The 449315-nt window shown below is 64.9% G+C and carries 413 protein-coding genes, 4 tRNA genes and 9 pseudogenes (1 of these 426 running past the window's edge); 199 read left to right on the top strand and 227 right to left on the bottom strand.

Translation table 11 applies throughout. The features are described from left to right. The 3 genes from SAMIE_RS02115 to SAMIE_RS02105 all read left to right on the top strand — a co-directional run. Positions 1-123, top strand: partial view of a hypothetical protein gene (locus tag SAMIE_RS02115; protein WP_066698151.1) — the 3' end only. It extends 216 nt beyond the left edge of the window; 123 of the gene's 339 nt are visible here — the last part of the coding sequence; its start codon lies off the left edge, out of view; the stop codon is at positions 121-123. Between the two features lie 48 nt (positions 124-171). Continuing rightward, positions 172-837 (top strand): response regulator transcription factor, encoded by a 666-nt coding sequence (locus tag SAMIE_RS02110; protein ID WP_066698154.1) that lies wholly within the window; start codon positions 172-174, stop codon positions 835-837. 187 nt (positions 838-1024) lie between these two features. Further along, a complete protein-coding gene (locus SAMIE_RS02105; RefSeq protein WP_066698156.1) occupies positions 1025-2329 on the top strand; it encodes a sensor histidine kinase in 1305 nt (434 codons plus the stop codon). 4 nt (positions 2330-2333) lie between these two features. Here the strand turns inward: SAMIE_RS02105 and SAMIE_RS02100 are convergent, their stop codons facing one another. After that, a complete protein-coding gene (locus tag SAMIE_RS02100) occupies positions 2334-3740 on the bottom strand; it encodes a porin (protein WP_083952408.1) in 1407 nt (468 codons plus the stop codon). A gap of 132 nt (positions 3741-3872) precedes the next feature. Between SAMIE_RS02100 and SAMIE_RS02095 the strand changes: the two genes are divergently transcribed. Then, on the top strand, positions 3873-4226 hold the full coding sequence (locus SAMIE_RS02095) for a YbaN family protein (RefSeq protein ID WP_066698158.1): 354 nt from the start codon (positions 3873-3875) through the stop codon (positions 4224-4226). A 2-nt stretch (positions 4227-4228) separates the two neighbouring features. On the opposite strand, the gene SAMIE_RS02090 is transcribed toward SAMIE_RS02095, so the two are convergent. Next, entirely contained in the window at positions 4229-5452 is a 1224-nt protein-coding gene (locus tag SAMIE_RS02090; protein WP_066698160.1) for a polyhydroxyalkanoate depolymerase, read from the bottom strand. A gap of 127 nt (positions 5453-5579) precedes the next feature. On the opposite strand from SAMIE_RS02090, the gene SAMIE_RS02085 reads away from it, so the two are divergent. Beyond that, on the top strand, positions 5580-6236 hold the full coding sequence (locus SAMIE_RS02085; protein WP_066698170.1) for a glutathione S-transferase: 657 nt from the start codon (positions 5580-5582) through the stop codon (positions 6234-6236). Positions 6237-6293: 57 nt separating this feature from the next. On the opposite strand, the gene SAMIE_RS02080 is transcribed toward SAMIE_RS02085, so the two are convergent. The 3 genes from SAMIE_RS02080 to acnA all read right to left on the bottom strand — a co-directional run bounded on the left by SAMIE_RS02080 (position 6294) and on the right by acnA (position 10059). Further along, complete coding sequence (locus SAMIE_RS02080) at positions 6294-6989, bottom strand: glutamine amidotransferase (RefSeq protein ID WP_066698177.1); 696 nt, start codon at positions 6987-6989, stop codon at positions 6294-6296. A gap of 72 nt (positions 6990-7061) precedes the next feature. Next, positions 7062-7349, bottom strand: a complete 288-nt coding sequence (locus SAMIE_RS02075) for a CBU_0592 family membrane protein (RefSeq protein WP_232037346.1) — start codon at positions 7347-7349, stop codon at positions 7062-7064. Positions 7350-7389: 40 nt separating this feature from the next. Further along, positions 7390-10059 carry an aconitate hydratase AcnA gene (gene acnA, locus SAMIE_RS02070; RefSeq protein WP_066698181.1) on the bottom strand — a complete coding sequence of 890 codons (2670 nt, stop codon included), beginning with the start codon at positions 10057-10059 and terminating at the stop codon, positions 7390-7392. 276 nt (positions 10060-10335) lie between these two features. Here acnA and SAMIE_RS02065 point away from each other — a divergent pair, with 276 nt between their 5' ends. Then, complete coding sequence (locus SAMIE_RS02065; protein ID WP_066698184.1) at positions 10336-10572, top strand: hypothetical protein; 237 nt, start codon at positions 10336-10338, stop codon at positions 10570-10572. A 1-nt stretch (position 10573) separates the two neighbouring features. Here SAMIE_RS02065 and SAMIE_RS02060 read toward each other — a convergent pair whose 3' ends face one another. The 4 genes from SAMIE_RS02060 to SAMIE_RS02045 form a co-directional block, all read right to left on the bottom strand. Further along, positions 10574-12328 carry a DUF885 domain-containing protein gene (locus tag SAMIE_RS02060; RefSeq protein ID WP_066698187.1) on the bottom strand — a complete coding sequence of 585 codons (1755 nt, stop codon included), beginning with the start codon at positions 12326-12328 and terminating at the stop codon, positions 10574-10576. 41 nt (positions 12329-12369) lie between these two features. Beyond that, positions 12370-12570, bottom strand: a complete 201-nt coding sequence (locus SAMIE_RS02055) for a DUF5818 domain-containing protein (protein WP_066698190.1) — start codon at positions 12568-12570, stop codon at positions 12370-12372. A gap of 5 nt (positions 12571-12575) precedes the next feature. After that, the gene (locus tag SAMIE_RS02050; RefSeq protein ID WP_066698192.1) at positions 12576-12761 is read right to left on the bottom strand and encodes a DUF1328 domain-containing protein; all 186 of its coding nucleotides are present in this window, start codon (positions 12759-12761) and stop codon (positions 12576-12578) included. Between the two features lie 72 nt (positions 12762-12833). Then, complete coding sequence (locus SAMIE_RS02045; protein ID WP_066698193.1) at positions 12834-13847, bottom strand: 2-hydroxyacid dehydrogenase; 1014 nt, start codon at positions 13845-13847, stop codon at positions 12834-12836. A gap of 168 nt (positions 13848-14015) precedes the next feature. Between SAMIE_RS02045 and SAMIE_RS02040 the strand changes: the two genes are divergently transcribed. Further along, positions 14016-14459 carry an SH3 domain-containing protein gene (locus SAMIE_RS02040; protein ID WP_174522207.1) on the top strand — a complete coding sequence of 148 codons (444 nt, stop codon included), beginning with the start codon at positions 14016-14018 and terminating at the stop codon, positions 14457-14459. Positions 14460-14602: 143 nt separating this feature from the next. Here SAMIE_RS02040 and SAMIE_RS02035 read toward each other — a convergent pair whose 3' ends face one another. After that, the gene (locus tag SAMIE_RS02035; protein WP_066698196.1) at positions 14603-16126 is read right to left on the bottom strand and encodes a peptide MFS transporter; all 1524 of its coding nucleotides are present in this window, start codon (positions 16124-16126) and stop codon (positions 14603-14605) included. Between the two features lie 143 nt (positions 16127-16269). On the opposite strand from SAMIE_RS02035, the gene SAMIE_RS02030 reads away from it, so the two are divergent. Beyond that, the gene (locus tag SAMIE_RS02030) at positions 16270-16848 is read left to right on the top strand and encodes a nitroreductase family protein (RefSeq protein ID WP_066698383.1); all 579 of its coding nucleotides are present in this window, start codon (positions 16270-16272) and stop codon (positions 16846-16848) included. Between the two features lie 71 nt (positions 16849-16919). Beyond that, a complete protein-coding gene (locus SAMIE_RS02025; protein WP_066698198.1) occupies positions 16920-17258 on the top strand; it encodes a GntR family transcriptional regulator in 339 nt (112 codons plus the stop codon). A 62-nt stretch (positions 17259-17320) separates the two neighbouring features. On the opposite strand, the gene lpdA is transcribed toward SAMIE_RS02025, so the two are convergent. The 5 genes from lpdA to mdh all read right to left on the bottom strand — a co-directional run bounded on the left by lpdA (position 17321) and on the right by mdh (position 24940). Next, positions 17321-18721 (bottom strand): dihydrolipoyl dehydrogenase, encoded by a 1401-nt coding sequence (gene lpdA, locus SAMIE_RS02020; protein WP_066698385.1) that lies wholly within the window; start codon positions 18719-18721, stop codon positions 17321-17323. Between the two features lie 122 nt (positions 18722-18843). Continuing rightward, a complete protein-coding gene (odhB, locus tag SAMIE_RS02015; RefSeq protein WP_066698201.1) occupies positions 18844-20100 on the bottom strand; it encodes a 2-oxoglutarate dehydrogenase complex dihydrolipoyllysine-residue succinyltransferase in 1257 nt (418 codons plus the stop codon). Positions 20101-20106: 6 nt separating this feature from the next. Continuing rightward, positions 20107-22902, bottom strand: coding sequence for a 2-oxoglutarate dehydrogenase E1 component (locus SAMIE_RS02010; protein ID WP_066698204.1), 2796 nt, complete (start codon positions 22900-22902; stop codon positions 20107-20109). A gap of 89 nt (positions 22903-22991) precedes the next feature. Continuing rightward, positions 22992-23876, bottom strand: coding sequence for a succinate--CoA ligase subunit alpha (gene sucD, locus SAMIE_RS02005; protein ID WP_066698207.1), 885 nt, complete (start codon positions 23874-23876; stop codon positions 22992-22994). 101 nt (positions 23877-23977) lie between these two features. Continuing rightward, complete coding sequence (gene mdh, locus SAMIE_RS02000; RefSeq protein ID WP_066698210.1) at positions 23978-24940, bottom strand: malate dehydrogenase; 963 nt, start codon at positions 24938-24940, stop codon at positions 23978-23980. A gap of 347 nt (positions 24941-25287) precedes the next feature. Here mdh and SAMIE_RS01995 point away from each other — a divergent pair, with 347 nt between their 5' ends. Then, entirely contained in the window at positions 25288-25845 is a 558-nt protein-coding gene (locus tag SAMIE_RS01995) for a phosphatase PAP2 family protein (protein ID WP_083952403.1), read from the top strand. A 7-nt stretch (positions 25846-25852) separates the two neighbouring features. Here SAMIE_RS01995 and zapE read toward each other — a convergent pair whose 3' ends face one another. The 3 genes from zapE to SAMIE_RS01980 are packed head-to-tail and all read right to left on the bottom strand — an operon-like array spanning position 25853 to position 28213. Further along, complete coding sequence (gene zapE, locus SAMIE_RS01990; protein ID WP_066698212.1) at positions 25853-26965, bottom strand: cell division protein ZapE; 1113 nt, start codon at positions 26963-26965, stop codon at positions 25853-25855. Further along, on the bottom strand, positions 26962-27423 hold the full coding sequence (locus SAMIE_RS01985) for a PaaI family thioesterase (RefSeq protein ID WP_066698214.1): 462 nt from the start codon (positions 27421-27423) through the stop codon (positions 26962-26964). The genes zapE and SAMIE_RS01985 overlap by 4 nt, the downstream gene beginning before the upstream one ends. 1 nt (position 27424) lies before the next feature. Beyond that, positions 27425-28213 (bottom strand): succinate dehydrogenase iron-sulfur subunit, encoded by a 789-nt coding sequence (locus SAMIE_RS01980; protein ID WP_066698217.1) that lies wholly within the window; start codon positions 28211-28213, stop codon positions 27425-27427. Positions 28214-28378: 165 nt separating this feature from the next. Here SAMIE_RS01980 and SAMIE_RS01975 point away from each other — a divergent pair, with 165 nt between their 5' ends. Genes SAMIE_RS01975 through SAMIE_RS01965 form a run of 3 tightly spaced genes read left to right on the top strand, consistent with a single transcriptional unit; the run spans position 28379 to position 30974 of the window. Then, the gene (locus tag SAMIE_RS01975; protein WP_066698221.1) at positions 28379-29449 is read left to right on the top strand and encodes a glycosyl transferase; all 1071 of its coding nucleotides are present in this window, start codon (positions 28379-28381) and stop codon (positions 29447-29449) included. Then, positions 29446-30552, top strand: a complete 1107-nt coding sequence (locus SAMIE_RS01970; RefSeq protein WP_066698224.1) for a CDP-alcohol phosphatidyltransferase family protein — start codon at positions 29446-29448, stop codon at positions 30550-30552. The genes SAMIE_RS01975 and SAMIE_RS01970 overlap by 4 nt, the downstream gene beginning before the upstream one ends. Next, positions 30549-30974 (top strand): HIT family protein, encoded by a 426-nt coding sequence (locus SAMIE_RS01965; protein WP_066698232.1) that lies wholly within the window; start codon positions 30549-30551, stop codon positions 30972-30974. The genes SAMIE_RS01970 and SAMIE_RS01965 overlap by 4 nt, the downstream gene beginning before the upstream one ends. Here the strand turns inward: SAMIE_RS01965 and SAMIE_RS01960 are convergent. After that, complete coding sequence (locus tag SAMIE_RS01960) at positions 30962-31732, bottom strand: phosphocholine cytidylyltransferase family protein (protein ID WP_066698234.1); 771 nt, start codon at positions 31730-31732, stop codon at positions 30962-30964. The genes SAMIE_RS01965 and SAMIE_RS01960 overlap by 13 nt on opposite strands. 112 nt (positions 31733-31844) lie before the next feature. Between SAMIE_RS01960 and SAMIE_RS01955 the strand changes: the two genes are divergently transcribed. Next, positions 31845-33152 (top strand): lipopolysaccharide biosynthesis protein, encoded by a 1308-nt coding sequence (locus SAMIE_RS01955; protein ID WP_066698236.1) that lies wholly within the window; start codon positions 31845-31847, stop codon positions 33150-33152. On the opposite strand, the gene SAMIE_RS01950 is transcribed toward SAMIE_RS01955, so the two are convergent. Both SAMIE_RS01950 and SAMIE_RS01945 read right to left on the bottom strand, forming a co-directional pair. After that, the gene (locus SAMIE_RS01950; protein ID WP_066698239.1) at positions 33149-34252 is read right to left on the bottom strand and encodes an NAD(P)/FAD-dependent oxidoreductase; all 1104 of its coding nucleotides are present in this window, start codon (positions 34250-34252) and stop codon (positions 33149-33151) included. The genes SAMIE_RS01955 and SAMIE_RS01950 overlap by 4 nt on opposite strands. Next, positions 34249-35202: an alpha/beta fold hydrolase gene (locus tag SAMIE_RS01945; protein ID WP_066698242.1), complete on the bottom strand. Its 954-nt coding sequence runs from the start codon at positions 35200-35202 to the stop codon at positions 34249-34251. Before SAMIE_RS01945 ends, SAMIE_RS01950 begins: the two co-directional genes overlap by 4 nt. 51 nt (positions 35203-35253) lie before the next feature. On the opposite strand from SAMIE_RS01945, the gene SAMIE_RS01940 reads away from it, so the two are divergent. From SAMIE_RS01940 to SAMIE_RS01905, 8 genes are all read left to right on the top strand, one after another. After that, the gene (locus SAMIE_RS01940; protein ID WP_066698245.1) at positions 35254-35727 is read left to right on the top strand and encodes an A24 family peptidase; all 474 of its coding nucleotides are present in this window, start codon (positions 35254-35256) and stop codon (positions 35725-35727) included. Positions 35728-35778: 51 nt separating this feature from the next. Next, positions 35779-36789, top strand: coding sequence for a Flp pilus assembly protein CpaB (gene cpaB, locus SAMIE_RS01935; RefSeq protein WP_066698389.1), 1011 nt, complete (start codon positions 35779-35781; stop codon positions 36787-36789). A 1-nt stretch (position 36790) separates the two neighbouring features. Continuing rightward, on the top strand, positions 36791-38245 hold the full coding sequence (locus tag SAMIE_RS01930) for a type II and III secretion system protein family protein (RefSeq protein WP_066698247.1): 1455 nt from the start codon (positions 36791-36793) through the stop codon (positions 38243-38245). 14 nt (positions 38246-38259) lie between these two features. Next, a complete protein-coding gene (locus SAMIE_RS01925) occupies positions 38260-38913 on the top strand; it encodes a CpaD family pilus assembly protein (RefSeq protein ID WP_066698249.1) in 654 nt (217 codons plus the stop codon). Position 38914: 1 nt separating this feature from the next. Further along, entirely contained in the window at positions 38915-40195 is a 1281-nt protein-coding gene (locus tag SAMIE_RS01920) for a pilus assembly protein CpaE (RefSeq protein ID WP_066698251.1), read from the top strand. A 59-nt stretch (positions 40196-40254) separates the two neighbouring features. Then, entirely contained in the window at positions 40255-41253 is a 999-nt protein-coding gene (locus SAMIE_RS01915) for a type II secretion system F family protein (RefSeq protein WP_066698253.1), read from the top strand. 21 nt (positions 41254-41274) lie between these two features. Beyond that, positions 41275-42264 (top strand): type II secretion system F family protein, encoded by a 990-nt coding sequence (locus tag SAMIE_RS01910; protein WP_066698255.1) that lies wholly within the window; start codon positions 41275-41277, stop codon positions 42262-42264. Between the two features lie 129 nt (positions 42265-42393). Next, complete coding sequence (locus SAMIE_RS01905) at positions 42394-42810, top strand: DUF2147 domain-containing protein (protein ID WP_066698258.1); 417 nt, start codon at positions 42394-42396, stop codon at positions 42808-42810. Positions 42811-42814: 4 nt separating this feature from the next. On the opposite strand, the gene SAMIE_RS01900 is transcribed toward SAMIE_RS01905, so the two are convergent. The 4 genes from SAMIE_RS01900 to SAMIE_RS01885 form a co-directional block, all read right to left on the bottom strand. Continuing rightward, entirely contained in the window at positions 42815-43453 is a 639-nt protein-coding gene (locus SAMIE_RS01900) for a trimeric intracellular cation channel family protein (protein WP_066698260.1), read from the bottom strand. 33 nt (positions 43454-43486) lie between these two features. Next, a complete protein-coding gene (locus SAMIE_RS01895) occupies positions 43487-44032 on the bottom strand; it encodes a glutathione peroxidase (protein WP_066698263.1) in 546 nt (181 codons plus the stop codon). 41 nt (positions 44033-44073) lie between these two features. Continuing rightward, entirely contained in the window at positions 44074-44787 is a 714-nt protein-coding gene (locus SAMIE_RS01890) for a VIT1/CCC1 transporter family protein (protein WP_066698264.1), read from the bottom strand. 130 nt (positions 44788-44917) lie between these two features. Continuing rightward, positions 44918-45274, bottom strand: a complete 357-nt coding sequence (locus SAMIE_RS01885; protein ID WP_066698267.1) for a UrcA family protein — start codon at positions 45272-45274, stop codon at positions 44918-44920. 317 nt (positions 45275-45591) lie between these two features. Here SAMIE_RS01885 and SAMIE_RS01880 point away from each other — a divergent pair, with 317 nt between their 5' ends. Continuing rightward, positions 45592-46221: a glutathione S-transferase family protein gene (locus tag SAMIE_RS01880; RefSeq protein ID WP_066698269.1), complete on the top strand. Its 630-nt coding sequence runs from the start codon at positions 45592-45594 to the stop codon at positions 46219-46221. 72 nt (positions 46222-46293) lie between these two features. On the opposite strand, the gene SAMIE_RS01875 is transcribed toward SAMIE_RS01880, so the two are convergent. After that, a complete protein-coding gene (locus tag SAMIE_RS01875) occupies positions 46294-47040 on the bottom strand; it encodes a Bax inhibitor-1/YccA family protein (protein WP_066698392.1) in 747 nt (248 codons plus the stop codon). Positions 47041-47185: 145 nt separating this feature from the next. Here SAMIE_RS01875 and thpR point away from each other — a divergent pair, with 145 nt between their 5' ends. Continuing rightward, positions 47186-47728, top strand: coding sequence for an RNA 2',3'-cyclic phosphodiesterase (thpR, locus tag SAMIE_RS01870; RefSeq protein WP_066698395.1), 543 nt, complete (start codon positions 47186-47188; stop codon positions 47726-47728). 7 nt (positions 47729-47735) lie between these two features. Here the strand turns inward: thpR and SAMIE_RS01865 are convergent, their stop codons facing one another. The 11 genes from SAMIE_RS01865 to SAMIE_RS01815 all read right to left on the bottom strand — a co-directional run bounded on the left by SAMIE_RS01865 (position 47736) and on the right by SAMIE_RS01815 (position 57595). Continuing rightward, the gene (locus SAMIE_RS01865; RefSeq protein WP_066698271.1) at positions 47736-48269 is read right to left on the bottom strand and encodes a superoxide dismutase family protein; all 534 of its coding nucleotides are present in this window, start codon (positions 48267-48269) and stop codon (positions 47736-47738) included. A gap of 242 nt (positions 48270-48511) precedes the next feature. Next, a complete protein-coding gene (locus SAMIE_RS01860; protein ID WP_066698274.1) occupies positions 48512-49588 on the bottom strand; it encodes an OmpA family protein in 1077 nt (358 codons plus the stop codon). Positions 49589-49789: 201 nt separating this feature from the next. After that, a complete protein-coding gene (locus SAMIE_RS01855) occupies positions 49790-50287 on the bottom strand; it encodes a DUF2793 domain-containing protein (RefSeq protein ID WP_066698277.1) in 498 nt (165 codons plus the stop codon). A 16-nt stretch (positions 50288-50303) separates the two neighbouring features. Next, entirely contained in the window at positions 50304-52502 is a 2199-nt protein-coding gene (locus tag SAMIE_RS01850; RefSeq protein WP_066698280.1) for a phage tail protein, read from the bottom strand. Positions 52503-52514: 12 nt separating this feature from the next. Continuing rightward, positions 52515-52868 carry a C40 family peptidase gene (locus SAMIE_RS01845; protein ID WP_066698398.1) on the bottom strand — a complete coding sequence of 118 codons (354 nt, stop codon included), beginning with the start codon at positions 52866-52868 and terminating at the stop codon, positions 52515-52517. 14 nt (positions 52869-52882) lie between these two features. Continuing rightward, a complete protein-coding gene (locus SAMIE_RS01840; RefSeq protein WP_066698282.1) occupies positions 52883-53695 on the bottom strand; it encodes a DUF2163 domain-containing protein in 813 nt (270 codons plus the stop codon). Further along, the gene (locus SAMIE_RS01835) at positions 53692-56022 is read right to left on the bottom strand and encodes a DUF2460 domain-containing protein (RefSeq protein WP_066698284.1); all 2331 of its coding nucleotides are present in this window, start codon (positions 56020-56022) and stop codon (positions 53692-53694) included. The genes SAMIE_RS01840 and SAMIE_RS01835 overlap by 4 nt, the downstream gene beginning before the upstream one ends. After that, complete coding sequence (locus SAMIE_RS01830; protein WP_066698286.1) at positions 56019-56579, bottom strand: tail tape measure protein; 561 nt, start codon at positions 56577-56579, stop codon at positions 56019-56021. The genes SAMIE_RS01835 and SAMIE_RS01830 overlap by 4 nt, the downstream gene beginning before the upstream one ends. An 85-nt stretch (positions 56580-56664) precedes the next feature. Beyond that, entirely contained in the window at positions 56665-56868 is a 204-nt protein-coding gene (locus SAMIE_RS01825; RefSeq protein WP_066698294.1) for a phage tail assembly chaperone, read from the bottom strand. Then, the gene (locus tag SAMIE_RS01820) at positions 56865-57191 is read right to left on the bottom strand and encodes a gene transfer agent family protein (protein WP_066698295.1); all 327 of its coding nucleotides are present in this window, start codon (positions 57189-57191) and stop codon (positions 56865-56867) included. The genes SAMIE_RS01825 and SAMIE_RS01820 overlap by 4 nt, the downstream gene beginning before the upstream one ends. Then, a complete protein-coding gene (locus SAMIE_RS01815) occupies positions 57188-57595 on the bottom strand; it encodes a phage tail tube protein (protein WP_066698298.1) in 408 nt (135 codons plus the stop codon). The genes SAMIE_RS01820 and SAMIE_RS01815 overlap by 4 nt, the downstream gene beginning before the upstream one ends. A 55-nt stretch (positions 57596-57650) precedes the next feature. On the opposite strand from SAMIE_RS01815, the gene SAMIE_RS01810 reads away from it, so the two are divergent. Beyond that, a complete protein-coding gene (locus SAMIE_RS01810) occupies positions 57651-57977 on the top strand; it encodes a hypothetical protein (RefSeq protein WP_066698301.1) in 327 nt (108 codons plus the stop codon). A 179-nt stretch (positions 57978-58156) separates the two neighbouring features. On the opposite strand, the gene gp17 is transcribed toward SAMIE_RS01810, so the two are convergent. The 4 genes from gp17 to SAMIE_RS01790 all read right to left on the bottom strand — a co-directional run bounded on the left by gp17 (position 58157) and on the right by SAMIE_RS01790 (position 60480). After that, positions 58157-58561, bottom strand: coding sequence for a tail completion protein gp17 (gp17, locus tag SAMIE_RS01805; RefSeq protein ID WP_066698304.1), 405 nt, complete (start codon positions 58559-58561; stop codon positions 58157-58159). Further along, the gene (locus SAMIE_RS01800; protein ID WP_174522205.1) at positions 58558-58740 is read right to left on the bottom strand and encodes a hypothetical protein; all 183 of its coding nucleotides are present in this window, start codon (positions 58738-58740) and stop codon (positions 58558-58560) included. Before SAMIE_RS01800 ends, gp17 begins: the two co-directional genes overlap by 4 nt. After that, the gene (locus tag SAMIE_RS01795) at positions 58737-59282 is read right to left on the bottom strand and encodes a head-tail connector protein (RefSeq protein WP_066698313.1); all 546 of its coding nucleotides are present in this window, start codon (positions 59280-59282) and stop codon (positions 58737-58739) included. Before SAMIE_RS01795 ends, SAMIE_RS01800 begins: the two co-directional genes overlap by 4 nt. An 82-nt stretch (positions 59283-59364) precedes the next feature. After that, on the bottom strand, positions 59365-60480 hold the full coding sequence (locus SAMIE_RS01790; RefSeq protein WP_066698400.1) for a phage major capsid protein: 1116 nt from the start codon (positions 60478-60480) through the stop codon (positions 59365-59367). A 161-nt stretch (positions 60481-60641) separates the two neighbouring features. Between SAMIE_RS01790 and SAMIE_RS01785 the strand changes: the two genes are divergently transcribed. Together SAMIE_RS01785 and SAMIE_RS24040 are read left to right on the top strand one after the other, a co-directional pair. After that, the gene (locus tag SAMIE_RS01785) at positions 60642-61100 is read left to right on the top strand and encodes a phytanoyl-CoA dioxygenase family protein (protein WP_332003896.1); all 459 of its coding nucleotides are present in this window, start codon (positions 60642-60644) and stop codon (positions 61098-61100) included. 10 nt (positions 61101-61110) lie between these two features. After that, positions 61111-61314: a hypothetical protein gene (locus tag SAMIE_RS24040; protein WP_332003894.1), complete on the top strand. Its 204-nt coding sequence runs from the start codon at positions 61111-61113 to the stop codon at positions 61312-61314. 1 nt (position 61315) lies between these two features. Here SAMIE_RS24040 and SAMIE_RS01780 read toward each other — a convergent pair whose 3' ends face one another. Both SAMIE_RS01780 and SAMIE_RS01775 read right to left on the bottom strand, forming a co-directional pair. Continuing rightward, positions 61316-61717 (bottom strand): HK97 family phage prohead protease, encoded by a 402-nt coding sequence (locus tag SAMIE_RS01780; RefSeq protein WP_066698316.1) that lies wholly within the window; start codon positions 61715-61717, stop codon positions 61316-61318. Positions 61718-61872: 155 nt separating this feature from the next. Further along, positions 61873-62187, bottom strand: a complete 315-nt coding sequence (locus tag SAMIE_RS01775; protein ID WP_066698402.1) for a DUF6127 family protein — start codon at positions 62185-62187, stop codon at positions 61873-61875. 46 nt (positions 62188-62233) lie between these two features. Here SAMIE_RS01775 and SAMIE_RS23250 point away from each other — a divergent pair, with 46 nt between their 5' ends. After that, positions 62234-62407: a hypothetical protein gene (locus SAMIE_RS23250; RefSeq protein WP_162849021.1), complete on the top strand. Its 174-nt coding sequence runs from the start codon at positions 62234-62236 to the stop codon at positions 62405-62407. Here the strand turns inward: SAMIE_RS23250 and SAMIE_RS01770 are convergent. Both SAMIE_RS01770 and SAMIE_RS01765 read right to left on the bottom strand, forming a co-directional pair. Then, positions 62404-63540 carry a phage portal protein gene (locus SAMIE_RS01770; protein ID WP_066698318.1) on the bottom strand — a complete coding sequence of 379 codons (1137 nt, stop codon included), beginning with the start codon at positions 63538-63540 and terminating at the stop codon, positions 62404-62406. The genes SAMIE_RS23250 and SAMIE_RS01770 overlap by 4 nt on opposite strands. 142 nt (positions 63541-63682) lie before the next feature. Continuing rightward, a complete protein-coding gene (locus SAMIE_RS01765; RefSeq protein ID WP_066698320.1) occupies positions 63683-64021 on the bottom strand; it encodes a hypothetical protein in 339 nt (112 codons plus the stop codon). A 341-nt stretch (positions 64022-64362) separates the two neighbouring features. On the opposite strand from SAMIE_RS01765, the gene SAMIE_RS01760 reads away from it, so the two are divergent. Beyond that, the gene (locus SAMIE_RS01760) at positions 64363-65094 is read left to right on the top strand and encodes a DUF695 domain-containing protein (RefSeq protein WP_083952405.1); all 732 of its coding nucleotides are present in this window, start codon (positions 64363-64365) and stop codon (positions 65092-65094) included. A 58-nt stretch (positions 65095-65152) separates the two neighbouring features. On the opposite strand, the gene SAMIE_RS01755 is transcribed toward SAMIE_RS01760, so the two are convergent. Continuing rightward, the gene (locus SAMIE_RS01755; RefSeq protein WP_066698323.1) at positions 65153-66460 is read right to left on the bottom strand and encodes a DNA-packaging protein; all 1308 of its coding nucleotides are present in this window, start codon (positions 66458-66460) and stop codon (positions 65153-65155) included. 200 nt (positions 66461-66660) lie between these two features. Here SAMIE_RS01755 and SAMIE_RS01750 point away from each other — a divergent pair, with 200 nt between their 5' ends. Both SAMIE_RS01750 and SAMIE_RS23245 read left to right on the top strand, forming a co-directional pair. Continuing rightward, positions 66661-66882, top strand: coding sequence for a hypothetical protein (locus SAMIE_RS01750; protein WP_066698326.1), 222 nt, complete (start codon positions 66661-66663; stop codon positions 66880-66882). Positions 66883-67287: 405 nt separating this feature from the next. Continuing rightward, positions 67288-67791, top strand: coding sequence for a hypothetical protein (locus tag SAMIE_RS23245; RefSeq protein ID WP_232037344.1), 504 nt, complete (start codon positions 67288-67290; stop codon positions 67789-67791). Positions 67792-67842: 51 nt separating this feature from the next. On the opposite strand, the gene SAMIE_RS01745 is transcribed toward SAMIE_RS23245, so the two are convergent. The 4 genes from SAMIE_RS01745 to SAMIE_RS01730 form a co-directional block, all read right to left on the bottom strand. Next, positions 67843-68295 (bottom strand): hypothetical protein, encoded by a 453-nt coding sequence (locus SAMIE_RS01745; protein WP_408641253.1) that lies wholly within the window; start codon positions 68293-68295, stop codon positions 67843-67845. Between the two features lie 51 nt (positions 68296-68346). Next, entirely contained in the window at positions 68347-68880 is a 534-nt protein-coding gene (locus SAMIE_RS23685) for a hypothetical protein (protein WP_232037343.1), read from the bottom strand. A gap of 154 nt (positions 68881-69034) precedes the next feature. After that, positions 69035-69682, bottom strand: coding sequence for a glutathione S-transferase family protein (locus SAMIE_RS01735; protein WP_066698329.1), 648 nt, complete (start codon positions 69680-69682; stop codon positions 69035-69037). A gap of 148 nt (positions 69683-69830) precedes the next feature. After that, positions 69831-70598 (bottom strand): hypothetical protein, encoded by a 768-nt coding sequence (locus SAMIE_RS01730; protein ID WP_066698330.1) that lies wholly within the window; start codon positions 70596-70598, stop codon positions 69831-69833. Between the two features lie 176 nt (positions 70599-70774). On the opposite strand from SAMIE_RS01730, the gene SAMIE_RS01725 reads away from it, so the two are divergent. From SAMIE_RS01725 to SAMIE_RS01690, 8 genes are all read left to right on the top strand, one after another. Beyond that, positions 70775-71413, top strand: a complete 639-nt coding sequence (locus SAMIE_RS01725) for a YqaA family protein (RefSeq protein ID WP_066698332.1) — start codon at positions 70775-70777, stop codon at positions 71411-71413. 8 nt (positions 71414-71421) lie between these two features. Continuing rightward, entirely contained in the window at positions 71422-73068 is a 1647-nt protein-coding gene (lnt, locus tag SAMIE_RS01720) for an apolipoprotein N-acyltransferase (protein ID WP_126516706.1), read from the top strand. Between the two features lie 60 nt (positions 73069-73128). Next, positions 73129-74334: a methionine adenosyltransferase gene (metK, locus tag SAMIE_RS01715; protein WP_066700804.1), complete on the top strand. Its 1206-nt coding sequence runs from the start codon at positions 73129-73131 to the stop codon at positions 74332-74334. A gap of 246 nt (positions 74335-74580) precedes the next feature. Further along, entirely contained in the window at positions 74581-74760 is a 180-nt protein-coding gene (locus tag SAMIE_RS01710; protein ID WP_126516705.1) for a hypothetical protein, read from the top strand. Between the two features lie 217 nt (positions 74761-74977). Next, positions 74978-75673 (top strand): tRNA (guanosine(46)-N7)-methyltransferase TrmB, encoded by a 696-nt coding sequence (trmB, locus tag SAMIE_RS01705; protein ID WP_066700805.1) that lies wholly within the window; start codon positions 74978-74980, stop codon positions 75671-75673. Positions 75674-75839: 166 nt separating this feature from the next. Next, positions 75840-78020 (top strand): TonB-dependent receptor, encoded by a 2181-nt coding sequence (locus tag SAMIE_RS01700; protein WP_066700806.1) that lies wholly within the window; start codon positions 75840-75842, stop codon positions 78018-78020. Between the two features lie 310 nt (positions 78021-78330). Then, positions 78331-78564, top strand: coding sequence for a hypothetical protein (locus SAMIE_RS01695; RefSeq protein ID WP_126516704.1), 234 nt, complete (start codon positions 78331-78333; stop codon positions 78562-78564). Next, complete coding sequence (locus SAMIE_RS01690) at positions 78561-79529, top strand: helix-turn-helix transcriptional regulator (protein ID WP_066700807.1); 969 nt, start codon at positions 78561-78563, stop codon at positions 79527-79529. The genes SAMIE_RS01695 and SAMIE_RS01690 overlap by 4 nt, the downstream gene beginning before the upstream one ends. Before the next feature lie 53 nt (positions 79530-79582). Here SAMIE_RS01690 and SAMIE_RS01685 read toward each other — a convergent pair whose 3' ends face one another. Then, on the bottom strand, positions 79583-80482 hold the full coding sequence (locus SAMIE_RS01685; RefSeq protein ID WP_066700808.1) for a LysR family transcriptional regulator: 900 nt from the start codon (positions 80480-80482) through the stop codon (positions 79583-79585). Between the two features lie 95 nt (positions 80483-80577). Here SAMIE_RS01685 and SAMIE_RS01680 point away from each other — a divergent pair, with 95 nt between their 5' ends. Continuing rightward, on the top strand, positions 80578-81666 hold the full coding sequence (locus SAMIE_RS01680) for a YeiH family protein (RefSeq protein WP_083952489.1): 1089 nt from the start codon (positions 80578-80580) through the stop codon (positions 81664-81666). Positions 81667-81675: 9 nt separating this feature from the next. On the opposite strand, the gene SAMIE_RS01675 is transcribed toward SAMIE_RS01680, so the two are convergent. From SAMIE_RS01675 to SAMIE_RS01640, 8 genes are all read right to left on the bottom strand, one after another. Further along, positions 81676-83124, bottom strand: coding sequence for a M81 family metallopeptidase (locus SAMIE_RS01675; protein WP_066700809.1), 1449 nt, complete (start codon positions 83122-83124; stop codon positions 81676-81678). 15 nt (positions 83125-83139) lie between these two features. Further along, positions 83140-84429, bottom strand: a complete 1290-nt coding sequence (locus SAMIE_RS01670) for an MFS transporter (protein WP_066700810.1) — start codon at positions 84427-84429, stop codon at positions 83140-83142. Positions 84430-84442: 13 nt separating this feature from the next. After that, entirely contained in the window at positions 84443-85171 is a 729-nt protein-coding gene (locus SAMIE_RS01665) for an enoyl-CoA hydratase/isomerase family protein (RefSeq protein ID WP_066700811.1), read from the bottom strand. Further along, positions 85168-85758 (bottom strand): cysteine dioxygenase family protein, encoded by a 591-nt coding sequence (locus tag SAMIE_RS01660; RefSeq protein WP_269472498.1) that lies wholly within the window; start codon positions 85756-85758, stop codon positions 85168-85170. Before SAMIE_RS01660 ends, SAMIE_RS01665 begins: the two co-directional genes overlap by 4 nt. After that, positions 85755-86936 (bottom strand): CaiB/BaiF CoA transferase family protein, encoded by a 1182-nt coding sequence (locus SAMIE_RS01655; RefSeq protein WP_083952490.1) that lies wholly within the window; start codon positions 86934-86936, stop codon positions 85755-85757. The genes SAMIE_RS01660 and SAMIE_RS01655 overlap by 4 nt, the downstream gene beginning before the upstream one ends. 58 nt (positions 86937-86994) lie before the next feature. Beyond that, positions 86995-87915 (bottom strand): helix-turn-helix transcriptional regulator, encoded by a 921-nt coding sequence (locus tag SAMIE_RS01650; RefSeq protein WP_066700813.1) that lies wholly within the window; start codon positions 87913-87915, stop codon positions 86995-86997. Positions 87916-87988: 73 nt separating this feature from the next. Further along, positions 87989-89488, bottom strand: a complete 1500-nt coding sequence (locus SAMIE_RS01645) for an aldehyde dehydrogenase family protein (protein WP_066700814.1) — start codon at positions 89486-89488, stop codon at positions 87989-87991. An 84-nt stretch (positions 89489-89572) separates the two neighbouring features. After that, a complete protein-coding gene (locus SAMIE_RS01640; RefSeq protein WP_066700815.1) occupies positions 89573-92272 on the bottom strand; it encodes a TonB-dependent receptor domain-containing protein in 2700 nt (899 codons plus the stop codon). A 231-nt stretch (positions 92273-92503) separates the two neighbouring features. On the opposite strand from SAMIE_RS01640, the gene SAMIE_RS01635 reads away from it, so the two are divergent. From SAMIE_RS01635 to SAMIE_RS01620, 4 genes are read left to right on the top strand one after another with little or no spacing between them, the layout of a single operon-like run. Then, on the top strand, positions 92504-93592 hold the full coding sequence (locus tag SAMIE_RS01635; RefSeq protein WP_066700816.1) for a M14 family metallopeptidase: 1089 nt from the start codon (positions 92504-92506) through the stop codon (positions 93590-93592). Between the two features lie 45 nt (positions 93593-93637). Further along, complete coding sequence (locus SAMIE_RS01630; protein ID WP_066700817.1) at positions 93638-94942, top strand: spinster family MFS transporter; 1305 nt, start codon at positions 93638-93640, stop codon at positions 94940-94942. A 21-nt stretch (positions 94943-94963) separates the two neighbouring features. After that, complete coding sequence (locus tag SAMIE_RS01625; RefSeq protein ID WP_066700818.1) at positions 94964-95908, top strand: NAD(P)-dependent oxidoreductase; 945 nt, start codon at positions 94964-94966, stop codon at positions 95906-95908. Between the two features lie 11 nt (positions 95909-95919). Further along, complete coding sequence (locus tag SAMIE_RS01620) at positions 95920-96756, top strand: class II aldolase/adducin family protein (protein ID WP_066700819.1); 837 nt, start codon at positions 95920-95922, stop codon at positions 96754-96756. 53 nt (positions 96757-96809) lie between these two features. Here SAMIE_RS01620 and SAMIE_RS01615 read toward each other — a convergent pair whose 3' ends face one another. Beyond that, positions 96810-98399, bottom strand: a complete 1590-nt coding sequence (locus SAMIE_RS01615) for a GMC family oxidoreductase (protein ID WP_066700820.1) — start codon at positions 98397-98399, stop codon at positions 96810-96812. A gap of 12 nt (positions 98400-98411) precedes the next feature. Further along, positions 98412-99149 (bottom strand): hypothetical protein, encoded by a 738-nt coding sequence (locus SAMIE_RS01610; protein ID WP_126516703.1) that lies wholly within the window; start codon positions 99147-99149, stop codon positions 98412-98414. A 367-nt stretch (positions 99150-99516) separates the two neighbouring features. Here SAMIE_RS01610 and SAMIE_RS01605 point away from each other — a divergent pair, with 367 nt between their 5' ends. Both SAMIE_RS01605 and SAMIE_RS01600 read left to right on the top strand, forming a co-directional pair. Then, entirely contained in the window at positions 99517-101163 is a 1647-nt protein-coding gene (locus SAMIE_RS01605; protein ID WP_066700822.1) for a carboxylesterase/lipase family protein, read from the top strand. Between the two features lie 225 nt (positions 101164-101388). Continuing rightward, the gene (locus SAMIE_RS01600; protein ID WP_066700823.1) at positions 101389-103662 is read left to right on the top strand and encodes a TonB-dependent receptor; all 2274 of its coding nucleotides are present in this window, start codon (positions 101389-101391) and stop codon (positions 103660-103662) included. A gap of 48 nt (positions 103663-103710) precedes the next feature. Here SAMIE_RS01600 and SAMIE_RS01595 read toward each other — a convergent pair whose 3' ends face one another. The 7 genes from SAMIE_RS01595 to SAMIE_RS01565 form a co-directional block, all read right to left on the bottom strand. Further along, complete coding sequence (locus SAMIE_RS01595) at positions 103711-104715, bottom strand: alpha/beta fold hydrolase (protein ID WP_162849019.1); 1005 nt, start codon at positions 104713-104715, stop codon at positions 103711-103713. Between the two features lie 172 nt (positions 104716-104887). Next, positions 104888-106687 (bottom strand): hydantoinase B/oxoprolinase family protein, encoded by a 1800-nt coding sequence (locus tag SAMIE_RS01590; protein ID WP_066700825.1) that lies wholly within the window; start codon positions 106685-106687, stop codon positions 104888-104890. 14 nt (positions 106688-106701) lie between these two features. Continuing rightward, positions 106702-108774 (bottom strand): hydantoinase/oxoprolinase family protein, encoded by a 2073-nt coding sequence (locus SAMIE_RS01585; RefSeq protein ID WP_066700826.1) that lies wholly within the window; start codon positions 108772-108774, stop codon positions 106702-106704. Between the two features lie 131 nt (positions 108775-108905). Beyond that, complete coding sequence (locus SAMIE_RS23950) at positions 108906-111101, bottom strand: TonB-dependent receptor (RefSeq protein WP_066700827.1); 2196 nt, start codon at positions 111099-111101, stop codon at positions 108906-108908. Positions 111102-111457: 356 nt separating this feature from the next. Beyond that, positions 111458-112156 carry a helix-turn-helix transcriptional regulator gene (locus SAMIE_RS01575; protein ID WP_066700828.1) on the bottom strand — a complete coding sequence of 233 codons (699 nt, stop codon included), beginning with the start codon at positions 112154-112156 and terminating at the stop codon, positions 111458-111460. A 177-nt stretch (positions 112157-112333) separates the two neighbouring features. Further along, entirely contained in the window at positions 112334-113698 is a 1365-nt protein-coding gene (locus SAMIE_RS01570; RefSeq protein WP_066700829.1) for an amino acid permease, read from the bottom strand. A gap of 83 nt (positions 113699-113781) precedes the next feature. Further along, the gene (locus SAMIE_RS01565) at positions 113782-114537 is read right to left on the bottom strand and encodes an SDR family NAD(P)-dependent oxidoreductase (protein ID WP_066700830.1); all 756 of its coding nucleotides are present in this window, start codon (positions 114535-114537) and stop codon (positions 113782-113784) included. 104 nt (positions 114538-114641) lie between these two features. On the opposite strand from SAMIE_RS01565, the gene SAMIE_RS01560 reads away from it, so the two are divergent. Beyond that, positions 114642-115475 (top strand): N-formylglutamate amidohydrolase, encoded by an 834-nt coding sequence (locus tag SAMIE_RS01560; RefSeq protein WP_066700831.1) that lies wholly within the window; start codon positions 114642-114644, stop codon positions 115473-115475. 54 nt (positions 115476-115529) lie between these two features. Here the strand turns inward: SAMIE_RS01560 and SAMIE_RS01555 are convergent, their stop codons facing one another. The 3 genes from SAMIE_RS01555 to SAMIE_RS01545 all read right to left on the bottom strand — a co-directional run bounded on the left by SAMIE_RS01555 (position 115530) and on the right by SAMIE_RS01545 (position 119368). Next, positions 115530-116930, bottom strand: a complete 1401-nt coding sequence (locus SAMIE_RS01555) for an aldehyde dehydrogenase family protein (protein WP_066700832.1) — start codon at positions 116928-116930, stop codon at positions 115530-115532. Positions 116931-117035: 105 nt separating this feature from the next. Next, positions 117036-117782 carry a glutamine amidotransferase gene (locus tag SAMIE_RS01550; protein WP_066700833.1) on the bottom strand — a complete coding sequence of 249 codons (747 nt, stop codon included), beginning with the start codon at positions 117780-117782 and terminating at the stop codon, positions 117036-117038. Further along, on the bottom strand, positions 117779-119368 hold the full coding sequence (locus SAMIE_RS01545) for a GMC family oxidoreductase (RefSeq protein WP_066700834.1): 1590 nt from the start codon (positions 119366-119368) through the stop codon (positions 117779-117781). Before SAMIE_RS01545 ends, SAMIE_RS01550 begins: the two co-directional genes overlap by 4 nt. Positions 119369-119549: 181 nt before the next feature. Between SAMIE_RS01545 and SAMIE_RS01540 the strand changes: the two genes are divergently transcribed. Together SAMIE_RS01540 and SAMIE_RS01535 are read left to right on the top strand one after the other, a co-directional pair. Continuing rightward, positions 119550-120935 carry a glutamine synthetase family protein gene (locus SAMIE_RS01540; protein WP_066700835.1) on the top strand — a complete coding sequence of 462 codons (1386 nt, stop codon included), beginning with the start codon at positions 119550-119552 and terminating at the stop codon, positions 120933-120935. Positions 120936-121128: 193 nt separating this feature from the next. Further along, the gene (locus SAMIE_RS01535; protein ID WP_162849017.1) at positions 121129-121710 is read left to right on the top strand and encodes a helix-turn-helix domain-containing protein; all 582 of its coding nucleotides are present in this window, start codon (positions 121129-121131) and stop codon (positions 121708-121710) included. Between the two features lie 63 nt (positions 121711-121773). On the opposite strand, the gene SAMIE_RS01530 is transcribed toward SAMIE_RS01535, so the two are convergent. Beyond that, entirely contained in the window at positions 121774-122325 is a 552-nt protein-coding gene (locus SAMIE_RS01530; RefSeq protein ID WP_126516702.1) for a hypothetical protein, read from the bottom strand. Positions 122326-122429: 104 nt separating this feature from the next. Between SAMIE_RS01530 and SAMIE_RS01525 the strand changes: the two genes are divergently transcribed. Genes SAMIE_RS01525 through SAMIE_RS01515 form a run of 3 tightly spaced genes read left to right on the top strand, consistent with a single transcriptional unit; the run spans position 122430 to position 125982 of the window. Next, complete coding sequence (locus tag SAMIE_RS01525; protein WP_066700838.1) at positions 122430-123086, top strand: response regulator transcription factor; 657 nt, start codon at positions 122430-122432, stop codon at positions 123084-123086. Further along, positions 123083-125584, top strand: a complete 2502-nt coding sequence (locus SAMIE_RS01520) for a hybrid sensor histidine kinase/response regulator (protein WP_066700839.1) — start codon at positions 123083-123085, stop codon at positions 125582-125584. The genes SAMIE_RS01525 and SAMIE_RS01520 overlap by 4 nt, the downstream gene beginning before the upstream one ends. Continuing rightward, entirely contained in the window at positions 125581-125982 is a 402-nt protein-coding gene (locus SAMIE_RS01515; protein ID WP_066700840.1) for a response regulator, read from the top strand. Before SAMIE_RS01520 ends, SAMIE_RS01515 begins: the two co-directional genes overlap by 4 nt. Before the next feature lie 15 nt (positions 125983-125997). On the opposite strand, the gene SAMIE_RS01510 is transcribed toward SAMIE_RS01515, so the two are convergent. From SAMIE_RS01510 to SAMIE_RS01495, 5 genes are all read right to left on the bottom strand, one after another. Further along, the gene (locus tag SAMIE_RS01510) at positions 125998-126693 is read right to left on the bottom strand and encodes a fimbrial biogenesis chaperone (protein WP_066700841.1); all 696 of its coding nucleotides are present in this window, start codon (positions 126691-126693) and stop codon (positions 125998-126000) included. Beyond that, entirely contained in the window at positions 126690-129212 is a 2523-nt protein-coding gene (locus SAMIE_RS01505; RefSeq protein ID WP_066700842.1) for a TcfC E-set like domain-containing protein, read from the bottom strand. The genes SAMIE_RS01510 and SAMIE_RS01505 overlap by 4 nt, the downstream gene beginning before the upstream one ends. A 14-nt stretch (positions 129213-129226) precedes the next feature. Then, the gene (locus SAMIE_RS23240; protein ID WP_066700843.1) at positions 129227-129733 is read right to left on the bottom strand and encodes a hypothetical protein; all 507 of its coding nucleotides are present in this window, start codon (positions 129731-129733) and stop codon (positions 129227-129229) included. Between the two features lie 79 nt (positions 129734-129812). Next, positions 129813-130397 carry a hypothetical protein gene (locus SAMIE_RS01500; protein ID WP_066700844.1) on the bottom strand — a complete coding sequence of 195 codons (585 nt, stop codon included), beginning with the start codon at positions 130395-130397 and terminating at the stop codon, positions 129813-129815. Positions 130398-130608: 211 nt separating this feature from the next. After that, positions 130609-131292: a FadR/GntR family transcriptional regulator gene (locus tag SAMIE_RS01495; RefSeq protein ID WP_066700877.1), complete on the bottom strand. Its 684-nt coding sequence runs from the start codon at positions 131290-131292 to the stop codon at positions 130609-130611. A gap of 220 nt (positions 131293-131512) precedes the next feature. Here SAMIE_RS01495 and SAMIE_RS01490 point away from each other — a divergent pair, with 220 nt between their 5' ends. The 4 genes from SAMIE_RS01490 to agaR all read left to right on the top strand — a co-directional run bounded on the left by SAMIE_RS01490 (position 131513) and on the right by agaR (position 135535). Then, complete coding sequence (locus SAMIE_RS01490) at positions 131513-133084, top strand: sodium/sugar symporter (protein ID WP_066700845.1); 1572 nt, start codon at positions 131513-131515, stop codon at positions 133082-133084. A 7-nt stretch (positions 133085-133091) separates the two neighbouring features. Beyond that, complete coding sequence (locus SAMIE_RS01485; RefSeq protein ID WP_066700846.1) at positions 133092-133961, top strand: 2-dehydro-3-deoxygalactonokinase; 870 nt, start codon at positions 133092-133094, stop codon at positions 133959-133961. Beyond that, the gene (locus tag SAMIE_RS01480) at positions 133958-134608 is read left to right on the top strand and encodes a 2-dehydro-3-deoxy-6-phosphogalactonate aldolase (RefSeq protein ID WP_066700847.1); all 651 of its coding nucleotides are present in this window, start codon (positions 133958-133960) and stop codon (positions 134606-134608) included. The genes SAMIE_RS01485 and SAMIE_RS01480 overlap by 4 nt, the downstream gene beginning before the upstream one ends. A 147-nt stretch (positions 134609-134755) precedes the next feature. Then, positions 134756-135535, top strand: coding sequence for a transcriptional repressor AgaR (gene agaR, locus SAMIE_RS01475; RefSeq protein WP_066700848.1), 780 nt, complete (start codon positions 134756-134758; stop codon positions 135533-135535). On the opposite strand, the gene SAMIE_RS01470 is transcribed toward agaR, so the two are convergent. Continuing rightward, positions 135532-136677 (bottom strand): amidohydrolase family protein, encoded by a 1146-nt coding sequence (locus tag SAMIE_RS01470; protein ID WP_066700849.1) that lies wholly within the window; start codon positions 136675-136677, stop codon positions 135532-135534. The genes agaR and SAMIE_RS01470 overlap by 4 nt on opposite strands. Before the next feature lie 114 nt (positions 136678-136791). Between SAMIE_RS01470 and SAMIE_RS01465 the strand changes: the two genes are divergently transcribed. The 8 genes from SAMIE_RS01465 (at position 136792) to SAMIE_RS01430 (ending at position 147647) form a co-directional block, all read left to right on the top strand. Further along, entirely contained in the window at positions 136792-138876 is a 2085-nt protein-coding gene (locus SAMIE_RS01465) for a glycoside hydrolase family 36 protein (protein WP_066700850.1), read from the top strand. Next, positions 138873-139775 (top strand): DMT family transporter, encoded by a 903-nt coding sequence (locus tag SAMIE_RS01460; RefSeq protein ID WP_066700851.1) that lies wholly within the window; start codon positions 138873-138875, stop codon positions 139773-139775. The genes SAMIE_RS01465 and SAMIE_RS01460 overlap by 4 nt, the downstream gene beginning before the upstream one ends. Positions 139776-139861: 86 nt before the next feature. Next, positions 139862-141145, top strand: coding sequence for a D-tagatose-bisphosphate aldolase, class II, non-catalytic subunit (locus SAMIE_RS01455; RefSeq protein WP_066700852.1), 1284 nt, complete (start codon positions 139862-139864; stop codon positions 141143-141145). Further along, positions 141138-142259, top strand: coding sequence for an SIS domain-containing protein (locus tag SAMIE_RS01450; protein WP_232037342.1), 1122 nt, complete (start codon positions 141138-141140; stop codon positions 142257-142259). Before SAMIE_RS01455 ends, SAMIE_RS01450 begins: the two co-directional genes overlap by 8 nt. After that, a complete protein-coding gene (locus SAMIE_RS01445; protein WP_066700853.1) occupies positions 142256-143197 on the top strand; it encodes an N-acetylglucosamine kinase in 942 nt (313 codons plus the stop codon). Before SAMIE_RS01450 ends, SAMIE_RS01445 begins: the two co-directional genes overlap by 4 nt. A 4-nt stretch (positions 143198-143201) precedes the next feature. Continuing rightward, entirely contained in the window at positions 143202-144710 is a 1509-nt protein-coding gene (locus SAMIE_RS01440; RefSeq protein ID WP_083952496.1) for a tryptophan halogenase family protein, read from the top strand. After that, entirely contained in the window at positions 144707-146131 is a 1425-nt protein-coding gene (locus SAMIE_RS01435) for a tryptophan 7-halogenase (RefSeq protein WP_066700854.1), read from the top strand. The genes SAMIE_RS01440 and SAMIE_RS01435 overlap by 4 nt, the downstream gene beginning before the upstream one ends. Further along, a complete protein-coding gene (locus tag SAMIE_RS01430) occupies positions 146118-147647 on the top strand; it encodes a tryptophan halogenase family protein (protein ID WP_066700855.1) in 1530 nt (509 codons plus the stop codon). The genes SAMIE_RS01435 and SAMIE_RS01430 overlap by 14 nt, the downstream gene beginning before the upstream one ends. 44 nt (positions 147648-147691) lie before the next feature. On the opposite strand, the gene SAMIE_RS01425 is transcribed toward SAMIE_RS01430, so the two are convergent. Both SAMIE_RS01425 and SAMIE_RS01420 read right to left on the bottom strand, forming a co-directional pair. Next, complete coding sequence (locus tag SAMIE_RS01425) at positions 147692-149554, bottom strand: NPCBM/NEW2 domain-containing protein (RefSeq protein ID WP_162849014.1); 1863 nt, start codon at positions 149552-149554, stop codon at positions 147692-147694. 60 nt (positions 149555-149614) lie between these two features. Continuing rightward, positions 149615-152890, bottom strand: a complete 3276-nt coding sequence (locus SAMIE_RS01420) for a TonB-dependent receptor (protein ID WP_066700857.1) — start codon at positions 152888-152890, stop codon at positions 149615-149617. A gap of 195 nt (positions 152891-153085) precedes the next feature. Here SAMIE_RS01420 and SAMIE_RS01415 point away from each other — a divergent pair, with 195 nt between their 5' ends. Further along, positions 153086-154528, top strand: coding sequence for a DUF4832 domain-containing protein (locus tag SAMIE_RS01415; RefSeq protein WP_066700858.1), 1443 nt, complete (start codon positions 153086-153088; stop codon positions 154526-154528). 90 nt (positions 154529-154618) lie between these two features. On the opposite strand, the gene SAMIE_RS01410 is transcribed toward SAMIE_RS01415, so the two are convergent. From SAMIE_RS01410 to SAMIE_RS01390, 5 genes are all read right to left on the bottom strand, one after another. Continuing rightward, a tRNA-Arg gene (locus tag SAMIE_RS01410) sits at positions 154619-154695 on the bottom strand. A gap of 37 nt (positions 154696-154732) precedes the next feature. Further along, a complete protein-coding gene (locus SAMIE_RS01405) occupies positions 154733-155209 on the bottom strand; it encodes a DUF1178 family protein (RefSeq protein ID WP_066700859.1) in 477 nt (158 codons plus the stop codon). After that, complete coding sequence (locus tag SAMIE_RS01400) at positions 155206-156036, bottom strand: carbon-nitrogen hydrolase family protein (RefSeq protein WP_066700880.1); 831 nt, start codon at positions 156034-156036, stop codon at positions 155206-155208. Before SAMIE_RS01400 ends, SAMIE_RS01405 begins: the two co-directional genes overlap by 4 nt. A 5-nt stretch (positions 156037-156041) precedes the next feature. Beyond that, positions 156042-156299 (bottom strand): glutaredoxin 3, encoded by a 258-nt coding sequence (gene grxC / locus SAMIE_RS01395; RefSeq protein ID WP_066700860.1) that lies wholly within the window; start codon positions 156297-156299, stop codon positions 156042-156044. A 43-nt stretch (positions 156300-156342) separates the two neighbouring features. Further along, complete coding sequence (locus tag SAMIE_RS01390) at positions 156343-157092, bottom strand: ComF family protein (RefSeq protein ID WP_066700881.1); 750 nt, start codon at positions 157090-157092, stop codon at positions 156343-156345. A gap of 41 nt (positions 157093-157133) precedes the next feature. Between SAMIE_RS01390 and SAMIE_RS01385 the strand changes: the two genes are divergently transcribed. Beyond that, a complete protein-coding gene (locus tag SAMIE_RS01385; RefSeq protein WP_066700861.1) occupies positions 157134-157985 on the top strand; it encodes a class I SAM-dependent methyltransferase in 852 nt (283 codons plus the stop codon). On the opposite strand, the gene SAMIE_RS01380 is transcribed toward SAMIE_RS01385, so the two are convergent. After that, entirely contained in the window at positions 157982-158860 is an 879-nt protein-coding gene (locus SAMIE_RS01380) for a metallophosphoesterase family protein (protein ID WP_066700862.1), read from the bottom strand. The genes SAMIE_RS01385 and SAMIE_RS01380 overlap by 4 nt on opposite strands. Before the next feature lie 70 nt (positions 158861-158930). Here SAMIE_RS01380 and SAMIE_RS01375 point away from each other — a divergent pair, with 70 nt between their 5' ends. After that, on the top strand, positions 158931-159845 hold the full coding sequence (locus SAMIE_RS01375; RefSeq protein ID WP_066700863.1) for a diacylglycerol/lipid kinase family protein: 915 nt from the start codon (positions 158931-158933) through the stop codon (positions 159843-159845). A gap of 78 nt (positions 159846-159923) precedes the next feature. On the opposite strand, the gene rpsI is transcribed toward SAMIE_RS01375, so the two are convergent. From rpsI to SAMIE_RS01360, 3 genes are all read right to left on the bottom strand, one after another. Next, positions 159924-160472, bottom strand: a complete 549-nt coding sequence (gene rpsI, locus SAMIE_RS01370; protein ID WP_083952499.1) for a 30S ribosomal protein S9 — start codon at positions 160470-160472, stop codon at positions 159924-159926. Next, a complete protein-coding gene (gene rplM, locus SAMIE_RS01365; RefSeq protein WP_083952500.1) occupies positions 160472-160951 on the bottom strand; it encodes a 50S ribosomal protein L13 in 480 nt (159 codons plus the stop codon). Before rplM ends, rpsI begins: the two co-directional genes overlap by 1 nt. A gap of 134 nt (positions 160952-161085) precedes the next feature. Next, positions 161086-162150, bottom strand: coding sequence for a COX15/CtaA family protein (locus tag SAMIE_RS01360; protein WP_066700864.1), 1065 nt, complete (start codon positions 162148-162150; stop codon positions 161086-161088). 203 nt (positions 162151-162353) lie between these two features. Between SAMIE_RS01360 and SAMIE_RS01355 the strand changes: the two genes are divergently transcribed. The 4 genes from SAMIE_RS01355 (at position 162354) to SAMIE_RS01340 (ending at position 167499) form a co-directional block, all read left to right on the top strand. Continuing rightward, positions 162354-164156 carry an IlvD/Edd family dehydratase gene (locus tag SAMIE_RS01355; protein ID WP_066700865.1) on the top strand — a complete coding sequence of 601 codons (1803 nt, stop codon included), beginning with the start codon at positions 162354-162356 and terminating at the stop codon, positions 164154-164156. Positions 164157-164246: 90 nt separating this feature from the next. Beyond that, positions 164247-165824: an aldehyde dehydrogenase (NADP(+)) gene (locus SAMIE_RS01350; protein ID WP_066700866.1), complete on the top strand. Its 1578-nt coding sequence runs from the start codon at positions 164247-164249 to the stop codon at positions 165822-165824. Beyond that, positions 165821-166744: a Gfo/Idh/MocA family protein gene (locus SAMIE_RS01345; RefSeq protein WP_066700867.1), complete on the top strand. Its 924-nt coding sequence runs from the start codon at positions 165821-165823 to the stop codon at positions 166742-166744. Before SAMIE_RS01350 ends, SAMIE_RS01345 begins: the two co-directional genes overlap by 4 nt. 20 nt (positions 166745-166764) lie before the next feature. Next, entirely contained in the window at positions 166765-167499 is a 735-nt protein-coding gene (locus SAMIE_RS01340) for a FadR/GntR family transcriptional regulator (RefSeq protein WP_066700868.1), read from the top strand. Positions 167500-167697: 198 nt separating this feature from the next. Here SAMIE_RS01340 and SAMIE_RS01335 read toward each other — a convergent pair whose 3' ends face one another. Together SAMIE_RS01335 and SAMIE_RS01330 are read right to left on the bottom strand one after the other, a co-directional pair. Then, entirely contained in the window at positions 167698-168135 is a 438-nt protein-coding gene (locus SAMIE_RS01335; protein ID WP_066700869.1) for a DNA polymerase III subunit chi, read from the bottom strand. After that, on the bottom strand, positions 168135-169577 hold the full coding sequence (locus SAMIE_RS01330) for a leucyl aminopeptidase (RefSeq protein ID WP_066700870.1): 1443 nt from the start codon (positions 169575-169577) through the stop codon (positions 168135-168137). Before SAMIE_RS01330 ends, SAMIE_RS01335 begins: the two co-directional genes overlap by 1 nt. Positions 169578-169801: 224 nt before the next feature. Between SAMIE_RS01330 and SAMIE_RS01325 the strand changes: the two genes are divergently transcribed. The 5 genes from SAMIE_RS01325 (at position 169802) to SAMIE_RS01305 (ending at position 176072) form a co-directional block, all read left to right on the top strand. Further along, positions 169802-172042 (top strand): LPS-assembly protein LptD, encoded by a 2241-nt coding sequence (locus SAMIE_RS01325; RefSeq protein ID WP_066700884.1) that lies wholly within the window; start codon positions 169802-169804, stop codon positions 172040-172042. Positions 172043-172127: 85 nt separating this feature from the next. Then, on the top strand, positions 172128-173513 hold the full coding sequence (locus tag SAMIE_RS01320) for a peptidylprolyl isomerase (protein ID WP_066700871.1): 1386 nt from the start codon (positions 172128-172130) through the stop codon (positions 173511-173513). Next, positions 173491-174519, top strand: a complete 1029-nt coding sequence (gene pdxA, locus SAMIE_RS01315; RefSeq protein WP_066700872.1) for a 4-hydroxythreonine-4-phosphate dehydrogenase PdxA — start codon at positions 173491-173493, stop codon at positions 174517-174519. Before SAMIE_RS01320 ends, pdxA begins: the two co-directional genes overlap by 23 nt. Beyond that, positions 174512-175348, top strand: coding sequence for a 16S rRNA (adenine(1518)-N(6)/adenine(1519)-N(6))-dimethyltransferase RsmA (gene rsmA, locus SAMIE_RS01310; RefSeq protein ID WP_066700873.1), 837 nt, complete (start codon positions 174512-174514; stop codon positions 175346-175348). Before pdxA ends, rsmA begins: the two co-directional genes overlap by 8 nt. A 175-nt stretch (positions 175349-175523) precedes the next feature. Next, positions 175524-176072, top strand: a complete 549-nt coding sequence (locus tag SAMIE_RS01305; RefSeq protein ID WP_066701454.1) for a pseudouridine synthase — start codon at positions 175524-175526, stop codon at positions 176070-176072. A gap of 7 nt (positions 176073-176079) precedes the next feature. On the opposite strand, the gene SAMIE_RS01300 is transcribed toward SAMIE_RS01305, so the two are convergent. The 7 genes from SAMIE_RS01300 to tilS form a co-directional block, all read right to left on the bottom strand. After that, a complete protein-coding gene (locus tag SAMIE_RS01300; RefSeq protein WP_066701541.1) occupies positions 176080-176595 on the bottom strand; it encodes a tetratricopeptide repeat protein in 516 nt (171 codons plus the stop codon). Between the two features lie 72 nt (positions 176596-176667). Beyond that, positions 176668-177846 carry an RsmB/NOP family class I SAM-dependent RNA methyltransferase gene (locus tag SAMIE_RS01295; protein WP_066701455.1) on the bottom strand — a complete coding sequence of 393 codons (1179 nt, stop codon included), beginning with the start codon at positions 177844-177846 and terminating at the stop codon, positions 176668-176670. Between the two features lie 132 nt (positions 177847-177978). Beyond that, a complete protein-coding gene (guaB, locus tag SAMIE_RS01290) occupies positions 177979-179436 on the bottom strand; it encodes an IMP dehydrogenase (RefSeq protein WP_066701457.1) in 1458 nt (485 codons plus the stop codon). 166 nt (positions 179437-179602) lie between these two features. Beyond that, the gene (locus SAMIE_RS01285; protein ID WP_066701459.1) at positions 179603-180910 is read right to left on the bottom strand and encodes a serpin family protein; all 1308 of its coding nucleotides are present in this window, start codon (positions 180908-180910) and stop codon (positions 179603-179605) included. Between the two features lie 221 nt (positions 180911-181131). Further along, a complete protein-coding gene (gene ftsH / locus SAMIE_RS01280; protein ID WP_066701461.1) occupies positions 181132-183081 on the bottom strand; it encodes an ATP-dependent zinc metalloprotease FtsH in 1950 nt (649 codons plus the stop codon). 100 nt (positions 183082-183181) lie between these two features. Further along, positions 183182-183373, bottom strand: a complete 192-nt coding sequence (locus tag SAMIE_RS01275; protein WP_066701463.1) for a hypothetical protein — start codon at positions 183371-183373, stop codon at positions 183182-183184. A 143-nt stretch (positions 183374-183516) separates the two neighbouring features. Further along, on the bottom strand, positions 183517-184473 hold the full coding sequence (gene tilS, locus SAMIE_RS01270; protein ID WP_083952552.1) for a tRNA lysidine(34) synthetase TilS: 957 nt from the start codon (positions 184471-184473) through the stop codon (positions 183517-183519). 196 nt (positions 184474-184669) lie between these two features. On the opposite strand from tilS, the gene SAMIE_RS23665 reads away from it, so the two are divergent. From SAMIE_RS23665 to nadB, 4 genes and pseudogenes are all read left to right on the top strand, one after another. After that, the gene (locus SAMIE_RS23665; protein WP_232037340.1) at positions 184670-184840 is read left to right on the top strand and encodes a hypothetical protein; all 171 of its coding nucleotides are present in this window, start codon (positions 184670-184672) and stop codon (positions 184838-184840) included. 233 nt (positions 184841-185073) lie between these two features. Continuing rightward, complete coding sequence (locus SAMIE_RS01260) at positions 185074-186000, top strand: ABC transporter ATP-binding protein (RefSeq protein ID WP_066701465.1); 927 nt, start codon at positions 185074-185076, stop codon at positions 185998-186000. Then, positions 185993-186444 (top strand): annotated as a pseudogene (locus SAMIE_RS24085) (endonuclease domain-containing protein). The gene SAMIE_RS01260 and the pseudogene SAMIE_RS24085 overlap by 8 nt, the downstream one beginning before the upstream one ends. After that, positions 186441-188033, top strand: coding sequence for an L-aspartate oxidase (gene nadB / locus SAMIE_RS01250; RefSeq protein WP_066701468.1), 1593 nt, complete (start codon positions 186441-186443; stop codon positions 188031-188033). The pseudogene SAMIE_RS24085 and the gene nadB overlap by 4 nt, the downstream one beginning before the upstream one ends. Before the next feature lie 112 nt (positions 188034-188145). Here the strand turns inward: nadB and SAMIE_RS01245 are convergent, their stop codons facing one another. After that, on the bottom strand, positions 188146-188988 hold the full coding sequence (locus SAMIE_RS01245; protein WP_066701470.1) for an alpha/beta fold hydrolase: 843 nt from the start codon (positions 188986-188988) through the stop codon (positions 188146-188148). A gap of 174 nt (positions 188989-189162) precedes the next feature. Between SAMIE_RS01245 and SAMIE_RS01240 the strand changes: the two genes are divergently transcribed. Beyond that, a complete protein-coding gene (locus SAMIE_RS01240) occupies positions 189163-190296 on the top strand; it encodes a serine hydrolase (protein ID WP_066701472.1) in 1134 nt (377 codons plus the stop codon). On the opposite strand, the gene SAMIE_RS01235 is transcribed toward SAMIE_RS01240, so the two are convergent. Further along, entirely contained in the window at positions 190297-191100 is an 804-nt protein-coding gene (locus SAMIE_RS01235) for a transporter (RefSeq protein WP_066701474.1), read from the bottom strand. It abuts the gene before it with no gap. A 110-nt stretch (positions 191101-191210) separates the two neighbouring features. Here SAMIE_RS01235 and polA point away from each other — a divergent pair, with 110 nt between their 5' ends. After that, a complete protein-coding gene (gene polA / locus SAMIE_RS01230) occupies positions 191211-193997 on the top strand; it encodes a DNA polymerase I (RefSeq protein WP_066701480.1) in 2787 nt (928 codons plus the stop codon). 293 nt (positions 193998-194290) lie between these two features. After that, positions 194291-195808, top strand: coding sequence for a cysteine--tRNA ligase (gene cysS, locus SAMIE_RS01225; protein ID WP_066701482.1), 1518 nt, complete (start codon positions 194291-194293; stop codon positions 195806-195808). A 105-nt stretch (positions 195809-195913) separates the two neighbouring features. Here the strand turns inward: cysS and SAMIE_RS01220 are convergent, their stop codons facing one another. From SAMIE_RS01220 to SAMIE_RS01210, 3 genes are all read right to left on the bottom strand, one after another. Then, positions 195914-197782 (bottom strand): ABC-F family ATP-binding cassette domain-containing protein, encoded by a 1869-nt coding sequence (locus tag SAMIE_RS01220; protein WP_066701484.1) that lies wholly within the window; start codon positions 197780-197782, stop codon positions 195914-195916. Positions 197783-197822: 40 nt separating this feature from the next. Then, a complete protein-coding gene (locus SAMIE_RS01215) occupies positions 197823-198818 on the bottom strand; it encodes a fatty acid desaturase family protein (protein WP_066701486.1) in 996 nt (331 codons plus the stop codon). Between the two features lie 76 nt (positions 198819-198894). Next, entirely contained in the window at positions 198895-201171 is a 2277-nt protein-coding gene (locus SAMIE_RS01210) for a glycoside hydrolase family 3 N-terminal domain-containing protein (protein ID WP_066701488.1), read from the bottom strand. A 154-nt stretch (positions 201172-201325) separates the two neighbouring features. Between SAMIE_RS01210 and SAMIE_RS01205 the strand changes: the two genes are divergently transcribed. Continuing rightward, a complete protein-coding gene (locus SAMIE_RS01205; protein WP_232037337.1) occupies positions 201326-202438 on the top strand; it encodes a Gfo/Idh/MocA family protein in 1113 nt (370 codons plus the stop codon). Beyond that, positions 202435-203469, top strand: a complete 1035-nt coding sequence (locus SAMIE_RS01200) for an SMP-30/gluconolactonase/LRE family protein (RefSeq protein WP_066701494.1) — start codon at positions 202435-202437, stop codon at positions 203467-203469. The genes SAMIE_RS01205 and SAMIE_RS01200 overlap by 4 nt, the downstream gene beginning before the upstream one ends. An 8-nt stretch (positions 203470-203477) precedes the next feature. On the opposite strand, the gene SAMIE_RS01195 is transcribed toward SAMIE_RS01200, so the two are convergent. The 11 genes from SAMIE_RS01195 to SAMIE_RS01145 all read right to left on the bottom strand — a co-directional run bounded on the left by SAMIE_RS01195 (position 203478) and on the right by SAMIE_RS01145 (position 215888). Then, a tRNA-Lys gene (locus tag SAMIE_RS01195) sits at positions 203478-203553 on the bottom strand. Between the two features lie 535 nt (positions 203554-204088). Beyond that, positions 204089-205066 (bottom strand): hypothetical protein, encoded by a 978-nt coding sequence (locus SAMIE_RS01190; protein ID WP_126516701.1) that lies wholly within the window; start codon positions 205064-205066, stop codon positions 204089-204091. 175 nt (positions 205067-205241) lie between these two features. After that, entirely contained in the window at positions 205242-205880 is a 639-nt protein-coding gene (locus tag SAMIE_RS01185; protein WP_126516700.1) for a hypothetical protein, read from the bottom strand. 46 nt (positions 205881-205926) lie between these two features. After that, the gene (locus SAMIE_RS01180; protein ID WP_066701499.1) at positions 205927-206946 is read right to left on the bottom strand and encodes a tetratricopeptide repeat protein; all 1020 of its coding nucleotides are present in this window, start codon (positions 206944-206946) and stop codon (positions 205927-205929) included. 47 nt (positions 206947-206993) lie between these two features. Beyond that, complete coding sequence (locus SAMIE_RS01175) at positions 206994-207323, bottom strand: hypothetical protein (RefSeq protein WP_066701502.1); 330 nt, start codon at positions 207321-207323, stop codon at positions 206994-206996. Between the two features lie 117 nt (positions 207324-207440). Further along, positions 207441-212222 carry an nSTAND1 domain-containing NTPase gene (locus SAMIE_RS01170; protein WP_232037336.1) on the bottom strand — a complete coding sequence of 1594 codons (4782 nt, stop codon included), beginning with the start codon at positions 212220-212222 and terminating at the stop codon, positions 207441-207443. A gap of 9 nt (positions 212223-212231) precedes the next feature. After that, positions 212232-213137: a hypothetical protein gene (locus SAMIE_RS01165; protein WP_066701505.1), complete on the bottom strand. Its 906-nt coding sequence runs from the start codon at positions 213135-213137 to the stop codon at positions 212232-212234. Continuing rightward, the gene (locus tag SAMIE_RS01160) at positions 213134-214396 is read right to left on the bottom strand and encodes a hypothetical protein (protein WP_126516699.1); all 1263 of its coding nucleotides are present in this window, start codon (positions 214394-214396) and stop codon (positions 213134-213136) included. Before SAMIE_RS01160 ends, SAMIE_RS01165 begins: the two co-directional genes overlap by 4 nt. Before the next feature lie 519 nt (positions 214397-214915). Next, the gene (locus tag SAMIE_RS01155; protein WP_083952549.1) at positions 214916-215149 is read right to left on the bottom strand and encodes a hypothetical protein; all 234 of its coding nucleotides are present in this window, start codon (positions 215147-215149) and stop codon (positions 214916-214918) included. Further along, positions 215150-215380, bottom strand: coding sequence for an AlpA family transcriptional regulator (locus SAMIE_RS01150; RefSeq protein ID WP_083952550.1), 231 nt, complete (start codon positions 215378-215380; stop codon positions 215150-215152). Between the two features lie 46 nt (positions 215381-215426). Beyond that, positions 215427-215888 (bottom strand): hypothetical protein, encoded by a 462-nt coding sequence (locus SAMIE_RS01145; RefSeq protein ID WP_066701509.1) that lies wholly within the window; start codon positions 215886-215888, stop codon positions 215427-215429. Positions 215889-216238: 350 nt separating this feature from the next. Between SAMIE_RS01145 and SAMIE_RS01140 the strand changes: the two genes are divergently transcribed. The 18 genes from SAMIE_RS01140 to SAMIE_RS01055 are packed head-to-tail and all read left to right on the top strand — an operon-like array spanning position 216239 to position 234331. After that, on the top strand, positions 216239-216568 hold the full coding sequence (locus SAMIE_RS01140) for a hypothetical protein (protein WP_066701511.1): 330 nt from the start codon (positions 216239-216241) through the stop codon (positions 216566-216568). 26 nt (positions 216569-216594) lie between these two features. Further along, entirely contained in the window at positions 216595-216882 is a 288-nt protein-coding gene (gene traL, locus SAMIE_RS01135; RefSeq protein ID WP_020819170.1) for a type IV conjugative transfer system protein TraL, read from the top strand. A gap of 11 nt (positions 216883-216893) precedes the next feature. Further along, a complete protein-coding gene (locus tag SAMIE_RS01130) occupies positions 216894-217466 on the top strand; it encodes a type IV conjugative transfer system protein TraE (protein ID WP_030089676.1) in 573 nt (190 codons plus the stop codon). Beyond that, complete coding sequence (locus tag SAMIE_RS01125; protein ID WP_066701513.1) at positions 217466-218221, top strand: type-F conjugative transfer system secretin TraK; 756 nt, start codon at positions 217466-217468, stop codon at positions 218219-218221. The genes SAMIE_RS01130 and SAMIE_RS01125 overlap by 1 nt, the downstream gene beginning before the upstream one ends. Further along, positions 218214-219554 carry a TrbI/VirB10 family protein gene (locus tag SAMIE_RS01120; RefSeq protein WP_066701514.1) on the top strand — a complete coding sequence of 447 codons (1341 nt, stop codon included), beginning with the start codon at positions 218214-218216 and terminating at the stop codon, positions 219552-219554. The genes SAMIE_RS01125 and SAMIE_RS01120 overlap by 8 nt, the downstream gene beginning before the upstream one ends. Then, the gene (locus SAMIE_RS01115; RefSeq protein ID WP_066554244.1) at positions 219551-220465 is read left to right on the top strand and encodes a DsbC family protein; all 915 of its coding nucleotides are present in this window, start codon (positions 219551-219553) and stop codon (positions 220463-220465) included. Before SAMIE_RS01120 ends, SAMIE_RS01115 begins: the two co-directional genes overlap by 4 nt. A 4-nt stretch (positions 220466-220469) precedes the next feature. Next, positions 220470-221279, top strand: a complete 810-nt coding sequence (locus SAMIE_RS01110) for a conjugal transfer protein TraV (RefSeq protein ID WP_066701515.1) — start codon at positions 220470-220472, stop codon at positions 221277-221279. Beyond that, positions 221279-223822 carry a type IV secretion system protein TraC gene (gene traC / locus SAMIE_RS01105; protein ID WP_066701516.1) on the top strand — a complete coding sequence of 848 codons (2544 nt, stop codon included), beginning with the start codon at positions 221279-221281 and terminating at the stop codon, positions 223820-223822. The genes SAMIE_RS01110 and traC overlap by 1 nt, the downstream gene beginning before the upstream one ends. A 29-nt stretch (positions 223823-223851) precedes the next feature. Further along, the gene (locus tag SAMIE_RS01100) at positions 223852-224244 is read left to right on the top strand and encodes a hypothetical protein (RefSeq protein ID WP_066701518.1); all 393 of its coding nucleotides are present in this window, start codon (positions 223852-223854) and stop codon (positions 224242-224244) included. Continuing rightward, positions 224241-224648 (top strand): type-F conjugative transfer system protein TrbI, encoded by a 408-nt coding sequence (locus SAMIE_RS01095; protein ID WP_066701520.1) that lies wholly within the window; start codon positions 224241-224243, stop codon positions 224646-224648. Before SAMIE_RS01100 ends, SAMIE_RS01095 begins: the two co-directional genes overlap by 4 nt. Further along, positions 224635-225171 (top strand): S26 family signal peptidase, encoded by a 537-nt coding sequence (locus tag SAMIE_RS01090; protein ID WP_066701522.1) that lies wholly within the window; start codon positions 224635-224637, stop codon positions 225169-225171. The genes SAMIE_RS01095 and SAMIE_RS01090 overlap by 14 nt, the downstream gene beginning before the upstream one ends. Next, positions 225168-225815, top strand: coding sequence for a type-F conjugative transfer system protein TraW (traW, locus tag SAMIE_RS01085; RefSeq protein ID WP_083952551.1), 648 nt, complete (start codon positions 225168-225170; stop codon positions 225813-225815). Before SAMIE_RS01090 ends, traW begins: the two co-directional genes overlap by 4 nt. Next, positions 225812-226840: a conjugal transfer pilus assembly protein TraU gene (traU, locus tag SAMIE_RS01080; RefSeq protein WP_066701528.1), complete on the top strand. Its 1029-nt coding sequence runs from the start codon at positions 225812-225814 to the stop codon at positions 226838-226840. Before traW ends, traU begins: the two co-directional genes overlap by 4 nt. Next, positions 226837-227601: a type-F conjugative transfer system pilin assembly protein TrbC gene (gene trbC, locus SAMIE_RS01075; RefSeq protein ID WP_066701529.1), complete on the top strand. Its 765-nt coding sequence runs from the start codon at positions 226837-226839 to the stop codon at positions 227599-227601. The genes traU and trbC overlap by 4 nt, the downstream gene beginning before the upstream one ends. Next, positions 227598-229325: a conjugal transfer protein TraN gene (locus SAMIE_RS01070; protein WP_066701531.1), complete on the top strand. Its 1728-nt coding sequence runs from the start codon at positions 227598-227600 to the stop codon at positions 229323-229325. The genes trbC and SAMIE_RS01070 overlap by 4 nt, the downstream gene beginning before the upstream one ends. Then, a complete protein-coding gene (locus SAMIE_RS01065; RefSeq protein WP_066701533.1) occupies positions 229306-230157 on the top strand; it encodes a conjugal transfer protein TraF in 852 nt (283 codons plus the stop codon). Before SAMIE_RS01070 ends, SAMIE_RS01065 begins: the two co-directional genes overlap by 20 nt. A gap of 1 nt (position 230158) precedes the next feature. Then, positions 230159-231595 carry a conjugal transfer protein TraH gene (locus SAMIE_RS01060; protein ID WP_066701535.1) on the top strand — a complete coding sequence of 479 codons (1437 nt, stop codon included), beginning with the start codon at positions 230159-230161 and terminating at the stop codon, positions 231593-231595. Between the two features lie 33 nt (positions 231596-231628). Further along, entirely contained in the window at positions 231629-234331 is a 2703-nt protein-coding gene (locus tag SAMIE_RS01055; RefSeq protein ID WP_066701536.1) for a conjugal transfer protein TraG N-terminal domain-containing protein, read from the top strand. Between the two features lie 10 nt (positions 234332-234341). Here the strand turns inward: SAMIE_RS01055 and SAMIE_RS01050 are convergent, their stop codons facing one another. The 13 genes from SAMIE_RS01050 to SAMIE_RS24080 all read right to left on the bottom strand — a co-directional run bounded on the left by SAMIE_RS01050 (position 234342) and on the right by SAMIE_RS24080 (position 257252). Continuing rightward, complete coding sequence (locus SAMIE_RS01050; RefSeq protein ID WP_066701538.1) at positions 234342-234572, bottom strand: hypothetical protein; 231 nt, start codon at positions 234570-234572, stop codon at positions 234342-234344. A gap of 101 nt (positions 234573-234673) precedes the next feature. After that, a complete protein-coding gene (locus tag SAMIE_RS01045) occupies positions 234674-237370 on the bottom strand; it encodes a DEAD/DEAH box helicase (RefSeq protein ID WP_162849013.1) in 2697 nt (898 codons plus the stop codon). Then, positions 237348-238724: a hypothetical protein gene (locus SAMIE_RS01040; protein WP_126516697.1), complete on the bottom strand. Its 1377-nt coding sequence runs from the start codon at positions 238722-238724 to the stop codon at positions 237348-237350. The genes SAMIE_RS01045 and SAMIE_RS01040 overlap by 23 nt, the downstream gene beginning before the upstream one ends. A 35-nt stretch (positions 238725-238759) precedes the next feature. Continuing rightward, positions 238760-239974, bottom strand: a complete 1215-nt coding sequence (locus SAMIE_RS01035) for an IS256-like element ISSpma2 family transposase (RefSeq protein ID WP_006954973.1) — start codon at positions 239972-239974, stop codon at positions 238760-238762. Positions 239975-239990: 16 nt separating this feature from the next. Further along, positions 239991-245942, bottom strand: coding sequence for a sacsin N-terminal ATP-binding-like domain-containing protein (locus tag SAMIE_RS01030; RefSeq protein ID WP_145988109.1), 5952 nt, complete (start codon positions 245940-245942; stop codon positions 239991-239993). Positions 245943-246170: 228 nt separating this feature from the next. After that, positions 246171-246884, bottom strand: a complete 714-nt coding sequence (locus SAMIE_RS01020; RefSeq protein ID WP_162849012.1) for a M48 family metallopeptidase — start codon at positions 246882-246884, stop codon at positions 246171-246173. Next, the gene (locus SAMIE_RS01015) at positions 246877-248424 is read right to left on the bottom strand and encodes a type I restriction enzyme subunit R domain-containing protein (protein WP_066703840.1); all 1548 of its coding nucleotides are present in this window, start codon (positions 248422-248424) and stop codon (positions 246877-246879) included. Before SAMIE_RS01015 ends, SAMIE_RS01020 begins: the two co-directional genes overlap by 8 nt. Positions 248425-248526: 102 nt before the next feature. Beyond that, positions 248527-249870, bottom strand: a complete 1344-nt coding sequence (locus SAMIE_RS01010) for an IS5 family transposase (protein WP_066703842.1) — start codon at positions 249868-249870, stop codon at positions 248527-248529. A gap of 153 nt (positions 249871-250023) precedes the next feature. Next, positions 250024-251913 (bottom strand): type I restriction endonuclease subunit R, encoded by a 1890-nt coding sequence (locus tag SAMIE_RS01005; RefSeq protein WP_066703845.1) that lies wholly within the window; start codon positions 251911-251913, stop codon positions 250024-250026. Continuing rightward, complete coding sequence (locus tag SAMIE_RS01000) at positions 251910-253142, bottom strand: restriction endonuclease subunit S (protein ID WP_066703848.1); 1233 nt, start codon at positions 253140-253142, stop codon at positions 251910-251912. The genes SAMIE_RS01005 and SAMIE_RS01000 overlap by 4 nt, the downstream gene beginning before the upstream one ends. Beyond that, on the bottom strand, positions 253135-255765 hold the full coding sequence (locus tag SAMIE_RS00995) for a class I SAM-dependent DNA methyltransferase (protein ID WP_126516695.1): 2631 nt from the start codon (positions 255763-255765) through the stop codon (positions 253135-253137). The genes SAMIE_RS01000 and SAMIE_RS00995 overlap by 8 nt, the downstream gene beginning before the upstream one ends. Positions 255766-255767: 2 nt before the next feature. Next, positions 255768-256982 carry an IS256-like element ISSpma2 family transposase gene (locus SAMIE_RS00990; protein WP_006954973.1) on the bottom strand — a complete coding sequence of 405 codons (1215 nt, stop codon included), beginning with the start codon at positions 256980-256982 and terminating at the stop codon, positions 255768-255770. A 132-nt stretch (positions 256983-257114) separates the two neighbouring features. After that, the gene (locus SAMIE_RS24080; protein WP_408641252.1) at positions 257115-257252 is read right to left on the bottom strand and encodes a type I restriction-modification system subunit M N-terminal domain-containing protein; all 138 of its coding nucleotides are present in this window, start codon (positions 257250-257252) and stop codon (positions 257115-257117) included. A gap of 469 nt (positions 257253-257721) precedes the next feature. On the opposite strand from SAMIE_RS24080, the gene SAMIE_RS00975 reads away from it, so the two are divergent. Next, positions 257722-258363, top strand: coding sequence for a S24 family peptidase (locus SAMIE_RS00975; protein ID WP_066703975.1), 642 nt, complete (start codon positions 257722-257724; stop codon positions 258361-258363). A 12-nt stretch (positions 258364-258375) separates the two neighbouring features. Continuing rightward, a complete protein-coding gene (locus SAMIE_RS23645; protein WP_232037443.1) occupies positions 258376-258801 on the top strand; it encodes a thermonuclease family protein in 426 nt (141 codons plus the stop codon). Positions 258802-258809: 8 nt separating this feature from the next. Here SAMIE_RS23645 and SAMIE_RS23945 read toward each other — a convergent pair whose 3' ends face one another. Beyond that, on the bottom strand, positions 258810-258941 hold the full coding sequence (locus tag SAMIE_RS23945; protein WP_267886528.1) for a hypothetical protein: 132 nt from the start codon (positions 258939-258941) through the stop codon (positions 258810-258812). Between SAMIE_RS23945 and SAMIE_RS23640 the strand changes: the two genes are divergently transcribed. The 3 genes from SAMIE_RS23640 (at position 258882) to SAMIE_RS23230 (ending at position 259606) form a co-directional block, all read left to right on the top strand. Continuing rightward, positions 258882-259100 carry a DUF5818 domain-containing protein gene (locus SAMIE_RS23640; protein ID WP_232037442.1) on the top strand — a complete coding sequence of 73 codons (219 nt, stop codon included), beginning with the start codon at positions 258882-258884 and terminating at the stop codon, positions 259098-259100. The two genes, SAMIE_RS23945 and SAMIE_RS23640, sit on opposite strands and share 60 nt — an antisense overlap. Then, entirely contained in the window at positions 259100-259297 is a 198-nt protein-coding gene (locus tag SAMIE_RS00960; protein WP_066703974.1) for a DUF6961 family protein, read from the top strand. Before SAMIE_RS23640 ends, SAMIE_RS00960 begins: the two co-directional genes overlap by 1 nt. A 126-nt stretch (positions 259298-259423) precedes the next feature. Further along, the gene (locus SAMIE_RS23230) at positions 259424-259606 is read left to right on the top strand and encodes a hypothetical protein (RefSeq protein ID WP_066703972.1); all 183 of its coding nucleotides are present in this window, start codon (positions 259424-259426) and stop codon (positions 259604-259606) included. Between the two features lie 25 nt (positions 259607-259631). Here the strand turns inward: SAMIE_RS23230 and mobF are convergent, their stop codons facing one another. The 3 genes from mobF to SAMIE_RS00940 are packed head-to-tail and all read right to left on the bottom strand — an operon-like array spanning position 259632 to position 265315. Then, positions 259632-262559, bottom strand: a complete 2928-nt coding sequence (mobF, locus tag SAMIE_RS00950; protein ID WP_066703969.1) for a MobF family relaxase — start codon at positions 262557-262559, stop codon at positions 259632-259634. Between the two features lie 37 nt (positions 262560-262596). Next, positions 262597-264993 carry a type IV secretion system DNA-binding domain-containing protein gene (locus SAMIE_RS00945; protein WP_066703966.1) on the bottom strand — a complete coding sequence of 799 codons (2397 nt, stop codon included), beginning with the start codon at positions 264991-264993 and terminating at the stop codon, positions 262597-262599. Next, positions 264983-265315, bottom strand: coding sequence for a hypothetical protein (locus SAMIE_RS00940; protein WP_020820071.1), 333 nt, complete (start codon positions 265313-265315; stop codon positions 264983-264985). Before SAMIE_RS00940 ends, SAMIE_RS00945 begins: the two co-directional genes overlap by 11 nt. Positions 265316-265759: 444 nt before the next feature. Here SAMIE_RS00940 and SAMIE_RS00935 point away from each other — a divergent pair, with 444 nt between their 5' ends. Continuing rightward, positions 265760-265954, top strand: coding sequence for a dsRNA-binding motif domain-containing protein (locus SAMIE_RS00935; RefSeq protein ID WP_066703980.1), 195 nt, complete (start codon positions 265760-265762; stop codon positions 265952-265954). A gap of 104 nt (positions 265955-266058) precedes the next feature. On the opposite strand, the gene SAMIE_RS00930 is transcribed toward SAMIE_RS00935, so the two are convergent. Continuing rightward, positions 266059-266295: a hypothetical protein gene (locus tag SAMIE_RS00930; protein WP_066703963.1), complete on the bottom strand. Its 237-nt coding sequence runs from the start codon at positions 266293-266295 to the stop codon at positions 266059-266061. A 322-nt stretch (positions 266296-266617) separates the two neighbouring features. Here SAMIE_RS00930 and SAMIE_RS23545 point away from each other — a divergent pair, with 322 nt between their 5' ends. Continuing rightward, complete coding sequence (locus tag SAMIE_RS23545) at positions 266618-266848, top strand: DUF6437 family protein (protein ID WP_174522262.1); 231 nt, start codon at positions 266618-266620, stop codon at positions 266846-266848. Positions 266849-266964: 116 nt separating this feature from the next. Here the strand turns inward: SAMIE_RS23545 and SAMIE_RS00920 are convergent, their stop codons facing one another. The 12 genes from SAMIE_RS00920 to SAMIE_RS00865 all read right to left on the bottom strand — a co-directional run bounded on the left by SAMIE_RS00920 (position 266965) and on the right by SAMIE_RS00865 (position 280043). Continuing rightward, positions 266965-267354: a single-stranded DNA-binding protein gene (locus SAMIE_RS00920; protein ID WP_066703960.1), complete on the bottom strand. Its 390-nt coding sequence runs from the start codon at positions 267352-267354 to the stop codon at positions 266965-266967. A gap of 301 nt (positions 267355-267655) precedes the next feature. Beyond that, positions 267656-268084 (bottom strand): DUF6915 family protein, encoded by a 429-nt coding sequence (locus tag SAMIE_RS00915; RefSeq protein ID WP_066703952.1) that lies wholly within the window; start codon positions 268082-268084, stop codon positions 267656-267658. Between the two features lie 10 nt (positions 268085-268094). Next, complete coding sequence (locus SAMIE_RS00910; RefSeq protein WP_066703950.1) at positions 268095-268541, bottom strand: DUF6878 family protein; 447 nt, start codon at positions 268539-268541, stop codon at positions 268095-268097. A gap of 127 nt (positions 268542-268668) precedes the next feature. Next, on the bottom strand, positions 268669-269622 hold the full coding sequence (locus SAMIE_RS00905; RefSeq protein WP_066703948.1) for a DUF2493 domain-containing protein: 954 nt from the start codon (positions 269620-269622) through the stop codon (positions 268669-268671). A gap of 302 nt (positions 269623-269924) precedes the next feature. Beyond that, positions 269925-270347: a hypothetical protein gene (locus SAMIE_RS00900; RefSeq protein ID WP_066703946.1), complete on the bottom strand. Its 423-nt coding sequence runs from the start codon at positions 270345-270347 to the stop codon at positions 269925-269927. 11 nt (positions 270348-270358) lie between these two features. Continuing rightward, entirely contained in the window at positions 270359-270655 is a 297-nt protein-coding gene (locus SAMIE_RS00895; protein WP_126516694.1) for a zincin-like metallopeptidase domain-containing protein, read from the bottom strand. Continuing rightward, positions 270652-271554, bottom strand: a complete 903-nt coding sequence (locus tag SAMIE_RS00890; protein ID WP_030538914.1) for an ArdC family protein — start codon at positions 271552-271554, stop codon at positions 270652-270654. The genes SAMIE_RS00895 and SAMIE_RS00890 overlap by 4 nt, the downstream gene beginning before the upstream one ends. A 44-nt stretch (positions 271555-271598) precedes the next feature. Further along, entirely contained in the window at positions 271599-273824 is a 2226-nt protein-coding gene (locus SAMIE_RS00885) for a site-specific integrase (protein ID WP_030538913.1), read from the bottom strand. After that, positions 273821-275608, bottom strand: a complete 1788-nt coding sequence (locus SAMIE_RS00880; RefSeq protein ID WP_030538912.1) for a hypothetical protein — start codon at positions 275606-275608, stop codon at positions 273821-273823. Before SAMIE_RS00880 ends, SAMIE_RS00885 begins: the two co-directional genes overlap by 4 nt. Continuing rightward, positions 275605-276996: a tyrosine-type recombinase/integrase gene (locus SAMIE_RS00875; RefSeq protein WP_030538911.1), complete on the bottom strand. Its 1392-nt coding sequence runs from the start codon at positions 276994-276996 to the stop codon at positions 275605-275607. Before SAMIE_RS00875 ends, SAMIE_RS00880 begins: the two co-directional genes overlap by 4 nt. A gap of 153 nt (positions 276997-277149) precedes the next feature. Next, on the bottom strand, positions 277150-277899 hold the full coding sequence (locus SAMIE_RS00870; RefSeq protein WP_126516693.1) for an ArdC family protein: 750 nt from the start codon (positions 277897-277899) through the stop codon (positions 277150-277152). 155 nt (positions 277900-278054) lie between these two features. Next, positions 278055-280043, bottom strand: coding sequence for a ParB/RepB/Spo0J family partition protein (locus SAMIE_RS00865; RefSeq protein ID WP_066704312.1), 1989 nt, complete (start codon positions 280041-280043; stop codon positions 278055-278057). Between the two features lie 249 nt (positions 280044-280292). Here SAMIE_RS00865 and SAMIE_RS23225 point away from each other — a divergent pair, with 249 nt between their 5' ends. Continuing rightward, the gene (locus SAMIE_RS23225) at positions 280293-280601 is read left to right on the top strand and encodes an SMODS domain-containing nucleotidyltransferase (protein ID WP_162849011.1); all 309 of its coding nucleotides are present in this window, start codon (positions 280293-280295) and stop codon (positions 280599-280601) included. Between the two features lie 38 nt (positions 280602-280639). Here SAMIE_RS23225 and SAMIE_RS00850 read toward each other — a convergent pair whose 3' ends face one another. The 4 genes from SAMIE_RS00850 to SAMIE_RS00835 all read right to left on the bottom strand — a co-directional run bounded on the left by SAMIE_RS00850 (position 280640) and on the right by SAMIE_RS00835 (position 285243). Next, entirely contained in the window at positions 280640-281989 is a 1350-nt protein-coding gene (locus SAMIE_RS00850) for an IS1380-like element ISSp1 family transposase (RefSeq protein ID WP_013039775.1), read from the bottom strand. 78 nt (positions 281990-282067) lie between these two features. After that, on the bottom strand, positions 282068-283495 hold the full coding sequence (locus tag SAMIE_RS00845; protein WP_126516692.1) for a TonB-dependent receptor: 1428 nt from the start codon (positions 283493-283495) through the stop codon (positions 282068-282070). Positions 283496-283621: 126 nt separating this feature from the next. Further along, complete coding sequence (locus tag SAMIE_RS00840; protein ID WP_066703038.1) at positions 283622-284635, bottom strand: FecR family protein; 1014 nt, start codon at positions 284633-284635, stop codon at positions 283622-283624. A gap of 92 nt (positions 284636-284727) precedes the next feature. Continuing rightward, positions 284728-285243, bottom strand: coding sequence for an RNA polymerase sigma factor (locus SAMIE_RS00835; RefSeq protein WP_066516484.1), 516 nt, complete (start codon positions 285241-285243; stop codon positions 284728-284730). Positions 285244-285537: 294 nt separating this feature from the next. On the opposite strand from SAMIE_RS00835, the gene SAMIE_RS00830 reads away from it, so the two are divergent. Beyond that, the gene (locus SAMIE_RS00830) at positions 285538-286149 is read left to right on the top strand and encodes a hypothetical protein (RefSeq protein WP_066516483.1); all 612 of its coding nucleotides are present in this window, start codon (positions 285538-285540) and stop codon (positions 286147-286149) included. Between the two features lie 272 nt (positions 286150-286421). Here the strand turns inward: SAMIE_RS00830 and SAMIE_RS00825 are convergent, their stop codons facing one another. From SAMIE_RS00825 to phbB (SAMIE_RS00790), 8 genes are all read right to left on the bottom strand, one after another. Next, entirely contained in the window at positions 286422-287042 is a 621-nt protein-coding gene (locus SAMIE_RS00825; RefSeq protein WP_066516482.1) for a glutathione S-transferase family protein, read from the bottom strand. Positions 287043-287309: 267 nt separating this feature from the next. Further along, positions 287310-288905, bottom strand: a complete 1596-nt coding sequence (locus tag SAMIE_RS00820; RefSeq protein ID WP_086485530.1) for an FAD-dependent oxidoreductase — start codon at positions 288903-288905, stop codon at positions 287310-287312. Positions 288906-289132: 227 nt separating this feature from the next. Further along, positions 289133-290260: an ABC transporter permease gene (locus tag SAMIE_RS00815; RefSeq protein ID WP_066516481.1), complete on the bottom strand. Its 1128-nt coding sequence runs from the start codon at positions 290258-290260 to the stop codon at positions 289133-289135. A 1-nt stretch (position 290261) separates the two neighbouring features. Continuing rightward, on the bottom strand, positions 290262-293009 hold the full coding sequence (gene rbbA, locus SAMIE_RS00810; RefSeq protein WP_037444235.1) for a ribosome-associated ATPase/putative transporter RbbA: 2748 nt from the start codon (positions 293007-293009) through the stop codon (positions 290262-290264). A 4-nt stretch (positions 293010-293013) separates the two neighbouring features. Continuing rightward, positions 293014-294090, bottom strand: a complete 1077-nt coding sequence (locus SAMIE_RS00805; protein WP_037444232.1) for an HlyD family secretion protein — start codon at positions 294088-294090, stop codon at positions 293014-293016. Continuing rightward, entirely contained in the window at positions 294087-295493 is a 1407-nt protein-coding gene (locus SAMIE_RS00800; protein ID WP_048578300.1) for an efflux transporter outer membrane subunit, read from the bottom strand. Before SAMIE_RS00800 ends, SAMIE_RS00805 begins: the two co-directional genes overlap by 4 nt. Positions 295494-295667: 174 nt before the next feature. Next, positions 295668-296111, bottom strand: a complete 444-nt coding sequence (locus SAMIE_RS00795; protein WP_037444229.1) for a hypothetical protein — start codon at positions 296109-296111, stop codon at positions 295668-295670. A gap of 83 nt (positions 296112-296194) precedes the next feature. Beyond that, positions 296195-296923 (bottom strand): acetoacetyl-CoA reductase, encoded by a 729-nt coding sequence (phbB, locus tag SAMIE_RS00790; RefSeq protein WP_020817741.1) that lies wholly within the window; start codon positions 296921-296923, stop codon positions 296195-296197. Between the two features lie 135 nt (positions 296924-297058). Between phbB (SAMIE_RS00790) and SAMIE_RS00785 the strand changes: the two genes are divergently transcribed. The 13 genes from SAMIE_RS00785 (at position 297059) to SAMIE_RS00725 (ending at position 311076) form a co-directional block, all read left to right on the top strand. Beyond that, entirely contained in the window at positions 297059-297769 is a 711-nt protein-coding gene (locus SAMIE_RS00785) for a TetR/AcrR family transcriptional regulator (RefSeq protein ID WP_232037335.1), read from the top strand. Positions 297770-298336: 567 nt separating this feature from the next. Next, positions 298337-299059, top strand: coding sequence for an acetoacetyl-CoA reductase (gene phbB / locus SAMIE_RS00780; RefSeq protein ID WP_037444222.1), 723 nt, complete (start codon positions 298337-298339; stop codon positions 299057-299059). A gap of 23 nt (positions 299060-299082) precedes the next feature. Then, positions 299083-300267: a thiolase family protein gene (locus SAMIE_RS00775; protein WP_037444218.1), complete on the top strand. Its 1185-nt coding sequence runs from the start codon at positions 299083-299085 to the stop codon at positions 300265-300267. A gap of 61 nt (positions 300268-300328) precedes the next feature. Further along, positions 300329-301156 carry an LPS export ABC transporter ATP-binding protein gene (lptB, locus tag SAMIE_RS00770; protein WP_082166316.1) on the top strand — a complete coding sequence of 276 codons (828 nt, stop codon included), beginning with the start codon at positions 300329-300331 and terminating at the stop codon, positions 301154-301156. Positions 301157-301270: 114 nt separating this feature from the next. Beyond that, a complete protein-coding gene (locus tag SAMIE_RS00765) occupies positions 301271-303028 on the top strand; it encodes a PHA/PHB synthase family protein (protein WP_048575771.1) in 1758 nt (585 codons plus the stop codon). Between the two features lie 3 nt (positions 303029-303031). Further along, positions 303032-304453 carry a bifunctional enoyl-CoA hydratase/phosphate acetyltransferase gene (locus SAMIE_RS00760; protein ID WP_037444215.1) on the top strand — a complete coding sequence of 474 codons (1422 nt, stop codon included), beginning with the start codon at positions 303032-303034 and terminating at the stop codon, positions 304451-304453. Next, positions 304450-305640 (top strand): acetate/propionate family kinase, encoded by a 1191-nt coding sequence (locus SAMIE_RS00755; protein ID WP_037444212.1) that lies wholly within the window; start codon positions 304450-304452, stop codon positions 305638-305640. Before SAMIE_RS00760 ends, SAMIE_RS00755 begins: the two co-directional genes overlap by 4 nt. Next, positions 305637-306410 (top strand): enoyl-ACP reductase FabI, encoded by a 774-nt coding sequence (gene fabI, locus SAMIE_RS00750; protein WP_037444209.1) that lies wholly within the window; start codon positions 305637-305639, stop codon positions 306408-306410. The genes SAMIE_RS00755 and fabI overlap by 4 nt, the downstream gene beginning before the upstream one ends. Beyond that, positions 306407-307624, top strand: a complete 1218-nt coding sequence (locus SAMIE_RS00745; protein WP_037444207.1) for a phospholipase A — start codon at positions 306407-306409, stop codon at positions 307622-307624. Before fabI ends, SAMIE_RS00745 begins: the two co-directional genes overlap by 4 nt. Next, complete coding sequence (locus tag SAMIE_RS00740) at positions 307621-308730, top strand: ABC transporter permease (protein WP_037444205.1); 1110 nt, start codon at positions 307621-307623, stop codon at positions 308728-308730. The genes SAMIE_RS00745 and SAMIE_RS00740 overlap by 4 nt, the downstream gene beginning before the upstream one ends. Beyond that, a complete protein-coding gene (locus SAMIE_RS00735) occupies positions 308727-309515 on the top strand; it encodes an ABC transporter ATP-binding protein (protein ID WP_037444202.1) in 789 nt (262 codons plus the stop codon). The genes SAMIE_RS00740 and SAMIE_RS00735 overlap by 4 nt, the downstream gene beginning before the upstream one ends. Beyond that, positions 309515-310450, top strand: coding sequence for an MlaD family protein (locus SAMIE_RS00730; RefSeq protein ID WP_037444199.1), 936 nt, complete (start codon positions 309515-309517; stop codon positions 310448-310450). Before SAMIE_RS00735 ends, SAMIE_RS00730 begins: the two co-directional genes overlap by 1 nt. 32 nt (positions 310451-310482) lie before the next feature. After that, entirely contained in the window at positions 310483-311076 is a 594-nt protein-coding gene (locus SAMIE_RS00725; protein WP_020820686.1) for an ABC-type transport auxiliary lipoprotein family protein, read from the top strand. Here SAMIE_RS00725 and SAMIE_RS00720 read toward each other — a convergent pair. Further along, positions 311073-311642: a TetR/AcrR family transcriptional regulator gene (locus SAMIE_RS00720; protein WP_048575773.1), complete on the bottom strand. Its 570-nt coding sequence runs from the start codon at positions 311640-311642 to the stop codon at positions 311073-311075. The two genes, SAMIE_RS00725 and SAMIE_RS00720, sit on opposite strands and share 4 nt — an antisense overlap. A gap of 61 nt (positions 311643-311703) precedes the next feature. Here SAMIE_RS00720 and SAMIE_RS00715 point away from each other — a divergent pair, with 61 nt between their 5' ends. Together SAMIE_RS00715 and SAMIE_RS00710 are read left to right on the top strand one after the other, a co-directional pair. After that, a complete protein-coding gene (locus tag SAMIE_RS00715) occupies positions 311704-312627 on the top strand; it encodes an alpha/beta hydrolase family protein (RefSeq protein ID WP_048575774.1) in 924 nt (307 codons plus the stop codon). Between the two features lie 13 nt (positions 312628-312640). After that, positions 312641-313294 carry a glutathione S-transferase family protein gene (locus tag SAMIE_RS00710; RefSeq protein WP_048575775.1) on the top strand — a complete coding sequence of 218 codons (654 nt, stop codon included), beginning with the start codon at positions 312641-312643 and terminating at the stop codon, positions 313292-313294. Positions 313295-313314: 20 nt separating this feature from the next. On the opposite strand, the gene SAMIE_RS00705 is transcribed toward SAMIE_RS00710, so the two are convergent. Then, positions 313315-314205, bottom strand: a complete 891-nt coding sequence (locus SAMIE_RS00705) for a LysR family transcriptional regulator (RefSeq protein ID WP_048575776.1) — start codon at positions 314203-314205, stop codon at positions 313315-313317. 97 nt (positions 314206-314302) lie between these two features. Here SAMIE_RS00705 and SAMIE_RS00700 point away from each other — a divergent pair, with 97 nt between their 5' ends. The 3 genes from SAMIE_RS00700 (at position 314303) to yegS (ending at position 317629) form a co-directional block, all read left to right on the top strand. Further along, positions 314303-315052, top strand: a complete 750-nt coding sequence (locus SAMIE_RS00700; protein WP_066516474.1) for a sulfite exporter TauE/SafE family protein — start codon at positions 314303-314305, stop codon at positions 315050-315052. 332 nt (positions 315053-315384) lie between these two features. Continuing rightward, positions 315385-316680 (top strand): NAD(P)/FAD-dependent oxidoreductase, encoded by a 1296-nt coding sequence (locus SAMIE_RS00690; protein WP_066703033.1) that lies wholly within the window; start codon positions 315385-315387, stop codon positions 316678-316680. Positions 316681-316714: 34 nt separating this feature from the next. Next, the gene (gene yegS, locus SAMIE_RS00685) at positions 316715-317629 is read left to right on the top strand and encodes a lipid kinase YegS (RefSeq protein WP_066522403.1); all 915 of its coding nucleotides are present in this window, start codon (positions 316715-316717) and stop codon (positions 317627-317629) included. A 223-nt stretch (positions 317630-317852) separates the two neighbouring features. Here yegS and SAMIE_RS24075 read toward each other — a convergent pair whose 3' ends face one another. Then, positions 317853-318029, bottom strand: coding sequence for a universal stress protein (locus tag SAMIE_RS24075; RefSeq protein ID WP_408641270.1), 177 nt, complete (start codon positions 318027-318029; stop codon positions 317853-317855). A gap of 157 nt (positions 318030-318186) precedes the next feature. On the opposite strand from SAMIE_RS24075, the pseudogene SAMIE_RS00675 reads away from it, so the two are divergent. After that, a pseudogene (locus SAMIE_RS00675) lies at positions 318187-319016 on the top strand (IS3 family transposase); the annotation flags it as partial. 213 nt (positions 319017-319229) lie between these two features. Here SAMIE_RS00675 and SAMIE_RS00670 read toward each other — a convergent pair. Continuing rightward, positions 319230-320522: an IS110 family RNA-guided transposase gene (locus SAMIE_RS00670; RefSeq protein WP_019052494.1), complete on the bottom strand. Its 1293-nt coding sequence runs from the start codon at positions 320520-320522 to the stop codon at positions 319230-319232. Positions 320523-320675: 153 nt separating this feature from the next. Between SAMIE_RS00670 and SAMIE_RS00665 the strand changes: the two are divergent. Continuing rightward, positions 320676-321014 (top strand): annotated as a pseudogene (locus SAMIE_RS00665) (integrase core domain-containing protein); the annotation flags it as partial. A 35-nt stretch (positions 321015-321049) separates the two neighbouring features. Here SAMIE_RS00665 and SAMIE_RS00660 read toward each other — a convergent pair. Then, positions 321050-321199: pseudogene (locus SAMIE_RS00660) on the bottom strand (transposase); the annotation flags it as partial. A 118-nt stretch (positions 321200-321317) separates the two neighbouring features. Here SAMIE_RS00660 and SAMIE_RS00655 point away from each other — a divergent pair. Together SAMIE_RS00655 and SAMIE_RS00650 are read left to right on the top strand one after the other, a co-directional pair. Then, the gene (locus SAMIE_RS00655) at positions 321318-322472 is read left to right on the top strand and encodes a nucleotide-binding domain-containing protein (RefSeq protein ID WP_332004652.1); all 1155 of its coding nucleotides are present in this window, start codon (positions 321318-321320) and stop codon (positions 322470-322472) included. Further along, positions 322465-323049, top strand: a complete 585-nt coding sequence (locus SAMIE_RS00650; RefSeq protein WP_066704264.1) for an SLATT domain-containing protein — start codon at positions 322465-322467, stop codon at positions 323047-323049. Before SAMIE_RS00655 ends, SAMIE_RS00650 begins: the two co-directional genes overlap by 8 nt. 1 nt (position 323050) lies before the next feature. On the opposite strand, the gene SAMIE_RS00645 is transcribed toward SAMIE_RS00650, so the two are convergent. The 3 genes from SAMIE_RS00645 to SAMIE_RS00635 are packed head-to-tail and all read right to left on the bottom strand — an operon-like array spanning position 323051 to position 325930. After that, positions 323051-323773, bottom strand: a complete 723-nt coding sequence (locus SAMIE_RS00645) for an RES family NAD+ phosphorylase (protein WP_408641251.1) — start codon at positions 323771-323773, stop codon at positions 323051-323053. After that, positions 323770-324183 carry an MbcA/ParS/Xre antitoxin family protein gene (locus SAMIE_RS00640; protein WP_066704270.1) on the bottom strand — a complete coding sequence of 138 codons (414 nt, stop codon included), beginning with the start codon at positions 324181-324183 and terminating at the stop codon, positions 323770-323772. The genes SAMIE_RS00645 and SAMIE_RS00640 overlap by 4 nt, the downstream gene beginning before the upstream one ends. A gap of 19 nt (positions 324184-324202) precedes the next feature. Then, positions 324203-325930, bottom strand: coding sequence for a strawberry notch C-terminal domain-containing protein (locus SAMIE_RS00635; protein WP_232037441.1), 1728 nt, complete (start codon positions 325928-325930; stop codon positions 324203-324205). 209 nt (positions 325931-326139) lie between these two features. Between SAMIE_RS00635 and SAMIE_RS00630 the strand changes: the two genes are divergently transcribed. From SAMIE_RS00630 to istB, 5 genes and pseudogenes are all read left to right on the top strand, one after another. Further along, positions 326140-327687: a tyrosine-type recombinase/integrase gene (locus SAMIE_RS00630; RefSeq protein ID WP_126516688.1), complete on the top strand. Its 1548-nt coding sequence runs from the start codon at positions 326140-326142 to the stop codon at positions 327685-327687. Continuing rightward, the gene (locus SAMIE_RS00625) at positions 327681-328595 is read left to right on the top strand and encodes a tyrosine-type recombinase/integrase (protein WP_019053427.1); all 915 of its coding nucleotides are present in this window, start codon (positions 327681-327683) and stop codon (positions 328593-328595) included. Before SAMIE_RS00630 ends, SAMIE_RS00625 begins: the two co-directional genes overlap by 7 nt. Further along, a pseudogene (locus SAMIE_RS00620) lies at positions 328592-329047 on the top strand (tyrosine-type recombinase/integrase); the annotation flags it as partial. The gene SAMIE_RS00625 and the pseudogene SAMIE_RS00620, both read left to right, overlap by 4 nt. Before the next feature lie 114 nt (positions 329048-329161). After that, a complete protein-coding gene (gene istA / locus SAMIE_RS00615; RefSeq protein WP_066704330.1) occupies positions 329162-330688 on the top strand; it encodes an IS21 family transposase in 1527 nt (508 codons plus the stop codon). Then, positions 330678-331448, top strand: a complete 771-nt coding sequence (gene istB, locus SAMIE_RS00610; RefSeq protein ID WP_066704332.1) for an IS21-like element helper ATPase IstB — start codon at positions 330678-330680, stop codon at positions 331446-331448. Before istA ends, istB begins: the two co-directional genes overlap by 11 nt. Before the next feature lie 88 nt (positions 331449-331536). On the opposite strand, the gene SAMIE_RS00605 is transcribed toward istB, so the two are convergent. From SAMIE_RS00605 to SAMIE_RS00575, 7 genes and pseudogenes are all read right to left on the bottom strand, one after another. Beyond that, a complete protein-coding gene (locus tag SAMIE_RS00605) occupies positions 331537-332586 on the bottom strand; it encodes a hypothetical protein (RefSeq protein WP_232037333.1) in 1050 nt (349 codons plus the stop codon). 248 nt (positions 332587-332834) lie between these two features. Then, a pseudogene (locus tag SAMIE_RS24070) lies at positions 332835-333161 on the bottom strand (strawberry notch-like NTP hydrolase domain-containing protein); the annotation flags it as partial. An 84-nt stretch (positions 333162-333245) separates the two neighbouring features. Continuing rightward, positions 333246-334250: a tyrosine-type recombinase/integrase gene (locus SAMIE_RS00595; protein ID WP_066704306.1), complete on the bottom strand. Its 1005-nt coding sequence runs from the start codon at positions 334248-334250 to the stop codon at positions 333246-333248. Further along, the gene (locus SAMIE_RS00590; RefSeq protein ID WP_066704304.1) at positions 334247-335602 is read right to left on the bottom strand and encodes a tyrosine-type recombinase/integrase; all 1356 of its coding nucleotides are present in this window, start codon (positions 335600-335602) and stop codon (positions 334247-334249) included. The genes SAMIE_RS00595 and SAMIE_RS00590 overlap by 4 nt, the downstream gene beginning before the upstream one ends. After that, positions 335599-336831, bottom strand: coding sequence for a site-specific integrase (locus SAMIE_RS00585; RefSeq protein WP_066704301.1), 1233 nt, complete (start codon positions 336829-336831; stop codon positions 335599-335601). Before SAMIE_RS00585 ends, SAMIE_RS00590 begins: the two co-directional genes overlap by 4 nt. A 90-nt stretch (positions 336832-336921) precedes the next feature. Next, positions 336922-339138: a strawberry notch-like NTP hydrolase domain-containing protein gene (locus SAMIE_RS00580; protein WP_126516687.1), complete on the bottom strand. Its 2217-nt coding sequence runs from the start codon at positions 339136-339138 to the stop codon at positions 336922-336924. A 75-nt stretch (positions 339139-339213) separates the two neighbouring features. Beyond that, positions 339214-340110: a DUF7146 domain-containing protein gene (locus SAMIE_RS00575; protein ID WP_066701234.1), complete on the bottom strand. Its 897-nt coding sequence runs from the start codon at positions 340108-340110 to the stop codon at positions 339214-339216. A 125-nt stretch (positions 340111-340235) separates the two neighbouring features. On the opposite strand from SAMIE_RS00575, the gene SAMIE_RS00570 reads away from it, so the two are divergent. After that, entirely contained in the window at positions 340236-340892 is a 657-nt protein-coding gene (locus SAMIE_RS00570) for a lytic transglycosylase domain-containing protein (RefSeq protein WP_066701235.1), read from the top strand. A gap of 92 nt (positions 340893-340984) precedes the next feature. Here the strand turns inward: SAMIE_RS00570 and SAMIE_RS00565 are convergent, their stop codons facing one another. Both SAMIE_RS00565 and SAMIE_RS00560 read right to left on the bottom strand, forming a co-directional pair. Beyond that, positions 340985-342196: a tyrosine-type recombinase/integrase gene (locus SAMIE_RS00565; protein ID WP_066701236.1), complete on the bottom strand. Its 1212-nt coding sequence runs from the start codon at positions 342194-342196 to the stop codon at positions 340985-340987. A 196-nt stretch (positions 342197-342392) separates the two neighbouring features. Further along, positions 342393-342479: transfer RNA gene (locus SAMIE_RS00560), tRNA-Tyr, on the bottom strand. Positions 342480-342583: 104 nt separating this feature from the next. Between SAMIE_RS00560 and SAMIE_RS00555 the strand changes: the two genes are divergently transcribed. Continuing rightward, positions 342584-343324, top strand: a complete 741-nt coding sequence (locus tag SAMIE_RS00555; protein WP_066701237.1) for a TrmH family RNA methyltransferase — start codon at positions 342584-342586, stop codon at positions 343322-343324. Between the two features lie 15 nt (positions 343325-343339). On the opposite strand, the gene SAMIE_RS00550 is transcribed toward SAMIE_RS00555, so the two are convergent. Then, a complete protein-coding gene (locus SAMIE_RS00550; protein WP_066701238.1) occupies positions 343340-343657 on the bottom strand; it encodes a 2Fe-2S iron-sulfur cluster-binding protein in 318 nt (105 codons plus the stop codon). A 79-nt stretch (positions 343658-343736) separates the two neighbouring features. On the opposite strand from SAMIE_RS00550, the gene SAMIE_RS00545 reads away from it, so the two are divergent. From SAMIE_RS00545 to SAMIE_RS00535, 3 genes are all read left to right on the top strand, one after another. Then, the gene (locus SAMIE_RS00545; protein WP_066701239.1) at positions 343737-344354 is read left to right on the top strand and encodes a DNA-3-methyladenine glycosylase family protein; all 618 of its coding nucleotides are present in this window, start codon (positions 343737-343739) and stop codon (positions 344352-344354) included. 4 nt (positions 344355-344358) lie between these two features. After that, positions 344359-344610: a hypothetical protein gene (locus SAMIE_RS00540; RefSeq protein ID WP_066701240.1), complete on the top strand. Its 252-nt coding sequence runs from the start codon at positions 344359-344361 to the stop codon at positions 344608-344610. A 70-nt stretch (positions 344611-344680) separates the two neighbouring features. After that, the gene (locus SAMIE_RS00535) at positions 344681-345115 is read left to right on the top strand and encodes a response regulator (protein ID WP_066701241.1); all 435 of its coding nucleotides are present in this window, start codon (positions 344681-344683) and stop codon (positions 345113-345115) included. Here the strand turns inward: SAMIE_RS00535 and SAMIE_RS00530 are convergent. Together SAMIE_RS00530 and murA are read right to left on the bottom strand one after the other, a co-directional pair. Next, on the bottom strand, positions 345063-346589 hold the full coding sequence (locus SAMIE_RS00530; protein WP_066701242.1) for a PAS domain-containing protein: 1527 nt from the start codon (positions 346587-346589) through the stop codon (positions 345063-345065). The genes SAMIE_RS00535 and SAMIE_RS00530 overlap by 53 nt on opposite strands. Further along, complete coding sequence (gene murA, locus SAMIE_RS00525) at positions 346582-347865, bottom strand: UDP-N-acetylglucosamine 1-carboxyvinyltransferase (protein ID WP_066701243.1); 1284 nt, start codon at positions 347863-347865, stop codon at positions 346582-346584. The genes SAMIE_RS00530 and murA overlap by 8 nt, the downstream gene beginning before the upstream one ends. A 210-nt stretch (positions 347866-348075) precedes the next feature. Here murA and SAMIE_RS00520 point away from each other — a divergent pair, with 210 nt between their 5' ends. Beyond that, positions 348076-348807 (top strand): Crp/Fnr family transcriptional regulator, encoded by a 732-nt coding sequence (locus tag SAMIE_RS00520; protein ID WP_232037331.1) that lies wholly within the window; start codon positions 348076-348078, stop codon positions 348805-348807. Here the strand turns inward: SAMIE_RS00520 and SAMIE_RS00515 are convergent. Then, positions 348804-349370 (bottom strand): HNH endonuclease, encoded by a 567-nt coding sequence (locus SAMIE_RS00515; protein WP_066701245.1) that lies wholly within the window; start codon positions 349368-349370, stop codon positions 348804-348806. The genes SAMIE_RS00520 and SAMIE_RS00515 overlap by 4 nt on opposite strands. 95 nt (positions 349371-349465) lie before the next feature. Here SAMIE_RS00515 and gluQRS point away from each other — a divergent pair, with 95 nt between their 5' ends. From gluQRS to egtD, 6 genes are all read left to right on the top strand, one after another. Next, positions 349466-350371, top strand: a complete 906-nt coding sequence (gluQRS, locus tag SAMIE_RS00510; RefSeq protein ID WP_083952538.1) for a tRNA glutamyl-Q(34) synthetase GluQRS — start codon at positions 349466-349468, stop codon at positions 350369-350371. 9 nt (positions 350372-350380) lie between these two features. Continuing rightward, the gene (locus SAMIE_RS00505) at positions 350381-350617 is read left to right on the top strand and encodes a twin transmembrane helix small protein (protein ID WP_066701247.1); all 237 of its coding nucleotides are present in this window, start codon (positions 350381-350383) and stop codon (positions 350615-350617) included. Positions 350618-350633: 16 nt separating this feature from the next. Then, a complete protein-coding gene (locus tag SAMIE_RS00500) occupies positions 350634-351203 on the top strand; it encodes a cob(I)yrinic acid a,c-diamide adenosyltransferase (RefSeq protein WP_066701248.1) in 570 nt (189 codons plus the stop codon). Positions 351204-351333: 130 nt separating this feature from the next. Further along, complete coding sequence (locus SAMIE_RS00495) at positions 351334-352188, top strand: GGDEF domain-containing protein (protein WP_066701249.1); 855 nt, start codon at positions 351334-351336, stop codon at positions 352186-352188. A gap of 101 nt (positions 352189-352289) precedes the next feature. Continuing rightward, positions 352290-353543 carry an ergothioneine biosynthesis protein EgtB gene (egtB, locus tag SAMIE_RS00490; RefSeq protein WP_174522237.1) on the top strand — a complete coding sequence of 418 codons (1254 nt, stop codon included), beginning with the start codon at positions 352290-352292 and terminating at the stop codon, positions 353541-353543. A gap of 4 nt (positions 353544-353547) precedes the next feature. Then, positions 353548-354510: an L-histidine N(alpha)-methyltransferase gene (gene egtD / locus SAMIE_RS00485; RefSeq protein ID WP_066701251.1), complete on the top strand. Its 963-nt coding sequence runs from the start codon at positions 353548-353550 to the stop codon at positions 354508-354510. Here the strand turns inward: egtD and SAMIE_RS00480 are convergent. From SAMIE_RS00480 to SAMIE_RS00440, 10 genes and pseudogenes are all read right to left on the bottom strand, one after another. Further along, positions 354507-355208 (bottom strand): HAD family hydrolase, encoded by a 702-nt coding sequence (locus SAMIE_RS00480; protein WP_066701300.1) that lies wholly within the window; start codon positions 355206-355208, stop codon positions 354507-354509. The two genes, egtD and SAMIE_RS00480, sit on opposite strands and share 4 nt — an antisense overlap. 68 nt (positions 355209-355276) lie before the next feature. Next, positions 355277-356590 carry a NupC/NupG family nucleoside CNT transporter gene (locus tag SAMIE_RS00475; protein WP_066701252.1) on the bottom strand — a complete coding sequence of 438 codons (1314 nt, stop codon included), beginning with the start codon at positions 356588-356590 and terminating at the stop codon, positions 355277-355279. Between the two features lie 72 nt (positions 356591-356662). Then, entirely contained in the window at positions 356663-357136 is a 474-nt protein-coding gene (locus SAMIE_RS00470) for a helix-turn-helix domain-containing protein (RefSeq protein WP_066701253.1), read from the bottom strand. Continuing rightward, the gene (locus SAMIE_RS00465; RefSeq protein WP_066701254.1) at positions 357114-357533 is read right to left on the bottom strand and encodes a hypothetical protein; all 420 of its coding nucleotides are present in this window, start codon (positions 357531-357533) and stop codon (positions 357114-357116) included. The genes SAMIE_RS00470 and SAMIE_RS00465 overlap by 23 nt, the downstream gene beginning before the upstream one ends. Positions 357534-357594: 61 nt before the next feature. Beyond that, positions 357595-357939 (bottom strand): hypothetical protein, encoded by a 345-nt coding sequence (locus SAMIE_RS00460; protein WP_066701255.1) that lies wholly within the window; start codon positions 357937-357939, stop codon positions 357595-357597. Positions 357940-358006: 67 nt separating this feature from the next. Next, a complete protein-coding gene (locus SAMIE_RS00455; protein ID WP_408641269.1) occupies positions 358007-358405 on the bottom strand; it encodes a helix-turn-helix domain-containing protein in 399 nt (132 codons plus the stop codon). A gap of 6 nt (positions 358406-358411) precedes the next feature. Further along, a pseudogene (locus tag SAMIE_RS24065) lies at positions 358412-358558 on the bottom strand (hypothetical protein); the annotation flags it as partial. A gap of 139 nt (positions 358559-358697) precedes the next feature. Next, a complete protein-coding gene (gene typA / locus SAMIE_RS00450) occupies positions 358698-360518 on the bottom strand; it encodes a translational GTPase TypA (RefSeq protein ID WP_066701256.1) in 1821 nt (606 codons plus the stop codon). 115 nt (positions 360519-360633) lie between these two features. Further along, a complete protein-coding gene (locus SAMIE_RS00445; protein WP_066701257.1) occupies positions 360634-362325 on the bottom strand; it encodes a cation acetate symporter in 1692 nt (563 codons plus the stop codon). Then, positions 362322-362642 carry a DUF485 domain-containing protein gene (locus SAMIE_RS00440; RefSeq protein WP_066701258.1) on the bottom strand — a complete coding sequence of 107 codons (321 nt, stop codon included), beginning with the start codon at positions 362640-362642 and terminating at the stop codon, positions 362322-362324. Before SAMIE_RS00440 ends, SAMIE_RS00445 begins: the two co-directional genes overlap by 4 nt. A gap of 156 nt (positions 362643-362798) precedes the next feature. Between SAMIE_RS00440 and SAMIE_RS00435 the strand changes: the two genes are divergently transcribed. The 3 genes from SAMIE_RS00435 to SAMIE_RS23220 are packed head-to-tail and all read left to right on the top strand — an operon-like array spanning position 362799 to position 364898. Then, a complete protein-coding gene (locus SAMIE_RS00435; RefSeq protein WP_066701259.1) occupies positions 362799-364010 on the top strand; it encodes a toxic anion resistance protein in 1212 nt (403 codons plus the stop codon). Positions 364011-364014: 4 nt separating this feature from the next. Further along, on the top strand, positions 364015-364725 hold the full coding sequence (locus SAMIE_RS00430; RefSeq protein WP_066701260.1) for a hypothetical protein: 711 nt from the start codon (positions 364015-364017) through the stop codon (positions 364723-364725). Between the two features lie 20 nt (positions 364726-364745). Continuing rightward, a complete protein-coding gene (locus SAMIE_RS23220) occupies positions 364746-364898 on the top strand; it encodes a hypothetical protein (protein ID WP_162849010.1) in 153 nt (50 codons plus the stop codon). A gap of 3 nt (positions 364899-364901) precedes the next feature. Here the strand turns inward: SAMIE_RS23220 and SAMIE_RS00425 are convergent, their stop codons facing one another. Beyond that, positions 364902-366800 (bottom strand): potassium transporter Kup, encoded by a 1899-nt coding sequence (locus tag SAMIE_RS00425; protein ID WP_066701301.1) that lies wholly within the window; start codon positions 366798-366800, stop codon positions 364902-364904. 225 nt (positions 366801-367025) lie between these two features. On the opposite strand from SAMIE_RS00425, the gene SAMIE_RS00420 reads away from it, so the two are divergent. Continuing rightward, entirely contained in the window at positions 367026-367292 is a 267-nt protein-coding gene (locus tag SAMIE_RS00420) for a hypothetical protein (RefSeq protein ID WP_066701261.1), read from the top strand. 142 nt (positions 367293-367434) lie between these two features. Here SAMIE_RS00420 and SAMIE_RS00415 read toward each other — a convergent pair whose 3' ends face one another. Beyond that, positions 367435-368565, bottom strand: a complete 1131-nt coding sequence (locus SAMIE_RS00415) for an aldose epimerase family protein (protein ID WP_232037329.1) — start codon at positions 368563-368565, stop codon at positions 367435-367437. A 149-nt stretch (positions 368566-368714) separates the two neighbouring features. On the opposite strand from SAMIE_RS00415, the gene SAMIE_RS00410 reads away from it, so the two are divergent. Continuing rightward, a complete protein-coding gene (locus tag SAMIE_RS00410; RefSeq protein ID WP_066701263.1) occupies positions 368715-370022 on the top strand; it encodes a sugar MFS transporter in 1308 nt (435 codons plus the stop codon). 70 nt (positions 370023-370092) lie between these two features. Here SAMIE_RS00410 and SAMIE_RS00405 read toward each other — a convergent pair whose 3' ends face one another. Next, a complete protein-coding gene (locus SAMIE_RS00405) occupies positions 370093-370845 on the bottom strand; it encodes a FadR/GntR family transcriptional regulator (RefSeq protein WP_066701264.1) in 753 nt (250 codons plus the stop codon). A gap of 124 nt (positions 370846-370969) precedes the next feature. On the opposite strand from SAMIE_RS00405, the gene araD1 reads away from it, so the two are divergent. The 12 genes from araD1 to SAMIE_RS00345 all read left to right on the top strand — a co-directional run bounded on the left by araD1 (position 370970) and on the right by SAMIE_RS00345 (position 382845). After that, the gene (gene araD1 / locus SAMIE_RS00400) at positions 370970-371962 is read left to right on the top strand and encodes an AraD1 family protein (RefSeq protein WP_066701265.1); all 993 of its coding nucleotides are present in this window, start codon (positions 370970-370972) and stop codon (positions 371960-371962) included. A 33-nt stretch (positions 371963-371995) separates the two neighbouring features. Then, positions 371996-373558, top strand: coding sequence for an alpha-N-arabinofuranosidase (locus tag SAMIE_RS00395; RefSeq protein WP_066701266.1), 1563 nt, complete (start codon positions 371996-371998; stop codon positions 373556-373558). 86 nt (positions 373559-373644) lie between these two features. After that, complete coding sequence (lptB, locus tag SAMIE_RS00390; RefSeq protein ID WP_066701267.1) at positions 373645-374430, top strand: LPS export ABC transporter ATP-binding protein; 786 nt, start codon at positions 373645-373647, stop codon at positions 374428-374430. Between the two features lie 45 nt (positions 374431-374475). After that, on the top strand, positions 374476-375987 hold the full coding sequence (rpoN, locus tag SAMIE_RS00385; protein WP_066701268.1) for an RNA polymerase factor sigma-54: 1512 nt from the start codon (positions 374476-374478) through the stop codon (positions 375985-375987). A gap of 179 nt (positions 375988-376166) precedes the next feature. After that, positions 376167-377018, top strand: coding sequence for a D-amino-acid transaminase (locus SAMIE_RS00380; protein WP_066701269.1), 852 nt, complete (start codon positions 376167-376169; stop codon positions 377016-377018). 203 nt (positions 377019-377221) lie between these two features. Then, a complete protein-coding gene (locus tag SAMIE_RS00375) occupies positions 377222-378250 on the top strand; it encodes a winged helix DNA-binding protein (protein WP_083952543.1) in 1029 nt (342 codons plus the stop codon). 55 nt (positions 378251-378305) lie between these two features. Then, positions 378306-378381, top strand: a tRNA-Val gene (locus tag SAMIE_RS00370). Positions 378382-378611: 230 nt separating this feature from the next. Next, a complete protein-coding gene (locus SAMIE_RS00365; RefSeq protein WP_066701270.1) occupies positions 378612-378839 on the top strand; it encodes a zinc-finger domain-containing protein in 228 nt (75 codons plus the stop codon). Positions 378840-378919: 80 nt separating this feature from the next. Further along, positions 378920-380362 carry a metalloprotease TldD gene (gene tldD, locus SAMIE_RS00360; protein ID WP_066701303.1) on the top strand — a complete coding sequence of 481 codons (1443 nt, stop codon included), beginning with the start codon at positions 378920-378922 and terminating at the stop codon, positions 380360-380362. A 53-nt stretch (positions 380363-380415) separates the two neighbouring features. Then, entirely contained in the window at positions 380416-380991 is a 576-nt protein-coding gene (locus SAMIE_RS00355) for a DUF924 family protein (protein ID WP_066701271.1), read from the top strand. 155 nt (positions 380992-381146) lie between these two features. Then, positions 381147-381485, top strand: a complete 339-nt coding sequence (locus SAMIE_RS00350; RefSeq protein ID WP_004209785.1) for a P-II family nitrogen regulator — start codon at positions 381147-381149, stop codon at positions 381483-381485. Positions 381486-381498: 13 nt separating this feature from the next. After that, positions 381499-382845 carry an ammonium transporter gene (locus SAMIE_RS00345; protein ID WP_066701304.1) on the top strand — a complete coding sequence of 449 codons (1347 nt, stop codon included), beginning with the start codon at positions 381499-381501 and terminating at the stop codon, positions 382843-382845. Positions 382846-382954: 109 nt separating this feature from the next. Here SAMIE_RS00345 and SAMIE_RS00340 read toward each other — a convergent pair whose 3' ends face one another. The 4 genes from SAMIE_RS00340 to crtY are packed head-to-tail and all read right to left on the bottom strand — an operon-like array spanning position 382955 to position 387160. Next, positions 382955-383908 carry a phytoene/squalene synthase family protein gene (locus tag SAMIE_RS00340; RefSeq protein ID WP_083952539.1) on the bottom strand — a complete coding sequence of 318 codons (954 nt, stop codon included), beginning with the start codon at positions 383906-383908 and terminating at the stop codon, positions 382955-382957. Between the two features lie 40 nt (positions 383909-383948). Next, the gene (locus SAMIE_RS00335) at positions 383949-384530 is read right to left on the bottom strand and encodes an LOG family protein (RefSeq protein WP_066701272.1); all 582 of its coding nucleotides are present in this window, start codon (positions 384528-384530) and stop codon (positions 383949-383951) included. Then, complete coding sequence (locus SAMIE_RS00330) at positions 384531-386018, bottom strand: phytoene desaturase (RefSeq protein WP_066701273.1); 1488 nt, start codon at positions 386016-386018, stop codon at positions 384531-384533. It abuts the gene before it with no gap. Further along, positions 386018-387160, bottom strand: a complete 1143-nt coding sequence (gene crtY / locus SAMIE_RS00325) for a lycopene beta-cyclase CrtY (RefSeq protein ID WP_066701306.1) — start codon at positions 387158-387160, stop codon at positions 386018-386020. Before crtY ends, SAMIE_RS00330 begins: the two co-directional genes overlap by 1 nt. A 90-nt stretch (positions 387161-387250) precedes the next feature. Here crtY and SAMIE_RS00320 point away from each other — a divergent pair, with 90 nt between their 5' ends. Both SAMIE_RS00320 and dmeF read left to right on the top strand, forming a co-directional pair. Further along, the gene (locus SAMIE_RS00320) at positions 387251-387523 is read left to right on the top strand and encodes a metal/formaldehyde-sensitive transcriptional repressor (RefSeq protein ID WP_066701274.1); all 273 of its coding nucleotides are present in this window, start codon (positions 387251-387253) and stop codon (positions 387521-387523) included. 2 nt (positions 387524-387525) lie between these two features. After that, the gene (gene dmeF / locus SAMIE_RS00315) at positions 387526-388509 is read left to right on the top strand and encodes a CDF family Co(II)/Ni(II) efflux transporter DmeF (RefSeq protein WP_174522235.1); all 984 of its coding nucleotides are present in this window, start codon (positions 387526-387528) and stop codon (positions 388507-388509) included. 3 nt (positions 388510-388512) lie between these two features. On the opposite strand, the gene SAMIE_RS00310 is transcribed toward dmeF, so the two are convergent. Genes SAMIE_RS00310 through SAMIE_RS00300 form a run of 3 tightly spaced genes read right to left on the bottom strand, consistent with a single transcriptional unit; the run spans position 388513 to position 390865 of the window. Continuing rightward, complete coding sequence (locus SAMIE_RS00310; protein WP_066701276.1) at positions 388513-389100, bottom strand: histidine phosphatase family protein; 588 nt, start codon at positions 389098-389100, stop codon at positions 388513-388515. After that, on the bottom strand, positions 389100-389900 hold the full coding sequence (locus SAMIE_RS00305; protein WP_083952540.1) for a 3-deoxy-manno-octulosonate cytidylyltransferase: 801 nt from the start codon (positions 389898-389900) through the stop codon (positions 389100-389102). The genes SAMIE_RS00310 and SAMIE_RS00305 overlap by 1 nt, the downstream gene beginning before the upstream one ends. A gap of 5 nt (positions 389901-389905) precedes the next feature. Beyond that, the gene (locus SAMIE_RS00300; RefSeq protein ID WP_066701307.1) at positions 389906-390865 is read right to left on the bottom strand and encodes a KpsF/GutQ family sugar-phosphate isomerase; all 960 of its coding nucleotides are present in this window, start codon (positions 390863-390865) and stop codon (positions 389906-389908) included. A gap of 400 nt (positions 390866-391265) precedes the next feature. On the opposite strand from SAMIE_RS00300, the gene SAMIE_RS00295 reads away from it, so the two are divergent. Both SAMIE_RS00295 and SAMIE_RS00290 read left to right on the top strand, forming a co-directional pair. Then, a complete protein-coding gene (locus SAMIE_RS00295) occupies positions 391266-392387 on the top strand; it encodes a GNAT family N-acetyltransferase (RefSeq protein WP_066701278.1) in 1122 nt (373 codons plus the stop codon). After that, positions 392384-393253 (top strand): cupin-like domain-containing protein, encoded by an 870-nt coding sequence (locus tag SAMIE_RS00290; protein ID WP_066701279.1) that lies wholly within the window; start codon positions 392384-392386, stop codon positions 393251-393253. Before SAMIE_RS00295 ends, SAMIE_RS00290 begins: the two co-directional genes overlap by 4 nt. Here the strand turns inward: SAMIE_RS00290 and SAMIE_RS00285 are convergent. The 3 genes from SAMIE_RS00285 to SAMIE_RS00275 are packed head-to-tail and all read right to left on the bottom strand — an operon-like array spanning position 393231 to position 395811. Beyond that, positions 393231-394298, bottom strand: a complete 1068-nt coding sequence (locus SAMIE_RS00285) for a GNAT family N-acetyltransferase (RefSeq protein ID WP_066701280.1) — start codon at positions 394296-394298, stop codon at positions 393231-393233. The genes SAMIE_RS00290 and SAMIE_RS00285 overlap by 23 nt on opposite strands. A gap of 42 nt (positions 394299-394340) precedes the next feature. Then, the gene (locus tag SAMIE_RS00280; protein WP_066701281.1) at positions 394341-394706 is read right to left on the bottom strand and encodes a DUF962 domain-containing protein; all 366 of its coding nucleotides are present in this window, start codon (positions 394704-394706) and stop codon (positions 394341-394343) included. Positions 394707-394755: 49 nt separating this feature from the next. Continuing rightward, complete coding sequence (locus SAMIE_RS00275; RefSeq protein ID WP_066701282.1) at positions 394756-395811, bottom strand: serine hydrolase; 1056 nt, start codon at positions 395809-395811, stop codon at positions 394756-394758. Positions 395812-395888: 77 nt separating this feature from the next. On the opposite strand from SAMIE_RS00275, the gene ung reads away from it, so the two are divergent. Further along, a complete protein-coding gene (gene ung, locus SAMIE_RS00270; RefSeq protein WP_066701283.1) occupies positions 395889-396599 on the top strand; it encodes a uracil-DNA glycosylase in 711 nt (236 codons plus the stop codon). A 128-nt stretch (positions 396600-396727) separates the two neighbouring features. After that, positions 396728-397039, top strand: a complete 312-nt coding sequence (locus SAMIE_RS00265) for a glycine zipper 2TM domain-containing protein (RefSeq protein ID WP_066701284.1) — start codon at positions 396728-396730, stop codon at positions 397037-397039. A gap of 128 nt (positions 397040-397167) precedes the next feature. Here the strand turns inward: SAMIE_RS00265 and rpoZ are convergent, their stop codons facing one another. Next, positions 397168-397512: a DNA-directed RNA polymerase subunit omega gene (gene rpoZ / locus SAMIE_RS00260; RefSeq protein WP_066701285.1), complete on the bottom strand. Its 345-nt coding sequence runs from the start codon at positions 397510-397512 to the stop codon at positions 397168-397170. A 116-nt stretch (positions 397513-397628) separates the two neighbouring features. On the opposite strand from rpoZ, the gene SAMIE_RS00255 reads away from it, so the two are divergent. Beyond that, complete coding sequence (locus SAMIE_RS00255) at positions 397629-398831, top strand: phospholipase D-like domain-containing protein (RefSeq protein WP_066701286.1); 1203 nt, start codon at positions 397629-397631, stop codon at positions 398829-398831. A gap of 31 nt (positions 398832-398862) precedes the next feature. Here the strand turns inward: SAMIE_RS00255 and SAMIE_RS00250 are convergent, their stop codons facing one another. The 3 genes from SAMIE_RS00250 to ald all read right to left on the bottom strand — a co-directional run bounded on the left by SAMIE_RS00250 (position 398863) and on the right by ald (position 401120). Then, positions 398863-399693, bottom strand: a complete 831-nt coding sequence (locus SAMIE_RS00250; RefSeq protein ID WP_066701287.1) for a sulfite exporter TauE/SafE family protein — start codon at positions 399691-399693, stop codon at positions 398863-398865. Beyond that, a complete protein-coding gene (locus SAMIE_RS23215) occupies positions 399693-399833 on the bottom strand; it encodes a hypothetical protein (protein WP_157077770.1) in 141 nt (46 codons plus the stop codon). Before SAMIE_RS23215 ends, SAMIE_RS00250 begins: the two co-directional genes overlap by 1 nt. A 171-nt stretch (positions 399834-400004) precedes the next feature. Continuing rightward, positions 400005-401120 carry an alanine dehydrogenase gene (gene ald, locus SAMIE_RS00245; protein WP_066701288.1) on the bottom strand — a complete coding sequence of 372 codons (1116 nt, stop codon included), beginning with the start codon at positions 401118-401120 and terminating at the stop codon, positions 400005-400007. A gap of 153 nt (positions 401121-401273) precedes the next feature. Here ald and SAMIE_RS00240 point away from each other — a divergent pair, with 153 nt between their 5' ends. After that, positions 401274-401735, top strand: a complete 462-nt coding sequence (locus SAMIE_RS00240; RefSeq protein WP_066701289.1) for an Lrp/AsnC family transcriptional regulator — start codon at positions 401274-401276, stop codon at positions 401733-401735. Between the two features lie 4 nt (positions 401736-401739). Here the strand turns inward: SAMIE_RS00240 and SAMIE_RS00235 are convergent, their stop codons facing one another. Then, positions 401740-402630, bottom strand: coding sequence for a peptidylprolyl isomerase (locus tag SAMIE_RS00235; protein WP_066701290.1), 891 nt, complete (start codon positions 402628-402630; stop codon positions 401740-401742). Positions 402631-402830: 200 nt separating this feature from the next. Here SAMIE_RS00235 and SAMIE_RS00230 point away from each other — a divergent pair, with 200 nt between their 5' ends. The 3 genes from SAMIE_RS00230 to SAMIE_RS00220 are packed head-to-tail and all read left to right on the top strand — an operon-like array spanning position 402831 to position 406003. Then, positions 402831-404756, top strand: coding sequence for a TadE/TadG family type IV pilus assembly protein (locus SAMIE_RS00230; protein ID WP_332003754.1), 1926 nt, complete (start codon positions 402831-402833; stop codon positions 404754-404756). A gap of 3 nt (positions 404757-404759) precedes the next feature. Continuing rightward, complete coding sequence (locus SAMIE_RS00225; protein ID WP_066701292.1) at positions 404760-405368, top strand: TadE/TadG family type IV pilus assembly protein; 609 nt, start codon at positions 404760-404762, stop codon at positions 405366-405368. Continuing rightward, positions 405368-406003 carry a TadE/TadG family type IV pilus assembly protein gene (locus SAMIE_RS00220; protein WP_232037326.1) on the top strand — a complete coding sequence of 212 codons (636 nt, stop codon included), beginning with the start codon at positions 405368-405370 and terminating at the stop codon, positions 406001-406003. Before SAMIE_RS00225 ends, SAMIE_RS00220 begins: the two co-directional genes overlap by 1 nt. Here SAMIE_RS00220 and SAMIE_RS00215 read toward each other — a convergent pair. The 8 genes from SAMIE_RS00215 to SAMIE_RS23630 all read right to left on the bottom strand — a co-directional run bounded on the left by SAMIE_RS00215 (position 405992) and on the right by SAMIE_RS23630 (position 416554). Further along, positions 405992-408574, bottom strand: a complete 2583-nt coding sequence (locus SAMIE_RS00215; protein WP_232037325.1) for a glycosyl hydrolase 115 family protein — start codon at positions 408572-408574, stop codon at positions 405992-405994. The genes SAMIE_RS00220 and SAMIE_RS00215 overlap by 12 nt on opposite strands. A 141-nt stretch (positions 408575-408715) precedes the next feature. Next, the gene (gene fghA, locus SAMIE_RS00210) at positions 408716-409555 is read right to left on the bottom strand and encodes an S-formylglutathione hydrolase (protein ID WP_174522236.1); all 840 of its coding nucleotides are present in this window, start codon (positions 409553-409555) and stop codon (positions 408716-408718) included. A 10-nt stretch (positions 409556-409565) separates the two neighbouring features. Beyond that, positions 409566-410678 (bottom strand): S-(hydroxymethyl)glutathione dehydrogenase/class III alcohol dehydrogenase, encoded by a 1113-nt coding sequence (locus SAMIE_RS00205; RefSeq protein ID WP_066701296.1) that lies wholly within the window; start codon positions 410676-410678, stop codon positions 409566-409568. Positions 410679-410831: 153 nt separating this feature from the next. Continuing rightward, entirely contained in the window at positions 410832-411104 is a 273-nt protein-coding gene (locus SAMIE_RS00200) for a formate dehydrogenase subunit delta (RefSeq protein ID WP_066701297.1), read from the bottom strand. Between the two features lie 9 nt (positions 411105-411113). Next, complete coding sequence (gene fdhF / locus SAMIE_RS00195) at positions 411114-413960, bottom strand: formate dehydrogenase subunit alpha (RefSeq protein ID WP_066701298.1); 2847 nt, start codon at positions 413958-413960, stop codon at positions 411114-411116. Further along, complete coding sequence (locus tag SAMIE_RS00190) at positions 413957-415510, bottom strand: NADH-ubiquinone oxidoreductase-F iron-sulfur binding region domain-containing protein (RefSeq protein WP_066701308.1); 1554 nt, start codon at positions 415508-415510, stop codon at positions 413957-413959. The genes fdhF and SAMIE_RS00190 overlap by 4 nt, the downstream gene beginning before the upstream one ends. 20 nt (positions 415511-415530) lie before the next feature. Further along, positions 415531-415983, bottom strand: coding sequence for an NAD(P)H-dependent oxidoreductase subunit E (locus SAMIE_RS00185; RefSeq protein ID WP_066701299.1), 453 nt, complete (start codon positions 415981-415983; stop codon positions 415531-415533). A gap of 289 nt (positions 415984-416272) precedes the next feature. After that, positions 416273-416554: a hypothetical protein gene (locus tag SAMIE_RS23630; protein ID WP_230190467.1), complete on the bottom strand. Its 282-nt coding sequence runs from the start codon at positions 416552-416554 to the stop codon at positions 416273-416275. On the opposite strand from SAMIE_RS23630, the gene SAMIE_RS00180 reads away from it, so the two are divergent. Genes SAMIE_RS00180 through SAMIE_RS00170 form a run of 3 tightly spaced genes read left to right on the top strand, consistent with a single transcriptional unit; the run spans position 416525 to position 419693 of the window. Continuing rightward, the gene (locus SAMIE_RS00180) at positions 416525-417742 is read left to right on the top strand and encodes a tyrosine-type recombinase/integrase (RefSeq protein ID WP_232037324.1); all 1218 of its coding nucleotides are present in this window, start codon (positions 416525-416527) and stop codon (positions 417740-417742) included. The two genes, SAMIE_RS23630 and SAMIE_RS00180, sit on opposite strands and share 30 nt — an antisense overlap. After that, positions 417739-418653: a tyrosine-type recombinase/integrase gene (locus tag SAMIE_RS00175; RefSeq protein WP_030093215.1), complete on the top strand. Its 915-nt coding sequence runs from the start codon at positions 417739-417741 to the stop codon at positions 418651-418653. The genes SAMIE_RS00180 and SAMIE_RS00175 overlap by 4 nt, the downstream gene beginning before the upstream one ends. After that, positions 418650-419693 (top strand): tyrosine-type recombinase/integrase, encoded by a 1044-nt coding sequence (locus SAMIE_RS00170; RefSeq protein WP_051743976.1) that lies wholly within the window; start codon positions 418650-418652, stop codon positions 419691-419693. Before SAMIE_RS00175 ends, SAMIE_RS00170 begins: the two co-directional genes overlap by 4 nt. Positions 419694-419820: 127 nt before the next feature. Here the strand turns inward: SAMIE_RS00170 and SAMIE_RS00165 are convergent. Together SAMIE_RS00165 and thiS are read right to left on the bottom strand one after the other, a co-directional pair. Then, positions 419821-420711 (bottom strand): annotated as a pseudogene (locus SAMIE_RS00165) (LysR family transcriptional regulator); the annotation flags it as partial. A gap of 66 nt (positions 420712-420777) precedes the next feature. Further along, positions 420778-421779, bottom strand: coding sequence for a sulfur carrier protein ThiS (gene thiS, locus SAMIE_RS00160; RefSeq protein ID WP_083952621.1), 1002 nt, complete (start codon positions 421777-421779; stop codon positions 420778-420780). Between the two features lie 115 nt (positions 421780-421894). On the opposite strand from thiS, the gene aroQ reads away from it, so the two are divergent. From aroQ to SAMIE_RS00125, 7 genes are all read left to right on the top strand, one after another. Continuing rightward, on the top strand, positions 421895-422335 hold the full coding sequence (gene aroQ, locus SAMIE_RS00155; RefSeq protein WP_066703659.1) for a type II 3-dehydroquinate dehydratase: 441 nt from the start codon (positions 421895-421897) through the stop codon (positions 422333-422335). Between the two features lie 93 nt (positions 422336-422428). Next, positions 422429-422908: an acetyl-CoA carboxylase biotin carboxyl carrier protein gene (accB, locus tag SAMIE_RS00150; protein ID WP_066703661.1), complete on the top strand. Its 480-nt coding sequence runs from the start codon at positions 422429-422431 to the stop codon at positions 422906-422908. A 14-nt stretch (positions 422909-422922) separates the two neighbouring features. After that, on the top strand, positions 422923-424272 hold the full coding sequence (gene accC, locus SAMIE_RS00145) for an acetyl-CoA carboxylase biotin carboxylase subunit (RefSeq protein ID WP_066703664.1): 1350 nt from the start codon (positions 422923-422925) through the stop codon (positions 424270-424272). A 47-nt stretch (positions 424273-424319) separates the two neighbouring features. Further along, entirely contained in the window at positions 424320-424628 is a 309-nt protein-coding gene (locus SAMIE_RS00140; RefSeq protein WP_066703667.1) for an ArsR/SmtB family transcription factor, read from the top strand. Beyond that, on the top strand, positions 424625-425308 hold the full coding sequence (locus SAMIE_RS00135) for an aquaporin (RefSeq protein ID WP_066703670.1): 684 nt from the start codon (positions 424625-424627) through the stop codon (positions 425306-425308). Before SAMIE_RS00140 ends, SAMIE_RS00135 begins: the two co-directional genes overlap by 4 nt. Then, entirely contained in the window at positions 425286-425630 is a 345-nt protein-coding gene (locus SAMIE_RS00130; protein WP_066703673.1) for an arsenate reductase family protein, read from the top strand. The genes SAMIE_RS00135 and SAMIE_RS00130 overlap by 23 nt, the downstream gene beginning before the upstream one ends. A gap of 98 nt (positions 425631-425728) precedes the next feature. Next, entirely contained in the window at positions 425729-426475 is a 747-nt protein-coding gene (locus tag SAMIE_RS00125) for a ParA family protein (RefSeq protein ID WP_066703677.1), read from the top strand. 9 nt (positions 426476-426484) lie between these two features. Here SAMIE_RS00125 and SAMIE_RS00120 read toward each other — a convergent pair whose 3' ends face one another. After that, positions 426485-428776: a putative bifunctional diguanylate cyclase/phosphodiesterase gene (locus tag SAMIE_RS00120; RefSeq protein WP_066703680.1), complete on the bottom strand. Its 2292-nt coding sequence runs from the start codon at positions 428774-428776 to the stop codon at positions 426485-426487. A 125-nt stretch (positions 428777-428901) separates the two neighbouring features. Next, complete coding sequence (locus SAMIE_RS00110; protein WP_066703684.1) at positions 428902-430623, bottom strand: fatty acyl-AMP ligase; 1722 nt, start codon at positions 430621-430623, stop codon at positions 428902-428904. Between the two features lie 185 nt (positions 430624-430808). On the opposite strand from SAMIE_RS00110, the gene SAMIE_RS00105 reads away from it, so the two are divergent. The 4 genes and pseudogenes from SAMIE_RS00105 to SAMIE_RS24035 all read left to right on the top strand — a co-directional run. After that, positions 430809-431336, top strand: a complete 528-nt coding sequence (locus SAMIE_RS00105) for a regulatory protein RecX (RefSeq protein ID WP_066703687.1) — start codon at positions 430809-430811, stop codon at positions 431334-431336. A gap of 40 nt (positions 431337-431376) precedes the next feature. Further along, positions 431377-431898 carry a DUF192 domain-containing protein gene (locus SAMIE_RS00100; protein ID WP_083952622.1) on the top strand — a complete coding sequence of 174 codons (522 nt, stop codon included), beginning with the start codon at positions 431377-431379 and terminating at the stop codon, positions 431896-431898. Positions 431899-431948: 50 nt separating this feature from the next. Then, on the top strand, positions 431949-432347 hold the full coding sequence (locus tag SAMIE_RS00095) for an NADH:ubiquinone oxidoreductase subunit NDUFA12 (RefSeq protein WP_066703690.1): 399 nt from the start codon (positions 431949-431951) through the stop codon (positions 432345-432347). Continuing rightward, a pseudogene (locus SAMIE_RS24035) lies at positions 432344-432751 on the top strand (DUF2155 domain-containing protein); the annotation flags it as partial. The gene SAMIE_RS00095 and the pseudogene SAMIE_RS24035, both read left to right, overlap by 4 nt. A gap of 35 nt (positions 432752-432786) precedes the next feature. Here the strand turns inward: SAMIE_RS24035 and aat are convergent. The 3 genes from aat to SAMIE_RS00075 all read right to left on the bottom strand — a co-directional run bounded on the left by aat (position 432787) and on the right by SAMIE_RS00075 (position 435065). Then, positions 432787-433530, bottom strand: a complete 744-nt coding sequence (gene aat, locus SAMIE_RS00085) for a leucyl/phenylalanyl-tRNA--protein transferase (RefSeq protein ID WP_066703696.1) — start codon at positions 433528-433530, stop codon at positions 432787-432789. A 63-nt stretch (positions 433531-433593) separates the two neighbouring features. Continuing rightward, positions 433594-434622, bottom strand: coding sequence for a S66 peptidase family protein (locus tag SAMIE_RS00080; RefSeq protein WP_126516685.1), 1029 nt, complete (start codon positions 434620-434622; stop codon positions 433594-433596). After that, complete coding sequence (locus SAMIE_RS00075; protein ID WP_066703699.1) at positions 434622-435065, bottom strand: cupin domain-containing protein; 444 nt, start codon at positions 435063-435065, stop codon at positions 434622-434624. Before SAMIE_RS00075 ends, SAMIE_RS00080 begins: the two co-directional genes overlap by 1 nt. Before the next feature lie 57 nt (positions 435066-435122). Between SAMIE_RS00075 and dapE the strand changes: the two genes are divergently transcribed. Then, positions 435123-436265, top strand: a complete 1143-nt coding sequence (gene dapE, locus SAMIE_RS00070; RefSeq protein ID WP_066703702.1) for a succinyl-diaminopimelate desuccinylase — start codon at positions 435123-435125, stop codon at positions 436263-436265. Between the two features lie 243 nt (positions 436266-436508). On the opposite strand, the gene SAMIE_RS00065 is transcribed toward dapE, so the two are convergent. The 4 genes from SAMIE_RS00065 to SAMIE_RS00050 form a co-directional block, all read right to left on the bottom strand. Beyond that, complete coding sequence (locus tag SAMIE_RS00065; RefSeq protein WP_066703705.1) at positions 436509-438194, bottom strand: putative bifunctional diguanylate cyclase/phosphodiesterase; 1686 nt, start codon at positions 438192-438194, stop codon at positions 436509-436511. A 101-nt stretch (positions 438195-438295) separates the two neighbouring features. Then, positions 438296-438841 (bottom strand): Smr/MutS family protein, encoded by a 546-nt coding sequence (locus SAMIE_RS00060; protein ID WP_066703708.1) that lies wholly within the window; start codon positions 438839-438841, stop codon positions 438296-438298. 3 nt (positions 438842-438844) lie between these two features. Beyond that, the gene (gene mltA / locus SAMIE_RS00055; RefSeq protein ID WP_066703711.1) at positions 438845-440107 is read right to left on the bottom strand and encodes a murein transglycosylase A; all 1263 of its coding nucleotides are present in this window, start codon (positions 440105-440107) and stop codon (positions 438845-438847) included. A gap of 7 nt (positions 440108-440114) precedes the next feature. Next, positions 440115-440768: a Tim44/TimA family putative adaptor protein gene (locus SAMIE_RS00050; protein WP_066703714.1), complete on the bottom strand. Its 654-nt coding sequence runs from the start codon at positions 440766-440768 to the stop codon at positions 440115-440117. A 186-nt stretch (positions 440769-440954) separates the two neighbouring features. On the opposite strand from SAMIE_RS00050, the gene secB reads away from it, so the two are divergent. The 4 genes from secB (at position 440955) to SAMIE_RS00025 (ending at position 445103) form a co-directional block, all read left to right on the top strand. Continuing rightward, a complete protein-coding gene (gene secB / locus SAMIE_RS00045) occupies positions 440955-441455 on the top strand; it encodes a protein-export chaperone SecB (RefSeq protein WP_066703717.1) in 501 nt (166 codons plus the stop codon). A gap of 137 nt (positions 441456-441592) precedes the next feature. Then, complete coding sequence (murJ, locus tag SAMIE_RS00035; protein WP_066696737.1) at positions 441593-443167, top strand: murein biosynthesis integral membrane protein MurJ; 1575 nt, start codon at positions 441593-441595, stop codon at positions 443165-443167. 21 nt (positions 443168-443188) lie between these two features. Further along, positions 443189-444193, top strand: coding sequence for a tryptophan--tRNA ligase (gene trpS, locus SAMIE_RS00030; RefSeq protein ID WP_066696734.1), 1005 nt, complete (start codon positions 443189-443191; stop codon positions 444191-444193). Between the two features lie 241 nt (positions 444194-444434). After that, positions 444435-445103: a DUF4136 domain-containing protein gene (locus SAMIE_RS00025; RefSeq protein ID WP_066696889.1), complete on the top strand. Its 669-nt coding sequence runs from the start codon at positions 444435-444437 to the stop codon at positions 445101-445103. A 65-nt stretch (positions 445104-445168) separates the two neighbouring features. On the opposite strand, the gene SAMIE_RS00020 is transcribed toward SAMIE_RS00025, so the two are convergent. Then, the gene (locus SAMIE_RS00020; RefSeq protein ID WP_066696732.1) at positions 445169-445849 is read right to left on the bottom strand and encodes a DUF2490 domain-containing protein; all 681 of its coding nucleotides are present in this window, start codon (positions 445847-445849) and stop codon (positions 445169-445171) included. Between the two features lie 212 nt (positions 445850-446061). On the opposite strand from SAMIE_RS00020, the gene SAMIE_RS00015 reads away from it, so the two are divergent. Beyond that, positions 446062-447294 (top strand): dicarboxylate/amino acid:cation symporter, encoded by a 1233-nt coding sequence (locus tag SAMIE_RS00015; RefSeq protein WP_066696730.1) that lies wholly within the window; start codon positions 446062-446064, stop codon positions 447292-447294. Here SAMIE_RS00015 and SAMIE_RS00010 read toward each other — a convergent pair. Together SAMIE_RS00010 and dnaA are read right to left on the bottom strand one after the other, a co-directional pair. Further along, positions 447272-447880, bottom strand: coding sequence for a peptidylprolyl isomerase (locus SAMIE_RS00010; RefSeq protein ID WP_066696728.1), 609 nt, complete (start codon positions 447878-447880; stop codon positions 447272-447274). The two genes, SAMIE_RS00015 and SAMIE_RS00010, sit on opposite strands and share 23 nt — an antisense overlap. A gap of 31 nt (positions 447881-447911) precedes the next feature. Further along, entirely contained in the window at positions 447912-449315 is a 1404-nt protein-coding gene (gene dnaA / locus SAMIE_RS00005) for a chromosomal replication initiator protein DnaA (protein ID WP_066696725.1), read from the bottom strand.

Genomic DNA, 449315 nt, shown 5'->3' with positions numbered 1-449315 from the left:
TATGTCGGCAGCGAATTCGACCCCTCCTCCAACCGATACCGCCTGAAATATGTGAAGGACGGAAAGGTGATGTGGGTTGATGCCGATGGCCGAACCGGCGATATTATCGGCATGGCGCGCTGATCGGCGCGTCTCCGTAACGATCCACATAACAGAAACGGAACCCGCCCCATGCGCCTGCTGATCGTCGAGGATGAACCGAATCTGGGCCAGCAGCTCAGGACCACGCTGGAAGGCGCGGGCTATGCCGTCGATCTCGCCACCGATGGCGAGGACGGACATTTCCTGGGATCGACCGAAAGCTACGACGCGGTCGTGCTGGACCTTGGCCTGCCGACCATCGACGGCCTGACCGTGCTCGACAAATGGCGCAAGGAAGGGCGCGGCTTTCCCGTGCTGGTGCTGACCGCGCGCGATAGCTGGTCGGACAAGGTCGCGGGTCTGGACGCGGGCGCGGACGATTATCTCGCCAAGCCGTTCCAGAGCGAGGAACTGATCGCCCGCCTCCGCGCGCTGATCCGCCGCGCGTCGGGCAATGCGTCGAGCGAGCTGACGGCGGGCGACGTGCGGCTCGACACCCGGTCGGGCAAGGTGACGCTGAAGGGCGATCCGGTGAAGCTCACCGCGCAGGAATATAAGCTCCTCTCCTACCTCCTCCACCACAAGGGCAAGGTGGTGAGCCGGACCGAACTGATCGAACATATCTACGATCAGGATTTCGACCGCGATTCCAATACGATCGAAGTGTTCGTGACGCGCATCCGCAAGAAGCTGGGCGCCGATGTCATCACCACGATCCGCGGCCTTGGCTACAGCCTGGACGAGCCGGGGCGGTAATCGCATTCCTTTTTCCTGCCGTTCGCCCTGAGCGAAGTCGAAGGGCGTGGCTGAGCGCAGGCGAAGCCGCTTCGCTCCGCTCAGCACAGGGCTTCGACTTCGCTCAGCCCGAACGGAGTCGGGGCCTTTCGTGACCGAAGCAGCATCCCCTCCCCCCGTCCGCTCGACCGGCTCGATCAGCCGGAGGATGATCGGCATCGCGGCGCTGTGGATCAGCGTGCTGCTGATCGGCGGGGGCGTGGCGCTCGACCGGGTGCTGAGCGCGGCCATCACCCGCAATTTCGACGACGGCATGAACTATGTGCTGACCGCGATGATCGCAGCGTCGGAAATCGGGCCGGACGGCGAGGTGCTGTTCAACCGGGAACTCGCCGACCAGCGTTTCCTCGAACCCAATAGCGGCCTTTATTACCAGATCAGCGCGCCGGGGCATGAGGACTGGCGCTCGCGCTCGCTCTGGGACCGGGCACTCAAGGCGCCCGCCGATCATCGCGACCGGCAACTCCATGTCTATGACAGCCGTCAGTTTCCGGGAGAAGACCTGCGCATCATGGAGCGCACGGTGATCCTGCCGGGATCGAACACGCGCTGGCTGTTCATGGTGGCGCAGGCGCGCGAGGGGCTGGACGCGCAGATCAGAACGCTGCGGTCGACCCTGTTCAAGAGCTTCGCGCTGCTCGCCATCGGGCTGTTCGTGCTGGCGAGTCTCCAGACCTTTTATGGCCTGCGCCCGCTGCGCAAGGTGCGGCTCGCCATCGCGCGGATGCGGCGGGGCGAAGCGAGCCGCGTCACCGAACCGATGCCCGCCGAAGTGTTGCCGATGGTGGAGGAACTGAACGCCCTCCTCTCCCATAACGAGCGGCAGGCGGAGGAAGCGCGCACCCATGCGGGTAACCTCGCCCATGCGCTCAAGACGCCGCTGACCGTCATCATGAACGCGGCGACGGCGCAGGCGCCCGATCTTGGCGAGGCAGTGATCCGCGAAGCGACGACGATGCGGCGACAGGTCGACCATCATCTCGCCCGCGCCCGCGCGGTCGGGCGGCGCGGGGCGGCGCAGAGCCGGGCGGAAGTGTGGGAAAGCCTGACCGCCGTCGAGCGCGCGGTGCAGCGCCTCTATCCCGACGCGCGGATCGACATGGACGGCGACAAGGCCGCCGCCGTCCGGGTCGAGCGGCAGGATCTCGACGAAATGCTCGGCAACCTGATCGAAAACGCCGCGAAATATGGCGGCGGCAGCGTCTTTGCAACCGTGGGCCGGGCGGCGGGCATTGTCGAGATACTGGTCGAGGATGACGGCATGGGCATCCCGGAGGCCGAACGGGTCCGCATCTTCGACCGGGGTGTCCGGCTCGATTCGGGGAAGCCGGGAACCGGTCTCGGCCTTGCCATCGTGCGCGATGTCGCGGAGATCTACGGCGGCACGGTCACGCTGGAAGAGAGCGAGGATCTGGGCGGGCTGCTGGTGCGCCTGCGGCTGCCGACCGCCTGACCGTTCAGTAATTCCACTGCAACTGGGTGCGCAGCACGTCGCCCTTCGCGCGGCCCGCACGCCGCTCGTCCGCCTCGGCGCGCTTCATCCGCGCGTAGGCGATGGTCAGTTCCAGCGCCCTGATCGGCTGCCATTCGACGCCCAGTTCGACCTCGTCGGTTTCGAGGCGCGGCGCGTTGGTCGCCGCTTTCCAGCCGCCGCGATAGGTCTGCCAGCGGGCATAGGGATTGATCGCGCCGAGCGTCTCGTCGGTCAGGCGCAGACTCGTCTGCACATAGCCGCCCTTCAGCTTCTTCGCCGCAATCGACCGGCTCAGCGGATCATATTCCGGCCCCTTGCCCCAGTTCCATTCGGCCTGAATGCCGAAGGGTTGCGGATAGAGGATGGCGTGGATGCCGACGCGTTCGTCCTTGTAGGCGGCGGGGCTGATGACGCCGCTGCGCAGTTCGGGCTGCACCCGGTTATGCATGGCCGATCCGCCGATCTCGATCACCTGCCCGGCGAAAGACCCACCCAGACCGTCGAGCGCGAAGGGCCAGGTGGCGAAAGCGACTTTCATCAGCCCGTCATTCTGCTCGGTCCGGTTCGTCCCCTGCCCGTTGAACGCGCCAAGGCCGAACGCGCCGTAATTGCCGAACAGCTTCTGCCCGCCCTTCGCCAGCCGGTCCCAGATGCGCTGGACCGAAGGCGGCGTGTAATAGGCGACGACGCCCAGATCGCGCTCGCTCGGCACCGCGCTGTTGATGGCGTCGCTCCGGTCGAGCGGAATGCGGTTGGAGGAGGACTGCATATTCTCCCAGCCATAGGGCACTTTCGACTGGCCCACCCGCAAACGTAGCGTGCGCCCTTTGTCGGCGAAGATGTCGGCATAGACGTCGCGCAGTTGCAGGAAATTCTCGCGCCGTTCGGTCCCCGCCTGATTGTTCACCGCCGATGCGAAATCGGACTGGAGATAGAGCGAGATGCGGTCCGACAGGTCGCCCTGCACCGCCAGCCGGACACGGCGCAGCGAGAAATTGCCCTTTTCGTTGAGCGAAGCGTCATGCACCGACCGCAGCCGCGCTTCGCCTGCGGGCGCGGTCCTGTCGCCCGACAGGATGGCGTTGTAGCGCATCTGCGTATAGCCCCGGAGCGTAAGGCCGTGGGGCCGGGACCGGGGCTTGTCCGGCTCGGCTGCTGTCGGGGCCGGGACAGGCTGCGCGGCGGACGCCAGAGCGGCGGGCGGAACGGGGGGCGCTGACGGGGGAGCGGACTTCGTCGCCACCAGCGCGGCGGTGAGCGCCTGAACCTGCGCCTTGAGATCGTCGATCTGGCGTTGCAGATCGGCGTTGGTCTGCGCTTCGGCAGGCACGGGCGACATGGCCAGCATGCCGGCGAGCCATGGTGCGCTGCGTGTGGATGATCCGATCATGAAAGCCCCGTGATGTTTCGACGGCGCGATTATGTCAGTTCGGTGAAACACCGATGACATTTATGCTTCATTTATGTGACAGTGCGCAGGCGACTTGCCTTCCCCCGCCCCGCCTGCGAAGCCTCAGGGGTCATGCGGCGGCATCTCTATCTGGTGGGCGGGTTTGTGTCGCTGGGGCTGGGCGCACTGGGCGCGATATTGCCCCTGCTGCCGACCGTTCCCTTCATGATCCTCGCCGCCTTCTGCTTCGCCCGCTCCAGTCCGCGGATGGAAGCGAAGCTGCTCGACCATCCGCATCTGGGGCCGCATATCCGGCGCTGGCGGGAAAGTGGCGCGATCAGTCGCCGGGGCAAGAAGGCGGCGCTGGCGGCCTTTGCCTTCAGCATCGTGCTGGCGCTGCTCTTCTCACCCTGGCCGTGGTGGCTGGTGCCGGTGGCGGCGGCGCTGATCGGCGGGCGCTGGATCTGGACCCGGCCCGAAGCCTGACGTCAGTTGACCGACAGGATCAGGTTGCGCACCTGCGGATAGATCTGGTTTTCCCATTTGCTGCCGGAAAACACGCCATAATGGCCCACGCCCAGTTGCAGATGGTGCCGCTTCATATGGCTGCGCAGGCCCGTGCAGAGCGTGTGCGCCGCCGATGTCTGGCCCACGGCGCAGATGTCGTCGCGCTCTCCCTCGACCGTCAGCAGAGCGGTCTTGCGGATCGCGCCGGGATTGACCCTGCGCCCGCCCACCGTCAGTTCGCCCTTGGCGAGCAGGGTGCGCTGGAACACCATGTCGATGGTTTCGAGATAAAATTCCTTCGTCAGGTCGAGCACGGCGAAATATTCGGCGTAAAATTCCTTGATCCTGTCCGCCTGCTCCGTCTTGCCGTCGGCGAGGAGCTGATAGAGTTCGCGATGCTGCGCGCCGTGACGCCCCATGTTCATCTGGACGAAAGCGGTAAGCTGGAGGAAGCCGGGATAGACTTCGCGCCCCCCGCCGGCATAGCGCAGCGGCACGACCGAAATCAGATTATCCTCGAACCACTGGAGCGGCCGCTCGTTCGCCAGATCGGTGACGACGGTCGGCGCGGCGTTGGGGTCGATGGGGCCGCCCATCAGCGTCATGGATCGCGGCGTCGCGGGATCGCCATCCTCCGCCATCAAGGCCACCGCCGCCAGCGCGGGAACGCAGGGCTGGCATACCGATACGACATGCGCGCCCTCCCCGAGATGCCGGAGGAACTGCGTCACATAGCCGACATAATCGTCGAAGCCGAACCGCCCGGCGGAAAGCGGAACGTCCCGCGCATTCTTCCAGTCGGTGATGTAGACATCATGGTCGCGCAGCAGGGTTTCGACCGTGCTGCGCAACAGCGTCGCGAAATGGCCGGACATGGGCGCGACCACCAGCACGACCGGCTGGGGCGTTTCGACATCGTCCTTCACGAAATGCAGCAGGTTGCCGAACGGCAGGTCCAGCGCGATCTCTTCGCGCACGGCCACCTGCGCGTTGCCGCTCTGGACCGTGGTGATGGCATAGCCGGGGCGCTTGTGCGTCAGTTGCGCGCCCTGAAACACGTCCATCAGCGCGAACATGCGGCGGGGCATCGGCCAGTCGGCCATCGGCCCCATCCGTTCGCGCAGGTCGAGCGCCCACTGCGCGCCCAGCCGGGCGGGCGCCAGCATGTCGTTCCACGCCTGATAGCCGCTGTAGAGCATCCGCATCGCCTCAAACTTGCCTTATCGCTGCCTGTCCAACCGAATCGGTCCTACACCGAAACTCTATACAGGCAATTTCTGTTGCACTGCATCATAAGAAATGTGAGTATCGCTCCAGCGCGGGAGGATCGGAATGGCGGTCGCAGAACTCACCCTGTCATCCAGAAATTATTCGTCATGGTCGCTGCGCGGATGGCTGCTCTGCCGTCTCGCCGGTCTCGACGTGGTCGAACGGATGGTGGCGATGGACGACAAGGACAATCGCGCCGAACTGCTGCTGCTGTCGCCGTCCGTCCTCGTGCCGCGCCTCACCCACGAAGGGGCCAGCGTCTGGGACACGCTGGCGATCGCGGAATATCTGCACGAACTTTATCCCGACGCGGGCATGTATCCCGCCGACCGCATCGCGCGCGCGCATTGCCGGTCGGTGTCGGGCGAAATCCATTCGGGCTTCACCAATCTGCGGTCCGCCCTGCCAATGAACCTCAAGGTCCGGCATGCGCGCTTTCCAATCTTCCCCGGCGCGCGCCCGGACATAGAGCGGATCGAAACGATCTGGCAGGAATGCCTCGGCACCTATGGCGGACCGTGGCTGTTCGGAGCGAAGCCGACCGTCGCCGACGCGATGTTCGCGCCGGTGGCGCAGCGCTTCCTGTCCTACGCCGTGCCGGTGTCGACGGCGGCCGCCGCCTACTGCCAGACGATCAACAACTGGCCGCCGATGCGCGAGTGGATCGAGGCGGCACGCGCCGAACCCGACGAGATCATCGAGCTGGAAACCGAATTCTGACGCGGTCCTGGAGCATGATCCGAGCCAGCGGACGAGTCCGTCCGCTTCGAAAATGCTCTAGATCTGCGCCAGCCACTCGGCGATCATGGCGCGCCCCGCCGCCACCGCCGAAGACCCATGGTCCGCATGATCGCGGCGCAGCGCATGAGCGCACTGGCCCGCGCTGTCGAGATCGGCCCAGAAATGGGTCAGCCATTCCTCGAAGCGCGGATCTTCCCCCATTTCGGCGTGGAATTGCAGCGCCAGAAGATGCCGCCCGCGCCGGAACGCCTGATGCGCGTAGCGGTCGGTCGAGGCGAGCAGTTCGACATTGCCGGGCAGGTCGAACGTATCGCTATGCCAGTGGAGCACCGGCACATCGTCGAGATGGCGCAGGGGGGATTCCCGCCCGGTCGCATGGAGCGTCACCGGCTTGAACCCCAGTTCGGTCTGCCCGCCGGGATAGACCCGCGCGCCCAGCGCCGCCGCGATCATCTGGCTGCCAAGGCACACGCCCAGCGTCGGGCGGTCCGCCGTCAGCCGCGCGGCGAGCTTGTCGATCTGGGTGGGAATCCACGTGTGGACATCGGCTTCGTAAACCCCCATCGGCCCGCCCATCATGATGAGCAGATCGGGTTCGCAGAGATCGACGCCCGCGAAATCGGGACTGGCGACGTCGATCCGCTCGATCCGGTAGCCCGCGGCCTCGATCGGCTGGAGATACCCGGCCGCGCCTTCGCGGGGGACATGACGGACGATGAGGGCGGTCTTCATTGCTGGGCGCGACGATAGCCAAGGGCGCGCAGCGTCGCCAGCCTAGCGCTTCTTGCGGCGCGCCAAAATCAGCTATCGCACGGCGCCGCGCCGGTTCCGGGCGATGCGCCACAGCGCGGCAAGGCCGATGAAGCTCCAGACGATGTTCAGCACCATCGACGGAATGGCCCCATGCCACCAGGTGTTGAGCACGAAGAAGGCGGCGCCCAGCGCGTTCATGACCTGAAACGCGACCGACGCGCCCGACATGCGCCCGCTCGACACCCCCACATAAGCCCCGAGCACAAGCAGCGCCCCGGCCCAGCCCACGATCTCGACCAGCAGGTTCATCGTCGCCCCCACGAAAAAGGGCTTCTCCATCGGGAGAAGCCCTTTCTTGTCGCCAAAGCTCAGTCCGCGATCAAGCGGCCAGCTTGCGCAGCACGTACTGGAGGATGCCGCCGTTCAGGAAATATTCCAGCTCGTTGACGGTGTCGATCCGGCAGAGCGCCACGAAGCTGAAGGTCGATCCGTCCGCGCGGGTCACGTTGACGGTCACGTCCTGACGGGGCTTCAGGTCGGCGACGCCCTCGATGGTGAAGCTGTCGTCGCCCTTGAGGCCCAGCGTCTCGCGGGTTTCGCCATTCTTGAACTGGAGCGGCAGGACGCCCATGCCGACGAGATTCGAGCGGTGGATACGCTCGAAGCTCTCGACGATGACGGAGCGGACGCCGAGCAGGTTGGTGCCCTTGGCCGCCCAGTCGCGCGAGGAGCCGGTGCCATATTCCTTGCCGCCGATGACGACCAGCGGCGTGCCGTCCGCCTTGTGCGCCATCGCCGCGTCGTAGATCGGCATGATTTCGCCCTTATAGCTGGTCATGCCGCCTTCGATGCCGTCCAGCATCTGGTTCTTGATGCGGATATTGGCGAAGGTGCCGCGCATCATCACTTCATGATGGCCACGGCGCGCGCCATAGCTGTTGAAGTCGGCCTTGCTGACCTGATGCTCCTGCAGCCACTTGCCCGCCGGGCTGTCGACCTTGATGGAACCGGCGGGAGAAATATGGTCGGTGGTGATCGAGTCGCCGAAGATCGCGAGCGGCTTCGCGCCCACGATGTCGGTGACGGGCGCCGGGGTCATGCTCAGCCCCTCGAAATAGGGCGGGTTGGCGACATAGGTCGATCCGGCGCGCCATGTATAGGTGTCGGAACCCGTCACCTCGATCGCCTGCCAGTGGGCGTCGCCCTTGTAGACATTGGCGTAGCGCGCCTGGAACATGCCGCGGTCCATGCAGCCCGCCATGGTCGTGGCGACCTCGTCATTGGTGGGCCAGATGTCCTTGAGGTAGACGTCAACGCCGTCCTTGCTCTGGCCGATCGGGGTGGTGATGAAATCCTCGATCACCGTGCCCTTGAGCGCGTAGGCGACGACCAGCGGCGGCGAGGCGAGGAAGTTGGCGCGCACGTCCGGCGACACGCGGCCTTCGAAGTTGCGGTTGCCCGAGATCACGGCGGCGGCGACGAGGCCGTTGTCGTTGATCGCCTTGCTGATCGGTTCGGCAAGCGGACCCGAATTGCCGATGCAGGTGGTGCAGCCATAGCCGACGAGGTTGAAGCCGATGGCGTCGAGATGGCTCTGAAGCCCCGCCTTTTCGAGATAATCGGTGACAACCTGCGATCCGGGCGCGAGGCTGGTCTTTACCCAGGGCTTGGGCTTGAGGCCCAGTTCGTTCGCTTTCTTGGCGACGAGGCCGGCGGCGACGAGCACGCCGGGGTTCGACGTGTTGGTGCAGCTCGTGATCGCGGCGATGGTGACGTCGCCGTCGCCGATGTCGAAATCCTTGCCCTCGACCGGAACGCGCTGCTGCGCCTTCTTGTAGGTGTTCGCCATATCGGCGTTGAACACATCGTCGACTTCGGGCAGCGCGACGCGGTCCTGCGGGCGCTTGGGACCGGCGAGGCTGGGGACGACGGTCGACAGGTCGAGTTCCAGCGTGTCGGTGAAGACCGGCTCGACCGCCGGGTCGATCCAGAAGCCCTGCGCCTTGGCATAGGCTTCGACCAGCGCGATATTCTCTTCGGTGCGGCCGGTCAGGCGCATATAGTCGAGCGTCTTGTCGTCGATGCCGAAGAAGCCGCAGGTCGCGCCATATTCGGGCGCCATGTTGGCGAGCGTGGCGCGGTCGGCAAGGCTGAGGCTGGCGAGGCCGGGGCCGAAATATTCGACGAAACGGCCCACCACGCCGCGCGCGCGCAGCATCTGGGTGCAGGTGAGCACGAGGTCGGTGGCGGTGACGCCTTCTTTCAGCGTGCCGGTGAAGCGGAAACCGACGACTTCGGGGATCAGCATCGACACGGGCTGGCCGAGCATCGCCGCCTCCGCCTCGATCCCGCCGACGCCCCAGCCGAGGACGCCAAGGCCGTTGATCATCGTGGTGTGGCTGTCGGTGCCGACGCAGGTGTCGGGATAGGCGACCAGCGCGCCGCTGGCATCCTCGCTCGACCAGACGGCCTGCGCGATATTCTCAAGGTTCACCTGATGGCAGATGCCGGTGCCGGGGGGGACTGCGTAGAAATTGGCGAGGCTCTTGCTGCCCCATTTGAGGAAGTCGTAGCGCTCTATATTGCGCTGATATTCGATCTCCACATTCTGCTCGAACGCCTTGGGCGTGCCGAATTCGTCGACCATGACCGAGTGGTCGATGACGAGGTGGACGGGCACCTGCGGGTTGATCTTGCTGGCGTCGGCGCCCAGCGCGTTCATCGCGTCGCGCATGGCGGCAAGATCGACGACGCAGGGGACGCCGGTAAAGTCCTGCAGCAGCACGCGGGCGGGGCGATACTGGATCTCGCGTTCCGACTTGCCCTTGTCATTCTGCCAGTCGACGATCGCCTGAATGTCGTCGGTGGTGACGGTGACGCCGTCCTCGAAACGGAGCAGATTTTCGAGCAGCACCTTCATCGAAAAAGGCAGGCGGGACACGTCGCCCAGCTTGGCGGCGGCTTTCTTCAGCGAATAATAGGCGATGTCCTTACCCGCGACATTCAGCGTGTCGCGCGTGCCAAGAGTGTCCTGTCCGATGGCGGTCATAAGATGTGCGTCTCCTCGCATGGCCCGGCCAGAGGATGACGCATTTCCACCAGAAGCTCGCCATTATGAGGCAAGGTGGCGGGAAAGCGCCTCAACCGCTGGTCGAAGCCGGTATGTCCCGATGCTGCGGTGCCATACAGATTGGGGGGGCCGAGTCAAATGGACAAAGTGGCGGATCGCCCGTCCGATCCGCCCGATCTTTTTCAGATAGCGCTATCATGGAGGATACGAAGGGCGCTTCCTGCGTTTTACGGGCGTAGCAAAGGATGACTGCGGATGACGCCCCTGATCCCCACCGTTTCCGCCGACAGCCGCATTCCGATGCTGACCTATCGTCCCGGACGCGCGATGCCCTGCCCGGCATGCGGGGAGCGGCAGTGGCTGGTCGGGCGGATCATGGCCGAATGCGCTTTCTGCGAAACGGCGCTGCCGATCGACAGCGGCTATCATGGCTGGAGCGTGGTGACGGCAGGACGCCGGGCGCGCTCACCCCTGCCCTTCTCGCCCGCCTGATTCAGCGCGCCTTTTCCGCAGCGATCCAGCCGTCGATCTGGCTTTCCAGCACCGTCAGCGGCACCGCGCCCTGTGACAGCACCGCGTCATGGAAGCGGCGGAGGTCGAATTTCGGACCGAGTTCGCTTTCCGCCTTCGCCCGCAGTTCCCGGATTTTGATCTCGCCCAGCTTGTAGCCCAGCGCCTGCCCCGGCCAACTGATGTAGCGATTCACTTCGGCGTCGATGTTGGCGTCGGACAGCGCGCTGTTCTCCCGCATGAAAGCGACCGCCTTCGCCTTGTCCCACCCCTTTGCGTGGATGCCGGTGTCGACGACGAGGCGGCAGGCGCGCCACATTTCATAGGACAGGCGACCCATCATCTTTTCGGGCGTGTCGTAAAGACCCATCTCCTCGCCCAGATATTCGGTGTAGAGCGCCCAGCCCTCCACATAGGCGGTGAAGCCCGCCAGATATTTGCGGAAGGGCGGCAGCGGCAGTTCCTGCTGGAGCGCGATCTGGTTGTGGTGTCCGGGGACGGCTTCATGCGCGGTGAGCGCGGGCAGTTCCCAGAAGGGCCGCTGGTCGAGCTTCGACGTGTTGACCCAGAAGGTGCCCGCAATCCCGCTTTCGGGCGATCCGGGGCCGTAATAGGCGGTGGTGGTGCCCTCGGCCTCGGCGGCGGGGATGGGTTTCAGCCCATAGGGCAGGCGCGGCAGCGTGCCGAAATAGCGGGGCAGCAGCCCGTCGATGATCTTCGCCTGCCGCGCCGCGACGCGCAGCAGCTCCTCGGGCGTCTTTGCATAATAGGACGGATCGGTGCGCAGATGCCGGATATAGGCGGCGCGGTCGGGATAGCCCGCCTTCGCCGCGATTTCGTCCATGCGCCTGCCGATCCGTTCGACTTCGGCAAGGCCGATGGCGTGGATCTGGTCGGGCGTCAGGTCGGTCGTGGTATGCGCCTTCACCTGCGCCGCATACCAGGCCGCGCCGCCGGGCAGCGTGGAGGCGCTGTCGCTCTTTCGGCAATGGGGCAGATAGTCCTTCACGAACAGATCGTGCCATTTGCGATATTCGGGCGTCAGCACGTCGCGGATCAGCGCCACCGCCCTCGCCTGCATCGCCGCCCAGTCAGCATCGCCGATGTCGCGGGGCTTCGTCCGCCTGAACGGCTCGTAGAAGCGCGTGTCCTGCGGCTTGCCATCGACGATGCCGCTGATGGTCGGCGCGTAGTTCTGAAGCACCGAGCAGGGCTGCACATAGCCGCCCCGGATCGCCTGCCGCGTGATGGCGAGCGCGTCGCCGTTCATCTTCGGATAGAGGGCAAGGCGCTTCAGGTAGCTCTCATAATCGGCACGATTGTAGAAGGGCAGCCCGTCGGCCATCGCCGAAAAGCCCTGATGCCAGCCATAATAGGTGGTGAACAGCATGAGCCGCCCCGCCGCGTGCCGGTCGCCCTCTACGTCGTCGCGCAGCATCCACAGCAGCACGTCGCGGTTGACCCGGTCCGCAGCGTCCAGCCCTTCTGCCGGGATCGCCTCCAGCCGGGCGGCGAAGCCCTGTTCCGCTTTCACCTGCGCGTCGCGGGCGGCGAGCGACATGTCGCCGATGCGGTCGTCATAGTCGCGCACCCCCCGCGCGGTCGCTTCGACCGGATGCTCCTTCAGATACCAGCGCCAGTGATCGTCGATGACGCCGGAAAGCCGGTCGTGGGCGGTTTGCGCCTGCGCGATGGCAGGCGACGCGAAAGCGAGGAGGAGAGGCAGGATCGTGCGCATCGGTCCATGGTGCGCCCGCCCCCATCGCTTTGGCAAGGGGGTCAGGCGGGCGCCACGCCGTCCGCTTCGACCACATCGTTCCCGGCATAATAGCCCGTCACGCGCACCCGCTTCTCCACATGGTCGACCGGAACGCGCAGCAGGACGAGGCGGAAGGTGCCGCCTGCATCGCGCTGAAGCAGGAAGCCCGCCGCGTCGCGCAGCAGCCTTCCGGTTTCATTGACACTCGTCCCTGCTTCCATAGGCGTCAGTCTATCGCGTCCTTGACGCTCTTGCCAGCGACGATGCCGAGCACGAGGAAGAGGACGAAAACGGCCAGCGCGATGAAGAACAGGATCTTGGCGATGCCGACGAACGCGCCCGCCGCGCCGCCAAAGCCCAGCAGCGCCAGAACAGCGGCGATGACGAGCGAGATGATCGCGAGTTTTATCATGGAAAAATCCTTTGGTTGGAGGCTCTCCTTCCCCAACCGACCGCGCCGCGCGATGTTCCGGCGCGGCTTATGTCAGACCCAGCCTTCGAGCACCTGATTGGGCGGGCGGTGCCCGTCGACCCATGTGCGAATATTGGCGATGACGCGCGCGCCGGTCGCATCGCGCCCCTCGAACGTGGCGGACCCCATATGCGGCAGCAGCGTCACGTTGGAAAGCGCGAGCAGCCGCGCGTCGACCGCCGGTTCATGGGCGTAGACGTCCAGCCCCGCCCCCGCGATCCGCCCTTCGGCAAGCGCGGCGATCAGCGCGCCTTCGTCGGTGATTTCCGCGCGCGAGGTGTTGATGAGATAGGCGTCGTGGCGCATCAGCGCGATCCGCCGCGCGTCGATCAGGGCGCGGCTGTCGGCGTTGAGCGGACAGTGGATCGACACGATGTCGCAGGCCGACAGCATCGCGTCGAGATCGCCATGCCATTCCGCCTCCAGTTCCTGCTCGACTTCGAAGGGCAGGCGGTGGCGGTTGTGATAGGCGATGGACAGGCCGAAGGCGCGGGCGCGGCGGGCGACGGCGCGGCCGATGCGTCCCATGCCGATGATGCCCAGCCGCTTGCCGCCGATCCGGTGGCCCAGCATGCCCGAGGGACTCCAGCCGTGCCATTCGCCCGCGCGCACCAGCTTTTCCCCTTCGGCAAGGCGGCGCGGCACCGACAGGATCAGCGCCATCGTCATGTCGGCGGTGTCTTCGGTGAGAACACCCGGCGTGTTGGTGACGATGATGCCCCGGCGGCGCGCGGCGGACAGGTCGACATGGTCGATGCCGCTGCCGAAGCTGGCGATGAGTTGCAGCCGTTCGCCCGCGCCGTCGATCAGCGCGGCGTCGATCTGGTCGGTGATGGTCGGGACCAGCACGTCGCAATCGGCCATCGCGTCGGCGATCTGATCGCGGGTCATCGCCCTGTCGGTCGCGTTGAAATGCGCGTCGAACAGTTCGGCCATGCGCGCTTCCACCTGCGGCGGCAGGCGGCGCGTGACGACGATCCGGGGCTTTGCGGGGCGCGGGCGGGTCTTGCGCGGGGTCTGGGCCATAGGAAGCGGCTATGCGCGGGCGGATCGCGGGTCAAGCGGATATGAGACAGTCCATCCCGATCCGCCGCGATTGAAACATTGTCGGGGGCTGCCTGCGCGCGCTATGGAGGGGGCATGACGCAACGACCACCCCGGCCTTCGATCAGGCGCCTCTGCGTCGCGGCGGCGATGCTGCCCGCGCTGGCGGGACTGTCCGGCGCCGACGCCTCGCCCGCGAAGAAGACGCCCTATTGGGCATCGCTGTCGCATGACGAGGCGCGGATGCGCGTGGGGCCGAGCCTCGATTACCCGTCCAACTGGGTCTATCGCCGCCGCGACCTGCCGGTGAAGGTGGTGCATGTTCTGGGCCTGTGGCGCAAGATCGAAGACCCGGACGGCACGCAAGGCTGGATGCATGTCCGCCTGCTCAGCGACACGCCGACCGCCATCGTCCGCGCGCAGACCGCGCCGATGCACGAAGCGGCCAAGGACGAGTCCCGCACGCTGTTCCGCGCGCAGAAGGGCGTGGTCGGGCGACTGGGCGACTGTTCGGGCGGCTGGTGCGCTTTCGACGTGAAGGGACAGCGCGGCTTTGTGAAGGCGGGCGACATCTGGGGCGCGACCGGGGAATAGGATCGCGCCCGCTTAACTTCGCATATTTCCCGCAAGTTTCGACATTTCATGTCCTATGTTGGACATTTTCCGAAAGGCACGGGCCAGCGGACGCAGTCTGATCCTTAGCCCGGCGGGCGGCGGATAGGACAGCCGCACCCGCCCTACGCCTTCTCCTCCGCACCGATGCTGTCGAGGTGCATCATCCGCGTGATCCACGGCGAAATGAGCAGCACGCCCACACCGACGATGGCCGAAAACCAGCCGATCTGCGTGTAGACGTCCAGCACCTGCGTGACATTGCCCGCCTCCCCACTGCCCGTCGCGCGAGCGATGAGACCGGCGATGAAATTGCCCGCCGCCATGGCGAGGAACCATGTGCCCATGACAAGGCCGACCATCGAAGACACCGATAGCCGCGTCATGGCGGACAGGCCCACCGGCGAGAAGCAGAGTTCCGCCATGGTGTGAAAAAGGTAGATGAGGAAGACGAAGATTACCGGCGTCAGCCCCTCCCCCGCCATGGCCGCGCCCGCCACCAGCACGAGGAAGCCCGCGCCGCACAGGATGAGGCCGACGCCGAACTTGGCCGTGGAGGACGGCTCCAGCCGACGCCTGTCGAGCAGCGTCCAGAGCAGCGCGAACAGTGGCGCGAGCAGGATGATGAAGATCGAATTGACCGACTGGAACAGTGAGGCCGGCACGTCCCAGCCAAGGATGACGCGGTCGACATTGCGGTCGGTGAAGATGTTGAGCGACGATCCCGTCTGTTCGAACAGCCCCCAGAAAAGCGGATTGAGCGCGATCAGGAACAGCGCGGCCAGCATCCGGTCGCGCTCCACCCTGCCCAGCGTCGCGAAGCTGCGCCACAGGATATAGGCCACGGTCGCGGCGGAGAAGATCAGCAGCGCATAGCCCAGCAGTTCGGCGTAACGGATCACGCCCCAGATCGCGACGACGCCCAGCGCCGCGCCGAGATAGATGGCCCATTCGCGGCTGACGCCCACCGGCGACCGTTCGCGCAGCGCGCCGGGAACGGGCGGCTCGCCCTTGCCCAGCAGCCATGGCCGCAGTCCCACGAAGCCGACGAGGCCGAGCAGCATCCCCACGCCCGCCGCGCCGAAGCCCCAGCTCCAGCCCAAAAGCTCGCCCAGCAGGCCGCACACGATCGGCCCCAGCATCCCGCCCATGTTGATCCCCATGTAGAAGATCGAATAGGCCGGGTCGCGGCGTGCGTCGTCGCGCGGATACAGCTCGCCCACCAGCACCGACACGTTCGCCTTCAGGAAGCCGGTGCCCACGATGATGCTGGCCAGCGCCAGATAGAAGCCGTTGAGGTAGAAGGGCTGCTGCCCGCCCGGTCCTTCGGTCAGGGCGATCAGGAAATGGCCGATGGCGATGAACACGCCGCCCGCCGTCACCGCCTTGCGCGGGCCGAGATAGCGGTCGGACAGATAGCCGCCGATCACCGGCGTGATGTATACCAGCGAGGTATAGGCGCCGTAGAGCAGATATGCCTTGTCCTCGCCGAAGAGGAAATGTTTGGTGAGGTAGAAGATCAGGATGGCGCGCATGCCGTAATAGGAAAAACGCTCCCACATTTCCGCGAAGAAGAGCAGATATAGCCCGCGCGGATGGCCGAGCCAGGTCCTGCCTGCCTCGCCCCCGCTGATGTCCGAAGATGCCATGCGGCGCCCCTTGATATGTGCCTTTGCAGCGTGCCCGACAGACCGCCTTATATGCGCCGCAACCTAGGCGGCTTTGGCGCGCGCTGTCAAAAGCGCTGCGCTGCGTCTTGCGCGGCGGACCGCGCGCCGCCATGTCTGGCGCGATGTTCAACGATCTTTCTTCCCCCCTCGCCCTGCTGCGCACGCGCCGGTCGGGCAAGCCGCGCGACCTGATCGCCCCCGGTCCCGACGAGGCGCAGTTGCGCCAGATGCTCGAAGTGGCGCTACGCACGCCCGATCACGGGAAGCTCTCGCCCTGGCGCTTCGTCATCGTGCCGCCGGAGAAGCGCGACGCGCTCGCCCGGCTGCTGGAGGACGCCTATCTCGCCGAAAAGCCCGACGCGGGGCGGCTGGAGCTGGAAGCGATGCGGCAGTTCGCGCATCAGGCGCCGACGCTGGTCGTGGCGCTTTCCGCGCCGGTCGCGGGCAGCAAGATCCCGGTGTGGGAGCAGGAACTGTCGGCGGGCGCGGCGATCATGAACCTGCTGCACGGGGCGCACGCGCTGGGCTTTGCCGGGGGCTGGCTGACGGGGTGGCCAAGCTATAACGAGACGGTGCGCGCGGCCTTCGGCGGCGATGGCGAGAAGATCGCCGGGTTCGTCTTCATCGGCACGCCGGGCAGACCGCAAGAGGAACGGCCCCGGCCAGATTATGTCTCCATCGTGTCCATCTGGGACAGATAATTACACAGACAAATAAGTTTATGTCAGCAATTTTCTTGACCCCTATGGCTGTATTATGGCACTGATGCACCATGGCCGACGACTCCAAACCCGTCTATCTCCGCCTGCGGGAGATCATCGCAGCATCCATTCTCGACGGCGAATTTGCCGACGGAGACCTGCTCCCCTCGGTCCGCGCCTTCGCGTCCGCGCAGGGGGCCAATCCGCTGACCGTCGCCAAGGCCTATCAGAGCTTTCAGGATGACGGCATCGTGATCGTCAAGCGCGGCGTCGGCATGTTCGTCGCGGACGGTGCGACGCGCAGGCTGCGGCAGGCGGAGCGGGAGCGTTTCCTCGAAACCGTCTGGCCGCCGGTCGCGGCACAGATGCGGCGGCTGGGCATCCGGATCGACGATCTCGCCAGCGTGTAGATCAGAAAAAAGGCTCCCGCATCGCAGGAGCCTTTTTCAGTTTCGGTAAGGCGAGCGCCGGATCACATGTGGATCGGCTTGCCCGTCACCGCCATCGCGGCTTCCTTGATCGCTTCGCTGTGCGTCGGGTGCGCATGGCAGGTGTAGGCGATGTCCTCGCTCGACGCGCCGAACTCCATCGCCTGCGCCGCCTGCGCGATCATCGTGCCCGCGACGGTGGCGATGATCCACACGCCCAGCACCTTGTCGGACTCCGCGTCGGCGATCACCTTCACGAAACCGTCCGGCTCGTGATTGGTCTTGGCGCGGCTGTTGGCCAGCATCGGGAATTTGCCGACCTTGATTTCGCCGCGCGCCTTCGCGGCTTCCTCGGTCAGGCCCACGCCCGCGATTTCGGGCTTGGTGTAGACCACGCTCGGGATCACGTCATGGTTCACGATGCCGGTCAGGCCCGCGATATTTTCAGCGACGGCGATGCCTTCGTCCTCGGCCTTGTGCGCGAGCATCGGGCCGGGCACCACGTCGCCGATGGCCCAGACGCCCGGCACCTTGGTGGCGAAGTCGTGACCGATCTCGATCTGGCCGCGCTGGTTCACGTCTAGCCCGATCCTGTCGAGACCGAGACCTTCGGTATTGGGACGGCGGCCGATGGAAACCAGCACGACATCCGCCTCGATCGTTTCGACCGCGCCGCCGGCGGCAGGCTCGACGGTCAGCTTCACGCCGTCGCCAACCACCTGCGCGCTCGTGACCTTGGTGCCGAGCCTATATTCGAAGCCCTGCTTCTTGAAGATTTTGTTCGCTTCCTTGCGGACTTCGCCGTCCATGCCGGGCAGGATCTGGTCGAGAAATTCCACGACCGTGACCTTCGCGCCCAGCCGCTTCCAGACGCTGCCGAGTTCAAGGCCGATGACCCCGCCGCCCACGACGACGAGATGGCCCGGAACCTTCGCCAGTTCCAGCGCGCCGGTCGAATCGACGATCCTGCCGCCCGCATTGTCGACCGTGACGCCGGGCAGCGGCGTGACCGAGGAACCGGTGGCTATGACGATATTCTTCGCCGTCACCTTTTCACCCGCGATTTCGACCGTGTTCGCGCCGGTGAAGCTGGCGAGGCCTTTCAGCCATGTCACCTTGTTCTTCTTGAACAGAAATTCGATGCCGCCGGTCAGCCCCTTGACCGCGTCGATGCGCTGGCCCTGCATGGTGTCGAGGTCGAGGCTCATCGCGTCGATCTTCACGCCCAGCTTCGCGAGCGCGCCGTTCGCGGCTTCGTCATAGAGTTCCGACGCGTGCAGCATCGCCTTGGACGGAATGCAGCCGACATTGAGGCAGGTGCCGCCCAGCGTTTCGCGGCTTTCGGCGCAGGCGGTCTTGAGTCCAAGCTGCGCCGCGCGGATCGCGGCGACATAGCCGCCCGGCCCGGCACCGATCACAAGGACGTCATAGTCGAAATCAGCCATATCATCTCCGTTCGTGCTGGGGGCGAGCCGCGTGCCTCGCCCCGAACCGTCGAACGCCATTACTTCTTCTTTTGTCCTTCTCAAACAAAAAGGACAGCGCGCGGGATGGCCCGAACCCCTCTTTAGAGGTCGATCAGCAGGCGGGTCGGGTCTTCGATCGCATTCTTGACCGCGACGAGGAAGGTGACCGCTTCACGCCCGTCGATCAGGCGGTGATCGTAGCTGAGCGCCAGATACATCATCGGGCGCACCACGACCTGACCGTCGCGCACGACCGGGCGATCCTCGATCCGGTGAAGGCCCAGCACCGCCGACTGGGGCGGATTGATGATCGGCGTCGACATCAGCGATCCGAACACGCCGCCGTTGGAAATGGTGAAGGTGCCGCCCTTCATATCTTCCATCGTCAGCTTGCCGTCCTTCGCCTTGCGACCGAAATCGCCGATCGTCTTTTCGATCTGCGCGACGCTCATGCTTTCGGCGTTGCGGATCACCGGGACGACGAGGCCGGTCGGCGCGGACACCGCGACGGAAATGTCGGCAAAGTCGTTATAGACGATCTCGTCGCCTTCGATCTGCGCATTGACGCCCGGAATGTCGCGGAGCGCCATGCACACGGCCTTCGTAAAGAAGCCCATGAAGCCGAGGCGCACGCCATGCTTCTTTTCGAACAGATCCTTGTATTTCGCGCGCGCCTCGATGACGGCGGTCATGTCGACATCGTTGAAGGTGGTCAGCAGCGCAGCGTTGTTCTGCGCTTCCTTCAGGCGCTTGGCGACGGTCTGGCGCAGGCGGGTCATCTTGACGCGTTCCTGGCCGCGCGACGGGCCGGAGGAAGGGACAGCGGCAGCGGGGGCAGCGGCGGCGGGCGCGGAAGCGGCGGCCTTGGCGGTGCCCGCGGCGGCAGCGGCCACCACATCGTCCTTGGTCAGGCGGCCATCCTTGCCGGTGCCCTTGATCTTGCTCGGGTCGAGGCCATGCTCCAGCACGAGACGGCGGACCGACGGCGACAGCGTCAGGCTGCCGCCCTCGCCCTCATCCTCGACGGCGGGGGCAGGCGCGGACGCCGCCGGAGCGGGCGCGGCTGCTTCGGCCTTCGCGGCGGGTGCAGCGGTAGGCGCTGGCGACGCGGCGGCGGAATCGCCCGCGTTCACATAGCCGAGCAGCGCGCCGACCTCGACCGTGTCGCCTTCCTTCGCGACGATGTCGCCCATGGTCCCGGCGGCGGGCGCAGGCACATCGACCGCGACCTTGTCGGTTTCGAGGCTGACGATCGGCTCGTCGGCCTTCACGGCCTCGCCGGGCTTCTTGAGCCACTGGCCCACGGTTGCTTCGGTGACGGATTCGCCCAGCGTGGGGACTTTGACTTCGGTAGCCATGAGCTGTCAGCCTTTCTTCTGGCGACGGATTTCGGTGCGGACGCTGTGACCCAGCGCATCGGCGACGAGAGCGCCCTGTTCGGACACATGGCGCGAGGCCAGGCCCGTGGCGGGCGAGGCAGCCGCCTTGCGACCGGCATAGCGGGCGCGCATCGGCGCCTTGCCGGCCATCGCCAGCGCTTCCTCAATATAGGGTTCGACGAAGAACCACGCGCCATTGTTGCGCGGTTCTTCCTGACACCACACCACTTCTTCGAGAGCGGTCATCCGCTCGATCCGGGCGGCGAGCGCTTCGGTCGCGAACGGGTAGATCTGCTCCATGCGGACGATCTGCACGTCGCTGTCGCCCGCCGCGTCGCGCGCGTCGGCGAGGTCGTAGAAGACCTTGCCCGAACACAGGACCAGCCGCTTCGTCTGTGCGTCCGCCGCGCCATTGGGATCGGACAGGATGCGCTTGAAGTGCGAGTCGCCCAGGAAATCCTCGGTCCGGCTCACGGCGTTCTTGTGCCGCAGCAGCGACTTGGGCGCCATGATGATGAGCGGCTTGCGGAACGGACGCAGCATCTGGCGGCGCAGCGCATGGAAATAATTGGCCGGGGTCGTGATGTTCGCGACCTGGATATTTCCTTCGGCGCAAAGCTGGAGATAGCGCTCCAGACGTGCCGAGCTGTGCTCCGGCCCCTGCCCTTCATAACCGTGCGGCAGCAGGCAGACGAGGCCGTTGGACCGCAGCCACTTGGTCTCCGACGACGCGATATACTGGTCGAAGATGATCTGCGCGCCGTTGGCGAAGTCGCCGAACTGCGCTTCCCAGATGACGAGGCTCTTGGGGTCGGCCAGCGCAAAGCCATATTCGAAGCCCAGCACGCCATATTCGGACAAGGGCGAATCCAGCACCTCGAACCGGCCGTGCGGCACGGTCGACAGCGGGATATATTTGTTTTCCGTGTCCTGATCGGTCCAGACCGCGTGCCGCTGGCTGAAGGTGCCGCGGCCCGAATCCTGCCCCGACAGGCGCACGCCATAGCCTTCCGACAGGAGCGAACCGAACGCGAGCGCCTCGCCGGTCGCCCAGTCGAAATTCTCGCCGGTGCGGAACATCTCCGCCTTGGCGTCGAGCACGCGCTTGAGCGTCTTGTGAACGTTGAGGCCATCGGGAACGGTGGTCAGCGTCTTGCCGAGGCTGTCGAACAGCTTGGCGCTGATCGCCGATTCCACGCTCTGCCGCGTGGTTTCGGCGTCGGCGGGCTTGTGCAGGCCCGACCAGCGTCCGGCGAACCAGTCGGCCTTGTTCGCCTTGTAGCTCTTGGCCGCCTCGAACTCTTCCTCCAGATGCGCGACGAAGCCGTCGGTCGCCTGCGCGATGAAGGCGTCGTCAACCACGCCTTCGGCCTTGAGCCGCGCGGCGTAGACGTCGCTTACTGGCGGGTGCTGGCGGATTTCGCGATACATGAGCGGCTGGGTGAAGCCCGGCTCGTCGCCTTCATTGTGGCCGAAGCGGCGATAGCACCACATGTCGATCACGATGTCGCGGTGGAAGGTCTGGCGATATTCCATCGCCAGCTTGCATGCGAAGGTCACGGCTTCGGGATCGTCGCCGTTGACGTGCAGGATCGGCGCCTGAACCCCCTTCGCCACATCGCTGGGATAGGGCGAGCCGCGCGAGAATTGCGGGCTGGTGGTGAAGCCGATCTGGTTGTTGACGACGAAGTGGACGCATCCGCCCGTGTTGTAGCCGGGCACGCCCGAAAAGCCGAAACATTCCCACACGATGCCCTGACCCGCGAAGGCGGCGTCGCCGTGGATCAGCACGGGCAGCACCTGCTCATGCTTGCCGAGGTCGTCGCGGAAGGTCTGCTGCGCGCGCACCTTGCCCAGCACCACCGGATCGACGGTTTCGAGGTGCGAGGGGTTGGGGACCAGCGACATATGGACCTTGATCCCGTCGAATTCGCGGTCGGTCGAGGTGCCGAGGTGATATTTGACGTCGCCCGATCCGCCGACATCCTCGGGATTGGCGGTGCCGCCCGAAAATTCGTGGAAGATGACGCGGAAGCCCTTGGCCATCACGTTGGCGAGGACGTTGAGGCGGCCGCGATGCGCCATGCCGAACACGATCTCGCGCACGCCCGACTGGCCGCCATATTTGATGACGGCTTCAAGCGCGGGGATCATGGACTCGCCGCCGTCGAGGCCGAAGCGCTTGGTGCCGACATATTTGCGGCCCAGGAACTTCTCATATTGTTCGCCCTGGATGACCTTGGCGAGGATCGCCTTCTTGCCCTCGGGCGTGAAGATGATTTCCTTGTCCTTGCCTTCCAGACGGTCCTGAAGGAAGCGGCGCTCCTCCACGTCGGCGATGTGCATATATTCAAGGCCGACATTGCCGCAGTAGTTCGCGCGCAGGATCGACACGATTTCCGCCACCGTGCCATATTGCAGGCCCAGCGTGCCGCCGAGATAGATCTTCTTCGATGGGTCGGTCAGGCCGTGATATTCGGGCGTGAGGTCGGCGGGAAGATCGCGCTTGGTGAGGCCCAGCGGGTCGAGATTGGCGGCGAGGTGGCCGCGCACGCGATAGGTGCGGATCAGCATCTGCGCGCGGATCGCATCGTCGGCGGCGGCGACGGCATCGGCGTCGGATACGGCCTTACCCGCGCCCTTGGCGGCGGCCTTCACCGCGACCTGCATCTGCGTGGGGTCCAGCGCTCCGGTCAGATCGTCCGTATCATTGAGCGGCCAATTGTCGCGCGCCCAGCTCGGGCCGCGCTCGACTTCGAATTCCTGGTTCTCGTAACCCATGATTTGTCCCATCTGAGCCGCGTGCAGTCGCGGAAGCGGGAGAATAGCAGCCGGGGTGCAGCCCGGCCGCTCTATATGTAGGAGTTATCTTACCCCTTCAAGACCTCGACCAGCGTCGAGCCAAGCTCCGACGGGCTGGCCGCGACCTTGATGCCCGCCGCTTCCATCGCCGCGATCTTGCTTTCCGCGTCGCCCTTGCCGCCCGACACGATCGCGCCGGCATGGCCCATGCGACGGCCCGGAGGCGCGGTGCGGCCCGCGATGAAGCCGGCCATCGGCTTCTTGCGGCCCTTCTTCGCCTCGTCGATCAGGAACTGCGCGGCCTGTTCTTCCGCGTCGCCGCCGATCTCACCGATCATGATGATCGATTCGGTCGCGTCGTCGGCCAGGAACAGTTCCAGCACGTCGATGAAGTTGGTGCCGTTGACCGGATCGCCGCCAATGCCGACCGCCGTGGTCTGGCCAAGGCCTGCGTTGGTGGTCTGGAACACCGCTTCATAGGTCAGCGTGCCCGAGCGCGAAACGACGCCCACGCTGCCCTTCGAGAAGATGGAGCCGGGCATGATGCCGATCTTGCATTCGTTGGGCGTCAGCACGCCGGGGCAGTTCGGCCCGATCAGCCGCGACTTGCTGCCCGAAAGCGCACGCTTCACGCGCACCATGTCGAGCACCGGAATGCCTTCGGTGATGCAGACGATCAGCGGGATTTCCGCGTCGATCGCTTCGAGGATCGAGTCAGCCGCGAACGGCGGCGGCACGTAGATGACCGAAGCGTCGGCGCCGGTCTTGCTCTTGGCTTCCAGCACAGTGTCGAACATGGGCAGGCCGATATGCGTCGTGCCGCCCTTGCCCGGCGTTACGCCGCCGACCATCTGCGTGCCGTAGGCCAGCGCCTGTTCGGTGTGGAAGGTGCCGGTCGCGCCGGTCATCCCCTGGGTGATGACCTTGGTGTTCTTGTTCACCAGAATGGACATGAAGTGTCCCTTTGTTTCTGTGGAAGTGGCACTTGGTCGAAAGGCGCCCCGCCTCAGGCTGCGCACTTACCTGAGGCGTGACGGTGCAGGATTCTTGAAAATCAGGCGAGCGAGGGGTCGATGCCCTTGCAGGCTTCGAGCAGTTCCTTGACCGCGTCGACCGACACCTGAAGGTTCGCCTTCGCCTCGTCGTCCAGCTTGATCTCGACCACCTGTTCGACGCCGTCCTTGCCGATGATGACGGGGACGCCGACATAGAGGCCGTCGAGGCCATATTTGCCCTCGACGAAGGCGGCGCAGGGCAGCAGGCGCTTCTTGTCGTAGAGATAGGCTTCGGCCATCGCGATGCCGCTGGTGGCGGGCGCGTAATAGGCGGAGCCGGTCTTCAGCAGGCCGACGATCTCGCCGCCGCCCGAACGGGTGCGTGCGACGATGGCGTCGATGCGCTCCTTGGTCGATCGGCCCTGTTCGATGAGGTCGGGGACGGGAATGCCCGCGACGGTCGAATATTGCACGACCGGCACCATCGTGTCGCCATGGCCGCCCAGCACGAAGCTGTTGACGTCCTTGACCGACACCTGAAACTCCTCGGCGAGGAAGTGGCTGAAGCGCGCCGAATCCAGCACGCCCGCCATGCCGACGACCTTGTTGTGCGGCAGGCCGGAAAATTCGCGCAGCGCCCACACCATCGCGTCGAGCGGGTTGGTGATGCAGATGACGAAGGCGTCGGGCGCGTTCGCCTTGATGCCTTCGCCCACGGCCTTCATGACCTTGAGGTTGATGCCGAGCAGGTCGTCGCGGCTCATGCCCGGCTTGCGGGCGACACCGGCGGTGACGATGATGACGTCCGCGCCCGCAATGTCGGCATAGTCGTTCGAGCCGGTGATTTTGGAATCGAAGCCTTCGACGGGGCCGCACTGGCTGAGGTCCAGCGCCTTGCCCTGCGGCACGCCTTCCACCACGTCGAACAGGACGATATCGCCCAGACCCTTGAGCGCCGCCAGGTGCGCCAGCGTGCCGCCGATATTGCCAGCGCCGATCAGCGCGATCTTCTTCCGGGCCATATGCGTGTCATCCTCCAAGTCATGACTATTGGAATTGCGGCCCGCCTACGCCCATCGCGCGGGGGTTTCAACCTCGTAAATCCGTGCGCCGATAATTATCTTTGCAATTTGTTCGCAATTGCATTAGAGGCGGAAACGGCCTGTCGCTCGCTGGCTTCCACCCCGGCCGCGAGCTGTCCCTGCAGCGCTGACCTGCCGGGCGCCCTTCTCCTCGAGGGCGCCCGGCCCCTTTCCGCCATCCCGCCACCGGCGAATCGCTGCGCTCCATGAGCGAAGAATCCGTCCCGCGACTGTGGCGACCGCCCCGCCACGGCGTCCACCCCCGACACGAGTGTGGGGGATGACGGATGAGGGACGGGGTCAAGACGCGGTGGATCGCCTGTGCGGCGCTGATGGCGGCGGCGACCGGCCATGGCGGCCCGGCGCAGGCGAGCGACCGGGCATGGTCGCAGGCCAGCACGGCGGGCGCGGGGATATTGGTCGGCGCGGCGCTGGGCGTGCCGCTCGTCAAGGGGGATGGCGGCGGGCTTGCACAGGCGGCGGAGAGCATCGGCATCGGCGGCGGCATCGCCTATGGCCTGAAGCAGGTCGTGCCCGAATGGCGGCCCGACCATTCCGACCGCAAGGGCTTTCCGTCCGCGCACAGCTCCGTTGCCTTTTCCGCGGCGGCGACGCTCTATAACCGTTATGGCTGGGAAGTCGGGCTGCCCGCCCATCTCCTTGCGCTCTTCGTCGGGACCGCCCGCGTCGAAGCGCACAAGCATCGCTGGCGCGATGTCGCTGCCGGAGCGGCCATCGGCGAAGCGTCCGGCCTGCTGCTCACCCAAAAGGCGGACGACCGGGTGCGGCTGACGCCGTGGGCGGATCTGCACGGCGGCGGCATCGCTCTGGCCGCGCGCTTCTGACGCGCGGCTATTTCGGTCCGTGGCCCAGCGCCAGATAATCGTCCGACTGCATTTCCATGAGGCGCGACACGGTGCGCTCGAACTCGAACGCGCCGTCGCCTTCCGGATAGAGCCGCGCGGGTGACGCATCGGCGGCGGCCAGCAGCTTGACCTTATATTCGTAGAGCGAGTCGATCAGCGTGACGAAACGCGCCGCCTCGTTGCGCTTTTCCGGTCCCAGCACCGGGATGCCGACGATGATGACGGTATGATATTTGCGCGCGATCGCCAGATAGTCGGGCGCGCCGCGCGCTTCCTCACACAATCGCTTGAAAGAGAAGACCGCGACGCCCTTCAGGCTCTTGGGCACGTGCAGCGTCCGCCCGCCCTGCACCGGGATGTCCTCGGCAGGCACCTTGGCGCGATCCTCGACGGAAAAGTCGGTGAGGCGGAAAAAGGCCGTCGACAGGGCCGCCGTCGCTTCCGGGCCGTTGGGGCAGTGCCAGAGCTGCGCATCGCCCAGCCGGTCGCGCCGGTAATCGGTCGGCCCGTTAAGGCTCATCACGTCGAGCTTGTTCTTGATGAGGGCGATGAAGGGGAGGAAAAGCTGGCGGTTGAGGCCGTCCTTGTAGAGATCGTCGGGCACGCGGTTGGACGTGGTGACGATCGTCACGCGCTTGTCCAGCAGCCCGGTGAACAGCCGCGACATGATCGCCGCGTCGGCCATGTTGTTCACCACCATCTCGTCGAAGCAGAGCAGCCGCGCTTCGTCCGCCAGCGATTCCACGACCGGCGGGATCGGATCGCCGCTCTCGCTTTTGCGCGCCTCCGCGAGCCGGGCATGCACGTCGAGCATGAATTCGTGGAAATGCGCGCGCTTCTTGCGCTTGACCTGCACCGTGTCGAAGAACAGGTCCATCAGCATCGACTTGCCGCGCCCCACCCCACCCCACATGTAGAGGCCGCGCGGCGGCTCGGGCGGTTTACGCAGCAGTTTCCACAGCGTCGATCCGCGCGCGGGCGCGGCTTCCAGTTGCTGCTGGAGGCCGTCGAGCCGCTCTGCCGCGGCGCGCTGGTCCGGATCGGGCCGCAGTTCGCCGCCCGCGACGAGCGCATCGTAACGGGAAAGCACGCCGGTCACTTGCGCGACGAACCCTTGCGGATGGTGGCGGTGGACGCGGCGACGGGATTGCCGTCCTGACTGATGACCATCCGCAGGAAATAGAGGCGTCCGGTTTCCCGCAGAATCTCGACTTCGGCCATCAGGTCCGGCCCCACCACGCCCGCACCCAGATATTGCATCGACAGATCGACGGTCACGCCTTCCATATGCGCCCTGTGGCCCATGGCGGACAGGCCGACAAAGAAGGCGTGGTCGGCAAAAGCGGCCAGAAAACCGCCGTGCAGCGCACCCAGTCGGTTGCGGTGATCGCGCCGGGTCGCCAGTGCCACCAGCGCCTTCGCCGGTCCCAGCACCCGTCCCCGCGCGCCGCCGATGGCGACATGAAAAGTGTCGGGTTCCGGGTCGGACCATGCGATCCAGCCCGCCCCCTCGCCTTCGCTCAGCGGCTCCCCGCCGGCAACGCCGTCGCTCGCCAACTTAAAGCTGCCGCTCGACCATCATCTTCTTGGTTTCGGCAATCGCCTTGGCGGGGCTGAGACCCTTGGGGCAGACATTGGCGCAGTTCATGATGGTGTGGCAGCGATAGAGGCGGAAGGGATCTTCCAGCTCGTCCAGCCGCTCGCCGGTATATTCGTCGCGGCTGTCGGCCAGCCAGCGATAGGCCTGGAGCAGGATCGCCGGCCCCAGGAACTTGTCGCTGTTCCACCAGTAGCTCGGGCAGCTCGTCGAGCAGCAGGCGCACAGGATGCACTCATAGAGGCCGTCGAGCTTCTCGCGGTCGGCAGGCGACTGAAGCCGCTCCTTGCCGCTGGGCGGCGGGCTGACGGTTTGCAGCCACGGTTTTATCGAATTGTACTGCGCGTAGAAGTGCGTGAAGTCGGGCACCAGATCCTTGATGACGTCCATGTGCGGCAGCGGCGTGATGCGCACTTCCTTCGTCCCGCACTCGTCGATGGCGGTGGTGCAGGCGAGGCCGTTCTTGCCATTCATGTTCATCGAGCAGGAACCGCAAATGCCCTCGCGGCACGAGCGGCGGAAGGTCAGCGTCGGATCATATTCATTCTTGATCTTGAGCAGCGCGTCGAGAACCATCGGCCCGCAACTGTCGAGGTCGATCTCGAACGTGTCGTAGCGCGGGTTGTCGCCCGAGTCGGGATCGTAGCGATACACCTTGAAGGATTTGACGTTGGTCGCGCCTTCCGGTGCCTTGTGCGTCGTGCCCTTGCCGCTGATCTTGCTGTTCTTGGGCAAAGAAAATTCGGCCATCGCTCGTCGAGCCTCTTCGTCAAAGTCAATCTGCTAGGCGTGCGCATAACGAAAAATCCGCAAAGGTCCAGCACTCACGAAAGGACATAATGGCCCAGCCCCTTGCATGGGTCGGCTTTTGACCGCTAACCCGCCCCTGCCGCCCGCGCATTTCCGGACCTCCGCATGGACATCGCCTTTCTCGCCATTGCCGAAGCGCAGCAGCTTTACCACTGGCTGCCCGCCGCGCTGGAACTGGCGCGGCGGCCGGACCTGCGGGTCAGCGTGCTGTCGCCATCGGACGCGATCCTCGATCTGGTGGCGGGTTACGATCCGGACGGCCTGCTGCTGCGGAAGCGGCTGAAGCGCCCGCCCTTCTCGCCGCCCGACTCGCTCTTTCGCCAGCCCTCGCGGCTGGCCACGCTGCTGCTCAACTATCGCGCCATCGCGCGTTTTCCGGCCATCGTGACGACCGAGATCAGCACCGCATGGCTGCGGCGCGTGCCCGGCTTCGCGTCCCGCCTCATCCTTATCAAGCATGGCGCGGGCGACCGCGAGGGCGGGTATAAGAGCCGCCATGCCGATTTCGACCTGACGCTGGTCGCGGGGAAAAAGGACCGGCGGCGCATGATCGAGCGCGGCCTGTGCGCGCCCGACTCGGTCGCGGTGGGCGGATATGCCAAGTTCGAACTGATGGCACAGCGGCAGCGCTTCTTTCCCGACGACGCGCCGGTGCTGCTCTACAATCCGCATTTCGACGCGGAACTGTCTTCCTGGGTCCGGCACGGGCCAGAAGTGCTCGCAGCGCTGGAGTCGCTGGAGGGGTGGAACGTCATCGTCGCTCCGCACACGAAGCTCGCCGCGCGCGTGCCGCCCATCGCGACCGCCGCGCCGCACATCCGCGTCGATATGGGCAGCCGCCATTCCATCGACATGAGCTATACGGTCAGCGCGGACGCCTATCTGGGCGACGTGTCGAGCCAGGTTTACGAGTTCCTGCTGCGCCCCCGCCCCTGCATCTTCCTCAATCTCGACCGGCGCGACGCGGGCGGGGAGGCTTTCGCTCACTGGCGGCTGGGGCAGGTGATCGAGGATATGAGCGACCTTCCCGCCGCGCTCGCTCGTGCATCCGACGTGCAACCCGCCTATGAGGCGGCGCAACTGGCGGCTATGCGGGATTCGATCGACCAGTCGCCGATCCCCGCATCCCGGCGGCAGGCCGACATCATAGAGACTTTCGCGAAAGCCCGTTCATGACTGAAATCCTCGCCACCAGCATCGGTCCCGTCCGCCTGATCGGCGGGAATGCGACGCCGATCTGGGGCATGTCCAATGCCGAGCGCAACCGGCGCATGGCGGAAAGCGCGGCGAAGAACGGCAGCGCGCTGGCGCCGGGGCACGAACTGCTCTTCAACCTCGCCTATGCGTTCGATCCGCTGCTGCTGCGGCTGGCGCTGGAAACGCCGGGGACGCTGTTCACATGGGGGGATGCGCCCATCGTCGGGCAGGTGGCGCAGGGCAGCGATCCGATGAGCGCGCCGCATATCATCGACCTGTCGGACGGGCGCAAACTCTATAACCGCCAGCTCCGCAAGCTGGAACAGCCGATGGTGCGCGAACTCACCCCCACGACCCGCCGCGCCATCGAGCGGCGCAGCTATTTCGGCGCCTACAAGGGCGTCACCGACCTGCTCACCAAATATCTCTGGCCCGAACTCGCGCTGGTGCTGACGCGCATCGCGGCGCAGCTTCGCATGACGCCCAACATGGTGTCGGTGATCGGCGTCACCCTGTGCCTGCTGGCGACATATCTGTTCGCACAAGGCATGTACTGGAGCGGGTTCCTCAGCGGTTTCATCTTCATGGTGCTGGACACGGTGGACGGAAAGCTCGCCCGCTGCACCATCACCTCGTCCAGATGGGGCAATGTGATCGACCATGGCGTCGACCTCGTCCACCCGCCCTTCTGGTGGTATTTCTGGGGGACGGGCCTTGCCGCATGGGGGCTGGCGCTGCCGGACGATACCTTCGCCTTCGTCATGGGCGCGGTGATCGCGGGCTATGTGCTGCAACGGCTGATCGAGGGTGCGTTCCTCAAGGATTTCGGGATGGACATCCATGTCTGGCGTCCGTTCGACAGCCGCTTCCGCCTCATCACCGCGCGGCGCAATCCCAATATGGTGATCCTTTTCGTCGCGCTGCTCGCCGGACGGCCCGACATCGGCCTCGTCGCGCTGGCATGGTGGACGATCGTCTCGCTCATCGTCCACGCGGTGCGGCTGGCGCAGGCCTATGCCGTGAAGCGGTCGGGCCGCCCGATCCTGAGCTGGATGGACGAAGCGGAAGGAGCCACGGCATGAACGCGACCATCGCGAAATTCGGCTGGCCCGAGACGCTGGTGGCGGAGTTCGACCATTGGGTCGTGCTGTTGCGTCCGGCGCAGCCGACGCTGGGGTCGCTGGTGCTGGCGGCCAAGGGCGAAGCGACCGCGTTCGGCGATCTGCCCGGCGAAGCGCATGCCGAACTCAAGACCGTGACCGCCGCCATCGAGCACGCGCTGCGCGGCGCGGTGGACTATGCAAAGATCAACTATCTGATGCTGATGATGGTCGACCCGCATGTCCATTTCCACGTCATCCCCCGCTACGAAGGGGAAGGCAGCGCCATGGGCCTGACGATCCGCGACGCAGGCTGGCCGGGCCAGCCCGACCTCGGCGCGGCGGTGAAGCTGGAGGAAAGGATCGAAGGGCTGCGCGACTGGCTGAAGGGTTATTTCGCGTAGCGCCCCTGCGCCGCCCACTTCTCGGTCAGCGCAGCCGCCGCCTCCACATCCTGAGGGAAGTCGACTTCCTGCCAGTCCAGCCCCTCGATGGAGACGGTGCCGACGCGGTTGCCCTTCGCGATGATGTCGATGGCGCGCAGATACCAGCGCTCGACGCCTTCGGGCGTGCGCATCATCTGCTCGATCTGGTTGCGGAAGATCGCCGGACCTTCGCCGGTGAAGGCCAGCATGCCGATGGATTCGGCATTGGTGTCAGGGGGCAGCAGCCGCTTGCCGATGGCATGGAGACGCCCGTCCGCGTCGCGGCTGACCTTCATGTCATCGTCGTCATAGCCGCCGTCGGCCTTCACATCGACGGTGACGGTGATCGCGTCCCGCGCCCCGGCGATCAGCTTCGCGACGATCTCGTCCGACACGATGGTGTCGCCGTTCAGGATGATGAAGTCCCGGTCCATCTCCTCCCGCACGATCCAGCAGGTGCCCAGATTGTCGGCCACCTGAAAAAAGGGGTTGAAGACGGTGCGGATACGCGCGCCGGTGTCGCGGTAGAGTTGCAGCGCATGATCCTCGACCCGTTCGGTGCGGAAACCCGTCACCACGACGATGTCGGTGACGCCGTTCGCCACCAGCGCCGCGACCTGCCAGCCAAGAAGGCTGCGCCCGTTGAAGTCGATCATGCATTTGGGCACGTCGCGCGTCAGCGGCAACAGGCGCGAACCCTGTCCCGCCGACAGGATGATGGCTTTGGTGATGCTCATGGAGCGGGGCTTTAGCGCGCGATTGGGCCGAAAAAAAGGCGGCGTTTGCACTCCCCCGCGCGCTCGCCTAAAGCGCGAACAGCAGCCCCGGTCAAGGATCGTTCGTCAGGTGATGTTCAAGCGCAAGCCGGGCGTAGCGGGGGACGGGTTCGCGCGCATTCTGGCGAACACGGGCTGGCTGCTGGGGGGCAAGGGCGTGGGCGCGGTGCTCAGCCTCGCCTATCTCGCCATCGTGACGCGCACGCTGGGCGTCGTCGATTTCGGCCGCTTCGCGCTGGTGCTGAGCGCCGCCAACGTCGTCAAGACGCTGGTGAGTTTCGATAGCTGGCAGATCGTCGTGCGCTACGGCCAGCCACATCTGGCCGATGGCAAAGGCGACGCGCTCAACCGGCTGCTGCGCTTCTGCATCCTCATCGACCTCGCCTCCGCGCTTGCGGGCGGCGCGATCGCGGGCGCGATCATCCTGCTGTTCGGAAAGGCGCTGGAACTGGGGCCGGACATGGGCTGGCCGGTCTGGCTGTTCTGCATGGTGATGATGGTGACGATCCGGTCCAGCCCGACAGGCGTCCTGCGCCTGTTCGACCGCTTCGATTCCGCCGCCTTTGCCGAGACGATGATCCCGGTCGGGCGGATGATCGGCGCGGCGGCCGCGTGGATCGCGATGCCGGACGTGACCGGCTTCCTGATCGGCTGGGGCGCGGCGGAACTGCTGTGCGCGGCGAGTTACTGGTATCTGGCGCTGAAGGTCGGCGGCGACCGGATCGGCGGCTGGCGCGCAGGCCGCACGCTGGATGCCCTGCGCGAAAATTCGGGCATCGTCGGCTTCCTCACCGCGACCAATCTCCAGACCAGCCTCACCTCCATCGGGCAGCAGGTCGCGGTGCTGATCGTCGGCGGTTTCGTCGGGCCTGCGGGCGCGGGCCTCTACCGCCTCGCCAACCAGCTCGCCAATTCGCTGACGAAGATTTCCAGCTTGCTCTCGCGCAGCATCTTCGTCGAACTGTCGCGAACCACGACGCACGGAAAGGAAGCGCTGGGCGACCTGTTCCGCCGCACCAACCGGCTGGCGATGGCGGCGGGCGCGTCGATCGTGGGCCTTATCCTCGTCATCGGCCATCCGCTGCTCGGTCTCATCGCGGGCAAGGCGTTCCTGCCCGCCTATCCGCTGCTGCTGATGCTGGGCATCGCCGCCTGTATCGAGCTTATGGGGGTCAGCTATCGCCCGCTGCTGATGGCGACGGATCGGGCGGGGCTGTCGCTGCGCATCTCGGTCGTCGCGACGCTGCTGCTGCTGGGATTGCAGGCGGCGCTGCTGCCGGTTTACGGGACGCAGGGCGCGGCGATGGCGAATATCGCGGCGTCCTTCGCCGCCTTCGCGATGATGGGCCTCGCCAGCCGCCGGGCGCTGAAAACGGGTTAGCGGAAGCGCGCGGGGGAATAGGGCGCGGGATCTATCTCCGCGACCGCAGGCGGAAGGGCGGCGCCGCCGATCAGCGCCGCTCCGATGAAGGCCGCGGCAGGCGCGGTCTGGATGCCGAACCCGCCCTGCCCGGCGAACCAGAAGAAGGCAGGCTCGCCCGGATCATGCCCATAGACGGGCGCGCGGTCGGGCGCGAAGCTGCGCAGCCCCGCCCATTTATGCTCGACGCTGGCCGGACCCCAGTCCACCGCCTCCTCGAACCGCGCGACCGCCTGCGCCACCGCCAGATCCTCCGGCGCGGCGTCGCAGGGGACGGACGGCGCTTCGTCATGCGGGGTCAGCCACAGGCGCTGCCGCCCCTCCGGCTTGAAATAGAAACGGGATCGCAGGTCCATCACCAGCGGCAGATCGTCCTGCGGCATGGCGGGCACATGGAGTTGCACCACCGTCCGCCGCAGCGGCGCGATGCCGATGGGGGCGACGCCGCAGAGCCGCGCCACCTCATCGGCCCACGCGCCCGCCGCATTGACGAGCAGGCCGCAGCGTATCGCCTCCCCCGCCGCCTCGATCCGCCAGCCATCGCCCTCGCGCGCCGCGCCCGTCAGCCGCGCGCCCAGCCGGACCTCGCCGCCGCGCCGGCGAAAGCGCCTGAGATACGCCTGATGCAGCGCCGCGACGTCGATGTCGCGGCAGCTCGGCTCCAGCACGCCCAGCGTCCAGTCGGGCCGCAATCCGGGCACCAGCGCATGCGGATCGAGCGGCGACAGCTCCACCTTGCCCGCGAACTGCGCCAGCAGCGCGTCGCGCGCGCCCTCATCCCCCGCCCGCCCGACATGCAGCGTGCGGCGCGGCGACAGGAAGCTGCCTTCGTGAAAGTCGGGATCGGGCGCGGCCAGCAGCGGTCCCGACGCGGTGGTGAGCGGCTGTACCGCCGGGCCGCCATAGGTTTCTTCCCAGAAGGCGACCGACCGGCCCGTGGCATGATATCCCGCGCTCTCCTCCATTTCGAGGAGGATGACGCGCGCATCCCCGGCCAGCTCCGCGCCAAGGCTCGCGCCCGCCATGCCGCCGCCCACGATCACGATGTCGGCGCGGGTCAAGGCGCAACCTCATCCAGAAAGGCGTCGATACGCGCCAGCGCGTCCAGCCGCACCGGATCGCTTTCGCGCAGGATTTCATGCGCCGCCTCGCGCCCATAGACATGCAGCCGCGCACCGGGAATGCGCGCCGCGACGCGCCGAATGGCGGATGTCGACACCAGCCGGTCCGCCTGCGCCGCCAGTATCAGCAGCGGCACACCGATGCGCGCGATCGCCTCCCCCTCCGCCAGATCGTGCGTCGAGCGCAGCGCCTGATCGACCCACGCCCAGCTCGGTGGCCCCAGCGCGATGCCGCGGCTATGGTCGCGCCACCACAGTTCGTCGGCATAGCGGTCGGGATCGTGCGTCAACCGCTGCTGCCGGATGCGGCGCAGCCTCTCGCTGTCCTCCTTCTGCGTCCATGCCTGCCGCTCCCCCTGGCCGAGCAGCATCATCCCCCGCGCGATGCCGACCGCCAGCCAGCGCGGCAGCGGCGCGCTGTGCAGACCCAGCATCGGCGCGACCGTCACCGCCGCGTCGGGCGGCGGCACGCCCTGGGTCAGGCCGCGCAGCAGCATATGCCCGCCCATGCTGTGCCCCAGCATGACGGACGGCCCCTGCCCCCCGCCGCGCCACTCCGTCGCCAGCGCCCGGAAATCCTCGATCCAGACGCCGAAATCGCCGATATGCCCGCACATCGGATCGTCCGTCAGCCGCCCCGATCCGCCCTGCCCGCGCCAGTCGAACGCGGTGACGGCCCAGCCGCGCTGCGCCCAGTGGTGGATGACTTCGAGATATTTCTCGATCATGTCGCCGCGCCCGTTGAGCACCAGCATCCGCCCGCGCTCCCCGCTGCCGAGGCGATAGCGGCGGATCGGCCAGCCATCGGGCGCGAGCCAGTAATCCAGCACCCCGCCCTCCGGCCAGGCGCGGCGGTCGAAGGCGGGTGCGGGGAGGCCGGGCGAATCCATCTGGCCCCGTGGTTACTGTTTGGTAAGCCATCTGGTCTAGGGCATAGCCCCATGTCCGGGGAATTTTTCAGGGTTGCGCTGATCGGCGCTCTAGGCGCGCTGCTCATCTGGGCCGCCGTCACGGACCTGCGTTCGCGCATCATTTCCAACCGGCTGAACCTTGCCGTCGCGGCGCTCGCGCCGTTCTGGTGGGTTGCGAGCGGCCTGCCGCTCTGGCCGGGGGTCGCGCTGCAACTGCTGCTCGGCGTCATCGTGTTCGCGGCCTTCGCCGCGCTCTTTGCGATGGGGATGATGGGCGGGGGCGACGTGAAGCTGCTCGGCGCGCTCGCGCTCTGGTTCCCGTGGCCGGTCCTCCTCTCGCTCATCGTGCTGATGGCGGTGGTGGGCGGCGGGGTCACGGTCGCGACCATCGTCGACCACAAGCTGCGCCGGAGGGAGGGGCAACCCGAAATCCCTTATGGCGTCGCCATCTCGCTCGCCGGCCTGTGGGTGATTGGCGAACGATATCTTAACCATTTTGCGTAATGAGTGGGCCAATGGGGCACATGCACCCACTTGAGGGAGGCGAATTTCGTCATGGAGGCTAAGAAGATCGTGCTGCTGGCTGGCGCGCTTATCATAGCGGTCACTACAGCTCTGCTTGCGCGCAACATGCTGAATTCATCCAGCACGCCGCAGGTCAACGCGGCAGCCATGCCGGTCGAGGCCAATCAGCCTCGTGTTCTCGTCGCCACAAAGGCTCTGCCCGTGGGCACGATCCTGGATGCGGAGAGCTTCCGCTTTCAGCCCTGGCCCAAGGATCTGGTCGAGCAGGCCTATTATATCCAGGGTCAGGCCGATCCCGCCAAGCTCGCGGGCAGCGTCGTTCGCACCGCGATCACCGCTGGCCAGCCGCTGACGCAGGGCGCGATCGTCAAGCCCGGCGAACGCGGCTTCCTGGCCGCCGCGCTCGGGCCGGGCATGCGCGCCGTGACGGTGCCGGTGACGGCCCAGTCCTCGGTCGCGGGCTTCGTCTTCCCCGGCGACCGCATCGACCTCGTCCTGACGCAGAGCGTCTCGGGCGGCGGCGACGGCGATCCGCTCAAGGTGTCGGAAACCATCCTGCGCAACCTGCGCGTGCTCGCCACCGATCAGCGCATGGACGCGATGGGCGACGACGGCAAGCCGGAGGTCAAGACCTTCTCCAACGTCACGATCGAAGTGACGCCCAAGATCGCCGAAAAGATCGCGGTCGCCCAGACCATCGGTTCGCTTTCCATGTCGCTGCGCTCCATCGCCGACACAACGTCCGATCTCGATGCCGCGATTGCGGGCACCGACGTGGACCTGGGCGGCGCGGCCAGCGGCAAGGCGGAAAAGGCGATGCTGGCGAAAATCGCCGCGCGCCCCGTGGATCGCGGCACCACCTATTCGACGGGCGCGGACGTGTCCCGTTATCAGCGCAGCTCGGTTCCCCCCAAGGCGGATGCCGGTCAGTCGCTCAACGGCCAGCCCGGTGCGCCTGCACTGGCCAGCGCCATCAATGGTCCGGTGGTCAAGGTGGCGCGCGCCACCGATGTGACCGTGGTTCCGGTCGGGGGTAAGTAAGATGAAGAAATTGCATCGTCGCTCCACGCGCCTCGCCGCTCCGGCGGTCGCGCTGGGCCTTGCGGTCGCGGCCATCGCCGCTCCGACCTCGGCCCTCAATGCCGCCCCGGCGGCGGAACAGGACAATGCGATCCTGATGTCGGCGGGCGGCAGCCGCGTGGTGAACCTCTCCGCGCCGATGTCGGACGTGGTGATCGGCAACCCCGAAGTCGCCGACGCCTATGTCCGCTCGCAGAACCAGCTCTACATCATCGCGAAGAAGCCGGGCGAAAGCACCATCTTCGTCACGGCCAAGAACGGCAAGGTGCTGTTTTCGGGCACGGTGCGGGTCGGCAACAACCTGACCAGCATCGACGACATGCTGCGCCTCGCCATGCCGGACGCGAGCATCGCGGTGAACAAGATGAACGGCATGGTCCTGCTGACCGGCACGATCAAGGCGCCCGAAGACGCCGCCGAAGCCGAACGGCTGACGCAGGCCTTCGTCGGCAAGGACGTGACCGTGGTCAGCCGCCTGCGCATGGCGACCCCGCTTCAGGTGATGCTGCAGGTCAAGATCGCCGAAGTAAGCAAGGATGTCGGGCACAAGATCGGCCTTAATCTCGCTTCGACAGGTCAATATTACAGCGGCTATGTGGGCGGCGGAACTCGTGATTTTGCCAAATATACGCGCGCAACCAAGGATGAGCCTGCATATTGGACGTTCACCAATCCAGTCAACGGCGCTTATAGTATCGGCGGCGTTGCAAAGCTTTTGGGCATCGACGTCGCCGCTGCCCTCGACCTGGCAGAATCCAGCGGTCTTTCAACCACTCTGGCGCAGCCTAACCTGACCTCGCTCTCGGGTGAGACCGCCAGCTTCCTGGCGGGCGGTGAATATCCCTACACGGTCAGCAACGGCACGCAGGGCAACAGCATCGAATTCAAGCAATATGGCGTGCAGCTCGCCTTCACGCCCACCGTGCTGTCGGATGGCCGCATCTCGCTGCGCGTCCGCCCGACTGTGTCGAGCCTTGACTTTACCATCAACGCCACGGTGCCCGCGCTCAAGAGCCGGACGGCGGAGACGACGGTGGAACTGGGGTCGGGCCAGGCCTTCATGATTGCGGGGCTTCTCAGCAACGACACCAGCAATGGAATTAACAAGGTGCCGTTCCTGGGCGACGTGCCGATCCTCGGCAGCCTGTTCAAGTCGCGCCAGTTCCAGCGCAACGAAACCGAACTGGTGATCGTGGTGACGCCTTACCTCGTGAAACCCATGAACGCTTCGGACGTGCGCCTGCCGACCGACGGCTTCCGCAACGCCACGGCGGCGCAGGGTCTAGTCGGTCAGGTCGGCAATGACGGCGTCAGCGGCGCTCGTCCGCAACAGCCGCGCCGCGTGCCCGGATCGGCCGCCCCCGCTCCGCGCGGCGACGGCAAATCGGCCGCGCCCGCTCCCGGCTTCAGCTTCTGACGGAAGGATTTGACATGACCGCACGCTTCCCCATCCGTCTCGCCGCTCCCGCGCTGACCGCGCTGGCGATCATCCTCGTGCCCGCGCACGCCGATGCGCGGGGCCGCACCAACCGCACCCTCGACTCGGTGCACCAGCCTGTCGTCAGCCACAGCCTCTACACCTTCGATGTGCAGGCAGGCATGGGCGGGCTTTCGCCTGCCGAAGCCACGCGGCTGGAGGACTGGTATCGCTCGATCGGCCTTGGCTACGGCGATCAGGTCGCCATCGCCGGCGACTCCGCCTATGTCGACGCCGCCGCGCGCGACGGCATCGCCGATGTGACGGCCCGCCACGGTCTCCTCATCGGCGAGGACAGCTCTGCCGCCGCCGGGCAGGCGCCCGCAGGCAGCGTCCGCCTCATCGTGCGCCGCGCCTCCGCCAGCGTGCCGGGCTGCCCCGACTGGAGCGAGCAGGCCGAAACCAACGATACGCTGAGCGGCACGTCCAACTTCGGCTGCGGCGTCAACAGCAACTGGGCCGCGATGGTCGCCGATCCGGAGGATCTCGTCCGCGGTCAGGGCAATGAAAGCGGCCTGCGCACCGCCACGTCGAACCGCGCCATCTCCACCTATCGCGACAAGCAGCCCACGGGCGCGGGCGATCTCAAGCAACTGGGAGGCCAGTAAGATGAACGCACCCTGGAAACCGGGCGGCGGTCCGCGCGATCCGTTCCATGCCTATGTCTGCGACGATCACAGCTTCGACCTGCTGCGCGCGGTCGCGGCGGAACTGGGCTGGGCGCCGGAAAAGGTGAACAAGGGCGGGATGCGCAATGCGGTCCAGAGCCTGTCGATCACCGCCAGCCCGCAGATCCTCTTCGTCGACATGTCGGAAAGCGGCGATCCGCTCAACGATATCAACAGCCTCGCCGAAGTGTGCGAACCCGGCACGGTGGTGATCGCGGCGGGTCAGGTCAACGACGTGCGCCTCTATCGCGATCTCGTCGCCAGCGGCATTCAGGACTATCTGCTGAAACCCTTCGGCGCGGATCAGTTGCGCGAAGCGCTGGTGCAGGCGCAGGCCGTCTTCATGGCCCCGCGCGACGCCGGGCCTGAACAGCCGCATTGCACCATGGCCGTCATCGGCACGCGCGGCGGCGTCGGCGCATCCAGCGTCGCGACCTCGCTCGCCTGGCTGCTGTCGGAAAAGAAGAAGCGCCCGACCGCGCTGCTCGACCTCGACGTCCATTTCGGCACCAATGCGCTGGTCATGGATCTGGAGCCGGGCCGCGGCCTCACCGACGCGATCGAAAATCCCAGCCGCATTGACGGCCTTTTCATCGAACGCGCCATGGTGCGGGCCAGCGACACGCTCGCGATCCTGTCGGCCGAAGCGCCGATCAGCCAGCCGATGCTGACCGACGGCGGCGCATTCTATCAGTTGCTGGAAGAATTCCGCGCGGCTTTCGAATGCAGCATCATCGACCTGCCGCGCAACATGCTGATCCAGCATCCGCACCTGATGACGGACGTGAACGTGACGCTGGTCGTCACCGACCTCACGCTCGCCGCGGCGCGCGACACGATCCGCATCCTCTCCTGGCTCAAGACCAACGCGCCGCAGACGCGGGTGCTGGTCGTCGCCAACCGGGTGCATACGGGATCGCCGGAGATCAGCCGCAAGGATTTCGAACAGTCGATCGAACGCAAGGTAGACGTGCTCGTCCCGTTCGACCTGCGCATCGCCTCTCAGGCCGCCAAGCTCGGCAAGACCCTGGCCGAAGCGGCCAAGGGCGCCAAGGTCGGTGCGGCCCTCACCGGGATGATGGAGCAGGCGCTGGGCGCCGCGCAGGTCGAGGACGAGCCTTCGGCCAAGGGCGGCAAGAAAGGCCAGTCCCTGCTCGGCAAGATTGATTTCCGGGCGATGATCTCCTCGCGCCGCAAGGAAAAGGTCGCGCAGGAGGACTGACGGCGCGCGCGCCGCCCGGTGCGGCGCACGCCCTTACTCGACGTGCATAAGGCGAAGCGATGGACAGCAATTTCGTTCTCATCATGCTGCTGGTGGCGACCCTGACGGGTATCTGCGTGGTCGCTTTCGCCGGTCCTTCGCCGGAGAAAGCGCGCCGCCGCCGCGTCGCCAACATTCGCGGGCGTCACAGCGAGTCCGCTGACGCGCTGCTCGAAGCGCGGATGCGCAAGGCGATCTCGAACCGGGTCACCGGCGGCGAGGGCAAGATGCTGGTGTCGCTGGTCCCGAACCCCGAAAACCTTGCCAAGCGGCTGCGGATGACGGGCAAGAAATGGACCCTCAGCCAGTATCTGACGACCTGCGCGGGCATATTCCTGTTCGTGGTCGCGATGCTGCAACTGCGCGGCTTTCCGTTTCTGTTCGCGCTGATGTTCGGCATGGCGGCGGGTCTGGGCCTGCCGCACTGGTGGGTCGGCCGCCTCATCACCAAGCGGGTCAACGCCTTCACCGTCAAATTTCCCGACGCGCTCGACCTGCTGACGCGCGGCCTGCGCTCGGGCCTTCCCATCGCGGAAACGCTGGGCATCGTGTCGAGCGAAATTCCAGGACCGGTGGGCGAAGAGTTCAAGCTCATCACCGAACGCATCAAGATCGGCAAGACGATGGAGCAGGCGCTTCAGGAAACAGCCGACCGCCTCGGCACGCCCGAATTCCAGTTCTTCGTCATCACTTTGTCGATCCAGCGGGAAACGGGCGGCAACCTTGCCGAAACGCTGTCGAACCTTGCCAACGTCCTGCGCCAGCGCGCGCAGATGAAGCTCAAGATCCGCGCCATGTCCTCGGAATCGAAAGCGTCCGCCTATATCATCGGCGTGCTGCCGTTCCTGGTGTTCGGCATGATCTGCTACATCAACTATAACTATATGTCGCCTTTCTTCACGCCCGATCCTGCCGGCATCTTCGGTTTGAGCCTCATGCAGGTGATCGGCATCGGCGGCCTGTGCTGGATGAGCATCGGCGCTTTCATCATGGCCCAGATGGTCAATTTCGAAATCTGAGCGGCGAGAGGGAAAAAGATCATGAACGCCCCTGCGCAAGCCGGCACCCTCTTCGGGATGAACGCCACGGACTTCGGCACGCTGCTCGCCGCGCTGGCGACGCTGGCGGTGCTGTTCGCGCTCTACACGGTGATGACCGTGCGCGATCCGATGGCCCGGCGCGTCAAGGCGCTCAACGAGCGCCGCGAACAGTTGAAGGCCGGGATCACCGCCTCCACCGCCAAGCGCCGCGCCAAGCTGGTGCAGAAAAATCAGGCGACGGACCAGATGCGGTCCTTCCTCTCCAGCCTCAAGGTGCTGCAGGACGACCAGCTCAAGGACGCGCAGGTGCGCCTGGCGCAGGCCGGTATCCGGTCGAAGGATCTGGCCGTCGCCGTCATCTTCGGCCGCATGATCATGCCGATCGTCGTCGGCGGCACGGCGGCGCTGCTGCTCTACGGCATCGGTATCCAGCCCGAATGGGGACCGATGAAGCGCTTCTTCGCCTTCGCGGTTTCCCTGCTGCTCGCCTACAAGGCGCCCGACATCTTCATCAACAACAAGGTGCAGAAGCGCTCCGCCGCGATCCGCAAGGGGCTGCCCGACGCGCTCGACCTGCTCGTCATCTGCGCCGAAGCGGGCCTGACCGTCGACGCCGCCTTCAACCGCGTCTCGCGCGAACTGGGCAAGGCCTATCCCGAACTGGGCGACGAGTTCCAGCTTACCGCGATTGAACTGAGCTTCCTCACCGAACGGCGCATGGCCTTCGAAAACCTCGCCACGCGCGTGAAGCTCGATGCGATCCGCGGCGTCGTGACCACCATGATCCAGACGGAAAAATACGGCACCCCGCTCGCGTCGGCGCTGCGCGTCCTGTCCGCCGAGTTCCGTCACGAACGCATGATGCGCGCCGAGGAAAAGGCCGCCCGCCTGCCCGCGATCATGACCGTGCCGCTGATTCTCTTCATCCTGCCGGTTCTGTTCGTGGTCATTCTGGGTCCGGCGGCCTGTTCCATCTCCAAGGCTTTCTGAAAAAGCGAAGGCCGGGGCGGGCGCTGCCGTAGCGTCCGCCCGTCCCTGCCCCGCCTGCTGCGCAATTGGCGCTGGCAGGCGGGTTTTTCCGTGCCTATCTCCCTGACCAGCCACAAGGAGAAGGATCGCATGAAAAGCCTCGCCATCGCCGCTGCCACGCTGGCCGCCGCCACGGCCCTCCCCGCGCACGCCGCCCAGCCCGTCACGGGCCGCTGGGCCACCGTCGACGGCAAGGCCATCGTCCAGATCGCGCCCTGCGGCAGGCAGCTTTGCGGCCGCATCGAACGGATTGTGAAGCCCACGCCGGGCCGCCCGCAGACCGACATCAAGAACCCCGACCCCGCGCTGCGCTCCAAGCCGCTCGTGGGCCTGACGCTGCTGTCCGGTTTCGAGGATGCGGGCGAACTCTGGAAGGGCACGATCTACGACCCCGAAAGCGGCAAGAGCTACAGCTCGAAGGTCAGCCGCAATTCCGACGGCACGCTCAAGGTGCAGGGCTGCATCGCCTTCTTCTGCAAGACGCAGACGTGGACGCCGCTGCGCTGACCCGTCACGCCCGGTCGCGATAGGCGGGCAGCGCCAGCCCCCGCCAGATCGCGACCGCCCGCAGCGCAAAGCCCAGCAGCGCCGCCGCCACGCCTGCGACCGGCACGTCCAGCCCCACCCAGCGCAGCGCCACGAACGACCCGGAGGCGAAGGCCGCGGCCGTCACATAAAGCTCGGGCCGCAGCAGGATCGACGGCTCGCCCGCCAGCAGGTCGCGCAGGATGCCGCCGACGCATCCCGTGACCACGCCCATGATCCCCGAGACGAAGGGCGGCACGCCAAAGCTCATTGCCTTGGCCGCACCGAATACCGCGAAAGCCGCCAGCCCGATGGCGTCCAGCCAGTCGAGCGCCCGCTCGCTCCACCAGCGGCGCGGCGTGAACCACACGATCAGCGCCGCGCCCATGCAGGCGATGGCGGGCACGGCGTCCACCACCCAGAAGACCGGCGCACCGATCAGCAGGTCGCGCACCGTGCCGCCGCCCACGCCCGTCACCAGCGCGAAAAAGGCGAACGTCACCAGCGTCTGCCCCAGCCGCGCCGCCGCCAGCGCGCCCGACGCCGCGAATACGAAGGTGCCGACGATACTCAGCGTTTCGAGCACCGGGCCGATGGTCGTGGCGAGCGAGGGCGCGGGCGTCATCGTCGCATCACGCCGCCATCGCCCGCCCTGTCCTCACGCCGCCAGTTCCGCCTCGATCGCGGCGACCAGCGCCGGGTCGCCGGGCGCGGTCGTCGGCGCAAAGCGCGCCTTCACCGCGCCGTCCTTGCCGATCAGGAATTTCTCGAAATTCCACAGCACTTCGGGCGCATCGCCCGGCGTAATACCATAACCGACCAGCTTTTCGCGAAACGCCGCGCCCTCGCCCTGCGCGTCCGGCGCGGCGCCGGTCAGCGCGGCATAGAGCGGATGCTTGTCCGGACCCGTCACCACGATCTTTTCGAACATCGGGAAATCGACGCCGAAATTGGTGGTGCAGAATGTCGCGATCTCGTCATTGCTGCCCGGTTCCTGCGCGCCGAAATCGTTGGCGGGGAAGCCCGCGACCACCAGCCCCCGGTCGCGATAATCGGCGTAGAGCTTCTCCAGCCCCTCATATTGCGGGGTCAGCCCGCATTTCGACGCGACATTGACCACCAGCACCACCTTGCCCGCATAATCGCCAAGGCTGGCGTCGGCTCCCTTGATGGTCTTGAGCGGGATCTGCTGGATGTCGGTCATGTCTCTATCTCCGGGGAATCAGGAAAGGGCGGACCTTGGCATCAAATGGCCGCGCCGAACAGATGGCCCGCGCCCGCCGTCACTCCCATCGCCAGCGCCCCCCAGAACAGCGTGCGCAGCACCGACCGCACGGGCCGCGCTCCACCCAGCCGCGCGCCCGCATAGCCCAGCATGACGAGGCACAGCAGGCATATGCCCACGATCGCGGGAACCCCGCCGCTCCCCGGCGCCACCGCCGCCGCCAGCACCGGCGGAGTGGCCCCCGCGGCAAAGCTCGCCGCCGACGCCAGCGCCGCCTGCGCCGGCCGCGCGGTCGCGATTTCCGAAATGCCCAGCTCGTCGCGGGCATGCGCGCCCAGCGCATCGGCCGCCATCAACTGCTGCGCAACCTGCCCCGCCAGATCGGCCGACAGCCCGCGCTCGACATAGATGTCGCGCAGTTCCGCCCATTCCGCATGGGGCTGCGTCGCCAGCGCGGCCTTTTCCTTGGCAAGGTCGGCGCGTTCGGTGTCCGACTGCGCGCTGACCGACACATATTCGCCCGCCGCCATCGACATCGCGCCCGCCACCAGCGCGGCGATGCCCGACAGCAGCACCGATTGTCCGCCCGCCCCCGAAGCGGCGATGCCCGCCATCAGGCTGGCCGTCGACACGATCCCGTCATTGGCTCCCAGCACGGCGGCGCGCAGCCAGCCGATGCGGTTGACATAATGGACGGCGTGATGCGGCTGGTCGGCGGTATCGGCTATGTCCATGGCAGGCTCCTCCGGGCATCTTCTTGCCCGCCGCCCGCCGCAAAGTCGAGGAGAAGAACCTTCCCCCGCGCGCGACAAAAAAGGGCGGCCCGTCAGGACCGCCCATTTCCTTCGAACGAATCTGGTGGCGTCAGAGACCCTTGCCGCCCGTCGGCGCGATGGCGATCACCGCCGGATCGCCCGCATAGCGGTTGCCGCTGCGCGCCTTGGCGACTGCGAGTTCCACCTGCGGTCTGGCCGAAGCGAAAACCTTGCGATAGCATTCGCGCTGCGCCATGGCGTCCTGCAGAGGCGCGAAAACGCGCTGGCCGCAAATCTGGCGAACTGCCCGCGTGATGCGTTCGTTCAGCATGGCCTCACCCTCCGCATTGGCAAGGTTGAGACCGCCGAAATGCACTTCGCGCGTGACGCCCTGCGGCTCGGACGACGCGGCGAAAGCGGACGAAGCGATGGTCGCGGCAAATATGCCGGCAATGATCTTTTTCACGGGAAAATCTCCTGCGGTTGCACTTAAATGACGAATTCAAGACTATATCGTTGAATATTGTTCGTCTTGGCTACCCAGGCGGCCCCTTTACTTATCCAGAGTATTTTGTCCACATAAAATAATATTTCTCTTTTGTTAAACAGCGATATTTTCCGCCATTATATTATACATCAGTAAGATTATATTTTCACACTCGAAATATTATTCGCCGATCCCGCCATTTTTCAGCGCCTTGCAGAACCGGCGCCGCATGGGCAGACTGCGCCCGCATTGCCAGCCCGCTTGCGGGGCGAGGTAAAAAATGGAGGGAAAAGCCCATGCCTGCCGGTCTCACGCTCTACACCAACCCCATGTCGCGGGGTCAGATCGCCCGCTGGATGCTCGAAGAGGTCGGCCAGCCCTATGAGACCGTCCTGCTCGACTATGAAGGCGCGATGAAGTCGGCGGACTATCGCGCGATCAATCCGATGGGCAAGGTGCCCACGGTCGTGCATGGCGGCCATGTCGTCACCGAATGCGCCGCGATCTGCGCCTATCTCGCCGACGCCTTTGCCGACGCGGGCCTCGCCCCGCCGCTCGACCGGCGGCACGATTATTATCGCTGGCTCTTCTTCGCCGCCGGGCCGGTGGAAGCCGCCGTCACCAACCGCGCGCTCGGCTTCGTCGTGCCGGAGGGGCGTGAGCGGATGGCGGGCTATGGCAGTTTCGACGACGCCGTCGCCACGCTGGAAAAGGCGGTCTCGGGCGACGCTTGGATCTGCGGCGAACAGTTTACCGCCGCCGATGTCTATGTCGGCGCGCAGGTGGACTGGGGTCTCAGCTTCAGATCCATCCCCACCAGCCCCGCCTTCGAAGCCTATGCCGCCCGCCTGCGCGAGCGCCCTGCCTACAAACGGCAGAAGGAACTGGATAACGCCCTTATCGCGAAAATGCAGGCGAAGGGCTGACGCTTCCGCCCCACAAAGCAAAAGGCCCGGCGGATCGCTCCGCCGGGCCTTTCCTGTCTCGCTATGCTGCGATTAGCGGCGGTCGCCGAACAGCCGCAGCAGGAACAGGAACATGTTGATGAAGTCGAGATAGAGGTTCAGCGCCCCCATCACCACCGACTTGCCCATCATGTCCGTGCCCGCGACATGCGCATAGATGCTCTTGATCTTCTGCGTGTCATAGGCGGTCAGCCCCGCGAAGAGCAGGACGCCGACGCCGCTGATGACCAGATCCATCGCGCTCGACTTCAGGAACAGGTTGATGAGGCTCGCCACCAGAAGGCCCACGACGCCCATGATGAGGAACGTGCCGAAGCCCGACAGATCCTTCTTCGTCGTATAGCCCCAGAGGCTGAGGCCCGCGAACGCCGCCGCCGTCGCGAAGAAGGTCTGCGCGATCGATACGCCGGTATAGGCGAGGAAGATGTAGGACAGCGAAACGCCCATCACCGCCGCATAAGCCCAGTAGAGCGCCTGCGCCGCAAAGGTCGACAGCCGGCTGATACCGAAACTCAGCACCATCACGAACGCCAGCGGCGCGAACATCACGATATATTTGAGGATGCCGGGACCGGCGAACACGCTGTAGGCAAGCCCGCTCGATGCGAACAGCAGAGCGACGATGCCGGTCAGCAGCACGCCGCTCGCCATATAATTATAGACCGACAGCATATAGCGGCGCAGCCCGGCGTCGAACGCCTCGCCGCGCGCGGCGGTTGCCCCGCCAAAACCCGCAATGCGGGTTTGTGTGCCGGGACGGGGATCGGACCAGTTGGCCATGAAATTCATCTCCTTTGCCGGCATGTCCGCCGGTCCCCATAGTATCGGCCTATCCGGCCTCAACTTCAAGAGTAAGCCGTGTTGCTGAATTATGACAATGTGCTAATATATGGCAGCGGCGCGCGATGCGGCCTATGCCCATCCCATGCACCGCCTGTTCGTCGCTATCCGCCCGCCTGCCGCGCTGCGCAGCCAGTTGCTCGACCTGATGGAAGGGGTCGAGGGCGCGCGCTGGCAGGATGACGATCAACTTCACCTGACGCTGCGCTTCATCGGCGAAGTCGACCGGCGCATGGCCGAAGACATCGCCGCCGCGCTCACCGCCATCCGCTTTACGTCCTTCGACGCACAGATCCACGGCGTCGGCGCGTTCGACCGCAAAGGTGTGGTCGACACTCTGTGGGCGGGCGTCCAGCCGCGCGATCCGCTCGCGCATCTCCACCGCAAGATCGACCGCGCCTGCGTGGCGCTCGGCCTCGCGCCCGAAGGCCGCGCTTACCTGCCGCATATCACCCTCGCCCGCTTCGGGCGCGGCGGCGCTGTGGTCGATCCCTTCCTTGTCCGCCACGCCGCCCTGTCGAGCGCACCATTCCGTGTCGACCGTTTCACCCTGTTCGAAAGCCATGTCGGCCACGCCGGCGCCCGCTACGAAGCGGTCGCCGACTATCGCCGCGATTCCCGGTCCTGAGCCTCGCTCAGCCTGCGGCCAGAACGCCGCACGCGACCCGGCCCCCGGCATTGCCCGCCGGATCGCTCACATTGTCGTCGGGCTGGGCGTGCACCACGATGGCCGCTCCGTCCGCGTCCAGCAGCGGCGTCGCGCCGCCGGAAATCGCGCCGCTCGGAACATGATATTCGATGGAGCCGGTGCCGTCCGCCGCAACCGTCATATTGGGCATATCGCCCATGTGCATGCCGTCCGGATTGTCCTTGCCATGCTTGCGGCCGGTGGGGTTCCAGTGGCCGCCCGCGCTCGTGAAGTCGGGGCCGACGCACTGGCCGGTGGTGTGGATGTGCACCGCATGGATGCCGGGCGTGAGGCCCGTCGCCTTCACCACGACATGCAGCCCGTCACCGGCCTGCGTCACGGTCGCCGTCCCGCGCGCGCTGCCGTCGCCCGCAGCGAGCTTTGCGGTCGCCATCGGCGCCGCCTTGGTCTGGGCGGCGGTGGCGCATCCCGCGATGGCGAGGCCGAGGGGAAGAGTGGCGGCGAGCAGCAAACGGGTCATGGCAGGCTCCGGGATTGATGGGGGTGCTGGGGGAACGCAAAGGCTGATCTTTTGTTGCGCCCCCGGCTCCGTTTGGCAAGCGGGACCGGAAGGAACCGTCTGCCGCACAGGCGCGGGCGTTCTGCTACCGACGCCGCCGCGCCGCATTCTCCTCACCCCCTCCGCCTTCGCCGGACAAAGAAAAAGGGGCCGGTCGGATGACCAGCCCCTCTTCTGTTCCATCCCGAAGGACGGAAACCGGCTTACATGCCCGCGCCGGGGCCGTAGCTGATTTCCACGCGACGGTTCTGGACTTCGCGAACGCCATCGGCGGTTTCGACGCGAGGACGTGATTCACCGAACGCCTGGGTGGTCATCACGCCGTCAGGGATACCCTTCGAGGCGAGATAGGCCTTGACCGCATCGGCGCGGCGCTGGGACAGGCCGACGTTGTAGGAGGCCGAACCCGACTTGTCCGCGTGACCCGCCAGCATGACCTGGGCGCTGCCGCAGCTGCTGTAGGCCGAAACCGCGTTGTCCAGAATGGTGGCGGCGTCAGGCGTAATGTCCGACTTGTCCCATTCGAAGAACACGATGTACGGTCCGGGGTTGCACTCTGCCACCGGCGGCGGCGGAGGCGGCGGGGGCGGCGGAGGCGGCGGGGGCGGCGGGGGCGGCGGAGGAGCCGCTTCAGCCGGAGCGCCGAAGTTGTAGGTCAGGCCGAGCAGGACGCTGTGCGTGCGCAGCTTGGTGTCCACGCTCGAACCGGCGGGGCCACCGATGGTGGTGTAGGCCGGGATCAGCTTGATGTCGTCCTGGTTGAAGAAGCGATACTTCAGCGAGACGTCGACATTCGAGCCGAGCGGGTAGCGAACGCCCGCGATCGCCTGCCAGGCGAAGCCGGTGTCGCTGTCGTTGACCAGATCGTTGGCCAGCTTGCCGCGCGACACGCCGACGCCGCCGCCGACAAAGCCCTGCAGGCCGTCATCGGGACCGAAGTCGAGCAGGCCGTTCAGCATGAACGACAGGGCCGAGGCCGCGCCGCCGAAGCCGCTCTGGTCGAGGTCGACCTTGGCGCGCTTGTAGGCCGCTTCGGCTTCCAGACGGAAACCGCCGAAATCGTAGCCGATATTGGCGTCGAAATCATAGCCCTTGTGGTAGTCAACACCCGAAACGGTGTTGCTGGCCGCACCGGCGTTGCCGGGGGTGAAGGTGATGTCCTGATCTTCAACGATCAGACCGCCGGCGTCGACGCCGACATACCAGCTATTGTCGCGTGCCATGGCCGGGGTGGCCAAAACACTGGTCGCAAGCGCAGCCGCGAGGGCAAGCTTCCGCATCTGAATTCCCCTTTCAAGAGTGTCACGAAGGACTGCTGAAACCCTCTATCGGGTAGAAAGTTTCATGGCAAGTCCACATTTAGTGAAACCGTTGCAAAAATAACGCACTAAGCCGACTATCAAGTGGCCGACAGGCTATATCGTCACGATCCGGTAATATTCAAGCTACCCCTCAAACAAATACCCGATGATGCCCAAATATCACGGTACGATCAGCCCGTGGGAACGCAGTGCCTCCAGAATGGCGGCAATGGTCGCGCGGCTTTCCGCATCGACGACAGCGCCGCCCGCCGGATCGCCGATCGCATCCTGACGTTCCGCCACCACGCGATTGCCGCCGAGATACAGGCCATCGTCATGAACCGCGCCTTCCCGCCACTGTGCACCGTCATGAAAAAGCGCGACATTCCGGTCGATGACCCACAAGTTCAACCCCGCGCGCGGCGTGATGAAGCGCCACCCCCCCTCGCTCGCCACCGCGACGGCCCCGTCTTTTCCGGCCCATTCGCCACTTGCCCCCGCCGCCACGATCCAGCATCGCCCCGGTTCCGCGTCGACCGGCGGAACCGCCAGATCCGCGCTCTCCACCGCCCCGTGCAGCAGCGCGTCGGCCAATGTCAGCGCTTCGTTGTGGAACAATTCCTTCTGCGCCTGCCCCGCAAACAGCAGCGGCAGCGCCCAGCGCGATGTTGCGTCCATCATCCGTTCCTTCCTCTTATACCGTGATCGCGATCCGGGCCGCCCGCCCGGTCGCATGGGTGCCGATCTGCGCCACCTCGACGGTCAGCGCCGCTCCGGCGCTCCCGTCCGCCGCAATGGCCGCCGTATCATAGGTCCACGCCGGAACCGCCGTTTCTGCCGCCCGCACGAGCCGCGCGCCGTCCATCAGCCGCACCGCATAGCGCTCGGCCTCCTCGGCCAGCGGCACGTCGCTCCCGCTGCTCCAGCGCCATCCCGCCCGGCTCCGCCGCACCCAGCGCAGCGCCACGCCGCCGCTTTCCGCCCGCGCCGTCAGATGCACCGGCGCAGGCGGGATCAGCGCCTCGCCCGCGACCGTCATGACGGCCTCCACAGGCTCCACATCCCCCAGCCCCAGCGCCGCCACGCGCAGCGCCGCGCCCGGTTCCACGCTCTGCCCCGCGAAACCCAGCGGATCGGCCAGCCTTTCCTCCTCGACCGGCAGGAAAGGCTCGCCCGCCTCATGCGCGCCGCACGCCCACTCCGTCCCGCGCAGCCCGCGCCGCAAACCCGTCAGCCGCCACTGCCGCGTCCCGGTCCGCACCGCGCTCTCGAACTGGATCAACTCGCGCCCCACCAGACAGAGGTTCCGCCCCTGCCCCAGCATCGCCTCGTCCGCGGGTGAAAGCGCTATGTCCTCCGCCAGCAGGGTCACGTCCAGCACCGCCCGCCGGTCCACCAGCGTGACGCTCCCCGGAGCCAGCGCCGCGTCGGTAACGCCCATCACCGCCCGCCCCGCGCTGCGCCCCGCCGGGACCGCCTCGCCGCTCGCGCCCATCACGAACAGCGCCGCGCTGCGCCAGCCCGCCCCGCCGCTCGCCGCCGCGACGATCAGCGGCGCGCTCGCCACCCCCTCGCGCAGCGGCGGCAGGTCGGCCAGCATCAGGCTCGTTGCTCCGTGCGGCGCATCCACCTGCCGCACGATGGCCCCGCCCGAGGCGCCCGGCGGCATCGCTCCGCCAGCGCCCGGCACCCGCCGCAGCGACAGGCGCACCGCCATCGCTTCCCATTCGCGCTCCTCGATCCGCCAAAGCCCCGGCACGCCCGCCACAGTCACAATTTCGCCCGGCTCCTGCGCCAGCGCCTCCCAGCCGCAGCGCAGCTCCATCCGCGCCCGCCCGCTCCACGCCGCATGGAGCCGCGCTGCCGCCAGCGCCCGCGCCGCGTCCGCGCTCATCGCTTCGGGCAGGTCGATGCCCTGCTCCTGCCGCCCCGCTCCTGCCCGCACCACGCGCTGCACGCCGGTTTGATAATCGCGCGCGGCGTCATAATGGCGCAGGCTGAGCGCGACCGGCACACCGTCCGCCGCCCCGCCCGACCGCTGTTGCGGATCGACGCCGCGCCCGTTGACCCGCGCCAGCAGCCCGCCCGCGCCGATCTCTCCGTCCGCCGCCTCCGCCGCCGCGACCAGCCGCAACCCCGCTTCCCCGCCCGCCAGCGCCAGTCCCCGCGCCTCGATCATCGGCATCAGCGCCTCGCGCACGTCCGGCCCGCCCGCGGCATAGCCCGCAACCAGACCCAGTCCGCTTCCGCCCAGCAGCCCGCCGCTCGCCTCGCGCGCCACCTGCTCCATCGGCACCGGCCCCGCGTCCGCCTCCACTTCGAAGGTCAGGGACGGGATGCGGTTGCCATAATCGGCCAGCGCCAGATCCTCGAACAGCACATAGGCGATCCCCCGATGCGCGGGCGCCTGCCCCGCCCCCACCGCCGAAGAGATCAGCGGATCGGCCGCCTGCCCCTCACCGCCATGATGTACGCGGAAAGCCGAAAGCTCGGTCTTGAAGTCCCCCGCCGCCCCGCGCAGCAGATTGCCGTCCGCCCAGATGCGTCGGATCGCCCGGATCGGCCGCGCCGACAGCGCGACTGCGAAGCTCGCCGAATAGCTGTATGTCGTGACTCTCCCGCGCCCCTTCCCCGCGCTCTCTTTCTTGCGCGTTTCCTTAAGGTCGGTCGCCCAGATCACCGTGCCCGCGACCCGCATCGTGCCGAAAATCTTCGGCACCTGCGTTCCATAGGTTGATGTCTGCACCTGAAGCTCGGCCAGCCGCCGCCCCTCGCGCCCCTTGGGGCGGAACAGCACCGCATGGTCGAACGCATTGCCGACCAGAGCGCCGATCGCGCCTCCGATCGGCCCGCCCAGCGCCCTCCCCACCGCCGTAAGCACCATCGTCGCCATGCCTGTCTCCCCTTATATTCGCCACCAGCCGAGCACAGGCCAGAGCGGCGCGCCCGGCGTCTCCACCACACGGCCCAGTCCCGCATGGGCGTGGACGAAGCCGGTATCCGTCGCGATCATCAGGTGGAGTTGCATCGGCCCCGGCCGCACCAGCGCCACATCGCCCGCCGCGCCTACCGCTACCGCGCGCAGCCCGGCCTCCCGCAACCAGCGCTCCGCCCGCGCCGCATCGCCGCTGCGCAGGCCATAGGCGCAGGGCGCATCCCGCCCCGTCGCCACCGCCGCCAGCCCCACGCAGTCGATCCCGTCGCGCCCGCGTCCGTGCAGCCGGAACGGCGCGCCGATCAAGGCCCGCGCCGCCGCCACGATCTCCGCGCCGCTCACGCGCCGGGGTATCGCGTCAGAAGGTCCATGCCCGGCAGATAAGGCTCGCCGCGAAAATTCACCGCATTGCCGAACCGCGCCGCGCAGGTCGCCAATTGCCGGTCGCACCCCTGCGTCAGCAGCGCCAGCGTCCCCGCCTCCACCGCAAAGCCGGGCGGATCGGCCAGCGTCAGCCCGTCGGCATCATTGTCCGCCACCGCCTGACACATCCCCGCATTCGCCCCGGTCAGCCAGCGCAGCGTGCCGAAGGCATAAACCCCCGGCGCAAGGCCGCTCGCGGCCACCCGCGCATCCTCCACGCCCGCCACCGTGACGATCCGCCGCCTTCCCGCCATATCGACGCGGCACTTGCCGTCGCCCAGCGTCGCGCGGCAATCGGGCGAAGTGGATGGCGCAACCGGCTCCCCCAGCGCCGCCGCGCCGATCAGCTCCGCCGTGAACGCCGCGCCCGTCCGCGCCACCGCGCCGATCTCGCCCCGCGCCAGCAGCAGCCACAGATCGCCCGGCGCCTCCCACTGCGTCAGCCGCAGTTCCAGCGCCGCTCCGTCCCATCGCCCCGCCATCAGGTCGCGCTCGCTGATCGCGTCGCTGGTAAGCGCGCCCGCTATGTCGCTGTCCTCCCCCTCCATACCGATGCCGCTGCGCACCGCGCCCGGCGTCATGCCCGGCGCGGCGCGATAAAGCAGCCCGCCGATCTCCAGATCACGGTCGTGGCTGGTCAGCCCGATCGTCACCCCGTCCCGCCGCTCGATCCGCCAGCAGAAGGCCAGCGTCACCAGCGGCTGCGCCAATGTCTCCGCCGCGCTCATTCGCGGATCTCCACCAGCGGCACCGAAGGCGCTTCCCCGGCCGCAAAGGTCGCGCGGTTGATCTCCAGCCGGTCCTCGGCGAAACGCACCGGCACGTCGAAGCGATAGCCCGCCGTCAGCACCGCGCCCGCCGCCGGAGCCACATCGAACGCGATCACGCCCATCCCCGCATGGCTCCACCCGCTCGTCAGTTCCGCGCCATCGACAGCGACCCGGATGCTCCCCGCCACCGGCCGCGTGATCCGGCGGCCCTGCGCCTCATCCCCCTCGCCATAATGGCGCATCAGCGGAAATTCGGCGCGCACCCCGTCGCCCGTCCCGAGCCGCTGGTCGATGGGCGAAGGCGCGACCCCCGGCGCGCCGCTCCGGTCGTCATAGGGATCGGTAAAGCGGAACCCCCGCGCCGCGCCTCTCCTCGCCCGGAAAAATGCGATCAGCCGCGCCATGTCGCCCTCCGACCGGACCCCCGGCCCCGCGTCGAAGGACAGCCGCGCGTCCGCCCAGTCGCTACTGCGCCGCTCATGCCCGCTCACGCTCTCGACCACCTGTGTCGAAAAGGCGGGCGACACGCTCGCCTCCCGCCCGATGCCGAGCGGAAAGAGCACATCGTCAAAGGCCTGCATCTCATCCTCCCCATCGATTCTGAAGGCAGTGAAGCCGTCGCGGCACACCTGCGGCAGCGCCCAGACGAAGGTCGCCGCCGTGCCCCGCGCCACCGAAGCCCGCGCCGCCGCCGCGATTCTCCGCCACTGGCCCGCCTGTTCCGGCAGCAGCACGAAGCCTGCCAGATAATGTTGTTCCGCCACCGGATAGCCGAGCCGCTCCGTCGCCAGCGCCACGCCCCGCGCGGTGAGATGGGGCCGCCCCTCCGTCACCCAGTCATAATCTTCCAGTTGCAGCACATCGAAGGCAGGCGACGCCCACCCCACCGGCATGTTCGCCCGCTTGGCTTCCGGCGCGCGCGGGTCGAGGACGGTCGGCAGATAGGCGAGCAAATGCGTCACCGCCCCCGGCGCGATCCCCTTCACATGCGCGCACAGCGCCGCGGTCGATGCCGCGAGCAAAGCCCCCGCCGCATCCAGCAGCGCGGTCTGCGCCGCGTCCAGTTCGCCCCAGACGCTCGGCACCGACACCGGACTCCCGCCCAGCGCCGCCCTTGCCGCATCGTCATAGAGGCAGATGCGCCCGTCGCCCGGCATCACCCACCACCATGGCTCGCCGACCTGAAACAGGATCGGCAGACCGGCCTCCAACCCGATGGAAACAAAGGCACCCGCCACCGCCTTGAGATAACTCATCGCCCCGTCATGTGCGGGCGACAGCAGGGTAGATGGCGGTTCCCACCCCGTCAGCGCCGGGTCGCCATTTTCCGCCCGCTGCTTCCAGTCGCCCCAGCAATGCGCGTCGAACAGCTCGTAGGACAGCGACCAGATGACCCCCATCCCCATCGCCTTCGCGCGCGCCGCGAAGTCCCGGTGCCACGCCGCGCACGGCGCATTCAGCACCCCGCCCGCAAGGCTGACGAACAGCCCGCTTGCCGCCCGCTCCAGCCGGAAATAATGGCTCATCCCGACATAATGGTTGATCGCCCCGCGATAGCCGAGCGCGTGGATCGCCTCGACGATGCGCTGCGGCGTCTGGTTGAACGCATCGTCATAGCCCGTCGCCATCGACAGCCCATGTTCGGGCAGCATCGCGTCGCCCACCGCGATCACCGATCCCGCTCCGTCGCACCGGATCGCGCTCATTTCCGCCCATCCCTCGACGGCGGCGGGAAAGGCGGTGTCGCCCTCATCATAGCCTGGCGGCACCAGCGACAGGAACATCCGGTCGATATCCCCCGCCCACACCGGATCCGCATCCTCGGGCAATCGGTATCCGCCCTTCAGGTCGGCAAAATCCAGCGTGATGACAGCATCTTCCGGCCCGCCGTTCGCATAGTTCCACAGCCGCACATACCAGGCGCGCGGGTTCCCGCTTTCGTCCCGCCCCTCGATCGTCAGCGTCGGCCCGTGCGTCTGGTCGAGCCTGCGCACGCCGCCCGACCGCCAGCGGAAAGACAGCACGCAGTCCCGAAAATCCCGCGCGGTTTCATAGGCAAGCAGCGGGTGGCTCCATCGGTCCTCCGCTTCCCAGATCAGCCCGGCCAGATCGCCCGACCCGTAAAACACCGCGTCCATGCGGAGAGCATCGGGCGCGGTCGTCACCACGCTCGCCATCATCGGGCGCGGGAAATTGACGGTCCAGTGGCTCGCGGCAAAGCGCTTCATGAAGCGCGCCTCCTGCCCCCGCCGCGCGTCGGCCAGCCAGTAATCGAGGCCGCTCATTGCAACGCTCCCCTCACCGCCCGCGCCACCTGCCGCGCGCTCCGCCCCAGCAGCCGCGCCTCGCTTTCCCCGCCGCGCGCGCTGACGGCGATATTCACCCGCACGTCCCGCGCGCCGCCGGCAGCGCCCGTCTGCACCTGCCCGCTCGCCGTCGGCACGAAGACCTCCGGTCCCCGCTCGCCTACCAGATAGGCGCGCCCCGGCGTCACCGGCCCGCCCGTCGCCCGTCCCGGCAGCCCCAGAGCGCCCGTCAGCAGCGACGCGCCCAGACTCACCAGCCCGCCGCCTCCACCGCCGCCCAGCGCGCCGATGCCGCCCTTCAGCGCGCTCGCCGCGATGGAATCGAGCACCCCGATGGCGATCCGCCGCAGATCGTCGAACCCGAACTTGCCTGTCCTGACGGCGCGCAGCAGCCCGCTCTCGATCCGCCGCGCCGCCCGCTCCGCTCCTTCCGCCAGCGGCCCTTCCATCCCCGCGCGCATCGCATCCACGTCGCGCGCCAGCCCCGCCGTATCGGCGCGCACCCGCACCACCAGCGTCTCGATTTCTTCATCCATGAAATAAGGCCTCCCGCCCTGAATAGCCCCTCCCCTTCAGGGGAGGGGTTGGGGTGGGGCAGCCCCCACGCACCAGCCTCCGGCCTCAATCCGGCATCGCCCCCATCAGCCGCGCCAACTCCGCGCCATCGACGCCCGCACCGCCGCCGCCTTCCTCATCGCCCCGCGCCGCGCGCAGCACGCAGGCCAGTTCCTGCGGCGTCGCGCGCCAGAACTGCTCGGGCCGCCAGCCCAGCAGCCATCCCGCCACGCCCGCCAGCCGCGCCGCGCCCTCGCCAAATCGCGTCATGTCCCCGCCAGTATCTGCCGCACGATGCTTTTGAGCGCGGGCGTCACCTTCGCGATCCCTGCCGCCACCACCGCCTCGCCCAGCGCCTCGCGCGTCAGGCCGCCGCGATCCACCAGACAATGCCAGAACAGCGCCACCAGATCGCCCAGCGACAGCCTGCCCTCCGCCGCCCGCTCGACCACCTCGAACAGCGGCCCCAGCTCCTGCTCCGCCGCCACCAGCGCGCCGAAGCTCGGGCGCAGCAGCAGCGCCTCGCCCCCCAGCTCCAGCGCCGCTTCCCCGCGCTCCGGATTGGCCGGGGCCGGATTCGCCGCCCCGCTCACAGGCTCACCACCGCGCCGGAGCTTTCGAGGCTCAGCGCATAATTGCGCTCGCCATTATAATCGCCCGCATAGTCGAGCCGCGTGACGAGGAATTTCCCTCGCATCCGCTCCCCGCTCTCGAAGCTCAGCTCATAGCTTTCGATGGTGCCCGACAGCGCATGGTTGCGGATGCGCACTTCCGCGTCCGATCCGGTGAACAGCCCCGCCGCCGACACGCTGACCGACCGCACGCCCGCGCCCGACAGCAGTTCGCGCCAGCCGCCCGAATCCTTGCTCGTGATGTTCACCGCCTCGCCGTTCACGGAAAGCTGCGTCGTGCGCATCCCTGCGACCGTGGCATAGGTTGCCGGACTGTTTCCGTCGCCAACCTTCAGCAAAAATGCACTTCCTTTTTCGACGCCCATGGCGCATCCTTTCTTTGGTCAAACCGTGCAAAATGCAGGATATGGAGAGGGTAAGATGTTCATTGCCGTTGCTTCGCTCGCGATGATGGCCGCCACCGCGCCTTCGGCCGATGCCGTGGGCACCGGGCGGAAGGATTTCACCAAATGCCTCTCCGCGCAGGTGCAGCCGGCGCTGGACGCCAAGAAGTCCACCGGCGATTTTCAGGCGTCGATCAAGAAAGCCTGCGCCACGCAGGAAGCCGCCTTCCGCGCCGCCATCGTCGCGCAGGACAAGGGCGACAAGATGTCCGACAGCGCGTCGGCATCGGACGCCGACGACCAGATCAGCGAATATGTCGACAAGATCACGTCGGAATATGAAGAGAGCAGCCGTCCGGGCTGATTTCCGCCCGAGCCGCTGAAAAAACCCCGTCACCCCGGCCCCCGAGCCGGGTCCAGCTTCCTTGCAGCCAAGGCCACCCCACGGGACGCCGCCCGCCTGCCAATCTCTCCCCTCGGGGAGAGATACGGAGCCTTGGCGGCGTCAGCCGCCTCAGGCGAAGTTGAGAGGGCGCGCGCCCGTCACCCGTCCCGCACCACCCGCACGCGATAATCCACCACCGCGCGCCATCCGCTCGCCGGCGCCGGCCCCTCCCGCGCGATGCGGGAGCGCACCAGCCGCGCGCTTGCCACGCGCCAGCCGTCCGCCGCCACCAGCCCCTGCATCGCCGGATCGACCCGCGCGATCATCGCCGCGAGTGCCGCCGCACCGTCCGCCGCCGCCACCAGGCCGACCGACAGGCGTATCTCACGCCCCTCCAGATCCTTGCCGCCCCAGTCGCTGCCGATACACTCGCCCGCAAAGCCATAAGGCGCCGCCGCGCGCGCAGGCTCCCCGTCATGCACGCCGTTGACCAGCGCCATCAGCGCCCCGTCCGCCCGCAGCGCCGCGATCATCGCGGCCCGCACCGCCATTTCCGCGCTCATAATCCTCTCCCCGCCTCGCGCAGGGCCAGATTACGCATCCAGCGCGCGCGCAGCCCCCGCCCGCCGATCCGCACCGCCTCGCCCTCGACATGCGCCTCGACCCCCGCGTTCGTCAGCGCCGCCGCGATCCCCTCGCGCCGCGCCTGCGCCCGCCGCTCCAGCAGCCGCGCGATCCTCATGCCAGCCGCATCCGGCGCCATGGCCGCCACAGCGCGCTCACCACGGCGGGCGGCGTGGCGCTGTCGCCCCCGCGCGCCAGATAATGTTCCGCCGCCAGCCGCACGACGCCCTGCCGCAGCGCCTCCGGCACCGCATCGGCATCGCTCGCCAGCCCCGCGCGATAGGTGACGGCCATCGTGCCGGAAAAGCCCCCGCGCGCGATGCGCACCCATCCCTCGCCATTGCCGTCGATGTCGACCGCATAGGCGTCGACCGGCAGCGGCGTCACCGCTCCGTCCGCGCCCACCGTCCCGACGCTCTCGATCGCCACCACGGGCCGCGCCGTCAGCCGCTGCCACGCGCCCGCCGCGCGCGGTCCGAACAGCGTCTCGCGCGTCTGCCGCACGATCAGCCACTGACCGGTGAACCGCTCGCACAGCGCCCCCGCGCCGCGCAGCAGCCCGTTCAGCACCGCATCCTCTCCATCCCCCGCGATCCGCAGATAGGTCTTCAGTTCCGCCAGCGACGCGGGCAGCGCCCCGTCCTCCGCATCCATCAGCATGTGGGCCGCCTCCCGCCGTCAAAGAAAAAGGGGCGCGGACCTGCCGCCCGCGCCCCCGATACCGTCCTTCCGTCCCGCCCTTTTACGAGGCGGAAAACTTCATCAACTTGATCGCTTCCGAGTTCGCCACGCCCCCGCCGACGCGCTTGACGGCGTAGAAGTGGACGAAGGGCTTGTTGCTGAACGGATCGCGCAGGATGCTCGTCTCGCTGCGTTCCGCGATCACATAGCCCGACTGGAAATTGCCGAACGCGATCGACAGGCTGTTGGCGGCAATGTCCGGCATGTCCTCGGCCTCGACCACCGGATAGCCCAGCAGCGTCGCGGGCCGCCCCTCCGCCATCGACGGCTGCCACAGGAACGCCCCGTCCGCCGTCTTCATCTTGCGGATGACCGCCAGCGTCGCGGAGTTCATGACGAAGCTCGCACCCTGCCGGTAAGGCGCACGCAGGCTCTGGATCAGGTCGATCAGCCGGTCCTGCGGATTGCTCGCTGCAAAAGCGCCCGCCGCGCCCGACGCCACATATTGCAGAGACCCGAACGCGCGCACCCCGTCCGCCTCATTGGTGGTGGTATAGGTCAAAAAGCCCTTGGGCTTGTTCGTCCCGTTGCCGCTGACGAAGGCCGCGCCCTCCGCCGCCGCGAACTCGCGGGCGATCTCGCTCGCCAGCCATCCCTCGACATCGAACTGCGCGTCGTCCAGCATCGCCTGACTGGCCGCCGGATTGGCGAACAGCTCGCCCGAAGGCGGCACGATCTCGTTGAAGGCGGGCGTGCCCGTTTCGGCCCTTGCGCCCGTCTCGCTCGCCCAGCCCGACACGATCCCGCCCGACGTCACCAGCTTGCGGTATCCCGCGCTGCCCGTGCGCACCACATTGGCGATGGCGCGGATCGGCGACAGCCCCTTGAGCGTCGATCCGATCAACTGGTCGATCTCGCGCGGCACGGCATAGCCGCCCGCAGCCCCCGACGCGCCCGAAAAGCTCTTCAGCTCGACGCCCGCTTCCAGTCCCTGCCGCAGATAGCGATCGACGAACGCCGCCCGCGCCGGATCCTCGACGCCGCCCTTCACCCCGTCGAGCGCGGGCCTGCGCGCGCTCAGCAAAGCCCCCTTCAGCGCCGCCACCTCCTGCGCCAGCCCCTCGATCCTCTCCCCCTGCGCCACCACGTCAAGGCTCGCTTCCAGTTGATCCGTCATGCCCGTCTCCACAAAAAAAGGCGGCCCGAAATGGACCGCCCACATGCTCCTCCCCCCTTGGGGGGAGGATACGAAGTCTTGGCAGCTTGGCTGCCCAGACGCAGTTGGTGAGGGGGGAGCGAGTGCTTGCCGCCCCTCCGGCCTTTGCTCATAAAGCGCGCATGTCCCTCACCCTCGCCGATCACGGCGCACAGCATATCCCGCTGGCGCTTGACGCCACCGCGCTCGCGTCAATGGAAAATGCGATCGCCTCCCTGCCCGCAAACCAGCCGGGCCAGCGCCTCACCCACCTTCCGGCGCTTGCCGCCCTTCTGGGAATGACAGGCCGGATCGGCCGTCACGCCGCCAGCCATCTGGGACCAAAGGCACAGCCCGTGCGCGCCATCCTCTTTGACAAGAGCGAGGCAAACAACTGGGCGCTCGGATGGCATCAGGACCGCACCATCGCGGTGCAATTCCGCGTGGATACGCCGGGCTTCGGCCCATGGACGGTCAAATCCGGCATCCACCATGTCGCTCCGCCCCAATCGCTGCTCGACAGGATGCTGACCTTGCGCGTGCACCTCGATCCCGTCGATGCGAACAATGCCCCCCCTGCTGATCGCGCCCGGATCGCATAGATATGGGCGCGTGGCCGAAGGCGAAGTCCTGTCCCTCGTCGAACGATGCGGCATTCAAAGCTGCCTCGCCGAACGCGGAGACATCTGGCTCTATTCCACGCCGATCCTTCACGCCTCCGACGCCGCCTCAAACCCCCGCCGCCGCCGGGTTCTGCAACTCGACTACAGCGCCGACCCGCTGCCCGGCGACCTTGAATGGCTGGGGATCGTCTGACTCACCCCTCCACCTTCACCACCCTTGCCAGCGGCTGCATCGGGTGCGTCACCACGCTCACCTCCACCAGTTCCAGCGCCAGCAGCTCGCGCGGCCTCGCGCCCCGCGCCGCCTTGACGCGATAACCGAAGCTGAGGCCATCCACCGCGCCCTCGACAAGCGCCGCCGCCGCCTCCCGCCCCGCAGCGCTCGACCGCGACACCCGCGCAATCACCCGCAGCCCGCGCGCATCTTCCCGCGCGCTCTCGACCGTGCCGATCACCGCGCCCGGCCCATGCTGCCACAGCAAAGGCACGCCCGCCGCCGCGATGTCGCCAAAGGCCCCCGCCCGCACCACATCGCCGCCCCGGTCCACCCGGTCGAATATCGCCGCATATCCGGCAAAGCGCAGGTCGCCTGCCATATCCCCTCCCTCCAAAGTCCAATGATGCCCGGTTCGTGCCGGGATTTGGTTCAGGATGAGCCGAAAATGGCGTCGCCCGAGAACCGGCGCGGAGCGTGCTCAATGCACGTGAGCACCGGAAGCGGAGGGCGATGCCGTTTGCAGGCCGTCCTGGATCAAAGACCGGTGCGAACCAATCCGACAAGTCCCGTCTTCACCGCGATCCCCAGCAAGATCAGCGCCATGGCGATCCTTGCCATCCAGCCGATCACCGCGCCGCGCGCCGCCTTCTTCGCGTCGCGCCACGCCGACAGCAGCTCGCGCAGTTCCCGCACATCGCCCTCCGCGCCGCGATCCGCCAGCCCCAGCCGCTCCAGCGCCCGGCCCGCGCCCCGCTCGCTCGCTTCTTCGATCAGCGCGCGGATCGTCACCATGTCGGCGACCTGCCCCTCCGCCTGCGCGACCAGCCGCGCCAGCATCTCATCCTTCATGCCGCCCTCCTTCCCAATGCTTGCCCCAGCGCCTATCTGCGCCGCCATGAAGCGCGCGCGCCGCAAAGTCCTGATCCTGATCGCGATCCTCGCCCTCGCCGCGCTGGGCTGGCATTTCGGCCTCGACCGCGCCGCCGACTGCTGGACGCAGGGCGGCACATGGGCGTGGGACGGCGGTTTCTGCCGCCTCGACACCCTGCCGCAGCGCGCGCCCGACTAAAGCCCCAGCATCGCCTTCTTCTCGTCCGCCGACAGAAAATCCGCCGCCGCTACCCGCTCCCACAAAGCCGCCCGCTCGTCCGACAGCGCAGGCACCGCGTCCAGGTCCGCCTCCACCGCGACGCCCGGCCACCAGCCGCTCAGACCCTGGCTCAATCCGCCGCAGATCTTCGCCACCAGCGGCAGGATCGCCTGCCGCCACAGCGCCTTGTTCGCCTCGCGATAATTGGCGTAGCTGTTGTCGCCGGGCAGCCCCATCAGCATCGGCGGCACCCCGAACGCCAGCGCGATCTCCCGCGCCGCCGCGCTTTTCAGCCCCACAAAATCCATCTCGGCGGGCGTCAGGCTCATCGCCTTCCAGCTTAAGCCCCCCTCCAGCAGCATCGGCCGCCCGGCATTGGCCGCGCCCGCGAAGGCCGCCTCCATCTCGCGCTTCACCCGCTCATATTGCTCGGGCGACAGCACCGATCCGTCGCCCGGCTCATAGACCATCGCGCCGCTGGGCCGCGCCGCATTGTCCAGCAGCGCCTTGTTCCAGACGCTCGCCGCATTGTGGATCGCCACCGCGCCCGCCGCCGCGCCGACGCAGCCGAGGCCATAATGATCGTCGAGCGGATGGAGCGACTTCAGATGCAGCACGCTCGTCCGCCCCGCCGCATCCTCCGGGTGCAGCCGCGTCACGCTCTCTCCCACACGATAGAGATAGGCGGCGGGCCAGCCGCGCGCGTCCGCCTCCACACTCACCCGCTCGGGCCGCAGCGCGAAAAGTTCGGCGGGCATCCCGTCCGCGCCGCCGATCACCTGAACATAGGCGTTGCCGTGCAGCAGCAGATGGCAGGCCAGCGTCTCGATCAGCCCCTGTCCCGCCGAAGCCCGCCCGACCAGCGCGAGGATGCGCGCGCCGTCCCCCGCGCCCATCGTATCGGCGGTCCGCACCTTGATCTGGCACGCCCCCGCGCCCTCCGACACCAGCCGCATCGCCCGTTGCGCCACGGCATTGCCCATCACGCCCGCGCGCACCTGCGCCTCATAGCTTGCGGGCCACTCCCCCAGCGCCACCGCCCCCGTGCCCCATGCACGCGCCAGCACCGGCCGCGCATCGCCCGCGGCCGCCTTCGTCCCGAACCATTTCATGCGGATGCTCCCCAAAATGCAAAAAGCCTCCCCACAACGGAGAGGCTCCAAAAAACAAACCCCTCCCGCACGCGGGAGGGGCAGCGAGACTTGGCGGCTCTGCCGCCTTAGTCACAGCGGGGTGGGCCAGCGCTACGCCGCGTCACCGATTCCTCGCCAGCACCCGATCACAGGTCGCGTTCGTGCCCTCGCTCTTGCCGATCAGGCGGCCCGCGACCGCACCGGCGCCCGCGCCCAGCAGAGTCTCGCCGACGCTCCCGCCCGCGAGCAGGCCAACGCCCGCGCCGCCCGCCGCGCCGATCACCGTGCCCTTGTCGCGCCCTTTCTTGCCCTGCAGCAGGCAGTAGCGCACATCGTCCCGATCCCGCGGAGCCGCCCGCGCCACCCGCGCCCGCTCCTTGCTGTTGAGGGACGCCGCCATGACAGGCGTGGCCACCACCGACACACCGACCAGAGCCGCCAGCATGGAAACCTTCTTCATCGCACTTGCTCCGTTGAAATTCATCTGGATCAAGAACGATGACGCGACGGCGCGGGTTCCACCCTTCTCCACATGGGGGAGAAGGATACGAAGCCTTGCCGCACGGCGGCTAGGCGAAGTTGGATGAGGGGGCGGCGCAACGCCCACCGTCATCCCTGCCCCCGAGCCGGGCCCGCTTTCCAAGCGATCGGAAACAAGCGGGATGCCGGGCCAAGCCCGGCATGACGAAGGAGGGCAAGAAGCGACCACTGTAGGTCAGCCGCATAAGCAATTGCGTATCCTCAAAGCTCCCATATAGACCTACATCGCAGGTAATCATTCTCAATCAACGAGATGTGCAGATGTCCGACAATTGGAATTTTTATGCTCTCCTTGTCGATGACGAGCCAGCGTCGATCTTTGTCGATCTCGGGGTCACGAAAGAAACGCAGATCGCTGATTTTCCGATTATGGCATATTTACGCGTCAGGATGAATAATCCCCGGCCGGATGGGTTATCCAGTCAAGACGAATACGATAGTCTGATTTCTTTGGAGAAAGACGTAGCAGAAGCAGCAGAACGCACCGGGAAATATCTTTATGTTGGGCGGAATACGTCAAGTGGGAATCGAGATTTTTACTTCTACTCGCAAAATGAATTGATCGGAAATTTCTTTGGAAAGGCTATGAAAAATTGGCCGTCCTATGAATATCAGACTGGCTGTCGCCGCGATAAGGAGTGGTCAACGTATTGGCGCTTTCTTTATCCATCACCAGAAGATTTTCGACGCATAGGAAATCGAGATGTTGTCGATCACCTACTGAAACAGGGCGACCATATAGATGAACCCCGAACAATTGATCATTTTGCCCTATTTCCTTCGCGAGAGGCCAGAAATATCTTTGTCAAACATCTCGCCGCAAAGGGATATGCTGTCATAGGAGAGGCTGACGCTACAAACGGCGAATTTCAGGTCACGTTCGATAGGATCGATCGGCCAGATCAAATCGATGATGTGACAATCGATCTCTTCAGAGCGGCGCGGGATAGTGGCGGTGAGTATGACGGATGGGGCTGCACCATCGTGAACTGAACGTCTGCTACTGTCGATTTCTAGCGCAAAGCCGACATTCCGCTCTCCCCCCCATCCCTCACATCCCCCTGACCCGCGCCTCGCCCACTCTCCCCAGCATCAGCTCGCTCATCGCCCACACCAGAGCGTCGGCGCGATCCGGCGAGCGCCCCGGCCCGACATAGCCGCCCCCCGCCAGCAGCCCGCACATCTCGTCCTCCAGCGCCGGGAAAGCCCCGCGATGCGCCACCCGCCCGGCCTCGTAGAGCGCCGCCACCGGCTCGGCCCGCGCCGCCTTCCCCCGGCTCGCATGGACCAGCCGCACCGGCAGCGCCGCTTCCGCCGCGCGCAGCACGCTTTCGACCATCTGCCCGCCATTATTCGCTTCGGCCACCACCCGGTCCGCGCCATGCACCATCGCCGCCGCAGCGACCGCCCGCGCCCAGCCTTCGGGCCGCTGCCCCTCGACGCTCGCGTCCGCGATCACATAGCCGCGCCCGTCGCCGCCCACGCCCGCCACCACGATCCCGCACGCATCGCCCCCCGCGCTCGCGGGCGGATCGACCGCCACCACCACGCGGGCCAGCACGCCCGGCACATGCGCCACCCGGCACCGCTCGATGAGGTCGCGGGTCCACAGCGCCCCCTCCACCTCCTCGATCAGCTCGCCGTCCAGCTCCTGCCGCCCCAGCCTTGTCCCGCCATAGGCCGCCGCCATCGCCGCGACGAAGCCGGGCGCGAGGTTCGCTTCATTCTCCGCCGTCGCGCCCTTCGTCACGGCCACGCCGTCCCCGCCCACCAACCGCCGCACCAGCGGCACCGGCCTCGGCGTCGTCGTCGCCAGCACGCGCGGGCGCTCGCCCAGCCGCATCCCCATCATGAGGTTATCCCACGCCGCCTCGCCGCCCGCCCATTTGGCGATCTCGTCGGCCCAGCCATGGCTGAACTGCGGCCCGCGCAGCCCTTCGGGGTCCGCCGCCCCGAACAAAGTCGCCACCGCGCCATTGGGCCAGGTCAGCCTGCGCAGCGCCGGGGCATAGTCGGGCCGCGCCCACCATGGCGCGATGCTCAGCACGCCCGAAGCGCCCTCCACCATCACGCTGCGCGCCTCCCCCAGCGTCGCGCCGACCAGAGCGATCCGCGCCGCCGGGTCGGCTTCCGCGACCGACCGCACCCATTCCGCCCCGGCGCGCGTCTTGCCGAAGCCGCGCCCCGCCATCATCAGCCACACGCGCCAGTCGCCCTGCGGCGGCAGTTGCGCCGCCCGCGCGAGGAACCGCCATTCGGTCAGCAGCCGCTCCGCGCCTCCCGCGTCCAGCCGCGCCAGCAGCGCCGCCCGCACCCGCCCGTCCGCGCGCGCCAGCCATTCGCTGTCCGAAACCCGCATCGCCCTCCCTTTCCCCGATCCGTCAGCATCACGATCCGCCGCCCGGGCGGCACAGCCCGCCGCGCCTCTGTTTCGCGCCTGTAAACGAACGGAATTTCCGTGTTGCAGCAATAAAATGTCATCGTCCGTTGCTGGAACTCAGCCTGCGCCAGCGTCATTTCTCCGGCTTCCTACCGCAACCGCGAAGAAGGATTTCGCCGATGAAAGACACCCCTGCCGACCGTCCGAAGACCCAGCCCGCCCGCCGTCCGGGCCGCCACGAAATCGTCTCGATTCTGGGCGCCATGCTGATCGTGGGCGGCGGATCGCTCGCCGCGGGCTATGTCTCGCACCGCCCCGACCCCGTAAAGCCCGCCACCGGCACCGCGCAGGCACTCGCCCTCGCCAGCACCGACCCCGCCAACACCACCGACGCGCGGTAGGCGCCAACGCTGCGCACTCTCCACCCCCGTCACCCCGGACTTGATCCGGGGTCCAGCTACCCCCCCAGAAAGCGGGATGCCGGGTCAAGCCCGGCATGACGGGGATGGAGCGCGACGCCCTCATCCTCCTCTCGCAGGGGAGGTGCCCGACCAAAGGTCAGACGGAGGGGCATCCCGCCGATGAGCGCAACACCCTCTGGCCCCGCACGCACCTTTGCCGTTCCCACGCCAGTTTGCAGACCGGCACCGCCCTCCTCCTCCCCCGTCACCCCAGCGAAGGCTGGGGTCTCAGGCGTTCAGAGGACAAGGTGCGGGCGCGCATCGCCTTGGAACGGAGCATATCCGGCAACGGCCAGAAAAGCGGATATGGCGGAATTTCAGCCGACCTGCTAACCTGCGCGGGTGTTGAAGCGCATGGTCCTGAAAGGTGCAGCCCTATCCGTTGCTCCATGCCTTATTGTGATTGCGTGTCTCTGGCCATTAGGCTTCTTCTTCAGCTACAGCTATGCCCCTTGCGAGGACGATGGTTGGTTACAGATAGTCAGCCGCATTGTCATGCCACTGGCTTTTGCCGTTGCAGCTTGGCTTATGTCTCGCGCTGCCAGGAAGAACCTCTGGAGATATTTCTTCTTCGCCGCTGCTGTTGCTTCTGCAGCTTTCCTTACGACTTGGCTCGCCTACCAATATAATGCGCGCAGCCAAAAAATCTGCGCCGGGCGAAGTTTGTCGGAGGCCGTGCAAGCATGTCAAGCAGATCCAAAATATGTTGGACGCGGCACAAGTCCCTACGGCAATCCAACATTCTCATTGGTCTCACCCGGCATCACGGATGAAGCTCGACAGTGTTTACAGCGCTGGAGCTACCATAACCAATCACCATCTCTCGTGGTGGACAGGAGTGCCCGTTAGAAATAGGCGGTCATGGACGAAGTGGGCGTCCGCTGTATCCTATCTTCCCCCTCAATAAGTCCGGCTCGTCACCTTCCCCGTGCCGTCCGGCAATATCTCGATCAGGTGCGCGCTGTCATTGTCGCATTGCGCTTTCCAGCCCGGCACGCCCGGCCGCACGTCGACGCGGGTCGATGCCGTCACGGCGGGGCAGGCCGCGCCGCTCGCCTTGATCGCGCGTTCGAGGACGATGTTGCGCGTGGCCTCGTCCAACTTGGCGACCTCAGCCGCCGCGCCCGTCTCCGCGCCCGCCGCCCCGCCCGCCGCAGCGCCCGCATTGGCGAGCGTCGGCTGCTCCGCTTTTTCGCCGCATCCCGCCAGCGCGCCCGCCAGCATCAGTCCCGCCATCGCCCAGATCCGCATATCCGTCCTTCGTTCAGCCGCGCCCGCATCGCCAACGCGCACCGCACGATAGAGGTCCGCGCGCGCCTGTCCATCGAAGGCTGTCCAATCAAAGGCTTTCATCGAAGCCTGTCCATCATAGCCCGTGCACCCCCGCCGCGGATCGACCGCGCGTCAAGCCCCCGCCGCCGCGCGCTTCTTCGCGATGGCAGCCATCATCGCCTTGACCTGCGCGACCGCTTCCGGGCTGTCGGGCCGCGCCCCGCCGCCCGGCCCGCCTCCGCGCCGCCTCGCGCGGCTCTGCGCCACCTTGTCGCGATAGGCGAGGAACAGGCGCAGCGCGACCGTCAGGTTGGGCGCGCGCTTGACCTTGCGCGCCTTGACCGCGCCGTCCGCGCCGGTCGTCACTTCCTCGCTTTCCGCGCCGAACAGCGACGCGCGCATCAGCAGCAGCTCGATCTCGGCATAGCCCTCGTCCCTCGCCTCCTCCCACGCCCGGTCGAAGGCGGGATCGGCTCTGCGCTTGCGGTAAGCGCCCGCGCGGCACCGCCCGACGACGCGCGCCGCCTCGCTCGCGTTGCAGGTTTCGGCCAGTGTTTCGAGGAACAGTTGCTCCTCCTCCTTCGTCCAGCCGTCGCTGCGGCGCTTGCGCTGTTGCAGCTTCGCCGCGCCGCCCGCACGCTGCTTTCCGATCGCCGCATTCTTCATCTCCGCCCCTCCCGACCGCTGCACCAACGCAAAAGGGCCAGCCCTCTGCAGGACCGGCCCTTTTGCGTCGCCGCATCCGGCGACTCACAATTTTCCACTATGCCCATCCCTGCCAGAACAGCGTGACGCTGTCAAGCAGAAAGTGCCATATAGGTTATTTCGCCTTCATCGCCGCGATGATCGGCGCTTCCTCCGCCAAAGCCGCCGCGACGCTCGGCCGCGCCTTGACCGCCGCCAGCCACGCCGCCGTCTTCGGCCAGCGCGCCGGGTCCAGCCCGTCCGAAACATAGCCTGCATTGATGAGCGGACACGCCGCCGCCAGATCCGCCAGCGTGAAGCGATCCTCGATCAGCCAGCCGCTATCGGGCATCACGCTTTCCAGATAATCGTAGATTTTCGGCATTTCCTCGGCCTCGGCCCTGTCCGCCGCGGCCAGATCCGGTTCCAGCTTCATCAGCTTGGCCACAGCGCGGTTGAAGAACATCTTCGCGCCCGCCGCCTGCGCGATGGTGTCGCCGAACTCCTCATACCAGATCGTCCGCGCCCGCGCCTTCGGCTCTGTCGGGATCATCTCATCGCCGGGCTTTATGGCATCCATATAGGTTATGATCGCGGTCGAATCGCACAGCAGGAAATCGCCATCCTCCAGCGCCGGAATCTTGCCGAAGGGCGATCCTTTCAGATAGCCCTCCGCTCCGCGCCCGAAGCCCGCCGTCACCACCTCGGCCTCGATCCCCTTCTCGCTCGCGAACGCAATGACCTTGCGAACGAAAGGCGACGGCCGCGCCCCATGGATAATCATGCCTGCTCCTCCTTCATCATGGTCGGATCTGCCTGCCGCGCACAATGCCTGCTCAGTTCCGATTTGCAACCCGATTTCTCCGCATTATCGTTCCGTATCCGAAACGATAATCAGCGCGCCGCCGCACCTGTCCACTTCGCTGTCGCCATCACTCGCCCGCCCCCGGCCCGTCGGCGGGCACCATCGTGCGGGTATAGTCGATGCGGATGCGCACCCAGCTTCCCACCATCGCCTTGCCGTTGACGCGGGGCGGCAGGACCAGAAACTGCCACGCCGCCAGCCGCACCGCCTTGGCAAAGCCCGATCCCAGCGGCGATTCGCCCAGCGTCTGACAGTTTTCGACATGATAATGGTCGACCGTCTTGCACGCGACCAGCCCCCAGCCGCGCGCGGGCGCGTCCTGCGGCAGATAGGGCGAAAGCTCGGCATTGGTGGGCCGCCGATACCATTCCGCCTCGAACAGTTGCACGCCACCCGGCCCTTCGCCCGGCCCGGCGACCGCCTTGCTGTCCCCCTGGCCCGATCCCGCCCCGGCAGCGCCCTTGGGCAGGCTGCCGATGTCGGCGGCGGCCATCTGCTCGCGGTTCAGCGTCAGGAAGGGGAAGGGCGAAGGCGGCTGCTCGGCGGGCTTTTCGACCGGGATCGGCGGGCGAACCACCGGCTCGGCGGCCTTTTCCGGCGCGGTCTTCTTCTGCTCGCGCTCCTGCGACTTCTCCGACTTGGCCTTCGCCTCCTCGCTCTGCCTGCCCGCTTCGGTGTCGAAGGTCACGGGCAGCCGGTCGTCCTGTTTGGGCGGCTCGAAGCGCGGCGACAGGGTGAAGAGCGCCAGCAGCAGCAGCAGGTTGAGCACCAGCGCAAACGCCAGCCCGCCCGCGCGCTGCCGCACCTTGGCCCAGGGAATCGGAGGGATGTTCAAATGAAGCGACCGGACAAGCAGAAGAAGGCGTCATGCCCAGACGGCGCGGGAAGGTCAACGCCGTAGGCCGGGAGGCCAGAGGCGCAAAAGACTCCCGGCAGGCCGGAGGCGTCTCCGCCCACGCTGCACCTGCGAAAGCGCTGGCGACCCGAAACGATCTCGGCTAGGCGCGGGACATGCTGACGAAGCTCTACCAATGGACGCTCGCCAAGGCGGCGCACCGCCATGCCGAACGCTGGCTCTTCGCGATCAGCTTCATGGAATCGAGCTTCTTTCCCATCCCGCCGCACCCGCTGCTGGGTCTCATGTGCCTCGCCCGGCCGCAAAAGGCGATTCGCTTCGGGGTGATCTGCACCCTCGCCTCGGTGCTGGGCGGCCTGTTCGGCTATGCCATCGGCCATTTCCTCTATGAGGCGCTGGGCCAGCAGATACTGGACGCACTGGGCCTTGCCGCCAAATTCCCGGTCGCGGCCTGCTATCTGCGCGATTACGGGGCGGAAATCATCCTTATCAAGGGCGCGACGCCCATCCCGTTCAAGCTCATCACCATTACGGCGGGCTTCGTCGGCCTTTCGCTCTTCACCTTCCTCTGGGCCAGCATCGTCAGCCGCGGGGCGCAGTTCATCCTCGTGGGCTTCCTGTTCTGGAAGTTCGGCGCACCGATCAAGGCCTTCATCGAGAAATATCTCGCCCTCCTCTCCGCCGCCTTCGTGCTGCTGGTGGTGGGCGGCTTCCTCGCCGCGTCGATGCTGTCGGGCGGCAGCGACAAGGGCGACCGATGCTCCAACGCCACCATGGCGACCCTCGGCCGATAGAGACGCCGATGCGCGCGCTCCTCGCCCGGCCAAGGCTCGCTGCGCTGGCGGCGGGCACCCTGTCCGCCACGGGGTTCGAGCCGCTTGGCCTCTGGCCCGTCTCCCTCGCCTGCCTCGCGCTGCTGATGCTGCTGATCGAGCAGGCGCCCGACCGCCGCGCCGCTTTCGCACGCGGCTGGCTGTTCGGCCTCGGCCACTTCACCCTCGGCCTCAACTGGATCGCCCACGCCTTCACCTATCAGGACGCGATGCCGCACTGGTTCGGCTATGGCGCGGTCGTCCTGCTCTCGCTCTATCTCGCCGTCTATCCAGGCGCCGCGACGCTGGGCGCTTGGTGGCTGGCCCATTCCGCAATTCTGAAAAGCCCCTCCCCTTCAGGGGAGGGGTTGGGGTGGGGGCTTGCCCCAAGCGCTGCGTCCGGTCGAGAGGCCCCACCCCCAACCCCTCCCCTGAAGGGGAGGGGCGAATTGACTCTCCCCCTCCTCTTCGCCGCCACATGGCTCCTTGCCGAATATCTGCGCGCCACGCTCTTCACCGGCTTCGCATGGAACCCGCTCGGCGTCAGCCTGCTGCCGACCGGCATCGCCATCGCCGCGACCCTGATCGGCACCTACGGCCTCGGCGCGCTCGCCATCCTCGCCGCCGGATCGCTCCTCCTCGCCCTCCGCCGCCAGTTCCGCCCCGCCGCGATCCTCGGCGCTCCGCTTGTCGCCCTCGCGACATGGGGCCACATCTCCCCCGCGCCGCCCACTCCGCCCGGCGCACCCCGCGTCCGCATCGTCCAGCCCAATATCGGGCAGGACGAGAAATATTCGGTCGAGGCGGAATATCGCCACTTCCGCACCCTCGCGATGCTCTCGGGCCAGCCGCGCCCCGCCCCGCGCCTCCTCTTCTGGCCCGAAGCCGCGATTCCCGCCTATCTCGACATGGAACCCGACTGGCGCGCCCGCCTCGCCGCGCTGCTCGGCCCCGGCGACCTGTTGATGACCGGCGCGGACAAGGTTTATTTCAGGCCCGTCACCGAAAAGGGCGTCACCACCCAAAAGCTCGCAGGCGCGAACAACAGCCTCTGGATCGTCACCCCGCGCGCCACCATCGCGGGCCGCTATTCGAAGGCACACCTCGTCCCCTATGGCGAATATCTGCCGATGCGGCAGATACTGACCCCCCTCGGCCTTTCCCGCCTCGTCCCCGGCGACGCCGATTTCTGGCCCGGCCCCGGCCCGCAGAGCCTGACCCTGCCCGCCGCCACCGGCCGCCCGGACATGAAGATGGGCGTCCAGATCTGCTACGAGATCATCTTCTCAGGGCAGGTCATCGACGCAAAGAACCGCCCCGCCTTCCTCTTCAACCCTTCCAACGACGCATGGTTCGGCAGCTGGGGTCCGGTCCAGCATCTCGCGCAGGCCCGCCTCCGCGCGCTGGAAGAGGGCGTCCCCATCCTCCGTTCGACGCCGACCGGCGTTTCCGCCGTGATCGACGCGCGCGGTCAGGTGCTCCGTGCGCTGGGCCTCCACCGCGCGGGCTATCTCGAATCGGGCCTGCCGCCCGCGCTCCCGCCCACCCTGTTCGCGCGGCTCGGCAACCTCCTGCCGCTGCTCTTCGCGGGCCTGCTGCTCGCCGCCGCCATTGCATCCCGGCGCGCCGCCCGCTAAGGCGTCGGCTGCACATAAAGATTTCTTTATACGCAGACACAGCATCAGACTGGAGCAACCATGCGTTCGAACTATCTCTTCACCTCGGAATCGGTGTCCGAAGGCCATCCTGACAAGGTCGCCGACCAGATCAGCGACGCTATCGTCGACCTGTTCCTCTCCAAAGACCCCGAAGCCCGCATCGCCTGCGAAACGCTGACCACGACCCAGCTCGTCGTCCTCGCGGGTGAAATCCGCTGCAAGGGCGTCTATGAAAATGGGGAGTGGGCACCGGGCGCGAAGGAAGAAATCGAAAAGGCCGTCCGCGATACGGTCAAGCGCATCGGTTACGAGCAGGACGGTTTCCACTGGGAAAGCTTCCGCTTCGAAAACAACCTCCACGCCCAGTCTGCCCACATCGCGCAGGGCGTCGATGCGGCGGGCAACAAGGATGAGGGCGCGGGCGATCAGGGCATCATGTTCGGCTTCGCCTGCGACGAAACCCCCGATCTCATGCCCGCGACGCTAGATTACAGCCACAAGATCCTGGCGAAGATGGCCGCCGACCGCCACTCGGGCGCGGCCCCCTTCCTGGAGCCGGACGCCAAGAGCCAGGTGACGCTGCGTTTCGAAAACGGCAAGCCCGTCGCCGCCACCGCCATCGTCGTCTCGACCCAGCACGCGCCGGGCTACGACACCGGCGACAAGGAAGCGGAACTCAAAAATTATGTGAAGGGCGTCATCGCGGACGTCCTGCCCGCGAACCTGCTGTCCGATGCGACCGTCTATCACATCAACCCGACCGGCAGCTTCGAGATCGGCGGACCTGACGGCGACGCAGGCCTCACCGGGCGCAAGATCATCGTCGACACCTATGGCGGCGCATCCCCCCATGGCGGCGGCGCGTTCAGCGGCAAAGATCCGACCAAGGTCGACCGCTCGGCCGCCTACATCACCCGCTATCTCGCGAAGAATGTCGTCGCCGCCGGCCTCGCCACCCGCTGCACCATCCAGATCGCCTATGCGATCGGCGTTTCCGAACCGCTCTCCCTCTATGTCGACACCCATGGCACCGGCACGGTCGGCGACGACCGGATCGAGGACGCGATCAAGTCGATCTCGGAACTGGGCGGCCTCACCCCGCGCGGCATCCGCACGCATCTCGGCCTCAACAAGCCGATCTACCAGCCGACTGCCGCCTACGGCCATTTCGGCCGCAAGCCCGAAGGCGACTTCTTCCCCTGGGAAAAGACCGACCTCGCCGACAAGCTCAAGGCCGCACTCTAACCCCTCCCGTCCACGGGAGGGGCAGCGAGACTTGCGTCCGCGCAGCGGCCGCTAGTCGCAGCGGGGTGGGCAAAAGCCTCGTCGAAAAGGGCGTCGCAGCACTCCGCCGCGACGCCTTTTTCCTGTCGGGAACATGACGAAAAGTTCATTGGTAAAGCCCGTCCGCCCGGCCCATAAAGCCGGTGTCGGGCTCGTCCCCCTGTCGAGCCCGGCACCTTCAAAGTCTTCACTCCTCGGAGATTCTTGATGACCCGGATGGTTGCCACCGCCCTTCTCGGCCTTGCGCTCACCCTCGGCAGCGCCGCTCCTGCGTCTGCCGCACCATGCAAGGACGCCAAGGGCAAGTTCGTCAAATGTCCCCAGAAGGCGCCCGTCAAAAAGGCGCCGTGCAAGGATGCGAAGGGTCGCTTCATCAAATGCAAGTGATCTGACGGACTGATCGCGTGGCGGGCGCGGCTTTCAGCCATTCGCGCCCGGCAGCACACACGGCCGTTCCCCTGACCCCGTCGGCCAGCCATCGACCGATCTGCCCCTTCCTGTGTCCCTGCCTCCTCTTGGGACGTGGGGAGGGGCAGTCCGGTTTTCCGGCCCGATCCCCGCCGCGGCTTGCCCGCGTCGCTCTCCGCCGCTATCGGCGCACCCCATGACAGCGCACAAGTCCGGCGATCCCACCACGCTCAACCGCCTCTATGGCCGCCAGTCCGGTCCCCGGTTGCGCAAGGGCCAGCAGGAACTGGTCGACACCCTCCTCCCCGCGCTGTCCGTGCCGGAGGAAGGCGAAGTCAGCGCCGCCTCCCTCTTCGGCACCGACCGCCCGCTCCATTTCGAAATCGGCTTCGGCGGCGGCGAACATCTCGCCTGGCGCGCCGACCTGCTGCCCGACCATGGCTTCATCGGCGCGGAGCCGTTCCTCAACGGCGTCGTGCAGGCGCTCGGCCATGTCCGCGACGGCGGCCTCGCCAATGTCCGCCTTCACATGGGCGACGCGCTTCAGGTGCTGTCCCGCATTCCCGACGGCGCGCTCAGCTTCGTCTATCTCCTCCACCCCGACCCATGGCCCAAGGCGCGCCATGCCAAGCGCCGCATGATGAACCCCGGCCCGGTCGCGATGATCGCGCGAAAGCTCAAGCCCGGCGGCGAATTTCGCTTCGGCACCGACCATCCGGTCTATCTGCGCTGGGCGCTGATGGTGATGAACGGCCATCCCGATTTCGAATGGCTGGCGAGCGAGCCGAAGGACTTCCAGAACCGCCCCGGCGGCTGGCCAGAAACCCGCTACGAAGCCAAAGCCCGGCGTCAGGGGCATGAGGTCTGGTATTTCCGCTACCGGCGGATCTGACCCGTCCGGCTCGATCCCGACGACCGGGCATCGACAAAAACAGCATATCTGAACGGGATACGCATAGCTGTCAGGTCTATGCAAGGTTCATGGCAATTAATGCCGCCCACAGCAAACATAACGATTAGCTGGGGGGTAGAATAAAATGATCCATGAACGTTTAGACGTGAACATTCCGCAGAACTGCGTCGAATTTTCCCACTATAAGTCGACCGGCAACCGCGCTTTCCGCCGCGCCGCACTGGCCTGCGCCGGAATCGGGGCGATGCTGGCCTCGGGCGCGCTCGCGCAGACAGGCCCGTCACCCGACTCCGGCAATGCGGCGGAGCCGGAAATCTTCGTCACCGCGCAAAAGCGGGAAGAGCGGCTGCAGAAGGTGCCGATCTCCATCGCCGTGCTCAGCGGCAAGACTCTCGACAAGCAGCCCTCGGGCGGCACGCTGGAAGCGCTGCTTCAGGTGCCCGCCATTTCGCAGACCAACAACGATGCCGGCAATCTTACGCAGGTCACCATTCGCGGCGTGGCGCCGGGGGTGCCGTCCGGCGCTGGCGGCCCCACCACGGGCTATTATATCGACGCGGTGCCCTTCGCGCTGATCCGCGCCGCGACGGTGCCCAATACGAACAGCTACGACATGGCCCGGATCGAAGTGCTGCGCGGCCCGCAGGGCACGCTTTACGGCGCGAGCGCGCTCAACGGCGTTATCCGCATCATCACCAATGACGCCGATCCGTCGAAGTTCGAATTCAAGGCGCGCGGCGGCGTCGCGACCACCTCAGGCGGCGACCCCAGCTTCCGCGCGGATACCGCGATCAACATTCCCCTGATCGAGGACAAGCTCGCGCTGCGCGCCGTCGCCGATCTCGAAAGCATCGGCGGCTGGGTCAATCAGCCTGCCCGCAACAAGAAGAACGCCAACAGCGCCCTCAACCGGAGCCTGCGTTTCAAACTGGCCGCGCTGCCGAGCGATGACCTCAGGATTGATCTTGGCGCATGGTTCGAAAGGGACCAGTGGGACAGCGGCGATTATTCCGACAAGAACGGCAATCAGTTGTCGACCGTCGCTCAGCCGGGCAAGACGAAGTTCAACCTGTATAGCGGCAAGATTACCTACAACCTGCCCTTCATGTCGATTTCCAGCTCGACGGGCTATCTCGATTTCGACCAGCCTTTCTCCAGCGATTTCAGCTATGTCACCGGCTACACCACGCCGATTCAGTTGAACGCCTCGTCGCCGACGAAAGTGTTTACCGAAGAACTGCTGTTCAACTCCGCAGGCTCGGGGTCGTGGCGCTGGTCGGCAGGTGCCTTCTACCGGAACGCGCGGGGCCGGGTCGATTTCGTGGTGCCCGGACTGCTGCCCGGACCGCTCTATTCGCGCGACTCCTCCGAATCATACGCCGCGTTCGGGCAGATCACCCGCACCTTTGCCGATGACACGTTCGAACTGACCGGCGGCCTGCGCTATTTCCACGACACCTCCACGACAGAGGTTCTTTCGGGCGGCTTCCTGCCCGCCTACAAGGCCGTCGCCAAATTCAACAAGGTCACGCCGCGCCTCACGCTCACATGGCTCCCGAGTCCCGCCTTCACTGCCTATCTCTCCTATTCGCAGGGGTTCCGCAGCGGCCTCAATCAGGGGGCGCTTGCGCTCGCGGCGTCGCCGGGCCTGCTCCCTGCAAAGGCCGATACGCTCAACAACTATGAAGTCGGGGCCAAGGGCACCACGGCGGACGGCCTGCTGTCGTTCGACGCGGCGGTCTATTATATCAAATGGAACGACGTGCAGCAGCTCGGCCAGATCTTGTATAATGGCGCCTACACGCCGGCCGTCGCCAACGGTCCTTCCGCCAGCGGCATGGGCACCGATCTCACTCTGACCCTGCACCCGGCGGCAGGTTTTCAGCTCGGCGGCAGCATCGGCTATAGCGGCCTGAAGCTCGACGCGGATATTGTGCAGGAAACGCCCTATGTGGTTCTGGCCAAAAAGGGTGACAGAACGGCGAACTCCCCGGCTTGGACCGGCAGCGTTTTCGCCAACTACACCGCCCCGCTGAGCGACAGTCTGGACGGTCGCCTGAACATTTCGGCCACCTATCGTTCCGAAGTGAATTTGCGGATCTCGCAAAGTAACGACAACGGCGTGGCCGCTGCCGTCTATTCCAGCGGAAAGCCGCTGATCGTGAATGCGAATTTCGACATTTCGACGCACGATAACAAGACATTCTCGGTCTATGTTCAGAATCTGACCAACTGGAACGGGCTGACTTCGGCACCGGCGGTGGAATCCCTCAGCTTCCGCCCCCGTCCCCGCACCATCGGCGTTCAGTTCGAAGCCAAATTCTAAAAGACCGTCGCACCGACGATCGGGTAAAACCGGCAACAGAAGGCCCGGATGCATCGACAGGGTGCATCCGGGCCTTCTGCCGTTTTTTTTCGAACCCGTCCCCTTTCCTATGCCTGTCCAGGCGGGCGAGAACGCCTCTGCGATTGCGGCGCGGCGGTGTGTGCCCCTTTCTATAAGCGTCGCGAATATATTTTTTCGCCGCGCTGCGGCTCGCGCGCGGGGTTGGGCCGGGCGGCATTCGCCATTCCTTACCAATCTAGTAGTAAATCTTGTTGGACGCTTTTTCCAGCATGTCTAGACAGGCTCCATAATGTCCAGACATCCTTCCACCCGCTTCCACCGCCAGCCCCCCGCCACGGCACGCGCGCCGCGCACCCTTCGCCCGGCATGGCTTGACGAACATCGCGACAGGGGCAACCATGCCGCTTTGCGTTTCACGTCGCCCGTCGATCCCGGCCAGCCCCTGACGTCGCCGACCGCCCGGCCCGTCCATGGGTTCGCGCGAACGACATCGACGCCAGAAGGAAGAGGAGCCGTGTCGTGAACGCTCAATCCGGCCTCGATCCGTCCGCCATCGGCGGCGTTCCATCCGGAGCGACGGCGCTGGCCAGTTTCGCGTCGGCGGGCGTCCTCTCTCCCACGGGCCGGGGCCGCGGTCTGCGGCAGGCCGTGTCCGTGCGGCAGGGTCTGACCGTGGCCAGCGCCGATGTCACGTTCGAACAGGAAACCGACCTCCGGATCGAATGCCCCGGCGCATTCCTCCGCTTCCACTTCCGTCTGGAAGGCGACAGCGTCGTATCCGGGGAGCGCGGCGAAACATCGCAGGTCAGCGCCGGGACGATCCTCGTCGTCGCCCACCCTGTCGACAGCTACAAGCGCGAAACGGTCGGCATCGACACCACCGAACGCTCGGTCACGCTGATCTGCAGCAAGGATTACGCCACCGAACTGCTCGGGCCGACCGATGGCATGCCGCCGTTCGTGGGCGAATATCTGCGCAACGAAATATCCGGCCTGTCCCTTCTTTCGCGCCCCATGCCGCCCAAGGTGCAGCCGATCGTCGAGGATATTCTCAAGCCCAAACTGCCGGGCAGGCTCGGCGACATGATGGTGGAGGCCAAGGCGCTGGAACTCCTCTGCTATACCGTCCACCGCCTCCTCCACGTCTCCGATGCCGGTCCGACGGTCCGCGAGCGCGACCGCAAGCGCGTCAGGGATCTGTGCGCCATTCTCGACCGCGATCCTTCCGCCTCGCTTTCCATCGAGATGCTCTGCCGCGAACTGGCGTGGAACGACACGCAGATGACCGAATGTTTCAAGGCCGTCACCGGAACGACCATCTCCAACTACCGGCTTCAGGTGCGGATGCGCCATGCCCGCAGGCAACTGGAGGAAACCGACTCCTCGATCACGCAGATCGCCTATGAGGCAGGCTATGAATATCCCGGCAATTTCACCACTGCATTCCGGCGCACCTTCGGCATTCCGCCGCGGGCCTTGCGGTCATAGCCATGTGGTTCTCCTGACCCGGCAGGGGGCGTCCCGCGCGCCGGGGTCGCCGGTCACGACGCGGGTCCGTCGCCCCCTGCCCTGACGAGGTCGGCGAACGCCCGGCTCGCGCGGCTTCCCGGCCTTTCCCTGTGGCGCAGCATGTGAAAGCGGCGGCTCGGCAGCACGATCGGCGCAGTGACCAGCGTGCCGGTCGCCAGCGCGGCGCGCGCGACGCTCTCCGACAGGGCGGTCGCCCCCGCCCCCGCTTCGGCCGCGCCCAGCACGCATTCGTTGGACGGCAGGGTCATCGCCGGTTTCAGCAGGGCGGGATCGACCCCCTGCGCCGTCATCGCCGCCTCCAGACTCGATCGCGTCCCCGACCCCTTCTCGCGCAGCACCCATGGCTGCGTCGGCAGTTCCGCCGCGCTGAGCGGCGTATCGCGGTTCCACGGGTGATCGGGCGGCACCAGCACCACCATCCGGTCTTCGTCCACGACCGACTGGTGCAGGCGCGGCTCGTCGATTTCGCCTTCGATGAAGCCGAGTTCAGCGACGCCCTCGATGATCGCGCGCTCCGCCTGCTCGCTGTTGCCGATCCGCAGATGCAGGTCGATGCCGGGATAGGCCTCCCGGAACGCCACCATGCGGCGGGGCAGCCAATATCCCGCGACCGTCTGGCTGGCAAAGAGCGTCAGCGTGCCGCGCCGCAGCCCGGCCAGATCGTTGAGCGCCGCTTCCGCCTGCCCGGCGCGGGCGAGCACCTGACGGGCTTCGATCAGGAATTGGCGGCCGGTCTCGTTGACGACGATCCCGCGCCCGACCCGGTCGAACAGTTGCACCCCGTGCCGCGTCTCCAGCGCGGCAATGGCGTTGCTGACCGCCGACTGCGTCAGGTTCAGTGCACGCGCCGCCGCCGTCACATGCTCGCGTTCGGCGACCTCCACGAAAAGCCGGAGTTGTTCGAGCGTCATGACCAATCCTTCCGCGCGATCATTCCATTCACTATTATCCGTTATACAGATCGGACCTGAAAGCCCAATCCTGCCGCCGCAACCGGAGCGGCGGCATGGATCGACCTGTTATTTCGCCTGAACTTTCGCTGGGCGCAGCCTGCACCGCAACGCCCGGCCGGTTCCGCCCCGCCCGCCTGCTGCCCGGAACCCTGCTGTCGGTCACCATCGGCAGCGCCGCCCTGTCCTTCTCCGCAGCGGAACAGCATGTGTATGGAACGGGTTATGCCGAACCCCTGATTGTCGCCATATTGGCCGGCGCCCTCATCGCAAGCGTCCGCCCCCCGTCCGACCGATATGCCGCCGGGATAGATTTCAGCGCGAAATATCTGCTGGAACTGGCCATCGTCCTGCTCGGCTGTTCCTTTACCGCGACGGCGCTGATGGCGATCCGGCCCGCCCTGCTCGCGGGCATCGTCGCCATCGTCATCCTGTCGATCCTGCTGGGCTTCGGCATGGCGCGGCTGCTGGGATTGCCGCCCCGGCTGGCGATCCTGATCGCCTGCGGCAACGCGATCTGCGGCAATTCCGCGATCATGTCGGTCGCCCCGGTCGTCGGGGCGCGCGGAGCCGAAATCAGCGCGGCGGTCGCCTTCACGGCGGTGTTCGGCATCGCGACCGTCATGGGCCTGCCCCTGCTGGGCGCAGCCTTGCATCTGGCTCCCATCGACTTCGGCATCCTTGCGGGCCTCACCGTCTATGCCGTGCCGCAGGTGCTGGCGGCGGCCGCGCCCATGGGGCAGATCGCGGTTCAGAGCGGCACGCTGGTGAAGCTGGTGCGCGTCCTGATGCTGGGTCCGGTCTGTCTGATCCTGTCCCTCGCCATGATGGCCCTGAACCGGAGGGAGCGGCCGGTCCGCTGGCGGCACAGCGATGTCGCGGGCCTCGTGCCATGGTTCATTCTGGGCTTCCTCGCCATGCTGGGCGTCCGCTCCTGCGGTCTCGTCCCGCTGTTCCTTCTGCGCCCCATCGGCGATGCCTCGACCATGCTGGCGGCGGCTTCGATGGCGGCGCTCGGCCTCAGGACCGACCTGCGCGCCGTCACCGGCGCAGGCGGCCGCACCATCGTCGCGGTCTGCCTGTCCTTTCTCCTGCTCTGCGCGCTCGCTCTGGCGTTAATCCATATCCTGCCGGCGTCGGTGTGAAGCGGGGCGCTACCGGTCGAACGGCCATTTCGGCCGGACGATCTTCCTGAACGGCAGCGTGGTGATGTCGCGCGCCAGCACGCCGGGCGCATCGACGTCGATGATCTCGCGGGCGATGGGCGCGTATGCGTCGCGGAAATGCTGCGACGATTTGACGACCACGATCCGGCGCGCCGCAGGATCGCAGCCCAGTTCGGTGAACAGATCCGGACCGAACGCCTGACACCGGATGGAACTCAGCACCACCTCGACGCCGCCCGTCCGTATCAGCGCGCAGTCGCCGAGCCTGGCGGGCGTTCCGACCAGCCCCTGCACCACCATGTCACGGCGCAGCGCCACCACGGTCCAGACCGCATCGACCGGCATGCCCGAAAGCGGCGCGATCTTGCCGCCGACCCGCAGCGGCAGCACCGCGCCCTCCCCCGCGTCGAAGGCTATCGCGACCGCTCCCGCATCCCACAGCGGCCCGATACAGGCGTCCTTTATGTCCCGCTCGATCAGCCGCCGGAGGATATAGGTGGAATCGCTGGGCGCGCCGCCCCCGGCATTGTCCGCGCCATCGCTCAGCACCGCCGTGCCCGGCCCGGCCAGCGCCCGGTCGATCGCGTCGTCGATGCCGAGCGCCTGCGCGGAAAGCTGCCCGCGCACCGCGACCAGATCGGCGGCGAAGTCCTGCGCCAGGCGTTCCCCCTCGCCGCCCGCACCCTTCTGCGCGTCGCTGTAGATCAGGATCTTCATCCCCATGTCCGCCACATCGCCCCAGGGAAAGCCGTGGACGATGGAAGCGGACAGGATGCCGTCGATGCCCTCGATTTCCTTGGCCCGCCGGACAAGGCTGCGGCCCGGCTCCCTGTTGGTGTGGATCAGCGCGATCATGCCGGTGTCGACGACAGCGGGGCGCGGCGTGATCCGCCCCTCGACCGTCGCGGCGCACAGCGTCACCAGCTCGCGCGCACGGTCGAGTATGTCGGTATGGGGATATTCCTTCCAGCAGATCAGCAGGTCGGCGCTGCGCACCATCCGCTCGCTCAGATGCGCGTGCGGATCGAGCGTCGCGCCGATCACGGCGTCGGGCGCGATCTCGCGGATGCGCGAAAGCAGATCGCCCTCGCAATCGTCATGGCCGTCAGCGACCATCGCGCCGTGCAGGCCGATCAGCACCATATCGACCGGCAGCGCGCCCCGCAGGTCGTCCAGCAGTTCGTCGCGCAGGCTCTCGTAAGCGCTGCGCGTGACGATCCCGCTCGGCACCGCCGCGGCGACCATGCCCTCGATCAGCGTCCAGCCATGCACGGCCCCCGCCTCGCGCGCGGCCCATAGCGGCCCGCTATGCATCTGCATCTGGTCTGGATGCTCGCCCGCATGGAAGTAGGCGCGCTCGCGAAAGGCCGAAATGCCCGTGGGCATCGGCCCGAACGTGTTGGTTTCGGTCGCAAGCGTAGCGGAGAAAACACGCATGTCGGCTTTGATCCCTCAGTCTCGGGCCGGGAAACGTATGAGGGCGAGGATGAGCGCCCCCAGCACCAGCAGCATGGATATGGCTCCAAGGCCGGCGGTATAGCTGCCCGTCAGTGTCCTGAGGCCGCCGATGACGGTCGGGCTGACGAAGCCGCCGGTCAGGCCGATGCTGTTGATGAGCGCGATCCCTCCCGCCGCCGCCGGACCTTTTAGATAGTCGCTGGCGATGGCCCAGAACACCGTATAGGCAGCATAGGTCGCGCTCGCCGCCACGACGAGCGCCGCGAAGCAGATCGCCAGACGGTCGAGCGTCAGGCCCGCCAGCCCCAGCATCGCCCCGGCGACAAGGCAGGCGACCACCGTATGCCAACGCCGCTCCCCCGTCCGGTCCGAATGGCGTGCAAAGAGAACCATCGTCACGACAGCGGCGGCGTAGGGCGCGGCGGAATAGAGGCCGAGCGCCAGACCGACCTTCACCCCCGCCGTGCGCAGCAGCGTCGGCAGCCAGAAGCTCATCGCCGTCAGCCCCGTCACCATCCCGAAATAGCTCAGCGCCAGCCAGTAGACGCGCGGGTCGCGCACCACCAGCCGGAAGGAATGGGAATGCCGCGATGGCGTCCCCTGCACCTGCGCCGCGATCGTCGCCCGCTCAGGCTCGCTCAGCCATTTGGCCTGCGCCGGAGCATCGTCGAGCCACAGGAACAGCAGCGCGCCCATCGCGATGCACGGCGCGCCTTCGATCAGGAACAGCCACTGCCATCCGGCAAGGCCGCCGATCCCCGCCATTTCCGACATGATCCAGGCCGAAACCGGCCCGCCGATGATCCCCGCCACCGGCGCTGCGAGCAGCACATGGGATATGACCCGCGCCCGCCGTTGCGGCCCATACCAGAGCGTCAGGTAAAACAGCATGCCGGGGCCGAATCCCGCCTCGAACACCCCCAGCAGAAAGCGCAGGACATAGAACCATGACGCTGAATCCACGAACAGCATCGCGGTCGATGTCACGCCCCACAGCACCATGATCCGGCTCAGCGTCCGGCGCGCGCCGATCCGCGCGAGCAGCAGGTTGCTCGGAACCTCGAACAGGACATAACCGATGAAGAACATGCCCGCGGCAAGCCCGTAGACCGCTTCCGACAGCCCCAGATCCTGCTGCATCTGGATCTTGGCGAAGCTGATGTTGATGCGGTCGATATAGGCCAGCATGTAGGACAGCATCAAAATCGGCAGCAACCGCCAGTCGATGCGCCGATACAGGGCGTCGACCGCCGCCGAATGATCGGGATCATGCCCTTCGTTCATTGCGCGCAAGGCCTCATCCCTTTGACAGCTCTGCAAGATAGGCCGCGATCCTGTCTTTCAGCCCCGGACAGGCGGCAGACCGCACCAGCGCGGCCAGATCCTGATCGGCATGAACGGTCTCGTTCCGCGACGCGGCGCAGATCGCCGCCATCGTCGCGGGATGCAGCCGGCTGGCCGCCGCGACTTCCTGCGCCATGATCGCGTCGATCATGTCCGCGCTCGCCAAGTCGGTCGCCAGTCCCCGCGACACCGCCGTCGGCGCATCGACGGTGACGCCGCCCGCGATCCAGCCGCAGGCTGTGTCTCCCCCCACACGCTCCGCCAGCCTGCGCGTGCCCAGCACCAGCCCGAACCCTGCGCCGGGAAAGCGGAAGCGCGCCCCCTCGATCGCGACCCTGCGGCGGCACGCCACGAACAGATCCGCGCCCGCGCCGAACGCACACCCCTGCGCGATGGCGAGCGTGGGAAAGGGCGCGGTCCATATTCTCGCGAGCAGTTGTTCGATCCGCACGAACCGCAGCAGCAGCGATCCGTCGCTTTCCGATTCCAGATCGCCCAGATGAAAGCCGGTGCAGAAATGCCGCCCCTCGCCGCGCAGGACCAGAAGCCGCCCGTCCTGCCGCGCCATCTGGTCCAGCGCGTCATGCAGGGCCGCGACCATCCCGTCCGAAAGGCTGTTGCCGATCAGCGGCTGGTTGAGCGTGATGCTGTGGACGCCATTTTCCTGCCGGACCGCGATCATCGCGCCCCGCCTTCGTCACGCGGCGAATATCCCGATATGAAGCTCTTGGCCGAACCGTCGCGCGCATAGGCGGACCGCCGGATCGACCCGATGTCGCCGCCATAGACATGGATGCTGATCGACACGCGGTCGTCGAACGCATTGCGCACCTTGTGAATGTCCCCGTGCCATGGCGATACCTTCGCGACATCGCCCGGATCGAGCCGCTCTTCGCCCGCGCTGACGAACGCGTCACCGCTTCGCTCGAAGCTCTCGGAGACTTCGGCGCCGCGCAGCATGCCGATTGCGCCCCAGACCGTGTGATCGTGGATCGGCGTTTCCTGCCCCGGTCCCCACACGAAGCTGACGACGGAAAAGCGCCCGTCCGGATCGCCATGGAGGAGATACTGCCGGTAATATTCCGGATCGCTGCGCGCGGCATCCTCCGGCAGCCAGTCATCCACCGCCACCAGCACGCGAAGTTCCGCCGCGACGGCCGCGAGCACCGCCGCGCCTTCCGTCTCTCCGCCGTCGACGATGCGCCGCACCGATTCTACGAACCTGTCCAGCCGCCCGCCCCCGGCCACCTGCTCCACCGCCCCGCTCACAGGACGCGCCCGGCATTTTCCAGCACGGCAAGCTCGGCAAGAATGTCTTCCCGATCTCCATCCAGAGCGGGCGGGGACCGGGTGATGGGGGACAGGGCGCCATCCAGCCGCACCACCGGCCCCAGCGTGCGGATGCCGTGACCGGCGGGCGATGCGATGTCCTGAACCCATCCCATCGCCTCGACATGCGGATCGGACAGGGCGTCGGAATAGCTGTTGATCGGGCTACAGGGGATGCCCGCCGCCGCGAAACTGGCGACCAGTTCGGCGACGTCCCGGTCCGCGAACGCCGCTTCCAGTATGTCGGCCAGCGCCTGCTGGCTCGCCGCCCGGTCCGAAGGCGTCAGGAACCGCGGGTCGCTCGCCAGATCGGGATTGCCGACCACTTCGCAGACCCCGCGCCACAGCTTGTTGTTGCCCGCCGCCATGACGAAGCTCCCGTCCCGCGCGCGAAACGCCTGATAAGGCGCGTTGCGGGGATGGGCCGCGCCCAGCTTGCGCGGATTGCGGCCGCTGCCGAAATATTCGCTCACTTGAAGCGCCGCGATGGCGAGGCTGGAGCCGAGCATCGAGACATCGACATGGCCGCCCCGTCCGTCCCTGATGCGCCGCACCAGCAGCGACGCGACCGAAAAGGCGCCGTAAAGCCCCGTCGCGAAATCCGAAATCGGCACCCCCGCCTTCACCGGACCGCCCTGCTCCTCGCCGGTCACGCTCATGATGCCCGAACGGGCCTGTATCGTCAGATCGAAACCGCCTTCGTTGGCACGCGGTCCCGACTGGCCGTAGGCGGAAAGCGAACAATAGATGAGGCGCGGATTGTCGCTTGCGAACCGCTCATATCCCAGCCCGAGCCGCGCCATCGCGCCGGGGCGGTTATTTTCGATGACCACATCGGCCGACGCGATCAGCCTGCGCGCGATGCGGTTGTCCTCCTCATCCTTGAGATCGAGCGCGATGGAGCGCTTGTTGCGGTTCAGCGACGCGAAATTCTCGCTGAAGCCCTCGCAGAAGGGCGGCCATTGCCGCAGCGTGTCGCCGTCGCGCGACTCCACCTTGATGACCTCCGCGCCCATATCCGCCAGCAGCATCCCGCAATAGGGACCGGCCGCCACCGTGCAGAATTCCACCACTCTCGTTCCCGCAAGGGGCGCGTCGTTCAGATCGTCGTTGTTCATTGCGTCCTTCATCGGAAGAAAAAATGCATCCCCGGCCGGGACACGGATTGTCCGGTCGCTATCTCCGCACGTCGCGGGGCGACACACCGAACGTCCGCTTGAACGCCGTGGTGAAATTGCTGGGATATTCATAACCGGAATCGAACGCGATCTGGGTGATCGGCAGGTCCGTTTCCTCAAGCTGCCTGCGGGCATAGCGCATCCGCACCTGCTGCCGGTAGTTGGAGATGGTGATTCCGGTGACGGCCTTGAAACATTCCGTCATCTGCGTGTCGTTCCACGCCAGTTCCCGGCACAGCAGGTCGATGGAGATCGGCGCCGCCGGGTCTTGCTCCAGGATGAAGCACAGGTCTCTGACGCGCTTCCTGTCCTTCTCCCGGATGATCGCGCCCTGTTCGGGAACCCGCAGGATCTGGTGAATGGTGTAGCAGAGCAGTTCCAGCGCCTTCGCCTCGATCAGCACTTCGCTCAGCCGTCCGGTGAGCGGAGGATCGAGAATGTCCTCCACGATGGGGCGTATCTTCATCGGCATCGTGCGTTCGAGGAAGGAGAAACCGGACACGTCGTTCCGCAGGAAATCGTCGAGGAAAGAAGGCGTCGCGTCCGCCTGCCTGATGAGTTCGGCGGCATAATCGCGGTCGCAGATCAGCGTTACCGAACGTTCGTGCGTATTGATCCCCGCCCGCTCGCGCTTGTAGCTGTCGGCGGGCTGCGCCACGAGCAGGATCGTCCCCGCGCTGACCGAAGAGGATTCGCCCCGGTCGTCGGACACGACGCTGTCACCCTCCAGACGGAAGTGGAAGCGCAGGAAGCTGCCATGGCATTCCAGCCTTGCATCGGTTTCATGGTCGAAAGTCACATCGGTTCTGGCGAGTGTCAGCCCCTGCCGCAGCGCGACCGCCTGCCGCAGCCCATGTCCGCGGCCGTCCGGGCTGAGAAGGCCGGCGGGTCTTGGACTGGGTAGGGCCGAAAGGCTCACATCGCTGCTCCTCAGTTACCGGTTGCTCGACGTCCATCGAGAAGGGCCGGGAAAAGCGCCGCCTGCCCTCTCATCAATAAAGTTCCACCGCGCGCAGCCGGCAATAGGCGCGCAGCCCGTCCAGCCCCTTTTCCACGCCGAAGCCGGACGCGCCGCAAGGTTCCGCGCCCAGCGCGATCCCGGTGCTGCCCTTCGCATCCACGCTGGTGCGCACCGCGACCCGGCCCGCGCGGAGCGACCGCGCCATGCGGAAGGCGACCGGCGCATTGTGAGTCCACACCGTCGCGGACAGGCCATATTCGGTATCGTTGGCCTTGGCGATGGCGTCGTCCAGATTGTCCGCCCGCATCACCGACAGGACGGGACCGAATATCTCCTGCCGCGCAATCGTCATGTCGGGCGACACATCGGAGAAGATCGTGGGCGCGAGCGACAGCGCGCAGGGCGAACCCGCCGCCCCGTCCAGCACCGTGGTCGCCCCCTCGCGCTTGCCGGTCGCGACATAGCCCAGAATCTTGTCGAACTGCGCCTGCGTGGAAATGGTGCCGAACCGGCTGTCGGGATCGAGCGGCTCGCCCGGCGTCAGCGTCTTCGCCACCGCCGCGACCGCCTCGACCACATCGTCATGGATTTCGCTGGCGACGATGAGGCGCGTCCGCGCCGAACACCATTGTCCCTGATTCCAGAATGCATCGTGCACGATATGACCGGCGAGCCGCTCCAGTTCGTCGGCCATGTCGGCGCAGACGATCTGCGGCGATTTCCCGCCGCATTCCAGCATCAGCGGCTTGCCGTTGGACTGGCCCGCATATTCCATGAGCGCACGCCCGGTCGCCGTCGATCCGGTGAAGGTCAGAAGGTCGATGTCGGCGTGCCGGGCGATGGCGCTGCCCACGCTGCGCCCCAGCCCCGTAACGACATTCAAGACGCCTGCGGGCAGTCCCGCCTCGATCAGCAGCTCGGCAAGGCGCAGGGCGGAAAGGCTCGCCACTTCGGACGGCTTGAGCACCATCGTGTTGCCAGCGGCCAGCGCGGGCGCCGCCTTCATCACTGCGTTGGCCAGCGGGAAATTCCACGGCACGATGGCCCCGCACACGCCGCGCGGTTCGATCAGGTTGAGCGCGAAGAGGCTGCCGTCGGACGGCGCCACCGCGCCATACACCTTGTCGATAGCCTCCGCATAATAACGCAGCCAGTCCATCGACATGGCGATTTCGGCGTGAGCGTTGGTGACGGCCTTGCCGACTTCCAGCGCTTCGATCAGGGCGAACTCTTCGCGCCGCGCCTCGATCAGGTCGGCGGCGCGCAGCAGGATCGCCTTGCGCTCGGCGATGGGCCTGTTGCGCCAGCGTCCATCCTCGAAAGCACGCCGCGCCGCCTTCACCGCCAGATCGACATCCGCCTCCGTGCCCACCGGCAACCGGGCGAGCGCCTCACCGGTGGCGGGATTGATCGTATCGAACCGTTCCGGTGAGGAGGATCGGACGAACCCGCCGTCGATGAAATGCTCCGTCGGCCACTGGAGGCGCTGCGCCATGCCCTCCCAGTCGACGGCCTTCTGCGTCAGAGACATGAAAACTGTAACTCCATTGGGCCTTGATGACGCCGCATCGGGAAGAGGCTCCCGGCGGAAACGCGATTCCGCCGGGATGCTGTATTAGAAGCTCAACCGGACGCCCGACTGGTAGTAACGGCCGATGAAATCGTAATAGACCGACCGCCCTGACGCGATCGGGGGATCGCGGTCGAACAGATTGTTGACGTTGGCGAAGATCTTCATCCCCGGCGTGACCTGATAGTTCAGGCCCAGATCCACCGTCGCATAGGCCGCATAACGGTTGTTGGTGATGGTGATCGCGCGGTTATACCAGGACGGCGAGACATATTTCACGCGCAGATAGGCCGAAAAGGTCGAACTGTCGTAGGTCAGCGCCGCGTTGCCCGACAGTTTGGGAGCGCCGTTGACGGCGGCGGCGCCGGTCGTCCCGATCAGGTTGACCACCGACTTCCCGTCATTGGTCTCCAGCTTCCGCAGCCAGCTACCGTCCAGACGGATCGCGGTGACGCCCGACAGGATCGAGATCGGCAGCGGATAGCGCAGCGAGAAATCGACGCCGCTCGCCTTGTACGAGAGGAAGTTCTGGTTGGTGACGAGGACGGACGTGGCGGTTCCGTCATCGGCCCGTGTGATGAGGGCGCAGGACGACGCGATGCCGTTTCCGCAATTGGTCAGCACGGTCTGCGTCGAAGGCGCGCTGATCGCGTTCTTGATGTTGATATTGTAATAATCGGCCGTGATCGTCAGGCCCGGCGCGAAGGACGGGGTCAGCGTGACGCCGAAGGTCGTCGTGTCGGACAGTTCGACCTTCAGGTTCCGGTTGCCGCCGGTGAAGGTCGACATCTGGTAGCTGGTGTTCTTCAGCGGATCGAAGAAGATGCCGCGCTGCGGCCCTACGACCGTGGCGAACAGTTCGTTGACGCCGGGCGCGCGGATGTCGCGCGACCGGGTGGCGCGGACTTCGACGCCTTCGACCACGCGGTCGAGCACGCCGATCTTCCACGACCAGACGCCCTTCGACTGGTCATTGTTCGAATAGCGCGCCGCGCCGTTCAACTGGAGCTTGCTGAAGCCGGGAACGTCCTTGAGGATCGGCAGCATGAACTCGCCAAAGCCCTCGGCGGTCTTGATTTCACCACCATAGGCAGGCGCGTTGACCAGGACGAAGGCCTTGGCCCGGTCCAGCGGCCCGTTGGTCAGGTGCAGGCTTTCGCGCCGCGCTTCGGCGCCCACCGCGATCGACAGCGGCCCCGCCCACAGATCGAGCACGTCGCCGCGCAGCGAGACACCCCCCGCATCGAGCGAGTTGCGCGCATTGGCGATGGCGGTCCCCAGCACATAATCGCGCGCCGCCTGGGACGGCGCACCTTCGCCGAACAGGTTGATGGGGACGCAGTTGCTGGACGGCGTGGTCAGCGTCACCCGGCAGACCGGCTGGCCGTTCGCACCCTTCACCGAGTCGACCGCCTGCGCGAAATTGCTGGCGATCAGGCTGTTGTTGATGTGCGATTTGATGCTGAGGCTGCCATGGGTGTAATAGGCATTCCACTGCAATTTGCTGCCCAGACGCCCGTCCAGCGACACCGTGCCCTGGAAAGTGTCGCGCCGCACCTTGTCCTGCAACGCCGCGTAATCGTCGTTGAAGCGCCCGAGCGAGAAGCTGGTCTGCCCGGCGGCAAGCATACCGTCCTTGATCGCTTGCGGCAGGAAGGCGTTGTCGATGGAGATGGTGCTGGTGGTCGATTGCGGGAAGATCGAGGAATTGGCCGTGGCGTGCGAATAGAGCACGTCGGCGGTCAGCCGCACGTCGCTTCCCAGATCGTAGAACAACCGGCCCATCACGCCGATCCGCGTCAGAGGCGCGATCAGGTTGACCACATCGTCGGATGACGGCGCGATGCCGCCGACCCGCGACACGCCCACCAGCGTCCCGCCATTATAGGGGCTGAGCGTATGATCGGGGTTGAAGGACTGGCCCGCATAGAAGCCGTTGGTGATCAACCCGCCCCGGCTGATGTTGTTGAGGCCCACGTTCGGCGTCAGCGTCGGGGTTTGCCCGGCATTGGCGAGCGCCGCCCAGCGGCCGACATTCTTGCGGTCGCTGCGGGCGTCGATGCCCTCGCTCTTGCTATATTCGCCGCCGATGATGATCCGCCCGCGGCCCCCGCCGAAGGTCGTGCCATAGGCAGCCTCGGCCTTGCCCTCGAAGCCGTCACCCCGGCTGGAAATGCCGCTCTGAAGACCGACGCGCGCACCTTCCAGCTTGTCGGTCGTCACGAAATTGACCACGCCCGCGACCGCGCCCGAACCCCATGTCGCAGCGGCGCTGCTGGTCACGATGTCCACCCGCTCGATCAGGATCGAAGGGATGACGCCGACATCCGTATAACCCATCGGCAGATCGCCGCTTCCCGACGAGAAGCGGTGCCCGTTGAGAAGCGACAGCGTGCGGGGGATGCCCAGAGCGCGCAGGTCGATGCCATAGCCGCCGCCTGCGGTCTGCCCGCCGTTGGTGGCTGGCGTGCTCGACGGGCGGAACTGCGGGAAGTCCTGAAGCGCGGCGACGGCATTCAGCCGTCCGCCCTGACTGAGCACTGTCGCGTCCAGCGCCAGTTGCGGCGTGGGAACGTCGCGGCGGCCCAGCCGGGAAGCCGTGACGACGATCGTGCCGGGCGCGTCCGCCTGCGCACTGTCCGCTGCCGGGGCGGATTGCGCCAGCGCCGGAGCCGCCGCCAGAACCGTGATGTGCGCTGCGGCGCAGAGAAGTCGTGTGCCGTATCGGCGAACCAAGCTGTTCATGATGATGCCCCCACAATCGGTCGTCCGGCGCTGCGCCAGTCTGCTCAACGTAATGCAGGCGGAGGTCGGGCGGCGCTTATCACGCTCACCGCATTTCTTTTGATTGCAACAAATTTTCCAGAACGCGAAATGCCCCTGTCCTTTGGGTCCGGATCAAATTGAAAAAGGGGGCACGCATAAGAGTGTCGGCGGCCACCACGCTATGCCGACCCGATGTCCAGCGGGGGTTCCATGTTTCACAGCGAGGATAGTTTCAGCGCCAACTATACAGAAGCGCGCAGGAAGTTCAGGGAAGCGGCCGCCGATGCGGGCGGGGAACTGGACTCCTGGCTCCACCCGGAAGCCGGGCCGGACGGCGGCGAGATATTCACGGACGTCGCATGGATCGGCCCGTCCGCCGCGACGAAGGTTCTGGTGCTGATTTCGGCCACTCACGGCGTCGAGGGTTTCTGCGGCTCGGGCGCACAGGTAGACCTGATGCGGCGCGGCGAGGTGACGGGCGACGCCGACGACCTCGCATTTCTTCTGATCCACGCGATCAACCCCTACGGTTTTGCATGGCTCCGGCGGACCACGCATGAAAATATCGACCTCAACCGCAACTGGGTCGATTATGCGCAGCCCATGCCGGTGAACGAAGGCTACCGCGCGCTGCACCCTGCCCTGTGCCCGGCGGTCTGGACGGACGAGACCCGGGCGGCAGGCGAGCTGGCGCTCCAGACGTCGGAGCGGGAAATCGGCCGGGACGCCACGCGGAACGCCTATGGCGCTGGCCAGTGGGAATATCCCGACGGGCTATTTTATGGCGGCACCGCGCCGAGCTGGTCGCGCCAGACCCAGACCGCGATTTTCGACCGCTGGCTGGGGAAGGCGCGAAAGGTCGCCATCGTCGATTATCACACCGGCCTTGGACCTCTGGGCTTTGCCGAACCCATCGTGACCGCGCCCGTCGGCTCCCCGGCCTATCGGCGGGCGCGGTCATGGTATGGCGCGACGACCAGATCGACGGCGGGCGGCCTGTCGGTCGGCGCGCGGATCGAGGGCGACGGGCTGACCGGCGCCATCAAACTGCTGCCCCACGCGGAGGTCACGCCCATGGCGCTGGAATATGGCACCCTGCCGCGCCGGGAAGTCATCAACGCCAACCGCGAGGATAACTGGCTGCACAGCCACGGCGATCCGCGAGGCGACGGCGCACAAGCGACCAAAGGTCGACTGCGTGACGCCTATTTCGTAGACCGCACCGACTGGAAGGGAATGGTCATCGGCCAGTCGCTTCAGGTCTTTCGTCAGGCGGTCAGCGGCCTGTCCGAGGACTGAGCCTTGCCAGCGGAATCCGTCGATCCAGAAAGGGGCGAACAGCCGATGACAACAGGAAACGAACCCTTCGCGCAGACCCTGCCAAGGTCGGTTTCCTATACGGCCTATGTGATCGTCCTGCTGTGGATCGCGAACATCATCAACTATACCGATCGCTACGCGCTGGCGATGCTGCTGCCCGCGATCAAGAAGGACATGCTGCTGTCGGACACACAGCTGGGCATGCTGGTGGGCTTCGGCTTCGCTCTCTTCTACGCCATCTGCGGCATTCCGGTCGCCCGTCTCGCCGATGCCGGAAACCGCAGGAACATCATCACCGCCGGGCTGGTGGTATGGAGCGCCATGACCGCCGCCTGCGGGCTGGCGCTGAACTTCTGGCATCTCCTCCTCGCGCGCGTGGGCGTCGGCGCGGGGGAGGCATGCTGCATGCCGCCGTCGCAGTCGCTCATCTGCGATTATGTGCCGAGGCGCTGGCGCTCGCCGGTTCTGGCGTTTCACCAGTCCGGGCTGTTCATCGGCATGATGGTCAGCATGGCGCTGGCCGGATGGCTGGGCAGCGTGATCGGCTGGCGCCTGGCCTTCGCCGTGATCGGCCTGCCCGGCGTGGTGCTCGGCCTCCTGATATTGCTGACCGTCAGGGAGCCTGAAAGGGGGCGGCTCGACGGCCATGTCCAGCCCAAAGCGGCGGTCGGGTTCGGCGAAGCGCTGCTCAGCCTCCTGCGCGTGCGCCCCTATGTCTTCATCGTCGGCTTCTACATCGCCCATGGTTTCGTGACTCAAAGCCTCAACCAGTGGTGGCCGTCCTATTATGTCCGTGTGCTGGGAGCGGCCCCGGCCGCGATCGGGCTGCCGCTCGAGCTGGCGATCGGCGTCGGGTCCAGCCTCGGACTTCTGGCCGGTGGCATTCTGAGCAGCCGCTTCGCCGACCGTGGCCTCAAATGGCCGCTGATGATCGGAGGCGTGCTGGCCATCGGCACCGTCCCCCTCGCCGCCGTCGCGCTGACCACCGGCTCGCTGGCGACGTCGCTGATCGCGGTGACGTGCATCAACATGCTGATCAACATATCGGTAGGACCGGCGCTGGCGTCGCTCTACAATGTGACCTCGCCCTCGATCCGGGGTCTTGCCGGTTCGCTCCCGATCTTTTTTGCAGCGACGCTGGGCTTTGGCTTCGGCCCGTTCCTCGTCGGCTTCTTCAGCGATCTGCTGGCGCAGGATTACGGGCAGTTGTCCCTCCGCTACGCGATGATAACGCCGGTCGCCGCGCTGCCGCTAATTACAGTCGCCCTGTGCGGCACCGCGCTGACGCTGCCGGCCGAAACCCCTTCCGGTTCCCCGACCGAAGCCTGATCCGATGACTGGAGGCGCAATGTGACTGGACGCAGGCTGGCTTCGCTCTGGGGCGAACCGTTCGACACCGCGTTGCGGGATGCCCTTCCCGATGTCGATCTCGTGCCGGTGTCCGGCACGCTCGCCGATGTCCCCGCCGGCATATCCATGCTGGCGGCGGCGCCCTTCAAACGCGTCGACGGCCGGTTTCCGCCAAGGCCGGACGGATGGCCTTTCGACCTGCGCTGGGTTCAGCTCATGACGGTCGGGTTCGATCTCTATCCCGACTGGATGTTCGACGGGCCGGTCGTCACCAGCGCGCGGGGCACCTCCGCCGTCGGGCTGGCGGAATTTGCGCTGGCGGCGATCCTCGCGGCGGCCAAGCGGATTCCGGACATCTGGATCGACAGCCCCGATCAGTGGGTCGCCGCGCCGCTGGACATTCTGAACGGCAGGACGCTGGGCATTTTCGGCTTCGGCGCGGTGGGCCAGCGTCTCGCGCCAATTGCGGTCGCCCTTGGCATGAATGTGCTCGCGGTGCGCCGGTCGGATCAGCCCATCGCCCAGCCCGGCGTCGTCCGGGCGGCCAGCGTGCAGGAACTGTTCGAGCGGTCCGATCATCTCGTTCTCGCGGCGCCCGGCACCTCCGCCACGGCGCGGCTGGTCAATGCCGATCTGCTGGCGACGGCGAAACCCGGCCTTCACCTCATCAATATCGCGCGCGGGACGCTGATCGACAACGACGCGCTGCTGCAGGCGCTGGATGAAGGCCGCCTCAGCCGCGCCAGCCTCGACGTGACCAGTCCCGAACCGCTTCCGCCCGGCCACCCATATTATCGCCATCCACGGGTCTACCTGTCGCCGCATACGGCGGCCTACACGCCCGATACCGTCGGCAACATCGCCGCCCAGCTCGCGCGCAACATGGACCTGTTCGAACGCGGTGCCCCCCTCGAAAACATCGTCGATCTCGACAGAGGCTATTGAACGGAGCGAATATGACCAGCATCTCCCCCATCGCCGCGCGTCCCGGCTCCACCAAGCTCGAAACCGTCCTGCCCGCCAGCTTCGCCAAGGGAACGGCCATCCCCGTCCGCGCCACGGTCGAGGAAGAGCGCCTGTTCCGCAAACAGCGTCTGGCGGCCAGCTACCGGCTGTTCGGCCGCTTCGGATATAATATGGGCGGCGCCGGGCATATCACCGTGCGCGATCCCGAATGGACCGACCGCTTCTGGGTCAATCCCTTCGGCGCGAATTTCAGCCATATCCGGGTTTCCGACCTGATGCTGGTCGATCATGACGGCGCCATCGTGCAGTCGCCCGCCCGCGCCCGCCCGATCCTGAACCGCGCGGCCTTCGCCATCCATTCGGAACTGCACAAGGCGCGTCCCGATGTCGTCGCGGCGGCGCATTCCCACTCGCTCTACGGCAAGGCGTGGTCGGCGATGGGCCGCCTGCTCGACCCGCTGACGCAGGACGCGGCGGGCTTTTTCGAACAGCACGCGCTGTTCCCGGACTTTTCCGGCGTCGTTCTGGACACGAGCGAGGGCGAAAAAATCGCTCAGGCGCTCGGAGACAGGAAAGCGCTCATCCTCCAGAACCACGGCATCCTGACCGTGGGCGCGACGGTGGAGGCGGCGGTGTGGCGCTACATCTCGCTGGAAAATGCCTGTCAGGTGCAGTTGCTCGCCGAAGCCGCTGGCACGCCCAAACCGATGCCGGCGGAGGTCGCCCGGCTGACGGAGGGGCAGGTCGGCACGGAAACCGGCTCGATCTTCGCTTTCCAGCCTTACTGGGACGCCATTACCGAGGAAGAGCCTGACCTGCTCGACTGAACCGGTGCGCTCAGCGATGCGGCGTAGCGGCAACGCCGCGCCGCGCCGCTCGCTTAACCGGCGGCGTCCTCCAGGATCATCGCCGCCGCCTTTTCGCCGATCATGATGGTCGGCGCATTGATGTTGCCGCTCGGGATGGTCGGCATGATCGACGCGTCGGCGATCCGCAGGCGTCCCACCCCCCGCACCCGCAGACGCGCATCGACCACAGCCGCCTCGTCCTGCCCCATCTTGCAGGTGCCGGACTGGTGGCACATGCTCAGCGCCGTCTCGCGAATCCAGCGTTCCATTTCCGCATCGGTCTGAACCTCGCGGCCGGGCAGCGCCTCGTCCAGCACATAGGGCCGGATCGCGCCCGCCTCCATGATGCCGCGTGCGATGCGGATGCCCTTGATGATCGTGTCGATGCTCTGGTTGCCCGACAGCAGCGAAGGCGTGATCTTCGGCGGCGCTTCCGGGTCGGCGGACGACAGCGTGAGCGTTCCCCTTCCGGTCGGCTTGCACTCGTTCGCCCACAGCATCATCATATTCTTGCCTCGCCCCGCAGCGACGGGGACGGCAAGCGGCAACAGGCTGATCTGCACGTCCGGATAGGGCAGCGTCTTGTCCGTCCTGACGAAGGCCACCGCCTGCGACACGCCCGACCGCGCCAGCCCCTTGCGGCGGAACAGCCAGTTCAGCCCGTGCATGGCCTGCCGGTGCGGCACCATTTCCTTCGACCATGTCGGCAGCGTGACCGAATACATCAGCCGCACCGAAGCATGGTCCATATAATTCTGCCCGACGCCCTCCAGCGGATGGACCACCGGAATGCCCACGTCGCGCAGCGTCTGTTCCGGGCCGACGCCCGACAGCATCAGGATCTGGGGCGACTTGACCCCACCGGCGCACAGGATCGTCTCCTTCGCGGCCAGCGCCTTCCGGATCTTCCCCGATTTCCGGTATTCGACGCCGATCGCGTCTTTCCCGTCGAACAGAACCCGATGGACCGAAGCGCCCGACAGGATCTTCAGATTGCGCCTTTTCAGGGCGGGATGGAGGTAGGTCTGCGCCGTGCTCTGCCGCACGCCGTTGAAGATCGAACTCGGCGTGCGCGTGACGCCTTCATTGGTCGCGCCGTTGATGTCCGAATTATAGGGAATGCCCGCTTCGGTCGCGGCCTCGATGAACCGGTGCGTCACGTCCAGCAACGGATCGGGATAGTCGACGCCGACCGGTCCGTCCCGCCCGTGAAATTCATCCGATCCCATGGGCGTATGCTCCATCTTGCGGAAGAAAGGCAGCACGTCGCGATAGGACCATCCCTCGTTGCCCAGCTCCGCCCATTCATCGAAGTCGCCCGCGCTGCCGCGGATGAACATCATGCCGTTGATCGCCCCGCCGCCGCCGGTGATCTTTCCGTTATGGATGATCGGCGCGCGGCTGGCGCTGGATGCGTCCTGCTCGGTGCGGTGATTCCAGTCGAACACCGGATTGTGCGATGTGTAATAGGCTGCCGCAGGCGCGGTCACGAAGGGGGTCCGGTCCAGCCCGCCATAGCCGGCGTTCAGCAGCAGCACCTTGTGCGCGGGGTTTTCCGAAAGCCGCGCTGCGATCACGCAGCCTGCGGAGCCGGCGCCCACGACGATATAATCCCATGTCATTTCACATGCCCCCTAAGATACAGGCTCGTCCGCCAGACCTAGGCACCGGTAGGACGCCTCCGAAAAGCGGCTCTTGTCCATGGAGGGAAAGCTGAACGTTTCGGGGGGCAGCGACAGAAACGCATCGACGATGGACTGCGCCGATCCCGACTGTTCGTAAAGCGCAATGCCCGCGAACCCGTTTTCCATGGCTCCGGGGTTCTGGAACAGGCTGCGTTCCAGAAATTCGCCGCTCACCAGCGCGGGGATGTGGAGCGCATGCCGGATATGCCGGGTCGCATACCATTCCCGAAACTCGGCTTCCTCGCCGGGACAGGCGTTGGCGTAGGCGACGGTCATGCCGGACGCCTCGCCATCCAGCACCCCCACCTTGGAGCTGGCGGGGTGATAAAGCCATGTCGCCGGTGCGGTCGCCAGCCCCGACTCAATATAATCGCGTGCGATCATGTCGATGGCGTCGCCACACTGATCCGCACCGTCGACCGACAACTCGAAGATCGTCAGATAACGGAACGGGAGCCGGGTAAAGCGGCCGCGCGTGATGTCGACATCGTCCTCGACATAGGATCTGGCGCACAGCAATTCCGCGCGGCTCGACACCGCCTGTCTCACCGACTGATCGAGCCAGCGCTCGAACTGCGCGGTGTTGCCGGGCAACGCATCGGCCAGCACCAGAAGCACATGGCTGCGCTGCCGTGCGGCAAGCGCCAGCGATGGTGGCCGCGTCGTATCGCCAAGACTTGCGTTCAAGACAAGGACTCCCCAATCCCAGCCGCGCCACACCGGCCCGGCATTCTGCACCGTCGCCCGTCGCTCACTGACACCGCGCCTGCGCCGGGGCTGTTGCAGAACACCGCCAGACATTTGCGCGCCGCCATATCTGCCCCATGAAGCCCCAGCCCCCGCGCGGCAAGGCCCACATGCCTTGACCGCCCGCGAAGCGATGGATTACGCCATCCGCCAGTCCTGATTTCATCTCAAGCCCGCTGACGGCACGATCGCACAGCGCCTGCCCGAGCCGATACAGGGTCGGCTATCCGATCCGCAAGGTATCGGGAAGCAGGCGTCGACGCCTTCGCCCGCCGAAGACCGGCCGCAACCCAAGAAAGTAAGACCCATGTTCAAGTCTCCCATGCAACGGCGCGGCCTGCTGAAATATGCCGGGTTCGCGGGTCTCGGCCTCGGCGCAGGCCTGTCGGGCAGCACGGCCCTGTTCGCCGCGACGGGCGACGCTCCGGTCGTGACGACGCGCGCCGGACGGCTGCGCGGCACGACCGAAGGGGCATCGCTGATCTTCCGGGGCGTCCCCTATGCCCAGCCGCCGGTGGGACCGCTCCGTTTCAGGGCGCCCCGGCCCGTCCGTCCCTGGAAGGGCGTCCGGGACGCGCTCCAGTTCGGCGCGCCCTCCGTTCAGAAAAACCCGGCCCCGCCGACCTGGGTCGATCCGCTTCCCGCGTCGGAGGATTGCCTCTATCTCAATGTCTGGGCGCCCAAAGACAAGGCTCCGGGACCGCGCCCGGTCATGGTCTGGTTCCATGGCGGCGCCTACACGTCCGGATCGGGCGGTCTTGCCATGTATGACGGGCAGCATCTTTCCGAAGCGGGCGATGTCGTCGTCGTGACGGTCAATCACCGGCTCAACATCTTCGGCTATCTCTGGCTCGGCGACATCGACCCCCGGTTCACGCAGGACGCCAGCGCCGGGCAGCAGGATCTGGTCGCCGCGCTCCGCTGGGTGTCCGAAAACATCGCGGCGTTCGGCGGCGATCCCCGCAATGTCACCATTTTCGGCGAGTCCGGCGGTGGCGCAAAGGTCAACGCACTCCTCGCCACGCCATCGGCCAAGGGGCTGTTCCACAAGGCCATCGTCCAGAGCGGATCGCAGAGCAGGGTCATGGAACGGGCCGAAGCGACCGAGGTTTCCCGCTACGCGCTGGAGGCGGCGGGGTTCGACCCCGCCCATCCCGCGGGCCTTGAAAGCCTGACCTCCGAAGCGCTTCTCAAGGGTGCTGACGCGGCGACGAAGCGCTTTGGCATTCTGGAGTTCCAGCCGGTCATCGACGGCGTCTTCATGCCGCACCAGACCTGGAGCAGCGGCGCTCCGCCCGAGGGGCTGGGCATTCCGCTGATGATCGGCACCAACCGCCACGAAGGGGCCGGTTTCGTGTCGCGGATGCACCCGGAACCGGCCGACGACGCCCAAATGCATCAGCGTTATGAGACCGCGTTATTCGTCCCGAAACTGACCCCGGACCAGTGGACGCCCTTCCTCGCAGGCTACCGGCAGGCCATGCCCGGCGCATCGCGGACGCAGATCCTCGTCGCCATGGCGACCGACGGCTGGTTGTGGCAATCGGCCATCCATCAGGCGAAAGCCAAGGCGGAGCAGGGTGGAGCGCCGCTCTTCATGTATGAATTTGGCTGGGAAACCCCGGCCTTCGGCGGCTCCTGGTCGCTGCACGCGCTCGAAATCCCGTTCGTGTTCGGGCATCTGACCTATGGCGTCGCGTGGGACGGGACGGACAGCGACGCGCAGCGGGCGCAGGCCGATCCCAGCGGCGACCGGTTCCGCCTGTCCGCGCAGATGATGCAGGCATGGGCCGCCTTCGCGCACCGGGGAGACCCGTCGACGCCCGCGCTTCCATGGCCGCAATATGATCTGGCGCGCCGGGCGACGATGATCTTCGACCGTCAGAGCCATGTGGAACTTGACCCGCGCACCCAGCGCCGCGCTCTGGTGGAGCCGCTTCCGCTCCAGTGGTGAGCCACTGGCGGCGGGCGCCCGCGTCCGCTCGATAATTCTCCCGATTTGCCCCGGCCTTCTGGCCGGGGAGCGATGGCCTGCGCGCGTTGAAAGCAGCCTCCAAATCCCGTTTGCGACAAACAGCGATAAGGATAATTTTCCCATATTGCGATTATTTTCCCGAAATGTAATTATATTCCGGAAACGATATTCGGGGAAACCGCAACATTTGAAATGGGGGCTAAAGTGGTCAAGAAGCGACTGAAATTCCGGTATCTGGCGTTGGGCCTGCATGTCTGCGCATTCACGCCTGCCCTCGCGCAGGACCGCCGGCCCGACCCCATCGTCGGCAGCGACATCATCGTCACGGCCACCAAGCGCGGCGAAAGTCAGCAATCTGTGGGCATCAGCATCAGCGCGCTGTCCGGCGACCAGTTGTCGGCTCTCGGCGTCAAGAACAGCACCGATCTCACCCTCTACACCCCCGGTCTTCAGCTTCAGTCGGCGGGCGGCGAAAGCAACGCCATGGCGCTCACCCTGCGCGGCGTCGGGCAGAGCGACTTCAACGACCATCAGGAAGGCCCGGTCGCCATCTATATCGACGAGGTTTATTCGAGCGCGCTGACCGGCACCAGCTTCCTCGCTTTCGACCTTGACCGGGTGGAAGTGCTGCGCGGTCCGCAGGGCACGCTGTTCGGGCGCAACGCGACGGGCGGCCTCGTCCAGTTCGTCACCCGCAAGCCCACCGACCACTTCGATGGCTATGTCGATGTCGGCTATGGCCGCTTCAACGAATTCACGGCGGAAGGCGCGGTCGGCGGCCCGATCGCCAAGGGACTGCAGGCCCGCCTCTCCCTGGCGACCGAGCAGCGCGACCGCTATTTCAAGAACACTCTGCCCAACGGCGTCGGCGGCAACGGCAAGAACAGCTTTGCCGGGCGCTTCCAGCTCGCATGGCAGCCATCCGACACGGTCAGCATCCGCACCGTGGTGCGCGGCGCGGAATCCAAGGGTTCCGGCGCGCGCGGCCGCCACATCACCTCTTACATTGATCCGGCGACGGGCCTTGCCAATGCCGTGCCCGACAATGTCGACTATTATGGCACCGGCCCCGGCAACGACATCGCCGGATACAAGAACAGCAACGGCAATTACTGGACCGGCGAGTTCGACCAGACCAACCCCATGACGATCAAACTCTGGGGCGTATCCAACCACATCGACATCGACCTGGGCGCGTTCAAGCTGTTCAGCATCACCGATTACACCAATTTCAAGCATATCTATCGCGAAGACACCGATTTCGGCCCGGTTCGCGGCCTGCGCTACGGCGTGAATTCGACCATCGGACAGTTCAGCCAGGAACTGCGCCTGCAATATGATTCCGACGCGGTAAAGGCGCTGCTGGGCGCCTATTTCCTCAACGTGGACGGCGATTTCCAGACGCAGTTCATCGTCTACAAAGCCTATGGCACGCCGCTCGGCCTCGGCCCGGACGACAGCGCCAGCCTGATCCCCTGGACGACCAAGACCCGGTCCTACTCGGTGTTCGGGCAGGCCGATGTGCCGCTCACCGACACGCTGAAACTGACGGCGGGCGCGCGCTGGACACAGGATACCAAGAAGCAGCATCTCGATTCCTATCTCGTCACCCGCCCCGACCTTCCCGATGAGCTGACATCGGCGGACATCGCCGGGTCCACATCCCTGCTGTCGGAAACCTACCGCAATCGCCGGTCGGACAAGTTCATAAGCTGGAAGCTCGGCCTCGACTGGAAGCCCTCGCCCAAGCTGCTCGTCTTCGCCTCCGCCACGCGCGGGCAGAAGGGCGGCGGCTACAACCCGCCCTTCTTCGCGAGCGACGCCCTGCTGCCCCGGTTCAGCTTCAAGCCCGAGCAACTGACCAGCTATGAAAGCGGCATCAAGGTTTCCGGCTCCGGCATCCTGCGCCGCTTCAACGCGTCGGCCTATATCTACGATTACAAGGATTTTCAGGCCTTCCAGTTCTTCAACGCCTCCGCGCTCATCTTCAACACCGATGCGCGGGTCGCGGGCAGCGAAGTGGAACTGATCCTCGCTCCTGCTCCCGGCCTGACGGCGCAACTGGGCGGCGCTTTCATCTTCAAGGCGACGGCGAAGGACATCACCCTGCCCAACGGAGCGGTGAAGGACCGTCGCCTCCCGCTGACGCCGGACGCGCAGCTCACCGGCCTGCTCCGCTACGACATCCCTGTAGGCGAAGCGCAGATTTCGCCCCAGTTGGACGGGCGCTATGTCACGTCGCAATATTATGACGTGTTCAACAACCCCGTCGATACGCAGAAGGGCTATGGCCTTCTCAACGCACGGCTTTTCTATACCGCGCCCGACAAGCGGCTGTCTCTTTCGCTGTTCGTCGAAAATCTGACGAACAAGAAATATGGTGCCTATATCCTCGATGTCGGACTGACGATGGCGCAGGCGTGGCTGGGGCAACCCCGCACCTATGGCGCCAAACTCTCCTATAAGTTCGGCGAGTGAAGATGTCCGGGCGGTCGCCATCGCGACCGCCCGTCACCTCCCCCAATTTCACCTGATCTCGATGATGGCGGCCTTGCCCGGCCGCGTGCGGATCACCGGCCTGCCCGACGCCATGTCGGCATAGGCATGATCTGTCGTCGGACGCCCCGTTCGCATGAAGCTCCATATATCGCGCGCCACGGCGGCGGGCGCTTCCCATTGCACCGAATGCCCGATTTCGGGCCGATGGCGCTGGCCGGGTTCGCCATAGGCTTTCCAGAACATCGGCACCCTGCCCGCGCCCCTTGACTGCCTCAGCGCGGCGATGATCCCGCTCTGGTCGGGCGTCTGCCGGAAAATCTCGTCGGCCCTGCCCCAAAGGACCAGCGTCGGCGTATCGAGCCTGCGCAGCCGCGCGCGGTTATCGGCGGCGAGCAGCGCCTCTGTCGCACCGGCCAGCGCACCGATCCGCATCCGCGCCGTGTCCCGTGCGACGGCGTCCAGAAACCGCGCGTCGGCGACCGGATCGAAAACCCAGTTGCGCTTCATCCATCCGACCGCGCCCGGCTGCGCATCGGCGGCCGTCGCGGACCATAAAGCGGCGGGCGAACCACGACCCTTCGCCCGCAGCGCCTTCGTCCACGCGCCCTTCACCGGTTCGTTCAGCACCTGATCGCGCAGGAATGGGTTCCCCACCGCCCGGTCCGTCGTGGCGACAAGGATCAGGCGCTCGGTCCGGCCCGGATGGTCCAGCGCAAAATCCTGCGCAATGACCGACCCCATGGAATGACCCGCAATTGTGGCCCTGCGGATGCCCCTGACCGTCATGAAATCGGAGAGATCCTGCGCGAAATACGGCATCCGGAAACAGGATTTGGGATCGGCCGGACAGGATGCCCCGGCAGGCATCGAGGACTGGCCATGACCCCGCTGATCGACCGCGATCAGATGCAGCGACGGCGCCATCCTGTGCAGCGCCTGCATGGTCGGCCACCATGACCGGGCCGAATCCGCCAGTCCGTGAAGGAAAATCACAGGCCTGCCGCGCGCTGGCCCGATTTCGACATAGGCCATGCGGATGCCGCTCTTCAGTTGCGCGAAACAACGCGGCCCGGATGCGTTCGTACAGCGGCCGGCCGCATCGGCGGGCGAAGAAAGCGCTGCGGCCGCCAGAAACAGTCCCGACAATGAATGGCGGAACCGGCTCATGGCGACCGTCTCTTGCCAACCCGGACAGGCATGGCGGTCAGACGAACGTGCTTTCCCGCGCCGTTTCCCGCGCCGCGCGGGTCGCCGCGACATCCACCGCCAGATCGTCCGCCTCCACGCTGCCGGTGAAGAAGACCTTGTAGATCGTCTCGGCCCGCTGGCGGGTTTCCCATCCTTCGCGGACATCGTGCAGCACCGCATCGACATCGCGGGTGGCAGGGTCGCCATAACCGCCGCCAGCAGAATCGACGCCCCGGATCTTCTCGCCCGCGACCACCTCGACCACGCCGCTGTTGGGCAGTTGCTCCACGGTGCCGTCCGCCGCGATCTTCCAGCTCCGGCCAACAGCGCCGCTATGGCCGCCCGCCGCGCCCGCCGGTGCGTTGAACTGCCCGTCTTGCAGATAGGCGACCGTGATCGAATCGCCGATGGGCGTGTAGGTCACGTCGATCGCCGCGCCGCCCCGGAACCGTCCCGCTCCGCCCGACCCCGGCTGCAAGCGCATTTCCTCATAGAGGATCGGCATCTTCAGCTCGTCAATCTCCACCGAGTCGCGGTAGATCAGGCCGCCCGCGCAGGGCAGCCCATAGGTCAGCCACCCGTCGCAACTCGCGCTCGCCGGACCGCCATTGGTGAAGATGATGATCTGGTTCACGAACGGATCGTCGTCGGCGCGCGGGTCTTTGCCCGAAAGGACCGCGCCGCTGATGCCCATGCCCACGCCGCCCTCGGCCATGCCATGACCATCGCCCAGCTCGGCAAAGCCGCGCCCGATCATCATGATGAGCCGGTCGGTGAGGTTGGTCGTCGCCACCGAACAGCTATGCGGGAAAGCGGGCTTCCCCACCACGCACCCGTCGCCCAGCTTCACCCCGACCCGCCGGAAACTGCCGTGATTCTGCGGAATGCCGCACTCCAGCGAGTTGAACAGCCCGGCCAGCACGCTCGCCGTCGCGGTCGCTTCGGTCAGGTTCAGCCCGCAATCGAGATTGGGCAGATTGTCCGTCAGATCGACTTCGATGCGCCCCTTGTCAGGGTCGATCTCGAACGTGACGTTCAACGGCACGCCATCGGGCAGGAAAGGCTCGAACGGGTCGTGCGCGCCCGAAACCGTGATCTTCGACGCTGGCATCTTCTCGATCGCCTCGGCCATGCACAGCTCGGAATAATCCAGCCAGTCGCGCGTGAACTGCTTGATCGTCTCCTTGCCATATTTCTGGCACAGATCCTTGAGCCGCCGCTCGGCGATGCGGGCCGCGCCCAGCGTCGCAAGGAAGTCGCCATACCACTGATCGGGCACGCGGATGCGCCGGCGGCACATGCGCACGACATCCTCGTTCATCTGATAGTCGCGCTGGACGCGCACCACCGGGAAAATCAGCGCGCCTTCCTGATACACGTCGGTCGCCGAGGCATAATAGGTGGTCGGGATCGAATTGCCGTTGTCCGCCTGATGCGATTTCGCGACGGCGGTGAACATATGCTCGCCTTCGAAGAAGACGGGGACGAGGATCGCGTGGTCGGCGGGGTGGGAATTGCCGACATAGGGATCATTGTCGAGAAAGGCGTCGCCTTCCGCCAGATCGGGATGCGCCTCACGCATCGCGCGCGCCTGTTTGTGAACGCCGAACACATGCACCGGTAGCCCCTGGACGCAGGCGAACAGTTCATCGTCGGCGGTGCAGATCGCGCAGGAAAAGTCGCGCGCCACATTGATGACGGCGGACCGGCCCGCGCGCAGGAGGGTGTTGGTCATCTCGCGCACGATGCCGTCGACCCGATTGGCAAGCACGGCGGTCAGGATGGAATTGGCGCCCTTTGCGGTTTCTTGATCCATGGTCGATCCTTCGCTCAGCAGGTGTGCAGGATATAATTGCCGGCGGCGCTGACCTGCGCCGTCATGTCCGGGAAGATGACGACGGTCGTCGTCGGCTCCTCGATGATCGCCGGGCCGGGAATCGTCATCCCGGCGGCCAGCGTCACCCCGTCGAAGATCGGGGTGTCGACCGCCTGCCCTCCGAAATAGCATTGCCGCCTTCCCGCTTCCACCGCAACCGGGGACAGGCCGGTCTGCGACGTCGATGACGCCGGCTTGTCGAGCACGACGGTCAATCGCCCGCGAATGCTGATGATCTCGATTGCGGAGCCGTCATCGCGGATGCCCAGCACCCGCTCATGCTGCCGGTGAAACGCCTCGACGAAGCGTTCGAGATCGTCGGGACCGGTGAAGCGCTGGGAGGGGACCACGGTGTCCAGTTCCCAGACCTGCGACCGGTATCGGCTTTCGGCGACAAACTCGATGCGCACATCGCTCTTGCCGCCCCGGTTGATCCGCGCGTGCGCTGTCCGCAGCCGCGCATCCAGATCGCTCAGCACATCGTTGACCGCGACGAAATCGAACCGGTCGGAAAAGGCGATGACCGATGCCGTCTCTTCGATGACGATGTCGGCGAACTGCATGCCCGACGCCGAAAGCGCCGAAGCCACGCTCGGCAGCACGACCTTGCTCGCGCCCAGTTCGGCGGCGATCTTGAGGATGTTGATCCCCGCAGCGCCCCCGCCCGCCACGATCGTGCATTCCAGCGGATTGATGCCCTGCGATATGGTGATCTCGTGAATGGCCTTCACCATATGGTCGCTGGCCAGCAGCAGAATGCCCCAGGCCGCTTCTTCGGCCGTCACGCCCATCTGCCCCGCGACCGTCGCGATGGCGGCGCGGGCCGCTTCGACGTCGAGCTGCATACGGCCGCCCAGGAAATTATCGGGGTTGAAATAGCCCAGCACGCACGCCGCATCGGACACGGTGGGCAACTGGCCGCCCCGGCCATAGCATGCCGGTCCCGGCTCCGACCCAGCCGATTGCGGCCCGACGCGCAGAAGCCCGCCGCCGTCGATCCACGCGATCGACCCGCCGCCCGCGCCAATCGAGCGGATGTCGACGGACGAGATGCCCAATATGTCGCCTTCCCACTCGCCACCCAGCCAGGTGTCCCGGCTGTAGACCAGATCTCCGTCGCGCGAGAGACCGACATCGAAGGTCGTGCCGCCCGTGTCGCAGACGATCATGCTGTCGCCCAGCCCCTCGGCGCGCGAATAGGCGATGCCCGCGACCGGCGCCATCGACGGGCCGGACTTGGCGGTGTTGATCGGCGCGTTGATGACCTGATCAATCGTCATCACGCCGCCGATGCTGGTCGAAACCAGCAGTTCCTTCGTATAGCCTGCGGCCCGCAGATCCGCGTCGAAATCGCGGAAATGGCGCTGCATCAGCGGCTTCAATGACGCGTCGATGGCGGTCGCCGACGCGCGGCGATATTCGCGCACCACCGGGGAAAGCCGGTGCGACAGCGTGAAGGGCACGCCGGGAAGATGTTCCTTGATAAGGCGGCCCAGCGCCACTTCATGCGCCGGATTGACGACCGACCAGAGCAGACAGACCGCGACCGCCCCGAACTCCCGCTCGCGCAGAAGGTTGAGCGTCCCGATGACCGCATCCTCGTCCAGCGGGCGCACGATGCTGCCCTGCGCGTCGATCCGTTCGGGTATCTCGAACGTGTAGCGCCGCGGGATATAGGGATCGGGATAGCGTTTGGTGTAATCATAACCGTCGCGCTTGCCCCCTTCCTTGAGGACCAGCGTATCGGGGAAACCCTGGGTCGTCAGGAACGCGGTCTTGGCGACATTGCGGGTCACGATCGCGTTGGTGGCGCGGGTCGTCCCGTAGATGAAAAGCTCGGTCTTCGACAGCAGGTCGGACATTTCCATGCCCAGCGTCTGCCCCACCGAAGCGATGGCCTCGCTCATCCCGTCGAACACGCGCCCATAGGTGGTAAGCGCCTTGCCGATATGCTGTTTACCGTCCGGGTCGCATACGATCACATCCGTAAACGTCCCGCCGGTATCAACGGAAATCTTGTATCCCATTATCCACTCTTCCCGTGCAGCATCTGCGCCAAATTGTCCGATATGAAATGCGACCCTGTGGACGGCGCAATCGAGCGGTTGTCATGTCCGCCGTCTTGCGCCGTCCGGCCCCCCTTTGTTCGGAGGCGGCCCTATCTCCCCAGCTTGTAGGTGATGGACCCGCCGATCCAGCGCGGTTCGCCGATGCCGACCTGGCTCAGGCCGCCAAAGTCGGACAGGTCGAAGCCCACCGTCTTGTATCGCTTGTCGAACAGGTTCTTGCCCAGAATGGCGAAGTCCCATGCGCCATCCGGCGTGGTCCAGCCGATCCGCGCACCGACCAGAGCGTAGGACTTCACCTTCGTCGCATCGAAATTGGTCAGCGAGAAGAAGAAGCTGCTGCGATATTGCGCATTGGCGTTGAGGCTGAGTTCGCCGCCGCCGACCGGAATGACGTAATTGGCCGCGACATTGCCCTGCCACTTGCTCGTGTAGGGCGGCTTTCGTGAAAGCACCGCCACGCCCAGCGCGTTGGAAACGGTCACGCCCTTCACCGTGGCGTCGATATAGCTCATGCCCGCGGTCAGTTCGAAACCCGAAGCCGGCCGCAGATGCAGGTCGAACTCGGCCCCTTTGATCGTCGCCGCATTATTGGCCACGACGCTGGAGAAATTGACGAACTTGAACGACTGATAATCGGTGTAATCATAATAGAAGACCGATCCGTTCAGCGTTCCCAGACCGTTCAGGAAACTGGTCTTGGCCCCGATCTCGAACGCGTCGAGCTTTTCGGGCTTGTAGGGAACCTCGGGGTCGGCGGGGGTGCCGCCACCGGCGAAGGGCGCATTGAAGCTCCCGGCCTTCACGCCGCGATTATATCCGGCGTAGAGCAGAATGTCGGAATTGGGCCGATATTCCGCCTGCGCCTTCCACGAATAGAGCCACTGCGCGGACTTGCCCTCATAGCTGCGCGCCAGAGCCAGCGGCGCACCGTCCAGCGTCTGCGCGAACGCGTCGTAGGTGAAGGACTTCTTCTCCCGCGTCGCCCGGAAACCGCCGATCAGCGTGACCTTGGGCGCAACCTCCACTTCGCCCTGCACGAACGCGGAATAGCTGTTGGTGAGCAGGCGGAAGGGCGACGACACCTGAAGATTGCCGAGCGGGGCGAACAGCCGCTCCAGATCGACCGTCTGCGAATCGATATGCAGATAATAGACGCCGCCGGTCAGGTTCAGATTGCCGATCTTCTTTTCGAGCCGGGCTTCTTCGGAATAATTCTTCACCTTCGCCGTGATGATCGTGTCGAGCAGGTCGGACGGGCTGGCATCGTCGTCCAGCAGCGCCTTATATTTGACGACCTTGTAATCGCTGACGGAGATGAAATCGGCAAAGCCAAGGTCCGCCGTCGCCTTGAACGTGCCGCCGTAGATGCGGTTATAGGCGCCGCGCGACACGGCATGGTTGGAATCGACCGTGCGCCCCTTGATGTCGGACGGCGGATCGCCAAGGCCGCTCGCGGTCGGCACGATCACCGAATTGGGGATGCCATTCTCCAGCGTGCTGCGCGTCGAGATCATGAAATAGGGCGCCCAGCTCTGGTCGACATTGCTGTAATAGCCCGTCAGCAGCAGATCGACCGCCTCGCTCGGCTGCATCGCCAGATGCCCGCGCAGCGCGACCGATTCCTTGCCGCCCAGCCTGCCGCCGGTGGGGGAGATATTCTTCACCCAGCCATCGGTATGCTGATAGGCGCCCGCGATGCGCGCCTGCACATTTTCCGCAATCGGCCCGCCGACGCCCGCTTCGACCCGAATATCGTTATAGGAACCGTAGGTGATCTGCCCGAATGCCGACAGATCCTTCGTCGGCTTGCGGGTGACGATATTGACCAGACCGCCGGTCGCGTTGCGTCCGAACAGGGTGCCCTGCGGCCCCTTCAGTATCTCGACCCGCTCAATGTCCAGAATGCCGATGCCCGCCGCGTTGTTCGCCGCGACATAGCCATCGTCGATGTAGACGGCGACGGGGGATTCCGAATGCGGCTGGAAATCCTGCTGGGCGACGCCCCGGATCGAATAGGTGATGTTCTGACCCGCGAAGCTGCCCGACGTTCCGACGCTGGGCGACAGCCTTGCAATGTCGGTCATCGAAATGACGCCCTGCCGGGCAAGCGACTCGCCGCTGTAGGCGCTGAGCGAGATGCCGACATCCTGCGCCGCCTGGCTGCGCTTCTGCGCGGTCACGACGATCGCGTCGCTATCCCGCGCCGTATCGGCCGAAGACGGCGAGGCGGCGGTCTGGGCCAGAGCCGCGCCGCCGGAACAGGCAGCGCCGATCAGCACCAGCATGGAAACGGAACGCAAAGACGATAATCTGGACCGGGATCTTCCGGCTGAACCATGTTCCATTGTCTACCCCCTTAAATATTAAATCTATTCCGCCTGCTTCCTGCTTATATTCTTGAATAACTCCGGCACGTTGGCCGCCATATTCATTGAAGAGATTACAGCATCGGCCCTGTCCTTCACCGAAGAACAATCGGCGCAGCACGCCCCTTCCCGCACGGATGCGGTTCGGTGAGGCGATCTCATTTTGGCGATGCTAGATCGAATCCACCGGCCATCAATCCATCTTAAGATTGATCTGGCGGCGACGGCGCACTGCGCGAAACGCCGGTCTGCGAACCGCGATAGGGCCGTCTGCGTTATTCGAACTGGAGGTAGTTGATATAGGCCGCAATTTCGGCGCGGCTGTGCAGGCCGATCTTGTTCAATATGTTGACGACATGGGTTTTGACCGTCGACACCGATATGTTCATGATGTCGGCAATATCGGCGTTGCTCGCGCCCTGCACCAATATCTGGGCCAGTTCGATTTCTCTGGGCTGCAATCCGCAGCGCGAACTCAGAATCCGCCGCACCCGTTCATCGCGCACCCGCCAGTGCATCTGGATCGTATGCTGAAGATGCGCGTGAATGCCGTCCCAGTTGAGATGTTCGTTCTGGAAGGGAGAGGCGCGCGGCGGCCTGAACATCGCGAGTCCGGCAATGGGCCGACCGGCGCTCCACAGCAGCATGTCCATCTCGTCGCCGAAATTATACTGGCTAATGCTGCTGACATATTCGGTCCATGAATCCGACGCGCGGATTTCGTCATGGTAGAGCATTTCGGTGCGCGCGCCGCGCATCGTCAGCGCCAGCGTGTTCAGCGGGTCGATCCCGCGCAGCTCCTTGGGATAGCGCGCCAGGAAATCGGTCGGCATGTTATATTCGTCGGCAATGGAGAACTCGTAATTATCCTCCAGCCAGACGAGGCAGGCGCTGCTCGCGCCGACGATCTGGCTTCCGAATTGCAGCGCCTGCTCGACGGCCCGTTCCGAGTGACTGTCCCGCATGATCTCCATGGCAAGATTCCTCCGTGAAAGGGAGATCGGGGAAAGTCCCTGACCTCATCCTGTCGCACTCTATCTCCTCTCCCCACGCCGCCGACCGCAGTCCCCTCGACTTGCGAGGCTAACCCGTGCCACCCGCCAACACAAGCACCGGTATCGGCGGGGCAGCGCGTGGGGAAAACCGGTCGTTCAGTCCGCGCCCTCTCCCATCAGCCGGTCGTCGACCGAGTGGGTGAGATGATGACGCGCGTAGAGACCGTAATAGACCAGCCCCAGACCGATGAGGCCAGCGGCGATCAGCGACCACAGCGGCGCCGCGAGGAAGCTCGACAGGAACGCGCCTGCCGCCAGGACTAGCGCCACAGCCACCGTCACCGCGCCGCCGAACGCGCGGTAGGGCCGCGGCATCTCCGGCTGCGTCACGCGCAGATAGATGAACGCGGCCAGCATGCAGAGATAGGACAGCGTGGCGCAGAAGACCCCGACGAGCAGCGCCGGCTCCGCGCTCCACCATGCGCTGAGCGCAAAGGCGACGACACCGGGAAACAGCAGCGCGGCCCACGGCGCATGGCGGCGGTTGGTATGCGACAGGAAGCGCGGCAGATATCCCGCCCGCGACAGCGCGAAAAGCTGGCGCGAATAGGCGTAGATCGTCGAGAAGAAGCTGGCGGAAATCGCGACCAGCCCGGCGACGTTGACCAGCAGCATCACCACAGGCGGCACCCGGACGGCGTTCATCGCCACGATCAGCGGGCTGTCCGTCCGCAGCAGTGGAGCGGTGCCGGTGGCCCCCGGCGCCGCGAAGAGCAGGACGACTCCGAGGAGGAGCAGCGTCGCCCACGCAAGGATCATCGCGATCGGCATGTCCCTCACCGGATCGCGCACTTCCTCCGACGCGAGCGGCAGCCCTTCGACCGCAAGGAAGAACGCCATGCCGAAAGGCAGCCCCGCAACGACACCGGACAGGCCGAACGGGAAAGCGCCCGGCGGGACCGGCCCGCCACCCGCGACCAGCGACGCGAAGGAAAAATGCGGCAGGGTGAAGAGGGTGAAAACGACGATGCCCGCAAAGCCGATGGCCGCCAGCGCCAGCATCACCTTCAGCGCTTCGCCAACACCCAGCAGGTGCATCGACAGAAAAATCGCATAGGCCGCGACCATGACCCAGACGCCGCCCATCCCGGTCAGCCCCTGAAAATAGCTCGACAGGAATATGCCGATCACAGCGGTCAGCATCACATATTCGATGGCGATGCAGAAACCGACCGCGAAACCCGGTGCGCGCCCGAACGCCCTGCGCACGAAAGCATAGCCGCCGCCCGCGCTCGGGATCGCCGCCGCCAGTTCGGCCATGCAGAACATGAGGCAGAGATAGAATATCGCCATGACGCCGACCGCGATCATCAGCCCGCCCCAGCCGGATGTGCCCAGACCGTAGTTCCAGGCGGCATAGTCCCCCGCTATGGCGTAGGACACGCCGAGCGCGAGCAACTGAACCCAGCCGATATTGCCGCGCGCCAGCACCGCATCGGCAGGCGCTTCATTGTCATTCATTTCGCAGCCGCTCCATGTGCAATGGATGCATATCGTGGCTGGCACGATTGTCGAAGGCTATTTCCCGCGTCCGATATCATGCCTCAGGCGACGGGCTTGACGAGCAGGCCGCCATCGACCGGCAGGTCCACCCCGGTGATGTAGGACGCCTGATCGGAAAACAGGAACATGCACGCATTGGCGATGTCCGCCGGGCTGCCCATCCGGCCCAGCGGCACGGCCTGCGCCACCAGTTCCTGCGTCCTGCTGTCGCCTTCCCACCGCGCCTGCATCGGCGTCCAGGTGACGCCGGGCAGAACGGTGTTGGAACGTATGCCCTGATGCGCGTGCTGGATCGCCAGCGACCGGGACAGCGCACACACACCCGCCTTCGAGGCCTGATAGGCGTCCTGCGGGCGCAGATCGCCGCGCAGGAACTGCACGGTGGAAATATGGACCATGCTGCCGCCGCCCGACTTCGCCATCAGCGGAACGGCGAACTTCACCATATGCACCATGGATTTGAGGTTGATCGTCATGACGGCGTCCCAGTCGTCCAGATCAATCTCGGTCGCGCCCTTGTCGCGGCCGAACCACAGGACACCGGCGACATTGGCCAGATAATCGAGCCTTCCGAAACGCTCCTGAACCAGGTCGAAAGCCTGACGGACCGCATCGACATCGGTCAGGTCGATCTGCCGATAGAGGGCGCGCTCGCCAAAGCGGGAGAATAGCTCCGGCATCGGCTTCACGTCGATCAGCAGGACGCTGGCGCCCGCCTCCAGCAAGGCCTCGCCCAGCGCCAGCCCCATTCCCCCGCCAGCACCGGAAACGACAGCGACCTTGCCCTCAAAATTCATGATCCACCTTGATAATCGGGAGAATTATATCATAATTATGAAATATTTTCTGATTTAGCAAATTAATTTTGAAAGGGGTCGGGCGTGGGCAGCGACGGGACATTATGCGAATTTGGTCCGGAGCGATATGCTTTGGCTATGCCCGCCCGGCGACCGGCGCACTGCGGTTCCGCCCGATGACCGTCGACCCGCATGACGCCGTGGAAGTGATCGACCATGGCGCAGGCTGCCCGATTCTGCTGATCTGCGAACATGCAAGTCCCCACGTTCCGCCGGGCTGGGGCAAGCTCGGGCTTCAGGATGACGATCTCGCCAGACATATCGGCTGGGACATCGGCGCTGCGGACATTGCGCGCAGGCTGGCGGACGATCTCGGGGCGAGTGCGGTGCTCGCTCGCTATTCGCGACTCTTCATCGACTGCAACCGCGATCCGGACCGGGACGATTCGATTCCCGCGATCAGCGACGGGATCGCCGTCCCCGGCAATATGGGCCTGACGCCCGAGGAGCGGCAGCGGCGCAGGGCACTCGCCTTCACGCCCCTGCACGACAGGATCGGCGCCATGATCGAGCGCCATCTGGCGAGCGGCGTCACACCCACCATCGTCCCGATCCACAGCTTCACCCCGGAAATGCAGGGCGTGCGCCGTCCCTGGCACATGGGCGTCCTGTGGAACGAGTGCGATGCGCTCGGCGCGTCGCTGATGCAGGCATTGCAGGATTTGGGCGACATGGCCGGGCTGGAGATCGGCGCGAACCAGCCCTACTCGGCCAGGGAATTCGTGACCTACACGATGGAACAGCATGGCCGGAAGCGTGGGCTGGCCAATGTCGCGCTGGAAATCCGCAACGATCTTGCGGGCGATCCCGCGCTCCAGCCCCGGCTGGCGGCACATATCGCGCGCGCTCTGCGGCGCGCCATCCTGCCCGCCGCCTGACGCCGTGCGGGCGGCGGCGGGTGCGGCCTGATCCCCGCCCCCGCCGCGTCGCCGTCAGTTGGCGACGTGCCGGACGTGATAGGACTTCGTTTCGGTGGCGGAAAGCAGGCCCGCCCGGCCGTTCATCCGCCCCATGCCGGAAATCTTGATCCCGCCCCAGGGCAGATAGGCGTCGGCATGGTCGCAGCGGTTGATGAAGGCCGCGCCGACATCGACCTCGTCCAGCAGCTCCGCGCCGCGCTCGATATCCTGCGTCCATACGCTCGCGGTCAGGCCGAACTCGGTATCGTTCATGAGCGCGAGCGCTTCATCGTCTCCCGACACCGACTGGATGCACGCGACAGGACCGAACAGTTCTTCCCGCATGACCGGCATCGAATGGTCCACGTCCAGCAGGATCTGCGGCGCGACATAGGCTTCGCCGAGCGCGGCGGCGGCGGCGGCATAGGGCGCGATCCGCTTCGCTCCGGACCGTTCCGCCTCGTCGCAATGGCCGCGGATGAAGCCCGCGGCATGCGCCCCCACCACCGATCCGACCATCGGCCTGCCGTCCAGCGGGTGCCCGATCGTCCATTTCTCCGCCTCCGCGACGAACGCATCGACGAACCGGTCGCGGATCGCCCGGTCCACATAGATGCGCTCGACCGAGCAGCATGACTGGCCGGAGTTGGAAAAACACCCTTCGACCAGCAGCGGGATCGCATGGTCGAAATCGGCGTCGGTGCGCACATAGGCCGGGTCTTTGCCGCCCAGCTCCAGATCGACTTCGGTAAAGGTGCCCGCAGTCGCCGCATGAACCTTGCGCCCGCCACCCACGGACCCGATGAAATTCACCTTCTTGAAGATACCGCTGCCGATCAGGCGCTCGGCGGACGCGTGGTCCATGTGGACGACCTGCAACACGCCCGCAGGCCCACCGGCGGCGCGAAACGCCTCGTCGGCGATTTCCGCCGTGACCGGCGTCTGCGGACTGTGCTTCAGGATGACGACATTGCCCGCGATCAGCGGCGCCGTCACCAGATAGCCGATCATCGCGGTGGGATAGTTCCACGCGCAGATCGAAAAATGGATGCCCCCGGTCGTCGCGCGCGTGTAGCGCGTGACCTGACCGTCGCTCGGATAGGCGACGGGCTGGAACACATCGTCGGCCAGTCCGCTCAGCACTTCGCCGATCTGCACGAGCCGGGGCGTCTCGTCGCACTGCCACAGCGGCCGCCCGATCTGATGGGCGATCGCCTCGGCGAGGGCCGGTGCGCGCGCCTTCATTTCTTCGCCGAAGCGCAGGACGATGGCGACCCGCTCCGCTAGCGGCGTTCTGCGCCACTGGATCAGAGCCTTCTGGGCGTTGGCGATGGTGCGGTCGAGCGTCTCGGCATCCGCATATTGGCGAACGGCATATTCCGACCCGTCGACGGGCGAAATGACACGGAACATGTTCGGGGAAATCTGGGTCATCCAGCGACTCCATGCAAGGGCGTAATTTTTCTTAAATGAATAATATTTTCTTATTGGAAAATCAATCGCCCGTGCGGGGCAACCATATGCGCACAGAGCAGCAGGTCAGGCCCGATCCTCGACGATGGCGATGAAGCGCCTCAGCAGCTCGGGGCCGTGCGGCATATCCTCGATCCCGGCCCTGATCGCGTCGACATCGACGCCCGCCTTGACGATCCCTTCCGCCGCGACATCGACGAGCGCCTGCGTGAACGACCGGTCGAACTCGGGGTGGAACTGCACCCCCCAGGCGACAGGCCCGAAACGCAGTGCCTGATGCGCATCCACATCGTTGGACGCAAGCACCTGCGCGCCGTCCGGGCGCTTCAGGACCGTCTGATAATGATGCGCGCCAAAGCCCGCATGCTCCGGAAGATCGGCGAACAGGCGGTCGTCGGCGGCATCGTCGTTGAAGGCGACATCGACCGTCCCCGCCTCCATCCCGCGCGGGTTCACGCCCACTTCGCCGCCCAGCGCATGCGACAGCAACTGATGGCCGAAGCAGACACCCAGCGTCGGCACCTCCTGCGCGACCGCCTCGCGCAGCCAGCTTGCGGTCTGCTCCATCCACGGTTCGCGGTCGGTCACCATCGCGCCCGCGCCGGTGACGATGACGCCCGCATAGCTCGACGGCGGCAACGGGATCGGCGCGCCGGTGTAAACCTCGACCACCTCGGTCATCGCCGCATCGTGGCCGGTGGCGGCGAGGAAAATCGCCTCCTGATCCCCGAACCTGTCGACAAGCTCCGCCGCCCGCTCCCGCAGCGTGCCCGTCTTGACGATCAGCAGTTTCTTGTCCGCAGGCCCGCTCATGCCGCCATCTCCGCCAGATCGGGCGCGCCGTAGGATCGCTCGCCCCGGATGAATTCGGCCACGCGCTCGCCGATCATGATCGAGGGCGCGTTGGTGTTGCCGCTGGTGATGGTCGGCATGATGGATGCGTCCGCCACCCTGATGCCGTCCAGTCCGCGCAGGCGCAGATCGGGACCGACGACCGCCCGGTCATCCAGCCCCATCCGGCAACTGCCCACCGGGTGACACATGTTCACCGCCTTGGCGCGCAGGGTGGCCTCCCAGTCGGCATCGCTCTCGACCTGCGATCCGGGCTGGGCTTCGTTCAATATGTGGCGGCGGATCGGATCGGTGGCGAATATCTCGCGCCCGATGCGGCAGGCTTTGGTGAGCGTGCTGACATCCTCCGCCGTGTCGAGCAGCCGGTAGGAGATTTCCGGCGCATCCCTGAAATCGGCCGAGCGCAGCCTGACCGCGCCGCGCCCTGTAGGGCGGCACAGGCTGACAGCGACGGTGGCGGAAGACGAAGGAAGAAATTCGACACCCCTGTCCAGCACCACATAACCGGCGGGCATGAAGCTCATCTGATAGTCGGGCACGCCATCGGCGCCCTGCGTCGAACCGTAAAGCGTGACATGGCACATGGCGGACGCGGCAGGGCCGGTGCGGTTGAGCATCCACTGAGCACCCGCCTTCACCATGCCGCCGATGCCCAGCGTGTCGTTCCACGTCTTTTCATCGACATTGACGCTGATCCACATGCACGGATGGTCCTGCAGGCCCGCGCCCACTTCCGGCAGATCCAGCGTCGGCTCGATCCCCAGCGATTTCAGATGATCCGCAGGGCCGATGCCCGACAGCATCAGCAGCCGGGGCGAATTGATCCCGCCGGCGGAAAGGATCACCTCTTCATGCGCATGGACGGTCTCCAGCCTGCCGGAACGCAGATAGGTCACTCCTCGCACCCGTCCCCGCTCCACGACGAGGCGCGTGGCGGTCGCGCGCGTGACGACCGTCAGGTTGGGACGCCCGCGCGCGGGGCGCAGATAGGCCCGCTCGGTGCTCTGGCGATAGCCGTCCGCCGCGGAACTCGGGCACGGCATGACGCCGTTCCCTACCTGCGGCAGTTCGGTGCTGTTGAGGCGCAGGCCATAGCCCATGGCGCTGTCGAGAAACTTCTGCGCGACAGGATGCATGTTCGCGGGCGGAGCGACCGGCAGCGTCCTGTCCACGCGATGAAAGGCCGCGTTGACCGGATCGACGCCCCATTGCGGACCGGCGGCCCGGCTCCACCGCTCATAGTCGACCGGCAGTCCCTTGACGAACACCATGCCGTTGATCGAACTGCCGCCGCCCAGCCCGCGACCGCAGGTCAGCGTTTCCTGCCGTCCGTTGCGGGTCGGGTCCGGCTCGACATCCATGATCCAGTGATAGCGCGGACTGCCCTTCACGAAGTAGATGCCGTTCGGGATCTGGATGAAAGGCGCGGTGCCCCCGCCGCCTGCCTCGATCAGCAGGACGCTGCAATCGGGATTTTCGGACAGGCGGGCAGCGGCCACCGCTCCCGCCGATCCCCCGCCCACAATCACATAGTCATAGGATGCCATCGAGTCCTCCATGGCGCTCCTCATAAGCCATGTCATTTTCTGATTTCAAGAATATTTGACAGATTCGAAAATATCTCTCAAGAGGAGGACGATCCGCGACGGCTCGTGCGGGTCGACGGATACATGCTAATTTGACGCGACTCCGGCGGCGGCTCCTCGTCCGCGACAGGAGCGCGCTATAATGGAGGATCTTTTGGCGAACCTTCCGCAAAACCCGACGCTCACAGAGCTGCGGGCGTTTATTTCCGAAAGTGATCTGGAATTCGCCACTATCGCCTTTGCGGACTATCAGGGGACCATTCGCGGCAAATATGTGTCGCGCGCGAAGCTCGAAAGCGCTCTGGAAGCGATGAGCTTTCCGGCCATCTCCCTCGTCCTCGATCCCACCGACGCCATTCTCGCCGTCCCGGTTCTGGCGGACAGCAGTTCAGGCTATCCCGACCGTCCCGTCAGGCTGGTGCCCGAAACCGCGCGGTTCATCCCGTGGGCCGAACCCCGGCGCAATCTGCTCATCCTCGCCGAATTTGCGGAGGATTTCGCCGACTACTGCCCCCGCAACATGTTCCACCGGATGCAGCGGCATGCGGAGCGGCTGGGCTTCCGACCCTGCGCGTCGTCCGAACTGGAATTCACCATGTTCGACGAGACGCCCCAGTCGATCATCGCCAAGGGCTATCATAATCTTCAGCCCTCGACCCCCAACCGCACCTATTATTCGCTGGTCCGGCAGGAAACGCAGTCCAGCCTCTATAATCAGTTGATGGACATGTGCGCCGCGTTGCGCATCCCGGTCGACAGCCTTCATGAGGAAATGGGCGAAGGCTTCATGGAACTCGCGATCCGCTACGGCACCGACGCGAGCGTGCCCGACGCCACGGCGCTGTTCCGCACTTTCGCGAAGGTCGTCGCGCAGCGGAACGGGAAGCTCGCGACCTTCATGGCGCGCTGGTCCAACAATGCCGACGGGCAGAGCGGCCACATCCACGCCTCGCTTCAGACGCTGGCGGGCGAACCCGTGTTTCACGACCCGTCCCGTCCGGATGGCATGAGCGAAACCATGCGCCATTTCATCGGCGGGATGCAGGCGCTGCTCGGCGACTTCCTGCTGCTGCTCGCGCCCAACATCAATTCCTACAAGCGTCTGGTCCCAGGTATTTTTGCCCCAATTTCAACCGCTTGGGGCATAGAGAACCGAACCTGCGCCATTCGCGCCATCCCCGGATCGCCCGGCAGCAGCCGGATCGAGTGCCGCCTGCCGGGCGCCGACGCCAATCCCTATCTGTCGCTGGCCGGCGTCATCACCGCGGGCCTGCACGGCGTCGAGCACCGGATCGAACCGTCGGCGCCCTGCGAAGGCAATGCCTATGAGATGGAGATACTGGAATCGCAGCGTCTCCCCGCCAGTTTCGACGCCGCGATCACCCGATTCAGAGGCTCCGAAATGGCCCGCCATTATTTCGGCGACGCCTTCGTCGAAGCCTATGCCGACAGCCGCCGCACGCAATATGAGCAGTTTCAGGCCATGGTGACAGATCGGGAGCTTGAACGCTTCTTCGAACTGGTCTGACAGCGCACGACCGGCAGCGCCGCGCGCAGCAGCATATTGACCTTTCGCCGAAAATGCATGAGCGGGTTCCCGATGGCTTATGTTTGGAAACCGGACGGGACAGGGCTTGCCGATGATGCGGCCGGAACTCGCCCGGCAATGTTGGAAGCGGTGAAATAGGATGGCTGGCAAGGCCTTTGGTCAAAATCCGGATGTGGCACTGGGCAAGCGCCTGCGGGACTTTCGCAAGTCCCGCAATCTGCGTCTGGCCGATTTGAGCGAAATGACATCGCTGCCCATTTCGACCCTGTCCAAGCTCGAAAACGGCAAGGTTTCGCCCAACTTCAAGACCGTCCTGCAAATCTCGATCGCGCTGTCCGTCCCGATCAGCAGCCTCATCGGCCCTATTGAGGAACCGGGCCTGGGCGGAGGCCGGGCGATCACCCGCGCGGGCGAAGGCCACATCTCCCGGCATCCGCGCTGGGACATGGAAACGCTCAGCGATGACCTGCTCAACAAACGCAGCGTCTACTGGAAAATGACGGTCAAGTGCCGGTCGATTGAGGAATATGGCGAATTCTCGTCCCATCCGGGTGAAGAATTTCTGCTCATCATCTCGGGCGCGCTGGAACTGCACAGCAAGCTCTACAAACCCCTTCGCCTCAACGAAGGCGACAGCATCCAGTTCGACAGCATGACCCCGCACGCCTACATCGCGGTAAGCGACGAAGACCCCGTCGTCCTGATGAGCAACACCATTTCGCCGGAACGGCTGTCGGATTTCAACGCGGGCTGAATCGCGGCAGATCCCCGCGTACCTGTCTACATCGCTGTCGCTTTAAGGCGGTCCGGTCTCAGATCATCCCCGCCCATCCAGCCATCGGGTGATCGCCACCGCCGCCTTGCGGCTTTCCTGCCGCGCCACGGCGAAATCCCCTTCCCCCGCATCGACCGCGCTCCAGCTTCTGCTCAGAACGGCAAAGCCCAGCGTGCCCGACAGCCCGGCCAGCCGGTGCGGGCTGATGCACCCCAGATGATCGCCGTCGCACGCGGCGGCCAGTTCCCTTTGCAGCCCTTTCACCAGCGGCAGGAACTCGGCTTCTCCGAACATGGCCAGCAGCCGGTCGAGCGGTTCGGTATCGGGCGGCAGCCAGGACTCGAATAATAGCGCCAGCGCTGCGACGCCGCCCTGCGGATCGAACGAGAAATCCGCGCCAGAATCACCCTCCCCTCCGGGCACGGCAATTCCCACGATATGACGGAGCGGATCGCCGGCATGATCCCCGATATTTTCGACGATCAGCAGGCAGATCTCGTCATGCAGGGGCGGTTCCTGCCCGCAAAGCGCCCACCCCGCCTTCTCCAGCGCCTGTCCGACATGCGAATATGTCAAAAGGTTTCCGAAGGTCATGCCGGCCAAAGGCCTTTGCATTCGCGGCATAAATTTTTTATGGTCCTCGTCGAGCAGTGGGGGCTGCGTCCATTCTAACAGGATGGACAAAGACAGGGTAGGGGATGGTGGACACTTCACCGGGCGGCCGCATATTGATTGCGGACGACCATCCGCTCCTTCGCGAAGGGTTGGCGCTCGCTGCTCGAGCGGCCGTTCCGGGGGTGGCGATCGACACGGCGGGCACCGTGGGGGAAAGCCTGGCCGCGCTGGAGCGATATGGCCGCTATCGCCTGATCCTGCTCGACTTCGTTCTGCCCGATGCACGGGGCTTTTCCGGCTTCCTTCAGATCCAGCATATCGCGAGCCGCATCCCGATCGCGGTCATTTCGGCGCACGAAACCGTCGTGCTGGTGGAAGGCGCGATGGCGCTCGGCGCGGCGGGTTTCCTGTACAAGTCCACGCCGTTCGACGAACTGGCCCGCGACATCCGCGATCTGGTCAATGGAAAACGCTGCTTTCCCGACATCGCGGCCGCGAACGGCTCCGCCGGACTGCGCGAGCAGATCGCCAGCCTTTCCGGCGCGCAGTTGCGCGTCCTCATCGCCCTGTCCGACGGGCGGCTGAACAAGCAGATCGCCGCCGACCTCGACGTGTCCGAAGCCACGATCAAGGCGCATCTCACGGCGATCTTCCGCAAACTTCAGGTCAACAACCGCGCCCAGGCGCTGCTCGCCATCCAGCCGTTACTGGGTGAAGTGTCGGGGGAAAAAGCCAGATGACCAAAGCACCACAGGCTCCCCGTCCCTTCCTCTTCATTGCTCTCGCCCTTCTCTTCCCCCTCGTCCTTGCCGCATCGCTGTTCTGGCTCGGCACCGAATATCAGCGGTGGAACGACCTTCGCGAAGAGGCCGACCGGTCGTTCGAACGGCGCATCACCCTCATTGACACGCTGTCGGAATTGAGGGCGGCCGAAAGCAGCCAGCGCGGCTATGTCATCACCCACGATCCGGAATTCCGGGCGCGCTACCGGGAATGGCGTTCGGAAATCGGGGCATCCTTCGCCGCGGCGGACATCCACTTCCGCAGTCAGGCCGCGCATCGCGGGAGCTTCCTCAGCCTGCGCGCGCTCGCCAATGCCAAGATCGCCGAAATGGACGCGGTGTTCCGCATCTACGACACGCAGGGCGCCGCCGCCGCGCAGAAGCGGGTGTCGGACGGCGAAGGCAAGCGTCTGATGTCCCGCCTTCAGGCCCAGCTCAACAGGATCATCGCGCAGGAACAGCAGATCGGCAGAACCCGTCTCAACGCCTATCGCGAACGCACGGAGACTCTTCAGCGTCTGTGGTGGCTGTTTCTCGGCTTCAGCACGCTGTCGCTGGTGACGGCGCTGGTCGCCGTGTGGCGCAACCGCGCCAGCCGATATGAGCTGGAGCTGAGCGCTTACGAAGCGGCGCAGCGCAACGAAACGATCCTCAACAGCACCATTGATCCGATCATCATCATCAATCCCAGCGGCAGCATCGAAACCATCAACCTCGCGGCCAGCCGGATGCTGGGCTACCAGCCGAATGAGCTGGCGCGGCGGGACTTCGACCTCATCTCCGACATTGCTTCGGGCGTCGGCACCTTTCTCGAACGCATCGGGCTGGCCGACGGCACCTTGCGGACCCATTTCTGGACCGACTGCCTCGTGCGCCACAAGAGCGGCCGGAAACTGCCCGTCGACATCGCGCTGGGGGTGATGGCGCTGTCGGATGGCGAGCATATCGTCGCCTCGTTCCGGGATATCGCCGAGCGCAAGCGCATCGAGCAGCTCAAAGACAACCTCATTTCCACCGTCAGCCATGAACTGCGCACGCCGCTGACCTCCATCGTCGGCGCACTTGCGCTGCTGAAGCGCGACACCGCCGATCTGACGCCCCAGTCGACCGGTCTCGTCGCGATTGCGGAAAATAACGCGCAGCGGCTCATCCGCCTCATCAACGACATGCTCGACATCGACCGGATCGAAGCGGGCAAGCTGCGGATGGCCCTGACCGCCACCGACCTGCGCGACGTCATCCTGCATGCCTGCGAGGATTTCGAGGGTCTCGCCCGCTCCGCGAACGTGGCGGTGCAAACCTCTGCCGGAGACGACCCGGTCATGGTGCAGGGTGACGCGGAGCGCTTGCAGCAGGTGCTCACCAATCTTCTTTCGAATGCGATCAAGATTTCGCCCGCAGAAGGCAAGGTGACGGTCGGCCTGATGCCCAGCGGCGACAGGCGGCGGGCCATCGTTTACGTGGACGATGACGGTCCGGGCATACCGCCCGAGTTCCGCGCCCGCATCTTCGGCCGGTTTGAGCGCGCGGGCAATGGAGAGGCCGCGCCCGGAACGGGTCTGGGGCTGGCGATCGCGCGGGAAATCATGACCCAGCATGGCGGCGAACTATGGTTCGAGGACCGTCCGCAGGGCGGCACGCGGTTCGCCCTGTCGCTGCCGACGATATTGGGGTCCACGGCGACGGCATCCGGCAGGGACGAGGACGGCGGCGCTTCCATCCTGATCTGCGAGAGCAATGCGGCGGTTGCCAAAACGCTTCAGTCCCATCTCGCCGAAGAAGGCTATTTCGCCCGGATCGTGACCAATGCCGCTGCCGCGCGCGCGGAAATATCCGCCAACAGTTACAGCCTGCTGCTGCTCGACATGGCGCTGGACGACGCGGATGCTTTCGACTTCGCGCGGGAGGTGCGGCGGCACGAAGGGCCGGAATCGCTGTCCATATTGATGATCGCCTCGCCGCCCGACGCCGATGCGCCGCTACCGCTCGATCTTGTCGACTGGATCGACAAGCCGGTGGACGTATTGCGTCTCAAAACAGCCATCTCCGCCGCCTTCCGGCAACCGAACGGCGAAAGGCCGGTCGTGCTGCATCTGGACGACGATCAGGACACGCTGGAAATCACCGCGTCGGCGCTGGAGGGGCAGGCCTATATGCTCAAGGCCCGAACGCTTGACGAAGCGCGCGCTTTGCTTGGGGTGGAAACCCCGCACCTCGCCATCCTCGATATGCATCTGGAGGAAGGATATGGCCTCGACCTGCTCCCTCACCTCTTCGATGAGGAGGGCGTCGCCATCCCGACGATCATCTATTCTGCGCATGACATCGACCCCCGCCTTCAGGAGCAGGTCAGCGCGGTGCTCACCAAGTCACGCACATCGCTGCCCGATCTCAAAGCAACGGTGCGGCGCGTGATCGCCGCGAAGCTATCGGACCAAGGGGAGGCACCAGCATGACGACGTCCCATCGCCTGTCTGTTCTCTATGTCGACGATGACGACGACATCCGCCATATCGTCACGCTGGCGCTGTCGCTTGACCCTTCGGTGGAACTCCGCGCCTTCGACAGGGGTGAGGAAGCGCTATCGGCGGCGGGATCGGACGACTGGCGGCCCGACATCGCCATGCTGGACGTCATGATGCCGGGCATCAGCGGCCCCAAGCTGATGAAGGCGCTGCAGGCGCTGCCGGACTTCGCCACCGTGCCCTTCGTCTTCCTGACCGCGCGGGCGCGACTGGCGGACATCGAGGAGTATAAGGCAGCGGGCGCGGCCGATGTGATCCTCAAGCCGTTCGACCCCCTCACCCTCGCTCAGCGGCTGGATGAAATTGCAAGGGTCGCAAACCAAAGCTGAAGCTGCCACCCGTCGTCAGAATTTGCTGACCACGGACTGACCGGCGGTCGCCACGCGATATTCGACCGGATTGGCGGGATCGACGGCGACCTGCCATGTCGCGCCGGGATACAGCCGGTTGGACGGCAGGGTCCGGCACGCCCTGCCCGCGGCGTCGCACTGTTTGCCCTCGAACATTTCGACATTGGTGTTGCCGCTGTTGCGGAACGTGATGCTGCCCCCGGACCGCTGCGCCGACACGGACCCGTCGAGCTGTTCGGGACGATAGATGACGAGCACGTCATAGCCCACCATCAGCTTGAGCGCGCTGTTGCCCGCCGTCACCTCGCCCGCAACCGGCTTGATCGCGACACGGTAGATCCGGTCGCGCGCGCCGCGCGGCGCGACCGCCGCCACCCGGACCAGACGCCGCTGGCCGGGTTCCAGAATCATGCGCTGGGGCGTGACGAGCAGACCCAGGATGCCCGGATCGGGCTGAGTCACGCGCTGTTCCTCGGGCGTGCCGGGCGCCTTCACCTCGACGGGTTCGGCGACGACATAGCTGCGCTCCTTGCTGTTGTTCCACACTTCGATGTCCTGCGCCTGCGGCGTGCCGGGAACGAGGTCGAGGATGACCTGACTCAGCACCAGATTGGCGCGTGCGCCCGGCGAAGCCGTCAGGGCGAGGGCAGCGAGGAGGATGCGCGGGAGCAGGGCGCGGATGTCGGTCATGGTCTTCCTTCGTTGGCAGCGATGCGCCAGGGCGGGCCGAGCGGGGTATATGGCCTGCACAGGACCGTCCCCAGCGGAATATAGGCCGCCGTGCTTTCAGGCGCGTTAATCGACACCTGACAATTGCGGCCATCGGGTGCGCGAACGCCAAGATCGGCGTCGCGGCTGGTTTCGATCTGGAAATAGCCCTGCGCATCGGTCCGGGCGATGGCGTCGCGGGTCACGATGTCGGCTTCCGCCACCGGCGCTCCGTTTGGCCACAGCATGCGGCCGAACATCGCCACGACGCTCTTTGCCGACCATGCCAGCGTCGCGACATTGCCGGGGAAAACGCTGATGCGGCGTGTCGCCGTATCGAAATGCGCGAGGCTTCCGCCGACCGGGCGGATACGGACGCCATATTGGCGGTAGGAGGGGACGGCAACCAGTTGGGTTTCGCCTCCCCGCAACCGGGCGCGCGGCGTTTCGTTCACCAGCACTTCGAAAACGGCGTCCGGCGGCGCGTCCTTCAGGCGAATGGCGATCATGCTGTCGCTCTGGTCGCGACCGCCCAGCGCCGCCATGCCACGGCTCGCGATGAGAGACGTCTGGCCCGTCAGGCTGAACTGGGTGCGGCCCGCGCCGTCCAGTTGCTGAACGACGTCGGCGCCGAAGGCACCGATCGGCCCACGCCAGTCGGCGCGGGCATGGGCGACATCGTCGTCCGGAAGATGATCCACGCTGCCGGTCAGCATCAGGCTGCCGCCCCGGACATCGTCATTCTGCCAGCTTCCCTGCACGCCGCCGACGATGCCGCTGTTCCGGCGGCCCGGCGCGGACGGCAGGGACTGGACGCCCGCTGTCGTGGACAAGGAATGGCGCGGGCCCAGAATCTGCAGGCGTATCCCCGCATAGGCCGAACGTCCGATGCTGGACTGCGACAGATTGCCTTCCAGCGTAAGGTCGATGCCTCCGCGCCGCAGCACCGACCAGCGCGCGGTCGGCCCCACCGCATAATGATCCTGCAGATGGTCGCGCCGGTAGAAGGCCGACAGGTTGATCTGCGCATGCTTCAGGCGATAGCTGATATCGCCCATCACCTGCGTGAAGCTGCCGCCCCACGGACGCGCGGCGGGGAAGCCGGGGCGGCTCGCCGCCGGCCCGGTCAGATCGCTCGACGCGATCAGCGGGCTGTCGTCATGCGTGTGCACGCGGCGGGCGTCGATGTTGAAGTTCAGCCGCGATACGCCGGTGCTGTTCGCCTGAAACAGAATGCCGCTGTCCATTTTGCTGGACCCCAGAACCGCAAGGCGGAACTGCGCGGGGGCGGTCAGCAGATAGGCGCCCGCCTCGGCAATCAGGCGGTCGCCCGACGCGACCCAGCTCGTGTCGAGCGCGAAGTGACGGCCAAGGCGGCGCGACGCGCCCGCTTCGGCGTAGAGCTTGCGCGTCGCCGACAGGAATGCGCCGGGGCGATCCTGCACCAGCACCCCTCCCCGCGCAAACCACAGCCATTCGCCTGCGGGCGCGATCCGCGCATTCTTGGCGAAAAACCTCCGCTCTTCGCGTTGGACGCCACCGATTTCCTGTATGAGCAGTTTCACTTCGTAACTGCCATCGGGCAGCGCCGATGTGTCGATGCTCTGGTTGCCCGCATCGTAGACGCGCGATCCCACCAGCCGGCCGTCGACCAGCATATCGACTCGCGAGCGCTGGGCCAGCGACACGATGAGCGGCGTTCCGCTGATGACATCCTTGTCGGCGCGGGTGTCGAACTGCGTTTCCACGCCCGCGCCCAATATGCGCCGCCGCCCGGCGAGATCGAGGCCGGGCGCCCAGAAGGCGCCTGCGGTGTAGCGTATGCCGGGCTTGTCGACCTGCACCGCGAGAACGTCGCCCTTCAGCCCGAGGGTCGATGAATAGGAAGTGGTGCTGACGAGGCGGGCATCCCGGTCGCCCAGCACCGCGCGATTCTGGATCGCAAATTCGGTCCTGCCTCCCGACGATCCCGCCACGGTCCCGGCCACCCAGTCCACCAGCGACAATCCGGCGTCGGGCATGGGCAGATAGACGTCCTGCATCGCAGACCGGACGGCCAGATAGCGCGGCGACACGAACAGCGTCAGGCGAAAGCGGTCCCGATCGAAAATAACGCCCGCAACGGGCGGTGCAAGACGCCCGCAATCGTCCGGATTGCTGCCCTGCGAACAGACGAGATCGGCATGGGCGTCGAGCGGACCGCTCAGCGCCGCCGTAACCGCCGCTACATCGGCGACATGGGGGATGAGGCCCACGGCGGTGGCGGGATCGTTCAGGCGCACGGTGCCGCCTTCCACCTCCACTTGCGCCTGTCCGATGGATTCTCCGCCGAAATAGAGATCGACGACGATCTGCTGCGCCCGCGCCAGATCCGCAAAGCCGGACGGCATCCCGACCGCGAGCCCCGCATCCCCCTGCGCATGGCCGGAACCAGGCGTCAACGCCAGCAGGATGAGCGCAAGGCCCGTCGAGGACGGAAGGACCGCACGGGTGGGAAGCATCACGCTCCTCCCCCTCAGTTCGGCGAGATCATCAGGGTGAGCGTGCCGGAATAACTGCCCGCCTGCGCGGCGGAGAGGGCGGCGGCGCGCAGGATGACGGTCATGCTGCCGCTGCGGGTGAGGCCCAGCGTGCAGCCGGGCGTCACGCCCTGCGAAATGAAGCCGGATTGCGAGACCCCGGCGGTCAGTTGCGTGCCTCCGCTCTGGTTCGCGGCCGAATTCCATTGCACTTCGTAAGCGAGCGTCGCTGCGCCCGAAGCCAGCGTGAACGCGCCGCCAGCGCCCGATCCGGTCGCCCGGACGGTATAGTTGGAAAACAGCGCGTTGCTGTATGCGCAGACCGTCTGACTTTGGGAAACGTCGGACGTCACATTGACGATCGTGCCGAAGGAGACATCGGAAAGGTCGCTGAGCTGCGCCAGTTGCGCGAAAGCCGGCCGCGGCAGGGCGCAGGCCAGCATCAGTGCTGCAAGGGACGCGATCTTATGGATGGACGGCACCGCGCGACGCGAGCCGCCCATCCACCCCCTGGCTGGCACGGCAACCATGGAGCGACCCGAAGGTGCCGAGCCAGCCATAACCAGATCTTCCCGCCCGCGCCTATTGCGGCGTTACGAGCAGCGTCAGCGTGCCGGTATAGCTGGTCGCGGCGACCATGTTCTGAAGGTCGGCCGACGCAATCGACACGATGAGGCTGGACGTGGTGGCCGGGCCGGAACTGCATGTGGGCGTGGTGGCCGTCGACACGAGGCCCGACAGCGCCGTTCCCGCCGTCAGCGACGTGCCGGACGACTGGCCGCTGCTCTGGTTCCACTGGACGCTGTAGGCAATGGGCGTCAGCGCGCCGCTGGCGAGCGTGAAGGCGCCCGCCGTGCCGCTGCCCGTCGCCTTGATACTGTAACCCTTGGTCGCCGTGTTGCTCCATACGCAGTCATTCTGCGTTGCGGTGGCGGTCGTCGTCGGATCGGCGTTGGTGAAATTGATGTCGGTCAGACCGGTGATCTGTGCGCGATTGGGCACCGTCGCCGTGATCGTGATGCTGCCCTGCGAGGTGGTGCCCAGCGTGCCCTGCGTGGCCGCCCCGGCAGGCGTGACGAAGGCTGCGAGCGACAGCCCCAAGAGGATGCGAGCCGCGCGCAGACCGGCCTTTCTGCGGTGCGCCAGTCCCTTGATGTTGCAGTCCATAGTCTTCTCCATTCATGTATGGGGAGACCAAGGCGGCAGCGCGGTTAACAAATCCTTCCGGTCACAGGCAGGAGCATGGCGAATTAGACCAAGGTCTAAGGACGTGCGCGAGAAAGTCCTGACTCATCAACCGGATCGCGAGGGGAAGGACAGACGATTGAGTTTGCTGTCCAATGTTCCTGTGGCGGCTCGACAGCCATCGGGCAGCGCGTCAGGCCGGCGCAAGGCCCGCCGGGGCAGCATCGCTCTTCGCGATCAGTTCAAGCACCTCTCCGATCAGATGCCGCATCGCCCGGCGCGCGCCATCGGCATCGCCCGCCGAAATCGCCTCATATACGCGGGCGTGGTCGGCAATATTTGCCGTATGTCCCTTGATCTTGTTGGTGAAGCGGATCGACGTCTGGAGCGCGGTCGCGACCACATCGCGAAACTGCCGATAGAAGGGATTATGCGACGCCGCCATGATCGCCACATGGAATGCGATGTCAGCGGCGAGCGCATCGTCCCTCCCCTGCTCGGCCTCGCGCATGCGCTCCAGTCCCGCCGCAATCGCATCCAGATCGGCTTCGTCATGAAATTCAGCGGCGAGCGCAGCGGCTTCCGGCTCGATGGCGACCCTCAACTGGTTGAAATGGCGGAGCAGTTCGGGCGAGGCGCGCCGCTCCAGCAGCCAGCGCAGCACATCGGGATCGAACATGTTCCAGTTCGCCGATGGCTCGACGATTGTCCCCTGCCTCGGTCGCGCGCTGACCAGCCCCTTGGCCGTAAGCATCTTGACCGCTTCGCGCGTAACCGACCGGCTGACGCCATGCTGGGCGGTCAGCTCCGCTTCTGTGGGAAAGGGCGTCGCATCGTAGCGGCCGGTAACGATGTCCCGCCCGATCGCATCGAGCATGCCGATGGTGAGATTGCGGCCGAGGCGCGGCGTCGCCCAGCCGTTCGGCTTCGGAAACTGGTTCACTGTCACCCCTCCCCTTTGTCACCCGCCGCGCCGCAAGTCAGCAAAATAGCGATGGTCAGCCTCATGCGTGTAGACAAAGCTTATAAATAATATAATTGACGTGCCAAGACCCGGTATCGCATTTCCGGACCCGGTCAGGCGGAGGGGGACAGCGGTGAATCTCGCGACAATCGACATCGTTGTGGTGGTGGCTTACGCGCTGGGCATTTTCGCGCTGGCGCAGTGGGTGAGCCGCGACAGGGCCGGGACCGCCAAGAACAGCACGGATTATTTTCTGGCCTCCAGGTCGCTGCCATGGTGGGCGATCGGCGCTTCGCTCATCGCGGCGAATATCTCGGCGGAACAGATCGTCGGCATGGCAGGATCGGGCTACGCCATCGGCCTCGCCATCGCGTCCTACGAATGGATGGCGGCGCTGACCCTCATCATCGTCGGCAAATTCTTCCTGCCGATCTTCCTGCGCAACGAAATCTACACGATGCCGCAGTTTCTGGAGCAGCGTTACGGCACGTCAATCCGCACCGTGATGGCGATCTTCTGGCTGGCGCTCTATATTTTCGTGAACCTGACGTCGATCGTCTGGCTGGGATCTATCGCCGTCAATCAGGTCGCGGGCGTCGATCAGGACGTCGCGCTGTTCGCGCTCGGCGGCTTCGCCCTCCTCTACCAGCTACGAGGCGGTCTCAAGGCCGTGGCGCTTACCGACATCGTGCAGGTGACGCTGCTCGTCGCGGGCGGCCTCATGGTCTCGGCGCTCACCCTGTCGCGGATCGGCGGCGGTGAGGGCGCGGTCGCGGGCTTCCTGATCCTGATGGAGCGCGCGCCGGGTCATTTCGACATGATCCTGTCGCCAGACAATCCGCACTATAAGGAACTGCCCGGCGTCGCCGTGCTGGTGGGCGGAATGTGGATCGCGAACCTCAGCTACTGGGGCTTCAACCAATATATCATCCAGCGCGCACTCGCCGCCAAGAGCCTTGGCGAGGCGCAGAAGGGCATCGTCTTCGCCGCCTTCCTCAAATTGCTGATGCCCCTCGTCATCGTCGTGCCCGGTATCGCGGCGGTCGTGCTCGCCCCCGGCCTGGCGCGCCCCGATCAGGCCTATCCGACGATGCTCCGGCTGCTGCCGTCGGGACTGCTAGGTCTCGTCTTCGCGGCCCTGATCGCCGCGATCGTCGCCTCCACCGCGTCGAAGATCAATTCGATTGCGACGATCTTCACGCTCGATCTCTACGCCAAGTTCGGGCGGAAGGCTGCCGCCCATGACGAACGCAGGCTCGTGCTGGTGGGGCGCATTTCAGCCAGCGTCGCCATCCTGCTCGCGCTGCTGACCGCACGGCCCCTCATCGGCCAGTCGGATCAGGCATTCCAGTTCATTCAGGAATTTTCCGGCTTTTTTACGCCCGGCATCACCGTGATCTTCCTCCTCGGGCTGTTCTGGAAACGCGCGAACGAAGCAGGCGCGATTGCCGCCGCCATCGGCTCGGTCGTCCTGTCCTACGTCTTTCGCGAAGCGATGCCCGGCTTGCCCTTCCTCAACCGCATGTCGCTCGTCTTCGCGATCACACTGGCGCTCGCGGTGGTCCTCTCACTGCTCGTGCGAGCGCGCGGCGACTCCAACCGCATCACGATGGAAGGCGTGACTTTTACCACGTCGCGGCAGTTCAACCTCGCCGGTGTGGCCGTGATCCTGATCCTTATCGCCCTCTATGCTACCTGGTGGTGAGGCAGTCATGACACAGGAAAGGTTCATCGCCGCCGACTGGGGCACCACCAACCGGCGCCTGTATCTGATCGAAAAGGGCGAGGTCGTCTGGACCGAACGCGACGACCTCGGCGTCGCTGCGCGGCCCGATTTCGAGGGCGAGATCGGCGCGCTGCGCGCCCGCTTCGGCGCCATGCCGATCCTGCTCGCCGGAATGGTCGGTTCGTCGATCGGGTGGCGCGAAACGCCCTATGTTCCGGCCCCCGCCGATCTGAAGGCGCTCGCGGCCCAGTGCTTCAATGTCGGCGAAGGTGTCCATATCGTTCCCGGCGTCGCGCTGGTCGGGGCGGGCCGCGCCGATGTGATGCGGGGTGAGGAGGTGCAGATCCTCGGCGCAGCCGCAGCGGGACTTGTGCCTGCCGACGCGCTGCTGATCCAGCCGGGCACGCACAGCAAATGGGCGGAGATCCGGAACGGGGTGCTCACGCGCTTCACCACCGCGATGACCGGCGAACTGTTCGGCCTGCTCCGGCAGCACAGCATTCTCGCGTCCGCGCTCACGCATCGCGTTGACGCGAACGAGGCCTTCGACCGGGGCGTGCGGGAGGGGTTGCTGCGCGATCTTTCCGCCAGCCTCTTCGGCATCCGCGCCGCCATTCTGACCGGCGGACTCGATCCCAAAGACGCATCCTCCTTCGCGAGCGGCCTGCTGATCGGCGCGGAAGTGGCGGCGCGGCTGGGCGACTATGAAGACGGCGCCGCCTATATTCTGGCCGACGCGCAGTTCGGAGCACTCTACGCCGCTGCGCTCGCCATTGCCGGTCGGGAAGCGCATATCATCGACAGCCACGCCGCTTTCCTGAGCGGCATCATCCGCATAGAAAGCCTTTTGCCGTGACGCTCCTCCATGATTTCGAAGCCGCCTTTCGGGCTTGCCCGCTCGTCGCCATCCTGCGCGGCGTCGCCCCCGAGGAGGTGGAATCTGTCGGCGAAGCGCTGGTCGGTGCGGGGATCGGCCTCATCGAGATTCCGCTCAATTCGCCGCGCCCGCTGGAGAGCATCGAACGGCTGGCCGGTGCCCTGCGCGGGCGGGCGCTGGTGGGGGCAGGCACTGTCCTTACCCTTGGAAATGTGCGCGATGTCGCCGCCGCCGGGGGTCAGATCATCGTGTCGCCCAACAGCGACCCGGCGGTGATCGGCGCGACGCGAGAGGCGGGACTGATCTCGCTGCCGGGCTTTTCCACGCCGAGCGAAGCCTTCGCCGCGCTCGGTGCGGGCGCGACGGCGCTCAAGCTCTTTCCGGCAGAGGCCGCCAGCCCGAAAATCCTCGGTGCGATCCGCGCCGTGCTGCCCCGCGAGGTCGCCGTGCTGCCTGTAGGAGGCATCGAAGTAGACAGCATGGCGCCATGGCTCGCCGCCGGGGCATCGGGCTTCGGCCTTGGCTCCTCGCTCTACAGGCCGGGCCGGTCGGCAGAAGAGGTTGGCGCGAAGGCGCGAACATTCGTCACCACGCTGGCGTCGCTTCGCGCCGCCGGGACGCCTTAAAAGATCGGACCTGAGCCTCAGCTCCAATCTTTCCGTTTACTTTCCTTATCTGTCTTTTGGCCCTTAATTTTTCCCCGTTCCTGCGTATAAGACAGGCAGTGGCGCAGGTGGGCGCTTATCCCGGCGAAGCGGAGACGAAGACACAAGATGCCTGTTACGCGAGACACCAGCCGCCGCCGTCAGGTCATCAGCGCCCTTGTGCGCGAGGAGGGCAGCGTTCAGGTGGCCCCGCTCGCCAAGCGGTTCGGCGTCACGATGCAGACGATCCGCAAGGATTTGCAGTTCCTTGCCGATCGCGGCATCGCCGAACGCTCCTATGGCGGTGCAATCGCGTCCGACGCCGTCAACCTGACCCGCGAACTGCCCGCGGAGGACAAGCGGGCGATCAATGCGGCGGAAAAGCAGCGCATCGGCGCGCTGGCCGCCGCGCTCGTCCGTCCGGGGGAATCGATCATCCTCGATTCCGGAACGACGACGCAGGAAATCGCCCGCAACCTGCCGGACGACGAATCCATCACCGTCCTCACCAACGATCTCGACATCATGACCATCCTCGCCGCGAGGCAGCATATCACGGCGGTGATGCTGGGTGGCGCGCTGCGCCGCCGCAATCGCTCACTCTATGGCGCGCAGGCGGTGGCGGCGTTTGACGATCTTCATGTCGACAAACTGTTCCTTGGCGTCGACGGCATGGATGTCGAACGGGGCATCACCACCCATTTCGAGCCGGAGGCGATCCTCAACCGGAAAATGGTGGCCGCCGCATCGACCGTGATCGCCGTGACCGACCGGACCAAGTTCGGCCGGGTATGCCTGCACCGGATCGTCCAGCTCGATGAAATTCACGCGCTGGTGACCGATGGCGCGGTCCCGGAAGATATCGAACTGGCCGCACAGCGCGCCCGGATCGCGATCCACAACGGCTAGCGGCCGGTCACAGCGGCAGGATCGGGCGAGAGACGGAAGAAGCGCCGGGCGTTGCTCCAGTAAATCTTGTCGATCACCGTGCGGGGCAGCTCCAGCCCCGCGACATCCGCGTCGATGGCGTCGACATGCTGGACAAGGGGGGTGGCGAGATAACGCCAGTCGGCGCGCCACACCGCTTCCGCCTGCGCGACGAACGCGCCGGTCGCGGGCGGATTTTGCGCGGGAGCATGGTCGTCAGGGGGATTGTCCGTGAGGTCGGTCGCGTAGAGCAGCCGGTCCTGATATTTGATGAAGAAGGCGCGGACCTTGTCCCGGTCAGCCTGCGACTGGACCTGAAGATTGGACATGCGCGCGGCAAGATCGACCACCGCGCCCGGATGGCGGTCGAGAAAGCCCGCGAGCGCATCGACGCTCCATTCCAGACTGCCGAGGTGCGCGCCGTCGAACGCCAGATCGGGATGCCGCGCAACGAACCTGTCGCGGATCTCCATCAGCTTTTCATAGCTCGGCTCGGCGGGGTGGAGATACATGTGATATTGGGGATGATCGCGATAATAGTTGCGGTCGTTGAGCGTCGTCATCCGATCGAGCGGCAGCCAGCAGTTACGCGGCTCTCCCTGATGCGCGATCAGCGGCACGCCCGCCGCCGCAAGATGCGCGATCACCGGATCGAAGCGCGGATCGTCCAGAAACACGCGCCGGCCCTCGGTATCGCGGGCCACCATTCCGACATTCTTCCAGATCTTCACCGCCACCGCGCCTCCTGCAAGGGCAGCGTCGATCCCGGCGATTGTCCTGTCTGACCAGCCAGCGCCGCCGAAGCCGTCCATCGGGAAGGTCGTCGCATAATCGAACAGCCGGGGTTCGGCCGCCTTCATCCGCCGCGCGACCCCGGCCTGTTCCGCAAGGGCCGGAAAATCGGGATAGTCGACGTTGATCGACAGCACCGCGAAGCCACGGTCACGCGCGAGCTTCAGGAAGGCGGGATCGTAAATGTTGATGTGGACATGGGCGTCCATCTTGGGAACCGCCGCGAAATCCTCCTCTCCATAGAATGCGGGAGCAGCGGCGGAGCGCGGCAGCGTGGCGCAGGAAGCGAGGACCAGCGACGCCGCCATGATGGATAAACAGCGAAACTTCATTCCCGCTCTCCTAAGTCATAAGGAAAGATAACGATACAAAATGTTTCTTTGTGTTTGCACATTCGGGAAAATGGTGCAACCTCGTCCGATGATCGGGATCAACAGGCGGTGACGATGACCGGAAGTCTGGCGACGACGCGCCGCAACCTTCTCATCCGGATGCTGGCGAGCGCGGCTACGACCGCCCTGCCTCTCCCTGCAACCCGCGTCTTTGCCGCAGTCGGCTCCGTGACGCCAATATCCGATGGCGTGCTGACGCTGGCTATCGACGACGCCCTGCGCATGAGCCTCCTTTTCAAAGGTCGGTCGATCTCTCCATCGCAGGCGCAGGACAGCATCCTGCTGGCGCAGGGAGAGGAGCATCCCACCTTCGTCGTCATCGAACGGCAGGCGCGCAGGGCTGATACGGAGACTCTGCACAGCATACGCGCTGTGTCCGCCAGCGGTCTGGAACTGGCGAAGACAATCCGGTTCGACGCCGCCTATCCCGGTTTGGCGCTGATCGAAACATCGCTCCGCAACATCTCGAACCGCACCATATCCGTCGCGCGATGGACACTCGCAGACCATCTGCTGAAGCGCGGAATGGAGGGACCGGCATGGAGCTTTGCCGGAGCGTCCTATGCCGACCGGCGCGACTGGGCTCAGCCCGTCACTCCCACGTTCGACCAGCGCAATTTCATGGGTATGAACGCGTCGGACTATGGCGGCGGCACGCCGGTTGCGGATGTGTGGAACCGGAATTTCGGCATCGCGGTGGGCCATCTCGATACCGTGCCGCGCCTCGTGTCGCTTCCCGTCGCCGCGACGGGAGCAGGAACGCGCATCGCCCTTGTCGATGATCGCCCGTTCAGCCTTGCGCCGGGCGAAAGCTTGCCTCCCCTCCCCACTTTCGTGATGGTTCATGAGGGCGATTTTTTCCGCCCGCTGGACGCCTATCGCCGCCTGATGGCCGATCGCGGCCTCGCAGCGCCCACGCCCCCCGCGGCAAGTTATGATCCGATCTGGTGCGCATGGGGCTATGAGCGAGACTACACGCCCGAACAGGTTTTCGCGACGCTGCCCAAGGCGCGGCAGCTCGGACTGCGCTGGGCGGTGCTCGACGACGGGTGGCAGCAGACGATCGGCGACTGGACGCCCGACCGTGGCAAATATCCCGCCGGAGATGCCGACATGCGCGCCTTCGTCCGCCAGATCGACCGCAACGGCATGCGGGCGAGACTCTGGGTCGCGCCGCTGGCGGCGAAGCCATCGTCGCAGTTGCTGCGCGATCATCCCGACTGGCTGCTCCTCGGCCCGGACGGCAAGCCGCAGACGATAAGCTGGTGGGACGCCCTCACGCTGTGCCCCGCCCACGAACCGGTCGCGGCGCATTTCCGCGCGCTCGTGCGCAAGATGATCGGCGAATGGGGCTATGCCGGACTGAAACTAGACGGGCAGCATCTGAACGGCGTCGCGCCCTGCCACAACCCCGCGCATCATCATGCCCGGCCTGAGGAATCCATCGAAAAACTGCAGGATTTCTGGAAGCAGCTTTATGACGAAGCGGTCGCGGCCAATCCGCAGGCCGTGGTGGAAATCTGCCCATGCGGCGACAGCTTCGCCTTTCACAACCTGCCCGCCACGAACAATGTGCCTGCCGCAGACCCGCTGACATCGTGGCAGGTCCGGCTCAAGGGCAAGGCGATGAAGGCGCTGATGGGGCCGCGAGCCGCCTTCGCGGGCGACCATGTCGAACTGTCCGATGGCGGCAGGGACTTCGCCTCGAGCTATGGGGTCGGCGCGATCGTCTCGACCAAATTCACCTGGCCGCGCGACACCGACCGTCCGACCGCCACCCTCCCGCCGGGCGGCTATGTGCTGACCCCCGAAAAGGAAGCGCACTGGCGCAGGTGGATCGACCTTTATCAGGACAACCGGCTGTCGCAGGGCGACTATCGGGGTGGATTATATGACCTCGCCTTCGACCGGCCGGAGGCTCATGCCATCGGCAAGGATGGCGCTATGCACTACGCCTTTTATGCGCCCCGTTTTGATGGCGAGATCGAACTGCGCGGTCTTGGCGAAGGCGCATACTGCGTCGTCGATGCCCTGACCGGCAATCCGGTGGCGACGGTCACCGCCGCCGCCAATCGCGTCAGGGTGGCGTTCGACGGGCATCTGATGCTGCGCACCCTCCCGGCGGGAGAAGACGCATGAAGGCCTCCGCAGGCCGCGCATGGCTTCTCTATGCGCTGACGACCGTCATCCTGTGGGGCGTGTGGGGCGCCCTGTCCGGCCTGTCGAGCGATTATGGCTTTCCCGCGACGCTGGTCTATGGCGTCTGGGCGCTGACGATGATCCCGCCCGCGCTCATCATCCTGCGGATGGACGGCTGGCGGCTTGCGACGGATCGCCGCTCGATTTTCTACGGCATGGCCGTCGGCCTGCTGGGGGCGGGCGGGCAGATGATCCTTTTCTACGCGCTCGCGCGCGGCCCCGCCTATTTCATCTTTCCGGTGATCTCCCTGTCTCCGGTCATCACCATCGCCATGTCCTTCTTCCTCCTTGGGGAACGCACGGGCCGGATGGGAGCGGTCGGCATCGTGCTCGCACTTGCCGCCCTGCCTCTTTTCGATCTGGCGCCCGGAGGCGATGGCAGCCACACGGCGGCATGGGCGATCCCGGCGCTCCTCGTGATGCTGTGCTGGGGCCTTCAGGCCTACCTCATGAAGGCGGCCAACAATGTCATGCCCGCCGCCAGCATCTTTGCCTATATGACGGTGTCCGGCCTCGCGCTCATTCCGGTGGCGTGGAGCCTCACCGATTTTTCGGCCGCGATCAACTGGGGATGGAGCGGGCCGGGACTGGCCGCAGCGGTCCAGCTTCTGAACGCAATCGGCGCGCTCACACTTGTCCTCGCCTTCCGGACGGGCAAGGCGCTGGTGGTGGCGCCGCTTTCGAATGCGGGCGCGCCGCTGGCGACCGCACTCCTTTCGCTCGCCATCTTCGGCGTGGTTCCCACTTATCTGAAAAGTCTCGGCATCATTCTCGCCCTCGTCGCTTCGCTGCTGCTGGCGATGGAACCGGACGAAAGCAGTGCGAAACAAACGCAATAACACGACCGGGCGCATAACGTTCGTTTTGTATCTTTTCATTGCCTTTAATTACCACCATTGCTATGCATCGGTCAGCAGAGGGGATCATGGATAAATTCAGCCGTTTGTTTGCAGACCATAAGGCCGGGCATGTTCGCGGCATCGCCTCGATATGCTCCGCGCATCCGCTCGTGATCGAAGCGACGTTCCGTCATGCGCTGGGCCGGGGCCGCGAGATGGTGCTGGTCGAGGCGACCTCCAATCAGGTCAACCAATATGGCGGCTATACCGGCATGACCCCGGCCTCCTTCCGCGCCTTCGTGGAATCGATCGCGCAACGGGTCGGCTTCCCCTGCGAGGCGATCATTCTGGGCGGCGATCACCTCGGCCCCAATGCCTGGACCGCCCTGCCCGCCGCAGAGGCGATGGAGCGCGCCTGCCGGATGGTCGGCGACTATGTCCGGGCGGGCTTCCGCAAAATCCATCTCGACTGCTCGATGAGCTGCGCGGACGATCCCGAGCCGCTCGACAAGCAGGTGATCGCTGAACGCGCCGCGACCCTGTGCGCCGCGGCCGAGGCTGCCTTTTCCGGCCCGCGGGAGCTTGCGCCGCTTTACGTGATCGGCACCGAGGTTCCGGTGCCGGGGGGCGCCGCCGAGGATCTCGACACGCTGGCGGTGACGACCCCGGCCGACGCGCTCGAAACCATCGCGATCCATGAACGGCTGTTTCACGCAGCGGGCCTTTCCGACGCATGGACGCGCGTAATCGCGACGGTTGTCCAGCCTGGCGTCGAGTTCGACCATGACAAGGTCATCGACTATGATCCCGCCGCGGCAGCCGATCTCGCCGCCTCGATCCAGCCTGTCGACGGTCTGGTGTTCGAAGCGCATTCGACCGACTATCAGACGCCCGACGCGCTGAAGGCGCTCGTCCGCGATCATTTCGCCATCCTGAAGGTCGGACCCGGCGTGACCTTCGCCCTGCGCGAGGCGCTGTGGGCGCTCGACGCGATGGAAGGCGAACTGGTCGAGCGGGCGCAGCGCGGCCGCCTTCGCGACACGGCGCTCGACCGGATGCGCAGCGACCCGGCGCACTGGCGGAAATATTATCATGGCGACGGCGAAGCGCTCGGCTTCCAGTTGCAATACAGCCTGTCCGACCGCATCCGCTATTACTGGCCCGATCCGGCGATCACCGTTGCGCAGGAAAGGCTGTTCGCCAATCTGCGTGCCAGTCCGCCGCCGCTGCCGCTCATCAGCCAGTATCTTCCGTCCGCCTATCATGCCGTGCGCGCGGGCGTCGCGAGCTTCGACCCTGCCGATCTGGCCATGGCGCATATCGCCGCCACTCTCGATGACTATGATGGAGCCTGCAATCCCGATGCCTGACGTCCAAGACACCACCGCCGACTGGACGCTGCGCGAAATCAGGCAGCAGCCGCTCACGTTGCGGGAAACACAGAAGCTGATCGACGGCGAGGGCGGGAGGATCGACGCGTTTCTGAAGCCCCTCCTTGCCCGGAAAGAGCTTCGGATGATCCTTGCCGGGGCGGGAACGTCGGCCTTTATCGGCGACAGCCTCGCGCCGTTTCTGTCCCGGGTGCTGGGGCGTAGCGTGGAAGCGATTGCGACCACCGACATCGTCAGCGCCCCGCACCTTTACCTGCGGCGTGAAGCGCCGACGCTGCTCATATCGTTCGGACGGTCGGGCAACAGCCCCGAAAGCAGCGCCGCCATCGACCTTGCTGACCGGATGATCGGGGAAACCTATCACCTTATCGTCACCTGCAATGCGGACGGCGCACTCGCCCGGCTTGCCGGTCCCCGCATCGCCACCCTCGTCCTGCCCGAAGCGACACATGACCGCGCTTTCGCCATGACCTCCAGCTTCACGGCGATGATGCTCACCGCCCTGCGCGTGCTGGGCGGCCCCGGCGGAGCGCAGGCTGCTACCGCAGCGATCGCCGATGCCATCGTCGACCTGATCGAGGGTGAGGAGGACCGCGCCGCGCGGCTGGCCGCGCAGGGCTTCGAGCGCGCGGTGTTCCTGGGGAGCGGCGTGCTGGCCGGGGTCGCCCGCGAAGCGGCGCTCAAGCTGATGGAACTGAGCGACGGGGCGGTGGCGACCTGCTTCGATACGTCCCTCGGCTTCCGCCACGGTCCGAAGACATTCATCACGGATCGCACACTGGCGGTGATGTTCGTCTCGTCCGATCCGCTGACCCGGCGCTACGACCGCGATCTCCTGACCGAGTTGCTGAAAGACGGAAAATGCGGGATGGTGATCGCGATCTCGACCCGCGAGGAAAGCTGTGAGACGATCCGGATCTCCGCTCTGGAAGACGCCAGCGATGCCGAACTCGCGCTTGCCTATATCGTCCCTGCGCAACTTCTTGCCTATCAATGGTCGCTGAAACTGGGCCTCGATCCCGACAGCCCGAACCGCAGCGGCACGGTCAACCGCGTCGTTCAGGGCGTCGAGATCCACCGGCCCGCAGCATGACCCCCCTTTATCTCGGCGTCGATGGCGGAGGCACGAAAACAGCGTTCGCCTGCATCGACGGCGACGGCGCCGAACAGATACGCTTCACCGCCGCCGGAACCTATCATCCCGAACTGGGAACCGATGCCGTCATCGAAAGGCTGCGCAGCGGCGTGGAGCGCGCCTGCGCCATGCTCGGAATAAGCGCGGACGCGATCACCGCCGCCTTTTTCGGTCTGCCGGCGTTCGGCGAGGATGCCGGTGCCGACATGGCTCTCGACGCTGGCTGCCGGTCGATCCTGGGGCATGACCGCTATCGGTGCGGCAATGACATGATCTGCGGCTGGGCAGGCTCCTTCGCCTGCGCGGACGGCATCAACGTCGTCGCGGGAACCGGGTCCATCGCCTATGGCGTTCGCGGCGACAGCGCCGCGCGCGCGGGCGGCTGGGGCGAAATTTTCAGCGACGAAGGATCGGCCTTCTGGATCGCCGCGCGGGGTCTCGCCGCCTTTGCGCGGATGAGCGACGGGCGCGCGCCGAAAGGCCCGCTCCACGCGCTGCTGCGCGATGCGCTGGCGCTCCAGCACGATCTCGACCTGTGCAGCGCGGTCATGGGAGCGCAGGCGCCCGGACGCGACGGAATCGCCGCGCTCGCCCCGCTCATTCTCGAAGCGGCGGAGGCAGGGGACGCCGACTGCGCCGCCATTCTGACAGAAGCGGCCGACCATCTCGCCGATCTCGCCTTCGCGGTGCGGGCCGCAGTCGGCTTCGCGCCGGGAGAACGCGCCGCCCTGTCCTGGTCGGGAAGCGTCCTCGCCCTTGCGCATCCGGTGCGGCAGCGCTTCGTCGCGCGGCTCGAAGAAGCCTCGCTGTTCGACATCGTCGAGCCGCAGCACGATCCGGCCTATGGCGCGGCGCTCTATGCGCGCGACCGGGTCCGCACCGGCCAAAGGGTCTAGGGCGATGCAGGCCAGCCAGACCGGCGCGGCGTCGGGCGGAACCCGCGTCGTGATCGTTGGCGGCGGCACGGCAGGATGGATGACCGCCAGCGCGCTCGCGACGCTGATGGGCGGCGCAGTCGACATCCACCTCGTCGAGAGCGAGGAGATCGGGATCGTCGGTGTGGGCGAAGCGACCTTGCCCCACCTGCGCGCCTTTCTCGAACGCATCGGCGCCGACGAAGCCGCGTTCATGGCGGCAACGCACGCCACCTACAAACTCGGCATCCAGTTCGACGGTTTCGGATGCGAAGGCCAAAGCTACATCCATCCGTTCGGCACCTATGGCCGGCCGCTTGCGGGCGTGGGCTTTCACCATTTCTGGCTTCGGGCGCGGGCGGAAGGGCATGCCGCACGGATCGACGAATATTCGCTCGCAGTGATGGCCGCCGAGGCGCGCCGTTTTGCCCGCCCGCAGCCTGATGCGGCGCAGGTCGACAGCTTCGGCTACGCCTACCAGTTCGACGCGACGCTGTTCGGCCCCTATCTTCGCGGCATAGCCGAGCCGCGTGGCGTCACCCGCACGGAGGGCCGCGTGGCCTCGGTCGAGCGTGATGCGGAAACCGGCGACGTGCGCGCGCTGCTGCTCGCGGACGGACAAAGGATCGAAGGCGACCTCTTCATCGACTGCTCGGGCTTTCGCGCGCTCCTGATCGGCGACGAAGCATGGGAAGACTGGTCGCACTGGCTGCCGTGCGACCGCGCGGTCGCGGTGCCATGTCGCGCCGCCGATGCCGGGATCGAACCGTTCACGCGCGCGACCGCGATGCCTGCGGGCTGGCGCTGGCATATTCCGCTCCGCCACCGGGTCGGCAACGGCTATGTTTATTCCAGCGCGCATTGCAGCGACGAGGAAGCCGCCTCGGCGCTGCTCGCCGCGATTGAGGGCGAGGCGCTTGCCGAACCGCGGCTGCTGCGCTTCCGCGCGGGCCGCCGCCGCCGGAGCTGGGTCGGAAATGTCGTTTCGGTGGGGCTGGCCTCGGGCCTTCTCGAACCGCTGGAATCGACGAGCATCTACCTCATTCAGATGGCGATCACCGGTCTCGTCGAACATTTCCCCGGACGCGGCATAGACCCGATCGAACGCGACGCCTTCAACCGGGAAGTCGACTATGAATATGACCGCATCCGCGATTTCCTGATCCTCCATTATCATGCGACGGAGCGTCGGGATTCCAGCTTCTGGAACCATGTCCGCACCATGGACATCCCCGACACGCTCGCCGAAAAGCTCGAACTGTGGCGCAGCGCCGCGCTGGTGCCGCAATATCGGCGCGGGCTGTTTCTGGAACCGAGCTGGATTTCGGTTCTGGTCGGACAGGGGGTGTTGCCCGAAGGATGGGACGTGCGCGCCGAACTGCCGGAATCCGGCGGTCTCGCTGCCGCGCTGCGCGGCCTGCATACGCATATCGCCAGTCGCGTCGCAGCCATGCCGCCGCACCACGCCGCACTCGGCGCACGGGCTGCGCCATGATCGCGGCCAACAGGCGGCGGCCGGTCGAGACCGCTATGGTGCTCGGCGCGGGACCGGTAGGCCTGCTCGCGGCCATCGCCCTCAGGCGCGCCTTGCCCGTTGCGACGATCCACCTCATCGACACGGGCCATGCGGGGGGAACGCTCGCGGACTCCTTCCCCCTCGCCTATCCGCCCGCGCTTGCCGTTCTCGACAGGCTGGGCCTTGGCGAAGACATGCTCGTGCGCGAATGCGGCGCGACCCACAAACTCGCCGACCGGTTCCATGGCTGGGGCCGCGAGGATTTTACGGTCTCCGTTCAGGAAAGCGAAGTGACGACAGGCGGCGTCCCGATGCGGCTGGTCGCAGGCGCGCGTGGCGACGTGCGGACTGGCCTTGGTGGGGCGGCGGCTCTTGCCGAAAAGGATCGCCTCGCGCCCGACCGGCTCGATGGCAGCGCGGCGGGTCGCGACATCGGGTACGCGCTGCGGCTGGACGCGCCCCGCCTCACCGCCTGCCTGCGCACCATCGCCGCCAGAGCGGGGGTTCGCCATGCCTCGGCTGCATCGGTCACGCTGACCGTCGCGGCGGACGGCACCCTGTCGGTCGCCGCAGGCGCAGAATTGCCGGTGGTGGTCGACTTGCTCATCGAAAGTCGCGGCGCGGGCCATCTCCTTGCCGATGCCCCTGCCGAAGACTGGAGCGCGGAGATACCGGAAGGCAGCGTCTGCCGCGAACCGCTGGCGTGCCACCCTTCGCTCAGCGATCTTATCACGGCGCACGGCTGGGGGTGGACGACGCTGATGCCCGGACAGCGCGATGGCGAACGCGTGTCGGTTTTCGACATTGAGAGTGCCCGTCACGCAGAAGGCCTCATCCGCGAAACGGCTGCGGGGGCGATCCCCTTCCGCACCGGGCGGCTCACCTGTCCGATGGATGGCCGCCGGGTTGCGCTGGGCGACGCTGCGGCGATTGCGGGGCCGCTCGGCCATTTTGGTTTCAGCCTCGCGCTGCTCCATCTCGACCTGCTGCTGGATCTTCTGCCAGCCGCCTCGCCCGAGCCGGTGCTCGCGCGCGAATATAATCGCCGCGCGAACCTCATGTCCGACGAACTGCGGGATTTTGTCGCGCTGCTGTTTGCTTTCCACAAAGCCGCGCGGCCCGGCCCGGCGGCCGCCCGCCTCGCGCTCGTTATCGAGCGGTTTGCGCGAACGGGCCGCCTGCCTTTGCGCGAAACGGACCTCGTTTCGGACGCGGCATGGGTGGGGGCGATGGCGGGCCTCGTCGAGGCAGCGCCCGGTTATGACGTGACGGCGGAGGCTCTGGCCACCGGCGCAGGGGCCGCGCTTGCAGCACGCCGGCGCGAAGTGGAAGCGCTCTGCGCATCGCATCCGGCCTACCGCCTGTGGCTGGAGGAAAGGATGGCCAATGGCAACGGTTGAAGGCCATCAGATCCGCGACATCGTGATCGTGGGCGGCGGCACGGCGGGCTGGATGATGGCGGCGGCAGCCTCGCGCGTCCTCGCCGATGGCCGCCGCCGCATCCGCCTGATCGAATCCGACGCAATCGGCGCGATCGGCGTGGGCGAGGCGACCATTCCCCCGATCATCGGCTTCAACGACCTGCTCGGCATCGACGAGGACGCATTTCTGTCGGCCACGAAGGGCAGCTTCAAGCTCGGCATCCAGTTCGAAAACTGGGGCGCGGTCGGCGAGCGCTATTTCCATCCGTTCGGGCGGACCGGGCGCGACTTTGAGGGCATACCCTTCCACCAGCTCTGGCACTGGCTCCGTGACGAAGAGGGTGTCGGGCCGCTCGAAGATTATTCGATGTGCGCGGTGGCGGCGCGGCACGGGCGCTTCGCTGCCCCTTCCGCAGACCCGCGCTCGCCGCTCTCGAACCTCAGCTACGCCTATCATTTCGACGCCGCGCTCTACGCCGCCTTCCTGCGCGCCTATGCCGAGGAACGCGGCGTCGAAAGGATCGAGGGCCGTATCCTCGGCGCGGAGCTGGACGGCGAAAGCGGCAATGTCGCCGCCGTCCGGATGGAGGGCGACCGGCGCGTGGCGGGCGATCTCTTCATAGATTGCAGCGGATTTCGCAGCCTGCTCCTGGGCGAAGCGCTCGGCGTGCGGTTCATCGACTGGTCGCACTGGCTTCCCTGCGACCGCGCGATTGCCGTCCCGACCGAAAGCGAACCGGCTATCGCGCCCTACACCCGCTCGCGTGCGCATGGCGCGGGCTGGCAATGGCGCATTCCGCTTCAGCATCGCACCGGCAACGGCCATGTCTTTGCCAGCGCCTTCATGGGAGAAGAGGAGGCGCAACGCATCCTGCTGGACAATCTCGACACGGCGGCGACGGCGGAGCCTCGGCTCATCCGGTTCCGGACCGGCGTCCGCGAGCGGCTCTGGCACCGCAATGTCGTGGCCCTCGGGCTGGCCGGCGGCTTTCTGGAGCCGCTCGAATCGACCAGCATCCACCTCATCCAGACCGGCATATCAAAGCTGCTGGCGCTGTTTCCCGACCGACGCTGGGCCGATGTCGAGCGCGACGAATATAATAGGCTGATGACGTCGGGCTACGGCGCGATCCGCGATTTCATTGTCGCCCATTATCACGTCACCCGGCGGGCCGACACGCCGTTCTGGACCTATGTTCGGACGATGGACATTCCGGATACGCTTGCCCGCCGCCTTGCGCTCTACCGGCTGAAAGGGCGCATCTTCCGTTACGACGATGAACTGTTCACCGTGGGAAGCTGGTCCGCAGTCCTCAATGGACAGGGATTGCCCCCTGCGGATGTCGACCCGCTGACCGCTGCTCTCGACGGCGAAGCGCTCGCCGGGGCGATGCGAAAGATGCGGCAGGTTCACGAGAATATGGCCGTGCGCCTGCCCCCGCACCGCAGAGCGATAGAGCAGGGGCAAAAAATGCGGTCTGCACAGCCGGTATAGCCTGTGCAGACCGCAGTCGGCGTGCAGCCCTTAAAACCGAAATCTCATCGCGACAGCTTTGCGTCCGCCCAGCCGATCATCGGCGGAAGCCCCTTCCCCTTGGGCGACGCGGCGACCAGTTCGACGATTTGCGCGCCGGAAACGTCCGCACCGATGGTCTGGCTCTTTGCACTGGCCTTCATCTCGGCGACCAGTTTGCGATCGGCATAAACCCGAAAGGTGACGGGCGCGGCAGCGCCAAGAACAATCGGCGTGGCGGTAAAGCGCGCAAATTCGCCCCGCGCCGCGATTTCGAGGCGTGAACCGGCAAACAGTCCGACGCCCTTTGCATAGGACCGCGATCCGGAAGCGAGCGCCGTTCCATCGGGCGCGGCCGCCACGCGCGCGGGCGTCCAGTCGTCAGGCAGCGCCCGGTTGCCCAGCCCGTCGACCGCCACATTGATGCGGCCGGGCATCTCGTCGAGCCACAGCGCCTTGGGGTCCGCAGGCGTTCCCCTGACGCGAAACAGCTTCGCCTCATGCGGCGCGAGATCGACGCTGATCGCACCCGTCGCAGGCGCGAGCGCGGATTTGGTCCAGACGTCGCGCACGGCAGCGGGGGTTCCGGCAGCAAAGCCGAGCTGATCCCAGTCCGCCTTCAGCGAAATCGGCCTGTCGCCACGGTTGAAGAAGGCGACCGCGCGCGCGCCCGGCCCCGAAAGCGTGCGCACCATCACCATGCCCTCGCCGCTGCGATAGGCCACGCCCTGATTGCCCGATGCGTCCTGGTCGATGGCGATCACCTCGCGATTGCCGACGATGTCGAGCAGCGCCTGCGGCGACTGGCGCAGGTCATAGCCGAGCAGCAGCGGAGAGGCCATGATCGCCCACATAGTCATGTGCGCGCGCGCCTCGGTCAGGTGATTTTCGTCGAAATCGCCATGGCCTATCGCCAGCATGTCCGGGTCGTTCCAGCGCCCCGGCCCGGCATAGAGCGTGCGGTAGACGGCGCTGTCGATATTGCGCAGCATGCTTTCCCACGTAAATTCTATGTCCGGGCTGGTGCGCCACAGATTGCCGTGGCGATGGCCCCAGCGCGGCGACAGCGCCTCGCCCCATGCGCAGATGCTGAGCACCGCGTCAGGACCGCCCCATTTGCGGATCGCGGCGCTCAGTGCGGCATATTGCGCCTCGACCGCCGCCGGATCGGACTTGGGAATATCGCCCCGCACGATAGTGGGCGGGAAGACCGCGAACTGCCCCGACCGGACCGGCTCGACATCGGGCGCATAGTCCGCCACCCCGCACGCGTCGATCTTCACATAGTCGAAGCCCCATGTGGCGAACATGGTCTTCATGTCCTGTTCGCCATGGTCCATGGCGCCCACCTGCCGTTCGGCGACCGAGCCTACAGGAAGATTGGGGCTGGCCGCATCCCAGCGCTGGGCGCAGGTGTTGCGGCCGATGTCGGTGTAAAGTCCGGCTTTAAGTCCAAGGCCATGAATGAAATCGGTGAAGGGACGGAAGGAACCGGTCGCGCTGTGATCGACGCTTGCCGACGGGAACATCGTCTCCCGGATCTTGAGCGCCCCGTCAGCGAGCCGCTGCAATGCCCAGCCATCGTCGACGTTGACGTAGAGATAGCCGAGTTGGGCGAGGCCGTTGTCGACCAGAGCCTCCGCCGATCCCCTGATCTTCGCCTCGTCTACGTCCGTGCGAAAGGCGTTCCAGGGATTCCACCCCATCGGCGGCGTCTGCGCCGCCCGCGTGTCGTAGACCGAAAACGTGCCGCTGGGGTCAAGGGGCGATGCCGCGTCCTGCGCAGCGGCAGGCAGCGAGGACAGCAGGACCGCCGCCAGCGCGGCCCGTGCCGCAAAGTGCCGCTTGCCGCCCGATCGCCCTGCCTTGCCCATCGCCGCTCGCCTCACATCATGCTCCTCTGGCGGTCGAGCGGGGGCCGGTTGCGCGACCCCCGCGCCGTGCATTTTTCAGAACTTCAACCGGGCCGTCAGCGCGAACTGACGGTCGTTCTTGAACCAGGAACGCGGCGTCCGCAGACCCTGACCGTTGAGCGCGAAAGAGGTCTTGAGCGTCGTGTCGAGCAGGTTCTGGGCCTCCAGCACGAATTTCAGCGCGGACGTCACGTCATAGGCGATGGACGCGTCCATCTGGCCACTCGCCTCATTATAGACCGGCCCGAACGGGAAGCAGCAATCGAGGCGTGTCAGCAGGAAGCGCGAGCGCCAGCTATAGGCGACCCGCGCCTGCAGCGCGCTGCCCTGATAGAAGAGGGCCGCGTTGAAATTATGCCGCGACAGGCCTTCGAGCGGCAGATTTTCGTAAAGCCCTGTGATGTCGATCGTCGGCTGGTTGCCCGTTTCGACCAGATTATTCGACGGCGCATAGGCGGGCGGGCCGATCACGATCTTGCCCACGTCGATATAGGTATAGGATAATTGCGTGCCGAAACCTTTGAGGACGCCGGGCAGGAAATCGAACGTCTGCTGATAGGCGACTTCCGCGCCCTTGATCTTGGTATGCCCGGTGGAATTGGCCGGCCCGCTGACCGTCACGGGCAGCGTCACGCCGTTGTTCGTCAGGTTGCGGGTATATTCCTGGTTCGACACGATGACCTTGTCGAGATCCTTGTAAAAGAGCGCGAGGGTCAGCGAACCGACCGGCGCGAAATACCATTCCGCCGTCAGGTCGAACTGCCACGCTTCGACCGGACGAAGATAGGGATTGTCCGCCCGCGCGGTGAATCCACCCGTCTGGTTGTTGAAGGTCAGGCCGACATAATTGCGCAGCTTGCTGAACTCGGGCCGCGAAATCGCCTTGGACGCCGCGAACCGGAAGAGCAGCTTGTCAGTCGCATCGAGCCGGACGTTGAGCGAAGGCAGCCAGTGATCGAACTTGTTGTTGGCCACATTGCCCAGCGATGCACCATTGGCGAAGGCGAGCGCCGCCTGCTGCTGCTGGGGCGTCACCCCCGGACCGCAGAGCGCCGGGATCTGGCCATTCGGCTGATTGGCAATGTCTGTGCAATAGTTAGCAAAATTGCCTTTGAAGCTATCGGGGATGACCTGATCCGGCGGCGCAAAATTGATCGCGCCGGACGACTTGTCGATCGTGCGCACATAGCGGACGCCGATATTACCGGACAGCTTCATGGTGCCAAGATCGGTGCCGAACTTCACCGAAGCATAAGCTGCCCATGTGGTCTCGCTATTCGGATAGACCTCGCTCGGCAGGAAATAGCCCTTGATAAGGTTTGTCCCGCGATCCTCGATCGGCTGGAAGAAGCCGGGGGCGGCGATCGAGCGTGCATAGTCGATGAGCGCGCCGGGCTTCTCAAGGATGGAATCGCGCATGAACAGCGCGCCCGCGGGCTGCTTCACGTCGCCATGGAAAAATCCGGGGAAGTCGTAGAACTGAAGATCGCCCGGCGTCGTGCTGACGAAGCGCGGACCGCCGTCGATCCATGTTTCCGACAGCGCGCCCCAGTTGTTGAACTCGTTGGTGCGGACGGTCTGCTGGCGCTTGGCATGGCGGGCGCCGACGCGGATTTCGCGCAGGAAGCTGTCTTCCGAAAAATCGTAGGTGAGATCGGCGCGCAGCGAATATTCGTCGCCATCGTTGATCCCGCGATTTTCGACCGCCGAACGATAATAGGTCGCGTTGCCGTCAGCGATATAGGTCGCCGGATCGAAACCGGGCGTCACGAACTGCACGTCGGGATATTTGCCGGTCAGGTCGATCGACATGTTGGTAAGCGTATTGAAATTGATCGCGTCGTCCGCATTGGTCACGCGCGATGTCGCATATTGACCGTCGATCGCGATGTGCAGCCGGTCGGTCGGCGACCATTTGACGTTAAGGGAAGCGTCCTGCGCCGTCACCTTGTTGTAGGCGGTTCGGTTCGACAGCTTGGTGAAGATGCCGCCCGGAATGAACTGGTTATATTCGCACCATGAACTCGAACCGTCGGGCGCCGTGCAGCCATAGCCGGGCCGTCCGCCGCTGTGGACGAGCGTGCCGGATTTAAAGACGCCATTGTCGTCATACATGAAATTGGCGTTGGGATCGTGGGGATAGCCTTCCTGATCGAGATAGCCCGCCGGATAGATCATGCCCGCGTCGGGAAACCAGTTGTCGCTCTCGATGGTCCGCTCGGTCCAGCGTTCGCTGAAGCGGGAGCGGATATATTCCGCCGTGACCATCAGGTTGCCGCCGGCATTTTCATACTGAAGCGATGCGTTGATGCTCTGGCGTGACCGGTCGAAATCCTGCGAGCGGAATCCCGCGCCGAGCGGCGTATAGACCTGATCGAAGCCCGCCGGAGTCGGGAAATTGTCGCAGACCCGCAGCGCGTAAGGCTGGCCGGGGTTGATGATCCGGCCGACCGAGCAGGTGGAGCCATCGGCATCGAACGGCGCATTGAAGCGTGGCTGAAATCCGTTGAGGAAGATCGAGTCCGCGCGGCTATATTGTTTCGAATAGCTGCCGCCCACAAGAAAGCCGATCCGGCCGCCCGACGCAAGATTCCACTGATTGCTGAACAGGCCTACGAACGCCGGGGCGGATTTTTCGGCGATGTCGCCATAATTGACGCCGGCGGACAGGAAGATGAGCCGCTTGGCGGAATCGAAGGGCTTGCGCGTGTTGATGCTGACCGTGCCCGCAATCCCGCCTTCCACCATGTCGGCGGTCAGGTTCTTGTAGACGTTGACCGACCCTGCAAGTTCCGCCGGGACATCGTCGAACCCGAGCTCACGCCCGCCCGATGCCGAAAAGGCGTCGCGGCCGTTAAATTCGCTGCGCACATAGTTGAGGCCACGGACCGTAACGCCCGAACCCTGCACCGAGAAATGCGCCGAGTCATTGGGCGCGGCGAAGCGGTTGATCGCCACGCCCGGAACACGCTGAAGCGCTTCGTTGATCGAACGGTCGGGCAGCGAGCCGATATCGTCGGCGGTGATGACATCGACCACGGTTGGAGCGGCGCGCTTGATCTCCTGCGCTTTTTTCAGGCTCTGCCGGATGCCGGTCACGATGATCGTGCCCTGATCGGCGGGCTTTTCCGCCACTTCCGGGGCAGCGACCCCTGCGGCCTCGTCAGCCGCCGGAGCCTGCGCGAACGCGGGAAGCGCGGTGAGCGCGGCGATGATCGACCCGCCAAGCATGAGCGCGCGCCGGGCCGCCTCCTGCTTCGAGAGGCGGACGCCCATGCCGATCTTGCCACCGACGCTACGCTGTTCCGACATGCCTACTCCCCCTCCCAAGGTTCAAGATCGCCTGCCTGCGGCCCGGATCTCCTCCCGCCAGCCCGGCCTTCAGCGGAAATCGCAAATATATGATAATTTGTCAAAGGAAAAAAAAGGAAAGTTGCGGGATCGGCATTTTTGCGCCTAAAGCCGCCTATGCGCGCGGCGTTTCGCGACTATTTGGGAGGATCGGGTATGCAAGTTTCGTTTCCTATCTTTTCATCAATCCGCTGGAAAAGCCTGCTGTCCGCCGGGGCCATCCTGTGCCTCACCGGGCCGGCCCCATCCGGCGCGGCGAGCGAATCCTTGCCCGATGCAACGAAGATCACCTTCACGGCGGATGACGGCGCCCACCCCAATCCGGAACGCGGCTTTTACCGCTCGGCGACCGTCCCCCTTCAGGAACTCGGCATCGAGGAAGCACAGGCGGCCTTCGCGCAGGGTTATCGGCTGATCTATGTCCGGGTAGACCTGTCGGCCTATCGCGACGCCCCTCTGCCGGACAGCTTTCTGCGGAAGATCGGTCAGGGTTTCGCCAATGCGCGGCGCGGCGGGATCAAGCTGATCGTGCGGCCGATCTATAACTATCCCGCAGGCGAGACCGACTATGCCAAGGCCCAGGATGCTTCATTCCAACGCGTCCTTGATCATATCGCGCAGCTTCAGGGCGTCTTTGCGGAGAATGAGGACGTCATCGCCTTCCTCCAGGCGGGCTATGTCGGCGCGTGGGGAGAATGGCATACATCCTCGAACGACCTCGCCTCTCCCGCGCATCGCGCGGCGCTGATGAAGGCGCTGCTTGCCGCCGCTCCGCACGGACAGGCGGTGCAGTTCCGCTATCCCGCCTACATCACCGAGTTCCTGGCGGCCGAGGGCGGTCTCGGCGCGGCTCTGGCCAAGGGCATAAGGATCGGCTTTCATAATGACTGCTTCCTTGCCAGCGACACCGATGTCGGCACCTATTCCGAAGACCCCGCCGAGCGCGAAAAGGCGCGGCGCGCGATGGCGGATCTGGGCCGCGCCGGTCCGTTCGGCGGCGAAACCTGCAATCCGCTTGCCGCCGAGAACCCCACGCCGCGATCGTCGTGCGAAGCGATCGTCCGCGAAGGCGCGATGTTCGGCCTCACCTACCTCAATGACGGCTATTACCGGCCGCTGTTTCACGACCGGTGGCAGGCGGGGGGATGCCTTGACACGGTGCGCGCCAGCATGGGCTATCGCATTTCGCTGACCGGCCTTGCATTCGCGCGGACCGCGCGCCGCAACTCCGTCATGCCGCTGACCCTCAGCCTCCGCAACAGCGGCTGGGCGCCGCTCTATGCGGCAAAGCGGCTCAGCATCATCCTCCAGAACCGCAAGACAGGAAAGACGCGCGAATATGGCGCGCCGCGCGGCGATGTCCGCACATGGCTGCCCGGATCGTCGAAGGAGGTCGCGCTTCAGTTGCCGATCGAGGCCGATCTGCCCGCCGGCGAATATGAGATCCTGCTGGCGCTTCGCGACGGATCGGAGCGCCTCGCCAAAGATCCGCGCTACTCGATCCGCTTCGCCAACGCGGACGATGCGGCGAAAGGCCAGCAGTGGCAGGACCGGCAGGCCGCATGGAAAACAGGCGCGATCGTCGAAATAACCGAATGACGGGCGCCCGGAAGCGCCGGGGCGGATGACGACGCGCCGCGAAATGGTGCGCCCGGATGCGGCCGTCCTGCGTCTGAGGGCAGAAACATGTGGTGCGCCCAACAGGATTCGAACCTGTGGCCTTCGGATTAGGAATCCGACGCTCTATCCTGCTGAGCTATGGGCGCATGCCGTCACGCGCTCTATTGCGCCTGATCGTGCCGGTCAATTCTTGAACTGTGGCGGCACCACCGGGAGAGGCAGAGGCGCGACTTCGACGCCTTCCTCGATCAGCGCTTTCGCCTCGGCGGGAGCGACTTCGCCATGGATGCTGGCGCGGTCCTGCTCGCCATAATGCATCGCCCGCGCCTGCTCGGCAAAGCCGCGCCCGACCCAGGTCGATCCTTCCAGCGCCTTCGCCTGCGCGGTGCGGAGCGCTTCCATCATCGCTTGGAGTTTGGCGGGGTCCGGGGCGTTGGCGGCGACCGGAGCGGACTCTCCTTCGGCGCGGCGGGCAACGGCGCGGCTGTTGCCCTTGGGCGCGACGGCGGGGGCCATCACCGCCTTGGCGACGGACGTGTCGCCGCACATCGGGCAGGCGATGAGGCCGCGTTCGCGCTGGTCCTCATAGTCCGTGCTGGAACCGAACCATGCTTCGAACACATGGCCATGGCCGCTGCATTTCAGGTCGAACACGATCACGGGATTGTCACGTCCTCGGGAATAGGGCGGCGGTTGGCGATGGCGGGCACGCGGCTGCGCACATCCTCTATGCGCGCGAGGTCGAGATCGGCAAGGCCAAGCCCCTCCCCCTCGCCCATGTCGAGCAGCACCTCGCCCCATGGATCGACGACGAGGCTGTGGCCGTAAGTGGTGCGCCCATCCTCATGCGCGCCGCTCTGCGCGGCGGCGATGACGAAGCAGCCCGCCTCGATCGCGCGGGCGCGCAGCAGGACGTGCCAGTGCGCGCGGCCCGTGGGCACGGTGAAGGCCGCTGGCGCGAGCACGATCGTCGCGCCCGCATTGGTCAGCGCGCGATAAAGGTCGGGAAACCGCATGTCGTAACAGATGGAAAAGCCCATCCGCCCCCATGGCGTATCGGCGGCGACCACCCGTTCTCCCGGCCCGTAGACGGACGATTCGCGCCAGCTTTCCCCGGTGGCCAGATCGACGTCGAACAGATGGATCTTGTCGTAACGGGCGCGGATTTCGCCGCTGCCGTCGATCAGGAAGCTGCGGTTGGCAAGGCGACCGTCCGCCCGCTCGCCTTTCAGGGGCAGCGATCCCAGATGAACCCAAAGCCCCTCGCGCGCGGCGGCTTCGCGCACGGCGGCGAGCACCGGATCGTCCGCCTCGCCGCGCATGGTGGCCGCCGCCCGCGCACGGTCGCGGTCGAGGCAGCCCGCCATCTCGGGCGTGAAGAGCATGTCCGCGCCCTCGCCCTTCGCGCGCGCGACCATCTCCACGATGGCCGCGGCGTTGCGGGCGGGATCGACTCCGCTCGTCATCTGGAAGATCGCGGCGCGCATCTGCGTCACCCGGCGAGCAGCTCGTCCAGCCTGCCCTCGCGGTCGAGCTGCATCAGGTCGTCGCTGCCGCCGACATGGCGTCCGTCGATGAAGATCTGCGGCACGGTGGTGCGGCCCGGCGCGCGCTCCAGCATTTCCTCGCGCTTCGGGCCGCCCATCGTGATGTCATAATCCTGATAGTCGATGCCCTTGCTGTCGAGCAGCTTCTTGGCGCGGGCGCAATATCCACACCACGCCTTTGTATAGATTTCGACATTCGCCATGCGATGCTCCTTTGCCCGCAAATTGGGTGAACGCGCGGCTTTGTCAATCGGCCCCATGGTCGCCCGGCACCACGCGCGCCCAGCAGAGCAGGTGGACTTCGCTCGCGCCGCCCTGCCGCAAGGCCCGCGCGCAGGCGGCGGCGGTCGCGCCGCTGGTGTGCACATCGTCGATCAGGAGCACCGGGCGGCCCGCCAGCGCGTGCCCCTCTTCCAGCGCGAAGGCACCCTTCACCGCGCGGGCGCGGGCGGCGGGCTTCATGGCGCGCAAAGGCCGGGTGCGGCGGATGCGCCGCAGCGCGTGCCGGTCGACCGGCCATCCCGTCAGCCGCCCCAGATGATCGGCGATCAGCGCCGCCTGATTGAAGCCCCGCCACCAGAGCCGCCAGCGGTGGAGCGGCACGGGGACGATCACGGGCGCCCCTTCCAGTCGCAGGGCATGGCGCTGCATCTGCCGGGCGATGAGGCCCGCCAGCGCCACGCGCCGCCCATATTTGAGGCGCAGCGCGACATTGCGCGCCACATCGCCATAGGCCAGCACCGCCCGCGCGCTGTCCCACGGCGGCGGATCGGCGAGACAGGCCGCGCACTCCGCGCCCTGCCCCATGTCATGCGGGAAGGGAATGCCGCACCGCGCGCAGCAGGGTTCGCCCAGAAACGCCATGCCGCTCCAGCAATCGAGGCAGAAGCTGTGATCCTCCCCCACGATGACGCCGCATCCGGGGCAGCGCGGCGGCAGCGCATAATCGAGCGCGGTACGCAGCGCGGCCTTGAGAAGCGGGGCGAGAGGCATGATCGGCCTTGTCCCCGCTTCGCGCCTTCTGCACAAGGCCCGCCATGGACGACCGCCCCGACATTTTCGACCGCGCCCGCCGCGCCCGCCAGCGCGACCGGATGCTGCCGCGCTTTGCCGGGCATGACTTCCTCTATCGCGCGATGCTGGACGAACTGCTCGACCGGCTCCGCGACGTGCAGCGGCCCTTGCCGGAGGCGCTGGTGATCGGATGCCCCGATGGCAGCGCGCGGGCCGCGCTGGAGGCGATGGGCAAGCGCGTGGCCTGCGCCGATCCGGGCTTTCTGGCGGCGCGGGCGACGGACGGGGTGCAGGTCGATGAGGACGCCCTGCCCTTCGCCGACGAGAGCTTCGACCTGATAATCGCCTGCGGCACGCTGGACAGCGTCAACGACCTGCCCGGCGCGCTCATCCTGATGCGGCGCGTCCTGCGGCCCGACGGGCTGATGCTCGCAGCGTTCAGCGGCGGAGGCAGCCTGCCGCGCCTCAAAGCCGCGCTGCTCGCGGCCGAGGGCGACCGGCCGGGGCAGCATGTGCATCCGCAGGTGGACGTGCGGTCGGCGGGCGACCTTTTGAGCCGCGCGGGCTTTGCGATGCCGGTGGCGGACGGGGAGACGCTGACCATCCGCTATGGCGACATCGCGCGGCTGATGCATGACCTCCGAGGCATGGGCGCGGGCAATGTGCTGGCGACGCGGCCGCCTGCCCTCTCCCGCCGGACGATCATGCGCGCGGCGGAGCACTTCGCCGATGCGGCTGACGCGGACGGACGGACGGCGGAGCACATGGCGGTGATCTACCTGTCCGGATGGAAACCCGACGCCAGTCAGGCCAAACCCGCCCGCCGGGGAAGCGCGACCGTTTCGCTGGCCGCCGCGCTCAAGGGCAAGAGCTAGGCGCTGAAGCGACGCGGCTCGACCGCGCCGACCACCGGCGCGTCGATCATATCACGGCGGCTCCATTGCGCATCCTCGCGGCGATATTCGACATGGCTCGCGCGGCGGAAAGCGGTTCCGTCCCAGACGATGACCTGTAATTCCATTTCATTGTTCCGCCGGACGTGGAGCCAGTTGAAGCTCTGCGGCTCCGCATTGCGCAGGCGGGTCGAGGTCGCCGTGCCCGCCTGAATGACCAGAGCGCCGCCGCTATGCTCGACCATCCTGTCCGCCGTCTCCGCATAGGTGCGGTGGAAATGACCGGCGAGCGCGACATGCACGCCCGCCTCGCACACCGCCTTCACCGCGTCGTCATGCCGCCCGACCGCTTCGCTCAGTTCATTCCCCTTGCCGATGGGCATGGCGAAGAGCGGATGGTGGGTGACGAGGATGCGGGTCTTGGCCGGAGCGACAGGCGCGAACTTCTCATGGAGCAGTTCCAGTTGCGCGTGATTGATGCGCCCGTCCTTGATCGTCAGCGACCGCGCGGTGTTCAGGCCGAGGATCGCGACCTCCTCATCCTCATACCATGGGCACAGGACGTTGCTGATATAGCGTTCGTAGCGGTCGAGCGGCGCGGCGAAGCGGCGGATCACGTCATAGAGCGGAATGTCGTGATTGCCCGGCACGACCAGCGTGCGCAGGCCCGATGCGCGCAGCCGGTTGAGCCAGGCGGACGCGGCGCGGAACTGCTCCACCCGCGCCCGCTGCGTGAAGTCGCCGCTGATGACGACGAGGTCGGGGCGGCGTTCCTCCAACCAGGCGGTAGCGGCATCGACGATGCGGGGATCGTTCGCGCCGAAGTGGATGTCGGACAGATGAGCGATGCGGGCCATGGGAAGGAAACGAATCGTCCGCCGATGGTTTCCGCGCGGACCTTAATCGGCACGGCAGAGTTATTGCGGCATGGAAACGAAGCCCCTCCCCAAGGAAGCCGTGCTGATCGTCAACGCGCACAGCCGGCGCGGGCAGGACCAGTTCGAGGACGCGCGGGCGAAGCTGGAGGCGGCGGGCGTCCGGCTGATCGCCGCCCATGCGGTCGAAGATCCCGAGCAGATGGCGCCGACCGTGGCGCGGGCGGTGGCGGACGGCGCGCCGATGGTGATCGTGGGCGGGGGCGACGGGTCGATGTCCGGCACCGTCGATGAACTGGTGGGCAAGGATGTCGTTTTCGGCGTGCTGCCGCTGGGCACCGCCAACAGCTTCGCCCGGACGCTGGGGCTGCCGCTGGACCTCGATGGCGCGGTCAGGGCGATTGCGACGGGCAGGCGGCGGCGCGTCGATCTGGGGATGATCGACCGCGACTATTTCGTGAATGCGGCGTCGCTCGGCCTGTCGCCGATGATCGGGCGGACGGTGCCGCACAAGCTCAAACGCTATCTGGGGCGCGTGGGCTATCTGATCTGGGCGGTGAAATGTTCGGTAGGGTTCCGCGCCTTTCGCCTGACGATCGACGATGGCAGGAGGCAGCGGCGCATGTGGTCGACCGAGGTGCGCATCCTCAACGGGCCCTATCATGGCGGGGTCGAACTGTCCGATCATGCCAATGTGGACAGCGGCAGGATCGTCATCCAGGCGGTCGTGGGACGCAGCAAGCCTCGGCTCGCCTGGGACTGGTATGCCAAGTTTGTGAAGCTGCGCGACCGGGACAAGAATACGGAGGAGTTTTCGGGCACCAGTTTCCGCATCGACGCCAAGCCGCGCCAGCGCATCTCCATCGACGGCGAAGTTCTGGCGATGACGCCCGCGACGGTGAAGATCGCGGCGGGCGCGGTCGAGGTGGCGGTGCCGCAGGACGCGGATAAAGCGACAGCGATGTAGACAGCTATACGCGGAATCGGGCGGGCAACAAAAAAGGGGCCGGATGACCGGCCCCTTTTCGTAACGGTATCGAAACGATCAGCGCTTCGAGAACTGGAAGCTCCGGCGGGCCTTGGCCTTGCCATACTTCTTGCGCTCGACGACGCGGGGGTCGCGGGTCAGGAAGCCTTCGGCCTTGACCGCGCTGCGCAGCGCCGGTTCATACTTGCTGAGCGCCTGGGCGATGCCGTGCTTGACCGCGCCGGCCTGACCCGAAAGGCCACCGCCCTTGACGGTGCAGATCACGTCATACTGGCCCACGCGATCGGTCACGCCGAAGGGCTGGTTGATGACGAGACGCAGGGTCGGACGGGCGAAATAGATTTCCTGATCGCGGCCGTTGACCGTGATCTTGCCGGTGCCGGGCTTCACCCACACGCGGGCGACGGCGTCCTTGCGGCGGCCGGTGGCGTAGGCGCGGCCGAGGCCGTCGATTTCCTGCGCGCGCAGCGGGGCCGAGGGCTGAACCGGAGCGGCGGGCGCTTCGCCGCCTTCGAGCGGCGCGGCAGCGGCAGCCGGAGCGGCGGCGACAGGAGCGTTCGTGGTCAGCGACGCGAGGTCGGACAGGGACTGGCGGTTATCGGACATTATGCACCCACCTTGTTCTTGCGGTTGCGCGACGCGAAGTCGAGCACTTCGGGGTTCTGGGCTTCATGAGCATGCTCGGCGCCCGCGAAGATGCGCAGGTTGCGCATCTGCTGGCGGCCCAGCGGACCACGGGGGATCATACGCTCGACGGCCTTTTCCAGGACGCGCTCGGGGAAGCGGCCTTCCAGGATCTTGGCGGGCGTGGTCTCCTTGATGCCGCCGGCATAGCCGGTGTGCTTGTAGTAAACCTTGTCGGTCAGCTTGCGGCCCGTGAACTTCACCTTCGCCGCGTTGATGATGATGACATTGTCACCGCAATCGACGTGGGGGGTGAAGGACGTCTTGTGCTTGCCACGCAGAATGTTCGCGACGGTCGAGGCGAGGCGGCCGACGACGAGACCTTCCGCGTCGATCAAAATCCACTTCTTTTCGACCGTGGCCGGGGTCGCCGGCTTGGTGGTCTTCATCAGCGCCTTCATGGTGCCAATCTCCAGAATGTAAAAAGGAACCGGGCGCCGTTGCCGACACCCGGAAGTGGGGCGCTAATGGCTCCAGTCGCCGCGCAAGTCAAGAGATTCGGCGGGATTCGCGACGGGTAAAATAATACCTCTGTCTATTTTGAGGATATGGACGAGGCATCATCCGGCGAGGATCGACCGCCCACGGCATGAGCCGCGAAGGCCGCCGCCGCGACCACCAGCGCGCCCACCGCCTGATGCAGCACGGCGAGCGGCAGGGCGATGCCGCTCACCACCGTCGCGATGCCGAGCGCGATCTGCGTGCCGACGCTGGCGTGGATGGCGATGGAAGCACGGCGTTCCCCTGCCCGCTTCGCCCGCGCGGCGAGCATGAACAGGCCCGCCGCCGCCGCCCACGCCCACCAGCGATGGAGGAAATGGACGAGATAGGGATCGCTCGACACCATGGCCCACAGCGATCCGGTCCAGTCGATCCCTTCGGGCACCAGATGATCGTTCATCAGCGGCCATGTGTTCGACACATAGCCCGCGTCCAGCCCCGCCGTGAATGCGCCGAGCATCAGTTGCACGAACAGCAGTAGCAGGACGAGCAGCGCGAAGGGGCGCAGCCGCGCCGGCCGCGCGTGCGGCGAGCGGGCGAGCGCGAACAGGTCGAGCGCGGTCCAGATGAGGCCGCCCATGATGAAGAGCGCGGTCAGCAGATGGACCGCGAGGCGATAATGGCTGACATCGGTGCGCACCGACAGGCCCGACTTCACCATCCACCAGCCGATCGCGCCCTGCAATCCGCCCAGCGCCAGCAGCGCGACGAGGCGGAGGCCATAACCCTGCGGGATCGCGCGCTTCCACGCGAACCAGAGGAGCGGCAGCGCAAAGGCGAGGCCGATCAGGCGGCCGAGCAGGCGATGGACCCATTCCCAGAAGAAGATGAACTGGAAATCCGACAGGCTCATGCCGCGATTGATCTCCCGATATTCGGGGATCTGCTGATAAAGGCGGAATGCCTCCATCCACTGATCGTGGGTCAGCGGCGGGATCGCGCCGGTGATCGGCTTCCACTGGGTGATCGACAGGCCGGATTCGGTAAGGCGCGTGATGCCGCCCACCACCACCATGCAGAAGACGAGAGCGGCGACGCACAGCAGCCAGCGGCCAATGGCAAGCGGGCGCGGCGGGGCGGAGCGGGGTGCGCGGGTCATGACGGGTCCATGCGCCGATGCCGACGCCAATTCAAGCGGGCGCGGCGGGACGAATCGTCTCACCCGGCGGGTCGGGGACGCCCGTCACAAAAGTGACCGGCCGCAGGGCAGAAGCCGCATCCGGTCCTTGAAATGCAATTTGTATGAGTATATCGGGATGGCAAGCGCGTCATCGCGTCACCCTCTCTGCGTCAGGAAGCCTCATGAGCGATTCGTCCAATCCCGCCCCGAAATTGCGCAGCCGCGCCTGGTTCGATAACCCGGACAATATCGACATGACGGCGCTCTATCTGGAGCGATACCTTAATTTCGGCCTCAGTCTGGACGAACTGCGCAGCGGCAAGCCGATCATCGGCATCGCACAGACGGGCAGCGACCTTTCGCCCTGCAACCGCAATCATCTGGTGCTGGCGGAGCGGATGCGCGACGGCATTCGCGAAATGGGCGGCATCGCGCTGGAATTTCCGGTCCATCCGATTCAGGAGACGGGCAAGCGGCCCACCGCCGGTCTCGACCGCAATCTCGCCTATCTGGGCCTTGTCGAGGCGATCTACGGCTATCCGCTCGACGGCGTGATCCTGACCACCGGCTGCGACAAGACGACGCCCGCGCTGCTGATGGCGGCGGCGACGGTCAACATCCCCGCCATCGCCCTGTCGGTCGGCCCGATGCTGAACGGCTGGTTCAAGGGCGAACGGACGGGATCGGGCACGATCGTCTGGCACGCGCGGCAACTGCTGGCGGCGGGCAAGATCGACGACGAGGGCTTCATCAAGCTGGTCGCCTCCTCCGCTCCCTCCACGGGCTATTGCAACACCATGGGCACGGCGAGCACGATGAACAGCTTGGCCGAAGCGCTGGGCATGATGCTGCCCGGATCGGCGGCGATCCCCGCGCCCTACCGCGACCGGCAGGAAGCGGCCTATCTGACCGGCAAGCGCATCGTCGAGATGGTGCATGAGGATCTGAAACCCTCCGACATCATGACGGTGGACGCCTTCCACAACGCCATCGCGGTCAACAGCGCCATCGGCGGATCGACCAATGCGCCCATCCACCTGACCGCCATCGCGCGGCATATGGGCGTGGACGTGCCGCTCAAGGACTGGGAGACGGTGGGGCACAAGATCCCGCTGCTGGTGAACCTCCAGCCCGCGGGCGAGTATCTGGCGGAGGATTATTATCGCGCGGGCGGCGTGCCCGCCGTCGTCAGCCAGCTCATGCAGCAGGGTCTGATCCGCGAAGGCGCGATGACGGTCAACGGCCGGACCATGGGCGACAATTGCCGGGGCGTGGAGATCGAGGACGAAAAGGTCATCCGCCCCTTCGCCCGGCCGCTGAAGGAAGAAGCGGGCTTCCTCGTCCTGTCGGGCAATCTGTTCGACGCCGCCGTCATGAAGACCAGCGTCATCAGCGACGAGTTCCGCCAGCGCTACCTGTCCAACCCGGACGATCCCGATGCGTTCGAGGGACCGGCCATCGTGTTCGACGGGCCGGAGGATTATCACCACCGCATCGACGATCCCGCCACCGGCATCACGCCCGACACGCTGCTCTTCATGCGCGGCGCGGGGCCAATCGGCTATCCCGGCGCGGCGGAAGTCGTCAACATGCGCCCGCCCGCCTATCTCATCACCGAAGGCGTGTCCGCCCTGCCCTGCATCGGCGACGGGCGGCAGTCTGGCACGAGCGGAAGCCCATCCATCCTCAACGCCTCGCCCGAAGCGGCGGCGATGGGCGGCCTTGCGCTGCTGAAGGATGGCGACCGGGTGCGCATGGACCTGAAGGCCGGGACCGTGAACGTCCTCATTTCCGACGCGGAACTGGAGGCGCGCCGGACCGCACTGGTGGCGGCGGGCGGCTTCCCCTATCCCGCCTCGCAGACCCCTTGGCAGGAAATCCAGCGGTCGGTCGTGGGTCAGCTCAACACCGGCGCGATCCTGGAAGGCGCGGAGAAATATCAGCGGATCGCGCAGACCATGGGCCTGCCCCGCGACAATCATTGATAGCGCTACCGTAAAATCTATTGAAAGGCGGGGAGCGGCGGGCCATCTGCTGCCCGACCCCGCCTTTCCGGACCTCATCAGGAGACAGCCATGTTCAACGGAGCCATCCTCATCGGCGCGAGCGAGCGCCACAGCGGCGCGCCCTTCCACGCGATCAACCCGGCGACCGGCGAAAAGGGCGACGTCGCCTTTTCGAGCGCCATGCCCGCCGAGGTCGACGAAGCCGCCGCGCTTGCCGAAGCCGCGTTCGAGAGCTTTTCGACCCTCTCCCCCGACGCGCGCGCGACTTTCCTCGAAACCGCTGCCGACAACATCATGGGCATTGGCGACCTGCTGATCGAAACCGCCATGTCCGAAACCGGCCTGCCCCGTGCCCGGCTGGAGGGCGAACGCGGCCGCACCGTGAGTCAGCTTCGCCTGTTCGCTTCCTATGTGCGCCTTGGCGACTGGCTGGACGCGACCATCGACCGCGCCATGCCCGACCGCGCGCCCCTGCCCCGCGCGGATCTGCGCCGCGTCAACCATTCGGTCGGCCCGGTCGCGGTGTTCGGCGCGTCCAACTTCCCGCTCGCCTTCTCGGTCGCGGGCGGCGATACGGCGGCGGCTTTCGCGGCGGGATCGCCCGTCATCGTCAAGGGCCACAGCGCCCACCCCGGCACCGGCGAACTGGTCGCGCGCGCCATCCAGGCGGCGGTCAGGGCGTGCGGCCTGCATGAAGGCGTCTTTTCCTACCTGCCGGGCGCGGACCGTTCGCTGGGCGGCGCGCTGGTCGCCGATCCGCGCGTCAAGGCGGTGGGCTTCACCGGATCGCGCGGCGGCGGCACCGCGCTCATGAAGATCGCGGCGGAGCGCAAGGAGCCGATCCCCGTCTACGCCGAAATGTCCTCGATCAATCCGGTCGTCCTGCTGCCCGGCGCGCTGAAGGATCGGGCGCAAGCGCTGGGCGCGGCGTTCGTCGGATCGCTGACGATGGGCGCGGGGCAGTTCTGCACCAATCCCGGCCTCGTCATCGCGCTGGACGGGCCGGACCTCGACAGCTTCGTCGCCGCCGCCGCGCAGGCTCTGTCGGGCGCCGCGCCGCAGGTCATGCTGACGCCCGGCATCCACGACGCCTATGAAAAGGGCGTCGCGGCGCTTTCGGGCGCCGAGGGCGTGACCACCGTGGCGCGCGGCACCGATGCGGAGGGCGTCAATCGCGGACAGGCAGCCTTCTTCGCGACCGACCGCGCGACGTTCGAGGGCAATCCCGTGCTGGCGGAGGAAGTGTTCGGATCGTCCTCCGTCCTCATCCGCTGCGCCAGCATTGAGGAAGTGATCGCCACGATCGCGGGTCTGGAAGGCCAGCTTACCGCCACGCTCCAGATCGGATCGGGCGACGAGGCGCACGCCGCCGCTCTGCTGCCGACGCTGAGCCGCAAGGTCGGGCGCATCCTGACGAACGGCTGGCCCACCGGCGTCGAGGTGACGCACGCGATGGTCCATGGCGGCCCCTTCCCCTCCACCGCCGACGGGCGCTCGACCTCGGTCGGCACGCTGGCGATGATGCGCTTCCTGCGCCCCGTCTGCTATCAGGACGTGCCCGACGCGCTGCTGCCGCCCGCGTTGCAGGAGGGCAATCCCTGGGGTCTGACGCGCCGGATCGAGGGCAGACTGAGCGTCGCGGCATGACGATCCGGGCGGGACTCGTCGGCCTCGGCAAGATCGCGCGCGACCAGCATCTGCCCGCGATCGAACGGACGGACGGCATTGAGCTGGTCGCGGTCGCCAGCCGCAACGCGCAGGGGGACGGGGTAGCGAACTACCCCGACCTCGGCGCGATGCTGGCGGGGGAAAGCAGCCTCGACGCCGTGATCCTGTGCCAGCCGCCGCAGGTCCGCTATCACGCCGCGCGGCAGGCGCTGCTGGCGGGCAAGCATGTCTTCCTCGAAAAGCCGCCGGGCGCGACCGTGTCCGAAGTGGACGCGCTGGTCTCGCTGGCCAGAGCGCAGGGCGTCACCCTCTATGCGAGCTGGCACAGCCGCTATGCCGCCGCCGTCGCGCAGGCGAAGACGTGGATCGCCGAGCGCCGCATCGAAAGCGTCGATATCCAGTGGCGCGAGGATGTGCGCCACTGGCATCCGGGCCAGCCGTGGATCTGGGAAGCGGGCGGCTTCGGCGTGTTCGATCCCGGCATCAACGCGCTGTCGATGCTGACGGAGATCGTGCCCGAACCCGTCACCATGCTGTCGGCGATGCTGGAAGTGCCCGCGAACAGGGATGCGCCCATCGGCGCGACGCTCAAGATGGCGACCGCGTCGGGCGCGCCGGTCGCGGCGGTGTTCGACTGGCGGCAGACCGGGCCGCAGACATGGGACATCGCGGTCGAAACGGATCGCGGCAGCCTGCTTTTGTCGGAAGGCGGCAACACGCTCCGCCTCGACGGCGAAGTGCAGGTGAAGGCGCCGGACGAGGAATATCCCGCCATGTATCGCCGCTTCGTCGATCTGGTGGGCGATGGCGCCATCGACGTGGACCTCGCCCCGCTGCGGCTGGCGGCGGACGCCTTCCTTTGCGGGCGGCATTGTCCTACGGCAGCGTTCGAGGATTGAGGCAGCGGGGACCACAGGCCATGACGAGCGCGCGGAAAGACGGACCGGAAGAAGGCGCGCTCCGCATCCATCAGGCCATCGCCCGCGACCTTGGCACCGCGATCCTGACCGGGCGGCACCGGCCCGGCGACCTGTTCGAAGGCGAGATCGAGGCGTCGGAGCGGCTGGGCGTATCGCGCACCGCCTATCGCGAAGCGGTGCGCATCCTTATCGCCAAGGGGATGCTGGAAAGCCGGCCCAAGGCGGGCACGCGCGTGCTGCCGCGCCACCGCTGGAACGTGCTGGACCCCGAAATGCTGGCGTGGATGTTCGCGGGCGAGCCGGACGCCGACTTCATCCGCGACCTGTTCGAACTGCGCGGCGTCATCGAACCGGCGGCGGCGGAATTCGCGGCGCGGCGGCGCACGGACGATCAGCTTGCGGTGATGGAAGCGGCTCTGGGCGAGATGGGGCGGGTCGGACTGTCGACGCCCGAAGGACGCGCGGCGGACCAGCGTTTCCACCACGCCGTGCTCGCCGCGACGCATAATGACGCGCTGGCGGCGCTGGCGAGTTCGGTTGGCGCGGCGGTAAGCTGGACCACCAAGTTCAAGCATCGCAAGAAGCTGATGCCCCGCGACCCCCTGCCCGATCACCGCGCCGTATTCGCCGCCATCGCCGCGCGTGACACGGCAGCGGCCCGCAACGCCATGGCGGAACTGCTGCGGCTGGCGCTCGCGGACATGGAGATCGGCGAGCCAGATCGCGGGGGTTAGGGCCGGGGTTTGTGGGTCGGGGTGGACACAGATGTCCCCCTCCCGCTTGCGGGAGGGGCTGCGAGACTTACGCGCGCAGCGCGTTAGTCGCAGCGGGGTGGGCCTTTGCACCGCTTAACCCACCCCCTGACTCCCCCTGACTCCCTCCCGCGAGCGGGAGGGGGGACATTTCCGCGAATGCCCATCAGCACACCACCCCTACGGCCCCTGCACCCACTTGCGGCCTTCCTGCCGCCAGAAGCGCGGTTCCACGCCGTCCGCCTTGCTCAGCGCGCGCCAGCTTGACCGCGCGCCGTCGATCGTGTCGGCGTCGAAGAAATAGAAGGCCCGCTCGAAGCCCAGCGCCTCGTCGCGCCACACCCCGTCGGCCAGCGCCACATGCCGCGCCCCGTTCGCCGCCGCGCAGCTTTCGCTCAGCAGGATCGGCTGCACCGCCTGCCCTGCCTCGCCCGCGCGGCCATGGGCGAGGAAGCTTTCCGGCGGCCCGGCCCACAACCCCTGCGAGATGCGCTCCAGCCGCTCGCCCTCACCCGCCACCACCAGCAGCCGCTGCCCGAGGTCCAGCACCCGCGCCGCGATGACGGGCAGCACCTGTTCCACGGGATCGCGGCTGAGCTGGTAGAAATCGACCTGCATCAGCGTTCGTAATGGTCCGCGACGAAGCGGTCGATCAGGCGCACGCCATAGCCGGTCGCGCCCTTGTCCCAGGTGCCGCCCGGCTTGTCGGCCCACACCATGCCCGCGATGTCGAGATGCGCCCATTTGACGCCTTCGTCGATGAAGCGCTTCAGGAACTGCGCCGCCGTGATCGACCCGGCATAGCGCGGCCCGATATTCTTCATGTCGGCGATGGGGCTGTCGATCAGCTTGTCGTAGGCGGGCGACAGCGGGAAGCGCCACAGCGGATCGCCCACCGCCTGCCCCGCCGCGATCAGGTCGCCCGCAAGCCCGTCATCGTTGGAGAAAATGCCCGCATATTCATTGCCCAGCGCCACGATCATCGCGCCGGTCAGCGTGGCGAGATCGACGATCACCTCCGGGCTGTAGGTCCGCTGCGCCCATGTCAGCGCATCGCACAGCACCAGCCGCCCTTCCGCGTCGGTATTGAGCACCTCGATGGTCTGGCCGGACATGGATGTGACGATGTCGCCGGGCCGCTGCGCATTGCCGTCGGGCATATTTTCGACAAGGCCGCAGATGCCCACGACCCGCGCCTTCGCCTTGCGCCCCGCCAGCGCCTTCATCGCGCCCGCGACCGCGCCCGCGCCGCCCATGTCCCACTTCATGTCTTCCATGCCCGCGCCGGGTTTCAGCGAAATGCCGCCGGTGTCGAAGGTCACGCCCTTGCCCACGAACACCACCGGCTTTTCGCTGGAGCCGCCGGTGCCGTCCCATTCCATCGCCAGCAGCCGCGCCTCGCGGGGCGACCCTTGAGCCACGCCCAGCAGCGATCCCATGCCCAGTTCCGTCATCGCCGCCCGGTCGAGCACGGTGATCCTGACGCCAAGGTCGGCAAGGTGCCGGCACCGCTCCACGAAGCTTTCGGGATAGAGGATGTTCGCCGGTTCCGACACCAGTTCGCGGGTGAAGGCGACGCCCTGCGCGACGGCGTCCTGCGCCTGCCATGCCGCATCGGCGTCCTGCGCCACCAGCGTCACGGTCTGGAGCGTGGGCTTCGCCTTCTCGCTCAGCTTCGTGCGATAGGTGTCGATGCGCCAGCCGCGCAGCCTGACGCCGAACGCCAGCGCGGCGGCCAGCGCACCGCTCGCCCCGCCGACGAACTCGACCGCCGCGTGCGCCGCGCCGCTGGTGGCGAGCTTCGCCGTCAGCGCCGCGCCCGCCTTCTCCATGTCCTGCGCGCTGCCCGCGCCTGTGCCCAGCAGCAGCACGCGCAGCGTTTTGCCGCCTTCCTCAACGAAGCTCTCGAAGCTCGTCCCCGTCTCGCCCGTGAAGCGCGAAGCGGCCGCACCCGCGCTCAGGGTCGCCGCCGCCGCCAGCGGCAGCGCGCCAAAGCCCTTCTGCACGGCAAGGACCAGCGTATCGGCATCGGGGCGGGTCGGGGCGAAACGAATGTCCATCGGGCTGTTATCCTCTTGTCGGCCTGTCACAGGAGCGGCAGGACGCCGCACTCTCAGCTTGCCAGATAGTGCGGCTTTCCCGCCGTGGCAAAGGCCGTTCGACCGATTTTGCCCTGTCCGCAGGATCAGCAGCGATTGCGGAGCCACCCTCTCTGCGATAGGCGGAGGTCAGATACGCCCGACGATAAGGCCTTCGCTTGCCAAACGCCCCCTTCTCCCCCGCCCTGCGCGCCGCTCTTCTGGCCGGTGCGGCGCTCGGACTCGCGCCGCACGCCCGCGCGCAGGACAGGTCGCCGCAGCCCAATCTCAACGAACCGGCGACTCCTGTCAGCGCGCCCGACGCGCCAGTCCCGGCGGGCGACGACCAGATCGGGTTCGCCGCCGACCAGCTTCAATATGACAGCAACGCCGAAATCGTGACCGCCAGCGGCAGCGTCCAGTTGCTGCGTGACGGCAACCGCCTGCGCGCCGACCGTGTGGTGTGGAACCGCACCACGGGCAAGGTGGAGGCGCAGGGCAATGTCTCCGTCACCGATCCCGACGGCAATATCGCCTATGGCGACCGTTTCGACGTGACGGATTCGCTGAAGGACGGCGCAGTCGACAATATGCTGCTGGTGCTCCAGTCGGGCGGACGGCTCGCGGCGGTGAAGGGCACGCGGGTCAACGGCGTCTATACGCTCAACCGCGCCGCCTATACCGGCTGCTCGGTCGAGGACAGCGACGGCTGCCCCAAGGAACCCACCTGGCAGATCAACGCGGTCAAGGTGGTCTACGACCCCGTGCGCCAGCGCGTCACCTACACCAACGCCAATGTCGAACTGTTCGGCCTGCCGCTCATCCCGCTCCCCGGCCTGTCGCACCCGGCGGGCGAGGGCGGCGGCAGCGGGCTGCTGGTCCCCAACATCCGCTACGACCGCAACAACGGCTTCGAAGTGGCGCTGCCTTATTATATGAAGCTCGCGCCCAACCGCGATCTCACCATCACGCCGCACGTCTATTCGAAGGTGCTGCCGATGATGGAGGGCAATTTCCGCCATCTCTACGATCGGGGCGCCTACCAGATCACGGGCTACGCCACTTACGGACGGCGCCTGGGCATCAGCGGTCTCGACCCCGACGCCAATTCGCAACAGGGAATCCGCGCCCATCTCGACGCCAGCGGCACGATGCAACTGACGCCCGAATGGAGCGTCGACGGCTCGATCCGGGTCACGACCGACCGCACCTTCCTGCGCCGCTACGACATCAGCCGCGACGACCGGCTGCGCAACACCGTCGGCGTGCAGCGGATCGGCGAAAACAGCTATTTCTCGCTGCGCGGCTGGGCGGTCCAGACGCTGCGTCAGGGCGATTCGCAGGGGCAGCAGCCGATCGCGCTGCCGGTGCTCGACTATCGCCTGCGGCTGACCGACCCGTGGCTGGGCGGCGTGGTCCAGCTTCAGGCGAACACGCTCGCCATCACCCGCACCGACGGGCAGGACACGCAGCGCGCCTTCGCCGCCGCCGAATGGAACCTGCGCAAGCTCACCGGGCTGGGGCAGGAAGTCACCTTCACCGGCTATCTGCGCGGCGATGTCTATCACAGCAACGACGCGCTCCAGAACCCGATCCCCGCCTATGCGGGCGAGCCGGGCTGGCAGGCGCGCGGCATCGCGGCAGCGGCGGTGGACATGCGCTGGCCGTTCATGGGCGAAGCGTTCGGCGGCGTGCAGCGCATCGCCCCGCGCGTCCAGATCGTCGCCGCGCCGCGCCTCGCCAACCTGCGCCTTCCCAATGAAGACGCCCGCGCCGTCGATCTGGAAGACAGCAACCTCTTCGCCCTGAACCGCTTCGCGGGATATGACCGGTTCGAGGACAGTTCGCGCGCTACCTATGGCCTCGAATATGGTCTCGACCTGCCGCATTTTTCGGTGCAGGCGGTCGTCGGCCAGAGCTATCGCCTCAACAGCCGCGAAAGCATCCTGCCCGACGGCACCGGCCTGTCGGGCAAATTTTCCGACATCGTCGGGCGCACCACCATCCGCTACCGCAATTTCGTCAGCCTGACGCACCGCTACCGGCTGGACAAGGGCAGCCTCGCCGTGCGCCGCAATGAAATCGACGCGACCGTGGGCAGCCGCAGCACCTATGTCATGGTCGGCTATCTCCGCCTCAACCGCAACGCGCTCGCCAATCTGGAAGACCTTCAGGACCGCGAGGAACTGCGCGTCGGCGCGCGCGCGCAGTTCGCCCGCTTCTGGTCGGTGTTCGGCTCCACCGTCATCGACCTCACCGACAAGAAGGAAGACCCGGTCAGCATGGCGGACGGCTATCAGCCCGTGCGCCACCGCCTCGGCGTCGCTTATGAGGACGACTGCCTGACGCTGGGCTTCACCTGGGTCCGCAACTATCAGGCCAATGGCGACGCCCGCAGGGGCAACAGCTTCCAGCTTCGTCTAGCTTTCCGCAATATTGGCATATAAGGAACAGGCACCCGCCCCCGTCAGGGGCGGTTAAGGCGGACCGGGGCATGACGCTTCGAACCCCGATTGGAGATGATTGCGCAAGATGCTGCCTGCCCCCTTCTCGCCCCGCCGCCTCGTCCGCGGCGTCCGTCCGGGCCTGAACATGCTGCTCCTCTCCTCGGTGCTGGTCGGATCGGGCCTCGCGCCCCTGCGTGCGCAGACGGTCGATGATGATCAGGACTTCGCGTCCCAGCAGCTCAACCTGCCCAAAGACCTCACCGTCTTCGGCAAGAGCGATCCCAACGTCCGCAAGGCGACCGCCATCGTCAACGGCCGCATCATCACCGGCACGGACGTGGACCAGCGGCTCGCCCTCATCATCACCGCCAATGGCGGGAAGGTGTCGGACGATGAAAAGGAGCGGCTGCGCGTGCAGGTGCTGCGCAACCTGATCGACGAAACGCTCCAGATTCAGGAAGCCGCCGCCAACGACATCAAGATCGCGCCGGAAGAAGTGAACCAGAGCTATGAGCGGGTCGCGGGCAATTTCCGCCAGTCGCCCGGCCAGTTCGACGCCTATCTGCGCGAACGGGGCAGCGCGCCCGCCAGCATCAAGCGCCAGATCGAGGGCGAACTGGCCTGGAGCCGCCTGCTCCGCCGCAACATCCAGCCCTTCGTCAACGTGTCGGAGGAAGAGGTGAAGTCGGTCGTCGACCGGCTCAACGCCGCCAAGGGCAGCGACGAATTCCGCATCGGCGAAATCTATCTCTCCTCGACGCCGGAAAACCGCCCGCAGATCATCGCCAACGCGCGCAACATCATCGAACAGATCCAGAAGGGCGGCAGCTTCCCCGCCTATGCCCGCCAGTTTTCCGAAGCGTCGACGGCGGCGGTCGGCGGCGACCTCGGCTGGATTCGCCCTGCGCAGCTTCCCGCCGAACTGGCGCAGGCCGCGACCGAAATGCAGGTCGGCCAGATCGCCGGTCCCATCGAAACCGTGGGCGGCGTGTCGATCCTCTACGTCATGGACAAGCGCAAGGTGCTGACCGCCGATCCGCGCGATTCGCTGCTCAGCCTCAAGCAGCTCTCGGTCCTCTTCCCGCAGGGCACGACGAAGGAACAGGCGAGCGCCAAGGCCGCCGCCTTCGCCACCGCCATCAAGGAAATCAAGGGCTGCGGTCAGGCCAACGAGATCGGCGCGAAGATCGGCGCGGACGTGGTCGACAACGACAATGTGAAGGTGCGCGACCTGCCGCCCCAGTTGCAGGACATCCTGCTGAACCTTCAGGTCGGCGAATCGACTCCGCCCTTCGGTTCGATCACCGACGGCGTGCGCGTGCTCGTGGTGTGCGGGCGGGACGATCCCGCTTCCGCCAATGCGCCCGACGCCGAACAGATTCAGGCCCAGCTTGAGGAAGAACGAGTTAACAAGCGCGCGCGCATCTACCTGCGCGACCTTCGCCGTGATGCCGTCATCGAATATAACTGACCCCGCCCGGCCCGACCCCGTTCCCTTCGCCGTTCCACTCGGCGATCCGGCGGGCATCGGGCCGGAAATCACCGCCAAAAGCTGGGTGATGCGCGAAGCGCGCGGCCTGCCGCCCTTCTTCGCGGTCGGCGACATTGCGGCCCTGCGCGCAGTGTGGCTCGGCCCCGTCCAGCTTATCGAAACGCCCGCGCAGGCGGCCGCCGTCTTTCCCGACGCGCTGCCCGTGCTTCAGGTCGGCGACAGCCATCCCGTCACCCCCGGCACGCCGACGCAGGACGGCGCGCTCACCGCTTTCCAGTCGCTCGAAGTCGCGGTCGGCCTCGCGCGGCAGGGGTCCGCCGCCGGCATCGTCACCGCGCCGGTGGGCAAGGAACAGCTTTACGGCGTCGGCTTCACCCATCCGGGCCAGACCGAATTCATCGCCGAACGCTGCGGCGTTTCCGCCCATAATGCCGTCATGATGCTGGCCGGCCCCTCGCTCAAGGTCGTGCCGATCACCATCCACATCCCTCTGGCCGATGTGTCCGCCGCGCTCACCGTGGACCTCATCCGCGCCCGCGCGCTCACCACGGCGAAGGGGCTGCAACGCAATTTCGGCATCGCCCGCCCCCGCCTCGCCGTCGCGGGCCTCAACCCCCATGCGGGCGAGAATGGCGCGCTAGGCCGCGAGGAAGTGGACGTGATCCGCCCCGCCGTCGAACAGCTCCGCGCCGAAGGGCTGGACATCGTCGGGCCGCTCTCGCCCGATGGCATGTTCCACGCCCGCGCGCGCGAAACCTACGATGCCGCGCTCTGCATGTATCACGATCAGGCGCTGATCCCGATCAAGACGCTGAATTTCGACGAGGGCGTCAATATCACGCTTGGCCTGCCCATCGTGCGCACCTCGCCCGATCATGGCACCGCCTTCGGTATCGCGGGGACCGACAGCGCCAATCCCGGCGCGATGATGGCCGCGCTCAGGATGGCCGCCGAATCCGCCCGCGCCCGCCTCGCCCATGGCTGACAGCCGCCCGGCGCTGCCGCCGCTGCGCGAAGTGATCGCCCGCCACGGCCTTAACGCCAGCAAGGCGCTGGGGCAGAATTTCCTGCTCGACGAACAGTTGCTGGACCGCATCGCCGCCATCCCCGGCCCGCTCGACGGCCAGCCCGCCTTCGAGGTCGGCCCCGGTCCCGGCGGCCTGACCCGCGCGATCCTGCGCGCGGGCGCGAAGCTCGTCGCAGTGGAGCGGGACGGGCGCTGCCTGCCCGCGCTCGCCGAATTGCAGGAGGCGTTCCCCGGCCAGCTCCGCGTCATTTCGGGCGACGCGATGCAGGTCGACGCGCACGCCGAGGCGGGGACGGGCGCGCATATCATCGCCAACCTCCCCTATAATGTCGGCACGCCCCTGCTCGTCGGCTGGCTCTCCGCCGACTGGTCGCCGCTGCCATGGTGGGCGACGCTGACGCTGATGTTCCAGATGGAGGTCGCCGAACGCATCGTCGCAAAGCCGGGCACCGACCATTATGGCCGCCTCGCCGTCCTGTCCCAGTGGCGCAGCGACGCGCGCATCGCGATGAAGGTCCACCGCAGCGCCTTCACCCCGCCGCCCAAGGTCATGTCGGCGGTGGTCCACATCACCCCCAAGTCAGCGCCCGAAGGCGTGATCCTGAAACATCTCGAACGCCTCACCGCCGCCGCCTTCGGCCAGCGCCGCAAGATGCTGCGCCAGAGCCTCAAGCGGCTGCCCGGCGCGCTGGACGCCCTCGCGACCCTCGCCATCGACCCGCAACGCCGCGCCGAAACCGTGACGGTCGAGGAGTTTGTCGAAATCGCGCGGATCTTGAGCGCTTAGGTTCCTCCCCTGCAAGGGGAGGGGGACCGGCGAAGCCGGTGGAGGGGTATCCCGCTCTCGAAAGGACGACACCCCTCCGTCACGCGCTGCGCGCGCGCCACCTCCCCTGCCAGGGGAGGATGACGGTCGGCGTTGCTCGACTTTTGCCCGTCCATGCGGCTAAACGGGGCCGCCCATGCCCCGCCTGATCCTCTTCAACAAACCCTATGACATGCTGTCCCAGTTCACCGACCGGAACAGCCCCACGGCCCGCGCCACCCTGTCCGATTGCATCGCCGTGCCCGGCGTCTATCCCGCCGGGCGGCTCGACCGCGACAGCGAGGGGCTGCTGCTGCTGACCGACGACGGGCGGCTCCAGTCCCGCATCGCCGACCCGAAGTTCAAGCTGCCCAAAACCTATCTGGCGCAGGTGGAGGGGATCGTCAGCGACGAAGCGCTCGCGGCCCTGCGCGGCGGCGTGCTGCTGAAAGACGGCCCCACCCGCCCCGCGCAGGCCGACCGCATCGACCCGCCGGCGCTGTGGCCGCGCGACCCGCCGATCCGCGTGCGCCAGACCGTGCCCGATAGCTGGCTGCGCCTCACCATCGCCGAAGGCCGCAACCGGCAGGTGCGGCGCATGACCGCGGCGGTGGGCTTCCCCACGCTGCGCCTCGTGCGCTGGGCGGTCGGCGAATGGACGGTGGAAGGCATCGCCCCCGGCCAGTGGCGCGAGGGAGGGGCCTGAACGCGGATCAGGGCGTCTCGGTCGGCGCCTTGTTGGGCGCGGGCGGCACCTTGTCGGTCATCGCGACGGCGGGCGGCCCCTTGGCGATGGCGGCGGACAGGTGGGCGACCGGCGCGCAATCGGCCTTGCACAGCTTCTGCGCCTGCGCCAGCACGTCCTTCGCGCGCGCGACCGCGCCCTTCTCCATCATCGCCTCGCCCTGGCCCGCCAGCGCCACGACATCGGTGGGGTCGAGCAGCAGCGCTTCCTTGTAGAGCCGGATCGCCTTGCCCTGAAGCCCCTGCGCCCGCGCGACTTCGGCCAGTTCGACATAGGCCGCCCGGTTGCGGGGATCGACCGCCAGCGCGCTTTCCAGCGCGTCGGTGGCGCCGTTGAGGTTGCCCGCGCGGCGCGCGGCTTCCCCGGCCTTCTGCCACTGGATCGACTGCGGATTGATCTGGTTGTCGGGCTTCTGCGACAGGCCCATGCTGGACACGGTGGCAAGGACGGCGGCGAGCGCGATGGAAGCAGGGGTGAAACGCATCAATAACTCCAGCCATGTTTCAGGCGTTGATTCCCGATCCTCGCCATTTTGCACGCGCTTGTCCATGGCTGATTAGGCCGCCTCCCGCCGCATCCGCGCGAAGAAGAACCCGTCCGTCCCGTCATGCCCCGGCGTCAGCAGCCATCCCGCCCCGTGCGCCCGCCCGGCAGGCAGCGCCAGCGGTTCGGGCGTCCAGCCCGGATGGCGGCTCAGAAACGCGTCCACCTGCCCCCTCCCCTCATAATCGGTCAGCGCACAGGTAGCATAGACGAGCCAGCCGCCCGGCGCCACCAGCGGCGCGGCGAAATAGAGGATGCGCGCCTGTTCCGCCACCAGCCGGTCGAGCCGCTGCGGCGTCAGCCGCCAGCGCGCCTCGGGATTGCGCCGCCATGTCCCCGTGCCCGAACAGGGCGCATCGACCAGCACGACATCCGCCTGCCCGGCAAGGTCCGCCAGCCCGCGCGCTTCATGCGCCTGATCCAGCAGCAGCGTTTCGACGAACGTCGCCCCCGCCCGCTCCGCCCGCGGTTCCAGCCGGGCGAGGCGCGAGCGGATCGTGTCCGCCGCCACCAGCCTGCCCTGCCCCCGCATCGCGGCAGCCATCGCCAGCGTCTTGCCGCCCGCACCGGCGCAGAGGTCCACCACCGTCGCGCCCGGACGCGCATCGCAGGCGGCGACGATCCACTGGCTGCCCGCATCCTGCACTTCGACAAGCCCGTCCTTCCACGCCGCCGACTGCTCGACCGGAAAGCCTTCGGGCAGGCGCAGCGCGTCGGGCAGGCCCGCCACCGCCTCCGCTTCGGGAAACAGCGGTGCGACACCGGCGGGTTCGGCCTTCAGCCGGTTGACGCGCAGGTCCACCGGCGCGCGGCCCAGCAGCGCCTCCTGCTCCACCGCAGGCGCCAGCAGCGGCGCGATCCAGCCCGGCACTGCGCCCGCCACAGCGCCCTCTTCGCCCGGCTCGATGGGCAGCGGCCCATGCACCGACCCGTCGAACAGCGCCGCGATCTCGGGGCGTTCGCCCGCAAGGCCGATCATCGCCGCGCGGCCCGTCTCCGGCCGCTCGCCCGCGCGCCGGATCGCGTCATAAACATGGTCGCGCACCGCCCGCCGGTCGCGCGACCCGGCATAGCGCCGCTCCTTGAAATAGCGCGCGATCAGCGTGTCCGCCGCAGGCCCGCCATCGCGCGCCGACGCGATGATCGCGTCCAGCAGGTCGATAGCCGCCTGAATGCGCGCGGCGGGGGTCATATCCTCCCCGGCACGGGGAGGCGGGTGGTGGAGGGGCGCGGGCGGCCAGACCCACTCAGGCTGAGGCAGGACAGGCCGGACCTGCCCCTCCACCAGCCTGCGGCTGGTCCCCCTCCCCGTGCCGGGGAGGATTTACCGCGTCGGATAATTGGGCGCTTCCCGCGTGATGGTGACATCGTGGACATGGCTTTCGGACAGGCCCGCATTGGTGATCTGCACGAAGCGCGCGCGTTCCTGCAAATCCTTGATCGTCGCGCTGCCGGTATAGCCCATCGCCGCCTTCACGCCGCCGACAAGCTGATGGATCACATCCTTGGCCGGTCCCTTGAACGGCACCTGCCCCTCGATCCCTTCGGGCACCAGCTTCATCTGGTCCTTGATGTCCGCCTGGAAATAGCGGTCGGCGCTGCCCCGCGCCATCGCGCCGACGCTGCCCATGCCGCGATAGCTTTTATAGGCGCGGCCCTGATAGAGGAAGGTTTCGCCCGGCGCTTCCGCCGTGCCCGCCAGCAGCGATCCCACCATCACGCATCCCGCGCCCGCCGCCAGCGCCTTGGCCACGTCGCCGCTGGTGCGCAGCCCGCCATCGGCGATCACCGGCACGCCCTGCTTCGCGGCCTCTTCGGCCGAATCCATCACGGCGGTGAGCTGCGGCACGCCGACGCCCGCGACCACGCGCGTGGTGCAGATGGACCCCGGCCCGATGCCGACCTTCACGCAGTCCGCCCCCGCGCCGATCAGCGCCTTGGTCGCTTCGGCGGTTGCGACATTGCCCGCGACAACCTGCACATGGTTGGACAGCTTCTTCACCGCCTCGACCGCGACGGCGACCTGTTTGCTGTGGCCGTGCGCGGTGTCGATGACGATCAGGTCGCACTCCGCGTCGATCAGCGCCTTGCTGCGCTCCAGCCCCTTTTCGCCCACCGTGGTGGCGGCGGCGACGCGCAGGCGGCCCGCATCGTCCTTCGTCGCCTGCGGATAGGTGACGGCTTTCTCTATGTCCTTGACCGTAATGAGGCCGACGCAGTGATAGGCCTCGTCCACCACCAGCAGCTTCTCGATCCGCCGCTGGTGCAGCAGCCGCCGCGCCTCCTCCTGCCCGACGCCCGTCTTGACCGTGGCGAGATTGTCCTTCGTCATCAGCTCGCTGACCGGCTGGTCCGGGTTCTCCGCAAAGCGCGTGTCGCGGTGGGTCAGGATGCCGACCAGCTTGCCCGACTGTTCCACGACCGGAATGCCGCTGATCCTGTGGCGCTGCATCAGCATCTGCGCGTCGGCCAGCGTGGCGGTCGGCAGGATGGTGATGGGATTGACCACCATGCCGCTTTCGAACCGCTTGACCGCGCGCACGGCGTCCGCCTGTTCCTCGACGGTCAGGTTCCGGTGCAGCACGCCGATCCCGCCGAGTTGCGCCATGACGATCGCCATGTCGGCTTCCGTCACCGTGTCCATGGCGGACGACAGGATTGGGATGTTGAGCCTGATGCCCTTGGTCACATAGGTCGATGTGTCCGCCTGGCTCGGCAGCACATCGGATTCGCCGGGCTGCAACAGCACGTCGTCAAAGGTGAGGCCAAGGCGAATGTCCATGGAAACGAGCCACTTTCTACTTTCGGACGCACCGGCGGTCGGCGGCATCCGGGGGGATTTGTGGCGGCCCATGTAACCACTTGTGCGACGCGGGACCAGACCCCCTGCGGGGTTTTTGTTGGGGGCGGGGAATGGGGTGGGATGGCGGCGGACCGCGGACTTCGGCTCAGTCTGTGCGATCGTTCGTCATGACATGGCGGCCCATGAACAATATCAGTCCGCTCGACCTGTCGCGGAGGAGATAGAAAAATGGCCTGTCCGCGCGAAAAACGACCGGCGGCGGGGGTGGCGGACCCCTTCTGCCCGAACTTATGATATCGCCAGTCACGGCGGTCGAAGCGGCCGCCTCAGCCCCATATTCGTCCACATCCAGCCGGGCCTGATGGATGATTTGCGTTATCTTCAGCCCCTCCGCACCCGGCCCGCTGCCTTTCAACGGAGCCATTCCAGAAAAGTCCGCAGCGTCGCTGAACGGCGTAGGCGCCCCCATGTCGTGCAACGGCTCCTTCAAATCCATCCCCCATTCGGCATGCATGCGCGGTATGGTCAGGATCGTGTCGCGCAGGGGGGCCGATCGCAGGTCGTTCAGCCATCGGGACAGTTTTTTGTCCGTCAACCCGGACTCGAACCTCCGAAATCCTTCAGGATCACCGGGAAGGAATATCGTCATCGCCATGTTGCTCCCCGCATAGGGCAGGTCAATGACCTGCACGCCACCGCGATGCAGGGAGGCAAACTGGCCGCGTTGCTGCATGAGCAACATCGGCGCCTTTTTGCCGTCGAGCCTCCTAAATGGTTCGGTCCTGGTCAGTTTCGCATCGAACGGCGACGCCCAGCGCCCTTTCCAGTAGATGGCGTTGACGAGGACCGTCCGCGTTTCTTTTGTGACCTTGTCCCGTTCCAGCAGGTCGCGGATGCGGTCACTTGTCGCTTTCGCGACCCACGCGTTGATCTCCACTCTCGATTTTTCGTGGTCCTTGCGGAAATCGGTGTAGTGCAGACCGGCACTCATATATTTCTGCACATCCATACGGTAATCGACGTGCAGCGGCAAACCGTCCTGGACCCAGATCGCGTTGGCCATCTGGAGCGTCCGGGCTTCGCCGACAGGACTTATGGCGGCGAAGGCTTCTGCGCTCAGCGGAAGATAGGCCTTCGGATCTGCGTTATAGTGCAGCACGCTGCGAAGCTCCGTGGCCGTGCGGCCAGCAGCGCCCCGATAGGCGAGCGCAACGGCGGTCGAAACGCTGGCCGGGGACAGGAACAGGTTACCCCCGTCGGCGAGCATATGCCTGTAGAGATCGAGCGAGAACGCATTGATCCCTGAAACTGTCTCCTCCGCTCGTGACGACACTGCCACGGGTTGCACGCCCTGGTGCGAGACCTCTCCATCCGATGTGGCGGCCTGCGCCATGCCCTGGCTCGGCAGAACTGCCAATGATGCCAGCATCACCGCACACAGGGTCAATTTCATGTTCTCGAACCTCATTCCATCGCTCGTCTGGCAGGACGTTTAGCGTCAGAGATATATCGGTTCGTCACCGGCTATGCTTAACCGCATGTCCATGCCCACGATGTCCGCTTCAAGGCAGATCCATCGCATCACCGCTTGCCCGCACCCCTCCATCACCCCCGCACCACGAAAAAGGCGGAGCCACCGGCCCCGCCCTCTCGTTTTTTACGCTCGCTTCGGCCTCACGCGCCCAGCGGCGTCGGGTCGCCGAACGGACCCTTGCGCTTGCGGGTGCGGGGGATGGAGCTGCCCGCCGCCGGAATGGCCGAAGGCCTGATCGTCGTCCCGTCCTCGCGGGTGATCTCGCCCTTGTCGAGCAGCGTCTTGATCTCCTCGCCGCTCAGCGTTTCATATTCCAGCATCGCGCTGGCGAGCAGGTGCAACTGGTTCTCATGATCCTTGAGGATCGACTGCGCGCGGGCATAGCCCTGCTCGACCAGCCCGCGGATTTCCGCGTCGATCAGCTTCGCGGTTTCGTCGGACATATGGACGCGCTGGCTCTGCGAATAGCCGAGGAAGGTTTCGCCCTGCTGTTCTTCGTACTGGAGCGGGCCGAGCTTGTCGGACATGCCCCACTGCGTCACCATGTCGCGGGCGAGCTTGGTCGCATACTGGATGTCGCCCGATGCGCCGCTCGACACCTTGTCATGGCCGAAGATGATCTCTTCCGCCACGCGCCCGCCCATCGCGACCGCCATGTTGGCGTGCATCTTGTCGCGGTGATAGCTGTAGCTGTCGCGCTCCGGCAGGCGCATCACCATGCCCAGCGCACGGCCGCGCGGGATGATCGTCGCCTTGTGGATCGGGTCGGACGCGGGTTCATGGACCGCGACGATGGCGTGGCCCGCCTCATGATAGGCGGTCATCTTCTTTTCATCGTCGGTCATGACCATCGAGCGGCGTTCGCTGCCCATCATCACCTTGTCCTTCGCCGCCTCGAACTCGTCCATGGCGACGAGGCGCTTGCCCCGGCGCGCGGCCATCAGCGCCGCTTCGTTGACGAGGTTGGCGAGGTCCGCGCCGGAAAAGCCCGGCGTGCCGCGCGCGATGGTGCGCGGGTTCACGTCCGGCGCCAGCGGCACCTTCTTCATGTGGACGGCGAGGATCTTCTCGCGGCCCTCGATGTCGGGGCGCGGCACCACGACCTGCCGGTCGAAGCGGCCCGGACGCAGCAGCGCGGGGTCGAGCACGTCGGGGCGGTTGGTCGCCGCGACGATGATGATGCCCTCGTTCGCCTCGAACCCGTCCATTTCGACCAGAAGCTGATTCAGCGTCTGCTCGCGCTCGTCATTGCCGTTGCCAAGGCCCGCGCCGCGATGGCGGCCGACCGCGTCGATTTCGTCGATGAAGACGATGCAGGGCGCGTTCTTCTTCGCCTGTTCGAACATGTCGCGCACGCGGCTCGCGCCCACGCCGACGAACATTTCCACGAAGTCGGAGCCGGAAATGGTGAAGAAGGGCACACCCGCCTCGCCCGCGATGGCGCGCGCCAGCAGCGTCTTGCCGGTGCCGGGCGACCCGACCAGCAGCGCGCCCTTGGGGATCTTGCCGCCCAATCGCGCAAATTTGGTCGGGTCCTTCAGGAACTCGACGATTTCCTGCAATTCCTCGCGCGCCTCGTCGATGCCCGCGACATCGTCGAACGTCACCTTGCCATGCTTTTCGGTCAGCAGCTTGGCCTTGGACTTGCCGAAGCCCATCGCCCCGCCCGCGCCGCCGCCCTTCTGCATCTGGCGCAGCACGAAGAAGGCTATCCCTAAGATCAGCAGGAACGGCAGCGACTGGTAGATGAGGATCATCCAGAAGCTCGGCTGTTCTTCCGCCTGCCCCGAATATTTGACGTTATAGTCGTCCAGCAGGCCGGTGAGGCCCGGATCGTTGACCGGAACGGTCGAGAATTTCTGCCCGCTCGACAGCGTGCCGCTGATCCTGTTGGGCGCGATGGCGACGTCCTTGACCTGGCCCTCCTGCACCTTCGAGCGGAATTCGGAATAGGCGATGCCGGTGCCCGCGGTCGAAGCGGTGCGGCTGTCGAACAGCGATACGAAGAGGAGCAGCGCCACGATGACGCCGGCCCATATCATCGCGCTCTTGATCCAGGGGTTGCCCTGCGGGTCTTTCTCGTCGTTCATCATCACTCTCTTTCAGCCGACAAGATAGGGCGCGCCGGCAAAAGCGCAAGCGCGGCAGGCCGTGCTCCCGGCCCCTTCCGTCGGTCTATTCGCCGGGTCTTTACCCGCCGATGAACAGCGTCGCCGCCACATAGGCGAGCGCGATGGCCACGCCGCCCGACAGGCCGCACAGCAGATAGCCCATGTAGAGCAGCAGCGGCGGATGCGGCCGCGCCAGTTTCCGGTTCCGTTGCGCCGCCGAAAGAATGACGCTCGCCAGCAGGCCGTAGGTCAGGGCCGCAAATTCCACCATCGTTCCAAAAATCCCCGCTTGAAGAGCCTTATCCCTACCCAAAGCGCGTTAAGGATTCATCTTCGCAGCGCACAAAATCGGCGAAAGGAGCCGCCGGAGCGACGACGTGCGGAACATTTCCGAAGCGACATGAAATCGTTGCGCTACCGGCGGGGCGGGGCGGGGCGCAGACGCCAGATCGCGCCGCCTTTCAGCAGCCAGCGCCCCAGACTCGCCTGCCCCCCCGCCCGCGCCTGCGCCAGCGCATGATCGAGCGCCTCGCCACGCGGCGGCGCGCCCTCCGGCTCGGCGAGCGCCAGCATGTGCAGGACCAGACGCCGCAGATATTCGCGCGGCAGGTCGCTGCGGTCCAGCGCCCAGCCGCCGTCCTCCGCCCGCACATGCGCCTGCGCCAGCGCCGCGACGCTCCACCCGATCGCCGCCTCCGCTTCCGCCAGAGCGGCGGCGCTGCGGGCCAGCGCGGGCGCGTCGATCCAGTCCGCGCCCTCCAGCGCCTGCCGCATCGCCGCGCGGTCGAAGCGCGGATCGCGGTTGGACGGATCGTCGACGAAGGGCAGCCCCTGCGCCCGCGCGAACGCCAGCAGCGCCGCCTTGCGCTGCCCCAGCAGCGGCCGGACGACCCGCCCGCTCCGCGCCCGCACGCCCGCGAGTCCCGCGACGCCCGACCCGCGATTGAGCCGCATCAGCAGCGTTTCGGCCTGATCGTCGGCATGGTGCGCGGTCATGATCCAGTCGATGCCCCGCGCCGCGCGCCAGCCCTCGATCAAGCGATAGCGCATCGTCCGCGCCCATGCCTGCACATTGCCCGCGACCGGCGCGTCAGGCGTCAGCGTCACATGCGGCACCCCCGCCTGCCCGCACCAGCGCGCGACCATCGCCGCTTCCCCGGCCGATTCGGGGCGCAGGCCATGGTCGACCGTCACCGCCTCGACCCGCCCGGCAAAGGCTGAAGCCGCCAACGCCAGCAGCGCCATGCTGTCCGGCCCGCCCGACACCGCGACGCCATATCGCGCTGCGGGATCGTCCCCCGTCAGGCGCAGCGTTTCGCCGCGGAAATCCGCGCGCAGCGTTTCGGCATCGTCCGGGCGGTCGGGCGTCATGCCGCACCGCTTCCACAGCCGCGCGGCGAAATCCATCCCTTCCGTGCGCAACCCCGCTCTTTCCTACAGCTTCCGTGCCGGATCATCCTGCGGCATGGACCAGACATCTTCCCCCGCTTCGCCCCGCCCTGCCCGCGCCCGCTGAACGCCGGACACGCAGCGCATCTTCCTCCTCGCCCTGCTCGAAAGCGGCTGCGTGACGCAGGCCGCGCGTGTCGTGGGCATGTCGCGGTCGAGCGCACACCGGCTGCGCGCCCGGCTCGCGGGCACGCATTTCGACCGTCACTGGGCCAATGCGCTGCTGTTCCATGCGCAGCGCCTCGCCGACCCGCTCGCTCCGGAGCGCCCGCGCCCGCCCCGCACCTGACCTGTCGCGCCGGTGTCGCGCCGGTGTCGCGTCCCTGTCGCCTTACCGGCGCTTCACCGGCGCGTGACCGTCGCATCGGCGGCGCATCACGGGCGCGTCGCGCCGCGATTTCGCCCGTCCCGCCTGATCCTGCAACGGTGTGAACTTCGGCCCCCGTGAACCTGTCGCTTCGGTGTCGCTTTGATGTCGCGCCCTCTTCCCTTCCGTGGCCCCGATCCCCATAGAGATCAGCCATGACCGACACGCCCCAAGCCGCCATCGAAATCCGCAACCTGACCAAGGTCTACAAGGGCGGCAAGCGCGCGCTCGACGGCATCAACCTGTCGATCCCGCGCGGCCAGATCTACGGCCTGCTCGGCCCCAACGGCGCGGGCAAGTCGACCACGATCAACATCCTCGCGGGCCTCGTCAACAAGACGGAGGGCGATGTCAGCATCTGGGGCTTCGACATCGACGCGCATCCCCGCAATGCCAAGAATTCCATCGGCATCGTGCCGCAGGAAATCGTCTTCGATCCCTTCTTCACCCCCTTCGAAACGCTGGAAAATCAGGCGGGCTATTATGGCGTGCCCAAGGACCGCCGCCGTTCCATGGAACTGCTGCGCGCCGTCCATCTGGAGGACAAGGCCAACGCTTACGCCCGCACGCTGTCGGGCGGCATGAAGCGGCGGCTGCTGGTGGCGAAGGCGATGGTGCACTCGCCGCCGATCCTCGTGCTCGATGAACCCACGGCGGGCGTCGATGTGCAGCTCCGCCAGCAGCTCTGGGCCTATGTCCGCGAACTCAATGCCCGCGGCGTCACCATCGTGCTGACGACTCACTATCTGGAGGAAGCCGAGGAACTGTGCGACCGCATCGGCATCATCAACCATGGCCGCCTCATCACCGACAAGCCGACCCGTGAACTCATCGCCATGGCGCAGGAAAAGGTGGTGCAGGTGACCGTCGACCGCGACATCGCCGCCGCGCCTGACGCTCCCTGCTTCGAGAAGGTCGACCTCATCGACGAACGCACGCTCACCATCACCTACATGAAGGACCGCGCCAACGCCGGCCAGGTGCTGAGCGCGGTGCAGGCGAGCGGCCTCTCCATCGTCGACGTCGTCACCCGCGACCCCGATCTGGAGGATGTGTTCCTCAACCTGACCGCGGATGCGTGAAGGCAATGTCCCCCCTCCCGCAAGCGGGAGGGGGCCAGGGGGTGGGCAGGCGCGGCCTTTCAAGCAACGCGCTACCGGAAGCGCAAAGCAACTCCGCAACAATGCGACCTCTTCCGAAAAGCTATTGTGGCAATGCCTTCGCAACCGAAAGCTCGGCCATAAATTCAGCCGCCAGATGCCGGTCGGCCCCTATTTCGCCGATTCCTCTGCCGCGAGTTGCGCATCATGATCGAACTCGACGGCGCGAGCCACGATCAGACAGCGGAATATGACGCTCGGCGTGACGCCTACTGCCGGTCTCAGGGCTACGAAATCTTGCGCTTTTCCAATGCAGATGTGATGGGCAATCTGGAAGGCGTGGTTCTCCAGATCGAAGCTGCGCTCCCACAAACGCCCACCCCCGGCCCCTCCCGCAAGCGGGAGGGGAGAAAAGACCCGCTATGACCACCACCCTTCACGATGTCGTCATCATCGGTTCCGGCGCCGCCGGTCTCACCGCCGCGATCAATCTGGCGCAGGACCGCAGGGTGCTGGTGCTGGCGAAGGGCGCGCTCGACAGCGGGTCGACCAACTGGGCGCAGGGCGGCATCGCCGCAGTGCTCGACGGCGGCGACAGTTTCGAGGCGCATGTCCATGACACGATGGTCGCGGGAGCGGGCCTCAACGATCGCGCCACGGTCGAGTTCGTCGTCTCCGAAGCGCCCGCCGCCATCGAGCGGCTCGCCGCACTCGGCGTGCCGTTCAACGGGGGCGAGGAGTTTGGCGAACGCTGGCACCTGACGCGGGAGGGCGGGCACAGCCACCGCCGCATCGTCCATGTCGACGACGCCACCGGCCACGCCGTGCAGGTCGCGCTGCTGAAAGCCGCCCGCGCCAATCCCAACATCACGCTGATGGAGGATATGGTCGCCATCGACCTCATCACCTCCCGCCATGGCGAACGCTATTCGGGCGATGGCCATGTCTGGGGCGTCTACGCCGTCAACCGCAAGACGAAGCGGGTCGATACGCTGCTGGGCCGCGCGACGATCCTGTGCACCGGCGGCGCGGGGCGCACCTACCTCTTCTCCACCGCCCCGCGCGGCGCGACCGGCGATGGCATCGCGATGGCGTGGCGCGCGGGCTGCCGCGTCTCGAACATGGAGATGAACCAGTTCCACCCGACCTGCCTCTACAATCTGGAGGTCAAGAATTTCCTCATCACCGAAGCGGTGCGCGGCGAAGGCGGGCATCTCAAAATCCCCGGCACCGGCGAGCGCTTCATGCCCCGCTTCGACGAACGCGAGGAACTCGCCCCCCGCGACGTGGTGGCCCGCGCCATCGACCATGAGATCAAGCGGCTCGGCCTCGACTACGTCCATCTCGACATCAGCCACAAAGACCCCGAATTCGTGAAGCACCACTTCCCGACCATCTACGCCCGCCTCCTCGATCTCGACATCGACATCACGAAGGAGCCGATCCCGGTCGTCCCGGCGCAGCATTATACCTGCGGCGGCGTGGTCATCGACCTTGACGGCCGCACCGACCTGCCCGGCCTCTATGCCGCCGGGGAAGTCAGCGAAAGCGGCCTTCACGGCGCGAACCGGCTCGCGTCCAACTCGCTGCTCGAATGTTTCGTCTTCGGCGAAGCGGCGGCGCGGCATATCCGCGCCAACTGGGATGCGCTGCCCCCGCCGCCGCCGATCCGGCCGTGGGACGAAAGCCGTGTCACCAACAGCGACGAGGAAGTGATCGTCCAGCACAACTGGAAGGAAATCCGCCGCTTCATGTGGGACTATGTCGGCATCGTCCGCACCACCAAGCGGCTGGAGCGCGCGCAGCACCGCATCGACCTGCTGGCGAAGGAAGTGGACGATTATTACGGCAATTTCCGCGTCACGCCCGACCTCATCGAACTGCGCAACCTGCTGGAAGTCGCGCGGCTGGTGGTCCGCTCGGCGCTTCACCGCAAGGAAAGCCGGGGTCTCCACTACACGCTCGATTATCCCGAAACGCTCGCCCAAGCGGTCGATACCGTCCTGGCACCGTAAAAAAGAAGGCGGGCGCGCCGGGGGACGCGCTCGCCTCGTGAGTTTGAGGAGGGACGCTCGAAGCGTCCACGTCCTTCCTGTCAGGCGAACGGCGCGGTCGCTTTGATCCGTGTCAAATCGCCGCCAGAAACTGCCGGAGCAGCGCATTGAACCGCGCCGCCTGATCCCGCATCACCATATGGCCGCTCGGCCCCAGCGGTTTCAGCATCGTCCCTTTCCTACTCCCGTAGGCGCTGCGAAAGCGGTCGGCGATGGCGGCGTTCATCTGCGCGTCGTCGCCCACGGCATAGACGACCTCCAGCGGAACGGTGAGGCGGGCAAGCTGCGGGCCAAGGTCGATATTGGCAAGGTCGCGCAGCGCCCCGGCGATCACGTCCGGGTCGCTCCCCTGCGCGCCGGGCGTCCGCCCGACGATCTGCGCGAGAGTGCGCCGCCCTGCCGCCGTGCCGGTCAGATACCCGCTGAGCTGATCGGCGAGAAAGCCCATGCCGCTCGCCGTTCCGCCGACCATCGCCGCTCCGGCGGGAAGCATGTCCACCACCATGACCCGCGACGCCAGCCCCTTCAGCCCCAGCATCATCGCCAGCGTGCCGCCCATCGAATGACCCACGATGGCGGGGCGCATCAGCCCCGCCGCGCCGATATAGCGGGCGATCTCGTCCGCGACCGGCTGCACCACCGGCCCGCTCGCATTGCCCTCCGGCGCGAGGCCCGCAAATCCCCGCACATGGACGATGTGCAGCCGACAGCCCGGCAGCGCGTCGACCACGCCGCTCCACACCCCCGGCCCGCTCGCAAGGCCGGGGATCAGCAGCACGTCGCGCCCCGCGCCGCGCACCGTCACCGCGATCCGGCGCGATACGAAGGGCGCAGCGACCGCACGGCCCGCCATCATCGCAATGCCGCCCGCCGCCGCGCCGGTCAGCCAGGTCCGTCTGTCTACTCGAAAAGCCATGGCCCGCTATTGCCGCTTCGCCGCTGAACCGCAACTGATCGGATCGTCGTCCGCGTTCAACGGGTTGCCCCGTTCATCCTCTCTCCATCGCATTTGTGGAATCATTCGTCGCACGGTGCTTGCCGATACCGCCGGGCGCCGCGCCTAATGGACAGGAGAGAGTGCGGGGTTTGGATGACATCGAATAATAATCGGGGCGGGTCCGCGCGCTTCGTCCTGCTGATCGCAGCGCTGTCGGCCTGCGTGAGCGCGCCGCAGGGAAGGCAGGCGGAAGCTGCCGCCGCCGTGCCGCAAAAGCCGCAGCCCAAGACGAACACATGGCCGATCAAGCCGGTCGCCAACCCGCCCGAACCCTATCAGGACATCGACCAGAACGAAGCGCCGCCGCCCGCGCTCGTCGATGTCGTCCGCAATCTGGGCCAGAGTTTCAATGGCAAGGTCGGGATCGCCGTGCGCCGCATTGGCGCGGACTGGACCGTCGCGTGGAACGGCAACGCCCTCTTCCCGCAGCAGAGCGTGTCGAAACTCTGGGTCGCGATGACTTTCCTCGACGCGGTGGATCGCGGCAAGCTGCGCATTACCGATACCGCGACGATCACCCGCAACGACCTCACCCTTTTTCATCAGCCCAGCGCCATGATGCTCAAGGACGGGATGTGGACGACCAGCTATTCCGACCTCCTCCACCGCGCCATGACGCAGAGCGACAATACCGCCAACGACACGCTGCTCCGCGCGGTCGGCGGGCCGGAAGCGGTGCGCGGCTATCTCGCCCGCAAGACGATCCGCGACATCCGCTTCGGGCCGGGCGAGCGGCTGCTGCAATCGGCGACGGCGGGTCTGGACTGGCGGCAGGATTATTCGGTCGGCCGCAATTTCTACGCCGCGCGGGCAAAGCTGCCCATGGCGGCGCGGGTGAAGGCGCTCGACCGCTATCTCGCCAATCCGCCCGACGGTGCGGCGCCCTCCTCCATCGTGCAGGCGCTGGCGCGGCTCAAGCAGAACCGGATGCTGTCGCCCGCCTCCTCGCGCCTGCTCATGTCGATCATGTCGGAAGCGAAGACCGGGCCGCGCCGGATCAAGGGCGGCGTGCCGCCGGGCTGGACCTATCTGCACAAGACCGGCACGGGGCAGGATCTCCCGCCGCGCTCGACCGGCTATAACGACATCGGCATCATGACCGCGCCCGATGGCACCAGCTATGCCGTCGCGGTGATGATCGGCTCCACCACCCGCCCGATCCCCGAGCGCATGGAACTGATGCAGGCTGTGTCGCGCGCCGTCGCCGCCAACCATGAAAAGCGCTGACTAGAAGCGGCGCACGATACCGACATATAGCTCCCGATCTGGGCTGTCGGGGTTGAGGCCCAGATTGACGCCGCCGTCGATCTGCCACGCCTTCCCCGGCTGCCACGCCAGCGACAGCCCGGCCAGCGCCTCCGTGCTGTGCCCCGATGGATCGTCGTCGCGCATCAGCGACGTTTCGACCGTAGCGGAAACCGCATCGCTCACGTCGATGTTCACGCCCATCACGCTGCCCCACGCCAGATGGCGCCCGTGCCGGTCCTCGTCCACCGCCGCATCCACTTCAGGCGTCGCCTCCAGCGCGACGCCCTTGCCCAGTTCATAGCTCACCGGCACCAGCAATCCGGCTCCCCAGTCCCCCGCCCCGATGGTCGATCCGCCGGTCGGCAGCGTGGCATAGGGCAGCAGCGCGACGGAAAAGCCCGACCCGTCCGGATTGCGCAGATTGCGCTTCACGCCGACGAACATATCGCCCACGCCCTCGCTGCGGTCGATGAGGCCGCTCGCCCTGTCCTTCACCCGCTCATGCCCGTAGGCCGTCCAGCCAAGCTGCGCTTCGAGACGATCGGTCAGCCCGAACCGCACCAGCAGATCGCCCGCCTCCACCGTGTCGGTGCGGCTCGCCGCGTCTTTCTCATGCGTCCAGTCGCCCAGCCCGAGTTCGGCAACCACCCGCCCCGGCTCCACCGTGCAGGGCGGCGTGCCGAGACCGGGGCGGTCGGGGCATAAGTCCCGTCCCTCCTGCGCTGCCGCAACGGCCGGAAGCGCGAACAGCGCCGCTCCCATCAGCATCGACCGGATCTTCATGACGCCCCCTTACTGGAAACGAAGCGGAAATCATCCTGCCGCCCGCGTGTTCCGTCAAACCCCGTGCCGCCCCACTGGAGAGGATCGCCCATCCGGGCTATCTCCACCCGATGACCCAGAATCACCTCTACCTCGTCGACGGCTCGGGCTATATCTTCCGCGCCTATCACCAGTTGCCTCCGCTCACCAACCGGCACGGCCAGCCGGTCGGCGCAGTCTATGGCTATACGACGATGCTGTGGAAGCTGGCGGAGGAACTGGGCCGCGCCGAAGGGCCGACGCACATGGCCGTGGTGCTGGACAAGGGGTCGCACACCTTCCGCAACGACATGTATGACCAGTATAAGGCGCACCGCCCGCCGCCGCCCGAGGATCTGGTCCCCCAGTTCCCGATGATCCGCGACGCGACCCGCGCCTTCTCCCTCCCCTGCATCGAGGAAGCGGGCTATGAGGCGGACGACATCATTGCGAGCTACACCCAGGCGGCGGTGGCGCAGGGCTGGCACGTCACCATCGTCAGCAGCGACAAGGATCTGATGCAGCTCATCCAGCCCGGCGTCGACATGTATGACACGATGAAGAATGAGCGGCGCGGCGCGGATTATGTCGTCGGCAAATTCGGCGTCGGGCCGGAACTGCTGGGCGACGTTCTGGCGCTGATGGGCGACAGCGTGGACAATGTGCCCGGCATCCCCGGCATCGGCCCCAAGACGGCGGCGAAGCTCATCACCGAATATGGCGGCCTCGAAGCGGCGCTGGAAGCCGCGCCGCTGATGAAGAAATCGAAGATGCAGGAAAACCTCATCGCCCATGCCGACATGGCCCGCCTGTCGCGCCGGCTGGTGGCGCTGCACGACAGGATGGACCTGCCCGAGCCGCTGGAGGAACTGACGCTCAAGGGCATTCCCAAGGAGCCGTTGCAGGCGTTTCTGGAGCATCATGGCTTCAAGACCCTGCTGGGCCGCCTCGGTGCCCCGGCGGCGGCGGTCGCGGTGGCGGCGGCAGCGGCGGCGGCGACCGACGAAGCCGCCCCGCCCCCGCCCGCCTTCGCCGACGAACCCGCCATAGACCGCAGCCTCTACGAAACCGTGGTGACGGAGGACGCGCTCGACCGCTGGATCGCGGCGGCGCAGGCGGAGGGCGTGGTAGCGGTCGATACCGAGACCGACATGCTCGACTGCGTCTCCTGCGGCCTCGTCGGCATCAGCCTTGCGACCGGGCCGAACGCGGCCTGCTACATACCCGTGGGCCATGGCGGCACCGACATGTTCGCCGAGCGGCCCGCGCAACTGGACAAGGCGCTGGTGCTGGCAAAGCTCAAGCCGCTGCTGGAGGATGATGCCGTCCTCAAGGTCGGCCAGAACCTCAAATATGACCTCACCGTCCTGCGCCGCCACGGTATCGAAGTCGCGCCCTATGACGACACCATTGTCATGAGCTTCGACCTTGACGCCGGACAGAGCCTCGCCGGGCACGGCATGGACGAAGCCGCGCGGGTTCACCTCAATCACCAGTGCATCAGCTTCAAGGACGTGGTCGGCTCCGGCAAGAACCAGATCACCTTCGGCGAAGTCCCCCTCGACCGCGCGACCGAATATGCCGCCGAGGACGCGGACGTAACGCTGCGCCTGTGGAAACGCTTCAAGACCCGCGTCGCCAATGAAGGCGCGAGCCGCGTCTACGAACTGGTCGACCGCCCGCTCGTCGGCGTGATCGCGGGCATGGAATTTGAAGGGATCAAGGTCGACCGAGAGGCGCTGTCACGCCTCTCCGCCGAGTTCACCGCGGGCATCGCCGCACTGGAAACGGAAATCCACGAAATCGCAGGCCAGCCCTTCGCCATCGGATCGACCCAGCAACTCGGCGCGATCCTGTTCGACAAGATGGGCTACAAGGGCGGCAAGAAGGGCAAGTCCGGCGCTTATTCCACCGATGTCACCATCCTCGAACAGTTGAAGGCGCAGGGCGCGCTCATCGCCGCGAAAGTGCTGGAGTGGCGGCAGCTATCGAAGCTCAAATCCACCTATACCGACGCGCTTCAGGCGCAGATCAACCGGGATACCGGCCGCGTCCACACCAGCTATTCGCTGACCGGCGCGCAGACCGGCCGCCTCTCCTCGACCGATCCCAATCTCCAGAACATTCCCATCCGGACCGAGGTCGGGCGGCAGATCCGCCACGCCTTCGTCGCCGAACCGGGCAACGTCATCCTCGCCGCTGACTACAGCCAGATCGAACTGCGCCTCGCCGCCCATATGGCGGACGTGCCCGCGCTGCGCGAAGCCTTCGCCAACGGGGAGGATATTCACGCCGCCACCGCGCAGCAACTGTTCGGGGAGGTCAACCGCGACACGCGCGGGCGCGCGAAGACGATCAACTTCGCGATCCTCTACGGCATCTCCCGCTGGGGTCTGGCCGGACGGCTGGAGATCGGCGCGGACGAAGCGCAGGACATGATAAGCCGCTATTATGAGCGCTTCCCCGGCATCAGCGTCTATATCAACGACACGATCGAGAAGGCGCGCAGGCTGGGCTACACCGAAACCCTGTTCGGGCGGAAGACATGGTTTCCCCGCATCGCCGCCCCCATCCAGCATGAACGGCAGGGGGCGGAGCGCGCGGCGATCAACGCGCCCATTCAGGGCACCAGCGCCGACATCATCAAGCGGGCGATGGCGCGCATGGGACCGGCGCTGGAAGCGGCGGGACTGCCCAACGTCAGGATGCTGCTTCAGGTCCATGACGAACTGGTGTTCGAACTGCCCGCAGGCGATGTGGACGCCGCCAGCGCCGTCATCCGACACGTCATGGAAACCGCCGCCGAACCGCTCGTCAAACTCTCGGTGCCGCTGGGCGTCGAAATCGGCACGGGATTGAGCTGGGGTGCGGCGCACTGAGCGGCGCCCGCTGGTTCGAGTGGCCCGGCGCGGTTCTGCGCGATGCCTGGGAGGGAGCTTTTCGCGCCACCTGACCCGCGCCCGGCACACTCGATGCGAACCGACATCGCGGCGGGATGAGGGGGGCACCGCCGCCGCCAGAGGAACCCGGCTCGCCTCCTCAATCTGAGCACCGAAGGACCGTTGCGCAAGGCCGGGCGGCGCGGGGCAACATTATATTACAATGCCGCCAGCGGAGCGCCGCTTCGCCAATGCCCGTTGACGCCCGCCCCTTCCCGCGACACAGGACATGCATGTCCGACGACCAGCACACGCCCGCGCCGCTGCGCCTGTTCAACAGCCTCTCCCGCTCGATCCAGCCCTTTACGCCGATCGAGGAAGGCCATGCGCGCGTCTATAGCTGCGGCCCGACCGTCTACAACTACGCCCATATCGGCAACCTGCGCGCCTATGTCTTCACCGACACGCTGCGCCGGACCCTGCTGTGGAAGGGGCTTGCCGTCACCCACATCATCAACATCACCGACGTCGGCCACCTCACCAGCGATGCCGACGCGGGCGATGACAAGATGGAGGCGGCGGCCCGCGCTGCGGCCAAAAGCATCTGGGACGTCGCGGCCCATTATACGCAGGCGTTCAAGCAGAATATCGCCGACCTCAACATCACGCCCCCAAGCGAATGGACGGTCGCGACCGACTATGTGCCGCAGATGATCGCCTTCGCGCAGAAGATCGCGCCCGCGCACTGCTACGAGCTGGAGAGCGGCCTCTATTTCGACAGCGCAACTGTGCCCGATTATGGCGCACTGGCAGGCGGCCGCGACGACGCTGCTCACGCCCGGATCGACCCGGTGGCGGGCAAGCGCAACCCCAGCGACTTCGCCATCTGGCGCAAGTCCCCGCCGGGCGAGCAGCGGCAGATGGAATGGGACAGCCCGTGGGGACGGGGCGCGCCGGGCTGGCACCTCGAATGCTCGGTCATGAGCCAGGCGCGCCTCGGCCAGCCGTTCGACATCCACACCGGCGGCATCGACCATCGCGAAATCCACCACCCCAACGAGATCGCCCAGAATCAGGCGTTCCATGCCTGCTGCGGTCCGGAGATCGGTGAAGCGGAAGCGGGCTTCACCGGCGCGCGCTGGTGGATGCACAACAATTTCCTCGTGGACCGTCAGGGCAAGATGAGCAAGTCGAAGGGCGGCTTCACCACCCTCTTCACCCTGATCGACGCGGGCGTCCACCCCCTCGCCTACCGCCTGCTGTGCCTTGGCGCCCATTATCGCAGCGAACTGGAGTTCAGCGCGGACAATCTGGCGGCCGCCCTGACGCGCCTCAAGCGCCTCGTCATGGCGGTCGAGGGGCTGAAGGCCCGCGCCGAGGGCGTGACATGGCAATCGCCCCGCCTCGACTATCTGCGCGCCAATCTGCATCCCAAACTCGCGCCGCTGCTGGAGCAGTTCGACGCGGCGATCAGCGACGACCTCATGACCCCGCGCGCCCTGCCGCTGCTGGAAGAAGCCGTCGCGATGAAGAAAGTGCCGGTCGACGAGAAGCTGTGCCTCATCGCGGCATTCGATCAGGCGCTGGGCCTCAACCTGCTGACGCTGACCCGCGCCGACCTGCGGGTCGCTCCGAAGGATGCGCAGATCACGCCGGAGGAGATCGAAGCGGAACTGGAACGCCGCACTGCCGCCCGCGCCGAAAAGGACTTCGCCCTGTCGGACGAAATCCGAGACGGCCTCATCGCCCGCGGCGTCGAGGTGATGGACGGCGATCCGCTGCGCTGGGACTGGCGGCTGACGCTGGGCTAGAGCATTTTCGAAGCGGACGGGCACGTCCGCTGGCTCGGAAAAGGCGGCAAACAAACACATCTGCTCATGATCCGATGCAATATGATCGGATCATGAGCCAGGGCGTCAGCCTGCCTCCAGCGCCGCGCCCGCCTCCATCCAAACCTCTTCGGCCGCTTCCAGCTTTTTCTCGACCTCGGCGCGCTTCACCATGAGCTGACTGGTCGTCATCTTCGCTTCCGCACCGGTTGCGGCCTTCGGGTCCGACAGCGCGGCGTCGATGCGCTTGCGTTCGGTGGCGAGCGCGGTCATCTCCCGCTCCGCTCTGTTGACGGCGTTCTTCAGCGCCTTCTGCTTCTCGCGCCATTCGGCCGCCGCCTTCTTGTCGGCCTTGCGGTCGACCCTTGGCGCATCGCCTCCGGAACCGTTGCCATCGGCCTTGCGCAGGATGATGTCGGTATAGTCGTCCAGCGACCCGTCGAAGGGCTGTGCCGTGCCATTGTCCACCAGCACCAGCCGGTCGGCGACCAGTTCGATCATGTGCCGGTCGTGCGAAACGATCACCACTGCGCCGCTATATTCATTGAGCGCCTGCACCAGCGCCTCGCGGCTGTCGACGTCGAGGTGGTTGGTCGGTTCGTCAAGGATCAGCAGGTGCGGCGCATCGCGGGTGATGAGCGCCAGCGCCAGCCGCGCCCGCTCTCCGCCCGACATGCTGCCGACCTTCTGCGTCGCGCGTTCGCCCGAAAAGCCGAAGCGCCCCAGTTGCGCGCGCACCGCGCCCGGCGTCGCGCCCTTCATCACGCGGGTCATATGTTCGAGCGGCGTGTCGGTGACGTCCAGTTCCTCCACCTGATACTGGGTGAAATAACCGACATTCATCTTCGCCGAACTGTTCATCTGCCCTTCCATGGGCTTGAGTTGCGCGGCGATAAGGCGGGCGAGAGTCGTCTTGCCGTTGCCGTTGCGCCCCAGCAGCGCGAGCCTGTCGTCCGGGTCGATGCGCAGGTTGACGCGACGCAGGATCGGCGTTTCGTCGTAACCGACCGCCGCCATGTCCATGGTGATGAGCGGCGGGCGCAGTTCGGGCGGGCTGGGAAAGCCGAAATGCAGCGTCGGGTCTTCGATGGCGGCGGCGATGGGCTGCATCTTCGCCAGCGCCTTGGCGCGCGACTGCGCCTGCTTGGCGGTCGACGCGCGGGCGGAATTACGGGCGACATAGTCCTGCAACTTCTCGCGCTCCGCCTGCTGCTTGGCGCGGGCAGCCTCCTGCTGCGCCAGCCGCTCTGCCCGCTGCCGCTCGAAGGCGTCGTATCCGCCGGGATAGAGCGTCACCTTCCCCCCTTCGAGGTGGAGGATATAGTCGACCACATTGTTGAGCAGGTCGCGCTCATGGCTGATGACGACCACGGTGCCGCGATAGGCCTTGAGGAAATTCTCCAGCCACAGCGTCGCTTCAAGGTCGAGGTGGTTGGACGGTTCGTCGAGGAGCAGCAGGTCCGGCTCGGAAAAGAGCAAAGCCGCCAGCGCCACGCGCATCTTCCAGCCGCCCGAATAGCTGTCGAGCGGGCGGCCCTGCATCTCCTCGTCGAAGCCGAGGCCGACGAGGATGCGCGCCGCCCGCGCAGGAGCCGTATAGGCGTCGATGGCCGTCAGACGCTCGTAGATATGCCCCAGCCGATCCGGGTCTTCGGTCGTCTCGCTCTCCGCCATCAGCGCGGCGCGTTCGGTATCGGCGGCGAGCACGGTGTCGAACGGCGTCGCGTCGCCCGACGGCGCTTCCTGCGCGATATAGCCGAGCCGCGTGTCGCGTGGCATGTCGCAACTGCCCTCGTCCGGGTCGAGCTGCCCGATCATCACCTTCATCAGCGTCGATTTGCCCGCGCCGTTGCGGCCGATAAGGCCCACGCGGCTGCGCGGCGGCAGTGCGGCAGCCGCGCGGTCGAGGATGGTGCGGCCGCCCAGGCGCACGGTGATGGCGTTCAGATTGAGCATGGGGCCGCCCCCTAACAGAGCGGAACGCGCTTGTCAGCGTTCAGGAAGGCGTGAGCGGCATTGCGGCGGGCGAGCGCGCCGTCAGTTCCCCAATGACCCCGGCATAGCCCCGCGTGATGTGCGCGTTCGCGGCATAATCGGGATCGGCCATCAGGTGCCGGTGCAGCCGCCTGAGATTGGTCCACGGCACCGACGGAAACAGATGATGCTCCAGATGGTAGCTGACGTTGAACGGGGCGATCAGCAGCCGGTCGAGCAGGCTCGGGATGACCGTGCGCGTGCCCTTGATCTCGCTTTCGTCGGTGACGCCATTATGCTCGGCCATCGCGCGGATGCGGTTGAAGACATTGGCCCAGATGAACAGTGGAATGAACATGAGGCCCAGTATCTGCCACCGCCACGGCGTCAGCAGGATCGCGCCGTAAAAGACGACCGCCCACACCACATATCGCAGGCGCAGCGACAGGCGATAATCGAAGTCGAACCGGCCGGGATTGTGGAAATTGGCGAAGGGCACCCAAACCCGGCTGTCGCGCGCCATGCGGTAATAGTTGAGGCCGGTGACGCTGCGCACCAGCAGCCATGCCATCGCGGCGGGACGCTTGGGGAAAATCTGGTCGCTGTCGCGCCGCTGCACCCGATAGTCGCGGTCGCGCATCGTGTTGGTGTGGCGATGATGATGCATGTGATTGGCGCGGTAGAGGTGGATGCTGAACGCCAGCGGAAAGGCGACGAACAGGTCGCCGATCCAGTCGTTGACCTGCCGGTTGCTGAACAGCATCCCGTGGCAGGCATCGTGCATCATCACCGCAAGGCACTGGATGCGCGTGCCGATCACAAGGCCGGCCAGCAGGTAGACCGGAAAGCGGTCCACCCGGATCGCAACGACCACCGCCGCGATCATGACCGCCCATTGCAGGATCAGCAGCAAGGCGTTGCGGCGATTGTCCACCACCGACAGTTCGCGCACCAGATCGAACGTCCCGCGCCGCGAATAGCGATAGCCGGGCGGACGCTCGCCAGCGGTGTCAGCCATGCCCGATGCCTTTCGCAGTCCCCGTCAATCGCGCGCGACGCTATGGACCGCGCGCCGCAGCGTCAAGGCGGCGAGGTCAGGCTTTCGCCGGAACGTCCGCGAACAGGGTGAAGCTGCCCTTCAGTCCGCCGACGCTCGACTGCCCGACCCACAGGTCGAAATCGCCCGGCTCGGCGATCCGCCGGTTGCGCGCGCCCACGAACTCCAGATCGACACGCGAGAGGGAAAAACGCACCGTCCGGCTTTCCCCCGGACCCAGCGTCACGCGCTCCATGCGCTTGAGTTCCCGGATCGGGCGGGTGCGGCTGGCGACCCGGTCGCGGGTGTAGAGCTGCACCACTTCGCTGCCCTTGCGCTTGCCGGTGTTGGTCACGCGCACCGTAATCTCGATGGCCGCGTCCCAGCGCAGCGCGCTGTCGGACAGCTTCAACTGGTCGAGCGTGAAGTCGGTGTAGCCAAGACCATGGCCGAAGGGAAAGCGCGCGCTGTTGTCGGTCGTGGCGTAACGCGCCTTATATTCGGTCTGTCCGGCGGCGGTGACGGGGCGGCCCGTCGACTTGCGGTCGTAGAAGAAAGGCTCCTGCCCGCTTTCCCACGGGAAGCTGACAGGCAGCTTGGCGGACGGATCGACCTTGCCCAGCAGGATGTCGGCGATGGCGTGCCCCGCTTCGGACCCGAGGAACCATGTCGCGAGGATCGCCTGCGCATTGGCGACGCCGCCATGCAGCGCCAGCGCGCGGCCATGACGGAGCAGGATCGCGACCGGCTTGCCCGTCGCGGCGACGGCGTCGGCCAGAGCCTGCTGCGCGGGCGGAATTTCGATGGCGGTGCGGGACTGGGCCTCGCCCGACATGGCCTGCGATTCGCCGATGGCGAGCAGCACGATGTCCGCCGCCTTCGCCGCCGCCACCGCCTCGTCGATCCCGCCAGCGACCGGCGCGTCGATGTCGCAGCCCCGCGTGACCGTGAGCCGCCCCGGATCGGGCAGCGCCGCCCGCAGGCCGCTGGCGATGTCCACGCCTTTGTCCGGATCGCCGTAGAAGGCCCACGGCCCGTAGAGATTGGCGCGATCCTCCCCGAACGGGCCGATCAGCGCGATCTTCTGGCCTTTCGACGCGTCGATGGGCAGCAGGCCGCCCTCATTCCTGAGCAGCACGATGGAGCGCCCCGCCGCCTCCCGCGCCAGCGCCCGGTGCGCGGGCGTGAAGATGCGCGTCCTTTCCGCTTCTTCACTGATCGAGCGATAGGGATTGTCGAACAGCCCGATCGCCGCCTTCACATAAAGGATGCGGCGCACGGCCACATCCACCGTGCCTTCCGGCACCGCGCCGCTCTTCACCAGATCGGGGAGGTAGCGGATATAGAGGCCGCTCTGCATCGACATGTCGACGCCCGCCAGCACGGCGAGCCGCGCGGCGTCGCGGTCGTCCTGCGCGAAGCCGTGCGCGACCAGTTCCTCGTCCGCCGTATAGTCCGAAAAGACGAAGCCCCGGAACTTCATCTCGCCGCGCAATATGTCGGTAAGCAATTCGCTGTCGGCGGTCGCGGGCACGCCATTGATCTCGTTGAAGGCCGCCATCGTCGTGAGCGCCCCCGCCGCGAACGCAGCGCCGAAAGGCGGCAGATGCGTCTCACGCAGCGTTTCCTCGCTGATGTCGACCTGACCATATTCGAGGCCCGCCGCCACCGCGCCATAGGCGGCGAAATGCTTGGGGCAGGCGAGCAGGCTGTCGTCGCGACGCAGGTCGCGCCCCTGAAATCCGCGCACGCGCGCAGCGCCGAGGATGCCCGTCAGCGTCGCATCCTCTCCCGCCCCCTCGACCACGCGGCCCCAGCGCTGATCGCGCGCGACATCGACCATCGGCGCGAAGGTGAGGTGCAGGCCCGCCGCCGTCGCCTCGACCGCCGCGGCGCGGGCGGTGCGCTGGCACAGGTCCGGGTCGAAACTGGCCGCTTCGGCGAGCGGGACCGGGAAGATGGTCTTGAGACCGTGGATCACATCCCCCGCGAACAGCAGCGGAATGCCAAGGCGGCTCTTTTCGACCGCAATCTCCTGCGCCCGGCGCGCGCCCGCCACGCCGATGCCGTTGAACAGGCAGCCGACCCGCCCGCGCCTTATCTCGTCCGCCAGCCGCTTCTCGTCCTGAATACCGACCTGCGGATTGGGCGGATTGAAGGGCCGAAAACTGTCGGCCAGACAGGTCATCTGCCCCGCCTTTTCCTCCAGCGTCATCTTCGCGATCAGCGCGTCCACCCGCGCCACCTCGTCCGCCGCCAGCGCGCGGCGGGGGGCGGGAAGCGTCAGGAAACCGGCAAGGGCGGTGGCAAGGAAAGTGCGTCGGTCAGGGTGCATCAGGGCGTGGCTGGATCACTCGTGATGAACAGAAGCTGTGTCGTGCAACATAGGATAGCGGCTTTCCGTTCCGCCTACGACCCCAGAGCGGTGGGCGCGGGCATTTGTATGGGTTATCCTGCCCTGCATCAGCGACAGGTCAACGGGAGACAGGATGATGACGGATAGAGGCAGCATCAGCCGCAGGAGCGCGATGGCGGGCATGGGCCTCGGCCTCGCCGCCGCCGCAATGCCTGCAATGGCGGCGACGCCGGGCCGCAAGATCGGCTACGCAATTGTTGGTCTCGGCTCCTACGCCACGCGGCAGATCATGCCGAACTTCGCCAGTTGCGAACATAGCCGCATCGCCGCGCTGGTCAGCGGCACACCCGAAAAGCTCGAACGATACGGCGCGGAATATGGCGTGCCCAAGACCCACCGCTACGATTACAAGAGCTTCGACAGGATTCGCGACAATCCCGACATCGACGCGGTCTACATCATCCTGCCCAATTCGATGCACGCCGAATACACCATCCGCGCGGCGCAGGCGGGCAAGCATGTGATGTGCGAAAAGCCGATGGCCGTCTCCGTCGCCGAATGCGAAGCGATGATCGCCGCGTGCCGGAAAGCGGGCAGAAAGCTGATGATCGGCTACCGCTCCCGGTTCGAGCCGCACAACCGCCTCGCGATAGACCTCGCCCGCAGCGGCTTCGTCGGGCCGACGCGCGTCATCACGGCGGAGCATGGCTTCCCGATCCGCCCCGACCAGTGGCGGCTCGACAGGCCGCTGTCGGGCGGCGGATCGCTGATGGACATCGGCATCTACAGCCTCAACGCGACGCGATACCTGACGGGCGAGGAGCCGGTCGAGGTGATGGCGATGGAATCCACCGACCGCTCCGACCCCCGCTTCAAAACGGTGGAGGACCGCATCGACTTCCTGCTGCGCTTCCCCTCCGGCGTCACCGCGACCTGCGTGTCGAGCTACAGCTCGGCCCACAACCAGTATCGCGTGATCGGCACCGAAGGCTGGATAGATATGGAGCCGGGCACCCCCTATGAAGGCCACCGCATGCGCATCCGCAAGGACGGGCAGGTCGCCGACCGCGCGCCGCCGCCCATGGCGAAAAACCAGTTCGCCGGGCAGCTCGACCATCTGGCCGAAGCCGTGCTGACCGGCAGCCCGATCATCGTGCCGGGCGAGGAAGGGTTGGCCGACCTGCGCGTGATCGAGGCGATCTACCGTTCCGCGCGCGAAGGCCGCGCCGTGAAAATCGCGGCATGAGCGCGCCTGTGCAGGCAGACCGCCGCGCGATCCTCGCCGGCATGGGCGCGCTGGCGCTGACGGGCGTGGCGGCCCGCGGGGGAGCGCAGGACAAGCCTCCTGCCCCCCAGCCCGGCGTCACCCGCATAGACCCGCGCCTCGACGCCATCGTCGCCAGCGACGCACGGATCGAGGTGCTGGGGCGCGGCTATAAATGGGCCGAAGGCGGCGTCTGGGTGCCGCGCGGCGACTATCTCCTCTTCGCCGACCCGCCCAACAACATCGTCTATCGCTGGGACGCCAAAGGCGGCGTCGCGCCCTTCCTCAACCCCTCGGGGCTTCAGACGCCCGTGCCCGAAGGCATCAAGGAACCCGGCGCGAACGGCATGCGGCTCGACCGCGCCGGGCGGCTGGTCTTCGCCGACAGCGGCACGCGCGCCATCGTCCGCGTCGATCTGACGACGAGGAAGCGCACCGTGCTCGCCGACAGGTATCAGGGCAAGCGGTTCAACAGCCCCAACGACCTCGCCATCGCGAAAGACGGCACCATCTACTTCAGCGATCCGCCCTACGGCCTCAAGGACGCCGACGCTTCCCCGCTGGCGGAGATCGGTTTCAACGGCCTCTATCGCCTGACGCCCGATGGCAAGGTGACGCTGGTCGACCGCAGCCGCTTCCGCCCCAACGGCGTCGCTCTCTCTCCCGATGGCCGCACGCTCTACCTCGCCCTGTCGGACCCCAAACTGCCGCAGCTTCTCGCCTATGACATCGACGCGCGCGGAATGCCCGGCAACCCGCGCGTCCTGCACGATATGGCCCGATGGCAGGCGCAGGGTCTCCCCGGCCTGCCCGACGGCGTCAAGACCGCCCCCGACGGCACGATCTTCGCCACCGGCCCCGGCGGCGTCCATGTGCTCGGCGCGGACGGCACGATGCTGGGCCTGATCGCGACAGGCAAGGCGGTCGCCAACTGCTGCATCGGCCAGAGCGGCCGCACGCTGTTCATGGCGTCCCACGACATGCTGTGCCGCGTGGCGCTCAGGGCGGGGTGAGGAAAAGGTGGTGGACGCACTAGGGCTCGAACCTAGGACCCGCTGATTAAGAGTCAGCTGCTCTACCAACTGAGCTATGCGTCCATCCGGTGCCATCGGGCGCGCATCTTGGTGCGATGCGCAGGATGGTGGACAGGGCTTGTACCGAACCACAACCTTAAGTGTTGTAATTATTGAGTAAAAAATTGAACTTCAGATGCTCTCTCCCACACTTTCTCCCACACAACTTGTTTTCTTCGACGTACGGTTGTACACTTTGAGCGTTTTGCCCCATAGAAGCAGGTGCATAATCCGCGCCTAAACCGACCCATACACGAAACAACAACGACTCGTTCAGAGCCTTTACGAAGGGGGTACGCTTTTGCCATACCTCAGACACGACCACGAGTTCGAAGCGAAGCGGTCAGGACCGATTTACATCGAAGTCGGCGGACGGAAGCGCCTAAGTCTAGACAAATAACGCGTCGTCGCTGGTAGGCGTCAGGATTTTCTGTTTATGTGGCAACAGGCTTTTCCGATAACGCCCCCAGTTCAGTAAGATAGGACACCTGCCGAATCATCTCGCGCATGGTCAGACTTTGGAACGCCGAGTAATTGGTTCGGGGTCGTGAAACACTACTCAACGGCAAGATCTGGCAGGCTGCCATTGGTCACCCACAAGGACCAAGTCATTCGGATTGCAAGGCGTATCGCCACCACCAGAACTCCCAGCGCCAGCCGCGCCTGCTGCCATCACTCCGACAAGTGCCTGAGCGCTAAGGGATGCCCCTGGAGCCCGACAATTTCCGGCCTGGTCGTGAAACTCGATACACTGCAAACTAGAATTTATGACCTTTATTTTAACCCATCCCGACGACACCCCCCCAGCGAAACCTACATATTTATAGTTTCCTTGTGCAACATAGTTTTTACTGGAGGAGCTGCCTGAGAGATACCGCGATCCTGACATGCTTCCTGAAACATACCTATTAAATCCCCAAGTTCTGGAGTCAGCTTGGACCAATCTGTCGAGCATCTGGTCCAATGCACTTCCATTGGTGGACCCATTATTGGATACCGTAGCAGGCTTTTGAGGTGTATTTGAAGTAGAAACCGAGCTTATCCCAGATCCTGTTTTAAGATGTTCAGTAGCATTACGTGCGATAGCTCTAATGGTCGTACAGTCCCGATCATCAATATCGCCGCTAAGCTGACCGTTCACTATGGTTATGGTCGCCCCGACCATTCTAAATCCCGCTGGCCGTTGCCTCCAACGGACAGGATCTATTTGATATCGGCTACCACCAAGTGGAATTAAGGCAAATTCATAACTGCCATGAGGAACTCGACCACCGCCAAAGCTGAAAGTACCGCCTAGGCCATATCCTATGTTGCTCAAATCGATGCTGACATCCGTCAGCCCCTGCTCACATGTGTAGGTACCGGTGTAAACCGTCTGATCGGCTGCTCTTAGTCGCGGCGCGGCCTCGCCGAGATCTTTGACTGGCTCGCCCTCGACATAATCTGGCGGAGGCGTAAATGTTGCCCCGTTTTGCGCAAAGGCAGCGCCGTTGATTTGAATACAAACGGTCGCAGCATACAATAAAGATTTCCGCATATGACGCCTCCTTTCTCAATGTGAGAAAACAAATTCCTTTTGCTCTACAACATGTTGCATCATCAAGAGCACGAACACGCCGCCCCCTTGATTAGCCGCGCGAACGGCTTTGCCAGCTTCATCTGACGGCTATTCAAGTGCCTGACATGCAGGAAATGTGGCCTGGTCTGCAGATCTATCGCTGGCAGACTGTTTTTGTATCAACATCGCCATTTTTATCTGCATAAGTGACAACTTCTCTGCATCCACGATCGCGATAAGCCCGTTCTGCCTCTTCCTTGCGCCTGTAAGCGTCCGTAATCGCGCCAACTGCGCCTCTCATGGTTCTGCTATCGAGACGGACGTTTGATTCCCATTTGTGCATTGTGATCGCGCCGCATTGTGGATCGGAGATTTTACCTTGCATGCCAAAGAAGCCTGCTGACCCGTCACGGCGGAGAACGGCACCGACAGGCCTGAAGCCGGGCGGCATGCTGTTCAACCTCCCCTTGTCGGGGTCCGGTGTCATTACGACGCGACCATCTGGGTATTCCTGGATGCGCACATGATATCGTCCCCAATCGAATGTGTTACGGAACATCCGATATTTGAACCGGAATTCGCCCAGGCGGACAAACTTTCCAACGGTGGCGCCTTCAGAGCGACCATATTGTCCGTCACCCTGGATGTAGAGTTCCAGTTCGGTCAGACCCTGTGCGCACTCATAAGTGCCGACATATTTTCCCTGGTCGAGGCCGACTAATTTCCCTGTCTGGCCGAATGCCGATTCGCTGAAAATGAGCGCGGGAAGGAAAAAAATAGCTGCAGCACGCATGATTCTTTCCTCAATCCAATGAAAAATGGGGAAATTATGTACGAAATTAAATCTTCTTTTCGAGTATTTCAATAGTCTCTTGGGCAATGGCGGCCAAGTCTGATCGATCGCCTTGCGCAACATCATTCAGAAGTTCCTTGGCCTCCCTTAGTGAATCATTGTCCAATCGGTTCATGAGCAGGACACCAAGGTTGAGCTTGGCTTCGGGCAGGTTCTGGGCGGCGGCGATCCGATAGGCAGCGATGGCTTGTTCACGATCGGGGAGGCCACCCATCCCCCACTCATAGTCCAGGCCCAAGTTGAACGCGGCGCGTGCATGGCCCTTTTCGGCGGCTCTCCTATACCATGTCCGGGCTTTGACGGGGTCTTTCATAAAACCCTGTTCGCCTTGGGCATGCAATACCCCGACAAGCGCCATGGCATCGACTTGCCCCTCATCGGCCGCCTCACGAAGCAGCGACTGCCACGCATCGTCAGATGTTCGATTGGGCGATTTCGCCCAGATCGCCTGCGACAAGAGCCATTTGGCGTCAGCGTCCCGCGGTGACGTTGCAGCCTGCAAAAGACCTTGCGCCTCCGCATACCGCCCCTGGGCGATCAAAAGGCGAGCAAGAGGAATGGTGCTTTCGGCATAGCCCCGCGCGCCTGCCGCGCGGAGCCAGCGCTCTGCCTCTTGTTGCGACTTCGCGTCACCTGTGCTCAGGCGGATTCCAAGATTGTACATGTCTTCGGCGTTGCCGGCCGTCGCGCTCCAGCGGAGCATATCGTCGACCTCTGCCGCAGGGGAGGAGCCTGTCCTGGCAGCCTGTGCGGCCTCCGCGGAAATCCAGAGATGGCTCCCGCTTACGCCCAATAGCGCAACGCACATCAGCCATCCAGTCGTTCTCAGCCGGCGTGACCGCAGTCTGTCAAAGGCAGGTAGCGCAATGATGAGTGCTGCGAGGCCGAAGCTGGCGGCACCAGCCCATAGCATGAGACCGAGCGGCAGGCGGGTATCGACCTCAAGTGCCGCGACGGCGATGGCCGCGAAAGCTATGGCAAAAAGCAATCGAAGGACTTTACGCATGGGTTGGCTCCTTTTCCCAAGGAGTGGTAGGCAAAATTGCGGCGCGCTCAGGAAAGGCGAAGTTCGAGCACGAACAGTCGGGCGTTGACGCGAAGGCAGTCGGTATAGACGTCCGTAAGTACGCAGCCGACGCTGGCGCATCCGGTCAATGCGCCAAGGGCATGAGAGACGCTGCCGGTTCGTGCGTAATCGTCTTCGGCGACTGCGCGGCAACCAGCATATACTGCTGTCGAACCAGGATAACCGTCTGCCAATCGAGCGATCTCGGCGCGCACCTGGGCACGCGTGCTTTGCGCCGACGCCGGCTGGGAAAGCCCCATCACCATTACAGCGCCAGCGAAGATGGCGAACTTTTGCTTGGTCGAAGTGTTGAACATGATCCGGTCTCCATTGCCGGCGCCCCCTAGTGCGGGGACACCCTGTGGAACTCGGTCTAAGCGATCAGCTTCAGAGCTATTAGACGGATACCTGGCAAACTGGACCGGACCTGTTCATCAATGCTGTCGTGTCTGAGGCACGGTCGAACGGTCAACGCAGGAGCCTGTAGCAGGACCGCTGGTCCGTTGCTCGTCAGACGGGTCCAGACCCGCCAGTTCGCGCTGCTGCAAGGTCAGGCAGCGTGTAATCACGGCATCGACAAGGGGTAGTAATTCACGCGTGTCCGGGACGTCCCAGACACGTGCCGTCCCGTCCGAAGAAGCGGTTACGACCCGCCGCCCATCGGGGCTGAACGAGGCGGAAACTACAGCGCCCCTGTGGCCTGCGAGAATGGCGGCGGTCGCAAGGTCATGATCGACTTTCCAGATGCGGGCAGTTCCGTCGGCAGATGCCGTGACGAGCCTCTTGCCATCAGGACTGAATTCAGCCGAGTGAATCCTTGTGCTGTGGCCACTCAGCAATACTGACCTGAGCGGCCAAAGGGTAAGGTCCCACATTCGCGCAGTGCCATCGATATAGAGGGTGACAACATGCAGACCATCGGGGCTGAAAATGACATCCTCGACAATGTCATGACCTGCAAGCGGAACATAGTCGACGCTGCCACCATCGATCCGCCAGATCCGCGCCGTTCCATCCTCGGAGGCAGTTGCCACAAACCGTCCATCGGGACTGAACCTCGCCTCGTTGACGCTAAGTGCGTGTCCAGTGAGAAGGATTGATGATGGATGGTCATTATCGAGGGACCAGACCCGGGCGACGTTTTCCCCGAAAGCAGTAACAAGTCTTCTGCCATCCTGGCTAAGTCTGGCGCTGCGCAGATACCGCTCAGGGCCTTTGACCGATGCAAACTGCAACCTATCGCGCGCGGCAGTCCAGATGCGGACGTCTCCATCGCTGGATGCGGTCAAAATCTGACGGTCACTCGGACCGAATTCTGCATTTATCAGTGGGCCGAAATGGCCAGACAACGTCACGGCAGCGGGCGTATCGCTGGCCATGTCCCAAATGCGGGCAGTACCGTCATATGACGCCGTAATGACGCGGCGGCTGTCTGGACTGAACTGAGCCTTAGCTACTGTTTGGGTATGACCGACAAGTGGCATCGATATACGTCCACCGCCGATGAGCGGCCAAACCCGCGCTGTTTTGTCGTCGGAAGTCGTAACAACGCTGCGTCCATCCGGACTGAAAGCAGCGCTGGTCAATCCCTGCATATGCCCGGCGAGGACAATGACATTCGAATTGTCGGGTGTCGAATCCCAGCGACGGACCGTCCCGTCGAAGGCGACAGTCGTGACGTAGCGGCCATCCTGGGAAAACTCTGCCGCCTCGACCGAAGCTTGATGCCCAGCGAGCACGATGGACGACGGTGTCTCTTTGCCCAGTGTCCAAATCCGCGCTGTGCCGTCACCGGACCCTGTTAAGACCCTTTCGCCGTCGGGGCTGAAAGTGACGTGAGTGACAAAACGTGAATGCCCTTCAAGTACGGCGACGGCAGACATGTTGCCTCTCGCATTCCAGATACGCGCGGTTCCATCGCTAGAACCCGTCGCAATCCGCGACCCGTCCGGGCTGAACGCAATGCTGGAAACCCTGTGAGTATGTCCGGTTAAAACGATTGAATTGAGAGGATCGGTATCGAGGTTCCAGATGCGGAGCGTGTTGTCGTCTGAAGCCGTGACAAGCTGACGACCGTCCGGGCTGAAGGCGAATGCATCTAAAGCCGAATAATGCCCCGGGAGCGGAACCGGGACTGGGGGGTCAGCATCCAGCTTCCAGAGGTGAGCTATATTTGGATGCGACAGTGAGATCGCAAATCTCCCGTCAGAGCTGAGTGCGGCCCGTTGAATAGCGACCGGCCCTGCCTCGGACCCTATCGTTAACTTCAACTTGCCATTGACGGTAGATATAAGAGCTGTCCAGTCGATCGCTGTTGTGATTACATGTTGGCCATCGCGGCTGAAGCTAGCAATTGCAGCTTTGTCACCTGTTCCCTGCAGTGGGATTGCTAATGGCTGGTCCGTCTTCAATTCCCAGATTACAGTACCATTCTTAACGTTAGCAGTAACCAACTTTTGGCTGTCATTACTGAATTGTGCGTAATGACTTCCCATGCCGAGCTGCGGCAACGCGATCGAGCTTGGTGTCGCGGCATCGAAAGTCCAGATCAGGGTCGTCCCGTCTTCATGAGCGACGACGGCTCGACGTCCATCTGGGCTGAGTGCCTTGATCTGGCTGACACGATTGTCGTCGCCCAGCCGAAGGGCCATTCTTTCCCGGTTGCCAAGATAGGCCTGCAAGAGAGCGGTCTCGGCTGCACCGGTCCAGCTGGCTTCGTCGACCGGATCGAGTTGGGAACGGGCCAGTAGAAGACCACTCATGGCGTCCCCTTGTTCAACCGCCTGGCCGGCCAACTGGGCGACTGCCCGGGACCGTTGCCTGCGTGCCTCTGCCGTTTGCGCCTCGGCGCGCTGTTGTTGCCGGGTCGCGAGGCGCGTCGCGGTCAGCGCCAAGTCTCGCTGCCGTAGGGCTTCGGCGCGTTGCTTGGCCTCGGAAACAGCTGCAGCCTGAGCCAGCATTCTTGCCTGATTGGCAATCTTGGTTTGGTCGCGCGCGGAATTCCTGGCGGAGATTGCTGCAAGGGCTTCTTCCTTCGCCTCGGTTGCCTTTGCCTCCGCAAACCGCTGACTGACTGCTGCCCGGTCACGTTCGACCAGCGCCCAAACCGTCGACCCGGCAAGAACCACCGCAATTGTGGCGGCGGAGAAGTATCTCACATTGCGCTGTCGTCTGACCCGTGAGGCAGAGGCATCGAGGAATGCCGTCAGTGCGGCATTCCTCGCCACGACTGGCACTAGGGCCCTTATCGCGTTCGCATTGACGATATCGCGAGGGCTGGTGAGCAGGCGATCACGCGGGTGATCTTCGTCGTCCCAGACTTTTGCCTTTTGCCGGAATTCCTCGATCAGCAGGCGGTTTTGGCGGGAGTCGTTGAGTAATTTCGCCGCTTGTTCCCAGTGGCTGAACAGAGCCTCGTGGGCAACTCGGACCACGGCGGGGGCATCGGGTGTGGTTCCTTGTTCGGAGACCAGCACGCAGATCGCGGTGAGGGCGTCGATTAGGCGACGGCCGGGGGTGCCCAGTGGCCATTGGTCGATCGGCGCTGGCCGAGCGGTTTCGCGGGTGCCATCAGCTGAGGGGACAGCCAGAGCATCGAGAAGACCGGGTAGTTCGGCTTGCGCCTTTGAATCGAGCGCTGAGTAGGCATCTGCCGCTACAGTGCCGATTGCACCCGCCAAGCCGCCCAGCTTTTCATAGGCGGCAAAGCCTAGCGTGCGGGGGAAGGTGGCGTCTGCCAAATCGCCGGCTTCCGGCAACTCTCGCGCGTCGTAGAGCTTCTGCAAGGCAAAGCCGAGTAGTGGCAGGGCATCGTCGGTGGCCATCGCATCGGCTAGCAGGGTTTGTGCGAGCGACACCCCGTTGGCGCGCTGTTCGAATTGCAGGCCTGCAAGTTCGGCGGGTCGGGTGATGACTTGCGAGAAGGCGTCGCGGCTCATACGCGGCAGGTTGTACTGGCCATCACCTTCGAACAGCGGGGTGAGGACGACCTGGCCTTCTTCATCGGCCAGCTCCAGATAGCTGGCGTAGAATTCGCTGCGTAACGTTCCGATCACCCAGATGCCGCGCGCCTGCAGCGCTTGCAGCAGGTGGGCCAAGCCGATGCGGGCCTGCGGCGTGAAGTTCAGCGTGAACAGTTCTTCGAACTGATCGATGACGAGAACGCTGCATTGGCCTGCTTCTGTGGCCAGGCATGCCGGAAGGTCTTGAAGCGAGGGTGCGCCTTCGGGAGCAACCGCCAGCGCCATGCCCCGCTGCTTTTCATCGCGGACCTGCCATTGCGAGAGGATGCTTTGCGCCAGCCGCTGTTCATCAGCCGGTTCGTCACCCAGCCCCGAGGCGGCATCGCGCGGACGCCAGACGGCATATTGCAGGCCGGGCTTGCGCTTGATCAGCGCTGGAAGCACGCCGGCAAGGCAGAAGCTGCTTTTCCCCGCCCCCGATGCGCCGATGATCAGCGCGCCTGACCGACCGGCGGCAGCGCGGGCCTCAAGCAGCGATGTCAGCGCTTCGACTTCGCGCTGCCGCCCAAAGAACACGCGGCTGAAGCGGGTATCGAAGGCTTCCAAGGCGCGGAACGGAGAGAGGCTGCTGGGCCATGAGCCAAGGATCGGAACGCCCAAGACATCGAGCGCTTCATCGATCCGGTCAACCGGGCATAGGATCAGGCCGTTGCTGCGGCATTCGGCGCGCAGGTCATCGCCGATCTGCGCTTCGTCGGCGCGCGGGTAGAACAGGCGTGTGCCGACTTTGGGACCAGAGGCCAGGGCGGCGCGGACCTTGACCGCCACCGCCTCGACCGAACCGACATTGCCATCAGAATCGAGCAATCCGGTGGCCATGAAATCGCTGTCGGGCACGCCTTTGGGCAGGTTAGGTGCGCCCAGATGCAGGTAAGCGACCAGTCCGAAAAGCAATTCGGCGCTGCGACCGGTGACTAGCAGGCTTGGCGGGTCAATCTCGATCCACAGCCGCTGCACGGGATGGTTGTGGTTGCTTTCCCGGAACAGCAATTGCAGCGCGACAGTGCTCGCGCGCTTGGCCGACAAGCCCAATTCGCCGTTGTGCACATTGTTGACCGGTGCCCGATCCACCTTGACCAACTCCCGTTCAAGGACCGGGGGATCAAACGCCACGCGCAGGCCAAGAACCTTGCACACCTCGCCACCCGCAGGCCCGGCCAGCAAGAGTGATGCGCAATAAGGCTGATGGGTCACGGAGGACATTTACTTCCCTTCATCCCATGAGATTGCAAGGCCCTGAATCGCAATTGGCGATGGCAGGATGATTTCAGCCTGGCCGTCTTCGTCTACCTCGCCCAGGCTGATCACATCGCCAAGCACGCGCAAGCGGATGGTGCAGCCGCGGAAGGCCGGAATGGCAGCTTCGTTGACTCTGAACACGGCAAGCGTGGCAGGGCCGCCATCAATGGGCGCCAAGGTGAGCGTCCACTGCGCGGGTGTGTTGCGTGGGTCTTCAAGGCTGACAGCTTGCACATCATCCCCGCTGGTTGCGGCGGCAAGGCGCACGAGTTCCACCCAGTTATCGTTGGCGGCTGTAGTTTGTGGAGTCGTCTGCGCTGCTGCCGCTAGCAAGGTGTGCCAGGGGATAGGGGCATCGGCAAAGGCGGGCAGGCTGAGGGCAAAGGCATCGGCATCATTAGCCCTGCATGCGTTTTCCCATGCATTCAGAGCATCAACATAGCCGGCAAGATCCGCGGGTCGGTTTGCCAAATCCACGCTGCCTGCATCGCCTGAGATGGCCTGCAAGGCCGCCAGCACAGCCTGGTCCGGCGCATTCATGCCCAGAATGGCAGCAAGGGGTGTTTCGCCCCATTCCACCAGCCGCACGTTCATGTGTGGGGCGACGTGCTGCAAGTGTTGCAGCAAGGCAATGTCGGCCATGTCGACAACGACCAGCAGGTTCCATGCGCTGCCCTCTTGAGCCAACCCTTCGAGCCGGGTTGCGAGCTGCTCGCGCGGGACCGGTTCGATCATCTGACTGGTCAGCCGCCAATCCAGCAGCGAGGGTGTGCCAGTTTCGGTGCGCCAGAAGCCGGAAATCGATTGGAACGCAGGGTCCGAACATATCAGCCACTTGTCTAGGCGGGCGGTGGAAGGCGTGGTGGTCATAGCGAACCTCTGGCTTCGGGGGCTGCGATTGCGCGACCGGCACCCCATGGAGTGGCAGTGATTTCCTGTCCGAGGTCGGCCGATAAACGTGCCCGAGCAGGTTCGGCCAGCAGTCCGACGCGCATCCTTTCGGCAAAGGCGCGCGTCATTGGCATGCCCGTTATTGAGGGCCTGTCCGGCACTTCGGGCATGGCAGAGCGCAGCGCCCCACGCTTTGCCGGCTCGCCTGCCATTTTCGGGCCATAGCGAACGAGGCTGTGCAGGTAATCGTACGCGCCGGGACGGAACGCCGGACTTTTGGTTGTGCCCGAAAGAAAGATGTCCATGGCGAGATCGGCCACCGCCATGCCGAGGTCATAGGCGAGCATCAGTCTGTCGCGGGCAAGCGGTGCATGGGCCAACTGCGCTTCGATCAGCGTGCGCGGCGGGCACCGCGTCAGGTGGTGGGCGATTTGAAAGCAATCAGGCAGGGCTTTCGCCAAAGGTGCGATAGGGCGGGCATGCGCCGGGTCCTTTGCCAGCAGCACTGTTGCCGACAGGGCTTGGGCCATGCGCTGTGCCGTGGCGCGCAGGTCATCGGGCAATCCAGTGCCCTGCTGCAGAATTTGCTGCACTTGCTGGTAAAACGGCGTTCTGGTGGCATACCGCTCGTCTGGCGGATGCTGCGCTACGCCCAACTGGCTGTGCAGGACATGCAGGAAATGCAGCATTTCAGCCGTTTCGGCCTGCGGCCCGACCAGTTCGTCGCCAGCCCTGCGCCATCGCGCATCAGGCTGATCAACGGCAAAGCCGGGCGGCGCGGGCAATAGCGTAGAAAGGCTGCTTTGCAGTTGCTTTCCTCGTGTTATCTGATGCAGCCGTTCCTCGGCACGGTCATGGAAATAGCAGGCAGTGGTGATAAGGTCCTCGCAGTCAGGCTGCTTTGACAACCAGCTTTTGGTGATCTGCAGCAAGGCTGCCAGCAGATAGACCCATCGTTGTTTTGCAAGGCGGCGGCCAAGCTCCGGGCAATAAAGATCGAACCAGATCAGCGCATGCGGCCACCATTCTTTCGGGTTCCAACGTTGTTCGCCTTCTCCATCGCCCAACAGGGCTAGGACCACGTAACACCGCGCCTCAAGCTCTGGTGCGCTGGCCAATTGCGGATATCGCCTGCGGACATCCGGAAACCACGCCCCATGTCCGCCGGGAAGCGGGACCGAGCGCGAATTTCGAACGGCGGTTGCGGTTTCGGTTACGAACTCGGCAGACAATTTCATGATCTGGCCCGATCAGTTGAATGGGTTTCTTGCGTTTTGCACTCTGATCTTGCGAGAACCACGAGTTCAGGCAAGTTCGAGACAACGAACCTAGCTTGACCATTGTCTGTTTGGGATGGGGAAAGTTGGCAAACTAAGGTCTGAGGGGCAAACCCCGACCCTGTCTAACCGTGTTGGACCATTCGATGCCACGCTAGCCGTCACCATTCAGCTGTGTGACCTGCGCTCGACGAACGACTGACATGATGCCCCGCCGTCCTTCCGCGCTGGGGTGGCTTCGGATTCGAGCTGAGCGGTAAGCAAAGACCCAAATTGGGAGGATTGATACTGCGCTTTGACACAGCCTGATCGGCAGAGTGCTTCGGAGGCGGCTGTTCATCTTAGAGAAGTTGACCAGCTCGCTTTGGTCGTAATCCGGGTCGTGTACCACGGAGCTCTCTAATCGCCGTTGTTAAGCAGACAGCTGGAAGATCGGCAGCAAGACACATGGCTACATTCGAGGTCGAGGGTGATCCCACCTCAGCATGGCGTTGGATAGGTTGAGCCGGCCAATGTGGTGTTAGCGCTCACCAGTCTGCTGGCGCTCGCATGACCGGGATCGGGCTCGGCTCTGCTATCGTCCTGGCGGATGATCTCCGTGATCGTGAGTGCTTGATCCGACAGCTTTGCCGGCGACGCATCGAGCTCGCCTGCAACGATCTCCACGGCTCGTTTGGCAAACCCGCGCTCCCCACCTGAAATAGGCTGGAACATTCAGCTTGATACGATCTCGCGCATCCAGTCGTCGATTTCCGCTTCGACCCACACGACACATTTGGGCCCTAGCGATCGCGACCGTGGGAACCGCCCCTCGCTCATACGCTGATATATTGCGGAGCGGCGTAGCCCGACCCGCGCGATGACTTCCGGTAGGCGGAGAAAACGGACGGGCAAAGCTGCGGCGAGCTGAGGGGTATTCGATATGTCCTGATTAGAAAGCGGCATTGCTGATCTCATTCACTTGGGTTCGGTCCCCTCCGAACTTTGGGATTTACCGCGACAGCGACATCGCGATGTCGCGCCCCACAAAATCATCGATGTGCTTGGCAAGCATTCGCGCCACCAGCTGTGAGGTGCCGTTGGCCCAGCGGGGCCGCACATCCTCAATCCGTCGCCCGAGGGTCCGCTGCAGATGGACTGGAAGGCTCGTGAGAAACTCTTCGAGAAATTCGCCCATCTCGCCATGCATCCACTCGCAGGCGAGATCTTCCTGCCCGGCGAGTGCGAGGATCATGGATGCGCGGGGATGGGCTCCACAGGCGGAGAGCACACGTGCTGCTTCGTCGAGCCCGATAGGCCGCTCGCCGCGCGCAAGGCGAAGCAGGGTCTCGCGATGCATGCCGCATTCATTGGCAATCCGGTGGCGAGGTTTGTCAGCGGCTTCGATCGCATGGGCAAGGACGCGGGCCAGGCTTTCATTGGCCGGTCTGGCGGCAGCGGTTGGATGGTACATGCTTGTCTCCTAGGTTCTGGACTGGTGCGACTCGCAGACATAACGCGAAGCATCCCATGTAGGAAAATGAAAAGAACATACGCGGAACATCTCGTTTAGAGGCGAATCAGTTCCTCTATCCGATTCGTCGCCAAATCCCGGCTGCCGTGACGGCATTTACCGACACCAAAAGACTGATTTTACGTCGTTATCGTCGATTTCAAGCGCTGGACTGGATAAGATGCGTCCGCATCCTTCCACGTCCACGCGGCATTGCCGCTGAACACTTTCCTACAACCAATTCCTAGATGCATGTGGAACGCACAGCGAACGCAAGAACGCTGTGACCACCCCTCCAACCGGAGCTTCACATGCAGTCTCTCACCCTCCCCCGGCGCGCCAGCGTCAAGGGTCTCGGCAAGACCCTCAACTTTGCCATCCCGGTCGCAATCGCGGCGCTTACGGCGAGCGCCGCCTATGCCGGCGCTGACACGACCTTCACCCCTGCCCTCACGAAGTTCACGGACTTTCTGGAAGGCTCGGGCGGCAAGATCATCACGGTTCTCAGCCTCGCTGGCGGCCTGATCGGTCTGGCATCCGGGCGTTTTTCGCTCGGCCAGGTCGCCGTTCCGGTGGGTGTCGGCATCGGTGTCGGCACGGGTGTTCCGATCGTCACCTCGGTCGTGACCGCGGTCATCTGAGCGCGGCAAGGGAAGGCGGCGTCGCCATGGCAGACCCATACATCATTCCTCGGCGGCTCGATGACCCGGAGCTTATCGGCTTCTGGACCATCGACGAGTTCGCGGGAATGTTGGCCCCCTTCACCTGGGGGATCCTCACCCAGCATATCTTTATCGGCATCATAGTCGCCTTCGGCGCCTGGTTCGCTTTGCGAAAGGCAAAAGCAGGACGCGCCAGCTCCTGGGTAGCCCACGCCGCATACTGGTATCTGCCTGCAGGATTTCTGGGCCTCAAGGCAACGCCGCCTTCCCACTGCCGACTACTCGCCGGTTGAGGGGCACTTCCATGTATTCCGACATATCTCACGAACGCCAGCAATCGCTGCTGCGCCAGCGCAACCTCTTTGCGCTCACTAGCGCTGGCCTAGGCCTCGCACTGGTCATCGCCGGTAGCCTTGCCGCTACCCGTGACCGCGAAGTGGTGCTGGTTCCGACCGTTCCCAAACAGCTCACGGTGAGCAGTGCCGGGGTCGAGGCCGACTATCTCGAGCTCGTCACCCGCGATGCCGCCCTTGTTCTCCTCAATCGCAGCCCCGAGGGCCTCGATTACTGGATGAACGAGATCCTAAAGCTGGCAGATCCCGGAAGCTATGGCCGCCTCAAGGCCGAACTCGTCCGGATCGTCGAAGAGCAGCGGGGCTCGGATGTCACCCAGGCATTCGTGATCCGGTCGATGACGGTCGATCCCAAGGGTCTGACATCGGATGTGACCGGCACGCTCAAGACCTTCGTCGGCGCGCAGGTGATTGCCAGCGACGAGCGCCGCTTCCGCTTCAGCTGGACTTACCGCGGCCTGCGCCTCGCGCTCTCCGGGTTCGCCCAGCTCCCCCCACAGGACAAATCGAAGGAGGCCCAGTGATGGCTTACCGAAAAGGGACCCATACACGGGGTCTATTTCTGAGCGCGGCCGCTCTGCTCACCGCAGCATCCCCCGCTCATGCCGCCGACCAGTTCAAGCAAACGGCTGACGGTGCCGGAATTGAGTGCAGCGTTTCAGCGCGAGAGCTGACCCGCTTCGCATTGGTCGACGACCAGTTCGCCAGCGTCTCGAAGATCTCGACCGGCACACCCTTCAACGACTTTGCAGTGACCAACGAGCCGGTGCGCGGCGACATCTATGTGTCGGTGCCGGAAACTTACGCGGCGCGGTCGATCAGCTTCTTCACCACCACCAAGAAGGGCTTCGTCTACAAGGTCGCGTGTCGGGTTGAGCAAATTCCGGCGACCCAGGTCTTCATCACCAACCCCGCCATCGCGAAGAACCGGGCGGCGGATTGGGAAAGCCAGACCCCGATCGAGACCAGCGCCGTCAGGCTCATCCAGGCGATGGCCAATGACCGGACGGTCGACGGTTTCGAGGTCCGCCAATCGACTGCCATACCCGCACGGGTCGGCGATCTCGAAGTCCAGCTCATCGCTGATTATCGCGGCGCCAGCCTCACTGGGAAGGTCGTCCGCATCCACAATCGCGGAACGAAACCCGTGACGCTCGCCGAACGCGATCTCGCACCGCGCGACACGCTCGCCGTCTCGATCGCCGAGCCAAAGCTCGAACCCGGGGCCAGCACAACCGCCTTTGTTGTCGGCGCAAGCGGGGAGACCGGCAATGACTGATGCAACCCATACGCCAAGCACTGCCCCTTTGCAGGCCGAGAGCGCGGCATCGTCCGAACTTTCCGGGCTCAACGCCCGCACCGCGCGCCGTCAGAAGCTGCTGCTGGGGTCGCTGGGAGCACTCGCCCTCATCGGCGGAAGCTGGTTCATCCTTGGCGGCGACGACAAGGCCAAGACCGGCGATCCCAATGCGGCGCAGACGATCGACACGGCAGGCCTGGTCAACCGCGACCTGTCCCAGCGCGAGTTCGTCGCGACCTACGGCAACAGGCTCGATGCGGTCACCCGCGAGCAGAAGGCGCTGAAGGATGGGAGCGTCCCGCGGACGGAGATCGAGGCGCAGCTGGCGGCTCTCAAAGCCGAGAACCAGGCCATGCGTGTCGATGGACAGGCCGCGATCGATGCCATCTCGGCAGAGAACGCCGAGCTTAAGACCCGGCTTGCCGCGCAGCCTGCATCACCGGCATCGGCTGTTCTGCCACCGGCTTATGGGCCGCAGGCAGGCGGCTACGACGCGCGAGCCCGTTCGTCCCAGTCAGGAGCTGCGCCTACAGGGGGTGATCCGCAGGGCGGCATGATCTCGTCGCCTGGCGAGGTGAAGCTGATGAGCTTCAGCTCCGACAAGGCAGCGACCAATGGCCTCCGTGTGGGCCGGCCCGATGCGCCACCGGTCGTCGTCGAGGATTCGCCCGATTATCTGCCGCCCAACTCCTACGCTCCGGCACGCGTAATCGTCGGCGTCGACGCCTCGGCAGGCGTCGCCAGCCAGACCGATCCGCTGCCTGTGGTGCTTCGGATTACCGGCCCTGCTCGTTCGGTCATGCAGAACGGAAAGGTTCTGACCACCCGGATTCAGGGCTGCGTCGTCAACGGCGCGGCACGCGGGGATCTCAGCAGCGAGAAGGTCTACGTGAAGCTCGCCCGCATGACCTGCGATCAGCCTGGCGGCAGGGTCGCAGTGAGCGAGGTCAAAGGCTTCATCAGCTTCGCTGGCAAGTCCGGGGTCCGCGGCCGCGTCGTCAGCCGCGAAGGCAGCCTCGTCAGCCAGGCCCTGCTGGCCGGGATCGTCGGCGGCTTCGGGCGCGGCTTCTCGGCCAATGCCAACAGTGTCTTTTCCGGCGTCACGACCAACCCCAACGGCAGTCGCTCCAAGCTCTCGGCCGGCGACATTCTCGGTGGCGGGCTTGGCCAGGGTGCCGCCGATGCGGCCGACACGGTCAGCAAATACCTGATCGAGCGCGCCGAACAGTACCAACCCGTCGTCGAGATGCCGACCGGCATCGATGTCGAGATCGTGTTCCTCGACGGCGTCTACGTGAGGAACTCCCAATGATCGAAAATACTCTCCTTGAGCAGGACAATCGTCGGCGCCGTTGGTTGCGTGCCAGCGCTGGACTGGCGGCGATCATCGCCGTGTCGGCCGCGACGGGATGGGGTGTGGCAAGCCTTGCTGCCCCTGCTGCTGCTCCGGACACGGCGAAGGTTCGAGAGGCGCTCAAGCTGCGCCTGCCCAAGACGCCGATCGACGCGATCAACTGCAAGGGCCTGGGCGGCCTGTGCGAGGTCGCGTCCAAATCGACGCTCTTTTACGTCGATCGGGCAGCAAAGTATCTGGTGATCGGCCGGGTCTACGACATGGAAGCCCGTCAGGACCTGACGGCTGCCCGCTTGCTTGCCCTCAATCCGGACTTGTTGGCAGCGGGGGCAGCGCGGCGCAGCAATCCCGAGACGCAAGCGGAAGGCGGCCCGAGCGCAGCCGCAGCTTCAGATCGAAACGCGGCACCGCGACATGTCCCGCTCGGCAAGCTTCCCGCCAAAGGCGCCATCACCTGGGGACCGGCCGATGGTCCACGTGTCGTCGTCTTTTCAGACTTCCACTGCGGCTATTGCAAGAAGCTCGAGGCCGAATTGAAGGCGATCGGGGCGCGGGTTGAAGAGCGGCCGATCTCGATCTTCGGGGCGGAGAGCCGGCGCGATGCCGAACGGGTGCTGTGCTCGCCGCGGCCTGAGCTGGCGCTGCATATGGCCTATTCGGGTCTGGCGCTCGCCAATCCCAAACCCTGCGACACAAGCGGTCTCGATGCCAACGAGGCCTTCGCGCGGGCCCACGGTTTTGGCGGCACCCCTGTGATCGTGCGCCCCGCCGATGGCGCCGTTCTCGAAGGCTTCCGGCCTGCCGCTGTGCTCCGCGACTTCCTGCGCGCTGGCCCCTCCCTGGCCCCCACTCCTGCTCCCAAAGGATAGACCCATGCGTTTTCCGACACGTCTCCTTGCCTGCGCCTGTCTGGCCGGTCTTGCCAGTGGCTGCGCCACGTTCGGCACCAACGTCGAGGGCGATTTCACCTGCCGCGCGCCGAAGGGCGACTGCGCACCGGCTCACGTCATCGATGCCAAGGCGACGGACAATCTGTCGAACGGCACGCTGCTCCATGCTGACGCGCGGCAGAGGTCAGGCGTCGTGGATGCCGACACCAGCCGCACAGCGGAACGCACCTTGCGCGTCGTCTTCCCCGCACATGTCGATGAAGCTGGAACGCTGCACGATGAAGCGGTCGCCTGGACCGTCGTCGAAAATCCGCGCTGGGCCACCGAGCTGCGCCGCAAGGCGGGTGAGGACCAGGGCGGATCCCTGATGCGCCAGGTTCGTCGGCAGCTGAAAGCCGCCCAGAGAGCCCCAGCACCGGACGGTGCGGAAGGAGACCCGAACGTACCTGATGAGGCGTCGCCCTTCTCGTCTGCACGCGACGACGCGGGTCAGGCTGGCGGCATCTCGGGCGCCGATGCCCCCAGTCCCTTCAACGAAACTTCAGATGCCTCGCCGCTGGTCCTCCCCTCCACGGCGCGCGAGGCCGTTGCCGGTGCCAAGGCACCGGCGGTCGAGGGGTTCGACACGTCGCCTCCCCCGCGTGATCGAGCCCCTCGGCCTGAGGCGGGGCAGAGCGCTCCGCTGTTCCCCAGCGCAGCGGCGATTGAAGCCGCGAAAGCTGCAATCCGCCCGGCAGTCAGAACCGGCGAACAGCCGATCGTCAGCACCTCCCAGCCGAAGGAGCCCAAGTGATGGCCGAACAACTCAAGACCGTCGTCGATCGGCTGCTCAGTGGATTGCTGGGTGATGCCGAGCACGCTGACAAAGCCCGCCCGCAGCTCATGGTCGACATGCTCTCCGACTGGCTCCCCTACCGGGTCTACGATCCGGCAACACGCCTTTACTTCAACGCACGCTCGAAGGGCTTTGTCCTTTCGGTTACGCCGCTGATCGGAGCCGACGAGCGCACCGGGGAAATCCTGGGACAGTTCTTCTCGGAAGGACTGCCAGCAGGCGCCTGCCTGCAGGTGCTCCACCTAGCAAGCCCGCGCATCAGCAGGATCATCGCCCCGTGGTTCGCCCCACGGTACATTCAGGGCGGCGTGTACGAGGCAATTGCCCGGCACCGGGCGCGGCGGCTCTATTCGCTCGTCTGGGAGTCCGGTTCGCCGGACGCGCCCTTCCATGCTCGGCATCACCAGGTCATCGTCTCGGTCGGGGTGCCGACGTCCAAATCGGTCAGCAATGAGGATCTCAAGCAGACCCGCGATGGCCTGGTGGCGATGCTCAAGTCGCTCAATCTCGGCGTGGTCGAAGTCGGGCCGGAAGCGCTCATCGCTGTCATCGATGATCTGACTTCGCCCACCACCGCCCCGCAGGACGATGCGGTGCCCTACAACCCGAATGATCCAATCGCCTCCCAGGCGATCCGCCACGACATCGAACTGGTGGTGGCTGAAGATCGCATGCGGCTCGTGACCGAGCGTTTCCGTCCCACTGGCAAGGTCAATGACGGCGTGCCCGAGATCGGGACCGTCTATCCCGATGCCTTCGATGTCCGGCATTTTGCTGTACGCAACATGCCATCGCGCTGGGCCCCGTGGGAATGCGCGCGGCTGATCGGCGACCTGTTCACCGACAAGCTGCGCTTCCCCTGCCCGGCCGCCACCATGCTGTGTCTCGTCTATCCGGATCAGGAGGCTGCATCGGCGAAGGCCGGATTCAAGTTCATGCGGACGACCAGCCTCGCCGGAACCCGCAGCGCGCGGTTCCTGCCTCGGATCGGCGAACAGGCCGCCGAGTGGCAGCATGTTCAGGCCGAGCTCCAGGAAGGCCGCCGTCTCGTGCGGGTCTTCTACGGTGTCACGACCTATTCACCGCTGGGTCAGGGAGATCGCCACGAACGCGCGATCAAATCGATCTACAAGGCGGCGGGCTGGGACCTTACCGACGAGCGCTACCTCCAGATCCAGGGATTGCTCGCCGCGATGCCGCTCACCCTGGCTGACGGGCTCGGCACCGACATGGAGCGGCTGAAGCGGTTCAAGACTGTGTTGTCGACGACCGCCGCCAATATCGCGCCCATGCAGGGCGAGTATCTCGGCAGCGCCCATCCCCACCTGCTGTTCGTCGGGCGGCGCGGCCAGCCCTTTTTCTGGTCGCCGTTCGAGAACGAGGCCGGCAACCACAATGTTGCGATCTGCGGCAAGTCGGGATCGGGCAAGTCGGTGCTGCTCCAGGAGATGTGCGCCGCGCTGCGCGGCGCCGGCGCACAGGTTGTCGTGATCGACGATGGCCGCAGCTTCGAGCACTCGGTCAAGCTGCAGGGCGGCCGCTTTGTCGAGTTCACAATTGCAGCGGGCTTCTGTCTCAACCCGTTCTCGATGATCGATGCGACCCGCGCCGCCGAAGACGAGGACTACCGTCTCGACTGCTTCGGGATGATCAAGGCCATCGTCGGGCAAATGGCTCGCCACAGCGCGAAGCTGACGGATACTGAGCGCGGATTGATCGACCGGGCGGTCAACCTCGTCTGGGCGCAGCACGGCGCGGCTGCCACAGTTACGACCGTCGGCGAGATGCTGGCCAGTCTCGGCCATGACACTGCCGCTGATATCGCAACCGCGCTTGCCCCCTACATGGCGGGCGGAACTTACGGCGCCTTCTTCGAAGGCCAGGCAAGCCTCGACCTCGATGCGGACTTCACGGTCTTCGAGATGTCCGACCTTGCGAGCCGGGAGGATCTGCGCAGCGTCGTCCTCTCAGCCATCATGTTCATGACCAGCCAAGCCATGACGCGAAGCCCGAGGTCACTGCGCAAGCTTCTGCTGATCGATGAAGCCTGGTCGATGCTCAAGGGCGGTTCGATGGGTGAATTCGTCGAAACCTACGCCCGCACCTGCCGCAAGTATGGCGGCGCGTTGGCGACCGCTACCCAGTCGCTCAACGACTATTACAAGTCCGACGGGGCGACGGCGGCGCTCGAGAACAGCGACTGGATGCTGATCCTCCAGCAGAAGCCGGAGACGATCGCCGATTTCAAGGCCAGCAAGCGCCTCGATATGGACGATCGCACCGAGACGCTGATCCGCAGTCTCAAGCGCTCCGGGAGCGACTATTCCGAGGTGTTCATCAAGGGGCCGGAGACCGAGGCGATCGGGCGGCTCGTGCTCGATGACTATTCGGCAACGCTCTTCTCGAGTTCGCCCCAAACCTTCGCCGCCATCGATGCCGAGATCGCCCGCGGCCACCAACTCGCCGATGCCATCGAGCGCATCGCTCATCCCAACCGCTGACACCTCTTCACCAAAGGATTCTGAAACTCATGCCTCTCCACCTCGTCACCCCGTTCGACCGGACGGATGCGCCCGAAGACGAACAGCCCGTCAGCCAGCCAGTCCAGACCTTGCGCTCGCGCATGGCCGATGGCTGCTACATAGTGCTGCGCGGTAGTCTGTTTCTCGGCTCGTCCTATCTGATGGCAATGGGCCTGCCGCTGCTCTTCTTCCTCCTTCTATCGGGCGGCAATCCCGACGCCTTCTTCGCCCATGTCGCCAATCTCGGTGATCGCTTCCTGGCGGCGGATTTCACTCGGCGCGTCACATTCGTCGATCAGTGCAAGTTCGTTCTGATCGGTCTCGCCACGCTCGTCGTCGTGTGGCGCATGCCGCGCTTCATCCGTGATCTCGACCGCGAACTCTCGGGAGAAAAGCTGTGAAGAACATTCTGGCAACATCAAGGCTGCGCGGGCGGCTTGCATCGATCAATCTCACCGCCGTCCTGGTCGGCGCTGGCATGGTTGGTCAGACGCTATGGGGTGTCTGGGCGACCGACAAGCTGCTCACCCTGGAAAAGCGGGAGGTCGTCACGGTCCAGCTGAGCCGGATCATGGGCGACTTCATCGAAGCTGAAGCGCGCGCTGGCCGGCCGCCTGAAGAGACCAGGCAACGCGTCCAGGCCTACCTGAAAGCCGTGGAAGCCTCTGTGCAGAAGCTCGGGCGCGAAGGCCGGACGGTCCTCGTTGCCGAAGCCGTGGTCGCCGGGAGCACGCCGGACCTGACCGGGTCTGTGCGTGCCGACGTCGTGCGCCGCATGGGAGCCCTTCCCAATGCAGCCCGCTGATCTCTCGATCCGCTCAGCGTCGGCGCCCAATTTCGTACAACGCCTCGTGCTTTGGGGCGGGCTCGGCGCCGGGGCACTGGCGCTCTCCTCGCTTGCCGCCTTCGCGCAGGGCCATGCGCTTATGATCAATGTGAGCCCCAGTCTGCCTTACTGGGCCATCTGGGTCACGCGGGGGGCACCCGTGCATCGCGGGGACATCATCCTGTTCGACCCACCCACCTCGCCTTTGTTGGTCAAGCATTTCGGGGCGGAGCCAAAGCCGTTCGGCAAGCGGGTGAGCGGTGTCCCGGGCGACATCGTCACCGAGCGAAATCGCACCTACTTCGTCAACGGGCAGGCGGTCGCTAAGGCCAAGCTCAAGAGTCGCCTTGGCGAACCCCTCGCGCTCGGACCGACGGGGCGCGTTCCGCAAGGCTGCTACTTCGTCACCAGCGAACACAAGGATGGTTTCGACAGCCGCTACGCCGCAATCGGTTGGATTTGTGGGCCGCGCATTCTCGGGGTCGGGAGGCCAATCCTGTGAGGCTCATCACCTTGCCCATTTGCGCGACTGCGCTTGCGCTTGCCATAGCACCCCAGGCAATGGCTCGCGACTACGGCCAGCACGGCACGGTTTGGCCAGTGGTCGAGCCGGACCTACTCCAGCAGATGCATGCCAGGCTTACGCAGCTCGAGAAGACCGGCGAGACCGCGCGTCTCAATGAAGAGCTGAAGCGGCGAACGATCGCCCGGGTCAACCGGCCTGAGCCTGTCGCAGGCATCTCCCTCGCCTCGGCAATACGCAGCTGGCGTTTCGATCCGACGATCACCGTCGAGCGCGACATTGCTGACGATAAGGGCCGGCTCATCATTGCCGCAGGCACGCGCGTCAATCCGCTCGATACCGTGCCGCTCCGGGCTCCGCTCGTCTTCCTGGATGGAGACGACCCGGCACAGCTTGCCTGGGCCACCCGTCGCTATGCCAGCACGAAGGCCAAGCTCATCCTCGTGCGGGGTGCGCCGCTCGAACTCATGAAAGCCCGCCAGCGGCGCTTCTACTTCGATCAGGGCGGCACGCTGGTGAAGCACTTCGGCATTCGCGCTGTGCCCGCAACGGTCGAGCAGCAGGGCCGCGCGCTCCTGATCACCGAACAGCCGGTCACTCCCAAAGAGCGGGCGCAATCATGAGCAGGAAACATCGTCTTTTGTCATGGCTTTGCGGAGCACTTCTGCTCACCAGCCTGAGCGTCATCTCCAGCTCGCCTGCCCAGGCTGCGGCCGGTCCAGGCCGATGCACGGGAAAGTTCGTCAATCCGATCACGGACATCTGCTGGTCCTGCCTATTCCCGATTTCGATCGGAGGCTTGAAGATCTGGCCGTCAAGTCGGCCCGACACCAACAACCCCGCTCTGCCGGTGTGCCTGTGCGGGCTGCGGCCCGGGATTGCCATGGGGTTCTGGGAGCCGGTCCGGCTTGCCGATGTCAGCATGAAGCCGTGGTGCTTCGTCAATCTGGGCGGGATGAAGCTCGATCCGGGTTTCGACATCGGCTTCAAGTCGATGGCCGGACCATCGGCGGTCGGCGGCAACACTCAGTACAACTCGCAGTGGCATGTCCACTGGTATGCCTATCCGCTGATCTACTGGATGGAGATCGTTGCCGACTTCCTGTGCCTCGAGTCCGGCTCGATCGACATTCTCTACATTACCGAGATCGACCCGCTCTGGCAGGACAGCGAACTCACCGCGATCATCAACCCCGAGGCGGTCCTGTTCGCCAATCCCTTGGCGCTTGCAGCCTGCGCGGCCGACTGCATGGCGGCAACGGCCAAGCTGCCGACTGATGAACTGTTCTGGTGCGCGGGCTGTCAGGGCACGATGTATCCGCTCAACGGCAATGTCTCGGCGACCATTGGCCATGTCCAGGCCTCGCGGCTCGCGCTCGCCCGCTTCTCCTACAAGCTCCACCGCGAACTCGTCGCTTGGGGGACGATGGGCAGTAAGGGGCTTTGCGGCAAGTACCTGATGCCGGTGATGCGCAAGCAGCAGTACCGCTTCCAAGCCACCAATCCCAATCCGCAGACCAAGGGCCGCTATGCCTGCGCGCCCATTGGTGCCTCCACCACCTTCATGTCGGCAGGCCAGGTCTATCCCGCCATTGGCGAGGACATGGGCTACCTGGTCTGGCGCAAGCGGAACTGCTGCGCGCTATGAAAACCCTTCCTCATCTCCTTGTAGTCGCTTCGCTTTCGAGCCTTGCCGCTCTGGCTGGTGCATCCGCACAGACAGCCGAGCCAGACCTTGATCTGGCGGCCATCCGGGCGCGGGCCAGCGCCGAGGCCAACGATGCCGAAGCCCTATCCGCCAACGCTCGCGCAAGGGCCGAAACTCTAGCGCGGGAGGCCAGGACAAGCACCGAAGAGGCCGAGGTGCACGCTCGCCGCTACACCCGTGAGGCCGCCGCAAGTTCGAAGCCTGATCCGGCCAGCACCTTCGATTTTGACCGGATGGTGGCCGACGCCGGCACCATGACCAGTGATGGCATGGGCGAGGCGCCGAGGTTCATGGCCTTTGCTTCGCTCTCGATGCCGCCAGCGGCGCTGCGCGCGATGATCGACGACGTGGCCAAGGCGGGCGGTATCGTCGCCCTGCGCGGGTTGCCTGGCAACAGCGCCAAGGCCCTAACGGCCGCGCTGGCGAAAGTCGCAAAGCCGGGCGAGCAACTGGACGGTGTCGGCATCGACCCGCGCCTGTTCCGCGCCTTCGGGATTGAGGCGGTTCCTGCCTACGTCGTGACCAGCAGCGACTTTGACCTCTGCGATGGTTTCGACTGCCGCACGCAAGTTCCGCCTCACGACCGGATGAGCGGCAATGTCAGCGCAGCCTACGCGCTTGAGACCTTCGCGCGCGGCGGCGGCCCTGGCGCTTTGCTCGCAGCCCATCACCTTGCCCGTCTTGAAAGGCAGGTTCCATGAAACGGCTATCCCTCCCTGTCGCCGGCCTTTGTGCGCTCCTGCTCACCCTGACCGGGCCGCTTCACGCCCAGACCACAACCGATGCCGCCAAGGCAGACGGCAAGGCTTTCGGGCGTGACAAGGCGGCATCCGCACAAGGCGCGGCGACGACAAACCCTGACGCCAGCCGCATCCCCAATTTCGGCGGCACGCCAAGCCAGTCAGGCTATTTCGACGATCCGGACCGGATGAGCCGCGAAGCGGCCAGCCAGGCCACGACCAACACCGGCTACAAGGCAATGCGGGACTCGATGGACCGGCGGGCCCGGTTTGCCCCTCAGGATCTCGATGCGACGATCGCGCGCAGCAATGTCATCAGCGATGACCCGCTCGCCTACACGAGCGGGATGGCCATTGGCGGCTCGCAGGGGCGCTGCGTGCCCTTGCCGCCGGCCAGCGGGACCGCGGCACGCTACATGGCGACCTGCAACGTCGGTTACACGGCAACCCAAGAAACCCGGACCTGCCCCGTGACATTGACCGCGCGGGTCGTGCAACGTCAGGTCTACGGCTACTATTGCGTTGGCGGCAGCGGGGTCGACCCGGCTTCGGTCTACAACTGCAACCGCTACCCCGCGCCGCAATGCACGGTCACGCAGTCCTATCCGATCAACCTGTGCGATCCCTATTTCGGAATCTACTGGGGCTGCAACTCCGGCGATCTGAGGGTTGATCTCGTCAGTTGCACGTCGCCGGTCGAGGGCGCTACGCCCTATACGGTGACCGGCGAGAACGTCGTCACGACCACGCGCGACGAAGGCCAATGCGCCGGCCTCGCGGCCGACAGCTCGTGCCAGCAGGACACCGAGACGTGCACCGACAGCGATCCGGTGACCCGCATCGTCGATGGCATCGCCGTGACGCAGCCTTGCTGGGCATGGAGCCGCAGTTACAGCTGCGCACAATTCACGGAGGCTCAGGACTGCCAGACGCTTGAAGCCACACCGGGCTGCAAGCTGGTGCGCGAAGACTGTCTCGCTGGCGAGCCCTGCCGAACCTGGGAGCGGGTCTATGATTGCCCGGTTCCAGACCAGCCTGGGAACACCAACCAGTTCATCTGCGACGGTGATGTCTACTGCATCGATGGCTCGTGCGAGACCATCCAGCGCGAGGCCAACAACGAGTTCAAGGACGCGGCCGTCGCCTTGAACGCGATGAACCAGGCGCGCCGCGAATTCGATCCGGACAATCTCACCCTGTTCAAGGGAACCCGAGAAAGCTGCTCGTCCAAGGTCTTCGGCGTGCTCAACTGCTGCAAGGGCAAGGGCTTCCCGCTTATCCCGGGCATCCAGCTGCTCGTGGCGCTGGGCTGCAGCCGCGAGGAGATGCTGCTGCATCAGAAGGATGCGCAGGGTCTGTGCGCCTACGTCGGCACCTATTGCTCGTCCTCGTTCCTTGGCGTGTGCCTGACCAAGCGCAAGGTCTATTGCTGCTTTGAATCCAAGCTCTCGCGGATCCTGCAGGAGCAAGGCCGCCAGCAGCTGAACAAGCCCTGGGGCAAGCCGAAGACCGAGCAATGCCAGGGCTTCACCATCGACGAGTTTGCTCGGCTCGACCTCTCGAAAATGGATTTCAGCGAGGTCTATGCCGAGTTCACCGACGCCGCCCGCCTGCCTGACGAGCTGCAGGCAACCCAGGACATCCAACAGAAGATCGAGGACTACTATGCCCGCGCCCGCCAGTAAGGCCGCGTGGCGGCTGCTTGCCGCCTGCGCGATTGCCAATTCCGTTTGCCAGTTTTCTCTGGCGACCGCCCAGCCCGTCGCAAGCCGGACCGATGCGCCGCCCAGCGCACAATCGGCCGAGCGCCAGGATAGCTTCTATTGCGAGGAGCGGCGGCTTGGATACTGGTTCTACTGCGAACGTCCCAAGACGCCGGAGCAGAATACACCCCTGCCTGCGCCTACGGCCAGCGCGACCAGCCAACTTGATGCGATCACGGCGACGTTGCGCGAACTGAAGGCCAAGGCGATCCTGGAGCCGACGCCGAATAACGTTACGGCCTATATCCGCTTCCAGCGGGCCCAGCTCGACCGCGCGTCGCTCTTCAGCGACGTCTGGCAGCGGGCGATCTGGCAGGATCCCGAGCTCGACTACACGCTTCAGCGCCCGGTCTCGACGCTCGGCAAGCGCCAGTGGCAGGATTCGCGCAGCGCGGAACGGAACGCGGCAATGGCACAGCTCTCCGAGCGCTACGGCCTCTTCTACTTCTTCGCCCAGAGCTGCGGCGCCTGTGAGGTCATGTCGCCAATCGTGCAGAGCGTTGCCTCGACCTGGCATATCGCGGTGCGTGCGATTTCGACCGACGGCGGTCCGTCGCGGCATTTCCCGAACTACACGGTCGAGACCAACCAGCGCAGCCGCATGGGGCTCGAGCCCAAGGTCACGCCAGCGGTCGTCCTCTGGGACGCGCAGACCGGCCGCCCCATTCCGATCGGCTACGGCGTCATGAGCGCCGACGAGCTGCAGGACCGGATTTACCTCCTCACATCGAAGGAAGCTGGACGTGACTACTAGGATGAAAAGAGCCGTCGCTGCGCTCCTTGCAGCCACCCTCCCCCTCACCCTTCCGCTATCTGGCGCATCGGCCGATGTCGGCAGTTCGATGGACTCGTTTCTGAACGATGTCGGAGGCGCAGCCAACGTCAACGGGCCGACCGCGTTTCAGGGGCAGTCTGCCGGCTATTACAGCCTCGGCAATGTCTGGACGCGGTTCCCGCAGAAGACGACCAACATTGCCAACCTGCAGCTGCCGCGCGCCCGCGCCGGTTGCGGCGGGATCGACATCTTTGCCGGGTCCTTCAGCTTCATCAACACGAGCGAGATCGTCGCGATGCTGAAGGCAGTCGCGAACAATGCCGTCGGCTTCGCCTTCAGCCTCGCGATCGACACCGTCTGCCCGGAATGCTCGAAGATCATGCAGGAGTTCAGCCAGAAGGCTCAGCTCATGAACAATCTCAACATCAACTCCTGCGAGATGGCGCAGGGCCTTGTGGGCGGGATCTGGCCCAAGGGCGACCTTGCCGACAAGGCGATCTGTGAGGCGATCGGCAACTCCGAAGGCATCTTCACCGACTATGCCGCGGCCAAACATGGGTGCGGCACCAGGGGGCAGCGATCGAGCACGACCGCGCAAGGCTCGGGCAAGTATGACGACGTCAATCCCGGCGTGCCGCGCAACTACACCTGGACAATCCTCAAGAAGTCGGCGTTCTTCTCGCCAGGCGGCAGGTTCGACGAAGAGCTCGCCGAATATGCGATGACGCTGCTGGGCACGATCATCTACGTGCCCCCCAAGGACGACGAGCCGGGCAAGTTCGTGCCGATCGTCGGTGAGGCATCGTCCACCCTCGTGACTTCGCTGCTGGATGGCACCTCGAATGGCAACGTCCTCATCTTCGACTGCGACGAGCCGGAAAAGTGCCTCAACCCGGGCTTCAGGTCGCTGAGCCTGCCAGCATCGAAAGCGCTGCGGCCGCGGGTGGCGGCGCTCATAGGCGGGATGGTTCAGGCCATCCGCGACGACACCGCGATCAGCGCAGAGCAGAAGGAACTGCTGCAGGTCGCGTCCATCCCGCTCTACAAGATCCTGACCGTCCAGGCGGCCTATGGCCGGGGTATGCCGACCGACGACCGGGAGACCCTGGCCGAGATCGCCAGTGTCGACCTGCTGTTTGCCGTGCTCGACCGGATCGTGAGCGAGGCGGGCCGCTCGATGTCGAGCTTCATCGGAGCTGACGAAGCCAAGATCGCGATGTGGCAGAACCAGGTCAATGTCGTGCGTCAGGCTCTCGCTGACCGGCAGGCCAACACGCATCTCAAGGTCAATGCGGTGCTGCAGATCATTGAGAAGACGGCGTTCATCGAGAACGTGCTGGCGGCCTCGATGTCGCCCGGAATGGCCGCATCGCTGGACTGGTCGCGCGGCGTCCAGAGCCGCGCCCTCACCCACTGACCGACCCAACCACATCCAGGCGGGATAACAGACATGGTCGAGATTTTCACGGTCGGCGGCGGGGACTATCTGGTCAACGTCTTCCAGGCGGTCGCCGCCTGGACCGGCAACGGCGGTTACAAGAGCCTGCTCCAGGTGGTGATGGTAATGGGGCTGGGCTTGTCTGCCCTGACCCTTGCGTTCAATCAGGACTGGCGCGCCTGGATCAACTGGTTCCTCGGCGCAACGCTCATCTACTCTTGCCTCATGGTGCCGCGGCTCGACGTCCATGTGACCGACCGGCTCAACCCCAGCCTTGCGCCTGCCAATGTCAGCAATGTGCCACTGGGCCTGGCACTCATGGCGAGCTTTACCAGCCAGGTGGGCGATTATCTGACGGGCTCGGCCGAGGTGGTGTTCGGCCTGCCGGGCGATCTCAACTATTCGAAGAACGGCATGATCTACGGCGCGCGGCTCTACGATGCGACCCGCTCCTTGCGGATTTCCGATCCCGAGTTCGCTGCCAATCTCGACGAGCATTTCCGGCAATGCGTGTTCTACGACGTCCTGCTCGGCCGCTACTCGATGAAGGAGCTGGCGGAGACAGGCGATATCTGGGCGACGATAGCCCCGGGCAGCCAGGCTCGGGCGCAAAGGTTTCTGTCCCGCGATGCGACCACGGGCCAGGTGAGCTCGAACATTGTCACCTGCCGCGAGGCATACGACACGCTCAATGCGCAGTGGGCCGGGCTGGTCGATGCGATGGGGTCGGTGTTTGGCCGTCAGCTCTATCCCAATCAGACGGCCGCGCTCGCCAAGGCGAAGCTCTTCGCCGATCTGCCAGTCGCCTATCAGTACCTGACCGGCGTCTCGGAGAATGCGACCGAGATCTTCAAGCAGACGCTGACCATCAACGCGATGAGCCAGGCCATGCACTCGATGTCCGGCGGCAGCGGCGCGGGCAATGTCGACGTCTATGCCCAGACCCGCGCCGACATCCAGACCGAGCGGACCTATGGTTCGATCGCGAGCAACGCGATGAAGTGGGTCCCGCTCCTGAACGTCGTGCTGACCGTGCTGTTCTACGCCCTCTTCCCGGTGCTTTTCCCGCTGTTCCTGCTCCCTAAGACGGGGCCGGTCGCACTCAAGGGCTATGTGACGGGCTTCTTCTACCTCGCGGCCTGGGGGCCACTGTTCGTGATCCTCCACATGATGCTGATGTACAAGGGCGCGGCTGACATGAGCGCGGTTACGGGCAGCAACGGCCTCAGCCTTGCCAGCTTCACCGGGATGGCCGACGTGAACAGCGATATTGGCCTGCTGGCAGGCTACCTCATCGCCTCCGTCCCGTTCCTGGCAGGGGGTGTGGCCAAGGGCGCCATGGCAATTTCGCACCACGCGACGAGTTACCTCAACCCGAGCCAGAACGCGGCGGAAGAAGCGGCCCGAGAGGCGAGCACAGGCAATATCTCGCTCGGCAACAGCAGCTTCGAAAACTCGAGCGTCCTCACGCGTCAGTTCGCCCAAGGCACGATTGCTCCGAGCTTCACCTATGGTGCACCGCAGACGCGAACATTCAGCGACACCGGCTCGATGACCACAAGCTTCCCGGATGGCAGCTACGATCAGATACCGACCTCCAGCTATCCCTTCACGCCGACGCTGGGCCAGGAGTTCACGGCGCGCCTTTCGACGATGGCATCGCAGGCCCGCGCCAACAGTGAGACCTATGCCAATGTCGCGACGGAATCGACAACCAGCGCCGTCACGAAGTTCCGCGAGCTCAGGGACCAGTTCAGCCGAGGCGCATCCTTCGAGAGCGCGACCGGCACCTCGAACTCCGACAGCATCCAGACTGCATTCAGCGAAGTCGATCAGGCATCGACCAATCTGCAGCAGCAATTCGGGCTGTCCCGCAGAGCGGCCGATGACATCTCCACGGCCTGGTTCCTCGGTGGCGAAGCTGGGGCAAAAGCCGGAATTTCAAATGGCGTGCTCTCTGGGAGCATTGGAGCGAAGGGCGGTGGGACACGCACGTGGACCGACAGCGACATCGGCATCGCTTCGGAAGACCGTTCGCGGATCTTTGGGAGCCTGTCCCAGATGTCTGACAGCCGCAATTGGTCGAGCACCCGCGATGGGTTCGTTCGCTCGGTCAGTACCGCATCAAGCTCGTCGATCTCGAGCACCGCAAGCGGCATGAATGCCTCTCTGACGGAAGCACAGAGCTTCACTATCGAGGCTCGCCGAGCCGAGGAGCTTGCCAATCGTCTTGAGAGCCAAGCGTCTTTCTTCGAGGGAAACAGCGCTGCAGGCAATCTCAATCTGTCCCAAGCCTACCGAGAATGGGGTCTTGCCGAGATCGAAAGCAACCGCGATTATTATGGCAACGCTCGGTTCGACGACGTGACATTCCAGCTCAGTCCGGAAGGCCAGGCATTGCAGGCAAAGTTCGTTGAAAGTTATGCCGAGCAGCTTCGCGACGGGATCGACGATCGCCTCGTACTCGCCACCGGACTGCCCGTATCCCGACCGGTCATTTCAAGCGCGGGCTCAGTCCGCAGCCGGGCACAGACCGACGGCGGGGGTTCCGGTTCAGTGCCCCGCGTGGGAGCCGGCGATCTCCATGAAGAGGTGCAAAGGGCTCAGGCGGTCGGTCGCCAAAGGATCAGCGGACCCACCGGACGCCTCGACGCCGTTACAAAGGGAGCCCAAGGCGCCAGTGCAGAGGCAGCGGATGAAGTGAAAGAGTGGTGATCTGCAGAGATCACCACAGTCCGAATGACGCACCAGCTAAAAATGCGAAAACGGCAACAATGACGAAGACCCCGATAATCGTCAGCTTACGCCCCCAAGGGTCGGCCCAAGACTTCTTGATACGATACTCCATCAGGCGATTCTCGCGGAGCGCCTGATCAAGCTCCGACAGACCTTCCCAATTTCGGGATGCAGGTCGGTTGCCAGTATCGATGTCAAAGTTGCTCATGATCGCATTCATCTCGCTGCTCCTTGGAACATAGCAGAAACGAGGATGGTAACCAGTAAAACATGCCCTGCATCGGAGAGTGCGCAGCCTCTCCTCCAATTCGGTCTAGGCCGTCACGTATCGGCGCCTTGATCCGGCAAGAGCATCATCTCGCTTCGGATGCCTGGACGGGTCATCATGTCCGCGACAGTCGGCAAACTTTGCGACATTGCATCAAGGAGATCAGCCTCTAATGCCCGCATCTGTGGGATGTCGATTTCAGGCGACTTCGGATTGTCCGAGCGACCTAACGTGTTCAATAACTGAAGGACTTCCCAGTCTCGGAGAACATGGATCTGAGCTGCGTTATCGCGCCAAGCACCTAGGATAATTCGAGTAACCGAGTGGTCCTGGCCAGTGACCTGATCCTCAACTGAGGCGATAAGCAAGGGAGCGGGCAATCGCGTGCAGGTCGCCAGAGCCGATTGGAGGTTTTCCCCTTCCTTCAGCGCTCGATCGAAAAGTGTGTGCCCCACGCCGACAAGACGGGTCGGGCCTTCTCCATTGCCCAAGCGAGCATTGCGATCGAACAGCAGCCCCTTGTACCGATCTTGCATGGCGTAGTCTTCATCGGCCCATTTATCGGGCGTCAGAACGTCGAGACCATCGTCCCTCCGGAAAACGCGCCGCCCCTTCGATTCCATCATCATCGCGAAAAAACGTTCGAGGTCCGGCAGATCAACCTGCGGAAGATTTCTTCCAACTTGGGCAAAGTCGAAGCGAGTGACATTGCCAAGCATGGTCTTGACCTTATCGACTAGGTCTTCTCCGCCAATCGTAGCAGATTCCCGGTCGAACCACTGATCGAGGCTTTCTCGCGGCTGGGTCTGGCCTGCAGCAAAAATCTTCTCGAAAGCACTTGGCCCAGTCATGCCTATGACGAGCTGGCTGATGTCTTCTCGCTCATCCATTGCCTCGTCCAAGGTGCGCTGGATTCGCTCGAGCTTGGCGTTCAGGAGGTCCCAAATGCGCGCCTCCACCGTGTCTGGGTTCCTCAGGATGAACACTTGAACCGGCCTTGTCTGACCGTAGCGCGACAGGCGGCCGACACGCTGATGAAGCCGCATGGGATTCCAGGGCATGTCGACATGAATGAGCGTCGCGCAGCGCTCCTGAAGATCGATCCCTTCGCCCGCTGCCTCGGTTGAAACCAGAAAGCGGATCGTGCCTTGGTTGAAGGCTTCCGCTGCCGCATCGCGCGACCAACTTTTCGGGCCCCGCGAACCGTCCGCCTTGGTAACTTCGTCCAAGCGTTCATCACCGTTGATGAAGCCGCAGCAACCGTGACCAAATCGAGCATGCAGGGCATCAACGACGAGAGCCTGGGTTGCTTTGTATTCGGTGAAGAGCAGCACTGGCTCGCCGGTGGGCAAATCGCTCTCGATGAGATCTACCAGTCGCTCGATCTTCCGCTCTTGCTGAATGGGTGCAGCCAACTCAAGCAGCTCATCCAGGCGAGCGATCTCGCCCTCCATCAGTTCGGCGAGCATCTTGCCCCACGCCTCTTCGTCGGCCCGCGCGCGGTCGTCCAATGTCTCGTCGTCATCACCCTCCGTTATGGACACAGACGGCGTACGAGCCTGCTCAGCAACATCTGCCAGTTTCGCGCGGCGTTTGGTCAAGGCGCTACGAATCGCAGCAATCGAACTCGCCGCAAGCTTCTGCAGCGCAATCAGCAAGAGCATTCTTGCCGACTGTGCCCGACCATCGAGGGTCGATGCATATGCTCGCCCATCGATGATGAAGGCACTCAACGTTTCGTAGAATGCGCTTTCCGCAGCGCTGAAGGCATACTCCCTTGTTTGCACTGTGACCGGCGTGAAAAGGCGGTTGCCTTTGAGATCGGTAACGGTCGCCTTGTTATTACGGATCATCACATCCGGAAGCTTGGCCAGTTGCTCGTCGATGTCGTGCTCAGGTCCGAACTGATCCGGATCGAGGAGACTCAGCAATGACAGAAAGCCGAAGTCCTTGCCCCGATGTGGTGTGCCCGTGAACAGAAGGAGAGAACGGATTCTGTGCCGTTCCTCCAGCGCGCGAAGGAGCTGAAAGGAAAGGGTCTCTCCCGTGCGTTCATCCGCGTGCAAATGATGCGCCTCATCGACCACGACAGCGTCCCAAGGATCGGCCGCAAGAAACCGGCTGCCTTCAGCCCGTCCGTCGGCGACTTCCCGGCGCAGCGTGTGGACCGACGCGACCACCATGTTTGCCGTATCCCAGAAATCCACAGCAGGTGTATCAACGGAACGATCGTAGACCTGCAGGCGGATATCGAACATCTGCCGCAGGCGTTTCTGCCATTGGGGCACTAGCTTTGCTGGTGCCAATACCAGCAGGCGGCGAATTTGCGCCCGAGCAACCAAAGGCATGAGCACCAGACCGGCTTCGATCGTTTTGCCCAACCCCACGTCATCGGCCACCAACCAGCGGAACGGGAAAGTTCGATTAACCTTGTGACAAACCCAGAGTTGATGCGGGAGCAGCTGGACGCGTGATCGAGAAAACACCCCCCACTGATCGTTAACGGACCGGATCGCCATGGCGCTAGCGCGCATCAAAGTATCGGCACTGTCATCAAAAGTCCCGGTCGACAGCGCTTGATCTAGCGACCGAGCAAGCGTGAGTTCCGCGCGAAGAACCTGCTGAATCGTCGCGCCGAAACGCGCAACAACGAATTCTCCTGCATCGGCAATAACTTGGCCCACGCCGTGGCGTGGGTGAGTGACTCTTGCGTCAGCGGTTAGTGCTTCAGGCATCGTCATCTTCTGCATCGTCCCAGTTGTTGTCTGGCCATTCGTCGACGTCTGCATCGTGAAGGATCGACACGAGGTCATCGCGGTGCTTGGCAAGTGTGATCACGTGCAATGGCAAATCACCATCGCCATCGAAATGAGCGGCTTCACCAATGCGACGCTCTACCGCTCCATACAGGGCACGTCCCTCGTCGATGCCACGCTCAAACTGGCCCATGCCGAGCGTGTAAGCGAGGCGTCGGACGCGTTCCGCCGCACTCCAGCCATAAGGCATGATCTGCTCGAATTGTGCCTGAGAATAGATACCTTTGCGGCCCAATTCGCGCACAAGCCAGTTGGCGCCAATGCCAAGCGATCTTGCTAGAGGGGCTGCTTCAATGCCCATACGAGCGGCAACGTGAGAGAATGCCGGTCGCAAATGTCCGCGCAGGCTCACGTCACCCTCTTGGGCAACCACCGCAGGCAATTTGCGGAACAGTCTCTGGTAGCTTTCGAGATGCCGCGCGATCATGCATAGATCAGGAAGGCATCTGCGCCACATCAGGTAGTTTTCATCGGCATCTGGATCGCTCCAGGCTCGGAGGCGCTCGACAAAAGGCCTCAGCTCCTCGTCACAAGGGTCGATTGTCGCGAGTTCGTGCCACCAGCCATCTTGGATTGCCTTGGTAACAAACTGCCGGGATTGAGCCGGTTTAATCCTCCCCAGTGTCTGGAAGGTTGCGAGGGAAAGCATGGTGAACCAAGCGGGCTTATCCCCGTCAGCGAGGGCTGCTGAGGAAAAATCTTCAGGATACACGGCTCGATCATAGGCAGCCCGCAAATCCCCATGATTGTCGCGCCACCACTGCGCGATCCTTGAGAGCGCCTGCGCAGCGTCAGGTTGCCAGCGGCTGATTGGATCGACCGGTGTTGAAGGGAGGCCGAATGAATACCCTAGCTTAGCGAGCAACCGGTTCTTCTCGTCTTGCTTCAGCCCGGCCAGCAGAGGGGAGTTGGCGAGTTCGTCGACATTGGGTAGCCACTTTGCCGCGCTCGCCAATAGTGCGACGGTCCGATCATCCGCACCGACCAGATAACGAATGAAGGCTTGCTGGCGTGCGGCGCTGTCACCGGCAGTCTCAGCCCATTTGGCAACGGGTAGCTGACCTGCCTGTTCACGGGCGAAGGCAGCGAGCTCAAAGGCGGCGCCTACGTACTCTGATGAAAGGCGGCCCGAAGGAGGAGCGAATGCAGCCCTGCCTTGTTCATCGTTGTCGCCCAGCGGAAACGCTAGAAGACGGATCTGCTGCCAACTTCCATCTTCGGCGAGCCAGAGCCGCTCACGCAGTAACTTGCGGAATTCTGATTGTTCCTCACCGGTCGCGTCCGTCAAGGTGGTGTAATTTCGGCTGTGGCCGTGGGCCATCGTCAGGCGGCTTTGGCGGTGATGTGTAGGGGCTGATTTTCCTCCTCGATCATGGGTTGGTTGAGTTCGGCCATGCCTTCGATCTGCATGTATCGGTGCTGGAGCTGCCACTCGTCGTTCTGCTCCATCAGCACAGCCCCGACGAGGCGGATGATGCTGTCTTCGTTCGGGAAGATTCCGACGACGTCGGCGCGGCGCTTGACCTCCTTGTTGAGCCGCTCGAGCGGATTGGTTGAGTGTAACTTCGTGCGGTGCTGGGTGGGGAAGCCGGTGTAGGCGAGCACGTCGGTTTCGGCCTCGTCCATGCAGGCGCCGAGCTTGGGCCAACGGGTGCGCAACTGGTCGGCGACCTGTCGCCAGACCTGCGTTGCGCTTTTCTGATCGGGCTGCAGGAAGACCTGGCGGATCGCGGCGGCGACGACAGTGTTCTGGCCCTTGGGCACATAGGACAGGGCATTGCGCATGAAGTGCACCCGGCAGCGCTGCCAGGTGGCGCCCATGACGCGGGTGATCGCGCCCTTGAGGCCCTCGTGAGCATCGGAGATGACCAGCTTCACGCCGGTAAGACCGCGCCGAACAAGGTCCTTCAGGAAGTCGGACCAGAAGACCTCCGCTTCCGAGGGGCCGATATGCAGGCCGACGATCTCGCGCCGGCCCTCGGTGTTGACGGCCATGGCGATTATTGCGGCAACGCTGATGATCCGCCCGCCTTCGCGTACCTTGAGATAGGTGGCATCGAGCCAGAGATACGGCCATTCGCCGGTGAGCGGGCGTTTCAGAAAGGCATGGACGCGCTCGTCAATGTCCTTGCAAAGCTTGGAGACGGTGGACTTGGAGATGCCGGTCATGCCCATGGCCTGGACGAGTTCATCGACCCGCCGGGTGCTGACCCCGCCGATCCACGCTTCCTGGATCACCGCAACCAGCGCTTTCTCGACCATCTTGCGGGGCTCAAGGAAGCCCGGAAAATAGGACCCAGCACGCAGCTTGGGGATTTTCAGGTTCAGCGTGCCTACCCGGGTATCCAGCGAACGGTCGCGATAGCCGTTGCGCCAGGTCGCGCGCTCGCTGCTGCGTTCGTGGCGACCCGCGCCGATCAGGCCATCAACGTCGGCCTCCATGATCAGCTGCAGCACGTTCTCGGCGATGGTGCGCAAAAAATCCGGTTGGCCGCCCTTTGCAGCCAGCTCTTCGATCAGTAATCTGTCCTCGGTCATCGGGAACTCCTCTTCGTCACGGTTGAAGTGTGCAAACTCCACCATAACGATGAACCCGGTGGCCACCAGCGACGCCGCATTCCGGGGTGGGGCATGCCCCACCCCGGAATACACCATCGCCTACACCGGAAATTACACCACGAGCGCGGACGCTAACTTCCTCACCGGTCATCGCCTGCGAAACTGCTTCCTCGCAAAGACAGGAAATGCGTCCCGCCAGCCCAGGATCTATGCCCTCGGCTCCAGCAAGGTTTTCGGCCAAGGTGACGACATCCAGGCGTTGCCCCGAAGGCAGCCCAACAGATTTCAGAAGCTGTCCTGTTTCCTCGGTGACAACTGCATTCTTGAAGTCCACTTCGGCGAGCAAATTCGAGATCGCAGCTTGAGCATCGCGATCGGCAAGCGCTCCCGACAAGCGCCATTTGACATCAGCCGCGCGCGTTGCACCGCCGAAAGCCAGCGGTACCACGGGGCGCTCCGCCCATAGCCTCGCAAGGCCTTGGCCTGACTTGTGTAGTGACTGCTCGGACCCGTGGCTTGCCAGATCTTGTGCAAAAAGCTGCACCAGCTTGAGCCAGAAATTGTCCCGTCCTTCCGGATCGAGACCTGTCGCTCGCGCGAAGCTTGACCAGTCAGCAAGACAATGGTCGTAAAAAGCGATGAGCCGTGGCCCAAGAGCAATGCCAAGCCGGGCAAATCGGCTATCTTTCTCATCGGCCGTGCCAGACAATTGGGTACGCCCCGGATCAACCGGAAAGCGGCCTTCCAGAAGCCAGGCCCCCCGGCGACGTTCACCAACGAGCGGGACAAGGTGCCAAAACTGCGGCACATCATGCGGAAACGAGTAGGGCCCATTACGTCCGAAGGGCAGGAAGAGCCGGAAATCGCTCCCTAAATCGAAGCGCAATACGTGGCGAGTAGCATCGATTGTCAGCCAGCTCACGCCATCGACAAGAGGATGCTCCTCATGTCGGAACACGGTCTCACCGTCTGGAGCCACCACCTCGATGGATGCTTCCTGACCGAGCGCCGCCAAGAACGGAGCCGCCTCCCGAAACGCTTCCCAAGCGTCAAGCGCATCTCCTGATCGGCCCGGAGCAACCGGAAGCTCGATGAGAGTCGCTTTGCGCCCCCTGTCATGGAATGGGGTGACCGTCCTGCTTCCCCCTGCCCAATCTGCAGGGATCATGCCTCCCAAGATCCGGATAGCTATGCCTCCGCTGGCGAGGCGAACTTCGTCGGCAAGCATATGCACGGTCTTGAATCCAAGGCCGAAGCGACCGGTTACCCGATCTCCATCTTTGGCAGAGTGATTGATGGCAAGCATATTCGAAAGGTCCCGTCGGTGCCCTTCTTCCTCTGCCTTGCGTGGATCACTCCCTGGTTGATTGATGGGGCGCCCCCAATGGATCACTCGCAAGCAAGTGATCATTTGATCGTCATCGTAGATCGCTTCTACCCGGAAGCGTCCGATACCGTGCCATTGCGCCTGGGCATCGACAGCATTCTGGTACAGTTCGAAAACCACGCGATGCGGAGCATAACCCATCTCGTCGATCTTCTGACGGGTGGCTTCGAGAAGCTCCTTCGCCCCGTCGTCCGACTGCGCGGCTGCCCAAAGTGCGTTGCGCGCCTTGTCCCGGTCGCGTGGTGCGTCGCGATGATAATCATTCAATGCCCCGCGCATTACGGGCCCGGTCTTGATGCCGGCCAAGCGATCATGAAGCACCTCCTGCAATTCTTCACAGGTGTCTGCGAGCGTGCGCTGATCGCTTGTAAAATAGCTGTCCAAGAGCTCCGACAATGCCGCCTTGTGACGTTCGAAGCCTAGCATCAAAGCCGGAGCAAGTTTTTTGACGAACTGATGCAACAACAGCCGCGCCTCGGATTCATCGGATGGCGATACCGGTCCGATCACGAGGTCATAGACGTGTCGATAGCCATATTCGTCGCGCTCAATTCCTCTCTGGATACAATCCAGCAGCAGCGCATCGTCTTTGCCAGACAGCGGAACGGTGCAGTCCGTTCCAGCAGCTGATCGCACCGTAACGTGCCCGTGTTCCGGCAGCTCGACTGCAAAACGCAGTTCAGCAAGCCGGTCCAAATTTGCGTTGGTCAAGCCACGGTGTTCGTCGGCCAAATTGTCGAGATCATCGCAAATGCGGTGGAATGATCGCTGACCTTCCCATCTGGCCGCGAGCGACTGGATCCTATCATTACGACCAAGCATCGCCAGAGCTAGCAGAATCCCATCATGCACATCGTATTGGCTGACTGGAGTGAAAGCGCGCTCGACACTCTCGAGCCAGTCCGCCTTGGCAGACTTGCTGGCTGGAATGGTGTCTGTTTTTTGATCGTCGGGCTGTTCCAGTTTGCCCGCATAATCGTGCGCGAGGAGCGCCGCAGGGTCGATACCTGCTGCTCCTAGCGCAACCCTGTCTGCCCTGCTGAACCCACCTGCTTCGGTCGGTACAAGGAGATCGGGCGGTAGATAGCTGGACGCATGCGTCAAAGCACGCAGATTTCGGGCAAATGTTGAGCGGTAAAGGCGCCGTACTGCTTCAGAATTCGTGCCGAGCCCGCTCAGTGCAGCCATTGCATTCATTTGAGCAACGGTGTCGGCAAGAGAGGGCGCGCTCAAAACTTCAGCCATTCCCGCGATGACCTCATCGGCCACGCCGTCGCGAAGAGCCGCAGAGATCAGAGGCCACGCTTCTGCATCAAGGCCAACACTCGAGGTCGCCAGCTTCGCTAGCTCATCTAGGTGCTCGACGACATCAAGGCAAAGCCCGGTGGCTCCGTGGTCAGCGGCAAGGCGGGCGGCAAAGAGAAATGACTGGGATCGATCGGGTCTTAGCCTCGCCAAGTGCCGCTGCACACTTTCTTCGCGAAGGGAGCCGGGAAGCATGCTTGCGAACAGAAGTCCGCCTTGGTCAATAATCAGCTCCTCGAGCGCATGTTCAGCATCCAGAGGCAGGTCGAGGACTTTGGTCGGTGTCCAAGCATTCCCGTCCGCAGCAATCCAGGCGGTCGCCTGAAGCTTTTCTATCAGATCATCAGGCACTTGCTCGATGGCGCCCAATGCTGAAGCAATTTCCGAGGTAAACTGATGGGGATTTGGCGCGGACAATGCTGTGCGGATCGCGGCTTCAGGCCCCCAGCGCCCGATAAGCCTGTTTTGAACCGCCGCTGCTAAAGGATCGCCCCAAAGCTCGACCAGACTGGTAAATGGCAAGAGCGCAGGTGCAACATCAGAAACACGACCGCTGAACAGATCAGTGGCCGGAAGAAGGGGTTCATGCTGGTCGGATCGGTGCAAGGGCAGCGACTTCAAAATATCGTCATCGATCCCTGACTTGAGCAATGCAATAGCCTTGGAGTCGTCCATCGGCGGCATGGTGCCAGCACACTGCGCATCGCGAAGCCATGCGCCTAATTCGGCAAGATCGATCCGTCGCAGGCCAATGTGATCGCGCAATGCCTTTTTCAATTCCGCCGCAGTCGCGGACGCTACGAGGCGATCTTCCCTGTCCTCCAACAGCGCCAGTACCAGATCATCGAGTATCCCACCGAGCTCATCGAGCTCAATCAAGTTGACGTGCGAAGGCAAAGCCTGATCTCGCGCAACAAGGCGCCGCAACTCCTCGCGTGGAGCATCGGCACCGAGCAGTTCAGCAAGCTCGCCACACTTGCCAGGATCCCCGAAGCGATCAACCTGCCGCAAGACTGCCAGGAGGCAATCGGCCTTCTTGGCCGAGGCCAAATCCCCCAACCCTCCATCTTTCAATGTAACACGGTAAATCGGGGGTGAGAGGACTGCGCCAGCGAGCACGACCAGCTCCCGATTTGGAGCCGCATCGAACAGCAAACCCTTGCGCTTCAATCCCGCGATGGCGCCCAAAGATAGCCGCACTTCCTCTTCGGCTTGCATCATGCGCGCCGGAATAACCTGCAATTCGCTACCCCGACGATCCGCCGCCAATGCGTCGAGCGATGGACCGTTCCTCAAGAGATGCGATATCAGCGTCGAAGCTTCCTGCGCTATGGTTCCTCGAGATGACAAAAAGGGTTCGGCGGCGGTCAACAGTTCGATTGTTTCGTTGAGCCCCAATTGCCGGGACATCGCCCCACCCTGCTCCGACCACGCAGCCTTAACCGGAATGCTACCTCCAGCGGCAGCCAACGCGTTTAGGAGCTCACGATTTTCTACGCTCGGCGGAAGAACAAAGATGCGATCCTGCGGGAGGCGTCGGACAAGCGGCTTTAGCTTGTCAGCAGTAGCGAAACTTTGCTCGACCATGGCGATGGCGCTGCGGCAAGTTTCAACCAACGCCATCCGTGTTGCTTCGCCGGGCTGTGCGCCCTCGAGCACCGTCGCCAGCGTTTCGGCGATCTGTCCTTTTTGGAAGGCGGACGGCCCGGCAAGGCGCACCAAGTCAGCAAGCTGCGCATCCGGCCAGTGTGGATCAGCATCAGCCAAGACCGTGCCGAATGCCAAAACGACGCCGTTTTCGCTGCACCACTCCTCGAGTCTAGGAAAAGCGACCTTGAGGCGGGCAATCGAGGTTGCATCGCCTCTCGCTACTGGACGCAGCGAGTCACCGGCGCAAACCCGCCAGCTTTCCGCCTTGTCACCCGTCCAGCACCTGGCAAGAGCCTTGCCCTGGCAGGCTTCCACACGGTGCTCATGCCACCATCGCGTACGCTGTAATGCTCGGATCAGCGCATGACGCTCTGCATCGCTGGGTAAGCCGGGCAGGGTATCTGCAATCGCATCGAGCAGCAGCGGCAGCGCCGCCTCGCGGCGGAGCGCCTGGTTCCAACGAGTTTCGATATGATCGTCTTCACGCAGTTTTCGCCGGTCGCTCGACACGAAGAAATAGCCGTGCACGAGCAGATCGATATTGTCCGTTCCGCGTTCGAGTGGTTCGGAAAACAGAGCTTCACCTAGCGGCAAGTAAACAGCATTACGCAACCGCAAATGGCCCATACCTTCACGGGCAGCAGATCGGCACAGGATTACTGCACCATGCGGATTCGCCTTCGGTGGAATGAGTTTACCGTGGATGTCGAACACCTTGTCCCATCCATCGGCCGTCAACAGTCGCGCAGCTTGCCCATCATGCTTCCATTGTTGACGTCCGCTGAACGAGAGCTCGAAGCCAGCTCCGTCGACGTTACCGTCAATTCTCGTGGCCCCGCTCTCCACACCCGGACCAGACAAGCGCCGGGCACCGCTTCGCAGGGAGATCCTGCGCACTTCGCCCGCGACTGGTATGATCTCCACGCTCTCCAGATTGCGGAGGCAGCACAATGTCGCGGCCAATTCCTCACCATCGAGGATATCTGAGATCGCACCATCAGGGTGCCAGTTCGTATCGGACAGGCACAGCGCGGCCCCGGGACGCAGATGTGGGGTCCGCAGCGGCAACAACAGCGCCATGCCACGCTCCATGCCCAGCGCCGCTGCCTTATCGAGTAGCATCTTGGCTTCGGTGGCAGAAAGCTGAGGCCAGTCGCGACGTGCCGCATTAGCTTCAGCAACCTGTTCCCATGGGTTCATGATCAGCGTTTGCGGTCGGCCTTCGCGATCCTCCACCCGGCCAAGCGCGATGAATGCGTCGCACAGATGATAGACTGATTTTTGTCCTAGACCGAACCGGCCTACTGCCGACCGTTCATCCGCTTTGCTCCCGCCGCTGGCACGGGTGATCGCGTCCATATGGCGGGCAAGGACGGGACCATCATTTGCGACAATCAGCCCAGGGGTTCGCAGCAGTGGGTTAGTCGCTTCATCGAATCCAGCGTGACCGGCCACGACCATCCGGCGAGCACCCGCGTCTTCGGCGTTCTGGAGCAGCTCCTTGAAGATCGTGAAGCCCGAGGCATACCCCTCCCGCAAAATCTGCTGCAGGCGAAGAATGTCGCTTTCCGCTGAATGCACTAACCCGCTAGATCTGATCTCCATCTCGGTTGGATAAGATCCGAGTACGTCAGAACCGGTCGCACTTCCCTCAGTCACATAGCCCCCTTCAGCAGCTCAACCGCATTTTCGCCGTGGACTACTGACTTTGACGTGCGCACAATACGTTAAGAGCACTGACGTTTGCCCCAGGGAAAACAAAGATTGCATCTAACCCCGCTTCCGCCATTCGCCCGACACCTCTCGAACAAGCGGCCTCGCACCAACTAACAACTAGAGGTCGCCACCTTTTGCGCTGAGCCATTCCTTTCTTTCGGCGAATGACGGCATCACCCTTCGAACGTCTGACCAAAATGACTCTGAATGGTCCGGATATTTTAGATGTACGAGCTCATGCACTACTACATATTCGATTATCTGCGGAGGGAGCTGCATCGTTCTCCAGTGGAAATTCAAGTTTGCGTTAGAGCTGCATGAGCCCCACCTGAAACCCAAATCCATAATCTGTACGTACTTATTAGGATTGACGCGCACTATCGCTTTCCAGCGATCGACCAGTTCATTCAAGTATGGGTTGGCAGCCCGAGTGTAGTACTCCTCTATTCGCTTTAACCCTGATTTAATCTGATCACGCCGAAACAAAAGACGGTCACCTTCGAAGCGGATTGTTGGAGTTGGAGGCCCATCAGAATTGACGTCTACGAGTTTAAGGCGAAAATGCTTCCCAAGAAAATAAAATCCCTCACCATCAACGAACTCAGGCTGACGAAAAATCGTCTCCCGACCCACGCCTTTGTGACCAGAAAGCTTCTGGTGAATCCAAATCAGTCTCGTTTTGATAAGCTTCCGCGCCTCGTCGATGTCGGCATCCGTAGGCAGGTGAGCAACAAGGGACGCATCGCGCTCGACTGTAAGGCCAATTGTCTTTCGCCGACTGCTGCGCTTGACGAGAAACGTGAGGTCATCGACGCAGATGGTCTCACTCATGGCGGAACCCCGAACGATTGGACCTCGCCACCCCCATACAATCAGCCGCAATTGCATCCAGTTCGACGAAAGGGAACAGGTTGCTGCTGTCGAGCTGGCGGAAAACCCACCGTCGCGCTTCCTCCTGCCCGACTGGATTGTCCCAAAAGCCAACTACAGCTGCCTCCTGCAACAGGTGCCGAACAATTTCCGAAGCCAATTCCGCAAGCTCGGCGTCCCGGTCGTCATTCCCGTATCGCATCCGCAGTATGCCGAAGATCGGGCCCTCTGTGTAGGGATCGAGCCCATGATACGCGGATGGCGCGGATGAACTAGCCAAGGCCTCATCGATCAGTGCCTGAAGCTGCCTGGCGATCTCGTTCCAGCCGTCTTGATGACTGGTCAGTATACCTTCAAGTCGTTCGCTGAGACTCTTGAACTTCGCGGGGTCCTTTTCAAACGAAATTGAAATGTGGTGACGGAGAGCATTCTCCATGTCGGCCGCCTTGGCACGATCGGACTTCTTGCGCGAAACCTCTGCGGCAAAGTTTGGATCGAGGATCTCAATGGGCGGGATCTTGGGATCAATACCATGCGCCTCGATGAAGGCATCGAGCATTGCTTGGACCTTGTGTGCCACCCCACGCACATCCAGCGTGCCATCCCGATAAAGGTTCGCTGCAGCCTTTGCGATGAAGGCGAAAATCTTGACGTCCTTGGCGAACGACCTCGCTTCGGGTCGCGGCATCAGCGTATCGAACAAGCCGATTAAGCGCTTTACCAGGACAAGAAACTGCGCCCGGAACTTTTGATCCTTGAGCTTTCCCACGCACGCATCGACGTAAGCCTGCAGATCAGTGCCGAGGGTGATGCCAACATCGGCGAACTGCTTCACGACTGCATCCCTTGCTTGGCGAAGCTCAGGCAACAGCTCTTCAGGCTTGCCGATCCCGCCTGTCAGATCACTCTGATCTTCGGCGTCATAGAGCGCCAGCGCATCGGCCAGGTTCTTTCCGACCCCATAGTAGTCGACGACAATCCCAAACCGTTTCGCTTCTCCGGCCGTGCGGTTGGTGCGTGCGATGGCCTGCAATAGCTCAGCGCCCGCCATGGCCCGGTCAAGGTACATCGCCTGCTCGACCTTCGCGTCGAAGCCGGTGAGGAGCTTGCTCTTCACAACGAGGATCGCGAGTCCGTCTCGGGAAAGCGGCTTCTTGAAGCGCTCGATCCGTTGTTTGGTCTCGGTTGCGCCTCCCCATGCCTTCAGGTGAGGCAGATCGTTGTGGTCCACTGAGATAACAGCCGCAAACTCCAGGGTCTTGATGGTTCCGAGGTAAGGCAACGCGGTAGCCAGGAACGCCACATCTCCACCGGCGTTCTGCGCATCCTCAGGAGCGATATCCTTCAAGATGTCCGCAGCGCCCTCAATGGCGACGACAATCTCGTCGCGAGCGTCGTTCAGCGCATCGACATACTGGACCGCCAATTCCCTGCTGGAGGCGACGAGCTGCGCCTTCAGATCATTCGGGAGAATGTTGACGATGTAGTCGTCCGTGAACAACGCGATTTGAAGATTTTGCCGGTCGCAGCGTGATTGCTGGACCGGCCAGGATAATTGTCGCTGAAGGCGCGAAGCGCCGCTCAGGACGCGCAGAAGGCTCGCTCAGCGGGCGAGAGCGGGCTCCGGCAGTAGCCATAGGCTGCAGATGGCGCGCAAAAGCGCGGCGAACCATGCGATGAGCAGCCTCAAGTTGTGGCCGGCGGCCACGAGGATGGCGTTGATCGCATCGCCGGCGGCGCCTTTGAGGTGATTTCGTTCGAGTAGCCCGTCGGCCTTGGTGTGGCCGATGATCGGCTCGATGGCATTGCGCCTGCCCAACTCGCGTCTGATCGTCGGCGAGGTGATGCCCCGCGTGTGGCTGATGTAAACTTCAGCCTCGCCCTTGTGGCCATGCCCTTTGTAGCCACGATCGACATATGCGCGGGTCACCTTGATGCCGGTGATCCGCTCGACCTGTGCGATCTGGCCGGTCAGCGTGTGTCCGTCGAAGGGATTGCCCGGCAGCGCATGCATGCCGAGGATGAACTGGCCGCCCCTGGCTCGGGCGTTGGTCACCGCGATCGAGGTCTTCACGCCAAATTCGTAGCGGGTGCGCGCCTTGCCCTTGGCGATGCACTCGACCTCGGGCGCGTGCAGCGCGTAGACCTTGTTCTTGTCCTTCGCCTGCTGGGTTCGCACCTTTTCGGCGAGCTCGAGCGTCTCGGCGAAGGCCTGGGCGATATCAGCTCCGTCCTCGCCCAGCGCCTCGATCTTGCGACCGACATCGCGCGTCAGCCGCCCGAGCCAGGTGCGCATCTTGCGCAAGTGTCGCAGGGCCTGCTTGTGGCCCTTGCCGTGGATCAGCCGGGCCACCTCGCGGCGCGCTTCCCGGCCGAGCCGCAGGAACGACTGGCGCAGTTTCAGCCCGTGCTTCCTCGCGAGCCGGCAGACGTGCTCCATCGCCCGCAGCAGGAGGTGCGCGTCGGTCGGATGCGCCACCGCCTTGGTCTGCACCGTGGTGTCGACCGTGATCCGCTCGCAGGCTTGCGGGCTCAGCGCGCCGCTCGCCATCGCCACCCGCAGGGTTTCGGCCAGCATCAGCTCGAGCTCGTCCGGGCCGATCCGGCCCCGCCAGCGGGTCATCGAGGAGCGATCGAACACCAGCGACAAGCGAAAATACTCCTCGCCGCAGAAGTACTGCCAATACGGATTTTCAACCCACCTGGCGCACACCTCCTCATCGGATAGTCCGTGCATATGCTTGAGCAGATGCAGCCCCGCCATCAGCCGGGTCGGCAGACCCGGGCGACCCTTCTTCTCATGGTAGAACTTGCCCCAGGCCGCATCGAAGCGCGTCCAGTCGATCTCGTTCGCCACCTTCACCAGCGGGTGGCTCATGTTGATCATGTTGGTCAGCAGCATCCGGAACAGTTCGAATTCCGAAAGGCCTGGTTTCTTCGGCGGCATCGCGGCGCTCCTTCGATCCACCAAATGAATCACGCCGCGCCGCCATGCGCCAGCCCCTACGTGCGGGCGCGCGCAAATTCGCAAGGTTTTCCACAAAACCGGCCAGAACCTTGCGATCTCCGATACTTTAAATGTCAATTTTCCAAAACCAGATCAGCAGGTTACGAGTTTTTCACGGGCGACGATGTAGTGCCGGAGTACGTCTATCGCCTTGGCCTTCAACGGGTCGGCGGCATTCAGAACGCGTGCGCGCGTCGCATAGCGATCCTTGATCGCCTCCCGCTCCTCGGAAGACTTCCCGACGAAGGTCGCATCGAACAGTCCATCCAGCGTGCCCTTGTCGGTCACATCGGCTTTCAGTTCGCGCCCCTCGTAGAGGATCTTTACGATCGCGCCGTCAGCCTCGGCATCCCGAAGCAGGTAACGGTCAATGTAGGTGCCGAAGATCTCCCTGGTCTTCTTCTTGCTTTTCTCCTCGATCGGGGTTCCGGTGAAGCCGATCCGCGCAGCGTTCGGCAGGGCGTCCAGAAGATTCTGGTGCAGCCCGCTTGTGTGCGACCGGTGCGCCTCGTCGATGAGGACCAGGACGTCATCACTCTCGTTCAAGACGGGGAAGGCCTGTCGCTCGCCGATCTTCGCAACCAGCTTGCTCGGACGCAGCTGAGCGGACTTTGCCGGGAGAAGCGCATCATTCTCCACAGCCTGACGCTCGTCATTCTCGGCAGCAAATACGATTTCCTGCTCGTCACCGCCGCCGTTCCTCTCTTGCAGCTTCTGGATCATCACGAATACCAAGTCAGGTTCTTGGCGGCCCAGATGCGCCTTCGCGCCGTCGGCATTCCGCGCAACCCGCATCACCTGACCGGCGAGCTTCGCAGTCTTCGACAGTTGGTCCTCGAGATCGGTGCGGTCCGTGACCACGACCACCTTGAACCGCCGAAGCTCCGGGAGTGTCCGCAGTTTCTTGACCAGGAACACCATGGTCAGGCTCTTCCCGGAGCCCTGGGTGTGCCAGATGATGCCGCCCCGTCGATCCGTCATGCCATCCTGGCGGCGCGTTTTGCCCTCGCGCAGCCGGTTAAGCGCGATATGGACAGACCGGAACTGCTGATAGCGGGGAACGACCTTGATCCGAACGCCATCGTCCGTCGTCATAAAGACGGTGAACGAGCGCATCGCGTCGAGCAGATACGCCGGCCGCAGAAGACCGGCGGCGAGCACCTCCTGCTGCACCAATTCCGTACCGGGCGCCTTGCCGATCTCGCGGCAGACCTCGTCATTGGCGGCGCGCGTATGCTCGATGCCGATCGGCTTGACCGAGCGCCACGGCAGGAAATCGTCAGGCCGGGCCGTGACGGAACCGAAACGCGCGTCGTAATAGTCGGTGGCGACCAGAAGCTGGTTCGTCCAGAACAGCCGCTCCGCGCCCTCATTCTTCTCGGGAAAGCGGCGATTGGCATAGCGGCGCATCTGGTCGATGGCCGTGGCGATCGGGTCGGTGACGGCGGGGCTCTTGGCCTCGATCACCACCAACGGCAGGCCGTTAACGAAAAGCACGACGTCCGGCACGATGAATCCGGACACGCCAGTGGCACCAGGCGGGTCCACGCGGAACTGGTTCACCGCGATGAAATCATTTTCATCATCCGGCTCGAAGCCGACGAACCGCACGCGACGCTCGTGTTCACCGTCGGGGCCGGAGACATTCACGCCGCGCACGATCTTATCGTGCAGTTCCTCGTTGATCGCGATGAAATCCCTCGCCGTCGGCCGCTCTAATTGCGAGATCGCCTGATCGATGCGGCGGTCATCCAGCCATTCGGAACCATCGCCGTTGCAGTTCAGGCGGCGCAGCGCGGCCTCCAGCTGGTCGCGCAGCAGCGTGTGCTGAAAATCGGTACGGCCGAGCAGATGAAAGTCCTTGCGGCCGCTGGACGGGTCTTCATCGGCGCCATCGACATGGCGCCAGCCCATGGCGCCCAGTTGGCGCAGCAGCGGGCGTTCGACGACATTCAGCTCATCCAGGCGGTCCAGCTGGGTCATTCGGCCACCTCCCGAATGGCAGCCACAGGCTTGCGACCACTGAGAAGATCATCACGCAGCCCTTCGCGAAGGGATACGAGCTTGGCGCGCTCACGACGGTGAACTTCAATGGCCGCGGAGACACCATTCACGCGTTCGATGATGGCGCGCTGTTCGTCCAAGGTGTCCGGGACCGCAATCAACGCCCGCCGCAGGTTTGTCGGATTGATGTTGACCTGCTGAACACCCGGAGTCGCGAACCGCCGGATGGCGCGTTGGACCGGCGCCCAGTTCAGCCAGAGGTGAAGAAACTCGGGCAGCAGTTCTTCGCCACAGTGAAGGCGCACGAGATAGGATGCAAAGGCGGGACCAGGTTCGTTATGCCGCCAAATGGCTGTCTTGCCCACATGCTCCCAGCTGTTAGTGCGGTTGAACAGGACGTCGTTGCGCTGCACCCGAATTCGCTCGACCGAATGAGCCGGCGCATACTTCAGATCGGACAGATCGAACTCACCATCCTGGATGTTGTTCATCCGGAGGACGGGGATGCCCGAGCTGCTGTCGCCCAAGGACAGATTTGTTCCATACTCGGCACCGACGACGAAGCGCCCCAGGTTCGCTACCGTCCATGTTCCTGGCCGAAGGCCGACTTCCGTCTCAGCAAGGGTGGAAGGTTCCCGGGGAGTGCCGTCATTAGCCAGACCACGTGTCAGCAGGTCGTCGATGATACCAATGTGGATGGTGCGCAGCTTTTCGATCACTGCGTCCGTTTCGAGAGTCGTGTCGTCGATTGCGTCGAGGATGTCTGCGATCATCTTCTGCGCGTGTGATTCTGTTGGTGCGAACACCTCGATCCCTGAGAGCGTCCTCCAGGATGTCCGAGGCATCCGCGTGCCTTCCGTCATTCTTTCTGTTTCGAAAAAAACGGTCTCGGAGCGCAGAACATGACCGGCGAATGATGAATCCACACCGGGCTTAGGACGGAGAACGAGTATTTCTGTGGATCCCAAACCTTCGATCGGGGCCAGAACACTTTTGCGCAGGTTCGGCCTCAGCTTTCCGAACAATATGTCGCCTTCGCGAAAGCGGACGCACATACCGCGAATGGTTTCGGTGTCGCCGACCCGCTCGATGCGAATGGCTCGCTCGGGAATATGCTCAAGTCCGATGTAAGCCTCGGGCTTCATCCGGTCTGCGACCTGCTTGTCAGCGACGAGTTCGACCAGATCGGATACGACGGTTCTAGGCATACCTGAGTTCCTCCAGGTAGCTGTCGAGCCGCGACGTCGCGTCAGCCCTTCGCCGTTCGATGCGCTTGAGGCTAGTCCGATACTTGTCCCAAAGGCGTTCGAGGCCGGTGACCATGCCCCCCACCCGACGCACACGGGCGCGCTCGAGCCGCTCGAAGAGCCGCTCGCGGTCGATGGTGAGCACCAAGTCACGGCAGTCGTCCTTGTCGAGCTCGGCGCGCGCCGCCGTCAGCCGCTCGACGAAAGCCGCCTTCAGCCGCCGCAGTGTCACGCGCGCCGCCTTCAACTCCTCCTTGATCGCCTCATAGGGGGCGAGCATGGCGTTGATGGTCTCTGCCTCCTCGACCAGCGGCGCGAGCCGGCGATAGAGATCGGCGAGCTCGGCCTCGGACTCACGAACGTCCATGCCCTGAGCCCGCATCCAGTCGATCGAGCCCTTGGAGGGCTTTCCGGCGGGCGTGGTCTTCACCAGCTCTTTGCGGCGCTTGTCATCCTCGCCCATTTCGGCGCGCAGATCCTTGCGGCGCTTCTCCAGCACCTTGGGGAGCGTAGCGCCTTCCTCGGCCCCGTCCATCCAATCCTCGGCACCTTCGACTCCCTCGCCGGTTTCCCAAGCTTCCTTCTCGGCCTTGATGCGTTCCACCTCAGCCTGCGCCGCAGAGAGTTGGGTCACATAGTCGGCCATCCGGTGCCGCACGAAGGGATGCGCGAGCAGCTCCTCCAGCGTCACCTTCACGGTCTTCTTGACGTCGCTGTCCTCGTCGTCGTCGGCCTCTTCGTCTTCGAGCGCGGAGCGGAGCGTATCGACCCAGCCGTCGACGAGCTCGGCGAACCCGTTCTCGACGATGACGCGCAGCTCATAGCGGATTTCGTCCCACCAGCCCGCGATGGCGCCCATCAACGCATAGCGATCGACGCAGCCCACCGGAAGCATGGCCGGCTCGAAACTGTCAAGCAGCTCCCGCCGCAGCGGCATGAGGCGCTTGGTCTTTGGCAGGTTTACCAACCCTGTCTGTGCCGAAGCCCACCACATATCAAAGGCGCCCATCATCTCTTCGGCTCGGGTAGCGACACCAGCATCTGCTTCCACCAATGCACGGATGTCGGCCCGCTTCGCCACAATGGCGGAGAATTCGGCGTAGTCGGAGTCGCGGTCGGAAAACGGCGCGCCGACATCGAAGCCCTGCGCAAGCGCCTGAGGACGGATGGCTTCAATCTCGCGCTTTGGCACACCGCCATGAAGGTGCGCGCGCACGTCATGCGGTTCTGGCGGTGGGCTGCTGTCGGAGTAGCGACGGATATTCAGGTTTCCGGCTTCGTCATCGATGATGGTCTTGTTGTCGACCACGGCCGCGAAGCCAGGCACGTCCGCGAAGGCGTCATAGGCGCTCACAATCTTCTCGATGTGCTCCGGATCGATGAAATTCTGCGCACGGCCTTCGCGATATTCACGGTCGGCATTGATGAAAAGTACCTTGCCTTTGTGCGCATTAGGCTTGCCGTCCGGATGGCGCATTATCAGGACACAGGCCGGGATGCCGGTTCCGTAGAAAAGATTCTGGGGCAGACCGATGACCGCTTCGATGCAATCGTCCTTGAGAAGGGCAATCCTGATCTTCTTCTCTTCCCCACCGCGGAACAGTACGCCGTGGGGCATTACAACCGCCATCTTACCGTTCTGCTTGAGGCTCGCCAGCATATGCTGTGCGAACATCAGGTCGGCTTTCTTGCCAGTCGTCGGGCACCAGCCGAAGCGGAAGCGGTCGCCGAACTGGATGCCGCGCTTGGTATAGTTCTGGCTGAAAGGCGGATTGGCGATCACACGGTCGAAGCGCATCAGGCGGCCGTCCTCGATGTGCTTCGGTTCGAGCAGCGTGTCGCCATTTCGGATGTCGGCGTCGGGAACGCCATGGAGCAGCAGGTTCATCCGGCAAATTGCCCAGACGGCCCCGTTATCTTCCTGTCCATAGAGGCGCAGCCGAGGTCCACCGTGTTGAAGGGCGTACTCGTTCCCCTGGTTCAACATGCCACCACTGCCACAGGTCGGGTCATAGAGCGATGTGCCGCCCTGCGGATCGAGGATACGCACCATGAGCTGCACAACCCCTCTTGGGGTGTAAAACTCGCCAGCCTTCTTGCCGGCAGAGTCAGCGAATTCGCTAATGAGATACTCGTAAGCAGCACCCAAGAGGTCGGGAAACTCGAAATCCTCGTCCAGTAGCCGGTACTTGTTGAAGTGGCTGATGAGGCGCCGCAGCTTCTCGTCGGGGATTTCAGATTCGCCGACTTTACGCGCGAAATTGATGTGACCGAGAACACCGGACAACGCCTGGTGGTTGGCGTTTTCCAGCCCAAGCAGCGCCTTGTTAAGCTCATTCGCGACATTGGAATGAACATCATTCAGTAGCCTCGTCCATCGGGCTACGGGCGGAACAAAGAACGACTTCTCGTATGAAGACGGATGATCTGCCCGCTGCAGAGCCTCAGCTTCAGACCGCCCCTGTACCCGTTGCTCCTTGAGGATTTTGTCCCGCTGCTGCTCAAACACGTCAGAACAACGCTTGAGGAACAGGATGGTCGCGTCCGTCAAGGTGGTGTAATTTCGGCTGTGGCCGTGGGCCATCGTCAGGCGGCTTTGGCGGTGATGTGTAGGGGCTGATTTTCCTCCTCGATCATGGGTTGGTTGAGTTCGGCCATGCCTTCGATCTGCATGTATCGGTGCTGGAGCTGCCACTCGTCGTTCTGCTCCATCAGCACAGCCCCGACGAGGCGGATGATGCTGTCTTCGTTCGGGAAGATTCCGACGACGTCGGCGCGGCGCTTGACCTCCTTGTTGAGCCGCTCGAGCGGATTGGTTGAGTGTAACTTCGTGCGGTGCTGGGTGGGGAAGCCGGTGTAGGCGAGCACGTCGGTTTCGGCCTCGTCCATGCAGGCGCCGAGCTTGGGCCAACGGGTGCGCAACTGGTCGGCGACCTGTCGCCAGACCTGCGTTGCGCTTTTCTGATCGGGCTGCAGGAAGACCTGGCGGATCGCGGCGGCGACGACAGTGTTCTGGCCCTTGGGCACATAGGACAGGGCATTGCGCATGAAGTGCACCCGGCAGCGCTGCCAGGTGGCGCCCATGACGCGGGTGATCGCGCCCTTGAGGCCCTCGTGAGCATCGGAGATGACCAGCTTCACGCCGGTAAGACCGCGCCGAACAAGGTCCTTCAGGAAGTCGGACCAGAAGACCTCCGCTTCCGAGGGGCCGATATGCAGGCCGACGATCTCGCGCCGGCCCTCGGTGTTGACGGCCATGGCGATTATTGCGGCAACGCTGATGATCCGCCCGCCTTCGCGTACCTTGAGATAGGTGGCATCGAGCCAGAGATACGGCCATTCGCCGGTGAGCGGGCGTTTCAGAAAGGCATGGACGCGCTCGTCAATGTCCTTGCAAAGCTTGGAGACGGTGGACTTGGAGATGCCGGTCATGCCCATGGCCTGGACGAGTTCATCGACCCGCCGGGTGCTGACCCCGCCGATCCACGCTTCCTGGATCACCGCAACCAGCGCTTTCTCGACCATCTTGCGGGGCTCAAGGAAGCCCGGAAAATAGGACCCAGCACGCAGCTTGGGGATTTTCAGGTTCAGCGTGCCTACCCGGGTATCCAGCGAACGGTCGCGATAGCCGTTGCGCCAGGTCGCGCGCTCGCTGCTGCGTTCGTGGCGACCCGCGCCGATCAGGCCATCAACGTCGGCCTCCATGATCAGCTGCAGCACGTTCTCGGCGATGGTGCGCAAAAAATCCGGTTGGCCGCCCTTTGCAGCCAGCTCTTCGATCAGTAATCTGTCCTCGGTCATCGGGAACTCCTCTTCGTCACGGTTGAAGTGTGCAAACTCCACCATAACGATGAACCCGGTGGCCACCAGCGACGCCGCATTCCGGGGTGGGGCATGCCCCACCCCGGAATACACCATCGCCTACACCGGAAATTACACCACGAGCGCGGACGCTAACAACAGGATACCAAAGATATACTCCTTGAATTCAGAAGCATCCATCTTTCCACGTAAGATGTCCGCAGCCGCGAATAAATGCCTCTCCAACTTTTCAAGGGTAAGCTTTGCCATTACTCTTTCAATCCAATCGGGAGTGCTTGTATCGCGATCTGATATCGTCGAGTGCCCCCCACACCCCTCGAGTAGCCTTGGGGCTCCCACCCCGCAACCGTCTGCGCGGGGATCTGCCTGAAATCCAACGACCGAGTAGGAACTTTAACCGGCCAAATGAGCCGCAGGCGTGCGCAGGACGCCTCAGTTATGCGAACCCTGGCTTAGGAAACAATACAAGCGAGCTCTGGTCTTTTCCCTCGGACGCCTGCCTGACCTCAAGTCAGCGACCAACCTAGGATCTCCGGCAGCCAACCTGCCGAAGGTGCTCGGCGACGTCCGAGTTCGCGCCAGATATTCCTCGATCTGCTCCAGCAGCTCCATGATTCGAGACTCGCTTTGCGCTTGCGTTCTTGATATGTTCTTACTAGGAAGACTTCCTAGAGTCTAGGATCGATTTTCCTAGGAGCCCGCGATAGGACTGGCAGTCATGGACGACGCACGAAGAGCCCTGGACGAGTTGATCCAGCAACGAGGAGTGAACTATTCCTCGGTTTCGCGCCTGCTGGGGCGCAATGCCGCCTACATCCAGCAGTACATCCGGCGCGGCAGCCCGCGGCAGCTGGACGAGCAGGATCGCTCGGTTCTGGCGCGATTTTTCGGGGTCGATGAGAAAATTCTCGGTGCCCCCGCCCGTCGTTCAGGTCCGGTCGTCGAACTGGTCCATGTGCCTTTACTCAATGTCGAGGCATCAGCCGGCCACGGCGCGCTCGCGGAGATGGAAGCCAAATCAGCGCGATTCGGCTTCGACGAGAAATGGCTGCGCCGTCTGACCGCAAGCAAGGCATCGAGCCTGTCGATCATCGCCGTGCATGGCGACTCCATGGAGCCCACTCTTCATGATGGCGACGAAGTGATGGTCGATCTCGGGGACGGCCAGGCGCGCCTGAGAGACGGGATCTATGTCCTGCGGATGGACGACATGCTGAGCGTCAAGCGGCTTGCCCTCGAACCGCAGGGCAAGCGCGCCTCAGTTCTGAGCGACAACCCGGCCTATCCGAGCTGGCGCGGCCTCGAGAAGCGGACGCTCAATATCGTCGGGCGGGTTCTCTGGTTCGGACGAGCACTCTAAGGGAGCCATATGATACTCGCCTTGCTTGCCGCCTCTATCGTCGCCTCCGGACAGCCATTCACCTGCACACCGACTCACGTCTGGGATGGTGACGGTCCAGTCTGGTGTGCGGAAGGTCCTCACCTTCGGATCGCCGGCATCGCTGCGCGGGAAATGGACGGCACCTGCCGGACCAATCAGCCCTGCCCCGATGCCACGGCGATCGAGGCACGCGATGCGCTCGTCCAGCTGATGGGCGGCGCGCGCGGGACGATCCCGACCGGTCACGTTGTGGTTCGAGGTCCGCGGCTGTCGTGCCGTTCCGAAGGTTCCGCAGGCGGAAGCCGCACGGCTGCCTGGTGCCGCCTGCCCTCCGGCGCAGATCTCTCCTGCGCGATGATCCGTACGCGAACGGTGCTGCGATGGGACCGGTACTGGAAAGGGCCAGCGTGCCGGTAAGCCCCGACCTACACCTTCGTGGTGAGCTGGTCGAAGGGCAGCTTGGCCTCGTGCTCCAGGCAGGCGGCGGCCATTGGGAACTGGATGCGCCGAGGTCGGCTCGACGCCTTGTCGGCCGCGAGGTCGAGGTCACTGGCCACCGTGCAGGCTTCAACGGCTTGATCTGCAAGCAAGTCTGGCCGGCTGGGACAGCCCAACCTCGCCGAATGCAAGTTCCAATCGAACGCCTGCTCGTTGGTGGTGTCGTGATTTACGGACTTCTGGCGACCCTGGCCGGGCTTGCCGGACAGCTTTCTTGATGCTCAGCGATTGGGAACTCTGGGCCTGTGCCAACCATGTTCTGCTAACCCATGGCGACAAGGCACCGTTGCACGTCGCCGAGCAGATTGGCGCTCTCGCTCTCGCGCACGACCAGGCTGGAATTCGTGCGTGGCAGGCAATCGCTGAGCGGATTGTCCAGCTGACCTCCATCCGTGATGGCGCCCGGCTGCAGTAGCCGTCTTCGACGCTACCGTCTCGTTCATCCGATCGGCGATAGATCGCCTGGAAACAGACATGCCTGCGCGCTGGATGGGCCACTGGCATCGCCTTCAATCCTGAAACCACACATGCGCTCCACCAGATGGCGGGCAAGATCGACACGCGCACCACGCTGCACACGCGGATCATCGGCATTGAGGCGAGCGAGGGTGTGCTCTGGCGCAACGGCCAGGGCGACTTCGAGGTGGGTCAGAAGAAGGTCGTCAGAGATTCGGCGCATGCGCTCATGAGAACAAATAAAGAACTTGCAGTCAACCGATGGTGATCGGAGAGGTGTGGAAGGCAGAACACTATATGCCGATCTCGAAGGGCTTGGCGATCGAGCGATCGAGCTCTGGGGGCTTGCGTTCAAGCGCGGGTGCCAAGCGATCCTTGGCCTGCCCTTTGGCGGCTGCATCGCGCAGCAGATCGACCGTCTCCAGCGCCGAGCGCTTCATGCCTGCGTTGCGTTCCACGGCCGCTTCGAGCTTGCCGGCATTATCGACAAACAGGGTGAGGCCATCGCGTAGCCGGGTGATTGTCACCAGGAACGTCTGCTGGTTGGCCAGATTGCGTTCACGGCTGTCCATGACCGCGATACCGCGATCGGAGGTGAGGCCCTGAGCCATATGGGCATTGAGCGCGTAGGCGAGATCGAGACGGCGCAGCATCGGGTCGCCCTGCTCCAGCCTGTGCTCTGCACCCAGAGATGTCTTCACAACGACCCCGGCGCTATCAACTGCAACAATCCGAGCCTGGTCGGCATTAAGCAGGCCCCGCTTGTGATCGGTCTCGGTCCATCGGATCCGATCATGGGTGTGGATGTCGAGTTCGCGCACCTCGAAGAGCCGCAGTGCATCCTGCTCACCTTGTGGCCGGAACTTGCCCGGACGAAGCTCGAACTGACGACCCCGCTCGTTCTCCAGCGTAACCCGCTCGCGCGCGATGTCGGCCGAGATCACGCGATACTCGCCGGGAGAAAGGCCCTGCCCGCGTTGGCGGCGCGCGACCTCGACCACCATGCCGGGCGCATAGGTGCTGGCATAACGCAGCTCTTCGCGGGTGACGTTGACGCGCGACAGAGTACTGAGGCGCATCGCCCCAGGTCCCAATTCCCCGTTTGCCTTCAGGCCCGTTTGTACGGCTTCGTTCACAGCGCTGCGCAGGGCTCGGCCTGAAGCGTAAATTGCGGTAGCCTCGCGCTCCCCTGATGGGAGCGACAACCATGCCGCCGCAGCCTCGACGGCTGCTCCGTTTCCCACCTCGATCACCTGGGGCGCCAGATGACGCATGGCGTCCTCGATCCGTCCATCTTGGGCAGCCTGCTGGGCATTACGCAGCACCTCGGTCCGCGCCCTGAGGTTGGTGCCCATCACCGCAGTCTCGACTCCCCCCTGCTGCATCACGTCGAACGGCTTGCCGGCATCGACAGCGCCCAGCTGCTTGCGGTCGCCAATGCTGGCAAAGCGGCCGAGTTCGAGCAGGTTTGCCAGCCGCACCAGCTTTTCCTTGTCGGCATTGCCGACCATCGATGCTTCGTCGAGCAGCACGACAGTACCGCGCATCGCTGCTCTCGCCTCGGCTAGGCGAGCCGCGTCAGCCTCTTCGAGCAGGTCGCGGTGCTGGCCCAAAAACCGCGATACGGTCATCGACGGGATGCCTGTGTCGCGCTCGAGCATGTGGACCAGCGTGTTCTGGACCGCGAGGCCCAGCACTGCCCTGCCTTCTTCCCGCAGGATATCGGCGACGGGCTTCAGGACCGTGCTCTTGCCCGCACCGGCAACGCCCTGGATCGCGACGATGCGGTTGTGCGATCCAAGCAGCAAGCGCCCTGCCCCTTCCTGCCCAGGGTTGAGGGTCAGGCCGTATTTTATCTGGGAGAGGGCCTGCAGCCGTGTCCCCGCGAGTTCCGGTGCAATGATCGCCGGGGCCACACCGCGCCCACTTTCGACCGCCGCAATGATACGTTGCTCAAGGCTGACCGCATCACGCGTTGTCAGGAGGTCCCGGTCGCCTCCCCTGCCCTTTTCCAGGTGCCCCTGACGCACGAGCTGGTCGACCCGGTTCTCGATCTCAACGAGCGAGGTCGGCAGCGCAAAGCCAAGCGCCGCGCGATAGATCTCCGAGCGGGTAAAGGCTGCTTCCCGCTCGCCCAGATGCCGGACAGCCGAGGCAACCGCATGGATCGCGGCGACCTGCTCCACGCTGCGGTTACCCATACGTGCGGGTATCAACGGATCGCCTTCACGCAGGCCCAGCCGCTCGGCAAAGGCGGCTGCAATGGCTTGCCCTTGGCGGACAAGCGCTCGCACGGCAGGGCCAAAGCCGGTCACGTTTCCAAGGTCCTGCGCACTGCGTGCGTTGGCTCTGGCAATGACCAAAGCGGGATCAAAGCCGAGCCTCGCGGAGGTCTCCCGCCACTGCTGCGTCAGCGCATCGCGATCCTCGATCAGCCTCTTTTCTGCGCGGGTCATCAAGGTTGCGGCATCAAGGACGCCCGGCCCAGAGAAGTTCATCTGGGCTGCTGCCTCCAGGATCTCTGCACGCCGGGAACTGAAGGCATCGCGCACGGCCTTTGGCACCCCGACGGCCTCGAAATTGCCGTGCTTGCCGAACTCCCCAACCTCGTAGCCTAGCTTCTCCACGTCCAGACGAAACCGGGCCATCGTCATGGCATTAAGCAAGGTGTTGTGCTGCCAGAGCTTGTCGTTGCGCAGCGCCCGCCATTTGCCGTCCGGCCCCTGGGTCACATTGGCGATGACGGCATGGAAATGCGCATTGGGCTCCTGGTTGCGGTTGGTGTCGTGCTGGAAGAGCGCGATCGCAAGGTTGCCGGTCTGCACGACGCGCTCCCTGCCGCGGACCTCCATCCGGGTCTCCGCGAGGTTTTTCTCGGCCCAGCGCAGGGTTTCCCGGACGGCCGCGGCGTAGGCGTCGAGGATCCGTTTGTCGCCGCCCACCAGCGCGAGGACCGACCAGCTTTTCGGCATTGAAAAGGTGAGATCGGTCCCTGCCCGATGGGCCCGATTGTCACTGCCAACCCGGCTGCCATCGGGCAGCATGCCTTTGAGGACTGCCTCGAACTGCCGCGCGTCTACGCTCCCGTTTAGCCCCATGGCTGCAGCGCCCTTCCCGAGCCATTCGCCGGAGCGGTCGGCATCCGCCCGCGTGTAGTAGTTGTCGGCAGCAAAGTAGTTGGCCGCGCCGCCTGCTGTGCGGACATTGGCTACCGACAGCATCGACCGTCTCCCGTAGCGGTGGCAATCGGTGACATGCTCACATCTCCATGTCGCCGAGGTCAGGCCCCGTCATCGGCGGCAGCTCTTGCTCGCGCAGACCATCCTCGAGCATCAGCTTACGCGCTGCTGCATCGCTGGGTCCTCCACTCTTGGGGCTATCCGGCTTACCCTCGTGCGGCGGCTTCGCTTCCGGCGTTCCGGCCCAAGCAGTGCCCTTGGGAGTGGCCGACTGATCCGGCATCGCGGCAGCCTCGCCGGTCGGGAGGAGCGGGCGGGTGGAGGGTCCAGCCTTTCTCGGCCTTGCTTCAGTTCGGGTGTTCGAACTCTCCCGCTTGGCGTTGCCCACCTTCTCTTTCCCCGATCGAGCGGCCCGTTCCTGCTCCTTCGGCGTCTTGCCGAGCGTGCTTTCAACTGGCCGCTGCAAATCCTTTACGGCCGCGTCAGGCTTCTGTTTCGGCTCGGATTGCAGCCTCTGGTCGAGGGCCAGCTCTCCCTGCTTGGGCACGACCGGCTTGCCCGCCCCATCGTCGTTAGACGAGGGATGCTCATTGCCCGTTGATGCTGTCGACTGCCGCGCCTGCTGTGCCGGCGGCTGAGGCTCGGTAACCGGTGCCTTGGGGCCATCCTTCACCCGGGCGATGAATGTCTCTGCTCGCTTGGGCCGATCGACCGGGGTGAGCCTGACGGGCGCGGCAGGGAAACCATCGGGGAACTTGATGTACCCGGACAGCCGCGGCAGGTTCATCAACTGGTCGGGCAGCAGCAGCGGCTCGATGTGCTTGCGCGGGGTGAGGCTCACAGCATCACGGGCATTGTTGTAGCCGTAGGTGTAGCCCTCCTCCATGTCGCGCACCTGGCGATGGCCAATGAAGTCGGAGCACCAGGTTGCCGTTTCCCGGTCAGCGGTCCCGAGGATCAGTTTCGTCCGGGCCAGCGATGACAGGGTCATCGCCATGTTCTCGCCGTAGACTTCCTTGAGCTTGGCGTAGGCATGGATGCCGAGGACAATGGCGCCGCCGAAATTGCGCGCTGTCTGCAATCCTTTCTCGAGGGCTGGCAGGCGATGCAATGCCCCTAATTCATCGACGAAGAACCAGCACTTCAGATCGCGCGTGCGTGGGCCAGTCATGAGCGTATTCATCGCTGTATCGAGCCAGAGCGTGAGCAGCTGCGCGCAAACGCTCATGTCGACGTAGCGGGCGGATATGAACAGGATGGAGCCCTGGTCCTGGACTCCATCTGCGCCCTCTTCGATCCACTTTCGGACCGAGAAGCGAGGCGCGGTAGTCGGCAACAACTTGAGCGCCTTGGCATTGACGTTGAACACCGCCCGGATCGATTCCGCCATGCGGGCGGCTTCCGGTGCGGTCAGCGGATCGGCGATGGTGCCGCGCATCATGGCATGAACGCGCGACAGATCCGCGGTCATGAGCTCGCGGGCAAGAGCTTCGTTACTCGCCCTGCCATCGGCCACGAGTTTGAGGCAGAATTCGACGAACAAGGCACGGGCGGCGATCACCCAGAACTGTGCTTCACCGCCCCCGTCATGGGGTACCAGGGCATCTGCAGCTGCCCAGAACTCTCCCTCAGTGCGGCATTCGTCGAACAGGCTCCACTGGGGGCAGCGCGCATCGAGCGGGTTCAGGATGATGTCGCAGTGGGCCGTATGGAAATGTTCGATAAAGGCACCGGTCAAATCGAAGACGATGCAGCGCTGGCCCTTGGCTCTTGCCTCCGCAATCATGTCCGAGATCGCCACGGTCTTGCCCATGCCGGTGGTGCCAATGAGCATCGCATGGCTCTGCTCGAGCCGCCATGGGTACGTAACCGTGGCAATATGTGCTGGCCGATAGGGAAAGACCCGGGCGATCTCTCGCGGCAGGCTGAGCCGCCACTTCCAGCCCAGCGCAGAATCGAGTTCACGGGTGCGCTCGCGCCGGTTGTGGGTGGTCAGTTCATCGACGAGCTCGGAGAGCGTGACAAGCATCGCGCCGCGCTCGTGCTTGCGCTCCTTGGAGCGGCCACCGAACCGCTCGGCGAACCAGTAGAAGACCGCAAAGGCTGGTACGAGCAGGAACCCGGAACGCCACAAGGCACTGCTCAGAAGAGCCGTGAGTTTCTCCCACGCATGGACGACCGGCGGATAATGATCGAGCTGCGCAATCGGAAACTGAATGGTCGCGCCGAATGCTGTCTCCAGCGTGATGCGCTTGGCAGGATCGAACTCCATGAAACCGTAGATGGCAGCATAGATCCGCATCCAAACCAGGTAGACTTCGTGATCGGTGAGCCCTGCTGAAATGGTCCACCACGATGTCCATGAGATCACGAGCGCGGCGACAATCAGGGGGCCCTTGAGACCCGCCGCGAACATGAAGCTGAAATGGCCGAGCAGCTGGCTGCCGCGCGTGAAGTTGACGAGGTTACGCTTCATCGGAACCTCCCTCGCCGGCGGACGTGGAGAGACCGAGCTCCTTGCACTTGCGCGCATAGGCCTGATGAGCCCGACCGCGCAGAGCGTGATCGGGATGCCCTGCCAGCAGCGCATCAACCCCGACCATGAGGAATACCGAGCGGCGCGAGATGCGCTCGATGGAAGTGTCGAGGCGCGAGGCAAGATCGTCCTCTGCGCAGGCATTGGCAAGCAAGGCACGAACCCATTCGCTCATGCTGATCCCCTTGGCCTTGGCGGCCTTGCGGATCAGCGAGCTGAGCTCGCTGGAGATGTAAACCTGGAGACAGATTGGCCGTGTCATGCACGGACTCCTTATGGTCAGGAGCCCGGTTCACACTGCGAAAGGCAAGCGCGACACTAAGTCAGATTTAAGAACATGTCAAGAACATAGCAACCTGGCTGGATCCCGCCATTCTCGGTCTGGCTTTGGTCAAATCCACGTACATTCCCTCGCCCACGTCATTTTTGACGGAGAAGCTGCCATCTCAGAGAAAGGCACCTATGCATCTGTATTTTCGTCATTTCCTCCCCCCCTTTTCCTGCGACCCGTCGCGTAGGGTGTGCTCCCCTGTCCCCAGCTTCAAAGGTGCGTTCCAGTGCCTTGCCCTGAACAGGATCGGCGGTCTTGAAGTTCCCATCTGGTGGAGCAAGGACAGTGCCGCTGGAGCGCGGTTTCTGCTATAGGCCAAGCGTGAACGCCCCGGGCATAAGAGCATCGTGGGCACCCCCATCCGGGAGCATGGCGATGACGAACGTGACGCTGAGCGCGACGCGCAAGGGCAACGGTTTCCAGGCGACGGTGACCTATTCGAACGGCGTTTCGATCAGCTCGGCAGAGGCCTTCCCGACGAAAGCGGAGGCGATTTCCGCAGCGGCCATGAAGGTGCTCGACATGCCCGACCGCCTTGAGGAGTTCGACGCCCCAAGCGTCGACGACTGACGCCGTTTGGCGCGCTCGACCAGCATCATCCGGGTCACCAAGAATCGGGAGCCGAGCAAAAAGAAAGGAGGAAGCCCTGAACGGACTTCCTCCTTACGGCGGTTTCAGAACTCATCGTTGAGCTTACCCGGCACGGTGTCGATGACCCTGTCCAACATGGCCTTGGGCAGCGCCCCGTAATCGCCCTCGTCGACCGCGATATAGCCAGCCTCATCGTCGGTCAGAACAAATTGCGTGAAGTAGCTGTGAAAGGACCTGGCGTGCGCCTTGTCGAGCGCGGCAACGAATGCCGCCTGGTCTGCCTGGAACGTGCCCTGCGCGATATTCGATGAAGCGTACATGATCTTTCCTCCTGATGTTCGATGCGTCGCATCAGGAGCTGCGAGAGGCGGGTGACGGGCCGGGTCAGGGACCGCGGAACGCGGCCGCGAAGCGGCGATGGGGGAAACGATTTTTTCCGGGCTTGCCCGGCAAAAATGGTGGGGCCCCATCGTCCTTGACGCGGCCCCAAAGCCCGCATCACACTTGGTCTTTCTGCGAGAGAGACCTCTCCAACGCTTGGTGGAAGCGCCGCCATTCGCGCCAAAAACCGTTTTCCTACATGCGGGTGAGCTGCCATTATCGCTTGCGGAGGGGACCAACGGCCAGCGAAAGGAACATCACATGGCCAGGTCCAAACCGAGCGCACGAAACGCGCTCAAAAAGCTGCGCGAGCAGCGCGACGAACTCGATGCCCAGGAAGCCAGGCTCCGCGACGAAGCGGCCGGCGAATTGGGCAAGGTTCTCGTCGAATGCGGCGCCGAGACGATCGAACCGGCAGAGCTTAAGCAGCTTATCCGCGCATCGCTCGCAATCGGGATCGCGGACGCTCTCAAGCGGCTCTCCCCCGCCTGAACACTCTCTGGCGGTGGGCGCGGGCTCGATGCCCCGCCCCGCCGCCCACGCCGGGAAGCAAAAGAAAAGGCCCCGACGGCGCGTGCCACCGGGGCCTTTTCATAGGGGACGGTCGCTCAGTCCTCGTCGATGTCGGGCGCACCGTCGTTGCTCGATGTGCGACCCTTGGTGAGGAAGTCCACCTTGTCGGCGATGATCTCGCAGCCGTAGCGCTTGGTGCCGCTCTGATCTTCCCACTGCGTGTAGTGGATGCGCCCTTCGACCGTCACGAGCTGGCCCTTGGTGCAGTACTTGGCGACGTTCTCGCCGAGGCCGTTGAAGCAGGTGACGCGGTGGAATTCGCTTTCCTTGGCGGTGTAGCCGTTTTCGTCCTTGTAGGTCTTGCCGTCCTTGCGGGCGGGCCGGTCGGTGACGACCGAGATCGAGGTGATGCTGGTTCCACCTTGCGTGGTGCGGGTTTCGGGGTCGCGAGCGATGCGGCCGACGAGGATAACGAGATTGGTCATGGGTCTTCTCCTGATCGAGCATCCGGGTCCATCCCGGCTGCAAACCCGAGCAGAAGCGGCCCACGGCGAAGCGCACCGGAGGGGAACCCGGAACTGGTTCGGGTGGTGCGGGCAGCCGGGCGTAGCCCGGCAACTCGGCCGGACCCGATCCGGGTTGCGCGTCTCGACGGGGGTTGCTTCAGGGACAGGTTTGCATGGAAGCCGGGTTGCGCCCGATGCCTTGAGCAGATGTGCCCTGCCCTCGTTCGTGTTCCGATCGGCCGGGTCGCACTGCTCCAGCGAATCCACCAGGGGGTCAGCCTCAGATTTCGAGACGGACCGCCCCGCCCGCTGCTGGCAAGCCCCCGGCCGACAGCGCAGCGCCAGGAGCAGCATGGTCTTTCGCCGCCGCAACGGCCTCGTCCAGACGGTGCCCTCGCAGCATCCAAGCCTGCGGCGTAATGAGGCGTGCCCAATCGGCAAAGGAGGGGATCGAGCCCAGGTCCTCGCGGACGTGCTGCTCGCCCACAAGGCGCACCGGAACGGGTCGCCCATCGGCATTGACGATGGCCGCACCGAACAGCGTTTCGAGCATGAATATACCCTCGGCATGGTGCCGCAGCGCGCGATGCCGGGGATCCGCCAGGATCGCCTTTGACTGGTCGAACCATTGATGGAGCGGGAGATAGTCCTCGACCACTCCGCCCCATTTCCGGACCGAAGAGAGGGCGCGAAAATAGCAATGCGCCATCGCCTCCTCCTCACAGCTCGTCGTAATGGTCATCGTAGGCGGTGTAGCGAAGCTTGCAGTCGAGCATGAAACTGCCCTGCGCCACGTCGATTTCGAGTGCGCCGCCCGCACCGTCATTGTTTTCCCAGCCGGGATGGTGGAGTTCGAGCGCGGCATAGGTGAGCTCTTCGAGCGCGCTGCGCAGTGATGTTTCTCGGGCCGTATCGTCGCCTTCAAGCAAAACCACCGCCTCCTCGGGGAGTTCGGATTCCTGGTTTTCGGCATCATAAGAGAAGATGCGTTCGACTGCGCCACTGTCGCCGTAGCCGTCGAAGGCGATTTCGACCGAGGTAATGCCAAGCTCGCGCAAAGGCGCGAGCACGGCGTGCTTCAGCCGATCGATTTTGGTGGTGACGCGCACACGGCTTTCGGCGCGGGCCCGCTCGAAATCAGCCAGCGCCTGGGACATATCGACCATGGGAAGTTCCTCCAGTGATGGGGTCGGACGGACCATCCGCCTGCCTCCATCCACGCAGGCGCACGCCTCTCCTCTGTCCCGGCAACGCCAGCGCCAATCCGGCGCTGGCGCAAAGGCCGATCGGCCATCAACCGGGCGAAGGGAGATGCGCCTTGGGGCTGGTGCCGAGCGGACCGCGGCGATCGACGACCGTGATCCGCCGGGCCTTGGCCTCGATCACCAGGCGTTCGAGGACGCCATTGCCAGGGAAGGCAACGACATAGCGCGGGTCGAGCGAGAGCATCCGCTCGTTGCGCTTAAAGCCGGCACGGGCTCCGAGCCGCATGTCGAGTGAGAAGCTGATTTGCGGGACGCTGCGCCGTTCGGCCCACGACGATGCCAGGCGGTCGACGCCCTTGGTATCGCCACCGTGGACGAGAACCATGTCGTGAACCCGGTCATGCACCTTGTCCAGGGTCGCCCAGACATTGTTGGCAAATGTGAGTGCGTCCTGCTCGCTGGGATGGCGCGTGCGGCCACCGGCAAAGATAACAGGCGTGCCTTCGGGCATTGCGGCGCGGCGTTTGGCTTCGGAACGGGCACGGACGAAGTCACGGCCTTCGACGAGCGCGGAAGTGAGCATAACGCTGTGATTGAAGCGCGAACTCGATACGGGTTTCCAGGACGAGCCGAATTCGTTGAGATAGAGAGTGGCCGCCACTTCGCGCATTTCCTCAAGGGCGAGCATGGCCCCTTCGGCGCATTGCGCACGCTCGACCTGGGTCTCGAGTTCGTGCGTGTGAATCTCGGATCCATCGGCTGTGGCAATGAGCGCGCGGACTTCGTCGGTTGCGCGGTCCACGGTAGCCGATTTGCGGGTCGCGGAACGGTGGAAGATGTTGACGAAGGCCCAGCCGAGGTCCTCGGCGTCGGCCTCGAGCGCAGTCCCGGAAACCATGGCAAAAAGATCGGACCAGATCGCTTCAAGGGTCTGGACGACAGCTTCGCGAACCGGGAAATCGTTGGTGGAAACGGGGGCAGGTCCGATCGAGAAGCCGGAAAGATCGAGCCCGGCGAGTTGGTCGGTAAATGATGCGTGCATGGGTGTTGTCCTCCTGACTGGCGTGAGGCTGACGCACCCGCTCATGGCTGCGCCGGCGAGAGCCCGTCAGGGCCAGCTTGAGGCAGGATCCGCACCCGACAGGGGAAACCCGCTTGGGCAGGCTGGCGCGGGCAGGCCCATGGCCCAAAGGGCCGGGCCAACACGGGCCTGCGCAAGCCGGGTTGCGGAGACTGACGGCTGGCCCAGGGCCTCTCTCGCATGGCTACAGGCCATGGGCGTCGAGACAGGTTCGCCAGAAGGGACAAAGCCAGCGAGCTCAGCACGACCTGCGACTTTCGCGCTCAGCTTACCCGCTTTGCATAGACGCCCTCACCGTTCGACATGTGCCCGAGGCAATCATAATCGCCGAACAGGGCGTCGAAGCGGGCGGCGATCTGGGACAGCCAGCGCTGCGCCCGGGGAGACCTGGCCGTGCGCCAATCGGCGTCCCAATAGGCGCCATCGTCTCGTTCGGCGATCCACACCGCGACGAGGCCACCGTATACGGACACTCCGAAATCGGCATAGGCATTGCGCATGAGAACGCGGTCCTCACGGCCTCGCCAGCCGTCGTGTGCGACCAAGGAAGGAAAGGCTTTGCCTGCCCGCTCGCGCAGGTCCTCGCGAAGCCACTCATATTCGAATTCCCAGTCGTCATCGTTCTCGACATTGAGCACCGTGAATGCGACGATTGCCCCGCTGGGATAGCTGACCGATCGGCCCATGACATCCTCCTTCAGGCGGCAAGCGCGGCGTCGCGAGACGCTTCGTCGCTGTCATCGGCAGTGATCCGCCCACCGAGCTTGAGCAGAAGGCTTGAAGCTTCCTCGGCTTTGGCGGCGGCGGTGAGGATGGCGCGATCATCTTGTTTAAGGAGCGTGAGCCAGTGCTCGATGTAGCTCGCGTGGCTATCGAGATGGGCAACCGGAAGACCAAGCTCGGCCCCGATCATGGCGCTCGATAGCTCAGCCACATATCCTGACAGTCCAGCCCTAATGTGACTTCCACCGCAAATTTTCGGGGCGCGGATCATGCGGCCATCTCCTCAGGCTGGGGCTGCTGGGCGTGCATCCAGTCGGCGGCCGCCTGCGCCTTGCTGGCGGCGGTGAAGATGGCACGAGGGTCGTCTTTGAGTGCGCGCAACCACGATGCTACGTAGGCGGCATGATCGGCCCGCGGATGGTGAGCGATCCCGAGGTCGGCGAGCACGAACGATGCGGTCAGTTCAGCGCAAATTTCCTCGATCGCCAAGCTGTCGCGCTTGAAACGTTCGGCAAAGTTGCGGTCGAGCCGGTGCTTTGCCCCTGTGGCGTGGGCCGCCTCATGCAAAAGCGTGCCCATCTGTGCTGATGCATCCCGAAACGAGGCAAAGGTCGGCATGAAGATGTGATCGAGGTCGATCCGGTAGTGCGCATCGTAGGCGCCCTCGGTGACCGGGATCTTGAGGGCCGCGACGAAAGCTTCGGCGTGCCCGAACCGCTCGCCCTCGGGTAGAACTGCGACAGGTGAGGGTTCATAGCCCTCGACCTGGGCGAGGTTGAACACGGTGAAGGCCCGCGCGAACATGCGGCCGGGTCCGGCTTCGCCATCGTCATGATCATCATCGGTGCGCGATGCGGCCTGTTTCCAGAACACAACCGTCGTTCCGCGTTCACCTTTGCGGACCTGTGCGCCAAGCGATGCCCACTGGCGATAGGTCCCCCAAAGACCGCTGGAATAGGCAGCCGCTTCGGCTGCGATCCAGAGCGCGAGCACGTTGACGCCGCGATAGCGGCGGCGGGAGGTGACGTTCTGCGGCCTGGTGGTGGCAGCGCCATCATGGTGCCAGGGCATACGCCAATCGCCGGCACCGGCTTCGATGGCACATACAATCTCGGTAGTAATGCGCGAATAGACGTCGGCTCGCGGCGTAGCAGGGTAGGATCGGGACATGGCAGGTCTCCACGACGGGCGGAGGGAAACTGTCTTCCGCTCCTTCAATCCGTCACCCGCAAACCCGCCTCCTCTTCCTCTCCCGCCATACCGTTATGCGGTGTGGCGGTACCCGGTGCGATCTGTTCAAGAACACGCTGGATTCTGGCCACCTCGGCCTGAAGCGTCACCCGCTGCGGCTCTGGAAGCCGCTTCTCGCGCAACAACAACCGTGCCTCATCAGCACCGCGCTGCCATGCCGGGCGATGCCGTTCGGCGATGCAGGCATTGGGGCAGCGGACCGGTTCGCACATGGAGATCATTGGCCCGCTTGCGCCTGGCTCCGAACTCCGGTTCAGGCACAGGGCAGTTGCCGGATCAAAGAAGCAATCGGCCAGCGGGCCGACATGCAATGTCCGCGCGAGACTGCCCAGCATGGTGCGCAGACGTGGACGGTCGGCAATCATGGCAGGTAGCGGCGCCAACTCGTGGGCGGCAGTATCAAGCACAACTCCGACCCTGTTCGCGGCAGGTCCGCCAAGGCGTGCGCCACTTTGCCGCTCGTCGAAGTAGACAAGGATATCGTCGATCTGCCCGAGCGCACGCTGGGCTTCGATCTCTCCCCGAAATCCGGACCGGCTGCTGCCAGCATAGCCTTCGAAAGCCGCAACGCTGGCATGCTTGTACTGGATCATGCCGGCAATTGTTCCGAAGGGCCGGTTGGCGATGTGCCAGGCGATTGTGCGGCGAAACTGACGCGTTGTCAGACGCCATGGTCGGCCGTCGGGTCCGGCAGGAATGACGGGTGCCTGCGCGGATCCGAATTGGTCATTGAGGTGATCGCGGAACCGGTTGAGTTGCCGGACTATCTCTGCAGAGACGTGCGTCTTGGTATTGGCCCGGAGCGTGAGGACTGGCCACAGGGTCGTTGTTCCGCGCGCTTGCCCTGCACGCGCGGAAAGGCGTTCGAGGACATCGATGGCTTCAGCGACTGGCGCGATGGTAACCCACTCGGTCTCCTCGCCGCCGCCGCGCTTGCCCTTGTAAGCAGTGGACTTGATACGATGCCGCAAGATCGTACCGTCTTCGGCTTTGGTAATAGACAGGCATCCCTGCCTCATGGCTTGGATCTCGCTGTCCCGCATGCCTGAGAGAAAGGCACATACGATATAGGCTGCGGACTGCAGCATGACTTCCTCGAGGGGCAAAACCTTGGCATCGAAGCGGGTGCGCCAAGGCAGGCCAGTATCGGGATCGGCAGAAATGGGCGTATCCATGCCGCCGATCTCGGTGCCGAGTTCTGCGATGGCAGCGGCGATGAGGTCTGGTGCACCGGTGGCGAGGCCAAGGTGCATGGCAGGTTCGGCCTGCGCGTTGATACCGGCATGGAGGTGGATCAGGTGGTAGTTGATCGGCGGCGTGACGGCGCCGGTTTGCGGGTCTGTTCGCGTTGCGCCGTTATGTGCCGTGGTCCAGATCGGAATGCCGCGCCCATGCTGCCGCAAGGATGCAACATAGTCGAGAAGGCGTTCGCGTTGCCGTAACCGACGAACAGCGGGATCCAGACCTTCCCCAGCGGCAATCAGACGGTTGCGCGTTGCTTCAAGGCGATCGAGTTCCGCCCGTGCGGCAAGGATATCGCCTGCGTGGCAGGTCACGTAGCGCAACGACCAGGAGAGCAGCGGCGTCATGATCGATTCGGGAATGCGCGGCGTCCGGTTCTCCCCTGCAATATGCTTTGCGCCCGCCACGGAAAACGGACTTCGTCCCGGCCACGGTTCGAAGGACAGGTGCGCAGTCGGCAGATGATGCTGCAACTCGTGCAGGTCAAAGACGATCCGCAGCAGCGCTGCCGCTACAACTGGGCGCAGCCCGGCAAGGCGCAAAGATCCGGCGTAGCGATCGACCAGAGCCTGATCGACCCGGCCGAGATCGAAACGCCCCAGCTGAGCCTTCACGAAGTCGAAAAAGCGCAAGGTCCGGTTGGCCTCGCCGCGCACCCCGGCCGGCTCAAGCCGCGAACGGTGACCGGGGAGATCGACATTGAGCCGCGCATGGAGAATCTGGCGCAGGGCATCAGCAATAGATGGGTCTTCAATACCGCCGAAATGTACCGTGACATGGCAGCGCCGCGCGTTGTCGCGAAATACGCCGGGAGCCAGATCCCACACCGGATCGCCGTATCGTGAAATATGCGCGCGATCGCAGCCGGGGCGCAAAGGCGCGGACATAAGCACAGGGAGGGCATCGCGCTCATCGTCGCTCTCCGCCAGAAGCTGGACAACGGTCATACCCGTGCCTCTGGCGGCAGATAGACCGTGGGAGGGTCGTTCGCGACTTGCGCACGGGCCCTTGCCACGACGCCTTCGGCGAAGGCAGGCAGGATCTGCTGAACGATGCGATCATGGGCATGACCAAACTTGGCGGTCCAATCAGCGGCACTCAGGCCGATCCGCTGAGCGTCGACGAAGGAGAGAAAGGCGAGAATGGCAGGCAGCTTGCGCGCGGTAATGACCGCGTTGCGGCAATCGAGGCAGGCCCAGAACGGTGTTGGGCATGGCGTGCCGACGGATGCGAAGGGACTGGAATAGAAGTTGCCACAGCTTGCAAGCCAGACGTCTTGTTCGCCATCGAGCAGTGCGGTTGAAATGCCCCCATCATCGGGATCAGGGCTTGCCAACTTGCCGCGCAGCCGGTCCTCGTCTTGAGGAGGCAGGATCATTGGACCAGCGAGCGCCTCTTCGAGGGCATCTGCCACGGTTTGCTCGTGCAGCGGTCTGAGGGAGGGAATATCGGCGTAGTGCCGTGCCGCGATATCGACGGTATGACCTACGGCGAAGCGGGCCATGTGGCCTTCGGTCTTCAGATACCACAAGGCCTTGTGCGTCTTGCGCAGATACGAAAGACACAGATGGAGCGGTTTACCCTGATCATCGGTAATACAATGGCGCTGCGTCCAGGCACTGACCTTCAAGCGCAGTTGACGAATACCTGCGGTGATCTCGCCCGGCTGAAAATAGACCCAAAGGTTATCGCTAAAGTTATGGACCCTGGCCTTGGACGATAGGGCGATGATGCGTCGGATCAGACCGCCAGGGGTGGATGAGCCGCGATCACGCACCCGGATTGTCTTGTGCTCGGCACCGTGTGCCCGCAGCTTGGTGTAGGCGATATCGACGGTACCACCTGCGGCATTGCGCAGACAATCGAGGGTGAGCGACTTGCAGCACTCCAGCTCAAGCCCTGTCTCGAGTAAGAGCAGAACAAGAAGCGGGACGATATCGTCGGCAGTAAGATAGTGGGCTGCGTGGAGGCTCAGGTTAAGCCTGTCACTGGTGAGATCGCGCTTTTTGCGCAGCTTGTACAGGCTCTGAAACGTGGGATCACGGTAGCCCAGAACACCGTATGTCTCGATGGCAGCATGGGCTTTGCAATATGCGCCATCGATCTGCGCCACCTCATCGATCTGTGGCCCCGATCGCAAGCGGGCCTCGATCGCAGCAATATCCGCGCGTGCCGCATCGCGCAGCTGGCGGGCTACATACGGACTGTAGGCATCGCGTGGACGGGAACGAACGTGTGCGTGTGAGCTGACGTAGCGCAGTCGTTCCCGCAAGCCGCAATCGACAAGCTCAGGGCTGTCGTCCGCGATGCGACGTAGGACGGAAACGACCTTGGCGACATAGGTTTGTCCATGCACGCGAGACTTGCCCTGCGCGCTGAGCCATGTCTCAAATCCATCGATGTGATGGGCGCGAAGGTCAGCAGGGCCGTTGATCCGGTCGCCTGTCCCGGCCAGGTAGGCAAAGAAGCTTGGCAGCTGGTTGGCGTATGTCTTGAGGGAGGAACGTACCATGATGGGGCCGCGCGGTGCGGCCAGCTTGAACAGGCTCCGGGCAAAAGCGAGCGCCAGGCCGCGCGGCCGCAAGCCCGTGAAATCGACGAGCAGCTCGCCGCCATATAAGGGATGAATCATGAAGCGCAGCGTGCTGATCTGCGACCATGGATCGGCTTGGGGCGCAGCCGCCTCGGTCTCGAAGCTGACCTTGCGTCCTTTGCGTGGAGCAGCGCTCATGATCGAAGATAGCCTGGTACGAGTGCCAACAGCTCTTCGACTGCCGCATCGACGGTATCGGCACGCGTGGCGAGGTGATCCAGATAAATAGAGGTCGTCGCGAGGCTCGAATGGCCAAGCAATCGCTGGACCTGTTGAAGCGGATCGCCGACCAGCTGGCGATAACCTTCCATGGCGCCCACTGGTGCCGCTGCGTCGGCGAGGCGGCGCTGGATCAGCATGGCCAGCATGTGGACTGCAAAGGAATGCCGGAGTTGATGGGGGCTAAGCCGGACCGGGATGCCTGCGTCCGTGCAACGGCGGCTTGCCCGTGCGAAGATCGCTTCCCACGAGTTGGGCAACACAGGATGGCCCACCTCGGTCAGCCAGAGGACCGCGGCTTCGCGCGGCGTTCCATCGTCAGCGCAAATAACAAGCCTTGCGCGTTCATCCGGTGTGACGACCTCCATGTCCATCGTGCCACCGCCAACGAGAGGCAATGCGCGCTGCCCGAATGAGGGGCTGTGGATGAAGATCGGGCGGTCGATGGCTTCCCAGCCACGGCGCTGTGCGAACTTGGCGACGGCCGCCGCTCGCTCAACGGCGATGTAGGCGTCAAACACCGGCAACAAACGGCGCGGTAGCAGCATGCTTCGCCCCCTGTCACCCTTGGTAAGTGCCGCCGGAAGCTCGACCCGCCGCTGACGTTCCGAGCGGGCGTCGCAAACCGGAATCTCAGCTGCGAGCAAGTGGGATGCCTCTTCCAGGCGCAGGCCGGTGGTGACCAGCAGATCGGCGAACAGCGCGTTGCGCGCGCCATTGCGGTCACGCGCTCCAGGACGCTCGGTCCCTTCAACGGTCAGGCCGCGCAAACCAACTTCCCGGAAGGCGCGGTAATCGGTGAGATCGATGAAACGGACGTCGGAACGACGGGCTGCGCGCTCATAGGCGTCATTGCGGCCCGTGACTGCCGCCCGGCGCCCATCGTGCGATCGTCGCCAGACCTGACGATGCGTAAAAGGTGTACGCTCGATCAGACCCTCCCGTTCGGCCCATCGATAAAGCTTGTCGAGCGAGGCAATCGCCCGGTTCCACGTCGATGCCGAAATCCGGAACTCAGCATCGCTGCGCCGCCGGGCACGATGATAGGCACCGACATCATTGGCATCGGCTTGCCAAACAGACTTGCCACGGGCCGAAGCGAGAAAGCGAACCCAGACCAGAACATCATAGCCATGGGCGCGCAACGAGTGTCGCGAACGCGAACCGTTCAGCGGCAAATCGAGGAAGTAGCGCTCAAGGTGGAGATCATAGATCGCACCATCACGCAGGATTACCGGGATGTAGGAGTCCAGGCCATCCGCCGTCCGGCGCTCCTGAATGACGATCGACGCACCTGAAGTATCCACAGCTTGTCAGTCCCTCCCCCAGACCCCCTCCCAACTCCAGATCGCACACGTTGCGCGCCTGCGGGACGGTGGTCATCAGGCCGGATTACGCCAGCTTATGGATAGCGCTTCATCCGGCCTGATGCCCCCCTGCGTTGCGCCAAAACATACCGTTCAAGTGTGCGTGAGGCACGGTGCAGACTGTCCAGATAAGGCGACGAGCTCCTCGGCGGCATAGGCGGCCGAGCCGAAACGGTTCTTGAGATCGCGGTCCAGGCGGCTGGCGTGGCCGGTCCAATGCGACAGCTCGTGCGCAAGGGTCGCATAATAGTGATCGAACCCGGAGAAGAGATGCGCGGGCGGCATCGTCACGCGATCGGCCACCGGCTCATAATAGGCTTCATCGCCCTGGTGACGCAGCACTGCCGGAATGCTCGCGAAGAAAGTGTCGAGTTCGGCCTGGCGGCCTTCCGGCTCTACAACCTCCAGCGTTGCGGCGGGATGGAACCGTTCGGGAAGACCATCGACCTGATCGGCGTTGAAGACCGGATAGGCCTTCAGCACGCGGCGATGTTCGTCGGCCCTTTCCCCGGTGTCGGGGGCTTCGACCTCCTTGGTGTAGCTCTTGTAGAAGATGGCGATGGTCGACTTTTCGCCCTTGCGCACCTGCGCCCCAAGCTCCTTTGCCTGGTTGTAGGTCATCCAGAACGGTGAGCCGTAGCCGCACATGTCGGCGACCATCCAGAGCCAGAACACATTCATGCCGCGGTATGGAACGCCGCAAGCCCGCAACGGCCGCGATACCGGCACGCCGCGCCACGGCTTGATCCACGGCTTGGTCCCGGCTTCGAGACGAGCGATGATTTCCTGGGTGATACGGGTAGCGGGCGACAATCCGCCGCTTTGTCCCTTGCGATAGGCCATGTTGGATCTCCTGATGCGGCCTGCCGACAGGCTCGTCGGTCAGTGCCGGAGATCCCGGAGCCCCCTCCGCTCTCTTCCCAGAAAGGAAGCGGCCCTCCGGCATGAGCCGAAGGACCGCTTCTCGTTGGCGATTGGCCTTACCTGTCAGGAGGAGGTCAGGCGGCCACCTCGCTCGGGGGCTGATGGTCGTCATTGGCAACGCAATCCGCGTCCGAATCCTGCGGTTCGTCCCCGGCGTCGCTTGCCGACTGACCAGCGAAGCGCATGACTTCGGGCACCCAGGCAAGTGCCCGTTCGCGCACTTCGACCTCGGTGATGTATGTGCCTGCGAAGACGCGCTCGGCGCTCATCGCGAGATCCCCCTTCTTGACCGATGCGAAGCGCGAGGAGAGCTCCAGGCCGCCAACGTCAGTGAGCGCATCGAGGATCACCTGCTTCGAGACCCGGTCGAAGTAGTTCGCCGCGGTCGGCCGCCACCATTGCGCCAAGTCGATGCCGATGAGGCTGCCGAGATGATCCTGGAACGCGATGTGACGTTCGCCCACCATATTGAGACTCGCTTCGAGCGTGCGCGCGACGACAAAGCCGAGCCAGGCTGCACGGCTTTCATCGGAAAGCGCCCGGAACATCTCGAAGCGCGTCGAGGCGTCCTCGCCAGATCGCCAGGTCTCATCGAGGCCGGACCGCAGGTCAGCGAGTGACGCACTGGCCGGTGCATCCTTCGCCTCGAACCCGATAATTGGTCCTGCAGGAACGCTGCCGCGAAGCGTCGTTGCAGCACGCGATCGCCAGTCGTGGGTATCGGCATCGGCGAGCGTGAAGACCATGATGTCGAGCGCAAGTCCGGGATCCGACGCAACGTGGAGCGCGAGAATGTCGCGCCGCTGCATGGCAAGCTCGTCGACCAGGCGCTTCGATAGCGCCGCGCGACGCTTGCCCTCGCTGCCATCACCCGGGACGACTTCGACGGCATCGTCGTCATCATCGACGTGAGCTTCGCGCTCACCGTAGAAGACCGGCTGGAGCACCGGCGTGCCATCCCGCGACAGCACCAGGATCATTCCGGCTTCAGCCTTGAGTTCGGGCGCGAGTTCCGGCGGCTTTGCTCTGATATCCTGGCATTCGCGCTCGATCGCCTCGATCGTCGCCTCGGCCGCAGCGACAGCTTCCTCGGCGCTGTCTTCATCTTCGAGAATGGCCGCATGCTCGTCATAAGAGGCATCGAGCTCATCAAGCCTTGCCAGTTCTGCTTCCGTCAGCGGGGCAGGCTCTGCGGGAAGTCGAACAAGGCCCTCGACGAGATCGTGGCTCGCGTAGGGATCGAGTGTTGGCTTGACCCAGGCAAGGCCCTGTTCGACTGCGAGCGCCTTCGCTCGTTTCTCCATCTCCGCAGCAGCGAGGTTCTCGAGAAGCGCGACATCGACCCAGGACTCGCTGTCGTCATCGTCGAACAATTCGCGTTCGATCCGGCCGCCGCCGGCGATGTAGGCGTCGCGTCCAACGAGCCGGGCCCGGGGATCGCTGCCCCGGACCGTGCCGGAAAGCACCATTCGCCGGATGCTGTCTGCGCTCGGCGCATAATAGGCCGAGGAGACCTGTTCGAAGACGCGGGCCTGGATTTCCTGGTCAGACGTGGCGCCGAACGCTTTGGCGAGGTCCAGTGTGATTTCGCCCGAGGCCAGCGCCTCGAACACGACCGGAGCAAGCGTCGCGAGACGCAAGCGGCCCTCGACGAAGCGGACAGTCAGCCCGAACCGGCGCGCAACCTGGTCAGTCGATGTGCCAGCGTCGATCAGGGCAGCGAAGGCCTGCGCTTCGTCAGCAGGATTCATGGCCAAACGATGGAAGTTTTCGGCGAGGCTGGTCTCGACTGCAGCGTCGGCGCTGTCTTCGAGCACCAAGCAAGTCACCTCGTGATCCTTGGGCAGGATCTTGTCATCGGCCAGGGCGAGCATGGCGCGGCGGCGTCGCTCGCCGGCTTCGACCTCGAACTTGCCGCGTGATGCAGGACGGACGATGAGATTCTGCAACAGCCCGTGGGCAGCGATGCTCGCCTTTAATTCGGCATCGGCGGCTGGATCACCGTGACGACGCACATTGCGGGGTGACTGAACCAACTTGTTCAGCGGGAGCGATTTTATCATGGGACATACTCCTGACTGTGAGCCCGAGACGTCGACCATCGACACTCAATGGCTCAATCAGAAGCCAGCCCCCTCCCCTCTCTTGTGCCTGCAGGCGGGCTTAGAGATGCCTTCATGCCGTAACTCGATGAACTGCGCCCGTTTAGCTGGCCGCTTGACATTTGTTGGGGGTGACTTGTGCGGAACCATTGAAATGTTCCCGATTTGATCTACATGTTGTTCAGGGGATCTCAACCGGGGGTAGTCAGCTTGAGTATCGCGGACACGTTCAAGCAGTTTCTCAGCAATCTTGCAGTCGATAATGCCCAGACGATCTCGGATCGGTACGGGGAGATCACCTGCGCGCTCAACAAAAATTTCCGCGACACTGAATCCAAGACCGCGAACACACTGCAAGTCGGCTCCTATGGGCGACACACCGCCATTAACCTCTCTTATTCACGACGCTCGGTTTCGGGTCCGCTCTGGGCATTTGCTGCGGCTGGCTGTATTGCGCGGACGACCGGCATCGCTGGCGTTTGTTTCACCGCATTCGGATTGATGGGCTTTTCGGGTTGAAGGGCTGGGCTCGGAGTTCTGCGGCGCTGCCGCATGGGCTACGTCGGCGCAGGCTTCAGCCGGAGAACGAGGGCGCGGAACAGGTCGGCATCCGGACAGGCGGAAGCGAAGGCAATGCGGATGCGGCTAGCACTTTCTACGACGCGCGCAGCGACCTTGAGCAGCCGCAGGCGCAAGGTGGTAAACTCCGCGCTTGCCAGAGCAGCGGTCCTGGGCATCGCCTGCTGGATGCGCCATAGCAGCCAGTATGCGGCAGTGTGCAGTATCAGGCGCATCTGATTGGCATTGGCCGAGCGGCACGAGGTTCGGTCGCTGGCGAGCTGGGACTTGTGGCGCTTGATCAGGTTCTCGGCCTGACCACGCGCGCAGTAGAGCGTGTCGTAGATGTGCTCGGCCGATCCTGTTGCCAACGAGGTGACGACATAGCGGATGTCCATGCCCAGCGTGCTGGCCTCGATCCGTGCAACGACGCGACGCTGGCACTTCCAGGTCTTTGCCCCATAGCGGGTCTCGGCATAGTTGCGCAGGACGGGACACTGACGCTGGGCGCGCTTGACCGCGCAGGCATCGGCGACCGCAACAATGGCGGGATCGGCGCGCAGCGCTGAATTGGTGGGCAGGCCGAACACGTAATCGACGCGGGCCGCATCGCAGTAGGCCATGACCTCGGGTCGACCATAGTGCCCGTCGCCGCGGATAGTGATGTGGGTATCGGGCCAATTACGGCGCAGGTGACGCACCAGGCGTCGGATGTGCCCCGCCGCCTCCTTTCCAGAAGGCGTCTTGCCTGTGCGCAGCAGCATGGCCACCGGCCTGCCGGTCGCGGTGTCGTAGATATGGATCGGTAGGAAGCAGCGCTCCCCATGATGCCCGTTCCAGAACGAGAGCTGTTGATAGCCATGCACGACGTCGCACGTGTCGTCGATATCCAGCGTGACCGCTGTCGGAGGGGCGGGATAGCTGGCGCAGTAGATGTCGATCATCGCGGCCATCATGCTGGCCAGTTCGCGCGTAGTCGGTGCATTTTCCCACCGGCTCATCGTCGGTTGGCTGGCCAGCCCCGCGCCCGATTCCGGCAGCTTGCCGAGCGCCAGGCGGAAGCCTGGATCGTCGCGCAGAGCATCGAGATCATCGGCATCCTCATAGCCGCACGCAATCGCGAACACACGGGCACGCAGAATGTCATCCAGGCGATGGATCACCCGCGCTGGATCGCGCGGATCGGCAATACAAGCCGCCAGGCGCTGGCAAATCCCCATCGCGCGCTCGGCCTGTGCAAGCAGTAGAACACCGCCATCCGAGGTAAGCCGGCCACCGTCGAACGCAGCTGTGATTTTCTTGCGGCCGACTGCTGGGAATCCAAATGAGCTTGCGATATCATCGTTCATGGCGGGTGTGGCCCGTGGCATTTTCTGCCCTGCGGCAGGTTCGGCTTAGACACCCAGTTCCTAATTCAGATCAGAGGCTTACGCCACTCCCGCCAACCCTTCAGGACACTTTTGGTGAATAAGGCGGGTTAGCCTGAGATTTATCCAGTTGCTGTCCGGCTTCCAGTTATAGTCGAACGCGAAATTCTCTGACGTGATGCTCGATGTACCCAAGCGCTTCCAAGGCGAGCCATTCTCATCCAGCAGACCAGTCCGAGTGTCACTCACATGCTCATAATCGAGCCAGGTGCCAACGTAGCTGAGCTGAACGACATGGCCGTCCCCCAGCGTCCAACGCGCTTTGATGAGCGCGGATTCCTGAAGCTGACTCGCATATTTGATGCGGCTGATCGTCTCCAGCCCATCAGCACCCGTAAAAGTGAAATTGGCCAGCCCATCATCACCTTTGGTGCCGACGTCGTAATCGCCAATGTCGCGCCGTGAGTAAGCAGCCATTAGCTCGATGTTATCGGTCAACCTGCCGGCGATCGCGGCGCTTCCAAGAAAATTGACTCCATTGCCTTCCCCGCCAAGGCCAGTCGTAGCGCGCAGTCTCGCGCCAATGCGATCGCTCTCGCCGTTTAGAATATCTTCTGGTCCAATAGTCTTGAAATCGACGCTACCCGCTATCGCACCCATCCCGTAAACATTGCTTCGCGGTCCTCGCTCTATAGCGACGGCTGTCAGTAATTCAGGATCGACATACATCTGCCCGTTTCGACCCTGGTGGCCGTTCTGGACGAAGTTCTGGCGCATACCGTCGATCATCATGTTGACGCGGCCGAAGTCCTGCATGCCCCGGATATTGACCGAGAGCCCCGGATTGAGCCGGTTGACCGCGCTGGTAACGCCGGGAACTTCCGCGATCAGATCGGCAGCGTGGCGTGCGGGCGTGCGGTCCATTTCCTCGCGCGTGACGACGCTAACTGCGCGTGGGGCCGCGAAAATCTCGTCCGCGCCGCCCGCCGCACCACCGGTGCCGACGCTCCCGTCACGACCGAACCCGCCATTGCCACCGGATTGCTGGCCTTCCACACGCAACGAGCCCAGATTGACGGTACTTCGCGTATCCCCGGAGGCTTGCGCCGTCTGGGGTGCTGGTTGGAGCGTGACGAACCCGTTATTGAGTCTCCAAGTCAGGCCAGTTCCTGCCAACAAGCGGTTCAAGGCTTGGTCGCTCGACATGCGGCCCGACACACCCGGCGACGCGCGGTCGCGGATCTCGTCCGCGTCCACGTTTACCTGCATCCCTGACTGGCGCCCGAAATCGGCCAATGCTTCGCTCAACGTCCGCGCGGGTATGTTGAAATCATGTGTAGCAGCCTCGCCGCCAGTCTGGGCCTGCGCTGCATGCGGGGCCATAATGCCCACCGCCGCAACCGATGCCAGCAACGATATCGCCAGCATCCGGCCCTGTGTTTTATCTGAATTTGAAACCCCCGAACGCACTATGAGCCACCCTTTCATTCCTTAGCGGCGGCATCTCATGCAACTGATACTCAATTGCAGACGCCCCTACTATAAAGAACAATCGAGGCTCGGGAATTTCCGGAAAAAAAATGCACAGGAAGCGGAAAAAAGCGCGAATCCCTGTTAATCGTCGCCCTGATCGGCGGTGATGACCGTGACCCATGGCGTGACGTTCCGCACTGTCAAACCATGCGACTGGGCGAGGGCCTGCAGCACTTCTCTCGACTGGCGCGTGTCATAAACGCCGGTAACCCGCCGTGTGTCGAGACCGGTGCCATAGGTCAGGATCAAACCGCTATGCCAGGGTCTCAGCGCGTCGATCACTTCGCGCACTGGCCTGTCGCTTACGATGATCTGATGATCGGTCCAGGCCGCGATCCGCGCAGGATCGACATCCTTCCGGAAGGCGCTCTGCTCCGCACATCTCAGATCGAGTGCTTCGCCGGCGGTCAGCCTCTCCGTCTGATCTGGCTGGTCGTCGCAGGCCACACGGACGAGGCCGTTCCGAACGGCCACCGACACCTGATGCCCCGCCCCTTTCCGCACTTCGAAAGCTGTGCCGAGAACCGTGGTCGTGGTAACGTCCGTGACGACCTGGAATGGATGATCGGGATCGGGCGCGACATCAAACCATGCCCTGCCCCGAAGCAGCTGCACTGTGCGTTCTCCGCCCCTGCTCACATCGAACGCGACGGCGCTTTCTGGCGCGAGGATCATTTTGCTGCCATCGGCAAGCTCAACCGATCGCATTTCGCCGGTCCCCGCAATGGCATCGGCGCGCAGATCGAGCAGCACACCGGGGGCCACGGTGATCGCAAGACAGGCTGCCGCTGCTCCCAGAAAGATATGCGCGGCTCGCCGCCTGTTGTTTCGGCCGAGGAACGGCAGGATGGATGGCTTCACCCTGCGCCAACGATGGGCGTGGGCCGGAGGCATCGTGCGGACAACATGCGATATGCGCTGCGTTTCGGCCCATGCGTCCCGGTGAACCGGCTTTGCATCCAGCCATGCGTCGAACTCGGAGCGTAGGGCGTGATCTTCAGGATCTTCCTGAAGGAGAATGACCCATCCTGACGCCTCGCGGTTGGCGCGGCGCCGTTCGGCCATGTCTTCACCTGTGTCGCGCCCGGCGCTCATGGTTTCCCTTTGTGATGAACAGTCGCCATGATGGCTTTCCCCCATTCATTAAACAATCGAGCAGGGCATTTTTCCGGATGAAATGCGAATTTTCATGCGGACATGCGATCCGCTATGGCGCGGCAACGCTCAATGCCTTCAAGGATCAGCGTGTGAGCTGTCGATTTCGAGATTCCCAGAAAGGCTGCGATCTCTGTGAGTTTTTTACCGCCGATCCGATGCATTTCGACAGCGATCCGCATCTTTTCCGGCATCTCCCGGAGCGCGAAAATAATTCGCGCATATTCGTCGCGCGAGATCGCGATCACTTCCGGGTCCGGCTGATCTGACGCAATGCCAATCGCTTCTATCTCGTCGCGCGCATCGAAGATCCGCGCCTCGATCTGCTTGCGCCTCGTCCCGTTCAGCGCAAGGTTGCGCACCGTCATTCGCAGATAGGCAATAGCGTCCGGCGCTGGCAGCTTGGCGGTTCCAGTGCTGGCGCGAAGCCAGGCCTCCTGCACAATGTCTTCCGCGTCGGCGGTTTCGCCCATTATCCTCTTTGCATAACGGATAAGGGCCTCGCGATGCGAGAGGAACAATTTGAGGGTAGCCTTTCCGTTGGGCACTCCTGGTCCCTCATCGCCTTGCCAAATTCGGTTACGCTATCATCATTCTTAATGCGATCCAATCGCAATTGGGGAGAGAAGTACACCCTCGAGGATACTTCAGTTTTCGAGAATGAGCGAACTGATGTTCAAGAGCCGCGGATTGGCCCAAAAAACCCCGGACTCAGTTCGCTCATTCTTAAAAAATGACATTATATCCTCACCGTGGCCCAGGCGAACGGGTTGCGCGCAAGGGACGCGACATCCATAGCGGTGGGCTCGTGCCATATGCATAAATGAAGGCTCACTGCGGACTTGAACGATTACATTTTGCTGTTCGTCATCATATTGGGCGTGAACCTGCTACCCGCATTCGGTCCGCCAACATGGTCGATCATCCTGTTATTCAGTCTGAACACAGACCTGCCGGTAGTCGCTCTGGTTCTCATTGGCGCACTGGCGGCTGCATCCGGGCGACTGGCGCTGGCCTATGCTTTCCGATTTTTCGGCGGGTATTTGCCGGCAAAATATCGTCAGAACCTGGAAGCCGCCCGCCAGGCGCTGGAAGCCAGGCAGCGCAATATGATACTGGCCCTGGGCCTGTTCGCACTGTCGCCGTTACCCTCGGCTCAACTGTTCGCTGCGGCAGGTTTTGCAGGCATTCGCTTGCTGGGTTTTACGCTCGCCTTTTTCGCGGGGCGGCTCGTTTCCTATTCCATCTACGCCTATTCCGCGAAGGGCATCCGCGAAACCAGCATGAACGACCTTTTCACCTCCATGTTCTCCAGCCCCATGGGAATAGCGCTGCAGGTCGCGATGATCGGCTTCGTCGTGCTTTTGGTCCGGATCGATTGGAGCAAACTGTTGAACAAGGTCGGTGTAAAGGATGCCTCCGAGAAAAGCGCAAATGGTTCATCGAAACCGTAACGGTCATCTCGCTCAGGATGCCCAATCAGCGCAAGGTCGTGACACGAACAGGAAAAACCTTCGCACTCATTGTCGGCACGCCAGAACGGGCATATGAGCCCAAAACAGGACGAAGCCCATCGCTGAGGCGCCGCTGCGCACCCTTTACTCTTGATCGCCACCCTATTCCCCTACCCTCCGGTCCCCCCGGCGCTGCGAGCCTTCACTGCGCCCGGGATCGCCTTTGACGAGCGATATGAGAGCATACGTCGGCTCCCGCTCCATCATGGACTTCAATCGATCGGCAATTCGAGGTCGGGATCGGCTTTTGCTTTTGCGGCTTGAAAGCCGGGACGCCCGGATACCCGCTTCAAATAAGCCCGAAGGTCTGGATAGGGAGACAGGTCAAGGGGAACAAACGCCCGCATCGTGGTCAACGGAAACATGATCATGATGTCGGCGATCGTGAAAACATCACCGGCGAGCCAGCTATGACCCTGGCCGAAATGCGTGTCGAGCGCCGTCAGATAACGGGCGATGCGATCACGCATAACCTGGGCCATTCCTCCCTCACCCATCAGCATCATCATCGCGGGCATGAGCGAACCGTTGGCGAAATGGCACCAGTAGAGGAAACGCGCATAGTCAGGATGATCCGACGGCAGGGTCAGCCGCCCGTTTCCATAGCGGGCTACGATATAGTCGACGATCGCACCGGATTCGGAAAGTGCAAGGGCGTCATCGGTAATGACTGGCGCCGTCCCGGCGGGATGCAGCGCCTTATATGTGGCAGGTGCAAGCCGTGTGACGGGATCGCGGTCGTAGCGGACCAAGTCATAGGGTATCGCCAATTCCTCGCAAAGCCAGACGATCCGGTCTGATTGCGATATGCCAAGATGATGAACGGTCAGCATGGGTCGTCTCCTCTGGAAATACGGTCATTGTGCAAGGCTCGGCAAGGCGCCAAGCGTCGTGACGAGCCCGCGAACCTGCTTGCACAGCGGGACCACGGATGCGGCATCTAGGGGGAGGCAGACCTGCCGATCAAGATTCTGAGGATCGCCATCATCCGGGCAGGTTCATAGCGTGCCTCCTCCGTTGTCGGCAGGTGTTTCTGAAAGGCGATCCGGGCAGCGGTCCCGGTGATCGATCATATAAAATCATCCGAATGACAATCCCGCTCACCGCGTTCTCTCAGCCTCTATGACCATCCCCGAACGCGTCTTCTCGCCGGCCTTGAGGCCCTCCACGATCGCCGCTGCTGTGCGACAGGCAAGCGCGATAATCGTCAGGGTCGGATTGGCCCAGCCCGATGTCAGGAAGAGTGAACTGCCTGCAATGGACAGGTTTTCGATGCCATGGACCCGACCATAGCTGTCGGTAACTCCCTCGTGCGGGCTATCCGACATGCGGGTGGTACCCATATGATGATAACCGCCGATCGGATGCGCGCTCACCAGCGGATCAAATTGCCAGTCCTCGCCTTCCAGCCAGGGTGCCGCCTCGACTGTGCCCAGATTCAGGCGCCGCAATTCGGCGTCGAGCGCATGGACGAGACCGGCGACGCTATGCGTGTCTATTGCACTGGTGCGCCAATGCAGGCGCGAAATCGGCACGCCCATCGGATCACGAAGGTTCGACAGCATGACCCGGCTTTCCCGATTGGGTGCCTGCTCGGCCCGCACAAGCAGGGCGACATCGAGCAGCCGCATCTTGTTGAGGACCCAAGGCCGCGCCGGCTCGGAATAACGCAGGATGCGATGGGCGTTTTTCTTGACCGTCATCCACAGTCTGCGGCCACGGCGGTCAGGCGCCATTTCATGCTTCAGTCGGCCATAGGTCCGCATTGCATAGCTTTCACGCCCATGAGGCGGCTGACGTCCAGCGATCGTCAGCGAGGTGTTGAGCAGCCCTTGCTCCTTCTGGAGCTCGATGCCCGGTGCCAGCAGCGCAGCAACCGGCTGCCCCTCCACTCTATGCCTTTTGGCAAAAGCGTTCAGCAGTAGCCATGTCTTTCCCGAGATGACACGTCCGCCTCGCGCATGAGGATGTTCCATGAAGCAACGGCCGACCCAGTCGTGACCATTACCCAGTCCCATCGGCATGATGGATCGCGATGCCAGCAGCAGCCGGGCATTTTCGATGCCGCCGGTCGCAAGCACATAGTGGCGCGCCCGGACAGTGATGCGATTTCCCGAAAGGCTGCGCACATCCAGATGGTCGATAGTTCGCGCGCTGGGAGCGGCCACCACCTCCTGTACGGTCGCCTGCGTGACAATCCGGCAGCGGGGATGGTCACGCAGGTCCCGGCAATTATCGAAGGAAAAGCGGCCATGTATCTCATCGAAGGTCCAAAGCAGGGAGCGAATGCGATCGGGGTTGAAATCAGGCATGGCGATGCCCGCCGCGATCAGATCAGATGCGACAGGATGCCTTGGGCGCAACCCAAGAATTTCCCTGGCTTGCCGATAATAAGGCTGCATCTGCGCCCAACTGACCGGCCAGCCACTATGTTCGACCCAAGATCTCTTGGCAAAATCGATCGGGTCGAGTTCCGCGCAGCGGCCGCCCCATATCGCTGTTGACCCACCAAAGAAGCGCAACCGCGCATTTTCCAGGTCGTAATAGTCGAGCCCGGTGATTTCGCCTTCATTGAGCGCGGCAATCTCGGGGTCGAAGTCGATACCGCCGCTTTCCAGCAACACGACGTCGATGCCTGACTCGAGCAGCTTTCGGGCTAATGTGATGCCAGCGGCGCCGGCTCCGACAACGCACACTTACGTGAGCAGCGCCTGGCCCGCGACTGCGTCGAGATGATGATGCATGGGTGCTTAAACCAATATCTTCTATAAATTGATTGATCGACCGTTTGCCTCCTTCGGCGAGAGATAAGCGTCAGGGTAGGGCCAAAGAGCCGGCCCGCGGCGCTTTCATCGCATCTGTCAGCGCGATCGGACCAGACGAACCTCTGTATCTTTCTGCGTTCATTCGTCGGTCCCGCCGCTCAAGCCATCGACGCGATCGTCTTGCGAAATCGCGACACCGCGATCGCGAAGAACAGCGCGCCGATCCCCGCGATCGCGAGAAATTGGGACCAGACGACATCGAACCCGGCGCCGCGGAACAGGATCGCCTGGCCTAGCTCGACAAAATGGGTCGTAGGCGCAATCAACATGACGTCCTGAACGATCTGCGGCATGCTCTCGCGGGGCGTGGTGCCCCCGGAGAGCATTTGCAGCGGCAACAGGACCAGGACCGCGAGCATTCCGAATTGCGGCATGTTGCGCGCGAGCGTCGCCATGAAGATGCCGAGCGATGTCGTCGCGAACAGGACAAGTGCCGCGCCGGCGAAAAATAATGTCGTTGATCCCGCAACGGGAACGCCAAGCGCGCCGCGCACCACGAATGTGAGCGACACGAAGGAGGCGACGAGAACGACCAGCCCCATCGACCAGACCTTGCTCATCATGATCTCAAACGGCGTCACAGGCATTACGAGCAGATGCTCGATCGTGCCATGCTCCCGTTCGCGGATGAGCGCGGCGCCGGTGAGAATGATGGACAGCATCGTGATCTGGTTGATGATCTGGGAGAGGCCGCCGAACCAGCTCTTGTCGAGGGTCGGATTGAACCGGGCGCGCAGCTCGAGGTCGACCGGCAGCGCCGTCCTGCCGCGATAGCGCTGCAGGAACTCATTGGCCTCGCCAAGAGCGATCTGCTGGATATAGGCGCTGCCGGTAAAAGCCTGGGACATGCGCGTCGCATCGGTGTTGAGCTGCACCTCGGCGGGACGCCCCGCCAGCACGTCGCGCTGGAAACCGGAGGGGATATGCAGCACGAACGTGTATGTACCCGCGTCCAGGCCGGGGTCGATCTGTGCCGGGCTAATCATTACCGGCTCCTTGAACTGGGGCGGATAAAACGCCGCGACGATCCGCTGCGAGAGCGGTGAATTATCTTCATCGACAATCGCAAGCGCAGCCTTGTGCAGCGTTTCGGGCATGGAGGAAGCCGACATATAGACCGACAAGGTGAAGCTGAACCCGATCAACAGAAGCATCATCGGATCGCGCCACAGGCTCCACAATTCCTTCACGCCCAGACGGTAGATGTTGGAGAGCTTCTGGCGCATGTCAGCTTTCCTGCTTTTTAAGGAGCGCGATCGCCAGACCGACGATGACCGGTCCCGAGACCAGGAGCGGCCAGAAGGAGTGGACGAGGTCGCCAAAGCCCAGCGCCTTGTTGAACACGCCGCGCGTGATCGTGAACATATGGCTTGCGGGATAGATCTCGCCGATCGCCCGCCCTACCCCTTCGAGCGACGATACGGGATCTATCATGCCGCCATAGGTCACCGCCGGGATCAGGGTGCCGACCATGGCGAGGAACATCGCCGCGATCTGGGTGCGCGTTATGGCGGAGGCAAGCAGACCCATGCCCGTCGCGATCAGCGAGAAGAGGAAAGCCGACGTCATCATGGCCACGATGCTGCCATTGGGAAGAACATCGAAGAGGATGGCCGAGACCAGCACCATGACGATGAAATTGACCATGGCGAGCGCGACATAGGGCAGTTGCTTGCCCAGCAGGAACTCCGCGCGGGTGACGGGTGTCACATAGAGATTGATGATCGCGCCCGTCTCCTTCTCGCGCACCACGGCCAGGGCCGCGAGCATGGCGGGCAACATCAGCAACAGCAGCGGAATGACCGCGGGCACCATCGCCGGCAGGCTTTTCACGTCGGGATTGTAGCGAAATCGGTTCTCGACCGAGATAGAACCGGCGGTGCTTCCCACCCCGGCCATGCGCATCTGGTCGGTCAGCCAGCTTTGATGCAGTCCCTGGATATAGCCCTGCACGGTCTCGGCGCGCATGGGCATGGCGCCATCGAACCAGGCGGCCAGGGCGACGCGCTCGCCGCGCAGGACATCGCGCCCGAACCCGGGCGGAATCTCTATGGCGAGCGCCAGTTCGCCGCTCCGCATGCGGCGGTCGAGATCGTCATAGTCGGTGAGCGGCGGCCGCTCGACGAAATAGGGAGAACCCGCCATGTCGAGCTGATAGCGCTGGGAAATACTGCTCTGGTCGCGATCCAGCACCGCATAACGCAGATTGTCCACGTCCATGCTGATGCCAAAGCCCATCACCAGCAGCAGGATCACCGAGCCGGCCAGAGCCAGGGTGCCGCGAAGGGGATCGCGCTGTAACTCCAGGGCCTCGCGCCACACATAGCTCAGCATGCGCTGCAGACTGAAGCGGCGCTTGACCTGATGGCTTTCCTGGGGCCGTTCAGGCGCGACAATCGCGCTTTCGGCGGCCTGCCCATCCCCGTCGCCGCCGGCCTCGACCAGATAGCCGATAAAGGCTTCTTCCAGTGTCGCAGCACCACGCTTCTCGACGAGCTTCGCGGGGGCGTCACTGTCGAGCACCTTCCCCGCATGCATCATCGACATGCGGTCGCAGCGCTCGGCCTCGTTCATGAAATGGGTCGAGATGAAGATGGTCACCCTGTCCCGGCGCGACAGTTCGGCAAGCAACCGCCAGAAGGCGTCACGCGCGACCGGATCGACGCCGGAGGTGGGTTCATCCAGGATCAACAGTTCGGGCTTGTGAACCATCGCCACAGCGAGGGAGAGACGCTGGCGGATACCGAGCGGAAGTTGCTCGGGCAGCTCGTCCATGACCGGCTCGAGACTGAAGCGTTCCGCCATCTCGGTGACGCGGCCCGGTATTTCGTCGACCGGCACATGGAACAGCCGCGCATGCAGTTCGAGATTCTGCCGTACGGTCAGTTCGCCGTAGAGCGAGAAAGCCTGGCTCATATAGCCAACCCGCCTGCGCGTCGCGATGTCGTGCGGATCGACCTCATGGCCAAACAGCCAGGCCCGCCCTTCGCTTGCCGGCAGCAGTCCGGTCAGCATCTTCATCGTCGTCGACTTGCCGCAGCCGTTTGAGCCGAGGAAACCGAAGATCTCGCCGCGGCGGATGCGGAAACTGACATGATCGACGGCGACGAAATCGCCGAAGCGCATGGTCAGCCCCTCCGCCTCGATGGCGATGTCATCCTCGTCGACGTCGAGCGGCGGGATGATGACCGGCTTGTGGCCGCGTTTCCTCTCTTCGGGCAACAGTTCGGCGAAGGCAGCTTCGAGATGATCCGTGCCGGTCCGCTCAAGGATTTGCGAAGGCGTGCCCGTAGCCAGGATCGCGCCATCATCCATCGCCACCAGCCAGTCGAACCGCTGCGCTTCGTCCATATAGGCCGTCGCCACGATCACGCTCATGCCGGGACGATCTTCGCGGATGCCGGCGATCAGATCCCAGAACTGCGCGCGCGCCAGCGGATCGACGCCGGTGGTCGGTTCGTCCAGGATCAGGAGATCGGGATCGTGGATCAGCGCGCAGCACAGGCCGAGCTTCTGCTTCATGCCACCCGACAGCTTGCCGGCAGGCCGCGACAGGAAGGAATAGAGCCCCGTGCTGCGGGTGAGCGCATCGATCCGGCGGCGGCGCTCGGACGCGCCATGACCGAAGAGACGGGCGAAGAACTGGAGATTTTCCTCGACAGACAGTGTCGGATAGAGGTTCCGTCCCAGACCCTGCGGCATATAGGCGATGCGCGGACAGACGTCCTCGCGATGACGGCGGTCGGCCATATCGCCGCCGAGCACATGAACCGTCCCCTCCTGCACGGCGCGAGCGCCCGCGACCAGCGATAGCAGGCTCGACTTGCCGACCCCGTCGGGGCCGATCAGACCGATCATCCGGCCTGGGCTCAGGTTGAGGTCGATGCCGCGCAGGGCTTCCGCCTTGCCGTAGCGCAACCGCACTCCGGCAAGGCGGACGACCGGTGGCCCCTGGGGGGGCGTGGGGGAAGCCACCGGCCTATTCCTTTACAAGGTTCGACAGCTTGTCCGGCCAGGCTGCCTGGGAATCGATCCGCACATAGGCCATGCCCGGCAGGCCTGTTTTTACCAGCGCGATATGGCGCTGGAGCAGCGCGGGATCGATCTTCGCCCGGACGCGGAACATGAGCTTCTGGCGCTCGCTTTGCGTTTCGACCGTCTTGGGCGTGAACTGCGCGACATCGGCCACGAAACTGATCTTTGCAGGAATGACGACATCGGGCGCGGCATCGAGCACCAGGCGAACCTCGCTGCCGATGCGCACGCGCCCCGCGACCGTTTCCGGCAGGAAGAAAGTCATATAGACGTCGGTCAGATCGACGAGGTTCATGACCCGGCCGCCGCCGGCGACGACCTCGCCCGGCTGGGCAACCCGATACTGGATGCGGCCGCCGCGAGGCGCCTTGAGGTCGCTGTCGCGGATATCCGCCTCGATCCGCGCGATGGTTGCGCGCGCCGCATCGACATTGGATCGGGCGCCGATGACCTGGCTGCGCGCTGCGGCGATATTGGCGTCGGCCGACGCCAACTGCGCGCGCGCGGCTTCTACCGTGGCGGAAGCTCCTTCGACCGCCGCCTGGTTATCGTCGCGCTCCTGCGTCGGCGTGGCGCCTTCGCGCGCAAGCGTTTCCGACCGGCCAAGCCGCTTGCGGGCCGCATTGAGTTCGGCTTCCCGCTGGCGGACAGTGGCGAGCGCTGCCGCGCGTTCGCTCTGCCGCTGCCCCACCTGGGTTTGCGCGATCTGGACGGCATTGAGCGCCTGGGCGAGCTGCGCCTTCGCTTCAGAAAGCTGAGCAGAGAGCGTCTCGACATCCATATGGGCGACGACCTCGCCGGCTTTCACCAACTGGCCTTCTTCGGCGACGATATCGCGGATGCGGCCCGGCGTTTTCGCCGAGATATCGATCTCGAGCGCTTCCAGCCGGCCATTGCCACTGACGATACCCTCCGGCAGGTCCGCGGGCCTGAGCAGCGACCAGAGGATCACGGCCACCGCCACGACCGCCGCGACGATCGCGCCCCTGATGAACCAGGTCTTGCCTGTCGTCTGCGTCATTGTGACTGTTCCCCGTTTCTGTTCGATAGGTTGCCGTCGAAGGCGTCGTCCGCGACAAATCCTCCGCCCAGCGCCGAATAAAGTACGACGATGCTGGCCAGTTCGGCCCGCCGAAGCTGGACCAGGGCCTGTTCGGCGTCGAACAGGTCGCGCTGGGCATCCAGCACCTCCAGATAGGCCGAGCGGCCATTGTCGAAGCGAAGCTGGGCGAGCCGCGCGCGTTCGCGCTGGGCGTCCAGCATCTGCTGTGTCGTGTCGATCTGCAGCTGCAACTGCTGCCGGCGGACAAGGGCATCGGACACGTCGCGGAACGCCGATTGCACGGTCTGTTCATATTGCGCGACCGCCCGTTCCTGCCGGGCCCTGGCCACGTCGAGATTGCCCTTCAGGCGTCCCGCGTTGAAAAGCGGAAGGCGGATGGTCGGGGTGAAGCTCCACGCCTCGCTGCCGCCGGAGAACAGCCCGTCCAACTCATCGCTCATCGTGCCGTATGCGCCCGTCAGGCTGATGTTCGGAAAAAAAGCCGCCCGCGCCGCGCCGATATTGGCGCTGGCGGCGCGCAGCTGATATTCGGACGCCACGATATCCGGGCGGTTGGCCAGAAGGTCGGAGGGCAGCCCGGCAGGCAGCGTGAGCCGTTCGGGCACGTCGGTCAGAGACAGGGTCCCGGACGCGATCTCGACAGGCCGCCCGATCAGCACCGCAAGAGCATTGCGGTTGACGGCCCGGTCCTGCTCCAGCCCCTGCATCGTCGTATTGGCCTGGCCCAGGAGCAGCTGCGCCTGGGTCATCTCGAGCTTCGATCCCGATCCCACCTCATAGCGGCGGCGCATGATGCGCAGCGCTTCCTCGCGCGTTTCGATCGAGTGCCGGGCGAGTGCGACCCGTTCCTCATATTCCCGTTCGAGAAGATAGCCGTTGGCGACCTGCGCGACGAGCTGGCTCGCGACCGCGCGGCGCGCTTCCTCGGTCGCCAGATACTGCCAGCGCGCGGCATCGCGCAGGTTGCGCAGCCGTCCCCAGAAGTCGATCTCCCAACTGGCCGAGAGCTGCGCGCTGATCTGTTTGACATCGACAGGCGTAGCGCCCGCGCCGGGGAGATTGAACAGGGTCCGGCCCCGCGTTCCCGTGCCGACCGCATCGAGCTGCGGATAGAGCGAGGAGCCCTCGATCCGCCAGGCGGCGCGGACCTCGGCGACGCGGGTCGCCGCGATGCGGATATCGCGATTGTTCGCGAGCGCCTCGCCGATCAGCCGCTGCAACTCGGCTTCCCGGAAGAAGTCGTGCCAACCGATGCGCGCGATCGTGGTCCCGGCGATGTTGGCCGCCTCGTAGGTCGGCGGCACCGGCTGGGGTGGCCGGACATGCTCAGGCGCAAAAGAGCAGCCGGTCACACCCACCATCAAAGCGGCGACAACAGCGGTCCTCGGCCGCAGGGGAAAGCACGGCAGGCGCCACCCTTTCATATGGACTTGATCAGTAAATCGCACAACATCCCCTGTTGCAAGAAGACTTCAACCTGCCCCCGCCCTGCCGAAATGCCGCAGGTTGGCGGCATGGCGGTCGAACTGTGGTTTTCAGGTCTTGTCGGTCTCGGGCTTGGCCGTTCCGGTCTTGGCCGGGGCGGTCACAGGCGCCTTGGCGGCTGCGGCATCTCCCGCCTGGGAGGGTGTGAAGAAAGACGTCCAGAGTTGCAGCACATGAGCCGCCTGCTCCTGGGCCTGGCCGGGTGACAGGCTGTCACCAACCCCGGCCCGCCAATCGTCGAGCGCGCCCTTCATGTCCTGGGCGCACGCCTGACCGTTCCGGCTGATTTCCTGCCACATCTCGGAAAAGCCGGCGATATTGGGCAGAGGCACAGCCCCCGCCTTCTCCGCGCTCTGCGCCGAGAGAAGCTCGAACGTGCGCGAAGCGATCGCCGCCTGGCGCTGGCCGGCTTCGCGCATGATCTCGGCGCATTTGAGGGCGAGTTGCCGATTGGCGCCGGCGACAGCGGCAAACTGGTCGAACGGATAGCTCATGAGACTGCTCCTTGAAGTGGGGTTGGATCTGGAGTGCAGATCGGAAGACGAACCACGCATTAGATTCATGGACGGCAAGAGTTTCAGCCGTTGGCGATATATTGCCCGCCATTGATCGTGAGCACCGAGCCGGTATTGAAACCGGCCTTGTCCGAGGCCAGCCAACAAACGGCTTCGGCGATTTCAGCCGGATCGCCCAGGCGCCCGACGGGAATGCCGCCGATGATCTTTTCGCGGACATCCTGCGGCACGGCAGCGACCATCTCGGTGTCGATATAGCCGGGGCATACGGCGTTGACCGTGATGCCGCGCGACGCATTTTCCTGCGCCAGCGCCTTGGTGAAGCCGATCACACCCGCCTTGGCCGCCGAATAGTTCACCTGGCCAATCTGGCCCTTCTGGCCGTTGATCGAGGAGATATTGATGATCCGGCCAAAGCGGCGTTCGCGCATGCCTTCGATGACGGCGCGCGTCATTGTGAACATCGAGTCGAGGTTGGTGCCAAGAACCTCGCGCCACTGCGCAAAGCTCATCCGATGGAACATGGTGTCGCGCGTGATGCCGGCATTGTTCACCAGCACTGAAACCGGGCCCAGTTCCTTTTCCACGCGGGCCAGGCCTTCGCGGCAGGCCTGTTCCTCCGCGACGTCCCATTTATAGACGGGAATGCCCGTACCATCCCGGAACAGCTCGGCGGCGGCGTCGTTTCCATGATATATGCTGGCAACATTCCATCCCGCTGCTTTGAGCGACCGGGCGATTGCCGCGCCGATTCCACGTGTTCCCCCAGTTACGAGTGCAATTCCCGTCATGATACTCCGGCTCCATTTTTCAGGTCACGCCGCGCGGTTTCCCCCGTCGCGCCTCTCCGGACTATTAGTATCTATACTTATGAGTGTCGTTATTGCCGCTTTCCCGCCCCGGATCAAGTGCGGTCTTTGGCCCGCATGAAAAAGGAAGGTAATGACAAAAAGGTGACAAGCCGCCGATCACCTCGACACAAGCTGGCGCCGCGCGATCCAAAAGGCGGACGGCCGCCGCAGGAAATAGCCGCGCAATTGGGCGAGCATATATTGCAGGTCGCGCTCGACCAGTTCATCGCCCATGGGGTGGAAGGCGCCAACATGGATGACATTGCCGCGGCCGCGAACGTCTCCAAGCGCACGCTTTATTCGCGTTACGGATCGAAAACCCAGCTTCTGATCGCCCGTGCCGAGCACGGCACCCAGCGCCATCTCAAAGCGATTACCGTCGACCGGCGATCAGGAGACCTACGCAATCGGCTCCTGAAGCTTTGCCGCAAGATGCTCGACGCTGCGCTCAAACCCGAGGTCATTGGCATCGAGACACTCGCGACCTGGATTTTCGAACGCAAGCTCGAGGCGCAGCTCAGTATTCATCGCAACCCCGGCGCCTCATTGATCCAGGATCTGCTGACGGAGGAGGCGCGTGTGCGCAACATAGAAGAGGATCTGCCCTTTCTGGCAGCGTTCATCTTCGATGCAACGGTGACCGGTCCGCGCGCGAGAATATTGTTACGAAAGGATCTTGCCAACACAGCTCGGGCCAAGACCGAACATCTCGCCCAGACCATGGATCTGCTGGCACGGGCAGTTCCGCTCCTCGAACCTGAATTGCAACACGCACCCAAAAGGTGATTGCGATGTCCGCCAGCGCTCCGTTCTGTCCGAGGCATTGACAGGACGAGGGCCCAGGACCGAACGCGCGACGCCCTTGTTTTCGCCTGTCGATGGACGGCGTTGCTTCGACCGTTAGCCCCGGCCTGGTCGCAGCCCCCAGGTTCCAGGGTATTCAGGCAGCCGCGGCGCAACCCTTCCGCTCGCACCGATCGTCGTCCGGACTGTGCGTTCGACCGATTATGCTGAATGGGTCCAGGAGCTTCAACGTCCGCGCCCCCCGGCGGCCCAGGGAGCGGCGACCTGATTCGCGCCGGCAGGCGCCCGCCCAAGACCCTCGCATGTCATGGCAAATCGTCGCGACACGCAAAGCCGTTTGACGATCAAATACGAAACTTCTATGTATAGTTCCTAATGGCGCCGCCGCTCCCTCACAGCGAGATCAGGCACGACTAAATCGGCCATGACAGGGGCCGAATCATATCGGGAGAGACTTCGACCAGGCGCATCGCGGCATAGCGCATGCGCCACTTCCCGCCGTGCGGCCCAGGCGCCCATGGCGACTATTGAAGGCCAAAGGATGATGTCATGCCCAGAGTCGCACTCGTTACCGGCGGCGTCAGCGGAATAGGCGCGGCGACCGCAATGCTCCTCCGCGACAAAGGCTATCGCGTTGCCGTCAATTATCATGGCAATGACGAGGATGCCGAGCGATTCCTCGCGGAAACCTCGATCCCGATCTACAACTGGAATGTAGCCGATTTCTCCGCCTGTCATGACGGCGTGGCGAAGGTTGCGGCAGACATCGGCCCCATCGACATTCTGGTCAACAATGCCGGCATCACGCGCGACGGCACGTTGCACAAGATGACCGAGGAGCAATGGCGCAGCGTCGTCGACGTCGATCTGGGCGGCTGCTTCAACATGTGCCGTGCCGTGATCGAGGGCATGCGCGAGCGCCGGTTCGGACGGATCGTCAATATCAGCTCGGTAAACGGTCTTTCAGGACAATTTGGCCAGACCAACTATGCAGCGGCCAAGGCAGGCGTGATCGGCTTCACCAAGGCGCTGGCACTGGAAGGCGCGTCTCGAAACATCACGGTCAATGCGATTGCGCCGGGCTATACCGATACCGGCATGGTCGCCGCGGTGCCGCAGGACGCGCTCGAGGCGGTGCTGGCCGCGGTGCCGGTCGGCCGGCTCGGCACGCCGCAGGAAATCGCGCGCGGCGTGCTCTATCTTGTCGAGGACGAGGCCGGTTTCGTGACCGGCGCCACCCTCTCGATCAACGGCGGCAAGTATCTCGCCTGAAAATGCGTGGAAGGATTATTCTCATGACCAGTCCTGTCGTTCTGTGCGCCCCGGTTCGCACGCCCATCGGCGCCTATGGCGGCGCGCTCAAGGACATGAAAGCGCCCGCGCTCGGCAGCGTCGCCATCGCCGAAACGCTCAGGCGCGCGGGCGTGGGCGCTGACAATATCGACAGCGTCGTCATGGGACAGGTGGTCCAGGCAGGCGCGAAGATGAACCCTGCCCGCCAGGCCGCCATCAACGCGGGGTTACGCGACAGTGCTCCTGCCATGACCGTCAACCGGGTCTGCGGATCGGGCGCACAGGCGATCGCCTCGGCCGCCCAGGAGATCATGCTCGGCCTTGGCCAGGCCGTGATCGCCGGCGGCATGGAGAATATGGACCAGGCGCCCTATCTCATCGAGAAGGGACGCTGGGGCTATCGTATGGGCGAGGGCAAACTCCTCGACGCCATGCTCCATGACGGGCTGAATGACGCCTTCAGCAATCAGCATTCAGGCTGGGTCACCGAGGATCTGGTCGCACAGTTCGGCATCAGCCGGGAGGCGCAGGATGGCTGGGCGTTGCGCTCGCAGCAGAGTTTCAGCGCGGCCCAGGCCAATGGCCGGTTCGAGGCGGAGATCGTGCCTGTCGAGATTCCTTCTCGCAAGGCTGTGACGCTCTTTGCAAAAGATGAGCAGAACCGGGCCGATACGAGCCTTGAGAGCCTCGCGCGTCTAAAGCCTGCCTTCCGACCGGAAGGCACCATCACGGCGGGCAATGCGCCCGGCCTCAACACCGGCGCGTCCGCGATGATCGTCGCGAACGAGCAATGGGCGCAGCGCAATGGCGTGACGCCCCTGGGGCGCCTCGTCGCGTTCGGTGTCGGCGCGGTCGCCCCCGGCCTCTTCGGCCTCGGGCCGGTGCCCGCCGTCCGGCAGGCGCTCGAGCGGGCGGGATGGTCGGTCGGAGACCTCGATCGCGTCGAGATCAACGAGGCTTTCGCGGCCATCGCCATCGCGGTCACGCAGGAACTCGGCCTCCCTGAGGACATCGTCAATGTGGAAGGCGGCGCCATCGCGCATGGCCATCCGATCGGGGCGACCGGTGCCGTGCTGACCACCCGCCTGCTGCATGCGATGCGGCGCGACGGGCTGCGCCGGGGCGTTGTCACCTTGTGCATCGGCGGCGGCCAGGGCGTGGCCCTCGCCCTGGAGGCGATGGCATGATCACGAGCGGCACGGCGCGGCGGCGATTCTCATGCGAATGTGCCGCGCCGGGCCTCTGACGATGCTCGATGACAGCGCCTGCCGCATTGCCGACACTCCATCAGCCTGCCGCGAAGGCGTTGACTGCGCCAGGCTGGACACCTCCGGGTCGGTGTCGGTGGTCGGCCCGCCCGCGCTCAAAGTCCAGGCGATCGAGAAAGCGTTCGGACGGCGAAAGGTGCTGGACGGCTTCTCGCTCGAGGTCGATCGCGGCGAGATCGTTGGCCTGCTCGGCCCCAACGGCACAGGCAAGACGATCTGCTTCTACGGGATCATGGGTCTCATACGCCTCGATGGCGGTCGTATACTGCTCGACGGCGAAGATGTCTCAGCACTGGCCATGCATGAGCGCGGCAACCGCGGGCTTGGCTATCTGCCGCAGGAAGCCTCGATCTTTCGCGGGATGAGCGTTGCGGACAACATCCGCTCTGTGCTGGAACTGCGCATGACCGACCCTGGCGACATCGACCGCCGGCTGGGCGAACTGCTTGCCGATTTCGGCCTGACGCATCTGCGGTCGACACCCTCCCCTTCCCTGTCCGGCGGCGAGCGGCGGCGCTGCGAGATCGCGCGCGCCCTGGCGGCCGAGCCTGGCGTGATCCTGCTCGACGAGCCTTTCGCCGGGATCGATCCCATTTCGATCGCGGACATCAAGCTCATGGTCCGCGATCTCAAAAGGCGTGGCGTCGGCGTCCTCATCACCGACCATAACGTCCATGAGATGCTCGAACTGGTCGACCGCGCCTATGTCATCCACGGCGGCAAGGTGCTTTTCGTGGGCAAGCCGCAAGAGCTTCTTCACCATGACGAAGTCCGTCGTCTGTACCTGGGAGAGAATTATGAGGATTGATTTTCTTTCTCTGTTCTCAAGGGCGACAGCGGCCTTTTGCCGCAGCTTTGCCTCCCCGGGCAACGGCCCGACCGGTAGCCGCCCTGTAATGGAAATCTTCAAAAAGGACCGATCATGAGCGCCCAGAACATGCCCCAGGCACCCGACCCGCTCGACGGGATCGCCGAAACCCTCGACAGGGCCGCGGGCGCCGCGATCGCGCAGATGACCGCGGGGCTCTCCCCCATCACCATCCTCCAGGCCTTTTCGGACTGGGGACATCATCTCGCCTTCGCACCGGGCAAGCAGCTGCAACTCACCGCCAAGGCGGCCCGCAAATATGTGCGGCTCTTCGACTATGCCGTCCGATCCGCAGGCGACCGCGACGCGGCGCCCGCGATCGAGCCGCTGCCGCAGGACCGCCGCTTTGCCGATCCCGCCTGGCAGCAGCCGCCCTTCAACCTCCTCTCGCAGGCGTTCCTTCTCAACCAGCAATGGTGGCACGCGGCGACAACCGGGGTGGGCGGCGTCGGCAGCCATCATGAGGACATGGTCGAATTCACCGCCAGACAGATGCTCGATATCCTTGCGCCGACCAACTTCCTTACGACCAACCCGGTTCTCCAGCGCAAGATCGTCGAGACCGGCGGCCAATGCCTGGTCGACGGGTTCCGCCATCTGATCGAGGATATGCAGCATCTCGTAAGAGGCTTGCCTCCGGCGGGCACGGACGCCTTCCGCGTGGGGGAGACGGTGGCGACCGCCAGGGGCAAGGTCGTCTATCGCAACCGCCTCATCGAACTGATCCAGTACGCCCCCACCACCGACACGGTGCGGCCCGAGCCGATCCTGATCGTGCCGGCATGGATCATGAAATATTACATCCTCGACCTCTCGCCCGAGAACAGCCTCGTCCAGTGGCTGACGTCCCAGGGCTTCACCGTGTTCATGATCTCCTGGCACAATCCGGACAGCGAGGACCGCGACCTCGACATGGAGGCCTATCGGCAACTCGGGCCGATGGCGGCGCTCGATGCGGTGAGCGCGATTACCGGCGCGCCCGCCGTTCATGCCGTGGGCTATTGCCTAGGCGGCACGCTGCTCTCGATCGCAGCGGCGACGATGGCGCGCGAGGGTGACGATCGCCTTGCCAGCGTGACGCTTTTCGCGGCGCAGACCGAATTCAGCGAACCGGGCGAACTGGGCCTCTTCATCGATGAGGGACAGCTCAATCTCCTCGAAAAGATGATGTGGAGCCGGGGCTATCTCGACAGCGGCCAGATGGGCGGCGCGTTCCAGATCCTCAAATCCAACGACCTCGTCTGGTCGCGCATCCTGTCGGAATATCTGATGGGCGAGCGCGCGCCTCTCAACGACCTCATGGCCTGGAACGCCGACGGGACGCGCATGCCCTATGCCATGCACAGCCAGTATCTGCGGCGCCTGTTCCTCGACGATGACCTGGCCGAGGGCAAATACAAGGTCAATGGTCGCACCATCGCGCTCTCGGCGATCCGCAGACCGTTGTTCGTCGTCGGCACCGAGCGCGATCATGTCGCGCCCTGGCATTCGGTGCATAAGATCCACCTGCTGACCGGGGCCGAGATCACCTTCGTGCTGACGAGCGGCGGCCATAATGCCGGTATCGTCTCGGAACCGGGCCACAACGGCCGGCGCTACCGCGTGCTGACGCGCGAAACCGATGGTCTCTCCTACGATCCGGAGGAATGGGAACGCCACGCAGAGAAGAAGCAGGGTTCCTGGTGGACCGAATGGGGCGACTGGCTTGCAAGCCGTTCGGGCGCGCCCGGGGCCCCGCCGTCCATGGGCGCCGCGGACAAAGGCTATGCGCCGATCGCGGACGCGCCCGGCCATTATGTCCTGGAGCGCTGAGCCATGACCGATGAGGCCATGATCGAAAACCGGACCTTCGACGAGATCGCCGTGGGCGAAAGCGCGAGCGTGACCCGCACGCTCTCCAAGCGCGATATCCAGCTCTTCGCGCTGGTGTCGGGCGACGTCAATCCGGCCCATCTGGACGAGGATTATGCCGAAAGCGACTTCTTCCGCCGGGTGATCGCGCACGGCATGTGGGGCGGCGGGCTGATATCGGCGGTGCTCGGGACCGAACTGCCCGGCCCCGGTGCCATCTATCTCGGCCAGTCGCTGCGGTTCCTGAGGCCCGTGGGCATCGGCGACGCCATCACCGCGACGGTGACGGTGACGGAAAAGCGGGCGGACAAGCATATCCTGCTGCTCGACTGCCGCTGCGACAATCAGAATGGCGAGACCGTCATCACCGGCGAAGCGCAGGTCAAGGCCCCCACCGAGAAGATCCGCCGCCCGCGCATCGCGCTCCCCGATATCCGCCTGTCAGACCATGACGGCTATCATCGGTTGATCGAGGGCGTGCGCGGCAACCCCGCGCGCACCGCCATCGCTCACCCCTGTTCGGCCGCCGCGCTGGCGGCAGCGGTCGAGGCCGCCGAGGCAGGGCTGATCGATCCGATCCTGGTGGGACCGAGGGCCCGCATTCTTGCAGCGGCGGCCGAGGCCGGCAAGGATGTGGCGGCCTATCGCATCGTGGAAAGCGCGCACAGCCATGATTCGGCGGCGAAGGCCGTCGAACTGGTGCGGGCCGGCGAGGCGGTGCTGCTCATGAAGGGATCGCTGCATACCGACGAATTGATGGGCGCGGTCGTGTCGCGCGCGACGGGCCTGCGTACCGAACGGCGGATCAGCCATGCCTATGTGATGGACGTGCCCGGCCATCCGACGCCGCTCATCATCACCGACGCGGCGATCAACATCGCGCCGAACCTTGAAGAAAAGGCGGATATCATCCGCAACGCCATCGATCTTGCCCATGTGCTGGACATCGGCCAACCCAGGGTCGCGATCCTGTCCGCTGTCGAGACGGTGAACCCGGCGATGCCGACCACGCTCGATGCTGCCGCGCTGTGCAAGATGGCCGACCGGGGCCAGATCACGGGCGGCCTCCTCGATGGCCCGCTCGCCTTCGACAATGCGATCAGCGAGGCGGCCGCGAAGGAAAAAGGGATCGTGTCGCCCGTCGCGGGCAAGGCGGACATATTGGTCGTACCCGATCTGGAGGCGGGCAACATGCTCGCCAAGCAGCTCACCTTCCTCGGCGGGGCGGATGCGGCAGGCATCGTGCTGGGTGCGCGTGTGCCGATCATCCTCACCAGCCGGGCCGACAGCCTGCGCACGCGCCTTGCTTCCTGCGCCGTTGCCGTGCTGGTAGCGCGCGCGGCGACCAAGGCGGCGCCCGGCCTGCCGGAGGGTATGCGCACATGAAGGCCGTCGTCAGCCTCAATTCGGGCTCGTCCAGCATCAAGTTCGCGCTCTATACGCTCGATCGCGACCGCAAACCGACATTGTCCGCCGGCGGCAAGATCGAACGGATCGGTCTTTCTCCCCGCCTCGCCATTCGCGACGCAGCAGGCACAGTGCTGATCGAACGCGAGTGGCCCGACGAACGCGCCATGACCCATGCAGAGTTGCTCGCATGGTTGTTTGACTGGGCCACATCGCATCTCGAAGGGCGCGAAGTCCTCGCCGTCGGGCACCGCGTCGTCCACGGCGGGGTCGACTTCGCCCAGTCGTGCCTGATCGATACCATAGTGCTCGAGGAGCTTGAGAAGCTCTGTCCACTGGCCCCGCTCCACCAGCCCCATAATCTGGCTGCCATCCGCGCGATCGCCGCGCTCGCGCCGGACCTTCCCCAGGTCGCCTGCTTCGACACCGCCTTCCACCATGATCGCCCCGCACCCGCCACCCGCTTCGCGCTCCCGCGCGCACTTCACGAGCAGGGCATCAGGCGCTACGGCTTCCATGGCCTCTCCTACGACTATATCGCCCGCCGCCTGGCAGAGCTCGACCCATCGCTTGCCGCCGGCCGCGTGATCGCCGCGCATCTGGGCAACGGCGCAAGCCTGTGCGCCATGTCAGGCGGCAAGAGCATCGACACGACGATGGGTTTCACCGCGCTCGACGGCCTGATGATGGGCACGCGCTGCGGGTCGATCGACCCTGGCGTCATCCTGCATCTCCAGAACCGGGTGGGCATGAGCGCCGCCGATGTGGAGGCGCTGCTCTACAAGCAATCGGGCCTGCTGGGCGTATCAGGCATCTCGAGCGACATGCGTGAGCTTGCGGCCAGCGACCGGCCCGAAGCCCGCGAGGCCATCGACCTCTTCATCTGGCGTGCCGCGCGCGAGGCCGGCGCGCTGGCGTCATCGCTGGGCGGCCTTGACGGTCTCGTCTTCACGGCCGGCATCGGCGAGAACGACGCCGCCATCCGCGCGGGCATCTGCGAGCGCCTCGCATGGCTCGACATCAGCCTCGATGAGCGGGCCAATGCCGTCCATGCCGACGTCATCAGCGCGCCTGGCAGCCCCATTACCGTCCGCGTCATCCCGACGGACGAAGAACGGATGATCGTCCTGCAGACACTGGCCACCCTTTTTGGAGTTAAAACATGACCCCCCTCGTCGATCTTCGCGGCAAGCGTGGCCTGATCGTCGGTATCGCCAACGAACAGAGCATTGCAGCGGGCTGCGCCGAGGCTTTCAGCCGCTGCGGCGCGCGCCTTGCCGCGACCTATCTGAACGAGAAGGCGAAAGGCTGGGTCGAGCCGGTGGCGGACCGGCTGGGCGCCGAATGGCTCGCCCCCTGCGATGTGCGTGAGCCCGGCCAGCTCGAGGCCCTGTTCGACCAGGTGCGGGACCGATGGGGCGGACTCGACTTCCTGCTGCATTCGATCGCCTTCGCACCCCGCGACGATCTCCATGGCCGCGTCGTCGACAGCAGCGCCGAGGGGTTCGGCATCGCGATGGACGTCTCCTGCCACAGCTTCCTTCGCATGGCGAAGCTGGCCGAGCCCTTGATGGCGCAAGGCGGCTGCCTGCTCTGCGTCACCTTCTACGGCTCGGAGCGCGTCGTTGAAAACTACAACCTCATGGGACCGGTCAAGGCGGCGCTGGAGAGCGCGACGCGCTATATCGCCGCCGAACTGGGCCCCCAGGGCATCCGCGCCCATGCGATATCGCCGGGCCCTATCGCCACCCGCGCCGCCAGTGGCATCGCGCGGTTCGATGAATTGCTCGAGCGCGCCGCCGCCCAGACGCCGGTCGGCCAGTTGGTGACGATAGAGGATGTCGGCGGGCTGGCTGCCTTCCTCGTCAGTGACGCAGCCAGCCGGATCACCGGAACGGTGATCCCGGTCGATGGCGGACAGCACCTTCTCGCATGATGGACCGGTCTATCCGATGGTTGCTGGCGACAGCGCTCCTTGTGCCCGCCGCGGCGCAGGCAGCGCCGGTAGCGGTGCTCGTCCGGGACGCGGGCGAACAGGATGCAGAGGGCGCTTTGCTCGTCGATCTGCGCTTGCTGAACGAGGGCGATGAACCGCAGAGCTTCGCGCTCCCTGATCGGATCGAGGCCCGGGTCGAACGGTCGGGAGATATCCGGACGGTCTGGCTCGAGCGCGCCCGCGATGTGGCGGACCATGTGATCATAGCGCCCCGCGGATTCGAGCGCGCCCGCTACCGCCTGGCAGCCCGTGATGGGCAATCCCTGGACCTGGCCCGGCTTTCCATCCCCGCCTGGAACGTCAGCCAGATCGCCATGATACCGCGCCCTGCGGCGCCGGCATCGCATCTCGCCGAGGCGCACACGCCTGCGCCGGTTCCGCCTGTGCGAGCCCCTGCTCCCACACCGCCGCCTTCGGATCGCAGGGCGGGCAACGCCTTCCTCGCCAACCTGTCCGGCTACGAACCCATTTATGCGGTCTATGGTCCGGACACCAACAGCGAAGCCCGGATCCAGCTCAGCTTCAAATATCAGTTGTTCGGAAGCCGCCGCGCGGAAGGTCTCCCGCAAAGCTGGCGCGATGGACTCCATTTCGCCTACACGCAGCGCATGTTCTGGGATCTGGGCGCGGACTCCTCGCCTTTCCGGAACATCGATTTCCAGCCCGAGATATTCTATCTTACGCCCTCGACCACACTGGCGAGCGGCGTGTCCCTGAGCGCACAGGGTGGCATCCGGCACGAGTCCAACGGCCGGGACGGCGAGGCCTCGCGGAGCATCAACAGCATCTATCTGGCGCCCATGGCCGCCATTCCGCTGGGCGGCGGCTATCGCCTCTCTATCGCGCCGCGCCTCTCCCTCTTCGTCGGGGACAAGTCCGACAATCCCGACATACGCCGGTATCGCGGCAACACCGGTCTTTTTATGGAGGTCGGGGAGGATAATGGACTGCGCCTCTCCACCTCCACCCGCTTCAATATCGGCAGCGGAAAGGGCGCGCTGTCCGCCGACCTGTCCTATCCGCTCCGCCGTATCCTGGGCGGCGGGCCGGACTTCTACCTCTTCGGTCAGAGCTTCATCGGATATGGAGAAAACCTCCTCGACTATGATCGAAACACCAGGCGTCTGCGCGTCGGGATCGCGCTGATCCGATGAAGGCGGCGACATGGACGCTGGTTGAAGAAGACGGTTCCTTGACCCTCCACGCCGAGGGCGACTGGACGGCCCTGACCCTTGACCAGGCGAGCCGTCAGCCGCTGCCGGCTGTGGGAGGACAGCAGGCGAACAGGATCGACGTCTCCGCCCTCGGGAGGATCGACACGACCGGCGCCTTGCTGCTCCTTAAACTGATGCCCACCGACGGCGAGATCCTGTTCGGCACACGTGACGATGTGCGACGTCTGGCCAACCTCGTTGCGCCGGGCATGACGCCTCACGAGGATAGCCCGCCCCCCCGTGGCTACCTGACCGGGTTCTTCGCGCGCTTCGGCCAGCAGATCATTGAAATCGCTCACGACGCCTATGCGATGCTGGTTTTCACCGGTCAGATGATCCTTGCTCTTGGAGGCACATTGTTACGCCCCAGGCGATTGCGGGTCACACCGCTATTCGCTGTCATGCAAGAATCAGGCATCAATGCCTTGCCGATCGTTTTCATCATGACGTTTTTCATCGGTGCGATCATCGCACTGGTCGGCACCAATCTCCTCACCAGCCTCGGAGTGGAGATTTTTACCGTCGAACTTGTGGGCGTCGCAATCCTCAGGGAGTTTGGCGTCGTCATCGCCGCTATTCTTCTGGCGGGCCGCTCGGCCTCTGCCTTCGCGGCACAAATCGGCTCCATGCGGATGAACCAGGAAGTGGCCGCCATGCAGGTCATGGGTGTCGACCGGTTCGATGCCCTCGTCACGCCCCGTATCCTCGCCGCGCTCGTCATGATTCCGCTCATGACGTTCGTGGGCGACCTGGGCGGACTCCTGGGAGGGCTTCTCGTAAGCTGGGCCACCATCGACATCAGCCCCTCCTTCTTCGTCACCCGTCTCGCGGAAACCGTCAGTATCAAGCATTTCTGGATCGGCATGGGCAAGGCCCCGTTCCTCGCCCTGCTGATCGCTGCCGCGGGGTGCCGCCATGGAATGATGGTGGGAGGAGACGTCCAGAGTCTGGGCCGTCATGTGACGTCCGCAGTGGTCCAGTCTGTTTTCCTCATTATCATGTTCGATGCCATCTTTGCGGTGATCTTCATGGTGCTCGGCCTGTGAGCGGGTCCGTGAACAACGGTCTGGCCGATCCGCTCGCGATCCGGGTGACCGGTCTGCGCACCGCATTTGGTGACAAGGTCATTCACGACAATCTTGATCTCGAAGTCAGGCGTGGTGAAATACTGGGCGTGGTCGGCGGCTCTGGATCGGGCAAGTCGGTCCTTCTGAACACTATTCTTGGCCTTCAGCAGCCCGACGCCGGACACGTGGAAGTTTTCGGTGAGGATATGGGCCGGTCGCAGGGCGATGTTCAACGGCGCATCGGCGTCATGTTCCAGCAGGGCGCGCTCTTTTCCTTCCTGACCGTGCTTCAGAATGTCGAGGCTCCGATGCTGGAGCATACCCGCCTCGCGCCGGGGTTCATGCGCGAAGCGGCGCGCCTCAAGATCAGGCTTGCCGGCCTTCCCGCCCATGCCGCCGATCTTCGTCCGGCCGAACTGTCGGGCGGCATGCGCAAGCGCGCTGGCGTTGCAAGGGCGATCGCACTTGATCCCGACATATTGTTTCTCGATGAACCCACCGCAGGTCTCGACCCGATCGGCGCCGCAGAATTCGACGCGCTCATCCGCGATCTGCGCGATACGCTGGGCCTCACGGTCTTCATGATTACCCACGATCTCGACACGCTGTACGCGGTCTGTGATCGGGTCGCCGTCATCGCCGATCGAAAAATCGTGACCACGGCCCCGCTTCACGAGCTGGAGCAATCGGATCATCCCTGGATCAGGGATTATTTCCTTGGGCCGCGCGGCCGCGCTGCGGCAGAACAGCAGGATAGCATTTGATGGAACGGCAGGCCAATTACGCGCTGGTAGGCGCCATCTCGACACTGCTGCTGATTGCCGGCGTGGTGTTTGTCGTATGGCTGGGCGGATCGCGTTTCAGCAATGAATATGACCGATACAGGATCATCTTCGAGGGCCCTGTTCGCGGCCTCAGCGTGGGCGGGGATGTCCAGTTCAACGGTATCAAGATGGGTCAGATCGAACGGATCAGGCTCGACGAAGACAATCCCAACCGGGTAATCACCGACATATCCCTGCAGGCACGCACGCCGGTTCGCCGCGATTCTCTGGCATCCACCGAAACGCAAGGCATTTCCGGCACGAGTATCGTCCAGATCAGCGCGGGCGATCCGCAACAGCCTCTCCTGCGCGAGGCCGAGCGCTCCCACCGGCCTGTTATTCGAAGCAAGCCGAACGCCATGTCGTCGCTGATTCAGGGCGGCGGCCAGATGGTCGAAAGCGCGACCAGGGCGCTCAACCAGGTCAACAAGCTCATCTCGGACGAGAACATCGCCGATCTGAGCGCGACGATAAAGGATGTACGTCTCACCATGGGCGAGCTCGCCGAGAATCGCGCCATGTTCGATCATGCCGGGTCCATGCTGGCAAAACTCGATTCCGCTGCCACCGATATCGAAGCGTCAGCGGCGCTCATTCGGGAAATGGGCGAGGGAGACGGACGCCGGACACTCGCGGAGATGTCGGAGGCGGCGACCGAGCTCAAGGCCGCAATCGGCGAAGCGCGCGGCACCCTCGCCCATATCAACCGGCAAAGCGAGACAATCGGAACGACCACCCTCCCCGCCGTCAATGCCGCGATGCATAGCCTGCAGGAGACATCCGAATCGCTCGATGGGTTCTTGCGCGAAATACGCCAGAATCCGCGCCGTGCGCTCACCAAGGACAGTGGACAGGAACTGGAGCTACCCCGATGATGTGTTTTACGCGTGGAGCCAGGATCGCGATCATGACCGCTGTCCTGCCGCTGGCCGGTTGTGTCTCCGTTCTGAAAAGCGGACCGCCCGATAACCTCTATCGCTTCGGCATCGTCGAAGACCCGGCGCATGAGGCCCCCATAATAGAGCGGGATAAAAAGCCTGTAACGCTGGGGCGCGTCCGGTTCGCTCCCGAGATCGACGGTGACCGCATATTGACGGCTCATGGCGACACCGTCCTCTATATCAAGGATGCGCGCTGGGTTGCGCCAGCACCGGACCTGTTCACCCAGGCGGTGATGCGCCGTTTCGAACAGGCGACCTCTTCTGTTCGCCTCCTGCCCGCTGCCGCCCGGGGCAACGGCGCCCCGCTCCTGCACCTGACGATAGATCGTTTCGAAGCGGATTATCGCGGAAACGCCCAAAAATCCGACGCTCCGACGATAAGAGTGAGCGGCTCAGCCACCCTTGTCGATTCCGCCAGTCTTCAACCGATCGCAAGCCGCCGCTTCACGGTCGATGAGCGCGCATCCGCCAGCAGCCAGTCAGCCATCACTTCCGCGTTCGATCGGGCCGTATCGCACTATACGCTCCAGATCCTGGAATGGTGTGAGGTTGTGCACTAACCTCGGACCAACTGCGCCGCTGCCTCACCAGCACTCTCCATATAACTCGGGTCTCGATGAAGCAGCACGACGGCAAATGCCCCGTCGAGCAGAAGGATGATCTGGCGCGCAAGACGCCGGGCCTCGTCTGGTGGGCGCACATCTGCAAACAGCGAGCACAGCCAGTCCTCTACGCGCTTCTTGTGCGTGCGTCCTGCAAGGATCGCAGGGTGCCCCGGCAGGTGGATCAGCTCAACCGATGTCCGCAGGAACCCACAGCCCTTCCATTTCGGATGCCGTGCGGAAGCCGCAAGATTGCAAAAGATGCCTTGCACCTTGTCGGCCGTGCTGCCCACCGTTTCAGTGAACCAGCGCTGGAACAGCGCAAGGTTCGGCTGGTCTCGCGTTTCCAGATACGCCGCGATCAGATCGTCCTTGCTACGGAAATGGTAATAGAGCGTCCGCTTGGTCAGGCCCGCCTTCTCAGCGACGGCATCGACGCTGACGGCGCGGATTCCCTCGGCGTGAAAGAGCTTGCCGGCCGCCTCGATAATTCGATCGCGTGTGGGCACATCGGTTCTGGTCATACCGCAATGTATACCGACCAGTGAATATACTCAAGCGATCGCTCCGCATATCATATCCGTCATGAGCAGCTTGACTTCGCACTCCACGACTATTGACGGGCAAACGGTTGAACTTTCCTGCCCTGACGGGGTGCGTCTCGGCGGCCATCTCTGGCGCGCGAACAAGGCCCATCCCATCGGAACGGTGATCGTGAATCCGGCCACCGGCGTCCTCGCCCGCTATTACCATAGTTATGCCCGGTTCCTTTCCCGGCACGGGTTCGACGTGCTCACTTACGACTATCGTGGCATCGGCTTGTCGCGACCCGAGCGTCTGAGAGGCTGTGGCTATCGCTGGCGCGACTGGGGCGAGCGGGATTTCGAGGGCGCTATCAGATTTATCGGACAGCACGGCCGAAGCGACCAGCTGCTTGTGGTGGGCCACAGTATAGGCGGCTTTCTGCCGGGACTTGCTGACAGCGCCGGGCGCATAGCGCGCATCCTGACTGTCGGGGCGCAATATGCCTGGTGGGGCGACTATGCCGCCCGTCGCCGACTCCCTCTCTTCCTCAAATGGCATGTGGCGATGCCTGCGCTGACATACGCTTTCGGCTATTTCCCTGGTCGCAGGCTGAACTGGCTTGAAGACCTGCCGGCTGGCGTAGCGCATGAATGGAGCTTTCGCGGGTCACGGTTCGAGCGTAGCTACCCGCCCGACGAGCGGCAAAGTGTGCTGGAGCGCATGGCGACCGTGTCCGCCCAGGTGCTGGCTGTCAGCGTTTGCGATGACGAGCTTGGCACACCGGCCGCGATCCGCCGAACGCTTGAATATTACACCGGCGCCGAGCGGACGTCGGTGCTGCTTCAGCCATCGGATTACGGTCGCGAAGAGATTGGGCATTTCGGCCTGTTCCACGACAGCCATGCCGCTGGATTCTGGCTCGATACCCTGATGTGGCTGCGCGACGGCCGCAATCGCTGGCCTGACCATGCCATTGCCCGCTGAACTGGAGGGTCAAATGCATCGTCTCTACTATTCGCCCGGAGCCTGTTCGCTCGCCGTCCGCATCGTTCTGGAAGAAATCGGCCAGCCCTATGAGACAGAGATCCGCTCCGCCAAAAATGGCGAGGGGACGTCGACGGCGGACTATCTGGCGCTCAACCCCAGGGGCCGGGTGCCGGCGCTCACTGGCGTTTCCGGTGGCTCCGGCGGCGCGCCCGACCTGCTGACCGAATCCGTCGCCATCCTGCTGTTTCTGGCTGGCAGCTATCCCGAGGCGAAACTCGTGCCTGCCGATGCTGCCGCCGAGGCGCGATGCCTGGAATGGCTGAGCTGGATCTCCGTCGATCTCCACGGCGTTGGCTACAGCCAACTCTGGCGTCCGCACCGCTTCGTGCCCGACCCCACGCTGCATGAGGCGGTCAAGGGCAAGGGGTTGGAGAACATCCGCGCCGCCTATGACCATATCGACCGCATCCTGTCCGATGGCCGCGACTGGGCCGTCCCTGCCCGCTATACTGTCGTCGACGCCTATCTTAGCGTGTTCTGGCTCTGGGGCCGTCGCATCGGCCTCGACATGGAGGCGGGTTGGCCCAATTGGGCGCGGCTGATGACCAAGGTGCTGGCGCGCCCCGCCGTTCGGCGGGCGATCAGCCTGGAAGCTATGGGCTGACATGGAGCGCTTCACGCCGCTCAGCAGGCGCTGCTCGAAGTCAAATGATCGAGCAGGCTAAGCGCGGCGGGAGTCAATGCCGTCTCATCTCGGACACAGACCGACAGTTGTCGCGTTGCCCAATCGTCTGTAAGCGGCGCGAAAGCCATCCGCGTCGAGCGCTTCGCGCGCCGTGCCGCCGTTTCCGGCACGATCCCGATGCCGACACCTTCGCCCGCCATACGGCAGATGCCGTCGAAACCGCGAAGCGTCAGACGCAGCTTGATCTTCGCTCCCAGCCGTGCCGCCTGCATCTCGATATGCTTTTGCAGGGCACCGTCCATCAATCCAACGAAATGGCAGTCCAGCAGATCGGCAAAGCGAACCTGTCGCTTTCCTGCCAGATCGTGATCGGCCGGGAACACCATGACAAGCCGGTCAATGGCAAAGGGGCGCAAAGTCAGCCCCTCCGTGCCAGCAGCATTCGACAGGATGCCGATCTCGGCAAAGCCGGCAGCAATGCTCCGCGCTATTTCAGTGCTCTGCCGCTCCTTCAGTTCGACATCGACCTGAGGATGGGCCGTCAACCAGGGCGCAAGCCTTTCGGGCAGGAACTCGGAGATAGCCGCTGTATTGGCGAGGATGCGCACCTCTGTGCGCAGTCCTTTCGCGTAACGTCCCAGCTCGCCACGCATCTGGGCCACCTGGTGCAGGATCGCACGGGCATGATGGGCTAGCGCCTCACCGGCCTCCGTCGGAACCACGCCGCGACGGCCACGATGGAGCAACAGCACTTCGCCCGCCGCCTCCATATCCCGCAGCCGTTCGCTGGCGGCCGGCAGCGACATCCCCGCTTCGATCGCACCGTGGGTAATGCTGCCGGCATCAACGACAGCGAGAAACAGGCGAAGGTCGGTCAGATCGAAGCGCATGCGGCAAGAATAGCCGCTTGTCTGGCTTCGGCATAGCCGAAGCCAGACATCAACTCATCCGCATTGTCCACGGCGTCCAGGCGGATATTCAGGGGGCATGTTTGATCTTCCGACAGTAATGCTCGCCGCCGTCTTCGCGACCTTTTTGGCCGCTGGCCTCGTCAAAGGTGTCACCGGAATGGGCCTTCCGACCGTGGCGATGGGCATGCTCGGTGCGCTTATCTCTCCACTGGTGGCCGCAAGCCTGCTGATCGTGCCGTCCTTCGCCACCAATGTCTGGCAACTCTTCGCGGGGCCGAGCTTTGGAGCGCTGCTGCGGAGGCTCTGGCCGATGATGCTGGCCGTTGTTGTCGGAACGCTGCTCGGATCGAGATGGATCGCCAGCGGCGATACGGGAGTGACGACGCTGCTGCTCGGCATCGCGCTCATCATCTATTCCACCTACACGCTGTTCGCTCGGCAGTTCAGTGTCGCGGGACAGGTCGAGACATGGCTGTCGCCGCTTGTCGGTGGGATCACCGGTATCATCACGGGCGGAACCGGCGTCTTCGTCATACCGGCCGTGCCCTATCTTCAGGCGCTCGGGCTGTCGAAGGACGATCTGGTCCAGGCGCTCGGCTTGTCATTCACTGTGTCGACGATTGCTTTGGCGATTGGACTTGGAGCGCGCGGCGCGTTCCAAAGCGATTATCTCGCGCTGTCGGCGCTTGCTGTGATCCCGTCGTTAGCAGGCATGTGGGCGGGGCAGCACGTTCGCAACCGGATCAGCCCGGTCGCCTTCCGCCGTGGATTCCTGATCTGTCTGCTGCTGCTCGGATGCGAGATGGCATCGCGGACGCTGCTGTAATCAGCTTCAATTTCTCGGGCATTCGATTTCCCATGTCCTGATCCGATCTATCTTTCCGGCCTCCGCTTCGCTCTGGCCGGGCGGGTTGCTTGCGGGCGCTGCCCTCTGGCACGGCACAACGGCGGACGGGCGGTGTGCCCAGCCTTCCGCGCGGAGATGTGCTCTCGCACCTTCGTCACCACTTAGATCCGCGTGAGCAGGCCGGGTGATCGATGATGACACAATAGTCGGGAGCGGACGCCTTATCGGCAGGGTCGGTTGCAAATCGCAGCAATGGACGTGATTACAGAAGCGAAGATGGAGGCCCGTCGGAATGGCTATGAGAATTTAGGATGCGACCGAAGATTTTGGTCGTGGGCGCCGGCTTTGGCGGAATGGCGGCTGTGAAAGCGCTAAAGCACGCGGATGCGGATGTACTCCTCGTCGATCGTACCAATCACCATCTTTTTCAGCCATTGCTTTATCAGGTCGCGACAGCGGCCCTGTCGCCGGCTGATATCGCCACGGCGAGCCGGGTGCTCCTGAGGCGAAACCGCAATGCGAGCGTCCTGATGGCCGATGTGACTGGCGTCGAACCGACCGCGCAGGTCGTGAAACTCGCAGACGGCAGAACGCTCCGCTACGATTATCTGGTCCTTGCCACTGGCGCGGCGTACAGTTTTTTCGGCCGTGACGAGTGGGCGGACCACGCAAAGGTCCTGAAATCGATCGATGACGCCTTGTCGATCCGGGACCGATTGCTGTTCGCGTTCGAACGCGCCGAGCAATGCGACGATCCTGCGGAGGTGACGAGGCTCCTGACATTCGTAGTCGTCGGGGGCGGTCCGACCGGTGTCGAACTGGCCGGCACCATTGCTGAACTGGCACGGACCACTCTCGCCCGTGATTTCCGGCATATCGATCCCCAATCGGCCCGCATCGTCCTGTGCGAGGCTGGCCAGCATGTCCTGGGCGCATTTCCCGGCGATCTGCCAGACTATGCGTCGGGCGCGCTTCGCTCGCTCGGCGTCGAGGTCCGTCTGGGCGAGGCGGTCACGCTCGTGGATGCGGACGGGATCGTTCTGGGCGATGAGCGGATCGACGCCGCTGTCGTGTTATGGTGCGCGGGCACGCAAGCGCGGCCCGCCGCGATCTGGCTTGGTGCCGCGGCTGCGCGCAATGGCGCCGTCAAGGTGACGGAGAATTGCTCCGTGCCCGGGCATGCCAACATCTTCGCGATCGGCGACGTCGCCAGCTTCGATCCGGGCACGGCCAAACCGCTGCCCGGCCTGGCCCCCGTGGCGAAGCAACAGGGAAAATATGTCGGAAGACTGATTGCCGACCGGATCGCGGGCCGCGAAAAGGCGGTGCCGTTTCGCTATCGCGATCTTGGTACGATGGCGGTCATCGGCAGATCCCGCGCGATCGCCGATTTCGGTCGTTTCCAACTCAAGGGCTTTCTTGCCTGGCTTGGCTGGTCGATGGTCCATCTGATGTTGCTGGTCGATTTCAGAAGCAGGCTGATGGTCTACGTCAATTGGTCGTGGGCCTGGTTCACATATGGCCGCGGCGCGCGCCTGCTGACAGGGCGTGGTGACACCGGCATAGCTAGGAAAGAACGATCCCGATCCGAGAACGAGAAAACATGATATCAGTGCTGCCACGGCCGTCAGAGCGAGCGAAATGATCCGGGCCAGGCTTATTCTTCATGGCAAGGCGGCACAGGAGGAGCGTGTCCGCGCGGCCGTTCAGGCGGCAAGGAACGACGGCCACATGGTCGATGTACGGGTCACTTGGGAAGCGGGCGATGCCCGTCGTTTCACCAGGGACGCTGTCCGCCAGGCCCGGCAGGGCGAGGTGGATCGCATCATCGCCGGTGGAGGCGACGGCACGGTCAATGAGGTCTTTGCGACCGCTTATAAAACGGGATCTTTTGGCGATTGCTCATTTGGCGTGCTGCCGCTCGGCACCGCCAATGATTTTGCACGATCGACGGGAATCCCGGTCGACGATCTGACCGCGGCTTTGCGATTGAGCCTCTGCACGACGGCGCGCCAGATCGACATCGGCATGCTGAATGAAACGCCTTTCGTCAATCTCGTGTCCGGCGGCTTTGGCTCGCGGGTCACTGCGGAAACCGATCCTGCCTTGAAGAGCCGCCTGGGTGGCCTGGCCTATCTTCTTACGGGCATGGGACGGCTCAGGGAGTTCACGGGGTGTAAGGGGCGCTTCCGGACTCCCGATTTCAGTTGGGAAGGTTCGTTTATCGCAATGGCAATCGGCAATGGTCGCCAGGCAGGAGGCGGCATCCAGCTCTGCCCTGGCGCCCTGCTGAACGATGGAGAACTGGATCTGATGATCCTGCCAGAACTCAGCCGCGATGCGGGGCTCAATGTACTTGCCAGCCTTCTGCACGAAGGGCTCGATAGGATCAATGATCTCAAGATTGCCACTCGCAGTCCCTGGATCGAATTCGAGTCCGATCATGATGTCAGCATGAATCTCGACGGGGAACCAATTCAGGTCCGACGTTTTCGTGCGGAGTGTCGAACGCTCGCCATGCCATTGCATCTGGGAAATGATGCCTTGATGACTTAACGCAAGCTCACATTCCGTTCGTTTTTAGCGTTGGTTAGCGTACTATCCGCGCTATACCCTCAATGAGGGTGTTCCGCTCTGAAATATGGTGCGCGCCAGCTTGCGCCGAGAGCAAAGGCGCCCGCGAAACCGGCCTGTGAATTCCGTTGTATGACACCGCGTGTGCGTTGAACCCGTCATTCTTCGGCGGCAGAGCGTGTAAAAGCCTGTAAATCAGGGCATGCTAATGGGAAACAAGGAGCGGCAGCTCTGCGTCAGCGATAAGGGATCGTGTGACACCACCGAACAATCTCTCTGCCGTGCGAGAGCGACTGTAAGCACCCAGGACCAGAAGGCTCGCCTGCTGGGATGCCGCATAATCCAGAATGGTGTCCGCCACGGATTTACCCTGCGACGCCAACTTGGCGATCTCGACAATAGCCCCGTGACGATCGAGATGCGCGAGCAAATTCTCTCCTGGTTCCTCACCATAATAGTCAGGCTTACGATCGCTATGATCTGCCCCCTTCTGAGTGGCCCAGTTTCTATTTTAGAATTGGCCACGAAGGAGGAATGGAATGGCGAGGAAGCACAAGCCGGAAGAGATCATCGGCAAGTTGCGTGAAGCGGAAATCGTGCTGGCGCAGGGCGGGACGGTGGCAGATGCGTGCCGGCGGATTGGCGTTACGGAGCAGAGCTACTATCGCTGGCGCAAGGAATATGGCGGTCAGAAGATGGATCAGGCTCGGCGGATGAAAGAGCTGGAGAAGGAGAACGCCCGGTTGCGGCGGGCGGTGTCTGACCTGACCTTGGACAAGCTGATCCTGCAGGAAGCTTCGAGGGGAAACTTCTGAGCCCCGCGCGCCGACGGCGCTGTATCGATCATATCAGGACCATGATGCCGGTGTCCGAGCGGCGGGTGTGCCGCGTGCTCGGGCAACATCGATCGACACAGCGCAAGGCGCCGCGCGGGGCGGATGACGAAGCTGCGCTGACCGAGGACATCATCGCCTTGGCTCGGCGATACGGTCGCTATGGCTATCGGCGGGTGACGGCTTTGCTGCGAGATGCCGGGTGGCATGTGAACCGCAAGCGGGTGGAGCGCATCTGGCGCCGCGAAGGACTCAAAGTGCCGCACAAGCAACCGAAGCGTGGAAGGCTCTGGCTCAACGACGGTTCATGTATCCGTCTGCGGCCGGAGTATCCGGGCCATGTGTGGTCCTACGACTTCGTCGAGGGGCGCACGCATGACGGTCGCAAGTTCCGCATCCTGTCGATCATCGACGAGGCCAGTCGGGAGTGCCTGGCTCTGCCGGCGGCGCGGCGGTTGCGAAGTGAGGACGTTCTGGCAGCTCTCGCCGAGTTGTTCGTCACACGTGGTCCGCCGGCGCACATACGGTCAGATAACGTCCTAGGTTGGGAAGCAGCGGCGGGAAAAGGCCAGCAGGTCTCGTTGCGCCGAGCGTGATCGGCGCTGATGACTTTTTGATCCAGATGGCTTCCATCGTCAAGGAATGCGCTCTCGGCCATAGCAAACACAGGATCCAGCGACCGCACCGGTCGTGGTCCTCACCGTCCTTAAAATGAGATGCGGATGCCAGATGGAAGGCCCGAACATTATCTACAGGGTCGCGGCTGCGCCCTCACGGCTCCACAGAGAGGGGTCCTTCCATCTGGTGTCCGTCCGTTCGACGAACGGACGGTACTCGGTTCCCGTCTTGATGACGGCGTGCGCGACGCGCGCCATCTTGGCGGTGAGTGCGGTCATCGCCTTGCGGCGGCGATCAGGGTCGTTGCCGTGGCCGGCCACATAGCGACCAAGCTTGTCGCGGAAACTGTTGTCGCGCTGGCGAATGGCGACCTGGGTCGCCATCCAGAAGGTGCGGCGTAGCCGGGCATTGCCGTACTTCGAGAGCTTGGTTCGGCCTCGGAAGGTGCCTGACTGACAGGTGGCCAGGTCGAGCCCGCAAAACTTCAGGAACTGGCGATGATGGTTGAAGCGCCGAAGATCGCCAGCCTCGGCGAGGATCGTCAGCGCGTTGATCGGGCCGATCCCGGGGATCATGCGCAGGAGCTGATAGTCGCGGTTCTCGCTGAGCATGGCATTGGCGGTCCGCTCGATCTCATCGCGTTGCCGGATCAGGCTGCGGGCTTGTGCGATGACCATGCGGAACATGGCGACCGCGACGGATTCCTCGTCGACCGGCAGTGCAACCGAGGCGCAGGCCGTCTCGTAGATATCGTTGATTAAGCGGGCCTTGGAGACCTTGCGGCCGACCAGTGACCAGGCCTCGCGCGTGAAGGCCTCCTGACCGAGCGTCGTCATGCTGGCCGGTGTCGGAAACCGTTCGAGCAGAGCCAGGAACCAGTCGGACCGGCTGTTGCCCGCAAAACGTTCGATCTCGGGAAAATACAAAGGCAGGTAATGGGTCAGGATGCGGTGCCAGGTCTGCGTCTTCGCCTTGGAAATGGCCTCGTGCGTCTTCGACATCTCCTGCAGGTCGTTGATGCCGGCGGCCAGCGGGTCGACGTAGCGCTGAGTGGCGCCGATCTGGAGCATGTGCAGAATTACCTGGGCGTCTTTGGAATCGTTCTTGTCCCAGCCATTATGCAACGCCTCACGCGTCCGTGCCAAGGCGACCGACGAAATCAGGCGCAGCTCGAAACCCGCAGCTAGCAGTCGGTGCGCCAGCGTACGGTGGTAGTTGCCGGTGGCCTCAAAGCCAACGACGATAGGTCTGCCGATGGCTGCCAGATCGTCCGCGAGGCGGTCGTAATCAGCCTTGGTAGCCATGACTGTCATGCGGCGACGTCGTCCGCCCTCCGGGCGTTCGATCAGCACTTCCTGGCGGTGCTTGGACATATCGATGGCTACCAGCACGGCATCGGCCGGAGTAGAACTGCGCTTGGTCATGGTCGGTCAGTCTCCAAAGTGTTGAGTCGACAACTTCACTTTAGAGACCTGCTGGCCGGTCATGGCCGCCTTGATGAAGCCGTCGGGCGCTACGCGCCCTTGTCTCCATCAAGGCGAATGCTGCCTTCGAGGGGCAGCTTCCCAATGTGCTACGGCCCCGAATTTATCGCCAACGCCGTCCAGGAATGGCTGGCGAAGGTCGGTGTGAAGACGCTTTACATCACGCCGGGCAGCCCATGGGAGAATGGCTACTGCGAGAGCTTCAACGGCTCGATGCGCGACGAGCTCTTGAACGGGGAAATCTTCTACACCTTGGCTGAAGCCCAGATCCTGATTGAAGCCTGGCGCCGGCATTACAACACCGTTAGGCCGCACAGCTCGCTGGGCTATCGGCCTCCGGCCCCGGAAACGGCAACACCGCCATGGCTGCCCTCCGGTTCCGCTTCGCTTCACCTGCGGCCAGCCATGGCGCCGGAGGCAGTTTTACACTAACAAATCACACGGACCACTCGGTGGGGGCCGGTCACCAGGCGCTGGCAAATCCCCATCGCGCGCTCGGCCTGTGCAAGCAGTAGAACACCGCCATCCGAGGTAAGCCGGCCACCGTCGAACGCAGCTGTGATTTTCTTGCGGCCGACTGCTGGGAATCCAAATGAGCTTGCGATATCATCGTTCATGGCGGGTGTGGCCCGTGGCATTTTCTGCCCTGCGGCAGGTTCGGCTTAGACACCCAGTTCCTAATTCAGATCAGAGGCTTACGCCACTCCCGCCAACCCTTCAGGACACTTTTGGTGAATAAGGCGGGTTAAGGGTATCTCGGACCTCGACATGCTCTACATCATGCCGAAGGGTGAGTGGGATAACTACAAAGACGGCGGCCAGTCCAAGCTGTTGTCCGACGCCGCCGCCGCCATCCGCGCGCGCTACCCCAAGACGACCGTCAGGGTGGATCGGCTTGTTGTTCAGGCCGTCTATTCCAATTTTACCGTGGAGGCTCAGCCCGTATTCGAGCAGGATGACGGCAGCTTCAAATATCCCGACACCTACAACGGCGGGTCTTGGAAGATCACCAAGCCCCGTGACGAGATACAGGCTATGTCGGAATTTGTGGCGGAGAAGAACAACAACCTCCGGCGGCTCTGCAAGATGGCGCGGGCTTGGAAGAACAAGCACGGAGTGGGGATCGGCGGCCTCCTGATCGACACCCTTGCGCACAACTTCCTAAAATCAACCAGCGAGTATGACGACAAGAGCTATCTTTATTATGACTGGATGAGCCGCGATTTCTTCGCCTATCTCAAGGACTTGCCCAAGCAGGACTACTTTGCTGCGCTGGGGAGCGGCCAGCGGGTGAAGGTGAAAAAGAATTTCCAGCGCAAGGCGAAGAAGGCCCACGAGCTTTGCCTTAAGGCAATCGAGGCCGAGGGCAAGGACAACCAGAACGACAAGTGGCGCGCGGTATACGGACGGCTGTTCCCCGCTGCCGAGAAGGTGGAGAAGGCGGCGCTGACCGACCGCGCGGGCCATGCTGTCCGCATGACGGAGGAGTTCCCCGAGGATGTATTCGCCACCATCGACATTCGTAACAACATCCGTATCGACTGCCAGGTCGAACAGAACGGATTTCGACCCGCTTCCCTGCGGGAGATGCTGAGCAATCGCACCCTGTTAATGCCGCGTAAGAAGCTCACCTTCTCCGTAGTCGAGACGGACATCCCCGGCTCCTACGGTCTGTTCTGGAAAGTGCTCAATCGGGGGCAGGAGGCTATCAACCGTGACTGCATCCGGGGCCAGATAGTCGCCGACGAGGGATACAAGAGGAACGTGGAGCATACGAAATTCAAGGGCGACCACGTTGTCGAGTGCTATGCCCTCATTAACGATGTAGTCGTGGCGACCGACCGCATCCACGTCCCTATCAGCGCGAACCAAGAGGACGAGGATGAATAGGGAGGGGCTGCTCAGGAGCATTGCTGAGACCGGCTACAACGTCGGTTTCGGGGCGAAGAAGAATTTTGCCACGCACGACGTTGTGCAGAAGGCTCCCGGCCTCATCGGCTTCCTCTCGCTCGCCGTGGGCGTCTTCGCGCTCATCTACGAACCACTGAATAGCAAGTGGATTGCCGCGACCCTTGTCGTACTCGGGATCGCGAGCCTCTACGTCACGCACTACGATCACAACAAGGTTGCCTATTGCGAGGAGGGGGAGCGGCTCACGGCCCTGTTCTATCGGCTGCGCGACCTCTACCGCGACGTGCAGGCGACGGGTGAGGACGATGACCTTGCGGTCTACCGCGAGCGCCTAGACGACCTCCAATCGGAGGTGTTCGGCTCCAACCAGTCCAAACAAATCCTCTTCAGCGACTGGTATGCCCACTACAAGTTCTTCTGGCAGCACCAGATTGAATGGATTGACGAGCAGAAGCAATTTACGTTCTGGCGCGACAAAATGCCCCTGTCCCTCTCGCTCACATTAGCTGTAGCAACGCTAACGAGTATAGCCGCTATAGTTTGTCGGCTCATTTGATTCATCCGGCCAGACTCACCACCCGAAAAACCGTCCCGGTTCCTGCGTCTCGCACCAGATCGACGCGGGTGCCGTCCCAATGGTAGTCAAGGTGGCGTCCCTGGATGGGCTCGGAAGCGCAATCGGGGTAGAATAACCCGGCGCATTCACCGCCAGGATGCCGAATGCTCGGATAGACTACGCCATTGGAACCGGCAGCCTTGAGCGTGATCGCGATGCCTTGCGAGCCCGTGTAGCTATCGGAATCGAGGGCAGGATGGTCAGTGGCATCGCCACCCCTGAGATCGTGAAGATCGGCGCCCACCGACAGGACGATCTCGCGAAACTGCGAAGTCCAACCGGGCGCTTCAGCCGTCCGGGCCATGAATCGGGCATGGTGATGGATCGTTTCGAACAGCGCCGTCTCGAAGACCCGTCCCACATAAAGGACGCCGTAGCTGCCATCGGTGAAGCGGCTTGGCCGGTCCGTGCTGACATGCGTAAACGGCGCCATCAGATAGGATGCGCCGTTTCCACCAACCCGGCGTTCGACCGGCACAAGATCGAGATTGCCGATCGTCGCCATGATCCGGGGATTGGTCTTCTGCTCGGCCGAAATCAGCAGGGGCCAGTCGGCAGGGTCGGCGAGATCCTCGAACAGGTCGATCGGCGGAAAGGCGCTGCGGATGATTCTGACCGCGCCCTTCCACTCAACATGGCTGACGGGAATATCGGCGTCGGTCACCAGCCACCGCGTGTCGCATCGAGATAGCGGCGCACACGCATGATGTCGGTAAGTTCACCGCCAAGCATGACGTCGAGCGCGCTCGATCCGGCGAAGGCCGCATTGTCGGCCTTGATCCAAGCGAAGCCTCGCTGGGCTTCGGAAAAGATGATCCGCAGCGCTTTGTGAATCCCCATCAGGTTCGAGAGCCGCGCCGCGCCGTCGCGTGAGACTCGGCCCGGCCCTTCGGCCTTCCAGCGCCGATAGGAACGCACCGGCATATCGAGCAAAGTCGCGGCTTGCTCATCGGTGAGGTCCCATTTTCCGAACAGGTTCAGTACCGCGCGGAACATCGCGGCCGCCTCCTCCTGGGTGACAGGATCGGGCCGGAACGCCTGGGGCACGGTATCAACGGGTTGCAAAGCCAACATATCAAATCTCCATATGGCACTATATGGTATATATGCTGTCATTTGGCAATACTTGCTTCGTTCGCCCGGCAAGCCGAGCCAGAACCACAGCGGCACTTGCCGTCGGCACGAACAACCGCGTCTGATAGCGGATGATCTCGGTAAAGCACCCTTGCGCCTTGTACCAGTCGAGCCGCGCCGCAGACCAACCGGCGAGCTCGAGTCGCTGCGCCCCGTTGACCAGGCTGCGCTTGAGCGTGAGCGCCTCGCGGCCCTTGACCTGCATCGGCCGTCCTGCCGCGAGCACGGTATCGACGATCTGCTCGGCCGAGAACGCGTGTTCGTTCTCAAGACCAAGCGCCTGGCAGAGTTCGGGAACGCAGTGGAGCGGCACCTCGCGGCCGAGCAGCGAGCGCCCGTCGCGCGCCGAAATCCGGCTCACCCGAACATAATCGGACGGGAGCTTGTCCCACACCGGCAGCAGCAGGCCGGTCGCGAGATGCAGGCGTTCGCGCTTGTGGCTCGCGGCCGCCTCGTCGACCTCTACCTGCCAGAGGCGGTGGAACTCGGCGGGATCGACCGGCTCCCAGTTGCTCTCCTCAAGCTGCTCGGCGGTGAGATGGCCATGTTTCAAGGGCCGGACCAGTTCGAAGCGGGCAACCCGGGTTCCGTCATCAGCGAGCAGGCTGCGCGCCGGGACAAGCAGCCCGATCCGGCCTGAACGGGCATTGCGCAGAAACTGCTGGCGCTCGCCCGAAAAGCCGTAAAGCTCCTCAAGCCGTTCAAGGCGCAACGGCTTCAGCGCGCGGGCGATCTCAAGTTCGAGGAGGTGCGTCGTCGCACCCGAAAGCGCATCGGTGCGCAACAGCGTGTCGGAGAGCATATCGAAATGCTCGACTGCGATGGTCTCGACCCCGAGATCGAGCGTACCCGCCTGCCGCGCGGCATCGATCCGTGCTTCGACGAGGCCGAGGAACTCATCGAAAATGCCATTCTGCAAGCCGATCGGTAGCGCGAGGATGCGGTTGAGCCAGCGCTGGATCGAAGGGAGATCATCGACCATCGAGCCGTCGGAGCCTTCGATCCTGAGTCCGGTCAGTTCCTCGAACCGCGCGAGGGTCACGGCTTCGAGCTTGCCGATGAACAGCAGGCCGAACCAGCGGTGGAGCGCTTCCTTGGCATAGGCGCTTTCGAGATTGTCGGCGGGATCGAACAGGTTCTGTCCACCGGTCTGGCGCTGGCCGCGGGTGAGCGCACCGAGGCTGTCGAGCCGCCGGGCGATGGTCGAGATAAACCGGCGTTCGCCCCGCACATCGGTGGTGACGGGACGGAACAGCGGCGCCGAGGCCTGATTGGTGCGGTTGGTCCGGCCGAGCCCCTGGATCGCGGCATCGGCCCGCCAGCCCGGCTCGAGCAGGAAATGAACCCGCCGAGCCTGGTTCTTCGCGGCGAGGTCGGCGTGGTAGCTGCGTCCGGTGCCGCCGGCATCGGAGAAGACCAGGACCTGCTTGATTCCGTCCATGAACGCTTGGGTCTCGGCGACATTGGCGCGGGGGCTGCGTGACTGGAGTTGCTGACGCCCGTCGCGCCCGACGATCAGGCGGCGGGTACGCCCGGTAACCTCGGCGACCTGGTCGCCCCCGAACCGCTCGATGATCGCGTCGAGCGCGGTAGCGATCGGCGGCAAGGCGCAGAGCTGCTCGATCATCCGGTCGCGCGCGGCGAGCGCCGAGCGGCACAGCACCGGTGCACCGTTCTCGTCGTTCATCGGCTCGGAACGCGGATTGCCGTTCTCGTCGGTGAAAACAGCCATCAGCCGCACCGGGAAGCTTTTGGTGAGGTAGTCGATCACATATTCTTTGCAGTCGCAGTTTATGTCGAGCGTGGTGGCGGGAGGCGCAGGTTTCCTTCGGTTTTCCATGATTTCACTCCAGATAATTACGGTTCCCTCGACCTCAACAAGTCGAAGGAACCAACATGCGATCAAGATCATCATTGCCGTTTCGAGCGGCCCCGCTCCGGGTCGAAGACCCGCCCAGTCACGGCACCCTTCTCACCACATTCCTCTCCTCTCAGTCGCTCGACGAGAAGTCAGGCTGTGCGGTTCTGTATGGCGCGGCGGTCCGCCATTTCCTGCATTGGCTGGGCCTGCATAGGATCGCCATCCGCACGATTGACGATCGGGCTGTCCGGCGGTTCGAAAAGCATGGGTGCCGGTGCCACCGGTATTCGGCGCAGCAAGCGCACTACAAGGCTGACCAAGCAGCAAGGGTCAGGCGCTTCGTCCGGTTCCTGGAAGATCAAGGCTACGTCGAAGTCGACGACGGGATCGACGATCTGCCACGGCACCTCGCCGACTATTCCGATGCGATCGATCGCCTGCAACTTGCCGAGGGACCGGCACAGGCCTATCGGTCCGAGGCCGAGCATTTCGTGGCCTGGCTTCGCATGGCGCGGCGCCAATGGATCGATATCGATGACACGATCATCGACCACTATGCAGCGCATGATTGCCGATGCCCGGTCTGGCGCAAGCGGGGCAAGTTGGTCGCAACGGGCACCAAGCGGCGGCGGCGATGCGCACGGCACTTCGTCGAGTTCCTGCGAGGCCGGGGCGCCATCCCATTGGTTGAACCGGTGGCGGACGATGACCCGCACATGTCGGCTTACTTGGCATGGCTCAAGCAACACCGCGGCGCCACGGACGAGACGATCCGGCGCTACCGGACTGATATCAGACGGCTCATGCCAATGCTGGGCGAGCCTGCGCAATGGGATGCCGCCGGACTCAGGAGCGCATTCCAACGACGAAGCAAGGAGACGCCGGGGTCGGCATCGCTGCTCGTCACGATAATGAGGAGCTACATCCGGTTTCTGGTCGTGCGTGGCGAGTGCCGGCCGGCATTGTTGCATGCAGTTCCATCAGTACAGCGCTACCGCCTTTCGACGCTGCCGCGCCACGTCGACCCGGCAACGATCGAGAGGATCATTGCGGCCTGTCCGACAGATCGTCCGGTGGAAGTCCGGGACAAGGCCATCATTCTCCTGCTCGCCAGGCTCGGCCTGCGGGCTGCCGATATTCAGAACATGCGTCTCGACGACATCGACTGGCGATCCGGCCACCTGACGGTCAAGGGCAAGACGCGTCGACCGGACCGCCTGCCATTGCCGCAGGATGTTGGCGACGCGATCCTGGCATATCTTGCGGCAGCCCGCCCGAAGGCCGCCGAAGAGCATCTGTTCCTGCGTGCACAAGCACCGTTTCGGCCATTCCGCTCGTCCGCTGAGATAGCGGGCATCGTCGCTCGTACGCGCGACCGCGGTGGGATCGAAGGAGTGCCGACCGGGTCGCACATATTCCGGCATTCGCTTGCCACCAACCTGCTGCGCGCGGGCGCAGGCCTGGAGTCCGTCGGGACCATCCTGCGTCACAGCTCGCCCGAGACCACTGCCATCTACGCCAAGGTCGATCTGCCGATGCTCATGAAGATCGCGCAGCCCTGGCCGGGAGAACAGTCATGCTGAACATCCACATTTCCAGATACGTGGCGCTGCATCGCAGCCTCGGGCTGAAGTTCTCTGAACAGGAACGCATGCTGCGCCTGTACGCCGCCTACGCCGGGGGTTTCGGCGATCGGCACACTCAGGTCCAGCGCATCTACGACTGGTGCCATACGTCGAGCTCACAATATGTGGCCCGCCGGAGGTTCGACACCGCACGTAACTTCAGCCTTTTCGCTCACGCCGAAGATTCAGGCCACGAAGTTCCGCCTGCCGGCGTCTTCGGTCGGGGCAAGCGGCCACGCCCGACGCCGACCATCATTGAGCCGGACCAGGTGCGGGCGATCATGACTGCTGCATTGGACGTTCCACCCCAAGGCACGATCAGCCCACACACGTACCATTACCTGTTCGGGCTGCTGGCGGCGACAGGTCTCCGGATTTCCGAGGCCCTCGCATTACAATGCAAAGATCTGGTCGAGGATGGCCTGATCGTCCGCAACGGCAAGTTTGGCAAGCAGCGGCTGATTGCCTTGCAGCCATCGACGCGCCAAGCACTCGAAGCCTATCTCGCCCTCCGCGAGAAGCACGCGGCCAGGGGCAACGACCTGTTCGTCACTATCCGGGGACGGGCACCGCACAAGGTGCGCGCCCACGTCGTGTTCGTCAGATTGGCCCGGCAGCTCGGATATCGTGGACCAACCGGTACGGCGGGCATGCGACTCCACGATCTGCGGCACACCTTCGCTGTCCGTTCCCTTGAGTCCTGCCCACCTGACAGGGAGGCCATCGCTCACCACATGGCCGGTCTCAGTGTCTATCTGGGGCACGCGTCGGTCGCCAACACGTACTGGTATCTCGAGGCCACTCCGGTGCTGCTGCGCGACATTGCGGCTGCGAGCGAGCAGCTTTACCGGGGAGAGGCGGCATGACGGCGCTCGCTCCGCATCTCTCGGCATACCTGCGTGAGCATCTGCCACGCGAACGTGCTGTCAGCCCGCACACAGTGAAGACTTATGCCAACTGCTTCGTCCTCCTCGTTCAGTTCGCTGCCGATCGGCTGAAGCGTCGGCCGACCGATCTTGAGATCGAGGATCTCGGCCCCGACATGATCATGGCTTTCCTGGACCATGTCGAGACCGGGCGCGGCAGCTGTGTGCGGACCCGCAATGGCAGGCTCGCCGCGATCCGGTCCTTCTTCCGGTACATCGAGTATCGGATTCCGGCCTGCCTGGATCTGGCCCTCCGCGTCAGATCGATCCCGACCAAGAAGACCGACAAGGCGCTGATCGACTACCTCGACCGGGCCGAGATCAAGGCTTTGCTCGATGCCCCGGATCCCCGGACACGCCTTGGCACCCGCGATCGCGCGATGCTGCATCTGGCTGTTGATTTCCACTGAGAGTTGACCCGGGAGGGGCATAAGTTTCCACTGAGAAGTGACCCATGTTTTGACTTCCCTCTGGCTGATTGGTCGGAGGATTCAGGAGTGATCGACATGGCGTTATTGAGTGTAATCCGGCGCTGGCATTTCCGGCAGCAGGTTCCGATCCGGGAGATCGAGCGGCGCACTGGTTTGTCGCGCAACACGATCCGCAAGTACCTGCGGGCGGACACGGTAGAGCCGCAGTTCAAGGTTCCCGAGCGGCCGAGCAAGCTGGACCCGTATGCGGAGAAGCTGTCAGGCTGGCTGCGGATCGAGGCTGGCAAGTCGCGCAAGCAGCGGCGCACGGCGAAGCAGATGCACGCCGATCTCGTGGTCCTGGGCTATAACGGCTCATACGGGCGCGTTGCGGCCTTCGTGCGGACCTGGAAGGCCGATCGTCAGCGCGAGCAGCAGACCAGTGGTCGCGGCACGTTCGTGCCGCTGGTCTTTGCGCCGGGCGAGGCGTTCCAGTTCGACTGGAGCGAGGACTGGGCCTTGCTGGGCGGCAAGCAGACCAAGCTGCAGGTGGCGCACACCAAGCTGTCACACAGCCGCGCCTTCACCGTCCGAGCTTATCTGCTCCAGACTCACGAGATGCTGTTCGACGCTCTGACCCAGGCCTTCCGGGTGCTGGGCGGCGTGCCGCAGCGCGGGATTTTCGACAACATGAAGACCGCGGTTGATCGGATCGGCACGGGCAAGGCTCGGCAGGTCAACGCGCGCTTTGCCGCGATGGCCAGTCATTACCTGTTCGAGCCCGAGTTCTGTAACCCGGCTTCCGGTTGGGAGAAGGGACAGGTCGAGAAGAACGTGCAGGATGCACGGCGCCGGCTGTGGCAACCCATGCCCAGCTTCCCCGACATCGATGCGCTCAACGTCTGGCTCGAGGAGCAGTGCATCGCGCAATGGGGTCAGATCCAGCATGGCGTCCTGCCCGGCACCATCGCCGATGTGCATGCCGAAGAGGTCGCCAGTCTGATGCCGCTGGGCCGGCCCTTCGATGGCTTCGTCGAGCACACCAAGCGGGTATCGCCGACCTGCCTGGTCTCCTTCGAGCGCAATCGCTACAGCGTGCCAGCCTCTTTCGCCAACCGGCCGGTGAGCCTGCGGGTCTACCCTGACCGGCTCGTCATCGCCGCCGAGGGCCAGGTCCTGTGCGAGCATGGCCGGATCATCGAGCGGTCCCATGACCAGCCAGGGCGGACCATCTATGACTGGCGGCATTACCTGGCGGTGATCCAGCGCAAGCCTGGCGCCCTGCGCAACGGCGCGCCCTTTGCCGAGATGCCCGAGGCCTTCCGGCAGTTGCAGGGCTTCCTGCTCAAGCGCCCCGGCGGTGACCGGGAGATGGTGGAGATCCTCGCGCTGGTCCTGCAACATGATGAGCAGGCGGTGCTCTGTTCCGTCGAACTGGCGCTGGAAGCTGGCGTGCCGACCAAGACCCATATCCTCAACATCCTCCACCGGCTGCTCGACGGCAAGCCAACCAGCATCGCCGCCATCGATACCCCACAGGCGTTGAGCCTGCGCCGGGAGCCGAAGGCCAATGTCGCGCGCTATGATACGCTGCGCGGGAAGGATCTGCGTCATGCGTCATGATCCCGCCAGCGCCGCCGTCATGGTCATGCTGCGCTCCCTCAAGATGTACGGCATGGCCCAGGCCGTCGCTGACCTCATCGAGCAGGGGGCACCCGCCTTCGATGCGGCCATCCCCATCCTCTCCCAGTTGCTCAAGGCCGAGATGGCCGAGCGCGAGGTTCGGTCCATCGCCTACCAGATCAAGGCGGCCCGGTTCCCGGCCTACAAGGACCTGGCCGGCTTCGACTTCGCTTCCAGCGAGGTCAACGAAGCCATGGTCCGCCAGTTGCATCGCGGCGAGTTTATCGATGGCGCCCATAACGTCGTCCTGATCGGTGGCCCCGGCACCGGCAAGACGCACGTCGCCACCGCACTTGGCGTCCAGGCGGTCGAGCATCACCGCAAGAAGGTCCGCTTCTTCGCCACCGTCGACCTGGTCAACGCGCTGGAACAGGAAAAGGCCATGAACAAGGCAGGCCAACTGTCCGAACGGCTCCTGCGCCTCGACCTCGTCATCCTCGACGAGCTCGGATACTTGCCGTTCAGCCCGTCAGGCGGCGCGCTGCTGTTCCACCTGCTGAGCAAGCTTTACGAGCGCACCAGCGTCGTCATCACCACCAACCTCAGCTTCAGCGAATGGGCTGGCGTGTTCGGTGATGCCAAGATGACAACGGCTCTGCTGGACCGGCTCACCCACCACTGTCACATCCTCGAGACCGGCAATGACAGCTTTCGGTTCAGGGCCAGCGCCGCGGACCCCAAATCACGAAAGGAAAAATAACCCGCTTGACCCACCACCCGCATAGCGGGACATACCTTCCAACCGGGTCACTTCTCGATGAAAATCCCGGGTCAACTCTCAGTGGAAATCAACAGAGCATGGCCATCATGGGGCGGTTGCCTTCACAAAACAGGCTAAACGACTTGATGTTTGGCGAAGCAGCTACATCGACATAGGCCATTGGGGCGCGACCTTGGACCGGCACGACCTCCCAAGCAGTCCCAGGCAGCGGCACTGCGTCCTCAGGTGGGCTGTCCATAAGCAGGCGAGCAATGTCCTGGGGCACGGGCAAGCGGCCTCCTTGAGGCGCATAGACCGTCAACTTTCCCTTTTCCCAAAGGCCAATTTGAACAGCACGGCGATTTGCATCAAGCAAAACATAGGCTTGCTCTACACCGCCTTGATGCGGCGCATTTCCCGTAACCCAATAGAGAGATCCTTGTCGTTGGAGACCGGATATCGCCGAAAGATTGCTGGCCAGCAGGTCTATTTTGCGGCCCAAACGCGAACGTATCGCGTCAGCTATCGGACCACTTGTCAAAAGATCTATTCCGTTGGGATCGGAATCACTTTGGAATTTTCCTATGGAACTCGCAAGATTGGTCCAGGCTAGCGGCGTCGGTTTTCCCAAGACTGGCCTTGCTTGCAGAGGTGCTTTTGAAGCAGCAGATGCCGGCCCAGACCCCTTGCACAAGAGCAGTGGGGATTGCGACACGAGCGCTGACTTGAACGGATCCAGGCGCTGTCCAGGCGCGACGTCTGCTTCAAGGCGGACTACGCCTCGCTTTTCGTCGTCATTGACCGTCAAGATCACGCGTCCGAAATCGTTGGCATTGACAGGAAAAGGAAAAAAGACCGCGCTAACGCCTTCATAGGTCGGGCCAAGAAACGAAGCCGCGTACTCAAACCGGGTGCTTTTTACAGTCTGACCAGACGCTTTGAAAGTAAAGCCGGTTTCGTTGATCTCAAGGCTCGCCCCTCGAGAGCAATCGCCACGCGGCGCATACGAGCCATAGCTTCCTTCGAGATCCATGCCTTTTAATGACGTCAATGTCACTGCGCCTGCGACGCCGGGCAAGCCCAGAAAAATCCCTGCGAGAAAAACGATAATGGGGCGCTTGGGCAGTTTGTTCGGCATGGCAGATCTCCATGGCGGACAGCCTTGCATCGGGACCTCGATTGAAAGCGACGAACGACTGCCTCGGGGATTTTCTACAACCTGCACCATTCCAGCGGTGCCGACAATCCTAACGGCCCCAGCATTCAACCTTTTCAGGCAATTATCTGGAGTGAAATCCTGGAAAACCGAAGAAAACCTGCGCCTCCCGCCGCCACGCTCGACATAAACTGCGACTGCAAAGAATATGTGTAATGTTGAGCTCAACATTAGATCGCTTCTCGCGGGGACAGATCGATCTCGAGAGCTTCGCGTTCCTCGTCAGACAGGTCGGCAAGTCGCCGGTCGAGCATGGCCTCTGCCGTTGAGACGAGTTGCACGACAACGGCATGCCCATCGGCGATCGCCGTATCGATCGCGGGCAGCAAGCTGGGGAGCTTCATCGATAAAAGCAGCTGCGCGAAGAAGCGCTGCTTGGTTCCCTCGAAGATCGACAGCGCTGCGGACTTGGCACCGGAGTTGAGCGTGCCCCCGGTCTCGCCGTCGACGATCCGCGTGGCTTCCAGCGCATCGCGCAGGTTGGCGTGGATGATCGCTTATCGCGAGGTCGCGATAATGCGCAGGAGCGCGGCGCGGCCCCGCAAAGCGGCGGCACACTTCGCCACGTCCTTCGCATTATTTCACAGGGTGTCGAGCCATTCCATCAGGCTGGCATCGCGTTTCCACGATGGTGGGACGTTGCTCGCCGCCGGCGCGCCTACCTGTTCAAGCGCCTTTCGTTTGGTCTCCAGATTGGCCTGTGCGTAGTGGTTGGTCGTATCGAGGCTGACGTGTCCAAGCCAACTGCGGATGACGGTGATGTCGACCCCGGCAGCGACAAGGTGAACGGCGGTGGCATGCCGGAAGCTGTGCGGCGTCACATGTTTGGACCGAAGCGTCGGCATGGATTTGGCGGCTTCCTCAACATAGGCGGCCAACTTGAACCGCACCCCGGAGGCGCCCAGGGGCTCACCGTATCGATTCACGAAGATTCGCTCTTCTGCCCCACGTGGTTGGCGTTCCAACAACTTCCGGAGCAACGTCACTGTTTCTGGCCAGAGCGGACAGATGCGTTCCTTGCGCCCCTTGCCGTAAAGACGCACGAAGTTCGGTGCGTCGAACCGGATCGCGTCGGTACAGAGGTCGAGAGCTTCCTGGATGCGCGCGCCGCTGTTGTAGAGGAACGAGAGCAACACATGGTCGCGCATCCCCTCGATTGTCGATCGGTCGGGCTGAGCAAGGATCGCCTCGACCTCCCCCGTCTCGAGATAGCAGGGTGCAGCGGTGGGCTCCCGCTTCAGCGGGACGGTCAGGACCTCGGCGCATTGCGCAATGTATTCGGGATCCTTGTCCGCCACGTAGCTGAAGAAGCTGCGGATCGCTGCGAGCCGGCAGTTTCGCGTGCCGATTGTGCTTTTGCGCCCATGCTCGGTATGATGGAGGAACGCGCGCACCTCGCCGGCCGAGACATCGGCCAGCGTGATCCGCGCAACCCCGCCGCCTTTTCGCTCCGCGATAAACCGAAGCAACAATCGCCAGGTGTCGCGGTAAGACCGGATCGTATGAACCGAAGCACTGCGTTGCTCGGCCAACCATTCCTGGAAGAACGCCCGCAACAACGCGGGGAACGGATTGCTCTTCGTCATGGCCGCGCCTCCATTGTGAGGCATCGGACGCCAACGGTACGGAACCGCTCGCTTGCCTCATGCAGCAGGTCCTGCGTGACAGTGATGTAGACCAGCGTGGAGTTGATGTCCCGGTGCCCCATATAGGTGGAGAGAAAGCGCAGTTTGTCCTGCGGATTGACGCCGGATCGATACCATTGAAGGATTCGGTTCACGACCATCGAGTGGCGCAGGTCATGAACGCGTGGTCCCGCCCGCCCCGTCGGGGGCTTGAACCCGGCGCGGCGCATGACGTTGGTAATCATCGTTGAGACCGTCACGGGGGTATAGCGATCATTGAAGTGCTCGTGCCAGAAGAGCCCGGACCGCGGATCCTGCGGGGCGCCGGCGCGCCGCCTTGCATCGATATAGGCCCGTAATTCGGCCATGACGCTGCCGGTTAGCGGCAAGATCCTGGTCTTGTAGAACTTCGTTTCCCGGATCGTGATCGTGTCCGATTGAAGGTCCACGTCACCCAGATCAAGCCCGGCGAGTTCACTACGGCGCAGTCCGGCACAATAGGCCAGAACCACCATCGTGTAGAGGACCATAGGCCGCAGCGGAGCATCCGGCGACGGATACGAGCGGGCAACATCGAGCAACCGCCGGACGTCGGCCGGACTGAAGATATGCGGCCGTCGATGCTCGCGCGCCACTTCCCGCTCTGGCCGGGCGTTGAAGCGTTTTGGCGGGATTCTGGGATCAAGGCGATACCGCGCCTTGGTCAGGATGCGCCCCAGCTTCTGACATTCAGCCGCGTGATTGCGGGTCGGCTTGGCAGTTGCCCAGCGCGCCAGCATTGTCTCAAGCGATGCCCCGGCAAGTTCGGGGTTCGCCTGGAGGAACCGATCGAACCGCAATAGCCAGTGAGCCTGGGTCTCATACTGATAGCCCCGGCTGCGCATCAACGCGACATGCTCGCGCATGAAGTCCCCCAGCACGCTGCCGTAGGGCGCGGGCCGTCGCAATGCGGCCAGGGCTTCGTCGGGATTGGGGGAAGCGAGAGCCCGCCAGATCGGCTTGTTTTGTTTGGCGTTGTACTGACGACGAAGCACAGCAACGGGATTCTCGGCGATCAGCCCGATTTCGACGAGGTGTTCGAGGAAGCGATCGACAATGCAGACCTGGTTGAGCAGCGTCGGCATTCGCCAACGTTTTTCCATTTCCTTCAGCCAGACGTCGAGCATCTGCCGGTCAACCGCGGGATGACGTCGGGCTACATCCTCGAAGCTGCGAAGGAACCAGCGATAAGTCGGTCTGCTTCCCGGCCGGAACTGCGATTTTTCCAGGAAGGCGTCAACAACGGTGCAATCGGGATCGTGCCAGGCGCTCATGACAGCATCTCCGAGCCGGGTACCTCGAGCGCCACGGCTCGGAGATCATCTGTCGCCAGCTTGAGATAGGCATTGGTGGATTCGATTGATCGATGCCCGAGCACGTCGCCGATGATCTTTTGCGGGACCGACGCCCGCAGTAGTTCGACCGCTCGCGCGTGGCGGAAGACATGCGCTCCTCGCTTTCCCGGCGGCTCGACGCCTGCGGCTGCTAACCGCCCGCGGATCATGCCGTACAGGTTTGTCATTGCGATGTAGGGCGCGCAGGATCGGATGAAGATTTCCCGCCCCTCGACCTGGGGGCGCCCATGACGCAGATAGTCGAGCAGCGCCTCACCAACCGGCGCCAATAGCGGCATGTAGGAGTACGCATTGGTCTTGGTGTGACGGATACGCAGGGATTCTCCGCGCCAGTTCACGTCTTCAAGCCGAAGGCGGCATATCTCACCTTCGCGCAACCCATATGTGGCAAGCAGTTGAAGTACCGCAAAATCGCGCATTCCTCGCGGCGATCCGTCCTTCTTCGTCGTCGCCAACACCGCGGCGATTTGGCTCTTGTCCAACGTCGAGGGCACATCTTCATAGGCGTAAAGCATGGGGCCGATGATGTGCGGCGTGAGATCAGTCGGGATGCGTCCCGTCCGATGCAGATAGCGCACCACCGACCGGAGCCGCTCAGCGACATCGGCCAATGATTTGCGCCTTAATCCAGGCGCGCGCATGTCCATGTAGAGATCGACTTCCACGATGCTCAACGTGTCGAGGCTGGCAGCACCGCTCCGTTCGAACTGCCATCGCAGGAAGTTCCGTGCCTCCCACATAAGCGCCGCGATGGTAGCGCTTGCCAGACCGCGCTCGTCGCGCAGCCATGCCTCGTATTCGCAGCAGATCGCCTGCCGGTACACAGTTTCCGGTTCGATTATCTCCGGCTCGGGCGGCCATTTGCCTTGAGCAAGCCGGAGGAGCTTGTTGATTGACGTGCGGGGCAACATGTGCCACCGCGGACAGGGAACTCGGCCATACTGGGCCTGAAAATCCTGGATTGCATAGCAAAAATACTGGTCGACCTGCTGAGGCGTCACAGTCTCGACCTGCATGTCGCACTCGGCCAGATAATCGAGAAATGCGCGCGCGTAGAGTCGATGGTTCGCCACAACCACCGGGTTATAATTCTGCGCCGTGAGCAAATTCGAGAGTTCGGCGATCAATTCGTCGTGCGTCTGCAACATGATTGTTTCCTCAGCTGGTCCAGAGACCACCGAGGTTCGCAATCAAAATAATGTGCAGCAAGATCGCACGACAGTGCAGGAATTCAGCGACTATGCCGCGCTCCTGCGCATTATCGCTACCTCGCGATAAGCGATCTTATGCGCAGCTGCGCATAAGATCGCCCAGGCCTCAGCATAGGCATCGTAGACCGCGATCTGATCCTCGGTCAGGCAATGCTCGAGGATTTCATACTCGACACCGGCGAACGAAAGGGCCCGGGCCGTGTAGAGGCCGAGCGACTTGAGATCCCGCGCTACCAGCTCCATCGCGGCGATTCCACCATCACGAATATCGGCGACGAAGGCCTCGCGATTGGCGAAGGCGGTTTCCGGACCCCAGAGCCCAAGGCGCGTCGCATAGGCCAAGTTGTTGACGTCGGACGCGCCGGTTGCCGATGCGTAGAGCACCCTTGCCCGGGGCAGGAGGTTCTGCAGGCGCACCCCGGCAATGCCCTGCTCCGATCCTTTAACCTTGCCGCGCGATCCTTCGCCGCCGGCTGCATTGGCCATGGCGTGCGCTTCGTCGAACACGATCACGCCGTCGAAGTCGTCGCCGGCCCAGGCGAGGATCTGGTCCAGCCGCGTTGCGTCGCTTCGGCCCGAACGCAGGGTCGGATAGGTGACGAAGAGGATACCGTCGCGCATGGCGATGGGCATGCCGAGCTTCCAGGATGCCAGCGGCTGGATGTCGATCGGGAGGCCGCCAAGGGCGGCCCAGTCGCGGCGAGCGTCTTCTAGCAGCGGCTCGTTCTTCGAAATCCAGATATGGCGGCGCTCGCCGCGCACCCAGCGATCGAGAATGACGCTCGCGACCTGGCGTCCTTTACCAGCGCCGGTGCCGTCCCCGAGGAAATAGCCCTGCCGGTACACCTGACCTTCCGCCGAGGCCTTGAGCGAACAACCCTTGTCCTCGGGCTCGAACCGGCCGGTCAAATCGCGAGCATGAGCGCTGGCAGCGTAGATCAGGGTCTCTGCCTGGGCAGCCGACAGCAGCCCGTTGGGAACCAGACCGTTGGGCAGCTGCGGCACCGCTTCGGGCATCGGTGCGGCGATCGACCCCATGGCAACAGACTCGACGAGCGGCGTCGGATGCTCGGCCGCGCCATCGATCACAATCCTGCTCGGGCGATAGGGCAGATAGTGGCCAACCTGAGGGGCAAGCAGCGCAGGGGTTTCAAGCGACTGGTAGGTGAGCGACCTGATCGCGAAGGCTGTGGGCGTGATCCTTGCTGGCGTCGGCAGCGGCCTGCGCGGCGCGGCCACCAGGCGGAACGGCGCACGAAGCGGGAGGCGCGATTGCTCGGGAACAGCCTCCAGGCTGGCGCGAGTTGGGATAGCATCGACAAGTTCGGTCAGCTGGCGAAAGTCGTTTGTGCGGATCGCGACAGGCTCGTCGGAGCTTGCCGCTTTATCGAGAACCAGCAGCCGCGTGGTTATGCCGGTGCCCTGCCTGACGAACGCGCGTTCGACGGCGGCATTGAGCAGCAGCGAGATCGGTCCCTTCAGCCCCGCCAAGAACTTCGCACAGTCGAACCATTCAGGCATGATCGCGACAAGCCGCCCCCCGGACACCAGACGGTTCCAGGCCGACCGCAGATGGCGCAAGCCAGTGCGACTATCGTGCCCTCGCTCAATGCCGTGGGAATAGGGAGGGTTCATCAATACGACGCTCGGGATGATGGGTGGATCGAGCAGTTCTTCGATCAGCTCAGCGTCATGGCCGGTCACTCGGGCCGCAAGGAACAAGGCGCTCAGGCAGTCGCGGCGCAGCGGCGAGATTTCGTTGAGGGCAAGGCGCGAGCCGGCCTTGGCGGCCCAGACCGCGAGCATGCCCGTTCCGGCCGAGGGTTCCAGCACAAGCTCGCCAGTGGCCAGCGCGCAAGCCCGGGCAGCAAGCCAGGCAAGGCGCGGCGGCGTTGCAAACTGCTGCCATTCGATCTGCTCGTCGCTGCGATTGGTCTGGGTCGGAACCCGGGCATCGAGACCGCAGAAGAACTGTTCGGCCTCGTCAATCGGGCTCGAGAGCTGGATTTGATCTGATGCTTGCAGGTGTTGAACCTGCGCCAGCTCGAGCGCAGCGTGAGCATCACGGACTGACCATGCCCCGAGTGCATCGGTTCCGCCGAAGTGGTCCGTCATGATGCGGTTGATGTCGCTACGCGAAATCGCGCTGCCTGCCGCCAATTGCAACGCCATTGCTTTGGCTGCCGTCACGACGAGCGGCGGAGATGGTGGATCGAATGCGAAGGCGAGGGAAGAGTTGGACATGGGAAACCTCCTGAGGAGGTCCTGCGTCTCGCAGGCCTCAATCAGCCGAGGGCCCCCTCCCCTCTGGCTGGCTGATCAGGTTTGCCGAGCGAGCCTCGCCTTGAGTTCATCGTTCCAGTCGAAACCGATCGATGCTGGTTCTCGCGAGCGGATCACACGGCCTGATGCAGAATAGGCCTGTCGCGCGCGCTGATCCGCGAGTTCGCCTCCCGGATCATTGTCGATGAACAAGTGGAGCTCGCGCACACTCTCTGGAATCGCGACGAGGCCGAACCGCTCGTTACCAAGCGTTGCCCAACAAGGGACGCCAAACATCTGCGTGGCTGACAGGGCGCTTTCGATACCTTCGGCAAGGCCCAACCGGCCTGCGGCCGGCGGGGCAAGTCTGACTGCACCACAGCCGAGGCTTCCCAATGCACGCTTCGGCCGATCGAAAGCGGCGAGCCTTGCGCTCGGCGCGTCGAGAAATGTCCTGTGTATCGCGATTATGCCGATGTCAGTCGTGACGGCCGCCAACATTGCAGGGAGGTACTGTACTGCACCGCGTGGTCCGAGCGGCGTACGCTCGAGATAACGGAGCTGATCAGAGGCACGCAGAATCCCGCGCTGCGCGAGGTATCCTTCGGCAGAGCTGCCCGAGATCGCCGTCGCCGAATGCCACAAACGCCGCGCGTTGGAATTGAAGGCGCTTTTTTCCGGTCTATCCGCGGCAACGGCACCCGAGCCATCGAAAAGGTCACGGCTGCGAATACCCTGGCGGTCCAGTGCCGCTATGACCTCCTCGTTCGAGCATCCCGCGAAGCAATGGAAGAGTATCGCTTTGCGACCCAGTGTCACGCTCAGTGAGGGAGTGCGGTCGTCGTGTGCGGGGCAGCAGCACATGCCTTTGCCCCGACCCCATGTCCCCTGAAGGCTTTCAACGATCGTGCGGGCGCGGCGTTCGAGTTGATGAACTTTGTCTAACGGGGGCATCGACCTTCTCCGGTTGAGGTGCCCTCCCCGCGCAGCCTCCGCTCTGCACTTGCGCCAATCCAATTTTCCTACATCTCTTGTTCTTTATATGTTCTCACTCGATTCGGCTAGACAAGGATCGAGAAATGACAATCAGAACTCTCTTGATCGCGGGCATCGCGATCACTTCTGCTATCCCGGCCGGTGCTCAGGACATAACAGCGCCAGCCACGAACGGCGCTGCGGCCAGCCCCTCCGAAGGCATTCGGATTGCAGAAGCATCAAACGGCTTCCAACTGGTCGAGCATGGGCTCTGGCGGTCCGCGCAGACCGCCCCAGCACCGCGCCTGTCGGTGGCGGACGATGGCCGGGTCAACCTGCCATACAGATACGAACCCAACGCCAAGCCGGCCCCATCCGGGTTTCGGCGAGCGAGCTACTTGCCTCACATCTATGCCGCTGAGGCGAAGTACTCATTGCCTGCGGGCCTGCTTGATGCGCTCGTATGGACAGAATCTCGTTACAACCCTTTGGCTGTCAGCCCGGCGGGTGCCGCGGGTCTTGGGCAGCTGATGCCCGCTACGGCAAAAGAGCTTGGGGTCTTCAATCGCTTCGATCCAATGGCCAACATCTTCGGCGCAGCGCGATACCTGCGGCAGATGCTCGACAGGTTTGGCGTGGTCCACCTCGCGGTAGCTGCCTACAATGCAGGTCCCGGCGCCGTTGAGCGTGCAGGTGGCATTCCCCGCAATGGCGAGACTCCTGGCTACGTCCGCGAAGTGCTTCGCCATTGGCGCTTTTAGCGGTCGCTCCGAATTGTAGAGCGACGCTCAAGGTGAGAGTTTGCCTCTCGTCTCAGTTGCTGCGCGAGAGCATCGGTAAGCTGATCCCACACTCAAGCCGGCGGGGCTGCCTTGTCCGCGCCCGTCGCCACCCCTAGGCAGTAACGCCCCCAAGCTGCCATCAACTTCACGCGGGCGCCGGGCTGGTCGGGTGTGCCGAGATAGGTTGTGCGGCGATAGGCCGCCTGGACAGCGTCGGGCGTCTTGTGCGCGAGAGCAGCTTCTACCACGGCATCGGGGATGCCCTCATTTGCTGCCCAATCGGTGAACGCAGAGCGGAAGCCGTGGACGTGGTATGGTTCGCTCATGTCCCGCAGCACCTTGAGCAGCGTCATGTCAGACATAGGCTTACCAGCTACGCCGGGAAACACGACGTCGCTCTCAGACATCCGCAGGGCATCGGCTTTTGCAAGCACGGCCAGAGCCTCGTCAGACAGCGGCACGATATGCGCCTTGTTTCGCTTCATGTGCTCGGCGGGGATCGTCCACAACCGGCTCTCTAGGTCAAATTCAGACCATGTCGCCAGGCGGACCTCCTGACTGCGCACTCCAGTCAGGATGAGCAACTCCAGCGCAAGCCGCCCGAAGGATGGCTTACGCCGTAAGGCGGTGAGGAATCCGGGCAGCGCGACATAGGGCATCGCTTTGCGATTCTCACGCACCTTCACTTGCCGTGGCAGACCGCGACCCGCCTTCAGGCTGCCATTGCCCGATGGAGCCTCGCGGGAGCGCCAGCCCTTCGCGTGGGAGTAATCCAGCACGGCGCAAATCCGGTTGCGGACCTGGCGGGCGGTATCGGGGATTTCCTGCCAGATCGGGGTCAGCACAGCGATGATATCAGCACTGCTGATGCTGCCCGTCGGCATGTCACCCAGCTTCGGAAAGGCATAGTTTTCGAGACTGGCGAGCCATTGGCGCGCATAGACCGTGCTTTTCCAGCCCGCTTCGTTTTCGCTGTGGTACTGAGTCGCGGCTGCGCGGAACGTCACCTTGGCGGCGGCCTCGTCTTTCTTCTCGGCCAGAACATCGCGGTGGTCGACCTTAACCGCCTTACGCAAGACCGTGGCTTTTTGCCGCGCCTCTGCGAGTGTCATCTGCTTGGCGCTACCCAAGCCGATATCCTGTCGCTTGCCGTCTCGCTGGAGCCTTAGGACCCAATAGGCTCCACCACGCTTATCGACCCTGAGAACCAATCCATCGCCATCCTGATAGGTGCCAGGATTCGCCATCGCTGCCTTGACCGCTACCGCCGTGAGCTTGCCCATTTCTTCCTCCCACACTTTCAAGCCCACCTTGGGAGGGGCGCAGTGTGGGAGTAAGCCAACTTACTCCCACATCCCTCCCACACTAGCCTCCGGCTGCATGCAAACAGCAGCGGACAAATGCGGGCCAAGAAGTGCAGAATACCCTAGGTTTTCCGGGATTTCCACGGTCATTCGCGGATGCTTGCGGATAAGGGGGTGGTGGACAGGGCTGGATTCGAACCAGCGTACGGGAAACCCGGGCAGATTTACAGTCTGCTGCCTTTAACCACTCGGCCACCTGTCCAGTGCCTGACGCGGGGTTCCGAAGGCTCGGTTCCCGCGCTGGAGGCGGCTCAATGGCGAAAGGAGGCTTGCCTGTCAATGGCCTCCTGTGAAAAGAGCGTGCCCATGAAAAAGACGCATCGCTCCGCCAGGCCCAAGGGCAACTTTCCCCGCTTCTACGGCCGCCACGCGGTCACTGCCGCGCTCGCCAACCCCAACCGCATCGTGCGCAAGATCTGGGGCACACGCGACGCGATCAACGCGCTGGAACTGCCGCCGGTGCTGCCTATCGTCTATTCCGATGTCGCCGACATGGGACGGATGGTCCCGTCCGACGCGCCGCATCAGGGCATCGTCGCCGAGGTCGAGCCGCTCGACGATGTGTGGCTGGGCGACGTGCTGGAGGAAGGGCAGGACGACCGGCGCCGCATATTGGTGCTCGATCAGGTGACGGACCCGCATAATGTCGGCGCTATCCTGCGGTCGGCGGCGGCCTTCGACGCGCTCTGCATCGTCACGCAGGACCGGCACGCCCCGCCGGAGTCCGGCGTGCTGGCGCGCGCGGCGTCGGGCGCACTGGAGATCGTGCCGTGGGTGCGGGTGGTGAACCTCGCCCGCGCGCTCGACGAGATTGCGGAGGCGGGCTACTGGCGGATCGGCCTCGATGGCGACGCGGATACGGTGCTGGGCGACGCCATCGGCGAATCCCGCGTCGCGCTGGTGCTCGGGGCGGAGGGCGAAGGGCTGCGCCACAACAGCATCGCCCATTGCGACATCATCGCGAAACTGCCGATCAGCCCGCGCATGGAGAGCCTGAACGTCTCGAACGCCGCCGCCATCGCCCTCTACGCCGCCACCAACCGGTAGCGGCGCGGCGGGCCGTCAGTCCTCCGGCGCGATGGTGACGCGCAGGCCGTCGAGCGCGCCGGTCAACTGCACCTGACAGGACAGGCGGCTCGTTTCGTTGCGGTGGTCGCTGCTGTCGAGCAGGTCGTTCTCGTCCTCGCTCATCGGCGGCAGTGCGCCGGCGAAGGCCGGATCGACATAGACATGGCAGGTGGCGCAGGAGCAGCAGCCGCCGCACAGGGCCAGCAGTTCGTCAAAGCCGTGGTCGCGGATCACTTCCATCACCGACAGGCCGGTCTCGCCGTCGATTTCCTGTTCCTCGCCCGCACGGTTGACCACGATCAGCTTCGGCATCTATCCAGTCCCTCATTATTGGCTCCCCCCGCCTTGGCGGAGCGAAACGAGGAAATCAAGGCTCCGGCCGATCCGCCTGATGGTTACGACAGCCCAGCAAATGCGCGCCAGTCTGGATGCGATCGCCCTTCTCGAACCGGGCTTTGCCGCCGCGATCGCGCGCGTGGGCTATCCCGAGCCGCGCGTGCGGGCGCCGGGATATGAAACCATGCTGCGGACCATATTGGGGCAACAGGTCAGCGTCGCGGCGGCGGCGGCGGTGTGGCGGCGGCTGGAGGCGGAACTGGGCGAAGGATGCGCGCCCGAGGCGCTGCTGGCCCGCGATTTCGACACGCTCCGCGCCTGCGGCCTGTCGCGGCAGAAGCAGGGCTATGCGCGCAGCCTCGCCGAACTGGTGGTGTCGGGCGCGCTCGACCTCCACGCCCTGCCGCAGGACGATGAGGAAGCCATCGCGCAACTGGTGCGGATCAAGGGGATCGGGCGCTGGTCTGCGGAAATCTACCTGCTTTTCGCTGAGGGGCGGCCCGACATCTGGCCTGCAGGCGACCTTGCCGTCCAGATCGAGGTGGGGCGGATTCTGGGGCTTCCCGAACGGCCGGGCGAAGCGCTGACGCGGCAACTGGCCGAAGCATGGCGGCCTCACCGGGGCGCTGCGGCGGTGATGGCATGGCACCATTATAATACGGAGGTTCTCTAAGACCATGACCGATACTCCCGGCCAGTCGGCCCCGCTGCCGCATGCGCGCTACATCGTGCTGGAACATGAAGGGGTGTGGAAGATCAATCTCGACAACCGCTATTACGGCCCCTTCCCCACCGCCGACGCCGCCATCGAAAGCGCCACCGCGACGGCGCGCAAGGCGGCCGAGGGCGGCTATCTCGCATCGGTCCTGCTGATGCGCGGGACCGCATTCGACACGCTCTGGACCGGCGAAAGCGACGAAAAGGCCTGAATTTGGTGCGTCTCTGGAACCGGAAGTCCTGTTCTGCGTTCTTCGCCTTCGGAGTTGTGTGGGCCGTTCAATGTCCAAGAAAGTTCTGATTGTCGAAGACGAGATATTCGTCGCCCTGGAAATCGAGCAGATTGTCGAGGATGCAGGTTTCGCGGTTCGGGCCATCGCCGCCGACCGGGAGGCCGCGATGGATAGCGCCGACGACTGCGACATCGCCCTTGTCGACCTTAACCTGCGCGACGGGCCTACCGGGCCGCAGATCGGCATGGAGCTGTCCAGCCGTCACGGCGTCCGCGTGATTTACGTGACCGCCAATCCCGCGCAGATCGGCGAAGCGTCGGTCGCCGCTCTCGGTGTCATCACCAAGCCGTTCCGGGCAAACAGCATCGTCGCCGCGCTGCACCTAGCCGCGGCGGAGGAGCCGGAACTGACGGACGCCGATATCGCGGGCTTCATGCCTTTCCTGCCGCGCGGCTCATCGAGCGGGTCGGAATCCAGAGGCTGAGGCGCAGGCCTTCGGGCCGCCAGTCACGCTCCAGCCGCCCGCCCAACTGACGCTCCACGCTCAGCTTCATGAGGCGGCTCCCAAAACCTTCCGGATTGGCGGCAACGGCGGTCGGCCCGCCCTGCTCGATCCAGTCGATGCGCATATCCGCGCCCTCCTGTTCGATATGCAGTTCCACCCTGCCGCTGTCGGCGGACAGCGCCCCATATTTGGCCGCGTTCGTCGCCATTTCGTGAAACAGCAGGGCGAGCGGCGTGGCGGACCGGTCGTCGATCTGCGGATCGTCCCCCGTCATCACGATGCGTGACCCGGTCGCCGTGCGATAGGGCGCGAAAATCTGGTCGAGCACGCCGCGCAGGCGGCCCAGCCCCTGCCCCATCTGCGGCGCGGAATCGGCGCTGTGCGGGCGCACGAAATCATGCGCGCGGCCCAGCGCCATGATGCGGTCGCGCAGGTCGTCGGCAACTTCCCGGATTTCGGGATGCTGCCGTGCCGACAGCGCGATCAGCCCCGCGATCACCGAAAAGATGTTCTTGATGCGGTGAGACAGTTCGTGCGCGATCATCTCGCGCTCTTCCATCATCAGCTTCTGTTCGTGGATCTCGGTGCAGGTGCCGATCCAGCGGACGATGGCCCCGTCGCTGTCCCGGATCGGCAGAGCGCGGCCCAGCGTCCAGCGATACTGGCCGCTATGATGGCGCAGGCGATATTCGATCTCGTAAGGCTCGCCGGTTTCCAGACTGTGCCGCCACCGGCCCCATGCCCGGTCCTGATCGTCGGGATGGAACATGCCGTTCCATCCTTCGCCATCGGTCGATCCTACCGGAACGCCGGTATATTCATACCAGCGCGCATTGTAATAATCGTGGAAGCCGTCCGGCAGCGTCGACCAGACCATCTGCGGCATGGTGTCGGCCAGCGTGCGGAACATGCGGTCGCTGTCCGCCACGGCGGCGGCGTCCATCTGTTGCCGCAACATGCTGTCGCGATTGCGGCGACGCGCTTCCAGTTCCGCCATGACCTGCTTGGCAAGCAGGGTCAGACCCTGATGCTGAAGCGGCGTCAGATGCTCGCGCGGCACCGTGTCGATGACACAGAGAGCGCCCAGCGGATCGCCGTTGCTCGCAACGAGCGGCGCGCCCGCGTAGAAGCGGATATGCGGCGGTCCCGTCACCAGCGCATTGTCGGCGAAGCGGGGATCGCGGGTCGCGTCCGGCACGATGAACAGATCGTCCCCCAGCATCGCCCGCGCACAGAAGGACACGTCGCGCGGCGTCTCCTCCGCATCGAGGCCGCATCGGGCGAGGAAACGCTGGCGCACATCCTCGACGATGCTCACCAGCGCAATCGGCGCGTCGCACAGTTGCGCGGAGAAAGCCGTAATCTCGTCCAGCGTGCGAAAGCCGCCCGCGTCGAGATCGTAAAGTGCCAGCAGCGCTGCGCGGTCGGTGGCCAGGCCGCGTCCCTCAGCCATCGCCGACGCGCTCGATGTCCGCGCCTACTGCCGACAGCTTTTCCTCCAGCCGCTCATAGCCCCGGTCGAGATGATAGACACGCTGGACCTGCGTCTCGCCCTCCGCCGCAAGCCCGGCGAGGATGAGGCTCATCGACGCACGAAGGTCGGTCGCCATCACCGGCGCGCCAACGAGGCCGCTGACGCCGCGCACGACGGCGGTGCGCCCGTTGACCGCGATGTCCGCGCCCATCCGCGCCAGTTCGGGCACATGCATGTATCGGTTTTCGAAGATCGTTTCGGTCAGGACCGAAGCGCCGTCCGCCAGCGTCAGCATCGCCATGAACTGCGCCTGCATGTCGGTGGGGAAAGCCGGGAAAGGCGCGGTCGAGATGGACAGGGGCTTGAGCTTCCCGTCCGACGATATGCGGATGCCGTCCCGGTGCGGGTCGACCTGCACACCCGCCTCGCGCAGCGCGGCGAGGATCGCGTGCATATCATCGGCGTTCGCGCCGACAAGGTCGAGCGACCCGCCCGTGATGGCGGCAGCGCAGGCATAGCTGCCCGCCTCGATCCGGTCGGGCATCACGCGATAGGTCGCGCCATGCAGACGGTCGCGGCCATGGATCACCAGCTTGTCGGTGCCGATCCCCTCTATATCGGCGCCCATCGCCGCGAGCAGGTTGCACAGGTCGACAATCTCCGGCTCGCGCGCCGCATTTTCCAGCGTGCAGGTGCCCTTCGCCAGCACCGCCGCCATGATGGCGTTTTCCGTCGCGCCGACCGACACCACCGGGAAGGTGAAGATGCCGCCGGGCAGCCCGCCATCGGGCGCGCTCGCGCGGACATAGCCTGCCGTCAGCTCGATCTTCGCGCCGAACGCCTCAAGCGCTTTCAGGTGCAGGTCGATGGGACGGTTGCCGATGGCGCAGCCGCCCGGCAGCGACACCCGCGCCTCGCCCGCACGCGCCAGCAAGGGACCGAGCACGAGGATCGACGCGCGCATCTTGCGCACGATGTCATAGGGCGCTTCGGTCGATGTGACACGGCCCGCGCGCATCGTCATGACGCGGCCGAAATCCTCCGGCCGCGCACCCTCGATCATCGTCGATACGCCAAGCTGGTTGAGCAGATGGCCGAAGCTGTCCACGTCCGCGAGGCGAGGCAGGTTGCGCAGCGTCACCGGCTCGTCGGTCAGCAGCGCGCAGGGGAGCAGCGTGAGCGCGGCGTTCTTCGCGCCGGAGATCGGAAGGCGGCCGGACAGTGCCTTGCCACCACGAATGTGAATACGGTCCATTGGACAGGGTTCATAGCGTGTCCTGCGCCTCGCGCAAGGCGGCCCGGCACCCCTTTCACCGCGGATTCGCCGCGCTTTCGGGGCATTTCGCAAGATTATTTTTCCGCTCCCCCGATCCTTGATCGAGTTTAGTGCGCCGCCGCGAAATGGAGCCAAAAGGCGGCTTGGGCGTTTTGCCTCCGTAACGACATGCAAGGAAAAGGGTTTTTTGTGGCAAAGAGCTGTTTTGCAGAGAGGCTGTCGAAACAGGCCCCTCTGACAGACGGGGAAAAGGCCGCGCTGGCCCGGCTGGAGGAAAATCCCCGCAAGGTAAAGCGTGGCGCGATGATCCAGCGGGTGAATGAAACCGTGACGGAATTGTTCGTGCTGCGCGAAGGCCGCGTGATGAGTTTTGTCATCCTGCCCGATGGCAGCCGGCAGATCCTGCGCGTCTATTTCCCTGGCGATTTCATCGGATCGGCCAGCACCATCTACAACCGGGCGCCGGAATCGCTGGTGGCGCTGTCGGACGCGGTGGTGTGCCCGTTCGACAAGCATGCGCTGCGCCGTCTGCTGGAGGAATCGCCGCGCGTCGCCGCGCTTCTGTTCCTGCTGTCCAATGCGGAGCGGATTTCGATGACCGACCGGCTGGCGGCGCTGGGCCGCACGTCGGCCAAGGCGCGGGTCGCGTCTTTCCTGCTCGACATGTTCGACCGGCTGCGCGTCACCGACGACAGCATTACCGACAGTTTCGACCTGCGGCTGACGCAGGAGGAGATCGGCGATTCGATCGGCCTCACCTCCGTCCACGTCAATCGGATGATCCGTCAGATGGAGCAGGAAGGTCTCATCAGCCGCGCCAACGGGCGCATCACCCTGCTCGACATGGCGCGGCTCGAAGAGATCGGCCATTACACCAACCGGCACAAGGACATGGATCTGGACTGGCTGCCCGCCGCCTAGGCCAGCAGTTCGACGTCCCAGTAGAGCCAGTCGTGCCAGCTTTCGTGCAGATAGCCGGGCGGGAAGGCGCGGCCATGTTCCTGCAACTGCCAGCTTGTCGGGCGGATCGGCTGGACATGCAGCCGCATCCCCGCCTCGCGCGGCGTCCGTCCCCCCTTGCGCAGGTTGCAGGGCGAACAGGCGGTCGCGACATTCTCCCATGTCGTGCGCCCGCCCGCGCGGCGCGGCACCACATGGTCGAAGGTCAGGTCATGCATCGCGCCGCAATATTGGCAGGCGAACTTGTCGCGCAGGAACAGGTTGAAACGGGTGAAGGCGGGATGTTCGGACGGCTTCACATATTGTTTGAGCGCGATGACCGAAGGTATCTTCATCTGGAAACTGGGGCTGTGGACTTCACGCTCATAGGAGGAAACGATGTCCACCCGATCCAGAAACACCGCCTTGATGGCGGTCTGCCAGGGCCAGAGGCTCAAGGGATAATAGCTGAGCGGGGTATAGTCCGCATTGAGAACGAGCGCCGGGCAGTTTTCCGGGTGCCGTATGAGGTCGGGATGGTACATAGAAAGCCTTCTACCCCCTTGCCGCCGCCGCAGATTGACCAGCAACGTGACAGGGGCATGACAGCATTAACGAATATCCCGCGTCAAGAGCCTGTATGACACAACTCCCCGGCCCACAGCATATGGTGACGCGCTTTGCGCCCAGTCCCACCGGGCGGCTGCATGTCGGCCATGGCTGGTCGGCGCTGATGGCGCACGACATGGCGCGCGCGGCGGGTGGCGCGTTCCGCCTGCGGATCGAGGACATAGACGGCACGCGCAGCCGACCCGAACATGTCGCCGCTATCGTCGAGGATCTCCGCTGGCTGGGGGTGCGATGGGATGGCGATGCCGTGTTCCAGTCGGAACGGCTGGCGACCTATGACGCGGCGCTGGGGCAGTTGCGGGACATGGGCCTGCTCTACCCCTGCTTCTGCACCCGCGCCGATATTCAGGCGAGCCTGTCCGCTCCCCATGGACCCGACGGCCCGGTCTATCCCGGCACCTGCCGCCCGCTGACGGAGAGCGAAAGGACGCGGCGGATCGCCGGCGGAGAGCCGCACGCATGGCGCATCGACATGGGGCAGGCCGCCGCGCGCGCCGGGCCGCTGGCATGGACCGCGCTGCCCTTCCCGTCCGCTCCCGACGCAGCGGGCAAAAAGGTCGCCGCCCGCCCGGTCGCGCACGGCGACGTGGTGCTGGCGCGCAAGGATGCACCGGCCAGCTATCACCTCTCCTGCACGCTCGACGACGCGGCGATGGGCGTCACGCATGTGCTGCGCGGCGAGGATCTGCGCGGCGCGACCGACATCCACCGGCTTTTGCAGGCGCTGCTCGGCCTCCCCTCCCCCGCCTATATCCATCATCCGCTGCTGGTGGGGGCCGATGGCAGGAGGCTGGCGAAGCGCGACGGGTCCATCGCGCTCGCCGATCTGCGGGCACAGGGCGTCGACCCCCATGCGCTCGCCCATGCCCTAAGAGACAGGCGCTTTCCGGTTGGCATCGCGCTGGCAAGCGCCTAGGTTCGGTCCATGAACACGATCCTCGTCATTGCCCTCATCCTCGCCATGATCGCGACGCTGGTCGCGCTGATCCGGGGCATCGTCGCCTTTCTCCAGACGACGAAGGAGGATCTCAACCGCCCGGAAAGCGCGGGGCCAAGCCCCGCGCGGCTCAAGCAGAACAGAATGATGATCAACCGCGTCCTGTTTCAGGCGGCGGCAATCATTATCGTCGCCATCCTGCTGCTGGCGAAGGGCAACAACTGACGCTACACCGCCGCCCATGGTGAAGCTCAACAAAATCTACACGAAGACCGGCGACGACGGCACGACAGGGCTGGTCGACGGCAGCCGCACGCCCAAGAACGCACCGCGCATGCAGGCGGTGGGCGATGTCGATGAAGCCAACAGCGCCATCGGCGTCGCCATCGTGGCGCTGGGTGACGCGCCCGAGGCGGCGTGGCTCACCACCATCCAGAACGACCTGTTCGACCTTGGCGCAGACCTCGCCACGCCGATCCCCGATGGCCCGGACCAGCCATGGGCGCTGCGCATCGTCGAAAGCCAGATCGCGCGGCTCGAAGCCCAGATCGACGACATGAACGCCGATCTCGCCGCGCTCGACAGCTTCATTCTGCCCGGCGGCAGTGCGGCGGCCGCCGCCGTCCACCTCGCCCGCGCGATCACCCGCCGCGCCGAACGCAGCGCCGTTGCGGCAGCGGCGCAGGATGCGCTCAACCCCCAAGCGCTCGCCTATCTCAACCGCCTGTCGGACCTTCTCTTCGTCATGGCCCGGCGGCTCAACGGCAATGGCGCGGGCGATGTGAAATGGGTGCCCGGCGCGTCGCGCTGACTCGGGGGCTGCCCTCGGTTCGACTCAGCCGGGGCACGGCCCATCCAATAGCGGCGCGTTAACCGCGTTTCTTCAGGCGCGGTTTAGGCGCGGGGCCGGAAGGGGATCGGCACATCATAAGGGGCCGCCCGTGCAATTCTATCTCGCCACATCCTTCCTCTTTCCCCGTTCGCTCCGCCTGCGTCTCTTCACGCTCTGCTTCGTCTCGACGCATCTGCCGCTGATCGGCTATCTGCTGTGGGGCTTTGCCAGCGGACGGATGGCGCTGGCGGAGTTCCTGCTGCTTACCGCCATGACGGTGATCGGCACGGCCATCGCTCTTATCGGGATCGGCGCGCTGCTGACGCCGATTCAGGCGCTGGCCGGCGCGCTGGAAAAGGGACAGGCCGCATCCGGCGCCCTGCCGGAAGTCGGCGATATGATCCGCTCGCTCTACAGCGGCCTCGACCGCGCAGCACGCGCGACGGGCGAGCGGATCGACCATCTGCACCGCGCCGCGCATGAGGATGCGCTGACCGGCATCGCCAACCGGCGCGGTTTCCTGTCGCACCTCACCCAGCGCGACGATGACCGAAAGAGAGGCTGCATCGCCCTCATCGACATCGACTATTTCAAGCGGGTCAACGACCTTTGCGGCCATGAGGAAGGCGACCGGGTGCTCTGCGCCTTCGCAGCCCGCCTGTCGGCCCTGGTGCGCCGCGCCGATCTTGTCGCGCGCTGGGGCGGCGAGGAATTCGCGATCTTCTTCGAGGATTGCATCGAGGATGAAGCGAGCTGGACGCTCGCCCGCATCGCCGCCCAACTGCGGGACCGGCCCATCGGCGAAGTCCATGGCCGCCCGATCAGCTTTTCCGCCGGTATCGCCCGCTGGAGCGGCGGCGATGTGGAGGACGCCATCGCCCGCGCCGACACCGCGCTCTACGACGCCAAACAGGCGGGCCGTGACCGTATCGCCCGCGCAACGACCCTTGCCCAGAGCGCCTGACCCAAAGGGCATCGACGGAACAACCTTTCCCTTTATGCGCTTGGTTCTCTAAGAGAAGGGCGCAACCCTATCGGGAAGGGGCGGACGTGGCCAAAAGCTGGATGGATGCCCGCCAGGACGACCTGGAGGATCGCTACCGCGCCGTTCGCGGCCTGAGCGATGCGCTGACCGCGCCCCTCTCCGACGCCGACGCGACTGTCCAGTCCATGCCCGATGCCTCGCCCGCCAAATGGCATCTGGCGCACACGAGCTGGTTCTTCGAAACCTTCGCGCTGCGCGATCATGTTGCCGGATATAAGCCGTTCGACCCGCGCTTCGCTTTCCTGTTCAACAGCTATTATGAAGCGGAAGGCGCCCGCCACGCCCGCCCCCTGCGCGGCATGCTGACGCGCCCCACGCTGGCGGAGGTGCGCGCTTACCGCGCCCATGTGGACGATGCGATGCTGCGCGCCATGGGCATGCTGCCGCAGGCGGCCCGCGCGCTGGTGACGCTGGGCCTTCATCATGAGCAGCAGCATCAGGAACTGCTGCTGACCGATCTGCTGCACCTCTTCTCGCTCAACCCGCTCGAACCCGCGCTGTTCGGCGCGCCTGCGGCCGCCCCCGTCGATCTGCCCGGCCCGCTGCACTGGATCGAGGGGCGCGAGGGGCTGGTGGAGATTGGCGACGATGGCCGCACCGCCTTCGCCTTTGATTGCGAAGGGCCGCGCCATCGCACCGTGCTCCACCCTCATGCGCTGGCCCACCGACCCATAACCAACGGCGAATGGATCGAATTTGTCGAAGATGGCGGCTACCGCACCGCATCGCACTGGCTGTCGGACGGCTGGTCGTGGGTGCAGGGCGAAAACATTGAAGCGCCGCTCTACTGGAAGAAGGGAGAACAGGGCTGGACCCGCTTTGGCCTCGACGGGCGTCAGCCGGTCAATCCCGCCGCGCCCGTCGCGCATATCAGCCTCTACGAAGCCGACGCCTATGCCAGTTGGGCGGGTGCGCGCCTGCCGACCGAGGCGGAATGGGAAAGCGCGGCGCTGAATATCCCGCCCTCCGGCGGCAACCAGCTCGACGGGCCGGGCTGCCCCCGCCTCCACCCTGCCGGGGCGGGCAGCGCGCTCGGCCAGATGTTCGGCGATGTGTGGGAATGGACCGGCAGCGCCTATCGCCCCCACCCCGGCTTCCGCGCGGCTCAGGGCGCGGTGGGCGAATATAATGGCAAGTTCATGTCCGGCCAGTTCGTGCTGAAGGGCGGCAGCGCCGCCACCCCGCGCGGCCATATGCGCGCCAGCTACCGCAATTTCTTCTACCCCCATCAACGCTGGCAGTTCACCGGGCTGCGGCTGGCGAAGGATCTGTGACGACATGCTGCTGACCGATCCTGCCCCCGCCTTTTCCGCCGCAACGATAGATCCCGCATTCCGCCGCGACATACTGGACGGCCTGTCACGCACGCCGAAGACAACGCCGCCGATCTGGTTCTATGACCGCAAGGGGTCGGAACTGTTCGAGCAGATCACCGATCTCCCCGAATATTATCCCACCCGCACCGAAACCGCGTTGCTGAAGGCGCATGGCGCCGATTTCGCTGCGGCAGTGGGCAAGGGCCGCGCTGTCGTCGAATTCGGCGCAGGCTCCTCGCGCAAGACGCCGCACCTCCTGCGCGCCATCGCGCCCGCGGCCTATGTGCCCATCGACATCAGCGGCGACTTTCTCCACGCCAGCAGCGCCGAACTGGCGAGCGCCTTCCCCGCCCTCCCCGTGCTGCCGGTCGTCGGCGATTTCAACGGACCGCTCGCCCTCCCCTCCGCCATCGGCGACATGCCGCGCCTCGGCTTCTTCCCCGGATCGACCATCGGCAATATGGAGCCGACCGCCGCGGTCGATCTGCTCCGGGCGATGCGCGAACTGCTGGGCGACGGGTCGATGCTTCTGATCGGCATGGACCGCATCAAGGACCGCGACCGGCTGGTGGCGGCCTATGACGATGCCGCTGGCGTGACGGCAGCGTTCAACCTGAACCTGATCGAACGGATCAACCGCGAACTGGAAGGCGACCTGCCGACCGGCAGCTTCGCCCACCGCGCTGTCTGGAACGACGCCAAAGCGCGGATCGAAATGCATCTGGAAGCGACCCGCCCGCTGCATTTCCACGTCGCGGGCCAATGTTTTCATATGGAGGCCGGCGAAACCATCCACACCGAAAGCAGCCACAAATATGGCGCGCGCGACGGGCGACTGATGCTGCGCGCAGGCGGCTGGGAACCGGTCGAGGAATGGACCGACGCCGAAGGACTTTTCGGCCTCATCCTCGCCCGCGCGGGCTAACCCGTCGCCAGCAGCAGGTCGCGCAGGTCGGCAAGGCTGGGCAGCACCGCCGCGCAGGCCAGCGTCAGTTCCTCTGTCGGGGGCAACAGGTCGGGCACCATCACCGTCGCCATTCCCGCCATCGTTGCCGACCGCACGCCCGCATGACTGTCCTCCACCGCGACGCAGAGCGCCGGATCGACGCCCAGCCGGTGCGCCGCCAGCAGATAGGGCTGCGGATGCGGCTTGGGATGCTCCACATCGTTGCGCGTCACCACGACATCGAAATAGGCCGCAAGCCCCGCCTTCTCCAGCCTGTCCTGCGCATAGGGCGCGGCGGTGGACGTCGCGAGCGCCAGCGGAACGCCCGCCCGCGCCAGATGCTCCAGCACCAGTTCCGCCCCCGGCCGCAGCGCGATGCCCGCATCCACCGCCGCTTCGAACAGCGCGTCGCTGTCGGCGTAGAAGCGGTCGAGCGGGAAGTCCGGCCCCATCTTCTCCGCCAGCATCCGCGCATTTTCGTCACGGTGGATGCCCACCATCGACAGCAGCAGCGCGTCCGACAGCGGCCAGCCCAGCGCCGCGCCCGTGTCGCGAAACGCCTGCCGGTGCGCCGCCTCGGTCTCCAGCAGCGTGCCGTCCATGTCGAAGATGACGGCGCTGACCGGATCGGGCAGCTTGGTCCGGGGTGCGGCGGGAATGAGGGAAGCGAGCGTCATGCCTCCCCATATGGCATCGGCGCGCTCCGGTTCCATTGCAAAGCGCGCCTCTGCGATTGCACCCGCCATCAAAGGCTGAGCATCAGCCCCGCCAGCGCCGCGCTCATCAGGTTGGCGAGGCTGCCCGCCACCAGCGCCTTCAGCCCCAGTTTTGCAATCATCGGCCGCTGGTTGGGCGCGAGATTGCCCGTCACCGCCATCTGGATCGCGATCGAACTGAAATTGGCGAAGCCGCACAGCGCGAAGGTGATGATCGCGACCGTCGCGGGCGAAAGGCCGCCCTGCGCCTGCCCCAGCGCGATATAGGCGACGAATTCGTTGAGCACGACCTTCGTGCCGAACAGGCCGCCCGCCACCTGCGCTTCGGCCCAGGGGATGTTGAGCAGATACATGACCGGCGAAAAGACATAGCCGAGCAGCATCTGGAAACTGAGGTCGGGGTGCCCGAACCACGCGCCGATACCGCCCAGGATGCCGTTCGCCAGCGCGACCAGCGCGACGAAGGCCAGCACCATCGCGCCGACCGCGACGGCGAGCTTCACGCCCGTCTGCGCGCCCTGCGCCGCAGCCATGATGAGGTTGGCGGGTTTTTCCTCGTCATGGGTGGCGACGGGCATCGGCTCGCCGGGAACCGTTTCGGCATTGAGCGCCGCCAGCCCCGCCCCGCTGCGCCGCGCGTCGGGCAGGTGGATGTCGTCTTCCAGCGGCAGTTCCGGCTCGCGCTCCGGCTCGTCGGGCATCATGATCTTGGCCATCAGCAGCCCGCCCGGCGCCGCCATGAAGCTCGCCGCCAGCAGATAGTCGATCCTGATTCCCATCGACGCATACGCCGCAAGGATGGTGCCCGCGACACCCGCCATGCCGCTGGTCATCACGGTGAAGAGCTGCGGCGGGGTCAGGCCCGCCAGATAGGGCCGGATCACCAGCGGGCTTTCGCTCTGCCCGACGAAGATGTTGGCGGCCGCGCACAGGCTTTCCACCTTGGACACGCCCGTCACTTTCTCGATCGCGCCCCCGACCCAGCGGACGATGAACTGCATGACGCCCAGATAATAGAGGATCGACACGAGGCTCGCGAAGAAGATGATGACCGGCAGCGCCGCGATGGCGAAGCTCGCCCCGCCGATCTCCGGTCTGGCGAGCGGGCCGAAGATGAAGTCGGTCCCCGCCTGCGCATAGCCGAGCAGATTGCCGACCCCCTTCGACATCGCGCCGATGATCGCGCGCCCCGCCGGGACATAGAGCACCAGCAGCGCGATTCCCGCCTGCAACAGGAAGGCCGCGCCCACGACGCGGGGTCGGATGGCGCGCCGGTCGGAGGAAAGAGCGAAGGCGATGGCAAGGATGAGGAGAATGCCGGCCAGGCCGATGAGGAGGTGCATGAAACGCTTTCGCGACGGGAACGGACGGGCGTGACTATATGGACGGGCGTTCCGCCGCGCCAGCGCTTTGCGTCAGGCGTCAGGCCCGAATGTCAGCGTGAACCAGCTACTCATCGCATCGACCGCCAGCGGCGTCAGACGCAGCGCGCGGCGGCGGCGGCTGTTGGGCGAGCCACGATATTCGTAGACCAGCCCGCGCCGTTCCAGCACGCCCACCTGTCCCACCGTGGCGTTGAGCGACAGCCGCCCCGTCTCGCTGATCTGCTCCAGCGTCAGCGGATCGTCGTCCAGTTCGGCCTGAAACAGCAGCAGCAATATATCCCATGCCGGGTCCGAGAACAGCGACTGGCCGAACAGCGTCGCCCGCGCGCCGCGCCCCCGGATATAGCGGCCGAGCACCGCACGGCGATCGGCCGCCTCTCCTTCAAGGATCGGCGGCGCCGCCTGATCGGCGTGGAAGCGGGTCAGGCATCGTTGCAGGGCGACGACCAGATCGACCGCCTGCTGACTGTCGAGCGCCCGCTCAGGCGGGTTGTGCACGGTCATGGAAGGCCTTCCGGTCAAGTTCTATGCCGATGATGGTGAACAGCATGAGCGGAATCACCCACACCGTGCTCAATCCTTCGTATATGCGGTCCGAAAAGCTGCCGATGATCAGCGTCGCTATGTGCGTCAGGACCGTCATCAACTGGCAGGCGGCAACCCAGACCGGCCAGTATCGGTCGCTCCGCACCATCAGCCAGAACAGCGCGATGAATGCGCCGACATCGACGAGGGTGAGCCAGATCTGCGTGGCGTGCCACGATCCGGCGAGCTGGGCGGGCATCGTCAGCAATGTTGCGGCGACCGAAATCGCCGCAAGCCACCGGCCATCCCTTCCGCCGAAGCAGAAGGCGAAGGCGCAGGTCATTACCATCAGAAGCCAGTAAGAAGCCGCCAGCATTCGCATTACCTATTGAGAGGGGGGCCAAGGGTCATGCGAAGGCCGACGGCTTCCCGCCTGGTCAGGCGACCAGGGTCAGGTGACGCGGTTCTTCGCGTTGTTCGGTGTCGAGGCCCAGCGGACAGCCGAAAGCCGTGACTTCATGCTGGCTATGCTCGATGCAGCGCGTGAGCAAGGCCGTGGCGCGCAGCATGTCGCTGCGGCCCTCGATGATCTTGCTGGCGCTGTCGTGAATCTGCTTGAGGATACGCTGGCTTTCGCTGGCGGTGAGGCCCGAATCCTGAGCGGCGGTCAGGAAGGCGGTGGTGAGCTGCGCGGCCTGCGCCAGCGCATCGTCCATTGCGGCGAAGGCATAGCGGTTCTGGTTGGCAACGGCCTGGGTCTTTTCGCGGTCAAGGTTCAGCACAAGTCTTCTCCCTCGCACCAGAACCCTTCCGGGCGGTGCGTTCGTCAGCGTGGCGATGTGGGAAGGATCAACCCAGAGCGCGGAAGGCTCCGGAAATCAGCAGCAGCAAGGTGACGACGCCTGCCCCGGTCAGAACCGCGGCGCGAACCATCGCCAATATGCGTCCGTCGATACTCAGTTCATTGGTCGATCCCCCGAGCGGCGGGCCGAAAGCCAATATGCGTAGAAGGAGCGACCTGCGTTCCGTTTCGGCATCCGGGCTGTCCGGCTGATCCGTGGATGACGCAGGTTCGGTGTCGGAGGCAAGCGGCTCCGATTGATGTATCAAAGGCTGATATGTGTCTGAAAGCGCGGCATGTTCCTGCCCCGACACGAAAAGGCGCGCCGCTTCCTTGCGGGACGGCACGCCGAACTTGCGCAGGCTGTTGCGGACGCGCTGGTCCACCGTGTGTTCCGACACGTGCAACTGGCGCGCGATCTCCTTGGAACTGAAGCCCTGCGCGACGAGTCGCAGGCACTGCTTCTCCCCTCGCTCAAGGCAGGCAGAGTGTCGACCACCCCCAAAAATCCTCCTGAATGGCCCCCGCCGGTCAAACCATGTCCATTTTTGCCCGGCCATGGTTGCGATTCGGTTCGTATCGGCGGCAAAGTGCCACGACCGGGCGCAATTATGCAATGCGCGGTCGCCGACTGACGCCCGAACGGGTGCATCAATATGATGAAAAAGGGCGGGAAACCGTTTCCCCGCCCCGTTTTTCTTATGCTGCGGCTTTTGCCCGGCTCATGCGCTTGCGCTCATTGGGATCGAGGAAACGCTTGCGCAGCCGGATGGTCTTGGGCGTGACCTCGACCATTTCGTCGTCGTCGATATAGGCAATGGCCTGTTCCAGCGTCATTTTCTTGGGCGGCGTCAGGCGAATCGAATCGTCCTTGCCGCTCGCGCGGAAGTTGGTCAGCGCCTTCGACTTCATCGGATTGACTTCGAGGTCTTCGGGCTTGGCGTTCTCGCCGATGATCATGCCTTCGTAGAGCGCCTCGCCAACCCCCACGAACAGGATGCCGCGCTCTTCCAGCGGACCCAGCGCATAGGCATTGGCTTCGCCCGCGCCGTTGGAAATGAGGACGCCGTTCTTGCGCCCTTCGATCTTGCCCTTGTGCGGACCATATTTCTCGAACAGGCGGTTCATGATGCCGGTGCCGCGCGTGTCGGACAGGAATTCGCCATGATAGCCGATGAGGCCGCGCGACGGCGCGGAGAAGGTGATGCGCGTCTTGCCGCCGCCCGAAGGACGCATGTCGGTCATCTCGGCCTTGCGGATGTTCATCTTGTCCACGACGGTGCCGGAAAACTCGTCGTCCACGTCGATGACGACGGTTTCATATGGCTCGGTCTTCGCCCCGGTCTCATCCTCGCCGAACAGCACGCGCGGACGGCTGATGCCGAGTTCGAAGCCCTCGCGGCGCATCGTCTCGATAAGGACGCCGAGCTGCAGTTCGCCGCGCCCTGCGACTTCGAAACTGTCCTTGTCCGCGCTCTCCGTCACCTTGATCGCAACGTTGCTTTCCGCTTCACGCATCAGGCGGTCGCGGATCATGCGGCTCGTCACCTTGCTGCCCTCGCGGCCCGCCATCGGCGAGTCATTCACCGCAAAGCGCATCGACAGCGTCGGCGGGTCGATCGGCTGCGCCTTGATCGGCACGCTGACCTGCGGATCGGCGATGGTATTCGCCACCGTCGCGACGGTAAGGCCCGCAAGGCTGATGATGTCGCCCGCCTTCGCTTCGTCCACCGGCACGCGGTCGAGGCCGCGGAACGACAGGATCTTCGACGCGCGGCCCGTTTCGATCACATTGCCATCGCCATCGAGCGCGTGGATCGGCTGGTTGACCTTGAGCGTGCCGGACTGGACGCGGCCCGTCAGGATGCGGCCGAGGAAATTATCGCGGTCGAGCAGCGTCACGAGGAAGCTGAACGGCGCTTCTTCATCCAGCGACGGCGGCGGCACATGATCGACGATCTTCTGGAACATCGGCTCCAGCGTGCCTTCGCGGCGCTGCGGGTCTTCGCTGGCGTAGCCGTTGCGGCCCGAGGCGTAGAGCACCGGGAAGTCAAGCTGCTCGTCCGTGGCGTCCAGCGTCACGAACAGGTCGAACACCTCGTCCAGCACTTCCTGGATGCGCTCGTCGGGGCGGTCCACCTTGTTGACGACGACGATGGGGCGCAGGCCCAGCGCCAGCGCCTTGCCGGTCACGAACTTGGTCTGCGGCATCGCGCCTTCGGACGAATCGACCAGCAGGATGACGCCGTCGACCATCGACAGGATGCGCTCCACCTCGCCGCCGAAGTCGGCGTGGCCGGGCGTATCGACGATGTTGATGCGCGTGCCGTTCCATTCGACCGAGGTCGGCTTGGCGAGAATGGTGATGCCGCGCTCTTTTTCGAGATCGTTGCTGTCCATCGCGCGCTCTTCGACGCGCTGGTTGTCGCGGAAGGTGCCGGACTGGCGGAAAAGCTGGTCGACGAGAGTGGTCTTGCCATGGTCGACGTGCGCGATGATGGCGATATTACGCTGGGACATGAACGGCCTTTGTGGAACGGGCTTCCCGGCCGGCACGACGCCTGCCCGGATCTATCGGGCGCGCCCCTACAGGAAATGACGCAATGCGGCAAGGGCGGGCGGCAAGGGCGGCGAGTCAGTGCTCGCTCGCGGCAAACGCCCCTATGCCCGTTTCGGCCCGCACCCGCTGCGCCGCATAGCCTGCCCGGTCCACCGCCGCGCGCGGGCTGCGGTCGACAAGAGAAATCAGCCAGATGGCGATAAAGCCCGCCGGAACCGAAAAGATCGCCGCCGAACTATAGGGGAAAGGCGCCTCCCCCAAGCCGAAGGTTGCGGTCCACACGGCGGGCGACAGCAGCGTCAGCACGAACGCGGTCAGCAACCCGATCGTCCCGCCCCACGCCGCCCCGCGCGTCGTGCATCCGCTCCACAGCAGCGACAGGATCAGCACCGGGAAATTGCCCGACGCCGCCAGCGCGAAGGCGAGGCTGACCATGAAAGCCACATTCTGCTTTTCGAACAGCAGCCCCAGCAGCACCGCGAACGCCCCCAGCGCCAGCGTCGTGATGCGCGACACGCGCAGCTCGTCGGCGGAATCCGCCTCCCCGCGCTTCAGCACCGTCGCATAAAGATCGTGGCTCACCGCCGACGCCGCCGACAGCGTCAGCCCCGCCACCACCGCCAGGATGGTCGCGAACGCCACCGCTGAAATGAAGCCGAGGAACGCATTGCCGCCGATGGCATGGGCCAGGTGGATCGCCGCCATGTTGCCGCCGCCGCGCAGCGCGCCTTGGCCGTCCAGATATGCCGGCTGCGTCCCCACCAGCACGATCGCGCCAAAGCCGATGATGAAGGTCAGGATATAGAAATAGCCGATCCACCCGGTTGCCCACAGCACCGACTTGCGCGCCTCCTTCGCGTCCGGGACCGTGAAGAAGCGCATCAATATGTGCGGCAGCCCCGCCGTGCCCAGCATCAGCGCAAGCCCGAAAGAGATGGCGGATACCGGGTCTTTGATGAAATTGCCCGGCGCCATGATCGACCGGCCCCGCTCCGCCGCTTCCGCCGCGCCCGCGCCGCCCGCCAGCGCGGCCTGCGTCTTGACCTCCACCGCGCGCGCGAACAGCGCCTCCAGCGAAAAGCCGCTCTGCGCCATCACCATCAGCGCCATGAAGCTCGCGCCGCCCAGCAGCAGCACCGCCTTGATGATCTGAACCCATGTCGTTGCGCGCATGCCCCCGAAGAGGACATAGAGCATCATCAGCCCGCCCACGATCCCCACCGCCGCGCCATAGGGCAGGCCGAACAGCAATTTGATGAGCTGCCCCGCCCCCACCATCTGCGCGACGAGGTAGAAGCTCACCACCAGCAATGTGCTCACCGCCGCGAAGCTGCGCACCGGCGGCTGCGCGAAGCGGTAGGACGCGACATCGGCGAAGGTGAAGCGCCCGAGGTTGCGCAGCCGCTCCGCCATCAGGAACAGCAGGATCGGCCAGCCGACGAGGAAGCCGGTCGAGTAGATGAGGCCGTCATAACCGTCATTGAATATCTGCGCCGATATGCCGAGGAAGGAAGCGGCGGACATATAGTCCCCCGCCATGGCGAGGCCGTTCTGGAAGCCGCTGATCCCCCCGCCCGCCGTGTAGAAATCCGACGCGGTGCGGGTGCGCGCCGCCGCCGCCTTGGTGATCCACAGCGTCAGGCCGACGAAGGCGACGAACATGCCTATCGCCACCCAGTTGACCGGCTGCCGCTGCGCCTCGCCCTCCAGCGCAGCGGCGAAGGCGGGAGCGGGGATCAGCGCCAGCAGCGCCAGCACTGCCCTCATGCGCCATGGTCCTTCAGGATCGCGGCCATCTGCGCATCATGATGGCGGTTGGCGTGGGCGACATAGACGCCGGTCAGCACGATCGCGAGCAGGATGAGACCGAGGCCCACGGGGATGCCCACCGATGTCACACCATCGCCGATGGGCGCGCCCAGCAGCGCCCTGTCAAATGCGATCAGCAGCAGATAGGCCACGAACGCGAAGAAGATGACGGCGGACAGCATCCATCCCAGCCGCGCCCGCCGCGCCACCAGCGCGATATAGCGCGGATCGGCCGCCACCGCCGCGACCATCGCATCCTCCGCCGCTTTCTGCATCGCCGCTCCTCTCCCCTGTCCGCCCCCATGCTAACCGCAGCCGGAGCGATTGCAATGGCGGGGCCGGGCTAGTTATAACCCTTTGCACAGACTTGCGGCGCGACTGTTTTATGCACATATGACAGTCGATGCCGCCACGGCCATCTGGGAGATGATATGGCTTCGACCGCGCCGACCGCCACCGCTGACACGCTGAACCTGACGCCGCCCGATCCTGTGCCTGCGGTCGCGCCGGAAAAGGCGGCGGGCCTCGTTCCCATCGAGGAAGGCACGCGCAGCAAGCTCGATGAGAAGGTCGACGCCTTCGTCGAGGATCTCGTCGCGCAGGACGCCAACTCGCCCGAATTCGGCAAGCGCGTCGACCAGCTCACCAATATGGGCCGCAAGGAAATCGCGGAGGCCGCAGGGCACAGCAACCGCTTCCTCGACCGCCCGGTCCGCGCGATGGACAGCGACAGCAAGGTCGGCGCCGACCTCGCCGAACTGCGCCGCACGGTGGAGGATCTCGACCCCGGCAGGCGCGGCAACCTGCTCGCGCCCAGGAAGCTGTTCGGCATCATCCCTTTCGGCAACCGGATGCGCGATTATTTCGACGGCTATAAAAGCGCGCAGGGGCACATCAACTCGATCCTCGGCAGCCTCGCCAGCGGCAAGGACACGCTCATCAAGGACAACGCCGCCATCGACGTGGAGCGGCAGAATATGTGGCAGACGATGGGTCGCCTCGAACAGATGATCCACATCAGCAAAACGATGGACGCCCGGCTGGAGGCCAAGGCGCTGGAACTGGATTCGACCGATCCGGCCAAGGCCAAGGCGATCCGTGAAACCGCGCTCTTCTATATCCGCCAGCGCACGCAGGACTTGCTGACGCAGATGGCGGTGACGGTGCAGGGCTATCTCGCGCTCGATCTCGTCAAGAAGAACAATATTGAACTGGTGAAGGGCGTGGACCGCGCCGGGACGACGACCGTCGCGGCACTGCGCACGGCGGTGACGGTCGCGCAGGCGCTGGTCGGGCAGAAGCTGGTGCTCGAACAGATCACCGCGCTCAACACGACGACCGCGAACATGATCGACCGGACCGGCGAGCTGCTGAAAAGCCAGACCGCGCAGATCCACGAGCAGGCCGCGTCCAGCACCATCCCCGTCGAAACGCTCCAGCGCGCCTTCCAGAACATCTACGACACGATGGACAATATCGACACGTTCAAGCTCAAGGCGCTCGAAAGCATGAAGACCACGGTCAACACGCTGTCGAACGAGGTCGAAAAGTCGAAGGGCTATATCGCCCGCGCCGAAGGCCAGGCGCAGGCCGCGCAGGAAGCCCGCGTCGAAAACCCGCTGCTCAGCGCCATCGAGGGGTGAGCGCGTGAGCCGCTCCGACCGCGTCCTCGCCGATGCCGAAGCGGTCCTGCGCCGCCACAGCGACCGCGGCCGCAGCCTCTCCACGCGCGCGCGCCAGCGCCGTAACGCGGGCCTCATCCGCAAGCTCAAATTTGCTTTCTGGGCGGTGCTCGCGATCCTCCTTGCCAGCGCCGCCGCAGGTTTCATCATGCCGCTGGGCGTCACCGGCGTCATGATCGCGCTGGGCGTCATCATCGCCGCGCTTGTCCTGATCGCCCTCATTCCCACGGAAAGCCGCGTGCCTGCCGAAGCGCTGGCGCAGACAGACCTCGCCGCGCTCCCCCTCAAGACCGAAATCTGGCTGGAAAACCAGCGCAAGGCGCTCCCCGCCCCCGCCGTCACTCTGGTCGACAGCATCGGCGTCCGCCTCGAAACGCTCGCCCCCCAGCTTGAGCGCGTCGGCGAAGGCGATCCCGCCGCGCAGGAAATCCGCAGGCTGCTCGCCGACCATCTGCCCGAACTGGTGACGGGCTACCAGTCGATCCCCGAACCGCTCCGCCGCGAGGAGCGCAACGGGCGCGTCCCCGAAAAGCAACTGGTCGAGGGGCTGTCCGTCATCGACGCCGAAATCGCGCGGATGAGCGAGACGCTGGCGAGCGGCGATCTGGACAAGCTGGCGGTGCAGAACCGCTTTCTCGAACTCAAATATCAGGAGGCGAAGGAACTGGGGCAATAAGCCCTGCGCTTCCTCCCTTCATGATCCACCTGACGCTCATCATCGTCGATTTCCTGACGGGCCTGCTCGCGGCTGGCGCATGGGCGCTGGCGTCGGCGGGCGCGGGCATCGCGGCGCTGCTGGGCGGCGGCTTTGCCGGGCTAACGCTGTTCCGCCGCTGGCGGCGCAAATAGGGTTCAGATCTCCAGTTGCGATCCCAGCTCGACCACCCGGTTCACCGGCAGCTTGAAGAAATCCATCGGGCTTTCCGCATTGCGCACCATCCACGCGAACAGCTTTTCCCGCCAGATCGCCATACCCGGCCGCGCCGACGGCACCAGGGTCTGACGGCTCAGGAAATAGCTGCTGTCCTTGATCGTGATCGGCCCGCAGCAGTCATGCACGCCCTTGAGCGCGGCGGGAATGTCCACCTCTTCCATGAATCCGTGGCTCAGGATCACGCGGTAGAAGCCCGCGCCATGGTCCTCGACCCGCGACCGCTGCGTGGCGTGAAGGTGCGGCACGCCATAGGTTTTCACCGTCAGGATGATGTTGCGTTCGTGCAGGATGCGGTTGTGCTTCACATTGTGCAGCATTGCGGGCGGCACGCCTTCGGTGGTGGACGACAGGAAGATCGCCGTGCCCGGCACCCGCTTCAGGCTGTTCATGGTGGACCGGATGAACAGGTCCAGTTCCATCGCCCCGTCGCGCAGCCGCTCGCGCATGATCCGCCGCCCGGTCGCCCAGGTGGTGAGGCCGACGAAGGCGATGGCCGCGACCAGCAGCGGGAACCAGCCGCCATCGGGTATCTTGGTGGCGTTGGACGCGAAATAGGCGCCATCGACGATCAGGAACAGCGCCGTCACGCCCCCCGCCACGGCGGGCGGCCATTTCCAGACCTTGTAGGTCAGGATGCCCAGCATACAGGCGGTAATGAACATGGTCCCCGTCACCGCGATGCCATAGGCGGCAGCCAGATCGGTCGAATTGCCAAAGCCCAGCACCAGCAGGATGACAAAGCCGAGCAGCGCGAAATTGACGAGCGGCACATAGATCTGCCCCGCTGCCGCCGCGCTGGTATGCTGGATGCGCAGACGCGGCAGGAAGCCCAGTTGCACGGCCTGCTGCGTGACCGAGAAAGCGCCTGAAATCACCGCCTGACTGGCGATGATGGTGGCCAGCGTCGCAAGGATGACCAGCGGCAGCCGCGCCCACTCCGGCGCCATCAGGAAAAAGGGGTTCTGCGCCGCTTCCGGCCGGTCGAGCATCAGCGCGCCCTGCCCCAGATAGTTGAGCAGCAGGCATGGGAGCGCGGCATAGAGCCAGGCGATGCTGATCGCCTTCCGCCCGAAATGCCCCATGTCGGCATAGAGCGCTTCGGCCCCCGTCACCGCCAGCACCACCGATCCCAGCGCCAGAAAGGCGAGTTTCGGGTCGAGCGCGAAGAAGCGGACGGCCCAGACCGGGTTGACGATGGCGACGATGTCGGGATGGCGCAGGATGTTGAGGATGCCCAGCGCCGCGAGCACAAGGAAATAGACGACCATCACCGGCCCGAACATCGCCCCCACCCGCGCGGTGCCGTGCCGCTGGATCAGGAACAGCGCGACGAGGATGACGATGGCGATGGGAAGCACCAGCGGCGTCATCCCCGCTTCCACCACGGTCAGCCCCTCGACCGCTGACAGCACCGAAATCGCCGGTGTGATGATCGCATCGCCGTAAAAGAGCGCGGTCGCCAACACGCCCAGCGTCGCGACCAGCGGCGTCCAGCGCGATTCGCCCAGCGTCCGCCGCACCAGCGCCAGCAGCGCCATGCTGCCCCCTTCGCCATGATTGTCCGCACGCATGACGATGAACACATATTTGACCGTCACGATCAGCGTCATCGTCCAGAAGATGAGCGACAGCACGCCAAAGATATGCAGCGGATCGACCGTCAGCGGATGATGCCCGACGAAACTTTCCTTGAGCGCATAGAGGGGCGACGTGCCGATGTCGCCGAACACCACGCCCAGCGCGCCCAGCGCCAGAGCGCCCGTGCCCTGCCTTGGCCCGCTATGGGGATGCGCCCCGTCTTCCCCCGTCTGTTCCATCAACACCATGACCCCAGCCGACCCTCAGCCGCGCCCGATGCCACGGGACGGGGTTGATTTGCCATAGGGAGAATAGGGCATCTGCATAGTATTTGCATAGGATTCCGGCGGAAGAGCGCGATTTCCTATGCAAATACTATGGACGCGGCCGGTTCCCGCTCTCGCATTGCTATGGCGGGACGGACTAGATGAAGCGCGGTTTCCTGACGTGGAAAGGCGCGCATCATGGCGGAATGGCGACCGGGTTTTGCGGCGAAGGCGGCCCTGCGGCTGACGGGCCTTGCCCTGCTGGCGGGGCTGCGGCCCGAAAGCCGCTGGCTTCACGCAGCCGTTCTGCGGTCGGCGGCGACGACCCCGGCGCAGGCGCTGCTGGCGATGCTCTGTTTCGTCACGGCCAGCGCGGGGGTGGCGCTTCTGCTGCTGGGACCGGATCTGTGGAAGCCTGTCGCGGTCGCGCCGCGCTGGCGCTCGGCCGATCACGGGGCGGGATAGCCCCGGACAGCCCGTCAGGCGCGTGCAGTTCGCCATCGGGCTGTCCGGGATCGCAGCGTCGCCACTCTTGGAGGCTATGACAACGCTGTCTAGTGCCGTCTACATCGTCGCGCTCCCCCGCGCAAGCCTCATTCGCGCGGCCTCAGCGCCTGACAGAAAGGCGGTAGACCATCTCGTGATGATAGGGCTTGCCCGGATCGACCCGCGCTGAAACGAAGGCGGGCTTGTTGGGCGCGTCGGGGAATTTCTGCGGCTCCAGAGCGATGCCGTCGCCCATGCGATAGACATGGGCGTTCTTGCCGACAAAGCTGCCGTCGAGGAAATTGCCGGTGTAGAATTGCACCCCCGGCTCGGTCGTCAGCACTTCGAGCACGCGGCCCGACGCCGGATCTTCCAGCCGCGCCGCCAGCTCGGGCGCTCTGGTCAGCCCCTTGTCGAGCGCGAAATTATGGTCATAGCCATGGCCCGCCACGATCTGCGGATCGCGCCCGTCGCGAATGCCGTCCGCCACGCGCCGCCCGGCGCGGAAGTCGAACACGCTGCCGTCCACCGGCTTCAGCTCGCCGGTCGGGATGAGGTTGGCGTCGACCGGCGTATAGGCCTTGGCCGGAATCGTCAGCACATGGCCCAGCGCGCCGTCCGGCGACCCTTCGCCCGACAGATTGAAAATCGCGTGGTTCGTCATGTTGACGATGGTCGGCTTGTCGGTTTTCGCGTCGAAGACGATGCCGAGATTGCCCGCCTCGTCGAGCGTGTAGATAACGGTCACGTCCAGCTTGCCGGGATAGCCTGCATCGCCATCGGGGCTGCTGTATCCCAGAACGACGCTCGCCTTCGGGCCGCTCCTGATCGACACGACCTTGAACACCTGCTTGTCGAATCCCTTGCCCCCGCCATGCAGCGAATTGACCTTGTCGTTGAGCGGCAACTGATAGGCCTTGCCGTCGAGCGTGAATTTGCCGCCCGCGATCCGGTTGGCATAGCGGCCCACGGTCACGCCGAAATAATTGGGCACCTCGACATAGCCCTTGAGGTCGTCATAGCCCAGCAGCACGTCGGCCTTGTTGCCCTCGCGATCCGGCCCGTAGAGCGACTGGAGCGTCGCGCCATAGGTCAGGATCTTCGCCGACACGCCCTGCCCGTTGGACAGCGTGATCGTTTCGACCGCCTCCCCGTTCGCGGTCCCGGCGGGCGCGCGGCTCGCCTCTGCGGCATGCGCGCCGCCCGCGCTCCCCATGGCGATACCCAGCGCAAGCCCACACGACAGCATCATTTTTTGATCGACGACCTTTGGCACCCGGTTCCTCCCGATAATATCGACGCCCATTGACGAGCGGTTGGACCGGATATACTCGGACATATTGGCAGGACGCAAGCCTCGACCGCAGGGTCGCGCAGCAGCGCTTGAGGGAGAAGGATGGGATGGCAGGACCGATTTCGTCAGGCGCGGGCGCAACCGCTCCCCATGCGCCCGGCACGCGCTACGGCCCGGCGCTCGCGCTGCTGGCCAGCCTCTTCTTCATGTGGGGCTTCATCACCGTCATCAACAACACGCTGCTGCCCCATCTGCGCAGCGTCTTCGAGCTGAGCTACACCCAGACGACGCTGATCGAATCGGTCTGGTTCATCGCCTATTTCTTCGCCTCCATCCCGTCGGCCAAGCTGATCGAGCGGGTCGGCTACCAGAAGTCGATGGTGATCGGCCTGCTCGTGATGGCGGCGGGCGCGCTCGGCATGACGCTGGCGGCGTCGATCCCTTCCTATGGCGTGACGCTTGTCATGCTGTTCGTGATCGCCAGCGGCATCACCCTGCTTCAGGTCGCGGCCAACCCCTATGTCGCGGTCGTCGGCAGGCCGGAAACAGCCTCCTCACGCCTCAATCTGGTGCAGGCGATGAACTCGGCGGGCACGATGCTCGCGCCCATGTTCGGCGCCTATCTGATCCTCGGGCGATCGAAAGGCGGCACCGCGCAGGGCGATGTCGTGCTGACGCAGGCGGAGCGGCTCGCCGACGCGCAGTCGGTCATCCTGCCCTATGTTCTTGTGGCGATCGTGCTGGTCGTGCTGGCCTTCGTCATCGCGCGCTTTCCCCTTCCCGCGATGGGCGCGGCGACGCAGCGCCACGACCGGGAGGAGCGCCGGAAATATTCGCTCTGGTCGCACCGCAACCTCGTCTTCGGCATCCCCGCCATCTTCATCTACCTGATCGCGGAGATCGGCGTCGCCAACCTCTTCGTGAACTTCGTCAGCCAGCCGCAGATCGCCAATCTGACCCATGAACAGGCGGGCAATTATCTGACCTTCCTCTGGGGCGGGATGATGGTCGGCCGCTTCGCCGGCTCCGCCATCATGCAGAAATTCGATGCCGGCCATGTGCTCGCCGCCTTCTCGGTCGGCGCGTTCGTGGTCATGCTCGTGACGGTCTTCACCACCGGCCCTGTCGCCATGTGGTCGCTGATCCTTGTCGGCCTGTTCCACTCGATCATGTTCCCGACGATCTTCACGCTGGGCATCAAGGGGCTGGGTCCGCTGACCGAGGAAGGATCGGGCCTGCTCATCATGGCCATCGCGGGCGGGGCGCTGGTGGTGGTGCAGGGCTGGCTGGCGGACAGCTACGGCCTGCAGACCAGCTTCCTGCTGACCGCCGCCTGCGAACTTTATGTCCTCTTCTATGCGCTCTGGGGATCGAAGACGACGAACGCGCTGCCCGACCAGCAGGTTACGCAATAGGCGTCGAGGGTCGCACTCGACGGGGGAAAGGGTCGGAGCGCATGATGCCGCTCCGGCCCTTTTTTTTCCATCACTCCTGCATCGAACTCGCCGTATCCTCCAGCGCCAGATCGACCAGCGCCCCCATCGCCTCCGCCGCCCCCTGCGCGTCGCCCGCCGCGATGGCGTCATACACGCGCACATGATCGGGAATGGGATTGCGCGGCAGGGCGCGGGCGCGCTGCTTATATTGCGTGGTCCAGTTGACCGCCGCGCCGATGCTGGCGCTCAGCACCTGGATCGCGTCGTTGCGCGTGGCGTTCAGGATCGCGTTGTGGAAATCGCGGTCCGCCGCCCGCCCGGCGTCTGTCGCCAGCGTATGACGGCGCATCGCGGCAAGCGCATCCTTCATGAGCTTGAGGTCATCCCTGTCGCGCCGCTGCGCCGCCAGCCGCGCCGCCGCCGGCTCGACGATGGAGCGCAGTTCGAACAGGTCGCGCACGAACTGCACGTCCGGCTCGCCGGTGAAGGCCCATGCCAGCACTTCGGGGTCGAGCAGGTTCCACCGGTTGCGCGGCAGCACGCGCGTGCCCGCCTTGGGACGGCTTTCGACCAGCCCCTTGGCGGTCAGCACCTGCACCGCCTCGCGATAGGCGCTGCGCGACACTTCCAGTTCCTCGGCGAAGGCGACCTCGCCCGGCAGCGTGTCGCCGGGCTGATACCGGCCCGACAGGATCGCCGTCCCCAACCGGTGCGCGATCGCGCCATGCAGCCGCCGCCCCGGTCCACGGGTCGCTTTGGCAATCGCGCCGCCTGCTCTGGCGGGCGGGTTATCTTCGGCCATGATGTTCCTTTGCCTCTCCACCCCATGAGACAGACGGGCGAGGCTATAACAGAAGCATTGCCAATGACACTATGCTGTAATATGTCGGAGTAATTATCTGTCGATTGCGTGAAAGGGAATAGGGATGGCCTTGCGCCTGTTGCAGCACCGGTCGGATCAGGGCGTGCGGTCCGTCATCGCGGCACAGGGCGACGCGGCTCATATCGTCCCCGGCTTCGCCACGGTCCGCGCGCTGGCGCTCCATGCGATCCGGCGGGGCATCCCGCTCGTGCAGGCGGTGGAGGCGGCGGACCGGGGCGACGCCGTCGACATCGCCGCCGAATATGCCGCCGGGCGGCTGCTCGCCCCCATCGACCATGAAGACGGCGCGCACCTCCTGATGACCGGCACCGGCCTCACCCATCTCGGCTCGGCCGAGGGGCGCGACAGGATGCACCGCGAAGCCGCCGCCGCCGAAAAGCAGACCGACAGCATGCGCATGTTCCTCGAAGGGCTGGAGGGCGGCAAGCCCGCGCCGGGCCAGACGGGGCAGCAACCCGAATGGTTCTACAAGGGCGACGGATCGCAACTGGTCGGACCCGGCGCGCCGCTCGCCATGCCCGCCTTCGCGCAGGATGGCGGGGAGGAACCGGAACTGGCCGGCGTCTATATCGTCGGGGAAGACGGCACGCCCTACCGGATCGGCCTCGCCCTCGCCAACGAGTTCAGCGACCATGTGACCGAACGGCACAATTATCTCTGGCTCGCCCACAGCAAGCTGCGGCAGGCGGCGCTCGGTCCCGAACTGCTCGTCGGCCCGCCCCCGGCGCATGTAGAGGGCGCCAGCCGCATCGTCCGCAACGGCGAAACCATCTGGGAAAAGCCGTTCCTGTCGGGCGAAGCGAACATGTCGCACAGCTTCGCCAACCTCGAACATCATCATTTCAAATATGATCTGTTCCGCCGCCCCGGCGACGTGCACGTCCATTTCTTCGGCACCGCCACCCTCTCCTTCTCGGACGGCGTGCGCACGCAGGAAGGCGATGTGTTCGAAATCGAAGCCGCGCCCTTCACCCTGCCCGCCCGCAATCCGCTGACCCGCGCGCGACCTGTCCCCGTCGCTGTCCGCGGCCTGTGAGCACGCCCAAATAATCATCAGGAGAGGAATGCCATGACCACGACCCTGCGCCGCGCCGCCGCCGCGCTGCTGCTCTGCGCGAGCGCGCTCACCGCCCCGCTGGCCAGCGCCGACACGGCGGGCAGGCCCACCACCGCCACGATCGGCGCGAACCGGCCCGGCCCCGTCTATGACCGCCGCATCTTCACTCAGTTCGCCGAGCATCTGGGCAACGGCATCTATGGCGGCCTCTGGGTGGGCAAGGACCGGTCGATCCCCAACACCAACGGCTTTCGCAACGATGTGATCGCGGCGCTGCGCAACCTCGCCGTGCCAGTCATCCGCTGGCCGGGCGGCTGCTTCGCCGACGAATATCACTGGCGCGAGGGGATCGGCGGCAAGCGCCCGGTGAAGGTCAACACCAACTGGGGCGGCGTGACCGAACCCAATGCGGTGGGCACCCACGAATATTATGAACTGCTGCGGCAAGTCGGCGCGGAAGCCTATATCTCCGGCAATGTCGGCAACGGCAGCCCGCAGGAAATGGCGGAATGGGTCGAATATGTCACCGCCCCCGCAGGCAGCCTCGCCGACGAGCGCGCGAAGAACGGCCACAAGGACGCATGGGCGCTCCCCGCCTTTGGCATCGGCAACGAACTCTGGGGCTGCGGCGGCAACATGCGCCCCGAATATGCCGCCGATGTGACCAAACGCTACGCCACTTTCCTGAAAGTGCCCGCCGGCAAGACGATGGTGAAGATCGCCTCGGGCGCGAACGGCGACGACTATAACTGGACCGAAGTGATGATGCGCGACGCGGGCAAGCAGCTCGACGCGCTCTCGCTCCATTATTACACGCTGCCGCAGGGCGGCTGGCCGCCCAAGGCCGATCCCGTCAATTTCGACGAGACCCAGTGGGCCGACACGCTCGCCGCGACGTGGAAGATGGATGAACTCATCACGAAACACAGCGCGGTGATGGACAAATATGACCCGCAAAAGCGCGTCTTCCTCGCCGTCGACGAATGGGGCACCTGGTATGCCCAGGACCCCGGCACCCATCCCGGCTTCCTGCGCCAGCAGAACACGCTGCGCGACGCGCTGGTGGCCGCGATCAATCTCGACATTTTCGCGAAACATGCCGACCGCGTCCGCATGAGCGCCATCGCCCAGATGGTGAACGTGCTTCAGGCCATGATCCTGACCGACGGCAACAGGATGGTGCTGACCCCCACCTATCATGTGTTCGAAATGTATAAGCCGTGGCAGGACGCCACCGTCCTGCCGATCAGCATCGACACGCCATGGTATAACAAAGATAAATTCGTCATCCCCGCCGTCAGCGGCTCTGCCGTGCGCGGCAGGGACGGGCGCGTCCATGTCGCGCTCTCCAACGCCGATCCGGGTCAGACGAACAGCGTCAGCATCAGGCTGGACGGCCTGACCGCCGCGAGCGTTTCGGGCCGCATCCTCACCGCGTCCGCGATGAACGCCCATAACAGCTTCGACGCGCCCGAAACGGTGAGGCCCGCCCCCTTCACCGGCGCGAGCGTCAGCGGAGGCGCTCTGTCCGTCACTCTGCCGCCCAAATCGGTCGTCGTGCTCGACCTGCAATAGTCCCGCCCATGCACAGAGCTTGCCAATTGCCGCCGGGGACGCCATTTTCCCGGCGCAAATGGCAAGATGCCTGCTAGGACGAGAATATGGACGATGTGATGACCCCCGACCGCACCGCCGGTCCCCGGCCCCAGATCCCGCACGAACTGGGCGACGGGCTGTCGGTCATCTCCATCGCCAAAAGCTATGACAAGCGCGTCGTGCTGTCCGATGTGTCGCTGACCGTGGGCAAGGGAGAGGTCGTCGGCCTGCTCGGTCCCAACGGCGCGGGCAAGACGACCTGCTTCTATTCGGTCATGGGCCTCGTCCGCCCCGACCATGGCCGCATCGTGCTCGACGGGCAGGACATCACCCACCTGCCCATGTATCGCCGCGCGATTCTGGGCCTTGGCTATCTGCCGCAGGAAACCTCGATCTTCCGGGGCATGACCGTCGCGCAGAATATCGGCGCGGTGCTCGAACTCGCCGAGCCGGACAAGACGGCGCGCGAAGCCCGACTGGAACAGTTGCTCGACGAATTCGGCCTCGCCCGCCTGCGCGATTCCGCCGCGATGGCGCTGTCGGGCGGTGAACGCCGCCGCTGCGAGATCGCCCGTGCGCTCGCCGCCAACCCGTCCATCGTGCTGCTCGACGAACCCTTTGCGGGCATCGACCCGCTCTCCATCGCCGACATCCGCGATCTGGTGCGCCAGCTCAAGACGCGCGGCATCGGCGTCCTCATCACCGACCATAATGTGCGCGAGACGCTGGAGATCGTGGACCGCGCCTGCATCATCTATGACGGGCAGGTGCTCTTCGCCGGCAGCCCGACCGAACTGGTCGCCAACGCCGATGTCCGCCGCCTCTATCTGGGCGAGAATTTCCAGCTTTGACATGACGATGCCGCGCGCCTTTGCCTTGGGGAAGGAAGCGCGCTGATGGCGCTCGGCCCGCGCCTCGACATACGGCAGAGCCAGTCGCTGGTGATGACGCCGCAGCTCCAGCAGGCGATCAAGCTGCTGGCGCTCTCCAATCTGGAAATCGAGGCGTTCGTCGCTGCCGAACTCGAAAAAAACCCCCTGCTCGAAACTGGCGGCGACGATACCCTGCCGCTGGCGGACGGCATCGACCGGGTGGAAGACCGCCCCGCCCTCGCCGCCGAAACCGGGTCCGCCGACGACCTCATCGCGCAGGGGCTGGGCGCGGCGGACAGTCCGCTCGACGTGGATCATGGCGCGTCCACCTTCATCGACGACGGCCCCGCCGACCGCATGACGGGCGCGGGCGGCGGCATGGACATGGGGCCGGGCGGCGGCAGCTATGCCGAGGACGCGCCCGATTTCGACAGTTTCGCCGCACCCGCCGCCAGCCTGCACGAACATCTGATGGATCAGGCCCGCGCCGCGCTGTCGGGCATGGACCTTGTCATCGCGACCCAGCTCATCGGCCAGATCGACGAGGCCGGCTATCTGGAGGCGAACCTGCTTCAAACCGCTCATGCGCTCGGCGTCCCGCTCCATGATGTCGAGCGCGTGCTGGGCGTCATCCACGGTTTCGATCCCACGGGCGTGGGCGCACGGAGCCTGTCCGAATGCCTCGCGCTGCAGGCGAAGGAAGCTGATCGCTACGATCCCTGCATGGCCCGGCTGCTCGCCAATCTCGACCTGCTGGCAAAGGGCGCGCTCCCCCATCTGCGCCGCATCTGCGGCGTGGATGAGGAGGATATGGCCGACATGATCGCCGAACTGCGCGCCTATGATCCAAAGCCCGGCCTCCGCTTCTCGCAATCGAGCGCCGCGCCTGTCACGCCCGACCTCTTCGTCCGCCCGACCCGCGAAGGCTGGGCGATCGAAATCAACAGCGCCACCCTGCCCCGCCTGCTCATCAACCGCAGCTATTATGTCGAACTGGCGAGCGGCCCGCAGAACCGCACCAGCAAGGCATGGCTCGCCGACTGCCTCGCCAGCGCCAACTGGCTGGTGAAGGCGCTGGACCAGCGGCAGAAAACGATCATCAAGGTCGCGAGCGAAATCCTGAAACAGCAGGAAGCCTTCTTCCGCGAAGGCGTCGCGCATCTGAAGCCGCTGACGCTCCGCGCCGTCGCTGACGCCATCGGCATGCACGAAAGCACGGTCAGCCGCGTCACTTCCAACAAATATCTCGCCTGCCCGCGCGGCCTTTACGAGCTCAAATATTTCTTCACGAGCGGCGTGTCGGCGACGGGCGGCGACGGCGCGGTGTCCGCCGAAGCGGTGAAAAGCCACATCAAGGCGCTGATCGGCGCGGAAGACCCGCAGGCGATCCTGTCCGACGACACGCTGGTCGACCTGCTCCGCGCCAAGGGCATGGACATCGCGCGCCGCACCGTCGCCAAATATCGCGAGGCGATGGGCATCGGCTCCTCGGTCCAGCGGCGGCGGCAGAAAGCGCTCAAGGGCAAGGCTGCCTGACCCTTCCTGTCCTATGCGAGGCGCGGCCCGTTATAATGCAGTTGCCTTTACGATAGGATCAGGGGCGCGCAACAAAATGTCAAAACTTGCGGGAAATATGCGAAGTTAAGCGGCTTGATTCCTATCTGCCTGCCCGGCATGGGCAGGCCGCCCGCCCGCAGCAAAGGATCGCGCCGACCATGTCCATCGCCTATCTGAACGGCGCGTTCCTGCCGCTGGATCAAGCCCGCATCTCTCCGCTCGACCGGGGGTTCCTTTTCGCCGACGGCATTTATGAAGTCGCAGCAGTCATCGACGGCAGGCTGATCGACAGCGCCAGCCATCTCGCCCGGCTGGAGCGTTCGACCGCCGCCATCGGCATCGCCCTCCCCATGCCGGTCGCGGAAATCGAGGCGATCCAGAAGGAACTGGTCGTCAGGAACGGCGTCGACGAAGGGCTGGTCTACCTCCAGATCACGCGCGGCGCGGACGAGAGCCGCGACTTCATCGCCCCCGCCGGCCTCACACCCACGCTCTTCCTGTTCGTCCAGCACAAGGATTTCCTCGCCAGCCCCGCCGCCCGCGACGGGATCGCGGTGGCGACCATGCCCGACCTGCGGTGGAAGCGCCGCGACATCAAGAGCGTCGGCCTTCTGGCGCAGACCATGGCGAAACAGGCCGCGCGCGACGCGGGCGCGCAGGAAGCATGGATGGTCGAGGACGGCTTCGTGACCGAAGGCGCGTCCTCCACCGCCTTCATCGTCACGGACGAAGGCATCGTCACCCGCCCCTATAGCGAGGCGGTGCTGGCGGGCTGCACCGCAACCGCACTCAACGCGCTGGCGCAGGAAAGCGGCCTCGCGGTCGTCCGCCGCCCCTTCACCGTGGCGGAGGCGCTGGACGCTACGGAAGCCTTCATCGCCAGCGCGTCGACCTTCTGCCAGTCGGTCGTGCGGATCGACGGCAGGCCGGTGGGCAACGGCCGCCCCGGCCCGGTCGCAACCCGCCTGCGCGCGCTCTACTTCGCATTTGCGAGACAGACGGGCGTCTGACTGAATCCATTTCGGATGGATCTATCCGGCGCCGGATTGCCGCCGATCCGGACGAAAGCCCTGTCTCCTATGCACCCGCCGCCCGTTTCGCGCGGCGGCGCTCCGGCATCGAACCAACTCCTGTCCGTTACGGAACGATATGGAGATGATTCAATCCGTTCTTGCCTTATCCTCGGGAACGAAGGTAGAACAGGGAGCTTATGATGACGCCGGATTTCACCTATCCGTCTGCAAGAGACATGGACCCGATCGTCTCTTCCCCGATCGCGTCGCCCGACGCGCGACTGGGATTGCTGGTGATCGGCGACTGGATCGACATCGACGATGTGACGCTGGTCGCGGAAGCTGCGGGATTGCGCCTGCTGGGCGTTACCGATCTGGACCACGCCTCCGCCCGGCTCGACGAACAGACGCGCTGCGATACGCTGCTTCTCTTCTGCCCGGCTGCCGGACCGACGCTGGAACGGCTTCTGGTTCAGGCGGAAACGCAGGCGATCCAGACCGGGATGGCGGTGATTCTGGTGGCGGGGTGGGAGACGATGGACCTCGCCTACGCCTGCCTGCGCAGCCCCTATACCCAGCTTCTGTGCGATCCCGACCAGACCGAACTGGCCGCCGCGCTGGTCGCGTCGGCGGAACGGCGGCCGCACGCCGGTCTCGTCCACGACATCAACGGCGAAAGCGCGCGTCTCCAGCAACTGAGCGATGAGGTGGGGCGGCTGGCGCGCACCATTGACGCCCTGACCCAGCGCCCCCGCAGCGCAACGCCCAGCTTCGACCTCGGCCCGCGCATCTCCGACCGGCCGAGCGACTATATCGGCATGCCGCTGGCGATGACCGGCCCGGATCTTTCGCGCCCGGCCAAAGCCGCCGGAACGGATACGGACCGTCCGGTCACGGCGGCGCAGGTCCGCGACATGCTGCGCGCGCGGCGTCTGCGCGCCGACTTCCTGCCGGGCGACCTCTTCGCCGACCCCGCATGGGACATGCTGCTCGACCTGCTGGCCGCGCATCTGGATCAGGATCGGGTGTCGGTATCCAGCCTGTGCATCGCCGCCGCCGTTCCCCCGACCACGGCGCTGCGCCATATCCGCACGCTTACCGACCGCGGACTGGTCGAGCGGCTGGCCGATCCGCATGACGGCCGCCGCGTCTTCATCTCGCTGACGCAGGAGACCGCCGACGCGCTGACCCGCTGGTTCGGGGCGAGCCGCCGCCTGCTGTGCGGTTGACGCACCGGCTTGACCGCCGCCCATTTTGCCCGCAAGAGGCGCCCACCTGCAAAGGGGGCGATTAGCTCAGTTGGTAGAGCGTCTCGTTTACACCGAGAATGTCGGCGGTTCGAGCCCGTCATCGCCCACCAGTTTTTCGGCCTTGAAGCCCGTCCGGGGGACGGGCGTGCCGAAAAACTCCGAGCAGCTATGCTGCGAGGGTGCAGCCGAAGAGAAAATGTCCGGGGGACATTTTCCCGCAAAACTCCCAAGCGCAAGCGAGGGGTGACGGCCTTGAAGCCCGTCCGCCATCCTGCCGATGGTGCCACCGACGCAATGGCCATATTGCAGGCCTGCGAACGCGCTGCTAACGGCTTTCGCCATGATCCAGCCGCCTGAAATCATCCGAGTCTCGAAATCCCGCGTGTCCTGCGACGGGTCGGGAGATATTCCCGCCGCCCTCGGCCATCCGCGCGTCTTCCTCGAAATCGACGAGCATGGCTATGTCGACTGCGGCTATTGCGACCGCCGCTTCGTCCTGATCGGCGGCGTTGCGGACACCCCGGACGCAGGCGACAGGCCCGACATCGCATCGGGCGCCAGCCTCTAGCACCGGTCGCGCCGCAGAGCGTCGAGCCGCGCTGCGTTTTTGCTGTTGGGAAGGCGGCGATGCGCGCCTATATCGGCCCCATGACCGATCCCGCTTCCCATTTCACCGACGCCCGTGGCCTCCTCTACCGCCCCGGCCTGCTCGACCCCGACTCCGCCCGCCGCCTGACCGCCGAAGCGCTCAGGAGCTGCGACGATGGCGAACTCTACCTCCAGTATCGCGCGAGCGAGAGCTTCGGCTTCGACGACGGGCGGCTGAAGACCGCCGACTATTCCACCGATGCAGGCTTCGGCCTGCGCGGCGTGTCGGGCGAAATGACCGGCTTCGCCCACGCCAATGACCTCAGCGAAGCGGCGATCCGCAAGGCGGCGCAGACGCTGACCCTGCTCGATCCTGCAAAGGGTCAACCGGCTCCGCCGCCCCAGCACACCAACCGCCATCTCTACACCGACGCCAACCCGCTGGAGATCGTGCCCTTCGCCGAGAAGGTCACGCTCTGCGCCGCGATCGACGCCGCCGCCCGCGCCCGCGACCCCCGCGTGGCACAGGTGTCGGTCAGCCTTGCGGGAAGCTGGTCGGTGGTGGAAATCGTGCGCGCGGACGGCTTCACCGCGACCGACATCCGCCCGCTCGTCCGCCTCAACGTCTCGGTCATCCTTGAAGAAAATGGCCGCCGCGAAACCGGCGTGTTCGGCGTCGGCGGCCGCTATCTCTACGATCAGGTGATGGACCCCGCCGTCTGGAACCGCGCCATTGACGAGGCGCTGGCGCAGGCGCGCGTCAATCTGGCCTCGGTCGCCGCGCCCGCTGGCGAGATGACCGTGCTGCTCGGCCCCGGCTGGCCCGGCGTGCTGGTGCACGAAGCCATCGGCCACGGTCTCGAAGGCGATTTCAACCGCAAGGGCACCAGCGCCTTTTCCGGCCGCATCGGCCAGCGCGTCGCCGCGCCCGGCGTCACGGTCGTGGACGATGGCAGCATCATGGACCGGCGCGGCTCGCTCTCCATCGACGATGAAGGCACGCCCACGCAGGAAAATATCCTGATCGAGGACGGCATCCTGCGCGGTTATATGCAGGATCGCCTCAACGCCCGGCTGATGGGCGTCGCGCCCACCGGCAACGGCCGCCGCGAAAGCTACGCCCACGCCCCCATGCCCCGCATGACCAACACCTTCATCAAGGGCGGGCAGGACGATCCGGAAGAGCTGCTGTCGCGCATGAAGTCCGGCATCTTCGCCAAGAGCTTCGGCGGCGGGCAGGTGGACATCGTGTCGGGCAAGTTCGTCTTCTCCTGCACCGAAGCCTATAGGGTCGAGAATGGCAGGCTCGGCGATCCGATCAAGGGCGCGACGCTGATCGGCGACGGGCCGACCGCGCTGACCAAGGTGATCGGCGTCGGCAACGACTGGGCGCTCGACGAAGGCATCGGCATGTGCGGCAAGGGCGGGCAGAGCGTGCCCGCGGGCGTGGGCCAGCCCACGCTGCTGATGGAAGGGCTGACCGTGGGCGGCACCGCGACCTGATCCAAATTGTGCAGGGGCGCGGAACCGTCCGGCCCCTGCATCATTGGACCGGCATGACCTCCGCGACCGACAGCCACGACGCCGTGACCGCCGACTGGGCCGTCGGCCTGCTCGATTTCTGGTTCAATCAGGTAGGCGAAAAGGGCTGGTGGAGACACGATCAGGCGACAGACCGCGCCTGCGCCGATCTCTACCTCGCCCTCTGGCAGAATATGCAGACGCGGGAGCCGGGCGATTTCCTCGACCGCGCGGACGAGGCGCTTGCCGCCATCCTTCTGTTCGACCAGATGCCGCGCAACATGTTTCGCGGCGGCGCCGAAGCCTTCCAGACCGACGCGCTGGCGCGCGATATTGCGCGCGGCGCCATCGCGCGCGGCTATGACGTGCAGATCGGCGGCGCGGGCCGCCGCTTCTTCTACATGCCCTTCATGCACAGCGAGGCGATGGAGGATCAGGATCTTTCCCTCACCCTCTTCGAAGGCGCGGGCGATGCGGAATCGCTCGACTTCGCCCGCCGGCACCGCGCGATGATCGAACGTTATGGCCGCTTTCCGCATCGCAATGCCGCTTTAGGCCGCACGACGCGACCCGAGGAGCGGGATGCGATTGCCGAAAGCGAGGGCTGGTAGCCGCCCTTGCCTGTTTTTTAGGCACGGCCATGGCATTGCCCAAAAATGCAGCGCCCCATTTCGTGCCGTCCCGCGCAAAGGCCGCATTAACCCGTCATTAGCAAATTGGCACGGCCCTTGCTGGTATGTCCCTGCACACCAATCAAGGGGGCGACATGAAACTTGTCATGGCTATCATCAAGCCGTTCAAGCTTGACGATGTCCGCGAGGCGCTGTCCTCGCTCGGCATCGCGGGAATGACGGTCAGCGAAGTGAAGGGCTTTGGTCGCCAGAAAGGCCAGACCGAAATCTATCGCGGCGCGGAATATTCCACCAACATGGTCCCGAAGATCAAGATCGAGGTGGTCTGCGACGACGATCTCGCGCCCCGCGTCGTGGAAGCGACTCAGGCGGCGGCCAACTCGGGCGCCATCGGCGATGGCAAGATCTTCGTCCTCGATGTGGGTCAGGCCGTGCGCATCCGCACCGGCGAGACCGGCGAAACCGCGCTGTAAGAAGGGGGGAATGATGACCTTTTCCAAGAAATTAGGCAGCGTGGCGGGGGCGACCGCCCTGACGCTCTTCGCTGCCCTGCCCGCCTGGGCGCAGGATGCCGCGGCGCCCGCCGCCACCGTCGACAAGGGCGACACCGCCTGGATGATGATCTCGACCGTTCTGGTTCTGGCGATGATCCTTCCCGGACTCGCCCTCTTCTACGGCGGTCTGGTCCGCACGAAGAACATGCTGTCGGTCATGACGCAGATCGGAGCGGTCGCGTGCCTCGCGATGCTGATCTGGGTGATATACGGCTATTCGATGGCGTTCGGCCCGGATTACACCAGCGGCCTTTCCAACTTCATCTCGACCTTCGACAAGGCGTTCCTGAAGGGCGTCACGCCCGCGTCGCAGGCCGCGACCTTCACCGCCGGCGTCGAAATTCCGGAATATGTGTTCATCTGCTTCCAGATGACCTTCGCGGCGATCACCGTCGCGCTGGTGCTGGGTTCGGTGGTCGAACGCATCAAATTCTCCGCCGTGATGGTCTTTGCCGCGATCTGGCTGACGATCGTCTACTTCCCGATCGCGCACATGGTCTGGGCGGCGAGCGGCCTGTTCTTCAAGGCTGGCGCGCTTGACTTCGCGGGCGGCACCGTGGTCCACATCAACGCGGGCGTTTCCGCGCTGGTCGCCGCGCTGATCCTCGGCAAGCGCCTCGGCTTCCCCAAGGAACCGATGGCTCCGCACAGCCTGACGCTGACGGGCGTGGGCACCGGCCTTCTGTGGGTCGGCTGGTTCGGCTTCAACGCGGGTTCGGCTCTGGAAGCCAATGGTTCGGCGGCTCTCGCCATGATCAACACCTTCGTCGCCACCGCTTCGGCCGCCCTGTTCTGGATGCTTGCCGAGCGTATCAACGGGCATAAGGGTTCGGCGCTGGGCTTCTGCTCGGGCATCGTCGCGGGCCTCGTCGCCGTCACTCCGGCAGCGGGCAACTCCGGCCCGTTCGGCGCCATCGTGCTCGGCGCGGTCGCTTCGATCATCTGCTTCTACGCCGTCACCGTCCTCAAGCCGAAGCTCGGCTATGACGACAGCCTCGACGCCTTCGGCATCCACGGCATCGGCGGCATGGTCGGCGCAATCGGCACCGCGGTCGTCTACGCACCCAGCCTCGGCGGCCCCGGCGCTGCGGACTATGACATGGCTGCCAAGCTGATCGTCCAGATCGAAGCTGTCGCCACGACCATCGTCTGGGCGTCGATCGGCACTGCCATCGCCATCTTCATCGCCAAGGCCGTCACCGGCCTGCGGGTCAGCCAGGAGGTCGAATATGAAGGCCTCGACCTCGGCGAACATGGCGAGCGCGCCTACAACCCGTAAGTTTTCACCATTGGGCCGGGCGGCGATCATGCCGCCCCGCCCCTCACGATGTTCCTCCTGCGAACATGCCTGGGGTCGATGCGAAAGCATCGGCCCCTTTTTTCGGATGTCAGCGCGGGCGGGTCCAGAGCTTAGCCGGCCGCGGCGTCGCAGAGGGCCAGCGGCGCGCGCGGCCGATGACCTGCATTCCCGCTTTCACGACCCAGCCGAGCTTCTCGCGCTTTGGCGTCACGACCCGGTCGTCCCATGCCGCCCCGCCCCGGCGCGCGACTTCGCGGGCAATGTCGCCATAGATGCCCGCCGCCGCCAGCACCGCCCACGCGGCCCTCGGCGGCAGCGCGCCGGTGCCGTGCCGCGCACTCTCCTCATAGGCCGCCGCCATCGCCGCCAGCCGCCGTCCGAGCAGCGTCAGCCGGGGCCGCGCCTCCCGCGTCATCAGGGCAGCGGGCGTCAGATCCATCTCCGCCATCCAGTCAGCAGGCAGATAGCATCGCCCGGCCGCCGCATCCTCGCCAATGTCGCGCGCGATATTGGCAAGCTGAAACGCCAGCCCCAGATCGCAGGCCCGGTCCAGCGTCGCCTCATCTGCGGGATCGACTCCCATCAGCACCGCCATCATGCACCCGACCGCGCCTGCCACATGGTAACAGTAGCGCAGCAGATCAGCTTCGCTCACCGGTCGCCAATCTTCCGCGTCGAGCGCGAATCCGTCGATCAGGTCATGGGCATATCTGGCCGGAATCCCGCACTCCCGCATCACGAGGCCAAAGCCGTCGAACGCCGGATCGCCGGTCGCCTCCCCCCGCAGCGCCGCGTCGGTCCGCGCGCGCATGTCGGCGAGCCGGGCGGGGCCATCGGTCACGCCCGACAGCGCGCCGCCATGGTCCTGTCCATCGGCAATATCGTCGCATTTGCGGCACCATGCATAGAGCAGCCACGCCCGCTCGCGCGTCTCCGCATCGAACAGCTTCGAGGCCATGGCAAAGCTCTTCGAGCCGCGCGCGATGCTGTCGCGCGCATGGGCGACGAGAGCGGTTCGGTCGAGGATGGCGGCATCGGTCATTGGGGATTCCATGCCCTCCCCCGCTCCCCGCGTCGAGGACTTACAGCCGCTCCGCCTTCATGGCGAAGATCGTCTCGTGCGGCTGATAGGCCGCCATGGCGTCCACCAGCGCCTCGATCCCGTCCGCATGGATCAGGATGCCCGCATGTTGCGCGCGGATGAAACCCGCCTCCACCATCTGCCGGTTGAAGCCGATAAGCTGGTCGTAGAAACCCGCGACGTTGAGCAGGCCGACAGGCTTGGTGTGATAGCCCAGTTGCGCCCAACTGATCGCTTCCCACAGTTCGTCCATCGTGCCGACCCCGCCGGGCAGCGTCACGAAGCCGTCCGACAGGTCGGTGAACATCTGCTTGCGCTGGTGCATCGTGTCGACGACATGCAGCTCCGTGCAGCCTTTGTGCGCGACTTCCGCGCCGACCAGCGCCTGCGGAATGACGCCGATCACCTCGCCGCCCGCCTCCAGCGCCGCATCGGCGACCGCCCCCATGAGGCCCAGGCGCCCGCCGCCATAGACGACGCCGATCCCCCGCCGCGCCAGCGTCCGCCCGACATGGCGCGCCGCATCGACATAGGTGAGGTCGGCGGGCGTCGCCGATCCGCAGTAAACCGCCAGTCTCTTCATCTACATCCTGCCAAGGTCGTCCAGCATCAACGCCGCGGTCGCCTTGGCGCTGCCCACCACGCCGGGGATGCCCGCGCCCGGATGGGTGCCGGCCCCTACCAGATAGAGGTTGGGGATCACATCGTCGCGATTATGCGCACGGAAGAAAGCGCTTTGCGTCAGCAGCGGCTCCAGGCTGAAGGCGCTGCCCATATGCGCCGCCAGATCGCGCCCGAAATCGCGCGGGGTATAATGAAACTGCGTCACGATGCGCGATCGGATGTCGGGGATCAGGCGGTGCTGGATTTCGTCCAGAATGCGTTCGGCATAGGCGGGCGCGAACTGTTCCCAGTCGATCGGCAGCTTGCCCATATGCGGCACCGGTGCCAGCGCGTAGAAAGTCGAATGCCCCTCCGGTGCCATCGACGGATCGGTGACGGTCGGGTGATGCAGGTAGAGCGAGAAATCCTGCGGCAACACGCCATGATCGTAAATGTCGGTCAGCAGCCCTTCATATCGCGGCCCAAACAGGATCATGTGGTGCGGGATGCCCGGCCAGCTCCCCTTGATACCGAAATGCAGGACGAAGAGGCTGGGCGACCAGCGCTTGCGCGCCAGTTTCTCGCCCTGCTTCTGCCCGCGCGGATGGTGCGCCAGCAGGTCGCGATAGCTGTGCATCAGGTCGCCGTTGGTCGCGACCGCATCGGCCTCCGCGCGCCAGCCCGACGCGGTGTGGACCCCCGTCGCCCGGTCGCCATAGGTTTCGATCCGCGTCACCGGATCGCCCAGCCGCATGACGCCGCCCAGCCGCTCGAAATGCGTGGCCATGCCCTGCACCAGCCGGTTGGTGCCGCCCTTCGCGAACCAGACGCCGCCGTCCTTCTCCAGCTTGTGAATGAGGGCGTAGATCGAACTGGTCTTCATCGGATTGCCGCCGACCAGCAGCGTGTGGAACGACAGCGCCTCGCGCAGTTTCTCGTTCTTCACGAAGGACGCGACCATCGAATAGACCGACCGCCACGCCTGATATTTGGCGAGCGCGGGCGCGGCCTTGATCATCGAGGCGAAGTCGAGGAACGCCGCCGAACCGAGCTTGCGATAACCTTCCTCGAACACGCCCGCCGAATAATCGAGGAAGCGCTCGTAGCCGGTCACATCGTTGGGATCGAGCCGGGCGATCTCGGCGCGCAGTTGCGCTTCGTCGTTGGAATAATCGAAATTGGTGCCGTCCCGCCAGTTGAGGCGATAAAAGGGCATGACCGGCATCAGCGTCACGTCCTGCGCCATGTCGTGCCCCGACAGCCGCCACAGCTCCGACAGGCAGTCGGGATCGGTGACGACCGTGGGACCGGCGTCGAAGGTGAAACCGTCCTTCTCCCACACATAGGCGCGCCCGCCGGGCCGGTCGCGCGCCTCGACCAGCGTGGTCTGGACGCCTGCGGACTGGAGGCGGATGGCCAGCGCCAGCCCGCCGAAGCCCGCGCCGATGACGATGGCGGTTCTGGACATCAGGCGGGCGGGTTCAACAATGTGCGCATGGCGCTCCTTATGGGGACCGGGGGCTTGCCGCACAAGATGCGCAAACGGTCAGTCAGGGTCGAACGCCCGGCATAGAAACGCTGGATCAGCGCCGGGTCGAGTCGGTAGAAGCGCTCGAAGATGCGCCAGCGCCGGTCGGGGAGCGCTGCGCCGAACAGCATCCTGCCCAGCATCCGGTAATAGCCGCCCCGCCGCCAGTGCGCTTTCGCATAGGCGCGCGTCGCGCGGGGCAGGTCATTGAGCGGCTGATCGACGACCCACATGGCGAAGCGGACGGCGTCGGGCAGGGAATAGCCGGTCATCGGCTGGAACAGCCCGGCGCGCACGCCCGCCCGGGCCACGGGGTCGTCCTTTGGCCAGTAGCGGTCGAAATCGCCGCCATGAACGACCGGCAAAACCCCTTCCTCGCGATGCACCACCTCATGCCGCCAGCCCTGACCGGCGGCGTAGGCGGCGATACGTGCGTCGATGGCCGCGACGTCGAGATCGGGCGTGTCGCTATAATAGGTATCCTCGACGAACAGGGTCCGCTCGTCCCATGGGAGGAGGTAGACGAAGCGGTATCCGTCGATCTGCTCCACGGTCGCATCCATGATGACGGGGCGGTCGATGCCGTGGGGCGCTTCGCAGCGCAGGGCATGGCCGACGAACTTCTGCCAGCCGCAGCGCAGCGCGCTCAGGTCGCCCGCCCCCCGCGCGTCGATGACAGCCTTCGCCCCGATCGCGCGGCCATCGGCCAGAGTCACAGCACGGGACGTGACCCCGCTGACCGGCGCCTGGGTCAGCAGCCGGTCGCCCAGCGCCCGTTCAAGTGCGACAGCGAAGTGGACAGATGTCACGCTGTTATAAGGGGTGTCGAGTCGGCGGCCATGGCCCGGAAAGCGCACTTCATGCCCCTGCGGCCAGCGGTGCGCCACCAGCGGATCGACCAGCCAGCGATGCTCGCGCGCCACATCGCCATCGAAGAAGGACCAGATATGGTTGCCTCCGGGCCGTTCCCCCGCCTCGACCAGCAGCAGCCGGACCTCGGGCCGCAGCGCCGCGAACGCCAGCGCGATCAGCCCGCCCGCCAGCCCGCCGCCCACGATGACGAGGTCGTGCTCCATGTCCATTTCACGCTGGTAGGGGAAGCGGCGCGCCAAAGGAACCTCCCTTGCGGACATGCTTGCCCGCACAATGCATATAGTATAGGGGGGTATATTATGCATATTGTGGCTGACAGGGACAAATTGCTGGCGCGGGTCCGCCGGATCGCGGGACAGGTGGCGGCGGTCGAACGGCAACTGGCGGGCGACGCCGGCTGCTCCGAAACGCTGCAACTGGTCGCTTCGGTCAGGGGCGCGGTCGGCAGCCTGATGGAGGAGCTGATCGACCAGCATATGCGCGAGCATGTCGCCCGCCCCGGCCTGTCTGACGAAGCGCGCGCCGCCGCCAGCGAAGAAATGCTGGCGCTCATCCGCCGTTACGGGAAGTGACGATGCACGACCATCATCATGACGGCCATGATCACCATGACCATGATCACGACCATGCCGCAAAAAGCGGTGCACCTGTCTACATCGCTGCCTCAGATGAGGGCGAGCAGGCCCATTATTTCGACCATATTTACCTGACCGCCGGGCATGACCGGAATGCGCGGCGGACACTCTGGGTGCTGTGGCTGACCGCCGCGACGATGGTGGTGGAAATCGCTTTCGGCTGGCTCAGCGGGTCGATGGCGCTGCTGGCGGACGGTTTTCACATGGCGACCCATGCCGGTGCCATGGCGGTCGCTGCAGCCGCCTATCACTACGCCCGCAAACATGCGCGCAACGCCCGCTTCACCTTCGGCACGGGCAAGGTCGGCGATCTGGCCGGTTTCGCATCGGCGCTGGTGCTGGCGATCACCGCCATATTGATCGCGGTCGAATCGGGCGTCCGCCTGTTCCAGCCGGTCGAGGTCGCATTCGGCGAGGCGGCGCTGGTCGCGGTGATCGGCCTGCTCGTCAACATCGCCAGCGCCTTCATGCTGGGCCACGATCACAGCCATGACCATGGCGATGGGCACGGCCATTCCCACACCGACAACAATCTGCGCGCCGCCTATGTCCATGTGCTGACCGATGCACTGACTTCGGTGCTGGCCATCGCGGCGCTGGTGGCGGGCTATTATCTGAACTGGTGGTGGATGGACCCGGCGGTCGGCCTGCTCGGCTCCGTCGTGATCGGCAAATGGGCGTGGGATCTGATGAAGGACACCGCCGCCATCCTGCTCGACACGGCGGAACCCGTCCTGATGGCGCGGATCAAGGATGAAGTCGAAACGCTGGGCGGCACGATCCGCGACCTGCATGTCTGGCGCATCGGTCCCCATGCCCATGCCGCGATCGTCAGCCTTGCCGCCGGTGCGGACGCGCCAGCGATCCGGCAGCGCATCGGCGCTCTCCCCCGCATGGCGCACGTCACCGTGGAATGCCACTAGAAGCTAGGGCCGCACGTCCCAGCGCACAAGCCGGACCGCGCCGTCCGTCACTTCCAGCTCACCAAACGCACCCGTCCGCAGCTTGAGCGTCGCCGCCGGAATGCCCGCCGCGATCAGAGCAAAGCGGGCGGCTCCGTTGCTGGTGACAAGAAGGTCGACGCCACCGCCCCCTTCGGCGAAGAAAGCGCGCCACCCGACAATGCGCGCGTCTGTATCCACGATCCAGCCGGGCGGAGCGACACCATATTCGTCCCAGTCCGCAATGGCCTGCGCTCCGATGCGGGCGACCACTTCGTTTTCGGGGCGGCCCTCATCCGGTCCATGGTCGATTTCGCTCAGCCAGTCCTTTGTGCCGTCCGGGCCGTGACCTGTGGCGTCGGCGATGGCCTGCGCGGTCTGGCGCGCGCGGAGCAGAGGGCTGGACAACAGGCGCTCAACGGCAAAAGGCTGAGCAGCGAACCATGCCGCGAGCTGCCGCGCCTGCGCATGGCCGCTTTCGACCAGCGGGATGTCGGTGCGACACCCGATACGGCGCGCCTCGGTGCCGCTGGCGAAGGTGTTGCCGTGGCGGATGACGAAGATGCGGCGCATCAGAGCGGCGGCGTCGGATCGCCATGGCGCGCGATCAGCGCTTCGACCCGCGCAATGTCGGCTTCGGTGTCGATGCCGCTGCTGTCGAACGCGGGCGGATCGACCGCGACTGTCATGACCGGGATGCCGAGTTCCAGCAGGCGAAGCTGCTCCAGCCCCTCCCACTGTTCCAGCGCGGTCGGCGGGCACGCCTCGAACCGGCGTAGCGCGTCGAGACCATAGCCGTAAAGACCGATATGCCGCCAGACCGGCGACAGCCGCCCGGTTGCCCGCAGCCCGTCCTCGTCGCGGATCGCCGGGATGATCGTCTTTGAGAACCAGTAAGCGCGGCCATCGGTCGCGCGGGCGCAGGTCGTTCCGCTGAAGGGCGAGCGCGTCTTGTGATCGCGCAGCGCGTCGAGCGCATCCCAGTCGAGGTTGATGACCGGCGTCGCTACCTGCGCGCCCGCCCGCAGAGCCGCGATGACAGCCGCCAGCGCGCCCTGCGGCTGGAACGGCGAGTCGCCCTGAAGATTGACGACGAACTCCGGGAGCACGGGCTGCGCCAGCGCGGCGGCGAGCGCCCGGCCCGATCCGGTGGCAATGGCGCTGTCGGTCATCGCCGCATCGCAGCCCGCGGCCCGCGCATGATCGGCGATTTCGTCATCGTCGGTCGCAACGATCAGCGCCACATCCGCCTGCTGCCCGATGGCGGCGCGCGCCATCGCGATGGTGCGGTGAAGCAGGGTCCGTCCCGCAATCGGGCGGAGCGGCTTGCGCGGCAGGCGGGACGACCCCGCCCGCGCGGGAATGACGACCAGAAGGCTCAGGCGACCCCGGCGTGCAGCAGGTCGTGCATATGCAGCGCCCCGACCAGCGCACCCTGTTCGCAGACGAAGAGCAGCATGATGTTCCGCTCATGCATCAGGCGGAGCGCTTCGGACGCCAGCTCATCGGGCGCAACGGCGAGCGGCATCTTGGTCATGAAGCGGCCCACCGCTTCGGTCAGATTCTGCTTGCCCGTGACGGTGCGGCGCAGGTCGCCATCGGTGAAGGCTCCGATCAGCCGCCCGTTGCGATCCACGACCGCCGTGCCGCCCAAACGCGCGCGCGTCATTTCGATGGTGGCGTCCAGCAGGGACGCGTCCTCACGCACCATCGGCATCTCGTCACCCGTGGCCATCAGTTCCGCAACCTTGACCAGTTGGGCGCCCAGACGGCCGTTAGGATGGAATTTGTGGAAGTCGTCAGCGGAAAAGCCCCGCATCTCCATCAGCGCGATCGCCAGCGCATCGCCGAACGCCATCTGCACCGTGGTCGAAGTCGTCGGCGCCAGCGCGTTGGGGCATGCCTCCTCGATTTCAGGCATCAGCAGGCCATAGTCGGCGGCCTGCGCCACCGTGCTCTGCGGCTGAGCGGTCATCGCCGCCAGCGGGATGCCGAAGCGTTTGCAATATTGGATGATCGGCCCGAGTTCGGTCGATTCGCCGGAGTGGGAGAGCATCAGGACGACATCGTCGGGCGTAATCATGCCCAGGTCGCCATGACCCGCGTCGGCGGGATGCAGAAAGATCGCAGGCGTGCCGGTCGAGGTGAGAGTCGCGGTCATCTTGCGCGCGACGATGCCGCTCTTGCCGATGCCGGTCACGATCACGCGGCCGCGAACCTGCATGATGACGCCGATAACCCGAAGGAAGGTGGAGGCGAAGTCCCGATCCTCGAACCGGGCTTCCAGCGCCGCCAATCCCGCAGCCGCGAGGGAAAGACTGCGGCAGGCGCTTTGCACGATGCGTCCGCCCGATCCGAACGGGACGACTTTCGAAACTGATGTCGACACAGCTTAGCCCTTTTTTCCGCCTCCTTCCCGAATTTCGGTCAGACTGCGGCGACGATCCATCGCGTTCGATGTGCCGTCCTTCTTTTTGTTGCGCGACCCCCCGGCCGGTCCCAACCAGCTTGAGCGAAGGCTTACGCCCTTTCCGGAGACAAAGGCAATCTGTTTTGCAGCTGCGAAATCATTTTTTGGCTATCGACAGAAATGTCTGGAAATAAAGAGTTAGGCCGGTCCCGTGGCGCGACGAACGGCGGAACAATTACAGTGTTCGGTGTAACTCATCTACCCATAAGCGTTCGTCACCGAGCCGCTATTTAGCCTTTCCCTAATCTTTGCGGTCTAGACGGGAGGCATGGACATGGCTTCTCCTCCCACGCTGCCGCGTCGCGGCGTGCCTGCGCCCGTGCGCTGGCAGCAGCTTGCGTCCGCAGCCGCCGAAGCCAACGCCTTTTATGCGCCCGACATGCTGGCGCCCGCGCTGGCCCATCTCGCGCGCGAGGGCGAGGTGCATATGATCGAGGCATGGTCGGGCGAACAACTGATCGGCCTGCTTCCTCTCGTCTTGCGGTCGCGCCATGGCCGCCTGCCCCTTCGGTGCGTCGGCAACTGGATGCACCCGCACTGCTTCTTTGGCGCGCCGCTGCTGCTTGCAGGGCGCGAGCAGGAGGCATGGGCGCTCTTCCTCGACCAGCTCGACGCAGCGCCATGGGCCAGAGGCTTCCTTCATCTCGAAGGGATCGACGCCGCCGGTCCCAACGCTGCCGCCATCGAGGCGACATGCGTGACGCAGCGACGCGGCTGGCGGGAAATCCATCGCTATGAACGCGCCATGCTGCGTTCCGATCTGGATGCGGAGGACTACTGGACAGCACAGGTCCGGCCCAAGAAGCGCAAGGAACTCCGCCGCCTGCAAAAGCGGCTGGCGGATATGGGCGAGGTCGAGACGCGCCTGCTGGACGATCCCGCCGCGCTGCCCGACTGGTGCGAGGCATTTCTCGCGCTGGAGGCCGCCGGCTGGAAGGGCGCGAACGGCACTGCCATGGCGAACCGCCCCGACCATGCGAATTTCTTCAGGGATGCCTGCGCCGCCGCGCTGGATGGCGGCCGCCTGCACATGCTGCGCATGGATCTCGACGGCCGCGCCATCGCCATGCTGGTCAATTTCCGCCATCTCGACGGAGCCTTTTCGTTCAAGATCGCCATCGACGAAACGCTGGGCCGCTTTTCCCCTGGCGTGCTGATCGAGATCGCCAACCTTCATGCCGTGCAGGGCAATCCCGCTATCGCATGGATGGACAGTTGCGCCGCGCCCGACCATCCGATGATCGACAGCCTGTGGGCGGAGCGGCGGACCATCGTGCAATATCGCATCGCCCTGCGCGGCAGGGGTTTTGCCGGGCTGCAACGCCGCATCGCCTTCGCTATCGCAAACCAGGCCGAAACCCTTGCCCGACTGCTGAAAGGATTGCGATGACCGCCCATCGCCCGATCTCGCCCCCATCCGGCGCGGTCTTTCCGGCCGCCGCCCGCGCCCTCTTCGCGCAGGCCTATCCCGACCAGCCCGCAAAGCTGACGCACGGCATGGCCGGGCACCCCCTGCTGTCGCTGGACGCGCTGGCGACGCTGGCCGAGCGGATGCCCTCCGGAAGCGTCGAATATAATCTGGGCAAGCTGCCGCTCGGCGTCCGTCCCGAAGAAACGCCGTCGAACGGGCTGACGCTGGGCGAGACCATCCGCACCATAGAAAGCAACGGAAGCTGGGCCGTGCTCAAAAATGTCGAGCGCGATCCCGCCTACGCTTCGCTGCTCGACGGGGCGCTGGCGGAACTGGAACCCATTGTTGGGGAGAAAACCGGTCCGATGCTGCATCGGGAAGCCTTCATCTTCCTTTCTTCACCGGACAGCGTCACCCCGTTCCACATGGACCCGGAGCATAATATCCTGCTTCAGATCATGGGAACCAAGACCATGACTGTCTTCCCGGCCCGTGACGAGGAACTGGTGCCCGCGCAGAAGAGCGAGGAATTCCACGGCGGCGGCCATCGCAACCTCGTCTGGCAGGACGGGTTCAAGGCGCGCGGCACGGCGGTCACGCTGCTGCCGGGCGACGCCATCCATGTGCCGGTGAAAGCGCCGCACTTCGTCGAAAACGGTCCCACCGTGTCGGTCAGCCTGTCCGTCACATGGCGGTCGGATCGGAGCGTGGCGGAGGGCGAATTGCACAGCTTCAACGCGCTGCTGCGCCGTCGCGGCCTGCCGGTGGGGGCGGTGAGCGCCGCGCCGGAGCGGCAGGGACTGCGCCGCCTCGCCTACCGTGTCATGCGGAAGCTGGGCGCCTGAGGAGTCGGCGCAGCAGCGCTTCGGCTTCGAGGCGGGGGCTGAAACGCTCCAGCACCCACCATTCAAGCCCATCCTCGCAGGTGGAAAGGCTCTGCTTGTAGCGATCCCTGCCCGCGAGCAGCGAATAGCGGGCGAGGCCGCGCTCCGCATAATGGGCGACCGCTGCGGCGTGGCAGAGGAGGCCCGGCTTGTCCTTCGCCGTCACCGACTCTGCGAAGGCGGACTGATAGTTCATCGCAGCGCCAGCCTGCACGAAATTAACGAGCAGGCCGACGACGCCGTGGCTGTCCGTGAAGCGCAGCAGTTCAACCGAGCCATCGGCATGCCCCCGCGCCACGAGCGTCGCCACGAAGGCGCGAAAGGCCGCATCCTCCCACGCATTGTCGGCATGGCGACCGGCATTGAGCGCCGCCATTTCGGCAAGCCACGGCTCGATCATGTCGAGCGATGCCCGCTCCGCCTGCGGCCCCGATCCGCCGCGATCCTTCATCGCCCGGCGGATCTGACTGCGCGTGTTGGCGCTGACCAACGACAGATAATCGCCGCCCGCACCGCGCACGGCATCGAGGTCGATCTGGTAAACGGGCGAGGCATCGACCCGCGTTTTGCGGCGTGCGGGCAGGTCCAGCAGGGGCGATCCGGGCGCGATCCCGCTCAGGCGAAGGGCGCGCCAGTCCCTGCGGCGGGCCAGCGCGTCGATCGCGACAGCATAAGCCCCCGCCTCCTGCCTCCGCTCCACCAGCAGGCCATTATATTCGACATAGGGCCGGTCAGCCGCCGCTTCACCTGTCTGGTTGAGACTGATCGTGGCCACGCGCCCCAGCAGGCGTCGCTGCATCGCGTGGCCGACGAGCGCGAGCGCCACGTCCCTGCCCGCTTCATCTGTCACGGCAAGCAGTTCGGACTTTACCGCATAGCTGTCCAGCCACGCGCTGACCCAGGTCCAGCGCAGGAAGAAGGATGCGTCGCTCCGCGCTTCGAGCGCCTGCCAGCGCTGCGCCAGCGTTGCCCGGTCGGGCCGCGAAAAGCCTGCGGAAAATCCCATCGCGCCTCTTGTGGCAGAGGAGGCGGCGGGGTCAAGCGCGGTTCAGGCGGTGATCCGCCGCGCGGGATCGATCGACCCGTCCGGCCGCACGCCAGCCTTGGCGAGATCGCGGGCGATATGGCCGGTCATGAATCGCTGCCACATCACGAAATCGGCGCGCAGCGACCAGAGCGGGTAGCGGAAGGTCGCAGGCTGGTTGCGTTCGACCAGCCAGTGCCCGGCCCATGCAAAGCCGTAGCCCGCGACCGGAAGCGCCGCGAGCAGCCACCGCCGCTGGGACACGGCTGCCCCGGCCAGCAGCGCCACCACGATGCTGGTCCCGGCATAATGCAGCACCCGCGTGCCGGAATGGGCATGTTCCTGAAGATAATAGGGCCAGAAGTCGCGAAAGCGGCGCAATGGGGTCACGGCATCCTCCCTGTTTCGCCTGCAACCGTAACGGGTCTGGAAGACAGCGTTAAGCGCCGTGCGACCGGCCGTGCACCCGGTCAGGGGCGTAGAGGAAATAATCATAGGCCGCCCGCGTCGCTTCGGCGATAATACGGTCGCGCGACGTGTGGCCGCGGCTGTCCTTCATCACGAACACGGCCACCGCAAAGCGCCGGCCGTCAGGCAACTGGACGATGCCGACATCGTTGCCGATGCCGTTCATGGAGCCGGTCTTGTGCGCGACGGCGGTGCCGGGCGGCAGCATGCCGGGGATGCGAGCCTTCCCGGTTTCGCAATGGCCCATGATCGTAAAGAGCCGCTGCGTGCTGCCCGCCGACAGCGCCTTTCCGCTTTCATAGGCGGTCAGCAGGTCGAGCATCGCGGTCGGCGTGGACGTATCGCGCGGGTCGATGGCGAAGTCGGGGTTGGGCAGATCTTTCAGGTCGCGCACCGCGATCTGCGGATCGGCGCGGCGCGCCGCCTCCACATTGGCGCGGAAACTGCCCGATTGCGGGTCGATGCCCATCGCCCGGTAGAGGAGATGCGCGGTGTCGCTGTCGACCTCCAGCCCCCTGACACCCAGCTTCGTCACGAAGGCGGTGATCGCCTGCGGCCCGCCCGCCCGCGCGACGAGCACGTCGGTGGCATTGTTATCGCTCTTCGTCAGCATCAGCTCCAGCAGCCGCTGCACCGAAAGCGTCGCGCCGGGACGGGAGAACATCCAGGCGATGCCGCCCTCGCTCGCCAGCGCGGGATCGAGCGCCAGCGGATCGTCGATGCGCAGGTCGCCCGCGTCGATCAGGGAGAAGATGCGCCCGGCCACCGCCACCTTGTAGGCGCTCGCCATCGGGAAGAGCGTGTCGCCATTCAGCGCCTGCGTTTCGCCGGTCTGAAGGTCGCGCACGCCGATGCCGACCGATCCGTCCGAAAGAGCGGCGAACCGCGCAAACTCGGCAAGCAGCTTTGCCTGCGCCGATTGTTCGACCAGTGGCCGGGGCGGCAGTCCGAACGCATCGGCGGCAGGCAGCGGCGCGAAGAACAGGCCAAGCGCGGCGAGCGCGGCGGCAGGGCGAAGCGACAACATGCGCCGTTTCTCGCGGATCGGCGCGCGCTTCGCAAGTCCCGTTGACAGCGGTTCGGGCGACGGGCCATCTGACGGCCATGAGCGACACGATCAGGCTGCACGAAAGCTGGCGCGCCCCGCTGGCGACGCAATTTTCCGCCCCTCATATGCAGGGTCTCAAACGCTTCCTGGAAGCGGAGAAGGCGGCGGGCAAGCGCATCTTCCCGAAAGGCCGGGACTATTTCCGCGCGCTCGACCTGACGCCGCTCGATCAGGTGCGGGTCGTGATCCTGGGCCAGGACCCCTATCATGGTGAGGGGCAAGCCCATGGCCTCTGCTTTTCGGTGCAGCCGGGTGTGCGCACGCCGCCATCGCTGGTCAACATCTACAAGGAGATGCAGGCCGATCTTGGCATCGCGCCAGTCCGGCACGGTTTCCTCGAACATTGGGCGCAACAGGGCGTGCTGCTGCTCAACAGCGTCCTGACGGTCGAAATGGGCCGCGCGGCTTCCCATCAGGGCAAGGGGTGGGAGCCGTTCACCGACGCCATCGTGCGGCTCGTCGCAGAAAAAAAGGAGCCGGTGGTCTTCATGCTCTGGGGCGCTCACGCCCAGAAGAAGGCGGGCTTCGTCGATCAGAGCCGGCATCTGGTCATCAGATCCGCACACCCCTCCCCCCTTTCGGCGCACAACGGTTTCCTTGGATCGCGGCCCTTTTCGCGGGCCAACGACTTTCTTGCGGCGCACGGCCGGGGGACGATCGACTGGGCGCTGCCCGCCGTTGCGGCGGGACAAGGCGACGCGCCCTGACATGCAGCGGACGCGATGCGTAACGATCCTGAACGAAGGATAACATCGCGGTTCAGCTTCGGCGCATGTGTCCGCGCCCATAACGCTCCTCACAGTTTTTGATTTGCATGCTCTGAGAGGAGAAGAACATGATGATTCGCAAAGCCATTCTGGCCACTGCCCTTGCCGCCGCGACCGCCGCGGCGGTTGTTCCGTCGACTTCGTTCGCGCGCGACCATCATCGTTATGACCGCTATGAGCGGCGCGGCGATTATCGCGACGATTATCGCTATCGCTGCCGCAAGGGCAGCGGCACCACCGGTCTGTTGCTGGGCGGCGTCGCGGGCGCCCTGCTGGGCCGGGCGGTCGATACGCGCGGCGACCGGGCGCCGGGCACGATCATCGGCGCGGGCGCGGGTGCCCTTGCGGGCCGGGCGATCGACCGCAATTCCAAATGCTGATCTTCGCGAAAGCGTAAGCAGGAAAGGCTCGCCCGTTGGCGGGCCTTTTTTGCTAGGGGCAAATTTAAGGCCCGGTCCCACTTGCGCGGGCCGGGCCTCATTCCCTCTCCGAACTTGTCTACAGCCGGTCAGCCGTCGTAGTCGCCGCCGATATTCTGGTTGCGCGGCGGCGCGGCGGCGGTCAGGCGAAGAGCCTCCGCCGACTGCGCGATCGAGCCGATTTCGTCCGGCGTGTCGTCATCGTCAATCTGCACCTTCTGGAGCGAACCGACGAGCGAATCCTGCAGGTCGTGAGGCAGAACGGTCTCTTCCGCGATTTCACGCAGAGCAACGACCGGGTTCTTGTCGCGGTCGCGGTCGAGCGTCAGCTCGGCACCGCCGGAAATTTCCCGGGCGCGCTGCGCTGCGAGCAGAACGAGATCGAAACGGTTGGTAACCTTGTCGACGCAATCTTCGACGGTAACGCGGGCCAAACAGGGCCTCCTGCAAACAACGAATGGAAGTCGTGAACTGGCCGCCTAGCAGCGCGTTGTGGCAGAGTCAATAAAAGGCCATGTAGGCATGACAGGCACAGGGGCACGAGGGGTGCATGGCGACGGTTCGGCCCGAGAGCGACGACGGAGACGGGGATGTGCTGGAAGCCGTCATCAACGGCAACCACCTGCGCCTCGTCACGCAGGGCACGGCGCTGCGCGAGGCACTGCTCAACCTGATCGCCGGTGCGCGGCGCAGCCTCAAACTCTATTATTATATTTTCGCGGCGGATGAGAGCGGCACGCTGGTCCGCGATGCTCTGGTAGCAGCAAGGGCGCGGGGCGTCGCCGTGACCCTGATGGTCGATGGCTTCGGGTCGGGGCGCACGCCCGACAGCTTCTTCGCGCCGCTGGTGGAGGCCGGGGTCCATTTCGCGCGGTTCGGAACGCGGCGTTCGACCCGTTACCTCATCCGCAATCACCAGAAGATGACGATTGCCGACGATGGACGCCTGATGATCGGCGGCTTCAATGTCGAGGACAGCTATTTCGGCATCCCCGCCGACGATTGCTGGCGGGATGTGGGCCTTCTGGTCGAAGGGGAGAGCGTCGGCGCGATGGTGAGCTGGTATGGGCAGCTCTGGCGCTGGACCGAAACGAAGAAACAGCGTTTCAGAACCCTGCGCCGCATGGTGCGCCAATGGCACAGGCCTTACCAAAAGCAGTCTAGGGGAGCGCTGCGCTGGCTGATCGGCGGACCGACGCGGCGGTTCAGCCCTTGGGCGCAGGTGGTGAAGCATGATCTGGAACAGGCGCGGCGGCTGGACATGGTCGCCGCCTATTTTTCGCCCGGCCGTGGCATGCTCAAGCGTATTGCGCGGGCGGCGCGGCGGGACGGCGCGCGGCTGATCCTGCCGTCCCGGTCGGACAATGGCGCGACAGTGGCGGCGGCGCGCCTGCTCTATGGACCCCTGCTCAAGCGGGGCGTCGAGATTTTCGAATATCAGCCGTGCAAACTGCACATGAAGCTGATCGTGATCGACGACGCGGTGTTCGTGGGGTCAGCCAATTTCGACATGCGCAGCCTGTTCCTCAATCTGGAGATCATGCTGCGGATCGAGGATGCGGGCTTTGCCGCACAGGTTCGCCGCTTCATCGATTCAGAGGCACGCGACAGCCGCGCCATCAGCCTGGAAGAACATCGCGCCAGCCGGTCCGTGCTGACGCTCGCGAAGCAGTGGGCGAGCTATCTGCTGGTCGGCGTGCTGGACTATACGGTGACACGCAGGCTCAATTTCCGCGATCCTGACGCGGATTGAGGAGGGGCGCGTGTCCCCTCCCCACTCGCCCTCACCCCCGCATCGCGGCGCGGAACATCAGGACCGAGATCACTATGAGGTAGACACCGAAGATCTTCTTGAGCGGCGCGGCAGGCATGTTGTGGGCCGCCGATACGCCAAGCGGCGCGGTCAGCATCGACATGGAGGCGATGGCGACGGTGGCGGGCACGTTGATATAGCCGAGCGACCCCCACGGAAGGCCGGTTTCCTTAAACCCGATGATGGCAAAGCCGATGGTGGTCGGGATCGCGATCAGCGTGCCGATGCCGGATGCGGTTGCGATAGCGCGGTGGATTGTGCGGCCGCACAGGGTCATGACCATGATCGCGATCACGCCGCCGCCAATGCCGAGCAGTGAGGAAAAGGTGCCAAGCCCTCCGGCGATGCCCATGCGCACGATGCCCGATGGCATGGTGTCGCTCACCACCTTGCCGTTGACGCTGGGGAGAAGGAAATTGAGCGACATGAGGCCCACGCCCACGGCGAAGATCATCTTGAGGACATTGCCGTTGACGTGACCCGCCAGCAGCACGCCCGCGCCGCAACCGAGCACGATCCATGGCGCCCATGTCTTGAGCACCTCAAATTCCACCGCGCCCCGCTTGGCGTGGGAGAGAAGCGAGCGGATCGACGTGACGATGATCGTCGCGGCGGACGTACCGATGGCGACGTGCGCGATGGCATCATGTGTCCCGCCCAGCAGCGGCAGGACAACGAGCAGCGCAGGCACCACAACGAAGCCCCCGCCGATCCCGAACAGACCGGCGGCAAAACCGGCCACCAGACCAGCAATCAGCATCGAGACGAGCGGCACCAGCCAGACCATGACATCGCCATGCATCACCGCGTCTCCTTCTGGCCGATGCGCCCCACAGGCATGTTGCGGTCATCGCCCCGGCGGATCAAGGCGGCGAAAGTCAGAATATCGACCATGACGTGAAACCCATGCCCCTCTTCGGCAAAATCAGGCGGGAAAGGCATGTCGATGCCCCTCTCTCCACCCGTCTAACGAATGAGGCCCGCGAACCCGCACCCTCCTTTCGCGCAGCTCCGACAGAAATCGGAAACAATTCCTCGCCATGACACGGCAAAACGGCGCTGCCCCCCCTGCAGAACAGCGCCGTTTAGATCATGGTTTTAGACGGGTGCCGTTCAGGCGACGGCTTCGTCCGCCGGGGTGTAGGGAAGGCCCAGATCCTCGGCGACTGCCTCATAGGTGATCTGGCCGTTCCAGACGTTGAGACCCGCGCGCAGGTGAGGATCGCGGCGCAGCGCTTCCTTCCAGCCCAGTTCGGCGATGCGCAGCGCGTGGGGCAGCGTCACATTGTTGAGCGCGTAGGTGCTGGTGCGGGCGACCGCGCCGGGCATGTTGGCGACGCAATAATGCACGACGCCGTCGATCACATAGGTGGGTTCGGCATGGGTCGTCGCATGGCTGGTTTCGAAGCAGCCGCCCTGATCGATCGCGACATCGACGAGCACCGCGCCCTTCTTCATGGTCTTGAGCATGTCGGCGGTGACGAGCTTGGGCGCGGCGGCGCCGGGGATCAGCACCGCACCGATCACGAGATCGGCTTCCGCTACACATTCAGCAAGGTTCGCCCGGTTGGAAAAGCGCGTCTTGGCGCGCGCCTCGAAATACATGCCGAGCTTTTCGAGCACTTCGGGGCTGCGGTCGAGGATGGTCACGTCTGCGCCGAGGCCCGCGGCCATCTGCGCCGCGTTGAAGCCGACGACGCCGCCGCCGATCACCGCAACCTTGGCGGGCAAGACGCCCGGCACGCCGCCGAGCAGCACGCCGCGCCCGCCATGCGCCTTTTCCAGAGCGGTGGCGCCCGCCTGAATGGCCATGCGCCCCGCGACCTGGCTCATCGGCTTCAGCAGCGGCAGGCCGCCCGAAGCATCCGTCACCGTTTCATAGGCGATGCAGGTCGCACCCGATGCGATCAGGTCGCGGGTCTGATCGGGATCGGGCGCGAGGTGGAGATAGGTGTAGAGAATCTGGCCGGGGCGCAGCATGGTGCGCTCCTGCGGCTGCGGTTCCTTCACCTTCACGATCATTTCCGCCGTGGCGAAGATTTCCGCCGCAGTGGCGACGATTTCCGCGCCTGCCTTCATATAAAGGGCGTCGCTCGCGCCGATCCCCTCGCCCGCGCCGGTTTCCACCAGCACGCGATGGCCGTGCGCCGAGAGTTCATGGACGCTCTCGGGCGTCAGACCGACGCGATATTCGTGATTCTTGATTTCCCTGACGGTGCCTACGATCATCCTCTTCTCTCCGGAAAGCGGTGCGGCGCGCCTGCGCCTTGTGCGCGGGACTATAGCGCAATGGACATGCTGGATGTTCCCTATTAGCTGCCCTTTGACGTCTCAGATCAGGATGCTATCTCTCTATATGGGTAAATGTCGGGATAGTATTGCATGGATCGGTTCGATATCGCACTGCTGGAGGCGCTTCAGTCGGATTCGCGCCATTCCATGGCTGAGCTGGGGGAGCGGATCGGCCTGTCGTCCTCTGCCTGTCACCGGCGGATCAGGGCGCTGGAAGAAGCGGGCGTGATTGCGGGCTATGCCGCCCGGCTTGACCCGACGGCGCTCAGCCTTGCGCTCCACGCCTTCGTCGAAATTTCGCTCACCAGCCAGAGCCGCGAGACCATGGACCGGTTCGAGACAGCGGTGGCGGATTTCCCGGAGATACTCGAATGTCACCTGATGGCGGGGCAGGCGGACTATCTGCTGCGCGTGGCCGCCGCCGACCTCAAGGGGTTTGACGCCATCCACCGCGACTGTCTGGCGCGCCTGCCCGGCGTGTCGGCGATCCGCACGAGTTTTGCGATCCGGCGCATCCGCGACTGGCAGGGCTATCGGCTGCGGGGCGTGTGACGGCTCAGGGCGCGGCGCGGATCGGCACCGGAGCGTTGCACAGGTCGACGCCGCCTGCGGCACGAATGTAGAAATCGTCCTTCCGATTGGCGCGCAGGCGCAGATAGTCGGCGAAACTCGCGGACGCCGCGTCCATGACCTCAAAGCGCGGGCGCTCGCTGACCGGCAGCTCGCTCGCCAGCCGCACCGAGAGGATCGGCACGCGATGTTCCTGCGCCGTGTAGAAGCCAAGCTCGCCCGATCCGCGCGGCAGGCTCGACAGATAGGCCATACCGTCGATCACGCGCCCGACGACGGCGATGTTGCGGTCGAGCTGACGCGGCGCCTGTCCGATGACGGCATAAAGTTCCGCGCCGGTCCCTGCGTCGGGCGCCATGTTGCGCCCCACGCCGACATAGCCGTAGCAATGCGGCAGCCACGCCGCTTCCCCGTCCATCGCGACCGGCCATCCGCCGACATAGCCGGTGGACGGAGCATAGGCGTCTGGGCTGGAAGCGGGCGTCACGGCCAGACGCCGGTTGGCGATCGGTAGCACATAGTCCGCTTCGCTGGTGGGGGAGAGGCCAGAAGGCAGCGGCTTCTTCTCGGTCGCGTCGCCCCATTGCACGACATAATTGTCCTGCACCCGGTTGATGCTGGTCCCATCCCACCAGTGTGCCTTGGCCAGCGCACGGATGTTGGCGACATGGCGCGGCGCGAAGCCGGGCGCGAGCTGGATGACGACCCGCCTGCCGCCTTCGATGGTCACCACCAGCAGTTCATCGGCAGGAATCGCGCGCCACGCAGCGGCAGGCGCGGCGGCCACCACGGTGGACGGCGTCGTGGGAGTGTCGGCCGCCAGTGCGGGCATGGCAGACAGAGCGGCGAGGGCGAGGAGGCGGAAGGCGGGCATCATGCCGTCAACAGACAGGCGTGCCGCCCGTCTGTAAAGCCCCTGCCCTCGCAGCGATGGACCGATCCGCCGGATCACTCACGTGCGTCGATCCGAAACGCGCCACAAATAGCGGACGAAACACGGTAAATCATTCTTAACGCCTTCTCAATTAAAACGCCCGGATTGAATGGAAATGCTGCACCGCATTGGGGGGCAATCAAGTGGTGGTCCGATCTTCGTTCCTAAGCCGTCTTCGGCGCAACCAGGCCGGCAACGCGCTGTCCATCGTGGCCGCGTCGATCATTCCGGTCGTCGGGATGCTGGGCGGTGGCCTCGACATGGCGCGCATCTATCTGGTGCGTTCACGCATGCAGCAGGCGTGTGACGCTTCGGTGCTCGCGGGACGCAAGTCGATGGTTGGCCTTACGTGGGACACGAACAAAGACGAGCCGCTGGCCCGCCGCTTTTTCCAGACGAACTTCCCCAACGGATCGCTCGGCACCAGCAATGTGGCGCTGAACTATACGGTCGATGGCCTCGGCAACGTCACCGCCAACGCATCGACCGTGCTGCCGATGACGCTGATGCATGTGCTGGGCTTCGACAACAAGTCAGTCGCGGTGACATGCCGGGCGGAATTGCAGTTGCCCAACACGGACGTGATGTTCGTCCTCGATACGACCGGTTCGATGGCCGACACCAATCCGGGCGATTCCACCAACAAGATCGTATCGCTGCGAGCAGCAGTCCAGTCCTTCTACCAGACGCTTGAAAATGCGCGCACTTCGGGATCGGTGATCCGCTACGGCTTCGTGCCCTATTCGGAATCCGTCAACGTCGGCCTGCTGCTGAAGCGCGAATGGATGGTCGACAACTGGACCTACCAGTCGCGGCGTCCCAACAGCACGGATCAGGTGACAAGCACATCGACGACGACGCGCAAGAAGACCAACGGTCCTGTGACCAAGGTTTCTGGCTCTTCGCAGACGATCAAGACAAATCTGCCGCTTGAAGCCTGTAACGCACCCGCCAACACGCTCAAGACCACTCAGGTCATCACGGCGACCCGCAGTTCCGCCTATCCCGGCGGCGGCACCCAATATGAGAATGATTACGAACGCACGCGCGACGGCAGCAGCTATAGCGTAGCCGTCACAGGCGGCCAGTGCGTGTTAACGGAAACGCGCTACAATAATTATGTCGATAAGTGGACCGAAACGGACATCCCGTTCGAATCCAGCACGACAACCACGACCACCCGCTATTTTTGGGATTATGGTCCAATCAGCTATGACGTTTCGGGGCTGAAGGGCAACCTTCCCTCCGGCCTGATGGCTGGCGGCACCATCACCGCGCCCGTCAACAATAACCATGTGAACCGCACGATCACCTGGAATGGCTGCATCGAAGAGCGCGACACCGTCACCGGCACCAACTATGCCAATGCGCGCGACATGGACATCGATGCGGTGCCGACCACGGACTCGGCGACCCGCTGGCGGCCTGCCCTGTCCCAACTGGTGTTCGCCCGCACGTCGATGACGAGCTACAATGTGGCCTCTGTCATCAAGACGACAAGCAATTACCAGAATGTCGGCGACTATATGTCGGGCAGCTATGCCGTGTGCCCCTACAGCGCGTCCAAGCTCAAGACGCGGACATCGTCGGAACTGTCCAACTATCTCAGCAATCTGACGCCTAACGGCAAAACCTATCATGACATCGGCCTGATCTGGGGCGGGCGGCTCATCTCGCCGACGGGCCTCTTCGCCGCCGAAAATTCCACCGCGGCCAATGGCGGCTCGATTTCGCGGCACATGATCTTCATGACGGACGGCGAAACCGATACCGAGGTCAACCACTACGACGCCTATGGCTTCCCCGGCCTCGACCGCCGCCGCTCGACCGGCCTCCAGACCAAGGCGCAGCAGGATGCGACAGTCGCCGACCGCACCGCCGCCATCTGCACCGCGATCAAGGGCAAGGGCATCACCCTGTGGGTCATCGCTTTCGGCACGTCGCTCAACACGATGCTGTCCAACTGCGCCAGTCCGGGCCGCGCCTATCAGGCGAACAACACCGCCGAACTCAACGCCCGCTTCGCCGAGATCGCGACGCAGATCGCGCAACTGCGGATTACGGACTGAACCATGGCCCGCACGCCCGCCAGCCTCTGGCGCATCCTGCACCGTGACCAGCGCGGCCTGTCCATCGTCGAGTTCGCGCTGATCTCGCCGGTGTTCCTGACGCTGCTGCTCGGCGTGTTCGACATCGGCCACCAGCTTTACGCACGCTCCGTGCTGGAAGGCGAGATGCGCCGCGCCGGTCGGTCTTCGGCGCTGGAAAGCGCCGTTGCGGCGAAACAGACGCAGCTAGACGAAGATGTCCGCTCGCAGGTGCTGAAGGTCGCGGGCGGCGGCGGCACGGTCGATTTCACCCGCAAGGCCTATCTCACCTATCAGGCGGCGCAGGCCAAGGCAGAGCCGTTCATCGACGCGAACAATGACGGCATCTGCAACAATGGCGAGAGCTTCGATGACTGGAACGGTAACGGCCAGCGCGATCTGGACGGCGCACGAACCGGTCAGGGCAATGCGCGCGACGCCGTCATCTACACCGCGCGGCTGAGCTTCCCGCGCCTGTTCCCGATGGCGGGACTGCTCGGCTGGTCGAACCGGGTCGAGATCACATCATCGACCGTGCTGCGCAACCAGCCCTATGGCGATCAGGCCGCCGTCGCGCTCGGGAAATGTCTCTGATGGCCCGGCGTCGCTTCTCGCTTCTCCGCTCCATTTCGGGCATCGCCATGACGGAGTTCGCGCTCTGCCTGCCCTTCGTCGTAATGCTGGGCACGCTGGGGATCGAATATACCCGCTATGTCGTCATCAAGAAGCGCGTGTCGGACATGGCGGCGCAGATCGCCGACAACGCATCGCGCATGGGCAATGCATCGGTGCTGACCAACAAGCCGGTCAGCGAGGCCGAAATCAACGATCTGTTCGTGGGCGCGACGCTCGAAGCGGGCGACGCCATGGATCTGCCGCACAAGAGCCGCATCATCCTGTCGAGCCTGGAGGTCAACGCTGACAACGGCCAGTGGATACACTGGCAGCGCTGCTTCGGCTCCAAAAACTACCCGTCCAGCTATGGCGTGCAGGGCGATGGGCAGAGCGGAACGGGCTTCGCGGGGATGGGCCGGACCGGCAACAAGATCACGGCAGTCAAGGGTTCGGCGGTGATGTTCGTCGAAATGGCCTACAGCTATACGCCCGTGATCGGCCTTTTGCCGGTGGCGATGCAGGACATCGTCGAAGTGTCCGCCTATAATGTCCGCGACAGCCGCGACCTCACTCAGGTCTATCCGGTAACGGGCGTTACCGCGTCAACCTGCTGACACCGGCCCGAGATAGGAAGGCGGGACCGGTGCGGTCGCGACCACCAGTTTTTGCAGCACCACATTGTCGTCGATCCGCCAGATGCGGATGCGGTGACGCCCGGCTGTCAGCGGACCGACATCCGCGCGCAACTCAATCACATTGTCGCAGACCGCCCGCGCCCAGCGTTTCTTGCCGTCCGTATCCTCCGGGCCGCCGGTCGGTTCCAGATGCGCCGCCACGATCTGCGCCGGGCCATCGTCGACAGACAGGCCGATCCTGACGCTGCCGCCGCCCCCACCCCTGGCCAGCGTGTCGAGCGTCGGCGCAAGATAGAGCGTGACGGTCCCCGCACCCTCTTTCGTGAGCGCCGCGTCATATTCGATCCAGACGCCATCCTCGACCCGCGTCGGCGGCAGTCCCTGCGGCAGCGGCACCACCGCTCCGTCGGTGCGGCCCAGATGCGGAATGCGCGTCCAGCGCGGCCCCGATCCGCGGCTCATCCGCGCATAGGCTGTCGCCTCAATGGCGACCACGCCTTCGGGGACGGGCTTGCGCAGCGCGAAGCGCGGCGTCACTTTCTGCCGGTCGGCGGGCGTATCGCCAGCGACGCGCGTGATGCTGGGCATCGTCTGTTGCGTCGGGTCGTTCCAGATGACGTAGCTCATATGGACCTGCGCCATCATGCCGTCCCACTTGCCGCCGTTAATACTGTGATACTGGCGGGTGAGTTCGGCGTCCTTGGCGAATGTCCGCTCCACCTGATCGGCGAAATAATTGGCGCGCGCATCGTTGCGCGACGCAAGCAATTTGTTCCACGCCGCCGCATAGTAGAGCCGGTAAAGGTTCGCCATCGCCGCAATCGGGAATTCCAGAAGCTGGAAATAGGCCGAGCGCTGGTCGGCGCGCAGCCGGTCCCGGACGCCCAGCATTCGCGTCTCCAGCGCATCCCACTCCGCCACCATGTCCCCGAACTCGCCGCCGTCCAGTCCCTCGGGCGCGATGCCGCCCAGGGGAAAGCTGTTCTGGTCGATCAGCTCCGGCTTTCGGCGCGCGGCATATTGACTGTAGGCGGTGACCATCTGGCCAATGGGTTCGGCAAACTCTGGGCCGAAAGTCGCCGCCGCCCAGTCGCGCGGATAGGCGGCAAGCTGCGCGGGCTGCATCGCTTCAGGGTTCCACGCCATCGCGAGGAAGAAGCCCAGCGGATATTCCATCGGCTTGATGTCGCCCACATTGACGATCCACATCGCCCGCGCATTGCGCCGGTAGGCGAGATCCATCTGCTGCCAGACCTTTTCGATCTGGTTGGTGTTGGTCCATTTATAGTTACGCGGCGCGCCGACATAATCGAAATGATAATAGACGCCGTAGCCCCCGGAGCGCCGGGGCGATCCGGGCGGCGGCAACCGGCGGATCTGACCCCAGTTGTCGTCGGCGAAAAGCAGGATGACATCGTCGGGCACGGTCATGCCCTTGTCGTAATAGTCCTGCACTTCCTTGTAGAGCGCCCACATCTGCGGCTGCTGTTCGGCCGAACGGCCGGTGACGTCCGCGATGATCCTGCGCTGGTCGCGGACCACGCCTTCCAGCAGGCCGATTGCGGTGCCTTCCGCCATGGCTTCGTCGCCGTCGCCGCGCATGCCGATCGTGACCACCGATTCATAGCCGCGCCCGTCGCCCTTCGACATCATCCGCTCGATGCCGCCGCGCCAGAATTTCTGGAGGTTTTCCCGATTATGGGCGTAATCCCATGGTCCTTCGCCGCGATCCGCGCCCCGGTGCCATTCCCCCTGCGCGCGCAGCATGGGCTCATGGTGCGAATTGCCCATGACCACGCCCATGGAATCGGCCAGCGCAACGTTTTTGGGATCGTCGAGCGCGAATGCCTTGCCCCACATGGCCGGCCACAGATAATTGCCCTTCATGCGCAGCAGCAGTTCGAAGACATGCGCATACATGCCCGCGTTGACGCCGCCGAACGCCTTGCGCGCCCAGCCGCTCAGGCACGGATCTTCGTCGTTGATGAAGAAGCCGCGATAGCGGACCTTCGGCTCGTCAAGCGTGCGCGGCACCTGCAGCGTCACGTCACGGCGTTGAACCACCGGAACATCGGCGAACCAATACCAGGGAGAGACGCCCATCCGTTCCGACAGGTCGTAGGTTCCGTAAATCGCGCCCCGCCGGTCGGAGCCGATCACGACCAGCGCGCTGGGCACACCGGGGAGGGGATTGCGCACCACGACGCGGCGATAGGCTTCCCACCTCCCCTTGAGATCGTCGGTCGAGAGCCTGCCGTCGGCAACGAGGCGGTCAATGATGGCGCTCTGCCCGGCGACACCGATAATCACCAGCGGACGGCGGTCGGTTCCCGGCCTGTCCTGAAGCAGCAGCGCGCTGCCGCCGCTCACCCTTTCCAGATCGGCTTTGAAACTGGCGGCGACGTTCTGGACGGCGGGGTCCGCTGCGGTGTCGATCAGAACGGTTGCGGGCGTGCCTTTGACGACCATCGGAAATGCGACCGTGTTGGCGGCCATGGCGACGCCGGAGCGGGAGGCCATTCCTGCCAGCATGGCGGAGCCTGCCAGCATCTTCCGCCGCGATAGGCGCAGTCGCTCTCCCCTTTGCATCGTCTCTCTCCTGAAATGGTATCGTTACCATCTGTAGGAGGAGGACGCGCTTGTCAATTGCCGGGGGTTTTCAGACAGGGCCGGGACGCCGACTGCCAAAAGTCAGACGGCCAGCCGTTCCGCATGCCAGCGCAGATGCTCACCCATGAAGGTGGAGATGAAATAATAGCTGTGATCGTAGCCGGGCTGCATCCGGAGGGTCAGTGGCTGTCCGGCCGACCGGCACGCTTCCGCCAGCAGTTCGGGACGCAGTTGCTCCGCCAGAAACGGGTCCGCATCGCCCTGATCGACCAGCAGGTCGGGCAGGCGCGCCCCATCCTCGATCAGCGCGACCGCATCATGCCTGCGCCAGCCCGAACGGTCCACACCGAGATAGCCGCCCAGCGCCTTCTGTCCCCAGGGCACCTGAGACGGCGCGACGATCGGCGCGAAGGCCGACACCGCCCTGTATCGATCCGCAAAGGTGAGGCCGATGGTCAGCGCACCATGTCCGCCCATGCTGTGCCCCATGATCGACTGCCGCGCCGGATCGGCGGGAAACTGATCCGCCACCAGTGCGGGCAGTTCTTCCGTCACATAGGACCACATGCGGTAATGGGGCGCAAAGGGCGGCTGCATCGCATCGACATAGAAGCCCGCGCCAAGGCCGAAGTCATAGGCGCCCTGTGCATCGTCGGCGACCCCCTCCCCGCGCGGCGACGTATCCGGGGCGACCAGTATCAGGCCCAGTTCCGCACATGCTGCGCGAAATTCGCCTTTCTCGGTGACATTGGCGTGGGTGCAGGTCAGGCCCGATAGATACCAGACGACCGGCAGGGCCGCACCTTCGGCGTGCGGGGGCACGAAGACGGAGAAGGTCATCTCCGTTCCCGTTTCGCGCGACGGGTGGCTATAGCCGCCCTGAACGCCGCCGTGGCTCCTGACGGTGGAAACGGTCTTCATGGCCACCCCGTCAGAAAACCACGACGGAACGGATGCTTTTGCCTGCGTGCATCAGGTCGAAGGCGGTGTTGATGTCTTCTAGACCCATGACATGAGTAATCATCGGGTCGATCTCGATCTTGCCGGTCATGTACATGTCGACGATCTTGGGCACGTCGGTGCGGCCCTTGGCTCCGCCGAACGCGGTGCCGCGCCAGTTGCGGCCGGTGACGAGCTGGAAGGGACGGGTGGAGATTTCCTTGCCTGCCTCGGCCACGCCGATGATGATCGACGTGCCCCAACCGCGATGGCAGGCCTCCAGCGCAGTGCGCATGACTTCGGTATTGCCGGTCGCGTCGAAGGTATAGTCGGCGCCGCCATCTGTCATCTCGACGATCTTGGCGACCGTTTCCTCGCGCGAGAGGCCTTTCGAATTGAGGAAGTCTGTCATGCCGAACTTGCGGCCCCATTCCTCGCGGTCGGGGTTGATGTCTACGCCGATGATCCTGCTCGCGCCCGCGAGTCGCGCCCCTTGGATCACGTTGAGGCCGATGCCGCCCAGACCGAAGATGACGACATTGTCGCCGACCTGCACCTTGGCCGTGTTGATGACGGCGCCGACGCCCGTGGTTACGCCGCAACCGATATAGCAGCTCGACTGAAATGGCGCGTCCTCCCGGATCTTAGCGACAGCAATCTCCGGCAGCACGGTGAAGTTGGAGAAGGTCGAGCAGCCCATATAGTGAAAGATCGGCTGGCCCTTGTAGGAAAAGCGGATCGTGCCATCGGGCATCAGCCCCTTGCCCTGTGTCGCGCGGATCGCGGTGCAGAGGTTCGTCTTGCCCGACAGGCAGCTTTTGCACTGGCGGCATTCAGGGGTGTAGAGCGGAATGACATGATCGCCCGGCTTCACCGACGTGACGCCCGCGCCGACTTCCCGCACGACGCCCGCGCCCTCATGGCCGAGGATCGACGGGAAAATGCCTTCGCTGTCGAAACCGTCCAGAGTATAGGCATCGGTGTGGCAGATACCCGTGGCCATGATCTCCACCAGCACCTCGCCCGCCTTCGGGCCTTCCAGATCGACTTCGACGATCTCCAGAGGCTTTTTGGCTTCGAAGGCGACGGCGGCGCGGGTCTTCATGAGGGACTTCCTTATGACATGATCTGGAGGCGAAGCGGGTCGATCCGGGAGATTTGCGAAATCTTGCCCGCTTATGCCGACTTCACCGACCCGATGCACGTCGAATTGCGGCGGAAAGACGCGCAGCCGCAACAGGAATCCGATGGATCGCCTTCAGTCGGCAGCGCTCTGGCCTGAATCGTCAGGCGACTGCCGTTCCGCCAGATAGGCGATCGCGCGCGCCACGGTCGGCGACAGTTCCACCTGCTGCGCGCGAGCGATCGCGACGATATGGTCCTTCATGCGCGGGTCCCAGAAGCGGATGAGGTGATCGGCGACCGCTCTTGCCGTCTGCTCCTCTCCGGCGCCGCCCATGTTCCGCGCGATCTGATGGGCCATGTACACCAGTCGATCCGCGGTCGACATGACTTCGGGATTGTCGCTCACGACCCTGTCCTACTCTGCCGCTGCGGGGACGCCGATACGGCGGCTGCGTTCGGCCTGCCGGGCATAGTCCTGCTGCCAGTCGCTCGGCCCGTTGCTCGCCGACACCTGCACCGCCGTCACCTTATATTCCGGGCAGTTGGTGGCCCAGTCCGAATAGTCGGTGGTGATGACATTCGCCTGCGTTTCGGGATGGTGGAAGGTCGTGTAGACGACGCCCGGCGCAACGCGCTCCGTTACCAGCGCGCGCAGCGTCGTTTCCCCCGCCCGGCTGCGCAGCGTCACCCAGTCGCCATCCTTCAGACCCCGGTTCTCGGCATCGCTGGGATGGATTTCCAGCCGGTCCTCGGGGTGCCAGGCGGTGTTGGCGGTGCGACGGGTCTGCGCGCCGACATTATAGTGGGACAGGATGCGCCCGGTCGTGAGCAGGAGCGGGAAGCGCGGCCCGGTCTTCTCGTCGGTCGGCACATAGTCTGTAACGATGAACTTGCCCTTGCCCCGCACGAACCCGTCAATGTGCATCAGCGGCGTTCCGTGGGGCGCCGCATCGTTGGCGGGCCATTGCAGCGACCCCTCCGCCTCCAGCCTGTCATAGCTGACGCCGGTGAAGGTCGGGGTGAGCGCCGCGATCTCTTCCATGATCTGCGCGGGATGGTCGTAGCTCCAGCCCAGCCCCATGGCGTTCGCCACCAGTTGCACGATCTCCCAGTCGGCATAGCCGTTGAGCGGCGCCATGACCTTGCGGACCCGCTGGATGCGGCGCTCCGCATTGGTGAACGTCCCGTCCTTTTCCAGGAAGGTCGATCCGGGCAGGAAGATATGGGCGTAGTTGGCGGTTTCGTTCAGGAACAGATCCTGCACGACCACGCATTCCATGGCGGCAAGGCCGGCGGCGACATGGTGGGTATTGGGATCGGACTGGAGAATATCCTCCCCCTGAACGAACAGCCCCTTGAACGCGCCATCGACCGCCGCGTCGAGCATATTGGGGATGCGCAGGCCCGGCTCGCCGTCCAGCGGCACGCCCCACGCCTCTTCGAACAGGGTGCGGGTCTTGCCGTCCGACACATGGCGATAGCCCGAAAATTCATGCGGGAAGCTGCCCATGTCACACGCGCCCTGCACATTATTCTGGCCGCGCAGAGGATTGACCCCTACGCCGTCGCGCCCGACATTGCCGGTGGCCATGGCGAGATTGGCGATGGCCATGACCGTCGAACTGCCCTGACTATGTTCGGTGACGCCAAGGCCGTAATAGATCGCGCCATTGCCGCCCGTGGCATAGAGCCGCGCCGCCGCGCGCACATCTTGCGCCCCGACGCCGGTCAGCGGCTCGATGGCTTCGGGCGAGCGCGCGGGGTCGGACACGAAATCGGCCCAGTCGGCAAATTCGTCCCAGTCGCACCGCTCGCGAATGAAGCTTTCGTCATAGAGCTTCTCGGTGACGATGACATGGGCGAGCGCCGTCATCATCGCGACATTGGTGCCCGGGCGCAGCGCCAGATGATGTTCCGCGGCGATGTGCGGAGAACGCACCAGATCCGTCCGGCGGGGGTCGATCACGATCAGCTTCGCGCCCTGCCGAAGCCGCTTCTTCATGCGCGACGCGAGCACCGGATGACCGTCGGTCGGATTGGCGCCGATCACCAGGATGACATCGGCCTGGGCGACGCTGTCGAAATCCTGCGTGCCCGCCGATGTGCCGAAAGTCTGGCCGAGGCCATAGCCGGTGGGCGAGTGGCAAACCCGCGCGCAGGTGTCCACATTGTTGTTGCGGAAACCCTGCCGGATCAGCTTCTGGACGAGGAAAGTTTCCTCGTTGGTGCAGCGGCTCGACGTGATGCCACCGATGCTGCGCATGCCATATTTGTTCTGGATGCGGCGGAACTCGGACGCGGTATAGGCAATCGCCTCCTCCCACGAAACTTCCCGCCACGGTTCATCCACCGACGCGCGGATCATGGGATTGAGAACGCGGTCCTGATGCTGGGCATAGCCCCAGGCGAAGCGGCCCTTGACGCAGCTATGACCCCGGTTCGCCTTGCCTTCCTTCCACGGCACCATGCGCACCAGTTCCTCGCCCCGCATTTCCGCGCGGAAGGTGCAGCCCACGCCGCAATAGGCGCAGGTGGTGACGACTGCGCGGTCGGGCGTGCCGGTTTCGACCACTTTCTTCTCGATCAGGCTCGCGGTGGGGCAGGCCTGAACGCACGCCCCGCAGGACACACATTCCGATCCGAGGAAGCCTTCTCCCTGCGACGCGACGACCTTGGATTCAAACCCCTTATTCTCGACAGTGAGCGCGAACGTCCCCTGCACTTCGTCGCATGCGCGCACGCAGCGCGAGCAGACGATGCACTTGCTGGGATCGAAATCGAAATAGGGGTTGGACTGGTCTTTCGCCTGCCCCATGTTGGTCGCGCCGTCATAGCCATAGCGCACATCGCGCAGGCCGACCGCGCCGGCCTGATCCTGCAGTTCGCAATCGCCATTGGCTGCGCAGGTCAGGCAGTCGAGCGGATGGTCGGAGATGTAGAGTTCCATCACCCCGCGCCGCAACTGCTTGAGCCGTTCGGTCTGGGTGCGGACGACCATACCTTCGGCCACCGGCGTGGTGCAGGACGCCGGATAGCCGTTGCGCCCCTCCACCTCGACAAGGCACAGGCGGCAGGAACCGAAACTTTCGAGGCTATCGGTGGCGCAGAGCTTGGGGATGGAACCGCCCAGCAGCGAGGCAGCGCGCATGATGCTGGTGCCTTCGGGCAGGGTCACGCTCTGGCCGTCGATGGTCAGCGTCACGCTCCTGTCACCCGCGACCGCAGGCGGCGTGCCGCGATCCATTTCGCGCGAGAAACTCATTCTGCGGCCTCCGTCACGGGCGAAGACGCCCCGAAATCCTCTGGAAAATAGTCGAGCGCGCTCAGAACCGGATAGGGCGTAAAGCCGCCCAGCGCGCACAGCGAGCCATGTTTCATCACATCGGACAGGTCGCGCAGCAGCCCGACCTGCGCATCGACGGACACGTCGATCCGGTCGGGCGCGCGGGAATAGAGCGCCTTGCCGAGATAGCCCGTATCCTCTTGCCGGGTGCGGGATGCAGGTGCGCCGCCGCGCGCCGCGATGATATGGTCCATGATCTCGACGCCGCGGGTCGATCCGATCCGGCAGGGCGTGCATTTGCCGCAGCTTTCCGCCGCGCAGAATTTCAGTGCGAAGCGCGCCATATGCGCCATGTCGACGCTGTCGTCGAACACCGTGATACCGGCATGGCCGATCAGACCGCCCGCCTGCGCGAAACTCTCATAATCGAACGGCAGATGGAACATGCTGGGCGGGAAGTATGCGCCGAGCGGACCGCCGACCTGAACGGCGCGCACCGCCCGCCCGCTGGCGGTGCCGCCGCCCACATCGTTCACCAGTTCGCCCAGCGTGATGCCGAACCCGACTTCGTAAAGGCCGCCATGTCTGACGTTGCCCGCCAGTTGCACCGGCATGGTGCCGCGGGACCGTCCGAAACCAACCGATGCATAGGCTTCCGCGCCCTCCGCAAGGATGAAGGGCACGGCGGCGAGGCTCAGCACATTGTTGATGACGGTGGGCTTGCCGAACAGCCCCTGCAAGGCGGGCAGCGGCGGCTTCGCGCGCACCTGTCCGCGCTTGCCCTCGATCGAATCGAGCAACGCCGTTTCCTCGCCGCAGACATAAGCGCCCGCACCCTCGCGCACTTCGAGCGTGAAGGGCGCAACGAGATGCGCCGACGCTTCGATGGCAGCGCGCATCGTGCGGATGGCAAACGGATATTCGGAGCGGACGTAGATATAGCCATGCCCCGCCCCGACCGCATGGGCGGCAATCGCCATCCCCTCGATCAGGCAATAGGGGTCGCCCTCCATCAGCATGCGATCGGCAAAGGTGCCGCTGTCGCCTTCGTCGGCGTTGCAGACGATGAATTTGTCGGCGGAGCGAGCATCCAGCACCGTCTTCCATTTGATGCCGGTCGGAAAGCCCGCGCCGCCCCGTCCGCGCAGGCCAGACGCGGTGACGATCTCCACGACTTCCGCCGATGGCAGCGACCGGGCGCGCTCCAGCCCCTTCCAGCCGCCATGGGCCTGATAATCGTCCAGACTGACCGGATCGGTCAGCCCGCAGCGGGCAAAAGTGAACCGCTGCTGCGAGGCGAAGAAGGGGAGGTCATCCACGCGTCCCAGCCGGGCCGCGTGGCTGCCGTCCAGCACCGCCGCGACATCCTGTGGCCCGACCGGACCATAGCCGATGCGCGCGCCATCCTGCTCCACCTCGACCAGCGGTTCGATGGAAAAGAGCCCGCGGGAGCCGGTGCGCACCACGTCGCAGCCAGCCTCCTCAAATGCGCGCGCAACATCGTCCGCGCCCAGCGCCACGGAAGCCATGTCGCGGCTGATGTAGATCCTCACGCGTTCACCTCGACCGCCAACTGCTCGATCATCCGGGTATCGATTCGCGCCACCGGTCGCCCGTCGATCAGGGCGTTGGGGCCGATAGCGCATAACCCAAGGCAATATACAGGCTCTATGCTGACCCTGCCGTCGCCCCGTTTTTCGCCCATCGGCACGCCCAGAAGCCGCGTCGCCGCTTCCTCGACCGCAGCGCCGCCACGCGCCTGACAGCTTTCGGCGCGGCACAGCTTCACGACATGACGCGCTGGCGGCTCATGACGGAAATCATGATAGAAGGTGATGACGCCGTGAATATCGGCGCGGGACAGGTTCAGCGCCTCGGCGAGCACAGGGACAAGCGACGGGTCGATATGGCCGGCCTCTTCCTGAATGGCATGGAGCAGAGGCAGCAGCCTGTCCCGGTCCGCACCATGTCGCGCGACCCAGTCTGAAATAAAGTCTTCCATACGTCCAGCGTCCAGCAATCCTGTCGCGGGATAGTGCGGCGCGGACGCAAAAGCGTCAAATCGTTCTCCCTTATGATAGATAGGATAAGACTATTTCTTTGCAGTCGAGATTTATGTCGAGCGGTTCGCACGCAGGCGCGGATTTACGGGATGAAGACATCGATTTTACTCCAGATAATTAAGGTGCCCCCAGCCCCAACAAGCTGGAGGATCTATGACGTCGCCAAAAACGGTCGTTTCATACGGACGGCCCAAGCCCTGGACGGGAGACACTCCCACCCCAGATACTCTATCCACCGCCTTCCACTCTTCTCTTCTGGGGACTGCGGCAGTTGCAGCGGGGCTTTACAAAACGGCCGCTCGCCATTTCCTGTACTGGATCGATCAGCAGGGCATCGCGGTCTCGATTGTTGATGACGCTGTCGTCCGCCGCTTCGAGAAGCATCGGTGTCGCTGTCGGGGTTTTTCCCGCCATGAGCCCAACCGTCCGAAGTTCACCAGCAAGGTTCGGCGGTTTGTTCGCTTCCTGGAGGACCGGGGTATGGTCGCCGTGCCCGATGATATCGATCATCTGGACACGGCGTTGGCGGATTACGCGACATTCCTCGTGCAGGAGCATTACAGCGCGGCGAGCATCAAGAGCTACCGTTCGGAGGCAGCGCACTTTGCCGCGTGGATGCGCGTTTCTCGCCTGCGCTGGCAGGATGTCACTGATAAGCATGTTGCCTTGTATGCTGGCCACAGCTGTCGTTGCCCGGTTTACCGCAAGCGCGGAACGCTGATCGGCCATCACGGTCCGTTACGCCGCAGTAAGGGCGCGCGGCGCTTCCTTGGATTTTTGCGCGACCGGCAGATACTTCCGCAGGCAGAGAGCCAACCGTATGAAGACGAGGATCTGACAGCCTATAAGGCTTGGCTGAAGGCCCATTGCGGCAGTTCGGCTGCGACGATCCGTCGTTACAGCGACGAAGTGAAGCGCTGGTATTTGTTGCTCGGTCCGCCATCGGATCTGGACGCGGCTACCATCAGAAGAATCGTTAGCCACCGCATCACCGAGGTGCCCGGTTCTGCACCGACCGTCGCCGGCATCATACGGAGCTATGTGCGCTTTCTTGTCTCACGCGGGGAGTGTGACGCGGCGTTGCAACATGCCTTTCCGCCCATCAGGCGCTATCGGCTCGGCACCCTGCCACGCTATATGGACGAGGCGACGGTCGAGGGGATCATTGCGTCCTGCAAAACCGATACTGCGGTCGAGATTCGTGACAAGGCCATCATCCTTCTACTTGCCAGGCTCGGCCTGCGAGCCGGTGACATTTGGCAGCTCCGTCTAGCGGATATCGACTGGAACGAAGGATGTCTGAGGGTATGCGGCAAGAGCAGGCGGCCCGATCGCCTGCCGCTGCCCCAGGATGTAGGGGATGCGATCCTCGACTATATCGAGCGGGCCCGCCCACCGATAGACGAGGAGCGGTTGTTCGTTCGGGTGCAACCTCCATTCCGGCCGTTCAACTCGTCGGCCGAGATCGCAGGCATCGTAGCGCGTGTATTCCATCGGGGCGCCATCGAGGGCGTGCCGACGGGTGCCCATGCCTTCCGGCATTCTCTGGCAACACGGATGCTGCGCGCCGGCGCCGGCCTTGAATCGGTCGGCACGATCCTGCGCCACCGTTCCCCGGCGACCACCGCCATCTACGCCAAGGTCGACGTCCCGATGCTGCTCAAGGTCGCTCAGGATTGGCCGGGAGACGCGGCATGATGAACGCTCAGATCGAACGCTATGTCGCGTTACATCGCAGTTTCGGCCGCAAGTTTGACGCGCAGGAACGGTGGCTCCGTCTCTTTGCCAGCTATGCCAACGACCTCGGCGATCGGCACATCAAAGTCGAGCGGATCTACGATTGGTGCCGATCGGCCAGTTCCCAGAACGTGGCCCGGGACAGGTTCGACCACCTCCGCCGCTTCTGCCTCTATGCCCATGCCGAGGATCAGCAGCATCAGGTGCCGCCAGCAGGCGTCTTCGGAAGAGGGAAGCGACGCCGCCCGACACCACATATCATCGAGCCCGAACAACTCAGAGCGATCATGCAGGCCGCCCTTGATCTTCCGCCCAAAGGCAAGATCAGCCCGCATACTTACCACTACCTGTTCGGCCTGCTGGCGACGACCGGCCTGCGGATATCCGAGGCGCTCGCACTCCAGTGTAATGATGTGGTCGACGACGGCCTCGTTATCCGGAACGGCAAATTCGGCAAGCAACGCCTCCTGCCGATCCAGCCATCAACGCGAGAGGCGCTCGATACGTATCTCAGCATTCGCAGAAGGCTGAACGCCCGCGGCGATGATCTGTTCGTCACCACGAGAGGCCGGGCGCCACACCAGACGGTCGTTCACATCGTCTTCGTCAGATTGGCTCGTAAGCTGGGTTTCCGCGGTCCGACCGGAACCAAGGGCATTCGCGTCCACGACCTGAGGCACACCTTCGCCGTTCGGTCGCTGGAGTCCTGCCAGCACGATCGGGAGGCGATCCGGCATCACTTAGCAGCGCTCAGCACCTATCTTGGCCATACGGATGTAGCCAACACATACTGGTATCTCGAAGCAACACCGGTCCTCCTTCGTGACATCGCCGCAGCAGGTGAGCAGCTTTTCCGAGGAGACGCAGCATGACCGCGCTCGCCACCCATCTCGCTGCGTTCCTGCGCGAACATCTGCCTCGCGAACGCAACGTCAGCCCACATACGGTGACGACCTACGCGAACTGCTTCGCGCTTCTGGTCCGGTTCGCAGCCAACCACCTGAAGCGGCGCCCCACCGACTTGACGATTGAGGATTTCGATCCCGCGCTGATCATGGCGTTTCTCGACCATTCGGAGGAGGCAAGGAAGAACAGTCCCAGAACCCGCAATGCCAGGCTTGCGGCGATCCGGGCGTTCTTCCGTTACGTCGAGTATCGCGTCCCAGCCTGCCTCGATCTCGCGCTGCGTGTACGTGCCGTGCCGACAAAGCGGACCGACACGACCCTGATCGACTATCTGACGCGGGACGAGATCACCGCGCTGCTCGATGCACCCGATCCTCAGTCTCGCCTGGGCACCCGGGATCGCGCCATGTTGCACCTCGCCTACGCTGGCGGTCTGCGGGTCGCCGAGTTGTTGTCGCTACAGATGCAGGACTTTCCGGAACGCTCGCTCGCAACGGTCCACATCATTGGCAAGGGGCGGCGCGAACGCATCCTCCCTCTCTGGCGCGAGACACAGGCAAGTCTTCGGGCCTGGCTTGCTGTTCGCCCGCAATGTCAGGCGATGGAGATATTTCTGAACGCTCATGGCGAGCCGATGACGCGCGACGGATTTGCGTTCAGGCTCGCCAAGCATGTAGCCACGGCGGCGAAGAAGCAGCCGTCGCTGCTGCGCAAGCGGGTCACGCCCCACGTGCTCCGGCATTCCTGCGCGATGCACACGCTCGCTGCGACCGGCGACATCCGCAAAGTGGCGCTCTGGCTTGGGCATGCCAGTATCCAGAGCACGGAAGCCTATCTGCGGGCCGACCCCGAGGAAAAGCTGCAAATCCTCGCTGCGCATGGGTCGCCATTGGTCAAGCCAGGCCGCTTCAGGCCGCCAGCGGATCCGCTGATCATGATGCTCAACGACGTTCGAAAACGAGCATCGCCCCGGGGCCGTAGCGCGCCTGGCATCCAGTCACCTTAATTATCTGGAGTAAAACCGATGTCTTCATCCCGTAAATCCGCGCCTGCGCGCGAACCGCTCGACATAAATCTCGACTGCAAAGAATATGTCTTATCTGGAGATCCAGATAAAACATATACGGGCGGTGGAAAGCGGGAGGCAACTCCAGCTCCTTAGCGGTCGTCAGCACGGCCTGCGCCATTCGTCCGAGCGGCGCATTGTCCGCGACGATCACACCCACCCGCACCCGGTCGGTCAGCACCGGCAGCATGCGGGTTCTGACCCACGACACGCCATCGAGCAGGTTCGCATGGCTGTCCGGGATGATGGAGCAAAGCCCGCCATGCTGAACCAGCCCCAGCAGGGCGACATAGCTGTCCGCCGTGACTCTGGGCTGAAGCGCAAGGCCGCGCTCCGCCAGCCGGGCGTCGAGAATGCGGCGGTTCTGCATACCCTGGTGGAGCAGGCAGAGCGGCAGGCTGGCCAGATCCTCCCAGCCCAGCGGTTCGGGGATCGCGACGCCGGCCGCCGCGCTGATCAGCATCGACCGCTCTGCATAAAGGGGGACAGTGAGGGCGTGAGCCGGAGGCTCGAAGTCGAGATAGGTGATCCCGGCATCGAGTTCGAAGGCCGCGAGTGCGCGCTCGATCTGCCGGGATGACAGCGCCTGCACCGACAGATGAAGCCCCCGGTGGCGGCGCAGCAGCGCTTGCGCGAGGCTGCCGACGACCGGCATGGCGGCGGGGATGCAGCCCAGCCGCATCTCGCCCCTGAGCGGCCCCCGCGCCAGATCGGCGGCCTGCTCCATGGCTTCGGCGGTCGCGACGAGCTGGCGCGCCCATGGCAGGATCGCCTCCCCCTCGGCCGTCAGCCCGATGAACTTGCGGTCCCGCCGGATCAGCCTTTTGCCGAGCTGCTCCTCCAGAGAGGCGATGCCAGCCGAAAGGCTGGGCTGCGACACATGACATGTCGCCGCCGCCCGCGCGAAATGGCCTTCGCGATGGAGCGCCAGAAAATATTCAACCAGCCGGGTCTGCATCGGCGCGACTTTAGTGGATAAACGATGCCGCGCAACGATCCGCGCCCCGAGGTGGGACCGCCGCCGCTAGATCAGCCCGGCAAGCGGGCTGGACGGGTCGGCATACATGCGCCTGCCCATGCGCCCGGCACGGTAGGCCATGCGCCCTGCTTCCACGCCCGCCTTCATCGCCGCGGCCATCAGCACCGGGTCTTTCGCTTCGGCAATGGCGGTGTTCATGAGTACGCCGGTGCAGCCCAGTTCCATCGCCTGCGCCGCTTCCGACGCCGTGCCGACGCCCGCATCGACCAGCACGGGCAGCTTCGTTCCCTCGACGATCAGGCGGATCGTCACGCGGTTCTGGATACCCAGGCCCGACCCGATCGGCGCGCCCAGCGGCATGATCGCCACCGCGCCCGCATCCTCCAGACGCTTGGCCGCGATGGGATCGTCGACGCAATAGACCATCGGCTTGAAGCCTTCCTTAGCGAGGATCTCGGTCGCGCGCAGCGTCTCGACCATGTCGGGATAGAGCGTCCGCGCCTCCCCCAGCACCTCCAGCTTGACGAGATCCCAGCCGCCCGCCTCGCGCGCCAGCCGCAACGTGCGGATCGCCTCCTCGCCGGTAAAGCAGCCGGCGGTGTTGGGCAGATAGGTAATCTTCTTCGGGTCGATATAATCGGTCAGCATGGGCGCGTTCGGATCGCTGACATTCACACGGCGCACCGCGACGGTCACGATTTCCGCGCCCGACGCCGCCAGCGCGGCGGCATTCTGTTCGAAGCTCTTATATTTGCCGGTCCCCACGATCAGGCGCGAACGGAAAGTCCTGCCCGCCACGGTCCAGCCATCGCCATCGACGGGGGAAACGTCGCCGCCGCCGACGAAATGCACGATCTCCAATTCGTCGCCATCCTCGACCTTCACAGCGCCCAGCGTCGAGCGCGGCACCACTTCCAGATTGCGTTCGACCGCCACCTTTTCGGGCACGAAGCCCAGCTCACTGGCCAGTTCCGCCAGCGTGAGACCGTCGCGGACCCGGCGATGTTCGCCGTTGATGCGGATGGAGATGGTGCCGTCTGTGCTCACGATTGCTTGTCCCGGACGAAGAAGGTGTCTCGACTTGGCCGGACACGAAGGGCTAAGGATCGGGCGCATATAGGGGCCGTCCTGCCCCCATCGCAACCATATTGGGGGGTTCGCCTTGACCGACATGCGCAAAATCTATGTCCTGAACGGTCCCAACCTCAATCTGCTCGGCACGCGCGAGCCTGAAATATACGGCTATGACACGCTGGACGACATTGCCGAGAGGATGGACGACGCAGCGGGCCGCGCCCATGTGGAGATCGACTTCCGCCAGTCCAATCATGAGGGGCATCTGATCGACTGGCTGCACGAGGCGCATGCAGAGGGCGCGCATGCCGTGCTTCTCAATCCCGGCGGCCTTACCCATACGTCCGTCGCGCTGCATGACGCCATCAAGTCGATCGGCGTGCCGGTGATCGAGGTCCACCTGTCGAACCCGCACAGACGCGAGGAATTCCGCCACAAAAGCTATGTCGGCATGGCTGCGAAGGGGACCATCGCTGGGTTCGGGCCGATGTCCTACATGCTCGCACTGGAAGCGGCGCTGGAGCTTTAAGGCGCGTCATCCTGACGCGCGAAAGTTGCGCTTTGACGTAAAACTGCCTAGGCGCTGGCCGCATCGAACCGATTTATCGAACAAGGGTCATTCATGAACGAGAAGCATGACAAGGGCGCGATGCAGGTAGATGTCCAGTTGGTGCGCGACCTCGCTGCACTGCTCGACGATACCAACCTGACCGAGATCGAAGTCGAAGATGGCGACCGCAAGATCCGCGTCGCGCGCAAGGCCGGTGCCGTAGCTGCCGCGCCCGTCTACACACCCGCTCCGGTCGCGGCGCCCGCCGCCGCTGCTGCTGTCGCGCCTGCGCCGAGCGCCGAAGCCGCGCTGCCTGCCGGCAATGTCGTCAAGTCGCCGATCGTCGGCACCGCCTATCTCGCCGCCGAACCGGGCGCGGCGCCCTTCTCGCGCGTCGGCGCGCAGGTGAACGCGGGCGACACCATCCTGATCGTCGAGGCCATGAAGGTCATGAACGCCATTCCCGCGCCCTCCGCCGGCACGATCAAGGCGATCCTGGTCGATAACGGCCAGCCGGTCGAATATGACCAGCCGCTGATCGTCATCGAATAAGGCCGCCCGAACCCATGGCCATCGAGAAACTGCTGATCGCCAACCGCGGCGAGATCGCGCTCCGCATCCACCGCGCCTGTCATGAAATGGGCATCAAGACGGTCGCGGTCCACTCCACTGCCGACGCCGACGCGATGCATGTCCGCCTCGCTGACGAAGCGATCTGCATCGGGCCGCCCGCCGCGAAGGACAGCTATCTGAACGTTGCCGCGATCATCTCGGCCGCCGAAATATCCGGCGCGGACGCGATCCATCCGGGCTACGGTTTCCTCAGCGAAAACGCCAAGTTCGCCGAGATTGTCGAAGCGCACGGCATCAAATTCGTCGGACCCAAGCCCGAACATATCCGCACCATGGGCGACAAGATCGAGGCGAAGCGCACCGCTGGCGCGCTCGGCCTCCCGCTCGTCCCCGGATCGGACGGCGCGGTCAGCGATGTCGAGGAAGCGCGCGCCATCGCGGAGAAGGCGGGCTATCCCGTCATCATCAAGGCGGCGTCGGGCGGCGGCGGGCGCGGTATGAAGGTGTGCAATTCCCCCGACCAGCTCGAAACGCTGATGCAGCAGGCAGGCAGCGAGGCGAAGGCCGCGTTCGGCGATGCGACCGTATATATCGAGAAATATCTCGGCAACCCGCGCCACATCGAAATTCAGGTGTTCGGCGACGGCGAGGGCAACGCCATCCATCTCGGCGAACGCGACTGCTCGCTCCAGCGCCGCCACCAGAAGGTGCTGGAGGAAGCGCCCTCCCCCGTGCTCAGTCAGGCCGAGCGGGAACGGATCGGCGGCGTCTGCGCCAGGGCGATGGCCGACATGGGCTATCGCGGCGCGGGGACCATCGAGTTCCTCTGGGAAAATGGCGAGTTCTACTTCATCGAGATGAACACCCGGCTTCAGGTCGAGCATCCGGTGACGGAGATGATCACTGGACTTGACCTCGTGCGCGAACAGATTCGCGTCGCCGAAGGGCGTCCGCTTTCAGTCGCTCAGGAAGACATCCGCTTCACCGGCCACGCCATCGAATGCCGCATCAACGCCGAAGACCCGCGCACCTTCGCGCCTTCGCCCGGCACCGTCACTAGCTATCATGTGCCCGGCGGCATGCACGTGCGCGTCGATAGCGGTCTGTATCAGGGCTATAAGGTGTCGCCCTATTACGACTCCATGATCGGCAAGCTGATCGTCTATGGCCGCACCCGCGAAGGGGCGATCATGCGCCTGCGCCGCGCGCTGGAGGAATATGTGATCGAGGGGATGAAGACGACCATCCCGCTGCATCAGGCGCTGCTGACCGATCCCGAGTTTCTGGACGGCAATTATACGATCAAGTGGCTGGAGGATTGGCTGGCGAAGCAGGAAGGCTGACTTCGCTTTGCCCTTGAACGATTCCATATTTCGAATAATATCGAAATATGGAATCGGACGCGGTCGTCGATGCGCTAGGCGCGCTTGCTCACCCCACGCGGCTGGCGTTGTTCCGCCTGCTCGCTGCCGCGCCGGACGACGGGCTGGCGGCGGGCGACATCGCTGAACGGCTGGACGTAGCACCGTCCACGCTTTCACATCATCTCGCTGCGCTGGAACGCCCCGGCCTCATCCGGCATCGCCGTGACCAGCGCCGCCTCCTCTACAGTATCGCCCCGCCCACCGTGCGCGCGCTGATCGGCTTCCTTACCGATCAGTGCTGCGGCGGACGGCCCGATCTTTGCGTGGGGCAATGATGAGGCGCATTCTGGCCGCCGAGGCGTTAGGGACAGGACTGCTTGTCGCCACGGTAGTGGGATCCGGGATCATGGGCCAGCGGCTTGCGGGCGGCAACATCGCGATTGCGCTCCTCGCCAATACGCTTGCGACCGGGGCGGCGCTCTATGTTCTCATCACACTGCTCGCTCCGGTCAGCGGGGCGCACTTCAACCCCGTGGTCAGCGCCCTGCTCACCCCCCGGCGCGAATGGCTGCCGCGCATGACGGCGCAGGGCGCGGGCGGCGTGGGCGGAACCGTGATGGCCCACCTCATGTTCGGCCTGCCTCTGCTTTCGCTGAGCGGCAAGGTTCGCACCGGCCCGGACCAGTGGTTTGCCGAAGCCATCGCCACCTTCGGCCTGATGCTGACGATCCGGCTCGGGGTCGCGCACCGCTCCGCTTCAGTCCCGGCGCTGGTCGCCGCGTGGATCGTGGCGGCCTACTGGTTCACAGCCTCCACCAGCTTTGCCAACCCTGCGGTCACGATCGCCCGCGCCTTGACCGACAGTTTCGCGGGCATCCGCCCGGTCGATGTCGCCCCCTTCATCGTCGCACAGATAGCGGGCGGTGTTCTGGGCCATCGCCTCGCAGGCTGGCTTCTGGCTCCCCTCCCTCCATCACAGGAAAGTCCGGTTCATGAAAGCCACCATCTGGCATAATCCCGCCTGCGGCACCTCTCGCAAGACGCTCGCCATTCTGGAGGAAACGCCCGGCGTGGAGGTCCAGGTGATCGAATATCTCAGGACGCCCTACACCCGCGAGAAGGTCGCGCAGTTGATCGCCGACGCGGGCCTCACTCCGGCGGAAGCGATCCGCAGGATGGGCACGGACGCGGAGGAGAAGGGACTGCCCGCCATGGACCCGGACGCGATCCTCGACGCGATGGCCGCCAACCCAGCCTATGTGAACCGCCCCTTTGTGGAAACGGACAAGGGCGTCCGCTTCTGCCGTCCGCAGGATAGGGTTCGCGAGATATTGTAGTAAGTCTTTTCGCCGTTGCTCCGGGATCGTCACACCATTGTCATGATCGCGTGATTTCAGCCTTGCTTTGACGGGGGGAAGTCCTAGCCTTCCGCCCCATGGCAAAGGAACCGGAATTGGCGACCATCGCCGTCTACAGCCTGAAAGGCGGGGTGGGCAAAACCACCTTCTCGGTCAACCTCGCCTGGGCTTCTGCTACCGTGTCGAAGCGGCGGACGCTGCTGTGGGATCTCGATCCGCAGGCGGCGTCGAGCTGGCTCCTCTCCACCGACCAGACCAGTCGCGACGCCGCGCAGGCGATCTTCAGCAAGGATGTGGAAGTCCGCAAGCTGATCCAGCCTTCGACCGTGCCGGGCCTTGACCTCATCGCCGCCGACACGTCGCTGCGCGGCCTCGACCATCTGTTCCGCGAGATGGACAAGAAGAAACGGCTCGCCAAGCTGATCGACAGTCTCGGCAAGGATTATGACCGCATCATCCTCGATTGCCCGCCGGGCCTCACGGAGACAAGCGAGCAGGTGCTGCGCGCCGCCGACCTGATCGTCATTCCGGTGATCCCGTCCCCGCTGTCGCAGCGCGCGATGGGGGAAGTCGCCCGCTACCTCGTCCAGCGCGGCGGGGCGCATGCGCCGATCCTGCCGGTCTATTCGATGGTAGACCGCCGCCGCAGCCTGCACCGCGCGGCGATGGACGCGCAGCCCGGCTGGCACGCAATCCCGATGGCGAGCACGATCGAGCAGATGTCGGTCCGGCGCAAGCCGCTCGGGGCATTCGCACCCGCTTCGCCGCCCGCCCAGTCCTTCTCCCAGCTCTGGACCCGCGTCGAAAAGCAGTTGCAGGGCTGAGCGGACCGGTCAGCCCGCTACCCGCAGCGGCGCGCTGAACAGCGCCGCAGCATCCGCCGCCGCCATCGGCCGGCCGAAATAATAGCCCTGCACCTTGTGGCAGCCCAAAGTCCGGACCAGTTCCAGCTCCGCCTGCGTTTCCACGCCTTCGGCGGTCGTCGCCATGCCGAGGCTTTCGGCCAGCGTCACCACCGCGCGGATGATCGCCTTGCTTTCCTGCACATTTTTCGATGCGCCGATCACGAAGCTGCGGTCGATCTTGATCGTGTCGAACCGGGTGCGGCTGAGATAGCCGAGCGAAGAATAGCCGGTGCCGAAATCGTCGAGCGACAGATGCACGCCCAGCGCCTGCAACTGGTCCAGCACGGCGAGCGCGCCGGTGTCGTCCCGCATGAAGACGCTTTCGGTCACTTCCAGTTCCAGCCGCTGCGCCGGAAGGCCGCTCTGCGCCAGCGCCGAGACGACGGCCGTGACGAAGCTGGGGTGCGCCAGTTGCTCTGCGGAGACGTTCACCGCCACCCGCACGTCGTCGGGCCATGTTGCCGCCTCATGGCAGGCGGTGCGCAGCACCCATTCGCCGATGGGAGCGATCAGCCGCGCTTCCTCCGCCACGGGGATGAACTTGGCGGGCGACACCGCGCCCATCTGCGGGTGCGCCCAGCGCACCAGCGCCTCGAAGCCGACGATCGTGCCTTCATCGGCGTCCACGACCGGCTGATAGAGGACGCTCAGTTCGTCCTTCTCCAGCGCCTCGCGCAGCGCCAGTTCCAGCAGGCGGCGCTCCTCCGCCTCGGCATGGAGTTGCGGTTCATAGGCGCAATGCACTCCGCCGCCTTCCGCCTTGGCGCGATAGAGGGCGAGGTCCGCGCTGCGGGTCAGCGCCTCCGCTCCGACCCCGTCCGCGGGCGATTGCGCCGATCCGACCGACGCGCCGATATGCAGCACATGCTGATCGACCTGATAGGGTTGCGACAGGGCTTCGATGATCCGGTTCGACAGCCGCGCGATGACGTCCGCATTGGTGACGTGACTGATGACCACGGCAAATTCGTCGCCGCCGATCCGGCTGCAAAATTCGCCCCTGCCGCAAATCTGGCGCAACCGCCGGGCGACCTGCCCGAGCAGCTTGTCGCCGATCTGGTGGCCCAGCGTGTCGTTGATGGATTTGAAGCGGTCGAGGTCGATCATCAGGAAGGCGCAGCCCGGAACATATCCGCGCGTTTCCTCCAGCGCGCGGTCGAGCGCCTCGCGCAGGTGCGAACGATTGGGCAAGCCCGTCAGCGGATCGAAACGCGCCAGTTGCGCGATCTTGTCCGCCGATTCGCGCTGCTCGGTCACATCGGAGCCGACGCCGCGAAAGCCGAGGAACGCGCCGCCTTCGTCGTGGCGGGGAGAGGCGGACAAGGCCCACCAGCGCCACTGCCCGCCCACTTCGACGGGCAACACGAGATTGCTGAAACTTTCGCGGCGCTTCAGGTGATCGGCAACGCCGTGCAGCCCGGCAGCGAAACGCCCACTTTCCCACGCCCGGCCAGCGAGAAGCTGAATCAGCGGCATGCCCTCCAGCACTTCAGGCGCCATGCCCAGCATATCGGCGAAACGGGGGGACACGCCGCTGATCCGCCGCGCCGCATCGGTCTGCCACAGCCAGTCGGACCCGCCTTGCTCATATTCGCGCAGCAGCAGGCTGACGACTTCGCCCTTTTCCTGCAATTCGGCGCGCGCAGCGTGCTGGCGGGAGAAGATGCGGGCGTAGATGAAGCAGCCGATGAGCAGGGCGGCCGCGTAGGCGCTCGCCAGCGCCTGCACCGGCAGGTGATGCGGCGCGCGGAACAGACTGCCCAGACCGGCAATGCAGGGCAGCAGGAACGCCGTCGCGGACAGGGGCACCGGGGCGTAGCTGATCGCGCTGCACACCATGACGCAGCTGATCAGCGTCCACAGCGCGACCAGCCCGTCCGCCGAACCGGAGCGGCCCACCATCGCCATGCAGGCCGACCAGACGAGACCGCTCATCAGCGCACCTACGGCATGGCGGCGCAGGTCCGCGGGTTCGGGCGCGCGGTCGCTGGCGTTGCGGCGGCGGTCGACGATGAGGCCGGTGATGCTGGCCGCGATCAGGGCAACGCCAAGGCCGCTCAGCAGGACAGGGGGGCAGCAGCGGAAGAAAATCAGCCAGAGGAACAGGAGGCCGAGTAGCGTCATCGTGTGACGCAGCGGCGCGACGCTGCCCGCCGAACGGAGCTGCGCTGCGATCACGGCAGCCGCCGGACGGTCCGCGTGCGCCACCATGCCCATCATGGCACGTAGCGACGCCGGCGGGCGGCCGGTTCCGTCAACCGATTGATCCGTGGGCCTAATCACGCCCCGGCTGTATCAAGCAGGAGTTATCAATCCGTAACGATCGCGCGTATCCGTGCGCCGGATCAGGCGGCGATGTCGTAGGGGCGGATTTCGCCGGTGAGGTAGAGGTTGCGCGCCTTCGACCGGCTGAGCTTGCCCGAGCTGGTGCGCGGCAGGGTGCGCGGCGGAACCAGTTCGACGACGCAGTTCATGCCGGTGATGGCTCGCACCCGCTCACGGATCTGGTCGCGCAGGCGGGAGCGTTCCTCGTTGTCGGAGGTGCGGCAATGGACGAGGACGGCGGGTGCTTCCTCGCCGCCCGGCGTGGTGATCGCGAAGGCGGCGATGTCGCCCTGCTTGAAGCCGGGAAGCTGCTCCACCGCCCATTCGATGTCCTGCGGCCAGTGGTTCTTGCCGTTGATGATGATCATGTCCTTGGCGCGGCCGACGATGTAGAGATAGCCATCCGACAGATAGCCCATGTCGCCGGTGTCGAGCCAGCCGTCGACCATGCAGGCGTCGGTCGCCTCCTGATCACGGAAATAGCCGACCATCAGGCTGGGTCCGGTGGTCCACACCTTGCCGATCTGCCGCTCGCCGATGGGCGCGCCATCCTCGTCGCGGATTTCGACCACCATGTCCTTCGCGGGCCTGCCGCAGTTGACGATGGAGCGGAAGCGCTGCGGACGGCCCTCGGGCGCGTCGGCGCCGGACAGGTCGGTTTCCTCGACCAGTTCAACGACGATCCCCTCGCCCGGCGGCATGATGGTGACGGCGAGCGTCGCTTCGGCGAGGCCGTAGCTGGGGAGGAAGGCCCGCGGGCTGAAGCCTGCGTCGGCGAAGGCGTCGACGAAGCTCTGCATCACATCGGGGCGGATCATGTCCGCGCCGTTGCCCGCCAGCCGCCAGCGCGACAGGTCGAACCGGTCCTGCGCCTTGGTCTGGCTGGACATGCGGCGCGCACAAATGTCGTAGCCGAAGGTCGGCGAATAGCTGATCGACGTGCCCTCGTTGCGGCTGATGAGGTCGAGCCAGGCGAGTGGGCGGCGGGCGAAATCCTCCGTCTTCATGTAATCGGTCGAAACCTGATTGGCGACGACCGACAGGAAGCAGCCGACAAGGCCCATGTCATGATACCAGGGCAGCCAGCTTATGCAGCGGTCGCTGTCCTGCACCTGCATGCCGTGGCTGTGCGCCGACAGGTTGCTGAGCAGCGCATGATGCGTGACCGCGACACCATGGGGGAAGCGGGTAGATCCACTGGAATATTGGAGATAGGCGACTTCGTCACCGCGCGCCTGCGGCAGGTCGCACGGCACGGCGTCGCGGGCGATGAAATCCTCGAACGCGATGCTTTCGACGCTTTTCTGACGGCCCGCCTCGCCCGCCATCTCCTCCAGTTCACGGGGGAAGAGGAAGAGCATCGGGTCACAGCTCGAAAGCTGGACGTTGAGCTGGTCGATATAGCTTTCCTTGCCGCCGAAGCTGGTCGGCAGCGGCAGCGGCACGGGCCATGCGCCCGCATAGACGATGCCGAAGAAGAGCATCGCGAAATCCGCGCCCGTTTCGGCCACCAGCGCCACGCGGTCCTGCGGTTTCACGCCATGGGCGATCAGACGGTGAGCGCAGGCGATCGCGTCGTCGCGCAGTTCGCGGAAGGGATAGGGCCGCGCGAGATTGCCGCGCGCGTCGTGGAAGTTGAGACCCCGCTTGCCGCTGGCCGCGTAATCGAGCGCCTCGCCCAGCGTCTCGAAATCGGAGAAGCGGCGCGGCAGATCGTCGGTGGTCGGCGTCGGTGCCATCATCTCTTGCGAACCCGTCATTATTGGACCCAGTAGTCGTCAATCTTATCGAAGCGCCGCCGCTAGCAGCTTTCCGGCCCGCTTGCACAGCCAATGCGCTCCGCATTACCCCTTTAGCGCAAGAGGCGCGGTAAAATTCCGGCCCGACTGTGGCATAAACATGGCGCTTGGGCCATGGTTGCGGGTGCATGGCCGGCAAACGCATCCCCCCGCCGCTCGATGAGGAGAGCCTGCGCGAGCTGGCGCTGCGCCATGTGGCGCGGTTCGCGACCAGCCGGGGGAAGCTGCTGGCCTATCTGCGCCGTAAGCTGCGCGAGCGCGGCTGGGGCGGAGAGCGGGAGGCGGACCCGGAAGCGCTGGTCGCGCGCTTCGTGGAGCTTGGCTATATCGACGACGCTGCCTTCGCGATGATGAAGAGCGCCGCGCTCGGGCGGCGCGGCTATGGCGGGCGGCGGGTGGACGAAGCCCTGCGCGCCGCCGGGATCGCCGAAGAGGACCGGACGCAGGCGGACGCGCAGACGGCGTCGGACGCATGGACAGCCGCCGACCGCTTCGCCCGGCGCAAGCGGATCGGCCCCTATGCCGCCGCTCCGCTCGACCCCAAGCAGCGGGAAAAGGCCATCGCCGCCTTCCTGCGGGCCGGGCACGGCTATGCGCTGGCGCGCCGATGGGTGGACGCAGCGCCGGGCCAGGCTATGGAAGAGGAGGAGGGTTAACGCCCTCCCCCGCCGGTTCGAATCGCGATAAGGCTCGGCCATGCTCCGTTTCGCCTCCCTGATCGCGCTTGCCCTGCTCGCCGCCTGCTCGCCTGCGCGTCAGTCCCAAAAGCAGGAAGCCGGGCAGGAGACGGCGACGCTCCCCCTCCTCATCCGCTCCGGCGGCGGCACGCACCGCTTCGATGTCGAGGTGGCACGCACGCCCGCCGAGCAGGCGCAGGGTCTGATGTTCCGCAGGAGCCTGCCCGAAGATGGCGGGATGCTGTTTCCCATGGAGCCGCCGCGCACCGCGAGTTTCTGGATGAAGGACACGCTGATCCCGCTCGATCTGCTGTTCGTTCACACCGACGGCAGCATCGCTTTCCTGAAGGCGCAGGCCCAGCCCTATGACCGCACGCCCGTGTCGGCGGGGGTGCCGGTGGCGGCGGTGCTGGAACTGCGCGGCGGGCGGGCGGCGGAGCTGGGCATAAGCGAAGGCGACCGCGTAAGCTGGGGCGGTTGCGCCGTGCCGGAGGGCAGGAGCGCCATCGACCTGAATTTCTGCCCTGCCCCGCCCCGCTGACGCGCGCATCCTCTTGCCCGCGCCCGCGCCAGCGGCTAAGCGCATGGCCCATGGGAATCCTGGGCAAGATCTTCACCTGGTGGGATGGCGCGACCATCGGCACCTCGCTGTTCACCGCTCGCAAGGGCAAGAAGGTGGGCGAGGACCATCAGGGCAATATCTATTATGAAGGCGGCGTCGGCCTCGACGGCAATCCGCGCCGCTGGGTGATCTACAACGGCGCCAACGACGCCAGCCGCGTGCCCGCCGAATGGCATGGCTGGCTGCACCACACCATTCCGGGCACGCCCGAGAGCTTCCTGCCGCCGCCGCGCATCTGGGAAAAGGAATATACCCCCAACGCCACCGGCACGCCCAACGCCTATCGCCCGACCGGCGCGCTGGAAAAGGGCGGCGTCCGCCAGAAGGCGACCGGCGACTATGAGGCGTGGAGTCCGGACGCGGCATGACCCGGCCCGCGGTGGGCCAAGCCCTGCCGATCCTGTCTTGCCTTTTCCTGCTGACGCTGGCGTCCTGCGGCGGCGACGACATGCCCGCCGCCAACCGCACCGGCCCGGTAAAGGTCGAAGGCAGCCCGATCCGCAGCGTCGGCGCCGAAGCGGTTTCCGGCACGCCGATGGCGCAGCGATCCGCCGTCATCGGCCTTCTGAACAAGCGCAACGGCCTGACCCGCGACCTGACGATGAAGCCGGGCGAAGCGCTGCGTGTCGGCGACGCCATCGTCCGCCTGCAGGCGTGCGAAACGACCGCGCCGTGGGAGAATGTGCAGGAAACCGGCGCTTTCGTGCAACTGGACGTGCGGTCGAGCGGTGACGGCAAATGGCGGCGCGCCTTTTCCGGCTGGCTGTTCCGCGACCGCCCCGATCGCAATGTGGTTCAGCATCCGGTCTATGACGTGTGGGTCAGAAGCTGCACGATGGAATGGCCCGAAACCGGGCCGGACACGGTGAAGCTGGGCGGCGGGGACAAGGAGGCATCCGCGTCGCGCGACAGCGGATCGAATGCCAGTGAGGCCGCCGCGCCCGAACCCGACAGCGCCGCGCCCGCGCCAAGCTCGACCCCCGCGACCGCTTCGCCCAGCAACTGAAGATAGGCGCGCTGGCTGATTTCCACCGCGCCCATGGAGCGCAGGTGGTCGGTCATGAACTGGCAGTCGAGCAGGGTGAAGCCGCCAAAGCGCATCCGCCCCACCAGCCATGCCAGCGCGACCTTCGATGCGTCGGGCCGCCGCGACACCATCGATTCGCCGAAGAAGGCGCGGCCGAGCGCCACGCCATAGAGGCCGCCGACCAGTTCCTCCCCCTCCCATAGCTCGACCGAATGGGCGTAGCCGCGTTCGTGCAGGTGGCGGTAGGCAACCTCGATTTCATGGTTGATCCAGGTCGACGGGCGATCCGCCGCACTTTCCGCACAGAGCGCCAGCACCTGCGCGAAGGCGCGGTTGGCGGTGACGCGAAACCGGTCGCGCCGGACGACCTTGGCCAGAGAGCGGGACAGATGGAACCCGTCGAGCGGCAGGATCGCGCGTCTCTTGGGTTCGACCCAGTAAACGTCATCGGCATCGCGATCGTCGGCCATCGGGAAGACGCCAATGGAATAGGCCTGCAACAGGACGAGCGGGTCGATCATCATTCGGTGGGACGATAGGCGCAGGGCGGGCCGATAGGGAAGCCCCGGCGTCATTCCTGTCGCGATTCAGGCGACCGCCGGTTCGAGCAGCCGGATCGTGCCCGCGCCCGCGTCCAGTTCGGCCTCCACGCCCAGCGGCAGGCTATACTGATTGGCGACATGGCCGAACTGGCCGCCCTGAAAGGCAGGGATGCCGAGCGGTTCCAGATGCTGCTGCAGCACCTCCGACAGGGTGAAGCCGCCATAGCTGGGGCCGCCGGGACCGCAGTCGGTGCACTGGCCGAAGACGACGCCCTTCACCCTGCCGAGGATTCCGGCGAGGGCGAGTTGGGTCAGCATGCGGTCGATGCGGTAGGGCTGTTCGCTCACATCCTCGATGAAGAGGATCGCGCCGGTGAAGTCGGGAAGATAAGGCGTGCCGACCAGCGCGGCGAGCACAGTGAGGTTGCCGCCCAGCAGCCGCCCGCGCGCCACGCCGGGGCGGAAGGTGCGGATGCGCCCGACGCGCTGCACCAGCCGGTCTTCATGGCCGAGCGGGTTGGTGAGCGTCGGCGTCGCGCCATCGAAAGCGACGGCGCGGAAGGCATCCCAGCTATAGCTGCCCCAGCTTGCCGAGGCATTGGGACCGTGGATGGTGGTGAAACCCGCCTTCGCCGCGAAGGCGAGGTGCAGCGCGGTGATGTCCGAAAAACCGACCAGCAGCTTGGGAGTGCGGCGGATCGCGGCGTAATCGAGCAGGGGCAGGATGCGGGCGCAGCCCCAGCCGCCGCGCACCGCGAAGACGGCGCGGACGTCCGGGTCGGCATAGACCGCGTTCACGTCTGCCGCCCGTTCCGCATCGGTGCCGGCGAGATAGCCCGACCGGCTGCCCAGATGCGGCGCGGCCTTGGGTTTCAGGCCCATGGCGACGACGGTTTCTTTCACGAGATCGAGGTCGAAGGCATCGTCGACGAAGCCTGCCGGAGCGATGATGCCGATTGTGTCCCCGACCCGGAGGCGGGGTGGCTTCACCGGCGGAGCGGCGCGGGCGGGTGCGGCCGCCGTCGCCGCCAGCGCGCCCATGCCCGCCATCCATCCGCGCCGGTCCACGCGCATCAGTAGGGACTCCCGTCCCTGTGGCGATACTGGCCGTCCGACCAGAGCATGTCGATGTCGCTATAGTGGCAGTCCGCCGCCGGGGGGCGGCCCACCGCGACGAACAGGCAGTTCTCCGCGCTTTCGTTCAGCAGATGATGGCCGTTCGCCTCGCCCTTGGGAAAGGCGGCGATGTCGCCTGCGCGCAGGAGCGTGCGGCCTTCATCCTCCACCAGCACAGCCTCACCCGCCAGCATCACGACCAGTTCGTCCTCATCCTCATGCCAGTGGCGATGGGACGATGCCGCGCCGGGTTTCAGCAGCACATGGCTGACCCCGAAATCGGCGAGGCCGCTGACCGGGCCGAGCCTGCGCACCCGGCGCCCCGCGACCATGGCGGCATGTTCCGCCGGGTAGCCGGTGGTTTCGGTCTGCGCGATCGTTTCAAGGTCTATGCGAGGCATGGCGGCCTTCTCCTTCTGGCGCTGGTCAAGACCCGGACCTTTCGCTAACCCGCGACGATGACCATGACCAGCACCAATGACGACGCCGTGGCCCTTGCCGAGGCGCTGATGGCCTGCCCTTCGGTGACGCCCGCGACCGGAGACGTGTTCGCCGCGCTGGAAACGATGCTGCTGCCATTGGGTTTCACGGTCGACCGCTTCGTTGTCGGGGAAGCGCCGGACGGGCCGGTCGAGAATCTGCTCGCATGGCGGACGACGGGCGCGGGGCCGCATTTCGCCTTTGCCGGGCATCTGGACGTGGTGCCGCCGGGGACGGGATGGACCAGCGATCCGTTCGTGCCGGTGCGGCGCGGTGACCTGCTCCACGGGCGGGGCGCGGTGGACATGAAGGGGGCGATCGCCGCCTTCGTCGCGGCGCTGCGCCAGTTGCCTGATGACCTGCCGGGTACGATCAGCCTCATCATCACGGGCGACGAGGAAGGTCCGGCGACCTATGGCACGCTGGCGCTGATGGACCGGATGGCGGCGCACGGGATGCGGCCGGACCTCTGCCTCGTCGGCGAACCCACATCCTCGGCGCGGCTGGGCGATGTGGTGAAGATCGGGCGGCGCGGGTCGGTCAATATGTGGATCGCAGTCGAAGGCAGCCAGGGCCATGTCGCCTATCCGCACCTTGCCGACAATCCGATTCCCAGGCTGGTGCGCATCCTGACGGCCATCGAGGCGGAGGTGCTGGACGAAGGGACCGACTGGTTTCAGCCCAGCAATATCGAGATCACCGATCTGGAGGTCGGCAATCCGGCGCATAATGTCATTCCTGGCAGGGCGAGCGCGCGCATCTCTATCCGGTTCAACGACCGGCATAGCGGCGAGTCGCTGATCGAGCGCATCCGCGCCATCGCCGGGCCGCTGGGCGGCGCCGTCACCGCGAAGATCAGCGGCGAGGCGTTCCTGACCCAGCCCGGCGCGCTCAGCGACCTCGTCCGCGGGGCGATCCGCGAAGTGACGGGCGTGGAGACCGAACTGTCGACCACGGGCGGCACGTCCGACGCGCGCTTCCTGTCACGACTGTGCCCGGTGGTGGAATTCGGCCTGTGCAACGCGACGATGCACAAGCTGGACGAAGCGGTGGCGGTGGAGGATCTGCGCGACCTTGCCCGCATCTATGCGCTGGTGGTCGAACGGGCGCTGCGCGGCTGAAAAGGCGACAGCGACGCGCCACCGCTGCGAGGGTCGAAGTTCACACCGTTGGTGATGGCGGAAAACCGGCCTTTTGCGGGCGCAAAGCGCCTCGCAGGCGCCTTCGACGCGCCTGTGAAGCGACGGTAACGCGCCGCCGAAGCGACAGGGACGCGCCACCGACGCGACAGGTTTTTTGAGGGGGCGATCGCAGCAGGCACATTGCCGCAGCAGAGCCCGGTGGACCGGGCGTAGGAAAGCGGCCTATCCGGCGTCGCGCGCCGCGTCCGCATCGGGCGCGGCATAGCGGGCGAGATAGGCGTCCTCGTTCATCGGACGGGCGAGATGATAGCCCTGAAACAGGGTGCAGCCGAGCACGCGCAGCATGTCCATCTGCGCCTGGCTCTCCACGCCTTCGACAACGACCTGCAATCCCAGCCCCTGAATGAGGCCGACGACCGCCGAACAGATGGTGCGCGCCTGCGCCGAAGTGACGATGTCGCGGACGAGGCTGTGGTCGATCTTCACCCGGTCGACGGGCAGTTCCTTGAGCCGGGCGAGGTTGGAATAGCCGGTGCCGAAATCGTCGATGGCGACCGCGACGCCATCGGCGCGCAACGCCGCAAGCTGGTCCAGCACGCGCGGCTCCATGTCCATCGCGAGCGATTCGGTGATTTCCAGTTCCAGCATCGCGGGCGGCGCGCCCTGCGCGGCCATGGCGTGACGCAGGCGCAGGAAGAAGTCGGGCTGCCCCAGTTCGCGGGCGCTGACATTGATGGCGATGCGATGGTCCATGCCCGCTTCGGCCCAGCGCGCGGCGGTTTCGCAGACGCGGCCCATGACCCAGTCGCCCAGCGCGACGATGGCGCCGCTTTCCTCGGCCAGCGGAACGAAGGCGGGCGGCAGGACCAGATCGCGCTCCGGATGCGCCCAGCGCACGAGCGCTTCGGCGGCGACGGCGCGGCCCGTCAGCGCATCGACCTGCGGCTGAAACTCCAGCAGGAACTCGTCGCGTTGCAGCCCCATGAGCAGGTCGCGTTCAAGCTCGGCACGGTCCTGCGCTTCGAGCGCCAGCGCGTCGGTGTAGATTTCCGCGCGCCCGCGCCCTTCGCGCTTGGCATGATACATGGCGATGTCTGCGGCGCGCAGCAGGCTGCTGAGCGTGTCGCCATGGATCGGATAGATGGCGATGCCGATCGACGCGCCAAGCTCGACATGCTGGCTGCCAAGGTCGAACCGCTCGCCGAGCGCGAACTGCACCGCGCGGGCGATGCGCTGCGCCGCCGCCGGGCCGGTGAGCGCGGGGAAGAACATGGTGAACTCGTCACCCGCGAGGCGGCCGATGATGGCGTCGCCCCCGCCGGTGCTAACCTGCGCCATCACGACTTCGCGCAGACGCCCGGCGACCCTGCCGAGAAGCTGGTCGCCCGCCGCGTGCCCAAGCGTGTCGTTGACGCCCTTGAACCCGTCGAGGTCGATGAAGAACAGGGTCGGTTCGCCGTTGCCGTCATGATCGGCGAGCGCGCGTTCCACCTGCCGGCAGAAGCTGGTGCGGTTGGCGAGGCCGGTGATCTGGTCGAACAGGGCGAGCGCCTGCACATGGTCGAGATTGGTGCGCACCTGACTGAACAGGCTGTCCATCGCAACCGACAGGTCGGGCAGTTCGCGGCCGATGTCAGGGACGAGCGGCGTGTCGAGATCGCCATGGGCAGCAGACAGGAGCCGTTCGGTCGCCGCGTCGATGGCGCTGGCGGTGGTGGCGACGGTGCGTCGCGCCGACGCCCAGCTCATCGTGCCGCACAGGATGGCGATGACGAGCGACTGGCCGATATGCGCGACATCGTCCACCTCACCCTGCGCATAGCCCAGGATCAGCGAAAGAATGAACACCACCGCGCCCGCTGCGCAGGCGAAAGCCGTGGCGCGGCTTGTCAAAGTCACCCCCTGCATTCGTCTCCAGCCCGCTCATAGCTCCGATACGGAGCATCGACCGGACGCTTATGACGGCGACAGGTTAAGAAAGGATCAGCATCGGTGGAAACGGCGCGGCTTTATTTGCGGCGGCGCAGGATGAGGTAGAGTGCGCCGTCGCCGCCATGGCGCGGATGGGCGATGCGCACGCTGGCGATGCGGTCGGCAAAGGGGCTGGTTTCGAGCCAGTGGCCGATCTCCGCCCGGATCGCGCCGCGCTGGGGCGGGTCGTTCAACCCCTTTGTTTTGGGGGGCTTTCCCGTCACCACCAACAGCACGCGCACGTCCCGCGCCACCGCATCGCCCAGCGCCTGATGCAGCCGCGCATGGGCCATGGCGAGCGTGTGGCCGTGCAGGTCGATGCTCATGTCGGGGCTGACCGCGCCGCTACGGATGCGGCGTTCCCACCCGGTGTCGAGCACGGCGGCGGGGGTGCGCGCAGGGGGCGCGGAGGCGGCGGGAGCGACCGGTTTCGTTAACCATGATGCCGGGAGCGCGGTCGACGGAGCGGGCGTTTCGACCGGCGCGGGCGGAGCGGCGCGGCGGACGCGATGCATCGGACGCACGGTGCGGGACAGCGCCTGCCACAGCGCCTCCTCCTCCGGGGACAGGCGCCGCCGTGCCATGGATCAGGGCTGCGCCGCCGCCGACAGGCGGGCCGCGGTGCCGATGGGCAGCAGCAGGAGCGCGCTGCCCCGCCCCGACATGCCGCCAGCGATGGCGCGCGCGCGGTCGCCCGCGCCCCAGAAGCTGTCGAAGCGGTTCGCGCCCTTGATCGCGCCGCCAGTGTCCTGCGCGATCCAGATGCCGTTGGGTTCGGCGCGGTCGAGGCTGAGCAGCACCGGCGCGCCCAGCGGCACGAACTTGGGGTCGGCGGCGACCGTCGCTTCGGGCGTGACGGCGACGCCCATCGCGCCGACCGGGCCTGCGCCGGTCAGTTCGCGGAAGAAGACGAAGCTCCTGTTTTCGTTCATGATCGCCGCGCCATCGGCGGGGTTGGCGCGCAGATAGGCCATGATGTCCTGCATCGACCCGGCCTGGATGAGGCCGCGATCCTTCATCAGCTTGCCGATGCCGGTATAGTCGCGCCCGTTCTGCCCGTCATAGCCGATGCGCATGACGCCGCCGTCCGGCAGCCGCAGCCGTCCCGAACCCTGCACCTGAAGGAAGAAGAACTCGACCGGATCGGCGGCATAGGCGAGTTCGAGGCCGCGCCCGGCGAGCGATCCGGCGACGATCTGCGCGCGCTCGTCATAGGGGACAAATTTCGTGTCCTGCACCTTGCCGCGGATCGACCTGCCTTTCAGGCTGTCGCTGAACTGGCCGAGGTCCACGTCGATGAGGTCGGAAGGGCGGCGATAGATGGGCACGTCATAGCCGGGCTGGCGGGTGCGCGATCCGGCGATTTCCGGTTCATAATAGCCGGTGACGAACGCCTTGCCGTCGCCCACCTGCACCGCTTCGAAATAGCGGGAGAAAAACTCGCTCGCCGATGCGTCGGGCCAGCTCGACGCGGCGGCGCAGGCGTTGTTCCAGTCCGACCCCTGCGTGAGGCCGCTCTGGTCGGTGCGGCGCATGAGCGAGGGGCAGGACAGGCGAAAGGCGGCGAGCGCGAGGCGCGACCGTTCGCCCGATGGAATGAGACTGGCGATGTCGGGGCCGCGCATGATGCCGATGCCCGCCGCCGTGCCGGTGTCGGGCGCGGGCTGCGCGGGCGGCTGCACGGGCAGGGTCCGGCGTGGGGTGGCGGGAACGGGCTGCGCCGCCTGTTCCGAAGCGCGGGGAGGACGGGCGGGCGCGGGGCCGCCCTTCGACGGCGGGATGACGCCGCCTGCGCAGGCCGACAGCAACAGCGCCGCCAGCAGCGCGCCCCCCGACTGCCGCAAGCCCATGGCGCGATCAGACCTCGTCGGTTTCGCTGAGCTTCCAGTTGGGGTCCGCGCTGCGGATGTCGCGGGTGAAGGTCCAGATGTCGCGCGTGCCGACCGCGTCGGTCAGCGATCCGGCGACGACATTGCCGTCCCTGTCGCGGGTGACGGCGGCGATGTCAGCCTCGAACCGCAGGGCGACCTCAGCGATCCGGTCGCGCAGCGAGACTTCGACGATCTGCGCCTTTTCGATGCGGACGAGACGGTTGTCGAGGACATGGCCCTCAGCCTCGCGCGCGGCGATGGCTTCTTCGAACGAGGCCTGCACTTCAGGATCGCACAGCCAGGCCAGTTCCTCGCGGTCGCCGCGCCAGAAGGCTTCGAGCACCATCTTGTAGGCGCTTTTCGCACCTTCCACGAACTGCGGCACGTCGAAGCTGCGGTCGGCGGCGATCAGGGCGCGCACGCCATTTTCCGCGCCGGGGGCAATGAAGCCTTCGATCAGGCGCACCGATTCGCCGCTGCCCTGACTGGTCGGGCCGGGTTGCAGCACCGTCACCTTCGCGCGGTCCTCCGCCGGGCGCATGACCGGCTCCTGCTCATGCCCCGTGCGCTTGCCGAGCACGGAATAGAGCCGCAGCGCCAGAAAACCGGCGATCAGGGCAAGGATGACGATCACGTACACGGAAGACTATACCCTTTGTTCGGGACGATGTTCCACGCAACATAGGCATGTTTGCGCGATACTTCAAATAGGCTTGGGCGGGGCCACGGGCATTGCTCCGCCCCGTCCCCCCTGCTAAGCGCGCGGGTCATCGCATTTCGACGGGGACGAAGGGTCTCCGGGCAGCAGGGAAAGTCAAGGACGAGCATGGCCGACGCAACGGACCACATCACCACCACTATCGGCAACGGCGCGGACAATGCGCCGCAGATCGCGCTCATCAGCCAATATGTGAAAGACCTGTCGTTCGAAAACCCGAATGCGCCCGCCGTCTACCAGTGGCAGGACCAGCCGCAGATCGACGTGCAGTTCAATATCGGCGCCGACAAGGTGGGCGAGGAAGTGCTGGAAGTCTCGCTCAAGGTCGAGGTGAAGGCCACCGCGCCGCAGGGCACCGCCTTTGCCGTCGAGCTGGTCTATGCCGCGATCTTCGGCATGCGCAACGTGCCCGAGGATCAGGTCCAGCCCTTCATGCTGGCGGAAGCGCCGCGCCTCATCTTCCCCTTCGCCCGCCGGGTGCTGGCCGACGCGATCCGCGACGGCGGCTTCCCGCCGCTGCTGCTCGACCCGATCGACTTCGGCGCGCTCTACCTCCAGCAGGCGCAGCAGATGGAAACGACCGCGGGCGAGCCGGCCGGTCACGCCTGATTGACGACGATGGCGCCTTACATCCGAAAGCCCCTCCCCTTCAGGGGAGGGGTTGGGGTGGGGGCCATCCCCGCAATGCCGTGCGTGAGGCGATCCCCCACCCCCGCCCCCTCCCCTGAAGGGGAGGGGAGAAGAAGGTGAAACTCGTCCGCGCCCTTGGGTCGGTCGGCGGGCTGACGCTGGCGAGCCGCATCCTTGCGCTGGTGCGCGATTCGCTGGCGGCGCGCTATGTCGGCGCGGGCTTTGCGTCGGACGCATTCAATGGCGTCGCCTTCCGCCTGCCCAACATGTTCCGCGCGCTCTTTGCGGAAGGGGCCTTCTCCGCCGCCTTCATCCCGCTGTTCAACCGCAAGGCGGCGGGCGAGGGCGGATTGCCCGCCGGTTATGATTTCGCCCAGCGGGCGCTCGCCGTGCTGCTTCCGGTGCTGATCCTCTTCACCGGCATCCTGATCGCGGCGGCATGGCCGATCACCTGGGCGCTTTCGGGCGGCTTTTCGCGGCAGAATCCGACGCCGGAGCAATTCGCCTTCGCGGTCATGCTCTCGCGCATCACCCTGCCCTATCTGGCGCTCATCAGCCTTGCTTCGCTGCTGGGCGGCATCCTCAATTCGCTCGACAAATTCTGGGTCAATGCCGCTGCGCCGATCCTGCTCAATCTCAGCATGATCGCGGGGCTGTGGCTGTTCCATGGGGCCGACGAATATGAGACAGCGCGGGTGCAGGCGATTTCGGTGACGGTGGGCGGCGCGCTGCAGCTCGCGTGGCTGATGCTCGCCTGCCGCCGGGCGGGCGTGTCGCTGAAGCTGCGGCGGCCGAAATTCGACGCGGACGTGAAGGAGCTTCTGCGCCTGATCGTCCCCGCCGCCGCCGGGGCCGGTGCGTCGCAGATCAACCTGCTGATTTCGACCGCCCTGTCGGGCTGGCTGCTGGCGTCGGGGTCGATCACCTATATCTATTATGCCGACCGCCTGAACCAGTTGCCGCTGGGCCTGATCGGCATCGGCCTTGGCACCATCCTCCTCCCCACCGTGTCGCGGATGCTGTCCAGGGGGCAGGAGGCCGAGGCGATGGAGACGCAGAACCGGGGTATCGAACTCGCCCTGTTCCTGACGCTGCCCGCGACCGTCGCCTTCCTGACCGTGGCCGAACCGATCGTGCGTGGGCTGTTCCAATATGGCCGCTTCACCGCCGAGGATGCGATGCGGTGCGGGTGGGCGCTGTCCGCTTTCTCCATCGGCCTGCCATCCTATGTGCTCGTGAAGGTGCTGACGCCCGGCTATTATGCGCGCGGCGACACGAAGACGCCGGTGCGCTATGCGATGCTGTCCATCCTCGTGAACATCGTCGGCAATATCGCGATGATCCCGACATTGGGGCATATCGGGCCGCCGCTGGCGACCGCGCTCGCCTCCACGATCAATGTCGCGATGCTGTATCGCACGCTGGTGAAGCGGGGGCATTTCCACGCGGACGCGGGGTTGCGCCGGCGGCTGCCGAGGCTGGCGGTCGCCGCGATCCTGATGGGCGCGGCGCTGCTGGCGGGGGAGCATCTGCTCGATCCGTGGCTCACCGGCGCGATGGTCCAGCGCTACGTCGCGCTCTGCCTGCTTGTCGGCGCGGGCGTTGCGCTATACGGGCTGGCGAGCGTGGCGGTGGGCGCCTATCGCCTGTCCGACATCAAGGCGCTCATCCGCCGCAAGTCTGCAACCTGAACACAGCAACGGATCACACCCATGCGCGTCCTTTCCGGCATCCAGCCGACCGGCAACCTGCACCTTGGCAATTATCTGGGCGCGATCCGCAACTGGGTGCGGATGCAGGACGAGATGACCGGCGATGCGCAGTGCTTCTTCTTCCTCGCCGACATGCATTCGATCACCGTGCATGAGGGGCGCGAGGCCCGCATCCGCAACGTGCGCGACATGGCCGCAGCCTTGGTCGCCGCGGGAATCGATCCGGACCGCAGCGTGCTGTTCAATCAGGCGCGGGTGCCCGCCCATGCCGAACTCTGCTGGCTGCTCAATGGCACGGCGCGGATCGGCTGGCTCAACCGCATGACCCAGTTCAAGGACAAGGCGGGCAAGGACCGCGAGGGCGCTTCGGTCGGCCTGTTTGTCTACCCGGTGCTGCAGGCGGCTGACATCCTCGTCTACAACGCCACCCATGTGCCGGTGGGCGAGGACCAGAAGCAGCATCTGGAACTGGCGCGCGACATTGCGGCGAAGTTCAACACCGATTTCGGCGTGGACCTCTTCACCCTGCCCGATCCCATCATCCCCAGGGAATCGGCGCGGATCATGTCCTTGCGCGACGGCACGGCGAAGATGTCGAAGTCCGACCCCAGCGACATGAGCCGCATCAACCTGACCGACGACGACGACGCCGTCATGGCGAAGGTGCGCAAGGCCAAGACCGATCCCGAGCCGCTGCCTGAAACAGCGGAAGGGCTGGCCGGACGACCCGAAGCGGGCAATCTGATCGGCATTTTCGCCACCCTGTCCGGCACGACGGCCGACGCCGTGTGCGCCGATTTCGCGGGCAAGGGTTTCGGCGCGTTCAAGCCTGCGCTCGGCGAACTGCTGGTCGAAACGCTGCGCCCGATCCGTGAGCGGTTTATGGAGCTGCGCACCGACGACGCCGCGCTCGACGCGATCCTCGACAAGGGGGCCGCGAAGGCGGCGGCGGCGGCCGAGCCGACGCTGAAGGCCGCCTATGATGCGATGGGCCTGATGCGCTGAGGCCGGATCGACATTCAGCCCTGACGGCCTGCAAATGGCGGCTCGGCACGCCAGCATCTGAATGACGACCCGTCCTATCTCCATACGGGAAGCGGGCCGCCGCGCCGTCCTTGTTGTGACGGAACATGGTTTTGCGCCCATCTGACGGCTTCGCGCGTTCAAACGATGTTCAGTTGCGTTTTGCTATGGCAGGGCGCAGGAAGATCAACAGGCGCTTCGCCTGATACAGGACGTGATGACAATGACCCGTAACAAGACATTCGGTCTGATCGCAGCGCCCATGCTGGCGCTGACGGCGCTGTCGGGATGCGCCACCGGATTCAAGGCCGACGTTGCCCGGTTTCAGCAGCTTCCCGCGCCGCAGGGCCAGACTTTCACCGTGGTCGCGGACGATCCGCGCCTCGCGGGCGGTCTGGAATTCTCGCATTATGCCGATCTGGTCGGGGCGCGCCTGTCGCAGACCGGCTATGTTCCCGCGAGCGACCCGGCCCGCGCCGACCTGATCGTGCGTGTCGCCTATGATGTCGACAATGGCCGTGAAAAGGTGCGTTCGAGCGGCTTTGCCGGCGGCGGATGGGGTCCGGGCTGGGGACCGGGCTGGGGCGGACGCTTCGGCTATGGCGGCTATTGGGGCCGTCCGTGGGGCTATGGCTTCTACGATCCGTGGCTGTTCGGCGGCAGCGGCTTCAACGACGTGTCGAGCTATACCGTCTATACCAGCGACCTGAGCCTGAAGATCGACCGCGCGGCGGACAATCGCCGCCTGTTCGAAGGCAAGGCGCAGGCGCAGTCGCTGTCGAACAAGCTCACCTATCTGGTGCCGAACCTGATCGACGTTATGTTCACCAACTTCCCCGGTCAGAACGGGGAAAGCGTCAAGATCACGCTGCCGCCCGAAAAGAAGGGCTGACGGCGAATCGAACAGGGAGAGGGTCTGCTGCGCGAGGGCGCGGCGGACCCTTTTTCATGCCCCGCCTAGAAACTGGCGGCGAGCGCCAGCGATGCGACATGGTCGTTGCTGTCCGGAGCGCCGGGGCGAAAGCCGTGCTGGTGCAGATAGCCGATCTCGACCGCGATCCGCTTCGACAGGGGCGTCGTGATCGCAACGAGATTGCGCATCCGCTCCTCACCCCGCACGCGCTGGAAATTGCTCCTGTTGAGGTCGATAAAACTTTCGTGGCTGAGGACCAGCGCGGTGCGGCCGCTCTTGTCGAGCGGCAGGCTGTATTTGACATAGGGGCGCACGCGCCATGCCGTGCCGTCGACCCCGTCACGCCAGCGCTCCTCCGTGCGGAGCCGGGCGCTGAGCCGCCCCGGACCGATCCTGACGATATTGTCGAACGTCACCTGCTGCCGCCCGCGATGCTCCATCACGGCGAAGTTCCCGCCATCATAGTTGGGATCGTGGGTGTAGCCCGCCCACAGCGTGACCTTGTCCGCCACCCTGTAGCCCAGCAGCAGATTGACCTCGATTTCATACAGGCCGTCGCGGTCGTCGCTGAAGCGGGCGACGCTTTCACCCGAGACGCGCCATTTGTCGCTCAGCCGCACCACCGCGGCGCTTGTCAGCCAGATCTGGCTGTCCTCCGACGCGCGGGCTGCGGTGACGGGCAGCAGGGCGATGAGGGGAGACAGATATTTCCAGCCGGTACGCATGATCCCCCTCTCCGCCCCCATCCGGTCGATTGCCGGAATGTGACAGTTTGATGACATATGTTTCCACACGCCGCTAGTCGCCGCCGCCGGGGGATGCAATGATCTTGTGCACATCATCCCGCTTTCTGGAGGCTTCCGCTTTCTCCCTATGCCCATGCCCGTGCAGCCGATAGCGTGACGCCCGTGACCAAGCACAGCGGAGCGAAGCATCCATGTCCCTGACCGTCCGCATCCTTCTGGCGCTGGTGGCGGGGCTTGGCTGCGGGATCGCGCTCGCCGAATGGGGCGGCGCATGGGAGGCGCAGGCCGTGGCGGTGGCGCAGCCGGTGGGCAAGGCGTGGCTGGGCGGGCTTCAGATGCCGCTCGTCCCGCTGATCTTCGCGCTGCTGGTGACGGGCATCGCGCAAGCGGCGGCGACCGCGCGCAGCAACGGCATGGCCGGGCGCGCCATCGGCCTGTTCGCGCTGCTGCTGACGGCGGCGGCGGGCGTCGCGGCGCTGGCCGGGCCGGTGATGCTGCGGCTCTGGCCCGTGCCACCCGGCGCGGTCGGCGCTCTCGCGGGCGCAGCGCCGGTCGCCGAAGTGCCAGATGTGCGTCCGTCCGCCGAGTGGTTGCTGGGTTTCATCCCGGTCAATCCGATTCGGGCGGCGAGCGAGGGGCAGGTCGTCGCGGTGGTCCTGTTCGCGCTCGTCTTCGGCTTTGCGGTGACGCGGATCGGGGCGGAGCGGCGCGCGATGCTGACCGGCTTCTTCGAGGCGCTGGCCGACGCGCTGCTGGTGGTGGTGCGATGGGTGCTTTGGCTCGCGCCCCTTGGCGTGTTTGCGCTGGCGCTGGTGGCGGGCGCGCGGTCGGGGCTGGCGACGGCGGGCGCGCTGCTTCACTATATCGGATTCATCGTCGCGCTGTGCCTGATCGTCACGCTGCTGCTCTATCCGATGGTGGCGGGCGCGGGGCGCATCGGCCTGCTCCGGTTTGCCAGAGCGGCGCTCCCGGCGCAGGCCATCGCCTTTTCGACGCAAAGCTCCATCGCGTCGCTGCCCGCGATGATCGAGGCGAGCGACGGGCCGTTGCAGGTGCGCGAAACGAGCCGCAGCATCGTGCTGCCGCTCGCCATTTCGCTGTTCCGCATCACCAGCCCGACCGCGAATCTGGGCGTCGCCATCTATGTGGCGGCGATGAACGGGGTGCCGCTGGGGGCCGTACAACTGGTGCTGGGGGTTGGCGTCGCGGCGATCGTCAGCCTGGCGGCAGTGGGGCTGCCGAGCCAGATCACCTTCTTCACGACGACCGGTCCCATCTGCCTCGCCATGGGCGTGCCGGTCGAGGCGCTGCCGCTGCTGCTGGCGGTGGAGACCGTGCCCGACATTTTCCGCACCGTGGGCAACGTCACCGCCGACATGGGCGTGACGCGCATCCTCGACGTCAGGGAAGGCGGCGCGCGGTGAGAATTTTTACCGGGGCTTCGAGCATCTGACCCTTCATCACCCCATCGCCCATCGTCGGCGATTTGGGTTCGGCGAGGATCGCCTTCACCACGTCCATGCCCTCGACCACATGGGCGAAGACGGCAAAGCCCTGATTGTCGCCCGCCGCTTCCGGATGAGCATCCATCGCTGGCATCTTGCCCAAGACTATGAAAAAGTCCCCGGTCGCGCTGCCCGGCGCATAGCGGGCCATCGACAGCGCGCCATCGTCGTGGGTGAGGCCGGTCTGCGTCGTCGGTTCATGCGCGATGGGAGGCAGGATGCGCCTGGGATCATTCTGCGTTCCCGCCTGCACGAAGCCGTAATCGGGCGCGCCGACGCCACGATAGAAGGCGATGCCGTCGAAGCGCTTCTGATCGACATATCTGAGGAAATTGGCGGCGGTGACGGGCGCCTTGCCCAGATGGACCGCCACGACGATCCGCCCCCTGTCCGTTTCCAGCGCGACGCGCACGTCGCCGGTAGCCGGGCCGGGCGCAGGCACCTGCGCAGCGGCGGGCGTCAGGGACAGGAGCGCAAGGAGCAGGAACAGGGCGGAGCGAATCATGGGGCAAGCCTAGCCCGGCCCCGTGCCCGCGTCAGCCCTCCAGCTGGCGGAGCAGCGCGCGCACGTCGGCGTCGATTTCGGGATTGCTCTCGCGCAGCGCTTCGATGGTGCGGACGGCGTGGATCACCGTGCTGTGATCGCGCCCGCCGAAGATGCGGCCGATCTCGGGCAGCGAGCGGGGTGTCATCTTCTTGGCGAGATACATGGCGACCTGACGGGGGCGGGCGACGGCGCGGGCGCGGCGCTTGGAGCGCATTTCGGCCGGGTCGATCCTGTAATGGGCGGCGCAGGCCTTCTGGATTTCGTCCACCGTGATGCGGCGGGCATTGGCGCGCACCGCGTCGGCCAGCATCTGCTGCGCGAAGTCGAGGTCGATGGCGCGGCCGGTGAGCTGGCCATAGGCGACCAGCTTGTTGAACGCGCCTTCCAGCTCGCGCACGTTCGAGCGGATCGAACGGGCGAGGAAGTCGATGACGGCGTCGGGCACCGGCGGGTCGCCGGCCACCATCCGCTTGGCCTCCAGAATCGCCAACCGCAGGTCGAGCGCGGCGGGCTGGATGTCGGCGACGAGGCCGCCCGCGAGGCGCGAGAGGATGCGCGCGTCGATCCCGTCGAGAAGCTGCGGCGCGCGGTCGGCGGTGACGACGATGCGCGCGCCGGTGTCGATGAGGTCGTTGACCGTGTGGAGAAATTCCTCCTGCGTCGATCCCTTGCCCGCGATGAACTGGATGTCGTCGATCAGCAGCAGCCGCGCCGCGCGCAGCCGCGCCTTGAACGCCATGGTTTCGTTGGCGCGCATCGCGTTCACGAACTCCATCATGAAGCGTTCGGCGGACATGTAGAGGACGGGCGCTGCGGGGCTGTGCGCGCTGAAATCGGCGGCGATGGCGTGGAGCAGGTGCGTCTTGCCCTGCCCGGTGCCGCCATGGATGAAGAGCGGGGTGAAGCGCGGCTGGGCCTGCGCGCCCATCGCCTGCGCGGCGGAGAAAGCGAGACGGTTGGTATCGCCGACGACGAAATCGGCAAAGCCGTGGCGCGGCTGGAAATTGGAGGCGGCGACGACCGGCGCGGGTGCGGCGGCGGGCTTTTCGACATGGACGACTTCCAGCAGCCGCGGTCCCGCCGTGTCGGGCGCCCGGCGCACCCGCACTTCGCGCACCGCCACGCCAGCCGTGCGCCACGCCATGCGCAGCCGGTCGCCGAACTGGCCAGACACGAAGTTCGCGCTGAAGTCGCTGGCGACCAGCAGATCGAGCGTCTGCGATTCGGGGCAATAGTCGCCGAGGCGGACGGGTTTCAGCCACTGGTCGAACATGCGCGCGCCCACATCGCGGCGCAGGCCCGCGCGGATGCCGGCCCAGGCGGATTCGAGGGCGTCGTCCGCCTGAATCGTCTGCCCCTCCTGCCAAGCCACCACGCGCACCCCATCCTTCAT

Source organism: Sphingobium amiense (assembly GCF_003967075.1).
Classification (GTDB): domain Bacteria; phylum Pseudomonadota; class Alphaproteobacteria; order Sphingomonadales; family Sphingomonadaceae; genus Sphingobium; species Sphingobium amiense.
This window is presented reverse-complemented; position numbering and strand designations above follow the sequence as displayed.

What these genes read in the sequence shown, in the direction of transcription:
- SAMIE_RS01635 (WP_066700816.1), top strand. Translation starts at nt 92,504, where the DNA reads ATGTTTCACAGCGAGGATAGTTTCAGCGCCAACTATACAGAAGCGCGC.
- mdh (WP_066698210.1), bottom strand. Translation starts at nt 24,940, where the DNA reads ATGGCCCGGAAGAAGATCGCGCTGATCGGCGCTGGCAATATCGGCGGC.
- SAMIE_RS00650 (WP_066704264.1), top strand. Translation starts at nt 322,465, where the DNA reads ATGAATAGGGAGGGGCTGCTCAGGAGCATTGCTGAGACCGGCTACAAC.
- SAMIE_RS02040 (WP_174522207.1), top strand. Translation starts at nt 14,016, where the DNA reads ATGCTGCCCGCGCTGGCGGGACTGTCCGGCGCCGACGCCTCGCCCGCG.
- SAMIE_RS00800 (WP_048578300.1), bottom strand. Translation starts at nt 295,493, where the DNA reads ATGGTGGGTGTGACCGGCTGCTCTTTTGCGCCTGAGCATGTCCGGCCA.
- SAMIE_RS01010 (WP_066703842.1), bottom strand. Translation starts at nt 249,870, where the DNA reads ATGCCGCCGAAGAAACCAGGCCTTTCGGAATTCGAACTGTTCCGGATG.
- SAMIE_RS00410 (WP_066701263.1), top strand. Translation starts at nt 368,715, where the DNA reads ATGGCAGGACCGATTTCGTCAGGCGCGGGCGCAACCGCTCCCCATGCG.
- SAMIE_RS01190 (WP_126516701.1), bottom strand. Translation starts at nt 205,066, where the DNA reads ATGCGGAAATCTTTATTGTATGCTGCGACCGTTTGTATTCAAATCAAC.
- SAMIE_RS00515 (WP_066701245.1), bottom strand. Translation starts at nt 349,370, where the DNA reads ATGTACCATCCCGACCTCATACGGCACCCGGAAAACTGCCCGGCGCTC.
- SAMIE_RS01980 (WP_066698217.1), bottom strand. Translation starts at nt 28,213, where the DNA reads ATGGCCGAATTTTCTTTGCCCAAGAACAGCAAGATCAGCGGCAAGGGC.
- SAMIE_RS00785 (WP_232037335.1), top strand. Translation starts at nt 297,059, where the DNA reads ATGAAAAAGGAAGGTAATGACAAAAAGGTGACAAGCCGCCGATCACCT.
- SAMIE_RS01200 (WP_066701494.1), top strand. Translation starts at nt 202,435, where the DNA reads ATGAGCGCGCCTGTGCAGGCAGACCGCCGCGCGATCCTCGCCGGCATG.
- SAMIE_RS01570 (WP_066700829.1), bottom strand. Translation starts at nt 113,698, where the DNA reads ATGAATGACAATGAAGCGCCTGCCGATGCGGTGCTGGCGCGCGGCAAT.
- traL (WP_020819170.1), top strand. Translation starts at nt 216,595, where the DNA reads ATGGCAGACCCATACATCATTCCTCGGCGGCTCGATGACCCGGAGCTT.
- accC (WP_066703664.1), top strand. Translation starts at nt 422,923, where the DNA reads ATGGCCATCGAGAAACTGCTGATCGCCAACCGCGGCGAGATCGCGCTC.
- SAMIE_RS01385 (WP_066700861.1), top strand. Translation starts at nt 157,134, where the DNA reads ATGGACGACCGCCCCGACATTTTCGACCGCGCCCGCCGCGCCCGCCAG.
- SAMIE_RS01375 (WP_066700863.1), top strand. Translation starts at nt 158,931, where the DNA reads ATGGAAACGAAGCCCCTCCCCAAGGAAGCCGTGCTGATCGTCAACGCG.
- grxC (WP_066700860.1), bottom strand. Translation starts at nt 156,299, where the DNA reads ATGGCGAATGTCGAAATCTATACAAAGGCGTGGTGTGGATATTGCGCC.
- SAMIE_RS01920 (WP_066698251.1), top strand. Translation starts at nt 38,915, where the DNA reads ATGAACGCACCCTGGAAACCGGGCGGCGGTCCGCGCGATCCGTTCCAT.
- SAMIE_RS23215 (WP_157077770.1), bottom strand. Translation starts at nt 399,833, where the DNA reads ATGCCTTTCCCGCCTGATTTTGCCGAAGAGGGGCATGGGTTTCACGTC.
- sucD (WP_066698207.1), bottom strand. Translation starts at nt 23,876, where the DNA reads ATGTCCATTCTGGTGAACAAGAACACCAAGGTCATCACCCAGGGGATG.
- SAMIE_RS01825 (WP_066698294.1), bottom strand. Translation starts at nt 56,868, where the DNA reads ATGACGCGATTTGGCGAGGGCGCGGCGCGGCTGGCGGGCGTGGCGGGA.
- SAMIE_RS01065 (WP_066701533.1), top strand. Translation starts at nt 229,306, where the DNA reads ATGCCCGCGCCCGCCAGTAAGGCCGCGTGGCGGCTGCTTGCCGCCTGC.
- SAMIE_RS01910 (WP_066698255.1), top strand. Translation starts at nt 41,275, where the DNA reads ATGAACGCCCCTGCGCAAGCCGGCACCCTCTTCGGGATGAACGCCACG.
- rplM (WP_083952500.1), bottom strand. Translation starts at nt 160,951, where the DNA reads ATGAAGGCGCTGATGAAGACCACCAAGCCGGCGACCCCGGCCACGGTC.
- metK (WP_066700804.1), top strand. Translation starts at nt 73,129, where the DNA reads ATGCGTTCGAACTATCTCTTCACCTCGGAATCGGTGTCCGAAGGCCAT.
- pdxA (WP_066700872.1), top strand. Translation starts at nt 173,491, where the DNA reads ATGCCGTCATCGAATATAACTGACCCCGCCCGGCCCGACCCCGTTCCC.
- SAMIE_RS01415 (WP_066700858.1), top strand. Translation starts at nt 153,086, where the DNA reads ATGCAAGTTTCGTTTCCTATCTTTTCATCAATCCGCTGGAAAAGCCTG.
- SAMIE_RS00130 (WP_066703673.1), top strand. Translation starts at nt 425,286, where the DNA reads ATGAAAGCCACCATCTGGCATAATCCCGCCTGCGGCACCTCTCGCAAG.
- SAMIE_RS00285 (WP_066701280.1), bottom strand. Translation starts at nt 394,298, where the DNA reads ATGGGATTTTCCGCAGGCTTTTCGCGGCCCGACCGGGCAACGCTGGCG.
- SAMIE_RS00960 (WP_066703974.1), top strand. Translation starts at nt 259,100, where the DNA reads ATGCTCAGCGATTGGGAACTCTGGGCCTGTGCCAACCATGTTCTGCTA.
- SAMIE_RS01525 (WP_066700838.1), top strand. Translation starts at nt 122,430, where the DNA reads ATGGTGGACACTTCACCGGGCGGCCGCATATTGATTGCGGACGACCAT.
- gp17 (WP_066698304.1), bottom strand. Translation starts at nt 58,561, where the DNA reads ATGAGCGCGGAAATGGCGGTGCGGGCCGCGATGATCGCGGCGCTGCGG.
- SAMIE_RS01615 (WP_066700820.1), bottom strand. Translation starts at nt 98,399, where the DNA reads ATGACATGGGATTATATCGTCGTGGGCGCCGGCTCCGCAGGCTGCGTG.
- SAMIE_RS00590 (WP_066704304.1), bottom strand. Translation starts at nt 335,602, where the DNA reads ATGAGCGCCTGGCACGATCCCGATTGCACCGTTGTTGACGCCTTCCTG.
- SAMIE_RS00010 (WP_066696728.1), bottom strand. Translation starts at nt 447,880, where the DNA reads ATGATTCGCTCCGCCCTGTTCCTGCTCCTTGCGCTCCTGTCCCTGACG.
- SAMIE_RS01945 (WP_066698242.1), bottom strand. Translation starts at nt 35,202, where the DNA reads ATGGATTCGCCCGGCCTCCCCGCACCCGCCTTCGACCGCCGCGCCTGG.
- SAMIE_RS01110 (WP_066701515.1), top strand. Translation starts at nt 220,470, where the DNA reads ATGCGTTTTCCGACACGTCTCCTTGCCTGCGCCTGTCTGGCCGGTCTT.
- SAMIE_RS01335 (WP_066700869.1), bottom strand. Translation starts at nt 168,135, where the DNA reads ATGCAGGTCGATTTCTACCAGCTCAGCCGCGATCCCGTGGAACAGGTG.
- SAMIE_RS01460 (WP_066700851.1), top strand. Translation starts at nt 138,873, where the DNA reads ATGAAGGCCTCCGCAGGCCGCGCATGGCTTCTCTATGCGCTGACGACC.
- SAMIE_RS01495 (WP_066700877.1), bottom strand. Translation starts at nt 131,292, where the DNA reads ATGCTCGATGCGATCGGGCGGGACATCGTTACCGGCCGCTACGATGCG.
- SAMIE_RS01790 (WP_066698400.1), bottom strand. Translation starts at nt 60,480, where the DNA reads ATGACGGATCAACTGGAAGCGAGCCTTGACGTGGTGGCGCAGGGGGAG.
- thpR (WP_066698395.1), top strand. Translation starts at nt 47,186, where the DNA reads ATGCACCGCCTGTTCGTCGCTATCCGCCCGCCTGCCGCGCTGCGCAGC.
- crtY (WP_066701306.1), bottom strand. Translation starts at nt 387,160, where the DNA reads ATGGACATGGAGCACGACCTCGTCATCGTGGGCGGCGGGCTGGCGGGC.
- SAMIE_RS00730 (WP_037444199.1), top strand. Translation starts at nt 309,515, where the DNA reads ATGGAACGGCAGGCCAATTACGCGCTGGTAGGCGCCATCTCGACACTG.
- SAMIE_RS02045 (WP_066698193.1), bottom strand. Translation starts at nt 13,847, where the DNA reads ATGGCCCAGACCCCGCGCAAGACCCGCCCGCGCCCCGCAAAGCCCCGG.
- SAMIE_RS00570 (WP_066701235.1), top strand. Translation starts at nt 340,236, where the DNA reads ATGACAATCAGAACTCTCTTGATCGCGGGCATCGCGATCACTTCTGCT.
- SAMIE_RS00180 (WP_232037324.1), top strand. Translation starts at nt 416,525, where the DNA reads ATGGTCGCCGTGCCCGATGATATCGATCATCTGGACACGGCGTTGGCG.
- SAMIE_RS01890 (WP_066698264.1), bottom strand. Translation starts at nt 44,787, where the DNA reads ATGGACATAGCCGATACCGCCGACCAGCCGCATCACGCCGTCCATTAT.
- istB (WP_066704332.1), top strand. Translation starts at nt 330,678, where the DNA reads ATGCGTCATGATCCCGCCAGCGCCGCCGTCATGGTCATGCTGCGCTCC.
- SAMIE_RS00940 (WP_020820071.1), bottom strand. Translation starts at nt 265,315, where the DNA reads ATGACACGGCCAATCTGTCTCCAGGTTTACATCTCCAGCGAGCTCAGC.
- SAMIE_RS01430 (WP_066700855.1), top strand. Translation starts at nt 146,118, where the DNA reads ATGGCAACGGTTGAAGGCCATCAGATCCGCGACATCGTGATCGTGGGC.
- SAMIE_RS01865 (WP_066698271.1), bottom strand. Translation starts at nt 48,269, where the DNA reads ATGACCCGTTTGCTGCTCGCCGCCACTCTTCCCCTCGGCCTCGCCATC.
- cysS (WP_066701482.1), top strand. Translation starts at nt 194,291, where the DNA reads ATGTCCGACGACCAGCACACGCCCGCGCCGCTGCGCCTGTTCAACAGC.
- SAMIE_RS01850 (WP_066698280.1), bottom strand. Translation starts at nt 52,502, where the DNA reads ATGGCGACGATGGTGCTTACGGCGGTGGGGAGGGCGCTGGGCGGGCCG.
- agaR (WP_066700848.1), top strand. Translation starts at nt 134,756, where the DNA reads ATGCCTGTTACGCGAGACACCAGCCGCCGCCGTCAGGTCATCAGCGCC.
- SAMIE_RS01760 (WP_083952405.1), top strand. Translation starts at nt 64,363, where the DNA reads ATGTCCGACAATTGGAATTTTTATGCTCTCCTTGTCGATGACGAGCCA.
- SAMIE_RS00580 (WP_126516687.1), bottom strand. Translation starts at nt 339,138, where the DNA reads ATGTCCAACTCTTCCCTCGCCTTCGCATTCGATCCACCATCTCCGCCG.
- SAMIE_RS00290 (WP_066701279.1), top strand. Translation starts at nt 392,384, where the DNA reads ATGACCGCCCATCGCCCGATCTCGCCCCCATCCGGCGCGGTCTTTCCG.
- SAMIE_RS00015 (WP_066696730.1), top strand. Translation starts at nt 446,062, where the DNA reads ATGTCCCTGACCGTCCGCATCCTTCTGGCGCTGGTGGCGGGGCTTGGC.
- SAMIE_RS01160 (WP_126516699.1), bottom strand. Translation starts at nt 214,396, where the DNA reads ATGAAATTGTCTGCCGAGTTCGTAACCGAAACCGCAACCGCCGTTCGA.
- SAMIE_RS00175 (WP_030093215.1), top strand. Translation starts at nt 417,739, where the DNA reads ATGATGAACGCTCAGATCGAACGCTATGTCGCGTTACATCGCAGTTTC.
- SAMIE_RS01340 (WP_066700868.1), top strand. Translation starts at nt 166,765, where the DNA reads ATGACGAGCGCGCGGAAAGACGGACCGGAAGAAGGCGCGCTCCGCATC.
- SAMIE_RS01655 (WP_083952490.1), bottom strand. Translation starts at nt 86,936, where the DNA reads ATGAACAACGACGATCTGAACGACGCGCCCCTTGCGGGAACGAGAGTG.
- SAMIE_RS01835 (WP_066698284.1), bottom strand. Translation starts at nt 56,022, where the DNA reads ATGAGCGGCCTCGATTACTGGCTGGCCGACGCGCGGCGGGGGCAGGAG.
- SAMIE_RS00910 (WP_066703950.1), bottom strand. Translation starts at nt 268,541, where the DNA reads ATGGTCGATATGTCCCAGGCGCTGGCTGATTTCGAGCGGGCCCGCGCC.
- SAMIE_RS00320 (WP_066701274.1), top strand. Translation starts at nt 387,251, where the DNA reads ATGCATATTGTGGCTGACAGGGACAAATTGCTGGCGCGGGTCCGCCGG.
- cpaB (WP_066698389.1), top strand. Translation starts at nt 35,779, where the DNA reads ATGGAGGCTAAGAAGATCGTGCTGCTGGCTGGCGCGCTTATCATAGCG.
- SAMIE_RS00630 (WP_126516688.1), top strand. Translation starts at nt 326,140, where the DNA reads ATGCGATCAAGATCATCATTGCCGTTTCGAGCGGCCCCGCTCCGGGTC.
- SAMIE_RS01305 (WP_066701454.1), top strand. Translation starts at nt 175,524, where the DNA reads ATGCCCCGCCTGATCCTCTTCAACAAACCCTATGACATGCTGTCCCAG.
- SAMIE_RS01940 (WP_066698245.1), top strand. Translation starts at nt 35,254, where the DNA reads ATGTCCGGGGAATTTTTCAGGGTTGCGCTGATCGGCGCTCTAGGCGCG.
- SAMIE_RS01470 (WP_066700849.1), bottom strand. Translation starts at nt 136,677, where the DNA reads ATGAAGTTTCGCTGTTTATCCATCATGGCGGCGTCGCTGGTCCTCGCT.
- polA (WP_066701480.1), top strand. Translation starts at nt 191,211, where the DNA reads ATGACCCAGAATCACCTCTACCTCGTCGACGGCTCGGGCTATATCTTC.
- istA (WP_066704330.1), top strand. Translation starts at nt 329,162, where the DNA reads ATGGCGTTATTGAGTGTAATCCGGCGCTGGCATTTCCGGCAGCAGGTT.
- ftsH (WP_066701461.1), bottom strand. Translation starts at nt 183,081, where the DNA reads ATGAACGACGAGAAAGACCCGCAGGGCAACCCCTGGATCAAGAGCGCG.
- SAMIE_RS00225 (WP_066701292.1), top strand. Translation starts at nt 404,760, where the DNA reads ATGGCCCGCACGCCCGCCAGCCTCTGGCGCATCCTGCACCGTGACCAG.
- SAMIE_RS00340 (WP_083952539.1), bottom strand. Translation starts at nt 383,908, where the DNA reads ATGACCGATGCCGCCATCCTCGACCGAACCGCTCTCGTCGCCCATGCG.
- SAMIE_RS01800 (WP_174522205.1), bottom strand. Translation starts at nt 58,740, where the DNA reads ATGAGGATCGCGCGGCTGCTGGAGCGGCGGGCGCAGGCGCGGCGCGAG.
- SAMIE_RS00625 (WP_019053427.1), top strand. Translation starts at nt 327,681, where the DNA reads ATGCTGAACATCCACATTTCCAGATACGTGGCGCTGCATCGCAGCCTC.
- SAMIE_RS01275 (WP_066701463.1), bottom strand. Translation starts at nt 183,373, where the DNA reads ATGGTGGAATTTGCGGCCCTGACCTACGGCCTGCTGGCGAGCGTCATT.
- SAMIE_RS01855 (WP_066698277.1), bottom strand. Translation starts at nt 50,287, where the DNA reads ATGGACGCAACATCGCGCTGGGCGCTGCCGCTGCTGTTTGCGGGGCAG.
- SAMIE_RS01780 (WP_066698316.1), bottom strand. Translation starts at nt 61,717, where the DNA reads ATGGCAGGCGACCTGCGCTTTGCCGGATATGCGGCGATATTCGACCGG.
- SAMIE_RS01905 (WP_066698258.1), top strand. Translation starts at nt 42,394, where the DNA reads ATGAAAAGCCTCGCCATCGCCGCTGCCACGCTGGCCGCCGCCACGGCC.
- ald (WP_066701288.1), bottom strand. Translation starts at nt 401,120, where the DNA reads ATGATCGTAGGCACCGTCAGGGAAATCAAGAATCACGAATATCGCGTC.
- SAMIE_RS01465 (WP_066700850.1), top strand. Translation starts at nt 136,792, where the DNA reads ATGACCGGAAGTCTGGCGACGACGCGCCGCAACCTTCTCATCCGGATG.
- SAMIE_RS02075 (WP_232037346.1), bottom strand. Translation starts at nt 7,349, where the DNA reads ATGGAGAAGCCCTTTTTCGTGGGGGCGACGATGAACCTGCTGGTCGAG.
- SAMIE_RS01440 (WP_083952496.1), top strand. Translation starts at nt 143,202, where the DNA reads ATGCAGGCCAGCCAGACCGGCGCGGCGTCGGGCGGAACCCGCGTCGTG.
- SAMIE_RS01725 (WP_066698332.1), top strand. Translation starts at nt 70,775, where the DNA reads ATGCTGACGAAGCTCTACCAATGGACGCTCGCCAAGGCGGCGCACCGC.
- SAMIE_RS00275 (WP_066701282.1), bottom strand. Translation starts at nt 395,811, where the DNA reads ATGTTGTCGCTTCGCCCTGCCGCCGCGCTCGCCGCGCTTGGCCTGTTC.
- SAMIE_RS00995 (WP_126516695.1), bottom strand. Translation starts at nt 255,765, where the DNA reads ATGGCCCACGGCCACAGCCGAAATTACACCACCTTGACGGACGCGACC.
- SAMIE_RS00885 (WP_030538913.1), bottom strand. Translation starts at nt 273,824, where the DNA reads ATGACCGTTGTCCAGCTTCTGGCGGAGAGCGACGATGAGCGCGATGCC.
- SAMIE_RS00470 (WP_066701253.1), bottom strand. Translation starts at nt 357,136, where the DNA reads ATGACCGTGCACAACCCGCCTGAGCGGGCGCTCGACAGTCAGCAGGCG.
- SAMIE_RS02065 (WP_066698184.1), top strand. Translation starts at nt 10,336, where the DNA reads ATGACGCCCCTGATCCCCACCGTTTCCGCCGACAGCCGCATTCCGATG.
- SAMIE_RS01380 (WP_066700862.1), bottom strand. Translation starts at nt 158,860, where the DNA reads ATGGCCCGCATCGCTCATCTGTCCGACATCCACTTCGGCGCGAACGAT.
- SAMIE_RS00690 (WP_066703033.1), top strand. Translation starts at nt 315,385, where the DNA reads ATGCGACCGAAGATTTTGGTCGTGGGCGCCGGCTTTGGCGGAATGGCG.
- SAMIE_RS00890 (WP_030538914.1), bottom strand. Translation starts at nt 271,554, where the DNA reads ATGTCCCGATCCTACCCTGCTACGCCGCGAGCCGACGTCTATTCGCGC.
- odhB (WP_066698201.1), bottom strand. Translation starts at nt 20,100, where the DNA reads ATGGCTACCGAAGTCAAAGTCCCCACGCTGGGCGAATCCGTCACCGAA.
- SAMIE_RS01045 (WP_162849013.1), bottom strand. Translation starts at nt 237,370, where the DNA reads ATGCAGAAGATGACGATGCCTGAAGCACTAACCGCTGACGCAAGAGTC.
- acnA (WP_066698181.1), bottom strand. Translation starts at nt 10,059, where the DNA reads ATGACCGCCATCGGACAGGACACTCTTGGCACGCGCGACACGCTGAAT.
- SAMIE_RS01875 (WP_066698392.1), bottom strand. Translation starts at nt 47,040, where the DNA reads ATGGCCAACTGGTCCGATCCCCGTCCCGGCACACAAACCCGCATTGCG.
- SAMIE_RS01975 (WP_066698221.1), top strand. Translation starts at nt 28,379, where the DNA reads ATGGACATCGCCTTTCTCGCCATTGCCGAAGCGCAGCAGCTTTACCAC.
- SAMIE_RS23950 (WP_066700827.1), bottom strand. Translation starts at nt 111,101, where the DNA reads ATGCTGGTGCTGATCGGCGCTGCCTGTTCCGGCGGCGCGGCTCTGGCC.
- SAMIE_RS00775 (WP_037444218.1), top strand. Translation starts at nt 299,083, where the DNA reads ATGACCAGTCCTGTCGTTCTGTGCGCCCCGGTTCGCACGCCCATCGGC.
- SAMIE_RS00350 (WP_004209785.1), top strand. Translation starts at nt 381,147, where the DNA reads ATGAAACTTGTCATGGCTATCATCAAGCCGTTCAAGCTTGACGATGTC.
- SAMIE_RS00535 (WP_066701241.1), top strand. Translation starts at nt 344,681, where the DNA reads ATGTCCAAGAAAGTTCTGATTGTCGAAGACGAGATATTCGTCGCCCTG.
- SAMIE_RS01205 (WP_232037337.1), top strand. Translation starts at nt 201,326, where the DNA reads ATGATGACGGATAGAGGCAGCATCAGCCGCAGGAGCGCGATGGCGGGC.
- SAMIE_RS00585 (WP_066704301.1), bottom strand. Translation starts at nt 336,831, where the DNA reads ATGTTGCAGACGCACGACGAATTGATCGCCGAACTCTCGAATTTGCTC.
- SAMIE_RS01320 (WP_066700871.1), top strand. Translation starts at nt 172,128, where the DNA reads ATGCTGCCTGCCCCCTTCTCGCCCCGCCGCCTCGTCCGCGGCGTCCGT.
- SAMIE_RS01245 (WP_066701470.1), bottom strand. Translation starts at nt 188,988, where the DNA reads ATGGCTTTTCGAGTAGACAGACGGACCTGGCTGACCGGCGCGGCGGCG.
- SAMIE_RS01925 (WP_066698249.1), top strand. Translation starts at nt 38,260, where the DNA reads ATGACCGCACGCTTCCCCATCCGTCTCGCCGCTCCCGCGCTGACCGCG.
- SAMIE_RS00530 (WP_066701242.1), bottom strand. Translation starts at nt 346,589, where the DNA reads ATGGCTGAGGGACGCGGCCTGGCCACCGACCGCGCAGCGCTGCTGGCA.
- SAMIE_RS00110 (WP_066703684.1), bottom strand. Translation starts at nt 430,623, where the DNA reads ATGATGGCACCGACGCCGACCACCGACGATCTGCCGCGCCGCTTCTCC.
- SAMIE_RS01560 (WP_066700831.1), top strand. Translation starts at nt 114,642, where the DNA reads ATGCGAATTTGGTCCGGAGCGATATGCTTTGGCTATGCCCGCCCGGCG.
- SAMIE_RS01420 (WP_066700857.1), bottom strand. Translation starts at nt 152,890, where the DNA reads ATGTCGGAACAGCGTAGCGTCGGTGGCAAGATCGGCATGGGCGTCCGC.
- guaB (WP_066701457.1), bottom strand. Translation starts at nt 179,436, where the DNA reads ATGGACATTCGCCTTGGCCTCACCTTTGACGACGTGCTGTTGCAGCCC.
- SAMIE_RS00900 (WP_066703946.1), bottom strand. Translation starts at nt 270,347, where the DNA reads ATGGGCCGATCGGTCAGCTATCCCAGCGGGGCAATCGTCGCATTCACG.
- SAMIE_RS01810 (WP_066698301.1), top strand. Translation starts at nt 57,651, where the DNA reads ATGTTCATTGCCGTTGCTTCGCTCGCGATGATGGCCGCCACCGCGCCT.
- SAMIE_RS00075 (WP_066703699.1), bottom strand. Translation starts at nt 435,065, where the DNA reads ATGCCTCGCATAGACCTTGAAACGATCGCGCAGACCGAAACCACCGGC.
- SAMIE_RS00895 (WP_126516694.1), bottom strand. Translation starts at nt 270,655, where the DNA reads ATGATCCGCGCCCCGAAAATTTGCGGTGGAAGTCACATTAGGGCTGGA.
- SAMIE_RS00905 (WP_066703948.1), bottom strand. Translation starts at nt 269,622, where the DNA reads ATGCACGCATCATTTACCGACCAACTCGCCGGGCTCGATCTTTCCGGC.
- SAMIE_RS01630 (WP_066700817.1), top strand. Translation starts at nt 93,638, where the DNA reads ATGACAACAGGAAACGAACCCTTCGCGCAGACCCTGCCAAGGTCGGTT.
- SAMIE_RS01350 (WP_066700866.1), top strand. Translation starts at nt 164,247, where the DNA reads ATGTTCAACGGAGCCATCCTCATCGGCGCGAGCGAGCGCCACAGCGGC.
- SAMIE_RS01360 (WP_066700864.1), bottom strand. Translation starts at nt 162,150, where the DNA reads ATGACCCGCGCACCCCGCTCCGCCCCGCCGCGCCCGCTTGCCATTGGC.
- SAMIE_RS00825 (WP_066516482.1), bottom strand. Translation starts at nt 287,042, where the DNA reads ATGCTGACCGTTCATCATCTTGGCATATCGCAATCAGACCGGATCGTC.
- phbB (WP_020817741.1), bottom strand. Translation starts at nt 296,923, where the DNA reads ATGACGGGAATTGCACTCGTAACTGGGGGAACACGTGGAATCGGCGCG.
- SAMIE_RS01620 (WP_066700819.1), top strand. Translation starts at nt 95,920, where the DNA reads ATGACCAGCATCTCCCCCATCGCCGCGCGTCCCGGCTCCACCAAGCTC.
- SAMIE_RS00205 (WP_066701296.1), bottom strand. Translation starts at nt 410,678, where the DNA reads ATGAAGACCCGCGCCGCCGTCGCCTTCGAAGCCAAAAAGCCTCTGGAG.
- SAMIE_RS01400 (WP_066700880.1), bottom strand. Translation starts at nt 156,036, where the DNA reads ATGCGCGCCGCGATCTTCCAGATGACGAGCGGAGTCGATCCCGCCCGC.
- SAMIE_RS01770 (WP_066698318.1), bottom strand. Translation starts at nt 63,540, where the DNA reads ATGAAATGGTTCGGGACGAAGGCGGCCGCGGGCGATGCGCGGCCGGTG.
- SAMIE_RS00265 (WP_066701284.1), top strand. Translation starts at nt 396,728, where the DNA reads ATGATGATTCGCAAAGCCATTCTGGCCACTGCCCTTGCCGCCGCGACC.
- SAMIE_RS00215 (WP_232037325.1), bottom strand. Translation starts at nt 408,574, where the DNA reads ATGCTGGCAGGCTCCGCCATGCTGGCAGGAATGGCCTCCCGCTCCGGC.
- typA (WP_066701256.1), bottom strand. Translation starts at nt 360,518, where the DNA reads ATGTCCCAGCGTAATATCGCCATCATCGCGCACGTCGACCATGGCAAG.
- egtD (WP_066701251.1), top strand. Translation starts at nt 353,548, where the DNA reads ATGCTGCTGACCGATCCTGCCCCCGCCTTTTCCGCCGCAACGATAGAT.
- SAMIE_RS00105 (WP_066703687.1), top strand. Translation starts at nt 430,809, where the DNA reads ATGGCCGGCAAACGCATCCCCCCGCCGCTCGATGAGGAGAGCCTGCGC.
- mobF (WP_066703969.1), bottom strand. Translation starts at nt 262,559, where the DNA reads ATGCTGTCGGTAGCCAATGTCCGCACAGCAGGCGGCGCGGCCAACTAC.
- SAMIE_RS01545 (WP_066700834.1), bottom strand. Translation starts at nt 119,368, where the DNA reads ATGGCATCCTATGACTATGTGATTGTGGGCGGGGGATCGGCGGGAGCG.
- SAMIE_RS00605 (WP_232037333.1), bottom strand. Translation starts at nt 332,586, where the DNA reads ATGCCGAACAAACTGCCCAAGCGCCCCATTATCGTTTTTCTCGCAGGG.
- SAMIE_RS01590 (WP_066700825.1), bottom strand. Translation starts at nt 106,687, where the DNA reads ATGGATCAAGAAACCGCAAAGGGCGCCAATTCCATCCTGACCGCCGTG.
- SAMIE_RS02035 (WP_066698196.1), bottom strand. Translation starts at nt 16,126, where the DNA reads ATGGCATCTTCGGACATCAGCGGGGGCGAGGCAGGCAGGACCTGGCTC.
- SAMIE_RS01930 (WP_066698247.1), top strand. Translation starts at nt 36,791, where the DNA reads ATGAAGAAATTGCATCGTCGCTCCACGCGCCTCGCCGCTCCGGCGGTC.
- SAMIE_RS00935 (WP_066703980.1), top strand. Translation starts at nt 265,760, where the DNA reads ATGACGAACGTGACGCTGAGCGCGACGCGCAAGGGCAACGGTTTCCAG.
- araD1 (WP_066701265.1), top strand. Translation starts at nt 370,970, where the DNA reads ATGGCCTTGCGCCTGTTGCAGCACCGGTCGGATCAGGGCGTGCGGTCC.
- SAMIE_RS00355 (WP_066701271.1), top strand. Translation starts at nt 380,416, where the DNA reads ATGACCTCCGCGACCGACAGCCACGACGCCGTGACCGCCGACTGGGCC.
- SAMIE_RS01240 (WP_066701472.1), top strand. Translation starts at nt 189,163, where the DNA reads ATGACATCGAATAATAATCGGGGCGGGTCCGCGCGCTTCGTCCTGCTG.
- SAMIE_RS00025 (WP_066696889.1), top strand. Translation starts at nt 444,435, where the DNA reads ATGACCCGTAACAAGACATTCGGTCTGATCGCAGCGCCCATGCTGGCG.
- dmeF (WP_174522235.1), top strand. Translation starts at nt 387,526, where the DNA reads ATGCACGACCATCATCATGACGGCCATGATCACCATGACCATGATCAC.
- SAMIE_RS00095 (WP_066703690.1), top strand. Translation starts at nt 431,949, where the DNA reads ATGGGAATCCTGGGCAAGATCTTCACCTGGTGGGATGGCGCGACCATC.
- SAMIE_RS00715 (WP_048575774.1), top strand. Translation starts at nt 311,704, where the DNA reads ATGAGCAGCTTGACTTCGCACTCCACGACTATTGACGGGCAAACGGTT.
- SAMIE_RS01355 (WP_066700865.1), top strand. Translation starts at nt 162,354, where the DNA reads ATGAGCGATTCGTCCAATCCCGCCCCGAAATTGCGCAGCCGCGCCTGG.
- SAMIE_RS01605 (WP_066700822.1), top strand. Translation starts at nt 99,517, where the DNA reads ATGTTCAAGTCTCCCATGCAACGGCGCGGCCTGCTGAAATATGCCGGG.
- SAMIE_RS01710 (WP_126516705.1), top strand. Translation starts at nt 74,581, where the DNA reads ATGACCCGGATGGTTGCCACCGCCCTTCTCGGCCTTGCGCTCACCCTC.
- SAMIE_RS23240 (WP_066700843.1), bottom strand. Translation starts at nt 129,733, where the DNA reads ATGGGCGGCTCGCGTCGCGCGGTGCCGTCCATCCATAAGATCGCGTCC.
- SAMIE_RS01100 (WP_066701518.1), top strand. Translation starts at nt 223,852, where the DNA reads ATGCCTCTCCACCTCGTCACCCCGTTCGACCGGACGGATGCGCCCGAA.
- SAMIE_RS01995 (WP_083952403.1), top strand. Translation starts at nt 25,288, where the DNA reads ATGAGGGACGGGGTCAAGACGCGGTGGATCGCCTGTGCGGCGCTGATG.
- SAMIE_RS00295 (WP_066701278.1), top strand. Translation starts at nt 391,266, where the DNA reads ATGGACATGGCTTCTCCTCCCACGCTGCCGCGTCGCGGCGTGCCTGCG.
- aat (WP_066703696.1), bottom strand. Translation starts at nt 433,530, where the DNA reads ATGATGATCGACCCGCTCGTCCTGTTGCAGGCCTATTCCATTGGCGTC.
- rpsI (WP_083952499.1), bottom strand. Translation starts at nt 160,472, where the DNA reads ATGTCCGATAACCGCCAGTCCCTGTCCGACCTCGCGTCGCTGACCACG.
- SAMIE_RS00795 (WP_037444229.1), bottom strand. Translation starts at nt 296,111, where the DNA reads ATGAGCTATCCGTTCGACCAGTTTGCCGCTGTCGCCGGCGCCAATCGG.
- SAMIE_RS01180 (WP_066701499.1), bottom strand. Translation starts at nt 206,946, where the DNA reads ATGCGTAAAGTCCTTCGATTGCTTTTTGCCATAGCTTTCGCGGCCATC.
- SAMIE_RS00020 (WP_066696732.1), bottom strand. Translation starts at nt 445,849, where the DNA reads ATGCGTACCGGCTGGAAATATCTGTCTCCCCTCATCGCCCTGCTGCCC.
- SAMIE_RS01115 (WP_066554244.1), top strand. Translation starts at nt 219,551, where the DNA reads ATGATCGAAAATACTCTCCTTGAGCAGGACAATCGTCGGCGCCGTTGG.
- SAMIE_RS00170 (WP_051743976.1), top strand. Translation starts at nt 418,650, where the DNA reads ATGACCGCGCTCGCCACCCATCTCGCTGCGTTCCTGCGCGAACATCTG.
- SAMIE_RS02025 (WP_066698198.1), top strand. Translation starts at nt 16,920, where the DNA reads ATGGCCGACGACTCCAAACCCGTCTATCTCCGCCTGCGGGAGATCATC.
- SAMIE_RS01120 (WP_066701514.1), top strand. Translation starts at nt 218,214, where the DNA reads ATGACTGATGCAACCCATACGCCAAGCACTGCCCCTTTGCAGGCCGAG.
- SAMIE_RS00380 (WP_066701269.1), top strand. Translation starts at nt 376,167, where the DNA reads ATGTCCATCGCCTATCTGAACGGCGCGTTCCTGCCGCTGGATCAAGCC.
- SAMIE_RS02090 (WP_066698160.1), bottom strand. Translation starts at nt 5,452, where the DNA reads ATGCGGATGCTCTACAGCGGCTATCAGGCGTGGAACGACATGCTGGCG.
- rpoN (WP_066701268.1), top strand. Translation starts at nt 374,476, where the DNA reads ATGGCGCTCGGCCCGCGCCTCGACATACGGCAGAGCCAGTCGCTGGTG.
- SAMIE_RS23685 (WP_232037343.1), bottom strand. Translation starts at nt 68,880, where the DNA reads ATGAAGAATGCGGCGATCGGAAAGCAGCGTGCGGGCGGCGCGGCGAAG.
- SAMIE_RS01840 (WP_066698282.1), bottom strand. Translation starts at nt 53,695, where the DNA reads ATGAGCGCGGCGGAGACATTGGCGCAGCCGCTGGTGACGCTGGCCTTC.
- tilS (WP_083952552.1), bottom strand. Translation starts at nt 184,473, where the DNA reads ATGACGCCCGACCGCCCGGACGATGCCGAAACGCTGCGCGCGGATTTC.
- traC (WP_066701516.1), top strand. Translation starts at nt 221,279, where the DNA reads ATGGCCGAACAACTCAAGACCGTCGTCGATCGGCTGCTCAGTGGATTG.
- SAMIE_RS00765 (WP_048575771.1), top strand. Translation starts at nt 301,271, where the DNA reads ATGAGCGCCCAGAACATGCCCCAGGCACCCGACCCGCTCGACGGGATC.
- SAMIE_RS00635 (WP_232037441.1), bottom strand. Translation starts at nt 325,930, where the DNA reads ATGAACGACGAGAACGGTGCACCGGTGCTGTGCCGCTCGGCGCTCGCC.
- dnaA (WP_066696725.1), bottom strand. Translation starts at nt 449,315, where the DNA reads ATGAAGGATGGGGTGCGCGTGGTGGCTTGGCAGGAGGGGCAGACGATT.
- lpdA (WP_066698385.1), bottom strand. Translation starts at nt 18,721, where the DNA reads ATGGCTGATTTCGACTATGACGTCCTTGTGATCGGTGCCGGGCCGGGC.
- SAMIE_RS01555 (WP_066700832.1), bottom strand. Translation starts at nt 116,930, where the DNA reads ATGACCCAGATTTCCCCGAACATGTTCCGTGTCATTTCGCCCGTCGAC.
- SAMIE_RS00705 (WP_048575776.1), bottom strand. Translation starts at nt 314,205, where the DNA reads ATGCGCTTCGATCTGACCGACCTTCGCCTGTTTCTCGCTGTCGTTGAT.
- fghA (WP_174522236.1), bottom strand. Translation starts at nt 409,555, where the DNA reads ATGAAGACCGTTTCCACCGTCAGGAGCCACGGCGGCGTTCAGGGCGGC.
- SAMIE_RS00870 (WP_126516693.1), bottom strand. Translation starts at nt 277,899, where the DNA reads ATGGCCTATCGCAAGGGACAAAGCGGCGGATTGTCGCCCGCTACCCGT.
- lptB (WP_082166316.1), top strand. Translation starts at nt 300,329, where the DNA reads ATGCTCGATGACAGCGCCTGCCGCATTGCCGACACTCCATCAGCCTGC.
- SAMIE_RS01830 (WP_066698286.1), bottom strand. Translation starts at nt 56,579, where the DNA reads ATGGATGAAGAAATCGAGACGCTGGTGGTGCGGGTGCGCGCCGATACG.
- SAMIE_RS00595 (WP_066704306.1), bottom strand. Translation starts at nt 334,250, where the DNA reads ATGACGAAGAGCAATCCGTTCCCCGCGTTGTTGCGGGCGTTCTTCCAG.
- SAMIE_RS00550 (WP_066701238.1), bottom strand. Translation starts at nt 343,657, where the DNA reads ATGCCGAAGCTGATCGTGGTCAACCGTGCGGGCGAGGAACAGGAAATC.
- SAMIE_RS00745 (WP_037444207.1), top strand. Translation starts at nt 306,407, where the DNA reads ATGATGGACCGGTCTATCCGATGGTTGCTGGCGACAGCGCTCCTTGTG.
- SAMIE_RS01755 (WP_066698323.1), bottom strand. Translation starts at nt 66,460, where the DNA reads ATGCGGGTTTCGGACAGCGAATGGCTGGCGCGCGCGGACGGGCGGGTG.
- SAMIE_RS00140 (WP_066703667.1), top strand. Translation starts at nt 424,320, where the DNA reads ATGGAATCGGACGCGGTCGTCGATGCGCTAGGCGCGCTTGCTCACCCC.
- SAMIE_RS01185 (WP_126516700.1), bottom strand. Translation starts at nt 205,880, where the DNA reads ATGCGTGCTGCAGCTATTTTTTTCCTTCCCGCGCTCATTTTCAGCGAA.
- nadB (WP_066701468.1), top strand. Translation starts at nt 186,441, where the DNA reads ATGACCACCACCCTTCACGATGTCGTCATCATCGGTTCCGGCGCCGCC.
- SAMIE_RS01505 (WP_066700842.1), bottom strand. Translation starts at nt 129,212, where the DNA reads ATGCTTCCCACCCGTGCGGTCCTTCCGTCCTCGACGGGCCTTGCGCTC.
- SAMIE_RS02060 (WP_066698187.1), bottom strand. Translation starts at nt 12,328, where the DNA reads ATGCGCACGATCCTGCCTCTCCTCCTCGCTTTCGCGTCGCCTGCCATC.
- SAMIE_RS01000 (WP_066703848.1), bottom strand. Translation starts at nt 253,142, where the DNA reads ATGCCTAGAACCGTCGTATCCGATCTGGTCGAACTCGTCGCTGACAAG.
- SAMIE_RS01500 (WP_066700844.1), bottom strand. Translation starts at nt 130,397, where the DNA reads ATGGACTGCAACATCAAGGGACTGGCGCACCGCAGAAAGGCCGGTCTG.
- SAMIE_RS01215 (WP_066701486.1), bottom strand. Translation starts at nt 198,818, where the DNA reads ATGGCTGACACCGCTGGCGAGCGTCCGCCCGGCTATCGCTATTCGCGG.
- SAMIE_RS00185 (WP_066701299.1), bottom strand. Translation starts at nt 415,983, where the DNA reads ATGGAAGACTTTATTTCAGACTGGGTCGCGCGACATGGTGCGGACCGG.
- SAMIE_RS00545 (WP_066701239.1), top strand. Translation starts at nt 343,737, where the DNA reads ATGGTTACGACAGCCCAGCAAATGCGCGCCAGTCTGGATGCGATCGCC.
- SAMIE_RS02010 (WP_066698204.1), bottom strand. Translation starts at nt 22,902, where the DNA reads ATGGGTTACGAGAACCAGGAATTCGAAGTCGAGCGCGGCCCGAGCTGG.
- SAMIE_RS00840 (WP_066703038.1), bottom strand. Translation starts at nt 284,635, where the DNA reads ATGAGCGCCGGGCGCGACACAGGTGAAGACATGGCCGAACGGCGCCGC.
- SAMIE_RS00670 (WP_019052494.1), bottom strand. Translation starts at nt 320,522, where the DNA reads ATGACCAAGCGCAGTTCTACTCCGGCCGATGCCGTGCTGGTAGCCATC.
- murA (WP_066701243.1), bottom strand. Translation starts at nt 347,865, where the DNA reads ATGGACCGTATTCACATTCGTGGTGGCAAGGCACTGTCCGGCCGCCTT.
- SAMIE_RS00815 (WP_066516481.1), bottom strand. Translation starts at nt 290,260, where the DNA reads ATGCGCCAGAAGCTCTCCAACATCTACCGTCTGGGCGTGAAGGAATTG.
- SAMIE_RS01670 (WP_066700810.1), bottom strand. Translation starts at nt 84,429, where the DNA reads ATGAACGAAGGGCATGATCCCGATCATTCGGCGGCGGTCGACGCCCTG.
- SAMIE_RS01285 (WP_066701459.1), bottom strand. Translation starts at nt 180,910, where the DNA reads ATGAAATTGACCCTGTGTGCGGTGATGCTGGCATCATTGGCAGTTCTG.
- lptB (WP_066701267.1), top strand. Translation starts at nt 373,645, where the DNA reads ATGGACGATGTGATGACCCCCGACCGCACCGCCGGTCCCCGGCCCCAG.
- SAMIE_RS00405 (WP_066701264.1), bottom strand. Translation starts at nt 370,845, where the DNA reads ATGGCCGAAGATAACCCGCCCGCCAGAGCAGGCGGCGCGATTGCCAAA.
- SAMIE_RS01260 (WP_066701465.1), top strand. Translation starts at nt 185,074, where the DNA reads ATGACCGACACGCCCCAAGCCGCCATCGAAATCCGCAACCTGACCAAG.
- SAMIE_RS00415 (WP_232037329.1), bottom strand. Translation starts at nt 368,565, where the DNA reads ATGATGCTGTCGTGTGGGCTTGCGCTGGGTATCGCCATGGGGAGCGCG.
- SAMIE_RS01055 (WP_066701536.1), top strand. Translation starts at nt 231,629, where the DNA reads ATGGTCGAGATTTTCACGGTCGGCGGCGGGGACTATCTGGTCAACGTC.
- SAMIE_RS01130 (WP_030089676.1), top strand. Translation starts at nt 216,894, where the DNA reads ATGTATTCCGACATATCTCACGAACGCCAGCAATCGCTGCTGCGCCAG.
- SAMIE_RS01745 (WP_408641253.1), bottom strand. Translation starts at nt 68,295, where the DNA reads ATGAAAGCCTTTGATTGGACAGCCTTCGATGGACAGGCGCGCGCGGAC.
- SAMIE_RS01455 (WP_066700852.1), top strand. Translation starts at nt 139,862, where the DNA reads ATGGATAAATTCAGCCGTTTGTTTGCAGACCATAAGGCCGGGCATGTT.
- SAMIE_RS23250 (WP_162849021.1), top strand. Translation starts at nt 62,234, where the DNA reads ATGAAGCGCGCGCGCCGCAAAGTCCTGATCCTGATCGCGATCCTCGCC.
- SAMIE_RS00975 (WP_066703975.1), top strand. Translation starts at nt 257,722, where the DNA reads ATGGACGACGCACGAAGAGCCCTGGACGAGTTGATCCAGCAACGAGGA.
- SAMIE_RS00880 (WP_030538912.1), bottom strand. Translation starts at nt 275,608, where the DNA reads ATGAGCGCTGCTCCACGCAAAGGACGCAAGGTCAGCTTCGAGACCGAG.
- SAMIE_RS02095 (WP_066698158.1), top strand. Translation starts at nt 3,873, where the DNA reads ATGCGGCGGCATCTCTATCTGGTGGGCGGGTTTGTGTCGCTGGGGCTG.
- SAMIE_RS00945 (WP_066703966.1), bottom strand. Translation starts at nt 264,993, where the DNA reads ATGAAGCGTAACCTCGTCAACTTCACGCGCGGCAGCCAGCTGCTCGGC.
- SAMIE_RS00575 (WP_066701234.1), bottom strand. Translation starts at nt 340,110, where the DNA reads ATGCCCCCGTTAGACAAAGTTCATCAACTCGAACGCCGCGCCCGCACG.
- SAMIE_RS01515 (WP_066700840.1), top strand. Translation starts at nt 125,581, where the DNA reads ATGACGACGTCCCATCGCCTGTCTGTTCTCTATGTCGACGATGACGAC.
- SAMIE_RS01645 (WP_066700814.1), bottom strand. Translation starts at nt 89,488, where the DNA reads ATGTCTCTGACGCAGAAGGCCGTCGACTGGGAGGGCATGGCGCAGCGC.
- SAMIE_RS01550 (WP_066700833.1), bottom strand. Translation starts at nt 117,782, where the DNA reads ATGAGCGGGCCTGCGGACAAGAAACTGCTGATCGTCAAGACGGGCACG.
- SAMIE_RS01695 (WP_126516704.1), top strand. Translation starts at nt 78,331, where the DNA reads ATGTCCAGACATCCTTCCACCCGCTTCCACCGCCAGCCCCCCGCCACG.
- SAMIE_RS00255 (WP_066701286.1), top strand. Translation starts at nt 397,629, where the DNA reads ATGGCGACGGTTCGGCCCGAGAGCGACGACGGAGACGGGGATGTGCTG.
- SAMIE_RS01300 (WP_066701541.1), bottom strand. Translation starts at nt 176,595, where the DNA reads ATGCGTTTCACCCCTGCTTCCATCGCGCTCGCCGCCGTCCTTGCCACC.
- SAMIE_RS00345 (WP_066701304.1), top strand. Translation starts at nt 381,499, where the DNA reads ATGACCTTTTCCAAGAAATTAGGCAGCGTGGCGGGGGCGACCGCCCTG.
- SAMIE_RS01765 (WP_066698320.1), bottom strand. Translation starts at nt 64,021, where the DNA reads ATGAAGAAGGTTTCCATGCTGGCGGCTCTGGTCGGTGTGTCGGTGGTG.
- trbC (WP_066701529.1), top strand. Translation starts at nt 226,837, where the DNA reads ATGAAAACCCTTCCTCATCTCCTTGTAGTCGCTTCGCTTTCGAGCCTT.
- lnt (WP_126516706.1), top strand. Translation starts at nt 71,422, where the DNA reads ATGCGCGCGCTCCTCGCCCGGCCAAGGCTCGCTGCGCTGGCGGCGGGC.
- SAMIE_RS01090 (WP_066701522.1), top strand. Translation starts at nt 224,635, where the DNA reads ATGCAGCCCGCTGATCTCTCGATCCGCTCAGCGTCGGCGCCCAATTTC.
- egtB (WP_174522237.1), top strand. Translation starts at nt 352,290, where the DNA reads ATGGATGCCCGCCAGGACGACCTGGAGGATCGCTACCGCGCCGTTCGC.
- dapE (WP_066703702.1), top strand. Translation starts at nt 435,123, where the DNA reads ATGACCATGACCAGCACCAATGACGACGCCGTGGCCCTTGCCGAGGCG.
- trmB (WP_066700805.1), top strand. Translation starts at nt 74,978, where the DNA reads ATGACAGCGCACAAGTCCGGCGATCCCACCACGCTCAACCGCCTCTAT.
- SAMIE_RS00475 (WP_066701252.1), bottom strand. Translation starts at nt 356,590, where the DNA reads ATGCACCTCCTCATCGGCCTGGCCGGCATTCTCCTCATCCTTGCCATC.
- tldD (WP_066701303.1), top strand. Translation starts at nt 378,920, where the DNA reads ATGACCGATCCCGCTTCCCATTTCACCGACGCCCGTGGCCTCCTCTAC.
- SAMIE_RS00540 (WP_066701240.1), top strand. Translation starts at nt 344,359, where the DNA reads ATGACCGATACTCCCGGCCAGTCGGCCCCGCTGCCGCATGCGCGCTAC.
- SAMIE_RS01435 (WP_066700854.1), top strand. Translation starts at nt 144,707, where the DNA reads ATGATCGCGGCCAACAGGCGGCGGCCGGTCGAGACCGCTATGGTGCTC.
- SAMIE_RS01915 (WP_066698253.1), top strand. Translation starts at nt 40,255, where the DNA reads ATGGACAGCAATTTCGTTCTCATCATGCTGCTGGTGGCGACCCTGACG.
- SAMIE_RS01295 (WP_066701455.1), bottom strand. Translation starts at nt 177,846, where the DNA reads ATGACCCCCGCCGCGCGCATTCAGGCGGCTATCGACCTGCTGGACGCG.
- SAMIE_RS00330 (WP_066701273.1), bottom strand. Translation starts at nt 386,018, where the DNA reads ATGTCCAGAACCGCCATCGTCATCGGCGCGGGCTTCGGCGGGCTGGCG.
- accB (WP_066703661.1), top strand. Translation starts at nt 422,429, where the DNA reads ATGAACGAGAAGCATGACAAGGGCGCGATGCAGGTAGATGTCCAGTTG.
- SAMIE_RS01445 (WP_066700853.1), top strand. Translation starts at nt 142,256, where the DNA reads ATGACCCCCCTTTATCTCGGCGTCGATGGCGGAGGCACGAAAACAGCG.
- SAMIE_RS00310 (WP_066701276.1), bottom strand. Translation starts at nt 389,100, where the DNA reads ATGCGCCGCATCTTCGTCATCCGCCACGGCAACACCTTCGCCAGCGGC.
- gluQRS (WP_083952538.1), top strand. Translation starts at nt 349,466, where the DNA reads ATGACACAACTCCCCGGCCCACAGCATATGGTGACGCGCTTTGCGCCC.
- SAMIE_RS01815 (WP_066698298.1), bottom strand. Translation starts at nt 57,595, where the DNA reads ATGGGCGTCGAAAAAGGAAGTGCATTTTTGCTGAAGGTTGGCGACGGA.
- SAMIE_RS01680 (WP_083952489.1), top strand. Translation starts at nt 80,578, where the DNA reads ATGGATCGACCTGTTATTTCGCCTGAACTTTCGCTGGGCGCAGCCTGC.
- SAMIE_RS01775 (WP_066698402.1), bottom strand. Translation starts at nt 62,187, where the DNA reads ATGAAGGATGAGATGCTGGCGCGGCTGGTCGCGCAGGCGGAGGGGCAG.
- SAMIE_RS00710 (WP_048575775.1), top strand. Translation starts at nt 312,641, where the DNA reads ATGCATCGTCTCTACTATTCGCCCGGAGCCTGTTCGCTCGCCGTCCGC.
- SAMIE_RS01965 (WP_066698232.1), top strand. Translation starts at nt 30,549, where the DNA reads ATGAACGCGACCATCGCGAAATTCGGCTGGCCCGAGACGCTGGTGGCG.
- SAMIE_RS00440 (WP_066701258.1), bottom strand. Translation starts at nt 362,642, where the DNA reads ATGCAGAAAGCGGCGGAGGATGCGATGGTCGCGGCGGTGGCGGCCGAT.
- SAMIE_RS00565 (WP_066701236.1), bottom strand. Translation starts at nt 342,196, where the DNA reads ATGGGCAAGCTCACGGCGGTAGCGGTCAAGGCAGCGATGGCGAATCCT.
- SAMIE_RS01575 (WP_066700828.1), bottom strand. Translation starts at nt 112,156, where the DNA reads ATGGAGATCATGCGGGACAGTCACTCGGAACGGGCCGTCGAGCAGGCG.
- SAMIE_RS01450 (WP_232037342.1), top strand. Translation starts at nt 141,138, where the DNA reads ATGCCTGACGTCCAAGACACCACCGCCGACTGGACGCTGCGCGAAATC.
- SAMIE_RS01140 (WP_066701511.1), top strand. Translation starts at nt 216,239, where the DNA reads ATGCAGTCTCTCACCCTCCCCCGGCGCGCCAGCGTCAAGGGTCTCGGC.
- SAMIE_RS01735 (WP_066698329.1), bottom strand. Translation starts at nt 69,682, where the DNA reads ATGATTATCCATGGGGCGCGGCCGTCGCCTTTCGTTCGCAAGGTCATT.
- SAMIE_RS01020 (WP_162849012.1), bottom strand. Translation starts at nt 246,884, where the DNA reads ATGAGTGAGACCATCTGCGTCGATGACCTCACGTTTCTCGTCAAGCGC.
- SAMIE_RS00725 (WP_020820686.1), top strand. Translation starts at nt 310,483, where the DNA reads ATGACCGCTGTCCTGCCGCTGGCCGGTTGTGTCTCCGTTCTGAAAAGC.
- SAMIE_RS02080 (WP_066698177.1), bottom strand. Translation starts at nt 6,989, where the DNA reads ATGAAGACCGCCCTCATCGTCCGTCATGTCCCCCGCGAAGGCGCGGCC.
- SAMIE_RS00755 (WP_037444212.1), top strand. Translation starts at nt 304,450, where the DNA reads ATGAAGGCCGTCGTCAGCCTCAATTCGGGCTCGTCCAGCATCAAGTTC.
- SAMIE_RS02085 (WP_066698170.1), top strand. Translation starts at nt 5,580, where the DNA reads ATGGCGGTCGCAGAACTCACCCTGTCATCCAGAAATTATTCGTCATGG.
- SAMIE_RS00760 (WP_037444215.1), top strand. Translation starts at nt 303,032, where the DNA reads ATGACCGATGAGGCCATGATCGAAAACCGGACCTTCGACGAGATCGCC.
- SAMIE_RS00220 (WP_232037326.1), top strand. Translation starts at nt 405,368, where the DNA reads ATGGCCCGGCGTCGCTTCTCGCTTCTCCGCTCCATTTCGGGCATCGCC.
- SAMIE_RS00190 (WP_066701308.1), bottom strand. Translation starts at nt 415,510, where the DNA reads ATGGCTTCCGTGGCGCTGGGCGCGGACGATGTTGCGCGCGCATTTGAG.
- SAMIE_RS00920 (WP_066703960.1), bottom strand. Translation starts at nt 267,354, where the DNA reads ATGACCAATCTCGTTATCCTCGTCGGCCGCATCGCTCGCGACCCCGAA.
- SAMIE_RS00915 (WP_066703952.1), bottom strand. Translation starts at nt 268,084, where the DNA reads ATGGCGCATTGCTATTTTCGCGCCCTCTCTTCGGTCCGGAAATGGGGC.
- SAMIE_RS01235 (WP_066701474.1), bottom strand. Translation starts at nt 191,100, where the DNA reads ATGAAGATCCGGTCGATGCTGATGGGAGCGGCGCTGTTCGCGCTTCCG.
- SAMIE_RS00365 (WP_066701270.1), top strand. Translation starts at nt 378,612, where the DNA reads ATGATCCAGCCGCCTGAAATCATCCGAGTCTCGAAATCCCGCGTGTCC.
- SAMIE_RS01485 (WP_066700846.1), top strand. Translation starts at nt 133,092, where the DNA reads ATGACACAGGAAAGGTTCATCGCCGCCGACTGGGGCACCACCAACCGG.
- SAMIE_RS00480 (WP_066701300.1), bottom strand. Translation starts at nt 355,208, where the DNA reads ATGACGCTCGCTTCCCTCATTCCCGCCGCACCCCGGACCAAGCTGCCC.
- SAMIE_RS00845 (WP_126516692.1), bottom strand. Translation starts at nt 283,495, where the DNA reads ATGAAAGGGTGGCTCATAGTGCGTTCGGGGGTTTCAAATTCAGATAAA.
- SAMIE_RS01050 (WP_066701538.1), bottom strand. Translation starts at nt 234,572, where the DNA reads ATGAATGCGATCATGAGCAACTTTGACATCGATACTGGCAACCGACCT.
- SAMIE_RS00805 (WP_037444232.1), bottom strand. Translation starts at nt 294,090, where the DNA reads ATGACGCAGACGACAGGCAAGACCTGGTTCATCAGGGGCGCGATCGTC.
- SAMIE_RS02100 (WP_083952408.1), bottom strand. Translation starts at nt 3,740, where the DNA reads ATGATCGGATCATCCACACGCAGCGCACCATGGCTCGCCGGCATGCTG.
- mltA (WP_066703711.1), bottom strand. Translation starts at nt 440,107, where the DNA reads ATGGGCTTGCGGCAGTCGGGGGGCGCGCTGCTGGCGGCGCTGTTGCTG.
- ung (WP_066701283.1), top strand. Translation starts at nt 395,889, where the DNA reads ATGAGCGACACGATCAGGCTGCACGAAAGCTGGCGCGCCCCGCTGGCG.
- fabI (WP_037444209.1), top strand. Translation starts at nt 305,637, where the DNA reads ATGACCCCCCTCGTCGATCTTCGCGGCAAGCGTGGCCTGATCGTCGGT.
- SAMIE_RS00445 (WP_066701257.1), bottom strand. Translation starts at nt 362,325, where the DNA reads ATGAGGGCAGTGCTGGCGCTGCTGGCGCTGATCCCCGCTCCCGCCTTC.
- trpS (WP_066696734.1), top strand. Translation starts at nt 443,189, where the DNA reads ATGCGCGTCCTTTCCGGCATCCAGCCGACCGGCAACCTGCACCTTGGC.
- SAMIE_RS00505 (WP_066701247.1), top strand. Translation starts at nt 350,381, where the DNA reads ATGAACACGATCCTCGTCATTGCCCTCATCCTCGCCATGATCGCGACG.
- SAMIE_RS02105 (WP_066698156.1), top strand. Translation starts at nt 1,025, where the DNA reads ATGATCGGCATCGCGGCGCTGTGGATCAGCGTGCTGCTGATCGGCGGG.
- SAMIE_RS23630 (WP_230190467.1), bottom strand. Translation starts at nt 416,554, where the DNA reads ATGATCGATATCATCGGGCACGGCGACCATACCCCGGTCCTCCAGGAA.
- SAMIE_RS00865 (WP_066704312.1), bottom strand. Translation starts at nt 280,043, where the DNA reads ATGATAAAATCGCTCCCGCTGAACAAGTTGGTTCAGTCACCCCGCAAT.
- SAMIE_RS01860 (WP_066698274.1), bottom strand. Translation starts at nt 49,588, where the DNA reads ATGCGGAAGCTTGCCCTCGCGGCTGCGCTTGCGACCAGTGTTTTGGCC.
- SAMIE_RS01125 (WP_066701513.1), top strand. Translation starts at nt 217,466, where the DNA reads ATGGCTTACCGAAAAGGGACCCATACACGGGGTCTATTTCTGAGCGCG.
- SAMIE_RS02055 (WP_066698190.1), bottom strand. Translation starts at nt 12,570, where the DNA reads ATGGAAGCAGGGACGAGTGTCAATGAAACCGGAAGGCTGCTGCGCGAC.
- SAMIE_RS01595 (WP_162849019.1), bottom strand. Translation starts at nt 104,715, where the DNA reads ATGGCCTATGTCGAAATCGGGCCAGCGCGCGGCAGGCCTGTGATTTTC.
- phbB (WP_037444222.1), top strand. Translation starts at nt 298,337, where the DNA reads ATGCCCAGAGTCGCACTCGTTACCGGCGGCGTCAGCGGAATAGGCGCG.
- SAMIE_RS01880 (WP_066698269.1), top strand. Translation starts at nt 45,592, where the DNA reads ATGCCTGCCGGTCTCACGCTCTACACCAACCCCATGTCGCGGGGTCAG.
- SAMIE_RS01210 (WP_066701488.1), bottom strand. Translation starts at nt 201,171, where the DNA reads ATGCACCCTGACCGACGCACTTTCCTTGCCACCGCCCTTGCCGGTTTC.
- SAMIE_RS00250 (WP_066701287.1), bottom strand. Translation starts at nt 399,693, where the DNA reads ATGCATGGCGATGTCATGGTCTGGCTGGTGCCGCTCGTCTCGATGCTG.
- SAMIE_RS01510 (WP_066700841.1), bottom strand. Translation starts at nt 126,693, where the DNA reads ATGACCGACATCCGCGCCCTGCTCCCGCGCATCCTCCTCGCTGCCCTC.
- SAMIE_RS01035 (WP_006954973.1), bottom strand. Translation starts at nt 239,974, where the DNA reads ATGACCGAGGACAGATTACTGATCGAAGAGCTGGCTGCAAAGGGCGGC.
- SAMIE_RS01750 (WP_066698326.1), top strand. Translation starts at nt 66,661, where the DNA reads ATGAAAGACACCCCTGCCGACCGTCCGAAGACCCAGCCCGCCCGCCGT.
- SAMIE_RS00375 (WP_083952543.1), top strand. Translation starts at nt 377,222, where the DNA reads ATGACGCCGGATTTCACCTATCCGTCTGCAAGAGACATGGACCCGATC.
- SAMIE_RS00720 (WP_048575773.1), bottom strand. Translation starts at nt 311,642, where the DNA reads ATGACCAGAACCGATGTGCCCACACGCGATCGAATTATCGAGGCGGCC.
- SAMIE_RS24080 (WP_408641252.1), bottom strand. Translation starts at nt 257,252, where the DNA reads ATGGCAAAGCTTACCCTTGAAAAGTTGGAGAGGCATTTATTCGCGGCT.
- SAMIE_RS01530 (WP_126516702.1), bottom strand. Translation starts at nt 122,325, where the DNA reads ATGACCTTCGGAAACCTTTTGACATATTCGCATGTCGGACAGGCGCTG.
- SAMIE_RS01640 (WP_066700815.1), bottom strand. Translation starts at nt 92,272, where the DNA reads ATGAACAGCTTGGTTCGCCGATACGGCACACGACTTCTCTGCGCCGCA.
- SAMIE_RS01540 (WP_066700835.1), top strand. Translation starts at nt 119,550, where the DNA reads ATGGAGGATCTTTTGGCGAACCTTCCGCAAAACCCGACGCTCACAGAG.
- SAMIE_RS23230 (WP_066703972.1), top strand. Translation starts at nt 259,424, where the DNA reads ATGGCGGGCAAGATCGACACGCGCACCACGCTGCACACGCGGATCATC.
- SAMIE_RS01900 (WP_066698260.1), bottom strand. Translation starts at nt 43,453, where the DNA reads ATGACGCCCGCGCCCTCGCTCGCCACGACCATCGGCCCGGTGCTCGAA.
- SAMIE_RS00335 (WP_066701272.1), bottom strand. Translation starts at nt 384,530, where the DNA reads ATGAAGAGACTGGCGGTTTACTGCGGATCGGCGACGCCCGCCGACCTC.
- SAMIE_RS00135 (WP_066703670.1), top strand. Translation starts at nt 424,625, where the DNA reads ATGATGAGGCGCATTCTGGCCGCCGAGGCGTTAGGGACAGGACTGCTT.
- SAMIE_RS02030 (WP_066698383.1), top strand. Translation starts at nt 16,270, where the DNA reads ATGTTCAACGATCTTTCTTCCCCCCTCGCCCTGCTGCGCACGCGCCGG.
- SAMIE_RS01030 (WP_145988109.1), bottom strand. Translation starts at nt 245,942, where the DNA reads ATGGAGATCAGATCTAGCGGGTTAGTGCATTCAGCGGAAAGCGACATT.
- SAMIE_RS00930 (WP_066703963.1), bottom strand. Translation starts at nt 266,295, where the DNA reads ATGTACGCTTCATCGAATATCGCGCAGGGCACGTTCCAGGCAGACCAG.
- SAMIE_RS01165 (WP_066701505.1), bottom strand. Translation starts at nt 213,137, where the DNA reads ATGACCACCACGCCTTCCACCGCCCGCCTAGACAAGTGGCTGATATGT.
- SAMIE_RS00235 (WP_066701290.1), bottom strand. Translation starts at nt 402,630, where the DNA reads ATGATGCCCGCCTTCCGCCTCCTCGCCCTCGCCGCTCTGTCTGCCATG.
- SAMIE_RS01685 (WP_066700808.1), bottom strand. Translation starts at nt 80,482, where the DNA reads ATGACGCTCGAACAACTCCGGCTTTTCGTGGAGGTCGCCGAACGCGAG.
- SAMIE_RS01565 (WP_066700830.1), bottom strand. Translation starts at nt 114,537, where the DNA reads ATGAATTTTGAGGGCAAGGTCGCTGTCGTTTCCGGTGCTGGCGGGGGA.
- SAMIE_RS23220 (WP_162849010.1), top strand. Translation starts at nt 364,746, where the DNA reads ATGATCCACCTGACGCTCATCATCGTCGATTTCCTGACGGGCCTGCTC.
- SAMIE_RS01675 (WP_066700809.1), bottom strand. Translation starts at nt 83,124, where the DNA reads ATGCGTGTTTTCTCCGCTACGCTTGCGACCGAAACCAACACGTTCGGG.
- SAMIE_RS00850 (WP_013039775.1), bottom strand. Translation starts at nt 281,989, where the DNA reads ATGAACGATGATATCGCAAGCTCATTTGGATTCCCAGCAGTCGGCCGC.
- SAMIE_RS01155 (WP_083952549.1), bottom strand. Translation starts at nt 215,149, where the DNA reads ATGTTCCAGCCTATTTCAGGTGGGGAGCGCGGGTTTGCCAAACGAGCC.
- SAMIE_RS00555 (WP_066701237.1), top strand. Translation starts at nt 342,584, where the DNA reads ATGAAAAAGACGCATCGCTCCGCCAGGCCCAAGGGCAACTTTCCCCGC.
- SAMIE_RS01175 (WP_066701502.1), bottom strand. Translation starts at nt 207,323, where the DNA reads ATGTTCAACACTTCGACCAAGCAAAAGTTCGCCATCTTCGCTGGCGCT.
- SAMIE_RS01895 (WP_066698263.1), bottom strand. Translation starts at nt 44,032, where the DNA reads ATGACCGACATCCAGCAGATCCCGCTCAAGACCATCAAGGGAGCCGAC.
- secB (WP_066703717.1), top strand. Translation starts at nt 440,955, where the DNA reads ATGGCCGACGCAACGGACCACATCACCACCACTATCGGCAACGGCGCG.
- SAMIE_RS00700 (WP_066516474.1), top strand. Translation starts at nt 314,303, where the DNA reads ATGTTTGATCTTCCGACAGTAATGCTCGCCGCCGTCTTCGCGACCTTT.
- fdhF (WP_066701298.1), bottom strand. Translation starts at nt 413,960, where the DNA reads ATGAGTTTCTCGCGCGAAATGGATCGCGGCACGCCGCCTGCGGTCGCG.
- SAMIE_RS01665 (WP_066700811.1), bottom strand. Translation starts at nt 85,171, where the DNA reads ATGATCGCGGTCCGGCAGGAAAATGGCGTCCACAGCATCACGCTCAAC.
- SAMIE_RS00065 (WP_066703705.1), bottom strand. Translation starts at nt 438,194, where the DNA reads ATGCAGGGGGTGACTTTGACAAGCCGCGCCACGGCTTTCGCCTGCGCA.
- SAMIE_RS01070 (WP_066701531.1), top strand. Translation starts at nt 227,598, where the DNA reads ATGAAACGGCTATCCCTCCCTGTCGCCGGCCTTTGTGCGCTCCTGCTC.
- SAMIE_RS00060 (WP_066703708.1), bottom strand. Translation starts at nt 438,841, where the DNA reads ATGGCACGGCGGCGCCTGTCCCCGGAGGAGGAGGCGCTGTGGCAGGCG.
- rsmA (WP_066700873.1), top strand. Translation starts at nt 174,512, where the DNA reads ATGGCTGACAGCCGCCCGGCGCTGCCGCCGCTGCGCGAAGTGATCGCC.
- SAMIE_RS01150 (WP_083952550.1), bottom strand. Translation starts at nt 215,380, where the DNA reads ATGCCGCTTTCTAATCAGGACATATCGAATACCCCTCAGCTCGCCGCA.
- SAMIE_RS01970 (WP_066698224.1), top strand. Translation starts at nt 29,446, where the DNA reads ATGACTGAAATCCTCGCCACCAGCATCGGTCCCGTCCGCCTGATCGGC.
- SAMIE_RS00990 (WP_006954973.1), bottom strand. Translation starts at nt 256,982, where the DNA reads ATGACCGAGGACAGATTACTGATCGAAGAGCTGGCTGCAAAGGGCGGC.
- SAMIE_RS00100 (WP_083952622.1), top strand. Translation starts at nt 431,377, where the DNA reads ATGCTCCGTTTCGCCTCCCTGATCGCGCTTGCCCTGCTCGCCGCCTGC.
- SAMIE_RS01795 (WP_066698313.1), bottom strand. Translation starts at nt 59,282, where the DNA reads ATGCTGATGGATGCGGAGGACGGGGCGCTGCCCGCGTCGCTGGCGGAA.
- SAMIE_RS00465 (WP_066701254.1), bottom strand. Translation starts at nt 357,533, where the DNA reads ATGCTGGCGGCTTCTTACTGGCTTCTGATGGTAATGACCTGCGCCTTC.
- SAMIE_RS01220 (WP_066701484.1), bottom strand. Translation starts at nt 197,782, where the DNA reads ATGCTCAATCTGAACGCCATCACCGTGCGCCTGGGCGGCCGCACCATC.
- SAMIE_RS01785 (WP_332003896.1), top strand. Translation starts at nt 60,642, where the DNA reads ATGTCCCTCACCCTCGCCGATCACGGCGCACAGCATATCCCGCTGGCG.
- SAMIE_RS00240 (WP_066701289.1), top strand. Translation starts at nt 401,274, where the DNA reads ATGGATCGGTTCGATATCGCACTGCTGGAGGCGCTTCAGTCGGATTCG.
- SAMIE_RS23545 (WP_174522262.1), top strand. Translation starts at nt 266,618, where the DNA reads ATGGCCAGGTCCAAACCGAGCGCACGAAACGCGCTCAAAAAGCTGCGC.
- SAMIE_RS01330 (WP_066700870.1), bottom strand. Translation starts at nt 169,577, where the DNA reads ATGGACATTCGTTTCGCCCCGACCCGCCCCGATGCCGATACGCTGGTC.
- SAMIE_RS01060 (WP_066701535.1), top strand. Translation starts at nt 230,159, where the DNA reads ATGAAAAGAGCCGTCGCTGCGCTCCTTGCAGCCACCCTCCCCCTCACC.
- SAMIE_RS00420 (WP_066701261.1), top strand. Translation starts at nt 367,026, where the DNA reads ATGGCGGAATGGCGACCGGGTTTTGCGGCGAAGGCGGCCCTGCGGCTG.
- SAMIE_RS00120 (WP_066703680.1), bottom strand. Translation starts at nt 428,776, where the DNA reads ATGATGGGCATGGTGGCGCACGCGGACCGTCCGGCGGCTGCCGTGATC.
- SAMIE_RS00425 (WP_066701301.1), bottom strand. Translation starts at nt 366,800, where the DNA reads ATGGAACAGACGGGGGAAGACGGGGCGCATCCCCATAGCGGGCCAAGG.
- traU (WP_066701528.1), top strand. Translation starts at nt 225,812, where the DNA reads ATGAGCAGGAAACATCGTCTTTTGTCATGGCTTTGCGGAGCACTTCTG.
- SAMIE_RS01585 (WP_066700826.1), bottom strand. Translation starts at nt 108,774, where the DNA reads ATGGGATACAAGATTTCCGTTGATACCGGCGGGACGTTTACGGATGTG.
- SAMIE_RS01960 (WP_066698234.1), bottom strand. Translation starts at nt 31,732, where the DNA reads ATGAGCATCACCAAAGCCATCATCCTGTCGGCGGGACAGGGTTCGCGC.
- SAMIE_RS02110 (WP_066698154.1), top strand. Translation starts at nt 172, where the DNA reads ATGCGCCTGCTGATCGTCGAGGATGAACCGAATCTGGGCCAGCAGCTC.
- SAMIE_RS00640 (WP_066704270.1), bottom strand. Translation starts at nt 324,183, where the DNA reads ATGTTGGCTTTGCAACCCGTTGATACCGTGCCCCAGGCGTTCCGGCCC.
- SAMIE_RS00435 (WP_066701259.1), top strand. Translation starts at nt 362,799, where the DNA reads ATGGCTTCGACCGCGCCGACCGCCACCGCTGACACGCTGAACCTGACG.
- SAMIE_RS01520 (WP_066700839.1), top strand. Translation starts at nt 123,083, where the DNA reads ATGACCAAAGCACCACAGGCTCCCCGTCCCTTCCTCTTCATTGCTCTC.
- SAMIE_RS01345 (WP_066700867.1), top strand. Translation starts at nt 165,821, where the DNA reads ATGACGATCCGGGCGGGACTCGTCGGCCTCGGCAAGATCGCGCGCGAC.
- SAMIE_RS01955 (WP_066698236.1), top strand. Translation starts at nt 31,845, where the DNA reads ATGTTCAAGCGCAAGCCGGGCGTAGCGGGGGACGGGTTCGCGCGCATT.
- SAMIE_RS00125 (WP_066703677.1), top strand. Translation starts at nt 425,729, where the DNA reads ATGGCAAAGGAACCGGAATTGGCGACCATCGCCGTCTACAGCCTGAAA.
- SAMIE_RS01005 (WP_066703845.1), bottom strand. Translation starts at nt 251,913, where the DNA reads ATGACCCAGCTGGACCGCCTGGATGAGCTGAATGTCGTCGAACGCCCG.
- SAMIE_RS00740 (WP_037444205.1), top strand. Translation starts at nt 307,621, where the DNA reads ATGAAGGCGGCGACATGGACGCTGGTTGAAGAAGACGGTTCCTTGACC.
- SAMIE_RS00080 (WP_126516685.1), bottom strand. Translation starts at nt 434,622, where the DNA reads ATGCGCGTGGACCGGCGCGGATGGATGGCGGGCATGGGCGCGCTGGCG.
- yegS (WP_066522403.1), top strand. Translation starts at nt 316,715, where the DNA reads ATGATCCGGGCCAGGCTTATTCTTCATGGCAAGGCGGCACAGGAGGAG.
- SAMIE_RS00500 (WP_066701248.1), top strand. Translation starts at nt 350,634, where the DNA reads ATGGTGAAGCTCAACAAAATCTACACGAAGACCGGCGACGACGGCACG.
- SAMIE_RS00395 (WP_066701266.1), top strand. Translation starts at nt 371,996, where the DNA reads ATGACCACGACCCTGCGCCGCGCCGCCGCCGCGCTGCTGCTCTGCGCG.
- SAMIE_RS01145 (WP_066701509.1), bottom strand. Translation starts at nt 215,888, where the DNA reads ATGTACCATCCAACCGCTGCCGCCAGACCGGCCAATGAAAGCCTGGCC.
- SAMIE_RS02050 (WP_066698192.1), bottom strand. Translation starts at nt 12,761, where the DNA reads ATGATAAAACTCGCGATCATCTCGCTCGTCATCGCCGCTGTTCTGGCG.